At 55.5% G+C, this 461,373-nt stretch carries 428 protein-coding genes, 2 tRNA genes, 1 other RNA gene, 6 pseudogenes, 1 riboswitch and 1 other annotated feature (1 of these 439 only partly in view); of the genes and pseudogenes, 225 read left to right on the top strand and 212 right to left on the bottom strand.

Going from position 1 to position 461,373, the window contains the following annotated elements:
• From rpmF to ptsG, 13 genes are all read left to right on the top strand, one after another.
• On the top strand, positions 1 to 3 hold the 3' end of the coding sequence (rpmF, locus tag VF709_RS07420; protein WP_003857964.1) for a 50S ribosomal protein L32. The gene continues 171 nt to the left of window position 1, outside the view; the window shows 3 of its 174 coding nt (coding positions 172-174); its start codon lies beyond the left edge, outside the window; it ends in the stop codon at positions 1 to 3.
• Positions 4 to 83: 80 nt separating this feature from the next.
• Positions 84 to 1,118, top strand: coding sequence for a phosphate acyltransferase PlsX (gene plsX / locus VF709_RS07415; RefSeq protein ID WP_072007019.1), 1,035 nt, complete (start codon positions 84 to 86; stop codon positions 1,116 to 1,118).
• Between the two features lie 6 nt (positions 1,119 to 1,124).
• Positions 1,125 to 2,078 (top strand): beta-ketoacyl-ACP synthase III, encoded by a 954-nt coding sequence (locus tag VF709_RS07410; protein WP_013097122.1) that lies wholly within the window; start codon positions 1,125 to 1,127, stop codon positions 2,076 to 2,078.
• 15 nt (positions 2,079 to 2,093) lie between these two features.
• Positions 2,094 to 3,023 (top strand): ACP S-malonyltransferase, encoded by a 930-nt coding sequence (gene fabD / locus VF709_RS07405; protein WP_014831447.1) that lies wholly within the window; start codon positions 2,094 to 2,096, stop codon positions 3,021 to 3,023.
• A gap of 12 nt (positions 3,024 to 3,035) precedes the next feature.
• The gene (gene fabG / locus VF709_RS07400) at positions 3,036 to 3,770 is read left to right on the top strand and encodes a 3-oxoacyl-ACP reductase FabG (RefSeq protein ID WP_013097120.1); all 735 of its coding nucleotides are present in this window, start codon (positions 3,036 to 3,038) and stop codon (positions 3,768 to 3,770) included.
• A 154-nt stretch (positions 3,771 to 3,924) separates the two neighbouring features.
• Positions 3,925 to 4,161, top strand: a complete 237-nt coding sequence (acpP, locus tag VF709_RS07395; RefSeq protein ID WP_003857954.1) for an acyl carrier protein — start codon at positions 3,925 to 3,927, stop codon at positions 4,159 to 4,161.
• 91 nt (positions 4,162 to 4,252) lie between these two features.
• Positions 4,253 to 5,494: a beta-ketoacyl-ACP synthase II gene (gene fabF / locus VF709_RS07390; RefSeq protein ID WP_028028098.1), complete on the top strand. Its 1,242-nt coding sequence runs from the start codon at positions 4,253 to 4,255 to the stop codon at positions 5,492 to 5,494.
• Between the two features lie 121 nt (positions 5,495 to 5,615).
• The gene (gene pabC / locus VF709_RS07385) at positions 5,616 to 6,425 is read left to right on the top strand and encodes an aminodeoxychorismate lyase (protein WP_149896483.1); all 810 of its coding nucleotides are present in this window, start codon (positions 5,616 to 5,618) and stop codon (positions 6,423 to 6,425) included.
• Between the two features lie 2 nt (positions 6,426 to 6,427).
• Positions 6,428 to 7,450 carry a cell division protein YceG gene (gene yceG, locus VF709_RS07380; RefSeq protein WP_023621898.1) on the top strand — a complete coding sequence of 341 codons (1,023 nt, stop codon included), beginning with the start codon at positions 6,428 to 6,430 and terminating at the stop codon, positions 7,448 to 7,450.
• Entirely contained in the window at positions 7,440 to 8,081 is a 642-nt protein-coding gene (tmk, locus tag VF709_RS07375) for a dTMP kinase (protein ID WP_013097116.1), read from the top strand. Before yceG ends, tmk begins: the two co-directional genes overlap by 11 nt.
• On the top strand, positions 8,078 to 9,082 hold the full coding sequence (holB, locus tag VF709_RS07370) for a DNA polymerase III subunit delta' (protein ID WP_023621897.1): 1,005 nt from the start codon (positions 8,078 to 8,080) through the stop codon (positions 9,080 to 9,082). The genes tmk and holB overlap by 4 nt, the downstream gene beginning before the upstream one ends.
• A gap of 10 nt (positions 9,083 to 9,092) precedes the next feature.
• On the top strand, positions 9,093 to 9,887 hold the full coding sequence (locus VF709_RS07365) for a metal-dependent hydrolase (RefSeq protein ID WP_020689599.1): 795 nt from the start codon (positions 9,093 to 9,095) through the stop codon (positions 9,885 to 9,887).
• A 297-nt stretch (positions 9,888 to 10,184) separates the two neighbouring features.
• On the top strand, positions 10,185 to 11,618 hold the full coding sequence (gene ptsG, locus VF709_RS07360; RefSeq protein WP_013097113.1) for a PTS glucose transporter subunit IIBC: 1,434 nt from the start codon (positions 10,185 to 10,187) through the stop codon (positions 11,616 to 11,618).
• An 84-nt stretch (positions 11,619 to 11,702) separates the two neighbouring features.
• Here the strand turns inward: ptsG and fhuE are convergent, their stop codons facing one another.
• Positions 11,703 to 13,892: a ferric-rhodotorulic acid/ferric-coprogen receptor FhuE gene (gene fhuE, locus VF709_RS07355; protein WP_038419110.1), complete on the bottom strand. Its 2,190-nt coding sequence runs from the start codon at positions 13,890 to 13,892 to the stop codon at positions 11,703 to 11,705.
• Positions 13,893 to 14,243: 351 nt separating this feature from the next.
• Between fhuE and hinT the strand changes: the two genes are divergently transcribed.
• The 8 genes from hinT (at position 14,244) to VF709_RS07315 (ending at position 20,332) form a co-directional block, all read left to right on the top strand.
• Positions 14,244 to 14,603 carry a purine nucleoside phosphoramidase gene (gene hinT / locus VF709_RS07350; RefSeq protein ID WP_013097111.1) on the top strand — a complete coding sequence of 120 codons (360 nt, stop codon included), beginning with the start codon at positions 14,244 to 14,246 and terminating at the stop codon, positions 14,601 to 14,603.
• 1 nt (position 14,604) lies between these two features.
• Entirely contained in the window at positions 14,605 to 14,979 is a 375-nt protein-coding gene (locus VF709_RS07345) for a YcfL family protein (protein ID WP_023621894.1), read from the top strand.
• A gap of 13 nt (positions 14,980 to 14,992) precedes the next feature.
• Positions 14,993 to 15,637 (top strand): penicillin-binding protein activator LpoB, encoded by a 645-nt coding sequence (gene lpoB / locus VF709_RS07340; protein ID WP_104668931.1) that lies wholly within the window; start codon positions 14,993 to 14,995, stop codon positions 15,635 to 15,637.
• A complete protein-coding gene (thiK, locus tag VF709_RS07335) occupies positions 15,618 to 16,442 on the top strand; it encodes a thiamine kinase (RefSeq protein WP_023621893.1) in 825 nt (274 codons plus the stop codon). Before lpoB ends, thiK begins: the two co-directional genes overlap by 20 nt.
• 11 nt (positions 16,443 to 16,453) lie before the next feature.
• Positions 16,454 to 17,479: a beta-N-acetylhexosaminidase gene (gene nagZ, locus VF709_RS07330; RefSeq protein WP_129327753.1), complete on the top strand. Its 1,026-nt coding sequence runs from the start codon at positions 16,454 to 16,456 to the stop codon at positions 17,477 to 17,479.
• 34 nt (positions 17,480 to 17,513) lie between these two features.
• Positions 17,514 to 18,056, top strand: coding sequence for an alpha/beta hydrolase YcfP (gene ycfP / locus VF709_RS07325; RefSeq protein WP_020689592.1), 543 nt, complete (start codon positions 17,514 to 17,516; stop codon positions 18,054 to 18,056).
• A gap of 238 nt (positions 18,057 to 18,294) precedes the next feature.
• Entirely contained in the window at positions 18,295 to 19,599 is a 1,305-nt protein-coding gene (locus tag VF709_RS07320) for an NAD(P)/FAD-dependent oxidoreductase (RefSeq protein WP_038419114.1), read from the top strand.
• A 193-nt stretch (positions 19,600 to 19,792) separates the two neighbouring features.
• Positions 19,793 to 20,332 carry a glycine zipper 2TM domain-containing protein gene (locus VF709_RS07315; protein ID WP_013097104.1) on the top strand — a complete coding sequence of 180 codons (540 nt, stop codon included), beginning with the start codon at positions 19,793 to 19,795 and terminating at the stop codon, positions 20,330 to 20,332.
• Between the two features lie 54 nt (positions 20,333 to 20,386).
• Here the strand turns inward: VF709_RS07315 and VF709_RS07310 are convergent, their stop codons facing one another.
• Positions 20,387 to 21,028 carry a TetR/AcrR family transcriptional regulator gene (locus VF709_RS07310; RefSeq protein ID WP_013097103.1) on the bottom strand — a complete coding sequence of 214 codons (642 nt, stop codon included), beginning with the start codon at positions 21,026 to 21,028 and terminating at the stop codon, positions 20,387 to 20,389.
• A 244-nt stretch (positions 21,029 to 21,272) separates the two neighbouring features.
• On the opposite strand from VF709_RS07310, the gene bhsA reads away from it, so the two are divergent.
• Entirely contained in the window at positions 21,273 to 21,530 is a 258-nt protein-coding gene (bhsA, locus tag VF709_RS07305; protein WP_013097102.1) for a multiple stress resistance protein BhsA, read from the top strand.
• A 73-nt stretch (positions 21,531 to 21,603) separates the two neighbouring features.
• On the opposite strand, the gene ldtC is transcribed toward bhsA, so the two are convergent.
• The 3 genes from ldtC to VF709_RS07290 all read right to left on the bottom strand — a co-directional run bounded on the left by ldtC (position 21,604) and on the right by VF709_RS07290 (position 27,388).
• Positions 21,604 to 22,569: a L,D-transpeptidase LdtC gene (gene ldtC, locus VF709_RS07300; protein WP_038419115.1), complete on the bottom strand. Its 966-nt coding sequence runs from the start codon at positions 22,567 to 22,569 to the stop codon at positions 21,604 to 21,606.
• Positions 22,570 to 22,718: 149 nt separating this feature from the next.
• Positions 22,719 to 26,165, bottom strand: coding sequence for a transcription-repair coupling factor (gene mfd, locus VF709_RS07295; protein WP_020689586.1), 3,447 nt, complete (start codon positions 26,163 to 26,165; stop codon positions 22,719 to 22,721).
• 149 nt (positions 26,166 to 26,314) lie between these two features.
• Entirely contained in the window at positions 26,315 to 27,388 is a 1,074-nt protein-coding gene (locus VF709_RS07290) for an acyltransferase family protein (RefSeq protein WP_013097099.1), read from the bottom strand.
• A 256-nt stretch (positions 27,389 to 27,644) separates the two neighbouring features.
• Here VF709_RS07290 and lolC point away from each other — a divergent pair, with 256 nt between their 5' ends.
• The 6 genes from lolC (at position 27,645) to VF709_RS07260 (ending at position 34,039) form a co-directional block, all read left to right on the top strand.
• Complete coding sequence (gene lolC, locus VF709_RS07285) at positions 27,645 to 28,844, top strand: lipoprotein-releasing ABC transporter permease subunit LolC (protein WP_013097098.1); 1,200 nt, start codon at positions 27,645 to 27,647, stop codon at positions 28,842 to 28,844.
• Positions 28,837 to 29,538: a lipoprotein-releasing ABC transporter ATP-binding protein LolD gene (gene lolD / locus VF709_RS07280; protein WP_440231199.1), complete on the top strand. Its 702-nt coding sequence runs from the start codon at positions 28,837 to 28,839 to the stop codon at positions 29,536 to 29,538. The genes lolC and lolD overlap by 8 nt, the downstream gene beginning before the upstream one ends.
• Positions 29,538 to 30,782, top strand: coding sequence for a lipoprotein-releasing ABC transporter permease subunit LolE (gene lolE / locus VF709_RS07275; protein ID WP_013097096.1), 1,245 nt, complete (start codon positions 29,538 to 29,540; stop codon positions 30,780 to 30,782). The genes lolD and lolE overlap by 1 nt, the downstream gene beginning before the upstream one ends.
• Before the next feature lie 53 nt (positions 30,783 to 30,835).
• A complete protein-coding gene (gene nagK / locus VF709_RS07270; RefSeq protein WP_038979828.1) occupies positions 30,836 to 31,747 on the top strand; it encodes an N-acetylglucosamine kinase in 912 nt (303 codons plus the stop codon).
• Between the two features lie 14 nt (positions 31,748 to 31,761).
• Positions 31,762 to 32,583 (top strand): Sir2 family NAD+-dependent deacetylase, encoded by an 822-nt coding sequence (gene cobB / locus VF709_RS07265; RefSeq protein ID WP_029881967.1) that lies wholly within the window; start codon positions 31,762 to 31,764, stop codon positions 32,581 to 32,583.
• 226 nt (positions 32,584 to 32,809) lie between these two features.
• The gene (locus tag VF709_RS07260; RefSeq protein ID WP_149896479.1) at positions 32,810 to 34,039 is read left to right on the top strand and encodes an EAL and HDOD domain-containing protein; all 1,230 of its coding nucleotides are present in this window, start codon (positions 32,810 to 32,812) and stop codon (positions 34,037 to 34,039) included.
• A gap of 43 nt (positions 34,040 to 34,082) precedes the next feature.
• Here VF709_RS07260 and potD read toward each other — a convergent pair whose 3' ends face one another.
• Genes potD through potA form a run of 4 tightly spaced genes read right to left on the bottom strand, consistent with a single transcriptional unit; the run spans position 34,083 to position 37,861 of the window.
• Entirely contained in the window at positions 34,083 to 35,117 is a 1,035-nt protein-coding gene (gene potD, locus VF709_RS07255; protein WP_013097092.1) for a spermidine/putrescine ABC transporter substrate-binding protein PotD, read from the bottom strand.
• Positions 35,114 to 35,905: a spermidine/putrescine ABC transporter permease PotC gene (gene potC / locus VF709_RS07250; protein WP_013097091.1), complete on the bottom strand. Its 792-nt coding sequence runs from the start codon at positions 35,903 to 35,905 to the stop codon at positions 35,114 to 35,116. Before potC ends, potD begins: the two co-directional genes overlap by 4 nt.
• Positions 35,902 to 36,759, bottom strand: coding sequence for a spermidine/putrescine ABC transporter permease PotB (gene potB / locus VF709_RS07245; RefSeq protein ID WP_040019558.1), 858 nt, complete (start codon positions 36,757 to 36,759; stop codon positions 35,902 to 35,904). Before potB ends, potC begins: the two co-directional genes overlap by 4 nt.
• Complete coding sequence (gene potA, locus VF709_RS07240) at positions 36,743 to 37,861, bottom strand: spermidine/putrescine ABC transporter ATP-binding protein PotA (protein ID WP_013097089.1); 1,119 nt, start codon at positions 37,859 to 37,861, stop codon at positions 36,743 to 36,745. The genes potB and potA overlap by 17 nt, the downstream gene beginning before the upstream one ends.
• 266 nt (positions 37,862 to 38,127) lie before the next feature.
• Between potA and pepT the strand changes: the two genes are divergently transcribed.
• Both pepT and VF709_RS07230 read left to right on the top strand, forming a co-directional pair.
• Positions 38,128 to 39,351: a peptidase T gene (gene pepT / locus VF709_RS07235; protein ID WP_013097087.1), complete on the top strand. Its 1,224-nt coding sequence runs from the start codon at positions 38,128 to 38,130 to the stop codon at positions 39,349 to 39,351.
• A gap of 95 nt (positions 39,352 to 39,446) precedes the next feature.
• Positions 39,447 to 39,938, top strand: coding sequence for an REP-associated tyrosine transposase (locus tag VF709_RS07230; protein ID WP_038419118.1), 492 nt, complete (start codon positions 39,447 to 39,449; stop codon positions 39,936 to 39,938).
• 43 nt (positions 39,939 to 39,981) lie between these two features.
• Here the strand turns inward: VF709_RS07230 and VF709_RS07225 are convergent, their stop codons facing one another.
• From VF709_RS07225 to rluE, 8 genes are all read right to left on the bottom strand, one after another.
• Positions 39,982 to 41,103 (bottom strand): ribosomal protein uL16 3-hydroxylase, encoded by a 1,122-nt coding sequence (locus VF709_RS07225; protein ID WP_038419119.1) that lies wholly within the window; start codon positions 41,101 to 41,103, stop codon positions 39,982 to 39,984.
• Positions 41,104 to 41,194: 91 nt separating this feature from the next.
• Entirely contained in the window at positions 41,195 to 42,658 is a 1,464-nt protein-coding gene (gene phoQ, locus VF709_RS07220; RefSeq protein WP_029881973.1) for a two-component system sensor histidine kinase PhoQ, read from the bottom strand.
• Positions 42,659 to 43,330 (bottom strand): two-component system response regulator PhoP, encoded by a 672-nt coding sequence (phoP, locus tag VF709_RS07215; RefSeq protein WP_440231231.1) that lies wholly within the window; start codon positions 43,328 to 43,330, stop codon positions 42,659 to 42,661.
• 123 nt (positions 43,331 to 43,453) lie between these two features.
• Positions 43,454 to 44,824 (bottom strand): adenylosuccinate lyase, encoded by a 1,371-nt coding sequence (purB, locus tag VF709_RS07210; protein ID WP_058684515.1) that lies wholly within the window; start codon positions 44,822 to 44,824, stop codon positions 43,454 to 43,456.
• Between the two features lie 19 nt (positions 44,825 to 44,843).
• Positions 44,844 to 45,473, bottom strand: coding sequence for a high frequency lysogenization protein HflD (gene hflD, locus VF709_RS07205; protein WP_013097081.1), 630 nt, complete (start codon positions 45,471 to 45,473; stop codon positions 44,844 to 44,846).
• 27 nt (positions 45,474 to 45,500) lie between these two features.
• Positions 45,501 to 46,613 carry a tRNA 2-thiouridine(34) synthase MnmA gene (mnmA, locus tag VF709_RS07200; RefSeq protein ID WP_013097080.1) on the bottom strand — a complete coding sequence of 371 codons (1,113 nt, stop codon included), beginning with the start codon at positions 46,611 to 46,613 and terminating at the stop codon, positions 45,501 to 45,503.
• Between the two features lie 40 nt (positions 46,614 to 46,653).
• Positions 46,654 to 47,127 (bottom strand): NUDIX hydrolase, encoded by a 474-nt coding sequence (locus VF709_RS07195; RefSeq protein WP_038419123.1) that lies wholly within the window; start codon positions 47,125 to 47,127, stop codon positions 46,654 to 46,656.
• Between the two features lie 9 nt (positions 47,128 to 47,136).
• On the bottom strand, positions 47,137 to 47,790 hold the full coding sequence (gene rluE, locus VF709_RS07190) for a 23S rRNA pseudouridine(2457) synthase RluE (protein WP_029881977.1): 654 nt from the start codon (positions 47,788 to 47,790) through the stop codon (positions 47,137 to 47,139).
• A gap of 117 nt (positions 47,791 to 47,907) precedes the next feature.
• On the opposite strand from rluE, the gene icd reads away from it, so the two are divergent.
• The 5 genes from icd (at position 47,908) to VF709_RS07165 (ending at position 52,970) form a co-directional block, all read left to right on the top strand.
• The gene (icd, locus tag VF709_RS07185) at positions 47,908 to 49,158 is read left to right on the top strand and encodes an NADP-dependent isocitrate dehydrogenase (RefSeq protein WP_013097077.1); all 1,251 of its coding nucleotides are present in this window, start codon (positions 47,908 to 47,910) and stop codon (positions 49,156 to 49,158) included.
• A 309-nt stretch (positions 49,159 to 49,467) separates the two neighbouring features.
• A complete protein-coding gene (locus VF709_RS07180; RefSeq protein ID WP_013097076.1) occupies positions 49,468 to 50,103 on the top strand; it encodes a response regulator transcription factor in 636 nt (211 codons plus the stop codon).
• A gap of 143 nt (positions 50,104 to 50,246) precedes the next feature.
• Complete coding sequence (locus tag VF709_RS07175; RefSeq protein WP_114518681.1) at positions 50,247 to 52,244, top strand: BCCT family transporter; 1,998 nt, start codon at positions 50,247 to 50,249, stop codon at positions 52,242 to 52,244.
• Positions 52,245 to 52,305: 61 nt separating this feature from the next.
• Positions 52,306 to 52,653 carry a DUF1304 domain-containing protein gene (locus VF709_RS07170; protein WP_029881988.1) on the top strand — a complete coding sequence of 116 codons (348 nt, stop codon included), beginning with the start codon at positions 52,306 to 52,308 and terminating at the stop codon, positions 52,651 to 52,653.
• A gap of 71 nt (positions 52,654 to 52,724) precedes the next feature.
• Complete coding sequence (locus VF709_RS07165; protein WP_013097073.1) at positions 52,725 to 52,970, top strand: YmjA family protein; 246 nt, start codon at positions 52,725 to 52,727, stop codon at positions 52,968 to 52,970.
• Here the strand turns inward: VF709_RS07165 and VF709_RS07160 are convergent.
• Positions 52,948 to 54,474 carry an EAL domain-containing protein gene (locus tag VF709_RS07160; protein ID WP_440231191.1) on the bottom strand — a complete coding sequence of 509 codons (1,527 nt, stop codon included), beginning with the start codon at positions 54,472 to 54,474 and terminating at the stop codon, positions 52,948 to 52,950. The genes VF709_RS07165 and VF709_RS07160 overlap by 23 nt on opposite strands.
• A gap of 248 nt (positions 54,475 to 54,722) precedes the next feature.
• Between VF709_RS07160 and VF709_RS07155 the strand changes: the two genes are divergently transcribed.
• Positions 54,723 to 56,207, top strand: coding sequence for a sensor domain-containing diguanylate cyclase (locus VF709_RS07155; RefSeq protein ID WP_045295800.1), 1,485 nt, complete (start codon positions 54,723 to 54,725; stop codon positions 56,205 to 56,207).
• A gap of 279 nt (positions 56,208 to 56,486) precedes the next feature.
• Positions 56,487 to 56,735 (top strand): GlsB/YeaQ/YmgE family stress response membrane protein, encoded by a 249-nt coding sequence (locus VF709_RS07150; protein WP_008500746.1) that lies wholly within the window; start codon positions 56,487 to 56,489, stop codon positions 56,733 to 56,735.
• A gap of 54 nt (positions 56,736 to 56,789) precedes the next feature.
• Here the strand turns inward: VF709_RS07150 and yoaJ are convergent, their stop codons facing one another.
• Genes yoaJ through VF709_RS07135 form a run of 3 tightly spaced genes read right to left on the bottom strand, consistent with a single transcriptional unit; the run spans position 56,790 to position 58,037 of the window.
• Positions 56,790 to 56,864 carry a protein YoaJ gene (gene yoaJ, locus VF709_RS07145; protein ID WP_071830143.1) on the bottom strand — a complete coding sequence of 25 codons (75 nt, stop codon included), beginning with the start codon at positions 56,862 to 56,864 and terminating at the stop codon, positions 56,790 to 56,792.
• The gene (locus VF709_RS07140; RefSeq protein WP_014883431.1) at positions 56,865 to 56,963 is read right to left on the bottom strand and encodes a YoaK family small membrane protein; all 99 of its coding nucleotides are present in this window, start codon (positions 56,961 to 56,963) and stop codon (positions 56,865 to 56,867) included. It abuts the gene before it with no gap.
• Between the two features lie 45 nt (positions 56,964 to 57,008).
• Entirely contained in the window at positions 57,009 to 58,037 is a 1,029-nt protein-coding gene (locus VF709_RS07135) for a sensor domain-containing diguanylate cyclase (protein ID WP_029881992.1), read from the bottom strand.
• 307 nt (positions 58,038 to 58,344) lie between these two features.
• On the opposite strand from VF709_RS07135, the gene VF709_RS07130 reads away from it, so the two are divergent.
• Positions 58,345 to 58,599: a putative hemolysin gene (locus VF709_RS07130; RefSeq protein ID WP_038979863.1), complete on the top strand. Its 255-nt coding sequence runs from the start codon at positions 58,345 to 58,347 to the stop codon at positions 58,597 to 58,599.
• A gap of 80 nt (positions 58,600 to 58,679) precedes the next feature.
• Positions 58,680 to 58,985: a hypothetical protein gene (locus tag VF709_RS07125; RefSeq protein WP_114518682.1), complete on the top strand. Its 306-nt coding sequence runs from the start codon at positions 58,680 to 58,682 to the stop codon at positions 58,983 to 58,985.
• Here the strand turns inward: VF709_RS07125 and VF709_RS07120 are convergent, their stop codons facing one another.
• Entirely contained in the window at positions 58,986 to 59,330 is a 345-nt protein-coding gene (locus tag VF709_RS07120) for a DUF488 domain-containing protein (RefSeq protein WP_058679138.1), read from the bottom strand.
• Positions 59,331 to 59,431: 101 nt separating this feature from the next.
• Between VF709_RS07120 and VF709_RS07115 the strand changes: the two genes are divergently transcribed.
• A complete protein-coding gene (locus tag VF709_RS07115; RefSeq protein WP_014831497.1) occupies positions 59,432 to 60,139 on the top strand; it encodes a CTP synthase C-terminal region-related (seleno)protein in 708 nt (235 codons plus the stop codon).
• A 33-nt stretch (positions 60,140 to 60,172) separates the two neighbouring features.
• On the opposite strand, the gene VF709_RS07110 is transcribed toward VF709_RS07115, so the two are convergent.
• The gene (locus VF709_RS07110; RefSeq protein WP_114518684.1) at positions 60,173 to 61,348 is read right to left on the bottom strand and encodes a CynX/NimT family MFS transporter; all 1,176 of its coding nucleotides are present in this window, start codon (positions 61,346 to 61,348) and stop codon (positions 60,173 to 60,175) included.
• 99 nt (positions 61,349 to 61,447) lie between these two features.
• Here VF709_RS07110 and VF709_RS07105 point away from each other — a divergent pair, with 99 nt between their 5' ends.
• Positions 61,448 to 62,239, top strand: coding sequence for an AraC family transcriptional regulator (locus tag VF709_RS07105; protein ID WP_149896477.1), 792 nt, complete (start codon positions 61,448 to 61,450; stop codon positions 62,237 to 62,239).
• Here VF709_RS07105 and VF709_RS07100 read toward each other — a convergent pair.
• Positions 62,223 to 62,670, bottom strand: a pseudogene (locus tag VF709_RS07100) (DUF441 domain-containing protein). The gene VF709_RS07105 and the pseudogene VF709_RS07100 sit on opposite strands and share 17 nt — an antisense overlap.
• A 144-nt stretch (positions 62,671 to 62,814) precedes the next feature.
• On the opposite strand from VF709_RS07100, the gene yoaI reads away from it, so the two are divergent.
• Positions 62,815 to 62,919, top strand: coding sequence for a small membrane protein YoaI (gene yoaI, locus VF709_RS07095; protein WP_020690334.1), 105 nt, complete (start codon positions 62,815 to 62,817; stop codon positions 62,917 to 62,919).
• Positions 62,920 to 62,940: 21 nt separating this feature from the next.
• Here yoaI and VF709_RS07090 read toward each other — a convergent pair whose 3' ends face one another.
• The 3 genes from VF709_RS07090 to yeaG form a co-directional block, all read right to left on the bottom strand.
• Positions 62,941 to 63,441, bottom strand: coding sequence for a YbaK/prolyl-tRNA synthetase associated domain-containing protein (locus VF709_RS07090; protein ID WP_013097062.1), 501 nt, complete (start codon positions 63,439 to 63,441; stop codon positions 62,941 to 62,943).
• 114 nt (positions 63,442 to 63,555) lie between these two features.
• Entirely contained in the window at positions 63,556 to 64,839 is a 1,284-nt protein-coding gene (locus tag VF709_RS07085; RefSeq protein ID WP_013097061.1) for a YeaH/YhbH family protein, read from the bottom strand.
• Positions 64,840 to 64,913: 74 nt separating this feature from the next.
• Complete coding sequence (gene yeaG / locus VF709_RS07080; RefSeq protein ID WP_013097060.1) at positions 64,914 to 66,848, bottom strand: protein kinase YeaG; 1,935 nt, start codon at positions 66,846 to 66,848, stop codon at positions 64,914 to 64,916.
• A gap of 431 nt (positions 66,849 to 67,279) precedes the next feature.
• Between yeaG and VF709_RS07075 the strand changes: the two genes are divergently transcribed.
• Positions 67,280 to 68,026 carry a MipA/OmpV family protein gene (locus VF709_RS07075; RefSeq protein ID WP_013097055.1) on the top strand — a complete coding sequence of 249 codons (747 nt, stop codon included), beginning with the start codon at positions 67,280 to 67,282 and terminating at the stop codon, positions 68,024 to 68,026.
• A 91-nt stretch (positions 68,027 to 68,117) separates the two neighbouring features.
• Here the strand turns inward: VF709_RS07075 and VF709_RS07070 are convergent, their stop codons facing one another.
• Positions 68,118 to 69,002, bottom strand: coding sequence for a D-hexose-6-phosphate mutarotase (locus VF709_RS07070; RefSeq protein WP_013097054.1), 885 nt, complete (start codon positions 69,000 to 69,002; stop codon positions 68,118 to 68,120).
• A gap of 72 nt (positions 69,003 to 69,074) precedes the next feature.
• Positions 69,075 to 70,070 (bottom strand): glyceraldehyde-3-phosphate dehydrogenase, encoded by a 996-nt coding sequence (gene gapA, locus VF709_RS07065; protein ID WP_013097053.1) that lies wholly within the window; start codon positions 70,068 to 70,070, stop codon positions 69,075 to 69,077.
• A 341-nt stretch (positions 70,071 to 70,411) separates the two neighbouring features.
• Here gapA and msrB point away from each other — a divergent pair, with 341 nt between their 5' ends.
• Entirely contained in the window at positions 70,412 to 70,825 is a 414-nt protein-coding gene (msrB, locus tag VF709_RS07060) for a peptide-methionine (R)-S-oxide reductase MsrB (protein ID WP_013097052.1), read from the top strand.
• A 41-nt stretch (positions 70,826 to 70,866) separates the two neighbouring features.
• Complete coding sequence (locus VF709_RS07055; RefSeq protein WP_013097051.1) at positions 70,867 to 71,145, top strand: YeaC family protein; 279 nt, start codon at positions 70,867 to 70,869, stop codon at positions 71,143 to 71,145.
• Between the two features lie 60 nt (positions 71,146 to 71,205).
• Here VF709_RS07055 and VF709_RS07050 read toward each other — a convergent pair whose 3' ends face one another.
• The 4 genes from VF709_RS07050 to sppA all read right to left on the bottom strand — a co-directional run bounded on the left by VF709_RS07050 (position 71,206) and on the right by sppA (position 76,222).
• Entirely contained in the window at positions 71,206 to 72,462 is a 1,257-nt protein-coding gene (locus VF709_RS07050) for a glycoside hydrolase family 18 protein (RefSeq protein WP_038419137.1), read from the bottom strand.
• 172 nt (positions 72,463 to 72,634) lie between these two features.
• Complete coding sequence (gene pncA, locus VF709_RS07045) at positions 72,635 to 73,276, bottom strand: bifunctional nicotinamidase/pyrazinamidase (RefSeq protein WP_029881996.1); 642 nt, start codon at positions 73,274 to 73,276, stop codon at positions 72,635 to 72,637.
• Between the two features lie 9 nt (positions 73,277 to 73,285).
• Entirely contained in the window at positions 73,286 to 74,302 is a 1,017-nt protein-coding gene (gene ansA / locus VF709_RS07040; RefSeq protein ID WP_013097048.1) for an asparaginase, read from the bottom strand.
• 63 nt (positions 74,303 to 74,365) lie between these two features.
• Complete coding sequence (sppA, locus tag VF709_RS07035) at positions 74,366 to 76,222, bottom strand: signal peptide peptidase SppA (RefSeq protein ID WP_440231184.1); 1,857 nt, start codon at positions 76,220 to 76,222, stop codon at positions 74,366 to 74,368.
• Between the two features lie 167 nt (positions 76,223 to 76,389).
• On the opposite strand from sppA, the gene VF709_RS07030 reads away from it, so the two are divergent.
• The 3 genes from VF709_RS07030 to VF709_RS07020 all read left to right on the top strand — a co-directional run bounded on the left by VF709_RS07030 (position 76,390) and on the right by VF709_RS07020 (position 80,013).
• Positions 76,390 to 76,941, top strand: coding sequence for an NAD(P)H nitroreductase (locus VF709_RS07030; protein WP_013097046.1), 552 nt, complete (start codon positions 76,390 to 76,392; stop codon positions 76,939 to 76,941).
• Positions 76,942 to 77,057: 116 nt separating this feature from the next.
• Complete coding sequence (gene selD / locus VF709_RS07025) at positions 77,058 to 78,101, top strand: selenide, water dikinase SelD (protein ID WP_014831513.1); 1,044 nt, start codon at positions 77,058 to 77,060, stop codon at positions 78,099 to 78,101.
• Positions 78,102 to 78,105: 4 nt separating this feature from the next.
• A complete protein-coding gene (locus VF709_RS07020; RefSeq protein ID WP_038979877.1) occupies positions 78,106 to 80,013 on the top strand; it encodes a DNA topoisomerase III in 1,908 nt (635 codons plus the stop codon).
• A 57-nt stretch (positions 80,014 to 80,070) separates the two neighbouring features.
• On the opposite strand, the gene gdhA is transcribed toward VF709_RS07020, so the two are convergent.
• Positions 80,071 to 81,414, bottom strand: a complete 1,344-nt coding sequence (gene gdhA / locus VF709_RS07015) for an NADP-specific glutamate dehydrogenase (protein WP_020688396.1) — start codon at positions 81,412 to 81,414, stop codon at positions 80,071 to 80,073.
• A gap of 228 nt (positions 81,415 to 81,642) precedes the next feature.
• Here gdhA and VF709_RS07010 point away from each other — a divergent pair, with 228 nt between their 5' ends.
• On the top strand, positions 81,643 to 81,915 hold the full coding sequence (locus VF709_RS07010; protein WP_013097042.1) for a YnjH family protein: 273 nt from the start codon (positions 81,643 to 81,645) through the stop codon (positions 81,913 to 81,915).
• On the opposite strand, the gene VF709_RS07005 is transcribed toward VF709_RS07010, so the two are convergent.
• Positions 81,875 to 82,291, bottom strand: a complete 417-nt coding sequence (locus VF709_RS07005; RefSeq protein ID WP_045902848.1) for a pyrimidine (deoxy)nucleoside triphosphate diphosphatase — start codon at positions 82,289 to 82,291, stop codon at positions 81,875 to 81,877. The genes VF709_RS07010 and VF709_RS07005 overlap by 41 nt on opposite strands.
• A gap of 75 nt (positions 82,292 to 82,366) precedes the next feature.
• On the opposite strand from VF709_RS07005, the gene VF709_RS07000 reads away from it, so the two are divergent.
• Complete coding sequence (locus tag VF709_RS07000) at positions 82,367 to 82,936, top strand: carboxymuconolactone decarboxylase family protein (protein ID WP_045902849.1); 570 nt, start codon at positions 82,367 to 82,369, stop codon at positions 82,934 to 82,936.
• Positions 82,929 to 83,546 (top strand): CDP-alcohol phosphatidyltransferase family protein, encoded by a 618-nt coding sequence (locus tag VF709_RS06995; RefSeq protein WP_114518687.1) that lies wholly within the window; start codon positions 82,929 to 82,931, stop codon positions 83,544 to 83,546. The genes VF709_RS07000 and VF709_RS06995 overlap by 8 nt, the downstream gene beginning before the upstream one ends.
• On the opposite strand, the gene VF709_RS06990 is transcribed toward VF709_RS06995, so the two are convergent.
• The 6 genes from VF709_RS06990 to xthA all read right to left on the bottom strand — a co-directional run bounded on the left by VF709_RS06990 (position 83,543) and on the right by xthA (position 89,718).
• Entirely contained in the window at positions 83,543 to 84,850 is a 1,308-nt protein-coding gene (locus VF709_RS06990) for a sulfurtransferase (protein WP_058684496.1), read from the bottom strand. The genes VF709_RS06995 and VF709_RS06990 overlap by 4 nt on opposite strands.
• Before the next feature lie 73 nt (positions 84,851 to 84,923).
• Entirely contained in the window at positions 84,924 to 85,544 is a 621-nt protein-coding gene (locus tag VF709_RS06985; RefSeq protein ID WP_149896476.1) for an ATP-binding cassette domain-containing protein, read from the bottom strand.
• A complete protein-coding gene (locus VF709_RS06980) occupies positions 85,544 to 87,073 on the bottom strand; it encodes a thiamine ABC transporter permease (RefSeq protein ID WP_187170921.1) in 1,530 nt (509 codons plus the stop codon). Before VF709_RS06980 ends, VF709_RS06985 begins: the two co-directional genes overlap by 1 nt.
• The gene (locus tag VF709_RS06975; protein WP_404851318.1) at positions 87,046 to 88,206 is read right to left on the bottom strand and encodes an ABC transporter substrate-binding protein; all 1,161 of its coding nucleotides are present in this window, start codon (positions 88,204 to 88,206) and stop codon (positions 87,046 to 87,048) included. The genes VF709_RS06980 and VF709_RS06975 overlap by 28 nt, the downstream gene beginning before the upstream one ends.
• Positions 88,207 to 88,221: 15 nt before the next feature.
• Positions 88,222 to 88,905 (bottom strand): TVP38/TMEM64 family protein, encoded by a 684-nt coding sequence (locus VF709_RS06970; RefSeq protein ID WP_013097034.1) that lies wholly within the window; start codon positions 88,903 to 88,905, stop codon positions 88,222 to 88,224.
• A 6-nt stretch (positions 88,906 to 88,911) separates the two neighbouring features.
• Entirely contained in the window at positions 88,912 to 89,718 is an 807-nt protein-coding gene (xthA, locus tag VF709_RS06965; protein WP_013097033.1) for an exodeoxyribonuclease III, read from the bottom strand.
• Positions 89,719 to 90,151: 433 nt separating this feature from the next.
• On the opposite strand from xthA, the gene astC reads away from it, so the two are divergent.
• From astC to ves, 7 genes are all read left to right on the top strand, one after another.
• Complete coding sequence (gene astC, locus VF709_RS06960) at positions 90,152 to 91,372, top strand: succinylornithine/acetylornithine transaminase (RefSeq protein WP_029882003.1); 1,221 nt, start codon at positions 90,152 to 90,154, stop codon at positions 91,370 to 91,372.
• Positions 91,369 to 92,403 (top strand): arginine N-succinyltransferase, encoded by a 1,035-nt coding sequence (gene astA / locus VF709_RS06955; protein ID WP_014831525.1) that lies wholly within the window; start codon positions 91,369 to 91,371, stop codon positions 92,401 to 92,403. The genes astC and astA overlap by 4 nt, the downstream gene beginning before the upstream one ends.
• Positions 92,400 to 93,887 carry a succinylglutamate-semialdehyde dehydrogenase gene (gene astD / locus VF709_RS06950; RefSeq protein WP_048971543.1) on the top strand — a complete coding sequence of 496 codons (1,488 nt, stop codon included), beginning with the start codon at positions 92,400 to 92,402 and terminating at the stop codon, positions 93,885 to 93,887. Before astA ends, astD begins: the two co-directional genes overlap by 4 nt.
• On the top strand, positions 93,874 to 95,199 hold the full coding sequence (astB, locus tag VF709_RS06945; RefSeq protein WP_095427197.1) for an N-succinylarginine dihydrolase: 1,326 nt from the start codon (positions 93,874 to 93,876) through the stop codon (positions 95,197 to 95,199). Before astD ends, astB begins: the two co-directional genes overlap by 14 nt.
• Positions 95,200 to 95,209: 10 nt before the next feature.
• Positions 95,210 to 96,175 (top strand): succinylglutamate desuccinylase, encoded by a 966-nt coding sequence (astE, locus tag VF709_RS06940; protein WP_048971546.1) that lies wholly within the window; start codon positions 95,210 to 95,212, stop codon positions 96,173 to 96,175.
• Between the two features lie 337 nt (positions 96,176 to 96,512).
• Positions 96,513 to 97,004 (top strand): ATP-independent periplasmic protein-refolding chaperone Spy, encoded by a 492-nt coding sequence (gene spy / locus VF709_RS06935; RefSeq protein WP_014831529.1) that lies wholly within the window; start codon positions 96,513 to 96,515, stop codon positions 97,002 to 97,004.
• A gap of 288 nt (positions 97,005 to 97,292) precedes the next feature.
• Positions 97,293 to 97,850, top strand: a complete 558-nt coding sequence (gene ves / locus VF709_RS06930; RefSeq protein WP_013097026.1) for an environmental stress-induced protein Ves — start codon at positions 97,293 to 97,295, stop codon at positions 97,848 to 97,850.
• Here the strand turns inward: ves and cho are convergent.
• A complete protein-coding gene (gene cho / locus VF709_RS06925; protein WP_020688382.1) occupies positions 97,828 to 98,718 on the bottom strand; it encodes an excinuclease Cho in 891 nt (296 codons plus the stop codon). The two genes, ves and cho, sit on opposite strands and share 23 nt — an antisense overlap.
• Before the next feature lie 137 nt (positions 98,719 to 98,855).
• Positions 98,856 to 99,683 (bottom strand): ammonia-dependent NAD(+) synthetase, encoded by an 828-nt coding sequence (gene nadE, locus VF709_RS06920; protein ID WP_013097024.1) that lies wholly within the window; start codon positions 99,681 to 99,683, stop codon positions 98,856 to 98,858.
• A 232-nt stretch (positions 99,684 to 99,915) separates the two neighbouring features.
• On the opposite strand from nadE, the gene osmE reads away from it, so the two are divergent.
• From osmE to chbG, 7 genes are all read left to right on the top strand, one after another.
• Positions 99,916 to 100,260 (top strand): osmotically-inducible lipoprotein OsmE, encoded by a 345-nt coding sequence (gene osmE, locus VF709_RS06915; RefSeq protein WP_003857836.1) that lies wholly within the window; start codon positions 99,916 to 99,918, stop codon positions 100,258 to 100,260.
• Positions 100,261 to 100,541: 281 nt separating this feature from the next.
• Positions 100,542 to 100,859 (top strand): PTS N,N'-diacetylchitobiose transporter subunit IIB, encoded by a 318-nt coding sequence (gene chbB / locus VF709_RS06910; RefSeq protein ID WP_013097023.1) that lies wholly within the window; start codon positions 100,542 to 100,544, stop codon positions 100,857 to 100,859.
• 79 nt (positions 100,860 to 100,938) lie between these two features.
• Positions 100,939 to 102,297 (top strand): PTS N,N'-diacetylchitobiose transporter subunit IIC, encoded by a 1,359-nt coding sequence (gene chbC / locus VF709_RS06905; RefSeq protein ID WP_013097022.1) that lies wholly within the window; start codon positions 100,939 to 100,941, stop codon positions 102,295 to 102,297.
• 48 nt (positions 102,298 to 102,345) lie between these two features.
• The gene (gene chbA, locus VF709_RS06900) at positions 102,346 to 102,693 is read left to right on the top strand and encodes a PTS N,N'-diacetylchitobiose transporter subunit IIA (RefSeq protein WP_013097021.1); all 348 of its coding nucleotides are present in this window, start codon (positions 102,346 to 102,348) and stop codon (positions 102,691 to 102,693) included.
• Between the two features lie 29 nt (positions 102,694 to 102,722).
• Entirely contained in the window at positions 102,723 to 103,541 is an 819-nt protein-coding gene (chbR, locus tag VF709_RS06895; RefSeq protein ID WP_013097020.1) for a transcriptional regulator ChbR, read from the top strand.
• Positions 103,542 to 103,651: 110 nt separating this feature from the next.
• Positions 103,652 to 105,007: a 6-phospho-beta-glucosidase gene (locus VF709_RS06890; RefSeq protein WP_038979911.1), complete on the top strand. Its 1,356-nt coding sequence runs from the start codon at positions 103,652 to 103,654 to the stop codon at positions 105,005 to 105,007.
• 11 nt (positions 105,008 to 105,018) lie between these two features.
• On the top strand, positions 105,019 to 105,768 hold the full coding sequence (gene chbG, locus VF709_RS06885) for a chitin disaccharide deacetylase (RefSeq protein WP_038419156.1): 750 nt from the start codon (positions 105,019 to 105,021) through the stop codon (positions 105,766 to 105,768).
• An 89-nt stretch (positions 105,769 to 105,857) separates the two neighbouring features.
• Here the strand turns inward: chbG and katE are convergent, their stop codons facing one another.
• Entirely contained in the window at positions 105,858 to 108,107 is a 2,250-nt protein-coding gene (gene katE / locus VF709_RS06880; RefSeq protein ID WP_058651488.1) for a catalase HPII, read from the bottom strand.
• 188 nt (positions 108,108 to 108,295) lie between these two features.
• On the opposite strand from katE, the gene cedA reads away from it, so the two are divergent.
• Together cedA and VF709_RS06870 are read left to right on the top strand one after the other, a co-directional pair.
• A complete protein-coding gene (cedA, locus tag VF709_RS06875) occupies positions 108,296 to 108,550 on the top strand; it encodes a cell division activator CedA (protein WP_072203699.1) in 255 nt (84 codons plus the stop codon).
• A gap of 446 nt (positions 108,551 to 108,996) precedes the next feature.
• A complete protein-coding gene (locus VF709_RS06870) occupies positions 108,997 to 118,830 on the top strand; it encodes an autotransporter outer membrane beta-barrel domain-containing protein (protein ID WP_038419158.1) in 9,834 nt (3,277 codons plus the stop codon).
• A 66-nt stretch (positions 118,831 to 118,896) separates the two neighbouring features.
• On the opposite strand, the gene tcyP is transcribed toward VF709_RS06870, so the two are convergent.
• The 4 genes from tcyP to hxpB form a co-directional block, all read right to left on the bottom strand.
• Positions 118,897 to 120,288 carry a cystine/sulfocysteine:cation symporter gene (tcyP, locus tag VF709_RS06865; protein ID WP_038419159.1) on the bottom strand — a complete coding sequence of 464 codons (1,392 nt, stop codon included), beginning with the start codon at positions 120,286 to 120,288 and terminating at the stop codon, positions 118,897 to 118,899.
• Between the two features lie 127 nt (positions 120,289 to 120,415).
• Positions 120,416 to 121,006 carry a metal-dependent hydrolase gene (locus tag VF709_RS06860; RefSeq protein ID WP_013097014.1) on the bottom strand — a complete coding sequence of 197 codons (591 nt, stop codon included), beginning with the start codon at positions 121,004 to 121,006 and terminating at the stop codon, positions 120,416 to 120,418.
• 93 nt (positions 121,007 to 121,099) lie between these two features.
• Positions 121,100 to 121,861 (bottom strand): 2-dehydro-3-deoxy-D-gluconate 5-dehydrogenase KduD, encoded by a 762-nt coding sequence (kduD, locus tag VF709_RS06855; protein WP_038979918.1) that lies wholly within the window; start codon positions 121,859 to 121,861, stop codon positions 121,100 to 121,102.
• Between the two features lie 129 nt (positions 121,862 to 121,990).
• On the bottom strand, positions 121,991 to 122,662 hold the full coding sequence (gene hxpB / locus VF709_RS06850) for a hexitol phosphatase HxpB (RefSeq protein WP_149896471.1): 672 nt from the start codon (positions 122,660 to 122,662) through the stop codon (positions 121,991 to 121,993).
• Positions 122,663 to 122,809: 147 nt separating this feature from the next.
• On the opposite strand from hxpB, the gene VF709_RS06845 reads away from it, so the two are divergent.
• Positions 122,810 to 123,346 carry a YniB family protein gene (locus VF709_RS06845; RefSeq protein WP_013097011.1) on the top strand — a complete coding sequence of 179 codons (537 nt, stop codon included), beginning with the start codon at positions 122,810 to 122,812 and terminating at the stop codon, positions 123,344 to 123,346.
• A gap of 33 nt (positions 123,347 to 123,379) precedes the next feature.
• On the opposite strand, the gene VF709_RS06840 is transcribed toward VF709_RS06845, so the two are convergent.
• The 3 genes from VF709_RS06840 to pfkB form a co-directional block, all read right to left on the bottom strand.
• Entirely contained in the window at positions 123,380 to 124,240 is an 861-nt protein-coding gene (locus tag VF709_RS06840; protein WP_013097010.1) for a fructosamine kinase family protein, read from the bottom strand.
• A gap of 105 nt (positions 124,241 to 124,345) precedes the next feature.
• The gene (ghoS, locus tag VF709_RS06835; RefSeq protein WP_013097009.1) at positions 124,346 to 124,636 is read right to left on the bottom strand and encodes a type V toxin-antitoxin system endoribonuclease antitoxin GhoS; all 291 of its coding nucleotides are present in this window, start codon (positions 124,634 to 124,636) and stop codon (positions 124,346 to 124,348) included.
• A gap of 103 nt (positions 124,637 to 124,739) precedes the next feature.
• The gene (gene pfkB, locus VF709_RS06830; RefSeq protein ID WP_020688369.1) at positions 124,740 to 125,672 is read right to left on the bottom strand and encodes a 6-phosphofructokinase II; all 933 of its coding nucleotides are present in this window, start codon (positions 125,670 to 125,672) and stop codon (positions 124,740 to 124,742) included.
• A gap of 295 nt (positions 125,673 to 125,967) precedes the next feature.
• On the opposite strand from pfkB, the gene VF709_RS06825 reads away from it, so the two are divergent.
• Entirely contained in the window at positions 125,968 to 126,726 is a 759-nt protein-coding gene (locus VF709_RS06825) for a DUF481 domain-containing protein (RefSeq protein ID WP_013097007.1), read from the top strand.
• Between the two features lie 262 nt (positions 126,727 to 126,988).
• A complete protein-coding gene (locus VF709_RS06820; RefSeq protein WP_023620708.1) occupies positions 126,989 to 127,198 on the top strand; it encodes a hypothetical protein in 210 nt (69 codons plus the stop codon).
• A 107-nt stretch (positions 127,199 to 127,305) separates the two neighbouring features.
• Here VF709_RS06820 and yniD read toward each other — a convergent pair whose 3' ends face one another.
• Both yniD and yncL read right to left on the bottom strand, forming a co-directional pair.
• Entirely contained in the window at positions 127,306 to 127,413 is a 108-nt protein-coding gene (gene yniD / locus VF709_RS06815; protein ID WP_008500658.1) for a small membrane protein YniD, read from the bottom strand.
• Between the two features lie 85 nt (positions 127,414 to 127,498).
• Positions 127,499 to 127,591, bottom strand: coding sequence for a stress response membrane protein YncL (gene yncL, locus VF709_RS06810; protein ID WP_023620707.1), 93 nt, complete (start codon positions 127,589 to 127,591; stop codon positions 127,499 to 127,501).
• Between the two features lie 306 nt (positions 127,592 to 127,897).
• On the opposite strand from yncL, the gene thrS reads away from it, so the two are divergent.
• The 14 genes from thrS (at position 127,898) to selO (ending at position 140,593) form a co-directional block, all read left to right on the top strand.
• The gene (gene thrS / locus VF709_RS06805; RefSeq protein ID WP_013097005.1) at positions 127,898 to 129,826 is read left to right on the top strand and encodes a threonine--tRNA ligase; all 1,929 of its coding nucleotides are present in this window, start codon (positions 127,898 to 127,900) and stop codon (positions 129,824 to 129,826) included.
• A gap of 3 nt (positions 129,827 to 129,829) precedes the next feature.
• A complete protein-coding gene (infC, locus tag VF709_RS06800) occupies positions 129,830 to 130,372 on the top strand; it encodes a translation initiation factor IF-3 (protein ID WP_023616141.1) in 543 nt (180 codons plus the stop codon).
• 97 nt (positions 130,373 to 130,469) lie between these two features.
• Positions 130,470 to 130,667, top strand: coding sequence for a 50S ribosomal protein L35 (gene rpmI / locus VF709_RS06795; RefSeq protein WP_001124225.1), 198 nt, complete (start codon positions 130,470 to 130,472; stop codon positions 130,665 to 130,667).
• A 50-nt stretch (positions 130,668 to 130,717) separates the two neighbouring features.
• Positions 130,718 to 131,074, top strand: coding sequence for a 50S ribosomal protein L20 (gene rplT, locus VF709_RS06790; RefSeq protein WP_000124850.1), 357 nt, complete (start codon positions 130,718 to 130,720; stop codon positions 131,072 to 131,074).
• A 178-nt stretch (positions 131,075 to 131,252) separates the two neighbouring features.
• Positions 131,253 to 131,377, top strand: a sequence feature (Phe leader region).
• Positions 131,258 to 131,302: a pheST operon leader peptide PheM gene (gene pheM / locus VF709_RS06785; RefSeq protein WP_001386830.1), complete on the top strand. Its 45-nt coding sequence runs from the start codon at positions 131,258 to 131,260 to the stop codon at positions 131,300 to 131,302. (Overlaps the previous feature by 45 nt.)
• Positions 131,378 to 131,439: 62 nt before the next feature.
• On the top strand, positions 131,440 to 132,423 hold the full coding sequence (gene pheS / locus VF709_RS06780) for a phenylalanine--tRNA ligase subunit alpha (RefSeq protein WP_013097003.1): 984 nt from the start codon (positions 131,440 to 131,442) through the stop codon (positions 132,421 to 132,423).
• Between the two features lie 15 nt (positions 132,424 to 132,438).
• Positions 132,439 to 134,826: a phenylalanine--tRNA ligase subunit beta gene (pheT, locus tag VF709_RS06775; RefSeq protein ID WP_149896470.1), complete on the top strand. Its 2,388-nt coding sequence runs from the start codon at positions 132,439 to 132,441 to the stop codon at positions 134,824 to 134,826.
• A 4-nt stretch (positions 134,827 to 134,830) separates the two neighbouring features.
• Positions 134,831 to 135,130, top strand: coding sequence for an integration host factor subunit alpha (gene ihfA / locus VF709_RS06770; protein WP_013097001.1), 300 nt, complete (start codon positions 134,831 to 134,833; stop codon positions 135,128 to 135,130).
• Between the two features lie 103 nt (positions 135,131 to 135,233).
• Positions 135,234 to 136,214 carry a vitamin B12 ABC transporter permease BtuC gene (btuC, locus tag VF709_RS06765; protein WP_038419164.1) on the top strand — a complete coding sequence of 327 codons (981 nt, stop codon included), beginning with the start codon at positions 135,234 to 135,236 and terminating at the stop codon, positions 136,212 to 136,214.
• Between the two features lie 22 nt (positions 136,215 to 136,236).
• Positions 136,237 to 136,788: a glutathione peroxidase gene (locus VF709_RS06760; RefSeq protein WP_020688363.1), complete on the top strand. Its 552-nt coding sequence runs from the start codon at positions 136,237 to 136,239 to the stop codon at positions 136,786 to 136,788.
• Positions 136,788 to 137,543 (top strand): vitamin B12 ABC transporter ATP-binding protein BtuD, encoded by a 756-nt coding sequence (btuD, locus tag VF709_RS06755; protein ID WP_013096997.1) that lies wholly within the window; start codon positions 136,788 to 136,790, stop codon positions 137,541 to 137,543. The genes VF709_RS06760 and btuD overlap by 1 nt, the downstream gene beginning before the upstream one ends.
• A 74-nt stretch (positions 137,544 to 137,617) precedes the next feature.
• The gene (locus VF709_RS06750) at positions 137,618 to 138,082 is read left to right on the top strand and encodes an NlpC/P60 family protein (protein WP_440231171.1); all 465 of its coding nucleotides are present in this window, start codon (positions 137,618 to 137,620) and stop codon (positions 138,080 to 138,082) included.
• A gap of 293 nt (positions 138,083 to 138,375) precedes the next feature.
• The gene (locus VF709_RS06745; protein ID WP_149896469.1) at positions 138,376 to 139,086 is read left to right on the top strand and encodes an EAL domain-containing protein; all 711 of its coding nucleotides are present in this window, start codon (positions 138,376 to 138,378) and stop codon (positions 139,084 to 139,086) included.
• Positions 139,087 to 139,150: 64 nt separating this feature from the next.
• Positions 139,151 to 140,593 carry a protein adenylyltransferase SelO gene (gene selO, locus VF709_RS06740; RefSeq protein WP_149896468.1) on the top strand — a complete coding sequence of 481 codons (1,443 nt, stop codon included), beginning with the start codon at positions 139,151 to 139,153 and terminating at the stop codon, positions 140,591 to 140,593.
• Between the two features lie 39 nt (positions 140,594 to 140,632).
• Here the strand turns inward: selO and VF709_RS06735 are convergent, their stop codons facing one another.
• From VF709_RS06735 to VF709_RS06715, 5 genes are read right to left on the bottom strand one after another with little or no spacing between them, the layout of a single operon-like run.
• Positions 140,633 to 141,403 carry a 3-hydroxybutyrate dehydrogenase gene (locus tag VF709_RS06735; protein WP_040019690.1) on the bottom strand — a complete coding sequence of 257 codons (771 nt, stop codon included), beginning with the start codon at positions 141,401 to 141,403 and terminating at the stop codon, positions 140,633 to 140,635.
• Between the two features lie 10 nt (positions 141,404 to 141,413).
• Entirely contained in the window at positions 141,414 to 142,805 is a 1,392-nt protein-coding gene (locus VF709_RS06730; RefSeq protein ID WP_013096992.1) for a GntP family permease, read from the bottom strand.
• A gap of 43 nt (positions 142,806 to 142,848) precedes the next feature.
• Positions 142,849 to 144,030, bottom strand: coding sequence for an acetyl-CoA C-acetyltransferase (locus VF709_RS06725; RefSeq protein WP_023620699.1), 1,182 nt, complete (start codon positions 144,028 to 144,030; stop codon positions 142,849 to 142,851).
• Positions 144,031 to 144,039: 9 nt separating this feature from the next.
• A complete protein-coding gene (locus VF709_RS06720) occupies positions 144,040 to 144,696 on the bottom strand; it encodes a 3-oxoacid CoA-transferase subunit B (RefSeq protein ID WP_440231169.1) in 657 nt (218 codons plus the stop codon).
• A gap of 2 nt (positions 144,697 to 144,698) precedes the next feature.
• Positions 144,699 to 145,406 (bottom strand): CoA transferase subunit A, encoded by a 708-nt coding sequence (locus VF709_RS06715; RefSeq protein ID WP_013096989.1) that lies wholly within the window; start codon positions 145,404 to 145,406, stop codon positions 144,699 to 144,701.
• Between the two features lie 140 nt (positions 145,407 to 145,546).
• Between VF709_RS06715 and VF709_RS06710 the strand changes: the two genes are divergently transcribed.
• Positions 145,547 to 146,458, top strand: a complete 912-nt coding sequence (locus VF709_RS06710) for a LysR family transcriptional regulator (RefSeq protein WP_013096988.1) — start codon at positions 145,547 to 145,549, stop codon at positions 146,456 to 146,458.
• Here the strand turns inward: VF709_RS06710 and VF709_RS06705 are convergent.
• The 8 genes from VF709_RS06705 to ppsR form a co-directional block, all read right to left on the bottom strand.
• Positions 146,437 to 147,216, bottom strand: coding sequence for a heme ABC transporter ATP-binding protein (locus tag VF709_RS06705; RefSeq protein WP_058651493.1), 780 nt, complete (start codon positions 147,214 to 147,216; stop codon positions 146,437 to 146,439). The genes VF709_RS06710 and VF709_RS06705 overlap by 22 nt on opposite strands.
• A complete protein-coding gene (locus VF709_RS06700) occupies positions 147,209 to 148,201 on the bottom strand; it encodes a FecCD family ABC transporter permease (RefSeq protein WP_023620696.1) in 993 nt (330 codons plus the stop codon). Before VF709_RS06700 ends, VF709_RS06705 begins: the two co-directional genes overlap by 8 nt.
• Positions 148,201 to 149,022, bottom strand: a complete 822-nt coding sequence (locus tag VF709_RS06695; RefSeq protein ID WP_058661021.1) for a heme/hemin ABC transporter substrate-binding protein — start codon at positions 149,020 to 149,022, stop codon at positions 148,201 to 148,203. The genes VF709_RS06700 and VF709_RS06695 overlap by 1 nt, the downstream gene beginning before the upstream one ends.
• A complete protein-coding gene (gene chuS / locus VF709_RS06690; RefSeq protein WP_149896465.1) occupies positions 149,019 to 150,047 on the bottom strand; it encodes a hematinate-forming heme oxygenase ChuS in 1,029 nt (342 codons plus the stop codon). Before chuS ends, VF709_RS06695 begins: the two co-directional genes overlap by 4 nt.
• A 45-nt stretch (positions 150,048 to 150,092) precedes the next feature.
• Positions 150,093 to 152,078 carry a TonB-dependent hemoglobin/transferrin/lactoferrin family receptor gene (locus VF709_RS06685; protein WP_149896464.1) on the bottom strand — a complete coding sequence of 662 codons (1,986 nt, stop codon included), beginning with the start codon at positions 152,076 to 152,078 and terminating at the stop codon, positions 150,093 to 150,095.
• 76 nt (positions 152,079 to 152,154) lie between these two features.
• Positions 152,155 to 152,337, bottom strand: coding sequence for a hemin uptake protein HemP (gene hemP, locus VF709_RS06680; protein WP_020688348.1), 183 nt, complete (start codon positions 152,335 to 152,337; stop codon positions 152,155 to 152,157).
• A gap of 211 nt (positions 152,338 to 152,548) precedes the next feature.
• Positions 152,549 to 153,595 carry a 3-deoxy-7-phosphoheptulonate synthase AroH gene (aroH, locus tag VF709_RS06675; RefSeq protein WP_149896463.1) on the bottom strand — a complete coding sequence of 349 codons (1,047 nt, stop codon included), beginning with the start codon at positions 153,593 to 153,595 and terminating at the stop codon, positions 152,549 to 152,551.
• A gap of 152 nt (positions 153,596 to 153,747) precedes the next feature.
• Positions 153,748 to 154,581, bottom strand: a complete 834-nt coding sequence (gene ppsR, locus VF709_RS06670) for a posphoenolpyruvate synthetase regulatory kinase/phosphorylase PpsR (protein WP_440231168.1) — start codon at positions 154,579 to 154,581, stop codon at positions 153,748 to 153,750.
• 335 nt (positions 154,582 to 154,916) lie between these two features.
• On the opposite strand from ppsR, the gene ppsA reads away from it, so the two are divergent.
• The 3 genes from ppsA to VF709_RS06655 all read left to right on the top strand — a co-directional run bounded on the left by ppsA (position 154,917) and on the right by VF709_RS06655 (position 161,308).
• Complete coding sequence (gene ppsA / locus VF709_RS06665) at positions 154,917 to 157,295, top strand: phosphoenolpyruvate synthase (RefSeq protein ID WP_013096979.1); 2,379 nt, start codon at positions 154,917 to 154,919, stop codon at positions 157,293 to 157,295.
• Between the two features lie 233 nt (positions 157,296 to 157,528).
• Positions 157,529 to 158,929 carry an MFS transporter gene (locus VF709_RS06660; protein WP_013096978.1) on the top strand — a complete coding sequence of 467 codons (1,401 nt, stop codon included), beginning with the start codon at positions 157,529 to 157,531 and terminating at the stop codon, positions 158,927 to 158,929.
• Between the two features lie 3 nt (positions 158,930 to 158,932).
• Positions 158,933 to 161,308, top strand: coding sequence for a glycoside hydrolase family 3 N-terminal domain-containing protein (locus VF709_RS06655; protein ID WP_095454819.1), 2,376 nt, complete (start codon positions 158,933 to 158,935; stop codon positions 161,306 to 161,308).
• Between the two features lie 5 nt (positions 161,309 to 161,313).
• Here the strand turns inward: VF709_RS06655 and rprA are convergent.
• Positions 161,314 to 161,421: antisense sRNA RprA (rprA, locus tag VF709_RS06650), an RNA gene on the bottom strand.
• Between the two features lie 209 nt (positions 161,422 to 161,630).
• Positions 161,631 to 162,746 (bottom strand): AI-2E family transporter YdiK, encoded by a 1,116-nt coding sequence (gene ydiK, locus VF709_RS06645; protein WP_013096976.1) that lies wholly within the window; start codon positions 162,744 to 162,746, stop codon positions 161,631 to 161,633.
• 199 nt (positions 162,747 to 162,945) lie between these two features.
• On the opposite strand from ydiK, the gene ydiJ reads away from it, so the two are divergent.
• The 3 genes from ydiJ to VF709_RS06630 all read left to right on the top strand — a co-directional run bounded on the left by ydiJ (position 162,946) and on the right by VF709_RS06630 (position 166,689).
• Entirely contained in the window at positions 162,946 to 166,002 is a 3,057-nt protein-coding gene (gene ydiJ, locus VF709_RS06640) for a D-2-hydroxyglutarate dehydrogenase YdiJ (protein ID WP_020688342.1), read from the top strand.
• Positions 165,999 to 166,409, top strand: coding sequence for a 1,4-dihydroxy-2-naphthoyl-CoA hydrolase (gene menI / locus VF709_RS06635; protein WP_023620692.1), 411 nt, complete (start codon positions 165,999 to 166,001; stop codon positions 166,407 to 166,409). The genes ydiJ and menI overlap by 4 nt, the downstream gene beginning before the upstream one ends.
• An 85-nt stretch (positions 166,410 to 166,494) precedes the next feature.
• Positions 166,495 to 166,689: a YdiH family protein gene (locus VF709_RS06630; protein WP_013096972.1), complete on the top strand. Its 195-nt coding sequence runs from the start codon at positions 166,495 to 166,497 to the stop codon at positions 166,687 to 166,689.
• Positions 166,690 to 166,733: 44 nt separating this feature from the next.
• Here VF709_RS06630 and VF709_RS06625 read toward each other — a convergent pair whose 3' ends face one another.
• Positions 166,734 to 167,363 carry a helix-turn-helix domain-containing protein gene (locus VF709_RS06625; RefSeq protein ID WP_013096971.1) on the bottom strand — a complete coding sequence of 210 codons (630 nt, stop codon included), beginning with the start codon at positions 167,361 to 167,363 and terminating at the stop codon, positions 166,734 to 166,736.
• Between the two features lie 66 nt (positions 167,364 to 167,429).
• The gene (locus VF709_RS06620) at positions 167,430 to 168,089 is read right to left on the bottom strand and encodes a helix-turn-helix domain-containing protein (protein WP_129251585.1); all 660 of its coding nucleotides are present in this window, start codon (positions 168,087 to 168,089) and stop codon (positions 167,430 to 167,432) included.
• Positions 168,090 to 168,445: 356 nt separating this feature from the next.
• Here VF709_RS06620 and VF709_RS06615 point away from each other — a divergent pair, with 356 nt between their 5' ends.
• The 7 genes from VF709_RS06615 to fliB all read left to right on the top strand — a co-directional run bounded on the left by VF709_RS06615 (position 168,446) and on the right by fliB (position 175,768).
• Entirely contained in the window at positions 168,446 to 168,976 is a 531-nt protein-coding gene (locus tag VF709_RS06615; protein WP_029882031.1) for a fimbrial protein, read from the top strand.
• 57 nt (positions 168,977 to 169,033) lie between these two features.
• Positions 169,034 to 169,711 (top strand): fimbrial biogenesis chaperone, encoded by a 678-nt coding sequence (locus tag VF709_RS06610; protein WP_038419183.1) that lies wholly within the window; start codon positions 169,034 to 169,036, stop codon positions 169,709 to 169,711.
• A 44-nt stretch (positions 169,712 to 169,755) separates the two neighbouring features.
• On the top strand, positions 169,756 to 172,293 hold the full coding sequence (locus VF709_RS06605) for a fimbria/pilus outer membrane usher protein (protein ID WP_149896461.1): 2,538 nt from the start codon (positions 169,756 to 169,758) through the stop codon (positions 172,291 to 172,293).
• Between the two features lies 1 nt (position 172,294).
• The gene (locus VF709_RS06600; RefSeq protein WP_440231167.1) at positions 172,295 to 173,242 is read left to right on the top strand and encodes a fimbrial protein; all 948 of its coding nucleotides are present in this window, start codon (positions 172,295 to 172,297) and stop codon (positions 173,240 to 173,242) included.
• A 35-nt stretch (positions 173,243 to 173,277) separates the two neighbouring features.
• Complete coding sequence (locus VF709_RS06595) at positions 173,278 to 173,766, top strand: fimbrial protein (RefSeq protein WP_440231166.1); 489 nt, start codon at positions 173,278 to 173,280, stop codon at positions 173,764 to 173,766.
• A 51-nt stretch (positions 173,767 to 173,817) separates the two neighbouring features.
• Positions 173,818 to 174,462 (top strand): helix-turn-helix transcriptional regulator, encoded by a 645-nt coding sequence (locus tag VF709_RS06590; protein WP_013096964.1) that lies wholly within the window; start codon positions 173,818 to 173,820, stop codon positions 174,460 to 174,462.
• 88 nt (positions 174,463 to 174,550) lie between these two features.
• Positions 174,551 to 175,768, top strand: a complete 1,218-nt coding sequence (gene fliB, locus VF709_RS06585) for a flagellin lysine-N-methylase (protein ID WP_149896459.1) — start codon at positions 174,551 to 174,553, stop codon at positions 175,766 to 175,768.
• Between the two features lie 47 nt (positions 175,769 to 175,815).
• On the opposite strand, the gene fdhF is transcribed toward fliB, so the two are convergent.
• The 4 genes from fdhF to ycgZ all read right to left on the bottom strand — a co-directional run bounded on the left by fdhF (position 175,816) and on the right by ycgZ (position 179,014).
• Complete coding sequence (gene fdhF / locus VF709_RS06580) at positions 175,816 to 177,966, bottom strand: formate dehydrogenase subunit alpha (RefSeq protein WP_149896458.1); 2,151 nt, start codon at positions 177,964 to 177,966, stop codon at positions 175,816 to 175,818.
• Between the two features lie 175 nt (positions 177,967 to 178,141).
• Positions 178,142 to 178,420 (bottom strand): biofilm development regulator YmgB/AriR family protein, encoded by a 279-nt coding sequence (locus tag VF709_RS06575; protein WP_013096961.1) that lies wholly within the window; start codon positions 178,418 to 178,420, stop codon positions 178,142 to 178,144.
• Between the two features lie 29 nt (positions 178,421 to 178,449).
• The gene (locus tag VF709_RS06570; RefSeq protein ID WP_149896457.1) at positions 178,450 to 178,770 is read right to left on the bottom strand and encodes a hypothetical protein; all 321 of its coding nucleotides are present in this window, start codon (positions 178,768 to 178,770) and stop codon (positions 178,450 to 178,452) included.
• Positions 178,771 to 178,774: 4 nt separating this feature from the next.
• Positions 178,775 to 179,014, bottom strand: a complete 240-nt coding sequence (gene ycgZ / locus VF709_RS06565; protein WP_013096960.1) for a regulatory protein YcgZ — start codon at positions 179,012 to 179,014, stop codon at positions 178,775 to 178,777.
• A gap of 341 nt (positions 179,015 to 179,355) precedes the next feature.
• On the opposite strand from ycgZ, the gene VF709_RS06560 reads away from it, so the two are divergent.
• From VF709_RS06560 to ldtE, 9 genes are all read left to right on the top strand, one after another.
• A complete protein-coding gene (locus VF709_RS06560; RefSeq protein WP_058679106.1) occupies positions 179,356 to 180,576 on the top strand; it encodes a diguanylate phosphodiesterase in 1,221 nt (406 codons plus the stop codon).
• A 190-nt stretch (positions 180,577 to 180,766) separates the two neighbouring features.
• Positions 180,767 to 181,495, top strand: coding sequence for a MerR family transcriptional regulator (locus VF709_RS06555; protein WP_013096958.1), 729 nt, complete (start codon positions 180,767 to 180,769; stop codon positions 181,493 to 181,495).
• Positions 181,496 to 181,808: 313 nt separating this feature from the next.
• On the top strand, positions 181,809 to 182,177 hold the full coding sequence (gene sufA / locus VF709_RS06550) for a Fe-S cluster assembly scaffold SufA (protein WP_008500631.1): 369 nt from the start codon (positions 181,809 to 181,811) through the stop codon (positions 182,175 to 182,177).
• 8 nt (positions 182,178 to 182,185) lie between these two features.
• Entirely contained in the window at positions 182,186 to 183,676 is a 1,491-nt protein-coding gene (gene sufB, locus VF709_RS06545) for a Fe-S cluster assembly protein SufB (RefSeq protein ID WP_440231165.1), read from the top strand.
• Positions 183,677 to 183,685: 9 nt separating this feature from the next.
• Positions 183,686 to 184,432: a Fe-S cluster assembly ATPase SufC gene (gene sufC / locus VF709_RS06540; protein WP_013096955.1), complete on the top strand. Its 747-nt coding sequence runs from the start codon at positions 183,686 to 183,688 to the stop codon at positions 184,430 to 184,432.
• A complete protein-coding gene (sufD, locus tag VF709_RS06535) occupies positions 184,407 to 185,678 on the top strand; it encodes a Fe-S cluster assembly protein SufD (protein WP_020688327.1) in 1,272 nt (423 codons plus the stop codon). The genes sufC and sufD overlap by 26 nt, the downstream gene beginning before the upstream one ends.
• Positions 185,675 to 186,895 (top strand): cysteine desulfurase SufS, encoded by a 1,221-nt coding sequence (sufS, locus tag VF709_RS06530; protein ID WP_149896456.1) that lies wholly within the window; start codon positions 185,675 to 185,677, stop codon positions 186,893 to 186,895. Before sufD ends, sufS begins: the two co-directional genes overlap by 4 nt.
• Positions 186,896 to 186,909: 14 nt before the next feature.
• On the top strand, positions 186,910 to 187,326 hold the full coding sequence (gene sufE, locus VF709_RS06525) for a cysteine desulfuration protein SufE (RefSeq protein ID WP_440231164.1): 417 nt from the start codon (positions 186,910 to 186,912) through the stop codon (positions 187,324 to 187,326).
• Positions 187,327 to 187,423: 97 nt separating this feature from the next.
• Positions 187,424 to 188,437, top strand: a complete 1,014-nt coding sequence (ldtE, locus tag VF709_RS06520; protein WP_149896455.1) for a L,D-transpeptidase LdtE — start codon at positions 187,424 to 187,426, stop codon at positions 188,435 to 188,437.
• 61 nt (positions 188,438 to 188,498) lie between these two features.
• Here ldtE and lpp read toward each other — a convergent pair whose 3' ends face one another.
• The 5 genes from lpp to VF709_RS06495 all read right to left on the bottom strand — a co-directional run bounded on the left by lpp (position 188,499) and on the right by VF709_RS06495 (position 193,363).
• Positions 188,499 to 188,735, bottom strand: coding sequence for a murein lipoprotein Lpp (gene lpp, locus VF709_RS06515; RefSeq protein ID WP_001082307.1), 237 nt, complete (start codon positions 188,733 to 188,735; stop codon positions 188,499 to 188,501).
• Between the two features lie 311 nt (positions 188,736 to 189,046).
• Positions 189,047 to 190,459, bottom strand: a complete 1,413-nt coding sequence (gene pykF / locus VF709_RS06510) for a pyruvate kinase PykF (protein WP_013096950.1) — start codon at positions 190,457 to 190,459, stop codon at positions 189,047 to 189,049.
• 7 nt (positions 190,460 to 190,466) lie between these two features.
• Entirely contained in the window at positions 190,467 to 190,763 is a 297-nt protein-coding gene (gene ynhH, locus VF709_RS06505; RefSeq protein WP_418250441.1) for a protein YnhH, read from the bottom strand.
• Positions 190,764 to 190,836: 73 nt separating this feature from the next.
• Positions 190,837 to 191,982, bottom strand: coding sequence for a trans-sulfuration enzyme family protein (locus VF709_RS06500; RefSeq protein ID WP_029883873.1), 1,146 nt, complete (start codon positions 191,980 to 191,982; stop codon positions 190,837 to 190,839).
• 10 nt (positions 191,983 to 191,992) lie between these two features.
• Entirely contained in the window at positions 191,993 to 193,363 is a 1,371-nt protein-coding gene (locus tag VF709_RS06495; RefSeq protein ID WP_058679099.1) for a pyridoxal-phosphate dependent enzyme, read from the bottom strand.
• A gap of 398 nt (positions 193,364 to 193,761) precedes the next feature.
• Between VF709_RS06495 and VF709_RS06490 the strand changes: the two genes are divergently transcribed.
• The 9 genes from VF709_RS06490 to VF709_RS06450 all read left to right on the top strand — a co-directional run bounded on the left by VF709_RS06490 (position 193,762) and on the right by VF709_RS06450 (position 201,009).
• Positions 193,762 to 194,784 carry a methionine ABC transporter ATP-binding protein gene (locus tag VF709_RS06490; RefSeq protein ID WP_020688322.1) on the top strand — a complete coding sequence of 341 codons (1,023 nt, stop codon included), beginning with the start codon at positions 193,762 to 193,764 and terminating at the stop codon, positions 194,782 to 194,784.
• Positions 194,777 to 195,445: a methionine ABC transporter permease gene (locus VF709_RS06485; RefSeq protein WP_013096946.1), complete on the top strand. Its 669-nt coding sequence runs from the start codon at positions 194,777 to 194,779 to the stop codon at positions 195,443 to 195,445. Before VF709_RS06490 ends, VF709_RS06485 begins: the two co-directional genes overlap by 8 nt.
• 24 nt (positions 195,446 to 195,469) lie before the next feature.
• Complete coding sequence (locus tag VF709_RS06480; RefSeq protein WP_149896454.1) at positions 195,470 to 196,282, top strand: MetQ/NlpA family ABC transporter substrate-binding protein; 813 nt, start codon at positions 195,470 to 195,472, stop codon at positions 196,280 to 196,282.
• Between the two features lie 105 nt (positions 196,283 to 196,387).
• On the top strand, positions 196,388 to 196,597 hold the full coding sequence (gene fumD / locus VF709_RS06475) for a fumarate hydratase FumD (RefSeq protein ID WP_013096944.1): 210 nt from the start codon (positions 196,388 to 196,390) through the stop codon (positions 196,595 to 196,597).
• A gap of 118 nt (positions 196,598 to 196,715) precedes the next feature.
• A complete protein-coding gene (locus VF709_RS06470) occupies positions 196,716 to 196,883 on the top strand; it encodes a hypothetical protein (RefSeq protein ID WP_013096943.1) in 168 nt (55 codons plus the stop codon).
• Positions 196,884 to 197,027: 144 nt separating this feature from the next.
• Entirely contained in the window at positions 197,028 to 198,434 is a 1,407-nt protein-coding gene (locus VF709_RS06465; RefSeq protein WP_149896453.1) for a DUF1996 domain-containing protein, read from the top strand.
• 72 nt (positions 198,435 to 198,506) lie between these two features.
• Complete coding sequence (locus tag VF709_RS06460) at positions 198,507 to 199,835, top strand: sensor histidine kinase (RefSeq protein ID WP_149896452.1); 1,329 nt, start codon at positions 198,507 to 198,509, stop codon at positions 199,833 to 199,835.
• Positions 199,828 to 200,439 (top strand): response regulator transcription factor, encoded by a 612-nt coding sequence (locus VF709_RS06455; RefSeq protein ID WP_149896451.1) that lies wholly within the window; start codon positions 199,828 to 199,830, stop codon positions 200,437 to 200,439. Before VF709_RS06460 ends, VF709_RS06455 begins: the two co-directional genes overlap by 8 nt.
• Positions 200,440 to 200,529: 90 nt before the next feature.
• On the top strand, positions 200,530 to 201,009 hold the full coding sequence (locus VF709_RS06450; RefSeq protein WP_038419202.1) for a GlcG/HbpS family heme-binding protein: 480 nt from the start codon (positions 200,530 to 200,532) through the stop codon (positions 201,007 to 201,009).
• Between the two features lie 37 nt (positions 201,010 to 201,046).
• Here VF709_RS06450 and VF709_RS06445 read toward each other — a convergent pair whose 3' ends face one another.
• On the bottom strand, positions 201,047 to 201,187 hold the full coding sequence (locus tag VF709_RS06445; protein WP_013096938.1) for a hypothetical protein: 141 nt from the start codon (positions 201,185 to 201,187) through the stop codon (positions 201,047 to 201,049).
• Between the two features lie 125 nt (positions 201,188 to 201,312).
• Here VF709_RS06445 and VF709_RS06440 point away from each other — a divergent pair, with 125 nt between their 5' ends.
• Together VF709_RS06440 and VF709_RS06435 are read left to right on the top strand one after the other, a co-directional pair.
• A complete protein-coding gene (locus tag VF709_RS06440; RefSeq protein WP_149896450.1) occupies positions 201,313 to 202,095 on the top strand; it encodes an MBL fold metallo-hydrolase in 783 nt (260 codons plus the stop codon).
• 72 nt (positions 202,096 to 202,167) lie between these two features.
• Positions 202,168 to 202,803, top strand: coding sequence for a carbonic anhydrase (locus VF709_RS06435; RefSeq protein ID WP_013096936.1), 636 nt, complete (start codon positions 202,168 to 202,170; stop codon positions 202,801 to 202,803).
• 25 nt (positions 202,804 to 202,828) lie between these two features.
• On the opposite strand, the gene VF709_RS06430 is transcribed toward VF709_RS06435, so the two are convergent.
• The 4 genes from VF709_RS06430 to mdtK all read right to left on the bottom strand — a co-directional run bounded on the left by VF709_RS06430 (position 202,829) and on the right by mdtK (position 206,229).
• Complete coding sequence (locus tag VF709_RS06430; RefSeq protein WP_149896449.1) at positions 202,829 to 204,424, bottom strand: FAD-NAD(P)-binding protein; 1,596 nt, start codon at positions 204,422 to 204,424, stop codon at positions 202,829 to 202,831.
• A 120-nt stretch (positions 204,425 to 204,544) separates the two neighbouring features.
• Positions 204,545 to 204,621 (bottom strand) — tRNA-Val (locus VF709_RS06425).
• A 4-nt stretch (positions 204,622 to 204,625) separates the two neighbouring features.
• Positions 204,626 to 204,702 (bottom strand) — tRNA-Val (locus VF709_RS06420).
• 153 nt (positions 204,703 to 204,855) lie between these two features.
• A complete protein-coding gene (mdtK, locus tag VF709_RS06415) occupies positions 204,856 to 206,229 on the bottom strand; it encodes an MdtK family multidrug efflux MATE transporter (protein WP_013096934.1) in 1,374 nt (457 codons plus the stop codon).
• Between the two features lie 226 nt (positions 206,230 to 206,455).
• Here mdtK and VF709_RS06410 point away from each other — a divergent pair, with 226 nt between their 5' ends.
• Entirely contained in the window at positions 206,456 to 207,097 is a 642-nt protein-coding gene (locus VF709_RS06410) for a riboflavin synthase (protein WP_013096933.1), read from the top strand.
• Between the two features lie 31 nt (positions 207,098 to 207,128).
• Here the strand turns inward: VF709_RS06410 and cfa are convergent, their stop codons facing one another.
• The gene (gene cfa / locus VF709_RS06405) at positions 207,129 to 208,277 is read right to left on the bottom strand and encodes a cyclopropane fatty acyl phospholipid synthase (protein ID WP_013096932.1); all 1,149 of its coding nucleotides are present in this window, start codon (positions 208,275 to 208,277) and stop codon (positions 207,129 to 207,131) included.
• Positions 208,278 to 208,575: 298 nt separating this feature from the next.
• Positions 208,576 to 209,775, bottom strand: a complete 1,200-nt coding sequence (gene punC / locus VF709_RS06400) for a purine nucleoside transporter PunC (protein ID WP_045902886.1) — start codon at positions 209,773 to 209,775, stop codon at positions 208,576 to 208,578.
• 115 nt (positions 209,776 to 209,890) lie between these two features.
• Between punC and punR the strand changes: the two genes are divergently transcribed.
• Positions 209,891 to 210,802, top strand: a complete 912-nt coding sequence (gene punR / locus VF709_RS06395; protein ID WP_013096930.1) for a DNA-binding transcriptional activator PunR — start codon at positions 209,891 to 209,893, stop codon at positions 210,800 to 210,802.
• A 16-nt stretch (positions 210,803 to 210,818) separates the two neighbouring features.
• Here punR and purR read toward each other — a convergent pair whose 3' ends face one another.
• Positions 210,819 to 211,844 carry an HTH-type transcriptional repressor PurR gene (gene purR, locus VF709_RS06390; protein WP_013096929.1) on the bottom strand — a complete coding sequence of 342 codons (1,026 nt, stop codon included), beginning with the start codon at positions 211,842 to 211,844 and terminating at the stop codon, positions 210,819 to 210,821.
• Positions 211,845 to 212,141: 297 nt separating this feature from the next.
• Here purR and cydH point away from each other — a divergent pair, with 297 nt between their 5' ends.
• Complete coding sequence (gene cydH / locus VF709_RS06385; RefSeq protein ID WP_020688313.1) at positions 212,142 to 212,231, top strand: cytochrome bd-I oxidase subunit CydH; 90 nt, start codon at positions 212,142 to 212,144, stop codon at positions 212,229 to 212,231.
• Positions 212,232 to 212,394: 163 nt separating this feature from the next.
• Complete coding sequence (locus VF709_RS06380; RefSeq protein ID WP_038419208.1) at positions 212,395 to 213,561, top strand: MFS transporter; 1,167 nt, start codon at positions 212,395 to 212,397, stop codon at positions 213,559 to 213,561.
• Between the two features lie 35 nt (positions 213,562 to 213,596).
• On the opposite strand, the gene sodB is transcribed toward VF709_RS06380, so the two are convergent.
• Together sodB and VF709_RS06370 are read right to left on the bottom strand one after the other, a co-directional pair.
• Positions 213,597 to 214,178, bottom strand: coding sequence for a superoxide dismutase [Fe] (gene sodB / locus VF709_RS06375; RefSeq protein ID WP_013096926.1), 582 nt, complete (start codon positions 214,176 to 214,178; stop codon positions 213,597 to 213,599).
• A gap of 122 nt (positions 214,179 to 214,300) precedes the next feature.
• On the bottom strand, positions 214,301 to 215,074 hold the full coding sequence (locus VF709_RS06370) for a C40 family peptidase (protein ID WP_187170937.1): 774 nt from the start codon (positions 215,072 to 215,074) through the stop codon (positions 214,301 to 214,303).
• A gap of 338 nt (positions 215,075 to 215,412) precedes the next feature.
• Between VF709_RS06370 and grxD the strand changes: the two genes are divergently transcribed.
• A complete protein-coding gene (grxD, locus tag VF709_RS06365; protein WP_003832760.1) occupies positions 215,413 to 215,760 on the top strand; it encodes a monothiol glutaredoxin 4 in 348 nt (115 codons plus the stop codon).
• 44 nt (positions 215,761 to 215,804) lie between these two features.
• Here the strand turns inward: grxD and rnt are convergent, their stop codons facing one another.
• The 5 genes from rnt to eptA all read right to left on the bottom strand — a co-directional run bounded on the left by rnt (position 215,805) and on the right by eptA (position 220,477).
• A complete protein-coding gene (gene rnt / locus VF709_RS06360; RefSeq protein WP_013096924.1) occupies positions 215,805 to 216,455 on the bottom strand; it encodes a ribonuclease T in 651 nt (216 codons plus the stop codon).
• 96 nt (positions 216,456 to 216,551) lie between these two features.
• Positions 216,552 to 216,959 carry a lactoylglutathione lyase gene (gene gloA / locus VF709_RS06355; RefSeq protein WP_013096923.1) on the bottom strand — a complete coding sequence of 136 codons (408 nt, stop codon included), beginning with the start codon at positions 216,957 to 216,959 and terminating at the stop codon, positions 216,552 to 216,554.
• A gap of 100 nt (positions 216,960 to 217,059) precedes the next feature.
• Positions 217,060 to 218,157, bottom strand: a complete 1,098-nt coding sequence (locus VF709_RS06350) for an alkene reductase (RefSeq protein ID WP_440231105.1) — start codon at positions 218,155 to 218,157, stop codon at positions 217,060 to 217,062.
• A 53-nt stretch (positions 218,158 to 218,210) separates the two neighbouring features.
• Positions 218,211 to 218,810, bottom strand: a complete 600-nt coding sequence (locus VF709_RS06345) for a TetR/AcrR family transcriptional regulator (RefSeq protein WP_028028082.1) — start codon at positions 218,808 to 218,810, stop codon at positions 218,211 to 218,213.
• A gap of 41 nt (positions 218,811 to 218,851) precedes the next feature.
• On the bottom strand, positions 218,852 to 220,477 hold the full coding sequence (gene eptA, locus VF709_RS06340; RefSeq protein WP_130626027.1) for a phosphoethanolamine transferase EptA: 1,626 nt from the start codon (positions 220,475 to 220,477) through the stop codon (positions 218,852 to 218,854).
• Between the two features lie 148 nt (positions 220,478 to 220,625).
• Between eptA and VF709_RS06335 the strand changes: the two genes are divergently transcribed.
• The 3 genes from VF709_RS06335 to sodC all read left to right on the top strand — a co-directional run bounded on the left by VF709_RS06335 (position 220,626) and on the right by sodC (position 222,410).
• On the top strand, positions 220,626 to 220,865 hold the full coding sequence (locus tag VF709_RS06335) for a DUF1289 domain-containing protein (RefSeq protein WP_013096919.1): 240 nt from the start codon (positions 220,626 to 220,628) through the stop codon (positions 220,863 to 220,865).
• Between the two features lie 48 nt (positions 220,866 to 220,913).
• Entirely contained in the window at positions 220,914 to 221,810 is an 897-nt protein-coding gene (locus VF709_RS06330; protein WP_020688306.1) for an aldo/keto reductase, read from the top strand.
• An 81-nt stretch (positions 221,811 to 221,891) separates the two neighbouring features.
• Positions 221,892 to 222,410 (top strand): superoxide dismutase [Cu-Zn] SodC, encoded by a 519-nt coding sequence (gene sodC / locus VF709_RS06325; protein ID WP_013096917.1) that lies wholly within the window; start codon positions 221,892 to 221,894, stop codon positions 222,408 to 222,410.
• Here sodC and VF709_RS06320 read toward each other — a convergent pair.
• The 3 genes from VF709_RS06320 to VF709_RS06310 are packed head-to-tail and all read right to left on the bottom strand — an operon-like array spanning position 222,389 to position 225,515.
• Positions 222,389 to 224,416: an FUSC family protein gene (locus tag VF709_RS06320; RefSeq protein ID WP_094084180.1), complete on the bottom strand. Its 2,028-nt coding sequence runs from the start codon at positions 224,414 to 224,416 to the stop codon at positions 222,389 to 222,391. The genes sodC and VF709_RS06320 overlap by 22 nt on opposite strands.
• Positions 224,416 to 225,276, bottom strand: coding sequence for an efflux RND transporter periplasmic adaptor subunit (locus tag VF709_RS06315; RefSeq protein ID WP_013096915.1), 861 nt, complete (start codon positions 225,274 to 225,276; stop codon positions 224,416 to 224,418). The genes VF709_RS06320 and VF709_RS06315 overlap by 1 nt, the downstream gene beginning before the upstream one ends.
• A gap of 2 nt (positions 225,277 to 225,278) precedes the next feature.
• Complete coding sequence (locus tag VF709_RS06310; RefSeq protein ID WP_013096914.1) at positions 225,279 to 225,515, bottom strand: DUF1656 domain-containing protein; 237 nt, start codon at positions 225,513 to 225,515, stop codon at positions 225,279 to 225,281.
• A 186-nt stretch (positions 225,516 to 225,701) separates the two neighbouring features.
• Between VF709_RS06310 and slyA the strand changes: the two genes are divergently transcribed.
• A complete protein-coding gene (gene slyA, locus VF709_RS06305; protein ID WP_020688303.1) occupies positions 225,702 to 226,145 on the top strand; it encodes a transcriptional regulator SlyA in 444 nt (147 codons plus the stop codon).
• A 33-nt stretch (positions 226,146 to 226,178) separates the two neighbouring features.
• Here the strand turns inward: slyA and VF709_RS06300 are convergent, their stop codons facing one another.
• Both VF709_RS06300 and slyB read right to left on the bottom strand, forming a co-directional pair.
• A complete protein-coding gene (locus tag VF709_RS06300) occupies positions 226,179 to 227,540 on the bottom strand; it encodes a sensor domain-containing diguanylate cyclase (RefSeq protein ID WP_095907737.1) in 1,362 nt (453 codons plus the stop codon).
• Between the two features lie 197 nt (positions 227,541 to 227,737).
• Positions 227,738 to 228,205 (bottom strand): outer membrane lipoprotein SlyB, encoded by a 468-nt coding sequence (gene slyB, locus VF709_RS06295; RefSeq protein ID WP_013096912.1) that lies wholly within the window; start codon positions 228,203 to 228,205, stop codon positions 227,738 to 227,740.
• A gap of 254 nt (positions 228,206 to 228,459) precedes the next feature.
• Between slyB and anmK the strand changes: the two genes are divergently transcribed.
• The 5 genes from anmK to pdxY all read left to right on the top strand — a co-directional run bounded on the left by anmK (position 228,460) and on the right by pdxY (position 233,042).
• Entirely contained in the window at positions 228,460 to 229,584 is a 1,125-nt protein-coding gene (anmK, locus tag VF709_RS06290) for an anhydro-N-acetylmuramic acid kinase (protein WP_045902891.1), read from the top strand.
• 93 nt (positions 229,585 to 229,677) lie between these two features.
• Positions 229,678 to 230,001: a C-type lysozyme inhibitor gene (gene mliC / locus VF709_RS06285; RefSeq protein ID WP_013096910.1), complete on the top strand. Its 324-nt coding sequence runs from the start codon at positions 229,678 to 229,680 to the stop codon at positions 229,999 to 230,001.
• Positions 230,002 to 230,058: 57 nt separating this feature from the next.
• Complete coding sequence (pdxH, locus tag VF709_RS06280) at positions 230,059 to 230,715, top strand: pyridoxamine 5'-phosphate oxidase (RefSeq protein ID WP_013096909.1); 657 nt, start codon at positions 230,059 to 230,061, stop codon at positions 230,713 to 230,715.
• A gap of 125 nt (positions 230,716 to 230,840) precedes the next feature.
• Positions 230,841 to 232,115 carry a tyrosine--tRNA ligase gene (gene tyrS, locus VF709_RS06275; RefSeq protein ID WP_014831636.1) on the top strand — a complete coding sequence of 425 codons (1,275 nt, stop codon included), beginning with the start codon at positions 230,841 to 230,843 and terminating at the stop codon, positions 232,113 to 232,115.
• Positions 232,116 to 232,181: 66 nt separating this feature from the next.
• Positions 232,182 to 233,042, top strand: coding sequence for a pyridoxal kinase PdxY (pdxY, locus tag VF709_RS06270; protein ID WP_013096907.1), 861 nt, complete (start codon positions 232,182 to 232,184; stop codon positions 233,040 to 233,042).
• An 86-nt stretch (positions 233,043 to 233,128) separates the two neighbouring features.
• Here pdxY and gstA read toward each other — a convergent pair whose 3' ends face one another.
• From gstA to blr, 12 genes are all read right to left on the bottom strand, one after another.
• The gene (gene gstA, locus VF709_RS06265; RefSeq protein WP_440231098.1) at positions 233,129 to 233,734 is read right to left on the bottom strand and encodes a glutathione transferase GstA; all 606 of its coding nucleotides are present in this window, start codon (positions 233,732 to 233,734) and stop codon (positions 233,129 to 233,131) included.
• 98 nt (positions 233,735 to 233,832) lie between these two features.
• Positions 233,833 to 235,341 (bottom strand): dipeptide/tripeptide permease DtpA, encoded by a 1,509-nt coding sequence (gene dtpA, locus VF709_RS06260; RefSeq protein WP_013096905.1) that lies wholly within the window; start codon positions 235,339 to 235,341, stop codon positions 233,833 to 233,835.
• Positions 235,342 to 235,956: 615 nt separating this feature from the next.
• Entirely contained in the window at positions 235,957 to 236,592 is a 636-nt protein-coding gene (gene nth, locus VF709_RS06255; RefSeq protein ID WP_020688297.1) for an endonuclease III, read from the bottom strand.
• A complete protein-coding gene (locus VF709_RS06250) occupies positions 236,589 to 237,275 on the bottom strand; it encodes an electron transport complex subunit E (protein ID WP_023622212.1) in 687 nt (228 codons plus the stop codon). The genes nth and VF709_RS06250 overlap by 4 nt, the downstream gene beginning before the upstream one ends.
• A gap of 2 nt (positions 237,276 to 237,277) precedes the next feature.
• Entirely contained in the window at positions 237,278 to 237,898 is a 621-nt protein-coding gene (gene rsxG / locus VF709_RS06245; protein ID WP_440231095.1) for an electron transport complex subunit RsxG, read from the bottom strand.
• A 10-nt stretch (positions 237,899 to 237,908) separates the two neighbouring features.
• The gene (gene rsxD / locus VF709_RS06240) at positions 237,909 to 238,961 is read right to left on the bottom strand and encodes an electron transport complex subunit RsxD (protein WP_058660865.1); all 1,053 of its coding nucleotides are present in this window, start codon (positions 238,959 to 238,961) and stop codon (positions 237,909 to 237,911) included.
• Entirely contained in the window at positions 238,962 to 241,082 is a 2,121-nt protein-coding gene (gene rsxC / locus VF709_RS06235) for an electron transport complex subunit RsxC (RefSeq protein WP_095427164.1), read from the bottom strand.
• A complete protein-coding gene (gene rsxB, locus VF709_RS06230; protein WP_013096899.1) occupies positions 241,075 to 241,653 on the bottom strand; it encodes an electron transport complex subunit RsxB in 579 nt (192 codons plus the stop codon). The genes rsxC and rsxB overlap by 8 nt, the downstream gene beginning before the upstream one ends.
• Complete coding sequence (rsxA, locus tag VF709_RS06225) at positions 241,653 to 242,234, bottom strand: electron transport complex subunit RsxA (protein ID WP_013096898.1); 582 nt, start codon at positions 242,232 to 242,234, stop codon at positions 241,653 to 241,655. Before rsxA ends, rsxB begins: the two co-directional genes overlap by 1 nt.
• 76 nt (positions 242,235 to 242,310) lie before the next feature.
• Positions 242,311 to 242,751 (bottom strand): DUF2569 domain-containing protein, encoded by a 441-nt coding sequence (locus VF709_RS06220; protein WP_013096897.1) that lies wholly within the window; start codon positions 242,749 to 242,751, stop codon positions 242,311 to 242,313.
• Positions 242,752 to 242,838: 87 nt separating this feature from the next.
• Positions 242,839 to 243,054, bottom strand: a complete 216-nt coding sequence (gene ydgT / locus VF709_RS06215; protein WP_013096896.1) for a transcription modulator YdgT — start codon at positions 243,052 to 243,054, stop codon at positions 242,839 to 242,841.
• 232 nt (positions 243,055 to 243,286) lie between these two features.
• On the bottom strand, positions 243,287 to 243,412 hold the full coding sequence (blr, locus tag VF709_RS06210; protein WP_168112406.1) for a division septum protein Blr: 126 nt from the start codon (positions 243,410 to 243,412) through the stop codon (positions 243,287 to 243,289).
• Between the two features lie 243 nt (positions 243,413 to 243,655).
• On the opposite strand from blr, the gene VF709_RS06205 reads away from it, so the two are divergent.
• The gene (locus VF709_RS06205) at positions 243,656 to 244,696 is read left to right on the top strand and encodes an oxidoreductase (protein ID WP_029882780.1); all 1,041 of its coding nucleotides are present in this window, start codon (positions 243,656 to 243,658) and stop codon (positions 244,694 to 244,696) included.
• Between the two features lie 44 nt (positions 244,697 to 244,740).
• On the opposite strand, the gene add is transcribed toward VF709_RS06205, so the two are convergent.
• From add to malX, 3 genes are all read right to left on the bottom strand, one after another.
• A complete protein-coding gene (add, locus tag VF709_RS06200) occupies positions 244,741 to 245,742 on the bottom strand; it encodes an adenosine deaminase (protein ID WP_440231092.1) in 1,002 nt (333 codons plus the stop codon).
• Between the two features lie 96 nt (positions 245,743 to 245,838).
• Positions 245,839 to 247,011 (bottom strand): MalY/PatB family protein, encoded by a 1,173-nt coding sequence (locus tag VF709_RS06195; protein WP_149896442.1) that lies wholly within the window; start codon positions 247,009 to 247,011, stop codon positions 245,839 to 245,841.
• A gap of 48 nt (positions 247,012 to 247,059) precedes the next feature.
• Positions 247,060 to 248,652 carry a maltose/glucose-specific PTS transporter subunit IIBC gene (gene malX / locus VF709_RS06190; protein WP_149896441.1) on the bottom strand — a complete coding sequence of 531 codons (1,593 nt, stop codon included), beginning with the start codon at positions 248,650 to 248,652 and terminating at the stop codon, positions 247,060 to 247,062.
• A gap of 178 nt (positions 248,653 to 248,830) precedes the next feature.
• On the opposite strand from malX, the gene VF709_RS06185 reads away from it, so the two are divergent.
• The gene (locus VF709_RS06185) at positions 248,831 to 249,859 is read left to right on the top strand and encodes a Mal regulon transcriptional regulator MalI (RefSeq protein WP_029882782.1); all 1,029 of its coding nucleotides are present in this window, start codon (positions 248,831 to 248,833) and stop codon (positions 249,857 to 249,859) included.
• 86 nt (positions 249,860 to 249,945) lie between these two features.
• On the opposite strand, the gene VF709_RS06180 is transcribed toward VF709_RS06185, so the two are convergent.
• Together VF709_RS06180 and manA are read right to left on the bottom strand one after the other, a co-directional pair.
• Complete coding sequence (locus VF709_RS06180; protein WP_014831653.1) at positions 249,946 to 251,478, bottom strand: YdgA family protein; 1,533 nt, start codon at positions 251,476 to 251,478, stop codon at positions 249,946 to 249,948.
• 98 nt (positions 251,479 to 251,576) lie between these two features.
• Positions 251,577 to 252,752: a mannose-6-phosphate isomerase gene (gene manA / locus VF709_RS06175; protein WP_038419228.1), complete on the bottom strand. Its 1,176-nt coding sequence runs from the start codon at positions 252,750 to 252,752 to the stop codon at positions 251,577 to 251,579.
• 199 nt (positions 252,753 to 252,951) lie between these two features.
• Between manA and fumA the strand changes: the two genes are divergently transcribed.
• Together fumA and fumC are read left to right on the top strand one after the other, a co-directional pair.
• Entirely contained in the window at positions 252,952 to 254,598 is a 1,647-nt protein-coding gene (fumA, locus tag VF709_RS06170) for a class I fumarate hydratase FumA (RefSeq protein WP_013096879.1), read from the top strand.
• A gap of 137 nt (positions 254,599 to 254,735) precedes the next feature.
• Positions 254,736 to 256,130 carry a class II fumarate hydratase gene (gene fumC / locus VF709_RS06165; protein ID WP_020688279.1) on the top strand — a complete coding sequence of 465 codons (1,395 nt, stop codon included), beginning with the start codon at positions 254,736 to 254,738 and terminating at the stop codon, positions 256,128 to 256,130.
• Here the strand turns inward: fumC and tus are convergent, their stop codons facing one another.
• The 4 genes from tus to rstA all read right to left on the bottom strand — a co-directional run bounded on the left by tus (position 256,131) and on the right by rstA (position 259,766).
• A complete protein-coding gene (tus, locus tag VF709_RS06160; RefSeq protein ID WP_149896440.1) occupies positions 256,131 to 257,060 on the bottom strand; it encodes a DNA replication terminus site-binding protein in 930 nt (309 codons plus the stop codon).
• A 73-nt stretch (positions 257,061 to 257,133) separates the two neighbouring features.
• Complete coding sequence (gene rstB / locus VF709_RS06155) at positions 257,134 to 258,432, bottom strand: two-component system sensor histidine kinase RstB (protein WP_149896439.1); 1,299 nt, start codon at positions 258,430 to 258,432, stop codon at positions 257,134 to 257,136.
• A gap of 109 nt (positions 258,433 to 258,541) precedes the next feature.
• The gene (locus tag VF709_RS06150) at positions 258,542 to 258,802 is read right to left on the bottom strand and encodes a hypothetical protein (protein ID WP_038980410.1); all 261 of its coding nucleotides are present in this window, start codon (positions 258,800 to 258,802) and stop codon (positions 258,542 to 258,544) included.
• Between the two features lie 247 nt (positions 258,803 to 259,049).
• On the bottom strand, positions 259,050 to 259,766 hold the full coding sequence (gene rstA / locus VF709_RS06145; protein ID WP_013096874.1) for a two-component system response regulator RstA: 717 nt from the start codon (positions 259,764 to 259,766) through the stop codon (positions 259,050 to 259,052).
• A 128-nt stretch (positions 259,767 to 259,894) separates the two neighbouring features.
• Between rstA and VF709_RS06140 the strand changes: the two genes are divergently transcribed.
• Complete coding sequence (locus VF709_RS06140) at positions 259,895 to 260,230, top strand: GlpM family protein (protein WP_013096873.1); 336 nt, start codon at positions 259,895 to 259,897, stop codon at positions 260,228 to 260,230.
• Here VF709_RS06140 and folM read toward each other — a convergent pair.
• The 3 genes from folM to ydgH form a co-directional block, all read right to left on the bottom strand.
• Positions 260,227 to 260,949 (bottom strand): dihydromonapterin reductase, encoded by a 723-nt coding sequence (folM, locus tag VF709_RS06135; protein ID WP_149896438.1) that lies wholly within the window; start codon positions 260,947 to 260,949, stop codon positions 260,227 to 260,229. The two genes, VF709_RS06140 and folM, sit on opposite strands and share 4 nt — an antisense overlap.
• Before the next feature lie 39 nt (positions 260,950 to 260,988).
• Positions 260,989 to 262,371 carry an amino acid permease gene (locus VF709_RS06130; RefSeq protein ID WP_013096871.1) on the bottom strand — a complete coding sequence of 461 codons (1,383 nt, stop codon included), beginning with the start codon at positions 262,369 to 262,371 and terminating at the stop codon, positions 260,989 to 260,991.
• Between the two features lie 185 nt (positions 262,372 to 262,556).
• Positions 262,557 to 263,501, bottom strand: a complete 945-nt coding sequence (gene ydgH, locus VF709_RS06125; RefSeq protein ID WP_149896437.1) for a DUF1471 family protein YdgH — start codon at positions 263,499 to 263,501, stop codon at positions 262,557 to 262,559.
• 534 nt (positions 263,502 to 264,035) lie between these two features.
• On the opposite strand from ydgH, the gene pntA reads away from it, so the two are divergent.
• From pntA to VF709_RS06110, 3 genes are all read left to right on the top strand, one after another.
• Positions 264,036 to 265,565: a Re/Si-specific NAD(P)(+) transhydrogenase subunit alpha gene (gene pntA / locus VF709_RS06120; protein ID WP_020688274.1), complete on the top strand. Its 1,530-nt coding sequence runs from the start codon at positions 264,036 to 264,038 to the stop codon at positions 265,563 to 265,565.
• Between the two features lie 10 nt (positions 265,566 to 265,575).
• Positions 265,576 to 266,964: a Re/Si-specific NAD(P)(+) transhydrogenase subunit beta gene (gene pntB, locus VF709_RS06115; protein ID WP_013096868.1), complete on the top strand. Its 1,389-nt coding sequence runs from the start codon at positions 265,576 to 265,578 to the stop codon at positions 266,962 to 266,964.
• A 106-nt stretch (positions 266,965 to 267,070) separates the two neighbouring features.
• Complete coding sequence (locus VF709_RS06110) at positions 267,071 to 268,180, top strand: mechanosensitive ion channel family protein (protein ID WP_020688272.1); 1,110 nt, start codon at positions 267,071 to 267,073, stop codon at positions 268,178 to 268,180.
• 40 nt (positions 268,181 to 268,220) lie between these two features.
• Here the strand turns inward: VF709_RS06110 and uspE are convergent, their stop codons facing one another.
• The 7 genes from uspE to VF709_RS06075 form a co-directional block, all read right to left on the bottom strand.
• Positions 268,221 to 269,171, bottom strand: coding sequence for a universal stress protein UspE (gene uspE / locus VF709_RS06105; protein ID WP_013096866.1), 951 nt, complete (start codon positions 269,169 to 269,171; stop codon positions 268,221 to 268,223).
• Positions 269,172 to 269,280: 109 nt separating this feature from the next.
• Complete coding sequence (locus tag VF709_RS06100) at positions 269,281 to 269,433, bottom strand: hypothetical protein (RefSeq protein ID WP_023620353.1); 153 nt, start codon at positions 269,431 to 269,433, stop codon at positions 269,281 to 269,283.
• Positions 269,434 to 269,601: 168 nt separating this feature from the next.
• Complete coding sequence (gene fnr, locus VF709_RS06095; RefSeq protein WP_006174991.1) at positions 269,602 to 270,354, bottom strand: fumarate/nitrate reduction transcriptional regulator Fnr; 753 nt, start codon at positions 270,352 to 270,354, stop codon at positions 269,602 to 269,604.
• Between the two features lie 183 nt (positions 270,355 to 270,537).
• Positions 270,538 to 271,053 (bottom strand): methylated-DNA--[protein]-cysteine S-methyltransferase, encoded by a 516-nt coding sequence (gene ogt / locus VF709_RS06090; protein WP_013096864.1) that lies wholly within the window; start codon positions 271,051 to 271,053, stop codon positions 270,538 to 270,540.
• A gap of 10 nt (positions 271,054 to 271,063) precedes the next feature.
• Positions 271,064 to 272,590, bottom strand: a complete 1,527-nt coding sequence (abgT, locus tag VF709_RS06085) for a p-aminobenzoyl-glutamate transporter (RefSeq protein WP_020688271.1) — start codon at positions 272,588 to 272,590, stop codon at positions 271,064 to 271,066.
• A 38-nt stretch (positions 272,591 to 272,628) separates the two neighbouring features.
• Positions 272,629 to 274,074, bottom strand: a complete 1,446-nt coding sequence (locus VF709_RS06080; RefSeq protein ID WP_149896435.1) for a M20 family metallopeptidase — start codon at positions 274,072 to 274,074, stop codon at positions 272,629 to 272,631.
• A complete protein-coding gene (locus tag VF709_RS06075; protein WP_013096861.1) occupies positions 274,074 to 275,384 on the bottom strand; it encodes a M20 family metallo-hydrolase in 1,311 nt (436 codons plus the stop codon). Before VF709_RS06075 ends, VF709_RS06080 begins: the two co-directional genes overlap by 1 nt.
• A gap of 175 nt (positions 275,385 to 275,559) precedes the next feature.
• Between VF709_RS06075 and VF709_RS06070 the strand changes: the two genes are divergently transcribed.
• A complete protein-coding gene (locus tag VF709_RS06070) occupies positions 275,560 to 276,471 on the top strand; it encodes a LysR family transcriptional regulator (RefSeq protein WP_149896434.1) in 912 nt (303 codons plus the stop codon).
• A 353-nt stretch (positions 276,472 to 276,824) separates the two neighbouring features.
• Complete coding sequence (smrA, locus tag VF709_RS06065; RefSeq protein ID WP_013096859.1) at positions 276,825 to 277,388, top strand: DNA endonuclease SmrA; 564 nt, start codon at positions 276,825 to 276,827, stop codon at positions 277,386 to 277,388.
• 38 nt (positions 277,389 to 277,426) lie between these two features.
• Here smrA and tcp read toward each other — a convergent pair whose 3' ends face one another.
• A complete protein-coding gene (gene tcp / locus VF709_RS06060) occupies positions 277,427 to 279,088 on the bottom strand; it encodes a methyl-accepting chemotaxis citrate transducer (RefSeq protein ID WP_440231086.1) in 1,662 nt (553 codons plus the stop codon).
• Between the two features lie 142 nt (positions 279,089 to 279,230).
• Here tcp and VF709_RS06055 point away from each other — a divergent pair, with 142 nt between their 5' ends.
• Positions 279,231 to 280,094, top strand: a complete 864-nt coding sequence (locus tag VF709_RS06055; protein ID WP_095907749.1) for an aldo/keto reductase family oxidoreductase — start codon at positions 279,231 to 279,233, stop codon at positions 280,092 to 280,094.
• A gap of 37 nt (positions 280,095 to 280,131) precedes the next feature.
• On the opposite strand, the gene umuC is transcribed toward VF709_RS06055, so the two are convergent.
• The 3 genes from umuC to VF709_RS06040 form a co-directional block, all read right to left on the bottom strand.
• The gene (gene umuC, locus VF709_RS06050; RefSeq protein ID WP_023620348.1) at positions 280,132 to 281,394 is read right to left on the bottom strand and encodes a translesion error-prone DNA polymerase V subunit UmuC; all 1,263 of its coding nucleotides are present in this window, start codon (positions 281,392 to 281,394) and stop codon (positions 280,132 to 280,134) included.
• Entirely contained in the window at positions 281,378 to 281,812 is a 435-nt protein-coding gene (gene umuD / locus VF709_RS06045; RefSeq protein WP_029882790.1) for a translesion error-prone DNA polymerase V autoproteolytic subunit, read from the bottom strand. Before umuD ends, umuC begins: the two co-directional genes overlap by 17 nt.
• A 149-nt stretch (positions 281,813 to 281,961) precedes the next feature.
• The gene (locus tag VF709_RS06040; protein ID WP_149896433.1) at positions 281,962 to 282,849 is read right to left on the bottom strand and encodes a LysR family transcriptional regulator; all 888 of its coding nucleotides are present in this window, start codon (positions 282,847 to 282,849) and stop codon (positions 281,962 to 281,964) included.
• Positions 282,850 to 282,946: 97 nt separating this feature from the next.
• Here VF709_RS06040 and VF709_RS06035 point away from each other — a divergent pair, with 97 nt between their 5' ends.
• Entirely contained in the window at positions 282,947 to 284,005 is a 1,059-nt protein-coding gene (locus tag VF709_RS06035; RefSeq protein ID WP_149896432.1) for an SDR family oxidoreductase, read from the top strand.
• Positions 284,006 to 284,077: 72 nt separating this feature from the next.
• A complete protein-coding gene (locus VF709_RS06030) occupies positions 284,078 to 284,524 on the top strand; it encodes a hypothetical protein (RefSeq protein WP_045295893.1) in 447 nt (148 codons plus the stop codon).
• Positions 284,525 to 284,841: 317 nt separating this feature from the next.
• Here VF709_RS06030 and VF709_RS06025 read toward each other — a convergent pair whose 3' ends face one another.
• The 4 genes from VF709_RS06025 to VF709_RS06010 form a co-directional block, all read right to left on the bottom strand.
• A complete protein-coding gene (locus VF709_RS06025; protein ID WP_440231084.1) occupies positions 284,842 to 287,916 on the bottom strand; it encodes an efflux RND transporter permease subunit in 3,075 nt (1,024 codons plus the stop codon).
• On the bottom strand, positions 287,913 to 289,061 hold the full coding sequence (locus VF709_RS06020; RefSeq protein WP_149896430.1) for an efflux RND transporter periplasmic adaptor subunit: 1,149 nt from the start codon (positions 289,059 to 289,061) through the stop codon (positions 287,913 to 287,915). Before VF709_RS06020 ends, VF709_RS06025 begins: the two co-directional genes overlap by 4 nt.
• Before the next feature lie 78 nt (positions 289,062 to 289,139).
• Positions 289,140 to 290,336, bottom strand: coding sequence for a sensor histidine kinase (locus tag VF709_RS06015; protein WP_038980429.1), 1,197 nt, complete (start codon positions 290,334 to 290,336; stop codon positions 289,140 to 289,142).
• Positions 290,333 to 291,028, bottom strand: coding sequence for a response regulator (locus VF709_RS06010; RefSeq protein ID WP_038419267.1), 696 nt, complete (start codon positions 291,026 to 291,028; stop codon positions 290,333 to 290,335). The genes VF709_RS06015 and VF709_RS06010 overlap by 4 nt, the downstream gene beginning before the upstream one ends.
• 90 nt (positions 291,029 to 291,118) lie before the next feature.
• On the opposite strand from VF709_RS06010, the gene VF709_RS06005 reads away from it, so the two are divergent.
• On the top strand, positions 291,119 to 291,907 hold the full coding sequence (locus VF709_RS06005; protein ID WP_038419268.1) for a MipA/OmpV family protein: 789 nt from the start codon (positions 291,119 to 291,121) through the stop codon (positions 291,905 to 291,907).
• 129 nt (positions 291,908 to 292,036) lie between these two features.
• On the opposite strand, the gene yajD is transcribed toward VF709_RS06005, so the two are convergent.
• Positions 292,037 to 292,384 (bottom strand): HNH nuclease YajD, encoded by a 348-nt coding sequence (gene yajD, locus VF709_RS06000; protein ID WP_006808895.1) that lies wholly within the window; start codon positions 292,382 to 292,384, stop codon positions 292,037 to 292,039.
• Positions 292,385 to 292,562: 178 nt separating this feature from the next.
• On the opposite strand from yajD, the gene VF709_RS05995 reads away from it, so the two are divergent.
• A complete protein-coding gene (locus VF709_RS05995; RefSeq protein ID WP_038419270.1) occupies positions 292,563 to 293,588 on the top strand; it encodes an LLM class flavin-dependent oxidoreductase in 1,026 nt (341 codons plus the stop codon).
• Between the two features lie 17 nt (positions 293,589 to 293,605).
• Here VF709_RS05995 and VF709_RS05990 read toward each other — a convergent pair whose 3' ends face one another.
• Complete coding sequence (locus VF709_RS05990; RefSeq protein WP_020688252.1) at positions 293,606 to 294,643, bottom strand: AI-2E family transporter; 1,038 nt, start codon at positions 294,641 to 294,643, stop codon at positions 293,606 to 293,608.
• 131 nt (positions 294,644 to 294,774) lie between these two features.
• Between VF709_RS05990 and VF709_RS05985 the strand changes: the two are divergent.
• The 4 genes and pseudogenes from VF709_RS05985 to VF709_RS05970 all read left to right on the top strand — a co-directional run bounded on the left by VF709_RS05985 (position 294,775) and on the right by VF709_RS05970 (position 297,985).
• Positions 294,775 to 294,945, top strand: a pseudogene (locus VF709_RS05985) (protein YdgV).
• Between the two features lie 116 nt (positions 294,946 to 295,061).
• Entirely contained in the window at positions 295,062 to 295,424 is a 363-nt protein-coding gene (mdtJ, locus tag VF709_RS05980; RefSeq protein ID WP_029882799.1) for a multidrug/spermidine efflux SMR transporter subunit MdtJ, read from the top strand.
• Positions 295,411 to 295,740, top strand: coding sequence for a multidrug/spermidine efflux SMR transporter subunit MdtI (mdtI, locus tag VF709_RS05975; RefSeq protein WP_013096842.1), 330 nt, complete (start codon positions 295,411 to 295,413; stop codon positions 295,738 to 295,740). Before mdtJ ends, mdtI begins: the two co-directional genes overlap by 14 nt.
• 82 nt (positions 295,741 to 295,822) lie before the next feature.
• A complete protein-coding gene (locus VF709_RS05970) occupies positions 295,823 to 297,985 on the top strand; it encodes a bifunctional diguanylate cyclase/phosphodiesterase (protein ID WP_048971274.1) in 2,163 nt (720 codons plus the stop codon).
• 1 nt (position 297,986) lies between these two features.
• Here the strand turns inward: VF709_RS05970 and VF709_RS05965 are convergent, their stop codons facing one another.
• From VF709_RS05965 to puuD, 8 genes are all read right to left on the bottom strand, one after another.
• Positions 297,987 to 298,808, bottom strand: a complete 822-nt coding sequence (locus VF709_RS05965; RefSeq protein ID WP_114518725.1) for a trypsin-like serine peptidase — start codon at positions 298,806 to 298,808, stop codon at positions 297,987 to 297,989.
• Between the two features lie 276 nt (positions 298,809 to 299,084).
• Positions 299,085 to 299,474, bottom strand: a complete 390-nt coding sequence (gene asr, locus VF709_RS05960; RefSeq protein ID WP_013096840.1) for an acid resistance repetitive basic protein Asr — start codon at positions 299,472 to 299,474, stop codon at positions 299,085 to 299,087.
• 149 nt (positions 299,475 to 299,623) lie between these two features.
• Positions 299,624 to 301,111, bottom strand: a complete 1,488-nt coding sequence (locus VF709_RS05955; RefSeq protein WP_440231079.1) for a carboxypeptidase M32 — start codon at positions 301,109 to 301,111, stop codon at positions 299,624 to 299,626.
• A gap of 150 nt (positions 301,112 to 301,261) precedes the next feature.
• Positions 301,262 to 302,533, bottom strand: coding sequence for a 4-aminobutyrate transaminase (gene puuE, locus VF709_RS05950; protein ID WP_114518727.1), 1,272 nt, complete (start codon positions 302,531 to 302,533; stop codon positions 301,262 to 301,264).
• 25 nt (positions 302,534 to 302,558) lie between these two features.
• Positions 302,559 to 303,839: an NAD(P)/FAD-dependent oxidoreductase gene (locus VF709_RS05945; protein WP_114518728.1), complete on the bottom strand. Its 1,281-nt coding sequence runs from the start codon at positions 303,837 to 303,839 to the stop codon at positions 302,559 to 302,561.
• The gene (puuC, locus tag VF709_RS05940; protein ID WP_114518729.1) at positions 303,836 to 305,329 is read right to left on the bottom strand and encodes an aldehyde dehydrogenase PuuC; all 1,494 of its coding nucleotides are present in this window, start codon (positions 305,327 to 305,329) and stop codon (positions 303,836 to 303,838) included. Before puuC ends, VF709_RS05945 begins: the two co-directional genes overlap by 4 nt.
• 157 nt (positions 305,330 to 305,486) lie before the next feature.
• Complete coding sequence (puuR, locus tag VF709_RS05935) at positions 305,487 to 306,044, bottom strand: HTH-type transcriptional regulator PuuR (protein ID WP_013096835.1); 558 nt, start codon at positions 306,042 to 306,044, stop codon at positions 305,487 to 305,489.
• A 25-nt stretch (positions 306,045 to 306,069) separates the two neighbouring features.
• Entirely contained in the window at positions 306,070 to 306,834 is a 765-nt protein-coding gene (puuD, locus tag VF709_RS05930) for a gamma-glutamyl-gamma-aminobutyrate hydrolase (protein ID WP_149896429.1), read from the bottom strand.
• A gap of 214 nt (positions 306,835 to 307,048) precedes the next feature.
• Here puuD and VF709_RS05925 point away from each other — a divergent pair, with 214 nt between their 5' ends.
• The 3 genes from VF709_RS05925 to VF709_RS05915 all read left to right on the top strand — a co-directional run bounded on the left by VF709_RS05925 (position 307,049) and on the right by VF709_RS05915 (position 310,215).
• A complete protein-coding gene (locus VF709_RS05925; RefSeq protein WP_058684436.1) occupies positions 307,049 to 308,467 on the top strand; it encodes a glutamine synthetase family protein in 1,419 nt (472 codons plus the stop codon).
• Between the two features lie 172 nt (positions 308,468 to 308,639).
• Complete coding sequence (locus VF709_RS05920) at positions 308,640 to 308,834, top strand: YmjE family protein (RefSeq protein ID WP_032618525.1); 195 nt, start codon at positions 308,640 to 308,642, stop codon at positions 308,832 to 308,834.
• On the top strand, positions 308,824 to 310,215 hold the full coding sequence (locus VF709_RS05915; protein WP_013096830.1) for an APC family permease: 1,392 nt from the start codon (positions 308,824 to 308,826) through the stop codon (positions 310,213 to 310,215). The genes VF709_RS05920 and VF709_RS05915 overlap by 11 nt, the downstream gene beginning before the upstream one ends.
• 76 nt (positions 310,216 to 310,291) lie before the next feature.
• Here the strand turns inward: VF709_RS05915 and VF709_RS05910 are convergent, their stop codons facing one another.
• Positions 310,292 to 311,545 (bottom strand): MFS transporter, encoded by a 1,254-nt coding sequence (locus tag VF709_RS05910; protein WP_440231077.1) that lies wholly within the window; start codon positions 311,543 to 311,545, stop codon positions 310,292 to 310,294.
• A 121-nt stretch (positions 311,546 to 311,666) separates the two neighbouring features.
• Between VF709_RS05910 and VF709_RS05905 the strand changes: the two genes are divergently transcribed.
• From VF709_RS05905 to bioD, 3 genes are all read left to right on the top strand, one after another.
• Positions 311,667 to 312,572: a LysR family transcriptional regulator gene (locus VF709_RS05905; protein WP_149896428.1), complete on the top strand. Its 906-nt coding sequence runs from the start codon at positions 311,667 to 311,669 to the stop codon at positions 312,570 to 312,572.
• Positions 312,573 to 312,693: 121 nt separating this feature from the next.
• Positions 312,694 to 313,914: a sugar metabolism global transcriptional regulator Mlc gene (gene mlc / locus VF709_RS05900; protein WP_013096827.1), complete on the top strand. Its 1,221-nt coding sequence runs from the start codon at positions 312,694 to 312,696 to the stop codon at positions 313,912 to 313,914.
• 130 nt (positions 313,915 to 314,044) lie between these two features.
• Positions 314,045 to 314,740: a dethiobiotin synthase gene (bioD, locus tag VF709_RS05895; protein ID WP_013096826.1), complete on the top strand. Its 696-nt coding sequence runs from the start codon at positions 314,045 to 314,047 to the stop codon at positions 314,738 to 314,740.
• On the opposite strand, the gene clcB is transcribed toward bioD, so the two are convergent.
• The 7 genes from clcB to VF709_RS05860 all read right to left on the bottom strand — a co-directional run bounded on the left by clcB (position 314,675) and on the right by VF709_RS05860 (position 321,313).
• A complete protein-coding gene (gene clcB / locus VF709_RS05890) occupies positions 314,675 to 315,985 on the bottom strand; it encodes a voltage-gated ClC-type chloride channel ClcB (RefSeq protein WP_058661270.1) in 1,311 nt (436 codons plus the stop codon). The two genes, bioD and clcB, sit on opposite strands and share 66 nt — an antisense overlap.
• 103 nt (positions 315,986 to 316,088) lie before the next feature.
• Entirely contained in the window at positions 316,089 to 317,237 is a 1,149-nt protein-coding gene (osmV, locus tag VF709_RS05885) for an osmoprotectant ABC transporter ATP-binding protein OsmV (protein ID WP_440231074.1), read from the bottom strand.
• Positions 317,237 to 317,884 carry an osmoprotectant ABC transporter permease OsmW gene (gene osmW, locus VF709_RS05880; RefSeq protein WP_006808875.1) on the bottom strand — a complete coding sequence of 216 codons (648 nt, stop codon included), beginning with the start codon at positions 317,882 to 317,884 and terminating at the stop codon, positions 317,237 to 317,239. Before osmW ends, osmV begins: the two co-directional genes overlap by 1 nt.
• Before the next feature lie 8 nt (positions 317,885 to 317,892).
• Positions 317,893 to 318,792, bottom strand: coding sequence for an osmoprotectant ABC transporter substrate-binding protein OsmX (gene osmX, locus VF709_RS05875; protein ID WP_149896426.1), 900 nt, complete (start codon positions 318,790 to 318,792; stop codon positions 317,893 to 317,895).
• Positions 318,793 to 318,810: 18 nt separating this feature from the next.
• A complete protein-coding gene (osmY, locus tag VF709_RS05870) occupies positions 318,811 to 319,521 on the bottom strand; it encodes an osmoprotectant ABC transporter permease OsmY (RefSeq protein WP_040023134.1) in 711 nt (236 codons plus the stop codon).
• Between the two features lie 269 nt (positions 319,522 to 319,790).
• Entirely contained in the window at positions 319,791 to 320,534 is a 744-nt protein-coding gene (locus VF709_RS05865) for a YoaK family protein (RefSeq protein ID WP_014831711.1), read from the bottom strand.
• 155 nt (positions 320,535 to 320,689) lie between these two features.
• Positions 320,690 to 321,313 (bottom strand): glutathione S-transferase family protein, encoded by a 624-nt coding sequence (locus VF709_RS05860; RefSeq protein WP_129327792.1) that lies wholly within the window; start codon positions 321,311 to 321,313, stop codon positions 320,690 to 320,692.
• 431 nt (positions 321,314 to 321,744) lie between these two features.
• Between VF709_RS05860 and VF709_RS05855 the strand changes: the two genes are divergently transcribed.
• The 3 genes and pseudogenes from VF709_RS05855 to VF709_RS05845 all read left to right on the top strand — a co-directional run.
• On the top strand, positions 321,745 to 322,200 hold the full coding sequence (locus VF709_RS05855) for a hypothetical protein (RefSeq protein ID WP_057072719.1): 456 nt from the start codon (positions 321,745 to 321,747) through the stop codon (positions 322,198 to 322,200).
• Positions 322,201 to 322,457: 257 nt separating this feature from the next.
• Positions 322,458 to 323,285 carry a hypothetical protein gene (locus tag VF709_RS05850; protein WP_130626045.1) on the top strand — a complete coding sequence of 276 codons (828 nt, stop codon included), beginning with the start codon at positions 322,458 to 322,460 and terminating at the stop codon, positions 323,283 to 323,285.
• A 333-nt stretch (positions 323,286 to 323,618) separates the two neighbouring features.
• Positions 323,619 to 323,792: pseudogene (locus tag VF709_RS05845) on the top strand (DUF4225 domain-containing protein); the annotation flags it as partial.
• Positions 323,793 to 323,829: 37 nt separating this feature from the next.
• On the opposite strand, the gene VF709_RS05840 reads toward VF709_RS05845, so the two are convergent.
• The 3 genes from VF709_RS05840 to VF709_RS05830 all read right to left on the bottom strand — a co-directional run bounded on the left by VF709_RS05840 (position 323,830) and on the right by VF709_RS05830 (position 327,371).
• Positions 323,830 to 324,144 (bottom strand): hypothetical protein, encoded by a 315-nt coding sequence (locus VF709_RS05840; protein ID WP_071843266.1) that lies wholly within the window; start codon positions 324,142 to 324,144, stop codon positions 323,830 to 323,832.
• A gap of 271 nt (positions 324,145 to 324,415) precedes the next feature.
• The gene (locus VF709_RS05835) at positions 324,416 to 325,882 is read right to left on the bottom strand and encodes a DUF1254 domain-containing protein (RefSeq protein WP_149896425.1); all 1,467 of its coding nucleotides are present in this window, start codon (positions 325,880 to 325,882) and stop codon (positions 324,416 to 324,418) included.
• 10 nt (positions 325,883 to 325,892) lie between these two features.
• Positions 325,893 to 327,371 carry a DUF1254 domain-containing protein gene (locus VF709_RS05830; protein WP_149896424.1) on the bottom strand — a complete coding sequence of 493 codons (1,479 nt, stop codon included), beginning with the start codon at positions 327,369 to 327,371 and terminating at the stop codon, positions 325,893 to 325,895.
• 403 nt (positions 327,372 to 327,774) lie between these two features.
• Between VF709_RS05830 and VF709_RS05825 the strand changes: the two genes are divergently transcribed.
• Positions 327,775 to 328,962: an OmpP1/FadL family transporter gene (locus VF709_RS05825; protein ID WP_149896423.1), complete on the top strand. Its 1,188-nt coding sequence runs from the start codon at positions 327,775 to 327,777 to the stop codon at positions 328,960 to 328,962.
• 83 nt (positions 328,963 to 329,045) lie between these two features.
• Here VF709_RS05825 and VF709_RS05820 read toward each other — a convergent pair whose 3' ends face one another.
• Positions 329,046 to 331,004, bottom strand: coding sequence for an SIR2 family protein (locus VF709_RS05820; protein WP_440231065.1), 1,959 nt, complete (start codon positions 331,002 to 331,004; stop codon positions 329,046 to 329,048).
• A gap of 226 nt (positions 331,005 to 331,230) precedes the next feature.
• Positions 331,231 to 331,329: riboswitch (guanidine-I (ykkC/yxkD leader) on the top strand.
• A 57-nt stretch (positions 331,330 to 331,386) separates the two neighbouring features.
• On the opposite strand from VF709_RS05820, the gene VF709_RS05815 reads away from it, so the two are divergent.
• The 7 genes from VF709_RS05815 (at position 331,387) to atzF (ending at position 340,963) form a co-directional block, all read left to right on the top strand.
• Positions 331,387 to 332,445: a putative urea ABC transporter substrate-binding protein gene (locus VF709_RS05815; RefSeq protein ID WP_095453058.1), complete on the top strand. Its 1,059-nt coding sequence runs from the start codon at positions 331,387 to 331,389 to the stop codon at positions 332,443 to 332,445.
• A 17-nt stretch (positions 332,446 to 332,462) separates the two neighbouring features.
• The gene (locus VF709_RS05810) at positions 332,463 to 333,278 is read left to right on the top strand and encodes an ABC transporter permease (RefSeq protein ID WP_013096806.1); all 816 of its coding nucleotides are present in this window, start codon (positions 332,463 to 332,465) and stop codon (positions 333,276 to 333,278) included.
• On the top strand, positions 333,275 to 334,051 hold the full coding sequence (locus VF709_RS05805) for an ABC transporter ATP-binding protein (RefSeq protein ID WP_013096805.1): 777 nt from the start codon (positions 333,275 to 333,277) through the stop codon (positions 334,049 to 334,051). The genes VF709_RS05810 and VF709_RS05805 overlap by 4 nt, the downstream gene beginning before the upstream one ends.
• Before the next feature lie 11 nt (positions 334,052 to 334,062).
• On the top strand, positions 334,063 to 334,770 hold the full coding sequence (locus VF709_RS05800; RefSeq protein ID WP_038420904.1) for an urea amidolyase associated protein UAAP1: 708 nt from the start codon (positions 334,063 to 334,065) through the stop codon (positions 334,768 to 334,770).
• A gap of 10 nt (positions 334,771 to 334,780) precedes the next feature.
• Entirely contained in the window at positions 334,781 to 335,413 is a 633-nt protein-coding gene (locus VF709_RS05795; RefSeq protein ID WP_013096803.1) for an urea amidolyase associated protein UAAP2, read from the top strand.
• 151 nt (positions 335,414 to 335,564) lie between these two features.
• The gene (gene uca, locus VF709_RS05790) at positions 335,565 to 339,167 is read left to right on the top strand and encodes an urea carboxylase (RefSeq protein WP_440231062.1); all 3,603 of its coding nucleotides are present in this window, start codon (positions 335,565 to 335,567) and stop codon (positions 339,165 to 339,167) included.
• Positions 339,164 to 340,963: an allophanate hydrolase gene (atzF, locus tag VF709_RS05785; protein ID WP_440231061.1), complete on the top strand. Its 1,800-nt coding sequence runs from the start codon at positions 339,164 to 339,166 to the stop codon at positions 340,961 to 340,963. The genes uca and atzF overlap by 4 nt, the downstream gene beginning before the upstream one ends.
• A 14-nt stretch (positions 340,964 to 340,977) precedes the next feature.
• Here the strand turns inward: atzF and dmsD are convergent, their stop codons facing one another.
• The 5 genes from dmsD to VF709_RS05760 form a co-directional block, all read right to left on the bottom strand.
• Entirely contained in the window at positions 340,978 to 341,592 is a 615-nt protein-coding gene (gene dmsD / locus VF709_RS05780; RefSeq protein WP_020688218.1) for a Tat proofreading chaperone DmsD, read from the bottom strand.
• Between the two features lie 42 nt (positions 341,593 to 341,634).
• Positions 341,635 to 342,489 (bottom strand): dimethyl sulfoxide reductase anchor subunit family protein, encoded by an 855-nt coding sequence (locus VF709_RS05775; RefSeq protein ID WP_114518737.1) that lies wholly within the window; start codon positions 342,487 to 342,489, stop codon positions 341,635 to 341,637.
• 1 nt (position 342,490) lies between these two features.
• Complete coding sequence (gene dmsB, locus VF709_RS05770; protein ID WP_114519104.1) at positions 342,491 to 343,108, bottom strand: dimethylsulfoxide reductase iron-sulfur subunit DmsB; 618 nt, start codon at positions 343,106 to 343,108, stop codon at positions 342,491 to 342,493.
• Between the two features lie 10 nt (positions 343,109 to 343,118).
• On the bottom strand, positions 343,119 to 345,557 hold the full coding sequence (gene ynfE / locus VF709_RS05765; protein ID WP_193144393.1) for a selenate/tellurate reductase subunit YnfE: 2,439 nt from the start codon (positions 345,555 to 345,557) through the stop codon (positions 343,119 to 343,121).
• Positions 345,558 to 345,703: 146 nt separating this feature from the next.
• Entirely contained in the window at positions 345,704 to 345,997 is a 294-nt protein-coding gene (locus tag VF709_RS05760) for a DUF1161 domain-containing protein (protein ID WP_102752581.1), read from the bottom strand.
• Between the two features lie 105 nt (positions 345,998 to 346,102).
• Between VF709_RS05760 and VF709_RS05755 the strand changes: the two genes are divergently transcribed.
• Positions 346,103 to 346,813, top strand: coding sequence for a YnfC family lipoprotein (locus VF709_RS05755; RefSeq protein WP_014831730.1), 711 nt, complete (start codon positions 346,103 to 346,105; stop codon positions 346,811 to 346,813).
• 17 nt (positions 346,814 to 346,830) lie between these two features.
• Here the strand turns inward: VF709_RS05755 and speG are convergent, their stop codons facing one another.
• A complete protein-coding gene (gene speG, locus VF709_RS05750) occupies positions 346,831 to 347,388 on the bottom strand; it encodes a spermidine N1-acetyltransferase (RefSeq protein WP_013096794.1) in 558 nt (185 codons plus the stop codon).
• Positions 347,388 to 347,726, bottom strand: coding sequence for a DUF1283 family protein (locus VF709_RS05745; protein ID WP_013096793.1), 339 nt, complete (start codon positions 347,724 to 347,726; stop codon positions 347,388 to 347,390). The genes speG and VF709_RS05745 overlap by 1 nt, the downstream gene beginning before the upstream one ends.
• Positions 347,727 to 347,879: 153 nt before the next feature.
• Between VF709_RS05745 and VF709_RS05740 the strand changes: the two genes are divergently transcribed.
• The 7 genes from VF709_RS05740 to VF709_RS05710 all read left to right on the top strand — a co-directional run bounded on the left by VF709_RS05740 (position 347,880) and on the right by VF709_RS05710 (position 356,682).
• Entirely contained in the window at positions 347,880 to 348,206 is a 327-nt protein-coding gene (locus tag VF709_RS05740) for a YnfA family protein (RefSeq protein ID WP_029882821.1), read from the top strand.
• A 111-nt stretch (positions 348,207 to 348,317) separates the two neighbouring features.
• Positions 348,318 to 349,532: a starvation-sensing protein RspA gene (gene rspA / locus VF709_RS05735; protein ID WP_013096791.1), complete on the top strand. Its 1,215-nt coding sequence runs from the start codon at positions 348,318 to 348,320 to the stop codon at positions 349,530 to 349,532.
• Positions 349,533 to 349,546: 14 nt separating this feature from the next.
• Positions 349,547 to 350,566 carry a Zn-dependent oxidoreductase gene (locus VF709_RS05730; protein WP_149896420.1) on the top strand — a complete coding sequence of 340 codons (1,020 nt, stop codon included), beginning with the start codon at positions 349,547 to 349,549 and terminating at the stop codon, positions 350,564 to 350,566.
• A 73-nt stretch (positions 350,567 to 350,639) separates the two neighbouring features.
• Positions 350,640 to 352,025 (top strand): MFS transporter, encoded by a 1,386-nt coding sequence (locus VF709_RS05725; RefSeq protein WP_038980483.1) that lies wholly within the window; start codon positions 350,640 to 350,642, stop codon positions 352,023 to 352,025.
• Positions 352,022 to 353,428, top strand: coding sequence for a glucuronate isomerase (gene uxaC, locus VF709_RS05720; protein WP_149896419.1), 1,407 nt, complete (start codon positions 352,022 to 352,024; stop codon positions 353,426 to 353,428). The genes VF709_RS05725 and uxaC overlap by 4 nt, the downstream gene beginning before the upstream one ends.
• 27 nt (positions 353,429 to 353,455) lie before the next feature.
• Positions 353,456 to 354,994, top strand: a complete 1,539-nt coding sequence (locus VF709_RS05715; protein ID WP_038419307.1) for an MFS transporter — start codon at positions 353,456 to 353,458, stop codon at positions 354,992 to 354,994.
• 224 nt (positions 354,995 to 355,218) lie between these two features.
• On the top strand, positions 355,219 to 356,682 hold the full coding sequence (locus VF709_RS05710; RefSeq protein ID WP_038419308.1) for a mannitol dehydrogenase family protein: 1,464 nt from the start codon (positions 355,219 to 355,221) through the stop codon (positions 356,680 to 356,682).
• Between the two features lie 42 nt (positions 356,683 to 356,724).
• Here VF709_RS05710 and ydfZ read toward each other — a convergent pair whose 3' ends face one another.
• Positions 356,725 to 356,928, bottom strand: a complete 204-nt coding sequence (gene ydfZ / locus VF709_RS05705; protein ID WP_014831738.1) for a putative selenium delivery protein YdfZ — start codon at positions 356,926 to 356,928, stop codon at positions 356,725 to 356,727.
• Between the two features lie 289 nt (positions 356,929 to 357,217).
• On the opposite strand from ydfZ, the gene VF709_RS05700 reads away from it, so the two are divergent.
• Positions 357,218 to 357,649 (top strand): universal stress protein, encoded by a 432-nt coding sequence (locus VF709_RS05700; protein ID WP_038419309.1) that lies wholly within the window; start codon positions 357,218 to 357,220, stop codon positions 357,647 to 357,649.
• 32 nt (positions 357,650 to 357,681) lie between these two features.
• Here VF709_RS05700 and VF709_RS05695 read toward each other — a convergent pair whose 3' ends face one another.
• Together VF709_RS05695 and ydfG are read right to left on the bottom strand one after the other, a co-directional pair.
• Positions 357,682 to 358,368, bottom strand: coding sequence for a GntR family transcriptional regulator (locus tag VF709_RS05695; RefSeq protein WP_013096780.1), 687 nt, complete (start codon positions 358,366 to 358,368; stop codon positions 357,682 to 357,684).
• 91 nt (positions 358,369 to 358,459) lie between these two features.
• Positions 358,460 to 359,206: a bifunctional NADP-dependent 3-hydroxy acid dehydrogenase/3-hydroxypropionate dehydrogenase YdfG gene (gene ydfG, locus VF709_RS05690; RefSeq protein WP_020688209.1), complete on the bottom strand. Its 747-nt coding sequence runs from the start codon at positions 359,204 to 359,206 to the stop codon at positions 358,460 to 358,462.
• Positions 359,207 to 359,349: 143 nt separating this feature from the next.
• Between ydfG and dcp the strand changes: the two genes are divergently transcribed.
• The 5 genes from dcp to VF709_RS05665 all read left to right on the top strand — a co-directional run bounded on the left by dcp (position 359,350) and on the right by VF709_RS05665 (position 368,058).
• On the top strand, positions 359,350 to 361,383 hold the full coding sequence (gene dcp / locus VF709_RS05685) for a peptidyl-dipeptidase Dcp (RefSeq protein ID WP_038419310.1): 2,034 nt from the start codon (positions 359,350 to 359,352) through the stop codon (positions 361,381 to 361,383).
• A gap of 221 nt (positions 361,384 to 361,604) precedes the next feature.
• The gene (locus tag VF709_RS05680; protein ID WP_440231057.1) at positions 361,605 to 362,294 is read left to right on the top strand and encodes a DUF6694 family lipoprotein; all 690 of its coding nucleotides are present in this window, start codon (positions 361,605 to 361,607) and stop codon (positions 362,292 to 362,294) included.
• Between the two features lie 443 nt (positions 362,295 to 362,737).
• Entirely contained in the window at positions 362,738 to 363,856 is a 1,119-nt protein-coding gene (gene asd / locus VF709_RS05675) for an aspartate-semialdehyde dehydrogenase (RefSeq protein ID WP_057072826.1), read from the top strand.
• A gap of 210 nt (positions 363,857 to 364,066) precedes the next feature.
• Positions 364,067 to 366,649, top strand: a complete 2,583-nt coding sequence (locus VF709_RS05670) for a bifunctional diguanylate cyclase/phosphodiesterase (RefSeq protein WP_149896417.1) — start codon at positions 364,067 to 364,069, stop codon at positions 366,647 to 366,649.
• 200 nt (positions 366,650 to 366,849) lie between these two features.
• Positions 366,850 to 368,058 (top strand): MFS transporter, encoded by a 1,209-nt coding sequence (locus VF709_RS05665; RefSeq protein ID WP_095454757.1) that lies wholly within the window; start codon positions 366,850 to 366,852, stop codon positions 368,056 to 368,058.
• 39 nt (positions 368,059 to 368,097) lie between these two features.
• Here VF709_RS05665 and VF709_RS05660 read toward each other — a convergent pair whose 3' ends face one another.
• Positions 368,098 to 369,087 (bottom strand): 2-hydroxyacid dehydrogenase, encoded by a 990-nt coding sequence (locus VF709_RS05660; RefSeq protein ID WP_057072730.1) that lies wholly within the window; start codon positions 369,085 to 369,087, stop codon positions 368,098 to 368,100.
• 210 nt (positions 369,088 to 369,297) lie between these two features.
• On the opposite strand from VF709_RS05660, the gene VF709_RS05655 reads away from it, so the two are divergent.
• Genes VF709_RS05655 through VF709_RS05645 form a run of 3 tightly spaced genes read left to right on the top strand, consistent with a single transcriptional unit; the run spans position 369,298 to position 372,450 of the window.
• Positions 369,298 to 371,937, top strand: coding sequence for a YdbH family protein (locus VF709_RS05655; protein WP_440231054.1), 2,640 nt, complete (start codon positions 369,298 to 369,300; stop codon positions 371,935 to 371,937).
• Complete coding sequence (locus VF709_RS05650) at positions 371,934 to 372,125, top strand: YnbE family lipoprotein (protein WP_020688201.1); 192 nt, start codon at positions 371,934 to 371,936, stop codon at positions 372,123 to 372,125. Before VF709_RS05655 ends, VF709_RS05650 begins: the two co-directional genes overlap by 4 nt.
• A gap of 7 nt (positions 372,126 to 372,132) precedes the next feature.
• On the top strand, positions 372,133 to 372,450 hold the full coding sequence (locus tag VF709_RS05645) for a YdbL family protein (RefSeq protein WP_028028066.1): 318 nt from the start codon (positions 372,133 to 372,135) through the stop codon (positions 372,448 to 372,450).
• On the opposite strand, the gene feaR is transcribed toward VF709_RS05645, so the two are convergent.
• Complete coding sequence (feaR, locus tag VF709_RS05640) at positions 372,451 to 373,359, bottom strand: transcriptional regulator FeaR (protein WP_029882835.1); 909 nt, start codon at positions 373,357 to 373,359, stop codon at positions 372,451 to 372,453.
• A 241-nt stretch (positions 373,360 to 373,600) separates the two neighbouring features.
• Between feaR and VF709_RS05635 the strand changes: the two genes are divergently transcribed.
• Positions 373,601 to 375,100: an aldehyde dehydrogenase family protein gene (locus VF709_RS05635; RefSeq protein WP_029882836.1), complete on the top strand. Its 1,500-nt coding sequence runs from the start codon at positions 373,601 to 373,603 to the stop codon at positions 375,098 to 375,100.
• 99 nt (positions 375,101 to 375,199) lie between these two features.
• Here the strand turns inward: VF709_RS05635 and VF709_RS05630 are convergent, their stop codons facing one another.
• The 7 genes and pseudogenes from VF709_RS05630 to paaZ all read right to left on the bottom strand — a co-directional run bounded on the left by VF709_RS05630 (position 375,200) and on the right by paaZ (position 384,323).
• Positions 375,200 to 376,306, bottom strand: a complete 1,107-nt coding sequence (locus VF709_RS05630) for a GGDEF domain-containing protein (protein ID WP_045295928.1) — start codon at positions 376,304 to 376,306, stop codon at positions 375,200 to 375,202.
• Between the two features lie 73 nt (positions 376,307 to 376,379).
• Positions 376,380 to 378,353 (bottom strand): annotated as a pseudogene (locus VF709_RS05625) (alkyl/aryl-sulfatase).
• 166 nt (positions 378,354 to 378,519) lie between these two features.
• A complete protein-coding gene (tynA, locus tag VF709_RS05620; RefSeq protein WP_187170945.1) occupies positions 378,520 to 380,796 on the bottom strand; it encodes a primary-amine oxidase in 2,277 nt (758 codons plus the stop codon).
• A 159-nt stretch (positions 380,797 to 380,955) separates the two neighbouring features.
• The gene (locus tag VF709_RS05615) at positions 380,956 to 381,348 is read right to left on the bottom strand and encodes a hypothetical protein (protein WP_058680412.1); all 393 of its coding nucleotides are present in this window, start codon (positions 381,346 to 381,348) and stop codon (positions 380,956 to 380,958) included.
• Positions 381,326 to 381,730 (bottom strand): polymorphic toxin type 44 domain-containing protein, encoded by a 405-nt coding sequence (locus tag VF709_RS05610; RefSeq protein ID WP_223232807.1) that lies wholly within the window; start codon positions 381,728 to 381,730, stop codon positions 381,326 to 381,328. Before VF709_RS05610 ends, VF709_RS05615 begins: the two co-directional genes overlap by 23 nt.
• A gap of 2 nt (positions 381,731 to 381,732) precedes the next feature.
• Positions 381,733 to 382,072 (bottom strand): annotated as a pseudogene (tssD, locus tag VF709_RS05605) (type VI secretion system tube protein TssD).
• 211 nt (positions 382,073 to 382,283) lie between these two features.
• Positions 382,284 to 384,323 (bottom strand): phenylacetic acid degradation bifunctional protein PaaZ, encoded by a 2,040-nt coding sequence (gene paaZ / locus VF709_RS05600; RefSeq protein WP_048972403.1) that lies wholly within the window; start codon positions 384,321 to 384,323, stop codon positions 382,284 to 382,286.
• A gap of 284 nt (positions 384,324 to 384,607) precedes the next feature.
• Here paaZ and paaA point away from each other — a divergent pair, with 284 nt between their 5' ends.
• From paaA to VF709_RS05525, 15 genes are all read left to right on the top strand, one after another.
• The gene (gene paaA / locus VF709_RS05595; protein ID WP_242465768.1) at positions 384,608 to 385,537 is read left to right on the top strand and encodes a 1,2-phenylacetyl-CoA epoxidase subunit PaaA; all 930 of its coding nucleotides are present in this window, start codon (positions 384,608 to 384,610) and stop codon (positions 385,535 to 385,537) included.
• A 12-nt stretch (positions 385,538 to 385,549) separates the two neighbouring features.
• A complete protein-coding gene (paaB, locus tag VF709_RS05590) occupies positions 385,550 to 385,837 on the top strand; it encodes a 1,2-phenylacetyl-CoA epoxidase subunit PaaB (protein WP_003857353.1) in 288 nt (95 codons plus the stop codon).
• Between the two features lie 8 nt (positions 385,838 to 385,845).
• Positions 385,846 to 386,592, top strand: a complete 747-nt coding sequence (gene paaC / locus VF709_RS05585; protein ID WP_149896412.1) for a 1,2-phenylacetyl-CoA epoxidase subunit PaaC — start codon at positions 385,846 to 385,848, stop codon at positions 386,590 to 386,592.
• 11 nt (positions 386,593 to 386,603) lie between these two features.
• Positions 386,604 to 387,101: a 1,2-phenylacetyl-CoA epoxidase subunit PaaD gene (paaD, locus tag VF709_RS05580; protein WP_013096759.1), complete on the top strand. Its 498-nt coding sequence runs from the start codon at positions 386,604 to 386,606 to the stop codon at positions 387,099 to 387,101.
• A gap of 7 nt (positions 387,102 to 387,108) precedes the next feature.
• Positions 387,109 to 388,179, top strand: a complete 1,071-nt coding sequence (gene paaE, locus VF709_RS05575) for a 1,2-phenylacetyl-CoA epoxidase subunit PaaE (RefSeq protein ID WP_040023184.1) — start codon at positions 387,109 to 387,111, stop codon at positions 388,177 to 388,179.
• On the top strand, positions 388,176 to 388,943 hold the full coding sequence (gene paaF, locus VF709_RS05570; protein WP_440231042.1) for a 2,3-dehydroadipyl-CoA hydratase PaaF: 768 nt from the start codon (positions 388,176 to 388,178) through the stop codon (positions 388,941 to 388,943). Before paaE ends, paaF begins: the two co-directional genes overlap by 4 nt.
• Complete coding sequence (gene paaG, locus VF709_RS05565) at positions 388,943 to 389,731, top strand: 2-(1,2-epoxy-1,2-dihydrophenyl)acetyl-CoA isomerase PaaG (protein WP_086528139.1); 789 nt, start codon at positions 388,943 to 388,945, stop codon at positions 389,729 to 389,731. Before paaF ends, paaG begins: the two co-directional genes overlap by 1 nt.
• A gap of 1 nt (position 389,732) precedes the next feature.
• Positions 389,733 to 391,157 (top strand): 3-hydroxyacyl-CoA dehydrogenase PaaH, encoded by a 1,425-nt coding sequence (paaH, locus tag VF709_RS05560; RefSeq protein ID WP_149896410.1) that lies wholly within the window; start codon positions 389,733 to 389,735, stop codon positions 391,155 to 391,157.
• The gene (gene paaI / locus VF709_RS05555) at positions 391,147 to 391,569 is read left to right on the top strand and encodes a hydroxyphenylacetyl-CoA thioesterase PaaI (RefSeq protein ID WP_047352526.1); all 423 of its coding nucleotides are present in this window, start codon (positions 391,147 to 391,149) and stop codon (positions 391,567 to 391,569) included. Before paaH ends, paaI begins: the two co-directional genes overlap by 11 nt.
• Complete coding sequence (pcaF, locus tag VF709_RS05550) at positions 391,569 to 392,774, top strand: 3-oxoadipyl-CoA thiolase (protein WP_047352525.1); 1,206 nt, start codon at positions 391,569 to 391,571, stop codon at positions 392,772 to 392,774. Before paaI ends, pcaF begins: the two co-directional genes overlap by 1 nt.
• 26 nt (positions 392,775 to 392,800) lie before the next feature.
• On the top strand, positions 392,801 to 394,117 hold the full coding sequence (gene paaK / locus VF709_RS05545) for a phenylacetate--CoA ligase PaaK (RefSeq protein ID WP_023621640.1): 1,317 nt from the start codon (positions 392,801 to 392,803) through the stop codon (positions 394,115 to 394,117).
• Between the two features lie 136 nt (positions 394,118 to 394,253).
• Positions 394,254 to 395,186: a phenylacetic acid degradation operon negative regulatory protein PaaX gene (gene paaX / locus VF709_RS05540; protein ID WP_029883661.1), complete on the top strand. Its 933-nt coding sequence runs from the start codon at positions 394,254 to 394,256 to the stop codon at positions 395,184 to 395,186.
• A gap of 9 nt (positions 395,187 to 395,195) precedes the next feature.
• Positions 395,196 to 395,792, top strand: a complete 597-nt coding sequence (paaY, locus tag VF709_RS05535) for a phenylacetic acid degradation protein PaaY (RefSeq protein ID WP_048972411.1) — start codon at positions 395,196 to 395,198, stop codon at positions 395,790 to 395,792.
• Between the two features lie 38 nt (positions 395,793 to 395,830).
• The gene (locus tag VF709_RS05530) at positions 395,831 to 396,343 is read left to right on the top strand and encodes a GNAT family N-acetyltransferase (protein ID WP_048972412.1); all 513 of its coding nucleotides are present in this window, start codon (positions 395,831 to 395,833) and stop codon (positions 396,341 to 396,343) included.
• 82 nt (positions 396,344 to 396,425) lie between these two features.
• Positions 396,426 to 396,908: a hypothetical protein gene (locus tag VF709_RS05525; RefSeq protein ID WP_149896409.1), complete on the top strand. Its 483-nt coding sequence runs from the start codon at positions 396,426 to 396,428 to the stop codon at positions 396,906 to 396,908.
• Positions 396,909 to 396,978: 70 nt separating this feature from the next.
• Here the strand turns inward: VF709_RS05525 and VF709_RS05520 are convergent, their stop codons facing one another.
• The 3 genes from VF709_RS05520 to VF709_RS05510 all read right to left on the bottom strand — a co-directional run bounded on the left by VF709_RS05520 (position 396,979) and on the right by VF709_RS05510 (position 399,623).
• Positions 396,979 to 397,674: an alpha/beta fold hydrolase gene (locus tag VF709_RS05520; protein ID WP_095454747.1), complete on the bottom strand. Its 696-nt coding sequence runs from the start codon at positions 397,672 to 397,674 to the stop codon at positions 396,979 to 396,981.
• A gap of 128 nt (positions 397,675 to 397,802) precedes the next feature.
• Positions 397,803 to 398,519 carry an SDR family oxidoreductase gene (locus tag VF709_RS05515; RefSeq protein WP_047351742.1) on the bottom strand — a complete coding sequence of 239 codons (717 nt, stop codon included), beginning with the start codon at positions 398,517 to 398,519 and terminating at the stop codon, positions 397,803 to 397,805.
• A 270-nt stretch (positions 398,520 to 398,789) separates the two neighbouring features.
• The gene (locus VF709_RS05510; RefSeq protein ID WP_440231036.1) at positions 398,790 to 399,623 is read right to left on the bottom strand and encodes a MipA/OmpV family protein; all 834 of its coding nucleotides are present in this window, start codon (positions 399,621 to 399,623) and stop codon (positions 398,790 to 398,792) included.
• Between the two features lie 205 nt (positions 399,624 to 399,828).
• Here VF709_RS05510 and VF709_RS05505 point away from each other — a divergent pair, with 205 nt between their 5' ends.
• The 3 genes and pseudogenes from VF709_RS05505 to VF709_RS05495 all read left to right on the top strand — a co-directional run bounded on the left by VF709_RS05505 (position 399,829) and on the right by VF709_RS05495 (position 402,541).
• Positions 399,829 to 400,506, top strand: coding sequence for a response regulator (locus tag VF709_RS05505; protein WP_020688169.1), 678 nt, complete (start codon positions 399,829 to 399,831; stop codon positions 400,504 to 400,506).
• Positions 400,506 to 401,890, top strand: a pseudogene (locus tag VF709_RS05500) (sensor histidine kinase). The gene VF709_RS05505 and the pseudogene VF709_RS05500 overlap by 1 nt, the downstream one beginning before the upstream one ends.
• A 171-nt stretch (positions 401,891 to 402,061) precedes the next feature.
• Positions 402,062 to 402,541, top strand: coding sequence for an RrF2 family transcriptional regulator (locus VF709_RS05495; protein ID WP_013096741.1), 480 nt, complete (start codon positions 402,062 to 402,064; stop codon positions 402,539 to 402,541).
• Between the two features lie 58 nt (positions 402,542 to 402,599).
• On the opposite strand, the gene oqxB is transcribed toward VF709_RS05495, so the two are convergent.
• Positions 402,600 to 405,752, bottom strand: a complete 3,153-nt coding sequence (gene oqxB, locus VF709_RS05490; protein WP_047362023.1) for a multidrug efflux RND transporter permease subunit OqxB — start codon at positions 405,750 to 405,752, stop codon at positions 402,600 to 402,602.
• Positions 405,753 to 405,775: 23 nt separating this feature from the next.
• Positions 405,776 to 406,951, bottom strand: a complete 1,176-nt coding sequence (locus VF709_RS05485) for an efflux RND transporter periplasmic adaptor subunit (RefSeq protein WP_045295243.1) — start codon at positions 406,949 to 406,951, stop codon at positions 405,776 to 405,778.
• Positions 406,952 to 407,285: 334 nt separating this feature from the next.
• Here VF709_RS05485 and VF709_RS05480 point away from each other — a divergent pair, with 334 nt between their 5' ends.
• On the top strand, positions 407,286 to 407,648 hold the full coding sequence (locus tag VF709_RS05480) for a helix-turn-helix domain-containing protein (protein WP_023620848.1): 363 nt from the start codon (positions 407,286 to 407,288) through the stop codon (positions 407,646 to 407,648).
• 48 nt (positions 407,649 to 407,696) lie between these two features.
• Here VF709_RS05480 and VF709_RS05475 read toward each other — a convergent pair whose 3' ends face one another.
• Positions 407,697 to 408,527, bottom strand: coding sequence for an alpha/beta fold hydrolase (locus VF709_RS05475; protein ID WP_020688164.1), 831 nt, complete (start codon positions 408,525 to 408,527; stop codon positions 407,697 to 407,699).
• A 238-nt stretch (positions 408,528 to 408,765) separates the two neighbouring features.
• Between VF709_RS05475 and VF709_RS05470 the strand changes: the two genes are divergently transcribed.
• The gene (locus tag VF709_RS05470; RefSeq protein WP_038419338.1) at positions 408,766 to 409,077 is read left to right on the top strand and encodes a YebG family protein; all 312 of its coding nucleotides are present in this window, start codon (positions 408,766 to 408,768) and stop codon (positions 409,075 to 409,077) included.
• A gap of 122 nt (positions 409,078 to 409,199) precedes the next feature.
• On the opposite strand, the gene VF709_RS05465 is transcribed toward VF709_RS05470, so the two are convergent.
• A complete protein-coding gene (locus VF709_RS05465; protein WP_187170947.1) occupies positions 409,200 to 409,610 on the bottom strand; it encodes an ASCH domain-containing protein in 411 nt (136 codons plus the stop codon).
• Positions 409,611 to 409,883: 273 nt separating this feature from the next.
• Between VF709_RS05465 and VF709_RS05460 the strand changes: the two genes are divergently transcribed.
• Positions 409,884 to 410,393 carry a DUF1963 domain-containing protein gene (locus VF709_RS05460; protein WP_242465769.1) on the top strand — a complete coding sequence of 170 codons (510 nt, stop codon included), beginning with the start codon at positions 409,884 to 409,886 and terminating at the stop codon, positions 410,391 to 410,393.
• A gap of 52 nt (positions 410,394 to 410,445) precedes the next feature.
• Here VF709_RS05460 and VF709_RS05455 read toward each other — a convergent pair whose 3' ends face one another.
• Positions 410,446 to 410,763 (bottom strand): hypothetical protein, encoded by a 318-nt coding sequence (locus VF709_RS05455; RefSeq protein ID WP_058680391.1) that lies wholly within the window; start codon positions 410,761 to 410,763, stop codon positions 410,446 to 410,448.
• Positions 410,764 to 410,956: 193 nt separating this feature from the next.
• On the opposite strand from VF709_RS05455, the gene VF709_RS05450 reads away from it, so the two are divergent.
• Both VF709_RS05450 and VF709_RS05445 read left to right on the top strand, forming a co-directional pair.
• Positions 410,957 to 411,457 (top strand): DUF523 domain-containing protein, encoded by a 501-nt coding sequence (locus VF709_RS05450; RefSeq protein WP_149896405.1) that lies wholly within the window; start codon positions 410,957 to 410,959, stop codon positions 411,455 to 411,457.
• A gap of 70 nt (positions 411,458 to 411,527) precedes the next feature.
• Positions 411,528 to 412,451, top strand: a complete 924-nt coding sequence (locus VF709_RS05445) for a LysR substrate-binding domain-containing protein (protein WP_038419341.1) — start codon at positions 411,528 to 411,530, stop codon at positions 412,449 to 412,451.
• 46 nt (positions 412,452 to 412,497) lie between these two features.
• Here VF709_RS05445 and VF709_RS05440 read toward each other — a convergent pair whose 3' ends face one another.
• The 6 genes from VF709_RS05440 to VF709_RS05415 all read right to left on the bottom strand — a co-directional run bounded on the left by VF709_RS05440 (position 412,498) and on the right by VF709_RS05415 (position 419,784).
• Positions 412,498 to 412,968 (bottom strand): hypothetical protein, encoded by a 471-nt coding sequence (locus VF709_RS05440; RefSeq protein ID WP_149896404.1) that lies wholly within the window; start codon positions 412,966 to 412,968, stop codon positions 412,498 to 412,500.
• A gap of 151 nt (positions 412,969 to 413,119) precedes the next feature.
• Positions 413,120 to 414,058: an omptin family outer membrane protease gene (locus tag VF709_RS05435; protein ID WP_038419343.1), complete on the bottom strand. Its 939-nt coding sequence runs from the start codon at positions 414,056 to 414,058 to the stop codon at positions 413,120 to 413,122.
• A gap of 243 nt (positions 414,059 to 414,301) precedes the next feature.
• Complete coding sequence (locus tag VF709_RS05430) at positions 414,302 to 417,373, bottom strand: efflux RND transporter permease subunit (protein WP_149896403.1); 3,072 nt, start codon at positions 417,371 to 417,373, stop codon at positions 414,302 to 414,304.
• Complete coding sequence (locus VF709_RS05425) at positions 417,370 to 418,476, bottom strand: efflux RND transporter periplasmic adaptor subunit (RefSeq protein WP_440231032.1); 1,107 nt, start codon at positions 418,474 to 418,476, stop codon at positions 417,370 to 417,372. The genes VF709_RS05430 and VF709_RS05425 overlap by 4 nt, the downstream gene beginning before the upstream one ends.
• Positions 418,477 to 418,550: 74 nt before the next feature.
• Positions 418,551 to 419,165: a TetR/AcrR family transcriptional regulator gene (locus tag VF709_RS05420; protein WP_014831802.1), complete on the bottom strand. Its 615-nt coding sequence runs from the start codon at positions 419,163 to 419,165 to the stop codon at positions 418,551 to 418,553.
• A 151-nt stretch (positions 419,166 to 419,316) separates the two neighbouring features.
• Positions 419,317 to 419,784, bottom strand: a complete 468-nt coding sequence (locus VF709_RS05415; RefSeq protein ID WP_013096727.1) for a nuclear transport factor 2 family protein — start codon at positions 419,782 to 419,784, stop codon at positions 419,317 to 419,319.
• 103 nt (positions 419,785 to 419,887) lie between these two features.
• On the opposite strand from VF709_RS05415, the gene VF709_RS05410 reads away from it, so the two are divergent.
• Positions 419,888 to 420,466, top strand: a complete 579-nt coding sequence (locus tag VF709_RS05410; protein ID WP_149896401.1) for a TetR/AcrR family transcriptional regulator — start codon at positions 419,888 to 419,890, stop codon at positions 420,464 to 420,466.
• Positions 420,467 to 420,517: 51 nt separating this feature from the next.
• Here the strand turns inward: VF709_RS05410 and VF709_RS05405 are convergent, their stop codons facing one another.
• From VF709_RS05405 to VF709_RS05390, 4 genes are all read right to left on the bottom strand, one after another.
• Positions 420,518 to 421,114: an NAD(P)H-dependent oxidoreductase gene (locus tag VF709_RS05405; protein ID WP_058682573.1), complete on the bottom strand. Its 597-nt coding sequence runs from the start codon at positions 421,112 to 421,114 to the stop codon at positions 420,518 to 420,520.
• 74 nt (positions 421,115 to 421,188) lie between these two features.
• Entirely contained in the window at positions 421,189 to 421,782 is a 594-nt protein-coding gene (locus VF709_RS05400; protein WP_038980560.1) for a TetR/AcrR family transcriptional regulator, read from the bottom strand.
• Between the two features lie 63 nt (positions 421,783 to 421,845).
• Complete coding sequence (locus tag VF709_RS05395) at positions 421,846 to 422,616, bottom strand: hypothetical protein (protein WP_038980562.1); 771 nt, start codon at positions 422,614 to 422,616, stop codon at positions 421,846 to 421,848.
• Position 422,617: 1 nt separating this feature from the next.
• Positions 422,618 to 422,815, bottom strand: a complete 198-nt coding sequence (locus VF709_RS05390) for a hypothetical protein (RefSeq protein ID WP_013096722.1) — start codon at positions 422,813 to 422,815, stop codon at positions 422,618 to 422,620.
• Positions 422,816 to 423,073: 258 nt separating this feature from the next.
• Here VF709_RS05390 and VF709_RS05385 point away from each other — a divergent pair, with 258 nt between their 5' ends.
• Genes VF709_RS05385 through VF709_RS05350 form a run of 8 tightly spaced genes read left to right on the top strand, consistent with a single transcriptional unit; the run spans position 423,074 to position 428,946 of the window.
• Positions 423,074 to 423,508, top strand: a complete 435-nt coding sequence (locus VF709_RS05385) for a nuclear transport factor 2 family protein (RefSeq protein WP_440231031.1) — start codon at positions 423,074 to 423,076, stop codon at positions 423,506 to 423,508.
• Positions 423,505 to 424,224: an SDR family NAD(P)-dependent oxidoreductase gene (locus VF709_RS05380; RefSeq protein WP_020688135.1), complete on the top strand. Its 720-nt coding sequence runs from the start codon at positions 423,505 to 423,507 to the stop codon at positions 424,222 to 424,224. Before VF709_RS05385 ends, VF709_RS05380 begins: the two co-directional genes overlap by 4 nt.
• The gene (locus VF709_RS05375; RefSeq protein ID WP_149896399.1) at positions 424,221 to 425,483 is read left to right on the top strand and encodes an NAD(P)/FAD-dependent oxidoreductase; all 1,263 of its coding nucleotides are present in this window, start codon (positions 424,221 to 424,223) and stop codon (positions 425,481 to 425,483) included. Before VF709_RS05380 ends, VF709_RS05375 begins: the two co-directional genes overlap by 4 nt.
• Complete coding sequence (locus tag VF709_RS05370; protein WP_038419351.1) at positions 425,480 to 426,202, top strand: DUF1365 domain-containing protein; 723 nt, start codon at positions 425,480 to 425,482, stop codon at positions 426,200 to 426,202. The genes VF709_RS05375 and VF709_RS05370 overlap by 4 nt, the downstream gene beginning before the upstream one ends.
• Positions 426,199 to 427,419: an SAM-dependent methyltransferase gene (locus tag VF709_RS05365; RefSeq protein WP_038419352.1), complete on the top strand. Its 1,221-nt coding sequence runs from the start codon at positions 426,199 to 426,201 to the stop codon at positions 427,417 to 427,419. The genes VF709_RS05370 and VF709_RS05365 overlap by 4 nt, the downstream gene beginning before the upstream one ends.
• The gene (locus VF709_RS05360; RefSeq protein ID WP_440231028.1) at positions 427,416 to 427,901 is read left to right on the top strand and encodes a DUF2878 domain-containing protein; all 486 of its coding nucleotides are present in this window, start codon (positions 427,416 to 427,418) and stop codon (positions 427,899 to 427,901) included. Before VF709_RS05365 ends, VF709_RS05360 begins: the two co-directional genes overlap by 4 nt.
• Complete coding sequence (locus VF709_RS05355) at positions 427,898 to 428,422, top strand: hypothetical protein (RefSeq protein ID WP_038419354.1); 525 nt, start codon at positions 427,898 to 427,900, stop codon at positions 428,420 to 428,422. The genes VF709_RS05360 and VF709_RS05355 overlap by 4 nt, the downstream gene beginning before the upstream one ends.
• Complete coding sequence (locus VF709_RS05350; RefSeq protein ID WP_040023249.1) at positions 428,419 to 428,946, top strand: DUF3833 domain-containing protein; 528 nt, start codon at positions 428,419 to 428,421, stop codon at positions 428,944 to 428,946. The genes VF709_RS05355 and VF709_RS05350 overlap by 4 nt, the downstream gene beginning before the upstream one ends.
• A 2-nt stretch (positions 428,947 to 428,948) precedes the next feature.
• Here the strand turns inward: VF709_RS05350 and VF709_RS05345 are convergent, their stop codons facing one another.
• Both VF709_RS05345 and VF709_RS05340 read right to left on the bottom strand, forming a co-directional pair.
• A complete protein-coding gene (locus VF709_RS05345) occupies positions 428,949 to 429,407 on the bottom strand; it encodes a DMT family transporter (protein WP_440231027.1) in 459 nt (152 codons plus the stop codon).
• A 4-nt stretch (positions 429,408 to 429,411) separates the two neighbouring features.
• Entirely contained in the window at positions 429,412 to 429,846 is a 435-nt protein-coding gene (locus VF709_RS05340; protein WP_013096712.1) for a DMT family transporter, read from the bottom strand.
• A gap of 96 nt (positions 429,847 to 429,942) precedes the next feature.
• Here VF709_RS05340 and VF709_RS05335 point away from each other — a divergent pair, with 96 nt between their 5' ends.
• Entirely contained in the window at positions 429,943 to 430,884 is a 942-nt protein-coding gene (locus VF709_RS05335; protein ID WP_038419357.1) for a LysR family transcriptional regulator, read from the top strand.
• On the opposite strand, the gene VF709_RS05330 is transcribed toward VF709_RS05335, so the two are convergent.
• Both VF709_RS05330 and VF709_RS05325 read right to left on the bottom strand, forming a co-directional pair.
• The gene (locus VF709_RS05330) at positions 430,885 to 431,913 is read right to left on the bottom strand and encodes a methionine synthase (RefSeq protein ID WP_013096710.1); all 1,029 of its coding nucleotides are present in this window, start codon (positions 431,911 to 431,913) and stop codon (positions 430,885 to 430,887) included.
• A 27-nt stretch (positions 431,914 to 431,940) separates the two neighbouring features.
• Complete coding sequence (locus tag VF709_RS05325; protein WP_013096709.1) at positions 431,941 to 432,915, bottom strand: DUF1852 domain-containing protein; 975 nt, start codon at positions 432,913 to 432,915, stop codon at positions 431,941 to 431,943.
• Between the two features lie 171 nt (positions 432,916 to 433,086).
• Here VF709_RS05325 and VF709_RS05320 point away from each other — a divergent pair, with 171 nt between their 5' ends.
• Positions 433,087 to 433,626 carry a DUF2058 domain-containing protein gene (locus VF709_RS05320; RefSeq protein ID WP_149896398.1) on the top strand — a complete coding sequence of 180 codons (540 nt, stop codon included), beginning with the start codon at positions 433,087 to 433,089 and terminating at the stop codon, positions 433,624 to 433,626.
• A gap of 6 nt (positions 433,627 to 433,632) precedes the next feature.
• Here the strand turns inward: VF709_RS05320 and VF709_RS05315 are convergent, their stop codons facing one another.
• Both VF709_RS05315 and azoR read right to left on the bottom strand, forming a co-directional pair.
• Positions 433,633 to 434,319, bottom strand: coding sequence for an RluA family pseudouridine synthase (locus tag VF709_RS05315; protein ID WP_038419359.1), 687 nt, complete (start codon positions 434,317 to 434,319; stop codon positions 433,633 to 433,635).
• A 90-nt stretch (positions 434,320 to 434,409) separates the two neighbouring features.
• Complete coding sequence (azoR, locus tag VF709_RS05310) at positions 434,410 to 435,015, bottom strand: FMN-dependent NADH-azoreductase (RefSeq protein ID WP_013096706.1); 606 nt, start codon at positions 435,013 to 435,015, stop codon at positions 434,410 to 434,412.
• Between the two features lie 204 nt (positions 435,016 to 435,219).
• On the opposite strand from azoR, the gene hrpA reads away from it, so the two are divergent.
• Positions 435,220 to 439,122, top strand: a complete 3,903-nt coding sequence (gene hrpA / locus VF709_RS05305) for an ATP-dependent RNA helicase HrpA (protein WP_149896397.1) — start codon at positions 435,220 to 435,222, stop codon at positions 439,120 to 439,122.
• A 64-nt stretch (positions 439,123 to 439,186) separates the two neighbouring features.
• On the opposite strand, the gene VF709_RS05300 is transcribed toward hrpA, so the two are convergent.
• From VF709_RS05300 to VF709_RS05285, 4 genes are all read right to left on the bottom strand, one after another.
• Positions 439,187 to 439,846, bottom strand: coding sequence for an O-methyltransferase (locus tag VF709_RS05300; protein ID WP_013096704.1), 660 nt, complete (start codon positions 439,844 to 439,846; stop codon positions 439,187 to 439,189).
• A gap of 84 nt (positions 439,847 to 439,930) precedes the next feature.
• The gene (locus tag VF709_RS05295) at positions 439,931 to 441,310 is read right to left on the bottom strand and encodes an efflux transporter outer membrane subunit (RefSeq protein WP_149896396.1); all 1,380 of its coding nucleotides are present in this window, start codon (positions 441,308 to 441,310) and stop codon (positions 439,931 to 439,933) included.
• Complete coding sequence (locus tag VF709_RS05290; RefSeq protein WP_149896395.1) at positions 441,307 to 442,389, bottom strand: HlyD family secretion protein; 1,083 nt, start codon at positions 442,387 to 442,389, stop codon at positions 441,307 to 441,309. Before VF709_RS05290 ends, VF709_RS05295 begins: the two co-directional genes overlap by 4 nt.
• A 22-nt stretch (positions 442,390 to 442,411) precedes the next feature.
• Entirely contained in the window at positions 442,412 to 444,064 is a 1,653-nt protein-coding gene (locus VF709_RS05285; protein WP_038980581.1) for an MFS transporter, read from the bottom strand.
• A 221-nt stretch (positions 444,065 to 444,285) separates the two neighbouring features.
• On the opposite strand from VF709_RS05285, the gene VF709_RS05280 reads away from it, so the two are divergent.
• Positions 444,286 to 445,080 (top strand): YdcF family protein, encoded by a 795-nt coding sequence (locus tag VF709_RS05280; RefSeq protein WP_058660718.1) that lies wholly within the window; start codon positions 444,286 to 444,288, stop codon positions 445,078 to 445,080.
• Between the two features lie 67 nt (positions 445,081 to 445,147).
• Here the strand turns inward: VF709_RS05280 and VF709_RS05275 are convergent, their stop codons facing one another.
• From VF709_RS05275 to gap, 3 genes are all read right to left on the bottom strand, one after another.
• Positions 445,148 to 445,810: a DUF1120 domain-containing protein gene (locus VF709_RS05275; protein WP_013096699.1), complete on the bottom strand. Its 663-nt coding sequence runs from the start codon at positions 445,808 to 445,810 to the stop codon at positions 445,148 to 445,150.
• A gap of 259 nt (positions 445,811 to 446,069) precedes the next feature.
• A complete protein-coding gene (locus tag VF709_RS05270) occupies positions 446,070 to 446,732 on the bottom strand; it encodes a DUF1120 domain-containing protein (RefSeq protein WP_440231025.1) in 663 nt (220 codons plus the stop codon).
• Between the two features lie 250 nt (positions 446,733 to 446,982).
• Complete coding sequence (gene gap / locus VF709_RS05265) at positions 446,983 to 447,984, bottom strand: type I glyceraldehyde-3-phosphate dehydrogenase (RefSeq protein ID WP_013096696.1); 1,002 nt, start codon at positions 447,982 to 447,984, stop codon at positions 446,983 to 446,985.
• A gap of 189 nt (positions 447,985 to 448,173) precedes the next feature.
• Here gap and cybB point away from each other — a divergent pair, with 189 nt between their 5' ends.
• Positions 448,174 to 448,704: a cytochrome b561 gene (gene cybB / locus VF709_RS05260; protein WP_013096695.1), complete on the top strand. Its 531-nt coding sequence runs from the start codon at positions 448,174 to 448,176 to the stop codon at positions 448,702 to 448,704.
• Positions 448,705 to 448,773: 69 nt separating this feature from the next.
• On the opposite strand, the gene VF709_RS05255 is transcribed toward cybB, so the two are convergent.
• Positions 448,774 to 449,841: an oxidoreductase gene (locus VF709_RS05255; RefSeq protein ID WP_149896394.1), complete on the bottom strand. Its 1,068-nt coding sequence runs from the start codon at positions 449,839 to 449,841 to the stop codon at positions 448,774 to 448,776.
• 13 nt (positions 449,842 to 449,854) lie between these two features.
• Complete coding sequence (locus VF709_RS05250; RefSeq protein ID WP_095455173.1) at positions 449,855 to 450,598, bottom strand: DeoR/GlpR family DNA-binding transcription regulator; 744 nt, start codon at positions 450,596 to 450,598, stop codon at positions 449,855 to 449,857.
• Positions 450,599 to 451,314: 716 nt separating this feature from the next.
• On the opposite strand from VF709_RS05250, the gene VF709_RS05245 reads away from it, so the two are divergent.
• Positions 451,315 to 452,652, top strand: a complete 1,338-nt coding sequence (locus VF709_RS05245) for a TolC family outer membrane protein (RefSeq protein ID WP_013096692.1) — start codon at positions 451,315 to 451,317, stop codon at positions 452,650 to 452,652.
• 121 nt (positions 452,653 to 452,773) lie between these two features.
• Positions 452,774 to 461,373 (top strand): Ig-like domain-containing protein (locus tag VF709_RS05240; RefSeq protein WP_440231024.1); only part of this gene is annotated, 8,600 nt, incomplete at its 3' end.

The raw sequence follows: 461,373 nt of genomic DNA, 5'->3' as shown, positions 1-461,373 counted from the left end.
TAATCACGCGTTTGCGTGATTAGGCTTAGTGAGGAACTCCCCGTGCAAACGGGGAATTTACCGAACCAGGCTGCGACGATACCTTGACACGTCTAACCCTGGCGTTAGATGTCATGGGAGGAGATTTTGGGCCTTCCGTGACAGTGCCTGCAGCATTGCAGGCACTGAATTCTAATTCGCAACTCACACTTCTTTTAGTCGGCAATCCCGACACAATCACGCCATTACTTGCAAAAGCTGACTTCGAACAACGTTCACGTCTGCAGATTATTCCTGCGCAGTCAGTTATTGCCAGTGATGCCCGGCCATCGCAGGCGATTCGCAATAGCCGTGGCAGCTCTATGCGAATGGCGCTGGAGCTGGTAAAAGAAGGACGTGCGCAGGCCTGCGTCAGCGCGGGGAATACCGGCGCGCTGATGGGGCTGTCGAAATTACTGCTCAAGCCTATTGAGGGCATTGAGCGTCCGGCGCTGGTGACGGTACTCCCGCATCAGCAAAAGGGCAAAACGGTGGTGCTCGATCTGGGCGCTAACGTCGATTGTGATAGTACAATGCTGGCTCAGTTTGCCGTGATGGGGTCGGTGCTGGCAGAAGAAGTGGTCGGGATCACCAATCCCCGTGTTGCGTTACTGAACATAGGTGAAGAAGAGACCAAAGGCCTGGACAGCATTCGTGAGGCTGCCGAATTGCTTAAACAGGTTCCCTCCATCAACTATATTGGTTATCTCGAAGCCAATGAGTTGCTGACGGGGAAAACGGATGTTCTGGTGTGTGATGGGTTCACTGGAAACGTGACGTTGAAGACCATGGAAGGGGTTGTGCGAATGTTCCTTTCTCTCCTCAAATCGCAGGGAGAAAGTAAAAAAAGCGCCTGGTGGCTGATTTTATTAAAGCGTTGGTTACAAAAAAGCCTGACGCGGCGATTCAGTCACCTCAACCCCGACCAGTATAATGGCGCCTGTCTGTTAGGATTGCGCGGCATTGTGATCAAGAGTCACGGTGCCGCCAATCAGCGAGCATTTACTGTCGCCATTGAACAGGCAGTGCAGGCGGTGCAGCGACAAGTCCCTCAGCGGATTGCCGCTCGCCTGGAATCTGTATTAGCTAAAAGTGACTGAGCGTACATGTATACGAAGATTATTGGTACCGGCAGCTATCTGCCAACACAAGTGCGAACCAACGCCGATCTGGAAAAAATGGTAGATACGTCTGACGAGTGGATTGTCACGCGCACAGGTATCCGTGAACGTCGTATCGCCGCGCCAGACGAAACCGTGTCCACCATGGGTTACGAAGCTGCACAGCGTGCTATCGAGATGGCGGGCATCGATAAAGATCAGATTGGTTTGATCGTGGTTGCCACAACATCGGCCACGCATGCTTTCCCAAGCGCAGCGTGCCAGGTGCAGAATATGCTCGGTATTAAAGGCTGCCCGGCGTTTGACGTTGCCGCAGCGTGCGCGGGTTTCACCTACGCATTGAGCGTTGCCGATCAGTATGTAAAATCCGGCGCGGTGAAGTATGCGCTGGTGATCGGTGCTGACGTGCTGGCGCGTACCTGCGATCCAACCGATCGCGGAACGATCATTATTTTTGGTGATGGTGCGGGTGCCGTGCTGCTGGGTCAGTCTGAAGAGCCGGGCATCATCTCCACGCATCTGCATGCTGACGGTAGCTATGGCGAACTGTTAACGCTGCCTAATGCCGACCGTGTGAATCCGGATAGCTCTATCTATCTGACCATGGCAGGTAACGAAGTGTTTAAGGTCGCGGTGACGGAACTGGCCCACATTGTTGATGAAACGCTGGAGGCGAATGGCCTTGAGCGCACCGCACTCGACTGGCTGGTGCCGCATCAGGCGAACCTGCGTATTATCAGTGCAACCGCGAAAAAGCTGGGCATGTCGATGGATAACGTTGTGGTGACGCTCGATCGCCACGGCAATACCTCTGCGGCGTCAGTACCGTGCGCCTTTGATGAAGCGGTACGTGACGGACGAATCAAACGGGGCCAGTTGGTCTTGCTTGAAGCCTTCGGTGGCGGGTTCACCTGGGGTTCCGCGCTGGTTCGTTTCTAGGATAAGGATTAAAAGATGACGCAATTTGCTTTTGTGTTTCCGGGTCAGGGCTCTCAAACCGTTGGGATGTTGTCTGAAATGGCAGCAAACTATCCGGTAATCGAAGAGACTTTCCGTGAAGCTTCCGATGCGCTGGGTTATGATTTATGGGCGCTGACCCAACAAGGTCCGGCCGAAGAGCTGAACAAAACCTGGCAGACTCAGCCAGCACTGCTGACCGCTTCCGTTGCGCTGTGGCGCGTCTGGCAGCAGAAGGGCGGTAAAGCGCCAGCCCTGCTCGCGGGCCATAGCCTGGGTGAATACTCTGCACTGGTCTGTGCCGGTGTGATCGCCTTTGCTGACGCGGTACGCCTGGTAGAACTGCGTGGTAAATTCATGCAGGAAGCTGTGCCAGAAGGCACGGGCGGCATGTCTGCGATCATCGGTCTCGACGATGCTTCCATCGCAAAAGCGTGTGAAGAATCAGCAGAAGGTCAGGTGGTTTCACCGGTTAACTTCAACTCGCCAGGCCAGGTGGTTATAGCCGGTCATAAAGAAGCGGTTGAACGTGCAGGTGCAGCCTGTAAAGCCGCGGGGGCGAAACGTGCGCTGCCGCTGCCAGTGAGTGTTCCGTCCCACTGTGCGCTGATGAAACCTGCTGCTGACAAGCTGGCGGTTGAACTGGAAAAAATTACCTTTAACGCACCGACGATTTCCGTTGTGAACAACGTCGATGTGAAATGTGAAACCACGCCGGAGGCTATCCGTGATGCGCTGGTTCGCCAGCTTTATAGCCCGGTACAGTGGACCAAAACCGTTGAGTTTATGGCCTCTCAGGGCGTTGAGCACCTGTACGAAGTCGGCCCAGGGAAAGTCCTGACTGGTTTGACAAAACGTATTGTTGACACCCTGACTGCCTCGGCGATTAACGAGCCGGAAGCCATTGAAGCGGCACTCTCGCAATAAAAGAGGAATACCATGAGTTTTGAAGGAAAAATTGCCCTGGTCACTGGCGCAAGCCGCGGTATCGGGCGTGCAATTGCTGAAACACTGGCCGCGCGCGGCGCGAAAGTGATTGGTACAGCAACCAGCGAGAATGGCGCGAAGGCCATCAGCGACTATCTGGGTGCGAACGGTAAAGGTCTGGTACTGAATGTGACCGAACCTGCATCTATCGAATCTGTTCTGGAAAATATTCGCGCAGAGTTTGGCGAAGTGGATATTCTGGTCAATAATGCCGGGATCACTCGCGATAACCTGTTGATGCGAATGAAAGACGACGAGTGGAACGATATTATCGAAACCAACCTGTCATCTGTATTCCGTCTGTCAAAAGCGGTAATGCGCGCTATGATGAAAAAGCGTCATGGTCGTATTATCACTGTCGGTTCTGTGGTTGGTACCATGGGAAATGCTGGTCAGGCTAACTACGCTGCGGCGAAAGCAGGTCTGATTGGTTTCAGTAAGTCGCTGGCGCGTGAAGTCGCGTCCCGCGGGATTACTGTAAACGTTGTTGCTCCGGGCTTTATTGAAACGGACATGACGCGTGCGCTGACTGATGAGCAGCGTGCGGGTACGCTGGCAGCTGTTCCTGCGGGCCGCTTAGGCGACCCTAAAGAAATTGCCAGCGCGGTTGCATTTTTAGCCTCTGACGAAGCGGGTTACATCACTGGTGAAACCCTCCACGTCAACGGCGGGATGTATATGGTTTAATCACGATCGAAAATATTTGCGTTATTGGGGGGATTGGCCTCAAAATAACGTAAAATCGTGGTAAGACCTGCCGGGATTTAGTTGCAAATTTTTCAACATTTTATACACTACGAAAACCATCGCGAAAGCGAGTTTTGATAGGAAATTTAAGAGTATGAGCACTATCGAAGAACGCGTTAAGAAAATTATCGGCGAACAGCTGGGCGTTAAGCAGGAAGAAGTTGTGAACTCCGCTTCCTTCGTTGAAGACCTGGGCGCAGATTCTCTTGACACCGTTGAGCTGGTAATGGCTCTGGAAGAAGAGTTTGATACTGAGATTCCGGACGAAGAAGCTGAGAAGATCACCACCGTTCAGGCTGCCATTGATTACATCAACGGCCACCAGGCGTAAGTGAACATCTCCAGGCGGTCATTCGACCGCCTGAGTTTTATCTTTTTTAGTCCCACGAATCTCTTTTTTTATCCCTCCCTGGAGGACAAACGTGTCTAAGCGTCGTGTAGTTGTGACCGGACTTGGCATGTTGTCTCCTGTCGGCAATACCGTAGAGTCCACCTGGAAAGCTCTCCTTGCCGGTCAGAGCGGCATCAGCCTAATCGACCATTTCGATACTAGCGCCTATGCAACGAAATTTGCTGGCTTAGTAAAGGATTTTAACTGTGAAGAGATCATCTCGCGCAAAGAACAGCGCAAGATGGATGCCTTCATTCAATATGGAATTGTCGCTGGCGTTCAGGCCATGCAGGATTCTGGCCTTGAAATTACGGAAGAGAACGCAACCCGTATCGGTGCTGCTATTGGCTCCGGGATTGGCGGTCTTGGTCTGATCGAGGAAAACCATTCATCTCTCATGAATGGCGGACCGCGTAAAATCAGCCCGTTCTTCGTTCCGTCCACGATTGTTAATATGGTGGCGGGTCACCTGACCATCATGTTCGGTCTGCGTGGGCCAAGCATTTCTATCGCGACCGCATGTACCTCTGGCGTGCATAACATCGGCCAGGCCGCGCGTATGATTGCGTACGGCGATGCAGATGCTATGGTGGCGGGCGGTGCTGAAAAAGCCAGTACCCCGCTTGGCGTGGGTGGCTTTGGTGCTGCGCGCGCGCTGTCTACCCGCAACGATAATCCTCAGGCGGCAAGCCGTCCTTGGGACAAAGACCGTGACGGTTTCGTGCTGGGCGATGGTGCAGGTATGCTCGTTCTGGAAGAGTACGAACATGCGAAAAAACGTGGCGCGAAAATTTATGCTGAAGTCGTTGGCTTTGGTATGAGCAGCGATGCCTATCACATGACGTCACCGCCAGAAAATGGTGCGGGCGCCGCGCTGGCCATGGAAAACGCGATTCGCGATGCGGGTATTACCCCAGCGCAAATCGGCTACGTTAACGCACACGGTACCTCTACCCCTGCGGGCGATAAAGCAGAAGCTCAGGCTGTTAAGTCTATCTTCGGTGAATCTGCCAGCCGCGTACTGGTCAGTTCCACAAAATCCATGACCGGTCACCTGTTGGGTGCGGCGGGGGCAGTAGAGTCTATTTACTCTATTCTTGCGCTGCGCGACCAGGCTGTTCCGCCAACCATCAACCTGGATAACCCGGATGAAGGTTGCGATCTGGACTTCGTTCCTCACGAAGCGCGCCAGGTGAGTGGAATGGAGTACACCCTGTGTAACTCCTTCGGCTTTGGCGGTACTAACGGTTCTCTGATCTTCAAAAAGATCTGAGTCTGCGTACCCTATGGCTGTGAAAAAAGGTCCGCTTGTCGGGCCTTTTTTATTCAGGCTAATCTTCTTGTCGGCTGCACGACATCCTGCCAGACTAAACGCCCACGCATAAGGAGCCACCATGTTTTTAATCAATGGCCTTGAGCAAGAATCTCTGCCTGCAAGCGACAGGGCGACTCAGTTTGGTGATGGCTGCTTTACCACGGCGCGCATTGCGGATGGCGACGTGTGTCTGCTGGAGGCGCATATACGTCGTCTGCAAACGGCCTGCAAAACGTTACTGATCCCCTTTACGCAATGGGACACGTTGCGCCAGGAAATGCGCCAGCTTGCGTCCGGAAAGCCCTGTGGGGTACTCAAGGTCATTATCAGCCGCGGCAGCGGTGGACGGGGCTATAGCGGTGTCAGTTGCCAACATCCCACCCGGATGCTGTCGGTTTCTGCGTATCCTGCCCAGTATCCGCGCTGGCGTGAAGAGGGCGTTACCCTGACCCTCAGCCCGGTACGTCTGGGAAGAAACCCCATGCTTGCCGGGATAAAACATCTCAATCGTCTTGAGCAGGTGCTAATCCGTACTCATCTTGAGCAGACGGCAGCCGATGAAGCGCTGGTTCTTGACAGCGAAGGGTTCATTACGGAATGCTGTGCGGCTAATTTATTCTGGCGGCAGGGCAACATTGTTTTCACGCCTTCGCTGGAACAGGCGGGAGTCAACGGTATTATGCGTCAGTTTTGTTTGCAGCAACTGGCACGCTCTGACTTTCACGTTGTCGAAGTTAACGCACGCGAAGAGGCGTTGCAGGCAGCAGATGAAATCGTTATTTGCAACGCGCTGATGCCGGTTATACCTGTCCGCGCTTATGGTCAAATTTGCTTGCCATCGCGCGAGCTGTTCTCTTTTTTAGCCCCGATATGTGAGCAAATCAGATAGTCATGAAGAAAATGTTGCGCTTTGTCCTCCTTCTAATCGTTGCGCTGGGTATCGCTGGCGGCGCGGGAATGTGGAAAGTTCGCCAGCTGGCGGACAGTAAGATCCTGATTAAGGACGAAACGATCTTTACCCTGAAAGCGGGAACCGGGCGATTGGCGCTCGGTGAACAGCTTTATGGCGATAAAATCATTAATCGTCCACGCGTGTTCCAGTGGTTATTGCGTGTGGAACCTGAGCTGTCTCATTTTAAAGCTGGCACCTATCGTTTCACGCCCGGGATGACCGTCAGAGAGATGCTGCAGTTGCTGGAAAGCGGCAAAGAAGCGCAGTTCCCGCTGCGGTTTGTTGAAGGGATGCGCCTTAGCGATTACCTCAAACAGCTGCGTGATGCGCCGTATATTAAACACACGCTGAAAGATGATAGTTATCAGACGGTTGCCGCGGTACTTGAATTTGAACATCCCGAGTGGGTTGAAGGCTGGTTCTGGCCGGACACCTGGATGTATACAGCCGGAACAACCGATGTGGCGATCCTGAAGCGTGCGCACAAAAAAATGGTCGCGGCGGTGGAGTCTGCGTGGGAAGGGCGCGCCGATGGCCTGCCGTATAAAGATCAAAACCAGTTTGTCACCATGGCCTCAATTATTGAGAAAGAGACCGCGGTGGCTTCAGAGCGCGACCAGGTGGCGTCGGTCTTTATCAACCGACTGCGCATTGGCATGCGTCTGCAAACTGACCCTACCGTGATTTACGGAATGGGTGAGAGCTACAGCGGCAAGATTTCACGAAAAGATCTGGAGACGCCGACGGCGTATAATACCTACGTTATTAGCGGCCTGCCGCCAGGCCCGATTGCCACGCCGAGCGAAGCCTCGCTTAAGGCGGCCGCGCATCCGGCAAAAACACCGTATCTCTACTTTGTGGCTGATGGAAAAGGGGGGCATACCTTTAACACCAACCTTGCCAGCCATAATCGCTCCGTTCAGGATTATCTGAAGGCACTTAAGGAAAAAAATGCGCAGTAAATACATTGTCATTGAGGGACTCGAAGGAGCCGGTAAAACCACAGCCCGCAACGTGGTAATCGAAACGCTGAAAACGCTCGGCGTTGCGGACATGGTGTTTACCCGTGAACCCGGCGGTACGCAGCTGGCTGAAAAGCTGCGCAGCCTGGTGCTGGATATCAAATCCGTGGGCGATGAAGTTATCACTGACAAAGCCGAAGTGCTGATGTTCTATGCCGCTCGCGTGCAGCTGGTAGAGACGGTCATCAAACCGGCTCTGGCCGCTGGCAAGTGGGTCATTGGCGACCGTCACGATCTGTCGACTCAGGCGTATCAGGGCGGGGGACGCGGAATTGACCAGACAATGCTGGCAACGTTGCGTGATGCAGTATTAGGGGATTTCCGCCCCGATCTGACGCTGTATCTGGATGTAACGCCGGAAGTGGGCCTGAAGCGCGCGCGCGCGCGCGGCGAGCTGGATCGCATTGAGCAAGAGTCGCTCGACTTCTTTAATCGCACCCGCGCGCGTTATCTTGAACTCGCCAGTCAGGACAGTTCCATTCGCACCATTGATGCGACGCAGTCCCTGGAAGAGGTGACCCGTTCCATTGAGGAAACTGTCAAACACTGGCTACAGGAGCAACAGGCATGAAATGGTACCCATGGTTGCGCCCGCACTTTGAACAGCTGATCGCCAGCTATCAGGCCGGACGGGGGCATCATGCGTTACTGATTCAGGCATTGCCGGGCATGGGTGAAGATGCATTGATCTACGCCATCACCCGTTTTCTGATGTGCCAGCAGCCAGAAGGTCACAAAAGCTGCGGTAAATGCCGCGGCTGCCAGCTGATGCAGGCGGGCACGCATCCTGACTATTACACGCTGGAGCCTGAGAAGGGCAAAAGTGCGCTCGGTATCGATGCCGTGCGTGAAGTCAGTGAAAAATTATACGAGCACGCACGACTGGGTGGCGCAAAAGTCGTCTGGCTGAAAGACGCGGCGTTGCTTACCGAGGCGGCGGCAAACGCGCTGCTTAAGACGCTGGAGGAGCCACCGGAAAAAACGTGGTTCTTCCTGTCATGCCGCGATCCGGGTCGATTACTGGCGACGTTACGCAGTCGGTGTCGGCTTCATCACCTTGCGACTCCCCAGGAATCGTGGGCGCTGAGCTGGCTGGAGCGTGAGGTGACAACGTCACAGGATAGCGCGTTGTCCGCATTGCGCCTCAGCAGCGGCGCACCTGCCGCGGCGCTGGCTCTGCTGCAGGCGGACGTCTGGTCGCAACGAGAAGCGCTTTGCCGCGCCGTTGCCTCTGCGCTGGAGAGCGGTGACTGGTTGAGCGTACTGCCTGCACTTAACAGCGATCAGGCTGCCGAGCGTCTGCACTGGCTGGCTGCCTTACTTCTGGATGCCCTCAAGATCCAGCAGGGGGCCACGCTGCTGACCAATCCCGATGTCTGGCCACTGGTAAACACGCTGGCGAATCGTCTGCCAGGCGCCACGTTGCGTGCGATCCTGCACGATACTTGCCAGAGCCGCGAACAACTTTTAACGGTAACCGGTCTTAATCGCGAGCTTGTACTGACCGACCAGTTATTGCGTATCGAACATTACCTGCAACCAGGCGTCACTCCGCCTGTTTCCCATCTCTGAGAGAGACATTATGTTTTTAGTCGACTCACACTGCCATCTCGATGGCCTGGATTATCAATCCCTGCATAAAGACGTGGACGACGTGCTGGCAAAAGCCGCCGCCCGCGATGTGAAATTTTGCCTTGCGGTGGCTACCACGCTGCCGGGCTATCGCACCATGCGTGAGCTGGTGGGCGTTCGCCCTAATGTGGTCTTTTCCTGTGGCGTGCATCCGCTCAATCAGGATGAAGCATACGACGTCGAGGAGTTACGTCGTCTGGCGGCCGAAGAGGGCGTGGTCGCGATGGGGGAAACCGGGCTGGATTATTACTACACGCCGGAGACCATGGCGCGTCAGCAGGAGTCCTTCCGCCATCACATTCGCATTGGCCGTGAGCTTAACAAACCGGTTATCGTTCATACCCGCGATGCCCGCGCCGATACCCTGGCGATCCTCAGAGAAGAAAACGTGACGGATTGCGGTGGCGTACTACACTGTTTCACAGAAGACAGAGAAACGGCGGGAAAACTGCTTGATTTAGGGTTTTATATCTCGTTTTCCGGGATCGTGACGTTCCGTAACGCTGAGCAGCTTCGCGATGCTGCGCGTTATGTTCCGCTCGATCGTATTCTGGTGGAAACAGACTCTCCTTATCTGGCTCCGGTACCGCATCGCGGTAAAGAAAACCAGCCAGCAATGACGAGAGACGTGGCTGAATACATGGCCGTTCTGAAGGGCGTCAGTATCGAAGAGCTGGCCCGCGTCACGACGGAAAACTTCTCTACACTGTTCCATATTGACCCCGCCCGCCTGCAATCTGTTTGATACACCTGTTTTTTTTAGGCTCGTAATTAATAGTTAAAACGAGTAAAGTTCACCGCCTCATTTGGGGCGGTGATGGTGTTTTTAGACACATCCAGAAATGCTTTTTGTAAATAACTGAAAGTTTTTCGACCGTCTTAAGCTGAAACGTGATAGCCGTCAAACAAACTCAGAGGGAATTATTTTACTCTGTGTAATAAATAAAGGGCGCTTAGATGTCCTGTCCACGGCACGGTACTCCCCCCGGGCCAATGCGTGAAAGCGTAAAAAAAGCACAAATACTCAGGAGCACTCTCAATTATGTTTAAGAATGCATTTGCTAACCTGCAAAAGGTCGGTAAATCGCTGATGCTGCCAGTATCCGTACTGCCTATCGCAGGTATCCTGCTGGGTGTCGGTTCTGCAAACTTCAGCTGGCTGCCAGCCGTAGTGTCCCACGTAATGGCCGAAGCAGGCGGTTCTGTCTTTGCTAACATGCCACTGATCTTCGCTATCGGTGTTGCTCTGGGCTTCACCAATAACGACGGCGTTTCTGCGCTGGCTTCTGTGGTTGCCTACGGCATCATGGTGAAAACCATGGCTGTGGTTGCACCGCTGGTTCTGCATTTACCTGCTGAAGAGATCGCAGCGAAACACCTGGCGGATACCGGTGTTCTGGGCGGTATCATCTCCGGTGCGATTGCAGCGTATATGTTTAACCGCTTCTATCGCATCAAGCTGCCTGAGTATCTGGGCTTCTTCGCGGGCAAGCGTTTCGTTCCGATCATCTCTGGTCTGGCAGCGATTTTCACGGGTGTGATCCTGTCCTTCATCTGGCCACCAATCGGTACGGCAATCCAGACCTTCTCTCAGTGGGCTGCTTATCAGAACCCGGTTGTGGCGTTTGGTATCTACGGCTTCATCGAGCGTTGCCTGGTGCCATTTGGTCTGCACCACATCTGGAACGTTCCATTCCAGATGCAGATTGGTGAATTCACCAACGCAGCAGGTCAGGTGTTCCACGGTGATATCCCACGTTATATGGCGGGTGACCCAACTGCAGGTAAACTGTCTGGTGGCTTCCTGTTCAAAATGTATGGTCTGCCAGCCGCGGCAATTGCAATCTGGCACTCTGCTAAACCAGAGAACCGTGCAAAAGTGGGCGGTATCATGATCTCCGCAGCGCTGACCTCGTTCCTGACCGGTATCACCGAGCCGATCGAGTTCTCCTTCATGTTCGTTGCGCCGATCCTGTACGTTATCCACGCGATTCTGGCGGGTCTGGCGTTCCCAATCTGTATCCTGCTGGGTATGCGTGACGGTACGTCCTTCTCACACGGCCTGATCGACTTCATCGTTCTGTCCGGTAACAGCAGCAAACTGTGGCTGTTCCCAATCGTGGGTGCGTGCTACGCCGTTGTTTACTACACCATCTTCCGCGTGCTGATCAAAGCACTGGACCTGAAAACGCCAGGTCGTGAAGATGCAACAGAAGACAGCAAAGCAGGCGCGACCAGCGAAATGGCTCCGGCACTGGTTGCAGCATTCGGCGGTAAAGAGAACATCACTAACCTGGACGCGTGTATCACTCGTCTGCGTGTGAGCGTTGCCGATGTTGCGAAAGTAGACCAGCCGGGTCTGAAAAAACTGGGCGCAGCGGGTGTGGTTGTTGCAGGTTCTGGTGTTCAGGCAATCTTCGGTACCAAATCCGATAACCTGAAAACCGAAATGGATGAATACATCCGCAACAGCTAAGCTGTGACCTGGGGAGACTAAGGCAGCCGAATGGCTGCCTTTTTTATGCCTGCAGTTTTGTTATGCCGGGTAGCGGCTGAACATTCAGAAGTCGTAGCTCGCGCTTACAGAGACGTTCAGCGGCGCGCCATATACCACATAAGAGCCGACGTAGTCGTAATACTCTTTGTCGAACAGGTTGTTGATGTTAGCCTGGACAGCAAAATCTTTAGTCACCTGATACCGGCTGAACAGGTTAACCAGCGCGTAGCTGCCTTGTTCTGCACGTGATCGACCTGCCGGGCCGCCATCTACATCGTTCCAGACTTTATTCTGCCAGTTCACCCCCCCGCCCACTGCCAGTGCAGGTAGCATGGGCAGTTGATAACGGGTAAAGAGTTTCATTGTGGTACGAGGCTGATCGGAACTTACCGCGTTGCCGCGCTTGTCTTCAGCAATGTAGCGGGTTGCGCCGAAGGTCAGCTGCCAGTTATCGGTCAGGGCGCCGTTTAGCTCGAACTCGATCCCTTTACTGACGACCCCATCCAGAGATTCATAAATTGACTCGCCGCTGGGCATGTAGGTGTAGGTATTATTCGCCACATTATCCTGCTCAATGCGGAAGAGGGCGAGCGAGGTGGTCAGGCGCGTACTAAACCAGTCTGCTTTCACCCCGGCTTCATAGCTTTTCCCCGTTGTCGGGTCCAGGTAGCGGCCGCTGGCGTCACGTTTGTCCTGAGGCTGGAAGATGGAGGTATAACTGACGTAGGTTGACCAGTCTTCATTGATATCATAAACAAGGCCCGCATATGGCGTTACATCATCCTTACTGCTTTCCAGGCGGGTGTCCGGGGAGCCCGCCGGGTTATAGCGAATGTTGTAATGGGTATAACGCGCACCGAGGATCAGAGATAGCGGATCGGCAAGCGAGAAGCGGGCTGAGGTATAGGCCGAAGACTGGCGGATATCATCCTGACTGTAAAGCTTCCAGGGGGTCCACTGCGGATCGGCGATATTCCCGTTCCAGTTTTTGAAGTTACCCACGTCAACCATGCCGTACAGCGCGTCCGGCATGGTGTTGTCATAGTGGTTACGCTGGCGGCTGAAGCTACCGCCAAACATCATCTCATGCTGGCGACCGAAAAGATCGAAACCGCCGCGCAGGAAGGCATCCACCGCATCCTGCTTACGTTCACCGCGGTTCCAGCCGCCATATCCGACCATACCCGCACCGGTCTCTTTATCCGGGTAGCCGGACATATACATCAGTTTGCTGTCGAAGTTGGTGTCGGCATGCATGCCGTTGATGTGGGCTTCCCAGCCGTTGTCGAAGCGTTGGGTGAAGTTGGCGAAAATACGGGTGTTGTCTTTATCTGAATAAGCCCAGTCTGGTGCAACGGTCTGGCTGCGGTTGTAATGGGTTTTGCTGCCATCGCTGTACCAGGTTGGCAGGCCGCCCCAGGTTGGGTTATCGGTATCGCTTTCCTGATATTCATAGCCCACAGACAGGGTGGTGCTGTCAGTCACGTCCGCATCGACCACGCCATAGAGGAACTTTTTGCGGTAGTGGTAGTTATCAACAAAACTGTCGTTGTCCTGATAACCCGTAATAAGACGACCGCGCACGTTACCCGACTCTACCAGCGGAGCCTGCAGATCCAGCACGTAGCGTTGTTTGTCCCAGCTACCGTAACTGGCGGAGACATTGCCTTTAAATTCATTGCTGTCTGCATGCTTACGTACCATGTTGACGTAGGCGGCGGGATTTCCCGTGCCGGACATCAGGCCGGTTGCGCCGCGTACCACTTCAATACGATCGTAAATGGCGGTATCGGCGGCGGTGTCGCCAAAGTTCCATACTTCGCTGATGGAGGTTGGCAGATCATCATACGCATAGTTACTGACAAAGAAGCCGCGCGAGTAAAATACCGTCCGGTCGCTGTCCTGTACCTGCGCGGTGACGCCGGTGGTGTTAGTTAACACCTGGCCGAGGGATTGCAGATTCTGATCTGCCATACGCTGCTGGCTAATGACGCTGACGGACTGCGGAATATCGCGGGGAACCAGTAACAGTTTCGTCCCCGTGGTGGTGGTCTTAACGCTGTAGTCCGTATCCTGACTGCTGGACGGGTCCTGTGCGTTATCAAAACCGCCCTCGACAACCACGGTATCTTCGGTTGCAGAGGCGGCGAAACTGACGGCTGGCATCAATGCCATAGCAATACAGGCAGCCAGCAACGAAGGCGTGGCGGCTGGCTGCGGTTGCCCATCCCTGGTGTGATAAATGAAAGACATCATCAAACCCTTACTGAATGGTGAAAGGTGAGTGCGACAGTCCCGTGAGAACGGGCTGACGTCGTTTTCTATGTTAAAAATGCGCATGAAAATGCAAATGCGAAATATACGCATTGTGATTAGCACTGTAAACAGATGTGTCAAAAGGAAATGAAATTATGTTTCAGGTGGTGAAGCGTCGGGAGCGGTTACTCTTCAGTCAGCTGAAACGCTTTCAGGAAAGAAATCCGGGGAGAAGGTTGAAAGGACAGGAGAAAGTCGCTCATACTCTTCCATTGTGCCACACACTCATGCAGAGATTGTGTTAATAGCGGACGCACCACGCCAGATTAAACTACAAAGGAACAGGTCATGGCTGAAGAAACCATTTTCAGTAAAATTATCCGCCGCGAAATCCCTTCGGATATCGTTTATCAGGATGAGCTGGTGACGGCTTTCAGAGATATTTCTCCTCAGGCTCCGACTCATATCCTTATCATTCCAAATATTCTGATTCCCACCGTCAATGACGTAAAAGCCGAGCATGAAGTGGCGTTAGGCCGTATGCTGACGGTAGCCGCGAAAATCGCCGAGCAGGAGGGGATTGCTGAAGACGGTTACCGTTTGATCATGAACTGTAATCGCCATGGTGGTCAGGAAGTTTATCATATTCATATGCATCTTCTGGGTGGGCGTCCTCTGGGACCGATGCTGTCACATAAAGGTCTTTGACATGTTAAAAGGGCGTATTGCAGCGCTGGCAATGACATTGGTAATGGTGGGATGCAGCACGCGCCCGGCCATTCCTGTCAGTGATGAACAGACGCTGGTGATGGAGTCCTCGGTACTTGCCGCGGGCATCACCGCAGAACAACCTACGTTGACCATCAGTGAAATTAAATCTTCTGCGTCCTCTACGCTCTTTAACGAAAGACACGAACCGGTGACGGTGCACTACCGTTTCTTCTGGTATGACGTACGGGGTCTTGAAATGCACCCGCTGGAAGCGCCGCGCAGCGTGACCATTCCGGCAGGATCGTCGGTAACGCTCTATGGTAGCGCCAACTATCTGGGTGCGCATAAGGTGAGACTTTATCTTTATCTGTAAGAGGTGAACCTTGATTAAAAATATGAGCCGTTATGCGCTCGTGACAGCTTTTGCACTGTTCCTTGCAGGATGTGTGACGCGAACCGAACAGCCTGCGCCGGTGGACGAGGCAAAACCGGGTACGGAGCAGCCGACACAGCCAACGCAACCGCAGCCAACCGTGCCGTCTGTACCGACGATCCCGTCGCAGCCTGGCCCGATTGAACATCCGGACCAGACTTCCCAGCCAACGCCGCGCGTGCGTCATTATGACTGGAACGGTGCGATGCAGCCGATGGTGGGCAAAATGCTGCAGGCGCAGGGCGTAACGGCAGGCAGCGTACTGCTGGTGGATAGCGTAAATAACCGGACTAACGGTTCACTCAATGCCGGGGAAGCGACAGAAACCCTGCGCAATGCACTGGCCAATAACGGCAAGTTTACGCTGGTTTCCGCACAGCAGCTGGCAGTAGCCAAACAGCAGCTTGGTCTGTCGCCACAGGACAGCCTCGGTACGCGCAGTAAGGCGATGGGGATTGCCCGTAACGTTGGTGCGCAGTATGTGCTGTACTCTAATGCCACCGGTAACGTGAATACGCCAGCCCTGCAGATGCAGCTGATGCTGGTTCAGACAGGCGAGATTATCTGGTCAGGTAAAGGTGCGGTTACGCAACTCTGACTGCACGCGTGAAGCGATCCTCACGCGTTATTTTCCGCAGTATCGTCTTATCGCGCCGCAGGCCCACTCCGGGCTTGGCGGCGCGAGTTGCATTCTGGAACAGGGCGAGCAGCGTCTGGTGTTGCGTCATCACCACGATCCCTTAGCCCCCGCTTCCCATTTTCGCCGTCAGTTTCGTGCCCTGAAGCGTCTACCGGCGGATCTCGTGCCAGCCCCGCGCTTTTTCAGACAGGGCTGGATGGCGGTAGAGTATCTGGCAGGGGAGATCCGGCATACGCTGCCCGACAGCGCAACGCTTGCGACGACGCTCTGTCAGTTGCACCATCAGCCGTGTCTGGGGTGGCGAGTCACGCTGCTCCCTTTGCTGGAACAATATTGGCAGCGAGCCTCACCGGACAGACGTACCCCATGGTGGCTTGCGCAGCTTAAACGGTTACACACTGCGGGAGAGCCTCAGCCGCTTCGGCTGTCGCCATTACACATGGATGTTCATGCCGGAAATATTGTGCATACGTCCACCGGCATCAGGCTTATCGACTGGGAGTATGCCGGCGATGGGGATGTGGCACTGGAGCTGGCGGCTGTCTGGGTGGAAGATGATACAGCGCGCCAAAGACTGATCGGCGATTACGCCCGCATTGCGCATCTGGACGCGGGACAGCTGGCGCGTCAGGTCAGACGCTGGCGACCCTGGGTCGTCATGCTGATGGCGGGCTGGTTTGAAATGCGTTTTCAGCAGTCCGGCGAGAAACAATTTATTGCGCTGGCAGATGATGCCTGGCGCCAGTTACACATTAAAGGATAAGAGAGGTTGCTGTGGGTCCAGTCATGTTGGATGTAGAAGGGTTTGAACTGGATGCGGAGGAGCGTGAAATTCTGGCGCACCCGCTGGTGGGGGGGCTCATCCTGTTTACCCGCAACTATCACGATCCGGCGCAGTTGCGTGAGCTGGTTCGCCAGATCCGCGCGGCGTCGCGTAATCATCTGGTCGTGGCCGTCGATCAGGAAGGCGGGCGCGTGCAGCGTTTCCGTGAGGGCTTCACCCGTCTGCCCGCGGCCCAGTCTTTCGCGGCGCTGCTCGGCACCGAAGAGGGCGGAAATCTGGCCCAGGAGGCCGGCTGGCTGATGGCCAGCGAGATGATTGCCATGGATATCGACATCAGTTTTGCCCCGGTGCTGGACGTAGGGCATATCAGTGCGGCAATTGGCGAGCGCTCTTACCATAGCGATCCCCGTATTGCGCTGGAGATGGCCACCCGCTTTATCGACGGCATGCACGATGCAGGAATGAAAACCACCGGTAAACACTTCCCGGGGCACGGCGCCGTGACGGCGGATTCGCATAAAGAGACTCCGCGTGATCCGCGCCCGGAGGCGGAAATTCGTGCCAAAGATATGTCTGTGTTCCGCTCGCTGATTAGCGATAACAAGCTGGATGCCATTATGCCTGCGCATGTGATTTACAGTGACGTCGACCTACGCCCGGCGAGCGGTTCTCCGCACTGGTTAAAAACCGTGCTGCGTCAGGAACTCGGTTTCAACGGCGTGATCTTCTCCGACGATTTGTCGATGGAAGGGGCGGCGATCATGGGCAGCTACGCGGAGCGTGGGCAGGCGTCGCTCGACGCAGGTTGCGATATGATCCTCGTCTGCAATAATCGTAAAGGCGCAGTCAGCGTGCTGGATAACCTGTCGCCGATCAATGCAGAGCGTGTTACACATTTGTATCATAAAGGTTCATTTAGCCGTCAGGAGCTGATGGATTCGGCACGCTGGAAAGCGGTTAACGCCCGGCTTGAAGCACTGAATGAGCGCTGGCAGGCACATAAAGCCAGCCTGTAAATCCTCCCGGAAGGCGTAGCGTGGTGAGAAGACGATGATCATCTATTTACACGGTTTTGACTCAAACAGTCCTGGTAATCATGAGAAGGTACTGCAACTGCAGTTTATCGATCCGGATGTACGGCTGATCAGCTACAGCACGCGCCATCCGAAACATGACATGCAGCATCTGCTCAAAGAAGTGGACAAGATGCTGCAGCTCAACATCGACGATCGCCCGCTGATTTGCGGCGTGGGGCTGGGTGGCTACTGGGCGGAGCGGATTGGATTCCTGTGCGATATTCGCCAGGTGGTATTCAATCCTAACCTGTTCCCGAACGAGAACATGGAAGGCAAGATTGACCGCCCAGAAGAGTATGTCGATATTGCCACCAAGTGCGTCAGCAATTTCCGTGAAAAGAACCGCGACCGCTGTCTGGTGATCCTTTCGCGTAATGATGAGGCGCTCAACAGCCACCGTGCGGCTGAGCTGTTGCATCACTTCTATGAAATTGTCTGGGACGAAGAACAGACCCACAAGTTCAAGAACATCTCCCCGCATCTGCAGCGCATCAAAGCCTTCAAAACACTGGGCTAAGATACTGCATAAGATCTCCCGGGCCCGGCCGCGAAAGCGTGCCGGGCTTTCTTTTTCTGCAGAATTGTCTACTTTTAAGCCACCAAAACTTGATGCACATCAATTTTGGTATGACCAATGCGCCTGACGTGGTATTCTCAATGCACCTGAATGGTTTCAGTGCTGTAACCTGTTGTTAATTAAGGGTTATTTTTATAACTTTTAATTAACAATTGGTTAATAATTTGAGGGGGTCACGTTGACTACGCCATTGAAAAAGATAGTGATTGTAGGCGGTGGTGCTGGCGGGCTGGAGCTGGCGACACAGTTGGGTAAGAAGCTGGGTCGCGGCAAAAAAGCCAAAATCACGCTGGTGGATCGTAACCACAGCCACCTGTGGAAACCGTTGCTGCACGAAGTGGCGACCGGTTCACTGGATGAGGGCGTGGACGCGCTGAGCTATCTGGCGCACGCACGTAACCACCATTTCCAGTTCCAGCTGGGTTCCGTGGTGGATATCAACCGTGAGAACAAAACCATTACCCTGGCCGAGCTGCGTGACGAAAAAGGGGAGTTGCTGGTCCCGGAGCGCAAGCTTGCCTATGACACACTGGTGATGGCGCTGGGCAGTACCTCCAACGATTTCAACACCCCGGGTGTGAAAGAGCACTGCATTTTCCTGGATAACCCGCACCAGGCGCGTCGTTTCCACCAGGAAATGCTGAACCTGTTCCTGAAGTACACCAATAACATGGGTGCGAATGGCAAGGTGAATATCGCCATTGTAGGCGGTGGCGCAACGGGCGTTGAGCTCTCCGCTGAGCTGCACAATGCGGTAAAACAGCTGCACAGCTACGGGTATAAAGGGTTAACCAATGAAGCGCTGAACGTAACGCTGGTTGAGGCAGGTGAGCGTATTCTGCCTGCGCTGCCTCCACGTATTTCTGGCGCGGCGCATAACGAACTGACCAAACTGGGCGTACGTGTTCTCACCCAGACGATGGTGACCAGCGCAGACGAAGGTGGCCTGCACACCAAAGATGGCGAGTACATCAAAGCGGATCTGATGGTCTGGGCGGCGGGTATCAAAGCACCTGATTTCATGAAAGACATTGGCGGGCTGGAAACCAACCGTATTAATCAGCTGGTGACCGAGCCGACGCTGCAAACCACGCGCGATCCAGAGATTTTCGCGATTGGTGACTGTGCGTCATGCGCGCGTCCTGAAGGCGGTTTCGTGCCTCCTCGCGCCCAGGCAGCGCATCAGATGGCAAGCCTGGTGCTGCACAATATTCTGGCACAGCGCAAAGGCAAGCCAATGAAGGCCTACGTCTACAAAGACCACGGCTCTCTGGTTTCGCTGTCGAACTTCTCTACCGTAGGCAGCCTGATGGGGAACCTGATGCGCGGCTCGATGATGGTAGAAGGGCGCATCGCACGCTTTGTCTATATATCCCTGTACCGTATGCACCAGATTGCGCTGCACGGCTACTTCAAAACCGGGTTGATGATGCTGGTAGGACGAATCAACCGCGTAATCCGTCCACGTCTGAAGCTGCACTAATTTTTCTCTCCCTCCGGGCCCTCCGGAGGGATTTTTTAGCATATCATGCTGCTCATCACAGATTGAGTGCTTAAGAGTTCTCCTAAACGCCCTGTCACTCTCCTGAAAGCTATTTTTTTGAGCCTTTGTCTTATTGGCGAAGCGTAGCCTGCATTGCAAAATTGTTACCAATAGCAACAAAGGAGGAAGTCCCGTGAATAAATCAATGTTGGCGGGTATAGGGATTGGCGTCGCTGCTGCGTTAGGTGTGGCTGCCGTTGCCAGTCTCAACGTACTGAATCGCGGCCCACAGTATGCGCAGGTGGTTTCTGCAACCCCCATTAAAGAAACAGTTAAAACGCCTCGTCAGGAGTGCCGTAACGTCTCTGTCACCCATCGTCGTCCGGTTCAGGATGAAAACCGTATTGCCGGCTCTGTGCTGGGCGCGGTAGCTGGCGGGGTTATTGGTCACCAGTTTGGTGGCGGCCGTGGTAAAGATGTGGCGACCGTGGTCGGTGCGCTGGGTGGCGGCTATGCCGGTAACCAGGTGCAGGGCGCAATGCAGGATAATGATACGTACACCACGACACAGCAGCGCTGCAAAACCGTCTATGACAAGTCGGAAAAAATGCTGGGTTATGACGTGACGTACAAAATTGGTGACCAGCAGGGCAAAATCCGTATGGACAGAGACCCTGGCACACAAATTCCGCTGGATGGAAATGGCCAGCTGGTACTGAATAACAAAGCGTAAAAAAGATGTTCTCTGAACTTAGCTCCTCAAGCGCTCAGGCTGAGGAGCTTTTTTTTAGCCCTGTATTTTAAGCAGTTCGGGCCACAGTCGCAGGGTGGTCTCGGTGATATGCTGCAGTTTTTCCAGCGTCGCCCCTTCTCGGGCGCTAATCGACATCCCCTGTAAAATACAGCTCAGGTATTGTGCTAATTCCTGAGGGCGGCAATGCGCCGGAATTTCACCACGCTGCTGGCGCTGGGCCAGGAAGGTGCTGAGCGTCTCCTCCTGCATGGCATGACGCGATTTCACCGTGTTGGCGATCTCTTTTGAGGAGGCCGCAAGCGTCGCGGAGGTGTTAATCATAAAACAGCCCGCGGGCGTCTCTTTGCTGGTGAAGCAGGTGGCGATGGCGGTGAAATAGTCATGCAGTGCCTGCTCAACCGTTTTCTCTTCACAAAATAGCTGTGCTTCGTATCGCGATGCGAAGCGAGAGATGTATCGGTCCAGTACCGCCCTGAACAACCCCTCTTTATTCGTGAATTCCGCATACAGCGTCGGCGCTTTGGCTCCGGTGGCTTCTACCAGATCGGAAAGCGAAGTCGCTTCATACCCATGTTGCCAGAAGAGAGTCATGGCCTTATCAAGCGCTGCATCCCTGTCGAACACTTTTGGTCGGCCACGGCTTTTCTTCGCACAACTCGTGACATCGGTTGTCATTTGCCGTTGGTCCTCTGTTGGTTTGTTGAATAACCATTATAAAAATAAACGCATTTCACCACCAGTGCTGTTTTCTGAAAAATAAATTAATCATATGGGTATGAAAAACAACGGAATTAAAATTAATTTAATGGTCGTTATAAAAATATGTTGACGTGTGAGCTGGATCACATCTATCATTTACCTATCGATCGTTAACTAAATGGCTAACGACCTCAAAATTCATCTGCCAAAGGTAAAAATCATGAAAAACGTAAAAACCCTCATCGCCGCTGCTGTTCTTAGCTCACTCTCTTTCGCAAGCTTTGCTGCTGTGGAAGTCCAGTCAACGCCTGCTGACCAGCATAAAGTAGGGACCATCTCTGCCAGCGCCGGGACTAACCTGGGTTCACTGGAAGACCAGCTGGCGCAAAAAGCGGATGAGATGGGTGCGAAATCGTTCCGCATTACCTCTGTAACCGGTCCTAACACCCTGCACGGTACCGCTGTTATTTACAAATAAGCCTGGCTAAACCCTCATTTATGCCACTGCTAAAAAAACGCCCTGCATGTGCAGGGCGTTTTTGCGTTTGGGTTTACATCGACTGCTGGGCGACACCATGATGTCGTGTGACGTCAGTCGGCATGCCCGAACGTGCTTCCATTGCCCGCTCCATCACAATGCCATCCGTCCTTGCATCGGTTTTAAAACTCACCATCGCCGCATTCAGGTTGATTGGCAGCGTCTGCGGATCGTCATCAATGTTTTTCGATAAAGGCTGGTGAATTTCAACCAGTCGCACGCCGCCTGGCTCCTCAGAGACCTTGATCGGGGTATTAATGATGTTCACTTTGGTGCCCGGTGTGACCAGGTTGAAGAGCGTTTTGATATCGTCATCGCGCAGACGAATACAGCCGGAGCTGACGCGCATGCCAATACCAAAGTCCGCGTTCGTTCCATGTAACAGGTACACGCCGCCATAGGCCGCGAGGCGGATGGCATGGTGGCCCATTGGGTTATCCGGGCCGGCCGGTACAACGGCGGGCAGATCGATCCCCTGCGCTTTATAGCGGGCACGAATATTGGCCGTTGGCGTCCAGGTTGGGTTTGCACGCTTGTCTGATACGGTGGTGACCATCGTCGGGGTCAGCGTGTCACCGCCCAACTGGCCAATACCAATAGGGTATACGGTCACCTCATTTTTACCGGGCGGGTAATAGTAAAGACGCAGTTCGGCAAGGTTTATCACGATCCCCTCACGCGGCGCATCCGGCAAAATCGTCTGCAGCGGGATGGTTAACACACTGCCAGCGCGCGGGACATAAGGGTCAACGCCGGGGTTGGCCTGCAGTAAGGCCAGAAAGCCGACGTTATATTTTTTGGCAATCGCCTCAAGCGATCCACCATTGTTTTCAACCACATGAAAACGGTTTTCCCCAACCACCTTACTGCCTGCAGGCGGGAGTGGCCAGGTGTTTGCGCGAGCGGGAAATGCAACCGCGACCGTTGCGGCCAGCGCTAACACGGTTATCCAGCGAGTGAAACGCGAAGAGGTCATCATCACTATAATCCATATAAATGACAGGGTGATTGTTTTATAACGGTTAGTGATAATTATGGCGAAGGGGTCTGTCGGGAAGATCGGGTGAAGTGAAAAGAGTTTGTAAATTGTTACCCCCGGTAGCATGGCGCAACCGGGGGCAGAGCAGATTATGCGATCGCGTTCTCTTCCAGCTGGCGCATAAAGTTGCGTACCCAGTCCATACGGGTTTTACGCTCCGTCAGCTCCTGCGTAAATTTCAGACGCGTTGGCCCATCCAGGCGGAAATGCTGCGGCTGCTTTTGCAGTAAACCGATGAGCCACGTAGGGTTAACGTGGTTTTTCTCGGCAAACTCAATCACGCCGCCTTTCTCATTGCCCTCAAGCTTACGAATGCCCAGCTTCTGCGCCTGCTGACGCAGCCGCGCGATATCCAGCAAGTTGCGTGCGGCATCCGGGAGCAGGCCAAAGCGGTCAATAAGCTCGACTTTGATCTCTTCCAGCTCGTTCTCATTTTTCGCACTGGCGATACGTTTGTAGAACGACAGGCGGGTGTTCACATCCGGAATGAAATCGTCCGGTAGCAGAGATGGCATGCGTAACTCAACTTCGGTTTGCTGGCTGGTGAGATCTTCCAGCGACGGTTCGCGTCCGGCCTTGAGAGCATCGACCGCGTTTTCCAGCAACTCCATGTAGAGCGAGAAACCGATGGTTTCCATCGAGCCACTTTGATCTTCACCCAACAGCTCACCCGCACCGCGGATCTCCAGGTCGTGCGTCGCCAGTGCAAAGCCAGCGCCCAGATCTTCCAGCGAGGCGATCGCTTCCAGACGTTTTTGCGCATCGGTGGTCATCGCTTTTGGATGCGGCGTCAGCAGCCATGCATAGGCCTGATGGTGCGAACGCCCGACGCGGCCACGCAGCTGATGAAGCTGCGCCAGACCGAAATGATCCGCGCGTTCAATAATGATGGTGTTGGCCGTCGGGATATCGATCCCGGTCTCAATGATGGTCGTACACACCAGCACGTTAAAGCGCTGGTGGTGGAAGTCGTTCATCACCCGTTCCAGCTCGCGTTCGCGCATTTGCCCGTGACCGATGGCAATACGCGCTTCCGGCACCAGCTCTGCCAGGCGGTCTGCCGCTTTCTGGATATTTTCCACGTCGTTGTAGAGGTAATAGACCTGACCGCCGCGCAGCACCTCACGCAGAATGGCCTCACGCACCACCAGATTGTCGTATTCGCGCACAAAGGTTTTCACGGCCAGACGACGCGCCGGCGGCGTGGCGATAATTGACAGATCGCGCATGCCGCTCATCGCCATGTTCAGGGTTCGCGGGATCGGCGTCGCGGTCAGGGTCAGGATATCGACGTCGGCACGCATCGCTTTAATACGCTCTTTATGGCGTACCCCGAAACGGTGCTCTTCATCAACAATCAGCAGCCCCAGATCTTTCCACTTCACATCGCTCTGCAGCAGTTTGTGGGTGCCGATCAGAATATCGATCTTACCCTCGCTGGCCTGCTCCAGGATTTGCGTTTGCTCTTTGGTACTGCGAAAACGTGACAGCATCTCGATGCGTACCGGCCAGTTGGCAAAGCGGTCGCGGAAGTTATCGAAGTGCTGCTGAGCGAGCAGGGTGGTGGGCACCAGTACCGCCACCTGCTTGTTATTCTCGACGGCGAGGAACGCCGCGCGCATGGCTACTTCGGTTTTCCCGAAGCCGACATCGCCACAGACCAGCCTGTCCATTGCCAGCGGCTGACACATGTCGCTTAACACGGCATTGATGGCCTGAGCCTGGTCCGGCGTGGTTTCAAACGGGAAGCTGTCGCAGAACAGCTGGTACTGCTCTTTATCATGCTTAAAGGCAAAGCCCTCTTTGGCCGCACGCTGGGCATAGATATCCAGCAGCTCGGCCGCCACATCACGCACTTTTTCCGCCGCTTTCTGCCGGGCGCGTGCCCAGGCGTCACCGCCCAGTTTATGCAATGGTGCATTCTCTTCTGCACCCCCGGCGTAGCGGCTGATCAGATGCAGGGATGAGACCGGCACGTAGAGTTTGGCGTCGTTGGCGTAGGTCAGCATCAGGTATTCGCCTTTGATGCCACCGGCTTCCAGCGTCGTCATCCCCTGATAACGACCCACGCCATGTTCAAGGTGCACAATCGGCTGGCCCGGATGGAGTTCCGCCAGGTTGCGGATCAGCGTATCCGGGTTAATGGTGCGACGGCTGTCCTGACGGCGACGCGCAACACGTTCACCCAGCAGGTCGCTTTCACAGATTAATGCCACGTTGTTGAGGGTATCGATAAACCCGTGCTCGGCGGCACCGATCATCAGATAACGCCCCGTCCCCGTGGCTTCGCTCAGGCGCAAAATGCGTTTCGGAGCAACTTTAATCCGCCCCAGCAGTTCGCCCAGCGCTTCACGGCGGCCTTCACTCTCAACGGAGAAGACAACCGGGCCGGTAAAGGCATCGAGGAACTTGCGCAGACTCTCCAGCGGGGATTTCTGCTGTGCCTGAACGGCTAAATCTGGCAGCTTCTGGAATGCAAGATTGGTGTTGGCAGCTTTATCGGCAAGCGTATCGGTTTTCAGCTGTACGCGCGGCCAGCGCTTGAGTTCGGCGTTGAGCTCGTCGGTGCGCAGCCACAGCGCTTCAGGTGGCAGCAGCGGACGCATCGGGTCTACGCCCCGGTTTTCAAAGCGCGCGCGGGTTTCGCTCTCAAAGCGGCTGGCGCTGGCGTCGATATCACCGGTGTTGACAATCAACGTGTTCGCCGGGAAGTAGCTGAACAGAGCGGGCAATGGCTCGTTAAAGAACAGCGGCTGCCAGTATTCGATCCCGGCAGGAAGCGTACCTTTGCTGACCTGCTGATAGATATGCTCAGCGTCGCGCTTAACGTCGAACTTGTCGCGCCACTGGCTGCGGAACAGCTCGATAGCGGTTTTGTCCGTCGGGAATTCATGGGCGGGTAATAAATTGATGGCTTCCACTTCTTCCAGCGTGCGCTGCGTGTCGGCGTCGAATACGCGCAGGCTGTCGATCTCATCGTCGAAGAAGTCCAGTCGATACGGCTGGTCGCTGCCCATCGGGTACAGGTCGAGCAACGCACCGCGCGTGGCGTATTCCCCGTGCTCCATAACCTGATCGACATGACGGTATCCGGCGCTGTCCAGTTGCGCGCGCAGATCGTCCCGGGACAGGCGCTGACCTTTTTTCATCACCAGCGCATGGCCGTGCAAATAGCTGTGAGGACAGACGCGCTGCATCAGGGTGTTGACCGGAACGATCAGCACGCCGCGCTGCATGGTCGGTAACTGATAGAGGGTCGACAGGCGCGAGGAGATGATCTCCTGATGCGGGGAGAAGCTGTCATACGGCAGCGTTTCCCAGTCGGCCAGACTGAAGACCAGGTTATCGGTGAACTGGCGAATTTCATCATGCAGTCGCAGCGCATTTTGCATATCCGGGGCGACCAGCACCACCGGACCAGGATGTCGCTCAGCGATTTCTGCCACCAGCGTGGCGCACGCAGCGCCAGTGAGTTCGCCCAGCTGGCGCTGGTCGCCCGCTTTAACAGGCAGGGAATAACGATAGTGTTCAGGCATGGCTATGTCAGAGTCTCTTGGGGATATACCAACAGTATTGGGGCATATCACTGATACGCAATGTCTTTATTATCCTCGATCGTTTTGCATAAGCAAATCTGAACTGCAACGCGGGAAGATTCGCCCCCGGACGGGGGGCGAGGGCGGTATTATCGGGTTGCCGGAGACAGTGCGCTCGCGGAAGGGGGAGAGAAGAACAGATCGCCAAACAGTGCCGTCGATATTTTGCGTACGCCAAGTCCGGCGAGGGTGCAGATCAACAGGCTGGCAAATGGGTAGACCAGGATCAAGGCAAGCTCGGCCCAGACCGGCCAGTAGGCAGCATTCATCTCACCGATCAGGAACAGGCTGAAGGCCTCTATCAGGATGCGGTGCGTGGTGTAGATAGCGATGGTGTTTGAGCCGATAACGTTAAGCAGGTTGCTGGGATGAACGGCATAACGCTGCTCGAGGCTATAGAAAAGCTTCATGATCAGCACGATCGACAGCAGGGAAAGCAGCAGCGGAACGTTAGCAAACCACAGTACCACGGAGACCGCAGCAAAAGCGGCCAGCGCCAGCCAGGTACGACGCAGGTTCAGCCCCTTCATCCAGGCCATCAGCTCTGCGCCATACCACGCGCCAAGGCTGTAGTAGATCATATTGCGTACCACGCTGTTCATTCCCCACCACGGCAGCGGCAGGAAATTGATCGTGATGCTGGCCAGTGCCAGCAGCCCCAGTACGGGCAGCTTCCAGCGGCTAAGCAGTTTACATAGCGTGAAATAGACCACCAGGGCGTACAGATACCACAGGCTGGTGCTGGCAGTGAGCATCCCCCACGCAAACCCGGAAAGTGAATCGGCATACGCGGCGTTCGAGGAGGTGGCCAGCTCACGTTCAGGTGCCAACCAGGCATTGAGGTGGCTCAGCGCCTGCCATTGCAATACGCCCCACAGCGCAAGGACCCAGACAATGCTCCAGATCCGTTTGTCAAAACTGGTGCGCCAGTTCACCTCGTCAATATAACGACGGATCAGATAACCGGATATGAAGAAAAATACCGGCATACGGAAGGGCGCGAGATAAAGGTTAAAATAGACCCAGCATTTGGCGAGAAGACCGGACAACGGATGTTGTAGCCCCGTCAGATGGGGATAAAATGTGATAACCGAATGATAGATTACCACCAGGCAGATACACAGCCCCTTTATCTGGTTAATCCATAATGCTTTTTGCTTCATTGTTCGCAACTACCTTATTGCCATAAACGAACGAACAATTGTTGGTAAACGCAGCCGGGATGTAACGGGAAACAGTCTGTATCAGGAAGTTTTTCGGAAAAGGTGGAGGGTGTGGCGCGATAATTCGAAGAGTAGCGTTCTGATTTATCTGAATTTTTCAGAAAAATGATTACCAAAGCTTACGGTTTCAGTCATTTACGCTTAACGGATTCGCTTATATACTCGTGGGTCTGCTATCAGCAAACAGACGGACTTCATGTATCAACCTGTCGCACTCTTCATAGGCTTACGCTACATGCGTGGGCGCGCCGCGGACCGTTTCGGTCGCTTTGTCTCCTGGCTTTCGACTATTGGCATTACGCTTGGCGTGATGGCACTGGTGACGGTGCTTTCCGTCATGAACGGCTTTGAGCGCGAGCTGCAAAACAACATCCTGGGGCTGATGCCGCAGGCCATTCTCTCTTCAACCAACGGTTCCGTTAACCCGCAACAACTGCCGGAAAGTGCGGCGAAGTTACAGGGTGTCACGCGCGTTGCGCCCGTGACAACGGGTGATGTCGTCCTGCAAAGCGCCCGCAGCGTGGCGGTGGGCGTCATGCTGGGGATTGACCCGGCGCAAAAAGATCCGCTCACGCCGTATCTGGTCAACGTGAAGCAAAGCGATCTGGAAGCGGGCAAATACAACGTCATCCTCGGCGAACAGCTTGCCGGGCAGCTTGGCGTGAACCGTGGCGACCAGCTGCGCGTGATGGTGCCGTCTGCCAGCCAGTTTACGCCGATGGGACGTTTGCCCAGCCAGCGTCTGTTCACGGTTATTGGCACGTTTGCCGCCAACAGCGAAGTTGACGGCTACCAGATGCTCATGAATATCCAGGATGCTTCGCGTCTGATGCGTTATCCGGTGGGCAACATTACCGGCTGGCGTCTGTGGCTCGACGCACCGCTGAAGGTCGATACCCTCAGCCAGCAAACCTTGCCGGAAGGCACAAAATGGCAGGACTGGCGCGAGCGTAAAGGCGAACTGTTCCAGGCCGTGCGTATGGAAAAAAATATGATGGGCCTGCTGCTGAGCCTGATCGTCGCGGTCGCGGCGTTTAACATCATCACCTCGCTTGGCTTGATGGTAATGGAAAAGCAGGGCGAAGTTGCCATCCTGCAAACCCAGGGGCTGACGCCGCGCCAGATTATGGCCGTCTTTATGGTGCAGGGGGCCAGCGCCGGGATCATTGGCGCGTTACTCGGGGCCGTTCTCGGGGCGCTGCTGGCCAGTCAGTTGAATAACTTAATGCCGATCATCGGCGCGCTGCTTGATGGCGCGGCGCTGCCGGTTGCTATCGAGCCGCTGCAGGTGGTCGGTATTGCGCTGGCCGCGATGGCCATTGCGCTGCTTTCTACGCTCTATCCTTCCTGGCGCGCTGCCGCCACTCAACCCGCTGAGGCTTTACGTTATGAATAAGATCCTGTTGCAATGCGACAACCTGTCCAAACGCTATCAGGAAGGCTCTGTACAGACTGATGTGCTGCACAATGTGAGCTTCAGCGTGGGCGAAGGCGAGATGATGGCAATTGTCGGCAGCTCCGGTTCCGGCAAAAGTACCTTATTACACCTGCTGGGCGGGCTGGATACGCCGACCAGTGGCGACGTAATTTTCTCAGGCCAGCCGATGAGCAAAATGTCTTCTGCGGCAAAAGCGGAGCTGCGTAACCGTGAGCTGGGCTTTATCTACCAGTTCCACCATCTGCTGCCAGATTTCACGGCGCTGGAAAACGTGGCGATGCCTTTGCTGATTGGTAAAAAGAAACCGGCAGAAATTAATTCCCGTGCCAGCGACATGCTGAAAGCTGTAGGCCTGGGGCATCGCGGTGACCACCGCCCGTCTGAGCTGTCCGGTGGCGAGCGTCAGCGTGTGGCTATTGCCCGTGCGCTGGTGAACAACCCGCGTCTGGTGCTGGCGGATGAACCAACCGGCAACCTGGATGCGCGCAATGCTGACAGTATTTTCCAGCTTCTGGGTGAGCTGAATGCCTCACAGGGGACGGCGTTTCTGGTGGTGACCCACGATTTACAGCTGGCAAAACGGATGGGGCGCCAGCTTGAGATGCGTGATGGTCATCTGAACGCTGAACTGACTCTGATGGGAGCGGAGTAATGGCCTCACCGTTATCGTTACTCATCGGGCTACGCTTCAGTCGCGGCCGTCGTCGCGGCGGGATGGTCTCTCTTATCTCGGTGATCTCCACAATCGGTATTGCGCTCGGCGTGGCGGTATTGATTGTGGGATTAAGCGCCATGAACGGTTTTGAGCGTGAGCTGAATAACCGTATTCTGGCCGTTGTGCCGCACGGCGAAATTGAACCGGTTAATCAGCCGTGGAACAACTGGCGTGACGCCCTCAGCAAAGTGGAAAACGTGCCGGGCATTGCCGCCGCTGCACCTTACATCAACTTTACAGGGCTGGTGGAAAGCGGTGTTAACCTGCGCGCCATCCAGGTGAAAGGGGTGAACCCGGCGCAGGAGGCGCGTCTGAGCGCGCTGCCGAAGTATGTGCAGAACGGCGCGTGGGCAAACTTTAAGGCCGGTGAGCAACAGATCATCATGGGCAAAGGTGTGGCCGACGCGCTGAAAGTGAAGCAGGGCGACTGGGTGTCGATCATGATCCCAAACGCCAGCGCTGACCATAAATTGCAGCAGCCTAAGCGCGTGCGTCTGCACGTCACCGGGATCCTGCAACTGAGCGGTCAACTCGATCACAGCTTTGCAATGGTACCGCTGGAAGACGCACGTCAGTATCTGGACATGGGCGACAGCGTGACGGGCATCGCCATTAAGGTTAACGACGTCTTCAATGCCAATAAACTGGTGCGTGATGCGGGCAGCGTGACCAATAACTATGTCTACATCAAAAGCTGGATCGGCACTTACGGGTATATGTATCGTGATATCCAGATGATCCGCGCCATCATGTATCTGGCGATGGTGCTGGTGATTGGTGTAGCGTGCTTTAATATCGTCTCGACGCTGGTTATGGCGGTCAAAGACAAGAGTGGCGACATCGCGGTTCTGCGTACCCTTGGGGCAAAGGACGGTCTTATTCGCGCCATCTTTGTCTGGTATGGTCTGCTGGCGGGGCTGTTCGGCAGCCTGTGCGGGGTGGTGATTGGCGTCGTGGTGTCGTTACAGCTCACGCCAATCATCAACGGAATTGAGAAGCTGATCGGCCACCAGTTCCTGTCGGGTGATATCTATTTTATTGACTTCCTGCCGTCTGAATTGCACTGGCTGGACGTTATTTATGTGCTGGTTACAGCACTTTTACTGAGTCTGCTGGCAAGCTGGTATCCGGCGCGTCGCGCAAGCCGAATTGATCCGGCGAGGGTATTAAGTGGCCAGTAATTACGTCATGATCTAGCGGCTTACGGGCCGCCAGGTTAAAAGAGGAATGCGTTATGTATTACGGATTTGATATTGGCGGCACCAAAATTGCGCTCGGCGCGTTTGATAACGATCTCAAACTGCAGTGGGAAACCCGCGTTCCCACGCCGCGCGAAAGCTACGATGAATTTTTAACCGCCATTGCCGCGCTGGTGGCGCAAGCGGATGAACGCTTTGGCGTGAAAGGCAGCGTCGGCATCGGTATTCCAGGCATGCCTGAAACCGACGACGGCACGCTGTATGCCGCCAACGTACCTGCTGCCAGCGGCAAACCGCTGCGCGCCGATCTCTCTGCTCTCCTTGAACGCGACGTGCGTTTAGATAACGATGCCAACTGCTTTGCGCTCTCTGAAGCCTGGGATGATGAATTCCGTCACTATCCGCTGGTGATGGGGTTGATCCTTGGCACCGGCGTTGGCGGGGGAATTGTGATTAATGGCAAACCGATCACCGGGCGCAGCTATATCACGGGAGAGTTTGGTCATATCCGTTTACCGGTAGATGCGCTTGAGGTCGTGGGACGCGATTTCCCGCTTACCCGCTGCGGCTGTGGTCAGCATGGCTGTATTGAGAACTACCTGTCAGGTCGTGGGTTTGCATGGCTTTACGAACACTTCTATCATCAGAAACTCGAAGCCCCTCAAATCATTACCCTGTGGGAGCAGGGCGATGCGCAGGCGCGAGAGCACGTTGAACGTTATCTCGATCTGCTGGCGGTGTGTCTGGGAAATATCCTCACCATCGTCGATCCGGATCTGCTGGTGATTGGGGGCGGGTTATCAAACTTTACCGCGATAACGGAACACCTGTCCGGGCGTCTGCCCCGACATTTATTGCCAGTCGCCCGCGTGCCGCGTATTGAACGTGCGCGACACGGGGACGCAGGAGGCATGCGCGGAGCCGCATTCCTTCATCTCACCGACTAGTTTACGAGGTTACTATGCTGTCGCGTCGCCAGGGTCGACTCAGCCGTTTTCGCAAAAATAAACGCCGCTTACGTGAGCGCTTGCGCCAGCGGATCTTTTTCAGAGACAGAATGATGCCAGAAGCGATGGATAAACCCAGAGTGGTGGTGCTGACCGGGGCGGGGATCTCTGCCGAGTCCGGTATTCGAACCTTCCGTGCTGCGGACGGGTTGTGGGAAGAGCACCGTGTGGAGGATGTGGCGACACCAGAAGGCTTCGCCCGTGACCCGGATCTTGTGCAGGCATTTTACAATGCCCGCCGTCGTCAGCTTCAGCAGCCAGAAATAGCGCCTAATCCGGCGCACCTGGCGCTGGCGAAGCTGGAGGAGGCGCTGGGTGACCGTTTTCTGCTGGTTACGCAGAACATTGATAACCTGCACGAGCGAGCCGGCAACAAAAACATCATCCACATGCACGGCGAGCTACTGAAGGTGCGCTGTGCCTGGAGCGGCCAGGTGCTGGACTGGAAAGAGGACGTGCTGCCTGAGGATAAATGTCACTGCTGCCAGTTCCCTTCGCGTCTGCGTCCGCATGTGGTCTGGTTTGGTGAAATGCCGCTGGGGATGGATGAGATTTACAGCGCGCTGGCCATGGCGGATGTGTTTATCGCCATCGGTACCTCTGGGCATGTCTATCCGGCGGCGGGGTTTGTTCACGAAGCGCGTCTGCACGGTGCGCATACCGTAGAGCTGAACCTCGAACCCAGCCAGGTGGGAAGCGAGTTTGAAGAGAAGCACTATGGGCTGGCAAGCGAGGTCGTACCCGAGTTCGTCGACAAGCTGCTCAAAGGTCTGTAATAGCGACAGTATGAAAAGGCACCCGTTAAGCGGGTGCTTTTTTGTTTATAAACTCGTCCGCTGAAATTACCATTAATGATGTTTACTAAACCACAATATAAGCCCTGTTAATTAGTGTGGATGCTATTATTTTGTGCATTCACTCAAAATAGTGCTTAATAATGCTCGTTATCGTGGTGTAGAAAGAGGATGCTAATAAATATAACGTCGATAAGGAGGATGGGATATGTACGGATTTATTGCGAGACAACCCATTTTTAACCCGGATATGAATACGGTAGCTTATGAACTGCTTTTCAGGGATGGGATGGCAAACCGTTTTCCGGATGTATCGGCAGAATATGCAACATCCAGAATGATATCCGACCATTTTTTATCTATACCGTCTCAGCGTATCGCCGGGACACAGACCTTGTTTATCAACTTTCCATCCAGAATGGTCATCGACCGCAGCGGTGAGGCGCTGGACAAGGAGAGCGTGGTCATTGAGATCCTTGAAGATGCGGTTCCCGGCGAGGCGTTATTGCAGGCCGTGAAAGAGATGAATGCGCACGGATATCGCTTTGCGCTTGATGATTTTACCCTCGCGCCGGAATGGGATCGCTTTTTACCCTATATTTCTGTACTTAAATTTGATGTCAGAAATTATACCTTAGCGCAAATTCAGGATTACCTGCGTACACGTAAAAGCCTGACTCACCATATAAAGTATCTCGCTGAAAAAGTTGAGACTAAAGAGGAATTCAAACGCTATCGTGATGCCGGTTTTTCGCTTTTTCAGGGTTACTTTTTCTGTCGCCCTGAAGTGATTAAATATAAACGCTTATCACAAAATCAACTGGCGATTTTCCGCCTGCAGATGGAAGTGGGGCGGAATAAACCTGATTTTCGGATCATCGAGTCGTTAATAAAAACCGATCTCACCTTGTCCTATAAAATCATGCGTTATATGAAACACACGGCGTTTAAACACGTCGGTGCCTGCAATTTTAGCAAGTTAACGCTCAGCGAAGTCCTCAGGTATCTGGGGGAAAATCAGCTGCGACGCTTTGTTGCGGTGGTGGTGCTGGCCAGTGCCGGCAACGACACCGTCGACGAGCTGTATCCTCTGAGCATGATGCGGGGCAAATTCTGTGAGCTGATTGCAGAGAAGATGCCTGCGCCGGGGCTGGCGGAAAACGCGTTTATGTGTGGCCTGTTCTCTCTGCTCGATACCTTGCTTGAATTGCCAATGGCGGAGTTGATGAAGCAAATAGCGGTGCCGCAGGCTGTCAGCCAGGCCCTGTGTCATCAGGAAGGCGTGTTAGCCGATATGGTGGCGCTGTGCCGCCACTATGAACAGCAGGAGTGGGAGGAGGCGGCCAGGATAGCGAACGGTCTTGGGCTGTCGGATGACGACGTTGTCGATGCCATGAGAATGGCGACGATCTGGGCAGGGGAAAATGCGGCGGGTTAAGGCCCCTCACGGCGTGGCGACGTGAGGAGCCAGACTGCGGCCCTTATCGGCCGGCTTTTAATTTCTGATAATACTCTTCATACAGACGGCTCGCATCGCCGACATCGTTTTGCCATTCACCTTTGCTGATGGTGTCGGCATCCGGGTAGAGGGATTTATCATTCGCCACTTCAGGCTTCAGCAGCTTGCGGGCGGCCAGGTTTGGCGTCGGGTAGCCAATGGTCTCGGCAACCTGCTTCGCCACGTCCGGGCGCAGCAGGAAGTTAATGAGCTTCAGGGCACCGTCAACGTTTTTCGCATTCGCAGGAATAGCCAGGCTGTCCATCCAGAAGATACCGCCTTCTTTCGGCCAGACGACCTCCAGCGGCGTACCGGCCTGACGCGCAACCCATGCAGAGCCGTTCCACACCATGCCGAGATTTACTTCCCCTTCCATATACGGATTCGCCGGGTTATCGGAGTTGAACGCCGCCACGTTAGGCATCAGTTTTTTCAGCTCGTTATAGGCCGCTTCAATCTCTTTCGGGTCCGTTGTGTTGCCCGAGTAACCCAGCTTGCGCAGCGCCACCTGGAACACTTCACGGGCATCGTCGGTTAAGAGCAGGCTGCCTTTGTATTCAGGCTTCCACAGATCGGCCCACTGGGTCACGGTTTTAGGATCGATTGCTTCGCTGTTAACGCCGATGGCGGTCGCACCCCAGATGTACGGAATGGAGTAGTCGTTGTTCGGATCGAACGGTTTGTTGAGCATCTGCGGATCGAGGTTGTTGAAGTTGGTCAGCTTCGACTTGTCAATCTTCTGGATCATGCCTTCTTTGCGCATCTTGTCGACGAAGTAGGTCGATGGCACCACCAGATCGTACGCGCCGTCCTTGTACGTTTTAAGCTTGGCGTACATGGTTTCATTGGACTCGTAGGTAGAGTAGATGACCTTAATGCCCGTCTCTTTGGTGAACTGCTCCAGCAGACCCGGCGGCACATACTCAGTCCAGTTATAGAAGTAGAGCGTTTTGCTGTCATCAGCGTGCGCGACGCCCATTCCGAGCACCAGTGCCGCAGCGGCAAGCATTTTTTTCATTTCATTGTCCCCTGAGATTTTGTTTTATCACGAGCAATAATCTGGCTGGCAATCACCAGTACCAGAGAGAACACTAACAGTATGGTCGCCAGCGCGTTCACCTCAGGCGAGACGCCGACTTTCACCATCGAATAGATTTTCAACGGCAGAATTTCATAGCTCGGCCCGGTCACAAAAGAGGAGACCACAACGTCATCCATCGACAGGGTGAAGCTGAGCAGCCACCCGGCCGCGACGGCGGGCATCGCCAGCGGCAGGATAATTTTGCGCAAAATGGTCATCTCGCTGGCGCCGAGATCTTTCGCGGCCTCCAGCATACGCACATCAAAGCCTTTCAGGCGTGCATAGACCGTCACCACCACAAATGGCAGGCAGAAGGTGATGTGGGAAAACAGCAGCGACCAGAAGCCGAGCTGGACACCCAGCAGCATAAACAGTACCAGCAGAGAAATCGCCATGACGATATCCGGTGACATCATCACCACAAACAGCATGCCGCTGACGAACGGTTTACCGCGAAAGCGGTAGCGATACAGTGCCACGGCGGTGAGTGAACCAATCAGCGTGGCGAACGTTGCTGAAAAAATCGCCATGGTTAATGAGTGCTGCGCGGCCTGGAGCAGGCTGTCGTTGTTCATCAGCAGGCTGTACCAGTTAGTGGTAAAGCCCTGCCAGTTGATCCCGAAGCGTGAACTGTTAAACGAGTTCACGATCAAAATGATAATCGGAATATACAGGTAAGCGTAAATGGCGGTCATAAAACCGCCGCGAAGCAGTCGACCGATCATTCGAGTTCCACCTTCTTATTCAGCAGCCGTGAAGCGCGCCAGTAAACCAGCAGCATCAGACCCATCACCACCGTCAGCGTAATGCTGGTGGCGGAGCCGAACGGCCAGTCGCGAATGTTAAGGAACTGGCTCTTAATCACGTTTCCGATCAGCAGGTTTTTCGCACCGCCCATCAGGTCAGAGACGTAGAACAAGCCCATCGCCGGAAGCATCACCAGCAGACAGCCCGCGATAATGCCGGGCATCGTCAGCGGAATGATAATGCGGAAAAAGGTCTGCAGCTTATTCGCCCCCAGATCTTTGGCCGCTTCCAGCAGCGGTTTATCCAGCTTCTCAATGCTGGAGTAGAGCGGCATCACCATAAACGGCAGCAGGATATAGACCAGACCAATAATCACCGCACCCGGGGTAAACATAATGCGGATTGGCGTATCAATCACCCCCAGCCACAGCAGAAACTCGTTCAGATAGCCTTTGGTGCTGAGGAAAATTTTCAGCCCGTAGATGCGAATTAAGGAGTTGGTCCAGAAAGGCACAATCAGTAAAAAGAGCAGCAGCGGGCGGATTTTTTGCGGCAGACGCGCCAGGAACCACGCGAAGGGATACCCCAGCACCAGGCAGGCAACGGTGGCGATCAGCGCCATATTCAATGAGTGCAGCAGCACATCAAAGTAGAGCGGATCGAGCAAACGTGAGTAGTTATCCAGCGTAAAGACCAGCGCCACAAAGTGGGCATCATCGCGGGTCAAAAAGCTGGTGGCGATGATCATCAGGTTGGGTAAAAAGACAAACAACACAAGCCAACCGACGATCGTGGCAATCACCACATTCTGGAATTTACTTGTGTTCTTCATCAGCCAGCACAACCTCCCAGCTTTCTACCCAGTTAATCACCATTTTTTGATCGAGCGAATGATCAAAGTCCGGGTCGTCCTCGTTAAAGAACTCGCTGACCATCACCATCTTACCGTTTTCCAGTTCGACAACGGATTCCAGCGTCATCCCCTTGTAATTACGCTCGCGGATATAGCCGATCAATCCTTCGGCTTGCGCATTGCCGTGGATCTCCTCGACGCGCAGATCTTCCGGGCGTAACAGCACGTTGAGCTTTTGTCCCTTCTCAACGGCAAAGTTAACGGTGATATTGCACTCGCGGCCTTCGACATTCGCCCGAACGCGCTGCTCATCCAGACGCTCGATAACCGTGGCGTTGAAGATATTGATCTCGCCAATGAAGCTGGCCACAAACAGGTTTTTCGGCTCTTCGTAAATTTCACGCGGCGTGCCGTCCTGCTCGATTTTACCATCACGCATCACCACGATACGGTCGGACATGGTGAGCGCTTCTTCCTGGTCATGCGTCACAAAGACGAAGGTGATGCCGAGCTTACGCTGCAGGGCCTTAAGCTCGTTCTGCATCTGCTTGCGCAGTTTGTAGTCCAGCGCGGAGAGGGACTCATCCAGCAGAAGCAGACGCGGTTTGTTGACCACCGCACGGGCGATGGCCACACGTTGCTGTTGACCACCAGACAGCTGATGCGGTTTGCGTTGAGCAAACTCCTCCAGCTGTACCATCCGTAGCGCCTCGGTCACGCGCGGCGGGATCTCGCTGGCCGGTGTTTTTTGCATCCGCAGACCAAACGCAACGTTTTCAAACACGGTCATGTGCGGGAACAAAGCATAGCTTTGAAAGACGGTGTTAACGTGACGATCTTCAGCGGGGACCTGGGTAATGTCCTGCTTTTCAAGGTGGATATGGCCGCTATCGACGCTTTCCAGCCCGGCGATAAGGCGCAGTACGGTTGTCTTGCCGCAGCCAGAAGGGCCAAGCAGCGTGAGGAATTCACCATCATTGATGGTCAGATTGAGGTCGGAAATGACATCTTTACCATCAAAACTTTTACGAATTCGTTCCAGTTGCACCAGCGGTGAACGTGAACGGGATTGAGTATTCAATTTTTGCGCTGTCCCATATAGACGCTCCGGGCAGCAGACCGAAGCGGGGTTTGTGTGTAACCACCTTGGTGACTCGTAATGAGGGCGGACATTCTACGGCAAACCACTGTAATCGCCAATCCTTGTCACTGATTCATAAGCTACATTTACTGACGTACACGATATAAACGGAAAATATTCTCGTTTGCGGGATAAAAGTGACCTGACGCAATATTTGCGTTTTGATGCTTATTGATAATGTTGTCACAAAAAGTGAGGGTGACTGCATGGATAAATTACTTGAGCGTTTTTTACAGTACGTTTCGCTGGATACCCAATCTAAACCGGGTGTCCGCCAGGTGCCAAGCACCGAAGGCCAGTGGAAGTTATTAAACCTGCTCAAAGAGCAGCTTGAGGCCATGGGGCTGGTCAATGTCACCCTGAGCGAAAAAGGCACTGTGATGGGAACGCTGCCTGCCAATGTCCCCGGCGATATTCCGGCGATTGGCTTTATCTCCCATGTCGACACCTCTCCGGATTTTAGCGGTAAACATGTTAATCCGCAGATTGTGGAAAACTACCGTGGCGGTGACATTGCGCTGGGAATAGGTGACGAAGTGCTTTCGCCGGTGATGTTCCCGGTGCTGCACCAGCTGCTTGGGCAGACGCTGATCACCACGGATGGCAAAACGCTGCTGGGGGCGGATGACAAAGCGGGTATCGCGGAGATCATGACGGCACTGGCGGTGCTGAAAGGAAAAAATATTCCGCACGGTGATATCCGTGTGGCCTTTACGCCGGACGAAGAGGTGGGCAAGGGGGCGAAACATTTTGATGTCGAGGCATTTAACGCGCAGTGGGCCTATACCGTGGACGGCGGTGGCGTGGGCGAACTGGAATTTGAAAACTTCAATGCCGCGTCCGTGACCATCAAAATTGTGGGTAATAATGTGCATCCCGGCTCCGCCAAAGGCGTGATGGTGAATGCGCTGTCGCTGGCGTCCCGTATTCATGCGGAAGTCCCGGCGAATGAGAGCCCTGAGCAGACTGAAGGTTATGAAGGTTTTTATCACCTGACCAGCATCAAAGGCACGGTGGACAGCGCGCAGATGCACTACATCGTGCGTGACTTTGACCGTAAAGCGTTCGAAGCACGCAAGCGTAAGATGATGGAAATCGCGAAGAAGGTGGGTAAGGGGCTACACCCGGACTGCTATATTGAGCTGATTATTGAAGACAGCTACTACAATATGCGCGAGAAGGTCATGGAGCATCCGCATATCCTGGATATCGCCCAGCAGGCCATGCGCGACTGCGATATTGAGCCGGTGCTGAAGCCGATTCGCGGCGGCACCGACGGTTCGCAACTGTCCTTTATGGGATTGCCGTGCCCGAATCTCTTTACCGGGGGATACAACTACCACGGTAAGCATGAGTTTGTGACGCTGGAAGGGATGGAAAAAGCGGTGAAGGTGATTGTGCGGATTGCGGAGTTAACCGCGAAGCGCTAAGACATCGCCCGGTGGCGCTGCGCTTACCGGGCCTACAGGAACAGGTAGGCCGGGTAAGGCGTAGCCGCCACCCGGCATCTGGAAAAGGAGTGCCCATGTCAAACTACCGTCGCCATTACGTCCCCGGCGGCACCTGGTTTTTTACCGTTAACCTGCAAAACCGACAGAGCGATTTACTTACCCGCCATATTGATAGCCTCCGCCAGGCCACCTCCTCGGTGAAACGATCAAAGCCCTTTACGATTAATGGCTGGGTGATCCTTCCTGAACATATGCACTGTATCTGGACCTTGCCGGAAGGTGACAGCGATTTTTCCGGGCGCTGGCGTGAGATCAAAAAAACGTTCTCACGAAATATTGAAATGCGCCATATCTGGCAGGCGCGTTTCTGGGAACATACCATCCGCAACGACAATGATTACCGCCGACATATGGATTACATCTACCTCAACCCGGTGAAACATGGGTACGTTGGTAAGGTTGTCGACTGGCCGTTTTCAACGTTTCATCGGGATGTACGGGAAGGGTTGTATCCGGCGGATTGGGCCGCGGAGATTGTGGATTTTGCGGCGGGGGAGTGGAAGTAAAAACGCCGGGTAAGCGCAGCGCCACCCGGCAATACATTACAACTCAGTCCTCAAAGAACCAATACCCGCTGTTGACCAGCGCGGCAAGCATGGCGAGGAAAGAGGGATCTTCCAGGGCGTCGCCAAAGGTATCGGCAGTCAATACCAGATGGCTGGCGATGGCTTCCAGCGCCGGGCGATGCGGAGAATCCAGCTTCTCGCCGTTGACGAAGACATCTTCACCGATGCGCAGCACGCGTAACCCACCCAGGCGAACCAGCTTGTCACCCTGCTGCAGCGCATCATAAATCTCGTCGGCCTGATACGGCGGCTCCGGAGGTGCCACATCCAGCTCGTGACGTGACTGGCTGATAAACTCACCAAACCACTGTCTGAAATGTTCCGGCTCGTTGATCAGATCCAGCATCATGCCGCGCAGCTTATCCAGTTCTGCTGGCAGAATGTCTGCCGGATGCTCGCGGGAAGGCACATCCGGATCGCTGTAGCGATGGCTGCCCAGCTCGCGTTGCAGTACGTAATCGGCAAAACCACTGATCATCTCACGACCGCTTGGCGCGCGGAACCCGACAGAGTAGTTGAGGGAGTTTTCCAGCGAGTAGCCTTCATGCGGGAATCCCGGCGGAATATAAAGAATATCTCCCGGCTCCAGCTCTTCGTCGATGATCCCGTCAAACGGATCCACCTGAAGCAGGTCAGGATGCGGGCAGTGCTGTTTCATCGGCACTTTTTCACCCACGCGCCAGCGACGGCGGCCGGTCCCCTGAATGATAAACACATCGTACTGATCCAGATGTGGGCCAACGCCGCCCCCAGGCACGGAGAAGGAGATCATCAGATCGTCCATTCGCCAGTCGGGCAGGGCGCGGAACGGGCGCATTAAGGCTGCCGTCGGCTCGTGCCAGTGGTTGACCGCCTGCACCAGTAATGACCAGTTATTTTCACCGAGGTGATCGTAGCTTTCGAAAGGACCATGGTTGACCTGCCATTTTCCATCCTGGTGGCTCACCAGGCGGCTGTCGACTTCGTTTTCCATGGCCAGGCCAGCCAGTTCGTCAGGCGAGATAGGGTCGACAAAATTGCTGAACCCGCGCTTAAGAACTACCGGGCGTTTCTGCCAGTAGCGTTCAATAAACTCGGGCCAGTTCAGTGCTAAGTGATAATCCATATTTTTTTATTCCGCAGGCTCTTACTGAGTCGGATTATAACGGAAGCGCAGAAGCCTGGGTGCGAGATCCGCGCATTTTTCACATAACGGGCTAACTATCGTTCGATGTGGGCTGCTGACGGCCAAAAATCACTTCCATTCTGGCACCGCCAAGTAAACTTTCACCGGTTTCGATTTTGCCATCGTACTGGTCGACAATCTCGCGTGCGACGGACAACCCCACCCCCTGGCCGGGACGCAATGTATCCGCACGCTGACCGCGATCAAATACCACGTCACGTTTGTTGCGCGGGATCCCCGGGCCATCGTCCTCAACAATGATGTGCAGCTCGTTGTCCGTCTGACGGGCGGAAACCTCCACGAACTCCAGACAATATTTACAGGCGTTATCGAGCAGGTTACCCATCACCTCCATGAAATCATTTTTTTCGCCGACGAAACTGATTTCAGGAGAGATATCGAGACTGATGTTCACCCCTTTACGCTGATACACCTTATTCAGCGCAGAGGTCAGGTTATCCAGCAGAGGTGCCACGGGGTGCAGCTCCCGGCTCAGCAGGGCGCTGCCGGAACGCATGCTGGCGCGATGAAGATAGTAGCCAATTTGCTGCGAAATACGGCTGATCTGCTCCAGCATCACCGGCTCGGCATCATCGACGCTCATTCTGGAGCTGCGCATGGATCGCAGGGTGCTTTGCATGACGGCCAGCGGGGTCTTCAGGCTGTGAGTGAGGTCAGTCAACGTGGTGCGGTATTTATCGTAGCGCTCGCGTTCACTTTTCAGCAGGCGGTTAAGGTTACGCACCAGACTTGTTAGCTCACGCGTTGTCTCAGGATTAAGCTTCTCGCGATGATGCTCCTCCAGCTCGCGAACCTCTTTCGCCAGCGATTCAATCGGGCGCAAACTCCACCAGGCAGCAATCCACAGCAGCGGTATGACCAGCAGCAGATTGGCAGCCAGCACGTAGACGAACCAGCCCCAGACCCGATAAGAGCGTTTAAGCTCGACGGGGATGGTATCCACCACCACGATGGTCAGCTGCGGCATGTCAGGCGTGGCGGGATAGAGGTTGATGGCGACGGAGTGGGTCATTTCTGTTTCGGCGTCATCGGCGCGGATCTCATTCAGCTTTTTTTGCAGAGAGCGATCTTCGCGCAGCAGGCTGCTGGTGGTATTCAGATCGGCTTCAATTTCATGAAATCCGTTGGTTTTCAGCCATTCCGGGCGGATGCTTTTCACCAGCCAGGGAACATCACGCTGTGCCCACAGCAGTTTCCCTTTTTCATTGTAAATCAGCGCCAGCGTGGGACTCTGCTGGTTAAGATTCTCCGGCATCTCGACGCTGATCTGGTTGTTTTCCCACTTTGCGAGGGTATAAAACAGGTTGCTCTCACCGCGCAGCAGACGAAAGGTCGTTTTATCAAAACTGACGCTGTAACCAACCAGCGCCACCATGCCGTAAGAAAGCGACAGCACCAGCACAACGGCGGCTGTGGCCAGCAAAAAGCGAACCCGCAGTGAAAGGGGCATAATGTGCCGCATTAGTCGTTTCATTTAGCGTAATTCGAACAGGTAGCCCTGACCGCGCACGGTTGTGATCACATCATGCGGATACTGCGCCTGAATCTTCTTACGCAAACGGCCCATCAGCACATCAATGGTGTGACTCTCACGCAGTTCGGCATCCGGATAAAGCTGGAGCATTAAGGAGTCTTTGCTCACCACTTTACCGTTGTTACGGATCAGCGTTTCCATGATGGTGTATTCGAAGGCTGTCAGTTTGATGACTTCATTGTTGATTGAGAATTCCCGACGGGAGAGATCCACCTGGAAAGGTGGAAGGGAAATCACCTGGGAGGCGAGCCCGCTGTTGCGGCGTAACAGTGCCTGCATGCGTGCCGCCACTTCTTCAATATGAAACGGTTTGGTGACGTAATCATCGGCACCGGCACTGAGCGCTTCCACTTTGTCCTGCCAGCCTTCACGTGCGGTCAGCACCAGGACAGGAAGGGAGACATCGTGGCTGCGCCAGCGGCGAATCAATGACAGTCCGTCTTCGTCAGGTAACCCGAGATCAACGATGGCGATATCCGGCAGGTGTTCATTGAGATAATAATCGGCTTCTTTTGCATCTTCCGCATCATCCACCTGATGTCCCATCTCCTGAAGCTGAACCTTCAGGTGATGACGTAGCAATGCGTTATCCTCAACAACCAGTACGCGCATCATCTTTCTCCCAGAATTAATAGTATGAATAGTTTAACGCTGATTATGTTGTTGTGGGGATAAACATTGAGTAAACCGGGGAAAAAGCAGCCCCCTTTTCGGGCGAAAAGGGGGCGGGGGGGATTACTTCAGCTCGTCGACCATGGTGATGGCGCGGCCAATGTAATTCGCTGGTGTCATCTCTTTCAGGCGGGTTTTTTCCGCTTCCGGCAATTCGAGGCTATCGATAAACTGTTTCATACCTTCCGCATCGACACGTTTACCGCGGGTCAGCTCTTTCAGTTTTTCATACGGTTTTTCGATCCCGTAACGACGCATCACGGTCTGGATCGGCTCGGCCAGCACTTCCCAGTTGTGGTCCAGCTCATCCAGCAGACGATCGCGGTTCACTTCCAGCTTGCTCACCCCTTTCAGGGTGGACTGATAGGCGATCAGCGCATAGCCAATCCCCACGCCCAGGTTACGCAGCACGGTGGAGTCGGTCAGGTCGCGCTGCCAGCGGGAAACCGGCAGTTTGCTCGCCATATGCTGCAACACGGCGTTGGCCAGACCCAGGTTGCCTTCGGAGTTTTCGAAGTCAATCGGGTTCACTTTGTGCGGCATGGTTGAAGAGCCGATTTCACCGGCGATGGTCTTCTGCTTGAAGTGGTTCAGCGCGATATAACCCCACACGTCGCGGTCGAAGTCGATCAGAATGGTGTTGAAGCGGGCGATACAGTCGAACAGCTCGGCGATATAGTCGTGCGGCTCAATCTGAGTGGTGTACGGGTTCCACTGAATTCCCAAGGAGGTCACGAACTCTTCACTGAACTGATGCCAGTCCACTTCCGGGTAAGCGGCGATATGGGCGTTGTAGTTACCTACCGCACCATTGATTTTACCGAGGATCTCAATCTGTTCCAGTTGACGATACTGACGCTCCATACGGTATGCCACGTTAGCCATCTCTTTACCCATCGTCGATGGCGTAGCGGGCTGACCATGGGTACGGGAGAGCAGGGGAATGTCGCGGTATTCCACAGACAACGCTTTCACCGCGTCAATGATTTTACGCCAGTAAGGCAGAACCACCTCTTTGCGCGCGGTAGAGAGCATCAATGCGTGAGACAGGTTATTGATGTCTTCAGAAGTACAGGCGAAGTGAATGAATTCAGACACCGCGTGCAGCGCCGGAACGCTTGCCACTTTCTCTTTCAGGAAGTATTCAACCGCTTTTACGTCGTGGTTGGTGGTACGTTCAATGGTCTTGATGCGAGCAGCATCTTCTTCATTGAAGTCAGCAACGATTTTATCAAGGTAATCGTTTGCCTGGGCGTCAAAAGCAGGAACTTCCTTGATTGCTGCCTGGGCGGCCAGCTTTTGCAGCCAGCGTACTTCAACCTGAACACGGAACTTCAGCAGGCCATATTCGCTGAAGATCCCGCGCAGCGCGCTGACTTTATCGCCGTAGCGTCCATCGACAGGGGATACGGCGGTCAGTGAGGATAATTCCATAATTCGCAACTCCGGGAGGTTAACAATGAGCAAGAATTTGTTTTGCCTGAGTCGTCAGGCGATTACGAGAAAACATTAACTGCAGGCGGCCACCGCCAACCTGATGCCACAGCACGGCGGCACGGATACCGGCCAGCAGCGAGGCGCGTACTTTTGCCTGAACCTGCGGGCTTTGCAGTACGGCAGGTGAACCGGTGACCTGGATACGCGGGCCCAGCGGACTGATGACATCAACATAAATACCGGCCATGGCGCTCAACAGCGTTTCAGACTGCAGATCAAAATGGTCGAGCTGACGCTGCAATCCGGCAATGCGGTCACCCAGCGTATTCAGCGCGCCTTTCGCTGCGCTGAGTTTACGTTCCAGCACCATCAGGCTTAATGTATAACGGGTAAGCTCTGCGTTTAATCCCTGACGGCTGCTTGCATTAAGCACGCCAAGCAAGGTTTCAAGACCGAGACGAAGATTGGTTTCGCTGCCACCGAAGACACCCAGGGTTGAACCGGGGTTGAGATCGATAACGCTGTTGAGCGAAACGTGCAGCGCGTCAGCGTCACAATGACCCTGATGAGCCAGCTGTTGCACCAGACGGGCTGACTGGCAAATTCCCGCCAGTGCCAGGGTGATGTCATAATAGTTCTTCGCCACACGTTCTCCTTTATGTGTGCAATCGGGTTAAACGGCCGGCAGCGGCAGGCGCTGTTCTATGATCCCACCACCCAGGCAGATATCACCGCTGTAGAAGACGGCGGACTGGCCCGGCGTGACGGCTGCAACTGGCTCGTCAAAACGCACGTCAATGCGATCGTCATCCAGCGCGGTAATGGTGCAGGGGATATCCGTCTGACGGTAGCGTGTTTTTACCGTGCAGCGCAGGGTACCTTTGAGCGGTTCACGGTCGACCCAGTGCAACTGTTGCGCGATCAGGCCAACGGACATCAGACGCGGATGGTCGTGCCCCTGAGCGACGATCAGAATATTGTTTTCGACATCTTTGTCGACCACGTACCACGGATCTTCGCTACCGTCTTTGGTACCGCCGATACCCAGGCCTTTACGCTGGCCGAGGGTGTGGTACATCAGCCCCTGATGCTGGCCAATTTCGTCGCCATCGACGGTGACAATTTTGCCCGGCTGTGCAGGCAGGTAGCGACCAAGGAAATCGCGGAATTTGCGCTCGCCAATAAAGCAGATACCGGTGGAGTCTTTTTTCTTCGCGGTGATCAGATCCAGCTCTTCAGCGATTTTACGGACTTCTGGCTTTTCCAGCTCGCCAACCGGGAACAGGCTTTGTGCAATCTGTTCATGGCTTAGCGTATAAAGGAAATAGCTCTGATCTTTATTACCGTCCAGACCGCGCAGCAGCTGGCTTTTGCCGTTCACATCGGCGCGGCGCACGTAGTGACCGGTCGCAATATAGTCTGCGCCCAGATCTTCCGCCGCGAATTCGAGGAAGGCTTTAAATTTGATCTCTTTGTTGCACAGAATATCCGGGTTTGGGGTACGGCCCGCTTTGTACTCTTCCAGGAAAAGCTCAAACACGTTATCCCAGTATTCTGCGGCAAAGTTAACGGTGTGCAGTTCTATGCCGAGCTTGTCGCACACGGCCTGCGCATCGGCGAGATCCGCAGCGGCAGTGCAATATTCCTCGCCATCATCTTCCTCCCAGTTCTTCATGAACAGGCCCTCCACCTTATAGCCCTGTTGTTGCAACAGGTAGGCGGAAACGGAGGAATCGACACCGCCGGACATGCCGACGATCACTTTTTTCTGGCTGTTATCTGACATGGAATACTCACGACATTGAACTTCAAGGCGGCGTATTCTATCACGCCCCCCCACCATTGACACCCTCTGTAAACGGCCAGTTAAATTCTGCGATGACCTCCAGCGGCAAGCGTGCGCCTGACTGCCAGCAGCGAATGCTTTCGGCAACCAGCGGCGAGCGCAGGTTTGGCGCGTTCAGGATCTCGTCGGCGGTGACCCACAGGCAGCGATCGATATCGTCGTCGTGCGGCTCAGTGGCGCACGTTTCGCTAAGCTCGACGGCAAATAAAAAACGCAGGAAGGGCGTTTTATCAGGCGCAATCCACTGATGCATACGAATGAAGTGCTGAGGATCCGCGTGGATGCCCGTCTCTTCCCAGAGTTCACGTTTTGCGGCCTGTAATAAGGTTTCATTGGCTTCCAGATGCCCGGCTGGCTGATTCCACAGCGCTTTGCCGTTAATACTCTCTTCTACAACCAGGAATTTCCCCTGCGCGTGAACCACACAGGCGACCGTGACATGAGGTTTAAACATATTGACTCCTTAAGGGGCAACGTCCCGCCATTCACCGTTAGCCAGGGAATCCAGCGTGTAACTGCCCATGGCATAGCGAATCAGGCGCAGGGTAGGGAAGCCCACGTGGGCGGTCATGCGCCGAACCTGACGGTTGCGGCCTTCATAAAGGGTGATTTTGAGCCAGCTGGTGGGAATAGATTTGCGCTCGCGAATGGGCGGGTTGCGCGGCCACAGCCACTCCGGTTCATTCACACGTTCAATACCTGCGGGCAGGGTGGGGCCATCGTTTAACGTCACGCCATTGCGGAGTGCGGCGAGCGCCTCTTCATCCGGCTCACCTTCCACCTGCACAAAGTAAATTTTTCCGGTGCGTTTTCCGGGCTGCGTGAGTTTTGCCTGTAGGGCTCCGTCGTTGGTTAAGACCAGCAGACCTTCGCTATCGCGGTCCAGACGACCCGCGGCATAAACGCCCTGAACAGGAATGTAATCCTTTAACGTGCTGCGCCCGGCTTCGTCGGTAAACTGCGGCAACACATCGTAGGGTTTATTGAACAAAATAACCCGCTTTGGCTGGCTTTCTTGCGGTCTTCTGGCGGCTTGTCGTGAGCTGAATCGCTCAACCCGGTGTTTTGTAAAAGAAGTTTTCTTCATGGTATTTTCAGGCGTTATCAATTGCCGCATTATAGCCTAATAACGAAGACCTTTCATGGCGCAGGACAATCAGGTACTATCGAAGGGCTCATTACAATTTATTAACATAAGATCAGTAACAACCAGAAGCGCTCGAAGGAGAGGTTAATGGAAAGCAAAGTAGTTGTTCCGGCGGAAGGTAAAAAGATCACCCTGCAAAACGGCAAGATTAACGTTCCTCACAATCCGATCATTCCATTCATCGAAGGTGATGGTATCGGTGTAGACGTTACCCCGGCAATGCTGAAAGTGGTTGATGCCGCTGTTGAGAAAGCCTACAAAGGCGAGCGTAAAATTTCCTGGATGGAAATTTACACCGGTGAAAAATCTACTCAAGTTTATGGCCAGGACGTTTGGCTGCCAGCAGAAACGCTGGACCTGATCCGCGACTACCGCGTTGCTATCAAAGGCCCACTGACGACGCCAGTTGGCGGCGGTATCCGTTCCCTGAACGTGGCACTGCGTCAGGAGCTGGACCTGTACGTGTGTCTGCGTCCGGTTCGTTACTATCAGGGCACCCCAAGCCCGGTTAAGCACCCTGAGCTGACCGATATGGTTATCTTCCGCGAAAACTCAGAAGACATCTACGCGGGTATCGAATGGAAAGCTGACTCTGCTGACGCAGAAAAAGTGATTAAATTCCTGCGCGAAGAGATGGGCGTGAAGAAAATTCGCTTCCCTGAGCATTGCGGTATCGGCATCAAGCCGTGCTCCGAAGAAGGGACCAAACGTCTGGTGCGCGCAGCAATTGAATACGCGATCACCAACGACCGTGACTCTGTGACCCTGGTTCACAAAGGCAACATCATGAAGTTCACCGAAGGCGCGTTCAAAGACTGGGGTTACCAGTTGGCGCAAGAAGAGTTCGGCGGTGAGCTGATCGACGGCGGCCCATGGCAGAAGATCAAGAACCCGAACACCGGGAAAGAGATCATCATTAAAGATGTTATCGCCGATGCGTTCCTGCAGCAGATCCTGCTGCGTCCAGCGGAATACGACGTGATCGCCTGTATGAACCTGAACGGTGACTACATCTCCGATGCCCTGGCTGCACAGGTTGGCGGTATCGGTATCGCCCCAGGCGCGAACATCGGTGACGAATGCGCCCTGTTCGAAGCAACCCACGGTACTGCACCAAAATACGCAGGCCAGGACAAAGTGAACCCAGGCTCTATCATCCTGTCCGCAGAGATGATGCTGCGTCATATGGAATGGTTCGAAGCCGCAGACCTGATCGTCAAAGGTATGGAAGGCGCGATTAACGCGAAAACCGTAACCTATGACTTCGAACGTCTGATGGAAGGCGCTAAGCTGCTGAAATGTTCAGAGTTTGGTGACGCGATTATCGCGAATATGTAATCCAGATTCTGGGTTAAACAAGAACGGGAGCTTGATGGCTCCCGTTTTTATTTTGTGTGAAACCGGTATCACGACTACCACGGAAATTTCATAAAAAAATTCATACTCAGAACATTCCCGGGAAATAAGCGAAAGCGAGACTATAGCTTCTGACAGAAATGGCTATGTGAGCGCATCAACGTTATTCGCTCTCGAAAGCGAACGGTGTGGAAATGTTATCCGGCATGACGTTAGCAGTCATAAATACTTTGGGAATGGACGCAACTGTTCGTATTATGTCCCTGAAAGATTTAATCAGGAGAAATTGATATGGAAGAGGTTATTTATGTTATCGATGATGATGATGCATATCGGTCGTTTGTTGTTCAGTTCTTAACAGCCGCGGGCTATCAGACGTTTGACTTCAGTAATGCCGAAGAATTTTTATCCTCTCCCATCGTTGATCATCCTTCATGCTTAATACTTGAATTAAACCTTCCGCGTATGAATGGCTTTGACGTGATGGATGCACTCAAAGCGCGTGGATGCGCTATACCGGTACTCATTCTGACGAAGAGCGGCTCCATCCCTGCCTGCGTTCGGGCAATGAAAGCAGGCGCCCGGGATTTTTTGACCAAACCGGTCGAACCTGAACAACTTTTGCGCGTGGTGAATGAGGTATTGATCGACGCGACAAACCATTTTCTGGAACAGCAACGGTTATTTGAACTGTGCAAAAATTACCAGGCGTTGACGCGACGTGAGAAACAGATTTTTGAGCTGGCAATTAATGGCTTGCAAAATAAACAAATCGCATCGGAACTGGGCATAACAGAAATTACGGTGAAGGTACATCGACGCAGGGTGATGGATAAAATGCAGGTTCGTACGTTAGCGGATCTGGTACATGCTGCCGGCACGTTGCAAATCGGTAAATCCCGCTGTCCACCCCGCAGGCTTTATTGATAACGCGGCGATCGTCACCGGACAGTTTATATTACTCTGACATTCATTCAGATTATTGTCCCCCTGGGGTGTTGAATTTTGCTACTCTATGAGAGGTAACGCCTCTCAACCGGGGCGGTCTACGATAATGGAATGAATTGATTATGAGTGAAAATGATACTATCCCACAGAAGTCTACAAGCCAGATTAACAAAGCGGTATTCTTCACATCTGCTTTGTTAATTTTCCTTCTTGTCGCCTTTGCCGCAGTATTCCCGGATCTGGCCGACAAAAAATTCAAACTCCTGCAGCAACAGATATTCACCAATGCCAGCTGGTTCTACATTCTTGCTGTCGCCCTGATTTTACTGAGCGTTACTTTCCTCGGTCTTTCGCGTTACGGTGATATCAAACTGGGGCCGGATCATGCCCAGCCTGATTTCAGCTACCATTCCTGGTTTGCGATGCTGTTTTCGGCAGGGATGGGGATCGGCCTGATGTTCTTTGGCGTTGCCGAACCGGTAATGCATTACCTTTCGCCACCCGTCGGCACCCCTGAAACCGTAGCTGCAGCGAAAGAAGCCATGCGCCTGACGTTCTTCCACTGGGGACTGCATGCATGGGCCATCTATGCCATTGTGGCGCTGATTCTGGCATTCTTCAGCTACCGTCACGGTTTGCCATTAACGCTGCGTTCCGCACTCTATCCCATCATCGGCGATCGCATCTATGGTCCTGTCGGCCATGCAGTCGATATTTTTGCGGTGATAGGGACGGTCTTTGGCGTTGCCACATCGCTGGGTTACGGTGTTTTGCAGGTTAATGCCGGTCTGAACCATCTTTTTGGGGTGCCCATCAATGAAACGGTGCAGGTCATTCTGATTGTGGTCATCACGGGGTTAGCGACGATTTCAGTGGTGTCCGGTCTGGACAAGGGAATACGTATCCTCTCTGAACTCAATCTGGGTCTGGCTGTTTTACTTCTGGCGCTTGTGCTGTGTCTTGGACCAACCGTACTTTTACTGAAATCTTTTGTCGAAAATACCGGCGGTTATCTTTCGGAATTAGTGAGTAAAACCTTTAACCTTTACGCCTACGAACCGAAATCAAGCAACTGGCTTGGTGGCTGGACGCTGTTGTACTGGGGATGGTGGCTTTCCTGGTCGCCGTTTGTCGGTATGTTCATCGCGCGCGTATCCCGTGGCAGGACAATTCGTGAGTTTGTTACGGGCGTGCTGTTTGTTCCCGCAGGTTTTACCCTCATGTGGATGACGGTGTTTGGTAACAGCGCCATTTATCTCATCATGAATCAGGGAGCAACAGACCTGGCAAATACCGTCCAGCAGGATGTCGCGCTGGCCCTGTTTAATTTCCTTGAACATTTCCCGTTTTCCTCAGTGTTGTCATTTATTGCAATGGCGATGGTCATTGTCTTCTTTGTCACCTCGGCTGACTCCGGGGCGATGGTTGTTGATACGCTGGCATCGGGTGGCGTCGCTAATACGCCAGTATGGCAACGAATTTTCTGGGCCTCGCTTATGGGAATTGTGGCCATTGCACTGCTGATTGCGGGTGGGCTGAGCGCGCTGCAAACCGTGACAATAGCGAGCGCATTACCATTCTCCGTGATCTTATTGATCTCAATATACGGACTGTTAAAAGCCCTGCGTCGGGATTTGACCAAACGTGAAAGCCTGAGCATGGCGACGATTGCGCCGACTGCCGCACGTAACCCTATTCCGTGGCAGAGAAGGTTGCGCAATATTGCCTATCTGCCGAAACGTTCTCTGGTGAAACGGTTTATGGACGACGTTATCCAGCCTGCCATGACGTTGGTTCAGGAAGAACTGAACAAGCAGGGGACGTTGAGTCATATCAATGATGCGGCTGACGATCGTCTCCGGCTTGAAGTTGATTTAGGCAATGAGCTGAACTTTATTTATGAAGTGAGGCTACGTGGCTATAATTCGCCAACTTTTGCTCTTGCCGCTATGGATAATGACGAGCAACAGGCAGAGCAACACCGCTATTATCGCGCTGAAGTGTATCTGAAAGAGGGCGGTCAGAACTATGATGTGATGGGCTGGAATCAGGAACAGCTTATCAATGACATACTGGACCAGTACGAAAAACATCTGCACTTCCTGCATCTGGTTCGTTAATACCAAAATGCCGTCCGATGGGACGGCATTTATTTTGCCACTGACTGTGTGAGACAGCCTTATGTTAGCCACTGTACTTATCGTTATTGTTGCGTTAATCCATCTCTATATTCTGGTGCTGGAGATGTTCCTGTGGAACACCAAAACCGGGCACAAGGCTTTCAATCTCACGCCCGATTTTGCGCGTGAAACCCGCGTACTGGCTGCGAATCAGGGGCTGTATAACGGTTTTCTGGCGGCGGGTCTGCTCTGGGGACTCTGGCTCGGAGAGCGCGGTGTCCCTGTGACCGTCTTTTTCCTGAGCTGCGTGCTACTTGCCGGAATTTTTGGCGCAGCGACTGCCAGTCGAAAAATCCTCTATGTTCAGGCTATGCCGGCTCTCGCTGCCTTACTTGCGCTGCTTATCTAATACTTTGGTCAACGTAATGCGTCCGCTATACTCGGTGCATCACCCGCTAAATGACAGACGAGAGACTGTTTATGAACAACGATATTCCGCTTAAATATTATGACATCGTCGATGAGTATTCGACGGAAACCGCTGAGCCAGTCAGTGAGTCAGAGCATGACGCGCTAGCGTACTATTTCCAGCTGCTGCTGACGCGGTTAACGAACAACGAGGAAATCAGCGAGGAAGCCCAGCAGGAAATGGCCAGTGAGGCGGGGATCCGCACGGTACGCATCGATGATATTGCGAATTTCCTTAATCAGTGGGGGAACGAGTAGCCCGCAAGGGCATTCTCATCGTAAGTTTCTTCGCCAGTTCACTGCGTGTCAGTGATTTTGAGAAGTACCACCCCTGGATCAGAGCGTCAGGATACCTGTCCGCAATAAAATGATACTGGGTTTCACTTTCCACCCCTTCGAAAACGAGCGTTTTGTTGAGCCTGGCAAGCGCATCGCAAAAAATAGCAAAAATATTCTGCTTATAATGTTCATTGATACCGTCCACCAGCGACTTATCGATTTTGATTTCGTCATATTCCAGCAGAGAGAGTCGGTCCAGGTTTGAGTTTTTCACGCCGAAATCGTCTATCGATATGCTCACCCCAAGTTTTTTCAGCTCCAGACAAAATCCTTCCAGAATATCCGCACTGGATACCGCTTTTTCTGAAAGTTCCACTTTTATCAAAGACAGGGGGATGTGATTAAATGCACATTCACGACGTAACGTCTGGATAAACTGTCCATCTTCAATCTCTGTTCGCCCAACGTTCAGCGAAATCATCAGCTGATGTTTAATGGCAAGCGGTGCGATCTCAGACAGCGATTTTTCAATAATATTAATATAATACTGTCGGTACAGCCCAATTTTCTTAATTAAAGGAATAAGCAGTTCCGGAGAAACATCGGTGCGATGATAATCGCGCCATCTCGACAGCACTTCTACCCCGACAATGCTTTTATCCTGGATACGTATAATCGGCTGGTAGTTAACGCTGATAGAATTGTTTTTTACCGCCTTAACCAGCGTTCGCTCCAGTGAGAAGCGATCTTCGTAAATGCGCATGAAAAACAAAGAGATTGCGGTCCAGATAAAACACAAAATAGTCGTCAGAAGAATAAACACCACAACGGGGAGCGAAGCCAGGCCCGCGTCGTAATGCTTCACCGTAACACATATGTCCCATCGCGTGCTGCACTGCGTCAGGGTCAGGGTAAAAAGCGCTGAATCTGGCCAGTGGTGTTTTATGACATCTGGCTTAACCGAGAAAAAAGTTCGGTCGAAATCTTTCGTCGTGGTACTCAGCGCATAGTTTGCCGTAACCGGCGTGAATTTATCGTAGGCATAACGCGAGGTGAAAATAATTACATTATTATAGATTGCCGCGTTGCCAGTGAAAAAATCTTTTCTCGAAAACTGCGCTAACAGAAAGCCTCTTGGTGTTTTATGGAGTTCTGTCGGTAGAGGGACTGGAGTGGCGAGCTTACCCCAAAAGGCAGTACAGACGACTTGCCCATTTTCAACAAAACCGATATCGGAAAAAAAGGGGCTGTCGAGTTTTAGCTTTCTGTAGCGATCAAGGCTGGTTTGATCGCAGCCTCGGGTTGTTACCTCTTTAAGGGCCAGCGCGATGCTTTCGGATAATCCTTCGGAATAGTGCAAAAGCGTCTGGGCGATCTCACGCTGTTTATCCTTCTGCTGGCTGATGATAACCGCATTCACCGCATACAGAGACAGAATGACCAGAATCGTTGATACGATAGCAACGGCAATGATTTTTTTCATTTTCCGGTTATCCTGTCAGCTCCCTGATGGGGTGAATCTTAACACAGCCGGGGCAGGGTACAAGCATGGTCCTCACGGGAGAGAGCGGCAGGCGCCAGGGGATCTCCGTAATAACCCTGACGCAAATTTTAGTGAAGCAAAATAATAACCGCTTCTTATTGTGCGCTTAAGTGCAATTTATTTTCCTCTTATCCTGACCTTTGTTACAGTGACACGAGTTGTCAGCCAGGGATGTCAGGCGTGATAAGGTGGAAAAGCTCGTGCATGTGAAAAATACTTTTTACACAACAACCATTACTGTCATCATTGTCTCGTTGATCATCTCGTTGTCGCTTGCGGTCCAAATTACCACGTCCAGACAGCAGTCAATTCAGCAAATTAATACCGGCGTTGCTAACCTGAGCCATACCCTGGATGTTTATACTGAGGGGATCATGCGTCAAAGCGAAATGCTGATCACCACCATTTCAGACATGATCGACATTTATGGTATGACCCCGGAACAGGCGACCAATATTCAGCGGATAATAGAAAACCAGGATAATCTTCTTAGCCAGATTAATAATGTGGTTATTTACGATGTCAATGGTGACATCTTTACGGCATTGTACGGACGTTTTTCCGGGCCGCGAAAAGGGGCTGACAGATCGTTTTTTATCTATCACAAGGAAAATAAAAGTCAGCAGATTTTTATTGGCCAGCCGGTCGTGAGCAGAACGAACGGGAAATGGGTGATTACGATCAGTCGACGGCTTGAAACGCAGACCGGAGACTTTAACGGCGTTGTCGTGGTGACGCTTGGAATCGAAAATTTTCTGGCACTGTACGGGCAGATTAATATTGGCCATGCTGGTGTCATTGGCCTCACGACACAATCCGGCGTGTTGCTGGTTCGCTATCCGTTTAAAAATAACTACATTGGCGCGATTGTTTCAGACTCACCCCTGTTCAGAGAATACCTGAAGGTACAAAATTCCGGGATTGCCAGCTCGGTTTCGCGGTTTGATAAAGTCGAACGCATCTTCGCTTTTGAGAAAAACAAACGTTACGGATTGGTTACCACCGTTGCAGTGAGTAAAGAAGAAGCACTTGCAGCCTGGCGTAAGCAGGCCATTCAGCTCGCCGTACTCATTCTTATTTTTACCGTGGCGCTTATCGTCGCGTCTTATTTTCTCTATTCGGATCTGTCCAGAAAAACCAGAGATAACAAAGAGCTCAAGATAATAGCCTCTGAAGATGCGCTGACGGGGCTTTTCAACCGCCGCACGTTTGATGAAAAAATTCTGTCTGAAATTGCCACATGTGCGGATAACGACACGCCTATTTCTATTCTCATTGTCGATGTCGATTATTTCAAAAAATACAATGATAACTACGGTCACCCAGAAGGGGACCGCTGCCTTACCCTGCTGGGGAATAGCCTCAGAGAGAGCCTCACCCGCAACAACCAGCTTGTGGCGCGATATGGCGGCGAAGAGTTTGCGCTGATCCTGCCAGACGCCGATATTCAGGAAGCCATCCGCCTGGCCCAGACGATCATTCGCAATGTATTTTCACTGCATATTGAGCATGCCTTTAGCCCCTTTGGACGGGTAACGGTCAGCGTCGGGGTGTCAACCGCACGTGCCGTTGACATTGCAGGCAGCCAGCAGAACATTATTATTGCGGCTGACCAGGCGCTCTATCAGGCAAAACGCGCAGGACGCAACCGCTATGCCTTTATCGCCGTGTAAGCGGGCAAAAAAATGCCCACTAAAGCGTGGGCAAAAATACTGGAAGCAATGTGAGCAATGTCGTACTGAATACCTGAGTGTCTAACTCAACTATTCAGTGTTGAGAAAGATAATCTTTCTCATCTTAAGTTGCAACCCCACATTTCGTGTGGTGCGGTTTTGGATACTAAATGCGCACTCTCTCGCTGTGATACTAATCACAAATTTCCTTTCCCGGATCCTGTGCTATCCTTTTTGTGTCGTTGATTTAATGACAAAAACCATACAGAGAGGAAAGTTATGGGAATTTTATCCTGGATTATCTTTGGGCTTATTGCGGGTATTCTGGCGAAGTGGATCATGCCGGGCAAAGATGGCGGTGGTTTTATCGTTACCGTGATACTGGGTATTGTCGGCGCGGTCGTCGGCGGCTGGATCAGTACGCTGTTCGGGTTTGGCAAAGTTGACGGTTTCAACTTCGGCAGTTTTGCTGTCGCCGTGATCGGCGCGCTGGTTGTTCTGTTTATCTACAGAAAAATCAAAAGCTAAGTTTGATAAGCGTTAAAAAAGGCTGCCAGATGGCGGCCTTTTTACGTTGCGGTGTTACCACCAGCCAAATTGCGTGCCAGCAACGGCGACGATGGCGACGAGCAGCATAATGAGGGTGGTTTTTCTCATTTATGCTCCCGGAGCCGCGTAACCACCGACAAAAAACCATGCTAAAAAAACCACCGCCGTTATAAAAATAACGACCGGGAAGAGGATCCCTATTCTCATGCCATCACCTGTTTTGGTTTTCAGAATGCCGTAGAGTGTACGGGGTTAATCCAAAACGTGAAAGCGTGTTTTGCCTTTACCCTTTTTATCCTGATACATCGCAACATCCGCGACGCGTAATGCGCTGTCCGGATCCATCCCGGCAGGATCAACTTCGACAACTCCCAGGCTTGCACCCGGGTAAACAATACTCACACTGCCCAACCCGTATTGGCCGGCAATCCGGTCGCGAAGCCGCGCCCTGAGCAGGTTAATCTGGCCCTCATCAGCCTGATTTTCCGCTTTACTCAGGCAGGCTACCAGGAACTCATCGCCCCCCAGGCGGCCGATAATCTCGTCTTCGGTCTTTTCATCTGACAGACGTTTGCCGACTTCAATGAGGAATTGATCGCCTGCTTCATGCCCGTACTGGTCGTTAATCCGTTTAAAATCATCCAGATCGATAAAAGCGATAATCACGTTGCGTTTAAGGTGGCGGCCTAAAGAAAACAGGGTATTGAGATCTTCAAAGATGGCGCGGCGGTTGGGTAAACCGGTGAGAACGTCGGTAAAGGAGTAGGCGATGAGCGCTGCATTCGCTTCTCGAAGTTGAGAAAGCAACGACTCTTTCTGAATATACTGGGCAATCAGCCCGGCAAAGAGTTTTAGCACGTGTTCGCCGCGTTCACTGAGCAGCTTCTTTTCCGTGCTGGTCGCACAGAGCGTGCCGTACAGGGAACCATCCGCCAGGTGAACCGGCACGCTCATGTACGTGGTAATACCGAGCGCTTTTGCGGCATCGCAATCCGCCCAGCGTTCAGGAACCTCGTTACTGAAAATGGTGTCACTGTCCAGAGCGCGTTTGCACAATGTATCGCCCCAGGGCACGCTTAGTCCCTCCGGGATCTGCATCTGCTTACTGTTTCGGGCATACAAAATATGCTGAAGACGGGCATTGATATCGACCTTCGTCAGGTAGGTCGACTCCATTTCGGTCACAAGTTCCAGCATCTCCAGCAACTGGCGAACGAGACTTTCAAGGGATTGTTCCGTGGTGAGCGTTTCTGACACTCGGGCCAGGATGATATCTGACATGACGTAGGTTGACTCCCATGCACAAGACGTCTGCATCTGCATGTTATGCTGAAAATTTCGACTTCAGCCATAGTAAAACATGAATGGTGAGAATTTTATATATCCACCAGAAGCAGGCAGGGGAGAAAAAGGCCCCGTTGTTGAGACCGGGGCAAAGACATCTTGATTACGGAATGATGTTCTCTGGTCATAAGGAGAACACGCCTCACTATAGTGTTGAAAAGTGCAGTTAAAATGGAGAAATGATGGAGAAAGCGACGGCGACCCGTTACCCTTATCTTCTGATGATGTAAAAAGGATCAACACGATGAGATTTCTGCTTTTGGCTCTCGCGCTACCCCTGGCGGCCTGTACCACAAAAACGTCTCCACCTGTTGCCCCACCGCCGCCGCATAGGGTGGGGATGGCTAACCCTGCCTCTGTCTATTGTCTGGAAAAAGGGGGAGAGCAGATCCCAATCCAGAGCCCGCAGGGCGTGCGTACGGAGTGTAAATTGCCCGGTGGCGAAGTGATCGACGAATGGGAGCTCTACCGCCGCGATCATCCGCAACCCGCCAGGTGACAGCAGGACAAAGATTGCGATACACTTCTCTTTAGGATTATTCTTAGCCAGTTTCTGGCCACCGTTATCGTGAGAGAAGTATGTTTCAGCTTAAACCGGGCAGCATGGCGTTGATCATTGGTGCCCGCACGGCCTCAGGCCGTCGCAATGTGGGTAAATCCGTTGAGTTGTTTAGCCTTTGCCAGCCCGGCCAGCGCTTTGTTAACCCGGTCAATGGCGTGATGACGCAGCTGCCTGCGACAGCGGATCGCGCGCTCTGGCTGGTGACGGGCGATGTCTACGCCTTTGATAATCAGCACGGTTTTGCGTTTGTGCGCGCCGAACATCTGCTGCCGCTCACGCCGGATGAGGCACCGCAAACCTTCGATGCGCTGACGGCCAGCTAATCACAAATGGCGCAGCCAGTCGGCTAAGACCATTGCGTGATTCTGTTCGGTATTTTTCGCGGCGTAGAGAAGGGTTAAGGTTTGCTGTCTGGCGAGGGTTGCAAGACGCAATCCTTCGTCTTTATGCTGCGCCAGCTCTTCCCGATACGCCTGGCTGAAGGCAGCGAAATCAATGGTTTCACTGTGAAAGGCCTTACGTAACCCGTCAGAAGGCGTAAGCGCTTTGCACCATTCATCATGCACAAGGTCTGCTTTTTTCACCCCTCGCGGCCACAGTCTGTCCACCAGCACCCGATAACCATCCTCCGGGGCTGCCTGTTCATAGACGCGCTTGCACTGAATCATCATTTCCCCCTCCCAATTTAAGGTATTGTGATTATTGCAGAAGATCGGTAGTCTGAGGTTCCTTATGTTATCTGATAATACTCTGGCATAAGGAACCTTTCATGGAACACCTCCCGGTTAAAACGACGCTGCGCATTGCGCTGGTTGGCGATTACAATCCCGATGTGATTGCGCACCAGGCGATCCCGCTGGCCATAGATGATGCTGCTGCAGTACTGGATCTCACCGCTGATTACGACTGGCTTGCGACGACGGAGCTGACCAGCCCTGAAGATCTGGTGGGTTACGATGCCATCTGGCTGGTTCCTGCAAGCCCCTACAAAAATACCGAAGCCGCCTTTATCGCTGCACGTTACGCGCGCGAAAACAGCATTCCATTTCTCGGCACCTGCGGCGGTTTTCAGCATGCATTGATTGAGTATGCGCGTAATGTGCTCGGCTGGAGCGATGCGGCGCACGCCGAAACGGACACCGAAGGCTCAATGGTGATTGCGCCGCTGACCTGCTCGCTGGTGGAAAAAACCGATGCGATTGAACTGCGTAACAACACGCTTATTGCGAAAGCCTACGGCAAGCCGGAAATTGAAGAGGGATATCACTGCAACTACGGCGTATCGCCGGAATTTGCGCAGGAGCTGGAGAGCGGTGATATGCGCGTGACGGGCTGGGACGAGCAGGGGGAAATCCGTGCCGCAGAGCTGGTTACCCATCCGTTCTTCGTGATTACCTTATTCCAGCACGAGCGTGCTGCGCTGGCGGGGCGTCCGGTGGTGTTAGTACAGGCGATGCTGCGTGCGGCACGGGGATAAATAACAGGCAGACCGTCAGGTCTGCCACTGTTTTTAGCGGGGCGTGATCTCCCGGTCGCGCCCGGCAAGCATGCCGCAGATGGCCATCACCACCGAGGCCAGCGCGCAGGCCAGAAGGGGGATCTGCCAGTCACCGGCGGTATCGTGAATTTTCCCCATCAGCGGAGGCCCGCAGGCGGCCAGCAGATAACCAATCGACTGCGCCATACCGGACAGTGCCGCCGCCTGATGGGCAGAGCTGGCGCGCAGGCCGATGAACGTCAGACCGAGGATCATCGTTGCTCCGGTGCCAAAGCCAAACACCAGCGTCCACACGACTGCCAAATCCGGTGCAAACCAGAAACCGGCCGCACTCACTGCGCACATCAGGGCTACGGCGCCGGCGATCCCGCGCTGATCGTTCAGGCGATGCAGGATCAGCGGTACGGCAAGGCCCGGAATGGCTGTGGCCAGCTGTAAGAGTCCGTGCATGGAGCCTGCCTGCGCTTCGCTGTAGCCGTGGCTGAGTAATATCGCGGGTAACCAGCCGATGATGACGTAGTAAATTAGCGAGTTAATGCCGAGAAAGAGCGTCACCTGCCAGGCGAGGGCAGAACGCCATATGGCGCGGTTGTGCAGCGCCCCTGCACCGGTCACCGTAGCGACCTGCTTCTGGCGCCACTGCGGCAGCCAGAGCAATAACGCCAGCAGGGGAAAGATCATCAGCATCAGCAGCGCGCCATGCCAGCCTGCGGCTCCCTGGGCGAGAGGAACAATCAGCGCCGAACCGAGCGCCGCCGAAACGCCCATCGTCAGGGAATAGGCCCCGGTAAGGCGGGCAACCTGGCCGGGAAAGTCGCGTTTGATTAAGCCCGGTAACAGCACATTCCCGAGCGCGATCCCGCAACCGATCACCGCCGTGCCGGTAAACAGCAGGGCCGCGGAGGGCAGAGAGCGCACGGCAATCCCGGCGCAGATCAGCAGCAGGGCGAGGAACAGGCTGCGCTCCATGCCGATACGCCGTGCTACGCCCGCGGCAAGCGGCGAGACAAGGGCAAACGCTAATAGTGGCAGGGTGGTTAGCAGGCCGGTTTGCGCGGTGGTTAATCCATATTCAAGGCGAATGGTATCGAGCAGCGGCGCTGCTCCGGTAAAGTTGACGCGAAGCGTCGTGGCAATCATCAGAATGCCGGCGATCAGCAGCGCGCCTTTGCGAGTAGCAGTAGTCATTGTTTTCTCATACGTTCAGGCGAGCGCACACAATACCGATTTTCGCCGTGGTTGAAATCAGGCTAAAATGACAGTTTATCGCTAATATCGGACAACCTGATGAACGGTCTGGGACTCGACGGCTACGATCCTGATAGCCAATTCGATGCCGCGGTCGCGTTTCGCATCCGCGTGGTAGCGCAGGAGCAATATATTCCGCTCCATCAGCACCGCAAAGGGCAGCTGATTCTGGCGCTGGGTGGTGCAATCACCTGTGAGGTAGAAAATGCCATGCTGATGGTTCCGCCCCAGTATGCCGTGTGGATCCCCGGGCAGATGCCCCACAGCAACAGGGCCACGCCAGGCGCGCAGCTCTGCTTTTTGTTTATTGAACCGGGTGCCGTCAGTCTGCCGGACCGGTGCTGTACCCTGAAAATATCGCCGCTGGTGCGGGAGCTGATTCTGTCGCTGGCGGGAAAAACGCGTGAGCAACTGCCGCTTGCCACCACCTCGCGTCTGGTGGATGTGCTGTTTGATGAACTGCCGCTCCAGCGACAGGAGCATTTACAGCTGCCTGTTTCCCCTCATCCTAAAATTCGGTTGATGAGCGAAAAGATGGCGGAAGAGCCCGCCGCGTGGCAGACGCTGGCGCAATGGGCGAACCACTTTGCCATGAGTGAGCGCAACCTGGCGCGGCTGGTGGTCAAAGAGACGGGCTTAAGCTTTCGCCGCTGGCGCCATCAGCTGCAGTTGATTGTGGCGTTACAGCTGCTGATTGGCGGGAAGTCAGTTCAGCAGGTGGGGCAGTCACTTGGTTATGACTCCACCACCGCCTTTATTACGATGTTTAAAAAGGGGCTGGGGCAAACGCCCGCGCGCTATATTGCCAGCCTGACTACGACTTCCCAATAAACAGCGAAACCAGCCCGGCGGCAATGAGCGGGCCCACCGGAACGCCGCGAAAGAGCGCCACGCCAAGCACCGTTCCCACCAGCAGGCCAGCCACCAGCGAGGGCTGGCTGCTCATCAACGTGACGCCGCGACCACCCAGCCATGACACGAAAATCCCCACCGCGATAGCCACCAGTGATTTCCAGTTAACAAACGAGTGCAGCAGCGTTGTGGCCGGAAGCGTGCCGCTGGCAATGGGGGGCCATCACCCCAATGGTCAAAATGATTATCCCGATCGTCAGGCCTTGTTTTTCTATCCACGGGAAAAAAGTGTTTAACGGGGTGACGCGCACAATGATCAACACCAGGATCGAGATGGCGACGGTGGTGTTATGGCTGATAAAGCCGAGTGCAGCGAGTGCCAGTAGAATAAGCAGAGTAGGGTCAAACATGAGGAGTCCTTGCCAGAATAGTAAGCCTGCTTACTTTACGCGGAAAAACGGCTGACGACAGTGTTTTAAAAAAATAGGAGATTGTCATATCCGTGTCATTTGCAGGGGATAAAACGGCATCAGGCATCGCAAAGGGTCGCTAAGATGAACGATCACATGTTTGTTGAAACGCTGATTATCTCCTCATCGTTTTTCGCTATTGCGGTGATTTTGATCGCATCAGTTCTGTTTCTGGAAAAGAGAGGCTGACAGAGGCGTCAGCCAACACGGTCACGCTTTACGAAACGTCACCAGTTCAGGGCGGGCAATGCGCAGATAATCCTGGGTATCCATAATCACGGATTTTTCCAGCAGACCGGCATTGAACGCGATTTCGTCAAAACGCTCGAACAGGAGCGGGTCGGCGACCAGCGTCAGATCCGGATGGAAGCTAAACGGTGGGATAGCGCCAAACACGCAGGCGGTCAGATGATCGACTTCGGCCGGGCTTGCGAGAGAGGCTTTTAAGCCGCCGAAATGGCTGGCAAGCTGGCTCAGGTCGGCCTGCTGGTCAGCGGCCAGGATCGCCAGAACGTGTTTTTTTACGCCGTTTCCCTTCACTTTGCAGACCAGCGCTTTTGCGCCTTGCCCCAGATCGGTTCCGCGGATTTCGCTTACCGCTTCGCATTTTCCTACGGCCTCGTGCTCCATCACGCGAAAGCGCGCACCTTGCTGCGTTAACAGCGAAATGAGTTGCTGGTGGGTAGCCGTACCCTTAACCTCATCAGACATAGTCAGTTTACCTGTTATCTGCCAATACGCAGTTTCCAACAGTAACACAGATCTTTTTGCGAAGGGGATGGACGAAGGGGAAAGAAAACAGCCAGCGTGTCGCTGGCTGTGGGGTCAGGCATTGCTGGTGGCCGATTGCTTGTGGAACAGCTCCCTGAACACCGGATAGATATCATCCTGGTCACGGATGTGTTGCATGGCGAAATTTTCGAACATCGATTGCAGATGTTCATATTCACGCCACAGCGTCTGGTGAGCACGACGCGTGATTTCGATATAGCTGTAGTAACGCACCACCGGCAAAATTTTCTTCGCCAGAATGTCGTGACACAGCGGCGAATCATCCGCCCAGTTGTCGCCATCCGACGCCTGCGCAGCATAGATGTTCCACTGAGCCGGATCGTAACGCTCTTTCACCACCTCATCCATCAGCTTTAGGGCGCTCGATACGATGGTGCCGCCGGTCTCCTGCGAGTAGAAGAACTCGTGTTCATCCACCTCTTTGGCCTGGGTGTGGTGGCGGATATAAACCACTTCCACGTTCTTATAGGTTCTGCTCAGGAACAGATAGAGCAGAATGTAAAAACGCTTCGCCATATCCTTGGTGGCCTGGTCCATTGAACCGGAGACGTCCATCAGACAGAACATGACAGCCTGGCTCGAAGGCTCCGGCCGTTTTTCGTAGTTTTTATAGCGCAGGTCAAAGGTATCAATAAACGGTACCCGCTCAATCTTCGCCCTCAGCTCGGCAATCTCTTTACGCAGGCGCTCTTCTTCCAGCAGTTGCGCCGGTTCTGTGTTTTCTACCACCTTCAGGCTGCTTTCCAGTTCGCGCAGCTCCCGCCGTTTACCGGCCGTCATGGCCGTGCGCCGCGCCAGCGAGTTCTGCAGCGAACGAACGACGCTGATATTGGCCGGTACGCCGTTCGCGGTATAACCCGCGCGATGGGTTTTGTATTCGTTAAGCTGACGGTGCTGGTTCTTTTTCAGATTAGGCAGCGCCAGATCCTCAAAGAGCAGGTCGAGATACTCATCTTTTGAGATCTGAAAGACGAATTCATCCTGACCTTCACCATCCTGGCTGGCCTGTCCTTGACCGCTTCCAGAACCGCCGCCGCCTCCTTGTGGGCGCTCGATTCTGTCGTTCTGAACGAAGTGGTCATTACCTGGGTGTACGCGATGGCGCAGGCCGCCACGCCCCTGATGAAACATCGGTTCGCTGATGTCATCGGTGGGGATGGAGACAGACTCGCCGCTGTCGACGTCGGTTACCGAGCGTTTGTTGATGGCCTCGGAGATCGACTGTTTAATTTGCGCTTTGTAACGGCGCAAGAAGCGCTGGCGATTCACCATGCTCTTGTTTTTGCCGTTCAGACGCCGGTCAATAAACCAGGTCATATACCCCCCGTACTGCATTTGCCAACTTGCATTTTGTCGGCCCGGTGAGCGTTAAACGCTACCGGGCACTTGTTTTAAGACGATTTCCGTACGCGCAGATACCATTCGCACAGCAAACGAACCTGTTTGCGGGTGTAGCCTTTTTCCATCATACGGTCGACAAAATCGTCGTGTTTTTTCTGCTCGTCAGTTGAGGTTTTGGTGTTAAACGAAATGACGGGTAACAGCTCCTCGGTATTAGAGAACATTTTCTTCTCGATGACCGTGCGCAGTTTCTCGTAGCTGGTCCAGTTCGGATTACGACCGTTGTTATGCGCTCTGGCACGCAGTACGAAGTTCACAATCTCGTTACGGAAGTCTTTCGGGTTGCTGATCCCGGCAGGCTTCTCAATTTTTTCCAGCTCCGCGTTCAGGGATTCACGGTCAAACAGCTGTCCGGTATCCGGGTCGCGGTACTCCTGATCCTGGATCCAGAAGTCAGCATAGGTGACGTAACGGTCAAAGATGTTCTGCCCGTATTCTGAATAGGATTCCAGGTAGGCCGTCTGGATCTCTTTGCCAATGAACTCGGCATATTTCGGGATCAGATAACCTTTCAGGAACTCAAGGTAACGTTCCGCCTGCTCCTGTGGGAACTGCTCGCGTTCAATCTGCTGCTCCAGCACATAGAACAGGTGGACCGGGTTGGCCGCCACTTCCGCATGGTCGAAGTTAAACACGCGGGAGAGGATCTTAAACGCGAAACGCGTGGACAGACCGTTCATGCCCTCGTCGACACCCGCGTAATCGCGGTACTCCTGATACGACTTCGCTTTCGGGTCGGTATCTTTCAGGCTTTCCCCGTCATACACGCGCATTTTGGAGTAGATGCTGGAGTTTTCCGGCTCTTTCAGACGCGACAGGATGGAGAAGCGCGACAGCGTTTCCAGCGTGCCCGGTGCGCATGGCGCATGCATCAGCTCACTGTGGTTAAGCAGTTTTTCGTAAATTTTGATCTCTTCGGAGATCCGCAGGCAATAAGGCACTTTGACGATGTACACACGGTCAAGGAACGCCTCATTGTTTTTGTTATTACGGAAGGAGACCCACTCTGATTCGTTCGAGTGCGCCAGGATGATGCCGTTGAACGGCAGGGCAGAGATACCTTCCGTCCCGTTGTAGTTCCCCTCCTGGGTGGCCGTCAGCAGCGGATGCAGCACTTTTATGGGTGCTTTAAACATCTCGACGAATTCCATAATGCCCTGGTTTGCCCGGCACAGTGCGCCAGAGTAGCCGTAGGCATCCGGGTCATTCTGGGCGTAGTTTTCCAGCTTACGGATATCGACTTTCCCGACCAGCGCCGAGATGTCCTGGTTGTTCTCATCACCCGGTTCCGTTTTGGCGATGGCGATCTGCTCCAGAATGGATGGCCACACTTTCACGACGCGGAATTTGGTGATATCGCCACCAAACTCATGCAGGCGTTTCGCCGCCCACGGCGACATGATGGTGCCGAGATAACGACGCGGAATGCCGTACTCTTTATCCAGAATTTGCGCATCTTCCTGCGGGTTAAACAGGCACAGCGGATGGTCGTTCACCGGGCTGCGTTCACCGTTGGCGCTCAGCACATAGATAGGCACGCGCTGCATCAGCGATTTCAGCCGTTCAGCCAGCGACGATTTACCGCCACCCACCGGGCCGAGTAAATAGAGGATCTGTTTCTTCTCTTCCAGACCCTGAGCAGCATGCTTCAGGTAGGAGACGATTTGCTCGATGGCATCTTCCATGCCATAGAACTCTTCAAACGCCGGGTATCGGGCGACCACCCGATTCGAAAAGAGACGGGAAAGCCGTGGTTCCTGGGCAGTATCAACCATGTTTGGCTCACCAATAGCCATCAATAGCCGTTCTGCCGCGTTGGCATAGGCACTGCGATCTTGCCGACAGATGGTAAGAAACTCCTGCAGTGTGAACTCTTCGTCCTTGGCAGCTTCATAGCGCTGGCGATAGTGATCGAATATATTCATGGCATGCCGTCCTTTCGTTTTTTAGCACAGGATAAGAGCCGTTCGTATGAGTAGTGGAGGCTCCCGGAAGAGAATCTCTCGCACCTCACTGCCAGAGCAGCAACCTGTGTGCCAGGTCAGACGCTAAGAACCGCGGGGCGTGCAGGAAAACTCTTCTTAAATTAAAGCGTAGATGGCATTTGCAAAACTTGCATGCTGATAAAATCTAATTTCAATGACATATCAATAACTCATCCAAAAATATCCATTGCCGTTATATGTCATACGGGCATTTTTCACCCTGCGGTCACAGAAGTGAAAACGGCCTGTCATCTGAAAAATGAAAAATAACGGGTTAATCAAACTGATTAGCAGGCAAAAAATTTGGGGAAGTACGGGTCTGGCGGTTACACTTCTCCCGCTGATTATTTGACTACAGGAAAGAATGGATTGTGACCAAACTCAAACTTCTGGCATTGGGCGTACTCGCCGCGACCGCAGTTAGCACCGCACAGGCGGAAAGCCAGTGGACGGTAGGTGCGGGCGTTGGCGTCATTAACAGCCCGTATAAACAGTATGATCGTGATGTTTATCCCGTTCCGGTTGTCACCTATGAAGGCGATAACTTCTGGTTCCGTGGACTGGGCGGCGGCTACTATCTGTGGAACGATACGGCCGATAAGCTCTCCATTATGGCCTACTACGATCCGACGCACTTCAAACCGGGTGACAGCGACAGCCACGCCCTGCGTCGACTCGACAAGCGTAAGAGCACCATGATGGCGGGTCTCTCTTATGTGCATAACACCGAGTATGGCTTCCTGCGTACCGCGCTGGCGGGAGACACGCTGGATAACAGCAACGGCTTTATCTGGGATCTGGCCTGGCTCTATCGCTACACGAACGGTGCGTTAACGCTGACGCCAGGTATTGGTGTGCAGTACAACAGTGAGAACTACAACGACTACTACTATGGCGTCTCTAAGAATGAGTCCCGTCGTAGCGGTCTGAAGAGTTACAGCGCAGATGATGGCTGGGATCCGTACCTGGAGCTGACCGCGAGCTACAACTTCCTGGGTGACTGGAACGTATACGGTACTGGCCGTTACGAGCGTCTGAGCGACGAAGTGAAAGACAGCCCAATGGTCGACAAGTCCTGGGCGGGTATTTTCTCTGTCGGTGTGACCTACAAGTTCTGATTGTGCATTAAAACAGTGCATGCTTTGCATTATAATGGGGCGCTTGCGCCCCGTTTGCATTGTGCTGGTGCGGTCAAAATAATACCGCGTCTTAGCGCTTCACAATGCGAATAGTCTGCCCTAAGCGAGACGGTTTTTCTTCGCTGGCTTTTTGCGCCGTAGTGACGCAGGCCGTTTCGACGCAGACAAACGTTTTGTAACCGTCATCGGGCACGTCGGCCATGCTCACTGAGAGCGCCGGACCTGGGTTCCAGCCCACCACGTTGCTGTGATGATGGTGAATCACTTCGATGCCACGGTTGAGGGCGCTGTCGTGGATCACGTTGCACGCTTCCGGATGCAGGTAAACGCGGTCGGTACGGTCAGGGAAGGTCTGCACGCCGTCGCTGAGTTTCCCTTCTTTTGCATTGTCCACTTTGTCGATATAGGTATCGCCAAGGCCGCTCACTTTTACCGCGCTGATATCACCCACGTTGAAGTAGGTGTGCAAGGCAGAGGTCGTTTCAAACTCGCCGTGCGCTTCCAGCTCAATCTCGCAGGTTTTACCCAGCTTGAAGCGGGCGTACAGGGTAAACTCGTGCGGCCACAGCGCACGGGTCTCGTCATTGGCCTGAAGCTCAAAGGTCAGCACGGCACCGTTATCATCTTCGTTATGCGCTTTCAGGGTCCACTGCTGGTTGCGGGCAAAACCATGAGAAGGCAGTCCCTGCTGCGCTGACGGGCCAAACCATGGCCAGCAGACAGGCACGCCGCCGCGGATCGCCGCCCCTTTTTTGAAAGAGGTCGCATCGCTCAGCCACAGCACTTCCGTTTCACCTTCTGGTTTCCAGGAGAGCAGGTGGGCGCCGTTCAGCGCAACGGAGGCTTTCACACGCGGGTGGTCAACGACGATAACATCAGCGCCATCAATCTGGCGACGGGAGAGCACAGGGGTAAGTTGTTCGACTACCGGAAGTGCAAAAATTTTATTAATCATTAAGCAATCCTCTGTCTTATAAATAAAAAAGGCGACCGAAGTCGCCTTTTTGGATCAAGCACTCATTCCAGTTTATTTGGAGATGTGAGCGATCAGGTCCAGTACTTTGTTAGAGTAGCCGGTTTCGTTGTCGTACCAGGATACCAGTTTAACGAAGTTGTCGTTCAGTGCGATACCTGCTTTAGCATCGAACACGGAAGTGCATACTTCGCCGTTGAAATCGGTAGATACAACGTCGTCTTCGGTGTAACCCAGAACGCCTTTCATTGGGCCTTCGGAAGCAGCTTTGATTGCTTTCTTAATGTCTTCGTAAGAAGCAGCTTTTTCCAGACGAACGGTCAGGTCAACAACGGATACGTTAGGAGTTGGAACGCGGAACGCCATACCAGTCAGTTTGCCATTCAGTTCTGGCAGTACTTTACCTACCGCTTTAGCAGCACCGGTAGAGGATGGGATGATGTTCTGAGCCGCGCCACGGCCGCCACGCCAGTCTTTGTGAGACGGGCCGTCAACGGTTTTCTGAGTAGCGGTGGTCGCGTGAACGGTAGTCATCAGACCTTCGATGATGCCGAAGTTGTCGTTGATAACTTTTGCCAGCGGTGCCAGGCAGTTGGTGGTGCAGGATGCGTTAGAAACGATATCCTGGCCAGCGTAAGTTTCGAAGTTAGCACCACGAACGAACATTGGGGTGTTGTCTTTGGAAGGACCAGTCAGAACAACTTTTTTTGCACCCGCGGTGATGTGTTTACGCGCAGTTTCGTCGGTCAGGAAGATACCGGTTGCTTCAGCAACAACGTCAACACCGATTTCGTTCCATTTCAGGTTAGCTGGGTCTTTCTCAGCAGTAACGCGGATGGTTTTGCCATTAACAACCAGGTGGCCGTCTTTCACTTCAACGGTGCCGTCGAAACGACCGTGAGTTGAGTCGTACTTCAGCATGTACGCCATGTATTCAGCGTCCAGGAGATCGTTGATACCAACGATTTCGATGTCAGAACGTTTCTGAGCAGCACGGAAAACAATACGGCCGATACGGCCAAAACCGTTGATACCTACTTTGATAGTCATATATTCCACCAGCTATTTGTTAGTGAATAAAAGGTTGCCTGTAAAATTACAAAAACCTTACGCAGCGTCAAGCGGAATCGTGTCAATCATTGCGACAAATCAATCCTGTGACTAACGTTTGTGCGACTGACTCGCCTCACTTTCCCTTTGAGCTAGCAACCACATGGGGGCTGCGCCCGGAATTTTAAAGGCCTCGCAGGATAAATATGTGAGCATGATCACAATTGCCTGACCGCCTTTTCGCGACACATAAGTTTAGATCAAAAGTGCACGCAAGGGTGTTAATGTTTTGTTAGAATCCGGGTTAAAAGGTGTCTGTTTCTACAGCGAGATGTAAGCATATGTCGAACCAACGTAACCCTGACGATTTGAAAAAAAACCTCACAGAAATGCAGTTTTACGTGACGCAGAATCACGGCACGGAGCCGCCATTTACCGGGCGTTTACTGCATAACAAACGCGATGGCGTATACCATTGCCTGGTCTGTGACGCCCCCCTGTTCAATTCACAAACGAAATACGATTCTGGCTGCGGCTGGCCGAGCTTTTACGAGCCGGTGAGCGATGACGCGATCCGCTACTTAACTGACTCGTCGCACGGTATGGTGCGTACCGAAATTCGCTGCGGCAACTGCGATGCGCACCTGGGGCATGTCTTCCCGGATGGCCCTCAGCCAACGGGCGAGCGTTTCTGCGTTAACTCAGCTTCTCTGAGCTTTAGCGACGATGAAAACGGCGACCAGATTAAAGGTTGAAAAAACGATTCAGCAAATTATTCCTTTGAAAGGGAGAGATCGTGAATATTGATGACATGATTAACGGTATGACGCCGGAGGTTTATCAGCGTCTGGTCACCGCCGTTGAGCTGGGGAAATGGCCTGATGGCGTTGCCTTAACCCCGGAGCAAAAAGAGAACAGCCTGCAGCTGGTCATGCTGTGGCAGGCGCGCAACAACACCGATGCGCAGCACATGACAATCGATACCAACGGCCAGATGGTGATGAAGAGCAAGCGTGAACTGAAGGAAGAGTTTGGTATCACGCCAAAGCCGATTGCGACGATGAAAATACAATAACGGTGTGGGTTGATGCCCTCACTCAACCCTCTCCTTGTGGGAGAGGGTTTGATTGCCTCACTACTTGTGCGAGATCCCGAGCGACTCTGCCAGCTGCTTCGCTAACTGATTATTATCATCCGCCCCATACTCCCAGAACATTGCGCCTGCCAGACCTTTCTCTTTGATATAGTCCGCTTTGATAGCGACGGAACGTGGATTCTCATACGAGAGGGCAAACAGATCCTTCCCGTCGGCGCCCTTCACGGAAAGCCACGGCACTTTCGCCTGGTCGTCCCAGTGTTCGGTAAAGCGCTTTTGCGGGTCGTTTAGCAGTTTCTTCACGATATCGTTGTACTTCACGTAGGTATCTTTGGTCAGGTCATAACCAAGTGATCTGAACAACCCGATCTCCTGTGGGCCGAAGTAAGGCTGTGTCACCGGATTGTTTTGCGCATCGGGCTTACTCCAGTCAATGCCCGGTTCCACAGCGCGTTTTGGCACGCGCCCATAGAAACCAATCCCAAGGTTCATCTGCTCTGGCTTCAGCCCCGCGGCCAGATAATTGTTCACCACAAAATCAACGCTGTATTTATCTGCTGCCGCCACGGTCGGCCAGGCGCTGGAGTCATACAGGTTCGCGTTAAAATACTGAGTGCCGTACGCCATGTCGTAGGTCATCAGGTTGATATAGTCGAGAAGGGGAGCAATGGCTTTCACATCGACCCAGCTTTTCGGACTTTCCGCATTGGCCCCAACCGCAATCGTGACCAGTTTTTTCTGCCCGAAGGCGGCACGCAGCTCTTTCAGCAGGAAGGTGAAGTTATCCCGGTCTGCAGGCGTGCTTGCGACCAGCCCCCATGCGCCGTTTACCGGGTACTCCCAGTCAAGGTCGATCCCGTCCAGACCGTATTTCTCAACAATCTCCTGCGCCGAGCGGATAAACACCGCTCGGCTCTCTTTGGTGGCTGCTGCGCCCGAGAAACCGCGGGCACCCCAGCCACCGACGGAAAGCAGAACGTTTAAATTCGGGTTTTGTTTACGAAGCTGTGGGATAAGCGCCAGATCGGACGCCACTTTCGGAGATAACCAGATCTGATGCAGCTTCGCCGGATCTTTCAATGCGGCGTTGGTTTCGTCTTTTTCGTTATTGTAGATAAGGCCAAACGAATAGTTCAGGTGGGTGATCTGGCGGACATCAAGCGTATTTATATCGCCGCCGGGTCCGGCAGTGACATCACCACCGCCGTTGAAGTAGCCCACGGACATCAGGGGAGCGGCGTAAGCAACTGACGCGCAAAGCAAGGGTAAAGCTGCCAGCAATGGCAAACGTTTCATAGGTGTTCCTCTTTGACATAATAAAAATAACCACGCCACAGAAAAAGCGTGGCGAAAAAACAGCCTGAAAAGCATAGCATTGCCGCTTCGCTGGTGATGCGAGGGAGTTCACTTTATGGGGATCGGAGTGGAAATACCGGGAAAGGCGAAGCCGCCCCCCCGGCATAAAAGATTACGCCTGCGTCTCCAGCCAGTCTGCCAGCGTATACAGCGTCGCGCCTTCAGCGGCCATATCCATAAACGCCTGCGCGCTGTCCTGTGGTTGAATGTTCACCCCGCGACAGCCGTCGGTGATGACGCTGACCGTATAACCCAACTGGAGCGCGTCCAGCACGGTAAACTTCACGCAGTAATCGGTTGCCAGACCCAGCACAATCAGCTCGGTGATCTCGTGGTGACGTAACCACGCGTCCAGCGCCGTTTTCTGACGATGTCCGTTATCGAAAAAGGCGCTGTAGCTGTCAATAGCCGGGTTTTCGCCTTTATGAAACACCGCGTCGATGGCTTTCTGATTCAGCAGCGGATGTAGCGCGGCGCCCTCCGTTTGCTGCACGCAGTGATCGGGCCAGAAGGTTTGCGCCAGACCGTCGAGCTCACCCTGGCTGAAGGGTTCAACGCCGTGCTGGCTGGCAAAACTGCCATGGTTGGCCGGATGCCAGTCCTGGCTTGCGACAACGGCTTCACCGCGCAATTTACACCAGTCAATCAGGGTATTGGCCACGTCGACCGTGCTGTCACCTTCTGCGACGGCCAGTGCGCCGCCCGCGCAGAAATCATTTTGCAAATCGACCAGTAACAGGGCGCGTTGTTTCATGAGGCCTCCTTATTCGTCCGGGGTCAGTTCGCCGCGCAGGTTTTGCATCATGGCGCTGCGAATGGACTGGATGTCCAGATCCTGACTCAGTAAATAATGAAGTTTAGTCAGTGTGGCCTCGACGGTCATATCGAATCCGCTGATCACCCCCGCATGCGCCAGAGCGTTACCGGTGGCATAGCCGCCCATATTGACCTTGCCGGACATACATTGCGTCAGGTTAACCACCACAATCCCGCGCTCGCTCGCTTCCTGCAGCTCTTTCAGGAATTCACTGTTCTGCGGCGCGTTACCCACACCGTAGGAGCGCAAAATCAGCGCTTTTACCGGCTGGCGCAGGAAGTTACGCACCACATCAGCAGAGATGCCCGGATAAATGGTTACCACACCGATCGGCTGCGGAGTGATCGGGTGAACGATCAGCTCGCCTGAGGTGGTCGGCGCAGGCGGCGTGCCCAGACGACGAATATGAATACCCGCTTCCAGCAGCGGTTGCAGGTTTGGAGAGGCGAAGGCGTCAAACCCATCGGCGTGCGCTTTGGTGGTACGGTTGCCACGATACAGACGGTTGTTGAAGAACAGCGAGACCTCGTTAATCGGGTAGTTCGCCGCCACATAGAGAGAGTTAAGCAGGTTAATCTGTCCATCCGAGCGCAGTTCCGCCAGCGGAATTTGCGAGCCGGTGACAATCACCGGCTTGCTCAGGTTTTCCAGCATGAAGGAGAGCGCCGAGGCGGTAAAGGCCATGGTGTCGGTACCATGCAGGATCACAAAGCCGTCGTACTGGTCGTAATGGGCTTTGATGTCATCCGCGATATGCTGCCAGTCTTCCGGCGTCATGTCGGAGGAGTCCATCAGCGGCTCGTATTCGTGGATGGTAAAGTCAGGCATTTCCGGGCGGTGGAATTCCGGCATCAGGGCAAGCTGACGTTGAAGATGACCGGACACAGGAATATAGCCGTTTTCAGAGCGCTGCATCCCGATGGTACCGCCAGTGTAGGCTACATAAATCGATTTCTTCTGCATGGTAGTGATTTCTTGTTCTTCAAAAGAAAAAAATCCCCTCTTCACCGGAAGAGGGGACGGGGTTTAACGTACGTTTGCGCAGGTCAGGCAAAACGCGTAACGACTTTGTGGATCATTAAACGCCGCGAGCTTATCGCTTTCCGCTTTCATCGCTTTAGCGGCCGTGGCGACAGGCGCTGGCAGATAAGCCTGCAGCGCTTCCGGCAACATGGCGCGCACGGAGACGGACATGCTGTCCATCACCATATCGAAGAACGACGGCTCATACTGATAGTATTCAACATGCCACTGTTTGAGCTTCGCCAGTTCGGCGGCTTTCTTCACCGCGTCATCAAAGTCACCCAGGCTGTCGACCAGGCCGTTGCTCTTCGCATCCTGTCCTGTCCAGACGTGGCCCTGAGCAATTTCGTCGATCTGCTGCGGCGTCTTTTTACGCGAGTCAGCGACCAGCGTGATAAAGCGCTTGTAGCCATTCTCAATGCTGAGCTGCATCATTTCGGACACTTCAGGTGGCAGGGATTTGGTTACCGACACATCCGCCAGCGGTGAAGTGGCCACACCATCCGTATGCACACCCAGGTAATCCAGGCTGTTCTCTACCGTGTTGATCACCCCGAAGATGCCAATTGATCCGGTCAGGGTGCTTGGGTTAGCGACGATGTAGTTAGCCGGGGTTGAGATCCAGTAACCGCCGGAAGCCGCCATGCCGCCCATGGAAACCACCACCGGTTTACCTGCTGCACGCGCAGCGGCCAGCTCGGCGCGGATCACTTCAGAGGCGCTGACGCTGCCCCCCGGGCTGTTCACACGCAGCACAATCGCTTTCACTTTCGGGTCAAGACGCGCGTCACGGATCTGCGACGCGGTGGTATCACCCCCGACGTTCCCCGGAGTCTCCTGACCGTCCATGATTGCGCCATTGGCGAAGACAACTGCAACGCTGTCACCGCTCTCATCCGGCTTTTTCGCCGCGTAATCGTACATGCTGATCGCGCTGTAATTTTTATCCTCTTTGCTCCAGCCGAACTGTTTGCTCAGGGACTTTTCGATCTCCGCGCCGGTTCCCAGGGCATCGACCAGCTTGTTATCAAGCGCATATTTCGCGGTATCGCCGTCAACCTTGCGCAAGCCGTCCAGCACGCCCTGAGCACCAGGGAAGACCTGTGCAGGGCTAATCTGGCGGTTACTGGCAACTGTGGTCAGGTAGTTCTGCCACAGCTCACCAATCCAGCGGCTGTCCGCTTCACGGGCGGCAGGGGACATGTCATCACGGATGAATGGCTCAACGGCAGATTTATACGTACCGACGCGGAACACATGGGTGGTGACCTTCAGCTTGTCGAGCAGAGATTTGTAGTAAAGCCCGTTCGTGGCAAAGCCGTGCAGGTCGACCGTACCCTGAGGTGAAAGCCAGATTTTATTGGCAAAGCTCGCCAGATAATATTGCCCCTGGCTGTAGCTGTCGCCTATTGCGATCACCGGTTTACCGCTGTCACGGAATTCACGCAGGGCTTTGCCGATGTACTGCATGGAAGGCTGGTCGGCCCCGGCAAAATCTTTCAGATCCAGCACGATACCCGTAATGTTGCGATCATCTTTTGCCTGACGAATGGTATCGACAATATCGAACAGGGAGTTTTCCTGCAGGCGGTCCGAGGTAGCGCCGAATAGCTGACGACCAATCACTCCCAGACGATTGCTGGTGGAAGGCTTATCGACAATCACGCCGGTGATGTCGAGCAGCAGCGCGCCGCGCGTCGAATGCTGTGACTGGTTTGCGTTACTGATGTGCATCCAGATGCCCGCGCAAACCAGCACCAGGAGGATGAAAACGAGGTTCATCACCAGGTTGCGGACGAAATTGAGCAGTCGCCACGTCCATTTAAAGAAACCGGCAAAGATTCGCCAAAGGGTTCGCATGTATTCTCCCTAACCAGAAAATGACTGTTTCCGTCGCCACTGGACGGTAATGTTGGGTTATCGTAATGACCCAACCGCCACTTGTCAGCAGGAATCGCCTGCCAGGCTGTAACAAAATCTGCCGTCGTGTTAATTTTGTGAGTAAATTTCAAGAAAGGAGTTAACCAATGGACGCACTTGAACTGCTTGTTAACCGCCGTAGCGCGTCACGTCTGGCGGAACCTGCGCCAGCGGGTGAGCAGCTGGAGAACATTCTGCGTGCCGGTATGCGTGCGCCGGATCACGGCACACTTCAGCCGTGGCACTTCTTTATTATTGAAGGTGAAGGCCGCGAGCGCTTCAGCCAGCTGCTGGAGCAGGGGGCGGTTGCCGCCGGTCAGGATGAGAAAGGGATCGATAAAGCCCGTAACGCGCCGTTCCGTGCACCGATGATTATCGCCGTCGTGGCGAAATGTCAGGCGGAGCATAAAGTGCCGGTCTGGGAGCAGGAGATGTCGGCGGGATGCGCGGTGATGGCGATGCAGATGGCCGCTGTTGCACAAGGCTTCAACGGTATCTGGCGTACCGGGCCACTGACTGAAAGCCCGGCGGTGCGCGACGGACTCAACTGCGGCGAGCATGACAAAATCGTCGGTTTCCTCTATCTCGGCACCCCTCAGCTTAAAGCCTCCAGCACCATTAGCGTGCCGGACACTACGCCTTTCGTCAGCCGTTTCTGATAACGCGCGCTAAACTGTCTGGATTCTGAGCATCTGCCGCAGAATTCAGACAGTCATACTTACCTCTTTAAGGAATGAGCGCTACCATAGCGCGATTGCATTGACAGGAGATGTCCATGAGCGAGCAAACCATTCGTTTAACGCAATACAGCCACGGAGCCGGTTGCGGTTGTAAAATTTCCCCCAAAGTGCTGGAAACCATCCTGCACAGCGAACAGGCGAAGTTTGTCGACCCGAACCTGCTTGTTGGCAACGAAACGCGTGACGATGCAGCGGTTTATGACTTGGGTAACGGCACCAGCATTATCAGTACCACTGACTTCTTTATGCCGATTGTCGATAACCCGTTCGATTTTGGGCGCATCGCGGCGACCAACGCCATCAGCGATATCTTCGCGATGGGCGGTAAACCGATTATGGCGATTGCGATTCTGGGCTGGCCGATCAACACCCTGGCGCCAGAAATAGCCCGCCAGGTGATTGAGGGCGGACGCTTTGCCTGCCAGCAGGCGGGGATTGCCCTGGCCGGTGGTCACTCTATTGATGCGCCGGAGCCGATCTTCGGTCTGGCGGTCACGGGCGTGGTGCCTACCGAGCGCGTCAAACGCAACAGCACCGCGCAGGCGGGTTGCAAGCTGTTCCTCACCAAGCCGCTGGGCATTGGCGTACTGACCACTGCCGAGAAAAAATCCCTGCTGAAACCGGAACACAAAGGTCTGGCAACGGAAGTGATGTGCCAGATGAACCTGGCCGGTGCCGCTTTCGCCAATATCGACGGCGTGAAGGCGATGACCGACGTCACCGGTTTTGGCCTGTTGGGGCATCTCTCTGAAGTGTGTCAGGGCGCGGGTGTGCAGGCGCAGGTCTGGTATCAGGACGTGCCGAAGCTGCCAGGCGTGGAAGCGTACATTGCCCAGGGCGCCGTGCCGGGCGGTACTCAGCGTAACTTTGCCAGCTATGGTCATCTGATGGGCGAAATGCCTGAAGAGTGGCGTAACCTGCTGTGCGATCCGCAAACCTCGGGTGGTCTGCTGCTGGCAGTCACGCCGGAGTCAGAAGCCGAGGTGCAGGCAACGGCCGCCGAGTTTGGTATTACCCTGACGGCGATCGGCGAACTGGTGACCGCGCGCGGTGGCCGACCGATGATTGAGATCCGTTAATTCGATGCGGTTGTTTATTGCCGAAAAGCCGAGTCTGGCTCGTGCCATCGCCGATGTGCTGCCTAAGCCGCATCGCAAAGGCGACGGCTTTATTGAATGCGGTAACGGGCAGGTGGTCACCTGGTGCATTGGTCACCTGCTTGAGCAGGCACAGCCAGACGTCTACGACAGCCGCTATGCCCGCTGGAACCTCAACGATCTGCCTATCGTGCCGGAAAAATGGCGCCTGCAACCGCGCCCCTCCGTCACCAAACAGCTCAACGTCATTAAGCGCTTTCTGCATGAAGCGTCTGAAGTTGTCCACGCCGGTGACCCGGACAGGGAAGGACAACTGCTGGTGGATGAAGTGCTGGACTATCTGGAGTTGGCGCCGGAAAAACGCCAGCAGGTGCAGCGCTGCCTGATTAACGACCTCAACCCGCAGGCGGTGGAGCGGGCGATTTCACGTCTGCGCGCCAACAGCGAGTTTATCCCGCTGTGCGTGTCCGCGCTGGCCCGTGCGCGCGCAGACTGGCTGTACGGGATCAACATGACCCGCGCCTACACGATCCTTGGGCGGAATGCCGGCTATCAGGGGGTACTCTCCGTTGGCCGCGTGCAAACGCCGGTGCTGGGGCTGGTGGTGCGCCGTGATGAAGAAATTGAAAACTTCGTTGCCAAAGATTTTTTCGAAGTGAAAGCGCACATCGTCACCCCGAAAGAGGAGCGTTTTACCGCCGTCTGGCAGCCGAGCGATGCCTGCGAATCGTATCAGGATGAAGAAGGCCGTCTGCTGCACCGTCCGCTGGCGGAGCACGTGGTCAACCGGATCACCGGTCAACCTGCCATCGTCACCAGCTATAACGATAAACGGGAATCCGAACCCGCACCGCTGCCGTTTTCACTTTCTGCCCTGCAGATTGAGGCCGCGAAGCGCTTTGGCCTGAGCGCGCAGAACGTGCTGGATATCTGCCAGAAGCTCTACGAAACCCACAAGCTCATCACCTATCCGCGTTCAGACAGCCGCTACCTGCCTGAAGAACACTTTGCCGGACGCCACGCGGTGATGAACGCCATCGGCGTGCATGCGCCGGATCTGCTGCCGCAGCCGGTCGTCAACCCGGATACCCATAACCGCTGCTGGGACGATAAAAAAGTCGATGCACACCATGCGATCATCCCGACGGCGCGGGCCAGCAACGTCAACCTGACGGAGAACGAAGCGAAGGTCTATAACCTGATCGCGCGTCAGTATCTGATGCAGTTCTGCCCGGACGCGGTGTTCCGCAAGTGCGTCATTGAGCTGGAGATCGCCAAAGGCAAATTTATTGCCAAAGCGCGTTTTCTGGCGGAAGCGGGCTGGCGTACGCTGCTTGGCAACAAAGAGCGTGACGAAGAGAACGACGGTACTCCGCTGCCGGTGGTGGCTAAAGACGACGAGCTGCTGTGTGAGAAAGGGGAAGTGGTAGAGCGCCAGACGCAGCCACCACGCCATTTCACCGATGCGACGCTACTCTCCGCCATGACCGGGATTGCCCGTTTTGTGCAGGACAAAGAGCTGAAAAAGATCCTGCGCGCCACTGACGGGCTGGGAACCGAAGCGACCCGCGCGGGGATCATCGAACTGCTGTTCAAGCGCGGCTTCCTGGAGAAAAAAGGGCGCTATATTCACTCCACCGAGCCGGGCAGGGCATTAATCCACTCCCTGCCGGAGCTGGCCGCCAGGCCGGATATGACGGCGCACTGGGAATCGGTGCTGACGCAAATCAGCGAGAAACAGTGCCGTTATCAGGACTTTATGCAGCCGCTGGTGGGGACGCTGTACCAGCTGATCGATCAGGCGCGCAGCACGCCGGTGAAGCGGTTCAGAGGAATGGTGGCACCGGGTGGTGGTGCGAAGAAACCGTTTAAAAAGAAAAAGAGCGCGGCCTGATACCCTCGTTTTTTTCCCTCTCCCTGTGGGAGAGGGCACCCGGCCGCACGATAAACTTTAAATCACACCCTGCCCAATCATCGCGTCCGCCACCTTCACGAACCCGGCGATATTCGCACCACGCACGTAGTTGGTTTGCGAGGCCTCACCGCCGTACTCTACGCAGGCGTGGTGAATATCCAGCATGATGTGGTGCAGACGGGCATCCACTTTCTCCGCTTTCCAGCCCAGACGCGCGGCGTTTTGCGCCATCTCCAGACCGGACGTTGCCACGCCGCCGGCGTTGGCGGCTTTGCCCGGTGCAAACAGTACGCCTGCTTCCAGGAACAGATCGGTCGCCTCGATGGTGGTTGGCATATTCGCCCCTTCGGCTACCGCTTTTACGCCATTGCTGATTAAGGTGCGGGCGGCTTCAACGTCCAGTTCGTTCTGGGTTGCACACGGCAGGGCGATATCCACCGGCACGCCCCACGGTTGTTTACCCTCAAGATAGGTCAGACCAAACTCGCGGGCATAATCGGCCACGCGGCCATCGCGGCTGGCTTTAATTTCACACAGACGCGCCAGTTTCTCAGCCGTGAAGCCGGCTTCATCCACGACGGTACCGCTGGAATCAGACGCGGTGACTACGCGGGCACCAAACTGCATTGCTTTTTCGATGGCATATTGCGCCACGTTGCCGGAGCCGGAGACCGCCACGCGCATGCCTTCGAAGCCTAAGCCGTGGCGTTTCAGCATCGCTTCGGTGAAATAGACCAGACCGTAGCCGGTCGCTTCCGGGCGGATCAGGCTGCCGCCGAAGGAGAGTCCTTTGCCGGTAAAGACGCAGGCGCTGTTGTTTGAGAGCTTTTTCATCATTCCGGCCATAAAGCCCACTTCACGCCCGCCCACGCCGATATCACCGGCAGGGACGTCGGTATCCGGGCCAAGGTGGCGATAAAGCTCGGTGATCAGCGCCTGGCAGAAACGCATCACTTCGCCTTCGCTTTTGCCTTTCGGGTCAAAATCGCTGCCGCCTTTACCGCCGCCCATCGGCAGGGTAGTGAGCGCGTTTTTAAAGGTCTGCTCAAAACCAAGGAATTTCAAAATCGACAGGTTCACTGAAGGGTGGAAGCGCATCCCGCCCTTAAACGGCCCGATAGCCGAGTTAAACTGCACGCGCCACGCGCGGTTGACCTGCACCTGATTGCGGTCGTCCACCCACGCCACGCGGAACTGGATCACGCGCTCAGGCTCGACGAGGCGCTCAAGCAAAGACATCTGACGATAACGTGGGTTTTGTTCCAGGAAGGGCCACAGGGTGGTCATTACTTCACGTACGGCCTGCGCAAACTCGCTCTGATGCGGGTCGCGCTGCTGAACATGGGTGAGAAAACTTTCCAGAGTGCGTGTCTGATCCATAGATATAAGAACCTCTTATGATAATTTCCGTATGTGTCTTATACGATTTGTGTTGTTTTTTTGACTATACCACCCGTACCGCTTTGCGAAGCAAGCAGAAATTTATGTCGAAAGGGAAATTAATGACCTGTGCGGCGTCATAACCAAAAGCGATGACGAGATAAATTAAAGGTTCCGCGATGATTAACCGTTATAGTCATTATCAGGACACAACAGGAAGAGAAGTCTATGAACCGTTACGTGATGACCGCGTTATGTTTGATGCTGAGCGCTGGCGCGCAGGCTGACCGCATTCGCCCGGATGTGGAAGTGAACGTACCGCCGGAGGTCTTTAGCTCCAGCGGCCAGAGAGCGCAGCCCTGTAACCAGTGCTGCATCTATCAGGATCAGAACTACTCAGAAGGGGCGGTGGTGAAAGCGGACGGCATCCTGCTGCAGTGCCAGCGCGATGAACGCACCATCAGTACGAACCCACTGGTCTGGCGTCGCGTAAAAGAATAAAGGCTTCCAGCAGCGGAATATCCGCCGGGGCTAAGGGGTAGTCAAACGCCTCTTCAGGCGTACACCACACCAGGGCGCTGTGGTAGTGCGCCGTTAGTTCACCGCTGAAGTGGGGCACGTGCCAGGCGTGTAAATGGATTATCCGCTGTGACACCTCCCGCTGGTGGCTTGCCACGTAGTACGACGGTTGCGCGTGGATCCCCAACTCCTCCTGCAGCTCGCGGATCAGCGCTTCGGGCTGCGTTTCTCCGGCTTCCACCTTTCCACCGGCAAACTCCCACAGGCCCGGCTGATCGGCATGCATGGGGCGCTGCGCCAGTAAAATTTTATTGTCTTTTTCGATGATTGCCGCAACGACATCGAGTGTTTTCAGCATGGTCGTCAATACTTGATAGCGAAAAGCACCATATTATCGTGCCCTTTCCAGGAGTCCAGTCATCAGGAGAATCACGTGAAAGAGACATCCACCTGGGTTGCCCCGGTTGAATCCCTTCCCGCCAGCCTCAAACCCATTGCCGCCCTGCAGAAAAAACACTTTGGCGCAGTGCTTAACCCCACGCGCTGGTGGGGACGTATGCCGCGCCTGTTCTGGCTGGTGGCGCTGTTTGTCGGGTTTCTGGAGCGACGCAACGCTCGTCTGACGCCGGTGCTGCGCTCGCTGCTGATGACGCGGGTATCCCAGCTCTGTCACTGTGCATTTTGTATTGATGCCAATAGCCTGCGTCTTGCCGAACGCGCGGGCGCGCTGGATAAAGTGCAGGCCGTGAGTCAGTGGCGTGACGCCGCGCTTTTCAATGAGCAGGAGCGCGCGGCGCTGGCCTACGCGGAGGCCGTGACCGCCACGCCGCCGCAGGTGGATGAGGCGCTCAAACGCGAGCTCAAACGCCTTTTTACCGATGAGACGATTAGCGAAATGACGGCGCTGATTGCGTTTCAAAACCTTTCGGCCCGCTTTAATGCCGCCCTTGATATCCCGGCGCAGGGATTGTGCGACACGTTTAAAGGAAAGCCGCATGCTTGATCGACATTTTCACCCCCGGGTAAAGCCCGCCCTTAACCGGCTGGCCTCCTGGCTGGATAAACCCGGCATCACGCCCGATGGCTTAACGTTGACCGGATTTGCCGCAGGCGTGCTGACGCTACCGTTTCTGGCGCTTGGCTGGTATCCGGCGGCCCTGGTCGCCATTGTGGCTAATCGCCTGCTGGATGGCCTGGACGGCGCACTGGCACGCCGCAGAGGGCTGACGGATGCGGGCGGGTTTCTGGATATCGCGCTCGATTTTCTGTTCTACGCGCTGGTGCCGTTTGGTTTTGCCCTCGCGGCTCCCGCTAAGAATGCGCTGGCCGCGGCCTGGCTACTGTTCGCCTTTATCGGAACCGGCAGCAGTTTTCTGGCCTTTGCCGCTCTGGCGGCGAAACACAATATCGATAACCCCGGCTATGCGCACAAGTCGTTTTACTATATCGGCGGATTAACGGAAGGGACGGAAACCATCGTGCTGTTTGTGTTGTGCTGCCTGTTTCCGGCGCACTTCACGCTTCTCGCGTGGGTATTTGGCGCGTTGTGCTGGCTGACCACCACAACGCGCATCTGGAGCGGGTATCTGACGCTGCGTTCACTCACGCCCTAGCGCGAACTGTCGGGTCCGCGTTCGCCAGACGACACCGGGTTTTGCGGGTGGCTGCTCCATTCGTACCAGCCACCGTCATAGACGGAGATGTTTTTCCAGCCCATCGCCCGGGCATACATAAAGCCCTCAGAGGCTCGCCAGCCGGTACCGCAATAAAAGGCCACGTGCTGTTCCGGCAGGATGTTCCAGCTTTTCCACATGGCGGCGATGTCATCGGCGCTGCGCATGGTGCCGTCCGGGTTATGGAAATCTTCCATATGGGTGGCATCGCTTCCGGCATGACCCCAGCGGGCACCGGCAATTTCACCTTTGGGTTTGATGTAGCTGTAGCCGCTGGTTTCGCCAGTAAACTCCGGCCACGAGCGAATGCTGACCAGCGAGGCATCCTGGCGATGCAGCATCCCGCGCGCCTGCGCCATATCAATCATCAGCTGTGGCTGACCGGGGATCGGCGCGCCGAAATCGGGAGCGGGTTTGACATCAGCAGGCATCCCTCTTTCCACCGGCAGGTTGGCCTCTGACCACGCTTTCCAGCCACCATCAAGAATACGCACGTCCTTCACGCCCGCGTAGAGCATAATTTGTGCCACGCGGGCGGCGGCATAGACATCGCGACCATACAGAATGACGGTGGTATCGTGACGGATCCCGTGTTTTGCCAGCATCGCTTTCAGTTTGTCGTCAGAAACCTTATTCCACAGCGGCTCGCTTTCCACTTCGTTGGTATCAATATAATCCGCGCCGGGAATGTGGTTCAGCAGATAGAACTTCGGCGCACCCCAGGCGGCTTCAATCACTTTCCAGTCACCGGCCGGGGCGGCTGCCACCGGTTTGCCCTGAGAAAGCTGATAAATCCACTGCGGGTAAACGAGCTGTTCAAAGTGCGGCAGGCGCTGCAGACGCTCAGGGGACTGCAGGGCATCGCTGAGAACGGAAACCCGGGGATAACCGGCTTTCTTCAGGCGGGCGCTCACCGCCTGGTTGTCAGCGTCACTGCCGTAGAGGGCGATAGTCGTTGTGGGGGTAAGCTGATGCTGTTTTGCCCAGCGGCCAATCTGGTCGTCGCTCATCGCGCTCAGCCAGGTGGCAGAGAGATTAAGCGCAGCGGGCTCGTGCCCGGAGGGGGCGCTCAGCGTTTGCGGCCAGCCGTTATAAAACGCACTGGCACGGGTATCGATCGCCGCGCCGTGCTGTTCCTGAAGCTGAGCCAGTGTGAGCGAATGGGGCATATCAGCGGCCATGCAAGAGAGTGAGGCGAGGCCGCAAAGCAGGGCCAGCGCGGTCAGTTGAGAAACACGTTTCATCGAATAACCTGACGTCAGTAAAAGAGGGGGGCATTGTCGTCTCTCCTGAAAGGTAAAACATTGCGTTAGCACATTATTGCCAGCGAGAAATCTCAATCACCTCGCCACCCGGCGGAATATCTTCATCGTCATGCGTGACCAGCACCACCGGGATATTGCGTGCGCGCAGGGCATCAAACACCCATGTCCGAAAGGACGACCGCAGTGATTTATCAAGGCGGCTAAACGGTTCGTCCAGCAACAACGCCTGCGGCTCGGCAAGCAGAGCCCGCAGCAGGCTCACCCTGGCACGCTCCCCGCCGGATAGCGTGGCCGGATCGCTGGCATAGTGGCGATTTAGCCCGGCTGAATCCAGAGCCCGTTGCACCTTTTCCCGGCGTGCGCGTCCGGTTATTCGCGCCGGTAACGCCAGCAGCAGATTTTGCCCGACGCTGTACTGGTCAAACAGCAGTGCGTCCTGAAAGAGAATCCCGATCCCGCGTTGCTCGACAGGCAGCCCGTCACAGCGGCGATCGTCAAGCCACAGCTCGCCCTGCGCCTGAAAGTCGTCAGACAGTGCCCCAACCATCCATGAGAACAGGGTCGATTTCCCGCTGCCGGACGGCCCCATCAGGGTGACAATTTCACCGCGAGGGACATAAAAGTTAACTTCACGGAACAGCGGCGCAATGGTGAGATTGTTGACCTTCAGCATTAACGTAATCCTCGTCGATAATGGCCTGCGAGCCGGGATAACAGTGCGGCAACGCCGAAGACGGCCCCTGTCACCAACAGAAGCCACAGCGCCCGGTTAGCCAGAATCGGGATGCTGCCGCCGCTGCTGAGCGCCACGGTTTCGGTGGTAAGGGTGCTGAAACGCCCCGCGCCGAGCCAGAGTGTTGGCATGTATTGCGCCATGCTGACCGAAAATCCGGTTGCAAACGCCAGCAGCGCGGGGCGCAACAGCAGGGGACATTTGATCAGGCAGAAGACTTTTGTCCGCCGCCAGCCAAGCGTTCTGGCCGTGAGGAGAAGCCGCGGATCGATGCGCCGCCAGGCGGGTTGCAGTATCAGCAGCATCCACGGCAACACCCACAGCAGATGACTCCAGAGCACGGCGGCGTACTGCCCGTCGATACCCAGCCATAACGCCACCCTGTATTGCCCAGAAACCAACGGCAGCGCAGGAAGGGCGAGAGGGAGCCAGACCCACAGCGCACCACGCCGCGGCCTCCATTCCAGCCAGAGCAGTATCATGATCAGGCCTATCAGGCTGGCAAGCAGGCCGAACGATAAACTGGCACGCACGGCGCTAACATCATCCCACTGGGCCAGCATCAGCAGCACTCCGGCGCAAAGCATGCCGCATGCGGGGAGGATTCCGCTGAGCATACGGGCGGGCGGCGCGAGGGGGAACGTGCGTCGCACCCCTGTCAGCGCAGGCAACGTGCGACGCCACGCCTTCCAGATACCGAACCCCAGCGCCGAAAGCACGGCCAGCAGCGCGAGCATCAGCAGGCAGAGCAGCATTCCTTTCGTTTGCTGCTGCACGTCGCCCTGGGTCAGCCACTGCCAGGCCAGTACCGTCAGGGTAGGCGGATTCCCCGGCCCCAGGATGATGGCGACATCCACAACAGAGAGGGACCAGGCGAGCACCGCCAGCATTGTGGCACCCAGCGCCGGCGCGATCTCCGGGATCACCAGCCAGCACAGTCGCTGTATTCGCCCGTATCCCAGGGTTTGCAACACGACATTCTGTCGACCCAGCCGGGTTTCAGGTAACACCGCGTATATCGCCCACAGCACGAAGGCACTCTCCTTGACGGCGAGAGTCAGCCCCAGCCCAATCCCGTAGCGATCCAACATCGGGGAGCAGCGTGTACAGAGCTGATAAAACAGACCGCCTTCGGCAAAAGTCAGCAACACGCTGGTGGCGAAGGCAACGTGGGGAACGGCCAGCAGCCACGGCAAACGGGTACACAGACGACGCCAGCGCTCACCGGGCCAGAGCGTGGTGACGAAAATCAGGGCGTTAAACAGGGCGCCGAGAGTGGCAATCAGCGTGGATACCAGGGTGGCAGCGAGCGCCTGCGGGATCTGCGGGTCGTCAAACAGGCGTTGCCAGTTTCCTGCCGACAGCGCCGGAGTCAACAGCATGGCGGCGGCGGGAACAAGCGGCAGATACACTGCCGCCATCGCCAGCCAGATGAGTGCGCTCAGCGGGTGCCGTAACGACGCAGCCATTCCTGCTCCAGCGCGTTAACCCAGGCTGCGTGTGGCTCCGCAAGCATCCGCGGAAGCCCTTGTGGCGTGTGGGCCTGAAACTGTTTTGCTTCATCTGCGGGCAGCGTGTTCGCCTGCAGTACGCTCGGATCGCCCCAGATAGCCGGGTCGGCTTTGCGGATCTGCGCCTGAGGTGAAAGCAGGAAATTGGCAACCACCTTCGCCCCCGCACTGGCGCTGGCGTTCGCCGGGATGGCAACAAAATGAACGTTACCGATCATCCCGTTGTGAAAACCAAAGCTGTAGCTGTCGGCAGGCAGTTCACCGCTGGCCACTTTTTGCAGCGCATGTGCTGGGTTAAAGGTCAGCGACAGGCTCAGACTGCCGCGGGCGAGCAGGGTATCCATCCGCGCAGGTGAAGGCGGGAAATCTTTTCCTTCTCGCCACAGCAGCGGGTGGAGTTTGTCGAGGTAGTCCCAGAGCGGCGTGGTAACCTGTGCAAAGGTGTCATCGGGCGCGCGTTTCAGCGCATCGGGCCGGGAGGTGAGCGTGAGAAGCAACTGTTCCAGAAACGCGGTGCCGGTAAAATCAGGCGGACGAGGATAGCTGATTTTACCCGGATGCTGCTGCGCCCAGGCCAGTAATGCCTGCGGGTCTGATGGCGGAGTGGGCATGCTCGCTTTGCGGGCGATAAAGGTAAGCTGCGCGCCACCCCACGGAGATTCTGCGCCCTCGGTTGGCAGGGCGAAATCTTCCGTGACCGGTTTGCCCGTGTCGACATAACGCCAGTTAGGCAGCGTCTGTGCCCATCCGGTTTGCAGCAGGTTAGCCTCTTTCAGCGTGCGGAAATTCTCACCGTTAACCCACAAAAGATCCACCGAGCCATGGGTCTTACGCCCGGCGGCAGCTTCTGTCTGGATCCGTTTTACCGCATCCGCGGCATCGGCCAGGTGGACAATGTTGAGGTTGATCGCGTAGTGCGTTTTCATCTCACCGCTGACCCAGTCGAGGTAGCGGTTAACCGCCTGATCGCCTCCCCAGGCGTTAAACCAGACGGTCTGGCCTTTGGCTTGTTCTTGGATAATGTGCCAGCTGTCGGCGGCACACAGAGGAGTGGTCAGCAGCAGACCGGTCAGAAACGCGCAAAAACGCACACGGCGCATAATGCCTCACTTTTTAAACGAAGAGGGGAGTCGGGAAAACAGCCATCGGCTCATCAGCGGTAATAACCCCAGTAGTGTAAAGGCTAACAGCATGCCCGGCGACAGAATATCGCGCAGCGAAGTGATTTTTCCCAGCTCGCGGCCGGCGTTGAGGAAGATAACCGTTGCGGGCAGCATGGCGAGCTGGCTGACCCACCAGTACCGACGCACCCCAATGCGGGTCAGCCCCATCAGCAGATTGACCAGAAAAAACGGGAACAACGGCATCATCCGCAGGGCGAATAGATACCCTGCGCCGTCACGCGCCATCCCGGCGTTCACCGTTTTCATCTGTTGGGCAAACCGTCGCTGAACCCAGTCGCGCAGCAGATAACGGCTGGCGAGCATCGCGAGCGTGGCGCCGAGCGTGGAGGCAAACGACACCAGCAGCGTCCCCTTCCACAGCGTAAACAGCGCGCCGCCCAGCAGAGTCAGTATCGCGGCACCGGGGATAGAGAGGGCGGAAACGACCACATAGAGCGCAAAAAAGATCAGCGCACTTTGCTGCGGGGCGTGTTCGACGCAGGCGAGCAAGGTCTGCTGATGCGTTTTGACGGTTTCAAGAGAGAGCGTGCCCGGAGGAAGAGTGAGCCACGTCAGCATAAAGGCGCCCAGCAGGGCGCACAGTACGACAATTTTTCGAATGTTCACACGGGGTTACAGTTTGAATTTCGCCCACACCGGCGCGTGGTCCGACGGTTTTTCCATGCTGCGGATATCGTAGTCGATCCCGGTTTCAATGCAGCGTTCCGCCAGCGGGGAGCTTGCCAGCAGCAGGTCTATGCGCAGCCCGCGGTTGTCATCAAAGCCTTTTGAGCGGTAATCGAACCATGAGAAGCGATCCTGGGTGTCCGGGTTAGCCGTGCGGAAGGTATCCACCAGACCCCAGCTCAGCAGGCGATCCATCCACTCGCGCTCTTCCGGCAGGAATGAACATTTGCCGGTGCGCAACCAGCGTTTGCGGTTCTCTTCACCAATGCCGATATCCAGATCGGTCGGGCTAATATTCATGTCGCCCATGATCAGCACCGGATTCTCTTTTTTCAGTTCGGTGGTCAGGTAATCCTGCAGATCCTGATAAAACTTCGCTTTCGCCGGGAATTTGGTCTCATGGTCACGGCTCTCCCCCTGCGGGAAATAGCCGTTGATCACGGTGATATTGCCGAGCGCTGAAGGAATTTCCGCCATGATGATACGGCGCTGCGCTTCTTCGCCATCACCCGGGAAGCCGCGGCGGACGGAAACCGGCGTCTCTTTGGTCAGCAGGGCAACGCCGTAATGCCCTTTCTGTCCGTGATAAAAGACGTTGTAACCCAGTTTCACCACCTCTTCGAGGGGAAACATATCGTCGTGAACTTTTGTCTCCTGCAGGCCGATCACATCAGGCTGATGTTGTTCAACAATCGCTTCAAGCTGGTGAGGGCGGGCACGCAGGCCGTTGATATTAAAAGAGACAAATTTCATAGTCGCTGCCAGTGCAAGGTGAATAGTGCATGGATGGTAGCAGAATTTGCGTCGTCTGTTACGGGGATTGACCAATAACTGCGACAGATAATGCCAACGGTGCAATATTTGCACCATTCTGACGCGCTTCGCCCTTAAAAGGGGCGTAAATGGCCGATAAATTTCGCGAGCGATCACAATTCCAGAATTATATTTGGCCTCTGCATACTCTTTCTGATTTTCATGCGGCAAAGCGCCGCTTGTCGTAAAAATATTCACTTTTTATGCACTAACAGTGAATAACTCCATATTGTAACTTATTGATATTCTGTTACCCCCACCCGTTTATGCATTTTTATCGCTGGCTGGCACGAAGGCTGCAATCTACATTCACAGTGCAAACACTCAATTATTTAACATTCAAATAACCTTTTATTTACCGGATGAGGTCGCTATGTCTCTGTCAATTACGCGTGAAAATTTCGATGAATGGATGATGCCGGTTTACGCTCCGGCGGCTTTTATTCCGGTTCGTGGGGAAGGCTCGCGCCTGTGGGATCAGCAGGGTAAAGAGTATATCGACTTTGCGGGCGGGATTGCGGTTAACGCGCTGGGCCATGCACACCCGGCGCTGCGCCAGGCGTTAAACGACCAGGCGGCGAAGTTCTGGCACACCGGGAACGGCTATACCAACGAACCGGCGCTGCGTCTGGCGAAAAAACTGATCGACGCGACGTTTGCGGAGAAAGTCTTTTTCTGCAACTCGGGCGCGGAGGCGAACGAAGCGGCGCTGAAGCTGGCACGCAAATATGCGCACGATAAATTCGGTGTGCACAAGAGCGGGATTGTGGCCTTTAAGAACGCGTTCCATGGCCGCACGCTCTTTACCGTCAGCGCAGGGGGGCAGCCGTCCTACTCGCAGGACTTTGCGCCGCTGCCGCCGGATATCCGCCACGGGGTGTATAACGATCTGCAGTCAGCCCGCGAGCTGATCGACGACACCACCTGCGCGGTGATCGTCGAGCCAATGCAGGGAGAAGGCGGTGTGCTGCCCGCACAGAAAGCGTTCCTTCAGGGGCTGCGCGAACTGTGCGATCGTCATAACGCGGTACTGATTTTCGATGAAGTGCAGACCGGCGTTGGCCGTACCGGTGAGCTGTATGCGTATATGCACTACGGCGTAACGCCGGACGTTCTCTCAACGGCGAAAGCGCTGGGCGGCGGCTTCCCGATTGGCGCGATGCTGACCACCGATAAATTCGCCAGCGTAATGGTCGTGGGCACGCATGGCACCACTTATGGCGGTAACCCGCTGGCAACGGCCGTGGCCGGACAGGTTCTGGATATCATCAATACCCCGGAAGTGTTGAAGGGGGTTAAACAGCGTCACGACTGGTTTGTGGAGCGTCTGAACGCCATTAACAGCAAGACCGGTCTGTTTAAAGAGATTCGCGGCCTGGGGCTGTTAATTGGCTGCGAACTGACGCCGGAGTTTGCCGGAAAAGCTAAACTTATTTCACAGGAAGCGGCGAAACAGGGGGTGATGGTGCTGATTGCCGGTGCCAACGTGGTGCGTTTTGCCCCTGCGCTGATTGTCAGCGAGGAAGAGGTGAGCACCGGTTTAGACCGTTTTGCGCTGGCCTGTGAACGTGTGAAATCCGGGGTGTCATCATGATGGTCATCCGTCCCGTTGAGCGCGGCGATCTCGCCGGGCTCATGCAGCTTGCCGGTAAGACGGGGGGCGGGCTGACCTCGCTTCCTGCCGATGAAAAAACGCTGTCGGCGCGCATTGAGCGCGCCCTGCAAACCTGGCAGGGGACGTTGCCAAAAAGCGAACAGGGCTATGTGTTCGTGCTGGAAGATACCGACACGGGGACCGTAGCCGGGATCTGCGCCATCGAAGTGGCCGTTGGTCTTAATGACCCGTGGTACAACTACCGCGTGGGCACCATGGTTCATGCCTCAAAAGAGCTGAACGTCTATAACGCGCTGCCGACGCTGTTTCTCTGTAATGACCACACCGGTGCCAGCGAGCTTTGCACGCTGTTCCTTGATCCGGCGTGGCGTAAAGAGGGCAACGGGTATCTGCTCTCCAAATCGCGCTTTATGTTTATGGCCGCTTTCCGCGATCGTTTTAACGAAAAGGTGGTGGCCGAAATGCGCGGTGTGATCGACGATAAAGGCTATTCGCCGTTCTGGGAGAGCCTGGGCGAGCGTTTCTTCTCGATGGAGTTCAGCCGGGCAGACTATCTGTGCGGCACCGGGCAGAAAGCGTTTATCGCTGAGCTGATGCCGAAACACCCTATCTATACACATTTCTTAACCCCGGAAGCGCAGGCGGTGATTGGCGAAGTCCATCCGCAAACGGCGCCTGCCCGCGCGGTGCTGGAAAAAGAAGGCTTCCGCTACCGTAACTATGTCGACATCTTTGACGGTGGGCCGACGCTGGAGTGCGACATCGACCGCGTGCGCGCGATCCGTAAAAGCCGACTGGTTGACGTCTCTGAAGGTCAGCCCGCGCCGGGTGACTGGCCGGCGTGCCTGGTGGCGAACGAAAATTACACCAACTTCCGCGCCATGCTGGTGCGTACCAACCCGAAATGTGAACGTCTGGTGCTGACGGCTGCAGAACTGGATGCCCTGAAATGTAATGCCGGCGATACGGTTCGCCTGGTGCGACTCTGCCCTGAGGAGAAAACAGCATGACTTTATGGATCAACGGAGACTGGGTAACGGGCGAAGGCGAACAGCGAGTGAAGACCAATCCGGTCGGCAACGAGGTGCTCTGGAAAGGTAATGATGCCAGCGCCGGGCAGGTTGAACAGGCCTGCCACGCCGCGCGCCGCGCGTTTCCGGCGTGGGCGAAACAGCCGTTCACTGTGCGCCAGGGGATTGTCGAAAAGTTTGCCTCTCTGCTGGAAGCGAATAAAACCGAGCTGACCCGCACGATCGCCCTGGAGACCAGCAAGCCACGCTGGGAAGCGGCGACTGAAGTGACGGCGATGATCAACAAAATCGCCATCTCGGTAAAGGCGTACCATACCCGCACCGGCGAGCAGCATACCGAAATGGCTGACGGCGCGGCCACGCTGCGCCATCGCCCCCACGGCGTACTGGCGGTGTTTGGCCCCTACAACTTCCCGGGGCATCTGCCAAACGGGCATATTGTGCCCGCACTGCTGGCGGGAAATAGCGTCATTTTCAAACCGAGTGAATTAACGCCGCTGACCGGTGAGGTGGCGGTGAAGCTCTGGGAGCAGGCGGGTTTGCCGCCGGGCGTGCTGAACCTGGTGCAGGGCGGGCGTGAAACCGGCCAGGCGCTGAGCGCGTTAAGTGATATTGATGGCCTGCTGTTTACCGGCAGCGCCGGGACGGGCTATCAGCTGCATCGCCAGCTGGCCGGGCAGCCGGAAAAAATTCTGGCGCTGGAGATGGGGGGGAACAACCCGCTCATTGTGGAAGATCCTGATGATATGGACGCGGCAGTCCACCTGACCATCCAGTCGGCCTTTATTACTGCCGGCCAGCGCTGCACCTGTGCGCGTCGTCTGCTGGTGAAGCGCGGGGCGCAGGGCGATGCGTTCCTCAGGCGTCTGGTTGAGGTGAGCGCGCGTCTGGTGCCTGCGACGTGGGATGCCGACCCGCAGCCGTTTATCGGCGGGCTCATCTCCGAACAGGCGGCGCTGAACGTTCTGAAAGCCTGGCAGGACCATGTCTCACGCGGCGCGAAAACCTTGCTGGAGCCGAAGCAGGTTCAGCCGGGCACGTCGCTGCTGACGCCAGGCATTGTTGAGATGAGCGGCGCGAGCAACGTGCCGGATGAAGAGGTCTTTGGACCGCTGCTGTGCGTCTGGCGCTATGACGATTTTGACAGTGCCATTGCGATGGCCAACAACACCCGCTACGGCCTGTCGAGCGGTCTGATTTCACCGCAGCGCGAGAAGTTTGATCAGCTGCTGCTCGAAGCGCGCGCCGGGATTGTTAACTGGAACAAACCGCTGACCGGTGCCGCGAGTACCGCCCCGTTTGGCGGCGTAGGAGCTTCCGGGAACCATCGCGCCAGCGCGTGGTATGCCGCAGATTACTGCGCGTGGCCGATGGCGAGCCTGGAAACACCTGCGCTGACGCTGCCGGAAACGCTGAGTCCGGGTCTGGATTTTAGTCAGGGAGATCGCCATGAAAGCGCGTGAAGTCAATTTTGACGGCCTGGTGGGACTGACGCACCACTATGCCGGGCTCTCCTTTGGTAATGAAGCCTCGACGAAACACCGTTTTCAGGTCTCCAACCCGAAACTGGCGGCAAAGCAGGGGCTGCTGAAAATGAAGGCGCTATCGGACGCGGGTTTTCCGCAGGCGGTGATCCCGCCGCAGGAGCGTCCAAACGTGGCGGTGTTACGTCAGCTTGGTTTTAGCGGCACTGATGAACAGGTGGTGGAGAAAGCGGGAACGCAGACGCCACACCTGCTCTCGGCGGCGAGTTCTGCCTCCTCAATGTGGGTGGCCAATGCGGCGACCGTCGCACCCTCTGCCGATACGCTGGATGGCAAGGTCCATTTGACGGTGGCGAACCTGAACAACAAATTCCACCGCGCCACCGAAGCGGAGACCACGGAGCGCGTGCTGCGCGCCATTTTCCATAATGACGCCCATTTTGCTGTCCATCCGGCTCTGCCGCAGGTGGCGATGTTTGGTGATGAAGGTGCTGCCAACCATAACCGTCTGGGCGGCGATTACGGCGAACCGGGGTTACAGCTGTTTATTTACGGGCGGGAAGAGGGCGGCCATTCAGCGCCAACCCGCTACCCGGCCCGCCAGACGCTGGCGGCAAGCCAGGCCGTGGCGCGTCTGAATCAGGTCAATCCGTCGCAGGTGATTTTTGCCCAGCAGAACCCGCATGTGATCGACCAGGGCGTGTTCCATAACGACGTGATTGCCGTCTCTAACCGCCAGGTTCTGTTCTGCCACGAGCAGGCGTTCGCCCATCAGGAGAAACTCCTCGCCACGCTGCATGAACGCGTGCCCGGGTTTACGCCGATTCAGGTGCCGACGCAGGCGGTGAGCGTGCAGGATGCGGTTGAGACCTACCTCTTTAACAGCCAGCTGTTGAGCCGGGACGATGGCAGCATGATGCTGGTGCTGCCGCAGGAGTCCAGCGATCACCCGGGCGTGTGGCGTTATCTGACTGAACTGGTGAAAGCCGATAACCCGATTGCGGAACTGCGCGTCTTTGATCTGCGCGAGAGCATGGCAAACGGGGGCGGTCCGGCCTGTTTACGCCTGCGCGTGGTGCTGACGCCTGACGAAATGCAGGCCGTTAACCCGGCAGTGATGATGAATGAGACGCTGTTTAATACCCTGAACGACTGGGTGGATCGCTACTATCGCGACCGGTTAACGCAGGCCGATCTGGTTGACCCGCAGCTGCTGCGCGAAGGCCGCGAGGCGCTCGACGCGTTAACCTCAATCCTGCAACTGGGTTCGGTTTACCCGTTCCAGCGCTAAAGGAGGCGCTATGGAAAATTTACTGGCGCTGACGCTGGCCGACGAAACGCCCTCACAACGTGAGGGGGAGGGCCCCTCATTCCACTGGCGGTGGCTGGGGCGCGGCGTGCTTGAACTGACACCGACCGCCAGGAGTGAACTGTCGCTTCTGCTCTCAACCGGCATTCACGGCAATGAAACGGCGCCCGTCGAGATTGTCGACCTGCTGCTGCGCGCGTTGTATAGCGGGGAGATCGCGCTGCACTGCCGTCTGCTGGTGGTTCTGGGAAACCCGCCTGCGCTGGCGCAAAACAAACGCTATCTGGTGAGCGACATCAACCGCATGTTCGGTGGCCGCTGGTCGCAATTCCCACAAAGTGATGAAACGGCACGGGCGCAGTGGCTGGAGCAGATTGTCACCTCCTTTTTCACCGACGCGGGGCCATCGCGCTGGCATCTCGATCTGCATACGGCGATCCGCGCCTCGTATCACGTGCGTTTTGGCGTACTGCCGCAGCGTAATCAGCCCTGGGAGGAAGATTTTCTGCGCTGGCTGGGGGATGCGGGGCTGGAAGCGCTGGTCTTCCATCAGTCGCCGGGGGGGACCTTCACGCACTTTACCTGCGAATGTTTCGGCGCGCTGGCCTGCACGCTGGAGCTGGGAAAAGCGCTGCCGTTTGGGCAAAACGATCTTACGCGCTTTGCCCCGACGCATCTTGCGCTGCATGCGCTGCTGGGGGGGACGGTGCCGGAGCACACCAGCCAGCCCGTCGAGCGTTATCGGGTTGTGCAGCAGATCACCCGCCGTAGCGAGGCTTTCCAGCTACACATGGCGGCCCACACGCTCAATTTTACGCCGTTTCGCAAGGGGGCATTACTGGCGGAGGACGGCGACGAGCGCTATGAGGTGCAGAAAACAACCGAATATGTGCTGTTCCCCAACCCGTCGGTAGCCTTTGGTCTGCGGGCCGGGCTGATGCTGGAAAAAGTGTCCTGATCGTGTCCCCTCCTGTCTGCGGGAGGGGAATATTAAAACTATATTCTTAACGATTAAGGCGATCGTATTTTCTTTGCAGAATATTCCTGGATAATTGCTTTATTATTAAACGGCAGTTGGTTATACTTCTGCACAATCTCTTAATAATCAGCTTATTGCATATTTTTGTTGCAACTCTCCACGCTTTATCCTTATTTCCTCCATATTTGGCGAAAATTTGTTTTTTACACTTTCATTGTTTTACCGTTGCTCTGACTAATTGACAATAAACCCCGTAAAGTTAATCTCGTCAACACGGCATAGCGCCGAAGAATAACTGAAAGTAAGGAAATAAATTATGCGTAAGTTTACTGCACTGTTTGTTGCTTCTACCCTGGCTCTGGGCGCTACCAGCATGGCGTTCGCCGCAGATACCGCAACCACCACTGCCGCGCCTGCTGAAGGCAAAATGATGATGCATCACAAAGGCAAGCCGGGTATGCACGAGATGATGATGTTCAAAGATCTGAACCTGACGGATGCGCAGAAACAGCAGATCCGCGACATCATGAAAAGCCAGCGTGACCAGATGAAACGTCCTCCGCTGGAAGAGCGCCGCGCGATGCATGACATTATCGCCAGCGACAGCTTCGATAAGGCAAAAGCCGAAGCGCAGATCGACAAAATGGCTGAGCAGCATAAAGCCCGCATGCTGGCTCATATGGAAACCCAGAACAAGATCTACAACATTCTGACGCCGGAACAGAAAAAACAATTTAATGCCAATTTTGAGAAGCGTCTGACAGAACGTCCGGCAATGGAAGGTAAAATGCCAGCACCAACCGAATAATCGGTTCACTCTCTTAAGACCGCCGGGATCCTGTCTACAAAAGCGCAAATGCTGTGGACAGGACCGGCGGTTTTTTCTTTCTTACCCTCTTGTCTGCCGCAACAGGCGCGGTATTCTCCTGTCATCGCTTCAGAGAATTCATGACGTTAGATTTTTTATCAGCGTCCCGCTAAGGCTTGCCCGCTCTGCTGCCGATACTACGTCTGTAACTATTCAATCATAACAAACAAGACAGCAACGATAGCGATATCCTTGCCCTGGCGCTCGTTGCGCCATTCAGGAGTGGTGATGGAGTTCTTTGATATCCGTAAAATGCCGGTCAGTCTCTGGCGCAATGGTGCTGGTGAGACGCGCGAAATTTGTTGTTTTCCTCCCGCGACGCGCGATTTTTTCTGGCGTGCCAGCATTGCGACCATCGCCAGCAATGGCGAATTCTCCTCCTTTCCCGGTGTTGACCGGGTTATCACCCTGCTGGAAGGGGGGGAAGTGACGCTGGATGCCGGTCAGGCGTTTTGCCATACCCTGAAGCACCATCAGCCCTTTTGTTTTTCCGGCGACCAGCCGGTAAAAGCGCTGTTAAGCGACGGGCAGATGTCGATGGACTTCAACATCATGACCCGGCGGGATTGCTGCCAGGCGAAAGTGCGGGTGGCAGACCGCACCTTCACTACCTTTGGCTCACGCGGGGGTGTAGTCTTCGTCTTAAGCGGTGCGTGGCAGTTGGGGGATAAATTGCTGACAGCCGATCAGGGCGCGAGCTGGGAGGAGGGAACCCACACCCTGCGTTTGCTGGAATCGCACGGCAGGTTATTATTCAGCGAAATCAACTGGCTGCCTGGTCATTAAGCACAATAACGTCAAACTCGCCGGTCAGCACGGGCTTACAGAGAATTTTGTAGCCATCATGGTCGAAGCCGGCGGGTGTGCGTAACAGGGTGGCGGCCTCCTGCAGATTATCGACCGCCCCCAGCCAGAACCAGTTATGAACGATGTGGTACTGCGTCATCGTCTCTCCCACCTCTTTTAGCGCAACGGCCCCTTCCCACGGCCAGCACTTCACGCTGATGGCCGCCAGCCCGCCAAGAAGCCGGGCGTGATGATCCTCGACGCTCTCTTTGCCGCAGCAGGCACCCGCACAGCGTTTGAGCGCAGAGCGGAAACAGGCGCGTCCACGGGTGGTGGCCTCCAGCCCCAGCAGGCTATAGCAAAGCTGCTGCTCGTCCGCCAGCGTTTGCAGCGCCTGTAGCGCCGCACGTTTGTTGGCGAACAGGCCGTACAGATTCGGTGCGTGCGAAAAATCGACGTCGCGCGCATAGACAACCTGCGGTTTGCCCGCGGTTATCTGCAGCGAGCAGAGCTGACGATTGCGGCGCAGACGCTTATTAAACAACGGCTGTTGCTCTTTGATCAGCCGGGCTTCCAGTAAGAGCGCTCCCATTTCCCCTGCCGTCGGATACCAGCTGATGCGTCGCGACTGGCGGAGCATGGCGGCTTCGTCCGGCGTGCGCAGATGGGACAGCACCCGGCTGCGAATATTCACGCTTTTGCCGATATAGAGCGGCAGGGTGTCGCTTTCGCCATGAAAGATGTACACGCCCGGCTGTTTAGGTAATTCCTCAAGCCAGGGGCGGAGATGTTCGGGATATTCATAGATAGCCGCCGCTTCAAACTCCAGACGCGGGGCTGATTGACGCCTGCTCACATACGACTCCATATACTGTTCAGGTATACAGTGTAGCAGGTGTAGGGTGGTTAAAAAAGAGCCGGGTCGCCTGATGCTCTCACCCCAACCCTCTCCCTCGGGAGAGGGCGCAAACACTAAAAACGGTAACCTGGGTTACCGTTTTGCTTTTATTTCTTCCAGAAATCGTCAAACACGGTAATGGGTGGGCGGCGTTTGTGCTCGGTTTTCAGATACCAGCCTTCGATAATCTTCGCGATACTCTCGTCCAGTTTCTTGCCTTCCAGATAATCATCGATGTTGTCATAGGTCACACCGAGCGCCGCTTCATCCGGCAGGGAAGGGCGATCGTCTTCCAGATCCGCCGTTGGCGCTTTCTTGTATAAATGCTCCGGGCAGCCCAGCGCAGCCAGCAGTTGTTTACCCTGACGCTTGTTCAAACGGAAGATAGGGTTAATGTCGGTGCCCCCGTCGCCATATTTGGTGAAGAAACCGGTGATGGCTTCTGCCGCGTGATCGGTCCCGACAACCACGCCTTTGGTCATGCCTGCAATGCTGTACTGCGCTTTCATACGTTCGCGCGCTTTTTCATTGCCGCGCACAAAATCGCTCAGCTCAATGCCCGCTTCACGCAGCGCCTGTTCACTCGCCAGCACCGATCCTTTGATATTGACCGTCAGTACGCGGTCTGGCTGGATAAAGGCGATGGCATCCTGACAATCCTGTTCGTCTGCCTGCACGCCATACGGAAGACGCACGGCGATAAACTGCAGCGCTTCATCTCCCGTCTCTTCGCGCAGCTCTGAAATTGCCATCTGGCAAAGTTTGCCGGTCAGCGTCGAGTCCTGCCCGCCGCTGATGCCCAGTACCAGCGTTTTCAGAAACGAGTTCGTTTTTAAATAGGATTTTAAAAAATCAACGCTTCGGCGGATCTCTTCATTTGCATCTACCGCAGGCTTCGCGCCCAGCGCCTGAATAATCTCGTGTTGCAGAGCCATCACGCCCTCCATATGCAGACCATAAACAGAATGTGTTAACTGTTAAAACTAACCCTTCAGGCGTAAAACGACAAGGATCACAGTTTCGAGTGCGCTATTTTGCGGCGTTTTAGCAGCTTATCGTTGTTTTATTAGAATTTTCCGAAATTCGTCTGGCGTAACTCGCAAAGTTGAACAATAGTACTTTTTATCCCATGCTTAGATAACACGCTGATAAACAAGAGGACGGAATATGAACAAGAACGTAGCAGGAATTCTTAGCGCAGCGGCGGTACTGACTATGCTGGCAGGGTGTACGGCTTACGATCGCACCAAAGATCAGTTTACACAGCCGGTAGTGAAAGATGTCAAAAAAGGCATGACCCGTTCGCAGGTGGCTGCGATTGCCGGTAAGCCTTCGTCAGAAGTGACCATGATCCACGCGCGTGGTACCTGCCAGACCTATATCCTGGGTCAACGTGATGGTAAGGCAGAAACCTACTTTGTTGCTCTGGATGACACCGGTCACGTCATCAATTCCGGTTACCAGACCTGTGCAGAATACGATACCGATCCGCAGGCACCTAAGGCGCAGTAACCCTGCTTGCCTGAGGATGTTAACAAGCCGGCCTTTGGGCCGGTTTTTTTATGCATACGTAAATCTTATTTCTTTGCGCGAATTATTTGCCTGAAATGTGAAGGTAGTCAACAAGCCAGGTCAATGAGAGACAATTTAGGCCTGTGCAGAATTATCCCCCCTCTGTACCATTACGTATACTCACTCCAACGATAAACAACAGTCAGCACATTACCTGTCAGCCAGGAGAGCGAGTCGAGTGATAGCGAGACGGCAGGTAGTCATAAAAGAGGGAAATCATGATGGAAAAGAAACATATCTACCTGTTCTGCTCTGCGGGCATGTCAACGTCACTGCTGGTGTCGAAGATGCGTGCACAGGCCGAAAAGTATGAAGTGCCGGTGGTGATCGAAGCGTTCCCGGAAACGCTGGCGGGTGAAAAAGGCCAGACCGCAGATGTTATTTTACTGGGGCCGCAGATCGCTTACATGTTGCCAGAAATTCAACGTCTGTTACCGAATAAACCGGTCGAGGTAATCGATTCAGGGCTGTACGGTAAGATTGATGGTTTAGGTGTACTGAAAGCTGCTGTGGCAGCAATTAAAAAAGCTGCTAATTAATTTTTATTTTTCCCGTCAAAGAGTTATTTCACACACAATACGCCGCGACATACGTTGCGGCATTTAAGGGTATTTTCCTATGAGTAAAGTCATCGCTTCACTTGAAAAGGTACTCCTTCCTTTTGCTGTTAAAATAGGAAAGCAGCCTCACGTTAACGCCATCAAAAACGGCTTTATTAAATTAATGCCGTTGACGCTGGCCGGGGCAATGTTCGTTTTAATTAACAACGTTTTTCTGAGCTTTGGTGAAGGTTCCTTTTTTTATTCATTAGGAATTCGGTTAGACGCTTCAACCATTGAAACCCTTAACGGTTTTAAAGCCATCGGCGGCAACGTATATAACGGTACGTTGGGTATTATGTCGCTGATGGCGCCTTTCTTTATTGGGATGGCATTAGCCGAAGAACGTAAGGTGGATCCACTGGCCGCGGGGTTATTGTCCGTTGCCGCCTTTATGACCGTCACCCCATACAGCGTGGGTGAAGCTTATGCTGTGGGTGCCAACTGGCTGGGTGGGGCAAACATTATTTCCGGTATCGTTATCGGTCTGGTGGTTGCCGAGATGTTCACCTTTATTATCCGTCGCAACTGGGTAATTCGCCTGCCAGATAGCGTACCGGGCTCCGTTTCCCGTTCATTTTCCGCGTTGATTCCAGGCTTCATTATTCTCTCCATCATGGGGATTATTGCCTGGGCGCTCTCTCACTGGGGCACAAACTTCCACCAGATCATCATGGACTCTATCTCTACGCCGCTGGCGTCGATGGGTGGCGTGGTCGGTTGGGCGTACGTGATTTTCACCTCCCTGCTGTGGTTCTTCGGCGTACATGGTTCACTGGCACTGGCCGCGCTGGACAGCGGTATCATGACCCCATGGGCACTGGAAAACGTTGCACTTTATCAGCAGTACGGCTCCGTTGATGCGGCGCTGGCAGCCGGTAAAACCTTCCATGTGTGGGCGAAGCCGATGCTGGACTCTTATATCTTCCTGGGGGGTACCGGGGCGACGCTGGGTCTGATCATCGCGGTCTTTATTGTCTCTCGTCGCGCTGACCATCGTCAGGTTGCGAAGCTGGCGCTGCCGTCAGGCATCTTCCAGATTAACGAGCCGATTCTGTTTGGTCTGCCTATCATCATGAACCCGGTGATGTTCATTCCATTCGTCCTGATTCAGCCGCTGCTGGCGGGGATCACTCTGACGGCCTATTACCTGGGCATTATCCCGCCTGTTACCAACATTGCGCCGTGGACCATGCCGGCGGGGCTGGGGGCGTTCTTCAACACCAACGGTAGCGTCGCGGCCTTCCTGCTGGCGATATTCAACCTCGGGATTGCAACACTGCTCTACATGCCATTCGTGGCGATAGCCAACAAAGCCGCGACCGTGATTGATGAAGAAGAGAGCGAAGAGGATATCGCCCTCGCACTGAAATTCTAAATATTGCCCGGCGCGGGGTAACCCGCGCCAGCGAAAAGGAGCTTAAAGATGTTAGATTTGGATAGTATCGTAGCCGAAGACGCCGTAGAGAACGATCTGGAAGAAGTGGTGATGGGGCTTATCATCAACTCCGGGCAAGCACGTAGCCTGGCGTATGCCGCCCTGAAGCAGGCCAAGCAGGGCGATTTTGCCGCCGCTAAGACCATGATGGATCAATCCCGTATCGCGCTGAATGAAGCGCACCTGGTGCAGACTAAGCTTATCGAAGGCGACCAGGGGGAAGGGAAGATGAAAGTCAGCCTGGTGCTGGTGCATGCACAGGATCACCTGATGACCTCGATGCTGGCACGCGAGCTGGTGGCAGAGTTAATTGAGCTTCACGAGAAGCTGCAGTAAGTCAGACTGAGTAGCAGGAGGTCAGCACGATGGAAATTAAAACCGCACTTGAACAGCAGCTGTTTAATGGCAAGAATTTTCACGTGGTTATTTACAACAAGACGGAGAGCGCCAGTGGTCTGCACCAGCATGACTACTACGAGTTCACGATTGTTCTGACCGGCCGCTACTATCAGGAGATTAACGGCAAGCGTGTCCTGCTGGAGCGCGGTGACTTTGTTTTCCTGCCGATGGGATCTTATCACCAGAGCTTTTACGAATTTGGTGCCACCCGTATTCTGAATGTTGGCGTCAGCAGACGTTTCTTTGAGAAACACTATCTGCCGCTGGTGCCGTTCTGCTTTGTGGCGTCACAGGTCTATCGCGTGAAAAACGAATTTATGACCTGGATCGAAACGGTGATCGCCTCGCTCAACTTCCGCGACAATGAGTTCGATGAATTTATTGAAACCGTGACGTTCTATGTGATGAACCGCCTTCGCCACCACCGTGAAGAGCAGCAGGTGAGCGACGACATTCCGCAATGGCTGCGCAGTACCGTCGAGTTGATGCACGACAAAGGGCAGTTCAGCGAGAATGCTCTGGAAAATATGGTGTCACTGTCCGGAAAATCCCAGGAATACCTGACCCGGGCGACACAGCGTTATTATCGTAAAACGCCCGTGCAAATTATTAATGAAATCCGCATTAATTTTGCCAAAAAACAGCTGGAAATTACCAACTACTCTGTCACCGATATTGCTTATGAGTCCGGTTACAGTAGCCCCAGCCTGTTTATTAAAACCTTTAAGAAATTTACCTCATTCACACCAAACAGTTACCGGAAGAATTTGACGGTAATTAATTAGTGCCTGGCGAGTTTATTCGCCACGAATATTGACTTGATTGCTTGCCCAAATAGCGGGAAGAGTCCGCTATACCTTGCAGGCGATTAACCTGATACGCTAAGGGAGATGTTATGCAAAAGAAATTAAAAGTCGTGACCATTGGCGGCGGCAGCAGCTATACCCCGGAATTACTGGAAGGTTTCCTGAAACGTTATCATGAATTACCGGTCAGTGAATTATGGCTGGTGGATGTTGAAGAAGGGCAGGAAAAGCTGAATATTATTTTTGACCTGTGCCAGCGGATGGTAGAAAAAGCCGGTGTGCCCTTAACCGTGCATAAAACCCTCGATCGTCGCCTGGCGTTGCAGGACGCTGACTTCGTTACCACACAGCTGCGCGTGGGCCAGCTCAAAGCGCGTGAACTGGACGAACGCATTCCGCTGAGCCACGGCTATCTGGGACAGGAAACCAACGGCGCGGGCGGCCTGTTTAAAGGTTTGCGCACCATCCCGGTCATTTTCGACATCATCAAAGATGTGCAGGAGATCTGCCCGAACGCATGGGTGATTAACTTTACCAACCCGGCCGGGATGGTCACCGAGGCGGTCTATCGCCATACCAACTTCAAGCGTTTTATCGGCGTCTGCAATATTCCGATTGGCATGAAGATGTTCATCCGCGACGTGCTGGAGCTGACCGACAACGACGATCTCTCTATCGATCTGTTTGGCCTTAACCACATGGTGTTCATCAGAGATGTGATAGTAAACGGCCAGTCTCGCTTTGCTGAACTGCTGGACGGCGTGGCTTCCGGCCGCCTGACCGCAGCATCCGTAAAAAATATCTTCGACCTGCCGTTCAGCGAAGGGCTCATCCGTTCCTTGAATCTGCTGCCATGCTCGTATCTGCTTTACTACTTCAAGCAGAAAGAGATGCTGGCCATCGAAATGGGCGAGTACTATAAAGGCGGTGCCCGCGCTCAGGTTGTGCAGAAAGTTGAAAAGCAGCTGTTTGATTTGTATAAAGATCCGAACCTGAACGTGAAGCCGAAAGAGCTTGAACAGCGCGGTGGAGCGTACTATTCCGACGCGGCGTGCGAAGTGATTAACGCCATTTACAATGACAAGCAGGCTGAGCACTACGTCAATGTGCCGCACCACGGCCATATCGACAATATCCCGACCGACTGGGCCGTAGAGATGACCTGTATCCTGGGCCGTGAGGGGGCAAAACCGCATCCGCGTATTACCCACTTTGATGACAAAGTGATGGGGCTCATCCATACCATCAAAGGGTTTGAAGTGGCGGCCAGCAACGCTGCGCTGAGCGGTGAGTTGAATGACGTGCTGCTGGCGTTGAACCTCAGCCCGCTGGTGCATTCCGACCGCGATGCGGAAGGGCTGGCCAGCGAGATGATACTGGCGCATGAAAAATGGCTGCCAAACTTTGCCGCCACGGTTGAGAAGCTCAAGCACCAACACCGTTAAGAGGACGTGCGATGGAAAACCTGCTGATCGTCAATGCTGATGATTTTGGCCTGTCTAAGGGGCAAAACTACGGCATTGTTGAAGCCTGCCGACGGGGTGTGGTGACCTCGACCACCGCGCTGGTGAATGGAGAGGCGATAGAGCACGCGGCGCAGTTGAGCCGTGAAGCGCCTGAGCTGGGCGTGGGCATGCACTTTGTGTTGACGCTGGGGAGGCCGCTTTCAGCGATGCCGGGCCTGACGCGTGACGGGCAACTCGGGAAATGGATTTGGGAACTGGCGGAGCAGGACGCGCTGCCGCTCGAAGAGATTGCCCGCGAGCTGGACTGTCAGTACAACCGTTTTGTTGACCTCTTTGGTCGCGAACCAACCCATATCGACAGCCATCATCATGTGCATATGATCCCGGCGATTTTTCCGCTCGTTGCGGATTTTGCTCAGCGTAAAGGCGTGGCGATGCGTGTGGATCGTGACGTGCGCGGGTTGCCGGACTTTGCCGTAACCACATCGGAGGGGTTCAGCAGCGCATTTTACGGTGAGGATATCGACGAAGCGCTGTTCCTGAAGGTGCTGGATGATTCCGCAGCCCGGGGGGAACGGTCGCTGGAGGTGATGGCGCATCCTGCGTTTGTCGATAACACCGTCCGTAAGAGCGCCTACTGCTGGCCGCGCCTGGCGGAGCTGGAGGTGCTGACGTCGCCGTCGCTGAAATACGCGATTGCCGAGCGCGGGTATCGGTTGGGGACTTTCGGGGATCTTTAAGACAAAGCCCAGTGGCGGCTTCGCCTTACCGGGCCTACAAAACCAGTCGAAATGTAGGCCGGGTAAGCGCAAGCGCCACCCGGCTTTTTTTACGCCGGTATCTGGTCAATCTTGCTGCTGCGCGACCAGACGCGGTGCGCGGCTAGCAGATCAAACAGCTTCGTCATAAACGCGTCGTCGACGTTATCGCCTTCCACAATCCCGTCTTCACCCTGATCGGCCACGTTCAGGCGTGCTTTAAACTGTCGCGCATCACCGGAAAGGGCGATCGGTTTCAGATGCTTATAGGCTTCAAGCAGATAATAGACCGCGTCACCGTTGCTCAGCAGGCTGGCAATATCGCCGCACGGCACAATCACCGCGTCCACTGTCAGGGATGGCGCACCGGCAAAGGTGGCGGCAACCGGCAGCACTGACCCGTCATCGGCAGTCACTTCACCCATTCGGGAGTAGAGCAATTTGGCGTGTACGCCTTTGGTTTTCAGCGCCTGCATGATCCCCAGCACGTCGCTGGCGCGAGTTTTGTCGTTAAGCAGGATCGCCACCACCCGGCCTTTAATCGAGCCTCCCGGCACCGCGTACAGGCTGAGCGCCGGATCTTTTTTCACCCCGTTGACCTCTTTTGGCGGGGCAAGATTGCGTTGCTCATCCGTCAGCGTAATGCCGAGGTTATCGGCCACGCTCTGGGCGAGTTGAATATCAATGTGTGCCAGCTGATCGACCACGCGCTCGCGGATGTAGGTCCGCACAACCTTGCTCAGTTCGAAGCTGAAGCCGCCGATAATATGCTGCTGCTCAATCGGTGTCTGGCTGTTCCAGAACAGGCGAGGGTGGGCGTAATACTCTCCAAATGACGGGCTGCGCTCGCGGATTTTGTTGCCGTCCACACGTTCCTGATACGACTCAAATCCACCCCGTTTCGGGCCAGGAGGCGTTTCGCGCGGCCAGTTATCGTTGATGGAGTTCGGCTCATAGTTGGCCGGGTTGGTATCAATATCCTGACGATGCATCCCGTCGCGCTGGAAATTGTGGTACGGACAGGTGGGGCGGTTAATCGGAATTTCATGGAAGTTCGGCCCGCCGAGTCGGCTGATCTGCGTATCGGTGTAGGAGAACAGTCGCCCCTGCAGCAGCGGATCGTTGGTGAAATCCAGGCCGGGGACGATATGACCGGGGTGGAAGGCCGCCTGTTCGTTCTCGGCAAAGAAGTTATCCGGGTTGCGGTTAAGCACCATTTTGCCCACCAGCTGAACCGGTACCAGCTCCTCGGGGATCAGTTTGGTCGGATCCAGCAGGTCAAAATCGAATTTGAATTCGTCCTCTTCCGGGATCAGCTGTAACCCCAGCTCATATTCCGGGAAGTCGCCCGCTTCAATGGATTCCCACAGCTCGCGGCGATGGAAGTCCGGATCGCGCCCGGTCAGCTTCTGGGCTTCATCCCACACCAGCGAGGCTTTCCCGGCGACCGGTTTCCAGTGGAAACGGACAAACGTCGCTTTGCCCTCGGCGTTGATCATCCGGAAAGTATGAATGCCAAACCCTTCCATGGTGCGATAGCTGCGCGGGATCCCGCGGTCAGACATCGCCCACATCACGTTGTGTAACGTCTCGGGTTGCAGGGAGACATAGTCCCAGAAGGTGTCATGCGCACTTTGTCCCTGCGGTATCGCCCAGTGGGGCTCCGGTTTTACCGCATGGACAAAGTCAGGAAATTTATGCGCATCCTGAATGAAAAAGACCGGGGTGTTATTGCCGACCAGGTCGAAGATACCCTCTTCGGTATAAAACTTGGTGGCAAAGCCGCGAATATCTCGCACGGTATCAGCCGAACCTGCGCCACCCTGCACGGTGGAAAAGCGCACAAATACGGGTGTGATCTTATCCGGGTCTGAAAGGAAGTCAGCTTTGGTGATTTCCTTCAGGCTCTTGTAAGGCTGGAAATAGCCGTGAGCGGCGGAACCGCGCGCGTGCACGATACGCTCCGGGATACGCTCATGGTCAAAGTGGGTAATTTTTTCCCGCAGGATGAAGTCTTCCAGCAGGGTCGGTCCGCGGGATCCCGCGCGCAGGGAATTCTGATCGTCAGCGATGCGCACCCCCTGATTGGTGGTCAACGCATAGCCTTCTCCGCCTTTGCGGTGTGGCTCGAGTGATTTTAGCTTCTCATTGCCGGTGTCCGGCGATTTCATGCTACCGGGCGCGGTCGGCTGCTCGCCAGGGGCTGAGGGGCCCGGTGAAGGGCGATGAGAGCCATCTTCAGGTGCAAGGGAGTCCATACCCGGCTGTGATTCTTCAGTGCCATGAATGGGTGATTGATGTGTGTTATCTTTGTTCGACATTGCACGCTTCTCCTTTATTCATTCCTAAAAAACCCTGTTAACTATAGAACAATGTACGGAAAGGGCAGGCGAACTCAGCTTTTTCAGACACCGCCTTAGTAAAAGAGGCGGTCCACCACACGCAAGGCACGACGCGTGGGGGCAGGATCGGCTATCATAGAAATTTCCTGCTTTCAGAATGTGCTTTAATGAACCAGTCGCTTATGAAACCTCTTCGTCAACAAAATCGCCAGGTTATTAGCTACGTGCCCCGTGTCGAACCCGCTCCCCCTGAACATGCGCTGAAGGTGGATGGCTATCGCGATGTCTGGCAGTTACGTGGCAAATATGTGGCCTTTGTGCTGATTGGCGAGCATTTCCGTCGTTCTCCGGTGTTTACCGTGCCGGAAGCGGCCCAGCGGTGGGCCATGCAGGTCCGTCAGGATGAAGAAATTCAGGAATAGTTTTTTATACAGAACATCCCGTTAGTAAAACGGGATGTATTGTTCCGATGAATATATGGCTATTATTCATCGGAAAATAAATGTGCATTCCTGTCTGGAATGTATATTTGAAAAAAATAACACTTCAGGGTTATCTTTTTTATATGATCCTGGTCACTAATTTTTTTGACACCTCCTAATGCTATGATTTAATGCTGAAAAAATAATGTAATATTTTAATTCATTAATTCTATCCTTTAAGTGTTGCGTCTGTTAAACACCTATGGGTCAGAAAAATGAATAAATCCTGTGCGTTGCAAAACGATGGTTTTCACTTTTCTCGTCTGGCTATCGCCATTCGAAATGCAATCCCTGTTTTAGTGCTGGCTTCAATGCCTGTTTATGCCGATACCGTTATTGATAGTCAAACCTCGTCCTATATATTGTCTGGCCCAGGTCCGTTTATAATGCCTGCACCTAACGATATTACTGTTAGCTCGGGTAGCGCAATCAGCGGCGATAATTCACAAAACTGGCTGGTAACCATTGATGATGGGGCGACGGTCAACGGTGGCTCATATGGCCTGAATCTGGGGTCCGCATCGCAAGGTACGGTGCTGAATCTCAGTGGTGATGTCACCACAACCGGCGGTGGTTCCGGCGGGAATGCCGCCGGGGTTAAGTTGAATAATGGCGGTACGCTGAATATTTTGTCTACCGGTTCTATCGACAGCAACAGCGACGGGATATTTTTGACATCGGGCGGTACGGTTAATAACAGTGGTGTAGTGAGCGGTGCCGATGGCGGAACGTCAGTCTATTTCAGTAATGGTACTGGTAGCTATGTGGGGGACAGTACTTCATCCATTGGCGGCGGGTACGGTATTATTGTCGACTCGGGCACCTCAACAATTAGCAACGCCGGTAAAATTGACTTACTGCATAATGGCGTTTGGTTCCGGGGTAGTTCCTCTGGCTCTGTCGATAACCAGGCGGGTGGCATAATTAATTCAACCAGCACCAGTAATTATGGGATTGATATAAGCGCATCAGGAACGGTGACTATTTCCAACGAAGGTTCTATTACTGGTAATACCGGGATCCTGTTAGGGACCAGCGGGCATACTCTGACAAACAGTGGCATTATTATCGGTTCCGGGGGAACCGCTATTTCGCTGACGGGGAATAATAACGCCGTCACCCTCGACACAGGGAGTAACATCACCGGCAATATCACGGCAACCGGAACCGGTAATACCCTGACGTTGAACGGGCAGGGAACGCTTAGCAGTAACGTCACGGGTGTACAAAGCATTACTGTCGCGGCAGATGTCGGCCAAAGCTGGATCCTTAGCGGCTCCTCGACTACGACGGGAATCACGAACCAGGCGCTGTATGTGCAAAGCGGCACTCTGATCCTTAATGGCGCACTGGACAACGGTGGTACCGGCGGGGGAACCACCATCAACGGCGATGCGGTCCTCCAGCTTGGTAATAATTCCGCCAGCGGCAGCGTAACGGGGAATATTGTTGATAACGGCACGCTACGCTTCTCCCGCAGCGATGACATTAGCTTTGCCAATTTCATCAGCGGCAGCGGGCGCGTCAACCAGGCCGGAAGCGGCCAGACCACGCTGACCAGCGCCAATACCTACACCGGCGGCACCGTTGTGGATGCGGGAACCCTGAACGCGTCTGATGTCGACGCTCTCGGAACCGGAAATGTCACCATCAATAATGCAGGGACGCTGGACCTCTCTTTCACCGGTGATGTTTTCACCAACACCATCACCAATAACGGTGTGCTGGATGTGATTGCCGCGGATAACTCACTCGACGGAAACATCTCCGGGACGGGGGAGAACCGCGTCAGCGCACTCAATACGACCTTCAATGGCGATAACAGCGGCTTTTCCGGTCTCTGGAATATCCTCAGCAGTGGCTCGATGTTTGCCAAAACGACGCAAAATCTGGGTGAGGGTGCGGTTCAACTGGCCGGGATATTGAACGTGGTCCCGGTGACAGGCGGTTTTCTTTTTAGCAATGCCCTCACCGGAGCCGGGATACTCAAAGTCGAATTGACGAGCGGCAACGCCTTTAATTTTGCCAGCAGCGTGGGAAACCTTTTTACAGGCACGCTGGAAATGGGCTCCGGCACCTTCAGCCTTGATGGTGATAACACCCTGGCGCTAACCAACGCCACGCTGCAGCTGGATTTGGGCGGGACCACCACCGTGGGGGCAGCCCAGCAAAATGTAGGTAACCTGACGCTAAACGGCGGCATTTTACGCTTCCCGGACCTGCCTGCGGGCACAATCAATACCGGACAGCTGAACATGCTTTCCGGCACCATCCGGGTTGATCCTGACGCCATTGTCGATACCAGTAATTTGTTGAAGGCAGACGATGGCGCGGGCGTGCAGCTGGTGACATCAACCAGCAACACCGGTGCGGCGTCAGCGCTGTCGCTTCAGGATTTAACCGGAAATACCTTAACCACCTCTGAGGCGAACGTCACGCAGGGGGGCAATACCGTGGCGGTGGCGACCTACGGTGATTTCGGCCTGACCGAGAGCGGTGGGCTGGCCGTCGGGTACACCTTAAGCCAGCTGGATATCCAGGCAGGGCAAACCTTAATCCTCTCTGGCGACGCGTCCACCCCTTCCGGCGCGGCAGATATGAAAGCGTTGCTGAGCGGCAGCGGTAATCTGGCGGTCAATGCGACCGACGCCATTACCCTGACAAACGCGGGCAATACCTATACCGGCACCACGACCGTGACCGGTGGCACCCTGCGCGCGGGTGCGTTAAACGTGATTGACGACAGCAGCCAGGTCACCTTAAACAGCGGAACTACGTTCGATCTGAACGGTTTCGATCAGAGCGTTAATAACCTCAGCGGTGCCGGAAACGTGACCCTGGGGGCAAATACCCTGACGGAGAATACCGCAGGCACCGTGACCTATGGCGGCGTAATCAGCGGCACCGGGGCAGTGACGGCCGCCGGAACAGGAACCTGGATCCTGACGGGGGATAATAACTGGACCGGTGGCACAACCATTGATTCTGGCGTATTACAGCTGGGGAGCGGCGGTACCACGGGGGGGATCACCGGCGATATCACCAACAACGGATCGCTGGTGGTCAACCGTTCCAGTGCCCTGACGCTGGGCGGAGCCATTGACGGGACGGGGACGCTAACCCAAAGCGGAACGGGAGAGACCACGCTGAGCGGGGCAAACAGCTACAGCGGCGGGACAACCGTCAGCGCCGGCACCCTGAATGCCGCCAGTGCGACGGCGCTGGGCACAGGCGACGCGACGGTCGGCAGCGGTGCGACGCTGGATCTCTCCTTCACCGGTGGAACCCTGACGAACAACATCGCCAACGCAGGTCTGCTGGCGGTCACCGGCGCGAATGCGACGCTTAGCGGCAGCATCACCGGGGCGGGCGAGAACCGCATCAGCGCCCTGAACACCACGCTGAGTGGCGATAACACCCTCTTTACCGGCAACTGGAATATCACTAACGGCGCTTCGGCGAACGTGACCGGCGGGCAAAACCTGGGGGATGCCGCCGTTAATCTGGACGGCACGCTGAATATTGCTCCGGCCAGTGGGGGATATACCTTTACCAACGCCCTGACCGGCGGGGGCCTGATGACCGCCACCGTGACAGGCGGCAACGCCTTTGCCTTTGATGGCACCGTCGGCAGCGCCTTTACCGGTACGCTGCAGCTCGGGCAAGGCACGTTTGCTCTCTCGGGCGTTAACACCACCACTCTGACCAACGCCACCCTACAGCTTGATGGCGGCAACACCACAACGGTGGGGAGCGGCACGCAAACACCCGGCAACCTGACGCTGAACGGCGGAACCCTGCGCTTTGCGAATCTCGCCTCCGGGGTGATCGCTACTGGCCAGCTGGGGTTGACGTCCGGGACAGTGCAAATCGATCCCACTCAGGTCGCCAGCAGCGGGGGCTCGCTGTTAACCGAGGATGATGGTTCAGGGCTGCAGTTGATTACCGCCACCAGCACCAGCGGTGCCGCATCGAACCTGACCCTGACAGATCTCTCCGGGGGCGCGCTGAGCAGTTCGCTGGTTAATATTGACCAGAACGGCGCGACGGTCGCCATCGGCACCTACGGCTACAGCCTGAACAATACCAATGGGCTGGGCGTCGGTTACACCCTTAACCAGCTCGATCTGCAGTCCGGCCAGACGCTTACGCTTTCTGGTGACACCGCCACCCCGGCCGGCGCGTCGGACATGAAGGCGTTAATCAGCGGCAGTGGCAATCTGGCGATCGACGCGACCAACGCGCTCACCCTCACCAATGCCGGTAACACCTATACCGGTACCACCACGGTAACGGGCGGTACGCTGCGCGCAGGCGCGCTTAATGTGATTGATGACAGCAGTCAGGTCACGCTGAACAACGGCACCACTTTCGATCTGAACGGCTTCAATCAGAGCGTGAATAATTTGACCGGCACGGGTAACGTCACGCTGGGTGCCAGCACCCTGACGGAGAACACCACCGGCAGCGTCACCTACGGGGGCGCGATCGGCGGCACCGGCTCGGTCACCACCGCAGGCACCGGGACGTGGATCCTCACCGGGAATAACGCCTGGACCGGCGGTACGACGCTGGGCGGTGGGGTATTACAGCTGGGCGCGGGCGGCACCAGCGGGTCGATTGTCGGCAATGTGGTGAACAATGCTGGACTGGTTATTAACCGTTCAGATGATGTCACCCTGGCGGGGGCAATAAGCGGTTCAGGGACACTGACCCAGAACAGCACTGCGACCGGGACGACGACGTTAACCGGAACGAATAGCTACACCGGGGCGACCACCGTGCAGCAGGGCACCCTGCAGTTGGGCAACGGCGGGACCACCGGCTCGCTTGCCGGCACCAGCGCGATTACGCTCGACAGCGGGGCGGCGCTGGCCTTTAACCGCAGCAACGCCATGACGGTCGCCAACGCGATTACCGGCGATGGTCGGGTCACGCAGGTCGGCAGCGGAACGACCGTGATGAGCGGCACCAGTGCCTATACCGGCGGGACCACGGTGGCGGCAGGAACGTTAAACGCCGCGAACAGCAGCGCTCTGGGTAGCGGGGTGGCAACCGTTGACAGCGGTGCCAGCCTGCTGCTCTCGTTCAGTAACGGTACGTTTGCCAATGCTGTTGCCAATGGCGGATTACTGAACGTTACAGGCGCGGGGAATGCGCTCAACAGCACCCTCACCGGGGCGGGCGAGAACCGCATCAGTGCGCTCAATACTACGCTTGGCGGGGATAACACCCTCTTTACCGGCAACTGGAACATTATCAGCGGCGGTGAGGCGAACGTGGCGGGCGGAGAAAACCTCGGGAACGCCGCCGTTAATCTGGACGGTACCCTGAACATTGCCCCGGCCAGCGGGAATTATACCTTCACCAATACCCTGACCGGCTCAGGGCTGATGACCGCCGCGCTTGCCAGCGGCAGTAGCTTTGCCTTTGATAATACCGTCGGCATCGCCTATACCGGCACGCTCCGCCTGGGGCAGAGCCTTTTCAACCTGGCGGGTGACAATACCGCAGCGCTGACTAACGCGACCTTGCAGCTGGATAACAACAGCGAAACCACGGTGGGCGCGGGAACGCAAACCATCGGCAACCTGACGATAAACGGCGGGGCACTGGTCTTTAACGGCGAGGTTCCGCCCGGACAGCCGGATGGCGCGGTGGCGGTGGGCGACCTGACGCTAAACAGCGGTGAAATTCGCACCGAAGCGCCGACCGCCGGTATTCCTAACCCGGCGCCAACGGGGCAGAACCTGATGGAAGAGGACGATCGGGCGATCCTGTCCCGGCTGGTCTCCGCTTCCGGCACGGTGACCGGTACCGCGAATAACCTGACCCTGACTGACCATGATGGCAACGTCATCAGCGATCCGCAGCAGTTTGCGATAACGGAAGGGGGGACGGCGGTGGCCAATGCCACCTACAACTATGCCCTCAGTACCGGCACCAGTAACGACGGCCTGTATATCCAGTACGGTTTAACCACGCTCGATCTGCTGAGTGCGCAGACGTTACACCTGACGTCGGATGCCGGAGCAACTGGGGCCGCGGCAACGCTGTCGGCGCAGGTGACCGGCGTCGGTAATCTTGACGTTGATGCCAGTGCGGCTGGCGGCCAGACCGTTACCCTCAATAACAACAGCAACAACTACACCGGGACCACCAGCGTATCCGGCGGAACGTTGCGTCTGGGCAGCAATCAGGCGCTCGGTAACACCAGCCTGCTTACCATCAACACCGGCGCAAACGCCAATATTAACGGCATGACCCAGACCATTGGCGCGCTGGCGGGCGATGGCGGTCTGGCGATTAACGGCGGTAACCTGACCATCAGCAACGGAGGAACGTTTGGCGGGGTGACCAGCGGCGCGCTCGGTAATCTGACGCTTACCGGCGGCACGCTGACCCTGACGGGGGCAAATACCTTTACCGGCCTCACCACGATTAACAGCGGCGCGGTCATGCAGGTTGGCGCGGGCGGGACAACCGGAAGCGTTGCCGGGCCGATCGCGGATAATGGCACCCTGAGCTTTAATCGCAGTGATAACGTGGCCCTGACGGGGGCGGTGTCCGGTAGCGGTGAACTGCACCAGGACGGTGCCGGTACGCTGTTTATCAACAGCAGCGTCGGAGTGACCGGGCCGGTGGTCATCAATAGCGGAACCGTGAGCATCGGCGATGGCACCACGGACGGCAGCGTGGCCGGAAATATCGTCAACAACAGCGCCCTGCAGTTCAACCGCAGCGACTGGCGCTACGGCGGCGTGATTAGCGGGGCGGGGACGGTGGAACAGGTCAGCGGCAGTCAGACGACACTGACCGCAGCCAACACCTACAGCGGCGCCACTACCGTCAGCGCAGGAACGTTAAACGCGGCGAACGTTGCCGCCCTGGGAACCAGCGCCGCGACGGTTAACAGCGGCGCAACGCTGGCGCTCTCGTTCGCGAACGGCACCTTTGGCAACGCGGTGGACAATAACGGTGTGCTGAACATCAGCGGTGCCGGAAACACCCTCACCACCGACATCACCGGTACGGGAACCAACCGCATCAGCGCCCTGCAAACCACAATAGCAGGGGATAACAGCGGCTTTAACGGCAGCTGGGATATTACCGGCAGCGGTGGGGTGACCGTAACCGCTCAGGAAAACCTCGGCGGCTCACCGGTGCAGTTGAACGGCATTCTCAACGTCAGCCCGGCCAGCGGCGGCTTTACGTTTATCAACGCGCTGACCGGCAACGGCCTGCTGGCCGCGACATTGGGGAGTATCAGCGATGCCTTTAACTTTGCGGCCACGGCGGGGAACGCGTTTAACGGCATTGTGGCGCTGCGTCGCGGCACGATGGCGCTGGAAGGTGATAACACCAGCGCGTTAGCCAACGCCACGCTGTCGCTGGGGATCGGGGCAATCGCCACGCTCAACAGCGACCAGACTATCGGAAACCTGACGTTCAACGGCGGGCTGCTGGACGTGGCGATGAGCACGCCTTCCTCGGCAAATATCCTGACGGTGAATAACCTGAACGTCGATTCTGCCGTTACGCCGCCAGACGTGGGCGTCGTTAATCTGCAGACTACCTCCCTGCCACCGGGGACTAAACCAGACGGCAACTTCCTCGATCAGGATAACGAGGTGGATAACGGTATTCAGTTGGTGAAAGCGACAACCGTCAGTTCGGAAGGGACGCATCTGACCCTGCTGCTGGATGGCGCAGCCCCGGCTGACGAGACGGATCAGGTCTCTGACGGCTTTGGTCATGACGACGTGCTGGCCACCTACGGCTATACCGCCGTCATGACCGCGGGTGCGAATGCCCCTGGCGGTCCGGGGTTGTACGCGGGGTATATGCTTAAGGTGCTGAACAGCCAGTCAACGGCGGTGATCGATACCACCGGAGCCACCGACAGTACGCTGGGTGCACAGCTGACCGGCGTTGGGGATTTCGAATTCCGCGCCAACGACGGCACCCTCACGCTGGCGAATACCGCGAATGATTATCAGGGGAATACGCAGGTAACCAGCGGCACCTTGCTGCTCGGTGGGAATAACACCCTCGGCCAGACCCGCGCCCTGAACATAGCTGACGGTGCGACGACCAACCTCAACGGATTCAGCCAGAGTATTGGCGCGCTCAACGGCGCGGCGGGGAGTACGCTCGCGCTGAACGGCGGCGTGCTGACCGTAACCAATGGCGGGCAGAGCGACGGGGCATTAACCGGGGGCGGTAACCTCAACCTGACCGGCGGCGAGTTGATCGTTACAAACGCTAACGATGCGCTGACCGCGACCGTGGATATCGACAGCGGGGCAACGGCGCGCCTCAAAAACGCGGCCGGGCTGGGCAGCGGCGCGGTCACGCTGGACGGCACTCTGGTGCTGGATACCGTAAAAGGATCCCTGGCTAATGCCGTCCAGGGGGCAGGGGCCATGAACCTGGTCAACAGCAGCGACGTGATCCTCACCGGCAATAACGCGGACTTTAGCGGCGACATCAACATTGGTACTGCGAATCGCCTGACGGCGCAGCAGCCTGCCAGCCTCGGTACGTCTACCCTCATCAATAACGGCGAACTGGTGCTGAACGCCAGCGACAACTGGGCGTTTGCCAACACGATGGGCGGCAGCGGCCTGTTGACCAAAGCGGGCGCCGGGAGGGTTACGCTCGCCAGTGACTATGCCCATACGGGGGGCACGCACGTTGAATCAGGTACGCTGGCGCTGGATAACCGCGCGGCGGCTCTCTCCGGCGGTGGGGCCGTCACGGTGGATGAGGGGGCCACGCTCGGCGGCTACGGTAAGATCGTCGGGAATGTCACCAGCAGAGGGACGGTTTCCGCCGGTGATGCCATTACCTCGCTGACCGGTGGTGCAGGGAATCTGACCATCCAGGGGGATCTCGATAACTTCAATACCGTTAACCTGGCGGGGAATAGCGTGGGCAACACGCTCACCGTCACCGGGAACTATACCGCCCACAGTACGCTGGTGCTCAATACGGTGCTGGGCGGGGATAATTCGAAAACCGATAAGCTGGTGGTACAAGGCGATACCAGCGGTCATACCGACGTTTATGTCAATAACAAAGGCGGAAGCGGCGCGCAGACCGTCAATGGTATTCGCGTCATTGAGGTGGATGGGGCGTCAAACGGGGACTTTACCCTTGCGAACCGCGTGGTCGCCGGTGCTTATGATTATCAGCTGTTAAAAGGCACGCCAACCAGCAATGACGGCGACTGGTATCTGCGGGTTCCCGTTGAGCAACCGGTCGTGCCGATTCGCCCGGAAGCGGGGGCCTATCTGGGTAACCAGAGCGCGGCGATGGACATGTTCACCCATAGCCTGCACGACCGTCTGGGGGAAAGCCTGTTTGTCACCGGCAACGGTCAGCAGCTGAACGCGCCGTCTGCCTGGATCCGCACCTTCGGCAGCCGTACCGACAGCCGAAGCGCGGGACAGATTGGGCAGGATACCTGGAGTAACGGCCTGCAGCTTGGTTTCGATCTTGCCAGTAACCTGCAGGTCCAGAACCGCTGGCAGGTGGGTGTCATGGCGGGCTACGGCTCCGCGCGGACCCGTAACCAGAGCGACGGCCAGAGCACCGTCGCCCGCAGCAAAGTGGATGGCTACAGCGTCGGTCTGTATGGGACCTGGTTTGCGGATGGACGCCCGGAAGGGACGGGACCGTACATTGATACCTGGACGCAGTATGGCTGGTACAACAACAAGGTGAACGGGGACGATCTGCCGGAACAGAAATACGACAGCACGACCCAGGCCGTTTCGGTGGAGGGGGGCTGGGCCTTCAACGTCTATAACACCTCGCTAATGAGCTTCTTTGTGCAGCCTCAGGAGCAGGTTATTTACACGCATTACGATGCGGACGATGTGAAAGAGGACAACGGTACTAAAGTGAAGATGAACGACGGTGGTTTCAGCAACCGTCTGGGCGTAAGGGTCTACGGCTATTCTGCAGACAAGAAGGGACGTCAGTGGCAGCCGTTTATCGAGGCGAACTGGCTCTATAACGGCTATACCGACGCCGTGAAAATGGACAGCACGCGTCTGGAATCCGATACGCCGAAGCATCGCTATGAGGTAAAAGCTGGGGTAGAAGCGAAACTGAGTAATCAGTGGAGCCTGTGGGGCAACATCGGTACCCAGCAGGGCGCCAGCGAGTACCGTAACGTGGAGGGCGGTCTCGGGGTGAAATACACCTGGTAAAAATAGCGGACATAAAAAAGCCCATCACGTCGCGGATGGGCTTTTTTTATTCTCACAGGAACGTGATTAACGGTGCGCCAGCTCGGCGTCGTCTTCACTATCCAGGATGGCTTTGTCGGTCTGCTTCAGCCACTGGCTGGTCAGCGTACCGGCCGTCATTGAGCCGCTCACGTTCAGGGCGGTACGCCCCATGTCGATCAGCGGTTCAACGGAGATCAGCAGGGCCACCAGCGTTACCGGCAGGCCCAGCGCAGGCAGAACAATCAGCGCGGCGAAGGTAGCACCGCCGCCCACGCCCGCAACGCCTGCGGAGCTAATGGTGACGATACCGACCAGCGTAGCAATCCAGACCGGATCCAGCGGATTGATCCCAACCGTTGGCGCAACCATCACGGCCAGCATCGCCGGGTAGAGACCCGCACACCCGTTCTGACCAATCGTGGCACCAAAGGAGGCCGAGAAGCTGGCGATAGACTCAGGTACACCCAGGCGACGAGTCTGCGCTTCGACGTTCAGCGGAATAGATGCGGCGCTGGAACGGCTGGTGAAGGCAAAGGTCAGTACCGGCCAGACTTTACGGAAGTATTTCAGCGGGCTTACGCCGTTCACACCCAGCAGGATGCCGTGTACGACAAACATAATGCCCAGACCCAGATAAGAGGCGACAACGAAGCTGCCAAGCTTAATGATGTCCTGCAGGTTAGAGCCAGCAACCACTTTGGTCATCAGTGCCAGAACACCGTAAGGGGTCAGCTGCATCACCAGACGAACCAGCTTCATCACCCAGCTTTGCAGGGTATCGATAGCGGTCAGCACGCGCTCGCCTTTCGGCGCATCGTCTTTCAGCAGTTTCAGTGCCGCCACGCCCAGGAAGGCAGCGAAAATCACCACGCTGATGATGGAAGTTGGGCTGGCGCCTGTCAGGTCAGCAAACGGGTTCTTCGGAATGAAGGAGAGCACCATCTGCGGCACCGTCAGGTCAGCGACTTTACCCACGTAGTTGGTCTGAATTGCGGTCAGGCGCGCGGTTTCAGCGGTACCCTGAACCAGACCCTCGGCGGTCAGACCGAACAGGTTGGTCACCAGCACCCCCACCAGCGCAGCAATCAGCGTGGTAAACAGCAGCGTACCGATGGTCAGGAAACTGATTTTACCCAACTGCGTAGCGTTATGCAGACGAGCAACAGCGCTCAGAATAGAGGCAAATACCAGCGGCATGACGATCATCTGCAGCAACTGGACATAGCCGTTACCGACAATATTGAACCACTGAATGGAGTCTTTCAGTATCGGGCTATCGGAGCCGTAGACGGCATGTAAGGCCAGGCCAAACACGACACCCATGACCAGACCCACCAGCACTTTCTTCGCCAGGCTCCACTGTTTGTGGCGCGCCTGGGCGAGAAGCAATAGCAATATAACGAACACGACAATGTTCGCGATGAGTGGAAAATTCATCCCCGTTCTCCTGATTTATTATGTGGCCGGTTTTTACCGGTCCTGTTGGCGCAAGGTTAGCAGAAGTGTGATGTCGCGCTTATATCCAAATGGAATGGGTTATGACAAATGCGATAATTTTGCTGGTTTACTGTTCAATCTGGTGATGAATAAAGCGATTGAACTGAAATTGCAGCGAATTGATCATCTGAGATGACCAGCGCACTGCACTGTTTTCGGGCAATGTCTGCGGCATCCAGACGGCATAGGCGAACAGAGCCATGCACAACACGCGCTCAAGCTGATTCCCTTTCTGGGGAACGAGAACAGGCAGGCGGAAACGCCAGCGGCAGGGCCACAGCAGCGGCACGCCAGCAGGCGTCAGCATATCGGCGAGAATATGACTCAAATAGCCCAGCACCATGCCCTGAATGGCATCGGCGGGCACTATCCAGCTTTCAGGTACTTTTAAATAGAACAGCGTCAGCAGGGCAAACACGGCCAGCAGGCTGTGCGTAAACCCGCGATGGCCAAACGCACGGGCGATAGGTTTTGAGATCCACTTCAGGCGTTGCCCAAGAAAAGATTTAGGATGGTCGATGTCGGGCAACAGGCAGGTCAGCACGGCAGAAGGAACAATATGCCACCAGTCCCCCTGTGCAAGCACGGGGGTAAGCTCAGCGTTTTTGGCAAATACTGCGCACGCAATGGAAAAAAGCAGGTGGCCTTCCGCCGTCATGATAAAACCCAGGAAACTGTCAATTCATACAGTATAGGGTTTTTATACAGTAGGCGAAAGAGGTGACGGTGTAACTCTTTGTCACAAAGCGGGTCAACGCGCCAGCCAGCCCCCGTCGACGGCCAGGGTATGGCCGTTCACGTAGTCTGAGGCGGCGGAGGCCAAAAACACCACCGGGCCCTGCAGATCTTCCGGTACGCCCCAACGCCCGGCAGGAATGCGGTCAAGGATTTCCTGGCTACGCTGCTCGTCATCACGCAGCTGCTGCGTATTATTGGTCGCCATGTAACCCGGTGCGATAGCGTTGACGTTAATGCCATGCGCCGCCCACTCGTTCGCCAGCAGACGGGTGATCCCCAGCACGCCACTTTTTGAGGCGGTATAAGAGGGCACGCGGATGCCGCCCTGGAAGGAGAGCATTGAGGCGATGTTGATGATTTTCCCACCCTGACCCTGGGCGATAAACTGCTTTGCCACGGCCTGTGAGAGGAAGAAGACGGATTTCAGATTGAGGTCGATCACCTCATCCCAGTCCTTTTCCGTGAACGCCAGCGCATCTTCCCGGCGAATCGTCCCGGCGTTATTCACCAGAATATCGACGCGCCCCATCTCAGCGACGGCACGCTCCACAACGCCCTGAAGACTCGCCTGCTGGCCGAGGTCGGCCCGAATGGCCGTAAACCGTCTGCCGAGCCCCGTCACGCTGGCCGCTGTTTGCTCAGGCGCTTTACGGTTGACGCCCACGATATCGCAGCCCGCCTGTGCCAGCGCGATGGCCATGCCTTGCCCCAGGCCGGTATCGCATCCGGTGACGATGGCCACTTTTCCTGAAAGAGTAAAGGTATCCAGTATCATTCGCGCCTCAGAAGCAGGTGATTGTCGTTCTGAAACTTAGAATAGGAGTCGGGCATGAGAAATGCAACCGAAATGGAACGGTGTTTTATTTTATTTTCAGGCAGCACGAGGCTGCCTGAAACAGAGCGTTTATTCGCCTCGCAGGTGTTGCACCGTCAGGTCAGCCAGGGAGTTTAGCTTCACGTCGGCAAGCGCAAAACGGGGATCGTGTCGGCCCTCTTCAGCAGGAACGACAATGGAACGCATCCGCGCAGCTTTAGAGGCCACCATGCCGTTAACGGAATCTTCCAGCGCCACGCAAGTTAGTGGATCAAGACCGAGCTTAGCGGCACAGTCCATATACACCTGGGGATGGGGCTTACTGTAGGGGAGCTTTTCCGCAGAGGCCAGCGCATCGAAACTGTCACGCAGCTCGAACATGGTGAGCACTTTTTCCAGCATGTGCAGCGGGGAGGCGGAGGCCAGTCCCACCTTCAGCCCCTGCGCCTTGCACAGGGCGACAGCTTCACGGACGCCCGGCAGCAGCGGCCTGGACTCTTCCACCAGCGCAATGGCGCGGCTGAAAATGCGGGCGGTGACCTCATCGCGATCCGGGCCCACCCATGGCTGATGGGCATACCACAGGTCAACCACCATATCGATACGCAAGCCCAGCGTATCCGGAAGTTCATGGCGGCGGCTGATATCGACGCCGAGGCTGGCCATGACGTCCAGTTCAGCACGATCCCAGAGCGGTTCGGAATCGATCAGTAATCCATCCATGTCAAAAATAGCGGCAAGAATTTGGCGCGGTGTCGACATCACAACGTCTCCTTATTAAGGGTGTACGACAGACGATACGTGCTAAGTACAATCTGCAATTTAGCATATTGCCTTTAAAGATCGGGCGAAAATGCGGTCAGGAGGTAGACTTAGCCACAAATAACGCGTCTTTATGAAGAGGAACTGATGACGTATCAACAAGCTGGACGCATTGCTGTCTTAAAACGGGTTGCTGGCTGGGTGATTTTTATTCCTGCCGTTATTTCTACGCTGATTTCTGTGCTCAAGTTTATGTACGATCACAGCGAAAAACAGCCGGGTATCAATGCGGTCATGCTTGATTTTGCGCATGTCATGATTGAGATGATGCGTTTTAACACGCCATTTTTGAATATCTTCTGGTTCAACTCGCCCACGCCGGACTTTCACCAGCAGCTGAATATCGGGTTTTGGGTGATTTATGCGCTGATCTTTATCGCCATGGCGTTACAGGCGTCAGGGGCACGCATGAGCCGTCAGACCCGTTTTTTACGTGAAGGGGTGGAAGACCAGATGATTCTGGAACAGGCCAAAGGCCCGGAAGGGATGACGCGTGAACAGATCGAGTCCCGCATCGTGGTGCCGCGTCACTCTATCTTCCTGCAAATCTTTCCGCTCTATGTCCTGCCGGTGATCATTATTGTGGCGGGATACTTCTTTTTCTCACTGCTCGGCTTTTTATAATCACAGGGTGGCCTGAGGCCACCCGTCCTGCCTTCACGCGGCCAGTACGCGCTCAAGCGCCCGCTGTGCGTTCACCAGATGCTCACCCCCAAACAGGATTGCGCGGTTCATCAGGGTATAAAGCTGATACACCGGCTGACGGTCGAGGAAGCCCTGCGGTAAGGGGGAGATTGACTGATAGCCGTCATAAATTTGTGGCGGCTGCTCGGGGTGCAGGGGCAGCATGGCGAGATCGCACTCTCTGTCGCCCCAGTAGCAGGCCGGATCGTATATATACGGCCCATTGGGGCCCAGCGCGCAGTTATCGGACCACAAATCGCCGTGCAGCAAAGAAGGCTGAGGCTGATGAGAGGCCAGGCGCTGCTGTATATGCTCGACGATAGCATCAATGTTGCCAAATTCGAGGCCTTTCTCGGCGGCGAGCTCAAGCTGCCAGCCGATACGCTGCTCGGCAAAAAAGGTCGACCAGCGGCGTTGCCAGGCATTCGGTTGTGGTGTGGTGGAGAGATCGTTATCAAAGTCGAGACCAAACTGCGGCTGGTCGCTCCATTGATGCAGGCGCGCTATCTGCTGTCCCAGAATAAACGCATTGTGGGCATCCAGCGGACGGGCAGGGAGGTATTCCATCACCAGAAAGCTGTAGTCGCGGTCGCTGCCCACGGCCAGCACCTCCGGGACGGTGACCGTTTTGCTGCGCGACAACAGTTCCAGCTGATCGGCTTCGGCGGTGAAAATCGGGAGCAACTCTCGCTCGTCGCATTTTACGAAGAGATCGCGCCCTGAGTAGCGTATATGCCATGCGGCGTGGATCTCTCCGCCTGGCAGTTCGTTACGCAGTTCAATTTCACCTTCGCCCAGTTGTTCACGTAAAAGATGACTGATAGCCTGCCACATGATCTCTCTCCCATGTTGTCTGCCAGATCATAAAGTTAGCGCATAACTGCGGTAAAAAAATACGAACTAACGCACACCTGAGCGGTTTACCTTCATGCAGGGCACTTATTGTTCTTTTTTCTGCCAGGTTTCCCAGGTATCCACATCAATTTCGGCAGGTTTATCTGTCACGCTCTCAGCCAGGCTTTCAGCCAGCGCGCGAACCTCCTCTTCGCTGAGGGCGCTTATCAGGCCGAATGCCAGCGTGCCTAAATCATGAATATTGCCTTCTTCATCCGTCAGCGTGAGCAGGAAATTGGCCCGGGTAAAGGCGTTGTTAAGCTCATTCAGCTCGGTCAGCGACGCTTCATGAATGTTGACGGTAACGACGTAGCGGGTGATGTCACCACTGCTCATAATTCACCTCATTGTTATCATGAAAGTTTTCTTAGCATAGTCGATAGTGTGTGTTTGGCGACTTTGCACTGCATTTCCCCTTCAGGGCGAAGGGGAAAGCGGGTTAATTTCGGGACAGGTAATCGACAATTTTTTGCGTATCGGCCAGCGAACACAGCCGCGTTCCCTGGTTGATGGTTGCCGCGCTACCTGCCGCCACGCCGTAGCGTGTCATCTCCAGCAGCGTCGCGCCCTGCGCCAGTTTTAGCGTCATTGCCCCAACCATGCTGTCGCCTGCGCCTACGGTACTCTGGCTTTTCATCGGCGGCGGGACAACCTGCACTGACCCCGTTTCATCCACGGCCAGCGCCCCCTGCGGGCCAAGAGAGACCACTACGCGCCGCGCTTTACCCGTGCGCACCAGCTCCTGGGCCGCGCTGCGCACATCATCCGGCTGAGTAAGTTCGCGGTTAACCAGCGCGCTCAGCTCTTTCTGGTTTGGTTTGACCAGCTCAAGATTGCCCGGCTCTAACGCTGCCTGCAACGCCTCGCCGCTGCTGTCTACAATACAGCGGATGCCGCGCTGCTGTGCGGCCCGAATGAGCGCCGTCAGCTTTTCCGTACTGACACCGGGTGGCAGACTGCCGCTGATGACCAGCAGTGAACCGCTTTCAATCGTCAGCACTTTCTCTTCAAGCTGACGGAACTCGTCGTCGCTCAGTCTGGCGCCTGGCATCACAAAGCGATATTGCTCTCCGCTGGACTCCACGTGCACGTGCAGATTTTGACGTGTCCAGTCTTTGGCCTCGACCGTCTCCACGGCGACCTGTTCATCTGCCAGCAGAGAGACAAGATGTTCGCCGGTGGCTCCGCCTGCGGGGAATATCGCCGTGGCTTTCCCACCGAGATGGGTGATGGCGCGTGCCACGTTGATCCCTCCGCCGCCGGGCTCAAACACCGGGGCACTGCAGCGGAGTTTACCTTCCGGGTAAATCTGCGGCGTGAGGGTGGCGGAATCGAGGGAAGGGGAGAGCGTCAGAGTGTAGATAGAAACCATCATTACCTCCTTTTAGCGTGGGTTCCTTTTAGTCTGGCACCATTTGGCAGGAAGGCAATGTAAATAACAGTATGATTTTCAATATGAATAATGACTAAGCGAAGGCTAAGCGATATATAAAATAAAACGCATTTTGGGATCGTTCTTATTCAAAAAATGAAATAAGAAAACATTGCTATGTTATTTGCGGCTTTTTATAATTTGTTACCTTTCTCTGGACGCCTTGTCATTGATCCTCAAGAAAGTTTCCGGGACCGTGTGGTCTCTTTTTTTGTTGTACGGACTCCTTAATAAAATGAAGCTTTTGAAGACAGTGCCCGCTGCACTGATGCTGGCGGGTGGCGTGTTTGCGGCTATGAGCGCAACCGCTGATGATTCCGTTTTTACTGTCATGGACGATCCCACCGCGGCGAAAAAACCTTTTGAAGGTAATTTGAACGCCGGGTACCTGGCGCAATCCGGTAACACGAAAAGCTCCTCTCTGACGGCGGATAGCACGTTGACCTGGTACGGTAACACCACCGCCTGGTCTCTGTGGGGAAACGCCAGCAACACCTCCGCTAACGATGAACGCTCCTCCGAGAAATACGCGGTAGGTGGACGTAGTCGTTACAACATGACTGACTATGACTACCTGTTTGGCCAGGCAAGCTGGCTGACTGACCGCTACAACGGCTATCGTCAACGCGATGTCTTCACCGCAGGTTATGGTCGCCAGTTCCTGAATGGTCCGGTTCATAGCTTCCGTTTCGAATTCGGTCCGGGTGTCCGTTATGACGAGTTCACCGACGGCGATACCAAAACGCAACCGCTCGGCTATGCGTCTGGCACCTACGCCTGGCAGATGACCGACAACACGAAGTTCACCCAGGGTGTGTCTGTGTTTGGCGCCGAGGACACAACGCTGAACTCTGAGACAGCGCTGAATGTGGACATCAACGAACACTTTGGCCTGAAAGTGGCCTATAACGTGACCTGGAACTCTTCGCCTCCAGAGACTGCGCCGGATCATACCGACCGCAGAACCACCGTTTCACTGGGCTATAAGATGTAATGCAGACGGGCCGATTATTTCGGCCCGTTTTTTTATTTTCAGAAACTGTGCTGTTTTATATTAAACGCCGTTTTAAAATAATTGGTCCTCAAAAATCTTCTTAATTTCTTCATAATTCATCCTGGCCAGACCGCATTCTGTTTATTTGACACAAATTGATAATAACCAGGCGAGGCAAAAGGATGAACCAGCGTTATACTCAATACACAGGCATTTATTTGCCTTGAGAAGTATTGCATGTCTTCAGAAAGAGAATAATAGTATGAAAAAAATCAAAAATACTGCTGCAGCCATGGTGCTTTCTGCACTTTCGTTTGGTGTATTCGCTGCAGATGATGCCAGTCAGGTTGGAATGACTCACGCTTCTGACGTTGAAGCCGGGTCAAACATCGCGCCGGGCGCGCCGTCTACCGGTCAATCAATGAATGACGCGTTTGATGTACATAAACTGGTAGCAGGTGAATGGTCCTGACAGGTAATTGTGTACGACATTATTCCACCTGTATTTCGCCTTGACGAAAAACAGGTGGAATATCGATAACGTGTTTTATTCTGTACGCCGTTGCGTCAAATTCCCGCTTAGCCCCAAATCATCGCCGCCCAACGCAATAGCAGCATTGCACCGCAGATGGCAATTAAGACCAGCACCATTTTCCAGTGTTTGACGGCAAATCGTTTTGTTGGCATAACCTAATCCTTGTCTGTTGATGCCTTCAGTCTATCAAAATACGCGCTGTCGGGGACAGAAGGTTATGCCACATCATCGGTTGGGCTAGAACCAATGAAATCTCTCGGCAAGGATCAACGCTAAACCGGCAGCAGAAAGTATATTCAATATCACTACGGTTCTACTGGATACATTCATGTGATGCCTCATGGCTGTGTCAGGACCTGTTCAAGAATAGCTCAACAATCGGGTATTGCGAGCTCTGGCAGGCGATCATGCCCTCATACGTTCAAACTGGTCGCAGAGGGTGCATACGCCCTGTCATTAGTGTTACCATTAGAAAGCCTGCCGTAAACCGGCATTATTCTGATTTTGGCAGGTGCAGGATGACGAGCCAATTTGACGATTGTTGGTCAGATGGTGTCGTAATCTCTTGTTAAACTATGATTATTTTCTTTGTATATGCTCTTATGTGTGGGGCATCACTGCAAATAAGGATATAAAATGCCTGTAATTACTCTTCCTGATGGCAGCCAACGCCATTTCGACCACGCCGTTAGCCCAATGGATGTTGCCCTGGACATCGGTCCTGGACTCGCGAAAGCGACCATCGCGGGCCGTGTGAACGGTGAGCTGGTTGATGCATCCGATCTGATCGAAAACGACGCGCAACTCTCTATCATCACCGCAAAAGATGAAGAAGGTCTGGAGATCATTCGTCACTCCTGTGCGCACCTGTTAGGTCATGCCATCAAACAGCTGTGGCCAAACACCAAAATGGCGATCGGCCCGGTTATCGACAACGGCTTCTACTACGACGTTGACCTTGACCACACCCTGACCCAGGAAGATATCGACGCGCTCGAGAAACGTATGCACGAGCTCGCCGAAACCAACTATGACGTCATTAAGAAAAAAGTCAGCTGGCACGAAGCGCGTGAAACCTTCGTGAAGCGTGGCGAGAGCTATAAAGTCTCTATTCTTGATGAGAACATTGCTCATGATGACAAGCCTGGCTTGTATCATCACCAGGAATACATCGACATGTGCCGCGGGCCGCACGTGCCGAACATGCGCTTCTGCCATCACTTCAAACTGATGAAAATTGCTGGCGCCTACTGGCGTGGCGATAGCAACAACAAGATGTTGCAGCGTATTTATGGTACCGCGTGGGCAGATAAAAAAGCCCTGAACGCCTACCTGCAGCGCCTGGAAGAGGCGGCGAAGCGTGACCACCGTAAAATCGGTAAACAGCTTGACCTGTACCATATGCAGGAAGAAGCACCGGGTATGGTCTTCTGGCATAACGACGGCTGGACTATTTTCCGTGAACTGGAAACCTTCGTGCGTTCCAAGCTGAAAGAGTACCAGTATCAGGAAGTGAAAGGTCCGTTCATGATGGACCGTGTGCTGTGGGAAAAAACCGGCCACTGGGACAACTACAAAGATGCGATGTTCACCACCTCTTCTGAGAACCGTGAATACTGCATCAAGCCAATGAACTGCCCGGGCCACGTTCAGATCTTTAACCAGGGTCTGAAATCTTACCGCGATCTGCCGCTGCGTATGGCAGAGTTCGGTAGCTGCCACCGTAACGAGCCATCAGGTGCGCTGCACGGTCTGATGCGTGTTCGTGGCTTTACGCAGGATGATGCGCATATCTTCTGTACTGAAGATCAGGTACGTGATGAAGTTAACGCCTGTATTCGTATGGTCTACGATATGTACAGTACCTTTGGCTTCGAGAAGATCGTGGTCAAACTCTCAACGCGTCCGGAAAAACGTATCGGTAGCGATGAGACCTGGGATCGTGCAGAAGCGGATCTCGCCGTGGCGCTGGAAGAGAACGGAATTCCGTTTGAATACCAGCTGGGTGAGGGCGCCTTCTACGGTCCGAAAATTGAATTTACCCTGTATGACTGTCTCGACAGAGCTTGGCAGTGCGGCACAGTACAGCTGGACTTCTCCCTGCCTCAGCGTTTAAGCGCCTCTTATGTTGGCGAAGACAACGAGCGTCAGGTCCCTGTAATGATTCACCGTGCTATTCTCGGTTCTCTGGAGCGCTTCATTGGCATCCTGACCGAAGAGTTCGCGGGCTTCTTCCCAACCTGGCTTGCGCCGGTGCAGGTAGTGGTCATGAACATTACCGATTCTCAGGCGGATTACGTTAAAGAATTGACGCAGAAACTACAAAATGCGGGCATTCGCGTAAAAGCAGACTTGAGAAATGAGAAGATTGGCTTTAAAATCCGCGAGCACACTTTACGTCGTGTCCCGTATATGTTGGTCTGTGGTGATAAAGAGGTGGAAGCAGGCAAAGTTGCCGTTCGCACCCGCCGTGGTAAAGACTTGGGCAGCCTGGACGTAAGTGAAGTGATTGAGAAGCTGCAACAAGAGATTCGCAGCCGCAGTCTTCAACAACTGGAGGAATAAGGTATTAAAGGCGGAAAACGAGTTCAAACGGCACGTCCGAATCGTATCAATGGCGAGATTCGCGCCCAGGAAGTTCGCTTAACAGGTCTGGAAGGCGAGCAGCTGGGGATTGTGAGTCTGAGAGAAGCAATCGAAAAAGCTGAAGAAGCTGGAGTAGATTTAGTTGAAATCAGCCCTAACGCCGAACCGCCAGTTTGTCGTATCATGGACTACGGCAAGTTCCTTTATGAAAAAAGTAAGTCTTCTAAGGAACAGAAGAAGAAGCAAAAAGTTATCCAGGTTAAGGAAATTAAATTCCGTCCTGGTACCGACGATGGCGATTATCAGGTAAAACTCCGCAGCCTGATTCGCTTTCTGGAAGATGGCGATAAGGCCAAGATCACACTGCGTTTCCGCGGTCGTGAAATGGCCCACCAACAGATTGGTATGGAAGTGCTTAACCGCGTCCGTGACGATCTGAGTGAACTGGCAGTAGTCGAATCCTTCCCTACGAAGATCGAAGGCCGCCAGATGATCATGGTGCTCGCTCCTAAGAAGAAACAGTAAGGCCTTCAAGCAGCAAAATCTGTGGAGCCTTCGGGCCTCATAGGTTTTGCTCGCCTATGTTTCGTTTATTTAACAATGCGAAGTGGAAGTTATTAAAATGCCAAAAATTAAGACCGTACGCGGTGCTGCTAAGCGCTTCAAAAAAACCGGTAAAGGTGGTTTTAAGCACAAGCACGCTAACCTGCGTCACATTCTGACTAAGAAAGCTACCAAGCGTAAACGTCACCTGCGTCCAAAAGCCATGGTTTCTAAAGGCGATCTGGGCCTGGTTATCGCGTGCCTGCCGTACGCATAAGTCGTTAACGTTTAACTTTTTTAACTTAGAATAGATACAGGAGAGCACACATGGCTCGCGTAAAACGTGGTGTAATTGCACGTGCACGTCACAAGAAAATTTTGAAACAAGCTAAAGGCTACTACGGTGCGCGTTCACGCGTATACCGCGTTGCCTTCCAGGCTGTTATCAAAGCAGGTCAGTACGCTTACCGTGACCGTCGTCAGCGTAAGCGTCAGTTCCGTCAACTGTGGATTGCGCGTATCAACGCAGCAGCACGTCAGAACGGTATTTCTTACAGCAAATTCATCAACGGCCTGAAAAAAGCCTCTGTTGAAATCGACCGTAAGATCCTGGCTGACATCGCAGTATTCGACAAAGTCGCGTTCACCGCGCTGGTCGAAAAAGCGAAAGCAGCACTGGCATAAGCCAGTTGAGAGAGGGGGCCTGGCTCCCTCTTTTCATATACCCGTCATACTTCAAGCTGTACCTGCGTTGGCTGCGTTCGTTCCGAATTATTTAGGGTATAACCTTATCAGAAGATTGACTTTTATCCGTGCAGGCTTTTCAATAAGGTCTTAACGGTTTTTACCACACAAGGTAACGCAAGCATGAATGCTGCTATTTTCCGCTTCTTCTTTTACTTTAGCACCTGACTTCAGGAGGCTAGCGCGTGAAAGATGAAACGAAAAACAGCGCCAGATAAGCCTCCCGATGGAGGCTTTTTTTGTGCCTGAATTTGAGAGAATACGTCCACCAAATCGGTGTCTGTACCGACATAATGAGGAAAATCATGTCACATCTCGCAGAGCTGGTTGCCAGTGCAACAGCCGCCATTAATCAGGCCTCAGATGTTGCCGCGTTAGACAATGTCCGCGTCGAATATTTGGGTAAGAAAGGGCATCTGACCCTTCAAATGACTACCCTGCGTGAGTTGCCGCCGGAAGAGCGCCCGGCAGCCGGTGCGGTGATAAACGAAGCCAAAGAGCAGGTTCAACAGGCTCTGAACGCGCGTAAAGCGGCGCTGGAAAGTGCCGTGCTGAATGCGCGTCTGGCGGCAGAGACGATCGATGTTTCTCTGCCTGGGCGCCGTATCGAAAACGGTGGCCTGCATCCGGTGACCCGCACCATCGATCGTATTGAAAGTTTCTTCGGTGAGCTCGGCTTTACCGTGGCGACTGGCCCGGAAATCGAAGATGATTACCATAACTTCGACGCTCTGAACATTCCAGGCCATCATCCGGCACGTGCTGACCACGACACTTTCTGGTTCGACGCCACCCGTCTGCTGCGTACTCAGACCTCCGGCGTACAGATCCGTACCATGAAGGAGCAGGAACCCCCGATCCGTATCATTGCACCGGGCCGCGTCTACCGTAACGATTACGATCAGACCCACACCCCAATGTTCCACCAGATGGAAGGGCTGATCGTTGATAAAAACATCAGCTTCACCAACCTGAAAGGCACGCTGCACGACTTCCTGAACAACTTCTTTGAGGAAGATCTGCAGGTTCGTTTCCGTCCGTCCTATTTCCCGTTCACCGAACCGTCTGCGGAAGTGGACGTGATGGGCAAAAACGGCAAATGGCTGGAAGTGCTGGGCTGCGGCATGGTGCATCCGAACGTACTGCGCAACGTGGGTATTGACCCGGAAGTTTACTCCGGCTTTGCGTTTGGGATGGGCATGGAGCGTCTGACCATGCTGCGTTATGGCGTGACCGATTTGCGTGCATTCTTCGAAAACGATCTGCGTTTCCTCAAACAGTTTAAATAAGGGCAGGACAGAACAATGAAATTCAGTGAACTGTGGTTACGCGAATGGGTAAACACCACGCTGGACAGCGAAGCGCTTTCCAACCAGATCACCATGGCGGGTCTGGAAGTTGACGGTGTAGAGCCGGTTTCTGGCGCCTTCACCGGCGTGGTTGTGGGCGAAGTGGTTGAATGTGGTCAGCATCCTAACGCTGACAAATTGCGCGTCACCAAAGTTAATGTGGGTGGCGATCGTCTGCTGGATATCGTCTGCGGCGCGCCAAACTGCCGTCAGGGCCTGAAAGTGGCCGTGGCGACTGTCGGCGCTGTGCTGCCGGGCGATTTCAAAATTAAAGCGGCCAAACTGCGCGGCGAGCCGTCTGAAGGCATGCTGTGCTCGTTCTCCGAGCTGGGTATTTCCGACGATCACAACGGCATTATTGAACTGCCGCTGGATGCGCCAATCGGCACCGATATCCGCGAATACCTGAAGCTCGATGACAACACCATCGAAATCAGCGTGACGCCAAACCGTGCGGACTGCTTAGGGATTATCGGCGTGGCTCGCGATGTTGCGGTGCTGAACCAGACCGAACTGAACGCGCCGGAGATCGTCCCGGTTGCTGCTACCATTAGCGACGTCCTGCCTATTCAGGTAGACGCGCCTGAGGCCTGCCCACGCTACCTCGGTCGTGTGGTGAAAGGTATCAACGTCAAAGCGCCAACCCCGCTGTGGATGAAAGAAAAACTGCGTCGCTGCGGTATCCGTTCTATTGATGCGGTTGTTGACGTGACCAACTATGTTCTGCTGGAACTGGGCCAGCCAATGCACGCGTTCGATAAAGATCGTATCGACGGTGGGATTATCGTGCGTATGGCAAAAGAGGGTGAAACCCTGGTTCTGCTGGACGGCAGCGAAGCAAAACTGAATGCCGACACGCTGGTGATTGCCGATCACGGTAAGGCGCTGGCGATGGGCGGGATCTTCGGTGGCGAACACTCTGGCGTGAACGATGAAACGCAAAACGTTCTGCTGGAATGTGCCTTCTTCAGCCCGCTCTCTATTACCGGTCGCGCACGTCGTCATGGTCTGCACACCGATGCCTCTCACCGCTACGAGCGCGGCGTTGACCCGGCGCTGCAGTACAAAGCGATGGAACGTGCGACCCGTCTGCTGATCGACATCTGCGGCGGCGAAGCGGGCCCGGTTATTGATGTAACCAACGAAGACACCCTGCCGAAGCGCGCGACCATTACCCTGCGTCGCAGCAAGCTGGATCGCCTGATTGGCCACCACGTTGCCGATGCACAGGTCACCGATATTCTGAAGCGTCTGGGTTGCGACGTGACGGAAGGGCAGGACGAGTGGAAAGCCGTTGCGCCGTCATGGCGTTTCGACATGGAGATTGAAGAAGATCTGGTGGAAGAAGTGGCCCGCGTCTACGGCTACAACAACATCCCTGACGAGCCGGTACAGGCCGGTCTGGTGATGGGCTCCCACCGTGAAGCCGATCTCTCCCTGAAGCGTGTGAAAACCATGCTGAACGACAAAGGTTATCAGGAAGTGATCACCTACAGCTTTGTCGATCCTAAGCTGCAGCAGCTGATCCATCCAGGCCAGGAAGCGCTGATCCTGCCAAGCCCGATCTCCAGCGAGATGTCGGCAATGCGCCTGTCTCTGTGGACCGGCCTGCTGGGCACGATTGTCTATAACCAGAATCGTCAGCAAAACCGTGTGCGAATTTTCGAAAGCGGTTTGCGCTTTGTGCCGGATAATCAGGCAAATTTAGGCATCCGTCAGGATCTCATGCTGGCTGGCGCCATCAGCGGTAATCGCTACGAAGAGCACTGGGACCTGGCAAAAGGCACGGTTGATTTCTACGATATGAAGGGCGATCTGGAAGCGATTCTCGATCTGACCGGTAAATTATCTGAAATTGAATTCCGTGCAGAAGCCATTCCGGCACTCCATCCGGGTCAAAGTGCGGCTATCTATTTAGCGGGCAAACGCATTGGTTTTATTGGCGTTGTTCATCCTGAGCTGGAACGTAAACTGGACCTGAACGGCCGTACCATCGTGTTTGAGCTGGAATGGAGTCCGGTTGCAGACCGCGTGATCCCACAGGCGCAGGCCGTCTCTCGCTTCCCGGCAAACCGCCGTGATATCGCGGTTGTGGTCGCTGAAAACGTGCCTGCAGCAGATATTTTGGCCGAGTGTAAGAAAGTTGGCGTAAATCAGGTAGTTGGCGTAAACTTATTTGACGTGTACCGCGGCAAGGGCGTAGCAGAAGGTTTCAAGAGCCTCGCTATCAGCCTTATCCTTCAGGATACCAGCCGTACACTCGAAGAAGAGGAGATTGCCGCTACCGTCGCCAAATGTGTAGAGGCATTAAAAGAGCGATTCCAGGCATCATTGAGGGATTGAACCTATGGCGCTTACAAAAGCTGAAATGTCAGAATATCTGTTTGATAAGCTTGGGCTTAGCAAACGGGATGCCAAAGAGCTGGTAGAGCTGTTTTTCGAAGAGATCCGTCGTGCTCTGGAAAATGGTGAGCAGGTAAAACTCTCCGGCTTTGGCAATTTTGATTTGCGAGACAAAAACCAACGTCCGGGCCGTAACCCGAAGACGGGGGAAGATATTCCCATTACAGCCCGCCGCGTGGTGACCTTCAGACCCGGACAGAAGTTAAAAAGCCGTGTCGAAAACGCAACGCCCAAAACAGAGTAATATGAACTAACTAAAAAGGCCGCTTTCGCGGCCTTTTTTCTTTGCTCTCGCTGGCAAACCCGCCGTAAAATCAATTACATCTCACGCTAATAAAACCGTACACATGCTTGATTTTGCCCATCGCCAACAGCGTTCCGATCGACGCCGCCTGCTTTTGCTGGTGCTGCTGCTTTTTGTTGCCGCCGGTTTCAGCCTGTGTGCCGGCGACCAGTGGCTAAGCCCGGCACGCTGGTTTGGTCCTGAAGGGCAGCTTTTCGTCTGGCAAATTCGTCTGCCGCGCACGCTGGCGGTGATCCTGGTCGGTGCCGCGCTGGCGCTCTCAGGCACCATTATGCAGGCGCTGTTTGAAAACCCTCTGGCAGAGCCGGGGCTGCTCGGTGTCTCAAATGGCGCCGGTGTAGGGCTGATTGCCGCGGTGATGCTCGGCGGTGGGGCGCTTTCCCCCTGGGGCGTTAGCCTCAGCGCCATTCTCGGGGCATTGCTGATCACCCTTATTCTCCTGCGCTTCGCACGACGCCATTTATCAACCAGTCGGCTGCTGCTTGCCGGGGTTGCGTTGGGGATCATCTGCAGCGCGTTGATGACCTGGGCGGTCTACTTCTCCACCTCGTTCGATCTGCGTCAGCTGATGTACTGGATGATGGGCGGGTTTGGCGGCGTAGACTGGCGGCAGGGCTGGCTGATGGTGCTGCTGGTCCCGGTCATACTGTGGGCGGGCGTGCAGTCGCAGCCGCTGAATATTCTCGCTCTTGGTGAAACCTCAGCCCGCCAGCTCGGGATGCCGATTGGCGTCTGGCGCAATGCGCTGGTGATTGCAATCGGCTGGCTGGTGGGAGTGAGCGTGGCGCTGGCGGGGGCGATTGGCTTTATCGGGCTGGTTATCCCGCACATGCTGCGTCTGTGTGGCATCACCGACCATCGAATCTTACTTCCCGCCTCGGCAGTGGCCGGTGCGGCAACGCTGCTGGTGGCGGATATCATCGCCAGGCTCGCCCTGAACGCCGCTGAGTTGCCCATCGGTGTGGTCACCGCCACGCTGGGCGCGCCGGTGTTTATCTGGCTACTATTAAAAGCTGGACGTTAAATCGATAACCTGAGGAAATGCTATGCAGTCTGATATTCTGAATACCGAAGTGACCACCATCGACGGGGACAAAACCACCCTGGAACGCTACAAAGGCAACGTGTTGCTCATTGTGAACGTAGCCTCCAAATGTGGTCTGACGCCGCAGTATGAGCAGCTGGAGAACATTCAGAAAGCCTGGGAGAAAGACGGCTTTACCGTACTGGGCTTCCCGTGCAATCAGTTCCTGGGTCAGGAGCCGGGCAGCGAAGAGGAGATCAAAACGTTTTGCAGCACCACCTATGGCGTGACGTTCCCGATGTTCAGCAAAATTGATGTGAATGGCGAAAATCGTCACCCGCTGTATGCCAAACTGGTGGCCGCCGCGCCGACCGCCGTGGCACCGGAAGGCAGTGGCTTTTACGAGCGTATGGCCAGCAAAGGGCGAGCACCGCTCTATCCGGACGACATCCTGTGGAATTTCGAAAAATTCCTGATTGGTCGTGACGGCCAGGTCGTTCAGCGTTTTTCTCCGGATATGACGCCTGAAGATCCTATCGTCATGGAGTCAATCAAGCTGGCGCTGGCGAAATAATGACGCAGCTGATGCAGCTCACGGACGTTGCCGAGACGGGGCGTCTGGAGCCGGTGACGGCGGCCATCCGTGCAGGTGAAATCCTGCATCTGGTGGGGCCGAACGGGGCAGGGAAGAGTACTCTGCTGGCGCGCATGGCGGGGCTGACCGTCGGGCCAGGCTCGATCACCTTGCTCGATAGCCCCCTGAGTGACTGGTCGGCGGTCGCGCTGGCGCACCGGAGGAGCTACCTTGTTCAGCAGCAGGTCCCGCCGTTTGCGATGCCGGTCTGGCACTATCTGATGCTGCATCTGCACGATAAACAGCAGACCGCGCTGCTCACCGAAGTGGCGGCAGCGTTGGGGTTAGAGGACAAACTTTCCCGGCATGCCAGCCAGCTTTCCGGTGGCGAGTGGCAGCGCGTCCGTCTGGCGGCGGTGATCCTTCAGATCCATCCGGCGGGCAACCCTCACGGGCGACTGTTGTTGCTGGACGAGCCGATGAGCGGTCTGGACGTGGCGCAACAGGCGGCGCTGGACACGCTCCTCAGCGCACTGTGTCGACAAGGCATTGCCGTGGTGATGAGCAGCCATGACCTTAACCATACGCTGCGCCATGCGCACAGCGTCTGGCTTCTGGCGCGCGGGAAGATGATTGCCAGCGGCACGCGCGATAGCGTCCTTACGCCGCCAAATCTCGCTCGTGCTTACCATATGCCGTTCCGCAGGCTGGATATCGAAGGGCATAAGATGCTGATTTCTACCGCACACGAGTAACCGTTTCTTGCCTGTTAGCGCCATTGCACGCTAAATTACGAAAAGAATAAAAAAAGCAGAGGATTCGTCTGGACATGCGATTCTGGTTTCTCATGGTGGCAGCGTTATTTCTTGCGGGATGCAGTAGCCATCGCGCACCGCCGCCTAACCCACGACTTTCAGATTCAATCACCGTGATTGCCAGCCTGAACGATCAGCTGAGCAACTGGCGCGGCACACCGTATCGCTACGGTGGCATGGGTCGCGGTGGGGTGGATTGCTCCGGCTTCGTGCTGATGACGTTCCGGGATAAGTTTGATTTGCAGCTTCCACGCGAAACGCGCAAACAGGCTGAAATCGGTACCGAAATTGATAAAGATGAGTTGTTACCCGGCGACCTGGTTTTTTTCAAAACCGGCTCGGGTGAAAGTGGTCTGCATGTTGGCATTTATGATACGGATAACCAGTTTATTCATGCCTCGACCAGTCGTGGGGTGATGCGTTCTTCGCTCGATAATGTTTACTGGCGTAAAAATTTCTGGCAGGCACGACGTATTTAGTCCGCCACCGACCACGCATTTCTGACGGTATGGCACAATTAAACCATGCCGTTTTTTTGCAAATAAGATGATTAAAGTTAAATTTACAACAAATTACTTATGTCCTTATGTGTCTGTTTTATCTAAAACTGGCTATTACGCAGCAACCAGGATAAGATTATTTTAGATTCAGGGATAAATCTGAAAATTAATACGGATCTAATGAAATTAAACTTATTAAAATCAAGACAGTGGAATTGTGTCAGCAATTGCTCCAGGATGTCCTCTCTCATCTTTAATGCGGGGCGAGTGCAATGATTATTACGTTAGATAATGCCTACCAGTCTGAGCTGTTGCTCCAGCCTGCCCGCAATAATGCCGGTGAGCTTAAAGGATTAGAGGTGACGGTTAACTTTACTGGCGTCGGCAGCGATGTACGGATCCCCACTGAACTCGTTATCCCGCGTTTGACACCGGCAGAAGAGTTAGCGCTGTTTCAAGAAAAACTGCAATTGCTTGATACCTGCAAACTGTTTTTTATTCAGCATCAGTTAATTGCATGGATCAATATTACACCTGTAATAGTTGAGTTTTTATTAAGTAATGGGAACGCTGTTTCAATACTTGAGCGTTATCCGTTTCTTGAGTTTACTGTTAATGAGAATTATCCAGGTTTAAATAACGGAAAAGACGATCCTGAACTGGCGAGAATGGCGATTCATTTTCCGCTGGTACTGGCAAACTTTGGTGCCGGTGAAGCCTCGCTTAAAGCCGTTTATGATGGTTTGTTTAAACGTGTCATTCTGGACAAAGGGTTTATCCAGCAGCACGCGGCAGCGCTTTCTTTTGAGCCCTTTATGCGCGCTATTCTGTGGCAAATAACGTCACATTGTCAGTCTGTGCTCGTCGCCGGTGTTGACGATCATGCCCTGTTGCAGCGCGTTTTATCCTTCAACTTTGGTGCCATGCAGGGGGCGCTGTGGCCTGCCGTAACTGCAGAGCGCGTCACCACGCTGGTTCAGTGATAACCCTTTCTTTCGCCCGTGTTTAAGTCCGGGTAAACCCTCTACACTAAAAGCAGGAGGACTTATGACCCTGTCTTTTACTGCGCACTGGCATGACGAGTTGCCGGGTTTTTATACCGCACTCAAACCAACACCATTACATCATTCCCGTCTTGTCTGGCATAACGATTCGCTGGCGAACGACCTGGCTATCCCACCGGAAATGTTCCAGCCTTCAGACGGCGCGGGCGTCTGGGGAGGGGAAACGCTGCTCGATGGCATGCAGCCCCTCGCTCAGGTCTATAGCGGACACCAGTTTGGCGTCTGGGCGGGACAGCTGGGGGACGGCCGTGGGATCCTGCTCGGCGAACAACAGCTCCCCGGCGGAGAGACGGTCGACTGGCACCTGAAAGGGGCGGGTCTCACACCCTATTCACGCATGGGCGACGGGCGCGCGGTACTGCGCTCAACCATCCGTGAAAGTCTGGCGTCGGAAGCGATGCATGCGCTGGGTATTCCCACCACGCGCGCGCTGACGATAGTGACCAGTGACACCCCGGTGGTCCGCGAAACGGTAGAAAAAGGCGCGATGCTGATGCGCATTGCGCAAAGCCATCTGCGTTTCGGCCATTTTGAACACTTTTATTATCGCCGCGAGCCGGAAAAAGTACGCCAGCTTGCCGATTACGCCATCCGACGGCACTGGCCGCAGTTACAGGACGAGGCCGACAAATACCACCTCTGGTTCCAGGATGTGGTTGCCCGCACGGCAATCATGATTGCCCGCTGGCAGTCCGTAGGCTTTGTTCATGGCGTGATGAATACCGACAACATGTCAATTCTGGGGCTGACCTTTGATTACGGTCCGTTTGGTTTTCTCGATGACTACCAGCCGGGGTATATCTGCAACCACTCGGACTATCAGGGGCGCTACAGCTTTGACAATCAGCCGGCGGTGGGGCTGTGGAATCTACAGCGTCTGGCGCAATCCCTGTCGCCGTTTATCGACGTTGATGCCCTGAATGATGCGCTCGACGGCTATCAGGAGACATTGCTGCGCGAATACGGCACGCTGATGCGCAACAAGCTGGGGCTGATGACGCAGGAGAAGGGCGATAACACTATTCTGAATGGCTTGTTTGCGCTCATGGCGCGTGAGGGCAGCGACTATACCCGTACCTTCCGTATGCTCGGCCAGACAGAGCAGCATAGCGCTGCCTCACCGCTGCGCGATGAGTTTATCGACCGACAGGCGTTTGACGACTGGTTTGCCACTTACCGCGCGCGCCAGCAACAAGAGCAGGTGGATGACGCGACCCGGCAGGCGCAGATGAACGCAGCGAACCCGGCGATGGTCTTGCGCAACTGGCTGGCGCAGCGGGCGATTGAGCAGGCGGAGCAAGGTGAGTATGCAGAATTACACCGGCTGCACATAGCGTTGCGCACGCCGTTTGCCGACCGGGACGACGATTATGTCAGCCGCCCGCCTGACTGGGGCAAGCGGCTGGAGGTCAGCTGCTCAAGCTAATGTTTTGGCCGGGAAGCACAGGCTTGCCCGGCCGATACGTCACTGGGCGACCCACCCGCCGTCCATATTCCACGCCGCGCCCCGCACGTGCACGGCGCTGTCGCTACATAAAAACAGCGACAGTTCGCCCAGCTGTTCTGGCGTAACAAACTCTCCTGATGGCTGTTTCTCCGCAAGCAACTGCTCGCGCGCCCGATCCGCAGGCACACCTTCTGCGATACGTTTGTCGATCTGCTGCTGAACCAGCGGCGTAAGCACCCATCCCGGGCAGATGGCGTTAGCAGTAATACCGGTGCGGGCCGTCTCCAGCGCCAGGGATTTTGTAAAACCGACCACCCCGTGCTTGGCGGCGACATAGGCTGATTTCTCTTTTGACGCCACCAGCCCATGCACGGAGGCGATATTAATGATGCGTCCCCAGTTTTTCTCGCGCATTGCAGGCAGCGCCAGTCGGCTGGTGTGAAACACCGACGACAGGTTAATGGCAATAATGTCGTTCCATTTCTCCACCGGGAACGTCTCAACCGGGGCGACATGCTGTATCCCGGCATTATTGATAAGAATATCCACTCCGCCGAACTGCGTGTCGGCGTAGCGCATCATTGCGTCGATTTGCAGGGTGTCACGCAGATCTGCATCGTGATAGCCCGGTTTTTTCCCCAGCCGGGCGATCTCTTCTCTTGCTGCGTCACTGTCGCCAAAACCGTTGAGGATCAGCTGCGCTCCGGCCTTTGCCAGTACGCGGGCGATGCCCAGACCAATCCCGCTGGTCGAGCCGGTCACCAGCGCCGTTTTACCGTTCAGATTCATTTTATTCTCCTTACACAATGCCGGTGAGATAGAACACGGCAATGACAAAAAGCACCGCCAGACTTTTGATGATCGTGATGGCGAAAATACCGCCATAGGCCTGACGATGGCTAAGACCGGTGATGGCCAGCAGCGTAATCACCGCGCCGTTATGGGGGAGTGTATCCATGCCACCGCTGGCCATAGAAGCCACCCGGTGCAGGACCTCCAGCGGAATATTCGCGGCATGGGCGGCGGCGACAAAGCTGTCTGCCATGGCCGCCAGCGCAATGCTCATCCCACCTGAAGCCGAACCGGTGATCCCGGCGAGAACGGTCACGCTGATCGCTTCATTCAGTAACGGGTTCGGAATAGCCGCCAGCGCGTGGGATAAGACCAGAAAGCCGGGCAGGGCGGCGATAACTGCACCGAAACCATATTCCGAGGCGGTATTCATCGCCGCCAGGATCGCGCCGCTCACTGCCGTCCGGCTGCCTTCCGCGAGACGTCCCCGGATGTTGCGAAAGCCAAAGATCAGTACCAGCACGATACCGGAAATCAGCGCAGCTTCCACGGCCCAGATGGCGGTGATCTTGCTGACCTCGGTCACAATCGGCTTTGCCAGTCCGGGCAGGGTCAGCTCGTGGCTGGTGCCATACCAGCCGGGGATCCAGCGGGTAAACAGCAGGTTGAGGATCCCCACCACCAGCAGGGGGGAAATCGCAATCAGCGGATGGGGAAGGTTAATGTTGTCCGGCGTTTCCGGTTCGTTTTTCAGATCCGTGCCGTAACCTTCATTGTTATTGAGCGCTTTCCGCCGCTGGCGCTCCAGCCAGAGCAGGCCAAAGCAGATAATAAACAGCGAGCCAATCAGCCCCAGCCAGGGGGCAGCCCAGGCATTAGTGCCGAAGAAGCTGGTGGGGATAATATTCTGGATCTGCGGCGTGCCGGGCAGGGCGTCCATGGTGAACGAGAACGCCCCCAGCGCCACGGTCGCCGGGATCAGCCGTTTGGGGATCCCGCTCTGGCGAAACAGTTCGGCGGCGAAAGGATAAACGGCAAACGCCACCACAAAGAGCGACACGCCGCCGTAGGTTAACAGCGCGCAGACCAGCACAATCACCGGAATGGCGTGGCGGCGGCCAAGGATTTGAATCGCTGCGGCAACAATGGAGCGTGAGAAGCCGGAGAGTTCAATCAGCTTGCCAAACACGGCGCCCAGCAGGAACACCGGGAAGTAGAGCTTGACGAAGCCCACCATCTTTTCCATAAACAGGCCGGTAAACGTCGGGCCGACAGCGCCCGGGTCGGTTAACAGCACGGCACCCAGCGCCGCAATGGGCGCAAAAAGAATAACGCTATATCCGCGATAGGCCGCCAGCATCAGCAGCGCCAGCGCCGCCAGGGCAATTAACACACTCATTGCGACTCCTTACTGTTGTTATATTCGGGTACTCACGAGAGGTTTAACGCTCGACGGTCAGCGCAATGCCTTGCCCGCCGCCTATGCACAGAGTGACCAGCCCTTTTTTGGCGTCACGGCGCTGCATTTCATGCAGCAGCGTCACAAGGATCCGACAGCCGGATGCACCAATCGGATGGCCCAGCGCGATAGCGCCACCGTTAACATTCACCTTGCGCGCATCCCAGCCAAGCAGGTTACCAACCGCCAGCGCCTGCGCGGCAAAAGCTTCGTTGGCTTCGATGAGATCCACCTCATCCAGCGTCCAGCCTGCCCGCGCCAGCGCGGTCTGGCAGGCGCTGACGGGGCCGATGCCCATTACGGACGGGTCGACCCCGGTAACGGCGTAGCTCACGATCCTGCCCAGCACCGGTAGTCCGCTCGCCCGCGCTTTTTCTTCGCTCATCAGCAACACCGCGGCGGCGCCATCGTTCAGGGTGGAGGCATTCCCCGCCGTGACCGTGCCGTCCTCCTGGCGAAACGCGGGGCGCAGTTGCGCAAGCTGCTCTGCGGTGGTTCCTGGCCGGGGTTGTTCGTCATGACGAATCACCAATGGCGGCTTCTTGCCCTGTTTCACCGTTACCGGGGTAATCTCGGCCTCAAAGCGAGCAGATTCGATGGCAGACGCCGCCTTTTGTTGTGACCCGGCGGCGAAGGCATCCTGCTGCTCGCGTGAAATGCCGTGCTGCCGGGCGACGTTTTCCGCAGTGATCCCCATGTGGTAATCGTTAAACGCATCCCACAGGCCGTCGACGATCATGCTGTCCTGCAGGCCCGTGTGGCCAAAACGCAGCCCGGAACGGGCGCCATCCAGCAGGTAAGGGGCATTGCTCATGCTCTCCTGACCGCCCGCGATCACCACCTCTGCGTCTCCACAGCGGATAGCCTGTGCCGCAAGCTGTACCGCCTTCAGCCCCGCGCCGCAGACCAGATTGACCGTGGTGGCAGGGGTACTGACGGGCAGCCCGGCGGCGATAGCCGTCTGACGAGCCGGGTTTTGTCCGCAGCCTGCCGTCAGCACCTGCCCAAAAATCAGTTCGTCTGTGTCACCTGCCGAAAGCGAGCTCTCCTCAAGCAGGCGGCGCACCGCGACAGCACCAAGTTCAACGGCGGAAAGGGGAGAGAGCGAACCGCGAAAACTGCCAATTGGCGTTCGCGTTGCCCCGACTATCATGACGTTTTTCATGTTGAGTCCTCAGCTAAAGCGCATTTCGCGAACGTCGTCCGCCACGATGATTTTTCCGGCAGTTTTGCTGACGATCTCGTCAATGCCGACGCCGGGGGCGTATTCACGCAGAATGAACGCACCGTCTTTAATTTCCAGCAGGGCCAGGTCGGTTAACACCCGGCGGATGCAGCCCACGCCGGTGAGCGGTAGCGTGCAGCGCGACAGCAGTTTGGACTCACCGCTCTTCGACGCGTGGGTCATCACGACAATGATGTTCTGCGCCCCGGCGACAAGATCCATGGCGCCGCCCATGCCTTTCACCATCTTTCCGGGGATCATCCACGAGGTGATGTTGCCTTCCACGTCCACCTCAAACGCCCCGAGCACCGTGAGGTCGACGTGACCCCCCCGGATCATGGCGAAGGACTGGGCCGAGTCGAAAATGGCGGCACCGGTTCGTGCGGTAACGGTCTGCTTACCAGCGTTAATCATGTCGGCATCAAGGCTCTGCGCATCGGGAAATTCCCCCATCCCCAGCAGTCCGTTTTCTGACTGGAGCATCACGTCCATGCCGGCCGGGATGTAGTTCGCCACCAGCGTCGGGATACCGATCCCCAGGTTGACGTAGTAACCGTCGCGCAGCTCGCGGGCGACGCGCATGGCCATCTGTTCGCGGGTTAACATGGTCAGACTCCCTCTGCGCGCAGCGTGCGCTGTTCAATGCGTTTCTCAAACTGGCCGACAATCAGCCTGTCGACGTAAATTCCCGGGGTGTGAATGGCGGACGGCGGCAGCTCACCCGGCGGGACAATCTCTTCCACCTCCACCACGGTTATCCGTCCTGCGGTGGCCATTAGCGGGTTGAAATTTTGCGCGGTGTGGCGGTAGATGACGTTGCCGTACCAGTCCGCTTTCCAGCCTTTGATCAGCGCAAAATCGCCTGTAATGGCCTCTTCAAGGATGTAGTGCTTACCGGCAAACTGACGTACCTCTTTCCCGGCGGCCACGGGCGTGCCATAGCCGGTGGCCGTGTAAAATGCCGGAATACCGGCCCCGCCCGCGCGCACCTTTTCGGCCAGCGTGCCCTGGGGCGTCAGCTCAACCTCCAGCTCGCCGCTCAGCACCTGCTGTTCGAACAGCGCGTTCTCGCCGACGTAAGACGCCACCACCTTCCGCACCTGGCGCGTCTCCAGCAGCAGCCCGAGCCCGAAACCATCCACGCCGCAGTTGTTCGATACCACCGTCAGGCCCTGCACCTGACGGCGTTTGACTTCCGCAATCAGATTTTCAGGAATACCGCACAGGCCAAAGCCGCCCGCCAGCAATGTCATCCCGTCCGCCAGCCCCTCCAGCGCCTGCGCATAGCTGCCGACGCGTTTATCCAGTCCTGCCATAGCCATCCCTCCTGTTGTCCGTGGCGGTATCATTGGGGGCGACGACTCTTTTGTTAATTTTGAATTTGTGACTCACTCATTTGGTTTTTTTATTAATTTCCTGTTAACTAAATTTTTTCAATTAGTTAACAGGATGAAAAATGAGAATGAGTGTCAAACAGTTACGCGCGTTTTTAGCGGTAGCTCACACTCTCAATTTTGCGCACGCCAGCGAACGGTTAAATCTTTCTCAGCCTGCCCTCAGCCTGACGATTAAAGGGCTGGAGGATGCGCTGGGGGGCCCGCTGCTGCAGCGAAGCACGCGTAAGGTCACCCTGACGCAGGAGGGCGAAACCTTTTTACCGATGGCGCGGCAGCTGCTGGCTGACTGGGATAACGTGGAAGAGGCAATGCACCAGTGCTTTACGTTGCAGCGCGGCAAAATCTCGGTCGCGGCCATGCCGTCGTTTGCGGCTAACGTCCTGCCGGAGGTGCTGAAAGCGTTTCGCGATCGCCATGCCGGGATCAACGTCACCGTGCATGATGTCATCAACGAACAGGTGATTGAGATGGTGCGGGAAGGGCGGGTCGAGATGGGGATCGCCTTTGAACCAGCGCCGACGCATAACCTGCTGTTTACGCCGCTGGGCCTCGACCGGTTTGTCGCCATTGTGCCGAAAGCGTCCCCCCTTGCGGTGAAAAAACGCCTTTCCTGGAATGAACTGCTGACGCTGGATTTCATTACCCTGCAGCGCCCCTCGGCGGTGCGCCTGATGATGGAAGAGGAGCTGGCCCGTAGCGGCCGCAAGCTGGAGGTGGCGCTGGAGAGCCATCAGCTTGTGACGGTAGGAAGGATGGTCGCCAGCGGGCTGGGCGGCAGTGCCGTACCGGCGCTGTGCGAGGCGCAGATGACATCGCTGGGTGCGGTCTGCATTCCGCTGGACAGCCCGCCGATAGAAAAATGTATCGGGGTGATCCATCCAGGGCACACGCAGCTCTCAAAAGCGGCGCATGCCCTGCTGGAAACCCTGAAAGATTTTTATCAGCCCGATCAGGGGGCGAGAAATACCTGAGGTGCAGCATGAGCCGGGTGTCGGCCAACCTGCACCTGCGCGCCGTACCAGCGCGTCAGCGTATCGGCCTGCAGAACCGCCTCCGGGGCCCCCTGAGCGACCATTTTGCCGTTATGTAACAGCAGGATCCGATCCGCCCACAGCGCCGCCAGATTGAGATCGTGCAGCACCACACAGACATGCAAATGCCCCCGACGGGTCAGGGAAGAGAGCAGGCGCAGCAGATGCTGCTGGTGGTAAAGATCCAGCGCGGACGTGGGTTCATCCAGAAACAGCCAGCCGCGCGGCGCACCGTCGCACCAGAGCTGTGCCAGCACGCGGGCGAGTTGGACGCGTTGCTGCTCCCCGCCGGAGAGCGCCGCAAACTGCCTGCCCGCCAGCGGTAAACAGCCGGAGATAGCCATCACCTCCTCAATCACCGACGCCTCAGGGCGTCGCGTCCACGGCGCTCGCCCCATCCCGATCACCGCTTCTACCGGCCAGTCGAATCCGAGCTGGGTATTCTGGCGCATGACCGCCCGGTAGCGGGAGAGTCTGTCCGGCGGCCAGGCCGTAAGCGGCGTTCCCGCCAGACTGCACCGTCCGCTCGCGGGTTTGAGATAGCCGGTAAGCAGGCGTAACAAGGTCGATTTCCCGGCACCGTTGGGGCCAATCAACGCCACCAGTTCGCCCTGAGAGAGGGTCAGCGACACGTCGTCGATCAGCGTCCGTTGCCCGGCGTGAAAGACAATATTTTCCGCACAGTAGCGTTCAGCCATGCGCACCTCCGCGACGAAAGATAAGCCACAGGAACCACGGCGCACCGAGAAGACTGGTCAATAAACCGACCGGCATTTCCGCCGGGGCGACCAGGGTACGTGCCAGCGTATCGGCAGCCAGCAACAGTAACGCACCGGCCAGTACTGAGCCGGGGATCACCGCCCGGTGGTCGGCCCCCAGCCACATGCGCACCAGGTGTGGCACCACAAGGCCAACAAAGCCGATGACACCGCTGACGGCCACCGCGGCGGCCACCAGCAGGGCGCTGCACAGCAGCAGGAGCCGCTGTACAACGGCCACCTCCACCCCAAGGTAGTGCGCCTCTTCCTCGCCAAGCTGCAGCAAATTAAGTGCGCCAGCCAGGCGCCAGATAACCAGCACGGTGGGAACCATCAACGAACAGACGGCCAGCAGCGTTGACCACTGGGCCTGGCCGAGGCTGCCCATGCCCCAGAGTGAGAGCTGGCGAAGCTGGGCATCATTACTGAGCCATGACAGCACGCCGACGGCCGCCCCGCACAGGGCATTGATGGCAATCCCCACCAGCAGCAGTCGCGACAGGGAACTGTCACGCTGCCGGCTGAGCAGGAAAATGACGAATGTCGCGGCCAGCGCGCCGAGAAACGCCGCCATCATCGGGGCGTACAGCATCACCAGCGCGGGCAGCGAGAGCGGAAGAACCACCCACAGCGCGACGGCGAGTGCTGCGCCGCTGCTGATCCCCAGCAGGCCCGGGTCGGCCAGCGGGTTACGAAACAGTCCCTGCATCACGCAGCCCGCCAGCGCCAGCGAACCGCCGATCGCCAGCGCCAGCAGCACGCGGGGCAGGCGGATTGTCAGCCAGATCTGACGCAGCGCGTCGTCGCTGCCGCTCCACAGCAGGCTGACCGGCAGGCGCAACGCGCCCACACCGCTGGCCGCCAGCGTCATGACGGCCAGCAGCGCGGCCAGCAACCACAATGCCAGTACGGCGCGTCGGGACATCAGGGCAGTTGCTCCGCTTTACGGCGTAACTGCTGGATGGCCTGTGGCGTTCGCACGCTAAAGCCCAGCAGCGCCATATCGTCGATGGCCAGCATCTGCCGGTGACGTCCCGCTGGAGTTTGCGCCAGACCGGGCAGTTGCCACACCGCATCCGCCCCACCCAGAGCGTTCACGCCATCCTGCGAGATCACCACCAGGTCGGGCTGACTGGCGATAACGCCTTCCTGAGACAGCGGCTGATAGCGAGTGAAGCCCTGCATCGCGTTCTGCAGCCCTGCCGCACGAATGGCAGCATCCGCCGCGGTCTGTTGCCCGGCGGCCATCGCGGTCATCCCGCCGTGGTTGAGAATAAACAGCACCCGTTTATTGAGCGGTGACACGGGAAGCGCCGCCAGCGCCTGACGCAGCGAGTTGCGCAGGGTTTTCCCTTCTGCCTCGCGGTGCGTCGCCTCAGCGATAACCCGAACCTTTTCATCGATAACGTTGAGGTCATTGCCTGCCGGAACGGTGATCACCCTGACGTGACTCTGCTCTACCTGTTTTAACGCCAGAGACGGCTGTGCCTGTGCACTGGCCAGCACCAGCGTGGGGCGCATGGACAAAATGCCTTCGGCATTTAGCTGGCGCAGATAGCCCACGTCCGGCAGCGTGTTCGCCGCCTGTGGCCACTGGCTGGTGCTGTCGCGTGCCACCAGCGAAGACGCAGCGCCGAGCGCATAGACAATCTCGGTAACGTCGCCGCCGAGCGCGACGATTTTCTCCTGCGGCGCAGCAAATGCCAGCAGCGGCAGGGCGCTGATCAGGGCAAGCCATTTTTTCATGCGGCCAGCCCTTTTGCCGTTAAGGCGTCGATCTGGCTGCGCCACTGACTCTGCTCGGGTTCGCCTTCGCTCCGCTGGCCGTACAGCTGGGCAATCTGCGTGCCGTCGGCGGCAAACAGCTCCAGGCTGGTGACATGTCCGTCAGCCGTCGGTTTGCGCGTGACCCAGGATTCGGCGATGGCGCCTTCCAGCAGATGCAGGGTAAAAGCCGGGTTGAAGATGTTCAGCCAGCCCTTCATCGGCATCAGTTTTTCCACCACGCCGGTGAAGATCTGCACGCAGCCGCGGTTGCCGACGAAAATCATGATTTCGTTCCCGTCCTGGCGCGCCGTTTCCAGCAGCTGGGCCAGCGCGGTGTTGTCGACCCTGCAGGCCAGATCGTCGCCCACCAGGCGAAACGCCTGTTGACGGCTGAGGTTGTGGCGCTTGAGCAGGCTGAAGAACTGATGCACGTCGGTCATGGCACGCCACTCTGTGTCCACGAGCGAGGCGTCCGGGTTTTCAGCGTGAGCCGGGACATCGGCCGTTTTCAACGCCAGCGGCGGATTCCCGGCAAAGATAAAGCGGGTGAGCAGATCGCCCCAGGCGGTGAGGTCGGTGTTATCCGTGGCGTAAACCTTCAGCAGGGCGTCGCCCTGGTGGTTGAAGAACTGAATGCTCTGCCGCTCACCGCGGGCGGTGGCCTCGCTGATGTGAAATACGCTCGCCCACTGGTTAAGGAACAGGCGCAGATCCAGCGCGCGCGGGTTGAGGATCAGCCCGGCGTGGCCGCTCAGGTGTTGATGGGTAAAGGCGCCGACCTGCTCGTGAACGGCGTAGTCGTTGCGGCAGATGCATTTGGTTTCGCCCACCGCTTCCAGCGCGGCCAGGATCTCGCGGGCATCACCGCGCAGGCGCCAGGCGTCATGGCCCACACGGGCGAAGGTCAGCTCGGCTTCGCTGATGTTCATTAAACCTGCAATGTCGCGCGCATACTTACCCGGATTTTCTTCTTTTAGCTCAAGCCAGCGTGTGTAGTGATTCATTGTCTTTTCCTCTCAAAGCATTGCCCCGGCCAGCCGGGGCGGGGATTACCATTGATAACTGACGAAAATCTTCCCGTTTCGGCCATCCTGCGGAATGCCCTGTGGCGACCAGTATTGTTTGTCGAAGGCGTTGCCCAGCACCAGCGTCGTGGTGACGCCTTTAAGCTGCGCCTGGCCGGTGTAGCTCACGTAGAAATCGTTAACTGCGTAGCCGGGTTGCTCGCTGTAGCTGCTGCTGATGTGCGTTGAGCGATCGACAAAGGTGCCGATCCAGCCGACGGAGAAGCCGCTTTGTGCCAGCGGAATATCCAGCTTGCTGGTGACGGTATCCGGGTTGATGCTGGAAATATACTCGCCCGTGTCGGTATCTTTTCCGCGCGTGCGGTTATAGGCGAGGTCGAGGTTGAACAGGTCGGCGGAGTATTTCGCCATCACGTCCCAGCCCCAGATTTTGGCGTTCGGGACGTTATATGACATGGTGGTCGCCGCCGCAAAATTGACGGTGGTGGAGATGTAGTCTTTGGCGTTGGTATCGAAATAGCTGGCTTTAAACTCCAGCGCATCGTTGGTCAGCATCAGATCATCAAAGCGCAGACCAAAACCATACTCCTGCGTTTCGTTGGTTTCCGGGCGCAGATTGGGGTTGGGCACCCAGTAGTTGGTATAGAAGCGGCCAATGGAGAAGTGTTTGGCGTCGTTATACATTTCGCCCATGGTTGGCGCGCGGAACGCCTGCGCGTAAGAGCCGAACAGCATCAGCCAGTCTGTCGGGCTGAGGGTTAACCCGGCGCGGGAGGACCACTTATCGGCATCCACATCCTTGTAGCCGTCGCTGCTGCCGCGGTAGTTGTCGTAGCGCGTGCCGCCAAGAAGGGTCACGGGGAGGTCGCGCAGGGTGATTTCATCCTGCAGCCAGCCGGAGCTGAAATCGATTTGTGCCTGCGGAAAGCCCGTTGTTGCCCCGCCCGGGCGTTGCTCCTGACGATAATACTCACCGCCGTAGGTCAGCAGGTGCGACGCAAAGGAATCGCTGAACAGACGGGTGCGGTTCTCCACTTTGCCGCCTTTGGTGGTCTGTTTGCGAAACTCACCGCTGCCGTCGATGTTCTGGGCGTTGATACGTGCTTCGGACCAGTAAATTTTCGCGTCGGCGTTCAGCCAGTCGTTACCCTGTGGGGCAAGGTGATAGCCGAGCTGTGCGTCACGCTGGATGGTGGAGCGGTCGGTCAGCGGGTTACTGCTGCTGTCTGCTGCACTGGTTTGCGGGTTTTTCGGCTCCTGTGCGGCGTTATTGTAATAGCGCAGGGAGCCGCTCAGGCTCTGGGCCGCGTCGATTTTCCAGCTGCCCTTCGCCAGCATGTTCTGAATGGATTCGTCGTTCGGGGCGGTGGTGCCGTCACTCTGGCGCAGATCGCCACGATCCCGGCTAGACCAGGAGAGCAGCCCGTCCAGAGTATCGGTGCGGCCATAGGCGCTGGCCCCCATGCCGATGCTGTGATCGCCCGTCGCACCGGTAGCGAACACCCGATAGCCGCTGTTTTTACCCGGCTCCAGCAGATCTTTGGCATCGACGGTGTCATAGGCAATCACACCGCCCAGCGCGCCACTGCCGTATAGCAGGGCCGACGGACCGCGCACCACTTCGATACGTTTAATCAGCGCCGGATCGAGGAACGTGCTGTTCAGGTGGCCGGTGTCGGTTCCCTGGCGCACGCCGTCAACCAGTACCAACACGCCGCGACGGTCATAACCGCGCAGGTTAACGTCCTGGCCGTTGGTGCGTCCGGTGCCATCGAGCGTCAGGCCGGGGACGTTACGCAGCAGGTCGGCTGCCGAGCTGGCAGTTTGTTTATCCGGTGTGCTGGCGTCAATCACGCTCACCATCATGGGGGCTTCGAAGGCGCTACGGGCGTTACCCGTTGCGGTCACGGTCATTTCATCTGTGGTAGCAAACGCGACGCCCGGCAGGGTGCTGACAATCGCCAGCGCCAGAAGTGACGGACGTAAAGGCGCGGAAGGCAGGTGTGGCATAGCAACTCTCCATTAAGAATTGAAAGCGCTGGCTGCCTGGGGTTCACCTGGGTGGCTGGCGGAGTTTTTGTGTTGTTTATTTTGTGAGGATCAATTTTCCGGCATGGGTCTGGCGCAGCAGGTAGCGTTGACCGTCATGCTCGATAATGACCCGTCCCTCATCGCCCAGCAGGGTTTTGCTGTCAATGCGACGCTCGGCGGGGGCAGATGCTGTGTCTGTTTTTGGCGGCGTTGCCGCAGTGTTATCCGTACGTGACATAATGTTTATAAATAACAATCAATGTAACAATGATAATCATTATCAATAAACTGCAAATTTGCGGCAAGCGTTTTTGTGAAAAAAGGGTGAGAGGATCAAATTTGGGGGGGGAAGTGCGGTTTGATGCCCTCACCCCGGCCCTCTCCCACAGGGAGAGGGAGAAGGGCACGTATCGTAGGTCGGGTAAGCGCAGCGCCACCCGACAATAACATCAGAAGCGCGAATCTACCGCAGACGCCAGCTTCTCCAGCAGCAGTTCGCTGTCTTCCCAGCTCAGGCATGGGTCGGTGATCGACTGGCCGTAAACCAGCGGCAGACCCGACACGATTTTCTGCGTGCCTTCGCGGATAAAGCTTTCGGCCATAATGCCCGCAATGGCGCTTGAACCGCTGCGGATCTGCTGGCAGATCTCATCGCAGACATCCAGCTGGCGACGGTGCTGTTTCTGACAGTTACCGTGGCTGAAGTCCACCACCAGATGTTCCGGCAGATCGAACTCGGCCAGCGTTTCACAGGCCGCGGCAATATCCCCGGCGTGATAGTTCGGTTTCTTGCCGCCGCGCATAATGATATGCCCGTACGGGTTACCGCTGGTCTGGTAGATGGTCATCTGGCCGCTCTTATCCGGCGAGAGGAACATGTGGCTGGCACGCGCAGCGCGGATCGCATCGACCGCAATCCGGGTGTTGCCATCGGTTCCGTTTTTAAACCCGACCGGGCAGGAGAGGGCAGAGGCCATTTCACGGTGGATCTGGCTCTCGGTGGTCCGCGCGCCAATCGCGCCCCAGCTGATCAGATCGGCGATAAACTGGCCGGTCACCATATCGAGAAACTCGGTGGCCGTGGGAACGCCCAGCTCGTTCACCTGCAAAAGCAGCTTACGTGCCAGCTCAATCCCATGGTTAACGCGATAGCTGCCGTTGAGATCGGGGTCTGAAATTAATCCTTTCCAGCCCACCACGGTACGGGGTTTTTCAAAGTAGGTCCGCATCACGATCTCAAGGCGATGCTGGTGTTGTTCCCGCAGCCCCTGTAGCCGTTTTGCATAATCCATCGCCGCGTCCAGGTCATGGATCGAGCAGGGGCCAATTACCACCAGAAGACGTTTGTCTTCACCATTAAGAATTTTTTCAATGCGTCGGCGCGAGGCCGTAACATGCTCCGCAACGCCTGCGGAAAGTGGATGCCGCTGTGCCAGTTCAGCCGGTGTAACCAGGCTGTCAATGCGCGCTGTGCGGAGTTCGTCGGTTTTATTCATGGAATGTCTCAGAAATTTTTTGCTTCATCGGCAGACTACCGGGAAGTGATGGGCATCACCTTAAACCAATCCCTGCTGATTTCAAGTTCGGGGCGGCTCCGCCCCGAGGATGTGGTGGATGATACCTGAATCTGAGCTAATGTACTAGCATATTAGTACATGCGACGATTAAGACCCATGATGTCGAGAATTTTGGTGGCGATCTCTTCGACCGAATAGTTGGTGCTGTTCAGCCACGGGATCTGGTTTTTGCGGTACAGCGCTTCCACTTCGGAGACCTCCATTCGGCACTGGCGTATGGAGGCGTAGCGGCTGTTCTCGCGGCGCTCTTCGCGGATGGCGGCAAGGCGCTCCGGGTTAATGGTCAGCCCGAACAGCTTGTGCTGCAGCGGCTTCAGGGCGGCAGGCAGCACCAGATTGTCCATATCATCGGCAATGAACGGGTAGTTGGCGGCACGAATACCAAACTGCATCGCCAGGTAGAGGCTGGTAGGGGTTTTGCCGCAGCGCGAGACGCCCAGCAAAATGACCTGCGCCTGGTCGAGGTTTCGCAGCGAGATGCCGTCGTCATGCGCCAGGGTGTAGTCAATGGCGGCGATACGCGCATCGTATTTGGTCAGGTTGCCAGGGTTCAGCCCGTGGGTTCGGTGGGCGATGGGGGTCGGGTCGAGCTTCAGCTCGCTCTGCAGCGGAGCCACCAGCGCCTGCACGATATCCTGACAAAAGCCTTCGCTTTGCAGAATGATGTTGCGAATTTCCGGGATCACGATGGAGTAGAACACCAGCGGCCGTACGCCCGTCTGCTGGTAAATAGCATCAATCTGATCCTTGACCGCCCGCGCGCGGCTCTCATTTTCCACAAACGGCAGCGTGATGCTGTTAATCGAAACGGGGAACTGTGACATCACCGCATGCCCCAGCACCTCGGCGGTAATCGCCGTACCATCAGAAATATAAAAAACGTGGCGATCGACAGCATTATCCATTTTATCCACCCTGAATATCGGACCTAATTGTCTGAAAGCATAAATTAAAAAAGTTAATTGCACAGCAAAGAAGTTATCTGAATTTAAAATGAAATGGTGTTTTTGATTTTCCTGAAAAGTGGATTTCATTTTTCAAATAGCGACGTCATTTTTGTGGTTTTTGGCTGAATATATAGGAATCATCGGCTTATCCGGTGGAGGGAAAGTATCCGAAAAGTTGAAAATTTAAATTGCTTACACGATTCACCGTTTTTTTAGCGTAAATAAATATGCCAGTATAAATACGTAGTCAGGTGTTTCTTACTCCGATCAAATATCACAAAAGGATTGTTTCGATGTCCAACAATGGCTCGTCACCGCTGGTGCTTTGGTATAACCAACTCGGCATGAATGATGTAGACAGAGTTGGGGGCAAAAATGCCTCCCTGGGTGAAATGATTACAAATCTGTCCGGTATGGGTGTCTCCGTACCAAACGGGTTTGCCACGACCGCCGATGCGTTTAACCTGTTTTTAGACCAGAGCGGTGTAAACCAGCGCATTTACGACCTGCTGGATAAAACGGATATTGATGACGTTACCGAGCTTGCTAAAGCCGGGGCGCAGATCCGCCAGTGGATTATCGACACACCTTTCCAGCCGGAACTGGAAAAAGCCATTCACGATGCGTACAACCAGCTCTCCGCTGATGATGCGCAGGCCTCTTTCGCCGTGCGCTCCTCTGCAACCGCAGAAGACATGCCGGATGCCTCGTTCGCCGGACAACAGGAAACCTTCCTGAACGTTCAGGGGTATGACGCGGTACTGGTGGCGGTGAAACACGTGTTCGCCTCCTTGTTTAACGATCGCGCTATCTCCTATCGCGTGCATCAGGGCTATGACCATCGCGGCGTCGCGCTCTCTGCGGGCGTACAGCGTATGGTGCGTTCCGACGTGGGCTCTTCCGGTGTGATGTTCTCCATTGATACCGAGTCCGGCTTCGACCAGGTGGTATTCATCACCTCCGCGTGGGGCCTGGGTGAGATGGTGGTGCAGGGGGCCGTGAACCCTGACGAATTCTACGTCCACAAACCGACGCTTGCCGCCAACCGTCCGGCGGTGGTTCGCCGCACCATGGGCTCGAAAAAAATCCGCATGATCTATGCCCCGACCCAGGAGCATGGCAAGCAGGTGAAGATTGAAGATGTACCGCAGGAGCTGCGCGACCGCTTCTCCCTGACCGACGCCGAAGTGCAGGAGCTGGCGAAGCAGGCGGTGCAGATTGAAAAACACTACGGCCGTCCGATGGACATCGAATGGGCCAAAGACGGTCACACCGGCAAGCTGTTCATCGTCCAGGCGCGCCCGGAAACGGTTCGCTCCCGCGGTCAGGTGATGGAGCGTTATACCCTCCACGCGCAGGGCAAAATCGTGGCGGAAGGCCGCGCGATTGGTCACCGCATTGGTGCCGGTCCGGTGAAAGTGATCCACGATATCAGCGAGATGAACCGCATTGAACCGGGCGACGTGCTGGTAACCGACATGACCGACCCGGACTGGGAACCGATCATGAAGAAAGCCGCGGCTATCGTCACCAACCGCGGTGGCCGTACCTGTCACGCGGCGATCATCGCCCGCGAGCTGGGGATCCCGGCGGTTGTCGGCTGCGGTGACGCAACCGAACGCATGAAGGACGGACAGAACGTGACCGTCTCCTGTGCCGAAGGGGATACCGGCTACGTGTATGCTGACATCCTTGACTTCAGCGTGAAAAGCTCCAGCGTCGATACCATGCCGGACCTGCCGCTGAAGATCATGATGAACGTCGGTAACCCGGACCGCGCGTTTGACTTCGCCTGCCTGCCGAACGAAGGCGTGGGCCTGGCGCGTCTGGAATTTATCATCAACCGTATGATTGGCGTTCACCCGCGCGCGCTGCTGGAGTTTGACGACCAGGACGCAAAGCTGCAGAACGAAATCCGCGAGATGATGAAAGGCTACGACTCGCCGAAAGAGTTTTATGTTGGCCGTCTGACCGAAGGGATCGCGACGCTCGGTGCGGCGTTTTATCCGAAGCGCGTGATCGTGCGTCTGTCGGACTTTAAGTCTAACGAATACGCCAACCTGGTGGGCGGCGAGCGTTACGAGCCGGAAGAAGAGAACCCGATGCTGGGCTTCCGTGGGGCCGGACGTTATGTCTCCGACAGCTTCCGCGACTGCTTCGCGCTGGAGTGTGAAGCGGTAAAACGCGTGCGCAACGACATGGGGCTGACTAACGTTGAGATCATGATCCCGTTCGTACGTACCGTGGACCAGGCGAAAGCGGTGGTGGACGAGCTGGCGCGTCAGGGGCTGAAGCGCGGCGAAAATGGGCTGAAGATCATCATGATGTGTGAGATCCCGTCCAACGCCCTGCTGGCAGAGCAGTTCCTGGAGCACTTCGACGGCTTCTCTATCGGTTCGAACGACATGACGCAGCTGACGCTGGGTCTGGACCGTGACTCCGGCGTGGTCTCTGAGCTGTTCGACGAACGCAACGAGGCGGTGAAAGCCCTGCTGTCGATGTCCATCCGTGCGGCGAAGAAACAGGGTAAATACGTCGGGATTTGTGGCCAGGGCCCTTCTGACCATGAAGACTTCGCGGCCTGGCTGATGGAAGAGGGGATCGACAGTCTTTCCCTCAACCCGGACACCGTGGTGCAAACCTGGCTGAGCCTGGCTGAACTGAACAAGTAACGTCTTCCGTATCTGAAAAGGCGAGGAAAATAATCCTCGCCTTTTTTATTTCCGCTTATATTTGCTCCCCATCACAAATAAAGTAAAAAACCAAATATCATAATTTGTCTGTTAATTTAGACAATTGTTAGCACACAAAGGGTTGCTAATACTTGAGCCTTACCGCGCAAATCAACAGGATTTTGCGCAACTGGTTGAAATACGTTTTAACCTGATAAAAAGGCAAATAACAAATGACAATCTCCTCTGTACTGCGTACCAAAGATAAAATAGGTTATGGCTTAGGTGATATGGCCAGTGCGCTGGTCTGGCAAACAGCGACGTTATTTCTTGCTTATTTCTATACAGACGTTTTCGGTTTACCCGCGGCCATTATGGGCACCATGTTTTTAGTGGTACGCGTGGTCGATGCCTTTATTGATCCCTGTATCGGCGCGCTGGTGGATCGCACCCAAACGCGTCACGGTCGTTTCCGTCCATGGCTGCTGTGGTTTGCCATTCCGTTTGGCGTAAGCTGCCTCATTACGTTCTACGTTCCCGACGTCGGGCCCACGGCGAAAATCGTCTATGCCTGTGTGACCTACGGGATTTTAAGCCTCATCTATTCCGCCATTAACGTCCCTTACTGCGCCATGCCGGGCGCGCTGACGCTGGATCCGCGCGAGCGCCATTCGCTGCAGTCGTGGCGCTTTGGCCTGTCGTTTATCGGCGGGTTGATTGTGACGGTTATCGCTTTGCCGTTGGTTTCGCATCTTGGACAGGGCAACGTACAGAAAGGCTATTTCTATGCCATGAGCCTGATGGGATTACTGGGGATTATTTTATTCTTCTGCTGCTTCCTGATGACCCGCGAGCGCTATTCTCCGCGGAATGATACTTCTGGCTCCATGCTCACCGATTTAAAACTGCTGGCCGGGAACAGCCAGTGGCGAATTGTGTTCCTGTTTAATATTTTGCTGTTAACGGCGGTCGTGACGCGCGGCTCTGCCACGATGTATTACGTGAATTATGTGCTGTTGCGTCCGGAACTGGTGTTTGCCTTTATCGTCTCCGGGATGGTGGCCTCCTTAAGTGGCGCATTATTATCCGAACGGCTGCTGGGGAAATTTGACCGCGTACGTGCCTATCAGTGGACCATTATTTCCTTCGTGATTTTTGGGGCGCTGATCTTCTTCCTGCCGCCTTCACAGGTCTGGCTGATTTTCGGCCTCAATATTGTCTTTAGCTTCATCCAGAACCTGACCACGCCGCTGCAGTGGACCATGTTCTCCGATGTGGTCGACTATGAAGAGCACCGCAGCGGTCGCCGGCTCGATGGTCTGGTCTTCTCCACCGCGCTGTTCGCCATCAAATTTGGTCTGGCGTTGGGTGGGGCAGTGGTGGGTTGGGTGCTCGGGATGGTGGATTACGCGCCAGGCCAGGCAACCCAGACGCCGCACGTACTCACGACCATTAACGCACTGTTTACCCTCATTCCGTGCGTGCTGTTCCTCTGCATGGTCGCGCTGCTTGCCATCTACAAACTCAACAGTCGGCTGGTGGATTCCATCGCCCGCGAACTGGCCAGCAAGCGCGACGTGCGGCCAGAAGCAGGGCAACTCAGCCCGGCTGCCCCTTCCGCCCTACAGGAGTAAAACATGACTGCAATCTATAAGGACGCGGGACGTCCCGTGCACGAGCGCGTCGCCGACTTGCTGGCACGCATGACCCCGGAAGAGAAGTTCGCCCAGATGCACGCGTACTGGTTGATCCTCGATGAAAACGGCAACCACCGTGAACGCAGCGACTTGAGTGACGAATTCGCGGGGGTGAGTGAACAGGCCTCGCTCAGCGAACGGCTTAAGCTTGGCGTCGGGCAGATTACCCGTCCGCTGGGTACCCATATCGTTGATGCGCAAACCGGCGTGCGCGCCGCCAACCGTCTGCAGCGCATGATGATGGAAGAGACGCGGCTCGGCATTCCGGCGCTGTTCCATGAGGAGTGTCTGGTGGGGTTGTTGTGCAAAGCGGCCACGCTGTTCCCGTCATCGCTCAACTACGGTTCAACCTGGGATCCGGCGCTGGTGCAGCGGGCAGCCGAGCAGATAGGCAAAGAGGCGCGGTCCGTGGGCTGCCAGCAGGGGCTGGCCCCGGTGCTGGATGTCTCCCGCGATGTGCGCTGGGGGCGCACGGAAGAGACCTTTGGCGAAGATCCCTGGCTGGTGGGTGTGATGGCCACGGCCTACGTTAAAGGGCTGCAGGGCGATAAACGCGATCTGCTGGCCACGCTTAAGCACTATGTGGGCCACTCGTTCAGCGAGGGAGCGCGCAACCATGCCCCGGTTCATCTGGGCTTTAGCGAACTGAATGATACCTTCCTGCTGCCGTTTGAAATGGCGGTGAAGCTGGCCAATGCCGGGTCGGTGATGCCTGCCTACCACGATATCGACAATCAGCCGGGGCACAGTGACCACTTCCTGCTGACCACCGTCCTGCGCGAACAGTGGGGCTTTGACGGGATCGTTGTGGCGGACTATGGCGGCGTCAGCCTGCTACATCAGCATCACGGGGTCTCGCATGATGCGACCGAATCCGCCGCGCTGGCCTTTAATGCCGGGCTTGATGTTGAGCTGCCGAAAGATGACTGCGCCCGCCATCTGGCCGAGGCCGTCGAGCGTGGTCTGATCTCCATGGCGAAAGTGGACGAGATTGTAGGACGCGTGCTGACCGAAAAATTCCGTCTCGGCCTGTTTGAAAACCCGTATGCCGATGAAAGCGGCATTGATTTGCAAAATGAGACTACCCGGCAGGTTGCACGTGAGGTGGCGACCCGTTCGCTGACGCTGCTGGAGAATAACGGCATTTTGCCTCTCGGCGGCAAACCCCGCGTGGCGGTGGTGGGCCCCACGGCGGACGATCCGCTGGCGTTGCTCAGCGGCTACAGCTTCCCGGTGCATTTGATTATCAGCGATATGGTTGACGAAACGTCACAGGTGACGACTCCGCGCGCGGCGCTGGAGCACTATCTGGGCGCGTCGAACGTGCGTTATGCCAAAGGGTGTCACATCATCGAAAAACGAATGGCGGGCGCGCCGGTCTTCCCGGGTGACAGCGGGGGCAAACCGATGCAGCAGTCGCCGGTGTCGCAAAGTACCGCGCTGATCCCCGAAGCCGTGAACGCCGCGCAGGAGAGCGACGTGGTGGTGGCCTGCGTCGGCGACCTCGCCGGTTTGTTCCAGAGCGGCACGGTAGGGGAAGGATCCGATACCGATTCCCTGAACCTGCCTGGCGTTCAGCAACAACTGCTGGAAGCCCTGGTCGCCACGGGCAAACCGGTGATTGTCGTGATGACCGGTGGGCGGCCGTACAATCTTCAGGGGCTGGAAGATAAGGTCGCGGCGCTGATGATGGCCTGGGCGCCTGGGCAGGAAGGGGGCTGGGCAATTGCCGATGTGTTAACCGGGCGCGCGGAGCCGCAGGGACGTCTGGTGGTGAGCGTGCCGAAAAGTGCGGGCGCCATGCCGTACTACTACAACCACAAGCTGAAAAGCGGCGGCACGCCATTCGCGTTCCACTTTGGCTCCCGCTATCCCTTTGGTTTCGGCCTTGGCTGGACGCAATTTAACTGGGGCGCAGCACGCCTCGCGCAAAACAGCGTACCGGTGGACGGCGAAGTTGTGTTGAGTATTGACGTCACCAACCGCGGTGAACGCAGCGGCAGCGAGGTGGTGCAGGTGTACGTCCGGGATAAGGTTGCCACGCAGGTGCGGCCGCTTCAGGAGCTGAAAGCGTTCCAGCGCGTGGCGCTCGCGCCGGGCGAAACGGCCACGCTCACCTTTACGCTGCCTGTGGAGATGTTCAACTTTACCCGTCGGGACGGCAAACGCATTGTCGAGCCGGGCGAGTTTGAGCTGCAGGTGGGGGCATCGTCGGCGGATATTCGCGACGTGGTGACGGTCAATGTGACGGGAGAGACGCGGGTGCTGCCTGCTGAATGGCGCATGCTAAGCACCTGTCAGGTTCAACACGCGTAGCCAGGATAAAAAAAAGCCCATCGTGGGAGATGGGCAAAGACTACACACAGCAATTCGTTGTTTCACTCAGGGGATTTCCATGCTTATAAATCAAGGTGTTGATTTATAACCGTGAGCTAATAGTAGGCATGCCAATCTTGAGCGTCGATCAGATTCGTCTCAATAGTTAAAGAGAAGTAAAGATTTCTTGAGGTGAATAGCGGACTTAGAGCAAAAAAGGCGGGTCGGACCAGTGCGCAACGAATAAATAGTTTAGCAACATTTAAGTATTGCCGGGGAGAATGTAGGCCGGGTAAGCGTCAACGCCACCCGGCAATCCCTTTTACTGCGTATTCTTCTCTTCCAGCTCTTCGAGTTCGCTCAAAATCACATCCGGGTCGGTACCCGGCGGCGGCACTTCGTGTACCCAGGCGGAGAAGAGACGCCAGGTGACGGCAAGCAGCACCGGTCCAATAAACAGACCGATCATCCCAAAGGCGATTAACCCGCCAATGACGCCGGAGAGAATCAGGATCAGCGGCAGGTCCGCGCCCATGCGGATGAGGATGGGACGAATCACGTTATCCATGGTGCCAACCACGCAGCTCCAGACCAGCAGAACGGTTCCCCACGTGGTATCCCCGGTCCAGTAAAGCCAGATGATGCTTGGGACCAGCACCAGCAACGGCCCCAGCTGCGCAAGACAGGTCATCAGCATCACCACCGTAAAGACGGTAGCGTACGGCACGCCAGAAATGGCCAGGCCAATACCGCCCAGCACCGCCTGCACCAGCGCCGTGACGACCACCCCAAGCGCAACCGCCCGCACGGCCTGCGCCGCCAGCAGAACTGCGGCATCGCCGCGTTTACCGGCCAGTCGGGTAGCGAAATGGCGTACGCCCAACGCTACCTGTTCACCGCGCCAGTAGAGCAGGGCGCTGAAGACCAGCATCAGCGCACAGTGCATCATAAAGCGACCAATATGTGCCGCCTGACCCACAAACCAGGTGGTGGTGGTGCCAATATACGGACGCACTTTCGCCATCAACGCGCTGCCGCCCATCTCCAGCAGGCTATGCCAGCCGCTGTAAAGTTTGGCGCCTACCACCGGAATGCTGTTCAGCCAGGCGAGATCCGGCAGCGTTAAATCACCGCTGGTGACGGCGCGAATAACCGGGCCACTGGAATCGACAAGGCTGTTCACCAGCAGCGCAATCGGAATAATAAACAGCAGGAACAGCAGCAGCGTCATGACCAGTACCGCCAGACCGCGGCGGCCAAACAGCAGTTTCTGCAAACGTAACAGCACCGGCCAGGTCGCCACGACCACCGTTGCGGCCCAGGCGAAGCCAAGTATGAAAGGTTGAACAATCCACAGACACGCAATAATCATGAGGGCCAGAAACAGCACCGACAGCAAAATTTGCGCAACATCCCTGGGCTGGCGAAGATTGACCATAAATGAAACTTTCCTTAATAAACACCAGCGAGGCTGGCGGGAACGGATAACCGCGTCACTCTAATCATTAATGATATCAGCGATTTTTGACAGGCGGATTTTGCCCGTAATTCAGCGAAGCACATAAGAAAAAAATGTGATAAAACTTTCCAGACACAACGCAAACGATTTCACACTACTCTAATTAGGGTCGACAGTCATGATCCCACAGATTTCTCAAGCACCTGGCGTCGTTCAGCTGGTGCTTAATTTTTTGCAGGCACTGGAGCAACAGGGTTTTACAGGTGATACCGCCACGAACTATGCCGACAGGCTGACGATGGCGACCGATAACAGTATTTACCAGCTTCTTCCCGATGCAGTCGTCTTTCCACGTTCAACGGCCGATGTGGCGCTGATTGCCCGGCTGGCGACGCAAGAGCGTTTTAGCGCTCTGGTGTTCACCCCGCGCGGCGGCGGCACCGGAACAAATGGCCAGGCCCTGAACCAGGGCATCATCATTGATATGTCGCGCTATATGAACCGCATCATCGAGATCAATCCTGAAGAGGGATGGGTACGCGTTGAAGCGGGGGTGATTAAGGATCAGCTCAACCAGTATCTGAAGCCCTACGGCTACTTTTTTGCGCCGGAGCTTTCTACCAGCAACCGGGCAACCATCGGCGGTATGATCAACACCGATGCCTCCGGGCAGGGTTCGCTGGTCTACGGAAAAACCTCCGATCACGTTCTGGGCGTACGGGCGGTGCTGCTGGGCGGCGATATCCTGGATACCCAGCCTGTGCCGGTCGAGCTGGCGGAAACGCTGGGTAAAGAGAACACCGCAAGCGGGCGCATCTATCGCACCGTGCTGGAACGCTGTCGCGATAACCGCCAGCTGATCCTCGACAAATTCCCCAAACTGAACCGCTTCCTGACCGGTTACGACCTGCGTCATGTCTTTAACGACGAACTGACCCAGTTTGATTTGACCCGTGTGCTGACTGGCTCCGAAGGAACGCTGGCGTTTATTACCGAGGCGCGGCTGGATATCACCCGGCTGCCCAAAGTGCGCCGCCTGGTGAACGTCAAATATGACTCCTTTGATTCCGCGCTGCGTAATGCCCCGTTTATGGTGGAGGCGCAGGCGCTGTCGGTGGAAACCGTTGACTCGAAGGTGCTTAATCTGGCGCGGGAAGATATCGTCTGGCACTCGGTGCGGGAGCTGATTACCGATGTGCCGGACAAAGAAATGCTCGGGCTTAACATCGTTGAATTTGCCGGAGACGATGCAGAACTTATCGATAGCCAGGTGACCACGCTCTGTCAGCGGCTTGATGAACTGATCGCCCACGGCGAAGGTGGGGTCATTGGCTGGCAGCTCTGTAACGACCTGGCCGGCATTGAGCGTATCTACGCGATGCGTAAAAAAGCGGTGGGGCTGCTCGGCAATGCCAAAGGCGCCGCGAAGCCGATTCCGTTTGCCGAAGATACCTGCGTCCCTCCTGAGCATCTGGCGGATTATATCGTTGAATTCCGTGCGCTGCTGGACAGCCACGGCCTGAGCTATGGCATGTTCGGCCACGTTGATGCCGGGGTGCTGCATGTGCGTCCGGCCCTGGACATGTGCGATCCGCAGCAGGAGATCCTGATGAAACAGATCTCCGATGAGGTGGTGGCCTTAACCGCGAAATATGGCGGCCTGCTGTGGGGGGAACACGGAAAAGGGTTCCGCGCCGAGTACAGCCCGGCGTTCTTCGGTGAACAGCTCTTCGGCGAGCTGCGCAAGGTCAAAGCGGCGTTCGATCCCAATAACCGTCTCAATCCGGGGAAAATTTGTCCGCCGGAGGGGGTGGACGCGCCCATGCTGCAGGTGGATGCCGTCAAGCGCGGCACGTACGACAGACAAATCCCGATTGCCGTGCGCGCGTCCTGGCGTGGGGCGCTGGAGTGTAACGGCAACGGCCTGTGCTTTAACTTCGACGTGAAAAGCCCGATGTGCCCGTCGATGAAAATCACCAGCAACCGCATTCATTCGCCAAAAGGGCGGGCGACGCTGGTACGCGAATGGCTGCGTTTGCTGGCCGATCGCGGTATCGACCCGCTCAAGCTGGAGCAGGAGTTGCCGGAAAAACGGGCCAGCCTGCGTTCCCTGATAGAGCGCACCCGCAACAGCTGGCATGCGAATAAGGGCGAGTATGATTTCTCCCATGAGGTGAAAGAGGCCATGTCCGGCTGCCTGGCCTGTAAAGCCTGTTCGACCCAGTGCCCGATTAAGATAGACGTACCGGAGTTCCGCTCGCGCTTCCTGCAGCTCTACCACACGCGCTATCTGCGCCCGATGCGCGACCATCTGGTGGCAACGGTGGAGAGCTATGCCCCGCTGATGGCCCGGGCGCCAAAAACGTTCAACTTCTTTATCAATCAGCCGCTGGTGCGCAAGCTTTCCGAAAAACATATCGGGATGGTGGATCTGCCGTTGCTCTCGGTGCCGTCGCTGCAGCGTCAGCTGGTGGGGCACCGCTCGGCAAACATGACCCTGGAGCAGCTTGAGGCGTTAAGTCCTGAGCAAAAAGCGAAGGTGGTGCTGGTGGTGCAGGATCCGTTTACCAGCTATTACGACGCGCAGGTGGTGGCCGATTTTGTCCGTCTGGCGGAAAAACTGGGGTATCAGCCGGTGGTTCTGCCGTTCTCACCCAACGGTAAGGCGCAACACATTAAAGGCTTCCTCAACCGCTTCGCGAAAACGGCGCAAAAAACGTCTGATTTCCTTAACCGGGTCGCCGGGCTGGGCATGCCGATGGTGGGTGTCGATCCGGCGCTGGTGCTCTGCTATCGCGATGAATATAAGCAGACGCTGGGCGATAAACGCGGGGCGTTCCACGTTATGCTGGTGCACGAGTGGCTGCCGGCGGCTCTCGAGCAGACCAGCGCCATGGAGGTCAGCGGTGAGCCGTGGTACCTGTTTGGCCACTGTACCGAAGTCACCGCGCTGCCGGGCGCACCTGCGCAATGGGCCTCTATTTTTGCCCGCTTTGGCGCGAAGCTTGAGAGCGTCAGCGTCGGTTGCTGCGGCATGGCAGGCACTTACGGGCATGAAGTGAAGAATCACGCCAACTCGCTCGGTATCTACGAGCTGTCATGGCATCAGGCGATGCAGCGCTTGCCGCGAAACCGCTGCCTGGCAACGGGCTACTCCTGTCGTAGCCAGGTGAAACGTGTTGAAGGTAACGGGGTACGCCATCCGTTACAGGCTTTACTGGAGATTATCGGATGATCTGGAAACGTGCCGTCACGCTACAGGCATTAAACGCCATGGGCGAGGGGAATATGGTCGGGTTGCTGGATATCCAGTTTATCCGCATCGGCGAAGACGATCTGGAGGCCACCATGCCTGTCGATCATCGTACGCACCAGCCGTTTGGTTTACTGCACGGCGGTGCGTCCGTGGTGCTGGCCGAAACCCTGGGCTCGGTGGCGGGGTATCTCTGCACCGAAGGGGAGCAGAAGGTCGTCGGGCTTGAGGTGAACGCCAACCATATTCGCTCGGTGCGCAGCGGGCGCGTGCGCGGTATTTGCCGCGCGCTGCACGCCGGTAGCCGTCATCAGGTGTGGCAGATTGATATTCTCGATGAGCAGGATCGGCTGTGCTGCTCATCCAGGCTGACGACGGCGGTGGTATAAATTTCCTGATGTTTTTGCATTTGGTCAAAATCTCGCCAGGGTGTTGTGATATACTGGTCAGGATTTGTACACAAGTGAGGACATCATGGATACTGAAATAACCCCAACGCAACTGGCAATTGAATATTTACGTCGCGATAACAGCAACCTGTCTCCGGCGCAGTACCTGAAAAAGCTGAAACAGCTTGAACTGGAGTTTACAGATTTGCTGGCGCTCTCTTCGAATGAACTGAAAGAAGAGATCTATTTTGCCTGGCGCTTGGGCGTTCACGTCCATTGAGAGAGTGAAAAGGCCGCGAGTGCGGCCTTTTTTGTGTCTGCAATTCAGTACCGGGCGGGAAGTTTATTGATTTTAATCAGCCTGCCATCTTCCATTTCAATAAAGCCCCCTGTTTTGAGATCGGCCAGGATACGCATCACGCCGCTGCGGGAAAGCTGGGTTTTATCGCGAATGTAGCGTTCTGCGGTTATCTCCCGGCGATAAGATTCATCTTCATTCATTAATAACATCAGCTGCTGGCGGATCATCTCATAGGCCGTCGGGGCACCCTTTGGCATGACGGTGTTATAGAGCCGGTTGTACATAAACATCAGGTGGTTTGATATCAACCCCCATAGCGCCTTCTCCTGAATAATGACGTGGAGTTGCTCTGCGGTCAGCGTTCCAATCTTGCAGGGGGTCACCGTTTTCAGGTAGTCGTCAAAAAAGATGTCATTAATATTAGCCACTCCAAATAACGCCGGGCTTTTCGCGGTCGACAGCATCAGATTGTCGCTGCGTCGGTAAATGGCAACGGTCCCTTCCAGAATCAAATAACTCATTCCCCGGCCATCAACCACCAGATCCAGCTGCTCCCCGCGATCGAGATGACGGACAGTAGAATAAGGTTGTAAGTGCGTAATCAGCGCTTGCGCATAGGGAGAACCACGATGGGGTTTTTCTGTGGAGGACATAACCTGAACCTGAAAGAATCATCTTTCTGATTATAGCGTTACTCCTTATTACCGACATCACCTGAATCAGTATTTCCGCGGCAGATGGTGGACATCAAGCAGCACGCCGCGCTCCATCGTAATGTACTTCCCGGTGCGCAGTTCGGCCAGGATCCGCATTATCCCGCTACGCGAAAGCCAGGTGCGACTTTGTATATAGGCGGCCGCCGTGGTGTTCAGCCGTATTGCTTCGGGCTCCTGCATCAATTCAACCAGCTGAAAACGGATGATGTCATAGGCCGACATCTGCGAGATCCGCGAGCAGTGCTCATAGACCCGGGAGGCGGTATAGATCAGCAGATGCGAAAACGGCTCCCATAAATTGTGTTGCGCAATCACGCCGTTAAAACGCTCCAGCGAAACCCCGGCGAGTTCGGAGGTCTCCAGCGCCCTGACATACAGGTGCTCTGAGGAGAACTGGCTACTCACGCCAAGAATAAACGGCGCGGATTCAGAATTTAAGACGATGCCATCTCCCCGACGGTGCAACGCCACGCTGCCCTGGAGCAATAAAAAACACTGACGCACGTCGTTTGCATAATAGTGGAGCACTTCCCCCCGGGACAGTATGCGCCTCTCTGCCAACGGAAAAAGATGATCAATTAATTTCTCGATGTGCTTATAGGGTTTAGCCGTAAGCACGGTGGCTTTTTCATTATCGAGACTGGGAGCCATTCGGGTGTTCATCAGATACCTCACTCACGGACGCGATCATTATTTGATCGATATAGAGAATTATCTTAAAAAACAGCGAGTCGTGGAATATTTAAGACGGGTCCAAAAATAGACCGCAGTAAATGACGAGCCTAATTATATGAATTTTAAGGACGTAAATTAGGGGTCTAAAAGTAGACTCGAAATAGAAAGGCTTAAGAAATTTCAAAACTGAAATGTATTTATTTTGTTAAAGAGAAGTCTACAGCTAGACCTCAAAATAGATTGTGTACCGAAAAAGAGTTGTATAAATTTCGGTCATCGGCTGATGAAGCCCGAATTATATAATCTGGATTTCAGTAATAAATAAAGTGATACAGGATTTGATGATGAAAAATAAAATGATGATAACCCTGCTGGCAGTGGGTTCCGCCCTGACAGCAACCCACGCTTTCGCCGCAGCAGGTACCGTTAATTTTAACGGAAATATTCTGGATTCCGCCTGTGACGTTGATGTGGCTTCGCAGAACCAGGTGGTGGTATTAGGTGATTATTATAAGACCGAGTTTCCAACCACCGGGGCCAGAACCGCAGCCACGCAATTTAATATCGTGTTGAAAAATTGCCCGGTGACGGTGACCAACGCGAAGGTTCGCTTTGATGGTACGCCAGATGCCACCAATTCCAGCCTGCTGGCGATTGATTCGTCTGCGGCGGGAGCGGCGACCGGAGTGGCAATCAACCTGATGAGTGCGGATAAGGCGGATCTGCCGCTTCACGGCAGCAACAGCTATAGCTATGTGCTGAGCAGCACCGCGGATAATACCCTGAGTTTCTACGCTCAGTATATTTCCACCGCAGCGACTGTCACCGCCGGTCCGGCGAATTCTGTCGCTAACTTCTCCGTGGTTTACAACTAATCGTTTGCAGCAATGTGCAGGGGGCCAGCCCGGCCCCTTTGTGGTATGAGGTTTACAATGCGTTTTATCAACACAACCGGACTGGCCGTAGCGCTGTCAGCACTGACGCTGAGCACAGCGCAGGCCGGAGTGATTATTGGCGGCACCCGTATCATTTTCGATGGGACAAAAAAAGAGGCGTCAATAAGCATTAATAATCCTGACGCGACGCCTTATTTAATTCAGTCATGGATAGATACGCCGGAAGGTAATTCAGGTAAAGCGCCTTTTATTATTACACCACCGTTATACCGACTGGATGGCGGGCAAAAAAACGTCGAGCGAATTGTGATGGCGGGCGCACTGCCTCAGCAGCAGGAAAGTTTATTTTGGCTGAATATTAAAGCGATCCCTTCGGCATCAAAACAGACGAACGCCCTGCAAATAGCAGTGAAAACGCGCATCAAACTGATCTACCGGCCAGAAAGTTTGCGGGCGTCTACGCCAGAAGAACAGGCTAATAAATTAACCTGGCAACGCGCCGGGAATGAAATTCAGGTCAACAACCCCACGCAATATGTCGTCAATTTTAATGAAATTACGCTGGGGGGGAAAAAGCTGGACGATGTGACCTACGTGTTACCCGGCGCCTCAGCCCGGTTTGTATTACCCAATGAGGCAAGGGGAGATTCACTCACGTTTAAAATTATCAACGACTATGGCAGTCCCGGCGTATTACATAAAGCCAGTTTGTGATCCTTTCACAAACGGCAACGCCTGCATTAACCCGGTAATTCGCAATGACGGTAAATAACACAATGAAACCCGCACGCCTGGCGATGTTTATCGCCTTAGCGTTTGGCGGATCCTCAACCTCGCTCTACGCCAGTGTTGCCTTTAACTCCGAATTAATTGAGCTGGATAATCCAGGCATGGATAAAGCCGATTTGTCGGCCTTTGAATCAGGTTCGCAGGCAGCGGGGATCTACCATGTCGATATTATTGTCGACGACGCGTTTCTCGAGACGGGGGATATTCAGTTTACCGCGAGCAAAGCCGACAACGGCGATGCGTCATTGCAGCCTTGTCTGAGTCTTGCGCAATTAAAACGCTGGGGGGTGAAAACGGCATTATTTCCTGCGCTCAGTGCAGGACACGGTGAATGCGTCAATCTTCAGGCGATTCCCCAAGCCAGTGCCGATTTCCAGTTTGGTGCCCAGCGTCTGGTGTTGAGTATTCCGCAGGCCGCCATCGATCTGCCGGCAAGAGGCTATGTGCCGCCGGAGATGTGGGATGAGGGGATAACGGCAGCCATGCTCAATTACAGCCTCAGCGGCGCGAACAGCCGGGCGAAAGCGGGTGAGGGGGCCAGCAGCAACAGCCAGTATGCGAACCTGCGTCCGGGGATAAATATTGGCCCGTGGCGTCTACGCAACTACACCACCTGGTCACGGGATGGCGCGGGGAAAGATCGATGGGACACGGTCTACAGCTATCTGCAACGTGCCGTTATTCCCCTGAAAGCGCAGCTTACCCTTGGGGACAGTTCCTCCCCGGCGGATGTCTTTGACAGCGTGCCTTTTCGCGGGGTTCAGCTGGCATCGGATGATGACATGTTACCGGACTCCCTGAAAGGCTATGCCCCAGTGGTCCGCGGGATCGCGCGCACCAATGCTCAGGTGGTGATTCGCCAGAATGGCTATCAGATCTACCAAAGCTACGTGGCGCCGGGCGCGTTTGAAATTACCGATATGTATCCCACCGGCGGCGCGGGCGATTTAGACGTGACCATCAAAGAGGCCGATGGCAGCGAGCAGCATTTCACGCTGCCGTATGCCTCGGTACCGATATTGCAGCGCGAAGGGCGACTGAAATATGCCCTCACCGGTGGACAGTATCGCGCCTACAACAGCAGCGTGGAGAAAACCCCGTTCGGGCAGATCGCCGCGATTTATGGGCTTCAGAAGGGCATCACGATCTATGGCGGGGTGCAGGGTGCCAGCAAATATCAGTCGCTTGCGGTCGGCGCCGGTAAAAACATGGGGGATTTCGGCGCGCTTTCCGTCGATGTCACCCAGGCCTGGTCAACGCCGGCCAATACTGCAAAAACGCAGGGGCAGTCCTGGCGAGCGCGTTACAGCAAGAACGTCATTAATACCGGCACCAACTTTTCGATTGCGGGGTACCGTTATTCAACGCGCGGCTATTACGGACTCCAGGACGTGCTGGACTCCTGGGGGAACAACGGCGCACTTCAGGACAGACGGCGTAACCGCCTGGAGCTCACCATGAGCCAGACGCTGGGCGGTGACCGGGGGGCGCTGACGCTCAGCGCCGCGCGGGAAGATTACTGGAACGCTGACAGACCCATGGCGTCGTGGAGTGTCGGCTACAACAATGACTGGCACAACATCAGCTATGGCGTGAGCTGGACATACAGCAAAAATGGCAGCCCGTCGTCTGGCAGTGGAAGTACAAAGACCTACGCTAACGACCAGCTTCTGGCGCTGACCGTTAGCGTACCGCTGGATAAATTTCTGCCGCAGACGTGGGCTAACTATGGCCTGAACGCCAGCAAGAACAGTGGCACGACGCACAGTATCGGCATGAACGGGGTGGCCCTCGACAATAGCGCCCTGAGCTGGAATATCCAGCAGGGTTACGGTACGGATGGCGTGGGCTATACCGGTACGCTCAACGGCGACTATAAAGGCACGTACGGGGAAGTTACGGCGGGCTATGGGTACGACAAACATAGCGAGCGCCTTAGCTATGGTTTGCAGGGAGGGATCCTCGCGCATGCTGATGGCGTGACGCTGTCTCAGCCGCTGGGGGAAACCAACGCGTTAATCAAAGCCCCGGGCGCGCACGGCGTGAATATTCGTAATCAGTCCGGCGTGCGAACGGATTTCCGGGGCTATACGGTGGTGAATAACCTCTCCGTATACCGCAAAAACGATCTCACTCTCGATCCGGAAAATATGCCTGACGATGTGGAGCTGGAGATCAACACCCGCACGGTCACGCCTACGCGCGGCGCGGTGGTAAAAGCCGATTATTTGTCCAAAGTCGGACGTCGGGTGCTGATGACGTTGACGACGCCTGAGCAGTTCGTGCCGTTTGGCGCGGTTGTTACCCTGGCGGATGATGACAAGAGCAGCTTTATCGTGGGCGATCGCGGCCAGGTCTATTTAACCGGCCTGCGCGACCAGGGCACGGTCCTGGCAACATGGGGACATCAACCTCACCAGCAGTGTCGGGCAGATTTTAGCCTGCCGAATGGAGCGCAATACGGCGGCATCACGGACATCAGCGTCTCGTGTCGCCGGGAGCATTAAGATGAAACGGATCAACATGTTATTACTGCTGTGCTGTCTTTGCGCATGGCATATCGCCCGGGCCGGGACCTGCACCACCATTACGCCTCAACTTTCTACGCTGTCGGTGGGCACAATCAATGTTCAGCGCGATGCGCCTGTCGGCACGGTGATTTTTTCCGGCGCGGCGAGTAATACCGGCACCTACCTTAGCGGGTGTACCAATCCACTTATGTTGGGTTTTAGCATGCGATACAACAATGCCGCGCTGAGCAGCTACGGCAATCATGTTTACAACACCAACGTTAGCGGGATTGGCATTCGGCTTTCATCAAATGCCTATTTTGAGAACCCGAGCAATACGTTCTCGTATAGTGCGCAGACCTCGTATGTGGTCTGGTACGGGGGCTGGGTCGAGTTGGTGGTGACTGGCCCGGTATCGTCCGGCGCCTTAACGCCAGGCCCCATAGGGGCGGTGACGCTGCAGGGCAGCGACGGTATTTACCGTGACGGGTTAACCGTGCAGCTGACCGGCGGCACAATCAACGCGCTGGCCTGCACCATCACCACGCCGCAGCTGACGTTCCCGATTGGTGATATTTCGGCCGCAGCATTTGGCTCAGTGGTGGGGACCACGCCAGCAGTTGCGCAGAATACGCAAAACCTCGGGTTGAACTGCAGCGTTGGCACCAATATTTCGGTTTCCCTGAGCGGAATACAGAACCCGGACAGTGCGAATACCAGCGTAATGGCATTAACAGGGCAGGGAAACAGCGGCACCGCAAAAGGCGTTGGCGTACAGCTTCTCTATAGTGGCTCGCCGCTGACGTTAAACAGCCGTCTTTTATTAAAACAGTCAGCAGGCGGGCAGGAGACGCTCCCGTTAACGGCACGCTATTACCAGACATTAACATCCGTTGAGTCCGGCTCGGCAAATGCCTCCGCCACCCTTAATTTGACCTACCAGTAACAGGTGAAATGATGAAATTACCCTTCAGGAGAGGGATGTTCCTCCTTGCATTCAGCTGGAACGTCGTTGCGGCTGATAGCGTTAATCTGGGCGTGACGGGAAATATCATCGCCTCGCCCTGTGTATTTAATGGCGGGAGCGCAAACCTGGATATTAATCTTGGAAATATACAGGCGACTAATATGGCGACGCCGGGATCGACATCAGATCCGGTGCCGTTTAATTTGCAATTTACCCAGTGCCCGGCGGGGACCCGCAGCGTCACGGTCTCGTTCACCGGCACCCCCGATCCGGCGGCCGGTGCGGACTACTACATGAACAGCGGCTCGGCGACAAACGTGGCGATAGCCATGCGTGAGGCCGCAACGGGAACGTTGAAGGGGACCGGGTCCAGCATAACGCAAAATATTGCGCCGGACAGAACGGCGAGCATGGCCATGCAGGCTTCGGTAAAATCTGTTACCGGTGGCGCGACGCCGGGCAGCGTCAGCGCAGTTGTTGTGATGACCATGCAATACAATTAACAATCCCGCGCGTTAATAACGCTTATTGACTGACCCACATCGGTATTTGCTATGTTGAATATTCTGATTCAAGAGACAGACCAATTTTTTCACCATGGGCTGCAGTGTTTCTTTGTGGAATTCTTTTTGCGTAATTTTAAGCAGCAGATTCATTTCGAGGCGGAGCTTAGCCGTGATAACGTCAGTGCCGCCGATATTATCGTTCTCTCGTTTTGTATGGGGGAGGCGCTGGTCTGTTTTCCCGAATTACAGGCGCGCCAGAAAGGGATTGTGATCGGATTGGTAGAAGATGAATATCATTTTTCTGCCTTACCCTCCTGCTTTAACGATATTATTTTTATTTCACGTCGTGCTTCTCTTGATCGGATAAGCCAGGTGCTGTTCATTGCCTGGTACCGCGCAGAGCTGGCGGGGAACAGCTGGAAGCAAAAAAGCTGCGCAGAGTGTCAGCATAAAATATTATCACCCCAGCAAAAACGCATTATGGCCAATTTTTACCGGGGATTATCGGTAGTGCAGATCGCGCATGCGCTGAAGATCAGCGATAAAACCGTTTTTACGCAAAAGTATGTAATGATGCAAAAGTTTAATCTGCGAACCGATTTTGAACTGATTGCCCTTATTCGCCGAATGGTGCAAAGGAACAGTTACCCAAACCGGCTCGGTGACTATCTCGCATTCTCTTTGATACTGTAAATTACCTGAATTTGTGCGCCGTTATGCGCCTTTAGCATAGCGCGCGCGTCATGGTACTTTTTATGCTTTATATAATGACGCCTTCGCTATGCAAATTCACAAAACCATCAAGCCGATTTTTGTCTGTAAATTTAAGTGTGTTGGGCCAGAATGCTTAATGTCATGTTGTCGTGGCTGGACAATCGCTATCGACAAGAAAACTCATCAGAAATACGTTCTCTCCTCGCACACAGAGATTGCCGCCATTGCCAAAAAGAACCTTATCCTGCAGAGAAAGGGTAAGAATAGCTACTCCAGAGTGAAGTTAAACGAAAAAGGGGACTGTCCTTTTATCGATGAAAACAAGCTCTGCATGGTCCACCGCGATCTGGGGGAAGAGGCGCTCTCGCATACCTGCAGCACTTACCCCCGGAGTTCAACTCGCTACCAGGATGAGACACGGCACACGATGACGCTCTCCTGCCCGGAAGTGGTGCGGCGGGTGCTGTTTGACCCGGATGCGATGCTGCTTCAGGAGCAGGATGAGCTCGTGGCGGGCTATAAAACCAATTTGATTGGGCAGCGCCAGTCTGTCTCGAAGACTCAACAGGTGATCCATCTTTTCGCCTGGAATTTAATCCAGTCGCCATCCCGTAATATAGAAGAAAATTTGATGGCGCTGGCGCAGTTTATTCTTTGTCTCCAGCACGTTAACTTTGATCTGCATAATAAATTTGCTGAAGTGGAAAATTTCTACGAAGCGCTTCTCAATGAGTTGCAAAGCGAAAAATCGCTGATGGATTCCGGTCATCTGGCGAAGTCAAACGCAATGAAATATCTGGCGTTGTCCGTCATGGGAACGCATGTTGCAAAAGATTCAGCCCGGGACGGTTTTATTCTTGAAGGGCATCAGCAAATTGCCGCATACCTGGATGTTGCCGGTATTAGCGACGCGGCGGAACTGGAGACGAAATTCGACGCGATTAATCAGCAGTGGCACAAATTATGTGAGGATTCCTGTTTGTCAGAACCTTACGTGTTACGCAATTACCTGCTGTACAAACTCTACAGCAGCTATTTCCCCGGCAAAAACATGGCGACGATGATGCGTCAGTTTTATCGTATCGTGCTGGACTTTTTCTATATCAAATTCATCCTCAGCGTGAGATCGATGCAGGGCGAAATCGACCAACAGGTGGTAATGAAAACCATCGCCAGCCTCTCCGAAAAGACCATGCACAATAACACCATTGATGCCCGCATGGACGCTGCGATTGATAAAATCAATGGCGGCGATGATTTATCCTGCCTGCTGTTGATTGAATAAACGCCCGTAACGTAGGCCGGGTAAGCGCAGCGCCACCCGGCATTTTCTCAGGCATTCACCGCACTGATCAGCCGAGACTTCATGGACTGGTACGCCGATGCCGCAAAGTCCTCAGCCCAGCGTTGATCCTCAATGGCGTCCATCTGAACAGCACAATACTTCGTTTCCGGCGTTTTGGAGATCGGATCAAGATTATCCTGCGTCAGTTCGTTGCAGGCACCAATCCACCACTGATAGGTCATATATACAGCCCCGGCGTTGATGCGTTCGCTGAGGCTGGCGCGGGTAATCACTTTACCGCGGCGCGAACGCACCCAGACCAGTTGCCCGTCAGTGATACCGCGTTGTTCCGCATCCGCCGGGTTCAATTGCACCCGACCCGGTTCGTCGGCCAGGCTTTGCAGCGCAGCGCAGTTTCCGGTCATGGAACGACAGGAGTAATGTCCCACTTCGCGCACCGTGCAGAGCACCAGAGGATAGTCTTCGTCTGGTGTTTCAGCGGGCGCTCGCCAGGGCGCGGCAAACAGTTGCCCTTTGCCGGTTGGCGTGTCGAAGTGATTATCTTTGTACAGATACGGTGTGCCGGGGTGATCGAGCGTTGGGCATGGCCACTGGACATGGCCCATTTCGCCCATTTTTTCGTATGTTACGCCGTAGAACAGCGGACACAGCGCGCGCATCTCATCCCAGATCTGCTGGTTTGAGGTGTAGTGCATCGGATAGCCCATTTCTGTCGCCAGCAGGCTGATGATCTCCCAGTCGCGTTTTACGTTGCCGCTGGCCTCGACGGCCTTGCCGAAACGCTGGAAGCCGCGATCGGCACAGGTAAAGACGCCCCCGTGTTCGCCCCAGGAGGTGGCGGGTAACAGAACATCCGCCACTTCCGCCGTTTTGGTCATGAAGATGTCCTGAACCACCACAAAGTCGAGCGCCTCAAAGCCGCTGCGCACCAGGCCCAGGTCGGCCTCGGTCTGCAGCGGGTCTTCCCCCATGATGTAATAGGCTTTGACTTTACCTTCCAGGGCGAGATGCGGCACCTCGGTAATACGCGTGCCGACGCGATCGTCCATTACCGTAACGTCAATTCCCCAGGCATCGGCGAACTTCTGCCTGACAGCCGGGTCCGTCACGTCCTGATAGCCGGGGAACATATTGGGCAATACGCCCATGTCACACGCTCCCTGCACGTTATTTTGTCCGCGAACGGGACCGACGCCGACGGCAGGGCGACCAAGATTACCGGTTAACAGCGCCAGACTCGAAAGGCCTTTTACCACATCTACGGCCTGACCAAACTGTGTGACGCCCATTCCCCACATCACGGTCGCGGAAGGGGCCGCTGCGAAAGTGCGCATCGCCTGGCGGACATCGTGGGCGGGTATGCCGGTCAGATGTTCGACCTTCTCTGGCGCGTACTCTTTCACCGTCTGCCGGTAGGCCTCAAGCCCCTCCGTGAAGCGTGCGACGTAGTTTTTGTCGTACAACTCCTCTTCCAGCAGCACATAGCCAAAGGCGTTAACCAGTGCCATATTGCTGCCGTTTTTCAGTGGCAGATGTTGGTCGGCAATGCGGGCTGTTTCAATCCGACGCGGATCGCAGACGATAATTTTCGCACCGTTCTCACGGGCTTTCAGCACGCGGCGGGCGACAATAGGATGGGAATCGGCGCAGTTGTATCCGAAAACCAGCAGGCATTTTGAGTGTTCAATGTCGTTAATGGAATTACTCATCGCGCCGTTGCCCAGCGTTTTCTGCAAACCCGCCACGGAAGGCCCGTGGCAGACGCGTGCGCAGCAGTCCACGTTGTTGGTATGGAGTACCGCACGGGCGAATTTCTGCATCACATAGTTGGTTTCATTGCCCGTCCCCCGGGAAGAGCCGGTGGTCATGATGGACCGCGGGCCGAACTGCGCTTTAATGTTTTTAAGCTTGTTGGCGGTATAACGAATGGCCTCGTCCCAGGTGACCGGGGTAAAGGGTTCGCCTTTGTGGTAGCGGATCATCGGTTGCGTCAGGCGAGGGGTGAGCAAGCGGGTATCGTTAAGGAAGTCCCAGCCGTAAAAGCCTTTCAGGCACAAGGTGCCCTGATTGGTTACGCCGTCTGCGGCTTCGGCACGGATAATACGGTTATTTTCAACAACGAGGTTTAATTTACAGCCTGCACCACAGTAAGGGCAGACGCTGGCGATTTTTTTCATCAATAACAGACCTGTTAAGAAATGAAGCAAGATGACCGGAGAGCCCGATCCCGTAAAGAGGAGTAAGCAGGAAGTGTGCCATCTTTACGATGCGTGTTTCACAGGGTGTTATGAGGGGGGAGGGGTGTCATCGTCAGGCTGGTCGACAGTTATGACGATGACACGTTAGCTAATTTTAAAGGTCGTCCATTGTGTAACCCACAACAATTTCCAGCGTTTTACGAATGACGTCGGCCTGAACCACGTCATCCGTCGCTTCCAGCGTCTGGATCAGCCAGAGAATGATCGCTTTGTTGGTAAGGTGACCTTCCGTGGCCAGGACACAACGTACTGCAGTAGAAAAAATCGCGGATTCTTCAGCAAAACGATCGCCAGCGTGGCGGAAATACTCCGACAAAGCGCTGTCCAGAAAAGCCGAATGGTATTCGGGTTGTGGCTGAATATTCTGTCTCATTTGTTCTCACCGTAGCTGTTAAATTGCAGTCAATGTATTTTCCTGGGATTGGACGGTTTTCCATCACCAAATAACGGCACTACATTGTCTCTGTTATCCTTGAGAGATCCCTCTCTGATTGATCGTCCTTGCGCGGTTCTGCGACGTATAAAGGCGCTGTTTTTTGAGCCGATGTCGGCTATCACCCTCGCCAGTGTCTCCCGCCGCCGGGGATCCTTTTCATGTATTTGCATTTTACGCAGACGCTGTACCAGAGAATCGGTCGTCAGTGGCCCCCGTTCTTTCAGGAGGGAAAGCACGGCTTCACCGATAAGCTGGTCTGTGAGTCTTTCAGCGTCACTGCGATTCATAACGTTACCGTTCGAAGAGCAAACCAAGCAGCATGTGGTAATGCTGTTCCTCTTCCGGCCCTTCGGCCTTTTCGAGGCGACTTAAGAGTTTGGTGCAGAGTGACTTGCGGTTGAGGTTTCGCCCGTCGCTAAGAATTTCAACCACAACTTCACCCAGCGTTTCCTGTTGCGTTGGAAGCGCGGCTTTTTCGAAGTACTGCGCAATAGCGGCGGCAGAATCTGCGACGTAACCGTTCTGTTGCATGTTTCGCTCCTGTAAAATTTAGTAATCACTAACGTTACATTTAAGGTATACACAAATCACAAATCTGTACATTAAAAATGTACAGATTTTTAAATATTTTATGATATATTTTATAAACTTTTTACATTTCAGAGGGTTATTGATGGAGTCTGTAACGGTATCGTAACAGAATATATTGTACAACTTGAAGCGTCGTGGTTAAGTTGTACAACATCGAAAACTCGGGTCATAAACGTCCTAAATCATTGAGACGTAAATTATTTGCCTGACAATTAATATGCTATAACAGAACTCTATCCACGCGTTTTCGTGGCCAAACCCCTAACCCCTCCAGGAAAAGCATGCTGACAACCATCATATACCGCAGCCATATCTGCGATGACGTTCCGGTGAAAGCGCTGGAAACCATGGTCGCTGCTGCAGATAGTAAAAACCGACAATCCGACGTCACGGGGATCCTGTTGTTTAACGGCACGCACTTTTTTCAGTTGCTCGAAGGGCCAGTCGAAAACGTGACCGCCATTTATGAGCAGATCTGCCGCGATCCGCGTCACCACAATGTGGTGGAACTGATGCGCGATCACGGACCTTCCCGGCGTTTTGGCAATGTTGGGATGGAGCTCTTTGATTTGCGTCACTTCGACCGGGAAGATGTTCTTCAGCAGGTGCTTAATAAGGGCACGACCCGCTATCAGCTGACCTATAACGATCGTCCGCTGCAGTTCTTCCGCACGTTCGTTGAGGCAACCGAGAAGGCCAACTATTTTGAATTGCCGCCCGCCGATACCTGGGATTTTATCCCCGAGGAGACGCCGTTATCCGCGCAACCGCCGGTGGTAGCAAAAGGGGCGGACTGCAGCTTTGCGTTTCAGCCGATTGTGGATCCCTTTATGCAGGAGGTGGTCTCCTGGGAGGCCCTGCTGCGCACGCCATCCGGCGACTCGCCACGGGCCTATTTTGCGGCGCTTCCGCGCGAAGAGGTCTACGCAGCAGATTTGCACAGCAAACAGGTTGCGCTCTCCATGGCCAGTGCGCTGGGGCTACAGAATCAGACGCTGTCGATTAACCTGTTGCCCATGACGCTGGTCAATGTCCCGCATGCCGTCGATTTCCTGCTCACCGCTATCGACGCGAACGGCTTTGTGCCGGAGCAAATTGTGGTGGAATTCACCGAAAGTGAAGCCATCTCGCGCTTCGATGAGTTTACCCATTCGGTCCGGCAGTTAAAAAGTGCCGGTATCAGCGTGACGATCGATCACTTCGGGGCCGGTTTTGCCGGGCTGCAGTTGCTGGCCCAGTTCCAGCCGGACAGAATTAAGATTAATCGCGATCTAGTGCTGGATGTGCATAAAAGCGGTCCGCGTCAGGCCATCATTCAGGCGATTATCAAGTGCTGTTCCTCGCTGGAAATTCAGTTCTGCGCCGTCGGCGTGGAGAAGGCTGAGGAGTGGATGTGGCTGGAATCTGCGGGAATTTCCCAGTTCCAGGGGCATCTGTTTGCCAGCCCCCGACATGGCGGCATTCCGGCAATTTCGTGGCCCGAGAAAAAGTCTGGATTGTGATAAAGCTGTACAACCTTTGGCAGAGTTAACTGTACGTAAGGTGGAATTTAGACAACAATAGAGTTAACGGCGTGGATGGTGTCCTCACCATTCACCTGTTTCAAACTGAGGTCTTAGTTATACAAATAGCTTGTACAATCTGATAAGGTTGCTGTGGTTGGGTATGGAAGTATTGAGCGTGAGGGAGTTAATGGCCTATTACAGTATCGGCGAAGTCGCCGAACGATGCGGTATCAACCCCGTTACGCTGCGTGCCTGGCAGCGCCGTTATGGTTTGTTGAAGCCGCAGCGCAGTGAAGGGGGTCATCGTCAGTTCGACGACGAGGATATCCTGCGTATTGAAGAGATCAAACGTCTGATGAAATCAGGCGTTTCGGTGGGGAAAGTAAAAGCCTTGCTGGAGAACAAGGAAGTGATGACCCAGGGTAACTGGGCCGCTTTCCAGGAAGAGATGATGACCGTTTTGCGCTATGCCAGCCCGGCAAAACTGCGCGCAAAAATTGGCGAGTTTCGCCGCGATCACGCCATGGATGCGTTGATCGACAACATTATTACCCCCGTAAGGCAGCGCATGAATCAGGATCAAAATACGGTGCGCCACATGGCGAGCCTGTTTGATGGTGTGCTGATCGAATTCGCCGTGGCAAGCCTGGCAGAATCGCGTAAAAAAGCTGGTAAAGATGCGTTGCTCATCGGTTGGGAGTGCGACGACCGCACTCATCTGTGGCTTGAAGCCGCGCGCTTAGCCAATAAGGGCTGGCATATCGACGTGCTGGCAGAGCCGATTGATTCACCGCGTCCCGAACTCTTCCCCGGGCAGAAACTCTTTGTCTGGACGGGAAAATCGCCCACGCCCCGTCAGCAGGAACAGCTCGATCACTGGCGTGAACAAGGTTTTTCCGTCGCCTTTCATCATTAATCATCAGAGGCCTTGAGGGCCTTTTTTTCTTTCTGTCCTGTCCTGCGCAAAAGCTATCTCAAAAATAGGCATTTCCGATGCATATTTTGCTTTTCCTTTTAATCAGACGAACGACGCAGCGAAATGCATTATTAATCAATGCATTGAACAATTAAATCCATCCCGCCAGCATCCTCTCACAGGGTCTATGCTTAATAAAACCAGGCAAAAAGGGCGATTAAGCCTAATGCCCCTGCTGTCAGAGGGTTGAAGTGATAATCGTTATCACTAACATGGTGTTATGCCCTGATGGCTTATCAGATGAGGTGGACCTATGGAACTGCATTCAGAAACCTTTAACCCTGCCGATTTCGCCTGGCGCGGTTTAACGCTCACGCCAGCGGCGGCGGCACATATTCATGAGCTGGTGGCGAAAAAGCCAGAGATCCTCGGCGTGCGTTTAGGGGTCAAGCAGACCGGCTGCGCGGGGTTTGGTTATGTGCTCGACACCGTCACCGAACCCGAAAAAGATGATCTGGTGTTTGAAACGGATGGCGCAAAACTGTATGTCGCGCTTCAGGCGATGCCGTTTATCGACGGCACCGAAGTGGACTACGTGCGTGAAGGTTTAAACCAGTTATTCAAATTTCATAACCCGAAAGCCCAGAACGAATGTGGCTGCGGCGAAAGCTTTGGGGTATAGGCGGTACTATGTCTCGTAATACTGAAGCAACGAGTGAAGTAAATACCTGGAGCGGCGGACACCTCAACTATAAAGAGGGGTTCTTCACCCAGCTGCAAACTGATGAACTGGCGAAGGGCATCAACGAAGATGTCGTGCGCGCAATTTCAGCCAAACGTAACGAGCCGGAATGGATGCTCGAATTCCGCCTGAGCGCTTACCGGGCCTGGCTGGAGATGGAAGAGCCGCACTGGCTGAAAGCCCACTACGATAAGCTGAATTATCAGGATTACAGCTACTACTCTGCACCTTCCTGCGGCAGCTGTGACGACACCTGCGCCTCGCAGCCCGGCGCGGTACAGCAAACTGGCGCGGATAATAGCTTCCTGAGTAAAGAGGTGGAAGAGGCGTTTAACCAGCTTGGCGTACCGGTTCGCGAGGGGAAAGAGGTGGCGGTGGACGCCATTTTTGACTCTGTCTCGGTGGCAACCACCTACCGTGAGAAGCTGGCAGAACAGGGGATCATTTTCTGCTCTTTCGGCGAAGCGATCCACGATCACCCGGAACTGGTGAAAAAGTACATTGGCACCGTGGTGCCGTCTAACGACAACTTCTTCGCGGCGCTTAACGCAGCGGTCGCCTCAGACGGCACCTTCATCTACGTGCCGAAAGGGGTACGTTGTCCAATGGAGCTGTCGACCTATTTCCGCATCAACGCGGAAAAGACCGGCCAGTTCGAGCGTACCATTCTGGTGGCTGACGAAGGCAGCTACGTCAGCTACATCGAAGGATGTTCCGCGTCGGTGCGCGACAGCTACCAGCTCCACGCCGCAGTGGTTGAAGTCATCATCCATAAAGACGCCGAAGTGAAATACTCCACGGTGCAGAACTGGTTCCCGGGCGACGGTAATACCGGCGGTATCCTCAACTTCGTCACCAAGCGTGCGCTGTGTGAAGGCGAAAACAGCAAGATGTCCTGGACCCAGTCTGAAACCGGCTCGGCCATTACCTGGAAGTATCCGAGCTGTATTTTGCGCGGGGATAACTCCATCGGCGAGTTTTATTCCGTTGCGCTGACCAGCGGCCATCAGCAGGCGGATACCGGCACCAAGATGATCCACATTGGTAAAAACACCAAATCGACCATCATCTCAAAAGGTATTTCCGCCGGACACAGCCAGAACAGCTATCGCGGGCTGGTGAAAATCATGCCTACGGCCACCAACGCGCGAAACTTTACCCAGTGTGACTCCATGCTGATTGGCGCAGACTGCGGCGCGCATACCTTCCCGTACGTGGAGTGTCGCAACAATAGCGCCCAGCTTGAGCATGAGGCGACAACGTCGCGTATCGGGGAAGATCAGCTTTTCTACTGCCTGCAGCGCGGGATCAGTGAAGAAGATGCCATCTCGATGATTGTCAACGGCTTCTGTAAGGACGTGTTCTCTGAACTGCCGCTGGAATTTGCCGTTGAAGCCCAGAAACTCCTCGCCATTAGTCTTGAACACAGCGTCGGTTAAGGAAAGCACATGTTAAGTATTAAAGATTTACAGGTTAGCGTGGAAGACAAAGCCATCCTGCGTGGCCTCAATTTTGACGTCAAGCCGGGTGAAGTCCACGCCATTATGGGGCCGAATGGCTCCGGGAAAAGTACGCTTTCAGCGACGCTGGCGGGACGCGAAGATTACGAAGTGACCAACGGCTCGGTGGAGTTTAACGGCAAAGATTTGCTGGAGATGTCGCCGGAAGAGCGCGCGGGGGAGGGCATCTTTATGGCTTTCCAGTATCCGGTCGAAATTCCGGGCGTCAGTAATCAGTTCTTCCTGCAAACGGCGCTCAACGCGGTACGCAAATACCGTGGCCTGGAGGCGCTGGATCGTTTTGATTTTCAGGACCTGATGGAAGAGAAGATCAAGCTGCTGAAAATGCCGGAAGATCTGCTGACCCGCTCGGTAAACGTCGGCTTCTCCGGCGGCGAGAAGAAGCGCAACGACATTCTGCAGATGGCGGTGCTTGAACCTGAACTGTGCATTCTGGATGAGACCGATTCCGGTCTGGATATCGATGCCCTCAAGATTGTCGCCGACGGGGTGAATTCTCTGCGCGACGGCAAACGGTCATTCATTATCGTTACCCACTATCAGCGTATTCTTGACTACATCAAACCGGATTACGTCCACGTGCTTTACCAGGGGCGCATTGTGAAATCCGGTGATTTCACGCTGGTCAAACAACTGGAGGAGCAGGGTTATGGCTGGCTTACCGAACAGCAGTAATGCGCTCCAGCAGTGGCACCGCCTGTTTGAAGCGCAGGGCGGAAGGCGTTCTGAGCAGGCACAACAGCACCTGCAACAGATGCTGCGCCTCGGTTTACCCACGCGTAAACATGAGAACTGGAAGTACACGCCGCTTGAGGGCCTGCTGAACGCTGAATTTGTCTCGCAACGGGCGGATATCACACCGACGCAGCGCGATGCACTGGCGCTGAATGTGGATGCCCTGCGCCTGGTGTTTGTCGACGGCCAGTTCCGTCCTGATCTGAGCGACAGCACCGATGAGAGCGGTTATACGATCGCCATTAATGATGAGCGCCAGAGCCTGACGGCACCCGTGCAGCCGGAGGTCTTTTTGCACCTTACCGAGAGCCTGGCGCAGAGTGTGACGCAGATTCACGTGAAGCGAAACCAGCGCCCGGCGAAACCGCTGCTGCTGATGCACATCACCCAGGGCCTGGACGGCGATGAAATCAATACTGCGCACTATCGCCACCATCTGGAGCTGGCGGAGGGGGCGGAAGCCACGATCATTGAACATTACGTCAGCCTCAACGATACCCGCCACTTTACCGGGGCGCGCCTGACGATGAATGTCGCCGCCAACGCTCAGCTGCACCATATCAAGCTGGCATTCGAGAACCCGCAGAGTCACCACTTTGCGCATAACGATATCCTGCTTGGACAAGATGCAGCGGCATACAGCCACAGCTTCCTGCTGGGGGGGGCGGTACTGCGTCACAATACCAGTACGCAGCTTAACGGCGAGAACACCACCCTGCGCATCAACAGCCTGGCGATGCCGGTCAAATCGGAAGTGTGTGATACGCGGACCTGGCTTGAGCACAACAAAGGCTACTGCAACAGCCGCCAACTGCACAAAACCATTGTCAGCGACAAAGGCCGCGCGGTGTTTAACGGTCTGATCAATGTGGCGCAACACGCCATTAAGACCGACGGGCAGATGACCAACAACAACCTGCTGCTGGGGCGCCTGGCAGAAGTGGACACCAAGCCGCAGCTGGAGATCTATGCCGACGACGTCAAATGCAGCCACGGCGCCACGGTCGGGCGCATTGACGATGAACAGATGTTCTATTTGCGTTCGCGCGGTATTGACCAGCAGGCGGCGCAGAAAATGATTATCTACGCCTTTGCCGCAGAGCTGACGGAGGCGCTGGACGATGGCCTGTTAAAACAGCAGGTGCTGGCCCGTATTGGTCAGCGTCTGCCTGGAGGCGAAGCATGAGTTTTCCCGTAGAGAAAGTACGGGCCGATTTCCCGGTTCTGACCCGTGAAGTGAATGGACTGCCGCTGGCCTATCTCGACAGTGCTGCCAGCGCGCAAAAACCGAATCAGGTGGTGGATGCAGAAGCCGAATTCTACCGACACGGTTACGCCGCCGTGCATCGCGGTATTCATACCCTGAGCGCAGAGGCGACCCAGCGTATGGAGAACGTCCGCACCCAGGTGGCCGCTTTTCTGAATGCGCGCTCGCCGGAAGAACTGGTGTTTGTGCGCGGCACGACGGAAGGGATCAACCTTGTCGCCAACAGCTGGGGCAGTGCGCAGGTCCACGCGGGCGATAACATCATCATCACCGAGATGGAACACCACGCCAATATCGTGCCGTGGCAGATGCTCTGTGAGCGTGTGGGTGCTGCGCTACGGGTCATCCCGTTGCATCAGGACGGCACGCTTCAGCTTGAGCACCTTGATGCCCTGCTGGACGACCGCACGCGGCTGGTGGCGATAACCCAGGTCTCTAACGTGCTGGGCACCGAAAACCCGGTAGCAGAGATCGTCGAAAAAGCCCACCGGGCGGGCGCGAAGGTCCTGATTGACGGCGCTCAGGCGGTGATGCACCACGCGGTGGATGTTCAGGCGCTGGACTGCGATTTTTACGTCTTCTCCGGGCATAAGCTTTATGGCCCAACCGGGATCGGCGTGTTGTATGTGAAAGACGATATTTTGCAGGCCATGCCGCCGTGGGAAGGGGGCGGCTCGATGATCGCCACCGTCAGCCTGTCGGAAGGGACCACCTACGCGCGCGCGCCGTGGCGTTTTGAGGCTGGTACGCCCAATACCGGCGGGATTATCGGGCTTGGGGCTGCTCTCTCTTATGTCTCCTCCATTGGCCTTGAGGCCATCCAGGAGTATGAGCAGATGCTGATGCACTACGCGCTGCAGGAGCTTGCCAGTGTGCCCGAGTTGACCCTGTATGGCCCGGCCAACCGGCAGGGCGTGATTGCGTTCAATCTGGGAAAACACCATGCCTATGATGTGGGCAGTTTCCTCGATAACTATGGCGTGGCCGTGCGTACGGGGCACCACTGTGCCATGCCGCTGATGGCATTTTATCAGGTCCCGGCAATGTGCCGCGCGTCGCTGGTGATGTACAACACAACGGAAGAGGTCGACAGGCTGGTGGCGGGGCTAAAACGCATTCACCAGTTGCTGGGCTAACGGAGAAGCGAACAATGGCAGAGTTGCCGGACAAATATAAATTACTGCGTAACTTCGGACGTTGCGCAAACTGGGAAGAAAAGTATCTCTATATTATTGAGCTGGGGCAGCGTTTGCCGCCGCTCAGTGAAGAGGCGCATAACCCGGATAATATTATTCAGGGCTGCCAGAGCCAGGTGTGGATTGTGATGGAGCAAAAGGGCGACGGTACGATTGAATTGCACGGCGACAGCGATGCCGCGATTGTGAAAGGGCTTATCGCCGTGGTCTTTATTCTCTACCACCAGATGTCCGCGCAGGATATTGTCGCCTTTGATGTGCGCCCGTGGTTTGAAAAAATGGCCCTGACCCAACACCTCACCCCGTCCCGCTCCCAGGGGCTGGAAGCGATGATTCGCGCCATCCGCGCCAAAGCTGCAATCATTAGCTAGAATTACAGGACAGCATTCATTCTGTTTCGCGAGGTGGTTCCCGCCTCGCTGGTTTTTCAGCTTTCTGGCGTTCTGTCAGTGAATAAGGAATCTCAGCATGAAGCGCGCGTCTCTAATAACACTCTTACTCCTTGGTTCGCTCGGCGCTCTTAATTCGGCCAGTGCGATGGATTATCCGTTACCGCCCGCAGGCAGCCGTCTGATTGGGCAAAATCAAACCTACACAATACAGGAAGGGGATACCAAACTTCAGACCATCGCACGTCGGTTTAATACTGCGGCACAGCTCATCCTTGAAACCAATAATACCATTGCGCCGGTAAACCCTGCGCCGGGAACGGTGATTACCATTCCATCCCAGATGCTGCTTCCGGACACGCCACGCGAAGGTATTGTGGTGAACCTGGCCGAGTTACGGCTTTACTACTATCCGCCGGGGGGAAATATTGTTCAGGTCTTCCCGCTGGGGATTGGACAGGTGGGACTTGAGACGCCGGTCACGACGACCCGCGTGAGTCAGAAGATCCCTAATCCAACCTGGACCCCGACGCCGGGCATCAGAGCGCGCTCTCTGGAGCAGGGCATTAAATTGCCGCCGGTCGTACCCGCCGGGCCAAATAACCCGCTGGGGCGCTTTGCACTGCGTTTAGGCGTGGGCAATGGGGAATATCTCATCCACGGTACCAGTGCGCCGGACAGCGTTGGGCTGCGGGTGAGTTCAGGTTGTATGCGCATGAATGCCCCGGACATTAAAGCCCTGTTCGAACAGGTGCGGGTCGGCACACGGGTGCAGATTATTAATGAGCCGGTGAAGTTCTCCGTCGAGCCGGATGGCAAACGCTATATTGAAGTGCATCGTCCGCTGGCGCAGGTGGAGGGAGAAAACCCGCAGATTACACCTATTACCCATTCCGCTGACTTTGCCTCGTTTGTTTCTCAGGCAGGAAGTGACAAAGCGCTTATTGATAAAGCCTTGTCGCGCCGGGCGGGGATCCCGGTCGCCGTATCGGCGGCTAACGGCCCGTCGGCCAGCAACAACGTGCAGTCCGTGCAGAACAGCCGTGTCTCTGCTGCGGTAACGGAAGAGGATGGCGAGAAGGTGACGCAGTAGGGGGTTTGACGCAGGCAAAAAAAATGGCGCACAATGTGCGCCATTTTATTAACAGGTACTATTACTTACGGTATTTAGTAGCCTGGTTGTCCAGACGCTGGTTAGCGCGAGCTGCGTCGTCTTTAGCAGCCTGAACGTCGGAACGCATTGCGTTCACGTCGTTGCTCAGCTGGTCAACTTTAGCGTTCAGAGTCTGAACGTCAGAAGACAGCTGATCGATTTTAGCGTTGCTGGAGCAACCTGCCAGCAGAGTAGAACCCAGGATTACCGCGCCCAGTACCAGTTTAGTACGATTCATTATTAATACCCTCTAGATTGAGTTAATCTCCATGTAGCGTTACAAGTATTACACAAACTTTTTTGGGTTGAGAATATTTTTTTGATGGGAATACGCCTATTTTTGATCGTTCGCTCAAAGAAGCAACGAATTCGGCATTTTTGTCGAAAAAGCTATGTTAAAAAAGGCATTTTTCATCGGATTCGTCTTACATAAATCGCGATTAAATAGAAAAACCCGATTTGCTTTTTGAATAGAGTTGGCTAATACCACGAATAAAAAAAGCGCCCCGAAGGACGCTTTTTATCAAAAACTAATTCGTTTGAACATTATTACAGCACGTGAACAGATGCGGTATTGGTTGTACCACTCGGTACCAGTGCACCCGATACCATTACCACCACGTCGCCTTTCTGTGCCAGGCCGCTTTCCAGCGCCAGTTCTTTACCCTGAATATAGAAATCGTCAGTAGAGGCGATCTCTTTCACCAGGTGCGCAACAACACCTTTGCTCAGCACCAGCTGACGCGCAGTGGTTTCATTGGTGGTCAGCGCCAGGATGGTAGCATCCGGGAAGTATTTACGTACGGCACGCGCAGATTTACCGCCCTGCGTTGCAACCACGATCAGTGGCGCTTCCAGCTTCTCAGCCGTTTCTACTGCACCGCGGCAGACCGCTTCAGTGATGCGCAGTTTGCGGCTGTCGTTGTTGAAGTCCAGACGGCTGGTCATCACGCGGTCAGTACGTTCGCAGATGGTGGCCATGATGGACACCGCTTCCAGCGGATATTTACCTTTCGCAGATTCGCCAGACAGCATGACGGCATCAGTACCGTCGAGGATGGCGTTCGCCACGTCGCCTGCTTCTGCGCGGGTTGGACGTGGGTTTTTGATCATGGAGTCCAGCATCTGGGTAGCAGTGATAACCACTTTACGTGCGCGGACACATTTCTCGATCATCATTTTCTGCGCGAAGATCACCTCTTCAACCGGGATTTCAACACCCAGGTCGCCACGCGCAACCATGATACCGTCAGACGCTTCGAGGATTTCGTCGAAGTTGTTCAGGCCTTCCTGGTTTTCGATTTTGGAGATGATCTGGATCTTCTCGCCGCCGTGCGCTTTCAGGTGCTCACGGATTTCAACCACGTCGGAACGTTTACGGATGAAGGAGGCAGCAACGAAATCAACGCCTTGCTCGCAGCCGAAGATCAGGTCTTGCTTGTCTTTTTCAGCCAGTGCTGGCAGCGCGATGGAAACGCCTGGCAGGTTAACGCCTTTGTTTTCGCCCAGGTCGCCGTTGTTCAGCACTTTACAGATGACTTTGTTGCCTTCGATGGCGGTGACTTCCATTCCGATCAGACCATCGTCTACCAGCACGGTGTTACCCACAGACAGATCGCTGGTGAAGCCTTCATAGGTTACCGCAACGATTTCGCTGTTACCGACCACAGACTTGTCAGTGGTGAAGGTAAAGGTCTGGCCCGCTTTCAGGGAGACGTCGTTACCGCCTTCCAGTTTGATGGTGCGGATTTCAGGACCTTTGGTATCCAGCAGGATGGCGGCTTTTTTACCGGTCTTGCTCATGACGTTGCGCAAGTTCTGGATACGCTGACCATGTTCAGCGTAGTCACCGTGAGAGAAGTTCAGACGCATAACGTTCATGCCGGCGTCCAGCATTTTGGTCAGCATCTCTTCAGATTCGGTTTTCGGGCCGATGGTACAAACAATTTTCGTCTTTTTCATGACAGTCTTAGTCTTTAAGTTGGGAAGGATATGGAAATCTCGCTCCGGGGGCGCACCGCCGCGGAGTCAAACCTGTGTTGCAAAAGAGTATATGACACGCACTAAGGATAGGAGACATCAAATGAGCGTGCAGAAGAAAGTGTGCCTGAGTGACAGCCCAACGAAGGAGAGGAGAAGTTGTACGTTGTTTTTTGTATTCCAAGCGCTGAAACCATTCACCAGGGATTTGGCGCGCATTATACGCTGATTTTAAGATAAAAGGAAAATGGAAACGGTGTTTCAGAAATAATCTGTGCAGTTTCACATAATATTGTTATCAATGCGTTAAGGCATAATGACATCTTATGGCGGCAGGCGAGGGGCCTGCCGCCTTTTGCTTATTTTTCCAGCGCCTGACTCAGATCGGCAATCAGATCGTCTGCCTCTTCGATCCCCACGGACAGGCGGATCAGCTGCGGCACAATGCCGTTAGCCAGACGCTGCTCGCGCGGAATTGAGGCGTGGGTCATGCTGTAGGGCTGACTCACCAGGCTTTCCACACCGCCGAGACTTTCTGCGAGGGTGAACAGCTTCAGCTTGCGGATCACCTCCGTCGCACGTTGCGCATCGCCTTTCACCACGACGGAAATCATCCCGCCCGGCAGCGCCATTTGCCTGCGGGCGAGCTGATAGTGCGGGTGCGAATCCAGCCCCGGATAGAACACCTTTTCGACCTGCGGCTGCTGCGCAAGCCATTGCGCAATCGCCAGCGCGTTGCTGCTGTGCTTTTCCATCCGCAGAGCCAGGGTACGCATTCCGCGCAGCGTCAGAAAACTGCTGAAGGGATCGAGCACGCCGCCGATGGCGTTTTGCAGATAACCCAACCGTTCCGCCAGCGCCGGGTTATCGCCCACCACCGCCAGCCCGGCTACTACGTCGGAATGGCCGTTCAGGTATTTGGTGGCGGAGTGCACCACGATATCAAAACCCAGCTCCAGCGGACGGTGAATGACCGGGGAGGCGAAGGTGTTATCCGCCACGCTTATCACGTTATGGCGGCGGGCAATGGCCCCGATGGCTGCCAGGTCGGCCAGTTTCAGCAGCGGGTTAGTCGGCGTCTCCACCCAGATCATGCGCGTTTGGGGACCAATGGCGGCTTCCAGCGCGGCCAGATCGTCGGGCTTTACCCAACTGACCCGCAGCCCGGTGCTGCGCTTACGCACGTTTTCAATCAGACGGTAGGTGCCGCCATACACGTCATCAATGGCGACGATATGGCTGTCTTTATCCAGCAGCTCCAGTACGGTGGAAATGGCGGCCAGACCGGAGGCAAAAGCATAGCCGCGCGTGCCGCCTTCCAGTTCGGCGATGGCGGTTTCCAGCGCATGGCGGGTAGGATTGCCGCTACGGGAATATTCGTAGCCGGTATGCTCCCCCGGCGACGGTTGCGCAAACGTCGAGGTGGCGTAAATGGGCGGCATGACCGCGCCGTGTTGATCGTTAACCTGGCCGCTGTGTACGCTGAGCGTGGCGAGATTTTTCATTCTTGTTTCCTTATTGCTGTAGACGGTTGCGCCAGGCGGTGAGGAGGTCGCTGCGGGTGATCAGACCCAGAAAACGGTCATTGTCATTAATCACCGCCACCAGACCGCGGTCAAAGATGGCGTGCAGGGCGCTTTCCGGCGCGTGCTTATCAAGAATCTCCACCTGTTGCGTCATGGCCGCCGTGACGGGGAGGGCAAAGCGAGCCCCGTCGCCGCCAATGTGGCGCAGCAGATCCCACTCATCAATAATGCCTACCACCTTGCCGTTCTCCAGCACCGGCAGCTGCGAGATGTCATACAGGCGCATGCGTGCCAGTACGGTGGAAAGCGTGTCGTCCGGGGCGGCGGTGACGGTGGCGCCCTCGTCGTGGCGCAGCGCAATGTAGTCGGAGAGATCGCCTGCCTGCGGGCGGGACATCAGCCCCTGCTGGCGCATCCAGTCATCGTTGAACATCTTTGAGAGGTATTTGTTGCCGCTGTCGCAGGCGAAGGTCACCACGCGTTTCGGCGTGGTCTGTGCCTGGCAATACTTCAGCGCGGCTGCCAGCAGGGTTCCGCTGGAGGAGCCAGCCAGAATGCCTTCCGTTTTCAGCAGCTCGCGCGCGGTGGCGAACGCGTCGCGGTCGGTGATGCGCCAGGCGCGATTCACCCCGTCAATGTGGGCCAGTGGGGGAATAAAGTCTTCGCCAATTCCCTCAACCAGCCAGGAGCCCGCGTCGCGGTAGCGTCCGGTTTCCACCTGGTCGGCCAGAACCGATCCTGCCGGGTCTGCGAGGACAAACTCCGTGTGCGGCGAGTGTTCGGCGAACCACGCCTGCAGGCCACCCAGCGTGCCGCCTGACCCCACGCCCACCACGATGGCGTCGATCCTGCCGTTAAGCTGTTCAAACAGCTCCGGCGCGGTGGTGGTACGGTGCGCCAGCGGATTGGCTTCGTTGTTGAACTGATCGATGAAAAACGCGCCGGGCAGTTCACTCGCCAGACGCCGGGCGTAATCCTGGTAATAGGCGGGATGGCCTTTATTGACGTCCGAACGCGTCAGTAACACCTGGGCACCCAGCGCGCGAAGGTGGAAGATTTTCTCGCGGCTCATTTTGTCCGGTACCACCAGGATCAGCGAATAGCCTTTCTGGGCGGCGATCAGGGCCAGACCCAGGCCGGTATTCCCCGCCGTGGCCTCAATAATCGTGCCGCCCGGCTGCAGCTGGCCGGTGCGCTCCGCTTCATTGATCATCGACAGCGCCACGCGGTCCTTTATAGAGCCACCCGGGTTCTGGTTCTCCAGTTTCAGAAACAGCGAACAGAGGCCGGTGTCCAGTTTATGCAGCTGGATAACCGGTGTTTGGCCAATCAGTTCAGTGACGGAGTGGTAAATCGTCATGGTTTTTTCCTTTCAGGAGGTCATGACGGGATGATAGGGCGGTGAAAATTTCGCAAGAAAGAACGAATCTCTGCTTTTTAGAACAGAAAAGAATATAAATGGTGTTTTTGGATGTCAGGATAGCAAGACGTAAAGTGCTCCGGATGTGAGGATGGCTATATCAACAGAATATGTTGAAAAAATGCGCGTTTTTGGCGTGGGTCGCCCCTGACATATGCATCGTGCAGATAAACATTGCTGAAATTGGTCTAAACGGGTCTCGCCCGCGACAGGCAGTGTTTATTCCCTCTGGTTATAACACATGCTTTTTTGTTCATTTAAAAGCAAGTAACGGCTGATTACTATCGTTTGGACATCCATACTTCTAAACCGCCAGGGCGGACGGATAACGAATAAGAATGATTGTTCTCAGCAATATTTCGAAGGTCTTTGACAACGGCAAGGTGGCGCTCACGGCCGTTGATAACGTCAATCTGACGATTGAGCAGGGACAGATATACGGCATTATTGGCTACAGCGGCGCGGGGAAAAGTACGCTTATCCGCCTGTTAAATGGCCTGGAAAAACCGAGCAGCGGCAGCGTGACCATTAACGGTCAGGACATTTCTGCCGCAAAGGGGGAAGCGCTGCGACAGGCGCGTCTGAAGATCAGCATGGTGTTCCAGCACTTCAACCTGCTGTGGTCGCGAACGGTAGCGGAAAACATTGCCTTTTCGATGCAGATCGCCGGGGTGCCAAAGGCCAGGATTCAGGCCCGCGTGGCCGAGCTGGTGGAACTGGTCGGGCTGAAAGGCCGCGAAAATGCGTATCCGTCGCAGCTGAGCGGCGGGCAAAAGCAGCGCGTGGGCATTGCGCGTGCGCTGGCGAACAACCCGGACGTGCTGCTCTGTGACGAAGCCACCTCTGCGCTCGACCCACAGACCACCGATCAGATCCTCGATCTGCTGCTGGACATAAACCGTCGTTTCAGGCTGACCATCGTCCTCATCACCCACGAGATGCACGTGGTGCGCAAAATCTGTGACCGGGTGGCGGTGATGGAGAACGGTAAAGTGGTGGAAGAGGGCGACGTGCTGAGCGTTTTTACCCATCCGCAGCAGCCGATTACGCAGCAGTTTGTCCGCCAGGTGAGCCAGTACGCCGAGGAAGAGACCTTTAATACCGAGCTGGCAAACGATCTGGAAGGGACGGTCATCCGTCTGACCTTCACCGGGCACAGCACACATAAACCGATTGTGGGTGAATTGACGCTGCGCTACGGCCTGCCGTTTAACATTCTGCACGGAAAAATGACCCAGACGGCGCACGGCGTGTTTGGCCAGCTGTGGGTACACGTGGTGGCATCCGATGAACAACTGAACAATATCCTCGCCGACCTGAAGCACAGCGATATTGAAGGCGAGGTGATTAAACATGGCTGAGAATCTCTTTCCGCATCTGAAGTGGGATCAGCTCTGGGCGGCAACGCTTGAGACGCTGTACATGACCGCGCTCTCCGGTGTGGCGACCTTTGTGCTGGGGATCGTGCTGGGTCTGGCGCTGTTTTTAACCGCCCGCGGCGGATTGTTCCACAACCGCACGGTCTATAGCGTCATTTCAATTGTGGTGAACGTGTTCCGCTCTATCCCGTTCATCATTCTGATTGTTTTGCTGATCCCGTTCACCAAGACCGTTGTTGGCACCATCCTGGGAGCTAACGCGGCACTGCCTGCCCTGATTGTGGGCGCCGCACCGTTCTACGCCCGTCTGGTGGAGATCGCCCTGCGTGAAGTGGACAAAGGGGTCATAGAAGCAACGCGCTCAATGGGGGCACGACTGAGCACCTTAGTGTTTCGGGTTTTACTGCCGGAATCATCACCCGCACTGGTTTCAGGTATTACGGTGACGCTGATTGCGCTGGTGAGCTACAGCGCAATGGCCGGGGTGATTGGCGCCGGTGGGTTGGGAAATCTGGCTTATCTGGAAGGATTCCAGCGCAACCATGGTGACGTCACGCTGGTGGCAACGGTGACCATTTTGATCATCGTTTTTGTTATCCAGTTCTGCGGCGACATCATTACCTCACTGTTAGATAAACGCTAATAAATACACACAGGAACCATCATCATGAAAAAGACACTGACACTGATCGCCGCAGCAACCCTAAGCGCCCTGAGCTTTGCCTCCTGGGCTGACACCCTCACCGTGGGCGCGTCCAATACGCCACATGCTGAAATTCTTGAACAGGCGAAGCCGATTCTGGCGAAGCAGGGTATCGACCTGGAGATCAAACCGTTCCAGGACTACATTCTGCCCAACACTGCCCTGGCGGGTCATGACATTGACGCGAACTACTTCCAGCACATCCCTTATCTGAACAGCGTGCTGAAAGATCACGAAGGCGATAAGGACTATGATTTTGTCAACGCAGGCGCGATCCACATCGAGCCCATCGGCATCTACTCCAAAAAATACAAGTCGCTGAAAGACCTGCCGGAAGGCGGCAAAATCATCATGCGTGATGCCGTTTCTGAAGAGGGGCGTATTCTCTCTATCTTCGAAAAAGAAGGGGTGATCAAGCTGAAGCCTGGCATCGACAAAGTGACCGCGCGCATCAGCGACATCGTGGAGAACCCGAAAAAGCTACAGTTCACTCCTAACGTGGAAGCGTCTCTGCTGCCGCAGATGTATAACAACGATGAAGGCGCGGCGGTCGTGATCAACGCCAACTACGCGATTGACGCCGGTCTGGATCCGGTTCACGACCCGATTGCGGTTGAAAGCGGTGAAAACAACCCGTATGCCAATATCATTACCGTGCATCGCGGTGACGAGAAGAAGAAAGATATCGTTGCGCTGGTGAACGTGCTGCACTCCAAAGAGATTCAGGACTGGATCCGCACCAAGTACAAAGGCGCGGTGATCCCGGTAAATAATTAATTGATTTAGCTTAGGAAGCCCGGTGAGTTTCTCGTCGGGCTTCTTTTTTGTATCCGGGCGAGGGATCATTTAAGCTGACGGTTTAGGGCAACGGAGTGGATCGCCATGGGCAATGTGACCAAAGACGAAGAGTTGTACCAGGAGATGTGTCGGGTGGTAGGGAAGGTCGTTCTGGAGATGCGTGACTTAGGGCAGGAGCCCAAGCATATCGTGATTGCCGGGGTACTGCGTACGGCGCTGGCGAACCAGCGCGTAAAACGGAGCGAGTTAACTACCCAGGCGATGGAGACAGTGGTGAAGGCGCTGGCCGGGTAAGGCACCAGCGTTTCGCGAGTTACTCAAATCCTGCATATCAACTGTCGTTATTGTTATTTCCCCTTCCTGATGGAGGCGTGTTTTACTGAAGTCAGGTAAAGCGAGAGGGGTACAGACGATGAAAAAGTGGATAAGCACGTTACGGCGGTTTTTTGCGACCCGTCCCGCGAATGCGGAGAACAGCGCGCAACGTGTTCTTGAGTCGATACTGCCTGTCGCCAGTCTGTATGGCGTGGACGTGGCCAACATTGACCCGGAGTGGTTCCATGATAAAACGTCACGCTGAACTGCGCCGCACGCGCGAAATGTACTGGAATGAGCTGTGCATCGACGCTGTAAAGCGTGGATGAGCGGAAAAATACGCTGGGAAATCCTCGGTTAACGCAGGCCGTTTTGTTACCAATATCTCCTTTCACAGATGGAGATGAAGATGAAACGGACTGTATTCACGCCCGCCCTTTTAGCCACCGCGTTACTGATTGCCATGCAGGCGGCCCATGCCGGGCCACAGGCGCATGTGGTCTGCAGTTACTCCCACACCCTCGGCGATGACGCCATCATGATGTTTGGTATGCCCAACCAGGCCATGTGGCACGATTTCTTTGGCAATACCCATACCGATGCCTTTTCAACCCGGGAAACCTTGCGCCAGCACGAAGAGACGACCTGTGATAACAAGGCCGACGGCTCTGCCTACTGGGCGCCTTCTCTGAGATTACCCGACGGAACGGTGGTCAAACCGGCCTATCAAAAAACCTATTATCAGGCCTCGAAGGTTGATGCCTATCCCTTGCACCCGTTCCCGGCCGGGCTGTCGCTGCTCGCCGGGGATCATCACGGCAGCACGCCCAACCCCCATATCAGCTTTTTATGCGCGAACGGGAATGGCTATAGCAGCAAAATCGGGGAGGTGTGCGGGCTACGTAAAGCTAACGATGCCGTCCAGTTTAATATTGGCATTCAATTTCCGAACTGCTGGGACGGTGTGAATCTGAAGCCCGACCACGGTCTGGCCAATGCGGCGTATGACGTTAACGGCCAGTGCCCGAGCGCGTTCCCGGTAAAAATTCCAACGGTTAATATGAATGTGGCTTACGTGCTGCATGGTATTACCCGCCTGGACACCCGTCAGGCGCAACTGTCACTCGATCCGGTGATGCAGGGGGCTGAACGTGAAGAACGCTGGGGTAGCCTCTATACGGCGCATGCCGATTTCATGAACGGCTGGACGGACGATGCTGCCCGCTTTATGATCGAACGCTGCATGAACCGCGGTATGGATTGTGGTTCAACCGTGCCCTATGGTTATTCTATGGCGAAGGCCAATGTCTGGCTCAGCAGTCTTGAACCGAACATCACTCAACCTTCACCGCAGGTGTTACTGGTAGAAGATAACTGGCAGAACGGTGGACGCACAAAAAACAGCGAGACGCTGAGCCTGGTAAAATTCCATATCCCACCGCTGCCCGCCGGGCAGGATCCGTCCTTGTTTAAATACCGCATCCGTATTTTCGGTGGGAAGGTAGAAAACAATGGGGCCGATCAGATTTTCTTTTATCCGGCCAGTAATGACTGGGATCCTGCGACCGTGAAGTGGTCGTCGCGTCCGGCCTGTAATTACCGTTCCGATGCCGTGCTTTATCTGAACCATGTTCGTGAATACCGGATGGTCGACGTGGATAAAGCCGTGCGTAAGGCGCTGGCGGAAGGGAAAACCGAGATCTCGTGGTATATCGGTGGCGATCGCCAGGGGAATCATTATCAGTTTGAACCAGCCTCATCACCAGACGGGTTAATGCTCATGCTGACTGGCTTTAAACATACGCCGGAGGTGTGACCCCACGTTTTTTTGTTCTTAACAGGGTTAGCTGGTAAGGTCTCGGCATTCGCCACTGCCCCTGTTAACGCAATGTCCACCAACAGCATGATGAAACGCGCTATCGTTCTTTGGGCGATAGCGTGCACACTCAGCGGCGTACTGCTCTACGCCGAACAAATTCGCCGTCAGTTCTGGGAACGAGACCGTGAGTTCTCGGCGTTATTTTCCGAATTAAGCGCGGTCCTGACGCAAAATGAATCGGTCTTACCGCTTCTGAATGGCGATGAAGACATTGCCGCCTTGCGCAAAAAATTCCCCCATCTGCTCGCCCTGGAAAAAACGACGGGACGCCCACTGGATGCGGCGCGGGTGGAGCCTGCCCACGAGATGCAGTACTGGCTTTATAACCCCTGGCGTCAGATCCGCGTGCGGGTGGATCTCGGCCCGATTCTGAATGCGCATCATCCGTTTACCCATCTGGGGATCCGCTTCATACCGACCGGAGAAGAACGGCCCTCTGACGCATTCTGGCACTGGCAACGCACCTTCCCGCAACATACGCAACCTTTTACGCTTGAAGCGGATTCCCGGCCGGACTGGTTTGGCGTCTCCTGGTCTGTTTACCCCTTACTGTTTATCGGCTGGGGGATAGTGATTGCGCTGGCAAGCGTGGTGCTCTGGCAGCGTAAAGCGCGTAAAGACGCCGAGCAAAGGGCGCGCTATTACCAGCACGCCAGGCTCAATACCCTGGGGGAGATCACCGCCGGTATTGTGCATGAGATAAACCAGCCGCTGACCGCCGTCCAGACGTGGATCCAGGGCGCGCAGCGTCAGTTACAGCAGGAAAACGGCCAGGCCGTGTCGCAGGCGCTGTCGGCTGCTCTGACGCAAACGCAGCGTATTAGCGCATTATTAACCCGTTTTCGCGAGCACGTTGTGAAGGAGAAAGTCACCCTGCGGGAAACCGATCTGGCAGCATGCTGGCTACAGGTGGTGAACTTACTTGAGCATGAGCGCAGAGCTGAACATATCTCGGTTAGCCATGCGTTTGCCCTCGGGGCCACCACCGTGCTGGCCGACCCGCTCTGGCTGGAGCAGGTGCTGCATAATCTGCTCAGCAATGCGATTCAGGCCCAACAGGCGAGTCCTGCTGGCTGGGTAAAGATTGAAAGCCACAAAACCGAGAGCGGCATTCAGATTACCGTGACGGACGGCGGGCCTGGCTTCAGCCCGGAGGCATTACAGAATGCCTTTATGCCGTTTTACAGCGGCCGGGAAGAGGGCATTGGACTGGGAATGACCTTAACGGAATCATTAATGACGCGTATGAATGGATCGATTACGCTGGGCAATGCACCGCAGGGCGGGGCAGAGATCCGGCTACAACTGGCAAACGGAAAGGAGGCTACGGTTGGATAACACAATCTGGCTGATTGATGATGATGAATCCATCAGAGAGTCGATGGCGTTTTTGCTTTCGGGCATGGGGTGGCCGGTCAGGACGTTTGAAAGCGTTGATGCCTTTACCGCAGCCCATGCACGGGACACAGAGCTGGTAGGCTGCATGCTGCTGGATATGCGGATACCGGGCAAAGGCGGACTCACCTGGCTTGAGGAGGGGAAATGGCCCTGGCCCCTGCTGCCGGTGATCATCATGACCGGGCACGGGACCGTAGATGCCTGTCGTCGGGCATTTCGTAACGGCGTGTTTGAATTTTTCACCAAGCCGCTGGATGCCGATAAGCTTATCGAAACGGTAGGGTTAGCCTTTGAGGAGAGTCAGCGCCGGTTTGCCGGCTGGCAGGAAACCTCCCGGGTGAAAGCGCGCTTCGCACAATTAACCGCGCGGGAGCATGAGGTGCTGGGGGAGTTGATGAAAGGGCTCAGCAACAAAGAGGTGGCCGCCCGGCTGAATCTCTCGCCACGGACGGTGGAAGCGCACCGCGCGGCGGCGTTTACCAAGCTTGGCGTCGGCAGTCTGGTTCAGGCAATACGCGAATACGATAAATTGCAATCCGTATAACTACCAGGTTGAGTGCGTATTCAACCGAATTATGTTTCATCGCCCGGCAGGGTACGCTCTGCCACGTATCCCAACACGCGAGGAAGTGCGATGAAAAAATTATTGATGGTTGCGGCACTGGCCGCAGGTAGCGTAAGTCTGACGGCACAAGCCGATACGTTAAACCAAAAGAGTCTCTCGCTGGCGCAGGCGAATGCGCTGGCCACGTCCGCCATTCAGGCGTGTACGGCAAAGAATTATCAGGTGACGGTCACCGTGGTTGACCGTGCGGGCGTGGTGAAAGCCGTGCAGCGTACGGACAATGCCGGTCCTCATACGGTTAAAGCCAGCGAAATGAAAGCCTGGACGGCGCTCAGCGCAAAGAATGCCTCAGGCAAAGTGATGGAAGCGGCGCAGAGCAACGCTGGCGCGCAAAACATGCGTGATATTCCGGGCTTCCTGCTGCTGGCGGGCGGCCTGCCGGTGAAAGAGGGCGATGAGGTGATCGGGGCGATTGGCATCGGCGGTGCGCCGGGCGGTCATCTTGATGAAGCCTGCGCGCAGGCGGCCATTGACGGGCTGAAAAAGTAACATAAAAAAAAGCACCGGGTTAACCGGTGCTTTTTCATCAGATCTTGCAGGCATCGCCGCAGTCGTCATCCGCAACAATCGCCTGGGCTTTTTTATCTGCGTCGTCCAGACGTTCCGCATTACGCTCTTCTGCTTCATCCAGTCCGTTAAAGACCAGGTTTTCGAGATCAATTTCCATGTGGCACCTGCTTTATTCAGTTTTTGATACTGACACAGTATAGGGCAAAAAAGGCCAGCAATGTACCTCGCAGCACATATGGATAATCCCTGCCATACTCTCTGCTTTATGGCTGAGGAATGCATATGATGACACTCTGCAAAACCTGTGGTACTGCGTATGACGCCACGCCGGAAACATGCCCGATTTGCGAGGATGAACGCCAGTATGTTCCGCACAGCGGCCAGGCGTGGATTGACTTTGCTACCGTGACTTCCACCCACAGCAACAAATGGCAGCAGCTGGAGCCACAGCTGTTCAGTATCAAAACGGTGCCTGCCTTTGCGATTAACCAGCGCGCGCTGCTTTTACGTACCCCACACGGCAATATTCTCTGGGACTGTATTGCCAACCTCGACCCGGCAACCAAAACGCTCATTACCGCGCTCGGCGGCATCAGCGCGATTGCGATCTCGCACCCACACTATTACACCACCATGCAGACCTGGGCTGCGGTATTTAATGCACCGGTGTACCTGCACGCCAGCGACAGAGAGTGGGTCATGCGCGGCAGTCCCGCCATTCAGTTCTGGGAAGGGGATGCGCTGGAACTTGTTCCGTCGGTCACCTTGTTGCGTCTGGGGGGACATTTTGCAGGCGGCACGGTGCTGCACTGGCAGGAGGGCGAAGGCGTATTGCTGGCGGGGGATATTCTTCAGGTCACGCCCGGAAAAGACGCCGTTTCGTTTATGTGGAGCTACCCGAATATGCTGCCGCTGCCTGCCCGCACCGTTGAGCGGATTACCGGACTTCTGGAAGGCAAAAAATTTGCCCGTCTGTACGGTGCCTTTGAGGGACAAAACATCCCGGCAAACGCGGACGAGATTGTGCAGCGGTCGGGCCAGAAATATATTGCTTGTCTCAGGTAAAGCACGATGGGTAAACTTCACGAGTGTGATCCCGATCATACCTAAACTACAACAGATAAAAGAGAAATTGCTATGCAACATATCATTGAAGGTTTCCTCAACTTTCAAAAAGAGATTTTCCCGCAACGTAAAGAGCTCTTCCGCAGTTTAGCGTCCAGCCAGAATCCCAAAGCGCTGTTCATCTCATGCTCCGACAGCCGTCTGGTACCAGAACTGGTCACTCAGCAAGAGCCAGGACAGCTCTTTGTCATTCGAAATGCTGGCAACATTGTGCCGCCGTTCGGGCCAGAGCCGGGCGGTGTCTCCGCAACCATCGAATACGCCGTTGTGGCGCTGGGCGTGACGGATATTGTGATTTGCGGTCACTCCAACTGCGGGGCGATGAAGGCGATTGCGGATAACGCGAACCTCGAACCGATGCCTGCCGTCTCCCACTGGCTGCGTTATTCTGATGCCGCTAAAGCGGTGGTGGAGAAGAAAAGCTGGGATCAGCCGATCGACAAAGTGAATGCGATGGTGCAGGAGAACGTCTTTGCGCAGCTGAGCAACATCAAGACCCATCCATCCGTTGCTGTGGGTCTGCGCAATAACGCCCTTCGCCTGCACGGCTGGGTGTATGACATTGAGAGCGGTGAAATTCGTGCGCTGGATAAAGCGACGAAAACCTTCGTTTCTCTGTCAGAGAACCCGGAAGTGTTCTTCGAATAATGACGATCAGGGCATGGAAGCCCTGTCAGCTATCGAAATACGGCAATCTCCTGCGTAACCCTGAAGCGGGTTTTTCTGCCGCTTTCGCCATCGACCCGGCAATCTCCGCACACTCGGCCAGTCCCTGAACGAAGGGATGATCGTGCATCAGCCAAGGTATCGCGCCAAACGCGATTCTCCCGCGCACCGTTTCTGGTGCTTTAAGCGTGTAATCCTCGCCAATATCAGGGATCTCGTCGCCTGTCGCCTGCAGCTGTTTGCGCAGTGTCGGGAAAGGCAGATCCTCTGTTTTCAGCGGTTTTTGCCCGCGGGCATCAATAAACACGTCAAAGAGACAGGCGTTGTCTTCAGTCGCGATCGCCGTCTGGGCGCGACCGACATCCAGCGTGTAATCATCACCTAATGCGACAACGCTGATGATCCCGGCCTCGCGCAGCGCAAGCAGCCGACGGATAGACTGCGGTGGAATGGCGGCGTAGTTGTCGATAAACACCCGCGCAAGTCCCTGTTTGAAACGTTCCCGGTCCGGCTCATTAAGATGCGGCACGATCTCCTGAACCACCTCGTGCAACCGAAGCACGGTGTAGCGCCAGGGCACCGTTCGCCGCTCACGTTTGTTGCGTTCGACCTCATTAAGATTGGCTTCTGCCCAGCTAAACGGACCGTGCTGTTTGCGGTCCTCAAACCAGGCATCGCGAAGGGTGTCCGCATCCAGGGCGCGCAGCCCGATTTTCTCACACCATGCCGGGTCGGCGAGTTCCAGCTCTTTCACCATCAGGGCAAAAATACGATCCAGCAGGCCGTCAGATCCTTTGGCGATTTCATTCTCAACGACAAATTCAGTTAATACCGACAGCGGCTCGTAAGGAATAGGGCAGTAAAAATCGGCCTCAGGCAGAATGCCTGTCCGGGACATGAGGACTATTTTTAACGCCTCGCTGCCTTTATCCAGAACGAATTTGTCATCAACAAAGGCGCCATGCTGCATAACAACCGCCATGGCGGCGTCCAGTCCGCTTAATGAGGTCCCCATAATCCCCACCCGACAGGCTGGGATATCGGCGTCCATCAACCCGGACCAGGGGCTTGGGAAGAAGGTGCGCGTGGCCTCATCCTCATCAGGCCAGACGTGGCCGGTGGCGATGACGGCAAGATTGAAGCGTTCAGGTAAGCGGCTGTTATTTACCGAAAGCGTAACGCCGTCTTTGTCGGTGGCGATATCCGTCACCTCGGCGGATTCATGGATATCGACATGAAATCCCAGCCTGCGGGCCTCTTTGACCACCCTCAGAAAACTGTCACGAAAATATTCCCCCAGCAGGATCCGGGGCAGAAACTGCCGATCATGCAGGGAAGCTTTATCGACGTGATAGCGGGCGAGATGGGCTGCACTCTGCTCTTTTAACCAGTCGAGGTAGGTCATAAAAACGGGCGGGATTTCAATGCTGGCAATATTCGCCAGCATCAGACGCGAGTTTTCATCAATTCGATAGGGCATGCCCACGCCCGCTTCCTCGGCTTTTTCGAAAATGGAAACGGCCAGTGGCGTTTTATGCTTCAGGAGCGCGTAAAAGGTGTAAATCCCTGTGGGGCCGGAGCCGATAATGGCGATTTTTTTCATCGACACTGTTCCTGCTTTTTTTTGTCATATGAAAAGCGTAGCAGGAGAAAGCGTAAAAAATCAGGCGATTGGGATTATTCAGACTACAAGAAGAGGATTTGCACCATTTCAGGACTGAAATGGTGCGTCCGAGTGGACTCGAACCACCGACCCCCACCATGTCAAGGTGGTGCTCTAACCAACTGAGCTACGGACGCAGAATGGTGCGTTCAATTGGACTCGAACCAACGACCCCCACCATGTCAAGGTGGTGCTCTAACCAACTGAGCTATGAACGCAACGTGTTGTCGGTGACAACGGGGACGAATATTAGCGGCACAGCACCGCAGTGGCAAGAGGCAAAATGCATTTTTCTCTCTGATTTCACGCGATTGCTTCATTACCGCGCAAAGTGAAGAGAAAGTAGCCGCCAGCAGGCGGCTACTGTGTATTTAACGTGCGGCGCGTTGCAAAATTACCGTGGATGGCTGACGTTGCAGGAAGCGCATACGCAGCATCATCATGATAGCCGCAGAGGTCAGACCGATAATAAAGCCGATCCAGAACCCTGCGGGCCCCATACGATCCACCACCAGATCGGTGAGCGCGAGAATGTAACCGCTCGGCAGACCCAACACCCAGTAGGCGATGAAGGTAATAAAGAATATGGAGCGGGTATCTTTATAACCACGCAGTACGCCGCTGCCGATCACCTGGATGGAGTCAGAGATCTGGTATACCGCTGCCAGCAGCATCAGATGAGATGCCAGCATCACCACTTCCGGGTTGTCATTATAGAGCAGGGCAATTTGCTCCCGCAGTGCGACGGTGAAAAGCGCGGTGCAGACCGCCATACAGACACCCACGCCCAGCCCGGTGCGCGCAGCCGTTTGTGCATCAAGAGTTGAACCTTGCCCCAGACGGAAGCCGACGCGGATGGTGACCGCGGCCGCCAGCGACATCGGCAGGACGAACATCAGCGAGCTGAAGTTCAGCGCAATCTGGTGTCCGGCCACGTTCACAATGCCCAACGGCGAGACCAGCAGGGCGACCACGGCAAACAGAGTCACTTCAAAGAACAGTGCCAGCGCAATGGGCAGCCCCAGCTGTACCAGACGCATCATAATGTGCCAGTCCGGCGTGCTGAATGAACGCTCATTACGGATATCACGCAGGGAGCGGGCGTGTTTAACAAAGGTAAGTATGCTAAAGAACATCACCCAGTACACCGCCGCTGTTGCCACGCCACAGCCTACGCCGCCAAGCTCCGGCATACCAAAATGGCCGTAAATAAAGATATAGTTCACCGGAATGTTGACCAGTAAACCGATAAAGCCCATGACCATCCCCGGCTTGGTTTTTGCCAGGCCTTCGCACTGGTTACGCGCCACCTGGAAGAAGAGATAACCCGGTACACCCCAGAGCAGGGCGCGCAGATACCCCACGGCCTTGTCTGCCAGAGCCGGGTCGATATTATGCATGGCGCGAATGATATGCCCGGCGTTCCAGAGCACAATCATAATCAGTACGGAGACAAATCCAGCCAGCCAAAAGCCCTGGCGCACCTGATGGGCGATACGTTCACGTCGGCCGGAACCATTCAGCTGGGCGATAACCGGCGTGAGTGCCAGCAGCAGGCCGTGACCGAAGAGAATGGCCGGAAGCCAGATAGAGGTTCCGATTGCCACGGCGGCCATATCGGTGGCGCTGTAGCCACCGGCCATCACCGTATCCACAAATCCCATTGCGGTCTGGGCCACCTGCGCGATGATCACCGGGATAGCCAGTGCCAATAACTGCCGCGCTTCATTCATGTACTTCTGCACGTGAACACCTTTATTTTGTAGTTATATGAGAGACTAAAAAAGCCGCCGTAACTGGCAGCAAGAAGAAAAAGCAGAGGGGGTGCCAGCTATTGTAGCGGGCTTTAGCTATTAATCTAGTGAAAAAATCGCCAGAAAATGCGCTGCTCTGGCAACCTGTATTTCCAACTGTTATTGTGGTGGGATTAAACGGTGTCACCACCGTCCGGAAAATACAGGAGTTGTAAGCATGTTTACTGGTATTGTGCAGGGCACCGCTAAAGTGGTGTCCATTGATGAAAAACCTAATTTCCGTACCCACGTCGTTGAGCTGCCAGAATATATGCTGGATGGCATCGAAACCGGTGCCTCGGTTGCGCATAACGGCTGCTGCCTGACGGTGACCGAAATTAACGGCAACCAGATTAGCTTTGATTTAATGAAAGAAACGCTGCGTATCACCAACCTGGGCGAACTGGTGGTGGGCGATACCGTAAACGTAGAGCGTGCGGCGAAGTTCAGTGATGAAATTGGCGGCCACCTGATGTCGGGCCATATCATGACCACCGCCGAAGTGGCGAAAATTGTCACCTCTGAAAATAACCGTCAAATCTGGTTTAAAGTGCAGGATCCGTCATTAATGAAATACATCCTGTATAAAGGATTTATTGGTATTGATGGGATTAGCCTGACGGTCGGAGAAGTGACGCCGACGCGTTTTTGCGTGCATTTAATTCCGGAAACGCTACAGCGTACGACGCTGGGGGCGAAAAAACTGGGGCAGCGTGTGAATATCGAAATCGATCCGCAAACCCAGGCGGTCGTAGATACCGTCGAGCGTGTGCTGGCGGCGAAAGAGGCGGCCATAATAAAGGCCACCGAAGAAGAATAAAAAAATAACCCCGGATACCCGGGGTTATTTTTTAGCGCGGCACACGTAAGCCGTGTTCAATCCCGCGACTAAAGACCACCTGCCAGAGCTGAATATCACGCGCGCGGAACGCACCTGCGCAGGCATTCAGATAATAGCTGAACATCCGTTTAAATCGTTCAGAATAGTTGTCTGCAATCTCAGGCCACGCTTGCTGGAAACGTTCATGCCACGCCATAAGCGTGGTGTCGTAATCCGCGCCAAAGTTATGCCAGTCTTCCATGATGAAGTGGCTTTCGCTGGCGTTGGCAATCTGGCGAACGGAAGGCAAACAGCCATTCGGAAAGATGTATTTATTGATCCACGGGTCAACGTTATTGTCCGTGCGCTTAGAGCCTATGGTGTGCAGCAGGAAGATGCCGTCGGGTTTTAAATTACGATCCACCACCTCAAAATAGGTGTCGTAATTTTTCGGCCCCACGTGCTCAAACATGCCCACGGAAACAATGCGATCAAACTGCTCGTTGAGGTCGCGGTAATCCTGCAGACGGATATCAACGTCGAGACCCTGGCAGCGCTCCCGGGCCATTTTTTGCTGTTCGGCTGAAATGGTTACGCCGACCACGCTGACGCCGTAGTGCTTCGCCATAAAATACGCCAGACCGCCCCAGCCACAGCCGATATCCAGCACACGCATGCCGGGCTGCAGCTGCAGTTTCTCGCTAATCAGACGCAGTTTATCCTGCTGGGCTTCTTCGAGGGTTGTCGCCTTTTTCCAGTAGGCGCAGGAGTATTGCATGAAGGGATCCAGCATGCGGCTGAACAAATCGTTACCGAGGTCGTAGTGCTCTTTGCCCACGATCCACGCCCGCTTTTTGCTTTGCAGATTGAACAAACGGGCGGAGGCGACGCGCAACGTATCTTTTATATTGCGGGGGAGCTGGTTCTCCAGACCGGCGCGCAACACGCTGGCAAAGAAAATATCCAGCCGCTCGCAATCCCACCAGCCATCCATATAGCTTTCGCCCAGCCCTAACGATCCCTCGCGAAGTACGCGTTTAAAAAAATCGGGATGTTTGACCTGCGGATCGGAGGGTGAAGATCCGTTGATAGTGATGCCTGCACGACCTAACAGTTCACTGACGATCCGGGACCAGTTATCGTCCGGAACGCTGACTTCTTCTATACACGATGAACTCATAGCTTCTCCATCACCTTACTGTGATCAGAACCTTCAAACAGCGTAGACGCTTTTTATGGTTTGTGAGAAATCTCACGGTAAATACCGCGAGGCTAGTATCCGACGTAGAACAGAGGAAGGGAGATAACCCTTGCCGAAATGCCTTCCATGGTAAAACGGGAGCACTCCGGCTCCCGTTAACACTTAATATTTATCGTATTTAATCGAACCAAATTTAGTATAGGCCTCAAAATTTGGTGATTCAATAGAAAATTCTTAGCAACCTAATCACTGAAATGTTACATATTTTCCCCAGTGATTACGCGTGCGACGTCTCCGCCTGAGCATGGTTCTCAAGCTCGCGCTGTGCGGCGGATTGCATGCGATAACCCATTACTGCCAGCGCAACGGTGACCAGCATCACGCTGGTGGTAGTTAACAGCGGGGTGGCAATCAGCGCTGACACCACCAGGCTTGCCAGGAAGCACAGGCCGAGCTGCAGGGTATTTTGCAGCGCCGCGGCGCGTCCTGTCGCCTGCGGGAAAGGACGTAACGCCTGTGCGACCACGATAGGATAAATGGCACCGTTAGCCACCGCCATCACGCAGAACGGAATCAAAATCTCCGCCAGACCGACGCCTGGAATAAACCCAACGGCCCAGGTCGCGCCCACGCTCAAGGCAAACATCACCAGCAGCCAGGGCAGCATCTGCTGGCCTTCCCATTTCTGCAGCGCCGCACGGCAGCCGTATCCGCCCAGCAGGAAGGCGATGGTCTGCGGGACATAGCTCAGGCCAATGGCGGCCGGGCTGTACCCCATATCGTGCAGAATAAACGGCGAGCCGGTGAGCCAGGCGAAGAAGCTCGCCGAGCAGGCGGCATAGACCAGGACGTTACCACGATACGCTTTGGCGCTCAGCAGGGAGAGGAACGTGATCGGTTTAGCGTCAGCATGCGCCTCTTTTTTATGCGCGGGCTTGAGGGCAAACGCTGGCAGCATCAGTACCAGGGTGATGGCAAACAGCGTGGCAAAAATGGCCTGCCAGTCAAAGTGCGCGAGGATCCAGCTGCCCAGCAGGGGAGCGAGGGCGGGTGACAGGCCAACCAGCGGCATAATGGTGGCGAAAATTCGGTTGGTACGGTTGGCCGGGTAGTAGTCGGTCACGAGAGCCTGCCAGGTTACCGCCGCGGCACAGACGCCGACGGCCTGCACAAAGCGCAGCACCAGCAGCCAGGTCGCATCGCGTACCCACAACATTCCCAGACAGCCTGCGGCAAAAATGGCCAGGCCCAGCAACAACACCGGTTTACGCCCGAAGCGATCGGAGAGCGGGCCCCAGAGCAGCTGTGCGATGGCAAATCCGGCGAGGAACAAACTCAGGCTGGCGCTGATGGCCGCGGCTGGCGTTTGCAGATCTTCCTGCATCGCCGCAAACGCGGGCAGGTACATATCGGTGGCCAAAAAGCCCAGCACGCTCAAACCGCCGAGCCAGACTAAAAATCCATTCCTGGGTTGCATTGTTTTATTCTCCTTGAGGAGGCAGGTAGACACTGGCGCAGAGTGTAGGGAGTGCAAAGCGGGTTGTGAAACGCTAATATTTGGCGGTTGCATTCAAATTTTTTGCAGGCAGAAAATGTGGTCAGATTATTCTCTTGAAGTGGTGGATGCTGTCGCGCGTAACGGCAGCTTTAGCGGTGCGGCACAGGAGTTGCACCGCGTCCCTTCGGCTATCAGCTACACGGTGCGGCAGCTTGAAGAGTGGCTGGCGGTTCCGCTGTTCGAACGGCGGCATCGCGATGTGGAATTAACGCCTGCTGGCGCGTGGTTTTTGAAAGAAGGGCGTTCTGTTATCAAAAAAATGCAGATCACCCGCGAACAGTGCCAGCAGATCGCCAACGGCTGGCGCGGACATCTTTCCATCGCCGTGGACAATATCGTTAAGCCGGAGCGTACCCGGCAGATGATCGTGGATTTCTATCGCCATTTTTCAGACGTTGAACTTCGTGTCTCGCAGGAGGTATTCAACGGGGTCTGGGACGCGCTGGCGGACGGCAGGGCAGAGATGGCGATTGGCGCAACCCAGGCGATCCCCGTCGGGGGGCGCTATGCGTTTCGCGATATGGGCATGTTGAGCTGGAAATGCGTCGTGGCACACGATCATCCGCTGGCTGCCCTGGAGGGACCGCTGAGTGACGACACGCTGCGCAACTGGCCGTCGCTGGTGCTGGAGGATACCTCGCGCTCGTTGCCAAAACGTATTACCTGGCTTCTTGATAACCAGCGGCGGGTGGTAGCGCCGGACTGGGAATCCTCCGCGACCTGCCTCAGCGCCGGGCTGTGCGTCGCGATGGTTCCCGTCCATTTCGCTAAGCCGAGAATCGATACCGGTGAATGGGTCGAGCTGACGCTGGAGAATCCGTTCCCGGATGCGGCCTGCTGCCTGACGTGGCAACAAAATGATGTGTCGCCCGCCATGGCATGGCTACTGGATTATCTGGGAGACAGCGAAACGCTTAACCGGGAATGGCTACGGGAGCCAGCTTAGCTGGCTCCACACGAGATTAACGACGGTAGTCGCGGAATGGACCATCCGCAACGGAACGGCGCTCGATAAGGCGCGGGTGAACTTCAATGGACTGCGACTCTTCACGTTTGTTGACGATCCTGTCCATCAGCATATTGAAGGCCGTTTCACCGAGGGAGTCCTTAGGCTGGTGGATGGTGGTCAGCGCAGGCGTGAAGAAGCGCGCGTTGCGCACGTTGTCATAGCCGATCACGGAAATATCCTGCGGCACGCGCAGGCCCAGCTCATCGGCTGCACACAGAGCCCCCATCGCCATGATGTCCCCGCCGCAGAACACCGCCGTTGGACGATGCGGCTGAGAAACGATCTGCTGCATGGCGCGGTAGCCAGACTCCGGCTCAAAGTCGCCCTGCACGATCCAGTTTTCCGGCACGGTGATCAGCGCTTCTTCCATCGCCTTCATAAACCCGGCCAGACGGCCAGCACCGGTGTTGCGCTCGAGCGGCCCCGGGATCACGCCAATTTCACGGTGACCGCGTTCAATCAGATAGCGGCCCGCCATATAACCGCCTTCGAAGGCGTTATCGATGACGGAGTCGGTAAAGTCGGCGCGCGCTTCGCCCCAGTCCATCACCACCATTGGGATATGACGATACTCTTCCAGCATGGAAAGGACAGATTCCGGGTATTCGGAACACATCACCAGAAGGCCATCCACGCGTTTTTGCGCCATCATCGACAGATAGGCGCGCTGTTTTTCAATATTGTTCCACGCGTTGCCGAGGATAAGGGTATAGCCTTTCTGGAAGCAGTTTTTCTCAACCGCTTCGATGATTTCGGCAAAATAGGCCGCTTCACTGCTGGTCGCCAGCAAACCAATGGATTTGGTGTGATTAACTTTAAGGCTACGCGCAACGGCACTCGGCGAGTAGTGCAGCTCTTTGATTGCCGCCCAGACGGCGTTACGCGTCTCTTCCGCTACGAAGCGGGTTTTGTTAATTACATGTGATACGGTTGTAGTGGAAACGTTTGCGCGTTTTGCTACGTCTTTAATTGTTGCCATTAAATGTCACTCCAGACCATATCCTAAACTCCTGAAAACCTTGAAGGTAAACGTTTGCCTTCTCTCACCCTTATCACGCAATCTTGAATTGCGGCACGCCAGGAAAACGACACGGGACGTCAGGAGGGGGTCAATGGCCGGTACGCTAATAAATTTAGCGTGGAATTTTGTCCTATCTTGATGAAAAGGGGAAGAGCTAAAGTGGTTATCCGTTTAAATCCTGGAAGATTTTTGACGTAAATTGTGTAAAAATGAGCAAGCTCACTTTTCGTGGGGGGATTAAAAGGAGAAAAATTGATGAGTTCCGATCTGAAGTTTTCACTGTTCACCACCGTTATTGTGCTGGCGCTGATTGTTGCTGCAGGTCTGACGGCTGCACTGCACTGATTTACGCGGAGGGGGCGTTCGCTCTCTCCCGCTTGCCCTGATTGTTACATCTCCGGCAAAAATCTTTTGCCAATTTGTTAACTTCTCATTTTTTGTGATTGATGTCATGCTTTCGGCTTCTTTGTTCTGTGTCACCACATGACACGGCATCCGGAGTTGACGCATGAAAATCAATTTTCCCCTGCTGGCCCTGGCGATTGGCGCTTTTGGGATTGGCACCACTGAATTTTCCCCTATGGGACTCTTACCGGTTATCGCCCGCGGTGTGGACGTCTCTATCCCTGCAGCCGGGATGTTAATCAGCGCCTATGCCATTGGTGTGATGGTAGGGGCACCGCTGATGACGCTGTTGCTTTCCCACCGAGCGCGCCGCAATGCGCTGATTTTCCTGATGGCTATCTTTACCCTTGGCAACGTGCTCTCCGCCATTTCGCCTGATTACACCACGCTGATGCTGTCACGTATCCTGACAAGCCTTAACCACGGCGCTTTCTTTGGGTTGGGGTCGGTGGTGGCGGCAAGCGTGGTGCCCAAACACAAGCAGGCGAGTGCCGTGGCAACCATGTTTATGGGCCTGACCATCGCCAACATTGGCGGCGTTCCTGCGGCCACCTGGCTGGGTGAGGTCATTGGCTGGCGTATGTCGTTCCTCGCAACCGCCGTACTGGGTGTTGTCGCGATGGTGGCGTTGTTCTTCTCTCTGCCGAAAGGCAGCGCTGGTGAGCGTCCTGAAGTTCGTAAAGAGCTGTCGGTACTGATGCGCCCGCAGGTGCTCTCGGCGCTGCTCACCACCGTGCTGGGTGCCGGGGCGATGTTTACCCTTTACACCTATATTTCGCCGGTGCTGCATGACATCACTCACGCGACGCCGATCTTTATCACCGCGATGCTGGTGCTGATTGGCGTGGGCTTCTCGATTGGTAACTATCTGGGTGGGAAATTTGCTGACCGCTCCGTAAGCGGAACGCTGAAGGGTTTTCTGACCCTGCTGATTGTCATCATGATTGCCATTCCCTGGCTGGCGCGTAATGAGTATGGCGCGGCCATTGCGATGGTCGTCTGGGGTGCGGCCACCTTTGCCGTGGTTCCGCCGCTGCAGATGCGCGTAATGCGCGTCGCGCATGAGGCGCCGGGTCTTTCATCGTCGGTGAATATTGGCGCGTTCAATCTGGGCAATGCGCTCGGTGCCGCAGCGGGCGGTGCTGTGATTTCGGGTGGTCTGGGATACAGCTTTGTGCCGGTGATGGGGGCCATTATTGCCGCGCTTGGCCTGCTGTTAGTGATGATGTCGGGTCGTAAACAGCCTGAAGCGGCCTGTGCTGCCGAATAAAAAAACGCAGAAGGGGAAACCCTTCTGCGTCTCTCTTACGCGGCGAAGTTCTTCGCCACAAAGTCCCAGTTAACCAGTGCCCAGAAATGCTCCAGGTAGTTAGGACGCGCGTTACGGTAATCAATGTAGTACGCGTGTTCCCAGACATCCACGGTCATCAGCGGAGTCGCGCTGGTGGTCAGTGGTGTACCCGCGTTAGACGTGGAGACGATAGCCAGTTTGCCATCGGCCTCTTTTACCAGCCATGTCCAGCCAGAACCGAAGTTTTTGATTGCGGCATCGGTAAATTTCGCTTTGAACTCCGCAAAGCTGCCAAAGGCGGCGTTAATCGCAGTAGCCAGTTCGCCGGTCGGCTCGCCGCCAGCATTTGGTGCCAGGCAGTGCCAGTAGAAGGTGTGGTTCCACACCTGAGCAGCGTTGTTGAATACGCCACCGTCTGAACTGCGGACGATCTCTTCCAGCGTTTTGCCTTCAAAATCGGTGCCCTTGATCAGGTTGTTCAGGTTGGTGACATAGGTCTGGTGATGTTTGCCGTAATGATATTCCAGGGTTTCCGCAGAAATGTGCGGTGCCAGGGCGTCTTTTGCATACGGTAGTGCAGGTAATTCGAACGACATTGCTTCTCTCCTTATTGTATTTTGCGTTGCCAATAACCACACAGACAACAAGGACAGGATAGCAAATTGAAAGGGTATGCAAAAGAGGAACTTACCCTGCCGTGGTGACGGCAGGGCAGGGTTTAGCGGATGGTTTTCGGCGTCATGACGCGGCGTGCGCCGACGTAGTGACGCACCCAGTAGTCTTCGCTAAGCGAGGTGATCTGAATGTCCTGACCGCTTCGTGGGGACTGAATAAACTTCCCGTTACCCACATACACGCCGACGTGATCAGCCGTACCGCGACCCTGGGTGCGGAAGAAGACCAGATCGCCATTTTGCAGCTCGCCACGGTTAACAGGGGCTGCGTCGCGCAGGTGGTACATTTCATTGGCGGTGCGCGGAATGCGGAATTTCACCAGATCTTTATAGGCGTAATACACCAGCCCGCTGCAGTCAAAACCGGTGCGGGGAGAGGTGCCACCCCAACGATACGGTTTGCCAATTTGCCCCATCAGCTTATTCATCGCCGTTTTTTGCGCTTTCTGTACCCGAACCTTATGCGCGTCGGCAATTTTTGTCACTTTCGTGCATTTGGCTTTATGCCCTTTGCGCGTGGTGCATTTTTCCGTTACGAGGTTGGCAGCAGTTTTTGAGGCTTTACGTTTCGATGCGAGGGCAGTGCGGGAAAATGTTGATTTCGATTTGCTGGAGGCGGTCTTTTTCGTTTGAGCGGTTGTTTTTTTCTTTTCGTTCTTACTGGTAGTCTTTTTTTTACGTTCTGTGGTTTTTGCCAGATGCGTTTTTTGCACAGCAGAGTGCCGCGCCTGTTGAGAGGCGTTTGCCGCTGGCGTGAAAGAGAGTGATGTAAACAGTAAAGCACAGAGCGTGATCGAGATTTTATTTATCCGCGCCACTGGGCAGTCCCCTGATAAATGCAGGTCATCAATAATACCCGCGTGTGATTTACAAAGCCCGTCGATTCTAATCCATAAAAACCCGAGAAGTTAATAGCATTTTTCAATCTAAAAACCTGTTTCGTTAGCAAGTGCAAAAAAATTCATCGATTTGTCGCACAATTGTTCACGCCCTAAGCAAAACCCTGCCTGCCGCAGGGTTAAGCACCATTTACAATGCAACTTTTCGCCACTCGCGATAAAATAGCTATACGTGACAAAAATGTTATTTTCCGATGCCAGTCTGAACCGCTACAATGTCAGACTAATGCCGTAACAGAAGTTAAAGGAAGCAAGACATGAGCACCACTATTGAAAAAATCCAGCGCCAGATCGCTGAAAACCCAATTCTGCTGTATATGAAAGGTTCTCCGAAGCTGCCAAGCTGTGGCTTCTCCGCGCAAGCGGTTCAGGCGCTGTCTGCCTGTGGTGAACGTTTTGCTTACGTTGATATCCTGCAAAACCCGGACATCCGCGCTGAGCTGCCAAAATACGCGAACTGGCCGACGTTCCCGCAGCTGTGGGTCGACGGTGAACTGGTTGGCGGTTGCGATATCCTGATTGAAATGTATCAGCGCGGCGAACTGCAGCAGCTGATCAAAGAGACGGCGGCGAAGTACAAAACCGAAGAGCCGGACGCAGAGTAATTTTCTGCGCAAATAAAAAAGCGACCTTAAGAGGTCGCTTTTTTTTATTCTTCGCTGTCGCCCATCGCCAACGGCCAGCCGCCCAGACGCTTCCAGCGGTTGACTATTTCACAGAACAGCTCTGCGGTGCGCTCCGTATCATACAGCGCGGAGTGCGCCTGCGTGCCGTCAAACTCAATCCCGGCCGTAATACAGGCTTTTGACAAGACCGTTTGTCCCAGTGCCAGGCCACTCAGTGCGGCGGTGTCAAAGGTCACAAACGGGTGGAAGGGGTTACGCTTAAGAGAGGCTCGCTCGGCGGCGGCCATCGTAAAGCTGTGATCGAACGTGGCGTTATGCGCCACCATAATGGCGCGGCTGCAGTTGCTCTCTTTCATGCCTTTACGCACCATTTTGAAAATGGCGTGCAGCGCGTCATATTCGCTCACCGCGCCGCGCAGCGGGTTATGCGGATCGATGCCATTAAACGCCAGCGCCTCTGGCTGCAGGTTTGCGCCTTCAAAGGGCTCAACGTGGAAATGCAGCGTGGTGTCCGGTGTAAGCCAGCCCTCTTCATCCATCTTCAGCGTGATGGCGGCAATTTCAAGCAGCGCATCGGTTTTAGCGTTAAATCCGGCTGTTTCGACATCAATGACAACAGGATAAAAACCACGAAAACGGTCGCACAGACCGGTAAGTTGAGCGTTATCGGACATCAGGGTCTCTTACAAGGGGAAAAAAGCAGAGCGCATTATGGCAAATTTTGGCGTGGGATGCAGTAAAACAACGGGCGCATAGTGCGCCCTGAGGGATCAGTTGCCCAGACCGCGACCGGCGTCTTTGGCTTCAATCAGCTCGATTTTATAACCGTCTGGATCTTCAACAAACGCAATCACGGTGGTGCCGCCTTTTACCGGGCCCGCTTCACGCGTGACGTTGCCACCGTTGCTGCGAATGCGTTCACAGGCTTCTGCCGCGTTGTCCACTTCCAGCGCGATGTGGCCATAGGCCGTGCCCAGCTCATAGCTGTCGACGCCCCAGTTATAGGTCAGCTCGATAACCGCTTCATCCGTTTCCGGGCCGTAACCCACGAATGCCAGCGAGTATTTGTATTCCGGGTTTTCGCTGGTGCGCAGCAGCTTCATACCCAGTACGTTAGTGTAGAAATCGATGGAACGTTGCAGATCGCCAACGCGCAGCATGGTGTGAAGTAGGCGCATAATTTCCTCATTAACCAATGGAGTAGAGTATCTTTTTGAACAGAAACGATGTTTTAGTATAGCGGCGAAAGGCCGCCGCTATCAATGCACAACGGAGAGATTACAGTGTAGGGTAGTCGGTATAGCCTTCCGCGCCGCCGCCGTAGAAGCTTTCCGGGCGCTGTGGATTCAGCGCTGCTTTCTGCTGCAGACGGGCAACCAGGTCCGGGTTGGCAATGTAATCACGACCAAAGGCCACGGCGTCGATCAACCCTTTATTAATCAGATCTTCGGCTTTCTCAGGCGTATAGGCCCCCGCACCGATGATCACCCCGTGGAAACGCTCGCGCACTTTCTGGCGGAAAGCCTCAGAGTAAGGCTGACCACCGGCCCAGTCCGGCTCGGACATGTGCAGATACGCGATACCGCGTTTCGCCAGTTCTTCAATCAGATACAGCGCGTCCGCTTCTTCGTTCGGACCGTTGTCGACGTTCTGGAACGTACCGATTGGGGAGACGCGAATACCAATACGGTCCGGGCTCCACTCCTGACAAACGGCATCAACCACTTCCAGCACCAGACGGGCGCGGTTTTCGACGTTACCGCCGTACTGGTCGGTGCGGTGGTTGGACGACGGTGAAAGGAACTGGTGCAGGAGGTATCCGTGCGCGGAGTGCAGTTCAACCAGATCAAAACCGGCTTCGCGGGCGTTAGCCACCGCCTGACGGAAATCGTTCACGATACCCGAGATCTCATCCAGCTCAAGGGCGCGTGGCGTTGAGGTATCGACGCGGATCGCGTTACCGTTTTCATCGCGCAGGGAAGTGCGGGTATTCGCATTCAGGGCCGACGCGGAAACCGGTGCCTGTCCGCCAGGCTGAATGCTGCTGTGAGATATACGACCGGTGTGCCACAGCTGAACCGCAATGCGACCCTCTTCGGCGTGAACGCCAGCGGTGATTTTCTTCCAGGCGGCAATCTGCTCCGGGCTGTGCAGGCCTGGTGCGCCGGCATATCCCTTCGCCTGTGCGGAAATCTGCGTGGCTTCAGTGATGATGAGGCCAGAGCTGGCGCGCTGACGATAGTATTCACCCATCAGTGGGGTTGGGATATCACCCGGCTCAATGCTGCGCAGACGGGTGAGTGGGGCCATAAACACGCGGTTTGGTGCGGTGACGGCGCCCACTTTCAGTGGGGTGAAAAGTTTTTCAGCTGACATAACGACTCCTGAGTAGACCAGTCGACTAGTAATTAAGTAAATAAAAACGCCTGCTACACGCCAGGCGCAGTAATGCTGCTATTAACATGTGCCAGTGCGCTTTCCAGCGGCACGGCACTGCGGGAAATTTTGGCCTGCAGGTTCGCCCCTAACCAGAGGGAATATAAAACCTGCGCCTGCGTTAACGCCTCACCGGCGAAGGCCAGCGTTTTTTCACGGCGGCCATTCTCAAGCGCCTGCGCCAGCAGGGCGATCACGCCGCTGGCACCTTTATCCATTGCCGCACGCATATCTTCGGAGAGATCGCACACTTCTGCAGAGAGTTTTACCGTCAGGCAACCGCTGATAATGCCCTGCTGACAGAACTGGTTCAGCGTTTCCTGATAGTAGTTGAGAACACGATCCCGATAGTTTCCTTCACCACTGGCGAAATGGGTGGCCAGGCGTTGATGGTAGCTGGCATAGTGCCTCTCCAGCATCGCCACGCCAAACGCCTCTTTGGATCGGAAGTAGTGATAAAACGACCCCTTTGGCACTTCAGCGGTTTTAAGTAACTCGCTTAACCCCATACCGGTAAACCCGCGATGCATGCAAAGCCGCTCGCCGGTCGCCAGTAAATGTTCGCGTGTATCGTGTTCAGTATTTCTGCTCATGGCCAAACTCTAATAGACCGTTCGGTCTATTGCAAGGGCGTTTACTGACGACATGCGTTCAGAATATCCAGTTGCTGCTGATAAACCGTTGATTTCACATCCATCATACCCAGTACGGTAGAGAACAGATTATCCTGCGAAACCGCATTTTTTGCTGCATAGTCGCGCAGGCACTGCGTGTTGATACCAAAGTTTTTCGCGTAGTCCGGTGATAACCAGAACATAAACGGAATGTGCGTTTGTTGCTCTGGCGCCAGCATGTACGGCGTGCCGTGCAGATAAATTCCGCTTTCGCCCAGCGATTCGCCGTGGTCGGAAAGGTAAATCAGCGCGGTGTTCATATTCGCCTGACGTGCCTTCAGCGCATCGATAGTTTTGCTAACCACGCTGTCGGTATACAGAATGGTGTTGTCATAGGTATTCATCAGCGCCTGGTGATCGCAATCCTGAATTTCATTGGTGTCGCAGGTTGGGGTGAATTTGCGGAAATTGTCCGGGTAACGGTGATAGTAAGCCGGGCCGTGGCTGCCCATCAGGTGGATAACCAGTACGGTGTCCTGTTTCAGGCCGTCCAGCACGTTGTCGAGACGGTAGAAGTTCACATCATCAATACAGGACTTGTCTTTGCAGAACTGATCCAGGTTCCACTGGGTCATATCGGTATGGGGTACGCGGTCGCAGGCACCTTTACAGCCGCCGTCATTGTCGCGCCACAGCAGGTTGATTCCCGCGTGTTTGAGCACATCGAGCAACCCTTCCTGGTGATGCGCCAGGTCGGCATCGTATTTGCTGCGCGTCATCCCGGAGAACATGCAGGGAACGGAAACGGCCGTTTCGGTACCGCATGACGTGGCCTGCGGGAAGTTGATGACATCCTGTTTTTTCAGTTCCGGGTTCGTTTCACGGCCGTAACCATTCAGCGAGTAGTTCGCGGCACGTGAGGCCTCACCGACAACCAGCACCAGAACTGTTTTCTTGTTCTGTCCTGCAATCAGCGGGCCTTTATGCGCATCTTCACCTATACGCACCAGCGTTTGGTCACCTTCGAACCAGCGCATTTTGCTGTATTTCATCATGGCGCTGATGTAGTTAGCTGGGGTGACCATCTTAACGATGCTCTTATTGTTGCGAAACAGCGACGCATAATCTTTATAAAACACGGCGGCAACGAGGATGATCACCAGCAGGGCGCCAAGCATGGCGGCAACGCGCATCAGCAGCGCATACCACCATTTTCCGGTCTGAATACGCGTCATCGCCAACACCACGGAAGGAACCAGTCCTGCTATGACAATCCACAGAATCATCTGCGGCGTGACCAGCGCTGTGGCTTCCTGGGAGTTGGTTTCGAACACGTTAACAATCATGTTCTGATCGATAACCGCGCCATAGGTATACATAAAGTACGTTGCCGCGGCACAGCCGACGGTTAAGACGATCAGCAGCGGCTTACGGATAAAGGGGATATTGAGCAGGCTGAAGACAATCACCCAGCCGCAGAACAGCACCAGCGGCACGGACGCGGCAAAAAGGATATCGTGAAGCCTTGCCGGGGCAATAATGGCCCAGCTACGTTGAATAAACAGTGCGTTTATCAGCGTAAAGAAAAGCGCACAACCCAGAGTGAATTTTATATCGTTACACTGTAACTTCTTCGTTAACCACATCGAAAAGAAACCTGTCATCATATTGATGAGGCGAGTATAGAGAGGGAAGATTAGTGAAACCTTAATGCCACAAAACTGTGGTAAAGCCCTTGCACGTGGGGCGTTTAACGTCTTCACTGTAGGTGAGTGTCGGTATTCGGAGGTGAACGTGGCAGAGCAGCTGGAGTTTTTCCCCATCCAGAGCCCGTGCCGGGGGATTTGTCAGGTGGATGAACGCGGTTATTGCCGTGGGTGTATGCGTACCCGCGACGAGCGGTTTAACTGGCAAAATTTCAGCGACACGCAAAAGCAGGAGGTGCTTCGCCTCTGCCGCCAGCGGTTTCTGCGCAAAATACGTGCAAACAAGCCGGGTGAAACCGAAGAACCCCAGCAACCTTCACTGTTTTAACACGCTTATTGCGTATACTCATGACATCACTTCCTTGAGGAAAATGTTATGGTTCAGCGTATTACCCTTGCCCCCCAGGGGCCAGAATTCTCCCGCTTTGTGATGGGTTACTGGCGCCTGATGGACTGGAATATGTCCCCCCTGCAACTGGCGAGCTTCATTGAGGAGCACCTCGATTTAGGGATCACCACCGTCGATCATGCTGACATTTATGGCGGCTATGCGTGTGAAGCGGCGTTCGGAGAAGCCCTCAAGCTGGTTCCGGCGCTGCGTGAGCGGATGGAAATTGTCACCAAATGCGGTATTGCCACGACGGCAAAACCTGAACATACCCTTGGTCATTACATTACCGACAGCGCACACATCATCAAAAGCGCCGAGCAGTCGCTGGTGAACCTGGCGACGGATCATATCGACCTGCTGCTGATCCACCGTCCCGACCCGTTAATGGATGCCGATGAGGTCGCTGAAGCCTTCCTGACGCTGCATCAAAGCGGCAAAGTGCGTCATTTTGGCGTCTCAAACTTTACCCCGGCGCAGTTTGCGCTGCTGCAGTCTCGTCTGCCCTTTACCCTGGCCACCAACCAGGTGGAAATCTCCCCGGTGCATCAGCCATTGTTGCTGGATGGTACGCTCGATCAGCTGCAACAGCTGCGCATCCGTCCTATGGCGTGGTCTTGCCTTGGTGGCGGTCGTCTGTTCAATGACGATGAATTCCAGCCGCTGCGCAATGAGCTGGAAACCATTGCCCGTGAACTGAACGCTGAGAACATCGAACAGGTGGTTTACGCGTGGATCCTGCGTCTGCCGTCGAAACCGCTACCGATTATTGGTTCCGGTAAAATTGAACGCGTGCGTTCTGCCCTGGCGGCTGAAGAGCTGCAGATGAGCCGTCAGCAGTGGTTCCGCATCCGCAAAGCTGCGCTCGGTTACGACGTACCGTAAACCGGTAAAAATGTGACTTTCCGGTGAAATCTTTGCCTCTGGTATACACTTAAGAGGCAAAAAATAACCAGCGGAGGTCATATGAAGCGTTTTGCTCTGGCACTGGTCACGCTGGTTGTTTGCGCAGGGGCGCAGGCAGCCAGCGATGAAGTAGAAATGAATCTCGTCACCTCGCAGGGCGTAGGTCAGTCCATCGGCACAGTGAAAATCACTGAAACCGACAAAGGACTGGAATTTGCGCCCGATCTCAAGGCCCTGCCTCCCGGCGAACATGGTTTTCATGTTCATGCTAAGGGGAGTTGTCAGCCCGCGTTAAAAGAGGGTAAACCCTCGGCAGCAGAGGCGGCAGGCGGCCACCTTGACCCACAACATTCCGGTAAGCATGAGGGCCCGAACGGAATGGGCCATCTGGGCGATCTGCCCGTGCTGGTGGTAAATAATGACGGCAAAGCCACGGATCCGGTTGTTGCGCCACGCCTCAAAAAGCTGGATGAGGTGAAAGGCAAGGCGCTAATGATCCACGTCGGCGGCGACAATATGTCCGATCAGCCGAAACCGCTTGGCGGTGGCGGGGCACGCTATGCCTGCGGGGTGATCTGATCCCCAATCGTCCCCGGCGGTGGCGCTTGTTCCAGCTGCGAGAGGGAACAGTGCAGCCGCCAGATTATCGACGCTAAATCACGCGCGGCGGGCTGATGGTGGTGAGCAAGACTGTCGCAGATCCGCTGCAGTTCAGTCAGCGTCGCTTCCAGCGGGCGTTGCTGAACGCCGCGTTCACTCATCACATCGCGTAGCAGAGAGATGCACACGTCGCGCACCTGCGACAGCGGATCGGAGCGTGTCTCCCATGCGCGAAGTTGCCAGACCACGTGGGAACAGTTCAGCAGGACCACTCCCCAGCGCAGCAGCCAGCGGCGGGAAAGCGAGTCCTGGCTATTATTGAGCTGGCTGACATGGTGGTACACCAGCGATTCATACTCACTTTCACGCAGATGCGGTTTACGGCTGAGCTGATCGACAAACCCCCGACGAAGCTCGCGGATATGGCGTCGGCTTTTACGCGCGTCTGAGCCGGGGCGTAATACGGCAAAAGCCAGCCACGCCAGACCCACGCCCAGGATTTTTGCCAGATTATCATTGAGAAAATCGGCGTAATCATAAACCGGCGGGTTTGTGACTGAGATAAACGAGCCCATAAAGACAATCAACTGACCCCAGAGCCCCGCCAGTTTGGGCATTTGCAGCTTCAGAAGCTGCATCGTGGTTAATAGCGGAAACAGAAACAGCAGGAACTGCCACAGGTCGCTTATCTGCACCATCAGGCCGAACTTGACCACAAAGCTGAACAGCGATAACAACACCAGCGTGCGCAGCAGCAGCGTAAGCGAGTTGAACGGCGAGGCGGCGACGGAGTAGAGCACGCAACTGATGGCGGCCAGCGTGAGCGCGGCGGAGCCAGATTCCCACTGCGTGGTGATACTCCATGCCCCCACCAGCGTCAGGGCGCAAAAGGTTCGAAAACCGCTCCACAGCGCTTCCAGATAGTCAGTGTGTCGCGCCAGCGCCGGGCTACTGGGAACGGCGAATTCCGTTATCGGCGTGGCATTTTCAACGGCCTTGATCCAGCGACTGCTGCGCAGATACAGGCGGCAAAAGTAGTTCAGACGCTGCCAGAAGGCGCGGTGGCGATAATCGTACTCATCTTTCGGTGCAAGCGGGGCGATAATGCGGGCCACCGTGTAGATGTCGGCATCCGGGCGGGCAAGGGCTGCGAGCAACGTTTCAATGATGGCGCGGGTGTTTTCCGGTGGCGTTGACCAGTTGAGTAACATCCGGCGCAGGCTGGAGATCGCACTGGTCATCCGTAGCTGCTGGTGAAGCAGGTAGTTCAGCAGGGTATTCTGGCGGCGAAAACGATAGTGGCTCCAGAAGGCCTGAATGCGTAACAGATTCATGGTCAGGATCTGACCAATCACCTTTTCATGCGCCAGGCGAATCTCATCGTTTGTATCCGGCTGCCAGAGCAGGCTCGCATGTTCCAGCAAGCGGGTATGCATGGTCTTCAGCGCCGTGATAAGCGCGGTGCCGTCGGAGGTGCTGGGCATGATCATCATCATAAACCCGCCGCTCAGAATACCGACAATAACTTCACAGACGCGCGCCTGGGCGATATCCCATAACTCGGTGGTATCGAGAACGTTAACTACCGGAAAGGCAATAATTGCCGCGGTGTAGCCCGCCAGCTGGAAGGCGTAGGCGACGTTGTTGGTAAAGTGGGCGCAGGCCCAGGTGCAGCATCCGAGCCATGCCGCCATGCTCAGTAAAAAAAGCCACGGATCGTTCAGGGTATGGCCTGCAATGATCAGCGCCGCAGTGGCACCGAGCAGGCTGCCCGCGATGCGCCCAAGGCTTTTACTGATCACTCCGCCAACGGTCGGGAAGCTCACGACCGCCGCGGAGGTCATGGCCCAGTAAGGCTCGTCAAGGTTCAGATAGTAGGCGACGGTCAGCGCAAGGCACATGGCAATGCCATTGCGCAGGGCGTAGCGCCACTGAGGGCGCGTTGCTTTCATCCACGGCAGATTTCGCCAGGATAAGGCATTCATCAGGGTGTTCCGATCGAGACAGTACAGGTTGTGCCGGAGACCAGCGTTAACCCCTGCGGTAAGCGGTCAAATTCAACCCGAACCGGCACGCGCTGGGCCAGGCGCACCCAGGGGACATTAGGTTTGATGTCGGGAACCAGGCCAGAATCGGTTTCAACGCTCTGATCGTAAATGGCACGGCCAATGCTGGAAACGTGACCCTGTAACCTTTGCGAGCCGCTATAAAGCGTTATCGTGGCAGGGGCACCTTCCCGAATGTGGCGAAGTTTGGTCTCTTCAAAATAGCCCACGACGTAAAACGAGTGGCTGTCGACCAGCGCGAAAATCGGTTGGCCGGTGGTGGCATAATTACCCACGCGGGCAGAGAGGTTCGTCACCCAGCCATCGACAGGGGCCTGTACCACGGTTTGTGTCAGTTCCCATTGCGCCTGTTTGAGCGTTGCCTCTGCCACATTGACGTTGGCCTGCATCGCCTTGACGTTGATGTTGGCGGTATCCAGGTCTTCGGCAGAGATATAGTTTTGTGATAAATGCCGACGACGCGTGGCTTCGTTGTTCGCTTTCGCCAGTTCAGTCTGGGCCTTAGCCAGCTGCGCCTGGGCGTTTAGGATCGCGATATGGTAAGGGGTGTCGTCAATGCGGAATAAAACATCTCCCTTTTTAACAAACTGGTTATCCTTAACCAGAAGCGCCGTGATACTGCCAGATACCTGCGGGGTGATACTCACCTGTTCAGCGCGAATTTTACCGTCGCGTGTCCAGGGTGACTGCATATAAAAATTCCACAGCCACCAGCCGGCAACCAGGGCCAGAGCCAGGACAAAGAGGGTGGAAAAGTACTTCAGCGTTTTCAGGGGCATAATCACCACACAATCAGCACAGCAAGGCCAAGAGACACGGAGAGGGCGAACAGGGAGAGATCCATCAGCATGGGGTGCCAGATCTCGCCAGAATACATCCAGTCGCGGAGCAGACGATGTGCGACAAGCCAGATCACAAAGCCCACCAGAACGGCTTTAAACAGGGGAGGAAAGTAGACTGATGCACCGAAGATCAGGTCCTGAAGGGGCAGCCCCTCTGAGCGATGAAAAAACGTCACGAGCAGAGATCCTTTGCAGTGAACAGAATGCCGGGATGGCTTGTCTTAATGAGATGGAACATCACTTTTCAGTGTAAGTCATACTTTTAAATTTGATGAATGTCGTAATGCATTTGTTTTGGCAATACAAATGCTGCACACTATTCTAAAATCAGTATAATAACTTAGCAAGCTAATTATAAGGAGATGAAATTGGAATCGCCATTAGGTTCTGATCTGGCAAGGTTGGTACGCGTCTGGCGTGCTCTGATTGACCATCGCCTGAAACCTCTGGAATTGACACAGACGCATTGGGTCACGCTGCACAACATTCATCAGCTGCCGCCCGACCAGTCACAAATTCAACTGGCAAAGGCGATTGGTATTGAGCAGCCGTCGCTGGTGCGTACGCTTGACCAACTGGAAGAGAAGGGGCTGATCTCCCGACAAACCTGTGCCAGCGACCGTCGCGCCAAGCGAATTAAACTCACTGAGAAAGCGGCTCCCATTATCACTGAAATGGAAGCAGTGATTACCAAAACGCGCGGTGAGATCCTGTCCGGGGTTTCCCCTGCGGAGCTTGAAATGCTCATCAGTCTGATTGGACGCCTTGAGCAGAACATTCACGACCTGCAGGCACGCGACGCCTGACCTTATCAGGCCTTGCATTCGCAAGGCCTTTTATCATCTGGAGACGATCACCCGGTTGCGACCCGTCTCTTTCGCCTCATACATCGCTTTATCAGCCTTTTCCACACACTCTTCAGCCGTCGTCTCCACGGACGTTGCCGTAAAGACGCCCATGCTGATGGTAATGGGCTCCGGAAGCTGTCCCCCGCTGCTGGTCTTATCAAAGCTGCTCAGCTTCAGGCGGATGCGTTCCGCCACCTGGTACGCGGCTGCTGAAGGGGTGTTGGTTAACATCAACACAAATTCCTCACCGCCAATACGTGCGGCAATATCCTGAGGCCGTACGGAATCCATCAGCAGATGCGCCACAAACTGCAACACTTTGTCGCCCTGCAGATGGCCGTAGCAGTCGTTGATGCGCTTGAAGCGGTCGAGATCGCTGACAATAACCGAAACCGGACGGCTGGCTTTACATGCACCGAGTGCCTGGTTTAGCGAGTCGTAAAAATAGCTGCGATTGTAGAGGCGGGTCAGAGGATCGCGAATCGAGTTTTGATACGACTGTTGATATTTCAAATGCGAGTCGCGATAGAGTCTAAAGACATCATAAAGCAGAACAAAAATAATCAATAACGTCGCAACAGTTTCAAATAAGCGCGCTCGATACCAGGAAATATCCTCCGCGTGTCCGCCTGCTAATAGCATCGCGAGCGTCACGATATAACAGACACATAAAAAATTACCGCCCACCCAAAAAATATTGCGTACGCGGGTAATAACCATTAGCGTTGCTAATGTCACCACCCAAAGAATAATCAAGACGATATTTATTGCATGGCTCCAGAGAACCATAAATTGATGGGTTTCATTATCCACCAGGTCTAACGACATTAATGATGAGTGGCTGGAGCTAAGCCAGGCCAACAGCACCATGCCCACCATAAACAGAAATGTACCGGCAACAATGGCGATATGCGCCGCACGTGAAAGCGGATTATCCCTGACGATATACAGCAGGGCCGACGCAATCATCAGCACCGCCATTAACAGATGGCGGTACATAAAGAAGATCATCGTATCGTTATAGTCCACGACGTTGAGCTGGTAGAGATCAAGCCAGGCCGGGAAACTGGTAAGCGTACCCACCATCAGTATGGCCGAACCGGCAAAGGCAAAAGCGATAGCAATCAGGTACAACCGTCTTCTGTCACACCAGTATTTCATGGCCATAAAGCAGGCAATAAACAGATGGAATACCAGTAAAAAAATGGTGAGTGTAGGGAATAAAAGCGGTGAGAAAGAGGGAACCCATTCGACCAGTTTTAAAAATAAAATTTGTAATATTCCAATGACGACAATGCACCCTAAACAGAATGGAATATAGGGTTTTTTCACGTACCGGGAGATCGCAAGCATAAGTATGTTTCAACGAAAATAATAAATAAAAAGTTAATTGAGATTAGCGTAATGCAAAAGAGAGGAGAATACTTTGCGCAGGAACAAGATACGGCGTGGTTAATTATTCATTGCCTGAATAAATTTTGTAAAACTATTTATTATAATGATGCTATTTGTAAAAGGATGCGGCCTGGCAGCCACATCCTTTTTATGAATTAACGCGGAGAAACGGTAACCTGGCTACCGTTGCTTGCCAGCACGACGCGCTGACCGGCAGAGAAGCGGGTGCTGCCCTGTTTCTGCACAACCATAATGGTGCTGCCGTCGTCTTTACGGATTTCCAGCTCTACGCCCTGGGTTTTATTCATCGCACCCTGAACGCCCTGGCCTGCTACGCCACCCGCAACGGCACCTGCCGCAGTCGCCAGAGAACGGCCTGTACCACCGCCTACGGTGTTACCCAGGAAGCCACCCAGAACCGCACCGCCGATGGCACCCATGACGTTGTTCTCGTCACCACCCTGAATTTGAACAGGACGTGCGTTAACAATCGTACCGTAAGTCACGTTCTGAACCTGTTTCGCTTCAGAAGCGCTATAAACGTCGCCAGAAAGTGAACTGTCATTCACACAGCCAGCCAGAGTTAAACCAATCAGCGAAACGCCCAGTACACGTAAAATCATTTGAATCTCCTGTTCACCAAAAACGCCCAATCCGGGCATCCGTTATGGCTAAATTATATGGCATAAAGGGCCATCGTTCATATCTTTGCACTAACAATCGGAAAATTGTACTTGAATTTGACTTAACGAGAGATAAACAAAATTTCGACGCGTTACCTCACTGAGAGTGTTAAAAAATATTATCGCCTGATGGCAAAGCGGGGCTGTTTATGGTTGAGTGGTTATCCTTAGCCCACGCAACGTAAGGAAAGCGCATGAAATCGGGTCGCTATATTGGTGTGATGTCTGGCACCAGTCTGGATGGGGTAGATGTCGTTCTGGCCGCCATAGACGAAAACATGGTGGCACAACAGGCAAGTCTGACCTGGCCTATCCCTGTTTCGCTGAAAGAGGAGATCCTGAGCATCTGCCAGGGGCAACAGCTGACGCTTTCGCAGCTTGGACAGCTTGATGTCAGGCTGGGGGCGCTGTTTGCCGATGCGGTGCTGGCGCTGATGCATAAAGAGAATCTCCGGCCGCAGGATGTGGTCGCGATTGGCTGTCACGGGCAGACCGTCTGGCACGAACCCACTGGCGATGCGCCGCATACCATGCAAATTGGCGATAATAATCAGATTGTGGCAAAAACGGGCGTCACGGTCGTGGGTGATTTCCGGCGTCGCGACATCGCGCTGGGCGGGCAGGGTGCGCCGCTGGTGCCGGCCTTCCACCAGGCGTTGCTGGGGCACCCGTCAGAGCGCCGTATGGTGCTTAACATTGGCGGTATTGCCAACCTGTCGATGCTGATCCCGGGCCAGCCGGTACGGGGATATGATACTGGCCCGGGTAACATGCTGATGGATGCCTGGATCTGGCGTCAGTGCGGTAAACCGTATGATAAAGACGCGGAGTGGGCGAGCGAAGGCAAAGTCATTATCCCGCTGCTGCAGTCCATGCTTAGCGATCCCTGGTTTGCCCTGCCGGCACCAAAAAGCACGGGGCGCGAGTACTTTAACTATGGCTGGCTTGAACGTCAGCTGGCTCAGTTCCCGGCGCTGGCACCGCAGGATGTTCAGGCGACGCTGGCCGAGCTCACGGCGGTCTCCATATCAGAACAGGTACTTTTGAGCGGTGGCTGCGAACGTCTGCTGGTCTGCGGGGGCGGAAGCCGCAACCCGCTGGTGATGGCGCGCCTTGCCGGGTTGTTGCCGGGCACCGAAGTGACAACCACCGATGAAGCAGGCATCAGCGGAGACGACATGGAAGCGCTGGCCTTCGCCTGGCTTGCCTGGCGTACCGTTGCCGGGCTACCGGGGAATTTGCCCTCAGTCACCGGCGCACGCGAAGCCAGCGTTCTCGGTGCCATTTTCCCGGCCAATCCCCGCCATAATCAGAGTTAACTGAAATTCAGCGCAGCGCGTCGCCGGTAAAATAAAAGGGAACAGGAGGGCCCGTTAGCCCTCCAGGACCAGGATAGTCTTCGGAATACGCTCATGAAAAAACTTCTTCTTATTGCTGTACCTGTCTTGCTGTCAGGCTGCAGCGTCTATAACCAGCTCGTTGAGCGCATGCAGACCGACACGCTGGAATATCGCTGTGATGAAAAGCCGCTGACCGTCAAGCTTAATAACCCACGCCAGGAAGCCAGCTTTGTCTATGACAATAAATTGCTGACGCTCAAGCAGGGGATCTCCGCCTCCGGCGCGCGCTACAGCGACGGTATTTACGTCTTCTGGTCGAAAGGTGACAGCGCCACCGTCTACAAACGAGACCGCATCGTGCTGAACAATTGCCAGCTCGAAAATCCGAAGCGTTGAGATTTTCACAGGGGCGGCGCACAATAGCGCCACCCAATCTCAACGTCACCTAATGCCATGTCTGATAACGACGAACTGCAGCAAATAGCGCATCTGCGCCGTGAATACACCAAAGGCGGCCTGCGTCGCCAGGATCTTCCCGCTGAACCTCTGGTGCTTTTTGAACGCTGGCTGAAACAGGCCTGTGAAGCAAAACTGGCCGACCCAACGGCCATGGTGGTTGCCACGGTGGACGAAAATGGTCAACCGTATCAACGTATCGTGCTGCTTAAGCATTATGACGAGAAAGGGCTGGTGTTTTACACCAACCTGGGCAGCCGCAAAGCACACCATTTAGAGAACAATCCCCGAATCAGTCTCCTGTTCCCCTGGCATATGCTGGAACGCCAGGTCATGGTCACAGGCAAAGCGGAGCGCCTTTCCACACTGGAAGTGGTGAAGTACTTCCACAGCCGCCCGCGTGACAGCCAGATTGGCGCCTGGGTCTCAAAACAGTCCAGCCGAATTTCTGCCCGCGGCGTGCTGGAAAGCAAATTCCTTGAACTCAAGCAGAAATTCCAGCAGGGCGAAATTCCACTGCCCAGCTTCTGGGGCGGTTTCCGCATCCCGATCGAGCAGATTGAGTTCTGGCAGGGGGGCGAACATCGCCTGCACGACCGCTTTTTATACCAGCGCGACAACGGCGGCTGGAAAATCGACAGGCTGGCACCGTAATCCCCGAAATTTGTTGATTTAAGCGCTAGCGCACGCCGCGCTTGCGCTTTATTCTATGGTCCTTTCGCATCAGGCGAAAAGTCGTGTACCGGCAAAGGTGCAGTCGTTTATACATGGAGAATTTGATGGCAAGCAGTAACTTGATTAAACAATTGCAAGAGCGGGGCCTTGTGGCCCAGGTGACGGACGAGGAAGCGTTAGCAGAGCGACTGGCGCAAGGCCCGATCGCGCTCTATTGCGGCTTTGATCCCACCGCTGACAGCTTGCATTTGGGGCATCTTGTTCCATTGTTATGCCTGAAACGCTTCCAGATGGCAGGCCATAAGCCTGTGGCCCTGGTGGGCGGCGCGACCGGTCTGATCGGCGACCCAAGCTTTAAAGCTGCTGAGCGTAAACTGAACACCGAAGACACCGTGCAGGAGTGGGTGGATAAGATCCGCAAACAGGTTGCACCGTTCCTCGACTTCAACTGTGGTGATAACGCCGCGATTGCCGCCAATAACTACGACTGGTTTGGCAGCATGAACGTGCTGACCTTCCTGCGTGACATCGGCAAGCACTTCTCTGTTAACCAGATGATTAACAAAGAAGCGGTGAAACAGCGCCTGAACCGTGACGATCAGGGTATCTCCTTTACTGAATTCTCTTATAACCTGCTACAGGGCTACGACTTCGCCTGTCTGAACAAACTGCACGGCGTCTGCCTGCAGATTGGCGGTTCTGACCAGTGGGGTAACATTACTTCCGGTATCGATCTGACCCGTCGCCTGCATCAAAACCAGGTATTTGGTCTGACCGTTCCGCTGATCACCAAAGCCGACGGGACTAAATTCGGTAAAACCGAAGGCGGTGCGGTATGGCTCGATCCGAAGAAAACCAGCCCGTACAAATTCTATCAATTCTGGATCAACACCGCGGATGCCGATGTTTACCGCTTCCTGAAGTTCTTCACCTTCATGGACATTGAAACCATCAACGCCCTGGAAGAAGAAGATAAAAACAGCGGTAAAGCACCACGCGCGCAGTATGTGCTGGCGGATGAAGTGACCAAACTGGTTCACGGTGAAGAAGGTCTGGCTGCGGCGAAACGCATTACCGCAAGCCTGTTCAACGGTACGCTGAGCGATTTGAGCGAAGCTGACTTCGAGCAGCTGGCGCAGGATGGCGTACCGATGGTTGAGATGGAGAAAGGGGCTGACCTGATGCAGGCGCTGGTGGACTCAGAGCTGCAGCCGTCTCGCGGGCAGGCGCGTAAAACCATTGCGTCTAACGCCATCACCATCAACGGTGAAAAACAGGCTGACCCGGAATACACCTTCGCCGATAGCGATCGCCTGTATGGCCGCTACACGCTGCTGCGTCGCGGCAAGAAAAATTACTGTCTGGTCTGCTGGAAATAAATAAAAGTCTCCAGGGGCGTGGGAAACCACGCCCTTTTTGTTTTTTCAGGGTTTGGTAAGCATAAAATGAAGAACATCCTCGCCATTCAGTCCCACGTTGTTTTTGGACATGCTGGCAATAGCGCGGCGGAATTCCCGATGCGCCGCCTCGGGGCTAACGTCTGGCCCCTCAATACCGTACAGTTCTCAAACCATACACAATACGGCAAATGGACCGGCTGCGTGATGCCGCCTTCGCATCTCACGGAGATCGTGCAGGGCATTGCCGATATCGACCAGCTCAAACGCTGTGACGCGGTTCTGAGTGGTTACCTGGGCTCCGCAGAGCAGGGGGAGCATATCCTCGGCATCGTTCGCCAGGTGAAAGCAGCCAATCCCGCAGCAAAATACTTCTGCGATCCGGTGATGGGTCATCCGGAAAAAGGCTGCATTGTGGCGCCTGGCGTGGCTGAATTCCATGTTCGCCATGCGTTACCTGCCAGCGATATCATCGCGCCCAACCTGATTGAGCTGGAGATCCTTTGCGAGCATCCGGTTAACAGCGTCGCAGAGGCGGTAAGCGCGTCTCGTGAACTGATAGCCCAGGGGCCTGAGATTGTGCTGGTGAAACATCTCGCCCGTGCAGGGCTGAGCAGAGACCGCTTTGAGATGCTGCTGGTGACCAAAGACGAAGCCTGGCACATCAGCCGTCCGCTGGTAGATTTTGGCCTGCGTCAGCCAGTGGGCGTGGGAGATGTGACCAGCGGATTGTTGCTGGTGAAACTGCTACAGGGTGCGACGCTGCGCGAAGCGCTTGAGCATGTGACTGCAGCGGTGTACGAAATTATGATTGCGACGAAAGAGATGCAGGAATATGAACTGCAGGTGGTCGCGGCACAGGATCGTATTGCGCAGCCGGAGCACTATTTCAGCGCAACACAGCTCTAAACTATGCCGGGTGGCGCTGCGCTTACCCGGCCTACAAATCCCGTAGGCCCGTGCAAGCGAAGCGCCGCCGGGCAATAACGACCCGGTTAATTCAATCCTTCCGCTTTCAGCGCCGCGGCCACCGCAGGGCGCTCCGCCATACGCGTCATATATGCTGCGATATGGTCTAACCCGTCCAGATTCAGCTTAACCGCACGCGCCCAGCGCAGCACGGTAAAGAGATACGCATCGGCAATGGTGAAGCGTGCCCCGCAGATGTACTGATCGTCCTTCAATGACTCATTGACGTACTGCAGCTTTTTCTCCAGCAGGGCGCGAACGGTCGGTTTGTACTCTTCCGGCGTGTCCGGGCGGAACAGTGGCGTAAATCCTTTATGCAGTTCGGTTGCAATGTAGTTCAGCCACTCGAGCGTTTTATAACGTGAAACCGTACTTACCGGAGCCAGCAGCTGGCGATCGGGCACGCTGTCTGCCAGGTACTGCATAATGGCGACGCCTTCTGTCAGCAGGGTACCGTCATCCAGAAGCAGGGTCGGAACTTGTCCCTTCGGGTTAATCGCAAAAAAATCGTCGCCGTTTTCCAGACGCTTTTTCATCAGGTCAACGCCGTCCAGCGTGAAATCTTTGCCGCTCTCGCGCAGGGTAATATGGGAAGCAAGAGAGCACGCGCCCGGTTTGTAGAACAGTTTCATCGGTAACTCCTTTTTGCTGAGGTTTCAGCTATGTTAGTGCGCAAGCAAACAAAAAAAAAGCCGCTAATAAATTAGCGGCTCATCGTTTCTCAATAACGTTACGCGGTAGCGGTTTCGGTCGCTTTCGTCGCTTTGTCGTCGTCCTGAGTCATACGGTTCAGCTTCGGTGCCGTCAGCAGCATCAGAGCCGCGATAACCGCCGTTGCGATACCAATCTGCAGGAAGACGGTGCCGTACACATTCAGTGAAACCAGCGGGTCAGTCACGTTCTCAGGCACCGCCATCAGGTTTGCGATTTTACCTGCGATGATGGCTGCACCGGCAGTGGTCAGGAACCAGCTACCCATGATGAAGCCCATCAGACGCTGTGGCACCAGCTGTGCAACCATCGCCAGACCCAGACCGGAGATCATCAGTTCACCGATAGACTGCAGGGCATAGCTCAGGATCAGCCAGTTAACGGAGACGATACCGGCGTCAGTCGCAAATTTGGTACCCAGTGGCAGCACCAGGAACGCACCAGAGCACAGCACCATACCGATGGCGAACTTGTGCGGCATGGGCAGACGGTCACCCATCTTGTTATAGATAGCCGCCAGAATTGGGCTACCAATCATGATCCAGAACGGGTTCAGCGCCTGATACTGCTCCGGCTCGAACGCGATACCCAGGATGGAGTGCTCAACGTTGCGAATAGCGAAGAAGTTCAGCGAGGTTGGCATCTGGCTGTAGAGCACGAAGAAGATAATCGCTTCCAGCATCAGAATGAAAGCCACAATCATCTTGCGACGGGCCGCACCCTGCATCGCGAAGGCTTCTTTCGCGAAGATGATGACGATACCCAGTGCCACCACGCCCAGAACGGCACGTGCAACACCCTGGTTATGCAGCAACCAGGTGGCGATGGCCGCGAGGATAACAACGCCCACGATGGTGGCCAGCAGTTTGCCCATGTGCACCGGTTCGAAATCAGGTTTTGAACCGTAGTCCTTAACCCAGCTACGGCAGAACAGGAAGTTCACAACGGTAATCAGCATACCGACAAAGCTCAGCGCAAACGCCACGCTCCAGCCGAATTTTGCGGCGAGCCATGGGGTTGCCAGCATGGAGAAGAATGAACCAATGTTGATGGACATGTAGTACATGGTGAATGCACCGTCCAGACGTGGGTCATCTTTGCTGTAGCAGGTAGAGAGCAGGGATGACGGGTTCGCTTTGAACAATCCGTTACCAACGGCGATGGTTGCCATACCCATATAGACTACGGCTGCGTCATGACCAGACCAGGCAACCAGACCATAGCCGATTGCCAGAACAATGGCGCCCAGCATAATGACACGCTTCGTACCCAGAACTTTATCACCAAGCCAGCCGCCAATCGCGACCAGACCGTAAACGAGGGCACTGAATGAAGAGAACAGCGTGATGGAATCGGCTTCGGACATACCCAGCTGTTTTACCAGGTAAACCGCCATGATCCCTTGCAAGCCGTAATAACCAAAACGCTCCCATAACTCGATAGAGAAGATGAGATAGAACGCTTTTGGCTGTTTAAAAGCGTTCAAACTCACGCTTTCATCTGTTGGTTTATTGTTTGCAGTTGACACATATACCTCTTTTTTTACATCCCATATTAACGGGGGTGTTCATAGCGTGATGGTCGGAGTCCATCCGCTTTATAGTTATATTGGGAGGAGAAACGGCGGGTAATGTTCACTATCCTGACCCGTCTGGCAATACGTTTGTAATAATCTGTTACATATAACTGAGCCGCTATAATCCTCGGTTTCTGCAAATGTTATTCAGCGTTAAATTTCACACAATGGGTTTTGTTGGTTTTTTTGACTGCGAAAAACCGGCGGAGAGGGTTGTGTGGCGATATGTTCTGCTATTTACCGTTAAATGCAGTCATATAGCCCATATTCTGAAAAATGAGTGGTCTTATCTGCGGCCATTGAAGGATTACATCTTGTCTGGCAAAGGGTTTAGGTGGGGTCTGACAACAAAAAATCAACATGAAGTTATCAGAGTGATCTCGATCACAAATGTATAGAAATTTTCGGTAGTGAAAAAACTATTAACCTGTTTGAGCGTTAAATGACCGAACAATTGACAGGGCGTAAGAGAACATAAGCGGACAACTTGCGGCCTAAAGGAAGGTTTTTAGTTAAGCCTTCCTTTAGTAAGGTCTTGATGATGCGAAAGTAAATAAATAGCGCCGTTCAGGGATACACTTTTTCTTTATATTCGCAGAGATCTTCAATGATACATGAGCCGCAGCGAGGCTTTCTGGCAATACAGGTATAACGGCCATGCAGGATAAGCCAGTGATGACAGTCGACTTTGAATTCAGCGGGAACCACTTTTAACAGCTTCTCCTCCACCTGTTCGACATTTTTACCCGGAGCGAAGTTGGTTCGGTTAGCGACACGGAAAATATGGGTATCAACCGCGATGGTCGGCCAGCCAAACGCGGTGTTAAGTACCACATTCGCCGTTTTACGTCCCACACCCGGCAACGCTTCCAGCGCCTCGCGATCTTCCGGCACTTCACCACCGTGACGCTCCAGCAAAATGCGGCAGGTCTTAATGACGTTCTCCGCTTTGCTGTTAAACAGCCCGATGGTTTTGATATAAGACTTCACCCCTTCCACGCCCAGCTCCAGCATGGCTTTCGGGGTATTGGCCACCGGATAGAGCAGGGCGGTGGCCTTATTCACGCTCACGTCAGTGGCCTGAGCCGAAAGCAGCACTGCGATCAGCAGCTCAAACGGCGAAGTGAAATTCAGCTCAGTCGTCGGGTGCGGGTTTGCGTCCCGAAGACGGGTGAGGATCGCAATGCGCTTTTCTTTGTTCATGAGGCTTTCCCGGGTATCCCTTCCTGCACGCTGCGCTCAGCCGCGCGGCGCTTACGTTTTTCATCAATCAGGTATTTTATCGCCAGCATCATGCCAAGGCCAATAAACGCACCCGGTGGCAGCATAGCCAGCAGGAACGGCGTATCCGTATGAAACACCTCGATGCGTAAAACTTTAGCCCAGCTTCCCAGCAGCGCGTCTGCGCCGTCGAAGAGGGTACCGTTGCCAAGAATTTCACGCAGTGAGCCCAGAACGAACATCGCGCAGGTGGCTCCCATTCCGATGGAGAAACCATCCAGGGCCGACATCGCCGGGGTGTTCTTCACGGCAAAGGCTTCTGCACGCCCCACCACGATACAGTTGGTAACGATCAGCGGAATAAAAATCCCCAGGGACTGATACAGACCGAACGCGTAGGCGTTAATCAGCATCTGAACGACGCTCACCACTGACGCGATGATCATGACGTAAATCGGAATACGGATTTCCGACGGCGTCCAGCGGCGCAGGGTGGAAATGGAGAGGTTGGTCAGGGTCAGCACCAGCGTGGTGGCAAGCCCCAGCCCCAATGCGTTGGTAGCGGTGGATGTCACCGCCAGCAGCGGGCACAATCCCAGCAGCTGTACCAGTGCGGAGTTGTTCTTCCACAACCCCTGGACAATGACCTCTTTAACCTGGCTCATGCTCACTCCTCACAGACCGGAAGATTGTTAATCTGCGCAGGCAGCGTTTCTGCATACAACCCGGCACGTTTTACGGCATTCACGACGGCACGCGGCGTAATAGTGGCCCCGGTGAACTGGTCAAACTCGCCGCCATCTTTCTTGACGGCAAATGCCGTGTCCGCTTCGCCGTGGATAACCTTACCGGCAAAATGCAAAATCCAGTCGCTCAGGCGTGTCTCAATTTTATCCCCAAGGCCCGGCGTTTCGTGGTGTTGAGTCACGCGGGTACCCAACACGGTACCGGAAAAATCGGTACCCACAAGTAGCTGAATGGCACCGGAATACCCGTCTGGTGCCGTGGCCTCCATCACCACGCCCACCGCGTTATCGCCTTTACGGGCGATATAGAGACGATGCGGGCCTTTACCTAACTGCGGCGCCTGTACCACGTAACAGCTTTTCTGCAGGTCATTATCGTAGAAATCAGACGGCATCACCTGATCGAACAGCGCGCGTTGCTGCTTCGCGGCCTGTTCATCAATGGTCGTTTTGGTCAGTTCGTTCACCAGTGCCGTCATCCCGGTGAGGACAGCAGCGAAAATGGCCAGCGTGACGCCATGTTTTTGCATTGTTTTCAGCATCGCGAAACCCTTACCGATGGCCGTACACGCGCGGGCGCGTGTAGTAGTCAATGAGCGGAACGGTGATGTTGGCAAGCAGGACGGCGAACGCTACGCCATCCGGGTATCCGCCGAAACTGCGGATCAGCCACACCAGCAGACCGGCCAGCGCACCGAAGATCAGACGACCGCGATTGGTGGTCGAGGCGGTCACCGGATCGGTCAGAATAAAGAACGCGCCCAGCATGGTGGCACCAGAGAGCAGATGCATCTGCGGGCTCGCCAGGGATTCAGGGGAGAAGAGCCAGCCCAGCGTGGAGCAGACCGCGAGCGTGATCAGGAAGCTCACCGGAATATGCCAGCGGATCGCTTTCTGCTGCAGCAGGAACAGGCCGCCCAACAGATATGCCAGGTTAACCCACTGCCAGCCTGCACCGGCCAGCACGCCGCTGTAGATGGCTGATTGCATGATCTGCTCAACGCTGTGCCCGGCACGCAGGGACGTTTTAAACGTATCGAGCGGTGTGGCCTGGCTGACACCATCCACGCCCATACGCAACGCATTCATATCGGCCCCGGACGCTGTATGGCCGGTAAAGATCACCTGAAGGGCATCCGTAAAACCCGGCACCGTGGCGGCGATATCGTGCGGCGGCAGCCAACTGGTCATTTGTACCGGGAAGGAGATAAGCAGTACCACGTAGCCGACCATCGCCGGGTTAAAGGGGTTGTGGCCCAGCCCACCGTACAGTTGTTTGGCAATAATCACCGCAAACACCGTACCGAGCACGATCATCCACCACGGCGCAAACGGCGGAATACTGATGGCCAAAAGCAGGCCCGTCAGCAGAGCGGAGTTATCGCTGAGAATACGGGAGATGTTCATCTTACGCAGCTTCAGCACCAGCGCTTCGGCCGCTACGGCGCTGGCACAGCCCAGTGCTAACTGGAACAGGGTTCCCCAGCCGAAAAACCAGAACTGAACGGCAATACCCGGCAGTGCAGCCAGGCAGACCAGCATCATAATGCGCGACGTCTGGCGCTGGTTATGGGTGTAAGGGGAACTTGCGATTCTGAAAACCATTTAATCCTCGTTAACTGCTTGCTGTGCGGCTTTCTTCGCCTGAACGCGTGCAATCGCGGCGGCGACGGCGGCTTTGCGTGGATCGTCGTTCGCGGCAGGCTGTTGTACTTCCTGCTGAGCCGCTTTCCGTGCTTTGGCGCGGGCGATGGCCGCTTCGACAGCGGCTTTGCGCGGGTCGACTGGCGCCTCTTCTGCAGCTGGTTGTTGTTGCTGCGCTGCTTTCCGCGCTTTGGCGCGGGCGATGGCCGCTTCGACAGCCGCTTTACGCGGATCGACCGGCGCCTCTTCTGTGGCCGGTTGCGGTTGCTGCGCCGCTTTACGCGCTTTAGCGCGGGCTATCGCGGCTTCAACGGCGGCTTTGCGCGGGTCTGTGGCCTCTTGCTCAACGACTACCTGCTGCTCTCCCGCTTTCCGTGCTTTGGCGCGGGCGATGGCCGCTTCAACGGCCGCTTTACGCGGATCGACACGGGTTTCTTCCGGTTGCCCAGTTTGCGCTTTTTCCGCCTGACGCGCGCGCGCCGCGGCCTTACGCGCTTCACGTGCGGCAATGGCTTCGCTGTTATCTGGCTTCTCACCGGCGGAGATCACCACAGGTTGCGCTGCGGTCGCTTTTTTCTCGCGCACGCGAGCCAGCGCCGCGTTAATGGCATCCTGATCTTTCTCGCCTGGCTGAACGGCAGCCTGCTTATGACGCTCCTGACGGGCCAGTTTTTCACGCTCCAGACGAGCCTGGCGGGCTTCAAAGCGGGCTTTCGCTTCGGCAGCGCGTTTTTCTTCCATCGAGATGGCATAAATCTCGGCCTTCTCCTGACGGAAGTACTGCACCAGCGGAATGTTGCTAGGGCAGACCCAGGCGCACGCGCCGCATTCGATGCAGTCAGCCAGATTATGCGCTTGCGCTTTATCGTGCAGCTGACCTTTGCTGTACCAGTACAACTGCTGTGGAAGCAGATCGGCCGGGCAGGCATCGGCGCAGGCGCTGCAGCGGATACAGCCTTTCTCTTCCTGCTCTTCACCCATTTCGGTGGGGGAGGGGGCGAGCAGGCAGTTAGTGATTTTTACGACCGGAACGTCCAGCCACGGCAGGGTAAAGCCCATCAATGGACCGCCCATGATCACCATCTGATCGCTGCCGGGACAGAATCCGGCCTGCTCCAGAAGATGACGAACCGGCGTGCCCAGACGCGCCCAGACGTTCCCCGGACGAGACACTGACTCGCCCGTCAGCGTCACCACGCGTTCGGTCAGGGGTTCACCGTCAATCACCGCGCGTTTCACGGCGTAGGCGGTACCCACGTTTTGCATCAGCACGCCAATATCCGACGAGCGGCCGCCGTGGGGAACCTGTTTTCCGGTGAGTATTTGCGTCAGTTGTTTTGCCCCGCCCGACGGGTACTTGGTCGGAATGACGCGCAGGCTGATATCGTGGCTACCGGCGAGCACCGCGCGCAGCATGGAAATGGCCTGCGGTTTGTTATCCTCAATGCCAATCAGCACTTCACGAGGCTGCAGCACATGGGCGAGGATACGGATCCCCTCCACGACCTGCGCGGCGCAGTCCTGCATCAGGCGGTCATCGGCGGTGATATAGGGTTCGCATTCGGCGGCGTTGATAATCAGGGTCTGAATTTTATCGCCGCCACCGCGCAGTTTGACGCCGGTCGGGAACCCTGCGCCACCCAGCCCGGCAACGCCGAACTGATGAATACGGTCGATAAGCGCTTCCCGGCTGCGGGCGCGGTAGTCGCTCCAGCCATCACGCTCGATCCAGCGGTCTTCGCCGTCGGCTTCAATAATGACGCTCAGTTCGGAGAGGGCTGACGGATGTGCAACGGTGTGAGGGGTAATCGCCACCACTTTACCGGATGTCGGGGCGTGGATCGGCAGCATACGCCCACGACCAAAGGTCAATGGCTGGCCGCGAAGGACGGTATCGCCTTCTTTAACGCACAACTCACCCTCAGCGCCAATGTGCTGCTTCAGCGGCATGACGAAACGGGTCGCCAGCGGAATTTGACGCAGCGGCGTGCCGCTGGACTGGGTTTTCATCTCTGGCGGATGGATCCCGCCGTCAAAGTCCCAAATCTTCTCTTTTCTGAAAGCAGAAAATAACTTAAGCATGTTGTTCCACAGGAATATTGCGAACCGGAATGGTTTGAAGATCCCACTTCCAGCTTTCGGTAGTCGTTTCAACCGGGCGCAACTCAATACATTGCGTCGGGCAGGGGGCCACGCAGAGGTTACAGCCGGTGCACAGATCCGCCACAACGGTGTGCATGGCGCGGGTGGCGCCAACAATGGCGTCGACAGGGCATGCCTGAATACACTTGGTGCAGCCAATGCAGTTCGCTTCGTCAATCACCGCGAGGGCACGCACGGGCTCCTGCACCTGCGCATCGCCATCAATGGGCTGTGGGTCGACGTTTAGCAGCGCTGCAATTTTCAGCATTACCGCTTCGCCACCTGGCGCACAGCGGTTGATTTTCTCACCCTGAATACCCACGGCTTCTGCATAGGGACGACAGCCAGGATAGCCGCACTGCCCACACTGGCTTTGCGGTAAAAGCTCATCGATTTTTTCAACAACAGGATCGTCCTCTACCGCGAATCGGCGGGAGGCGTAACCCAGAATCAGGCCAAACACCAACCCCAGCACGCTGATGGAGGCGATGGCAATCCAGATGGTATTCATTACAACTTCACCAGACCACTAAAGCCCATAAAGGCCAGAGACATTAAACCTGCGGTCACCAGCGCAATCGCGTTTCCGCGAAAGGGCGCAGGGATATCCGCTGCGGCGAGGCGCTCACGAATAGAGGCAAACAGCACCATCACCAGCGAGAAACCGACGGCGGCAGAAAAACCGTACAGCGCCGACTGCATGAAATTATGCCCGAGATTAATGTTCAACAGCGCTACGCCAAGAACGGCACAGTTGGTGGTGATCAACGGCAGAAAGATACCCAGCAGGCGATAGAGCGCCGGGCTGGTTTTACGCACCACCATTTCGGTAAATTGCACCACTACGGCAATGACCAGAATAAAGGCCAGCGTACGGAGATAGACTAAACCCAGCGGGATGAGGATCCAGGTATCAATCAACCAGGCGCAGATGGACGCCATCGTCATCACGAAGGTGGTTGCCAGCCCCATGCCCATTGCCGTTTCCAGCTTTTTGGACACGCCCATAAACGGACACAGGCCAAGGAACTTCACCAGAACGAAGTTGTTAACCAGCACTGTGCCGACAAAGAGCAGTAAGTAATCGGTCATTATTCAGCCTGAAATAAAAAAGCCGCCTATTATCGGATAAACCACAACAGGCGACAACAGGTTATCTGTAAGGTTATTACGGATTCACGAAGGTGTTCTTCACCCGCGTCGAACGCTTGAAATAGGGCACCAGAAGCGCCGCCGCCAGTAACGGGAAAAGCAGCTGACGAACGGCCAGCGCGTCCGAAACCGGTGAAAAAGCAAAGGCTTTCACCGCCAGCAGTACGGAAACGAGCAGCCAGATGATGTAGTGCTTAGGCACATTTTTGCGGCGTTTAAAGAACGCAATGGTTAGCCACAGCGTGTAGTACCACATGCCTATGGCGAAGACGAACGACACGAACCACAGCGTAATATTCAGCACACTTTGCGACATCAGGGTCTGGATTGCATGAGGGGTAACCAGCGCGGTGGTATAAAGCAGCAGCGCAAGTGATGCGCTTAATAAGGCAACCAGCAGCCATGCCAGTGGGGCGATTAACCAGCCTCCAATTCTTTCTCCAGGCGTTGCGGTCATGAACTCTCCCATAAATCTGCGCGAAATGTTGTACAGCCAGTTTGCAGGGCGGAGAGTATATAACATTTCGCGCGGATGGCTACTTTCTTATAAAACGTAACGCCATACGGACTTAGGCACTTCGCCGACGTTAAACAAACGGCCACCGGAGACCAGTTCCGCACGGCGATGATCCGCTGCACGATACATATTGATGATGTCCTGATTATCCGACAGCGTGTAGTTCAGGTGGTCAAACAGTTTTTCCAGGCTCTCAAGGGAATTGATCTTGCGAAATTTTAATAAATAGTCCTGAACTGTCATATTAATAAGTTTCCATATAAAAGTGAGTCATACCCGTTAAGGTAATTCGTTTGAATAATAAACGGATTAATAAAGACGTAAACTGCCCACTCAGGTAACGCGACTAAATTAGGAGTTTTCTTTGCGAAAGATTCAGGCATCTGATGATGCCTGGAAGAGAAGGTTAACCGTGTTCACCAGGAGTGGCAATAAGTAACTGACATATTATGTCACTCTTTATTACCGTAACCGGTTACTTAGGTTGGGCGACAGTGACAGGCTCCGGCGGTTGGTAGTTATCGATGTGGCTGGCAACGCCAAGCAAAATGACCGATACCCCAAGAACAATCCATCCCGCTAATTCAATGATTCGATTAATAATTGACGTCATAATTCGTGTTTGTAATTTATCCATAAATACCGGTTGCAAATGTTACAGCGCCAGGGGGGAGACAGCAAGTGCTTTGGGAACGGTTCCCTTAAGCACAATCAGCGGGTTAACCCCATATAACAAAAACAAGCGGAGCAGGATGCTATTTTAAGTCATATGGCACATGCTTAATCTGTCATGAGGCCAGGTTAGCCAGTGTGAAATAAGAACATCACAGGAGAGGGCAACACTATGAGTGATAGCATCCGTGTCGGGCTTATTGGTTACGGGTATGCGAGCAAAACATTCCATGCGCCGTTAATTGCCGGTACGCCGGGAATGGCGCTGGCGGCGATGTCGAGCAGCGATGCCACCAAGGTGCATGCCGACTGGCCCACCGTTCCGGTTGTCTCTGAGCCTAAGCACCTTTTCAATGATCCGAATATCGATTTAATTGTGATCCCCACGCCGAATGATACCCATTTCCCGCTGGCGAAAGCGGCGCTGGAAGCCGGTAAGCATGTCGTCGTCGATAAACCCTTTACCGTGACGTTGTCTCAGGCACGCGAGCTGGACGCGCTGGCGAAAAGCCTTGGCAGACTGCTGTCGGTGTTTCATAACCGCCGCTGGGACAGCGATTTTCTCACGGTAAAAGCGCTGCTCAGCGAGGGAACGCTCGGGGAGATAACCTTCTTTGAATCGCACTTTGACCGCTTTCGGCCGCAGGTGCGAAACCGCTGGCGTGAGCAAGCCGGGCCAGGCAGCGGCATCTGGTACGATTTAGCCCCACACCTGCTCGACCAGGCCGTGAATCTGTTTGGCCTGCCGGTGAGTATGACGGTCGATCTGGCCCAGCTCAGACCCGGCGCGCAAACGACCGATTATTTTCATGCCATCCTGAGCTACCCGCAACGGCGGATAGTGCTGCACGGAACGATGGTTGCGGCTGCGGAATCCGCGCGTTATATCATTCACGGCACGCGGGGGAGCTATGTGAAGTTTGGTCTGGATCCGCAGGAAGACCGGCTGAAAAACGGCGAGCGTTTGCCTCAGGAAGACTGGGGATATGATATGCGAGACGGGGTGGTGACCAAAGTGGAGGGGGAGACGCTGGTGGAAGAAACCTTGCTGACGAGCCCGGGGAACTACCCGGCATATTATGCGGCCGTGCGTGATGCGCTGAACGGCACGGGGGAAAACCCGGTACCAGCCAGCCAGGCGATTCAGATCATGGAGTTGATCGAGCTGGGCATTGAATCTGCCAAACATCGCGCCACGCTCTGTCTGGCATAAGTGTTGTTGGCCGGGTAGGGCGTAGCCGCCACCCGGCAAAGGGGTTACGCGTTTGTCACCTTATCCCGAAGCGCCTGCTTCTCTTCCGGCGTGAGGAAGGCCATCTCCAGCCCATTAATCTGCGCCTGGCGGATCTGTTCGCGGCTCAGGCCCGCCTGCGGTGCGGCGACAGTATACTCGTGGATAATGTCTACGCCCTGTACCGCCGGGTCATCGGTATTCAGCGAGGCCAGCACGCCGTGCTCAAGGAAGGTTTTCAGCGGGTGCTTATCCAGCGCGGGCACGGTGCTGGTCTGAATATTGGAGGTCAGGCAGGATTCAATCCCGATACGTTGCTCGGCCAGGAAGTCCATCAGGACGCGATCTTCCACCGCTTTTACACCGTGACCGATACGCTCGGCACCCAGTTCACGGATGGCCTGCCAGATGCTCTCCGGCCCCGCCGCTTCACCGGCGTGTACGGTAACATGCCAGCCGGCATCACGTGCGCGGTTGAAATGTGACAGGAACAGGCTGCCCGGGAAGCCCAGTTCATCCCCGGCCAGGTCGATGGCGGTGATCGCGTCACGATGCGCCAGCAGCGCTTCCAGTTCCTGCAGACAGGCCGCTTCGCCGAAGGTACGGCTCATGATGCCAATCAAACGGGCCTGCACATCGAAGGTTTTGCACCCTTCACGGACACCTTCAATAACGGCTTCAACCACGCCTGCAACGGGCAGGCTGTGGGTCATCGCCATATAGCCTGGCGAAAAGCGCAGTTCGACATAATGCAGGCCGTTACGGGCGGCATCTTCGATGTTCTCAAAAGCGACACGGCGACAGGCATCCAGTGAGGCCAGCATCTTTACGCCCCAGTCGAGTTTGCTCAAAAAACTGACCAGATCCGGTTCATTAGAGGTGACCTGAACGTGCGGGATCAGGGTTTCAAGCGATTGAGCAGGGAGCGTTAAATTGTACTGGCGGCCAAGATCGAGGATGGTTTGGGCACGAATGTTACCGTCAAGGTGACGATGAATATCTGTTAAAGGCAGGCGTGTATCAATCATGGTCGCACTCTTTTCTGGTTAAAGTGCGCCACATTATAAAAACAAAACGACGTAAAAAGCTATTTGCGCAAGGGAATATTCCGTTGCGCAAACAAACTACAGGAGCGTGTTGATACCCGCAATCAGCCGCTGCACCCCTTGTTCCAGCTTGCTGCGCGGGCAGCCGGCATTCAGGCGGATAAAACCGATGCCTTCGTTTCCGTAGGTATATCCCGGCATGATGGCGACTTTTTGCTGCTTAATCAGTACGTTTTGCAGGGCGCGATCGTCAATATTTAACGGGCGCAGGTCAATCCAGGCGAGATAGGTCGCCTCGGGTGGCGTCCAGTTTAGTACCGGAAAAGCGCTGTTCATTTCACGTGCGATAAATTTCAGGTTCTCTTCCAGATAGTTGCGCAGCGCGGCAAGCCACGGCTCACCCTGCTGATAGGCGGCAATATGCGCCGTCAGTGCCAGCACGGAGGGAGAGGAGAGGCCGTCACGACCTTTTAGCGCGCTCAGATACGCATTACGGCTCTCCTCATCGCCTATTAACCCATATGCGCCGGTCAGTGCCGGGATATTAAAGCTTTTGGAGCCTGAGGTCAGTAGTGCCCATTTACCGCGCGCGACCTTGTTCCATGGCGTGTGGCGATGTTCTCCCCATACCATGTCCATATGAATTTCATCGCTTATCACCGCCACGTCATAGCGTGCGCACAGTTCAGCCATCTGCGCCAGCTCCTCCTGCGTCCAGACCTTGCCGGTCGGGTTTTGCGGGCTGCACAGCAGCAATATTTTGTTTTCCGGTTTCGCCAGGGCGGCCTCAAGCGCGGCCATATTTCCCTGCCAGCCCGTCGCCTGTTTCTCCATCGTCACTGGCACTACGTGGCGCGCATTGCCTTCAATGGCTTTATAAAACGCGTCATAAGCCGGGGTATGCACCACCACACCATCTCCCGGCATCGACCACAGGCGAATCAGCTCAGAGACCATATAGATCACGGAAGGGCCATAAACAACGGTTTCAGTATCAATCCGGCTGTTAAAACGTTGCTGGAACCAGTGCGCCACCGCGGCCAGGAATTCTTCGTTTTTCCAGCGGCTGTAGCCAAACACGCGGTGATCAATACGTTGATGTAGCGCATCGATAATGCAGGGGGCGGTGGCGAAATCCATATCAGAGATCGTAAAGGGCAGCAGGTCGGCGGCACCAAAACGGTCGGCAACATAATCCCACTGTGTACACCAGGTGCCGTGGCGATCGACAACGGTCGAAAAATCAAACATGACGTATGTCCTTAAAGTAAAACCCCCTCAGCGTGAGGGGGTGAGGCATCAGGCTTCGACTGTGCGCATCAGGGTGGCCAGCTCATCTTTGACCGACTGCACCTGCGGGCCGATAACCACCTGCAAATTGTGCTGATTCAACTGTACCACGCCGATTGCCCGGTTGGCTTTCAGGGCATTGGTATCCACCTTCGACATATCCGCCACCGACAGACGCAGACGGGTAATGCAGTTATCCAGAGAGGTAATGTTATCCGCACCGCCCAGCGCCGCCAGAATTGCCGGCGTGTTATAACCCGATTTACCCACCGTACCGGCAACGGCCTGTTCCACGCTGGTGGCGGTTTCGGCATCGCGGCCTGGCGTTTTCAGGTTAAAGCGGGTGATGGCGAAGCGGAAGATACCGTAGTACACCACGAACCAGATCGCCGCCACGACCGGCACCAGATACCACTTGGTGGACAAACCATGCAGGATGCCGAACACCACGAAATCAATTACGTTGCCGTCGGTGTTACCGATGGTGACGCCCAACACCGCCATCACGGTAAAGCCCAGACCGGTCAGCACCGCGTGGATGAGATACAGCACCGGCGCGACAAACAGGAACAGGAATTCGATAGGCTCAGTCGTACCGCCTACAACGCAGGCGATTACCCCGGAAATCAACAGCCCTTTAATTTTGTGACGATTTTCCGGTCGGGCGCAGTGGTACATCGCCAGCGCCGCGCCTGGCAGACCGCCGAGGAAGGCCGGCATTTTACCCTGTGACAGGAAGCGGGTCGCACTCTCAGAGAAGCCATGAGTGGTTGGGCAGCTCAGCTGCGCCTGGAAGATGGTCAGCGCACCGCTTACATCATGACCGCACACTTCCATGGTGCCGCCTGCTTCGGTGAAGCGAATCAGCGCCACCAGAATATGTTGCAGGCCAAACGGCAGCAGCAGACGTTCGCCGGTACCGAAGATCATCGGGCCGAAATCGCCCGCGCCGTTAATGATACGGCCAATACCGTTGATACCGAGCGCAAAGACCGGCCAGATCAGCGGGATGACCAGACCAAACAGCCCCATGACCACGAGAGTAATAATTGGCACGAAGCGGGTGCCGCCGAAGAAAGCCAGGGCATCGGGGAGGCGGATATTGTGGAAGCGCTCATGCAGCATCCAGATAATGACCCCCGCGATCACCGCGCCGAGGATCCCGGTGTCGATGGACTGAATACCAATCACGCTCTGAATGTTGTTGGCTTTCAGCACCGCAGCATCGGTAGTGGGCAGGATGCCTTTGGCGGTCAGCCAGAAGTTCACCGCAAGGTTCATCACCGCGTAGCCCACAAAACCGGCGAACGCCGCCACGCCTTTATTCTCACGCGCCAGGCCCAGCGGAATGGCGATACAGAACATCACGGGCAGGAAACTGAAGGCAAAGGAGCCGACCTTACTCATCCAGATAAAGATCGCCTGCAGCACAGGGGTACTGAGGAACGGGATCAGCGTAATGACGTCCTTACTGCTGAGCGAGCTGCCGATCCCGAGCATGATCCCGCAGAACGAGAGAAGCGCCACGGGCAGCATAAAGGTTTTACCCAGTTGCTGGAAAAATTCCCACAGCGATATTTTTTGTGCTGTTTTCGCCGTCATAAAACGACTCCTTTATTGTTAAAATCAGTTTGTCTGCTTCAATGCTGCGAGAAGATAAAACGTTTTATCAAAGTTTAGTGCGCTCTGAATCACATTCTCAGCCTTTCACTGGTAGTATAAAGATAACGTATTGATAAAACGTTTTACCGATCTCATTATCAGGGAGTCACGCCAACACATGGCTGTAGCGAAAAAGATCACCATCAACGATGTCGCGCTGGCGGCGGGGGTTTCCGTCAGCACCGTTTCACTGGTCCTGAGTGGAAAAGGGCGTATCTCTCCCGCGACCGGTCAGCGGGTTAACGACGCCGTTGAACAACTGGGTTTTGTGCGTAACCGTCAGGCGTCGGCCCTGCGCGGGGGACAAAGCGGCGTGATTGGCCTGATCGTGCGTGACCTGACTTCACCCTTTTACGCCGAACTGACCGCCGGGTTAACCGAAGCGCTGGAGGCGCAGGGACGGATGGTGTTTCTGCTCCACGGCGGGCGCGAGCCGGACCAGCTTCTTTCCCGGCTCGACATGCTGCTCACCCAGGGCGTTGACGGTGTGATTGTTGCCGGAGCGTCGGGCGTGAGCAGTGAATTATGCGAGCGCGCGGCCGCAAAAGGGGTGCCGCTGGTCTTTGCGTCGCGCGCCAGTTATCTGGATGAAGCCGATACCCTGCGGCCAGACAACATGCAGGCGGCCCAAATGTTGACCGAGCATCTTATTCGTCGCGGACATCAGCGGATTGCCTGGCTCGGCGGAAAAAGCTCGTCGCTGACCCGCGCCGAACGGGTGGGCGGTTATTGCGCGACGCTGATTAAATACGGTTTACCGTTCCACAGCGAGTGGGTGGTAGAGTGTGAATCCAGTCAGAAAAAAGCCGCAGAAGCGATCGGTGCGCTGTTAAGCAGCAGTCCGACGATAAGCGCCGTGATTTGCTACAACGATGTGATTGCGATGGGGGCCTGGTTTGGTCTGATCCGCGCCGGGCGTCAGAGCGGTGAGGGGGGCGTTGAAACCTTCTTCGGCCATCAGGTGGCGTTAGGGGCATTTGCCGACGTTGGCGAAAATGCGCTGGACGATCTGCCCATCGTCTGGGCCACCACGCCCGCACGGGAGATGGGTTACACGCTGGCGGACAGGATCATGCAGCGCATCGAAAAAACAGACGTGCAGGCCGGGCACCAGATTGTGGCGGCGCGTTTGGTAACGGTGAAATAATCCAGAGCACGTTGCGGATCGTAGGCTGGGTAAGGCATCGCCGCCCCCCGGCAATAAAAAACCCCTCATGCGAGGGGTTTTGTCGTTTACTGCTGTGGCGCCGCAGGTTCGGCTGGCGCTGCTGGTTCAGCCGGTTCCGGCATGCCCAGGGCAGGCATACCAAACATGCCGACAAAGTCCTCCAGCGGCATTTTGTCACCGTTGAGCGTCACCTGGCCGTTGGCATATTGCAGGCTGGTGGAAATCGTGTTGTCGTCCACCTTGGTGATACGGAACATCTGGCCCATCGCCGCCAGGCCTTTCACCTGCTGGTTTGCCAGCTTGCCGGCATCGTCATCGCCGTACCCTTCAAGCTTCGCAATCTGAGTCATAAACTCGGTTGCCATATCCATTGGGATCGTCAGCTTACTGTCCAGAGACTTCACGCTGCGATCCACTTCCTGCGCCAGCGTTTGCGGTTCGCCCGTTGCGGTTGCCGGATCTTTCAGGAACAGAGACAGGTTAAAGCTGGTTTCGCCTTTGCTGTTTTTCCAGCTCAGCGGAGCGACGGTGATCACCGGTTCACCTTTGAGCAGGATAGGCAGGTTGTTGAACAGCACGGCCATCGCCTGCTGCTGATACACTTCCGGGTTCTGCTGCAGCGCGGCATCGGTCAGCAGCGCCTGGCTCTCTTTGCTGTATTTCTGGCTGAATTCATGCCACGCCTGACCGTCAATATTGCCGATCTTCAGCGAAAGCTTGCCGGTACCCAGATCCTGATTCTGCACTTTCAGGCTCTTCAGGGTGTAATCCAGCTGAGTATTGATGCTTTTACCGTCTTTGGAGACATCCGATTTACCATCAACGTCCATTCCTTCCAGCACGGCCATCTCTTTACCTTCAATCGCAATGGCAATCTTATCAATCGAGAGTTTCTGATCGCCGATACGCTCTTTGAAGTCGGTCATGCGGCTGTTGCCGTCTGCTTTCAAATTGTTGAAGGTAATCTGTACCTTCTGATCGTATTCGTTAACGGCGTTGACCAGACCGCTTTGCGCTTCCCCTGTGAGGGAGAGCACGTTCCCTTCGCGGTCAGCATCTACGGTGAAGTTGCCACCGCTGAAGGTAACTTTCTCGTTCTCTTTCTCGTAGTTCAGCGCCTTCAGCGCGATATTCGAGCGGGTGTCACCGGCATAGCTGATGCGGGTATCAACCGCGAAAGGTGATTCATTTTTTGCCAGTTCGAACAGCGGCTTAGTTAAGTCGTTATTCACCAGCACGGTGTGAACGGACGCCATTGATGGGATCAGGTTAAAGGACTTCAGCTGCGCCAGCGGGAACGGACCGTGACTTACCACCTCATCCAGCACCACCGTCTGGCCCGGCTTCAGCCAGCCATTTTCATTTCCGGCAACGGGCTTCACCACAAGCTGCATATGGCTGGTGAATACCCCGCGCTCATAATTCTGATAGCTCAGCTCTACACCCGCTTCCGGTGCGCCACGCTTAATTTGGCTGTTAGCCTGTGCCACCATCTCAGCCAGACGGCTCTCCAGCTGCTTCCCGGTAAACCAGGATGCTCCCGTCCAGACTACGCCTAACGCTACAATCACGCCTACCGCTACGACCGATTTTTTCATTGCGACTATCCCTAAAATGAAACCAGGCGGTAGAAACCGCCCGGAGATATAAAGCCTGCCACTAGCTTAGCAAGAGTTGTTAAAAAATTCAGTATTGTCTAAAGCTTATTAAATACGCGCGCCAGGCGACCGGTACCGCTCACGCTGACCGGGGACTCATTAGCAGCAACGAATGCTGACTCACCCGGCTTAAGCACCAGACGCTGTTCGCCTTTATGCAGTGTCGCTTCACCCTCAACGCAGAACAGGATCGCCGCGCTCTCCTGCGCGATGGTCGTTTCGGTCTGGCTGAGGTCGTGCAGGGAGAAAGCAAAATCGTCAACCGGAATAGGGAAGTCCAGCTCTGCGCCATTTTTGACGGGCTGAGTAAGCAGCTCGGCAGCAGGTTTTGCCACAAACTTCACGTTAGCCACCAGTTCAGGGATGTCGATATATTTCGGCGTCAGACCCGCGCGCAGCACGTTATCGGAGTTGGCCATTACCTCCAGCGCCACACCCTGCAGATAGGCATGCGGCGTTTCCGCGAACAGGAACATGGCTTCGCCCGGGTTTAGCTTCACCACGTTCAGCAGCAGCGGGGAGAACAGGCCGCTGTCGTCCGGGTAAAACGCAGAAATCAGACGGATGGTGTCCCATGGTTCGCCCTGCTGGCCGTCCAGCGCCGCTTTCAGCACCGCCAGGGCGTGGGATTTCTCGTCGCCCTGCATGTTGAGCAGGCTGGCGAACAGCTGGCTCAGGCTTTCCGCGTTCGGATTTGCCAGGAAATGTGCGATAGCGTTATGCGCTCCTGCGACCGGCTGCAGCAGAGAGATGATCTCGGAGAACTCGCGAAACGCGTTCATCGCCAGGAAAGGGGTCAGCGCAAAGACCAGCTCCGGCTTGTGGTTCGGATCTTTATAGTTACGCTCGGCGGCATCTAACGGGATACCGGCCGCATTCTCTTTTGCAAAGCCAATTTCAGAGGCTTTCTTGTTCGGGTGAACCTGGATGGAGAGAGGTTGATCGGCACACAGCACCTTAAACAGGAACGGCAGCTCGCCAAAACGACTGGCCACGCTGTTGCCCAGCAGCGTGGCTTTATCGGCGTCAATTACGTCGCGCAGCGCGCGCACCTGGCCGCTGGCATCTTCAACTTTTGAGCTGCTCTTCGGGTGGGCGCCCATCCACAGTTCTGCCATCGGCAGGTTGTCCGGGTTCGCGATACCGTAGAGTTCCGTTAACGCAGTTTTACTTCCCCAGGCGTAGTTTTGCACTGAGTTGATGAGTTTTTGCATTATCAAGCCCTGATTCAAATGTGGAATAAACTCCGGGTATTAAAGCAATAAACCACCTGGAAGTAACCTGCGGATGTAAAAAGTCGTACTAGTCTCAGTTTTTGTTAAAAATTTGTGTAGGATAAGCTGACTCGCTTTTAAGCCGGGCAGCGGAACATCTGCCCTGAATAATCAGACCGACGCAGTAAGTGAGAGAACAATGTCGAACAAACCCTTTCATTACCAGGATCCTTTCCCGCTCGGTAAGGATCAGACCGAATATTACCTGTTAACCCGCGATCACGTCTCTGTCTCTGAGTTTGAAGGGCAGGAGATCCTCAAAGTCGATCCGCAGGCGCTGACCTTACTGGCGCAGCACGCCTTCCACGACGCCTCGTTTATGCTCCGTCCTGCGCATCAGCAGCAGGTGGCTGATATTCTCAGCGACCCGGAGGCCAGCGAAAACGATAAGTATGTCGCGCTGCAGTTCCTGCGTAACTCCGATATCGCGGCAAAAGGCATTCTGCCGACCTGCCAGGACACCGGTACGGCCATCATCGTGGGTAAAAAAGGCCAGCGTGTCTGGACCGGAGGCGGCGATGAAGCCGCGCTGGCGCACGGTGTCTACAACACTTACACCGAAGACAACCTGCGCTACTCGCAAAACGCGGCGCTGGATATGTATAAAGAGGTCAACACCGGCACCAACCTGCCTGCGCAAATTGACCTCTATAGCGTGGACGGCGATGAGTACAAATTCCTTTGCATCGCGAAAGGCGGCGGTTCAGCCAACAAAACCTACCTCTACCAGGAAACGAAAGCGCTGCTCACACCGGGCAAGCTGAAGAACTACCTGGTGGAAAAAATGCGTACCCTGGGGACTGCAGCCTGCCCGCCATACCATATCGCCTTTGTCATTGGCGGCACGTCGGCGGAAGCGACGCTGAAAACCGTGAAGCTGGCATCGACTAAATACTACGACGGCCTGCCAACCGAAGGGAACGAACACGGCCAGGCGTTCCGCGATGTTCAGCTTGAGCAGGAGCTGCTGGAAGAAGCGCGTAATCTGGGGCTCGGCGCACAGTTCGGCGGTAAATACTTTGCTCACGACGTGCGTGTGATCCGTCTGCCGCGTCACGGCGCATCCTGCCCGGTAGGTATGGGCGTCTCATGCTCGGCGGATCGTAATATCAAAGCGAAGATCAACCGTGAAGGCGTGTGGATCGAAAAACTGGAGAACAACCCGGGTAAATACATTCCGGAAGCGCTGCGTAAAGCCGGTGAAGGTGAAGCGGTTCGCGTTGATCTGAACCGTCCGATGAAAGAGATTCTGGCGCAGCTGTCTCAGTACCCGGTCTCGACGCGTCTCTCCCTGAACGGCACGATCATCGTCGGCCGCGACATCGCCCATGCGAAGCTGAAAGAGCGCCTGGACAACGGCGAAGGGTTGCCGCAGTACATCAAAGATCATCCGATCTACTACGCGGGCCCGGCGAAAACGCCAGAGGGTTATGCCTCCGGCTCATTAGGCCCAACCACCGCAGGCCGCATGGACTCCTATGTTGACCAGCTCCAGGCCAACGGCGGCAGCATGATCATGCTGGCGAAAGGCAACCGCAGCCAGCAGGTGACGGACGCGTGCCACAAGCACGGTGGGTTCTACCTGGGCAGTATCGGTGGTCCGGCGGCCGTACTGGCGCAGGGCAGCATCAAGAGCCTGGAGTGCGTGGAATACCCGGAACTGGGTATGGAAGCGATCTGGAAAATTGAAGTGGAAGATTTCCCGGCGTTTATCCTGGTGGATGACAAAGGCAATGACTTCTTCAAGCAGATCCAGTCCTCTCAGTGTTCGGCATGTGTGAAGTAAGCTAAAAAGCCGGGTGGCGGCTACGCCACCCGACACCAAAAAGAGCGCACAAAGCGCCATAACGTTTCTCAGAAGTCATCAATACTTATCTCTTAAGCATGTGAGCAATCCCATCTTTAATTATCAAGGAGAAAGTAATGACAACGCATCGCCGTGAGAAAGATTCGATGGGCGCGATCGACGTTCCGGCCGACAAACTCTGGGGGGCGCAAACCCAGCGCTCGCTGGAACATTTCCGTATTTCGACAGAGAAAATGCCCGTTTCGCTGATTCAGGCGCTGGCGCTGACCAAACGTGCCGCCGCCAAAGTGAATCTGGATCTGGGCCTGCTGGCGGCTGACAAAGCCAACGCCATCATCAGTGCCGCCGACGAAGTGCTGGCGGGCAAGCATCCCGACGAATTCCCCCTGGCCATCTGGCAGACCGGCTCTGGCACGCAGAGCAACATGAACATGAATGAAGTGCTGGCCAACCGGGCAAGCGAGTTGCTGGGCGGCGTGCGCGGTATGGAGCGTAAGGTTCACCCGAACGATGACGTTAACAAGAGCCAGAGCTCCAACGATGTCTTCCCGACGGCAATGCACGTGGCGGCGGTGATTGCCATCCGTGAACAGCTGATCCCGCAGCTAAATGTGCTTAAAAGCACCCTTAACGAGAAAGCCCAGGCCTTCAGTGATATCGTCAAAATCGGGCGTACCCACCTGCAGGATGCCACGCCGCTGACCCTTGGACAGGAGATATCCGGCTGGGTGGCGATGCTGGAACACAATCTCAAACACATTGAGCACAGCCTGCCGCATCTCTCTGAGCTAGCGCTGGGCGGCACGGCGGTGGGGACGGGGTTAAATACCCATCCGGAGTACGCGGTGCGCGTGGCGGAAGAGCTGGCCGCGATTACCGGGCAACCGTTTGTTACCGCGCCCAATAAGTTTGAGGCGCTGGCAACCTGCGACGCGCTGGTTCACACGCATGGTGCGCTGAAAGGGCTGGCGGCATCACTGATGAAAATCGCCAACGACGTGCGCTGGCTGGCCTCTGGCCCGCGCTGCGGCATTGGTGAAATCAGCATCCCGGAAAATGAACCGGGTAGCTCCATTATGCCGGGCAAAGTGAACCCGACGCAGTGTGAAGCCATGACTATGCTCTGCTGTCAGGTGCTGGGAAATGACGTGGCCGTCAACATGGGCGGTGCGTCAGGCAATTTCGAGCTGAACGTCTATCGTCCGATGGTTATCCACAATGTGCTTCAGTCTGTACGGCTGCTGGCGGACGGCATGGAGAGTTTCAACGCGCATTGCGCCTCCGGCATCGAGCCGAACCGCGAGCGAATCAGCCAGTTGCTCAATGAGTCGCTGATGCTGGTGACCGCCCTCAATACCCATATCGGCTACGACAAAGCCGCTGAGATCGCCAAAAAGGCGCATAAAGAGGGGCTGACGCTGAAAGCCTCTGCGCTGGCGCTCGGCTATCTCACGGAAGCCGAGTTTGATGCCTGGGTTCGCCCTGAAGCGATGGTCGGCAGCCTGAAATAGTCACGTCGCCACATACAGGTGCAGCCGGGGAATAATCAGCTGCAGCGGCTGCGCCTGAGGCTTATAGCGATGCTGAACGTTTTCCGCATCGTAATTCAGCAGTTCGCCAATGTCCGGTACCACGGCGCCCTGATCGGCATCATAGAGCGCAATCAGCGGTGTTGGGCAGGCGTACTGGATCTGCTTTTGCTGGCCTGAATACCAGACGCGGGCGATAGGCTGCACCTTCACCGGGCGTTTAATCTTAAGGCGCGTTTCAGCGGGCAATGACGCGATGCTGTGATACTCCTGCTCCAGGCGCTCAATCCACTGCTCGCGCGACCACGGAGCCACGGTGCGCGGCGCTTTCAGGCTCTTTTCCAGCTGGGCCAGGATCTCATCCCGGGTAAAGTTTTTGATAATGTGCTTGTTGGCCCAGCCGAAGCGCAGCGTGGCGGGCTGACGCAGTACCGTCAACGTACGGTAGGCATTCAGGGTGATTAAACCCGGAAGCTGGCGGTGCACCCACTCAAAGCGGGCGGCTGGTGCCAGGCCTGACTCTTCGGTAATGATTTTTTCAAATGCCGCTTTCAGGGTATTGATGTGCGTAATCTGGGTTTCCAGCGCCTCACGGGTTTCGGCGTCCGTTTGCAGACAGATCACCCCCGGCAGGCGAACGGCCGCCTTGCTGCTGCGGTTTTCTGACTGCTGCTGAATAAACAGGCGACGATAGTGCTGTAGCGCCAGATCCCGCGCGGATTGGCCGATATGCTGTTTGACGTCGATGGTTTGCAGCGGATCGTGCTCTGCGCCTTTTGCCACCTCCGGCAGGGTAAAGACCCGCGCAGCCAACAGGCGGCAGGCCTGCAGGCGCCCGGTCAGCGTTAACAGCTCATGCTCCATCTCCCGAAAGGTGCTGTTCAGCCTTTCGATAAGATCGTATGTCGCCATGTGAATCCCCATTAGTTACAACATACTCATGGTATAGCACAGCACGCCGGGTCAGGCCAGCGTGCGGTTAAGGTCAGGCAGGAACGGGAAGGGCGATGTTATGGTACACCGGCCAGCTAAAGCAGAAGCATGCGCCGCCGAGTTCACTCTCCCCGCACTGCACCGTGCCGCCCATCGCCTGCGCGATAGAGTGGACAATCGCCAGCCCCAGACCACACCCTCCCGTCGCACGGTCGCGGCTCGGGTCGAGACGCACAAACGGCTCGAACACGGTTTCACGCGCATCCGGGGCGATGCCGGGGCCATCGTCTTCCACCGTCAGACGGGCCTGATTGTCCTGCAAGTCCAGGCCAATCCGCAGCGTGCTCTCGCTGTAGCGCATGGCGTTGTTCATCAGATTATCCAGCACGCGTTCCATCAGGCGCATGTCCAGCGCGCCGTAATCTCCCTGCGTGACGCGCGTTAACAGGGTGCGTTGCGGATTGACGCTCTGGACGTCATCAATATGGGTTTGGATCCACGTCGGCAGATCCGGGGTACTGAGGTGCAGTTCATTTTGTGGACGGTCAAGACGAGCATAGGTGAGCAGCTCCTCAATGAGCGCTTCAAGCTGGCCGATGTCGCGGTTTAACGCCTGAGACTCTGCCGCCGTAAGGTTTTCGCTCATCTCCAGCCGATAGCGCAGACGCACCAGCGGCGTGCGCAGTTCATGAGCAATCCCGTCGATCAGCTGTTTTTTGCTGGCAATCAGGGCGTTGATGTTATCGGCCATCTGGTTAAATGCCACCCCCAGACGTTCAAAGCTGGACCCGCTGTCAAAGTGAATACGCTCGGTAAGATGCCCCTCGCCAAAGCGCTGTGCGGCGGATTCCAGTTTGAGCATGTCCTGCCAGTGTGGGCGCATCCAGATAAAGACCGGGAAGGCGAGTGAAATGGCGATAAAGGCCATCAGGGCCATATCCAGCAGGCGCATCTGGTGCAGATAATAGAGATAAGGCACCGGCCCTACAGCCAGCACATAATGACTGCGCGGAATGCGCTGGATAAAGGTGTATTTCTCATCCAGTGCCACGATATCCCCGTCACGCAGGCGCTGCATGGCAGGCGGATCTAAAACGAAATCCTTCAGCGGTTCAATGCGCAGATCGAACGACAGGTTCAAATCCAGCTCTTTTAAGGTTCTCGCCCAGTCATGTGGCGGAATTTCACGCAGTTCGCTGCGCATCAGATAAAGAGAGCTTTTCATCAGATCGTCCAGCGACTGCCTGCCCGCTCGTTCGGCAGTGAACTTATAGACCAGCCCGACCAGCATGGTCATCACCAGGAAGCAGACAAACAGCAAAAGATAAAACTGCACAAAAAGCTTTTTCATTAAATCTCACCGAAAAAACGATACATGCAGAATATACATGAAAAACCTTCCGGTGTTTTCACCACCATCATGCACGACAAACGTATTATCTGAGCCGTGCCGAGGTTTGTTACATGGCGTGAGTACTTCTTTTGATTTTGGCGATGAGTTTTTCTGTCACGCTCAGGCCTTCCGCGATCTCCGCATCAATCACGGCGCTTCCGAATTCGTTAATTAAATCCAACAATATTTCGTAAGACTGAATCAGTTCCAGAAGATCAAAGAGGGCTTTTTGGTCGGCACGCGTGGGGGAGGCTTGGTTAAGCGTTGCCTGATTAACAATCCATTCAAGATTGGTTTTGATGGCTTCTACGTCATGGTAACTATACATATGTCATAGGCTTAAATCCTCATTTCAAGATTTTATGGGAGAGAGGTAGCGAAAGCGTCGCGATAAAAACGTTTATGTGGCGGGCCCGGTGCGAGCTCAAGAAGGAATGCAGGAAAAGTAATTATGGATTAGTTCGCTGGCTTAGCAAGTTAATTGTTGCGCCAACGGGCAAATTAACGCGCGAAAGAAAGGGCATTGTCATGTAATGCCTTCATTTCGCGCAGGCTATGCTATTTTGCTAACGCGATCAGGTTTCCCAGGCGTGCGGGGCGAACAGATAACCCTTGTTACGCACGGTTTTGATGCGGTACGGCTCGGTGGCGTTGTCCTGCAGTTTCTTACGCAGTCGCGAAATAGCCACGTCAACACTGCGATCCATTCCATCGTAACTTACGCCGCGCAGGTTTTTCAGCAACGCGTCACGGTCCATAATTTGCCCCGCATGGGTGGCCAGCTCCCAGAGCAGGTCAAAATCGGCGGTAGAGAGCGCGATAAGCTCACCGGAGAGCAGGACCTGGCGGTTAACCGGATCGATGGATAACGTGCCAAACCGCATCGCTTTATGCGGCATCAGGGACTGCGCCGGCACCTCGCGTTCACTGCTGGCATGCTGGCGCAAGTGCAGGCGCAGACGGGCGAGCAGAACGGCAGGCGGCGTGGTTTTAAGAATGTAGTCATTGGCCCCCATCTCCAGCGACAGAATATGGTTCATGTCGCTGTCCAGTGAGGTCAGCAGCACGATAGGGCCATCCCACTGAGCCCGCAGGTCGCGGCACAGCGTCATCCCGTCTTTGCCGGGCAACATGATATCCAGCAGCACCAGATCCGGGTTTTCACGCACCACGACCTCTTCGGCGCGATCGCCACGTGGCTCAACAATAACGTCCATATCATGTTTACCCAGATAAGCGGCGATCAATTGCCCCACTTCGGGCTCATCTTCTACATAAACAATCTTATTCATACAACGTCTGTTATCGCGAAAAATGCCAACATACACCGCGTAACCTTAACCTTCCATTAATCTTTCAAAATTAACGTCAGTTCCGTTATTCTGACTCATATTGTTACTTGATTGTTATAGGAAAAAGCATGGGGCTGGCGATAAAAGCCGCGCTGGGCGCGCTGGTGGTGTTATTGATTGGCGTACTGGCAAAAACCAAAAATTACTACATTGCCGGGCTGATTCCGCTCTTCCCGACGTTTGCGCTCATTGCACACTACATTGTCGCCTCGGAACGCGGCACTGAGGCGCTGCGCACCACCATTGTGTTTGGCATGTGGTCAATCATCCCTTACTTTCTCTACCTGTTGTCCTTGTGGTATTTCACGGGCTTTCTGCGGCTTCCCCTGGCGCTGGGCGGGGCGGTGGTCTGCTGGGGGCTCAGCGCCTGGGTGCTGATTTTCTTCTGGAGCCGCTATCACTAGCGCAGCGGTCGCCCGCCGTCCACGGCAAAGGTTCTGCCGGTGACGTAACAGCTGGTGAGCAGATAATCGATAAGATCGATGACCTCTTTCTCGCCAGGGGCGATTTTCATCAGGGATTTATTCAGCGCCTGCTGACGATACTCGGCATCATCGCCCTCGTTGAATAAAATCATCGCCGGGGCGATGGCGTTCACCTTGACCTCTGGTGCCAGCTTGCGGGCAAATGAACGCGTCATGTTATCCAGTGCGGCTTTACTCGCCGCATAAGCGATGTGTTTGTCGCTCCCGCGCTCCACCACATAATCGGTGAAATGAATAATGTCACCCGCGGCATGGCCGTGGCCGCGCAGCAGATCCTGTAGGGCATGGTTAAGCAAATAGGGGGCATTGACGTGGATCTGCAGCATACAGGCGAGCGTTTCGCGGAGCGACGTACCGGGTTTTTCTGCAAGCCATGCGCTGGCGTTATGGATAATCGCCCGCAGACCGTGGGTCGTTGATTTGACCTTATCCGCAAAGGCAAGAATGCCGTCGTCGGTGGAGAAATCAGCCTGAATACAGGTTGCACCTGCTTTTCGTAGCCCGTCTATCGAGGGGTATTCCGTGCGGTAACTGACAATGACCGGGTGGCGAAGGTTGAGAAAGTGATGGGCGAGGGCGAGGCCGATACGACGGCCTCCACCGGTGATCAGTATTGGGCGATGCTGCGCAGTTCCCATCGTATTCTCCTTTTCAGTTCAACAATGGGAAACGCAGGGTTATCCCATTAACATCCAGGTTGCCGGTACGGCAGCAACCAGTAACAGCCCGATGAGGGCCATTTCACGGCGTTTAAGCGCGTTCTCCAGCTGATGAGTACGGCGGGCATAGATAAACACCAGCAGGCCCGGCGCATACAACACCACCGACAGCAGCAGGTGCATAGGCCCGGAAGCATACAACAACCACAAACCGTAAATACAGGCGCCGATCCCTACCGCATAATGCGCCGGGCGAGTGGCGATTTTTAACAGATACGCACCCACTAAGAAATAGGGTACCAGAATCATCTCCGAGGCGATGGTCAGCAGGGTGTTATAGTCCGAACCTGTGAGCCAGATCAGCACCAGGCAGACCTGAACGCTGATATTCGTCAGCCAGAGCGACGCTGACGGCGCACTGTTTTTATTCTGACGGGCAAACAGACGCGGAAACGCTTTGTGCGTGGCAGCCAGGAAAGGCACTTCCGCCGCCATGATGGTCCAGCTCAGGTAAGCCCCGCAGACGGAGATAATCAGCCCCGCGGCAATGACCACATCGCCCCAGCTACCGAGCATTTTCACCATCAGACCGGCCATGGATGGGTTACGCATTTCGGCCAGTTCAGGACGAGCCACCACACCCAGCGACAGCAGCGTCACCAGCAGATAGACACCGAGGGCCGCCAGCACCGCCAGCAGCGTGGCGCGTCCGACGTCGCGCTTGTTGCGCGCGCGGGCAGAGACCACCACCGCACCTTCAACACCAATGAAAACCCACAGGGTGATCAGCATGGTGTTTTTCACCTGCTCCCAGACGGGGACGCCCAGCGCAAGGCCAGTGAAATCGAGTTTAAATACATCCAGACGGAATGCCATAAACGCCAGCACAATAAACAGCCCGAGCGGAACCAGTTTGGCCAGCGTCGCCACCAGGTTAATGCTTGCCGCTGTCTGGACGCCGCGCAAAATGAGCCAGTGTACGACCCACAGCAGCACCGACGCCCCGACAATCGACTGCCAGGTGTTGCCGTCACCAAAGAGACGCAGCTCGGGCGTATCGGTAAAGAAACTGAGCGCCGAGAAGACAATAACCAGATAGGAGACGTTAGCGATCACCGCACACAGCCAGTAACCCCACGCGGAACAGAAGCCAATCAGCTCCCCAAAACCGGCCCGCGCGTAGGTGAAAATACCGCCATCGAGATCGGGACGAATACGGGTCAGCAGCAGCATGGCGAAGGCCAGCAGCAAAATGCCAACGCCGGTAATCCCCCAGCCAATCAGCAGTGCGGCAGGGCTTGCGACGGCCGCCATATTCTGCGGTAAACTGAATACCCCCGCACCCAGCATTGAGCTTAAAACGAGTGCAGTTAAAGCACTCAGGCCAAGTTTCTTTTCCATTGGCTTCCTGTTATGAAAGGTCCAAATCCAGAATAATTATTTCGCACAGGCGCATAAAAATGGTGGATCACACTAAGGCGCGGGATTTTACGGAGTGTCACGAACGCATGCAATGATGTGTAGCAGAAATTCAAAAAAAGTAACAAAAAAAGGCGGCATTACGCCGCCTTTAATGAAGCGTTTTGTTACTTGTACAGATCGGCGCTGATGGTCATGTTGTTACCACGTTCCTGCCACTGGCGGGTGATGTGGTAGTACTTCGCCCCTTTCTTCGCCGCGCGCTTCGCGACCTGATAAGAGACTTCCGTACCGTTGCCATAGTTGCCGGTAAACTTGATGCTGTCGAACGGCACCATCTGCGCAGCCGTGGCGTTGTTCAGCTCTTCAACTTTGGTGCCGTCTGGCAGGGTAACGGAGTAACGGCCACCTTTCGTGGATTGCGTCTCAAAGAAACGGCCCACTTCAGCGCTTGGCGCTGCGGAGGTTGCTACGCCTGGAATTTCGACTTTCTTCGCTTCTTCGCCGCCTTTCGCTAACGCCGCGCGACCGGCTTCTGAATCAGCAGGGATGGCATCCGGGCTTTGCAGAACGCGTTTTTTCGCATCTGCTTTATAGATGAACGCGGTAATACGCTGGTTGCCACCCTGGTTAGCATCTACCTGACGCACGATGTAGAACGAGTAAGCCCCTTTCTGTTTCGCGGCTTTGGTGATGGCATCGTTCACTTCTGGCTGGCTGCGGTAGAAGCCCTGAACGGTAACGGTGTCATACGGTTCCAGCTCAATCGCCTGATCTTTAGGCAGTTCAACGACGCCGTTGATCACGCGGTTTTTCGGCGCGTCAGCTTTTGGCGCATTCTCTTTGTACAGCGCAATGGTCACGCGCTGGTTGCCGCTATTGCCTTGATCGGACTGGTCAAGCACGTAAAACGACGCTGCGCCGTTTTTATCAGCGGCTTTTGATGCGGCGGTAACGGCATCGCCAATAGAGTTGTAACGACCCACAATGACCGTATGGTCAAAAGGTTTTAACGCTGCCGCTTGCTCCGGCGTTAACTCTGTCGCGGCATTCGCAGACAGGGCGGTCGCGGAAAGAAGTGCGGACGCCAGGAGTGTGTTCTTAAGCTTCATAAAAATAATCCTTCGCCTTGCGCAAACCATGTACTGGTATTGTTGTTAATTTGAGACGGTCCCGATTATGGCATTTAAAACCTGTTGCTGTCTGCGCCATTTTTCACAGCCTGTGCTCACCGAAGGATCTGATTCGATAACATTTAGTGATATGTTGAAAAAACAGGCGTTTGACAAGCAAAAGTGATAAAGCATATGACTTTTACAAGTTAATTTAATGTTAATAAGTTGATCTCATATGGCGCTATATCATGTTTTTACCGCTTCGCTTGCGCGATTTATCGGTTCTGAGGATGAATTTAAGGTAAATATCTCTGTCAGCGAGGCCGTTCGCTTATTTTTCACAGATAATGTAAGAAATAGTGTTTTCAGGCGGTAGATCGCAGGCGCTATTTTCAGTAGGTTATAGAAAGTTTGTTACTGTTTTATTTTCCGGGGTTACTCATTTGCCGCCGCTCTAAGGATGGCGAAATTTGATGCAACTGCGGGCATTTATCGATAAACCATCATCAAAAACCGATGGAAGGGAAAACTATGCGTATTGGGGTACCAAAAGAACGGTTTGCCAATGAAACCCGCGTAGCGGCGACACCAAAAACGGTGGAGCAACTGCTTAAACTGGGTTTTACCGTCGCCATTGAAAGCGGCGCGGGCAAACTGGCGAGTTTCGATGACGAGGCCTTTATTCAGGCTGGTGCGGACGTGGTGGACGGTGCTGAAGTCTGGCAATCACCCGTTATTCTGAAGGTGAATGCGCCGCAAGAGAGCGAGATTGAGCTGCTGAACCCGGGCACCACGCTGGTGAGCTTTATCTGGCCTGCCCAAAACCCAGAGCTGATGGAGAAGCTGGCGGCACGTGGCGTGACGGTAATGGCGATGGACTCCGTGCCGCGTATTTCGCGCGCGCAGTCTCTGGATGCCCTGAGTTCAATGGCGAACATCGCCGGTTACCGTGCAATCGTCGAAGCCGCCCATGAATTCGGCCGTTTCTTTACCGGTCAGATCACGGCGGCAGGCAAAGTGCCGCCGGCAAAAGTGATGGTGATTGGTGCCGGTGTGGCAGGCCTGGCGGCTATCGGTGCGGCAAACAGCCTGGGCGCTATCGTCCGCGCGTTTGACACCCGCCCGGAAGTGAAGGAGCAGGTGCAGAGTATGGGCGCCGAGTTCCTTGAGCTGGACTTCAAGGAAGAAGCGGGCAGCGGTGATGGTTATGCGAAGGTGATGTCCGAAGCTTTTATCAAAGCGGAAATGGAACTCTTTGCCGCGCAGGCAAAAGAGGTGGACATTATTGTCACCACCGCGCTGATCCCGGGTAAACCGGCACCGAAGCTGATCACCCGTGAGATGGTGGACACCATGAAGCCGGGCAGCGTGATTGTCGACCTGGCCGCGCAAAACGGCGGCAACTGTGAATATACCGTGCCGAACCAGGTATCCACGACCGCCAACGGCGTGAAGGTGATTGGTTATACGGATCTGCCTGGCCGTCTGCCCACGCAGTCGTCCCAGCTGTACGGTACTAACCTCGTTAACCTGCTGAAACTGCTCTGCAAAGAGAAAGATGGCAACATCACCGTTGATTTTGACGATGTGGTTGTACGCGGCGTGACCGTGGTGCGTGAAGGCGAAATCACCTGGCCTGCGCCACCGATTCAGGTTTCCGCCCAGCCTCAGGCAGCACCGAAAGCGGCGCCAGAACCCACAGAGCCTGCTAAACCGGCTTCTCCGTGGCGTAAATACGCGCTCATGGCGCTGGCGATTATTCTGTTTGGCTGGCTGGCCGATGTCGCGCCAAAAGAGTTCCTCGGCCACTTTACCGTCTTCGCGCTCTCCTGCGTGGTGGGTTACTACGTGGTCTGGAATGTCTCCCATGCACTACACACGCCATTGATGTCGGTCACTAACGCCATCTCCGGGATCATCGTGGTCGGGGCGTTACTGCAGATTGGTCACGGCGGCTGGATTAGCTTCCTGAGCTTTATCGCGGTGCTGATCGCCAGTATCAATATTTTCGGTGGTTTCACCGTGACTCAGCGCATGCTGAAAATGTTTCGTAAAGGCTAAGGGGTAGCATATGTCTGGAGGATTAGTGACAGCCGCATACATTGTTGCTGCAATCCTGTTTATTTTCAGTCTGGCGGGACTTTCCAAGCACGAAACGTCTCAGCAGGGTAATAACTTTGGTATCGCCGGGATGGCGATTGCGCTGATTGCCACTATTTTCGGACCCGATACCGGCAACGTTGCCTGGATCCTGGTGGCGATGATCATCGGCGGGGCGATCGGTATTCGTCTGGCAAAACGCGTTGAAATGACCGAAATGCCGGAGCTGGTGGCGATCCTGCACAGCTTCGTGGGTCTGGCGGCGGTGCTGGTGGGCTTCAACAGCTATCTGTACCACGAACCGGGCATGGAGCCGATTCTGGTCAACATTCATCTGACCGAAGTGTTCCTCGGCATCTTCATCGGTGCAGTGACCTTCACCGGCTCGATTGTGGCGTTCGGTAAGCTGCGCGGTAAGATCTCCTCCAAACCGCTGATGCTGCCAAATCGTCATAAGCTGAATCTGGCGGCGCTGGTGGTCTCCTTTGTGCTGCTGGTGGTCTTTGTGCGTACCGAAAGCGTAGGTCTGCAGGTGCTGGCGTTACTGGTGATGACCATCATTGCGCTGGCGTTCGGTTGGCACCTGGTGGCCTCCATCGGTGGGGCTGATATGCCGGTTGTGGTGTCGATGCTGAACTCCTACTCCGGTTGGGCGGCGGCAGCGGCTGGCTTTATGCTGAGCAACGACCTGTTGATTGTCACCGGTGCGCTGGTGGGCTCTTCCGGTGCGATTCTGTCTTACATCATGTGTAAGGCGATGAACCGCTCATTCATCAGCGTTATCGCCGGTGGTTTTGGCTCTGACGGCTCCTCGACCGGTTCTGACGAAGAAGTGGGCGAGCACCGTGAGATCAGCGCGGAAGATACGGCAGAGATGCTGAAAAACTCGCACTCGGTCATCATCACCCCAGGCTATGGCATGGCGGTGGCGCAGGCGCAGTATCCGGTCGCTGAAATCACCGAGAAGCTGCGCGCGCGCGGCATTAAGGTGCGCTTTGGCATCCACCCGGTAGCGGGGCGTCTGCCAGGCCACATGAACGTGCTGCTGGCAGAAGCGAAAGTGCCTTACGACATCGTGCTGGAGATGGACGAGATCAACGATGATTTCGCCGACACCGACACCGTGCTGGTCATTGGCGCCAACGACACCGTTAACCCGGCGGCGCAGGACGATCCACGCAGCCCAATCGCCGGGATGCCGGTTCTGGAAGTGTGGAAGGCGCAGAACGTGATTGTCTTCAAACGTTCCATGAACACCGGCTACGCTGGCGTTCAGAACCCGCTGTTCTTCAAAGAGAACACCCACATGCTGTTTGGCGATGCCAAAGCCAGCGTGGATGCGATCCTGAAAGCACTGTAATTCGCGTTCTCCTCCAAAACCGCTCTTCGGGGCGGTTTTCTTATTTCTGCGGTCAGCGTTTCTCCTCTGTCTATACTTTATCCTTTGTGTACTACGAGGAGGTGAAATGCAATTTTTGTCCCGCTTCGACATCCTGGAGCTGATGATGACGCCGACATTCTGGGTAAACGTCGCCACGGTTATCGTTGTGACGCTGCTGGTCTACTGGCTTCTGACGCGCCTGATCGCATTCGTTAAGAGAGGGATCACAACCTGGGGAGATAAGCACCCAACCACAAACAGGATGCGTTTTATCCTGACCGATATGCTTAACCGCACCAGTCGCTTCCTGCTTTTTGTCGTGGCGCTGCTCATCAGCTTGCGTTTTGTTGATTTACCCGACCGGCTCTTTAGCACCGTAAGCCACGCCTGGTTCCTTGTCTTCGCGATACAGGTGGCGCTCTGGCTGGATCAGGGCGTGGTGTCGTGGCTGCGACACGTTATGCTGGCCCCCGGCAGTCATAAAAATCCGGTTACCCTGGTGATCACCGGTCTTATCCTTCGCGCTATCGTCTGGTCTGTGATGCTGCTGTCGATTCTCGCTAACGCGGGCGTCAACATCACCGCGCTGGTGGCAAGCCTGGGGGTAGGGGGTATTGCTATCGCCCTCGCCGTACAAACCATTCTGAGCGACGTCTTCGCTTCGCTTTCTATCGGCTTTGATAAACCGTTTGAAATTGGTGACTTCGTGGTGTTCAACGACGTGGCGGGAACGGTGGAACACATAGGCTTAAAAACGACCCGTATTCGTAGCCTGAGTGGGGAGCAGATCGTTTGCGGTAACGCCATTTTGCTTCAGCAGACGCTCCACAACTATAAACGTATGCAGACCCGTCGCATCGTCTTCACGTTTGGCGTCGCCAGCGACACGCCGCCTGAAAAGCTGCGCTATGTGGGGGATATGGTCAGGCAGATCATCACCGATGTGGGTGAGACAAAGTTCGATCGCGCCCATTTCCTCGGGTTTGACCGTGACCGCCTGACGTTTGAAGTGGTTCATATTGTCAATACGGCGGATTACAACAAATACATGGATATCCAGCAGGAGATCAATATCCGTATTCTCGAAGGGCTGAACGCCCAGGAGATTAAGCTGGCGCTGCCCAGCATGGTGTTACACGCACCGTGGATGCAGGATCGATCAACTGAAGAGACACAGACAGCGATCGAGAGCTGATAAGAAAAGCCCGCCGGGGAGGCGGGCGAGTAGACTGACGTTAATCGTCTTCCGGGTCATCCAGCTCAACCGGTGTCTGGTACTCATCCGGCTTAATGACCAGCAGGTCGCAGCGCAGATGGTCAATCACCTGTTCTGCGGTATTGCCCAGGAACGCGGCAGAAATACCGGTCCGTCCAATGGTGCCCAGCACCACAATCCCTGCCTGCAGATGTTCGGCTAAATCCGGGATCACCTCTTCAGGCAATCCTTTCTCGACATGCGTCATGTTCTCATCAATGCTGAACTTCTGGCGCAATGCTTTCATGGCCAGCAGGTGCTGTCCGCGGATCGCGTCGTTATATACGCTCGGGTCAAATTCAGGCAGTTCGATGGCAATATTGATAGGGGTAACCGGATAAGCGCCGACCAGATGCACTTCGGTGTGGTTAACCTGCTCGGCAAGCAGCAGCGTCTCTTTGACCAGCTTTTCATTCAGCGAATTGTGATAATCCTCTTCGCTTGCCAGGTTTACTGCCACGACGGCTTTGCCGCCTTCAGGCCACGGCTGATCTTTCACCATCCAGACCGGGCACGGGCATTTACGCAGTAAGTGCCAGTCTGTCGGCGTGAAGATCACGGATTCCAGCTTGTCGTGCTGGTGCGCCATTTTCAGCAGCAGATCGTGCCCACCGGCGACCACCTCCTGGATAATCGCTTCAAAGGGGCGGTTATGCCAGACCACTTTAATATCGATAGGCACACCCGCTTCCAGGTAGTACTTCGCCTGTTCGCGGATCCACGCGGTACGTTGGCTGATCACTCCCTGACGCATAGCGGTACGCTCGTCAGGCGACAGAAGGGTGGTCATCTCATACGAGAAGTCATAGATCGGCAAAAACGCTTTGATTTTGCCACCAATCCGTTGATGTAAATACACAGCACGTCGTAATGCCGGCTGATCGTCCTGATTAGGATCGATAGCTACCAGCATGTTTTGATACTTTGCCATACAGGTCTCCTTACTACTGTCACCACAGTCTGTAATTAAAAGAGTAACCTATATATCCTGAATGAAACAGAGGTAAGGTTTTGCCAGATCAATAATTCATGAAAATATCTCAGAAGAATAGCACCGTCGTTGTCACCGCGATAAACGCAATCAACAACAGCACCATCACCACGATGGCAAACGTGGTGGAGTCCTGAACGTAGGTTTTTTCCTCTCCCTTCATTGGGCCGACAAGCATGATCCAGATGAAGAGGAAGGTCACGGAGGCAATAACAACTGAAACGAAAAATAAACTTTCTCTCAATTTAACCTCAACGAGAACCTTTCAGGAGCGGGGGATGTCTGTCGCAGGGGCGGGAAGTGGTGTGCTTACCTGCCAGACCAATAAATCATAAAAATTTATCGGCCTGGCATCAATCATTCGTGGGGTTTATGCCACGTTGCGGGCGTGGCCGGCAAGAACAGCCAGCGCTTCACCATTTTCGATGGTGATATATTTACCTTTAACGGCCAGCATGCCGCTTTTCTGGAAACGGCCCAGCAGACGGCTGATGGTTTCCACGGTCAGGCCCAGGTAGTTACCAATATCGCCACGGGTCATGGTGAGACGGAACTCACGTGGAGAGAAACCACGTTCGGCGAAACGGCGGGAGAGGTTATAGATAAATGCAGCCAGGCGCTCTTCCGCATTCTTTTTGGACAGTAGCAGGATCATGTCCTGATCGCCTTTGATCTCACCGCTCATCAGACGCATCATCTGCTGACGCAGGTTTGGCATTTTGCCTGACAGATCGTCCAGCGTTTCAAACGGGATTTCGCAGACCATTGAGGTTTCCAGCGCCTGCGCAAAGCTCGGGTGATGGCCAGTACCGATGGCGTCAAAGCCGACCAGATCGCCTGCCAGATGGAAGCCGGTGATCTGCTCATCACCCTGTTCGGTGATGGTATAGCTTTTGATGGTGCCAGAACGGATAGCATAGAGCGATTTCAGTTCGTCTCCCGCTTTAAACAGCGTCTGCCCTTTCTGAATAGGCTTTTTGCGCTCGATGATGTTATCAAGCTGGTCAAGCTCATGCTCATTCAGGGTAAACGGGATACAGAGCTGGCTGATGCTGCAATCCTGGCAATGGATAGCACAACCGCCAGACTGAATGCGTCGTATAATTCGCTTTTCTGGGATCATAGGTTTGCTCAAGCCTTAATTGATATTGGTCAATTTTAACATCTTTTTGGTAAGTACGTAAGCCTGGCAAACCATCAATAAGGACAAGAGACGGCAACGTGTTGCCATCTTCTTGAAATTCCACAGCTTGATTATGGATTTTTAGCCTAACCGGTAGAAAATTAAGCACAAAAAGCCTGGAAACTACAGCAAAAGATACCCTTCGTGACGCAGTAACCACTCCTTGCGCTGCACACCGCCGGCATAGCCGGTCATGGTGCCGTTGCGGCCGATCACACGATGGCAGGGCACCACGATACTGACGGGGTTAGAACCGTTCGCGGCACCCACCGCCCGCGCCGCGCCCGCGCGGCCTAACTGTTCTGCGAGCTGTCCGTAGTGCATAACCTGACCACACGGAATATCGCGTAGCGCCTGCCAGACTTCACGCTGGAATGGCGTACCGGCCGTGGCGGTTGGCAGGTCATTGATGATGCTGAGATCGCCCTCGAAGTACGCCGCCAGCTTGTCGCTCAGCCCACCTGGATTGGTGGCACTGATACGCTCAAAACCCTGGGCGCGGTAATGGATGTTGAGCAGCTCTTCCATGCGATCGCTGTGCTCTTCCCATTCCACGGCACGCAGATGGAACTGCTCGTCGGCGATAACCCACAGCGGCCCAAGCGGCGTTGCAATTTTATCTTCGAGTAATCTCAGCATCCTCTTTCCTTTAATTCAGCCTCGGGTAGATACCCGGTCCTATCGGCAGGCCGACAAGATACCATGCCACCAGCATCACCAGCCATACCCCTAAAAAGATAAGCGGATAGGGTAAAACCAGCGAATAGTAGGTACCCAGCTTCGCCTCCGGTTTATAGCGCTGCAGGAAGCCCAAAAACAGCGGTACGAATGGCGAAACCGGCGCCAGCGGGATCACCGAGGAGTCGGCGATACGGAACAGGATCTGCGCAAAGGCCGGATGGAAGCCCAGCATCATAAACATCGGCACGAAAATGGGGGCCAGAATCGACCAGATGGCGGATCCGCTGGCGATAAACATGCACAGCAGTGACGACAGCAGCGCCAGACCCACAAACGCCGGGACGCCGCTTAACCCGGCGGCTTCCAGCGCATCGGTCAGGCCAACGGCCATAAATTTGCCCATGTTGCTCCAGTTAAACATGGCGACAAACTGGGCCAGCGGGAAGACCATCACGATAAAGCCCGCCATCTCCTTCATCGGCTCAATCATCAGCTGCGGCAGATCGGCCTGGCGGCGGATTTTGCCGGTGGCGATGCCATACGCGAGCGACACGACAAAGAAAAACAGAATGATCAGCGGCACAATGCCCTGTATAAACGGCGAGGGCAGGACGGTATGTTTCACCGGGTCGCGCAGAATACCGTTCTCCGGCACTACCATCAGCGCCACCATCGCGATAAATACCAGCGAGACTATCCCGGCGACACGCAGGCCAAAGCGTTGCTCTTTGCTCAGCGTTTCCAGCTTTTCGTCACTACGGCCTTCCCATTTCCCTAACCGCGGCTCGATGATCTTATCGGTAATCAGCCCGCCAACAAGCGTCAGGACGATGACCGAACTGGCCATAAAGTACCAGTTGTCGATCACGCTGACGTGCATGGCCGCATCGATTGTTTTCGCCGCCTCGGTGCTAATCCCCGAAAGCAGGACATCGGTGGTGACGATCAGCAGATTGGCAGTGAAACCGCATCCCACACCGGCAATTGCCGACAACAGACCCGCCACGGGGTGACGCCCGACGGCAAGGAAGATCAGCGCCCCCATCGGCGGCATGATCACCAGCGCGGCATCAGAAGAGATGTGGCTGAAAAACGCGATAAACAGCACCATATAGCTGGCGTAGCGTGCGCTGACGTGAGAAGCCATTTTCACCATTAGCGCGGGGAGCAGGCCAACGCGCTCAGCCAGACCGGCCCCCAGCACCAGCGCCAGAATGGCGCCCAGCGGCGCAAAACCGCTGAAGTTTTTAATCACATTCGGTAAAAACCAGTGCAACCCTTCAATGCTCAGCAGGTTCTTTACGCTTACCATGCTGCCATCGGCCGGGCTGCGCACGCTCACCCCTAAGGCGGACAGCACGGCTGTCGCCACCATCAAAACCACGATTAACCAGATAAAAAGCAGGAAAGGGTGTGGCACTTTATTGCCGATCCTTTCAACCCAGCCATAGAGCTTACCGGATGGGGAATGCGAAGGTATGGATGACATACTCATGGGCGTTCCTCGGGACTGTTGTGTTGTGTTGTGTTTTTTTATTTTAAAGGTGACGGTGTCACGCCCGCAGGGATCGGACACACGTACGGTTTTTCTTGTGTTTGTTGTTCGAACTCTTCACGACATTTTTTCAGCAGGTCTGCGTCCTGCAGCAGATGTAGCGCGGTGGCACCCATCACTTTCCCGGCCAGCAGCATGCCTTTATGGGCAATGGACGTTCGCCCCTGAGCCACCAGTTGCCAGGTGTGCAGCGGCGTGCCGACGGTAAAGCAGGGGCTGAAACACTGGGCGACGGGCATTTTCCAGCTAACGTCACCCACGTCCGTGGAGCCTGCCAGCACGTTATCGGTGATGGCGTAAGGCGCGACCTCGTCCACCAGCAGGGTCTCCTGGTGGCGGCGGGCAAAGGCTTTACCTTCGTTCCCCCCGGTTGCAGCAATGTTTCTGAGGCTGTTTTGCAGATCGTTTGCCGTCAGGGTGGCGCGGATCTCCCGGGCAAAAGCGCGTTCTTCCTCCGTCCAGGCTGGCGTGCCGTAATGTTGCAGGGCGCGATACATCGCCGCTTCGAGCGTGCGGTTTGGCAGGTAGCTGGAGCAGGCTTTATCAAAGCGACACTCGACGGTGGTTTCGGTCATCAACGCCGCACCCTGCGCGATCTTCTCAATGCGCGCGTAGATTTGCTGCGCGTCGGCCATCTCCGGGGCGCGGATCAGGTACAGCACTTCGGCCTGCGCCTGCACCACGTTGGGGGAGATGCCGCCGGTATCGGTTATGGCGTAATGGACGCGTGCTTTCTCGATGATATGTTCGTTGAGGAAGTTGGTGCCGGTGGTCATCAGCGTCACCGCATCCAGCGCGCTGCGCCCCAGATGCGGCGAGTTTGCCGCATGCGCCGCCACGCCCTTAAAGCGCCAGGCGGCCTGGATATTGGCCAGCGTACTGACGTTAAACATGCCGGCAAACGCTTCCGGATGCCAGGTGACCGCGGCGTCAACGTCGTCAAACAAGCCCTCACGGACCATAAACGTTTTACCGGAACCGCCTTCTTCGCCGGGACAACCGTAAAAACGCACGGTTCCACTCCCGCCGTGCTGCTCCAGCCAGCTTTTCACCGCAACGGCACCCGCAAACGCCGCGGTGCCGAGCAGGTTATGCCCGCAGCCGTGGCCGTTAGCACCGGGCGTGGTGGCGTGTGCCGTCGCGCAGTGTGCCTGCTGGCTTAATCCGGCCAGCGCGTCATATTCGCCGAGCAGGGAAATCACCGGTTTACCGCTACCGAAGCTGGCGATAAAGGCATTCGGAATGCCGCCAGCCTCACGGATCAGGGTGAAGCCTTCCGCTTCCAGCGCGCTGGCCAGCCGCTCTGCGGACCAGAACTCTTCAAAGCGGGTTTCCGGGTGATCCCAGATTTCGTCGGCAATGTCGGTGAACGTCTGACATCGCGTGTCGATTGCATCGGCAATAAAAGCGTAGTTCTCCTGCATTACACACCTCGCGTCCAGGGGAAATTCAGCGCAGTGCGCGCCAGCGTTTCGATAGCGACGGTCATGACGCGCTCATCAAAGTCGAATTTTTCATTGTGATGTCCGGCGCTCAAATCGGTGCCAAACACCATGTAGGAGGCCATGCCGCCGTTTTCTTGCACCCGGGCCATCATCAGCGTGGCGTCTTCGGAACCGGCCGGGGCTTTAACCTTATCAATGGCCTGTTCCACACCGGGCACCTGGCTTGCCTGCTGGCGCAGATAATCCACCCAGGCAGGTGTCGGAGCGCTGGCGGTGGCAGCCCCCATCAGGCGCATCTCAGCCGTCACGCCGTACAGCGCGGCGGCACCGGTAATGACGGATTGCGCGCGTTCGAACACATACTGATTGATCGCCTCGCTCTCGCCGCGGGTTTCGACCTTAAGCAGGGCATGGGCGGGTACCACGTTGCGTCCGCTGCCGGCCTGCATCACTCCCACATTCACCCGGGAAGCCCCTTCGCTGTGTGGCGCAATGCTGTGCAGCGCGAGCGCGGCCTGGGCGGCGGCGAGCAGGGCGTTACGGCCTTCTTCCGGTTTACCGCCTGCGTGTGCGGCAACGCCGGTAAACGTCGCGTCAAACTTGGTTGTCGCCATAAAGTTATCGCTGCCGCAGATCACCGTCCCGGCAGGCACCCCGGTACCAATGTGAATGGCGGTGAAATAGTCCACCCCGTCCAGTGCCCCGGCGGCCACCATGGCGCGTGCGCCGCGAGTGCCTTCTTCGGCAGGCTGGAAGATCAGCCTGATGGTGCCGTTCAGCTGCGCTTTGTTGTGCATGAGCACGTGCGCCAGCCCAAGGCCAATCGTGGTGTGGCCGTCGTGCGCGCAGGCGTGCATCATGCCCGGATTGCAGGAGGCAAAGCCGTCGCGGAACGGGCGGTGGCTGTCGTCGAGCGCTTCGCTCAGGTCGAGAGCGTCCATGTCCACGCGAAACGCCAGCGTCGGGCCGGGACGGCCGGTGTTAAGCGTGGCAACCAGGCCGGTGAAGCCGCCTTCAAACGGCGCGAGCCATTTTTCGGGCGCGCCCTGCGCACGGGCGCGGGCAAATTCTCGCGTCAGGGTGGCGTTATCCGGCAACCCCATACGGCTTTCGGCATCCACCACGTCGCGGCCCATCGCCAGGTCATAACCCAGGCTATCCAGGATCTCCGCGACCTTCGCGGCAGTCCGAAATTCCACCCAGCCGGATTCGGCAAAATGGTGAAAATCGCGACGCCATGCGCTCAGTTGCGGGGCTAAGGTTTGGATGTACTGTGCCAGTGAGTCCATATCTGTTCCTGTCATCATTAAAATATGTGAACTGCTTCACGCTGTGATAGTTTTTACTTATCACTAACCGATTTTTCACAGTTTTAACCGTTCAGGAATTACCCTCGCACATCCCTTTCCATTAAAGTAGATGACAGTTTCTTTACTCTGATAAACAACGGTTATCGGTCGGGCTATGTCATTTCAGATTAAATTTCATCAAATTCGGGCGTTCGTTGAAGTGGCGCGTCAGGGCAGCATTCGCGGCGCCAGCAGGACGCTGAATCTTTCGCAACCGGCGTTGACCAAATCGATCAAAGAGCTGGAAGAGGGCATGGCGGCGCAGCTCTTTGTGCGCCGAAGCAAAGGCGTGGCGTTAACCGAGTGTGGTGAGGGCTTCTATCAGCGCGCCAGGCTGATTCTGGAAGAGCTGCGCGCGGCGCAGGATGACATTCGCCAGCGGCAGGGCGAGCTGGCCGGGCAGATCAATATCGGGATGGGGGCGAGTATTTCGCGAAGCCTTATGCCTGCGGTTATCACCCGCTTTCATGTGCAGCATCCGCAGGTTAAGGTGCGAATTATGGAAGGGCAGCTGGTATCGATGATCAATGAATTACGCCAGGGCGAACTGGACTTCACCATCAATACCTATTATCAGGGTCCTTACGATCATGAATTTACGTTTGAAAAGCTATTAGAAAAACCGTTTGCCGTATTTTGCCGGGAGGGGCATCCGGCGACGGGAGCAACCTCCATTAACGATCTGCTGCATTATAACTGGACCATGCCAACGCCCCGGGGAAGTTATTATAAGCAGTTAGAGGATGTATTTAGCCATCGCTCGCAAATACCCCGCATTGGCGTGGTCTGCGAAACATTTTCGTCGTGTATCAGCCTTGTCGCACAAAGCGACTTTTTAAGCATATTGCCGCAGGAGCTGGGTTGTGACCCCCTGTTGGCAGGGCGTCTGGTTATGCTGCCGGTTGTCGAATCACTTCCAAAAGCGACGTATTATTTAATTCAGCGTCGGGATTCACGCCAGACCCCGCTTACGGAGTCGTTAATTACGCAGTTCAGACGCGAGGCGCGGGCAATCGTCTCTGCGTGAAACATCATCCATAAAAAACAGGGCCTGTCCGACATCAGACAGACCCTTCAGTACACACAGCAGTGCATCCCTTCGCATATCCTGGATGTTATATCCATGAGGCAGGTTAATTAAGTTATAACAGCTTTCTCTCAAAATGAAAGGCGGTTGAGTGTTTGATTTTATGGATGTTTAAGCCAAATTGCGTGTTTTATTTACGCTGAAGTTTGAGTTAAGTGATGTTTAATTTTTCCCCGGCTGTCGATTGATATTCATCAGCTTGCTTTCAGCGCCACCCTACCCGGGGGAACGGCTGTTGAGGCACACCCCCCGCGAAGGTATAGTACAGGCTCAGATGTAGCCGGAGGATTTCCATGAACCCTGACGACAAATCACTGTTTCTTGACGCCATGGAGGATGTCCAGCCCCTGAAGCGCTGCGCAGATATTCACTGGCAGCCGAGCCGCAACACGCGGGCGCGCCAGGAGATTGATACCGAGCAACTGGATAACTTCCTCACCCTGGGCTTTCTGGAACTTCTGCCCCTGGATGAGCCGCTGGCATTTCAGCGTGAAGGGATACAACAGGGCGTAATGGATAAGCTGCGCTCGGGGAAATACTCCCGCGAGGCCAGCCTGAACCTGTTACGTCAGCCCGCCGAGCGTTGCCGCCAGATGCTGTACGCCTTTATTCGCCAGGCCGGACGCGACGGATTACGCAATCTGATTATCATTCATGGAAAAGGGCGTGAACAGAATGCTCATCCTAACGTGATACGTAGCTATCTGGCGCGCTGGTTAACAGAGTTTGAGGAAGTGCAGGCCTTCTGCGTGGCGCTGCCGCATCACGGCGGCAGCGGGGCCTGTTATGTTTCACTGCGAAAATCCAACGACGCGAAACAGGAGAACTGGGAACGGCACGCCAAGCGCAGCCGTTAACGGGATTAGCGCGGGCGAGGTGCTCGCCCGCGCTGAACTCAGAAGGTTTCCCAGTTGCTGTCGGTGGCGGTGCCTGCCGTGGCCGGGCGCAACAGCTTTGGTGTTTTCACATGCGTTGTACGGGGCGCGGTGGCCTGTTGTTTACCGTTCAGACGAAATGCCGCTACCGCCTGGCGCAGCTGTTCGGACTGATCTTCCAGCGCCGCTGCCGCCGTGGCGGACTGCTGCACCAGCGCGGCGTTTTGCTGGGTGACGCTGTCCATCTGCGAAACGGCCAGGCTCACCTGTTCAATACCGCGACTCTGCTCATCGGACGCAGATGAAATCTCGCCCATGATATCGGTCACGCGGGTGACCGCCGCCACAATTTCCTTCATCGTTGCACCGGCTTCGCTGACCTGTTCAGAGCCGGTATTCACGCGGCTGACAGAGTTCTCGATAAGGCCCTTGATCTCTTTTGCCGCCTGCGCGCTGCGGCTCGCCAGGGTACGTACTTCCCCGGCGACCACCGCAAAGCCACGGCCCTGTTCCCCGGCGCGTGCGGCTTCTACCGCGGCATTCAGTGCCAGAATGTTGGTCTGGAAGGCAATGCTGTCAATCACGCCGGTGATGTGGGCAATTTGCTGCGAACTGTCGGCAATTTCCGTCATCGTGCGGACAACGTTATCCACCACATGACCGCCGCGCGCCGCTGTTTCAGACGCGTTCTTCGCCAGCAGGGTCGCCTGACGGGCGTTGTCGGAGTTCTGTTTCACCGTGGCGGTCAGCTCTTCCATGCTGGCCGCGGTCTCTTCCAGCGAGGCGGCCTGTTCTTCCGTACGGGCGGAAAGATCGTTGCTCCCGGCGGCAATTTCGCCTGCGCCGGTGTAGATGGAGTCGGTGCTGCCGCGTACGGCGCTGACCGTGGTGACCAGAGATTGCTGCATCTCATGCAGACCGGCCGCCAGCTGGCCCATCTCATTGCGGCCAGAGAGGGTAATATCCTGCGTCAGGTCGCCCGCCGCAATGGTGCGAATATGGTTCATAATGGTTTGCAGCGGTTTTAACAGCAGGTGCTGTAACCCCTGCCAGATCACCACCAGCACGGCGATAACGGCCAGGAATATAGCCGCCAGCGTCCATTGCATCTGGGTAAAGCTGCTCTGGTTCTCTTCGGCCGCTGCTTTCAGCAGCGTGTTGTTTTCGGCGCGCCAGCGGTTATAGACCGCTTCCATATCGTCCTGTGCCTGCTGCGCATCCAGATCGCCATAGGCCTGATAGTTGTCGGCACGCAGATACTCAATCGACAGACGCATCACTTCGTGCATCTGGTTCCAGGATTTCAGCATCTCGTCGGTTAGCGCCGCACTCTGGCCGTTAACCTGCGGCAGGGCCTGCCACTGTTTGTTATAGGCTTCTGCTTTAGCCAGAGAGTTACCCGCGGTGCCAAGCAGTTTGTTGATCGCCTCAAGGGACGCCGGATCGCGCTGATTTTTCAGATAGCGGATGGCCACGCGCGTCACGGTAACGCGCGTTTTGATGAGGGTGTTAACGCTGTCACTCAGGCTCTCCTGTTGGGCATTAAGCACCCCGGAGTTCTGGAAGTTATGGCGATCGTTGCTGACGGCAGAGTAGAACAACCCTCCCGTGACAACTTGTAGCAGGCAGAATATGGTGAGAGCAAAGATAATACCGGTAATCACGTGCAGATTTTTCAGCATAGCGGTCGTCCGTAAGAAAGTGCAGGGGTACACAAATACTATCGTCGTCTAAAATTTAAACTTTAATTTAACTCGCGCTTAACTATGGGTTCTGGTCGGGAACCTGTTGTAAATCCGGATCTTTTTTATGAGGAAGGTGAACATGAGCAGCATCGATAAAAGCGGGACATACGCGCTGGGCACACGCACGGTTAAACGGCTGGGTTACGGCGCAATGCAGCTGGCCGGGCCGGGCGTTTTTGGGCCACCGAAGGACAAAAATGCCGCGCTGGAGGTGCTCCGGGAAGCCGTGGCGGCGGGCGTGAATCATATCGATACCAGCGATTTTTATGGTCCGCATGTGACTAACCAGCTGATCCGCGAGGCGCTGCATCCGTACCGGGACGATCTTACCCTCGTCACCAAAATCGGTGCGCGACGCGATGATAAAGGCGCCTGGCTGCCGGCCTTTTCCGCCCAGGAGCTGACCCAGGCGGTACACGACAACCTGCGCAATCTGCAGCTGGATGTGCTGGACGTGGTGAACCTGCGGATTATGTTTAGCGCACACGGACCGGCGGAAGGCTCGATCGCTGAACCGCTGTCCACCCTGGCAGAGCTACAGCAGCAAGGGCTGGTGCGACATATTGGTCTGAGCAATGTCACCGCCATGCAGGTTGCCGAGGCGCAGAAGATGGTGCCCGTGGTGTGTGTGCAAAACATGTACAACATCGTGAACCGTAGTGACGATGCGCTGGTGGATTCGCTTGCGCAGCAGGGGATTGCTTATGTGCCGTTCTTCCCGCTGGGCGGTTTTACGCCGCTGCAATCTTCCGGGCTGCAGGCGGTGGCGGACGACCTGGGGGCGACACCGATGCAGGTTGCGCTGGCCTGGCTGCTGCAGCGTTCTCCGAACATTCTGCTGATCCCGGGAACCTCTTCCGTGGCGCATCTGCGGCAAAACCTCGCGGCAGGGGAGCTGGTGTTACCGCCTGACGCGCTGGCTACGCTGAATGCGCTGGTGTAATCACGTATAAACAGAGCCCGGAGGGATCCGGGCTTTGTTATTTAACGATCGGCAAATCGGAATAGCGCGTGGTGTAGCAGGGCGACAGCATATCCCGCTTCATCGCCCAGGATTTCACCGCCCCCTGGCCCGCAAACCACACAGACCCCCGGCCTGAACGGTTAAGGCGGTCGATAACCTGCATCAGGGCTGTACTGTCTGGCCGCGGTGGGTGTTCATCGAACAGGCTAAGCTGCGCCACGCCCTGACTGAAAAAGTCACTGAGCATGACGCCCGCTTTCATATAGCGATGTCCCTCTTTCCAGATTCGGTTTAATGACTCGATAGCTACCCTGATAATATCCCGCGTATCGTTGGTGGGGATCGTCAGCTTGCCGGAGGCCTGGTTACCATAAAAAACCTCGTCCTCTGCATGCGGGCTGGTGCGAATAAAGACGCTGATATAGCAGCAAAACTGTTTCTCTTCGCGCAGCTTCTCGGCGGCGCGTTCGGCATAGGCGCAGATCGCCTGGTGCATATCGTCATACCGGGTGATACGGCTGCCGAAGGAGCGGCTGCAGATGATTTGTTGCTTTGTTGGCGAAAACTCTTCCAGCGCCAGACACGGTTCACCGCGTAACTCGCGGGCGGTTCTTTCCAGCACGACATTAAAGTGTTTACGGATCACCCAGCTTGAACATTCCGCCAGATGCAGGGCAGTCTCAATCCCCATCAGATTCAGTTTTTTGCTGATCCTGCGCCCGACGCCCCACACTTCGCTGACCGGTACCAGTGACAGCAGTTTACGCTGACGATCGATATTCGATAAATCCACCACACCGTTGGTTTTCTTCCAGGTTTTGGCGGCATGGTTAGCCAGCTTGGCTAAGGTTTTGGTGGGCGCGATACCGACCCCGACCAGCAGGCCGGTCTCTTTGTACAGGCGCTGGCGGATAGCCTGACCGAACGCCTCCAGAGACATACACTGGCTGACGCCCGTCAGATCCAGAAAGGCTTCATCAATCGAGTAGATCTCCACTCTCGGGGCCATCTCTTCGAGAATGGTCATCACCCGGCGGCTCATATCCGCATACAGCGCATAATTGGAGCTAAAGACGTGTACCTTCTGGCGTCTCAGCTCATCCTTCAGCTTGAAGTAGGGACCGGCCATGCCGATCCCCAATGCTTTTGCTTCTGCTGAACGTGAAATGATACAGCCGTCGTTGTTTGAAACGACCACCACGGGTTTCCCCTTAAGGTCGGGCCGAAACGCCGTCTCGCAGGAGGTGTAAAAACTGTTTACGTCAACGAGCGCGAACATGGCGGTTAGCTTTCAGGGTAAACGTCACAACGCCGAAGATCTCCAGCTCGTCTTCTGCGGCAAAAACGACCGGTGCGTAGTCAGGATTATGGGGGATGAGCTGAAGACGCGGATGCGTTTGCAGCTCCTTCACGGTAAATTCGCCCGCGACCGCCGCAATCACAATATCGCCATGAACGGCGTTTAACGAACGGTCAACCACCAGCAGGTCACCATGGCTGATGCCTGCGCCGATCATCGAATCACCGCTCACCCTGACAAAATAGGTCGCGCTGGGGTGTTTGATCACCAGCTTGTTCAGATCAAGGCTATCCTCGACATAATCCTGAGCAGGGCTGGGGAAGCCACAGGGCACCCGCTCCATAAACAACGGAAGCAATAACGTGGCATCAGGCCCCAAAGGAGAGATCAACTGCATAATGGTTAACTCATATTACTGTGTTTATATACAGTATTCATGATTAACCAGAACGATCAAGAGACGGGAGGGGAATTTTCCGGAACTCGTTGAAAGTCGAAAATTTTTAGTTCAACAAGGCGCGCTGGCGAGTATGCATTCTGGAATGTTTAATTTTTCTTAATTATTTCAGGCAGTAGCTGTTCTATAACCCCCACAACGCTTCTGACCCTGTGTGGAATAAAGCGAGCGTCCGGATAAACCGCATAGAGAAAGCGGTCGGGTAACCGCCACGCGGGGAGTACCTGCACCAGCGTGCCGGTTTGCAACGCCCGTGCCGCGAGCGGTAGTTGCATACCGCCAATACCCATGCCTGCCTCCAGCGCCTGTAACAGGGCGTCGCTGGTATTGGCTCGGAAAACGGTATTCACTGCAATATCAATCGTTTCGTCATCAGAAACCAGACGCAAAGGGGCGTCCGGCGGGATGCCGCTGAATCGCACGTGGGGAAGCGCCGCCAGCGCGTACACGGACTCGACCGGCGGGTATGACGGGGCGGCAAAGAGCGGCGTTTCAATGCGTGCCAGTACGCGTGCGGCATGGGTTTGCGGAGGCTCCGCGCTCAGCCGAAGCGCCACATCCACCCCTTCGGTGACCAGATCGGCGATGCGGTCATCAAGCGAAACCTGCAGATGTAATTCAGGATTCATGCGCTGTAGCGTCAGCAGGCGCGGCAACACGATCTGGCCCAGGCCGCTCGGCAACTGCACATGTACGGCCCCCTGATATTGATGCTCAACCGGGTTCAGGCGTCGCTCTGCTTCCTGCATGGCCTCCAGCACAAGCTGCATATCCCGCCGGTAACACTCACCCTGCGCGGTGAGCTTCATCCTGCGCGTTGTACGATGCAGCAATACCACACCGAGCTCTTCCTCAAGGGCGGCGATCTGCTGGCTGACGGCGGACTGCTTGATCCCGGCCAGGCGAGCGGCAGCGGAAAAGGAGCCCGCTTCGGCGACGCGCAGAAAGGTGGAAATGGCGTTGAGCTTATTATTCATTTCGTGATTCTGCTTATAAATGCCATCGGATTTGGGGGATATATCAGGAAAAAATAATAGATCACACTGTGTCTGTCACCCCTTTCGGAGAAACACCATGAATACGACGCAGCAACACAGGGTCGCGCTGGTCGCTGGCGCCAGCGGGATTGTTGGCAACCAGCTGGTCAAAACGCTTTTGCGCCATCAGTGGGAGGTCATTGGCCTGAGCCGCCAGGCGGTATCTCACCCTGAAGGCATTGCGATGGTTAATGTTGATTTACTGGATGCGCAGGACAGCGCGCGGGCACTGTCATCGCTCAGCGGGATCACTCATGTGTTTTACAGCGCCTGGGTCAATGCCGCGAACTGGACAGAGATGGTTGAACCGAACGTCACCATGCTGCGCCATCTGGTCAGTAACCTCGAAAACACGGCGCCCCTTGAGACGGTCAGCCTGATGCAGGGCTACAAAGTCTACGGCGCGCATCTTGGCCCGTTCAAAACCCCGGCACGTGAAAGCGATCCCGGCGTACCGGGCGCGGAGTTTAACGCGGCCCAGCTCAGGTGGCTTAGCGATTTTCAGCGGGGAAAAGCGTGGCACTGGAGCGCCATCCGGCCGGGCGTGGTGGGCAGCACGGTGCCGGGTAACGCCATGAATCTTGCCCTGAGCATCGCGCTGTACGCATCGCTGTGTAAGGCGCTGAATTTACCGCTGCGTTTTCCCGGCGCCGAACAGACCTGGCACAGCATTGTTGATCATACAGACGGTGAATTGCTGGCAGAGGCGACCGTGTGGGCCGCCACGTCGCCGGTAGCAGAGAACCAGGCATTCAATGTGAATAACGGTGACATCTGGCGCTGGAGCGAGCTGTGGCCACGCATTGCACACTGGTTTGAACTGGAGTCTGCCCCCCCGGTCCGGCTCTCATTTCAGCAGCTGTTTACGGACTACCGCGCGGTATGGCGCGAACTCGCCGCAGCTCGCGGGCTGGTGGAAAGCGATATTTTGCAGCTGAATGACGGACAGTTTGCCGACTTCGTGTTTGGCTGGGATTACGATATGTTTGGCGATGGCAGCAAGCTGCGTCGGGCCGGATTCACCGCCATGCGGGCCACCGACGAGATGTTTTTCAGCCTGTTCGCACAGCTCAGGGCGGCACGCATTATTCCCTGACAGGGGGGATGTTGTTCTCAGGAACGAACCCGTTATACTCGCTCATGACTGTGATCAACGGGATTGGTGAATATGCGGGAAGCAATCAGCGTTTTATTAATGGCTCTGCCGGTTATTGGGTTATATCTGGTGATAAGGAATGGAGTGAGGTCATTTCGCCAGCCGAAACGCATCGTTTCAGATGCCCAGGGCAAGAAGAAAATATCCACTAACCCGTGGTTTTTTGATTGTTTTTCCCGCAAGGTTTATTTTTATGATGAGCGATATTTTTATGAAATTCAGAAGGATAGAACCACTCAGGTTGAACTGGCCAGGATAGTAAACATTAAGCCGGGATCGACGATGGTCAATAATCGTCGGATCTGGTCAGTAAGCTATGTTGAAAACGGAAGGGAAAAACAGGTGCAGTTTTACCCGAACGTAACGATGTTTAATCATAATTTCTCTGCTTTTTTGATAGCGGTAAAAAACGCCAATCCACACGCCGATATTAAAGATCTTTCCGTTTTCAATTTCTGAATGCCACCATGCGGCATTCAGAGACGATCCAGCCAGTCACTAACCATTAACGCATCGACGCTCTGAACGCGGTACCCGCCAGCCCGTCACAAATCGCGACGATGCACCTCCAGCGCATTGATCAGACCTTCGGCCTCCTGGCAACGAAGGAGGACGCCAGATCCTGCTGGGCAATATGCTGAAGACCATCACCGCAAATGGCACAAAGACACAGCAACTGGCGGAAGAGGATATTGCTGAGGTCCTGAGAACCCGTTTTGCGCTGACGGCCGCGTAACGGATCGGGGGACAATTTCGCTTTCAGCACAGACCGGGTTTTATACGCTGTGCCGGTTGCGTAAACCGTCCCCCCACTGTAATAACAGACTGAACGACGCGGGCAGTACCGTGAGTGTGACCAGCGTCGCGACCAGCAACCCCCCGATAATGGCATACGCCATAGGTCCCCAGAATACCTGGTGCGAGATGGGGATCATGCCCAGAATGGCGGCACAGGCGGTCAGACAGATAGGTCTGGCCCGGTGCTCTGCGGCTGCGATAATGGCGGCATCGTTCGTCATCCCCTGAGCCAGATTGCTGTCAGCTTCGCCGAGCAGGATCACCGCGTTACGAATGATCATGCCCGCCAGCGCGATCACGCCCAGCAGGGCGACGAACCCCATCGGTGTTCCACCCGGCAGCATCGCCAGAACGATGCCCGGTAAGCCAAACGGGGCCATGAACAGGGCCAGAAACATCCGGGAATAGCGTCGTAGCTGAAGCATCAGCAATAACAACATAATGACCAGCGTCACCGGAAGAACGGTAAAGACAGAGCGGTTTCCTTTATCAGACTCCGCAACCGCGCCGCCTTCCTCAATACTGTAGCCCGCAGGCAAACGGGCACGCAGTTTATCCACTGCCGGGCGCAGCGCGGCGGAGACGACCTCGGCTCTGAGTCCCGGCGCAAGGTCAGTTTGCACGGTGATAAACAGCAGGCGCTGACGACGCCAGACAACCGGATCGTCCACACCCCAGACCGGCGTTGCGACAGCACTGAGCGGAATTTTTTTGCCATCGTTCCCCTCAACGGTCAGTGACGACAGTGTGGCCAGATTAAGACGTTCACTGTCTCTGGCGCGGAGCACCACATCCACCAGCCGGTCATTATCCCGTATTGAGGTCACGACGCTGCCGGACCAGACCGTATTCAGCGTCCGGGCCAGACTTTCTGACGACACGCCCGCAGCCCGGGCCGCTGTCTGATTCACCTCAAGAGTAATCACTCTCTCCGGTTCACCAGCGGTCTGGTTGACTTCACGTGAGAGCGGTGATCGGCCAATCACCTCCGTCAGGTGATTCGCCAGCGCCCGAACCTTCACATAGTCCGGCCCGCTAACCCGGTATTTGATTGGCCAGCCGACCGGGGGGCCGAGCTCCAGGGGCGATACGCGTGTGATGATGTCGCTAAATTGCGTCGCCAGTATCTTGTTCAGCTGTGCGTGCAGACGGTCGCGGGCGGCGAGGTTTTTCGCGACCACCACCAACTGGGCACTGTTTTCATTCTCCAGCAGCACATCCATTGGCAGATAAAAACGGATAGCGCCCGATCCTACGTATGTTGAGTAATGATCGGTATTGCTATTGCCTGCCAGCGCCTTCTCCAGCTTTTCAGCCTCTCTTTGCGTTTCCGGCTGTGAGGCGTTGGCCGGAAGCGTCAGGCTCACCAGCAGCTCTGGTCTGTCGGAAGCGGGAAAAAACTCACCCTGCATAAATGTCGTCCCGAATATGGACAAAACCAGTGCGGCAAGGGCGCAAAGCACGGTGGTGAGTCGGTGGCGCAATACCTTACGCAGCAGCCAGTGATACCCGCGAGCAAGCCGCCCCGGGCCGGAGGCATGATGCCTGACGTTCTTCGGCAGCAGCCATGTTCCGGTCAGCGGTGAAAACAGGATCGCGACCACCCATGAACACAGCAGGGCAATCAGCACGACCGCAAACAGAGAAAAGCAGTATTCACCCGCGCTGGATGCCGCAAAGCCGACCGGAATAAATCCGGCGATCATCACCAGTGTGCCGGTGAGCATCGGGAATGCCGTCGTTGTGAACGCCCGGGTTGCCGCTTGCCGACGGGAATCGCCAGCCTCCAGACGAGAAACCATGGTTTCCACGGTGATCATGGCGTCATCCACCAGCAGACCCAGCGCAATAATCAGTGCCCCGAGCGAGATGCGCTGCAGGCCAATCCCGGCCAGCATCATTCCGGCGAAGGTCATGGCCAGAACCAGCGGGATTGCCGCAGCCACAACCAGCCCCGCCCGTAGCCCCAGAGAGACAAATGAAACGGCCAGGACGATAACCACCGCTTCAATAAGAACCCTGATAAAACCACTCACCGCGTCACTGACTACCGCGGATTGATCGGCGACCTTCACCATCTCGATACCGTGCGGCAGCCCGGCGCTGAGGGCGGCCACTCTTTGATTCAACGCGGCGCCAAAGCGCAGCATATTGCCTGTCGGCGCCATTGAAATCGCCAGCCCGATAGCCGGTTTTCCGTTGACCCGGAACGCCGGTGAGGGCGGCTCGGCGCTTTTCCGGGTGAGGGTGGCAATGTCAGTCAGGGGGATATAACGATTGTTAATATGCAGCGTGACCGCGCGTAAACTCTCCTCTGAGGTGAGCGCACCGCTGACGTGGAGTGCGATGTTCTCCTGCCCCGTGCGTATGATGCCCGCCGGGACGACTGCATTCTGCGCCCTGAGCGCCTCCGCCACCTGCTGAATATCCAGACCCATCCCCGCCAGACGGGCCGGGGAAAAGGCCAGAACCATCTGTTCCTGCTGTTCACCCAGCAGGGTGGTTTTGCCGATATCCGGCAGGGACATCAGTTCCCGACGCAGTGTCTCCACCCGATCCCGAACCTCCCGCAGGGTATAGCCTTCGGGGATGAAGCCATAAATTGTGCCGAACGTGTCGTCAAATTCGTCGTTGACATCAGGGCCCTGAACGCCTTCTGGCAGGGACGGGGCGATATCCTGCATTTTCTTCCGCACCTGGTACCAGATATCCGGCACCGTTTGCGGCGGCGTATCATCGCGCAGGTTGACATGAATAACGGTGCGTCCTGCCCGGGTTTCGCTTTCGATATAATCAAGCCAGGGGATCTCCTGTAACTTTTTCTCAAGCGTATCCGTCAGTAGGCGAGTCGTGTCCGCTACCGATGCCCCCGGCCATTGCGCGGAGACCACGGCCGTTTTGATGGTAAACGCCGGATCTTCGTTGCGCGGCAGGCGCTCGTAACAGAACACGCCCATCGCCATCACTAGCAGCATAAAGAAACTGACCATCTGCTGATTTTTAAGCGCCCAGGCGGAGAGGTTAAATGTCTCTTTTGTGCTTCTCATGTTCATGGCTGCTCCTCCCCGGCAATCACCTGTTCTCCTGAGCGTAATTTGCTCACGCCAGCCGTAATCACCCTGTCACCGGGCGCAAGACCGGAGGCGATGATGACGGAGGAGGCCGTGTAACGTGCAGGCACAACCACGCGCAGTTGCGCCTGAGATTGCCGGTTGATTACAAACACAGCGGGCTTGTCTACGTAACGACTCAGTGCCGACGCAGGAAGGACGTAACCGCACGCGGCACTGGAGGGCAGGGTTACGGTGACGCTGGCACCCAGTGCCATGGCGGCGGGCGAGTTGTTCAGGGTGGCTCTGACCCGCCAGGTACGGGTCAGGGGATCGGCCTGAGGCGTGATATCGCGTAACACCGCTGAAGCATTGACCGTCGGGTCGCTGAGCAAGGCGACGCGGAAATCAGCCTTATCTGGTGAGGGGATCTCATCAGGCGCGGCAACATCAAACACCACATCGCGGGCTTCACCGGTCGCCAGCGTCAGCACCGACTGGCCTGCGCTGACAATCTGGCCCGCAGAGGCGCTAACCGCGGTAATGATGCCTTCCTTCGGCGAGAGAAGGCGGGTCCAGCCCAGACTTTCCCGGGCGTTGCGCAGTGCCGCCTCGCTACTTTTCAGACGCGCGCTGGCGACAAGCCAGTCTGCACGGGCTGTGTCGAGTTGTGTGCGGGCTATAGCGCCGGTGGGCATCAGCGTTTGCATTCTGTTGACGTTGAGCGCGGCAATCTGCGCTGAGGCTTTGGCACCCTCATAGTCAGCGGTGGCCGCGTCGAGCTGATTTTGTCCGGTGGTATTGTCGAGGGTCGCCAGCAGTTGCCCGGCGGTAACCCGATCGCCAATATCGACGACGCGCGTGAGGATCCTGCCCCCGGTACGGAAACTCAGCGTCGTCTCATCATGGGCATGGATCTCACCGGTTCTTTCCAGTGCTGGCAGCGTTTTCGCTGAACCCACCACACTGTAGCGTACCGCCCGCACGGGGGGCGGCGTGTTTTCGTGTTTATCGCCGCAACCGGTTAGCGGGAAGATAGCCAGGGCAAGTATCACCAGGGGAATAAAGTGTAGCCAGGAAAGGGTGCGCGCCACGCTGTATACATGATGCAGGCTGTGGCGGAGGGAGAGAATGAATTCGTCTGACATAACGCCGCTCCAGAAAAGGGATGGCGTTATTTAATCGGCTGTTCATCGAGAAAGATTCGATGTTGTGTCAAGGGTTTATCAAGAGCGGGAATTTTCCTCGTCACAAGCGCGCCAGGGCAGTTGGATGCGCACCAGAAGCCCTCCGGTTTCTGGTAATGACGCGCTAATACTTCCCCCATGCGCCTGACAAATCGCCTGCGCAATTGATAAACCGAGGCCGCTGCCACCGGAGTGCCGGGCGCGTGATTGTTCCTCGCGGCTAAATCGCTTAAACATGTCCGGTAAAAAGTGCTTTGATACACCCGGACCGTCATCGGCGAATTCGAGGGTGTACTGCCCCTGGGCATAATGCAGGGCCACCTCCAGATGGCCTCCCTCGCGTCCGTAGCGGAGTGAATTCTCCATGAGGATCGTAAATACCTGTCCCATACGGAACGCATCGCCTCTGAAGGGGCATGCGCGCGGGTTACGCAACGTTATCGTAAAATTATGCGCATCGGCCTGCGGGGTTATCCAGTCTGCCCGCTCCTGAATCAGCTCATCCAGACGGAATGGCCTGTCTTCAAGCACAAGATTTCCCGCATCAGCCAAAGAGAGAAGGTGCAATTCATCGGTCAGCCGGTTGAGGTGCTGGAGCTGTTTCATCACCATCCCCAACTGCTCCGGGGTGGCGTCAAACACGCCGTCCATCATACCCTGCAGACGTCCAATGGCTGCCGTCAGGGGAGAGCGCAGCTCATGTGCCATGGCAACGTGCGAGGCGCGAAGCTCCTTTTCATAGCGAGCCAGTTGTCCGGTCATGGTATTAAAGTCAGCCGCAAAGCTGATCATTTCTGCGGGCGCTTCTTTCACCAGCTCTGCCTGTCGGCCAAACTGCCCATCGGCCACATCTTTGGCCGCATCACGAAGACAGCTGAACTGCAGCGCCAGAGGACGCGCGTGCTTAAGTCCCATCACCACAATGAAGGGGATCATCACCAGCACCAGCAGAGCCACGGTGACCCAGTCAGCCGAGGCGATAGATGGGGTGGAGTAACTGAGCCCCCACCAGCTGTCTACAATATCGTGAAAGCGGGCCGGGTTTGACTGCGGATTCTGGCTGAGCGTGAGAAACTCCTGCCGGACCGCTGCGGGCATTTTGCCCATTATCCAGTAGTTCTGCACGGCGTAACGCAGCCACATACAGGCAGCTATAACGATCACGCTGCCAATCGCCAGCGCCAGGATACGCGCGCAAATCCAGCGCCAGAGGGAGGAATGACGGGTCTTTATCATGGCTGTCTGAACCTGTAACCCACGCCGCGAACGTTAACCAGCACGCCGGAAAGACCCGCGGCTTCGAGTTTTTTACGCAGGTTATAAATATGGGTATCCACCACCCGCTCCAGGGCCTCGCTTTCCGGCAAACAGTGCTCCAGTAAATATTGACGGGAAAAAGGACGCGAAGGTGAACGCATCAGCGTGGTCAGTAGCGAAAATTCCGTTGGGGTCAGATCCAGAACCCGCGGCGTATTGTCATCATTGATGATGCTCGCCACAATGGCCGTGACATCCACCTCCAGCGTCTGCCAGCGAAGGATCTCTTCTTCGCGCGTGTTTTTATTGCTCCGGCGCAGCACCGCCTGCACCCGTGCCACGACTTCACCCGGATGATAGGGTTTAACGACATAGTCATCAGCCCCGTATCTCAACGCGCCGATGCGATCGGGCGTATCGCCCATAGCCGTCACCATGATAACGGGCACATCGCTTTTGCGACGCAGGCTGGCCAGCACCTCAGTTCCGTTGAGTCCGGGAAGCATGACATCCAGCAAGACAAGATCGGGTTTCCAGCGTTGCGCCATCTCCAGCCCGGCCAGCCCGTCCCCCGTGACGGTCACATCGTAATTTTCACGGCGTAAATAAGCTTCAAGTACGCCAGCCGCATCGGCATCATCTTCAATAATCAGCACTCTTCTGGACAACATCTGTTCACCTTGACCGTTTCTTAACACTATCCCGACTATTCATTGATTTAGCCAAATCATACTGCGCACAACGTAGAAGTGGAGACCAGTATGATAGCGAGAAAAAAAGCCCTGTATATGACCGTTCCGTTTCTGATGACGGCAGCATCCGGCGTACACGCCGATGAGGCACAAACGTCTTCCGACTATTTGACGATTGGGGCAGGAGGACGCTATGCGCCTCGTTATTCAGGCTCTGACAAGCAGGTATGGCAAGGGGTTCCTGTTTTACAGGGGCGCAAAGGTGCATTCTTTATTGATGCGCAGAAAGGCATTGGATATGACCTGCAAAATGACAGCGGCGTGTACCTTGAACATACGCTGGGTTACGACCTGGGGAGGGCGGACGAAAACGCCAGCTGGCGCGAGGGGGCAAATAATCTGAAAGGGATGGGAGAGATCGATACCAGCCTGAATACCGGGCTGGCGGTCGGCTGGCAAATCACTTCCTGGCTGAGTGTGGAAGGCAAAGCGACCCTGCCTGTAACGGACAGTCAGGGGGTAAACTACCAGGCCTCTGTTACGCTGCTTCCTCTACAAACCAGTCAGGACACGATTGCTTTTCAGTCTGCATCCCTGTTTGGCGACAGCCGTTACCTCAATACCTGGTATGGCGTCAGTCAGCAGCAGAGTCAGCGCTCCGGTTATAGCCGTTATTCAGCGCCCGGTGGATTCTACGGTATAGACAGCAGCCTGACATGGAGTCATCAGTTCGATACCCATTGGGGCACGGTACTGAGTGCCGACTACACCTGGCTTGGGGAGCATGCAAATAACAGCCCGATCGTATCGCGACGTAACGAAGGCGCTGTCACCGCCGCCATCACCTGGACATTCTAGTGTGGAGGTGAGAGATGCGATCTTCCTCGGCGTAGCCGGGGTAATCATTACGGCCATCTATGTCATTACCTGGTACGTCTATGTATACGGGTGAACAGAGCTGGCCGGAGCGAGAAAATTCCTGGAAGATTATTTCTTCTTGTTCATCATCGCTTTCAAATCAGCAAACGGATTAAAAGTGGCCACACCCACATCTTTTTGCGCGTCTTCTCCCGCGACAACGGTGGTGCCGTACTGATCCGCTTCGGTGTACTTCGAGTGTTCATGATCGTGGCAAAACAGGCACAACAGCTCCCAGTTACTGCCATCTTCCGGGTTATTGGTATGGTCGTGATCGATATGGTGAACCGTCAGTTCCCGAAGGTTGGAATAGACAAATTCCCGTGAGCAGCGCCCACAGACCCATGGATAAATTTTTAATGCTTTTTCACGGTAGCCGCTTTCCAGCCGCGCGTAGTTTTTAGGGATCAGAGCCATTGCCGGTTTTACCTGCCAGGAAAAGAGTGAGCGAAATTATATCCCATTATGGAACGCAATAGCGATCTGCTCAGGTCAGTCAATTTATTTGACGCTTTCCGTTAAATAAACGGCATTTATTGTTGCCGGGTAATGCGTAGAGTAGAAGAAACGCAACACATTCTTAGGATTACCCCTTATGAAAAAGATCGGATTTTTATCATTTGGTCACTGGACGCCGTCGCCACAGTCCGGTACCCGAACCGCAGCGGACACGCTGCTCCAGTCCATCGACCTGGCCGTGGCCGCTGAAGAGCTGGGTGCCGATGGCGCTTATTTCCGAGTGCACCACTTTGCCCGGCAGCTCAGCTCGCCGTTCCCCTTGCTGGCGGCGATAGGCGCAAAAACCAAAACCATCGAAATCGGTACCGGCGTGATCGACATGCGGTATGAAAACCCAATGTACATGGCGGAGGATGCCGGGGCGGCGGATCTGATCTCTGGCGGGCGTTTGCAGCTGGGAATTAGCCGCGGCTCGCCGGAGCAGGTGATTGATGGCTGGCGTCACTTTGGCTATGTCCCGCAGGAAGGGGAAAACGAATCGGATATGGCGCGTCGTCATACCGAGGTGCTGCTTGAGGTGCTGCGCGGAGAAGGGTTTGCGAAACCAAACCCGCAACCGATGTTCCCGAACCCGCCGGGCCTGCTGCGCCTGGAGCCTCATTCCGAAGGTTTACGCGACCGCATCTGGTGGGGTGCCGGTTCAAATGCAACGGCGGTCTGGGCCGCAAAACTGGGCATGAACCTGCAAAGCTCAACGCTGAAAGACGATGAAACCGGCGAGCCGTTCCATATTCAGCAGGCAAAACAGATCCGCGCGTATCGTCAGGCCTGGGCTGAGGCGGGCCATACCCGTCAGCCGCGCGTGTCGGTGAGCCGCAGTATCTTTGCCCTGATGGACGACCGTGACCGGATGTATTTCGGGGCCAGCCGCAACGACAGCGATAGCGTGGGCTATCTGGATGAAAAAACGCGGGCGATTTTCGGGCGCAGCTATGCGGCAGAGCCCGACAAGCTGGTTGAACAATTGAAGCAGGACGACGCGATAGCCGAAGCGGATACCCTGTTACTGACCGTACCGAATCAGCTTGGCGTGGACTACAACGCGCATGTGATTGAGTCGATCCTCAAACATGTGGCGCCAGCAATGGGCTGGCGCGAGTAGGTAAACTGACGGGGTGCTCAGCCTCTGTGGCTCATATCGCTCAGCAGTACGGCGATACTTTGCCCGCCCGCCGTCTGCTCAAGCGCAATCTTGACGATGATGGTCAGCGGAACGGAGAGCAGCATGCCAACGGGGCCGAGCAGCCAACCCCAGAATATCAGGGACAAAAACACCACCAGGGTCGAAAGCCCGAGCCCGCGTCCCATCATGCGCGGTTCAAGAATGTTTCCGAAGACCAGGTTAATTACCAGATAACCGGCCAGCAGAATCAGGGCATCATACAAACCACTGAAAACCAGCACCTGCAGAATAGGCGGGATGGCCGCCAGCACGGAACCGATGTTGGGAATATAGTTAAGCGCAAAGGCGAGCAGTCCCCAGACGAACGCAAACCGCACATCCAGCGCAACCAGCATGCCCCAGACAACACACCCGGTGACGAGACTGATCGCCGTTTTCAGCACCAGATAGCGGGAAACACTGTCCAGTGCACGCTGAATCGCGCCCATGCCTTCCACCGGCCGAACCATTATATGCTGTAGTTTGGCAGGCAGTTGCGGCACCTCCAGCAGCATAAATACCACGGTTAAAAACAGCAGGAAAATAGAGGTCATGGCGTTGGAGAGCTGCGCCAGCAGGCTGGTGACGAGGGTCATGGCTGCGTTGGGGTCGATATACTTCAGCAGTTCCTCAACGGAGACCTCAATGCCCGCGCGCTGCAGCCAGGGTTCAATCTGCAACAGCGGTATCACCAGCGACGAGCGGTATTTCGGCAGCGTGCGCGCCAGTTCATTCAGGGATGTGCCCAGATAAGCGACCAGCAGCACCATCGCGATAATAATGATGCTGATGAGCAGGGTGATCGCCAGCACGCGCGGTATGCGTATCCGCACCATGCGCTGAACCAGCGGGTTAAGGATCACTGCAATAAACAGCGCCAGAATAAAAGGCACGATAATATCGGCGGCAAAACGAACGCCCGTCAGGATGATCACCAGCATACCGAGCATGATGACAATCTTGAGGCCGTTCAGGGTAATGATGGGTTTAGCCATGGCAATTCCTGCGTATTTTTTTATTTATAATAAAGGCGAAAGGCGTTTAATAAACTAACCAAAATCAAACGGCCTCGGTAAAGAATTGAAAAGACTTTGAGTAAAATCCTGGCTTATGGTACAAATTTAGCGTGTTTAACTACCGAGGACAATTTTGATCCGCAAAGACGAGAAGCAACACCGCGGATAATTGTAATTTTATGGACAATTTGTTCAGGACGTATTCTTCAAACCATACTGCTGTATTCTCCACCTCTTTCTTCTTTCTGTCCGGTGAGCAACACTGGCGCAACGCGCTATAGTCACTTCTTCTGCCTGAGCTGGCGCCATGCGCTTAGCTATCTGATTTAATTTCCTTTTTTGGGTTTGCTGTTCGCAGCGAGCCGCGATGGATTATATTCTCAAGCAGGAGAAAAACATGTTTTACTGGATTTTATTAGCCCTGGCTATTCTCGCTGAAATTACCGGCACGCTGTCTATGAAATGGGCAAGCGTCAGCGATGGCAACACCGGTTTTATTTTAATGCTGGTGATGATTTCGCTTTCCTATATTTTCCTCTCGTTTGCGGTGAAGAAAATCGCGCTGGGGGTGGCTTATGCCCTCTGGGAAGGTATCGGTATTTTGTTGATTACGCTGTTCAGCGTTTTGTTATTTGACGAAACCTTATCAACAATGAAGATCGCCGGATTGACGACGCTGGTAGTCGGGATTGTGCTGATTAAATCGGGTACACGTAAACCGACAAAACCGCAGAAGGAGCAGACCCATGCAGCAGTTTGAATGGATCCACGCGGCCTGGCTGGGGTTCGCCATTGTTCTGGAAATTCTGGCGAACGTGTTTCTGAAATTCTCTGATGGTTTTCGCCGTAAAGTTTACGGTCTGATGTCGATTGCCGCTGTGCTGGGGGCGTTTAGCGCCCTGTCTCAGGCGGTCAAAGGTATCGATCTGTCAGTAGCCTATGCCCTGTGGGGCGGGTTTGGTATTGCCGCGACCCTGGCAGCAGGATGGGTGCTCTTCGGCCAACGGTTAAATAATAAAGGCTGGATCGGCCTGGTATTGCTGCTGGCCGGTATGATTATGATAAAACTCGCCTGATAAAAGACAGCCATCATCTACAGGCGGCGAAATTCGCCGCCTGTATTACGCTTAGAAAAGCAAAACATGATGAGGATGGCTGATGTATCGCACATTAAGCTGGCGCAATATTCCCACCGCGAGAACGTTGTTTGCCATGATCTTCATGGCGGGGATCGGCTTAATCATCTCCATCGTCGCGCTGCTTTACCTCTCCCTGCATCTTATCAGCACCAAAACCAACGAGATTGATGAACACCGCTCGGCGCTATCCGTAAAAGGGGCGATTCAGACCTCGGTTAACCGGATCTCTTCTCTGGTCATAGATAACGCAGTCTGGGACGACGCGGTTCGCGAGACCTACAGCCCAAAGCTCGATACCCAATGGCTGTATAACACCTGGGGTGCCGGCTTTAAGATCGATAACCTCTATGATGGCACTTTCGTGCTGGATGAACACTTCAACGTTATCTGGGGCTCGTTTCAGAGTCAGCCCTTCACCGAGACGACGCTCGACTTTTTTGGCAATGGTCTGAAAGCGCTGATTGACCAACACCGGCGTGCATTATCCCGCGATAAAAATATCTATGCGGGGATCACCCGCACGCGCAACGGTGTGGCGTTTATCGGGATTGGCCTGATTCGCCCGATGGTCGGACGATTACAGGTTAACGACGGCACGCGCCGCTATCTGGTCATTACCCGCCACCTTAACGGCAAAATATTATCCGATCTGGGAACGACATTTCAGATTGATAACCTCAACTATAGCCCTGACAAAATAAGCGATCTGAGCTTGCCGCTGCGCAGTTCGGCAGGAGAGCTGCTGGGGTATATCAACTGGCAGGCACGCCTTCCTGGCGCTGAGGCCGCCCGCGCGGCCTCATCCGATATCACGCAGATTGTGGTGCTGGCATCGGCACTGATCCTGCTGTTTATTCTGGTGAGCAGTGTGGGTCTTTACAAACTGGCCCGGGGTGAGAGCCAGGCGCGGCTGGTGGCGAGAACGGACTGGTTAAGCCATTTGCCGAACCGACGCGCGTTAATCGAGGCGCTGGAACAGGTAAGTTTACGCGGTGATATTGATGTAAAAAGCGTGGTGTTTATCGATCTTGATGGCTTTAAGGATGTGAACGATATTTACGGTCATAGCGTGGGGGACGATTTGATCGTGGCGATAGCGAAGGCGTTGCGTGAGCGTGTTCCACCGGGGGGAATGCTGGCGCGCCTGGGCGGCGATGAATTTGCTATGACCGTCGGTGGCGACCATGCGCAAACGCTCGCCACCGCGTTTGCCAACGCTGTGCTGGACTTCCTTAGCACCCCCATACGGCTGGGCGGTCGCACCATTCATATTGGCGCGAGTATTGGTATTGCCAGCGGCACCCTGATTGAGTGCAGCAGTTCCGAACTGTTTCGCCGTGCCGATATTGCCATGTATCACGCCAAAATCACTGGCAAAGGGCGGATCACTCACTACGACGCGGAGCTGAACAGCGCCCGTGAACGCCAGCTGGCGATTGAGAATCAGATCCGTAACGGGCTGGAGCGGGAGGAATTTGAGGTCTGGTACCAGCCAATCATCGACGCACGGAGTCAGAAAATGAGCGGCGTTGAAGCGCTGGTGCGCTGGCCGCGCCGTCCGGGCGGCGAGATTGGCCCGGACACCTTTATTACCATTGCCGAGACCAGCGGCCTGATTTACAAACTGGGCCAGTTTGTACTGCAACGAGCGTGCCGGGACATGGTACCGTTCAGCGAGCTAAAACTCTCCGTTAACATCTCGCCCGCACAGTTTCGCGATCCTGAATTCGAAAACAAAGTCGCCCAGGTGCTTGATACCACTTCATTCCCGGCCAACCGGCTGCAGCTGGAGGTCACGGAAACCTATGTACTGGAAAACCCGGAGCGCGCCCGTATGGCCATTGCTAACCTTAAAGCACTGGGCACTGCGGTAGCGCTGGATGACTTTGGCACGGGTTATTCGAGCATTGGCTATCTGCGGCGCTTTAATTTCGACACCATTAAGATCGATAAATCTCTCGCCGGGCTGGTAGATAACGACGAACAGGCTGCCGCGCTGGTGAGTGGAACGGTGCGTATCGCCAATGCTCTGGGCATGGCGGTGGTCGCGGAAGGGGTGGAAAACGAAAAACAGATGAAACTGCTGCGGCTGGCTGGCTGCGATCAACTGCAGGGTTTCTGGTTCAGCCAGCCAATGCCGATTGAGTCAATCGTGGCGCTACGTCAGGTCAAACAGTGCTGATTTACTGTTGTGCCAGCGCTTCCAGCTTGTCGCGAAAACCGGTCACCGAGAGAGCACGGTTATCCGCGCGCCATCGGTCTTTGGCCGCCGGGGCTGAACTCTGCACACCAATCAACTGCCAGCCGTTATCCGTTTTCAGCATCAGCGGTGAGCCACTGTCGCCCGGTAACGTATCGCACTGGTGAGAGAGTACGCTGTTTTGCGCCCAGCCGGTCACAATGCAGTCGGTGTGGGTGTACAGCGTATCCAGATGATCGACCGGATAACCGGATTGTGTCACCTTGCGATCGACGGCTTTCAGCGCGGCGGTCAGCGCGGCTTTATCGCCATCAAACAGGGGCAGAGGAGTGATACCAGAAGGCGGGTAGCGCAAAATGATGAGACCGAAATCCCAGGAGGCCGCAGCGGGCGGGACTATCCAGCCGTCGCCGTCCGGTTTCAGGCGCTTACCCAGCGAAGGGTCAACCCGGCCTTCAATCCCGTGAATTTCATAGCGCCACATCCCTTTCTGAGACACAAATCGCAGTACCACGGCTTTGTCGGGTTTGCCGTCCGGCGGTGTCAACAGGCAATGGCCTGCGGTCAGGGCAAGCTGAGGGGTAATCAACGTGGCGGTGCATAAGTTACCGCTGGCGGTTTCCAGTTGCCCGATGGCATCCCACGGGGCCTGGGTAGGATCGGCGACACGCGTACGATCATCATGACCGAAAAACAGCGTTTTAAGCTCTTTCGCGCTAATGGTGTCATCATCGCCATCATCCGCATGCGCGAATCCAGAAAAAAGAGCAAACGTTCCCAGTAATAACACAACAGATTTACGCATATCACACTCTGGTGGGGGTAATTATGATTATTAAAAGTGAACCCTATGAAAATACTATAGACGGGACAGCGCTAAAGTGGGAGTAAAATCAGCGTGCTACGATCAGGAAAGATAAAACTGGCTTGCGATGAGCGCGCATAAAATAAGCAGGATAAGGATCAACTCAAACCGATAGCGTCGCAGCATACGCCCTCCGGATAAAAAAACGGCGCTGTATTGAAAGGTTCAGCGCCGGTTTACCAACGTGCCCCGAAGGGCACGGTTTAGCTTGTACTCTTACGCAGCTGGCTGAGCAGCTGGTTTAGCAGCTTCGTGTTTTACTGCTTTTTTGTGATGCTTTTTAGCGGCCTGAGCTTTCTGCTCTACAGCGGGTTTAGTCGCTTTTTTGTGGTGCTTTTTGGCGGCCTGTGCTTTCTGCTCAACAGCAGGTTTAGCGGCGTCTTGTTTTACGGCTTTTTTGTGGTGCTTTTTAGCCGCCTGCGCTTTTTGCTCAGCAGCAGGTTTAGCGGCTTTGTGATGTTTCTTGTGGTGTACCGTTTTTGCCGGTGCAGCGGTGGTTGCAGCAGGTGCAGCGGCAGCTGGAGCAGTTGCAGTAGTCTCAGCAGCGAACGCAGCAGAAGACAGACCCATAGCAGCGGCAACAACCAGAGCTAATACTTTATTCATGTTCATACCCTCGAATTTGGTTTTTCATTTAACCCCACTGCGGGGCCGTTGAAATAACTATATCCCTGTAAATTCGGGGTTTCCGTGAGTGATTGGTATCGGCGTGTAACCGTTTGTACAACGCCGGGGGCTTTCCCCGGCGTGGGTCATTACAGGTAACGCGAGGTCAGGTGTTCACGGAAGTAGCGGATATTCAGATCTTCTCCCGTCGCCTGGGTGATCAGCTGTGATGTGGTAAACCGGCTGCCGTGTTGCCAGACGTTCTGGCGCAGCCAGTCAAACAGGGCCGACAGATCCCCGTCAGCGATAGAGGCCTGCAGACCTGGCAGCGCCGTTTTCGCGGCATGGAACAGCTGCGCGGCGTACATCGCCCCCAGCGTATAAGACGGGAAGTAACCGAATCCGCCGTCGGTCCAGTGGATATCCTGCATACAGCCGTTGCGGTAGTTGTCTTTGGTGGATAACCCGAGCCACGCCTGCATTTTCTCATCCCACAGGGCCGGGATGTCCTCCACCTCGATATCGCCATTGATCAGCGCCCGCTCAATCTCATAGCGCAGCACCACGTGTGCCGGGTAGCTCACTTCGTCGGCATCGACGCGGATATAGCCCGGCTTCACGCGCTGGTTCCAGGCGAGAAAGTTCTCTTCGCTAAACGCCGCCTGGCTGCCAAAACGGGCATGAACGGCAGGGAGGAGATGTTTCAGGAACGCCTCGCTGCGGCCAAGCTGCATCTCAAAGAACAGACTCTGGGATTCGTGGATTGCCGTTGAACGCGCCAGGGCAACGGGCTGACCGGCCCACGCGCGCGGCAGGTTCTGTTCGTAGCGCGCGTGTCCGGTTTCGTGGATCACGCCAAACAGGGCGCTGAGGAGTTCATCTTCGTCATACCGCGTGGTAATGCGCACATCTTCCGGCACGCCGCCGCAGAACGGGTGCGCGCTCACGTCCAGACGACCGCCGTTGAAATCGAAGCCGAGCATCTTCATGGCTTCCAGCCCCAGCTCACGCTGCGTTGCCGTCGGGAAGGGGCCCTGAGGCGGAACGAAGGTCTGCCTGGCCTGCTTGTCGACCACGTTTGCCAGCAGATCCGGCAGCCACGACTTCATGTCGGCAAAGAGCACGTCCAGACGGGCGCTGGTCATGTCTGGCTCAAAAATATCCAGCAGCGCATCGTAAGGTGAGCAACCTTTTGCCTCCGCGCGCAGACGCGCCTCTTCACGGCTGAGTTTTACCACCTCTTTCAGATTGGCGGAAAAGCCTTGCCAGTCATTGGCCGGACGCTGGGTACGCCAGGCGTGCTCACATTTGCTGCCCGCCAGCGATTTGGCTTCCACCAGCGATTCCGGCAGCAGCGAGGCCTGCTGATATTGACGCGTCATTTCACGCAGGTTGGCCTGTTCGACGTCATTCAAATCTTCACCTGCCGCTGCAGCCAGCCATTCACCCACTTTTTTGTCGGTCAGGATCTGATGTTGCAGGACGCTCATCTCCGCCAGCGCTTCACCGCGCGCGGCGCTGCCGCCGGGCGGCATCATGGTGAACATGTCCCAGCTGGCGATGGAGGAGAGGTGCGAGAAGCGGGAGAGACGCTGGAAGGTTTTCACAAGTGTCTGATAGGCGGATGTTTTTTGCAATTCTTATTTCCTCTTGCCAGGGATGTGTTTCAGGGAGCATACAATGAAACAGACCAAATTCCCCAGCATTTCCCACACGGAGGAAATCTAAGCCGATCTCCTCCGTTGAAACCGTCTCCGGAATGCCGGGAGACGGTTTTCGGTAGGTAATTAGGCCTTATCACGCATAACCTGTTGCAAGATCGCCAGCGCCTGGGTGAACTGGGCATCCGGAATGGTCAGCGGATAAAGGAAGCGGATCACGTTGCCGTACTGGCCGCAGATCAATAACAGCAGGCCCTGGGCGAGTGCTTTTTGCTGGATCGCCTGTGCGATGGCGGCCGAAGGTGCACGGCTCTCGGGATCAAAAAACTCCGCCGCAATCATCGATCCTCTTCCCCTTATCGCCACGAGCGCAGGGAAGGTGCCCTGAATCTCTTCCAGGGTGGCTTTCAGTCGATCGCCCAGATGTCGGGCGCGGGCGCACAGTGACTCGTTGTCGATAATATTCAGCACCGCGTGCGCGGCGGCCACCGCCAGCGGGTTGCCTGCATAGGTCCCCCCCAGACCGCCAGGCGCCGGCGCGTCCATGATTTCGGCGCGGCCCACCACGCCGGACAGCGGCATTCCGCCTGCCAGGCTTTTCGCCATCGTCATCAGGTCGGGCTTGTCGGCGTAGTGTTCCATGGCAAACAGTTTCCCCGTACGGGCGAAACCGCTCTGTACTTCGTCGGCAATCATCACGATCCCGTGTTCATCACAGATACGGCGGATGGCGGCCACCAGCTCTGGCGGGGCGACGTTGAAGCCGCCTTCACCCTGAATGGGTTCAAAAATAATCGCTGCTACCTGTTTCGCCTCAATGTCTGCTTTGAACAGACGTTCTATCGCCGTGATGGCATCCTGCGTCGTGATGCCGTGCAGCTCCGAGGGATAGGGCACGTGATAAACCGACCCCGGGAAGGGGCCAAATCCCAGCTTATAAGGCGCGACCTTGCCGGTTAATGCCATGGTCATATAGGTTCGACCGTGAAAGCCTCCTCCGAAGGCAATCACGCCCGGTCTGCCGGTGTGGGCCCGGGCGATTTTAATGGCATTTTCCACCGCTTCTGCGCCCGTTGTGAAGAATGCCGTTTTGGCCGGGCTCTGCACCGGAGCCAGCTCGTTAAGTTTTTCGGCTAATGAAACGTAGCTTTCATACGGCACAATCTGGTAGGCCGTGTGGGTGAACTGGTGAAGCTGTTTTTCCACTGCGGCCACCAGTTCAGGATGACGATGGCCGGTATTCAGTACCGCGATCCCGGCGGCGAAATCAATATAGTCGTTGCCTTCCACGTCGGTAAGCGTGGCATTCTCCGCCGTGCGGGCAAAGAAATCACACATTACGCCTACGCCGCGCGGGGTGGCAGAAAGTCTACGCTGATGAAATTCCTGGTTACTCATGTCAGATACCCTTTTGTCGAAACGCTCATACGCCAAGACGATCGCGCAGGCTGTAATACGCCGCGCCCATCGCCGTGAATGGAATCCGCAGGCTGCGACCGCCCGGGAAGGGGTAGTGCGGAAGGTTGGCAAACGCATCAAAGCGCTCAGCGTCACCGCGCAACAGTTCCGAGATCAGCCGTCCGGCCAGGTGGGTGCAGGTGACGCCGTGGCCGCTGTAGCCCTGCATGTAATAGATGTTTTTATCCAGACGACCAAACTGCGGCATGCGCGACAGGGTCAGCAGGAAGTTGCCCGTCCAGCGGTAGTCGATTTTGACACCGGCCAGCTGTGGGAAGGTTTTCAGTAGCTTTGGCATCACCAGGCGCTCGACATCGTCCGGATCGCGCGCGCCATAGACGACGCCACCGCCGTACAGCAGGCGGTTGTCGGCGGTAAGACGGTAGTAATCCAGCAGGTAGTTACAATCTTCCACGCAGTAGTTATTGGGGATCAGCGTGCGGACGACCGCTTCCGGCAGCGGGGCGGTGGTCACAACCTGAGTGCCGCAGGGCATGCTGCGTTTTGCCAGTTCCGGTTCTATCTTGTCGCCCAGGTAGGCATTCCCGGCGACGATCACGTAGCGGGCCGTCACCTGGCCATGCTGTGTGCTTACCACAGCCGGGCTGGTGTGCTGAATGGCGGTCACCGGGGACTGTTCATACACCCGCCCGCCGTTCAGGCGAATCGCGTCCGCTTCGCCGATCGCCAGGTTCAGTGGGTGAATATGCCCCCCGCTGCGGTCCAGCAGCGCGCCGGTATAGCGTTCGCTGTCGACTTCCCGGCGGATGGCACTGGCGTCCAGCAACTTCAGCTGCGTATTGCCGTAGCGTTCCCAGTTGGCTTTTTGCTCCTCCAGCGTCTCGAGCTGCTTATGGTTTAGCGCCACAAACAGCCCGCCCGGACGATAGTCGCACTGGATCTGATAGCGCTGGATACGCTCCCGGATGATCTCCCCGCCTTCAAACATCATGCTCCCAAGGACTCTGGCGGCATCGGGTCCATAGTTTTTCTCAATCACGTCGATATCGCGGCTGTAAGAGTTAACCAGCTGGCCGCCGTTGCGTCCGCTGGCGCCAAAGCCGATGCGCGCCCCTTCAAGGAGCACCACGTCGTAGCCCATTTCGGCGAGATGCAGCGCGGAGGAGAGGCCGGTATAGCCGCCGCCCACCACGCACACGTCACAGCTGATCGACTCGTTAAGCGTCGGGAAAGGTTCGTAAGCGTTCGCGCTGGCCGCGTAGTAGCTGGTGGTATGTTCGGTCATGATTGAGACTCCAGGGCAATCCAGATGGTTTTCAGTTCGGTAAATTTTTCCAGCGCGTGCAGGGACTTATCGCGACCGTTGCCGCTCTGCTTATAGCCGCCAAAGGGTACGGTCATATCGCCGTCGTTATAGTTATTGACGAAGACCGAGCCTGCTTTCAGACGGCGGCTCATGCGGTGCGCGCGGGAAAGATCGCGGGTCCATACCGCCGCGCCAAGCCCATATTCACTGTCGTTGGCCAGCGTTAAGGCTTCCTCTTCGGTTTTAAAACGGGTGACGACCAGCACCGGCCCGAAAATCTCTTCCCGACACAGCGGGGAGGCAGGGTCGATGTCGACAAAAATGGTGGGACCGACTGCACAAGGCCATGCTTGTACCCGCCCGTCCAGCAGCAGCGTACCTTTTCGGGTTCCCTCGCGAATAAACGTGTGGACGGTATCGGCATGTGCAGCGTCGATGAGCATGCCCATCGTGCTGTCAGGGTTGAGCGGATCGCCCGGCTGCCAGTGACGGGCCTGCGCTTTTAGCTTTGCCAGAAAGTCGTCGGCGATGCTGTCTTCGAGCAGCAGGCGGGTACCGGCGATACAGACTTGCCCCTGGTTATAAAAAATCCCGGCGGCGGTCGCGCTCACGGCTTTGTCGAGGTCCGGACAGTCGGCAAAGATAATGTTGGCGCTCTTGCCGCCCGCCTCCAGCCAGACGCGCTTCATGTTGCTTTCTCCCGCGTCCTTCAACAACTGCTTGCCGGTACGGGTAGAGCCGGTAAAGGTCAGCACCTCGACTTCTGGATGCAGTGCCAGCGCCTGGCCCGCTTCGTGGCCGTAACCGCTTATCACATTCAGCACGCCGTCCGGCAGGCCCGCCTCTTTCGCCAGCCCGGCCAGCCGCAGGGCGGTGAGTGGCGATTTCTCCGACGGTTTCAATACCACGCTATTGCCCGCAATCAGTGCCGGACCCAGCTTCCAGCAGGCCAGCAGCAGCGGGAAGTTCCAGGGAACGATGGCCGCAACCACCCCGATCGGCTCGCGCACGATCATCGCCAGTTCGCCCGGCCCCGTAGGCGCCACTTCGCCGTAGACTTTATCCGCCGCTTCGGCGTACCAGCGAATGGCACGAGCCGCGCCGGGAATATCGTCGCGCAGGCTGTGGCGGATGGGTTTACCGGTGTCCAGTGTTTCCAGTAAGGCCAGCTCTTCGCCGTGGCGTTCCATTAAATCGGCGAGCTTATTGAGCACGGTCTTGCGCTGCGCCGGAGACGCCTGCGACCAGTCACCGCGCTCAAATACCTCACGCGCCGCCTGAACTGCACGGTCCACGTCCGCCTGCTTGCCCCGGGCCACGTTCGCCAGCGTCTGTTGGGTAGCGGGATTGACGGTTTCAAACGTGGCATTATCGGCGGCGTCACAATAGGCACCGTTAATAAATAACCGGGTCTCAATGGCGCTGTTTTTTGCTTTATCCTGCCAGTAAGTCAGGTGCTGAAAATGCATATTCACTCCTTTCTTTCGCAATCAGATAAATAAGGTCATGGCCGTTTCAGGCAATACAAAGCCGTGGGGCATCCCGGGAATTAACCCGTTGAATGCCGACATTGATCGTTTTTATTTGTCCCGGCGTAAGCGCACTTACGTCGGGACTGAGTGGTAATTAGAACGTGGTGGGGGTGTGGGCACTGATAATGCGGCAGATGCCTGCCGAGGTGTTGCTGAAGCTGTGCGGTATGCCGGTATTAATGGCATAGCTTTGCCCCGCAACCAGGTGATAAGGCTGGCCATTAATGGTCAGCACTATTTCACCTTCCAGTATCGTACCGATCTCCTCACCCTGGTGTTTGATCCTCTCTCCGGTCGTGGTTCCTGGCTGGTAAGTTTCAAAAATCATCGCCAGCGTACGGTTCGGATTTCCGTTATGAACCAGCTTCATCGAAACCCCCTGACTGCCTATTTCGATAAGGTCTTCCTGATTAATAACCACCTGCGGTTCATCAGGTTTTTCCGGTTCCGAAAAGAATTCCGAGAGCGACAGCCCATAAACTTTCAGCAGCTTTTGCAGCGTACTGATGGCAGGACTGACTTTGTCCTGCTCAATGGTGCTGATGGCACTGTGTGTTAACCCAGACAGTTCGGCGGCACGCCGCTGCGAGAGACCCAATTGCTGGCGGATCTCAGACAGACGTTTCCCTGGCGCCAGTCCGTCATCGCTCATAGTTGCATTTCCTTTACGGTAGTGGTCAAAGCCGTTGCTTCTCGGCAATGTGGCTTTGACAGGCAGTGATAAAACCTTCAAACAACATGCGTGACAGGGCGTACTCGCTGCTGTTCCATTCGGGGTGCCATTGCACGCCGAGGGCAAAAGGGTGGTCATGAACGCTGACCGCTTCAACGAGCCCGTCCGTCGAGCGGGCCTCCACGCGAAGCCGTGGTCCTAACGTCCGTGCACCTTGCCCGTGTAACGAGTTTACCCAAAATGTGTTACAGCCTGGTATTAATTGAGACAGCAGTCCTCCCTCCTGGACCTGAACTTCATGAGAAGGGGCGTATTGTAGCTCAACCGGCAGTTCAGGATCTTCCCGGTGCTCAAGCAGGTCGTTCTGCTCGAACAGGCGGCGATACAGCGTCCCTCCCGTGGCAACAACCATTTCCTGCAGCCCCCGGCAGATGGCGAAAATGGGGATGCGCCTTTCGAGCGCGGCAGCAATCAGCGCCATACTCAGAAGATCTCGCCCGGGATCGGCGTCAGGCTCATCGCCGTTTTCACCATAAAGGTGCGGCTGCACGTTACTTGGGCTGCCCGGCAGGTAAATTCCGTCCAGGGTTGGCAGCAGAGCGGTAATATGCTCTGGCTCTGCCAGCGCATGCGGTAAGGCAACAGGTAAGCCCCCCGCGTTAATAATGGCATTCAGGTACTTTTCTTGCAGGGTCTGGGTCTCGTGACCCTTAAGCCTGTTTCTGCACATCACCACGCCAATAACTGGCTTGTTCATTATATTTTCCATGATCGCCCTCACAAAGTGGACTAAATTTAGGCCATTCTCGCCTGTGAAACGGCCTTTTCGTTCAATATTTTCTCAATCTAGCAACGGGATCTGCCTTTTGCAAACTTAATTTAACATTTGACAAACAATTTGTTTGCATACAGATTCGATAGTGTGGACATTATATTTGACAGTCCAGAGCAGCGAACGCAAATCCCAAAAACGGTGGTAAATCATGGAAACCAATATCGTAGAAGTTGAGAACTTTGTGCAGCACACGGATGAGAGGCGGGGCAGCGCCTTTACGCAGGAAGTGAAGCTCTATTTAGAAAAGTATCCTGACACCCAGTTTATTGATGTCCTCCTGACCGACCTGAACGGCTGTTTTCGCGGCAAACGCATCCCGGTTGCCGGACTGAGCAAACTTGAAAAAGGCTGCTATTTCCCGGCATCGGTTTTCGCCATGGACATTCTGGGTAACGTTGTGGAAGAGGCTGGGCTGGGGCAGGAGCTGGGCGAGCCGGACTGTATCTGTGTGCCGGTGCCGGGCACCCTGACACCCTCCGCCGCCGACCCGGAGTACATTGGTCAGGTGCAGCTCACCATGGTCGATGAAGATGGCGCTCCCTTTGACGTTGAGCCGCGGAACGTACTCAACCGACTCTGGCAGCAGCTGCGCCAGCGCGGTCTGTTCCCCGTGGTAGCGGTAGAGCTGGAGTTCTATTTACTTGACCGTAAACGCGATGCCGACGGCTATCTGCAGCCACCCTGCGCGCCGGGCACCGACGTGCGTAACACGCAGAGTCAGGTCTACTCGGTTGATAATCTCAACCACTTTGCTGACGTGCTGAATGACATTGACGAACTGGCGCAGCTGCAGTTGATCCCCGCCGACGGGGCAGTGGCTGAAGCCTCCCCGGGACAGTTTGAGATTAACCTGCACCATACGGAAAACGTGCTGGATGCCTGCGATGATGCGCTGGCGCTAAAACGTCTCGTCAGGCAGATGGCGGAAAAACACAAGATGCACGCCACGTTTATGGCAAAGCCGTATGAAGAACATGCGGGCAGCGGGATGCATATCCACATCAGCATGCAAAACAACAGAGGCGAAAACGTGTTCGCAGACGCCAGCGGTGAGGATTCCGCGCTGCTGAAACGCGCGCTGGCCGGGATGATCGATCTGATGCCAGCGTCCATGGCGCTGCTGGCGCCGAACGTCAACTCCTACCGCCGTTTCCAGCCGGGAATGTACGTGCCGACGCAGGCGTCATGGGGACACAATAATCGCACGGTTGCCCTGCGTATCCCCTGCGGCGATCGCCATAACCATCGGGTCGAATACCGGGTGGCGGGAGCAGACGCGAATCCGTATCTGGTGATGGCGGCGATTTTTGCCGGCATTTTACACGGGCTGGATAACGATTTACCCCTGCAGGAAGAAGTTGAAGGCAATGGTCTGGAGCAGGACGGATTGCCGTTCCCGATTCGTCAGAGCGATGCGCTGTGGGAATTTATGCAAAACGATCACCTTCGCGAGCGGCTGGGCGAACGTTTCTGCCACGTCTATCACGCCTGCAAAAATGATGAATTACTGCAGTTCGAACGCCTGATTACCGAAACTGAAATCGAGTGGATGCTGAAAAACGCCTGATGACGTGCCCCGGTCAGGGGCCGCTTTGTTTCATTGCATACGTATCACCAAACGGCCTGCGCGGAGCCTGGCCGAACTGTTCGCTGGCACGCCAGCTATCTCCCGGGAGTCGCGTTATGGAGCGCAGGCGGCACAGGGACTTTCTTAACGACACTGTGTGACGAGGTAGGAAATGATGCAGATGTTCAACTATCCGCAGGGCGAAGGGGGCCAGTCAGGCGCCTGCTGTGAGTGCGAGCGAGAGACGCTGCGCTGGTACGATCGCGTATGTTCTTTACAACTTCCCCCTTTGCTAAGCAGGTTTGCGTTAAGGTCAACGCGATTGCAAACCACGGTAAGCATGGGGGGGATGGTCTATGGCGACTAACACATCTCTTGATTCGCCGGGCATGGCCGGAAGAACCCGGCTGCGCAGTTCCCTCAAGCTCTGGCAGGTGGTGATGATGGGGCTGGCTTACCTCACCCCCATGACCGTGTTTGATACCTTCGGCATTGTGTCCGGTATCAGCAATGGCCACGTGCCCGCCTCGTATCTCCTGGCGCTGGCGGGCGTCATGTTTACCGCCATCAGCTACGGCAAACTGGTACGACAGTTCCCGGAAGCGGGCTCTGCGTACACCTACACGCAGAAATCGATCGGACCCCATCTGGGGTTTATGGTCGGCTGGTCCTCGCTGCTGGACTATCTCTTCCTGCCGATGATCAACGTGCTGCTGGCGAAGATCTACCTTTCCGCATTGTTCCCGGAAGTCCCGCCGTGGGTGTGGGTGGTGGGGTTTGTGACGATCCTGACGCTGGCGAACCTGAAGAGTGTTAATTTGGTCGCCAACTTTAACACCCTGTTTGTGCTGGTGCAGATCGCCATCATGGTGGTGTTTGTCATACTCGTGGTGCATGGCCTGCACAAGGGGGAGGGCGTTGGCACCGTCTGGTCGCTGCAGCCGTTTATCAGCGAGAACGCACATCTGATCCCGATTATTACCGGCGCGACTATCGTCTGCTTCTCTTTCCTCGGGTTTGACGCGGTCACCACGCTGTCGGAAGAGACGCCAAACGCGGCGCGGGTTATTCCCAAAGCCATTTTCCTGACCGCACTGTATGGCGGGCTGATATTCATTGTTGCCTCGTTTTTCATGCAACTCTTCTTCCCGACGATTGCGCGCTTCAAGAACCCGGACGCCGCGCTGCCGGAAATTGCGCTGTACGTGGGCGGCAAGCTCTTCCAGTCGGTGTTTCTGTGTACCACGTTTGTGAATACGCTCGCTTCAGGCCTGGCCTCACACGCCAGCGTCTCACGCTTATTGTATGTGATGGGGCGTGACAACGTCTTTCCGGAGCGGGTGTTTGGCTACGTGCATCCGAAATGGCGTACTCCGGCCCTGAACGTCATTATGGTAGGGATAGTGGCGCTGTCGGCCCTGTACTTTGACCTCGTGACCGCGACGGCGCTGATCAACTTTGGCGCGCTGGTGGCGTTTACGTTTGTTAATCTCTCGGTGTACAACCATTTCTGGCGGCGTAAGGGGCTGAACAAAACGTGGAAAGATCGGTTCCACTATCTCCTGCTGCCACTCATTGGTGCCGTAACGGTCGGCGTGCTGTGGATAAACCTCGAAGCGACGTCCCTGACGCTTGGCCTCATCTGGGCGGCACTGGGGGTCCTTTATCTGACATGGCTGACGCGCCGTTTCCGAAAACCGCCTCCGCAGTTTGAAGCCGCTAAGATAGAGCAGGCCTGGGATTCCTGAATGTAAAAACGGCACCAGTACGCTGGTGCCGTTTATCTGGATCGCTCGTCTTACCAGACATCAGCCCGCAGGCGGATTATCTCAGACGTTTATGAAGACTGGCGCCTACCAGCAGTGCCCCGCAGAGCATCAGCGCGATAAACCCGCCCACGCCGTTCCAGCCGTAGTTGTGCCAGAACACACCGCCCAGCGTCCCGGCGAAGCTGGAGCCAAGATAATAGCTAAACAGATACAAAGAGGATGCCTGGCCTTTGGCACGACGGGCGCGCGGGCCAATCCAGCTGCTGGCAACGGAATGCGCGGCGAAGAAACCGGCAGAGAAGAGCAGCATTCCGGTGAAAATCAGCCACAGGGACGAGAAGAGCGTCAGCAACAGGCCCAGCAACATCACGGCGGTTGAGACCAGCATCACCGGCCCACGGCCATAGCGGGCGGTCATCGCTCCGGCTTTTGGCGAGCTCCAGGTCCCGGTCAGATACGCCACGGAGAGCAGGCCGACTACCGCCTGGCTCAGATGCCACGGCGAAAGCATCAGACGATAGCCAATATAGTTAAACAGCGTGACGAACGATCCCATCAGCAGGAAGCCGGTCAGGAACAGCCGCGGCAGCCCTTTATCCCGCCAGTGCAGGCGGAAGTTGATAAACAGCGTTTTCGGACGCAGGGAGGTGGGGCGGAAGTGGCGTGATTCCGGCAGAATTTTCCAGAACATCAGCGCAGAGGCCAGTGCAAAGCAGCCAATCACCGCCAGCGCAATGCGCCAGTTAAAGAAGTCTGTAAACACGCCGCTCAGCAGGCGTCCGCTCATACCGCCAATGGAGTTCCCGCTGATGTACAGCCCCATGGAGAACGCGACAAAGCTCGGGTGGATCTCTTCACTGAGATAAGTCATCCCGACCGCTGCCACGCCGCTCAGGGATAACCCGATGAGCGAGCGCATCATCAGGATCCCGTGCCAGCTGGTCATCATGGTGGAGAGCAACGTACAAACCGACGCCAGCATCAGCGCGGTCACCATCACCTGTTTACGCCCAATGGCATCAGAGAGAGGGCCGGTAAAAAGCAGGCCGACAGCCAGCATCCCGGTTGAAATAGAGAGAGAAATACTGCTGCTGGCCGGTGAGACGCCAAACTCATGTGACAGCACGGGAAGGATAGGCTGAACGCAGTAGAGCAGGGCAAAGGTTGCCAGACCGGCTGAGAACAGCGCCAGCGTGACGCGCATAAATTGGGAGGTACCACGTTTAATAAACTGCGCCGGCTGAGAAGCTGCGGGTAAATCATCGATATCGCGTGCCGGTTCGATATCAACGGTAGATGTACGACTCACACATGTTCCTTGCTTAAACATCCCCGTGGTTTCTGGTGACGGGTATGACCACCCCTTCAGGGTAGGAAAATGTAAATATTCTGTCTAATATATTAATAATCTCAAATGATACTTATAAAATATGAATATCGAACTGCGTCATTTACGCTACTTTGTCGCGGTGGCAGAAGAACTCCATTTTGGCCGCGCCGCCGCGCGCCTGAACATTTCGCAGCCGCCGCTCAGCCAGCAAATTCAGATCCTGGAGCAGCAGATTGGCGCCCGTCTTCTCGCCCGCACCAACCGTAGCGTGAGCCTGACGGCGGCAGGCAGGCAATTTCTGGCCGACAGCCGACAAATTCTGAGCATGGTTGACGACGCCGCCGCCCGCGCAGAGCGGCTCTACCTGGGGGAAGCCGGTGAATTGCGCATCGGGTTTACCTCGTCAGCCCCGTTTATCAGCGCCGTCTCGCAAACCCTGTCGTCGTTTCGCCGTGACTTCCCGGACGTGCATATTCAGACGCGCGAAATTAATACCCGGGAACAAATACCTCCGCTGAATGAAGGGGCGCTGGATTTAGGGCTGATGCGCAACACTCAACTGCCGGACTCGCTGGCGTGGCAGGTGATCCTGCGCGAGCCTCTGATGGCGATGATCCCGCGCGATCACCCCCTGGCGTCGAAACCTGCCGTCACGCTGGCGGAGCTGGCGAAAGAGCCGTTTGTCTTTTTCGACCCGCAGGTGGGAACCGGTCTGTATGACGATATTCTGGGCCTGATGCGCCGCTACGATCTCGCCCCGGTCATTACCCAGGAGGTAGGAGAGGCGATGACAATAATAGGCCTGGTCGCCGCCGGGCTGGGGGTTTCTATTCTCCCGGCCTCCTTTAAACGGGTACAATTGCGTGAAATGTGCTGGGTCCCGCTTGCCGAAGACGATGCGGTATCGGAGATGTGGCTGGTGTGGTCCAGACATCATGAACAGAGCAATGCGGCACAGCGTTTTAAAAAGCAGCTTATCACCGCCTCTGCCGGGCGATATTTATAGGGAAAAATGGGCAAAAATGTGCAGTAAATCACATGGCTAAGTAAATATTTGACGACGGCCATGCAAGTGCTTCACCATAGCCCAAAGTTTATTTCGAAGCTCGAAAATAAGGGAGTACGAGGTGGTTGCTGATAGTCAGCCAGGGCATATTGATCAGATTAAGCAGACCAACGCTGGCGCGGTATATCGCCTGATTGATCAGCTTGGTCCGGTTTCGCGTATCGATTTGTCGCGCCTGGCCCAACTGGCTCCCGCCAGTATTACCAAGATTGTTCGCGAAATGCTGGAAGCCCACCTGGTTCAGGAGACGGAGATTCAGGAGCCGGGGAGCCGGGGTCGTCCGGCGGTCGGGCTGGTGGTGGAGACGGAAGCGTGGCATTACCTGTCGCTGCGCATCAGCCGGGGCGAGATCTTTCTTGCGCTGCGCGATCTCAGCAGCAAGCTGGTGGTGGAAGACCGGCTGGAGCTGCCGCTTAACGCTGATCAACCGCTTCTTGAGGCGATTGTCACGCATATCGATCATTTCTTTATTCGTCACCAGCAGAAGCTTGAACGCTTAACGGCGATTGCCATCACCATGCCGGGCATTATTGATACCGAGAACGGCATTGTGCACCGCATGCCGTTTTATGAAGACGTTAAAGAGATGCCGCTGGGTGAGGTCCTGAAAAACCATACCGGCGTACCGGTCTACATTCAGCATGACATCAGCGCCTGGACTATGGCGGAGGCGCTGTTTGGCGCGTCACGCGGGGCGCGGGATGTCATTCAGGTGGTGATCGACCATAACGTCGGGGCGGGCGTCATCACCGACGGACGCCTGTTGCATGCGGGCAGCAGTAGCCTGGTGGAGATCGGCCACACGCAGGTCGATCCCTACGGGAAACGCTGCTACTGCGGCAACCACGGCTGCCTGGAGACCATTGCCAGCGTGGAAAGCGTGCTTGAACTGGCGCAGGTGAGGCTCAGCCAGTCCATGAGCTCCTCGTTGCACGGGCAACCCCTGACGGTAGATTCCTTGTGCACAGCGGCGCGGCAGGGCGATCTGCTGGCTAAGGACATCATTACTGGCGTAGGGAATAACGTCGGGCGCATTCTCGCCATTATGGTGAATCTGTTTAACCCGCAAAAAATCCTGATCGGCTCCCCGCTCAGCCAGGCGGCGGATATCCTCTTCCCGGCGATCTCGGCCTGCATTAATCAGCAGGCGCTGCCCGCCTACAGCAAAAACATTGTGGTCGAAAGCACGCAGTTTTCGAACCAGGGCACCATGGCCGGTGCTGCGCTGGTGAAAGATGCAATGTATAACGGCTCCTTACTGATCCGCCTGCTGCAGGGCTAACTCTTTTCCACAGACTTACTAAAAATTGCGCTATCTCAAGCCGGATAGCGCACGCTTCCCGTAGACTTCCCCCACTGAATTATTTACCTGGTTTATATTTTCGAAGCATACCCAAGAGGTGGAATGAGTCATGCTTAAGCGTTTCTTTGTTACTGGTACAGATACCTCTGTCGGCAAGACTGTTGTATCGCGCGCGTTGCTACAGGCGCTGGCAGCAAGCGGTAAACGTGTTGCAGGGTACAAACCGGTCGCAAAAGGCAGTAAAGAGACGCCAGAGGGGCTGCGCAATAAAGATGCCCTGGTTTTACAAAGCGTCTCATCCCTGGAGCTGCCTTATGACGCGGTCAATCCTATAGCCCTGAGCGAAGAGGAGAGCAGCGTGGCGCACAGCGGGCTGATCAATTACACCCTGCTGTCGGATGGGCTGGCGAACCTGAGCGAGAAGGTTGATCACGTTGTGGTTGAAGGCACGGGCGGCTGGCGCAGCCTGATGAACGATTTGCGTCCACTTTCCGAGTGGGTGGTGCAGGAGCAACTGCCGGTGGTGATGGTAGTGGGCATCCAGGAAGGGTGTATCAACCATGCGCTGCTCACGGCGCAGGCGATCGCCAATGATGGCCTGCCGTTAGTGGGCTGGGTGGCAAACCGTATCAACCCGGGCCTTGCGCACTATGCAGAAATCATCGACGTGCTGAGCAAAAAACTGCCCGGCCCTCTGGTGGGTGAACTGCCTTATTTGCCGCGCGCCGAGCAGCGCGAACTAGCGCAGTACATCGATCTCTCTGCTCTCGGCAGTGTGCTGGCCGTAGATCGAGTCGTGGCGTAACGTTCGCGAGAGCACGGACGCAACAACGCAGGCAATCAGCAGGCCGGGTAGCAGAAAATACTGCCCGGTCATTTCACACACCATCAGCGCCGACATAATAGGCGCATGCGTCGTGGCAGCGAGCAACGTCGCCATCCCCGCTAGTCCCAGCAAAATCGCCGTTTCAGAACCCGGTAGCCACAGCGCAAAAAGCTGCGCAAACAGCATTCCTGTCGCCAGCCCGACAAACAGCGTCGGCGTGAAGACCCCGCCCGGCGCGCCCGAACCGCTGCTTGCCAGGACCGCCAGCAGCTTACAGATAAACACGCCCGCAATAACGGACAGCAGCGGCGGTGAGAGCAGAAAGGCCTGCACCACGCTATAGCCGTTGCCCCACACTTTGGGCGTGAGAAGCGACAACAGCCCGACGATCAGCCCCCCGAGCGCCAGCTGCCAGGGTGGTGAGAGTTTGAGACGCAGAAACAGGGCGTGGCTAACCGTCATCAGCCACATCAGCAGCGGGCCGCAGACGCCCGCCAGCAGACCGATGATAACGATCAATCCGTAATCGCCCGCAGTGAGCGTTTCGCTGAGATGCACCTCATACAGCGTGGTGGCGCCGGGGCTTAACAGACGCGTCGTCAGCAGCGCTACGACGGCCGCAATGACTACCGGGCCGAGCGAGGCGAGCATCAGCGTGCCGAACAGGATTTCCGCAATAAACAGGCTTCCGGCTAGCGGCGCGTGGTAGGCGCTGGCCATTCCCGCCGCCGCCCCGCAGGCGATCCATAATTTCCATTCGGACTTCGGCGTAAAGCGCTGCGCAAACAAGGAGGCGGCGAGGGCGGCGAGCAGGATCATCGCCCCTTCACGCCCGATGGCGCTTCCGCTGGAAACCACCAGCAGTGACGCCAGGGATTTGACCAGGCTGGCACCGTAATCGAACTGCCCGTCACCCGTTTCCAGCGCTTCCATATAATCCGTAGGCGCATGCGGGCGTTGCGCCGTCAGCCGCTGCCATCCCCACAGCAACAATCCGGCTGCCAGGCCGCCAAGAGCAGGCGTGAGCATGCGACGCCAGGGGGACAACGCCGCCGCGGCGTTCACCAGGCTACCGCTGTCGTTACTGAGAAACAGCCACTCCAGCAGATACATGCTGTGGCGAAACACGGCAACGGCCAGCGCGGCCAGTACGCCCGTGACGGTGGCAATCAGAAGGCGGCGAAACATCGCGCGGATATCGGGGTAAGTATGAAGACGTTGCATGGGTCGCGAGTAAACGGGGTCGATGCAATATTGTGGCGGGAAATGACGGGGTTAGCAAAAGGTCTGCGTGCGAAAAAAAGCCGGGCAAGCCCGGCCGGAAGAATTAACTTTCACTGTGAATATTCAGCGCCCGGCGCGTACGCCCTGAGCTGAGGTACTCCGCGATATAGTCCTGCGAAATCTCGCCGTTATAGCGACCCTCTTCATCCACAATCGGCATCCAGCTGGTGTTGCTTTCATACAGGCGGGAGAGCACCACGCGCAGGTTATCTTCCGCTTTGCCGGTCATACGGAATGGATGCAGGATATCGGCACAGGTGCCGCTGGCGTTGCGCGCTTCCCGGCGTTTCACAAACCCCAGCGGTTTACCGTGTTCGTCCACTACGGTGATGGCGCGGATATCGTTATAATCCATGGTGGCAAAGGCCTCTGGAAGCGGGGTAGAGCCGCGTACCGTGATAGTAGGCTGCTGGTCGGTGACGTCGCCTGCCGACACCAGCAGCAGGCGCTTCAGAGTGCGGTCCTGACCCACAAACGAGCCGACAAACTCGTTCGCCGGCTTCGCCAGCAGCTCGTCCGGGCTGGCGCACTGGACAATCTTCCCCTGACGGAAAACGGCGATACGATCGCCCAGCTTCAGGGCTTCATCGATATCGTGGCTGACCAGCATCACGGTTTTCTTCAGCTTGCGCTGCATCTCCAGAAACTGGTTCTGGATCACTTCACGGTTGATGGGGTCCACCGCGCCGAAGGGCTCATCCATCAGCAGTACCGGCGGATCTGCCGCCAGCGCGCGGATCACGCCGATACGTTGCTGCTGGCCGCCGGACATCTCGCGCGGATAGCGGTGAAGAAACTTACGCGGATCCAGCGCCACCATATCCATCAGCTCTTCGGCACGGGTTTTACACCGGGCTTTATCCCAGCCCAGCATGCGCGGCACCACGGTAATGTTCTCTTCGATGGTCATGTTCGGGAACAGGCCAATTTGCTGAATCACGTAGCCGATGTTGCGGCGCAGCGTCACCGTATCCATCCCGCTGGTGTCTTCACCGTTAATCAGGATCGTGCCGCTGCTCGGCGTAATCAGGCGGTTGATCATCTTCAGGGTGGTGGTTTTCCCGCAGCCGGACGGGCCGAGCAGGACGCACATTTCCCCTTCGGGCACGTTCAGGTTGACGTTGTCCACGGCCTTAAAGGTCTGGCCATGCTTCTGTGAAAAATGTTTGGTGAGGTTTTCCAGTTTTATCATTATCGAATCCCCTTCGGAGTCAGTACCACCTGCAGACGGTGCAGCAGCCAGTCGAGCACAATCGCTAAAAGACAAATCATCAGCGCCCCTGCAATCAACATGCGGATATCGCTCCCGCCGATGCCGTTAAGCAGCAGCAGGCCCAGGCCGCCCGCGCCAATCACGGCGGCAATCGCCATTACGCCGATGTTCATCACCACGGCGGTGCGGATGCCGCCGAAAATCACCGGTAGCGCCATGGGAATTTCAACCCAGCGCAGCCGCTGCCAGAAGGTCATGCCGATGCCGCGTCCGGCCTCACGCAGACCCGGCGGCAGGCTGTCCAGCGCGGTATGGGTGTTGCGTACAATCGGCAGCAGCGAGTAGAGAAACACCGCGGTAATGGCGGGCAGGGCGCCAATGCCCTGACCGATCAGCGAAAACAGCGGGATCATCAGGCCAAACAGGGCGATGGACGGAATGGTCAGCACGATGGTCGCGATGCCCAGCACCGGTGTCGCCAGCCATTTGTGACGGACAATTAGAATGCCGAGCGGAACGCCGATAATAATGGCCAGGCCAACCGCCAGCGCCACCAGCCACAGATGCTGCAGCGTCAGGGTTAACAGGTAATCCCAGTTATCCAGAATGTAGTGAATCGTCTCCATAGCGCCTCCTACAACAGCTTTTTGCTACGCAGGAAATCACGGGCGACCTGCTGCGGTGACTGATGATCGATATCCACCTTCTTGTTCAGCTCGGTGATAACGTCGTTGTTGAGCTGGGCGGAGAGGGTGTTAAGCGCCTCTTCCAGCCCCGGGTTCGCCTCCAGCGTGTCTTTACGCACCACCGGGGTGACGGCATAGCTCGGGAAGAAGCCTTCATCATCTTCCAGTACTTTGAGGTCGAAACCTTTCACGCGGCCGTCGGTGGTGTAGATCAGCCCGGCATCAACAAAACCGTCGCGCACCGCGTTATACACCAGGCCGGGATCCATCTGGCGGATCTGCGGACGGTCCAGCTCCATGTTGTAGGCCTTCTGCAGCGGCTTCATCCCATCGCTGCGCCCGGCAAACTCAAGATCCAGTCCCAGCAGCCAGTTTTTGTCCGGGTTGGTTTTACGGACCTGCTCAATCTTCGCCACCATCTCAGACATGGTGTTGATATGTTCCGCTTCGGCGCGTTTACGCTGCATGGCGAAGGCATAGGTGTTGTTCATATCGGCGGGTTTGAGCCAGACCAGACCGTGCTTCGCGTCCAGACGCTTAACCGTCTCGTAAGACTCCTGCGGCGACATGCGTTTGTTGATGTGGTTAAAGATGATCAACGACGTACCGGTGTACTCCCAGGTCATATCAATCTGTTTGTTGATCATCGCGTTTCGGGAGATAACGGTCGCAATATTGGTTTGCGGCTGCACCTGGAACCCTTTCTTTTGCAGGTACTGCACGGTCATGGCCGAGAGAATATGCTGCTCGGTAAAGCTCTTGGTCGCCAGAATCAGCGGGGCGGCTATTGCCTGGCTGGTGAAGAGCGCCGCGGCACACAGCGCCGTCAGGCTGGATATTAGTCTCATGAAAGCTCCTTATTATTGTTATCGAGCGAGATGGGGACTCATCACGCGACCCAGCGCAGCCAGCAGGGTATCCAGGATCAGGGCAAACAGCGCGGTGGCCGCCGCGCCCAGGATCAGCGTCGGGAAGTCGTTCAGGTAGATGCCGGGGAAAATCAGCTCGCCGTAGCTGCTGGCGCCAATCAGGAAGGCCAGCGGAGCTGTACCCACATTAATGGCGGTGGCGATGCGGATGCCCGAGAGCATCACCGGCCAGGCGTTAGGTAACTCCACCTGGCGCAGACGCTGCCATTTGGTCATCCCAATCCCGTTGGCCGCTTCCAGTAACGACGACGGCACCGAGCACAGCCCGGCGTAGGTATTGCGCACAATCGGCAGCAGCGAGGCAAGAAACAGGGCGATGATGGCTGGCGTATCGCCAATGCCAATCACCACCATCGCCAGTGCCAGAACGGCCAGCGGCGGCAGGGTGTTGCCGACGTTGAAGATTTGCATCACGTATTCGGCTACCCCACGCGCCGCCGGGCGGCTGAGCAGGATACCCGCCGGAATGCCAACCAGCAGTGCGAAGAACATCGAGGAAAATACGAGGATTAAATGCTGTTGCCCGAGGTAGATCAGGTCAACCTGACGCGCCTTGATCGTCTCCAGCCCAATGCCCCAGGTGAGGAGGGCCAGAACCAAGATAATGGCGCCGACAAACAGCAGCGAGCGTTTGAGTAATGGATGCATTGCGGTGTGTCTCCCTGTGCGCATGCGTTATCGCAACCAGAGGTTGCCTGTTGTTATGCCATGTTTCGGCAGGGGTAGTTGACCTATAGCAAGCGTTTGGGAAGGGTTCCAGCGAAGGGGAAAAATCAGTAACCCTATGAAACTAGTGACAACCTTGATTAAGCCTTATGAGGTAAGGGCTGGCTGAGTGAGGGCAGAATAGTCCTAAAGCGACTTCATGAAAGTGACGGTGTCACAACTGTCGCGACATTCTGCCCTCTGCGTTTTGACTATCGGCCGAGGGCTGCGCGAACTTTGCGCACGCGCACCGCGATGGTAATCATGGAACAAACGGATACCAGCGCCAGTATGACACCCAGCGCCAGCATCGCATTAAAGCCAATCCACCGGAACAGGAGTAACCCTGCGATACCGCCCGTAATAAACGAGAACAGGGTGGTTAAGTGGGTTTTAAGCTGGCTTTTCTGCGCCGCCGTGTCTTTGGAGTAGTCCCGGCGTAGCATCGCCACGACTACCGAGGCCAGCGATATTCCCGCGTCCGTCAGCGTGCCGGTGATGTGCGTTGATCTCACCCGGCCGCTGGAGAGCTGGGTGGAGGTGGAATTGTGGATCCCCATCAGACCACAGAGAAAGATAATAATTGTGCGGTTGCTGGTGAGGGCATGGAAATACATCTCGTAAACCGAAATACCGGTCAGTAATAACCCTTCGACAAAAAGGATCTGGCAAAAAACCAGGCGGATATTATGGATAATGCCCCAGATAACAATAATGCGCGCAAGAATGGCACCCGTGACAAACGCCAGAATAATGGAGCCAAAGAAAATAATATCGTTCAGATCGGTGGAAGAGACTTCGCTGGATAATTGTGAGGTATTGCCGGTCATGTGAGAGGGGAAAAAGCCAAATGCCCCAAGGGCGATGGCGTTGAGCAAGCCGGCGGATGTCGCCAGCCAGAGGGCTAACCGGCGATCCTCCTGATGCGTTCGTTCTTTTTTGAGTTTAATCAGCAAGAATACCTCCGGGGTGAGCTTTGCCTGAAACGTCAGGCTAGCAAAGCGATACAACGGACAGTCCAGGATATGGCTTAATTATTATTCCCTCTGATGACATGCAGGGTTTTGTAATTAAATAAAATATCCTTGCTGAATATAGGGCCGTGGGGAATTCAGACCATGCCGTTATTTCCGTGTCGCAAAAATGCCGGACGCTGATTAAGACGTTCAAACCAGGCATCAATGGCAGGCACCGCGGGTTTGTCAAAAGGCGTCATCTTCCAGCGGTTCACCGACAGCCCCAGCACCACATCTGCAAGCGTAAACGTTTCGCCCCCAGTAAAGGCGCCAGTGCGCTGCAACTGCTGCTCCAGAATGCCGATGCAGTGGTTCCACTCTTTTATCCCGGCGGCAATCCGCACGGGATCGTTATAGTCCGGGTTTTTGCGCCCCAGCGCCGGGAATACATAGCGCCAGGCGTTGTTGAATTCGGTTGCCTGCCAGTCCATCCAGCGCTCGACGTTAGCGCAGGCCTGCGGGTGAGACGGCAGCAGGTCATTGCGATCGGCTTTGCGCACCAGGTAGCGGCAGATTGAATTCGATTCCCACAGCACAAAATCGCTGTCGATCAGCACCGGCACCATGGCGTTGGGGTTCAGGGCGCGGAAGGCGTCCGTTTCCGTCGAGGCAAATCCGCTGCCGTAATCTTCCTGCTGGTACGCAATTCCAGCTTCTTCGCAGGTCCAGAGGACTTTACGCACGTTGATGGAGGTGGTTTTGCCAAGGATGGTGATCATGGGTCAGGTGTCCTGCACTGGAATGAATGGTTTAAAAACAATACATCAGTTTTGTGAAAGAGGTCGGGGCAAAATTAGGTGGTGAGTGCGCTGGATTGGGGGAGCGATACCGTCTTTCTGGAAGGAGCCTCGCAAACCTAAAAGTAACCCGGTGAAAATGAGGGTTAATGCTTTTATTCCGGTTACCTGGGCCGTAAAGTGACGGCGTTGCGGCACATCCGCAATCGGGTGTAGGAACCCGGATCTCACAGTGCGACTTTATTTTGTCGCAACAGTGCATATGCCGTTAAAATCACGGTGGCGCTGGCGGAGCAGTCGTCAAGACTGGCCGTTTTCTCTGTGGGCGGTATTCCTACCTCCGTCAGCGCTGCCCCCTCGAGCGTAGGAACTCATCGGGTGGTTAATTCAATTTCATACACTGAGGATGCCTTATGGCTACTATCCCAACCCTGTCTTACCTGCAATCTGACGAAAACATTATTCAGCAACTTATTACCCGACCCCTTCCGGTTGACGCCGACCTCTTTGACGTTGCGGACAACTGCGCCGCGCTGGTGACCGTGCTGGTCGAAAGCGATGATAGCGTCATTAGCTCTGCACTCTGCGAGCGCCTGCTGCAAGCGCTTCATCGACTGCGCGAACTCTGCGATGCCGATCTCCCGCCGAACCTTATTGAACAATTGATTATGGGAGAGAAAATGACCTCCTGCGTCCCAGACTGCTGGCACGACACCGCTACCCAGATAGACTATGCGCTGGCACTTACCCAAGCCGTTAAAGGGGGGACATTGCCCGCGAACGTTGCGAAAGAGCTTACGGGGCTGCTGCACGATATGATTTGGCTTCTGGCGGAGTTTGTGAAGGAGCCGCGAATTGTGTCGCACTGAGTGCGGGCAGGCTTTGTTAGCTGCTTAGAGGGTGGTGAGGGAAAGGGGCTATGATGAGCCCCTTTGAGGTTTTTGAGGGTTATGTTGTTATTGCTTTCGCGATTGGGGCTGGGAAATGGCTGCTATGAGCGAGGAGCGGACATCAAAAAAATAGATCTTGAAATAATAAACTATAGGAAAAAGATATTTACAAGGTGTATTATAACTTAATTCTGTAAATAAGTTTATCAAACAACTTGAAAGTATAGGAATAGAGTATGAGTGACTCCCCGTCAGTTATCTTTACAGCATATGCAACGGGAATATTAGCACTAATTGGATTGTGCCAAATTTTTATCCTAATAAGTCAACGAACTCAGCTCAGGCTTGATTGGGCAGAAACTTATAGAAAGCGATGGGGGGAAATAAGAATTGATTGGAGTAAAGTTATTTATTTCGGCCATTCTTCTGGTGACTATTATCAGATTGCCACAGCAGAGGTTATTTCTGAAATAGATAGGATGAAAACCGAGAGAAAAAACACAACCCGAGAAATTTGGGCTTTAGAACCGACGATACGTGTTTTTACTGAATTAAATGATATTTGTTTACGAATTATGCAAGGGCATCTTCGAATTGGTGATACTTATCCGATCCTAGGCACTGAATTTCTTAGACAAAGTGCTGCGATGAGAAATTTACTAGATTATGAATATTCATCACGTCAAGGCAATTGGGGTGATAAAGAACATGTGGATGTGCAACGTTCTATTCGCACTTGGCTTGTTTGCCATGATGGAATTAGACGAAGATGTCTGATATTAATTGATATGTTATGGGCTGAGGCAGTAAGACTCGAAGATCTCCCGCCTGACGATATTAGAAGTGCAGCGAATGCTAAAATACATACAGGAAAAGAGAGAAAAAAAAGGCTCAAGGAAGAAGTGATTCGATTGAATGGATATTTTTCCATAATCAGAGCATTGTCATTATCTTATTTCTTGCAACATTCTGAGTATAAGGTTAATAAGTATTCAAGAGGTATTGATGCCGTCCGACTTAAAGAACTAGAAGACAAGTGGGTCAAACGTTACTTAGAAGAATAATATCATTAACAGGCGGAAAACTACCAATAAGAAATGTATCTAATGCGTTTCTTATTGGCTACTTGCACTATCATATTTTATAAAAAATCCATTCAAAAATTATCTTAGTAACGTATGTTTTTGGCACAAAGCGGACAAGTTCCTCGTCGAGGTATAGACCGTCCTCCGTTCGGAGATCTACCATCAAGCATGATAAAATCGACATTGAGTGCATGCGACTTCACCCTCTAACCAGATTCACTCGGGTAAAATCAGATTCTGACAAGGCTTTTACTATTGCCCCTGATCATCCTGCACGTAAAATAATCAGACACTTATGGAAAGAGATGCATTATGGATATTGCTCTGCTTAACAGGGGCTGTAACAGAAAATGGTCAGATACGATGGTGAATCTGGAAGCCCGAAAACTGTTCGAAACAGCAAATCGGTTGTCAGCATTTTATTTGCATGATGCCCTGACGCGTATCGAATTTGTCGAGGAGATAAAACAGGTCGTAGAAAAGGAGCAAGATGGATACGATGGGTCGTCCAGGACGCAGAGTGTTAAACTTTATGTTTTCTCCAGAAATGCCAGGATTTGTAAGACAGGACTGGCGGCTGAATAAATACAACGATGATGATAGCGATGAGTATTGATATTCCACCACCCACAACGGTTTCTTTCGCAGCAAACAACATAAGTAGGATAAAAACCATCAGGCAAGATGATGTTATCCATAAAACAACCCTGAATCGATTAGCCAGATCCTGAATTGCTTCCCCCAATGTTCCACCATAGCTTTCAACGTTGTTCTTAATCTTCTGCAAGTCAGATCGCGTAAAGCCAGAACTCAACAAAGCCTCTTCAGTAACATCCATATTGTCCTCTCAGCAAATCTTAACTGGCGATGCTGCCCGCAATCATACTGATCAACATTCACGCATTCCAGCCGAAACGGTTTCTGTCTATCTGAAACGAACCACCGTTATCCGGAATCTTTGCCATTAAACTCAGCTAAGCCACAAACAACCACAATTCTCCGCTGCGCAGCCTGAAGATGCCAGCTCGTTGTGTACAGCAAAAGGTCATTAGCCGCTTAAAGAAAGGATAAAGGGGCTCCGATGAGCCCCTTTGTAGATGTCATTGCGATCAATTCGTGGTTTCTATTTTAGGCGGTTGCCAGGTGCCATCCAGAATGGCTTGTTCGCCCCAGTACGCTCGAATGTACAGGGAGAATGTACCGTCTGGTGCAGGTAACCAGTTATTGAGTTTATCCTCTGAAGGCCGGGTTTTGCTCACATACAGCGTCAGGGAGCCGTCATCGTTAAATTTCAGATTTTTATTTTTTGTCCCCAGCGAGTAGCGATTCAGTTCGTTAGGGCTGAAAAGGTGTTTACTGTTATAGAGGGTTAAAGACCAGAAGCCTTTCACCGGCGGGAGCTGACCTTTCGGGAAGGTGACGGTGTAGTTATGTGCACCAGAGAGCTGGGCACCGGCAGCGTCATTATCCGTGTAGAAATATTGCGTTTCGTCCGGTTTGTTATCGAACATATTCGATTTTGAAGTGCCGGTCCGGTTGTAATAATCGACCCCAAATTCAGCGTTATTTTTTGAGCGGTTCCAGCCATTACCCGCTGGTACACCGTTATGTTTCCATTTGAAAAACTCGGCGATAACCGTTTTATCCGTCTCGACTGCTGTTTCATCCATCCATTTGCGGATTTCAGGGTTTTTCTTACCCATTTCGACAAGGTGACGGTATTGGGCATACATGGCTTCTTCACCCGGTAACGGTGGCACTTTATTCAACACATTATCAAGCTGATCGAAGAACTTTTCGGGTATAACCCACTTCGTTTCACCTGCGCTGGGATCGGCTTTTTCACCGATAGACGGTAATTTCGAATAGTCGTAGGTTTTCATTTTGCCGTCAAACTGGCTTAACGGATAGCTCATGACCTCTTTGATCGGTGCCTGAATCGCCGCTCTGTCTTCGGCCGTGTCATCCATCTGGATACGCGGTATCACGTTTGCCATTTCCGTTGAAGAGCGAATGATGCCGTTAATGCCTTTCGGCGTTTCGCCTTTCCAGTCAGGTCCGACTAACAAATAAAAGCCAGGTTTAGTGCCATAGGGCTTACCGACGTTACCAATTTGATCGGTTCGTGCATCATAAATGGCGTAAACCCAGAAGCGGTCGCCAAAGTCTGGCACCTGTAGCACAACCGGTTCTTTATCCAACTCAAAGAAGCCCAGACCGTAAGCCACGTCCTGATTCGGACAGGTTACGAAGGTTTCTTCAGGCTTGATGTAGTCCGTCAGCATACTGAGCTGCCCCATTGGTGCAACCGGCACCATACCGCCATTCAGTGCGGGCTCGGGCGCCTTCGTAATTGTCGCGCGTCGGTTGAACTGATTGACCATTGGCCAGCCCCAGATATAAGCCTGCTGCGCTATTGCCTTCACGTAGGCTTCTGGCATCTGCACGTCTAAAGAGGGTTGATTAAGCTGATCGAAACGCGTGGGATGCTGGATAGTGAGTGGTGCGCTCTCAGCAAAAACGTTGGCACTCAGGGCCAGAGCAGTAAAAAGTGCCAGTGTTTTTAATTTACTCATCGTAAGGTCCTTATTTGTTTGTCTGAACCAGATCGTCTGGTACCCAGGTTTGATCGTAAAAACCGTCTTCTGTGCCGTAGAGACGCAACGCCACAAGGAAATTACGATTAGGCACGGTTTTGATAAAAGCGGCATCGTCTACGCCATCCGGCTTGTTCGGGCCGAACCAGAGATCAATGGAACCGTCGCTGTTTTTCGGGATGTTGTAGTAGCCGTTTGTAGAAGGTAATAACTGGTCCGTTTCAGGCATCGTACCGTCGGTAATATTGTAGGCGGTGACCGCCCAGAACAGTGCTGCCGGTGGATTCGGTGGTAAATGCAACTTGTAGGTGTTGCTTCCATCCAGGAACTTGCCGGTATTATCTTTTACCGCATAGGGATATTTTGAGCCGGCACCGGTTGTATGCATGACCATAGCTGCGGCGCTGGAATAGGCGATCTGGAAGAAAGCCGCACGTTGGTTGGCATCCAGCGTTCCGTACTGCATCCACTCTGCGGATGCCCCGGCCCAGGAGTTCTCCCACTGGCGGTCTTTGTAGTAGAGCTGACGCTGATCGTCACGCCCCACCTGTCGGCGAGCCAGTATCATTCGCGGCGCAGTCGTAACCGCTTTGTTGAGCATTTCCTGCTGCTTCGCCGTTGGGGCGAATGGCTTTCCTTTAACAATCCCGATGCTTAACAACGCGCTACGCGTTTCCTCTGGAATCGCTGTTAACGGCTCATAATCCACGAAGGCTTTCAGCTTTTGCCAATAACTAGCATCGGTTGGATACATCATATTGACGCGTTTACCACTGGCATCCGGGAACTGCATCGGCTTCACGTCTTTCTCAACATCCCAGAGGGGATAAATGCGCGTCGTTTCGGCATTTTTAACCGCCGGGATGGGGTCAGGTTTACCGTCGCCTTTGCCCATAATGGTTCGGAAGAAGAGAAACACATTGTAAGTCGATGATTTAAAGGCGTAATAGCCCTGCGGCACAGGGCCCTCATAATCAGGGGGTAATAACAGATACAGCCCACCGCGAGCCCGATCCGGACCGATGGCACCCACATCGGTAATGGTTTTCTGGAAGAAATCGGTAAACATACCGATGACGTTCGCCGGGGCTTTAATCACCAATGGGCCCGTTTCTTTCAGATCAAGGTAACTCATCGAATAGATGACATCCCCGTTTGGCGTCGGCACCACCGCCCGGCTATCCATGCGCTCTTTCCAGATAGGGAGAACGTTATAGCCTTTACCAAACGCCGCTTCAGAACCGTCGCGTAGCCCAATGGTGTTCAGAAGGGGCAGGGTTTGAATGTAGGCCTGGATAGCGTCCTGATAATACAGTTCATCGCTGAGCGATTGTGCCTCGTCCTGAGCCAGCCAGTTGCCGTTATTCAGTTGTTTCATCAATGGAGAGAGCGGGGCATCGGCAGCGACAGCGTAGTGGGAAAAAGTCAATGCCAGCAAAACTGCAGAGGCTATCACATGAACCTTCATAAGCGTTTCCTGATTGAGTGAGCAGAAGAAACCAGCGGCATATGCCTTTGAAACGCTTAAGCACATCCTCGTCTGGCACTGATACATGTCAAATGCCATTTAAGAATAGTTAACTTTTCAAAAATGTAACCTTAAGAGTTGTTTAATAATAAATTTACGCAACGATCGGGTTTTCTTTTTTTCTCCAGACAGGGTAACGTTATGCGACATTGCGGAACGGGAAGGCTGGTCTATGCTCAACAGGATTGCGTCTGCCTGAAAAATAATGAGAGTGCGGAACGTTGCTGTGTATTTAATGTATATACCACGTCGTTAAAAAGGGTAATACAGCCTGACGGTAGCTGGGTGATGGCAAAAAAGAACGCGGAAGTAAAATTATCATTCGATAACAGGAAAATAGCATATGAGAAAAACGGCGTTGTTTTATCTGATAACGTTTCTTTCACCCGCAACGCAGGCCAGCGCACTCTATTTCTATGAGATTGGAACCGAAGATGCCGCGCTTGCCGGTGCGGGCCAGGCTGCACGTGCTCAGGACGCGTCCACAATCGTGACCAACCCGGCGGGCATGACGCGGCTTCCCGATCATATGTTTACAGGGGGTTTACAGGCCATGGATGGTGATATTTCCTATGACCTGGATAATGCGTCTGGTCGCAAAAGTCCCGGTAATGTGATGAATTTATTCCCCAATGCAAGCGCCTTTTATTCGCAAAAAGTCAATGACAGACTATATGCCGGTGTAGGTTTATATGGCAATTATGGTCTGGGAATTGATTTTGGTAACTGGGCCGGCGATCGCCTTATTAAAAAAAGTACAATGGTTGCAATGACATTAAGTCCGTCCCTGGCTTATAAGCTCAGCGACCGTGTTTCTGTGGGGGGATCCGTTAACGTAAATTATGGATTCCTTTCGCTAACGCGTAATGTCGACGATACCGACGTAAAAGAGAAAGATCATGACTGGGTAATGAGCTACCGTCTGGGGTTATTAATGGCGCTTACCGATCAAACGCGTGCGGGTATCACCTGGAACAGTAAAGCGGACTATGATTTTAATATTGATGCGAAAGCCCGTTTCCCGAATTTACCCAACGTGGAATATGAACTCCCGATTTCTGCGCAGGTCAGGGCGCCTCAACAAATCATGTTTAGCCTGGTGCATGATATATCCCAAACGTGGTCAATAATGGGTGACCTTGGATGGCAGGACTGGAGTCAGTTTGGGAGTCCACAGATTACGGTTGCCGGACAGCAAACCGCTCATAAAAATCGCCTCAAAGACTCCTGGCATGCCGCGCTTGGGTTGCAATATCGTCCGACAGAACAGTGGCGAATCAATGCCGGGGTGGCGTTCGACAGTACGGTCTATGAGTCACAAAATGATGTTGCGCTTTCATTACCTACCGGCGATGAGTGGCGTTTTGCGACCGGTGCGCAGTATCAAATAACACCGCAAAGCAATATTGGGTTCGCCTTATCGTACTTACACATGCAGTCTTCCCGCGTCCAGTCGCCAGAATACCTAAAAGGAAGCTATGACGATCCGCACCTGTGGTTTGCGAGTGTCAATTACAGCTATCAATTTTAACGTTGCAACATCCTTGAGTGATGGGGGGCTGGGAACCCTCTGTCCGCTTTGCAGCAAAAGAGGTCAGGTGTAATACCGCCTCTTTATGTCGTTAGCGAACGCGGACTGCCGAGATAAAGCCGCTGCTGTTTCCAGTATTCGATACCGCCTAAAATACTGTCCGCCCTGATCCAGGCTCTGGCAATCAGGATGTGTAAATGCGGTGCATTCAAAGCACTAACCATCTGTGAGCTGTCGTTTAACAGTTGCACGATATACGTCACCGCATAGTCTCGTGAATCAACATATCCATCTCTTCGCTGTCTTTCCTTAAATACACTTTCGCTACCCTTAGGCCAGCGACGCCGCAGAGCGGAAAGGAGGGTATTGACGTAATTAATATTTGCCAGCACCAGGTCGGCAATGCGGTCTTCTTCACGCGCAGTGCTGCGTTCAATCAGATAGAAACCTGGGATTGCAGGGCCGTACGGGGTAAAAAAACTCGGCGGACTATTCTCGCGGTAGAGTAAATTCCAGACATCGCCAAAGGAAAACGCCTCTTCATCGTAAAACAGCGTGCCCAGGCGAATGGACTGCATTTGCATCCTTCCATGCAGATACAGCGGCAATTTATTGTTCTCAAGCTTCATGAAATACCGCCGGAATACGCTACATCCCTTTTCGCCCAGACGTCGAAACGGTTTACTTTGCCAGAGTCGCCATTGTTGCCTCCGCTCGTGGATATCAAGCAGACAGGCAAACGCGTCTATTTGCTCATCAAGTGAGAGTCTGCGTGAGCGTTTTAACCACCGCACAAAATAAAACAGAAGCGCTTTTACAGGTTTTCCTTCAGCTCGGATCAGGGCGGTGCTGTTCACTTTTCTGTTTTTTTCGTGCGATGATTTTAGATAGTTTTGTAACCATAACGCCCCGGCAATAAACCCACGGGAGTAGTAAATCTCTGCTTCGAAAGGCACCAACATATCGTCGTCTTCCAGTTGGCGTTTCAAATAACGGAGCTGTTCCTCGGCTAGTTGGCCAAGACCGATAGAGCTGGCCAGACGAGTGCCGGTAAGGTACTTTTCTTTCTTGGTAGGGGAGTAATAATCTGCCAGGGCCGTACGCCACCAGTCGCCATTCTCTTCGGTATCTTTAACCGTTTTACGAGGGGTCCCCAGCAGGGATGACAGTAATGCTAACGTGGGTCCGTGCTGAATCTTCATACCGCCGAAAGCGTATTGCCAGTAGACTCTCGGCTCGCGATTTTCATGTTCTTTGAGTCGCCAGAACTCTTCTTCAACGCTGGGGCGGTGGTCAATCCAGACTAATCGCGTCGAGCGCTTCCCATTCCAGCGATCGCGGATCCAGTGATTAATGTCGAAATGGTCGGTACCACTGTAGCCTGCGACAACCATTAAATCGGCCTGATTTGTTACCTGTTCGAGGCGTATTTTGAAGGCTTCGGGTAGCCCGTGCTCCAGGTCGGCAAGTGTTGCGCCAAGTCCTGTACAGCCGTGTTCAATTGTGCCGTGCACTTTGATGATACCCCAGTCTTCACCGTATTCCCGGTGCAGGATGTCCAGGGTTTTGGTCGCGGGGTCAATCACATGCACAGGGATCTGATGACAACCAGCCTGCTCGATACAGTCATCAAAATTAGTGGTGATACACCAGCCACGGTGCTTAATAAGGTAATCGGCAATCAGATGATGATTCGCATTTGGGGGACGTTGGGAAAAGATACGCAGCAGTTCCCGGGCGGCACCGCTACGCTCGACGCCTTCAATGGTTGAAGGTTCAAACGCTTTATCAAGAACATGCTCCAGACGTGGCAGGCTTCGCCCCATCCACTGCTCACATTGACCAAATACCGTTTTAATTTCGTCAGCCGCGTTGCTGTCAAGCAAGTGGTCAAGCAGGGCTTCCGTGAGTTCGTATCCTCCTGGGAGCCGTGAAGGGGAATCAATGGAGATCCCCGCGCCAACCATCAACACAACTTTGCCAGGACAGGGGCGTTCGGGAGTGAAACCCTTCCAGCCAAACCACCAGTCGTCCATCTCCATCGTTTTTCCTTCGTCACCGCAGAAATATTATTAATGCATTAATTTATCCGGCAATTCAAATCGCCGCCCCAAAACGCCCCACCGCAGTGCACACCCCCCAAACCCGCTCCCCAAAACAGTGAAACCCAACCCGCAGTAATCCACAACCTACTAAAAAACAAAGCAAAACCATCCTGGCACACCCCTTGCTTAATCAACCGTGAAAGGGCAGCACACCACAATTTGAACAATAGCTGGCTAGGGTTCCGGTTCACCACGGTGAATGGCTGGTCCAAGAGCTGGCGACCTCTGAGAGGTTACACGGCGGGACAAAAGCCCGGGAGACAGCAGCACCAGACGGTGTCGCGCTGCCCCCTAATTTTGTGCCACTCAGAGGTCAAGCATGAAAAAAACGCCATTACTCCGCTCTCTTGTACTGTCGCTGGCAATGCTGGTTAGTCTCCCCACGTTCGCCGCTGTGAAAAAAGAGTTCAACGTCTGCTGGACCATCTACGCCGGGTGGATGCCCTGGGGCACCATCAGCAGTAGCAAAATCATCGATAAATGGGCCAGCAAATACGGCATCAAAATCAACGTTGTGCAGCTCAACGACTATATCGAATCCATCAACCAGTACACCGCAGGGCAGTTTGACGGCTGCACCATGACCAATATGGATGCGCTGACCATACCGGCCGCAGGCGGGGTAGACACCACGGCGCTGATCCTCGGTAGCTACTCGGAAGGCAACGACGGAGTAGTGATGAAAGGTAAGGGCAAAACCCTGAAAGATCTGAAAGGGATGAAGGTCTACCTGCCTGAGCTCTCCGTGTCCCACTATCTGCTGGTGCGCGGTCTGGAAAAAGCCGGGCTCGCAGAGAAAGACGTCACCGTGGTGAATACCTCGGACGCAGATATCGTCTCTGCGTTCGGGACCGCCAGTGTGCAGGCTGCGGTGGCGTGGAACCCGCAGCTTTCCGTCATCAAAGGCACGCCAAACACCACCGAAGTGTTCAGCTCCTCGCAGGTACCGGGTGAGCTTATCGACATGATGGTGGTCAACACCGAGACCCTGAAAGACAACCCGGCGTTGGGCAAAGCGCTCACTGGCGCCTGGTACGAGATGATGGGGCTGATGAAAGCGCAGGATGCCGGCGCGCTGAATGCGATGGCCGCCGCCTCCGGGACCGATCTCGCCGGGTATCAGGCGCAGCTCAAAACCACCCATCTGTTCTATACCCCGCAAGACAACATGGCGTTTGTCACGTCGCCGGATCTGGCGAAAACCATGCAGCGCGTGGCGTCGTTCTCCTTCGACAAAGGGCTGCTGGGCGAGGGCGCGCAGAGCGCCGATTTTATCGGTATGCGCTTCCCGGGCAATGTCACGGTGGGCGATGCCAGCAACGTGAAACTGCGCTTTGACGACAGCTTCGTGAAAATGGCCGCTGCCGGCACGCTGTGATAACGGACGGAGTCTCCATGCGACAAATTAATCGCCATCCCACACCCGGCATGCGGCTGATGCTCGTGATGCTGCCTTTTGTCCTGCTGCTGGCTGCCTACTTTTTTGGCTCGGCGGTCAGGCTGGAGGCCAACCCGCAGGACAAGCTGCTGCCCGGCCTGCAGCAAATGCTGGACGCGCTATCCCGGATGGCGTTGACCCCGGATAAACGCAGCGGTGAATACCTGTTCTGGGTCGATACCCTGGTGAGCCTCGCGCGTCTGCTGGCGGGGCTGGCGATCGCCTCACTGATCGGCCTGTGCATTGGCGTTACCTCGGGCGTGTTTCCGCTGTGGCGTGCATCGCTCTCGCCGCTGATGACGGTGCTGTCGATGATCCCGCCGCTGGCAATACTCCCGGTGCTGTTTATCGTTTTCGGGCTGGATGAGCTGTCGAAGGTGATGCTAATTGTCATCGGCATCACCCCGATGCTGGCGCGCGATCTGGAGCACCGCGCCTGTGAAATCCCACCGGAGATCCTCATCAAAGCCCAGACGCTGGGGGCCAGTAGCTGGACGCTGGTGCTGCGCGTGGTGCTTCCGCAGCTGCTCTCCAGGCTGCTGACCTCGCTGCGCCTGCTGCTCGGGTCGGCATGGCTGTTTCTTATCTCGGCGGAGGCTATCTCCTCTACCGCCGGGCTGGGATACCGCATTTTCCTCGTACGGCGCTACATGGCGATGGATGTGATTATCCCGTACGTCCTGTGGATCACCCTGCTGGCGTGGCTGATGGATCTCGCCCTGCGGCAGCTGCATAAAACCTGTTTTCCCTGGGCGGAAGGAGGGAAGGCATGAGCTTTATCACCATCAACAATATCTGGCAGGAGTACGGCGACCATGTGGTGCTGGAACGCCTGAACCTGCAGGTGAAAGAGGGCGAGTTCTGCTCAATGGTGGGGGCGTCCGGCTGCGGAAAATCCACCTTCCTGCGTCTGCTGCTTGGTCAGGAAGCGCCCAGCCGGGGAGTGATCACCCTCGATGGCAAACCGCTGCGCGCCGAGCCGGACAGCAGCCGCGGCGTGGTGTTTCAGCGCTACTCCGTTTTCCCGCACCTCAGCGTGCTGGATAACGTTGCCATCGGTCTTGAACTGCCGCAATCGCCGCTGTTCGGGCGGCTGTTTGGGGGCAAAAAGCGCGCCGTGCGTGAACGGTCGGCGGAGATGCTGGAAAAAGTCGGCCTCGGGCATGCGCTGGATAAATATCCCGCCCAGCTCTCCGGCGGCATGCAGCAGCGCCTGGCCATTGCTCAGGCATTCATCATGCAGCCGCGCGTGCTGCTGCTCGATGAGCCGTTTGGCGCGCTGGATCCGGGGATTAGAAAAGACATGCACGCCCTGTTGCTGCAGCTGTGGGGCGAAACCCGCATGACCGTCTTTATGGTCACCCACGATCTGTCTGAAGGCTTCAACCTCGGCACCCGGCTACTGGTGTTCGACAAAGTGCGCCTCGACCCGCAGGCACCGAATGCCTACGGCGCGCGCATTACCTACGACATTCCGCTCAACGAGACGCGGCTCTCCGCCCTGAGCGGAACCACGCCCGACAACGTTTATGCCTTAAGGGGGTAACAGTGAATACCATGACGATTTTACGTGAAGAGACCCTTCCCGGCGGGGGACACCTCTCGTTTGTCCTAAAGCGCGGGCAGATCCTGCGCATGACAGATACGCAAGGCGGTGCCAACGTCAGCCTGCTGATGCTCAACCCGCACGAGAAAAGCGAGCGGCTGAACCTGCCCGACACGCTGAAAGGCCAGCACACCGCGCGCCTCACCGCCGGACACTGCTTTTACTCCGACATGGGCCGTGTACTGGCGGGCATTACCGCCGACACCTGCGGCTGGCACGACCCGTTTGGCGGCGTGCTGAATGCTGCCGAAGTGGCGGAAAAATACGGTCAGGGGCGTTATCAGGAGCTGCGCAACGGTTTCTACCGTAACGGTACGGACAACCTGCTGGTGGAGATGGGCAAGTGGGATCTCAACCTGGAAGATCTGCTGATGGTGGTTAATTTCTTCAGCAAGGTCACCGTGGAGGACAACGGCCAGTTCCGCTTCCACAGCGGACATTCGCAGCCGGGCAGCTACGTTGAGCTGTTCGCGCCGATGGACACGCTGATTGTCATGACCGCGCTACCGCACCCGATGGATCCCTCCCGGGAGTACGCCCCGCGCCCGGTACAGCTGAGCTGGCGGCAGGCGGAGGATGAAGAGGGGGCGATTAACGCCCTCCTGACGCGCCCGGAAAACGAACGCGCCATCACTAACACTCAACGTTTCGCCCTGTAAGGAGCCGTGTATGACCGTTGCCAGCGAAAAACATCCCCAGCATGCCAGCTTCCGCCACGTTATTCCGGCGGGGGAACCGTATCTGTTTGAAGTGAAGAAAGGCCAGACGCTACGCCTGCTCGACCTGGAGGGCAACCAGGCGGTGGACACCCTGTTTTACAATGCGGACAACCCGCGTGAGCGCTACGACGCACAGCGCACGCTGCGCCGCCAGAACAACGCTTATCTCACCCACGGCAGCGTGCTGTACTCCAACCTCGGTAACCCGCTGCTGACCATCGTGGCAGATACCTGCGGGCGTCACGATACCCTCGGCGGCGCCTGCGCGCAGGAGAGCAACACCGTGCGCTATGCTCTCGACAAACGCCATATGCACAGCTGCCGGGATAACTTTCTCTGCGCCTGCCTGCACGATGGCCGCCTGCAAAAGCGCGATATTGCCGCCAATATTAACTTCTTCATGAACGTGCCGGTGACTCCGCAGGGCGGGCTGACCTTTGAGGACGGTATCTCCGCGCCGGGGAAATATGTCGAGCTGCGCGCCGAGTGCAACGTCATCGTGCTGATCTCCAACTGTCCGCAGCTTAACAACCCGTGCAACGGCTGGAATCCAACGCCAGCAGAGGTGCTGGTATGGAACTGACACCCACCCGCTGGCAGCGCCTGCGCCAGGCCATTTATCGCCTGTTTGCAGTCCGCGCCGGACGCATTCTGCCGTAACCGCTTTTTCCCCATGGACGACCATGGGTGAGCCGATTTTCGGCGGGACGACCCGCCACGATTGAGTCTGACCTATGTTGACGACACTCCTGATTGCAAACCGCGGGGCGATTGCCTGCCGCATTCTGCGCACCCTGCGCGCCATGAACATCCGCGGCGTGGCGGTCTACTCCGAAGCCGATCTCAGCAGCCTGCATATCCGGGAAGCGGATGAGGCGCTGAGCCTGGGCGAGGGCCCGGCGGCGAACACCTATCTGGTGAGCGAAAAGATCATCGCGGCCGCCAGAGCCAGCGGTGCGCAGGCCATTCATCCGGGCTACGGTTTTCTGTCGGAAAACGCCGCATTTGCCGAAGCCTGCGAAGCCGCAGGCATTGCGTTTGTCGGCCCCACGCCGGAACAATTGCGCCTGTTTGGCCTGAAACATACTGCCCGTGCGCTGGCGAAAGCGCACGGCGTGCCGATGCTCGAAGGCACCGGGCTGCTGGCTAACGTCGATGAGGCCGTTCACGCTGTGGCGGTAGTGGGCTACCCGGTAATACTGAAAAGCACCGCGGGCGGCGGCGGGATCGGCATGCGCGTCTGTTACCACGCGGAAGAGCTGCGCGACGCCTTCGATGCCGTGGTGCGCCTGGGCAAGAATAACTTTAGCGACGCGGGCGTGTTTATCGAAAAATACATTGAGCGGGCGCGTCACCTGGAAGTCCAGCTGTTTGGTGACGGCAAAGGCGAGGTGATTGCCCTCGGCGTGCGCGACTGCTCGGTACAGCGGCGTAACCAGAAGGTGCTGGAAGAGACGCCCGCGCCTAACTTGCCGGACGGCATGGAGACCGCGCTGTGCGAGGCGGCGATAAAACTCGGCCAGGCGGTCAACTACCGCAGCGCGGGTACCGTGGAGTTTGTCTACGACAGCGACACGGCCCGCTTTTACTTCCTTGAAGTGAACACCCGTCTGCAGGTAGAGCACGGCGTCACCGAGCAGGTGTGGGGTGTTGACCTGGTTCGCTGGATGATTGACCTGGCGGCCGGAACGCTGCCGCCGCTGGCGGAGCTGCGCGCCAGCCTGCAACCACAAGGACACGCCATTCAGGCGCGGGTCTACGCCGAAGATCCGGGCCGTCAGTTCCAGCCGTCGCCAGGGCTACTCACCGAAGTGGTGTTCCCGGAAAACGACCGTCGCACATTGCGCATCGACAGCTGGATGGAGTCCGGCTGCGACGTACCGCCGTTTTTTGACCCGATGCTGGCCAAAATCATCGCCTGGCAGCCCACGCGCGAGGCGGCGATCCGCGTCCTGCACACCGCGCTGGGAGAGACGCGTCTCTACGGCGTGGAAACCAACCGCAGCTATTTGCAGCAGATTTTAACCTTCCCGCCGTTCGCCCGTGGCGAGCCGTGGACCCGCTGTTTAGAGACGCTGGACTATCAGGCCTTCACGCTGGAGGTGCTCAGCGCCGGGACGCAAACCACGGTGCAGGATTATCCGGGGCGCACGGGCTACTGGGCCGTCGGGGTGCCGCCCTCCGGGCCGATGGACAGCCTGGCGCTGCGTCTCGGCAACCGTCTGCTGGGCAATGAGGAGGGGGCCGCCGCGCTGGAGATCACCCTCAGCGGCCCGACGCTGAAATTCTACTGCGACGCGCAGCTGGCGGTGACCGGCGCAGCCATTGCGCTGACGCTGGACGGCGTGCCGCTGGCAAACAACCGCGTTTTCCGCGTCCGGGCGGGAAGCACGCTGCGTATGGGCGATATTCAGGGTGACGGCGTGCGCAGCTATCTCTGCCTGCGCGGCGGGTTTGAGGTGCCGGATTATCTGGGCAGCAAAAGCACCTTTACCCTCGGGCAGTTTGGCGGTCACGCCGGACGAGCACTGCGCACAGGTGACGTGCTGCATCTGTCCCCATTGACCGAACCTGTCGCGGACGGGGAGCTGCCGCAGGCCCTGCGCACCAGCCTGGATGGGGTGCGTGAGCTGCGGGTGATTTACGGTCCGCATGGTGCGCCGGAGTATTTTACGCCGGGCTATATGGCGGCCTTTTTTGCTACCGAGTGGGAGGTACATTTTAACTCCAGCCGGACGGGCGTGCGTCTGATCGGCCCGAAACCGGAATGGGTACGCGACAGCGGCGGCGAAGCGGGGCTGCACCCGTCGAACATCCACGACAACCCGTACGCCATTGGCGCGGTGGATTTCACCGGCGATATGCCGGTGATCCTCGGCCCCGACGGCCCAAGTCTGGGGGGATTTGTCTGCCCGGTCACCGTCATCGAGGCGGATCTACACGCGGTTGGCCAGCTGAAAGCGGGCGATAAAGTGCGCTTTATGCCGGTGGACGTTTCCACCGCCCGACGGCTGGCGCAGGGGCAGGCAGCGCAAATCGCCAGCCTGACGCCGCAGGTCATGCCGTGGCAACCTGTCGGGCTGAGCTCGCCGGTGGTGCTGGAGGTGGGGGAGGACGATAAACGGCTGGTGGCGAGGTTATCCGGCGATACCCATCTGCTGCTGGAGATAGGCGAGCCCGAACTGGATCTGGTGTTGCGTTTTCGTGCCCACGCTCTGATGCAGGCGCTGGAAACGCGCGCGCTGACGGGGATTATCGACCTCACGCCGGGGATCCGCTCCCTGCAGATTCACTATCAGCCGGAAACGCTGAGTCTGGAAGCGCTGCTGGAGACGGTGGCCGGGCTGTGGCAGGACGTATGCGGGCAGGCGTCGCTGGACGTGCCGTCGCGCGTGGTCTGGCTGCCGCTCTCCTGGGACGATCCCGCGTGCCAGAAGGCTATCGATAAATACATGACCACCGTGCGCCGGGATGCGCCATGGTGTCCGAGCAACCTGGAGTTTATCCGTCGTATCAACGATCTGGCGAATATCGATGAGGTCTATAAAACGGTGTTCGACGCCCGCTATCTGGTGATGGGGCTGGGAGATGTCTACCTGGGCGCGCCGGTCGCGACACCGCTCGATCCGCGTCATCGTCTGGTGACCACCAAATACAACCCGGCACGCACCTGGACGGCGGAAAACTCGGTGGGTATTGGCGGGGCCTACCTTTGCGTCTATGGCATGGAGGGGCCGGGCGGGTATCAGTTTGTCGGACGCACGCTGCAGATGTGGAATCGCTATCACGCCGTGGAGGATTTTGGCGGCAAGCCCTGGCTACTGCGCTTCTTCGACCAGATCCGCTTTTATCCGGTCTCAGCCGAAGAGTTGCTCACCATCCGCCGGGATTTCCCGCTGGGGCGTTATCCGCTGCGCATCGAACACACCACGCTGAAGCTGGCGGAGTATCAGCAATTCCTGGCCTACGAGGCGCCGGAGATTGAGGCGTTCCGCGCGCATCAGCAGGCCGCGTTTGACGCCGAGCGTGAGCGTTGGGCCGCCAACGGTCAGGCCCATTTTGACAGCAGCGAGGTGCTGGTAACAGACGCCGAAGACGCGCCGCTGGCACCCGGACAGGCCGGGATTGACAGCCCGGTATCGGGCAACCTGTGGCAGGTAAACGTTGAAGTCGGTAACACCGTGCGCGAAGGCGATGTGCTGGTGGTACTGGAGTCCATGAAGATGGAGATCCCGCTGGTCGCAACCCAGGACGGGGTGGTCAGCCAGGTGCGCGTGCAGCCGGGTTCATCGGTGCGCGCGGGTCAGTGTGTGGTGGTCCTGGAGAAAACAGCATGAAGCACCTTTTTGATTTACGCCTTGATGTTCTGGCGCAGGCATACCGTTCCGGTCAGCTCCGTCCTCGCGCGGTTATCCTTGCCCTGCGCGAGCGCGCGCTGGCGCTGAACCCGGAATTTAACGCCTTTATTTATCTTCTCATGCCCGACGAGCTGGAGCCGTATCTGGCCGCGCTGGACGGCGTGGATCCGGCATCGTTGCCGCTCTATGGCGTGCCGTTTGCCATTAAAGACAATATCGATCTGGCGGGTATTGAGACCACCGCCGCCTGTCCGGCCTTTGCGTACCGGGCAGAGCAGGATGCGACGATAGTGTCGCAGTTGATCGCGCTGGGGGCGGTCCCGCTGGGGAAAACCAATCTCGACCAGTTCGCGACCGGCTTAAACGGCACGCGCTCACCATTTGGTGCGTGTCGCAACAGTGTGCATCCGGAGTATCCGTCCGGTGGCTCAAGCGCGGGCTCGTCGCTGGCTGTGGCGCTGGGGCTGGCGAGCTTTGCCCTGGGCACCGATACCGCCGGGAGCGGGCGCGTTCCGGCCTCTCTCAATAATCTGGTCGGGCTGAAGGCGACCAAAGGGCTGATCTCGACAGCGGGTGTGGTGCCCGCCTGCCGCACGCTGGACTGCGTAACGTTCTTCACCAGAACGGCAGCGGAGGCCAGCCAACTGCTGGCGCTGACGGCGACGAAAGACGCGCGTGATGACTACAGCCGTGCTAACCCGTCCTGGAACGGAGCGCAGGCATTTGGCGTACCGGCAGCCGGTTTTCGCTTTGGCGTGCCGGACACGCTGGAGTTTCTCGGCTGCGCAGAGAGCGAGGCGCTGTATCACACCGCAAAGGAGAGGCTGATCGCCCTTGGCGGCGTGCCGGTGACCATCGACTTTTCGCCGTTCCTGGCGGCAGCAAAACTGCTCTATGACGGCCCGTGGGTGGCCGAGCGCTACCACGTGGCGGGCGCGTTGATTGAGCAACAGCCGGACGCGGTGCTGCCGGTGATCCGCAATGTACTGCAAAAAGCGCCTGCCATGAGTGCGGTAGCGGCGTTTGAAGCGCAGTACCAGCTTCAGGCCTATAAAAGCGAGTGCGATGCCATACTGGCGGGGCTTGAGTGCGTGTTAACTCCCACTTATCCGCGCCCGGTGAGTCTGGCCGAGCTGGCGGAGGAACCGGTCAAACGCAACTCTGAGCTTGGGCTTTACACCAACTTTATGAACCTGCTTGATTACGCTGCCGTGGCGGTCCCGGCAGGGTTTATGGCCAACGGCTTGCCTTCCGGCATAACGCTGTTTGGCCGCGCGTTTACCGACCAGTATCTGCTCAGCCTGGCCGATGCGTTACAACGTCACCAAATGTTAACCCTGCCCGGCGGGCGCGAGATGCAAGGGGATGCACCTGTTTCGACCGCCACCGATGACCGGATGTATCTGGTGGTGTGCGGCGCGCACCTGGACGGGCTGGCGCTGAATCATCAACTGCGCCAGCGCGGGGCGACGTATGTAGAAGCCACCACCAGCGCCCCGCATTATCGGCTCTTTGCCCTGGCAGACGGCAAACGGCCAGGCATGGTGCGGGCAACAGAACAGGGTTCCGCAATAGCCGTAGAGGTGTGGGCGCTACCGCACAGCGAAGTGGGATCGTTTCTGGCCGGGATCCCCGCACCGCTGGGGCTGGGAAAAGTCGAACTTCAGGACGGGCGCTGGCTGACCGGGTTTATCTGCGAGGAGGCAGGATTAGAGGGAGCACAGGAGATTACGCGATTCGGTGGCTGGCGAGCCTGGCTTGCTCATCATGCGTGAGCAAGCCAGCGCGGTTAACGGTAGAGCGGTTTTTCTGCGACCGGGATCAGTAAGGTAGATTGCCAGTCCGCAAGCGTCAGCTGCGCGAGTTTTCCCAGTGCGGTATAGAACGGGTGCCCGGCGTTTTCAACAAACACGGAGAGAAAACGGGTGCTCCACGGCAGCAGGTGCCACGCCAGAAGCTGGTCGCGTTCCGTCTCGCGTCCGTTCTCAGTGAGCCACGCGGCCAGCAGCAGCAACGTACCAAAATGATCTTCCGGTTCGTTCTGCTGCATCTCAAAGGCAATCTGGTTTTCCCGCATCCACTGACGCAGGGCGAGGGTTGAATCCCCAAACAGCACGGATTCACGATCCAGCCATACGGAACCCCACGGCGGTGCGGGCAGCGCATAGGGGCCAATAAACAGCCGTTGCCAGGCGTCAGTGACGGGCTCATCGGCAGATACCGTAAAGGTGTCGGCGATGGGCTGCAGCGCCGCCTGCGGCAGCGGCCAGTCCGTAACCCAGTCGCCAGCGGTCAGGGCGTTGACCAGCGGCGCAACGTGCTCGCTGTCGGGTGAATAGTAAAACAATGCGCCCAGTACCCGGGCGCTGAACGCGAACGCTTCACGCTGTGAGACATCTATCATTACAACCTTCCTTGCTCGCGCGGGCGAACCCGCGCGCCTGTGTTAACCGGCAATCGCCATACCTACCGTCATGTGCAGACCATAGAACAGACCGCGGCCGATCAGTTCACCCACGACAACTAGCGCCAGGCCTGCAAAGAGCGCAAGGGTTTTCGGCCCCTGGCGCCGGATGAGCGGGCACAGCCAGCAGCCTAATCCGGCGGCGACCAGTATGATACGGCCAACTTGCCATGCGCCATAGTCCGGCAGCAGGGCGCTGGCCTGTTGTACGGAGCTGTGTAGCGTCGCCAGTTCGTTACTCTGCAGCACAATCACCGCCACGCTCAGCAGCAGCGCCAGTACGCTCACCGATGCGGCACACGTGCCTCTGAAGGCGGTGCCAGCAGCGCGAAGCAGCAGGGCGGCAAACAGCGGGCCGCCCAGCGCCATCGTCAGGAAAAAGGCCAGCGTGGTGTAGCCGGTGTACCAGGTCGGAACCGTATCGATCTGATACACGCGGGTCATGGCCCAGACAAACACAATCCCCAGGATCTGGCTCACCACCATCCATACTTTACCCAATGCGGGCGGCATTTTACCGATAACCGACACCAGCCACCAGAAGCCACCGACGGCAAAGAAGACCGAGCCTGCCGCGATCTCGTTGCTGAGCGCCGACGCGCCAACACGGTTCAGGGAGTTAAACGCCCTGAGCGGGGAGCCCAGGTGCATCACCGATGCGATAAAGCCAACGCCCATGACCAGCCATAAAAAGAACATGCTGCGCACGATGCGGGTTCGGACCGCCTCGTCACTCTCCCTCATCCATGCCAGACCGCTGACGAGCAACGCCCCGGCCACGCACTGCCCAAAAACGGTGAAGATCACCAGCGGCCATTCATGCCATCCACTTCCCATCTCACACCTCCTTCGGGTTTGCCAGATAGCCGGAGGTATCTCCCGTCGGGCGGCTGTTGGCGTTAGGTTTAATCACAATGCTTGGCTTGGTGAAGTGCGCGGACGGCAGCGGCGCGACGGCCGCAAGCTGGCCGTGTTTTTTACGCAGCTCGTCAATCGGGCCGAAGTCCAGCGCGCGCAGCGGACAGGACTCCACGCAAATCGGCTTTTTGCCCTCTGCGACGCGGTCGTGGCAGCCGTCGCACTTGGTCATGTGGCCTTTGGCAGCGTTGTACTGCGGCGCACCGTACGGACAAGCCATATGGCAGTAGCGGCAGCCGATGCAGACATCCTCATCCACCACCACAAACCCGTCGTCACGCTTGTGCATTGCCCCGCTCGGGCACACTTTGGTGCAGGCCGGGTCTTCACAATGGTTACAGGCAATCGACAGGTAATAGGCAAAGACGTTCTGATGCCAGACGCCGTTATCCTCCTGCCAGTCGCCGCCCGCGTATTCGTAGATCCGGCGGAAGCTGACGTCCGGGGTCAGGTCTTTGTAATCCTTGCAGGCCAGCTCGCAGGTTTTGCACCCGGTGCAACGGCTGGAGTCAATAAAAAATCCATACTGGGTTGTCATCGGTTACTCCTTACGCCTTCTCGATCTGCACCAGATTGGTGTGCTGCGGGTTGCCTTTCGCCAGCGGTGACGGGCGATGGGTGGTCAACGTGTTGATGCATGAGCCGTGGTCGATCCGATCGCCGTTCATGTTGGCGTCGTGCCAGGCCCCCTGGCCCATCGCGCTGACGCCGGGCATGATGCGCGGGGTGACTTTCGCGGCAATGCGCACTTCGCCGCGGTCGTTAAACACACGTACCATATCGCCGTTTTGAATACCGCGTTGTGCCGCATCAACCGGATTGAGCCATACCTCCTGACGACAGGCGGCTTTAAGCACATCCACGTTGCCGTAGCTGGAGTGGGTGCGCGCCTTGAAGTGGAAGCCAAACAGCTGCAGCGGGTATGTTTTACGTTCCGGGGCATCCCAGCCGTCAAACGTTGAGGCGTACACCGGCAGTGGGCTGATGGTTTCATCTTTTTCCAGCTCCCAGGTGGCGGCAATCTCTGCCAGCTTGCTGGAGTAAATTTCAATCTTGCCTGACGGGGTTTTGAGCGGATGGGCATCCGGATCATCGCGGAATTTTTTATACGCCACGAAGTGTCCGTTGGGATCTTTGCGCTTATAAATGCCCATTTTTTTCAGTTCGTCATAGGACGGAAGCTGCGGATCTTTCGCCAGCATTTTGGCGTACAGATACTGCAGCCACTGCGACTGTGTCCGGCCTTCGGTGAATTTCTGATGGATGTCCGGCCCGAGGCGTTTCGCCACTTCGCTCATGATCCAGTAGATGGGCTTACGCTCAAACTTCGGCGCGGTAACGGGCTGCAGGAAAATCAGATAGCCCATATTGCCCGCATAATCGTTCGGGATGATGTCTTCCTGCTCGACGGTCATGAGGTCCGGCAGCAGGATGTCGGCGTATTTCGCCGAAGAAGTCATAAAGTTGTCGATCACCACGATGGTTTCGCACTTGCTTTCGTCCTGCAGAATATCGTGGGTTTTGTTGATGTCGGAGTGCTGGTTGATGATGGTATTACCGGCATAGTTCCAGATGAACTTGATCGGCACATCCAGCTTATCCTTGCCGCGCACGCCGTCGCGCAGGGCGGTCATTTCCGGGCCGCGGGCGATAGCATCCGTCCAGCTAAAGCAGGAGATCTGCGTTTTTACCGGGTTTTCCGGCAGCGGCATCCGTTCGATGGTGATGGTATAGGTCGATTCGCGCGCGCCGCTGTTACCGCCGTTGATACCCACGTTGCCGGTTAAGATCGGCAGCATGGCGATGGCGCGCGACGTCAGTTCACCGTTGGCCTGGCGCTGCGGTCCCCAGCCCTGGCAGATATAGGCGGGTTTTGCCGAGCCAATCTCGCGCGCCAGCTTGACGATGCGATCCGCAGGAATACCGGTGATGCGTGAGGCCCACTCCGGGGTTTTTGGCGTATTATCGTCGCCCTGGCCGAGGATATACGCTTTGTAGTGTCCGTTAGCAGGCGCACCTTCCGGCAGCGTTTTTTCGTCATAGCCAACGCAGTATTTATCGAGGAACGGCTGGTCAACCAGATTTTCGTTGATTAATACCCATGCAAGTCCGGCTACCAGCGCGGCATCGGTACCCGGGCGAATCGGGATCCATTCATCTTCACGTCCGGCAGCGGTGTCGGTATAACGCGGGTCGATGACGATCATCCGCGCATTTGAGCGTTCACGCGCCTGATCGAGGTAGTAGGTGATCCCGCCGCCGCTCATACGCGTTTCCGCCGGATTATTGCCGAACATCACCACCAGTTTAGTGTTTTCAATGTCGGAGGTGCTGTTGCCATCATTGCTGCCGTAGGTGTACGGCATCGCGCAGGAAATTTGCGCAGTACTGTAGGTGCCATAGTGGCTCAGGAAGCCGCCGTAACAGTTCATCAGGCGCGCCACCAGCGAGGCGTAAGGGGAAGAGCGGGTGATATTGCCGCCGACAATGCCGGAGGAGTAGTTAATGTACACCGCTTCGTTGCCGTATTTTTCCACTACATTTTTCAGGCTGCGGGTCAGGGTATCCAGCGCTTCATCCCAGGAGATGCGCTCAAATTTACCTTCACCGCGTTTGCCCACGCGCTTCATCGGGTAGTTAAGGCGGTCAGGGTGATTAATGCGACGGCGGATGGAGCGTCCGCGAAGACAGGCGCGCACCTGATGATTGCCGTAGATATCCTCCCCGGTATTATCCGTTTCCACCCAGTAAACTTCGTCGTCACGGACATGCAGGCGCAGCGCGCAGCGGCTGCCGCAGTTCACCGAGCAGGCTCCCCAGACCACTTTATCTTCAGCAGGCTGTACGGTGTTTTGCACTGCAGCAGCGGCGCTTTTCAATCCAAACGGCAACGAGATACCACCGGCGGCAAGCGCCAGAGAACCTATCGCGGTGGACTTAACGAGTGTTCGGCGGCTAATTCCACCGTGATGTTCGACATCGGACATGACTCACCCCATCATTTTAATTGACTATTATTTTCGCCCGTGATTACAACCGGGCTAATGATGGGGTGAGTGTTACTTATTTGGAGGTATTAAATATTAATCCTCATCAATTCAAGGGGGATTGATGCAAGGAAAGTGGTTAAAAATCACTGCGGTTCGCCTTGCGGATTCTCCTGCGCGCCAGCAGCAGCCCCGCTGCCTGTGCGAGTGTACAAAATTTTGAAGGTATCATTGGCACAATGCCCAACAACCTGCGCATCCGGACGATCGGCCTGATCGTTGGGTACGATGTTCAGCGTAAAGCCAGATTCCGGCACGCCGTTGTTGATGATTTTCTGCTGAATGTCGCTTTTTACACGTTCGCAGGAATCCGGTGCCGCCAGCGCGGCGGTAGAGGCACTCATTAACAGCAGGGCGGTAATCCAGGGTAACCGTTTCATCTGTAGCTCCTTTTCTCTGTGTGTAGATTAATTTTAGCAGGGTTCGTGTAAACAACTGTATTTGCTAATATGATTGGGAATAATCTCCCTGAATCGGTAAATGATGTGAAGAAATACGCAGCGATAACGCTACTGGCCGCGACACTGGTGGGGTGCGACAACAATTCCGCGCCGCTGTCGTTCACGCCTGAGATGGCGAGTTTTTCGAATGAGTTTGATTTTGACCCGCTGCGCGGCCCGGTCAAAGACTTTACCCAGACGCTGTTTAACGACAAGGGCGAGGTCTCCAAACGGGTGACCGGGACGATGTCGACAGAAGGGTGCTTTGATACGCTTGAGCTGCACGATCTTGAAGCGAATACCGGCGTTGCGCTGGTGCTGGATGCCAACTACTACATCGATGCAGAAACCCAGCAGCGAAAAGTGAAACTGCAGGGCAAATGCCAGCTGGCCGAGCTGCCGTCTGCCGGTGTAACGTGGGATACCGATGACAACGGATTTGTGGTCGCGGCGCACGGTAAAGAGATGGAAGTGAAATATCGCTATGACGCGGACGGCTACCCGCTCGGTAAAACCACCGTTTCCGGGGATCAGCACTTATCCGTACAGTCGACACCCTCGAAGGATCTGCGCAAAAGAATGGATTACTCGGCCGTGAGTTTACTGAATGACAAACCGCTGGGGAATGTGAAGCAGAGCTGCGATTACGACCGGCACAATAACCCGGTGAGCTGCGACCTGACCATCACCGACGACAGCGTTAAACCCGCGGTTGAGCGCAAGTACAGCATAAAAAACACCATTGAATACTACTGAGAGTAAAGCCGCGCAGGTTACTGCGCGGTAGGTTTCAGCAGGCTGGCACCAGACGGTTTGTGTCCGGCCAGATGCTGGTGCTGGAAAATGCACATGCGAATGGTGTTGCGGTATTCCCCGTTGATAAAGAACTCGTGGATTAGCTCGCCTTCCACCATAAAGCCCAGCTTACGGTAGATATGGATCGCTTTTTCGTTCTCTTTATCGACGATGAGATAGAGCTTATACAGATTCAGAACGTTGAAACCGTAGTCCATCGCCAGCTTCGCCGCCCGCGAGGCCAGGCCTTTACCCTGATGCTCCGGGGAGATAATGATCTGGAATTCCGCCCGGCGATGCACGTGGTTGATCTCCACCAGCTCAACCAGCCCGGCTTTTTCGCCTTCACACTCCACCACAAAGCGGCGTTCGCTTTGATCGTGAATGTGTTTATCGTACAGATCGGACAGCTCGACAAACGCCTCGTACGGCTCTTCAAACCAGTAGCGCATCACGCTGGCGTTGTTGTCGAGCTGGTGGACGAAGCGCAAATCTTCACGCTCCAGCGGACGCAGTTTAACCTCAAGACCCGGCATTACGGTGCTACCGTACGACCCGTACGACGATCCAGGCAGCGCAGGGTGTTTGGCTCCCAGTAGGCATTAACGTTCGCGCTTTGCTGACACTTATCACGTGCGTCAAAGGCGACATCTTCTTTGTCCCACTCTTTCTCAGCACGCTTGTTCACCTTCTGACGAAGGCTGCGGGTGTCATTCCATTGTTCTTTGTCCATTGCGGCATTCTGGCGGCTCTGCGCGCTATCGCCAGACTCAATAATGAGTTTGCTGGTTTCGGCGGTAGCCGTTGCAGCGAAGGCGAGCGTTGACAGCGCCAGTGCGGCGGTCAGACAAAGGCGTTTGCTTAATGTACTCATAGCGTTTCCTTTTTGAATCGGTGCAGATAATCACGTTACCCTGTTCAGATTCTACACCAAACAGAAATGACGGCATACCCGCGGCGCGGGTATGGAAAAGTAAACCGTATCATCAGGTATGATGGTTAAATAAATCCTCACCTGAAATGAAATATGATCAAAACAACGCTGTTATTTTTTGCCACCGCGCTCTGTGAAATTATCGGCTGCTTCCTTCCCTGGCTCTGGCTGAAGAAAGGGGCAACCGTGTTACTGCTGATCCCGGCGGGCATCGCGCTGGCGCTGTTTGTCTGGCTGTTAACGCTCCATCCGGCGGCCAGTGGTCGCGTCTATGCCGCCTACGGCGGGGTTTATGTCTGCACCGCGCTGCTATGGTTACGCGTGGTCGATGGGGTAAAACTCAGCGCCTACGACTGGGCCGGGGCTCTGATTGCCCTGTGCGGCATGCTGATCATCGTGGCGGGCTGGGGGCGCGCCTGAGCGCCCTGATTTTGTGATCGCTCGCGGATATTTTGATCATTATACTTGTATGGTAGTAGCTCAGTTGCGTAAATTTCCTGCATCACAACATGCGATGTAAGGAAAGGAATTATGAAGATTGTCGGGGCTGAAGTATTTGTCACCTGCCCGGGGCGTAACTTTGTCACCCTTAAAATTACGACCGATGAAGGCATCGTCGGTCTTGGCGATGCCACACTAAACGGACGCGAACTCTCCGTCGCCTCTTACCTGAAAGACCACCTCTGCCCGCAACTGATTGGCCGCGATGCGCACCGCATCGAAGATATCTGGCAGTTTTTCTATAAAGGCGCGTACTGGCGTCGCGGCCCGGTCACCATGTCGGCAATCTCTGCCGTGGATATGGCGCTGTGGGATATCAAAGCCAAAGCCGCCAATATGCCGCTTTACCAGCTACTGGGTGGCGCTTCCCGTGAAGGGGTAATGGTCTACTGCCACACCACCGGGCATACCATTGACGACGTGCTGGAAGATTACGCCCGTCACAAAGAGATGGGCTTTAAGGCGATCCGCGTCCAGTGCGGCGTGCCGGGAATGAAAACCACCTACGGCATGTCCAAGGGGAAAGGGCTGGCGTATGAGCCTGCCACCAAAGGGGACTGGCCGGAAGAGCAGCTGTGGTCCACCGAGAAATACCTCGACTTCACGCCGAAGCTGTTCGACGCGGTGCGCAGTAAATTTGGCTTCAACGAACATCTGCTGCATGACATGCACCACCGCCTGACGCCAATTGAAGCGGCGCGTTTCGGTAAGAGCATCGAAGAATTCCGCATGTTCTGGATGGAAGATCCTACGCCTGCTGAAAACCAGGCGTGCTTCCGCCTGATCCGCCAGCACACCGTCACGCCGATTGCCGTGGGTGAAGTCTTTAACAGCATCTGGGATTGCAAACAGCTGATTGAAGAGCAGCTTATCGACTACATTCGCGCCACCATTACCCATGCTGGCGGGATCACCGGCATGCGTCGTATTGCAGACTTTGCCTCGCTCTACCAGGTGCGGACCGGGTCACACGGCCCGTCCGATCTGTCGCCGATTTGCCATGCTGCCGCGCTGCACTTCGACCTGTGGGTGCCGAACTTCGGCGTGCAGGAATATATGGGCTATTCCGAACAGATGCTTGAAGTCTTCCCGCACAACTGGCGCTTCGACAACGGCTATATGCACCCGGGCGACAAGCCGGGTCTGGGTATTGAGTTCGACGAAAAGCTGGCCGCGAAATACCCGTACGATCCGGCCTACCTGCCTGTGGCTCGTCTGGAAGACGGCACGCTGTGGAACTGGTAAACGAGGAGCGAACGATGAAAAGCGTAGTGATCCAACAGCCCAACCAGCTGGTGATTGAAGAGCGTCCACTCCCGCAACCGGGGGCAGGGGAAGTGCGCGTCAGCATTAAACTTGCCGGGATCTGCGGCTCCGACAGCCATATCTACCGCGGACATAACCCCTTCGCGAAATATCCGCGCGTTATCGGTCACGAATTTTTTGGTGTGATTGACGCCACGGGCGAGGGCGTTGACCCCGGACGCCTGGGGCAGCGGGTTTCCGTCGATCCGGTGATCAGCTGCGGGCACTGCTATCCGTGCTCGGTGGGTAAACCGAACGTGTGTACCTCCCTGGTCGTGCTCGGCGTGCATCGCGACGGCGGTTTTGCGGAATACGCCGTGGTACCGGCGAAAAATACGTGGCCCATCCCGGACGCCATTCCCGATAAACACGCCGTGATGGTCGAGCCCTTTACCATTGCCGCCAACGTCACCGGGCAGGCAAAACCCACGGAACAGGATATCGCCCTGGTGTATGGCGCGGGCCCGATGGGGCTGGTTACCGTGCAGGCGCTGAAAGGTGTCTACAACGTCAGGCAGGTGATTGTCGTCGACCGCATTGATGAACGGCTGGCGATGGCGCAACGCAGCGGCGCGGACTGGGTCCTGAACAACGGTAATCTTGATTTGCATAAGGCGCTGGAAGAAAAAGGCATCAAACCGACGTTAATTATTGATGCCGCCTGTCATCCGTCGATTCTGCAGGAAGCGATAACCCTGGCTTCCCCGGCGGCACGTATCGTGCTGATGGGCTTTTCCAGCGATCCGAGCCAGATTGTTCAGCAGGGGATCACCGGCAAAGAGCTGTCGATATTCTCCTCGCGCCTGAATGCCAACAAATTCCCGGTCGTGATCGACTGGCTGGAAAAGGGGCTGATCGATCCTGAAAAACTGATTACCCACACCTTTGACTACCACCACGTGACAGACGCCATCGAACTGTTTGAGAAAGACCAGCGGCAGTGCTGCAAAGTCTTGCTCACCTTCGACCAATAATAATTTACGCGGTTAAGAGCCTGCGCAGACAGGCTCTGAGTGGTACGCATCTTACCTTGCAGAGATAGCCATTATGACTCAAGCACAACCTCAAAGAACGACTTCAGATCTGGTGAAAGCTGCCGTATCCGGCTGGCTGGGTACCGCGCTGGAGTTTATGGATTTTCAGCTCTACTCGCTGGGGGCCGCGCTGGTCTTCCATGAGATCTTTTTCCCGGAACAGTCCGCGGCCATGGCGCTGATCCTGGCGATGGGGACCTACGGCGCAGGCTATATTGCGCGCATTGTCGGCGCCTTTATCTTCGGCAGAATGGGCGACCGGATCGGTCGTAAAAAGGTGCTGTTTATTACCATCACCATGATGGGGATCTGTACCACCCTGATTGGCGTGTTGCCGACCTACGGCCAGATTGGCATTTTTGCGCCGGTCCTGCTGGTGACGCTGCGCATTATTCAGGGGCTGGGTGCCGGGGCAGAAATCTCCGGTGCGGGAACCATGCTGGCCGAGTATGCGCCAAAGGGCAAACGCGGGATCATCTCCTCGCTGGTGGCGATGGGGACCAACTGCGGAACCCTGAGTGCCACGGCGATCTGGGCGGTGATGTTCTTTGCTCTCGATCGTGAAGAACTGGTGGCATGGGGCTGGCGCGTGCCGTTCCTGGCCAGCGTCGTCGTGATGATCTTTGCCATCTGGCTGCGTATGAACCTGAAAGAGAGCCCGGTCTTCGAAAAAGTGAACGACGCTGAAGCTGCCGTACCGGTGGCGAAGCCGGATACCTCCCTTGGGGCGATGGTGAAAAGCAAATCCTTCTGGCTGGCCACCGGGCTGCGTTTTGGTCAGGCGGGTAACTCCGGTCTGATCCAGACGTTCCTTGCCGGGTATCTGGTACAGACGCTGCTGTTTGATAAAGCGATCCCCACCGACGCGCTGATGATAAGTTCAATCCTCGGGTTTATCTCTATCCCGCTGCTGGGCTGGCTGTCGGACAAAGTCGGTCGCCGTCTGCCGTATATCCTCCTCAACGTTTCCGCCATCATTCTGGCGTACCCGATGCTGTCGATTATCGTCGATAAAAGCTATGCGCCGGGCGTCATTATGCTCTCGATTATTGTCATTCATAACTTCGCTGTGCTGGGGTTGTTCGCGCTGGAAAACATCACCATGGCGGAGATGTTTGGCTCGCGTAATCGCTTTACCCGCATGGCTATCTCCAAAGAGGCGGGCGGTCTGGTGGCGGTGGGCTTTGGTCCGGTGCTGGCGGGGATCTTCTGCAACATGACCGGCTCCTGGTGGCCGATTGTCGCGATGCTGATTGCCTATTCCGTAATTGGTCTGGTTTCAGCCATTTTCATGCCGGAAGTGCGCGACCGTGATTTGAGCGCGGCACAAGACGCGGCTGAACCACAGGCGCTGAACGATAAGGCTGGTGAGTCACGCAAATATGGAGCGCTGCTATGAGTTTCATTAATGATAACTTTATGATTAGCAACGCCAGGGGCGTTGCGTTATATCGCGACGTCGCGAAAGAATTGCCGATAATTGACTATCACTGTCATCTGGTTGCGAAAGATATTTTCGAAAATAAACCGCTGGAGAACATTACCGAGCTTTGGCTTGCAGGCGATCACTACAAATGGCGCGCTATGCGCGCCAACGGTATAGATGAAAAATACATTACGGGCAGCGCCACCGCGGAAGAAAAATTTGCGGCGTGGGCTGAAACGGTCGACGCCAGTTATGGCAATCCGCTCTATCACTGGACGCATTTAGAACTGCATCACTATTTTTCCTGTGATGAACCGCTGGGCAGCCATAACTGGCGTGAAATAATGGAGCGCTGTAATCGTTTATTACAACAGCCTGATTTTACGCCCCGCGAACTGATTAAACGCTCAAAGGTGGAGGTCATTTGTACCACAGATGCCCCGCTGGATGACCTGCGTTACCATCAGTTATTGCGCGATGACGCAACATTCAACGTCAAGGTATTACCGACATTCCGCCCGGATGACGTTTTTACGCCGGATGCGCATCAGTTCGCCGACTTTACCGATCGATTAGCGGAGCTGACGGGGCGGTCCATTCACGCCTTTAGCGATTTCGCTGCTGCGCTCGGTGAGCGTATTGCCTGGTTCCACAACATGGGGTGCCGTATTTCGGATCATGGCCCTGTGGAGATCCATTATCAGGCTGCGGATGACAGTATCGTGGAATCGATATTTGTCCGTAAACGGCAGGGTGAACATCTCAACGCGCGAGATAGCGCGATTCTTGACAGTGCTATTTTTATCATGCTGGCGCGTTATTACCGACAGCATGACTGGGCCATGCAGATACACTTCGGTGCGATACGCAATAATAATACCCGCATGTACCGTGCCCTGGGCATAAATATCGGGTTTGATTCACTGACGGATCAGGTCAATCTTGCTGCGAATATTAATCAGCTGCTGGATGCCATGGCCCTTGCAGACGCGCTGCCGAAAACCATTCTGTATAACCTCAACCCCAGCTACAACGATATTGTCGCGACGACGATCGCCAATTTTCAGAGTGCAGAACTGGGAGTGAAATCACCGATGCAATTCGGCTCCGGCTGGTGGTTTAACGACACCCGTCGCGGGATGGAAAACCAGCTCAACAGCCTGGCAGATCAGGGGCTGTTAATGAATTTTGTCGGCATGCTGACCGACTCGCGTAGCCTGGTCTCCTATACCCGTCACGATTATTTTCGCCGCATTCTATGCAATATGATCGGCGGTTGGGTGGAGCGGGGAGAAGTCCCTGATAATAACGATATTCTCACGCGGATGATTAAAAATATTTGCCACGACAACGCTAAGAATTATTTCAAATTTTAAATTCACTTCATCAAGTGGGGATGAAATATGTCTCGTGCGGCTAAAAAAATTACCATTCCGGTTAGTATCGGCTACGGACTAACGGATATTATGGGTGGCGGTGCATTTACCGTGATCGGCGCCTGGCTGTTATTTTTCTATACGACATTCGTTGGGCTATCGCCGGTTGAGGCAGCCTCCATTGTCGCCATCGCGCGTATTGTTGATGCCATTGTCAGTCTGTTTATGGGAAGTTTCACCGATCATTTTTACAAAAACTATTTTGGTAAAAAATTTGGTCGTCGACGCTTCTTTTTGCTGATCGGCGCGCCGTTAATGCTGGTCTATGCGTTACTGTGGCTTGATGGCATGACCTACGGTTTTTATCTCGCGGTCTATCTGGCGTTTGAAATTATCGCCGCGATGGTATTGATCCCCTGGGAAACGCTGCCATCGGAAATGACAAAAGACTTTAACCAGCGCACCAAACTTTCTACCTGTCGCATGTTCCTTTCTGCGTCCGGTACCTTCCTTGCGACGTTCATTCCGGGGCTGCTGATTGGCTATTTTGGGGAAAACAGCGCCCATGCTTATCTGATTAACGGCGTTATTTTTGCCGTCCTGTTTATGGTTTGCGTCTTTATCTCGTGGAAGGTGACCTGGGAACGCGAGTTAACCCCGGAAATGCTGGCCGAGCTTGAAACAAGCACGGCGCCCCGAACGCTGACGCAAAAGCTGGCTGCCTTTGGTCGTCTCTTTAAAGAGTATGGTTCAACGCTGAAAATCCGGGCCTTCAGAAAACACCTTGCCATCTACCTGCTGTCGTTTACCGGGAAAGATGTCTACAACACCGTATTTGTCTTCTTCTGTGTTTACTGCCTGAATGTCTCTTCGTCGCTTGCCGGCACACTGCTGTCGATGAGTATCGTCGGCCTGCCTGTCACGCTGATTGCGGGAGTGGGGATCATTAAATTCGGGCCGTCGAAGCTGTATGTGTTTGCCTACTCGCTGATGATGCTCTGCCTGGGCGGCTTTTTCGCTGTGTATCAAATTCCGGCACTTAATACCGTCGCGACGCTGGTTGTTCTGGCCGGGTTATATCAGGTCGGTCGCTGTGTGCTGGAGTTTACGCCATGGAACGTCTTCCCGTTCATCCCCGATATTGACGAGATGGTTAGCCGCCAGCGTCGCGAGGGGTTGTTCGCGGCGGTGATGACCTTCTCCCGCAAAACGACCGTGGCTATCGCCACCTTTATTGTGGGGCTGCTGTTACAGAATGGCGGCTTTGTGAAGGGCAGCCAGACACAGCCGGAGGAGGCCATTCATACCATCGCAATGCTGATGTTCATCGGGACTGCGGGCTTACTCATCCTGGCGTTGTGGCAGGCATTAACGTTCCATCTGAACAAGCGTACGCACAAGATCTTCGTGGATGAACTGGACCGCCTGAAAGCAAACGGTTCTCCCCAGCTGGTGTCCGCCGAAGCACGCCGTGTGGTGGAAGATTTGACGGGGTATTCCTACGACAGGCTGTGCCGTGAGCCCGCTGGCCGTTCAGGCGCAGAACCGGCGCGTAATCTTGTGTGACCTTGGTATATATCTTTTTGAAAGATGTCACACAACTTAATTTTGATATCACACCAGTTGGCGCAAAGTTAATGTAAATCAATGTTCCGCTGAACATAACCCGTATGGTGGTGGGCAAGGCACCAGGGGGTTACTGCCATTCTGGCTGGTGTAGTCAGCATGCGCGGCCGCGCGCCAACGTGCGGTCGCAGAACTCAGCTTCCTTAATTAAACGAGTCTCAACCATGGAAAACCGATTATTACAGGCGAAAGCGACGCTGCCTCAGTACGATCGCGGCAGCCTCCAGGCACGCATTGTTCATTTAGGGTTTGGCGCGTTCCACCGTGCACACCAGGCGGTGTACGCCGATATTCTGGCCGCTGAACACGGCAGCGACTGGGGTTACACAGAAGTGAACCTGATTGGTGGCGAACAGCAGATTGCCGATCTGAACGCGCAGGATAACCTCTATACCGTGGCCGAAATGTCGGCGGACGCGTGGACATCACGGGTCGTCGGTGTGGTCAAAAATGCGCTGCACGCGCAGGTTGACGGGCTGGAGGCCGTACTGGCGGCGATGTGTGAGCCGCAGGTGGCGATTGTGTCGCTCACCATCACCGAAAAAGGCTACTACCACTCACCGGCCACGGGCAAACTGATGCTCGATCACTCATTGATTGCGGCCGACCTGCAAAACCCGCATCAGCCTAAATCTGCGCCGGGTGTGGTGGTTGAAGCGCTGGCGCGACGCAAAGCGGCGGGGCTGCCTGCCTTTAGCGTTATGTCCTGTGATAACATGCCGGAGAACGGCCACGTTATGCGCAATGTCACCTGCGCCTATGCCCGCGCGGTCGACGCGGAGCTGGCCGCGTGGATTGAGGCCAACGTCACCTTCCCGTCAACCATGGTGGATCGTATTGTGCCTGCGGTGACGCCGGAAACGCTGGATAAAATCGAGCAGCTGACCGGCGTACGCGATCCGGCGGGCGTGGCCTGCGAGCCGTTCCGTCAGTGGGTGATTGAAGATAACTTTGTCGCCGGACGTCCGCAGTGGGAAAAGGCGGGGGCGGAGCTGGTGGCCGACGTTATTCCGTTTGAAGAGATGAAGCTGCGGATGCTCAACGGCAGCCATTCTTTCCTGGCCTACCTTGGCTATCTGGCGGGTTATCAGCACATTAACGACTGTATGGAAGATGAACACTACCGTCGTGCCGCCCACGCGCTGATGCTGAAAGAGCAGGCGCCGACGCTGAAAGTAAAAGGGGCTGATTTAGGCCACTATGCCGATCTGCTGATAGCGCGCTACAGCAACCCGGCCCTGCGCCACCGGACCTGGCAAATCGCGATGGACGGCAGCCAGAAACTTCCGCAGCGTATGCTCGACTCCGTGCGCTGGCATCTGGTGCATCAGAAACCTTTCCCACTGCTGGCGCTGGGTGTGGCGGGCTGGATGCGCTATGTCGGCGGGGTGGATGAACAGGGGAACGCCATCGACGTGAGCGATCCTCAGCTGGCGGTGATTCAGGCCGCGGTCAACGGGAGCGCGGAAGGGGAAAGTCGGGTGAAAGCCCTGCTGGGCATTGAAGCCATCTTCGGTAAGGAACTGCCGCACGACACGTGCTTTGTGGAGGCGGTCATGACGGCGTATCAGACCCTTCTGCAAAAGGGCGCGAAAGCCACGGTTGCGCAGTACGCGGCACTGCTGTAATGCAGTCATGCCGCCGTTCGCGGCGGCATGATGTCGCACCGGTTAGTGCATACCCAGGCGAATCAGTTCAATCGGTTCGAACTTACCTTCGCATCCTTCCACTTCCACCGTTTTGCTGCGACGTACCTGCGCGGCATCCAGTCCGTCGCTGTGGATCGCTTTAATTACCCCGGTATGCCCGGTGCCGTTAATCATTACGCGGCTGCCGGTGGTAATTGCATTACGGTTACGGTCGTAAGTCATCATGGTATTTTCTCCTCGCTAACACATCCGTTACGGCGCTATTTCAGGTTGTGCCGTCCACGGGGCACTATAAATACGCCTCTCTGGACATCATTTTTTTGTTTTTGATCAAACTCACACTTTTTTCTTCATTTCGGCAGGGCGATGACGGTTCACGACGGTAATTTACAAAGCGGACAGTTATTTTCTTTAATTGATAATTTCAACCAGTGAGCGTTTAAGTCTGGTTTATATTCCTGATGGCACTCTGGATGCAGTAAATAACGTTTCCTGGAAATAAGGAGTCAGGCTTATGTATAAGAAAATCTTGATGCCTGTTGATGTGTTTGAAATGAATTTAAGCGATAAAGCGGTGCGGCACGCGGCTAACCTGGCGAAGGCTGAAGGTGCATCGATAACCCTGGTCAACATTCTGCCCAACAGCAGCCGCTCGTTACTGCGCGGATTCAATGCAGATATCAGGAAGTTTGAAGAGTATATGACCGCGGAATCCAGCAAAAAGATGAAGGAGTTAACGCGTCTCTTCGATCTCTCCCCGGAGGACATTCATTGTGAGGTGCGTTTCGGCAACGTGCGCGATGAAATTATCAGGATGAGCAAAGAAGGGGAATATGACGTGATTGTTATCGGTTCAAAAAACCCGACTATCACCACGCATCTGCTGGGTTCAAATGCGGAATCTATCCTGCGCTACGCCACTATTCCGGTCCTGGTTGTACGCTAATCTCTCCGCCGCGCCGAAAGGGGGCGGCGAATTTAATCTTCGCTAAACCACTCGCTGTTTTCCTGCCGAATAAGCTGCACGGATTCGCTGATCTCCTGCAGATGGACGGTCATCGCTTTTTCCACACCGTCAGGGTCGCGTTTTTCCAGCGCGCTGAAAATATCATAATGCTGTCGAAGCAACATTTCCGGTGGCGAGACGTGGTCAAGACTCATATAACGCACACGGTCGATCGTGGCTTTAATGTTTTCAATGGTATCCCAGGCCAGCTGACAATCGGCAATTTGCGCCAGCTTCTGGTGAAACTCATCATCGAGCTGAAAGAAGTCGTTAAGCTGTTTGCGGTCGATGGCAATACGCTGCTGATGCAGGTTTTGCTCAAGCCAGTAACACTGGTTGTCATTCATCAGCGTGGCCGCACGCCGGGCCACCGCGCACTCAATGGCCTGACGGACAAAACAGCCGTTACGGACCTGAGAAAGCGATATTTTATTCACATAGCTGCCGCGCTGCGGGCGGATCTGAATCAGGCCGTTTTCAGCAAGCTTGATAAACGCCTCACGTACGGGCTGACGGGAAACGTCAAAACGCACGGATACCTCTTTTTCTGAAAGCGGGGTACCAGGCGGGATCAGGCAATGCACAATATCACGTCGTAATATGCGATAGATTTGCTGGTTAACGGGCTGGGTGGGATTGAGTTGCGATTCAGCGGCCATGAGTTGTCATTTCTCAGAGAGTTAGCCTGAACATACTACCATTCTTTTATACCCTGATACAGACCCGGCCCGCAGGCCGGGAAGGGCAGAGTTAGCCTCGATGGACGTTAAGTCCGGCAAAGCTCTGGCTGACAGGCATCATCTCTACGGTGTTGATATTGACGTGGTTTGGCAACGTCGCGACCCACCAGACTGCTTCGGTGACATCTTCCGGCGTCAGCGCGTTGGCATTTTCGTAGGTTTTATCTGCTTTCGCGTCATCGCCTTTGAAACGCACGTTGGAGAACTCGGTACCGCCCACCAGGCCCGGCTCGATATCCGTGACGCGAATGGCGGTGCCGTGCAGATCGGTACGCAGGTTCAGGCTGAACTGACGCACGAACGCTTTTGTCGCACCATAGACGTTGCCGCCCGCATACGGCCAGCTTCCGGCGGTCGAGCCGATATTGATAATGTGGCCGCGATTGCGCTCCACCATGCCTGGCAGCACGGCGCGGGTCATATACACCAGCCCTTTGTTGTTGGTGTCGATCATGTTTTCCCAGTCTTCCACGCTGGCTTTGTGCGCGGGCTCCATACCCAGCGCCAGACCGGCGTTGTTGACCAGCACGTCAATGGCACGCCACTGCGCGGGGAGGTTGGCAATCATCTCTTCAATGGCGGCGCGGTTGCGCACATCAAGCTGCGCGGTCAGGATATTGTCACCCAACTCTTCTTTCAGCTCCTGCAGACGCTCCTGACGGCGGCCGGTGGCAATCACCTTATGGCCGTTGGCGACGAAGCGACGCGTGATGCATTCACCAAAACCTGCCGTTGCCCCGGTAACTAAAATAATCATCTCACTGTTCCTCAACGCTTTTTGTGTTGTACTAACATAGCACGCCCTGAGAGGGTGCGTTAAGGCATCATTTGTATGACCGCATTGCGGTCAATGGCGGCCTGGCCTACTCTGGGAAAGTTAACCGTTATCAGGAGTAAAAGATGTCAACCCGTAACCCTTTTTTTGACATTAGCCTGCTGCCTTATCAGGCCCCGCGTTTTGATGAAATCAACGACAGCCACTATCGCCCGGCATTTGATGAGGCCATACGCCAGAAGCGGGCAGATATTGACGCCATCGTCGCGCAAACGGCAGCACCCGATTTCGATAATACGGTACTGGCGCTGGAGAAAAGCGGTGCCATGCTCGCGCGCGTCAGCAGTATTTTCTTTGCCATGACGTCGGCGCACACCAATGCCCGCTTACAGGAGCTGGAAGAACAGCTCTCAACCGAGCTGGCCGCGCTGGCCAATGATATCTGGCTCAACGACACGTTATTCTCCCGCGTGGAGAGCGTCTGGCAGGATCGTGAGGCGCTGGATGCTGAGTCCCGCCGACTGGTCGAGGTGACGCACCAGCGCTTCGTACTGGCCGGGGCGCGACTGAACGACGCTGAAAAAGCTGAACTGAAAGACCTGAACACGCAAGTCGCGTCATTGATCAGCCAGTTCAACCAGCGACTGCTGGCCGCAGATAAGGCGGGCGGGCTGGTGGTGGATTATGTTCACCAGCTTGAGGGGTTAAGCGCAGAGGAGATCGCCACGGCTGCTCAGGCCGCCGCCGATAAAGGGCTGAAGGATCGCTGGCTAATCCCCCTCCTGAACACCACCCAACAACCTGCGCTTTCACTGCTTCGCAATCGACAGACCCGTGAAAACCTGTTCAACGCAGGCTGGCTGCGTACGCAGAAAGGCGATGAAAATGATACCCGCGAGTTGATCCTTCGTCTCACGGCATTGCGTGCGCGCCAGGCGCAGCTTTTGGGCTTTGACGACTTTGCGAGCTGGAGCATCGCCGACCAGATGGCAAACACGCCGGAGGCCGCACTGACCTTTATGCGTGGAATTGTCCCTGCGGCGCGCACCCGTGCGGTGCAGGAACAGGCCGATATCCAGAAAGTCATTGATGATGAGCAGGGCGGCTTCACCGTGCAGGCCTGGGACTGGGCCTTTTATGCCGAGCGTGTGCGTCAGGCGAAATATGCCCTGGATGAGTCGCAAATTAAGCCGTATTTTGCGCTCAATAACGTGCTGCATGATGGCGTATTCTGGACGGCCAGCCAGCTGTTTGGCATCCGCTTCGTCGAGCGCTTCGATATTCCGGTGTATCACCCGGACGTCCGCGTGTGGGAAATTTTCGACCACACCGGAGAAGGCATGGCGCTATTCTACGGCGATTTCTTCGCCCGCGATTCCAAACAGGGCGGAGCGTGGATGGGGAATTTCGTCGAGCAATCTTATGAATTTGCCTCCCGTCCAGTTATCTACAACGTGTGTAACTATCAAAAACCCAGCCACGGAGGCGCCGCGCTGCTCTCGTGGGATGATGTAATAACCCTGTTCCACGAATTTGGTCATACGCTGCACGGCCTGTTTGCCAGTCAGCGCTACGCCACGCTGTCCGGGACCAATACCCCGCGTGATTTTGTTGAGTTCCCGTCGCAAATCAATGAGCACTGGGCCAGCCACCCGCAGGTATTTACCCACTATGCCCGCCATTACGAGACCGGCGAACCGATGCCGGACGCGCTGCGCGAAAGCATGCTCAACGCAACGCATTTCAATAAAGGCTATGACATGACGGAAACGCTCAGCGCCGCGCTGCTGGACATGAACTGGCACGGCATTCGTGAGGCCGTTTCGAGCGTAGAGGAATTTGAAAAAGCAGTGTTGGAAAAAGAGGGGCTGGATCTGCCCGCCGTACCGCCACGTTATCGCAGCAGCTACTTCGCGCATATCTTCGGCGGCGGCTATGCGGCAGGTTATTACGCCTACCTGTGGACGCAGATGCTGGCGGATGATGGCTATCAGTGGTTTGTCGAGCAGGGCGGTTTAACCCGCGAGAATGGGCAAAAATTCCGTGAGGCGATTCTGTCGCGCGGGAACAGCACGGATTTAGCTGAACTGTACCGAATCTGGCGCGGGCACGATCCGAAGATTGAGCCGATGCTGGAGAATCGCGGGCTGAGCGAGTAGCGTCATTTTTGGCTTAAACAGGACCGGGCGGAAGCCCGGTTTTTTTGTCCAGTTTCTCTTCTCGAAAACGCCTCTAATTTTGCTCCGCACTGGCGAAGAAGTTAAAGCTAAGGGTTTCGTCTGGTATGCAACAAATTTCCAATAACATGCACAAGTAGATTTTGTCGTATGGTCAAACTCTGGTAGGATTAATCTTAATTTTTTACTGATGGAACAGGAACATGAAGAAAATTGTTGGTGTGTTATTACTTTCTTGCTTACTCGTCGGGTGCGATAAACCCAAAATTGATTCTTCAACTGATGCTGCAATGAAATCCTCGATAGCTAAAGTCAGAGATTCACTTCCGGAAAATAAACGGGAGGAATTCGATAACGCCTTAAAGGTTGTGGCATTCAGTAACATCAATATGGCTGACCTGATGCGTTCCACTACAAATAATGATAACGAAGAGATAAGCAAAAAGATGCGCGAAAGCCTGTCTGGTAAGACGGGTGAAGAAATAATCTCTTACGCACAGCAAGTCACTGCTGAGAGAGAGATGAAGTTAAAAGAAAAGATGACTCAGGAAATCAAAGCGCTGGAACAGAAAAAAGCTGACGCCGACGTGGCTAAAAAAGAGTTGATGAAAATCCAGGTTTTATCATCCAGATTTACCATGGAGCCTGAGCAAGACGGTAAGCCACAACCCGTAATTAGACTGGTTGTTAAAAATAATACTGATACCGTTATATCCAGAGCGTACCTGCACGGAGTGATGGCAAGCGAGGGATACTCAGTACCATGGCTGGTAAGTAATTTTTTCTATGATATTCCTGAGGGGCTTAAGCCAAATGAAGAAGCCACATGGGCTATTGCCCCCCTAAGAATTCTGAATGGGGTGTACTTTATGCCCCAAAAGACGCTGTTTTGACTGTGACACTCGTAAGAGTGGACGGTACTGATAATCAGATGTTGTATGATGCAACAATTTTCACTGAGGAAGATAACAGCAGGCTTGAAGAGTTGAAGAAAAAAATCTCTGATCTTTAAAGACTAACCGACCCGCCAACCGGCGGGTTTTTTATGCGTTGAGGAAAGGTGGCGTTGCAAACGGCGCATCGGTGTGGGCATCGGCTTCGCTGATAACTATGACTTTATGTTTCCGAGGGGCATAAAATCGTTTTAAACAGCCTAATGAAAGATACCTATTTTTTTTGACTTGAACACAAACACAATATTCATCAGTTTCGCTAACCCCTTATTAAACATTCTTATTATTGCAAAAACGAGTAAAATAAAGAATGACGCGCGGGATTTAACGGGTTATAAACTTTACCTCTCTTAACACTTTTGTAACGTCATTGAGGTAAACCCGTGAAGCAGGTTGGCATTGTTGGTTGGCGCGGTATGGTTGGGTCAGTATTGCTGCAACGCATGCTCGAAGAAAATGATTTTAATGATATTGCAGCCAGTTTTTTTAGTACGTCTTCTGTTGGGGCACCTGGGCCTGTCATTAATGGTGTCCGTTCGGTTCTTAAAGATGCGTATTCCCTGGATGCGCTGGCGGAAATGGATATCATCATTACCTGCCAGGGCGGTGAATATACAAAATCGATGTATCAATCATTAATTGATCATGGTTGGGAAGGTTACTGGATCGATGCCGCATCAGCGCTGCGAATGGACGAAAGAGCCTGCATCATCCTGGATCCTGTGAACCGTGAAAATATCGATGATTCCATCAAAAAGGGCGGTAAACTTTTTGTAGGCGGAAACTGTTCAATCACCTTAAGCCTGATGGGGCTCGCCGGTTTGATCAAGGCCGATCTCATTGAATGGATGAGCGTGATGACCTATCAGTCAGCTTCGGGGGCGGGTGCAAAGCATGTCCGCGAGTTGATCGCCCAAAGTGCATTTGTCACCCGAAATTTAACCCCCGATGAGCTGGAAAACGCAGGCTCGGTGCTTCCTCTGGTCAATAAAGTCAGCGAACTGATTAACAGCAGTGACTTGCCTGTTGAGAATTTTGGCGCGCCGCTGATGGGGAGCATCATTCCCTGGATTGATAGCGACCTGGGGGATGGCAATAGCCGCGAAGAGTGGAAGGGTGAAGCAGAAACAAATAAAATCCTTGGCCTGAAAAAAGGCACCATCCCGGTTAATGGTCTGTGCATTCGTGTTGGTGTAATCAGGTGCCATAGTGCGGCCATTACAATGAAACTCAAACGCGAAGTGGATGAAGCTGAATTTGCTAAAATGGTAAGCGACGCTCACCCTTGGGTAAAATACGTCCCTAATAATAAAGAGGCCAGCGTCAGCCAGCTTACTCCCGCACATATTAGCGGCACGCTTAAGGTTGGCGTAGGGCGTTATAAAAAAATGGCGCTAAATAATGAACCTGTTTATTCGGTATTGACCGTTGGGGATCAACTATTATGGGGGGCAGCGGAACCATTACGCCGCATGCTTAATATTTTGCTTAACAGAATATAATGGGTTTAGACCTGTTATTCATTATTAGCTGAAAACAGAACCGGGCGGACAGCCCGGTTTTTTATGCGCGTTAATGCGGAATAATTTGATCTTGGTTAAAAAAATAAACAATGTTTTGCTTAAGGAGGCTTCGCTATAAAAATTTGTGTTTTTTTGCCGATAACTGTGGATAGCACAAAAATGACGTAATAGCAGTTAAGAAGGCGAAGAATGACCATACCTCAGAAGACCCCTGGCTTTACGGATAGCGAGCATTCTAAGGGACTGATAAATAAAACGTTTACCTATATTGTTACCTTGTTGATAGGTATTTTTATCGCAGCGATAGTGTCATTGCTGATCATTAAAAACAATGTTAATAAAATCAGCGATAAACATGACGAGTTTTTGTTAAGGCAAGCATTAGACGCCCGCCAGGAAAACATGCGCAGCCATTTGAAAGATAATGCTGAGTGGGGAGATGCTTACAAACATCTTCATCAAAAAACTGACCTGAACTGGGCATGGGATAAGCAGAATCTGGGCAAGTCTCTGTATGATAACTTTGGCTACGAAGGCGTGTTTGTGCTGTCCCCGGAGGGAACCACCCGTTACAGCGTGCTTGACGGGAAACTGAAGCACGAAGAGCTGGAACGCTGGTTAGATCAATCCACCATAGACCATTTACTCAGTGAGACGGGCAGTAAAAATGGACTGCCGGTCTCCATGCTCACGCTTATCCATTCCGTCCCCGCCATAGTTTCTGCGGCATGGATAACGACGGGAGATGATACCAGCGTGCAGCCGTTGCCCGGTAAGCCATCAACCATGTTGTTTATCGACACCTTAACGGCTAAGAAACTGCTTGCGATTGGGCACGATGCAGGGATCGAAAACGTCCGCGCGGTCTCTTCTGACGCCCTTGCTGAGACAGACAGTCTGACAGCATTAACGTTACGTACCCAGAATGGCCCAGTCCACATTATCTGGGACACAGAAAATCCTGGCCAGGCATTGATCATTTATTTTTTACCCTTGCTCATTCTGTCTGTCCTTCTGACCCTCGCGCTGACGGCGATCCTGATGCGTCATATTTTGTATAAGGCAAAAATTCATGACGAAAATATCTTTCTCCTTGAGCAGGCTCGGTTAAATCTGATTACCAGTGAAAAACGCTTCAGGGATGTCAGTGAAACCACCAGTGACTGGTTCTGGGAAACGGATTTATCGTTAACGATCACCTGGCTATCAGGGCGTTTTACGACTGTCACGGGCTATGACGAGAGTCAGTGGCTGGGACGCAAGCTGGATGCGCTTTTTCCTTCGACAAACGGTTTATTAAATACGTGCGTCAGGCGGCGTGAGTTATCGGAGCGCTTTGAATTTAAGAACTGCCCGTACACTAACGCTCAACGGTCGACTTCGTACTGCACACTTCTGGCAAAATTCTCTGCTCAGCCTAATGGCACGGTGGTTTTACGGGGGGCGGCATCGGATGTTTCTCTGGAAGTGGAAGCCACCAAACGTGTTGAATTCCTGTCACGCCATGACGAATTAACGGGCCTTCCCAACCGGTATCATATTAAGGAGTTCCTCACAGGACAGTTGGCTAAAGAGGATATCCGCAATTCTCCCTTTGCCATGATTTGCCTTGATTTGGACAAGTTTAAACCCGTGAATGATATTTTCGGCCACTCAACGGGCGATGCCCTGCTTGGCGAGGTTGCCTTACGGCTTAAACAATGTGTTCGTCGCGGTGATTTTGTCGCACGACAGGGCGGGGACGAATTTATGCTGCTTCTCGACAACACCCGGCACCTGGACCACATAGAAGAGGTGTGTTATCGCATCGTGCAAGAGCTTAACCGCCCGTTCACCATTGATGGCAATGATGTGACCATCGGCGTAAGCATGGGCATTGCTCTGGCTCCCCAGGACAGTACCAGTGCAAACGACCTTTTACGCTATGCTGATATTGCGCTTTATCAGGCTAAACAATCCGGTCGAAACCGATGGGTCTATTATCGTCAGGATATGTCGGAAAAGCTGACCGAGCGCAGAAAGCTGGAATTAGCGCTAAAGACCGCAATTCGGGAAGACCAGCTCTATCTGGTTTATCAGCCGCGTTATAACCTCAGACATTCACGCATCGACGCCGTAGAAGCCCTGGTTCGCTGGCAGCATCCTGAACGCGGAAACATGATGCCCGATCAGTTTATTCCACTCGCTGAAGAAACGGGGCTCATCATCAACCTCAGCAACTGGGTCATTCGTAAGGCCTGTACAGAGACGCATGAAAAACTGCCAGGGCTTTCGGTTTCAGTCAATATTTCAGCCATTGAATTCCAGGCAAGCGATCTCGCCGAAAGAATAAAAGCTATTCTTGATGAAACCGGGCTTGAGCCTACCCGGCTGGAAATAGAGGTGACTGAAAATGTCACGCTCTCTAATCCAGAGAAAACGTTGCAGACCATGATGGCCCTGAAAAAAATGGGGGTGCGTATTCTGATTGATGATTTCGGTACCGGCTATGCCTCTCTGAGCTATCTGCGGAAGTTCCAGTTTGATGGCTTAAAGCTCGATAAAAGCTTTATTTTTTCTTTAGGGGATTCGACACAGAACCAGTCGGTGGTCGAGAAGATCATTGATCTGGGTAAAGCCTATTCCATGGAGGTCACCGCAGAAGGTGTCGAAACCGTAGAACAATTGTCGTTCCTGAAGAAAAATAAGTGTGACGAAGTCCAGGGATATTTACTCGGCAAACCGGCGGCGATTGCAGATTTAAATCTAAAAACCAACCACGTAATTTATTAAGGGTACATGCTGCTTGCCTGGGCCTGCTGATCCGGTAGGACGGGTAAGCGCAGCGTTACCCGGCGTGCCTATAATCAAATCGCGTAGTTTTCGCTCTGACGTCTGGCTGATAAACTCGGCTCAACGTTTTGATTTCCGGGCGAACTTGAGATTCAGGCCGCCGCTAACCGAGCCAGCCATCCCGACAAAAGGCAGGAAGTATGTCTCTTCGTTCACTGCGGGCGTTGTGCCTGACGAGTTTTTTTATCGCTGACGTCCGTGACGGTCTCGGTCCTTTTCTCGGTATCTTCCTGACGCAGCGGCACTGGACGCCGGATGACATCGGCTTGCTGATGACCGCCGGAGGTCTGGCAGGACTTCTGGCCACGCTGCCGGCGGGGTTCATCACCGACACCACCAAAAACAAACGTTCCGTTCTGGCGCTGCTCTGTTTACTGATCACCCTGAGTACGCTGCTGCTCTGGTTTAGCCAGCAGAGTGGCGTTGTCGCGCTCTCGCAAATTGTCACCGGGATCTGCGCGGCGTTCGTGGGGCCGCTTATCACCGGGATCACTCTGGGGCTGACGGGGCAGAGCGGGTTTAGCGCGCAGATGGGCAAAAATGAGGCGTTCAATCACGGTGGAAATTTCCTCACGGCACTGATCGCCGGGTGCATTGCGTGGTACTGGGGCATTGGGGGCATCTTCCTGCTGATGACCTGTACAACGCTGTTAACGCTCTGTTCGCTGCTGGCGATACGCAACAAGGATATCGACAACGAGGCGGCGCGTGGCCTGAACGCGTCAGAACATCAGCCGGTGCCGGGTTTTGCGGTACTGATGAAAAACAGAGCCCTGTTCGTGACCGGGCTGACGCTGCTGCTGTTCCATCTGGCGAATGCGGCCCTGTTGCCGATGCTCAGCATGCGGGTCGCTGCCGCACCGGCCAGCGTTAATCCCGGCGTGTTTGCTGCGGCGACGGTGATTATTTCGCAGGCGGTGATGATCCCGGTGGCTATCCTGGCCTCCAGGCGAATCGAACGCTATGGTTACTGGCGTTTAATCATGCTGGCGCTGTTAATCATGCCGGTACGCGCGGCGCTGGCTGCGTCTACCGATGCACCGTTTATGATGATCCCGGTACAAATTCTTGATGGTCTTGCCGCCGGGATCCTGGGCGTGGTGGTGCCGTCATTTATCGTGGTGCTTTTGCGTGGGAGCGGGCACGTTAATGCCGGGCAGAGCGTGGTCATGCTGATGCAGGGGGTTGGCGCATCGATGAGCCCTGCCTTAACCGGGACGATCGCCGGACACTACTCTTTTGCGACGGCCTTCAGTGTGCTGAGCGCCATTGCCCTGGCGGCGGTCCTGCTCTGGTGGCGTTTCCCGAACCGAACCTGGCAGACCGATAACGCCCCGGACGGGGCGTAGCGTATGTGCCGGGCGCAACCGCCACCCAGCATGTCAGGCTTAGACTATCTCGTTAGGACACGCTTCGCCGTTTTCCAGCTGCTGTAAATTCCTCAGCGTGGTTTCGGAAATGCTGATCAGCGCCTCAGCGGTCAGGAACGCCTGGTGTCCGGTAAACAGTACGTTATGGCAGGCTGACAGGCGACGGAACACGTCGTCCTGAATGACGTCGTTAGACTTGTCTTCAAAGAACAGATCGCGTTCGTTCTCATACACGTCCATCCCCAGCGCGCCAATTTTCTGGGTTTTCAGTGCTTCAATTGCCGCCTGAGAGTCAATTAACCCGCCGCGGCTGGTGTTGATGATCATCACGCCGTCTTTCATCTGCTCAAACGCGGTCTGATTCAACAGGTGGTAGTTTTCCGGTGTGAGCGGGCAGTGCAGGGAGATCACATCCGACTGGGAAAACAGGGTCGGGAGATCGACATATTCCACGCCCAGCTCCAGCGCGGCGGCGCTTGGGTACGGGTCAAACGCCAGCAGGCGCATACCAAAGCCTTTCAGAATACGCAGGGCGGCCACGCCGATTTTACCGGTACCGATCACGCCTGCGGTTTTACCGTACATGGTAAAGCCGGTCAGTCCTTCCAGAGAGAAGTTCGCATCTCGGGTACGCTGATAAGCGCGGTGAATACGACGGTTCAGGGACATCATCATACCCACAGCATGTTCCGCGACCGCTTCCGGGGAGTAGGCCGGAACGCGAACCACCTTCAGCCCCAGCTCTTTCGCCGCATCAAGATCGACGTTATTGAAGCCCGCGCAGCGCAGGGCGATATACTTTACGCCGTGCTTTTTCAGCTCTTCCAGTACCGGACGACTACCGTCATCGTTCACGAAGATGCAGACGCCTTCACAGCCGTGTGCCGTTTTAGCGGTTTTTTCGGTCAGCAGAAAGTCGAAAAATTCAAGATCGAACCCGTAAGCCTCGTTAACATGTTGCAGATACTTTTTGTCGTACTGCTTTGTGCTATATACCGCGAGTTTCATAAGACTTTCTCCAATGATTTTACATCCACGTTAGCATGATTAAAATAATCTTACAATTTCTAAAATATTATTTAAATCAATAAGTTCTATCAATTATTTTAGAGCATCTATTCTTAAAACTGGCATTTACTTCAACTGATTGACTAAACATGCGACAATGATCGGCACTGTCGGCTTAATTCTCTCGCTAAATCAGGATATTAACTGCCCATGAAGGGTAAATACAAAGCCGCGATTGCGCTCTTATTGCTGTTGATTTTATTGCCGCTGACGCTGCTGATGACGCTCGCCCAGTGGGTACCGACCCTCGCCGGTATCTGGTTGCCTGTCGGTACACGTATCGCCTTTGAGGAAAGCCCCAAACTGACCCGTCACGCGCTGGTGATCCCCAATCTGCGCTATCTGGTTGAGGATTGCGAGATTGCCAGGGTTGAAAACGCCACGCTGTCGCACCCCAGCCGCTGGAATCTGGATATTGGTGCGCTTGAACTTAACACGGTGTGCCTCAGTAAAATTCCCCAGTCTGCCCCCTCAACCGTTGCGCCAAAAACCCTGGCACAATGGCAGTCGGTGCTGCCTAATACCTGGCTCACTATCCGCCGTCTTACCCTGTCTCCCTGGCAACAGTGGGAAGGGGAACTGCATGCCTCACTGACGCCTGCGGTACAGGCGGTGACCTACAACGGTGAGCAGGTCAGTTTCAAAGGGCAGTTACGCGGCCAGACTCTCTCGGTTAGTCAGCTTGATGTACAACTCCCCGGCCAGGTGCCGCCCGTAAAGCTGGTGGGTGAGTTTACCCTGCCGCTGGTGCCGGATGGCGTGCCGGTGAAAGGCCATGCGGTCGCGACTTTTAACGTGCCACAGCTCACCTCGCTGGTCGATGCCGATCTGGACTGGGAGGAGAATCAGGGGCAACTGCTGGTGATGGTGCGGGACAACCCCGATCCGCTGCTCGATTTACCGTGGCAGATCACGGCACAACAGCTGAATATCAGCGACGGGCGCTGGAACTGGAACCTGTCCGGCATGCCGATGAGCGGCCGCGTGGGTCTCCGGGTGGATAACTGGCAGCAGGGGCTGGAAAAAGCCACCTTTACCGGACGCCTCAATGTTCTGACTCAGGGCGATGCCGGGAAGGGTAACGCCGTGCTGAATCTCGGGCCGGGCAGGCTCAGCCTGGAAAACAGCGACATGCCGCTTCACCTGAGCGGCGAGGCCAAACAGGACGATCTGGTGCTTTACGCCAGACTCCCGGCCAGACTGACCGGCAGCCTGAACGATCCGCAGCTTGCCTTTGAGCCGGGAGCGCTGCTGCGTTCGCGCGGGCGCATTATTGATTCACTGGATATCGACGAAATTCGCTGGCCGCTGGCGGGCGTGAAGCTCACGCAAAAGGGCGTGGATGGTCGTCTGCAGGCGATTCTGCGCGCCCATGAGAACGAGATGGGGGATTTTGAACTCCACCTGGACGGCCAGGCCAACGACTTTTTACCCGATAACGGCCTCTGGCAGTGGCGTTACTGGGGCAAAGGTGGCTTTACGCCAATGAACGCGCGCTGGGATGTGGCCGGAAAAGGCGAATGGCGCGACAAACTCATCGAGCTGACCGCGCTCTCAACCGGCTTTGACAAGCTGCAGTACGGCACCATGGAAGTCAGTAAACCGCGTCTGGTGCTGGATAAACCGGTACGCTGGGTTCGTGACCCTGTCACGCCGACATTTAGCGGTGCGCTGTCGCTCAATGCCGGAGAGACCCGTTTTGCGGGCGGCAGCGTGTTGCCCCCGTCGGTGCTGACCTTCAGCGTTGACGGAACAGACCCGACGATATTCCAGTTCAAAGGCGATCTGCATGCCGAGGCCATCGGCCCGGTGCAGGTCAACGGTCGCTGGGACGGGGAACGCCTTCGCGGTCAGGCCTGGTGGCCAAAACAATCCCTTACCGTGTTCCAGCCACTGATCCCGCCAGACTGGAAAATGACGCTGCGCGACGGTGAGCTTTATGCGCAGGTGGCCTTCTCTGCCGCTGCCGATCAGGGCTTTGAAGCTGGCGGCCACGGTGTACTGAAATCCGGTAGCGCCTGGATGCCAGACAACCAGATCAACGATGTGGATTTTGTGCTGCCGTTCCGTTTTAGCGAGGGCACCTGGTCGCTGGGTACGCGCGGCCCCGTTACGCTGCGTATTGGCGAAGTGGAAAACCTGGTGACCGCGCGCAACATTACCGCAGACCTGCAGGGTGACTATCCGTGGAGCGAGGAAAACCCGCTGCTGCTGACCAACGTCAAGGTGGAGACCCTCGGCGGGAAAATCACCATGCAGCAGCTCAGAATGCCGCAGCATGACCCGGCGCTGCTGCGCGTGGACAACATCTCCTCCAGCGAGCTGATCAGCGCCATTAATCCGAAGCAGTTTGCCCTGTCTGGCCCGGTAAGCGGGGCGCTACCGTTCTGGCTGGACAATGAAAAATGGATCATTAAAGATGGCTGGCTAACCAATCCGGGGCCGATGACGCTGCGTATTGATAAAGACACCGCTGATGCCATCGTCAACGATAATATGGTTGCAGGAGCAGCGATTAACTGGCTCCGCTATATGGAAATTTCACAGTCGTGGACAAGACTCAATTTAGATAATCTGGGTGAATTAACCATGCAGGCGACCCTCAAAGGCACCAGTCGGGTTGATGGCAAAAGCAGCTCCGTGAATCTTAACTACACCCATGACGAGAACGTCTTTACTCTCTGGCGTAGCCTGCGCTTTGGAGACAATCTACAAACCTGGTTTGAGCAACACGCGGCGCTACCTGGTATCCGCAGTTCGACTGGCAAGGAAAGTGAGGAACAACAATGAAAATGAGGGCTGGTGTACTCACCGTCGCCGTTGCCGCGCTCTTGACCGGCTGTACGCCGCGCATTGAAGTCGCTGCGCCGAAGGAGCCGATTACCATCAATATGAACGTCAAAATCGAACATGAGATCCACATTAAAGTCGATAAAGACGTTGAAACCCTGCTGAAATCGCGCAGCGATCTGTTCTGAGGACGCCATGAAACGATTAGCTCTGATGTTACTGGCGCTGGGCATGAACGTGCAGGCGGCAACCCTGACCTTAAACGAGGCCCGGGCGCAGGGGCGGGTCGGGGAAACCCTGAGTGGGTATCTTGCCCCGGTGAAACAAGACCCCGAAACGCTGGCGCTGGTGAGCCGCATCAACGCGGCGCGTACGGAAAGCTACCAGAAGCTGGCGGACAGCAATAACCTGCCGGTTGATGAAGTGGCGAAGATGGCCGGGCAAAAGCTGGTGGCCCGCGCGCAGCCGGGAGAATACGTGAAGGGCATTAACGGAAAATGGCTGAAGAAGTAATCAGCGAAAGCGCTTGCGGTACTCGCCCGGTGAGACGCCAAAACGCTGCTTAAACGCCGTTGAAAAATGGCTATGGTCGGCAAACCCCCAGCTATAGCCAATTCCCGCCAGCTTTTCCTCGTCGCTGGCGGAGCGCAACACCTGCGCACACAGATCCAGCCGACGATTTTTGATGTACTGCGCTACCACCAGCCCCTTATCGGCAAACATGCGGTACAGGCTGCGCACCGACATGCCGCTCTCTGCGGCAATCCATTCCGGACGCAGGGATTCCGACTGAATGTGGTCATCAATCAGCGACAGAACGTTCCTGAACTGGCGCTCCTTACGCGGCTGCACCGCATCGCGCTGCTGAAACGCCGGGCGGAGCAGGCAGATCATCGCTTCCAGCGCGGCTTCGCTCTCCCGGTCACTCAGGTTGGCATTTCCCATACTCTCCAGCAGCAGGCGATGGCTTAGCTGTACGGTTGGCAACGAGCGGGAGAGCGCGAGGGCGCAGCTTACCTCCTGAAAACGACACTGTTGCTCAATAATCTGACGGGGAACCAGCAGGGAAATCTGACGGGATTTTTGCTGCCAGTTGATGGAGCAGGGACGAGCGGCATCAAGAAGCGTAATGTCGCCGGCGTTCAGCACCGCGCGGCGATCGTCCTGCTCAATCTGCGCGCTGCCTTCAAGCTGGAACACGGTATAAAACCAGGCATCATTGCTCTGAGCGATCTCCTGACGGGAGCGGAACAGGTTAACCCCGCCTGCGGTGACGGTGCTTAACTTCAGGCTTCGGGCGTAGCTGGTTTCCAGCTCGCCGAAGAATTCCCCCTCTAAAGGACGCGCGTTAAAGCGCCCGCAGACATGGTTAATTTGCGCCAGCCACTGCTGATACCGTTCCTGTTCGCTTACACATGCCATCGTTTATCTCGCTGCGCCATCAATGTTTTCGCATTGTTGCATTTGTGTTGCGTTTTGTCAGAGCCATGAGGCTGACTATAGGAAAGAACACTCACCGGTAACAGCGTTATAAGGCGGAATTATCACGAATTGCGGCACCTGTCACAGGTGGCAAAGCGAATGTCACACAGACAAAAGCGGGAATGCGAAAGGCCTCTTAGACTGCAGTAACACCCTGCGAATAATAACGAAGGAGTACCCTATGTCTGAATCACAGGTCGCCATCCAGCCAGGCGTACAGCAGTTTCTGGACCGACATCACGGGCTGTGGATTGAGGGGCGGCAGGCCGCGTCGGAGAGTGAAAAACGGTTGAATATTTATAACCCGGCCACCGGGGAGGTTATCGCCTCTACGGCAGATGCCAGCGTCGATGATGTCGACCGCGCGGTGATGTCCGGCTGGCGAGCCTTTGTCGCCCGTACCTGGGCCGGGAAATTACCGGCAGAGCGCGAGCGCATCCTGCTGCGCTTTGCCGACCTGGTGGAGCAACACAGCGAGGAGCTGGCCCAGCTTGAAACGCTGGAGCAGGGCAAATCCATCAATATTTCCCGTCTCTTTGAAGTGGGTTGCACCCTGAACTGGATGCGCTATACCGCCGGGCTGACCACCAAAATAACCGGCAAAACGCTCGATCTCTCCATTCCCTTGCCGCAAGGTGCACGCTATCAGGCGTGGACGCGTAAAGAGCCGGTGGGCGTGGTGGCCGGGATTGTGCCGTGGAACTTCCCGCTGATGATCGGCATGTGGAAGGTAATGCCTGCGCTGGCAGCGGGTTGCTCTATCGTCATTAAGCCATCAGAAACCACGCCGCTGACCATGCTGCGGGTGGCGGAACTGGCGAGCGAAGCCGGTATCCCTGACGGTGTGTTTAACGTGGTGACCGGAAGCGGCGCGGTGTGCGGTGCCGCGCTGACCTCGCATCCGCATATTGCCAAAGTGAGCTTCACCGGCTCCACGGCGACGGGGAAACAGATTGCCCGCGCGGCGGCGGAGACGCTGACCGGCGTGACGCTGGAGCTGGGCGGCAAAAACCCGGCCATCGTGCTGAAAGACGCCGATCCGGCGTGGGTAATTGAGGGGTTGATGACCGGCAGCTTCCTTAATCAGGGCCAGGTCTGCGCCGCGAGCTCGCGTATCTATATAGAAGCGCCGCTTTTTGACACGTTGGTCAGCGGGTTTGAGCAGGCGGTGAAATCCCTGAGCGTGGGGCCGGGCATGTCGCCGGAGGCGTTTATCAACCCGCTGGTGTCCCGCGCTCACTGCGACAAGGTGCAGACCTTCCTGGATGAAGCAAAATCGCGCAATGCAGAGCTGATCACCGGTAACCGTGGCCCGGACGGAAAAGGGTATTACATCTCGCCGACGCTGGTGGTCAACCCGGATCCGGGACTCCGGCTGACCCGCGAAGAGGTATTCGGCCCGGTGGTCAACCTGGTACGCGTAGCCGATGGCGAAGAGGCGCTAACCCTTGCCAACGATACCGAATATGGCCTGACCGCCAGCGTCTGGACGCAGAATATCAGTAAGGCGCTGGAGTATACCGACAGATTGCAGGCGGGCACCGTCTGGGTGAACAGCCATACGCTGATTGACGCCAACCTGCCGTTCGGCGGCATGAAGCAATCCGGCACCGGACGCGACTTCGGCCCGGACTGGCTGGACGGCTGGTGTGAAACCAAATCGGTGTGCGTGCGCTATTAATAAAAGCAAAAGGCAACCGGGAGGTTGCCTTTTTAGTGTTTGTTCCCTCTCCCGTGGGAGAGGGTCAGGGTGAGGGCATCAGGCCCTGGCGGGCTAGTTTTACAGCGACCACCGATCCCGCCCGGCCTCTTTCGCGCGGTACAGCGCCGCATCGGCGCGGGCGATCAGTTCCGGGCCCGCCAGGCCCGGCGCAATTCCTGCAATCCCCATGCTGACGGTCACATACTCACTGACTTTGGACGCACCGTGCGGTATCGCCGCCGCGCGCAGGCCGTCCTGAATGCGGCGGGCAACCTGCTGTGCAACGTTCTCCGGGCAATTAAACAGGATCACCACAAATTCTTCTCCGCCGTAGCGTGACACCACATCGTCCGGGGTGCGCACGGCCTGCTTCAGCACCTGCGCCACGCGTGTCAGACAGTCGTCACCGGCCTGATGTCCGTAGGTATCGTTGTAGAGCTTGAAATAATCGATATCCAGCATGATCAGCGAGAAGGCTTTATTCTGCTCAACGGCATTCTCCAGCACCACTTCCATCATCCGGCGATTGGCGGTTTTGGTGAGCGGATCCTGGTGCGCCAGCGCATCGAGCCTGGAGATTAACAGCTGGTTTTGCTGATTCCGCCGCCAGGCCTCGTCAAACCAGCTTAACAGGATAAACCGCCCGCAAAGCATAATCAGCGTGAATACGCTCCAGATGGTGACAAAGCGAAGATTAAGGCCATCATTCAGCACCCAGCTGGCGACCGGCAAGGTGAGCCAGAGCGGGAGCACAAACGAGAGTAATCCCTCCGGGTAAAAATAGAGTGCCGTCAAACCGGAGAGCAATAAAATCACGCAAAGCGGCCAGACGTGGGGAAGGTGCAGGGCGGTAATGAACCAGTAACTGCACATCGACCAGAAGGCACTGCAGACAAACAGCACTACGCTTATCCCGGCGATACGGCGCCAGGCCATCAGAATTAATGCAGCGGACAGTATAATAATGCCCAGCATTGAGGCATCGACAATCCGGGTCAGGTGTTGTGAACCGGGGTACAGCACCGCGCTGTTTTCCAGCAGGATGTGGCGCAGCAGGATCATCAGGGCAAAGCTGACGTTTACAAAGGCCAGCCAGGGCAGGTTCATCGCCAGCCCGTGATGCACCATGGCCTGACGTGTAGGCCAGGTGGCTCGTTCGGGGGGGAGGTTTTTTCTTTTTTCCATTGATGATGTTTACCCCGTCCAGGGAGAAAGAGAAATAAAAGCGGGCGGGTAAACCGCCCGTAAATCCGTGATGTTACGGCGTCACAATATTAAACCAGAAATCAAACTTATCCATGTAGCCAAGCATGGCATCAAGTTTGGCACTGTCGCCGCTGATTTTGACATCGCCACTGTCCTGCGCCTGTTTCAGCGTGATTTCCTTGAGGATGATCTTGTTAAGCGTGTCTCTGTTCAGCGTGAGCGTCGCATCGGCGTCTTTCGCTTCGGCATTGGCCGTGTGATTCAACACGCCGTTTTCCAGCTCAAGCTTATATTTACCTCCATCGCTGCCCAGATCGATATTAAATACCGATTTTGCGTCCCCGGCTTTTTGACCATTAATATGCACAGCCAGATAGTCGAAGAACATTTCCGGCGTCATCGCCCGAACGGTATCAGGGCTTGCCGTGTTTGGCGTTGGGCCTTTCACGACGCCGTTACGCAGCTCCTGTGCACCGGTGAGGTAGAAGTTACGCCACGGCCCGGATTCAGCCTGATAGCCGAGCTGCTCCAGCGCATCCGCTTCCAGGTTACGCGCGGCCTGGTTGTTCGGATCGGCAAAGACCACTTTACTGACCACCTGTGCCACCCAGCGGTAGTTGCCCTGGTCGTAGTCGGTTTTAGCTTTGCTCAGAATGGCGTCAGCGCCCCCCATGTACTCCACGAATTTCTTCGCGGCATCAACAGGAGGAAGCTCATCAAGCGTTGCCGGGTTGCCGTCAAACCAGCCCAGATAAAGGACATAGGTGGCTTTTACGTCGTGACTGACTGAACCATAGTAGCCCCGGTTAGCCCAGGTATGGGCCAGCGAGTCAGGAAGGGTGAAATTCGCGGCGATTTCATCGCGCGTCAGACCTTCGTTCGCCATGCGCAGCGTCTGATCGTTGATGTAACGGTAAAGATCGCGCTGGCTCTTCAGCAGCTTGACCACATTATCGTTGCCCCAGGTTGGCCAGTGGTGCTGTGCCATGATGATCTCTGCTTTGTCACCCTAGCGGACAATTGCCTGGTTGATATACTTCGACCAGGGCAGCGGCTCACGGATTTTTGCGCCGCGCAGCGAATAGGTATTATGCAGCGTGTGAGTGACATCCTCGGCAGATTCAATGACCTTTTTCTCTTCGATATACCAGAGCATCTCTGAAGGCGCTTCTGAGCCCGGTGCCAGCATAAAATCATAGGTCAGCCCGTCGATAACCTCTTTCTGGCCATCTTTCTCAATGATGTTGGTCGGTGCGATCAGGGTAACGGTACCGGCAGAGGTCGTGGTACCCAGCCCCGCACCCACCTGTCCTTTGGCATCGGGTTTCAGCAGGTTGCCATACATGTAACTGGCGCGACGGCTCATGACATTGCCCGCCATGATATTTTCAGCCACCGCGGCTTCCATAAACCCGGACGGGGCATAGACTTTCACTTTCCCGGATTTCACGTCAGTTTCATCCACCACGCCGCGAACGCCGCCGTAATGATCCACATGGCTGTGGGTATAAATGATGGCGACCACCGGCTTTTTACCCCGGTTTTTGTAATACAGATCCATGCCGACTTTTGCGGTTTCTGCTGATACCAGCGGATCGACCACGGTAATTCCTTCTTTACCTTCGATAATCGTCATATTCGACAGATCGAGGTTGCGGATCTGATATACCCCGTCGGTCACTTCGAACAGACCACTGATATTAATCAGCTGAGATTGACGCCATAAACTGGGATTAACGGAATCCGGTGCTTTATCACCCTCTTTAATAAAGGCGTACTGTTGCGGATCCCAGATAACATTCCCTTGCTCCCCTTTGATAATCTCCTGCGGCAGTGGGGCAATAAACCCTTTATGTGCATTGGTGAAGTCGGTGTTATCGGAGAAAGGGAGTTGGTTGAAAAGGGCATTATTCGCCTGTTGCGTCGCCGCGGTCGCGTCCTTTGGGGCTTCGGCGGAATAAGAGGGACTGACGGAAACGAGAAGCCCAGCCAGAGCAAGACTTCTGACAATCAAATTCAATTTCATCTAAAACCTCTCAGAGAAAGTACTACGTTATGGTGATTAAACGTCGTGTCCTGGCTGAAAATGTTTGAAAAGATGTCATTAGAATGAGTGGTTAAATAACTATAATCAGGCTGAGAGATTCGGCAAATAAATGAATAAAAAACCGGGCATTACGCCCGGTCGGTGATTATTTCTGTTCGTCTTTTTTTCTGCCAAGCGTTGGCGTTTCGTCAAAGAAGTTCCACGGCTTAAGCAACGTATGCACCCATTCCGTTGGCATGATGGGCCACTCTTCCGCGCGGGCAACATGCGTGGTTCCGGTGGTCATCCAGACCACATCGTCCTGATTAGTGAGTGACTCATTGTCTTTGCTGTACTGACCCAGCCCCGTATCGTGCGTGGAGCGGTTCGGGAATTTCCCTTCCGGGTACATTTCGTCAGGATGGTAACGCGTCACCCATAGCTGTTTATCCATAAAGCTCAGGCGATGGTAGATCCACTCGTCCGGTGCAAACTTCGCGCCCGTGGCTACCGGGTGCGTGCCGCCCGCGTATGGGATGATCTGGTACGAGACCGGGTTCCCCATACGGTTCTCTTTGCGGGTGTTGCTCAGCAGGCGAATGGTACCCGGATCGAATTTCTGCGCCGCCTGCTGTTCGCTATCGATATCGTACTGATTGACCTGCATGGTACTGGTACGCGGGCCGCCGGCCGTGTTCGGTTTCACCTGCGGATCCATCGCCACCAGTTTATTGTCGATGCCATCCACATCCATATCGAGACGGAAGTTATAGATGTGCTGGTGGGTGGTACCGACGATGTTGTGATCGATTAAGGTGCCGTATCGGGTGTCGTCTTTGGCGCTGGCGTCATGCATCGTTTTGGCCTGCACGCCTTTCACGGCTTCAATCCCGGTGGCTCCGGCATCAATGCCGATGGTGCCGTTTTCGTGGAATACCCAGTCGAAGATGTAATCGTAGTTGCCAACGGTGCTTACCCAGCGCACCACCAGCTCACGGCGTTCGGTGCTGACGTTTGGCTTGCCCATCTCCTGATGCTTATATTCAGGCCCGGCGTAGCGCTCGAAAATGGCGATGGCACGTGGGATCTCCATCGGCGTACCGGTGTAATCCGGGATGGTTTCATTGAGCATCACGGCGTTGGACGGCACATCTTTGCCGCGCACCAGCGGGGAGGTCAGGGTGCCCATGCCATAGTCGCCCGAATCGAGATAGGCTTTAAAGTACCAGCCCACATCCGGATCGCCGTAAGGGACGATCATCCCGCCCAGGGAGCCCTGATACATGACCTGGCGTTTCTTACCGTTGTCGTTGTACGTGACGGTCGAGATCATCGGCCCCACGCGGGAGTCCAGACTAAGGTGGAAATCCCAGTTCTGCCAGTGCACCATGTCGCCGGTAATGGTGTAGTTCTTGCCTTCCGGTTCGATGATCTCAAGCGGTTTTTTCGGGGTTTCGATGCGGTCACGGCCATCATACGGACGCGGAGTCATGGGCACCGGAACAACCGCGCCTTCTTCAATTTTCTGGATCTTCTTCTGTTCGAGATCAACCACCGCCACCAGATTCTCAATCGGGTGTGCCCAATAGTTACCGTCGCCCACATCCAGATAGCTCACCACCTTCAGCAGACGGTCTTCCTGCTTCAGGCCGTCTTTGCCGTCAAAATAGCCGACGGTGAGCGGGGTCGTGATCACGTTCTTCGTATCGCTGATGCCGCGTTTTTTCAGCACCTCAGCAAATCCCGGGCTCTCGTTGATGATTTGCTGCACGGTGGCGAAATCATCCAGTAGCACCATGCCGTGCGCATCCTTTACGGCCTCCCAGCGCAGGATTTTCTTATCCTTCAGGTCTACACGACTTTCGATGACGTGTTTGCCGTCCAGCATGGTGATATTCGCCTGACGCGGGGCATCCACCGCTGTGCCGTTCAGCACAAAGTCCCACACTTTGGCTTTCTCGGGCTCGGCCAGGGCAATCTGGGTGAAGCGGGTGTTCGGTTTAAACTCCTTTGAGACTTTGACGATGGCCACGGCTTGCTTAATCTCATCCGCCGTTAATGCATTAAGCGGATGGGGGCGTTTCTCAACCTGGAACGTCTGGTCGAGGCCGGACTGGAAGACGTCGTTGATAAAGGTGTCCGAGATAAAGGCTTTGTTGTCTTTCATCACCACCGGTACCGACAGCGCAAGGGGTTTGCCGTTAACGATGGCGGTGTTAGCGCCTGGCTTAACCTTTACGAACGCACCGTCTTTCGCAATGGTGAACATCTGTGCGTAATCATCCCATTGTACCTCTGCGCCAAAATCTGCCAGCGTTTTGTCCATTGGGACCATATGCGCTTCACTGCCGTGAGCGAAAACGGGAGATTGCCAGGCACAGCAGAGCGCAACGGCCAGAGCCAGTGCCGTTCTACGGGCAGAAAATGAAGAATTGCTTCTCATCGTAGACCTCATCTTGTTGTGTTTATTGTGTTGTGAGTCTTATCCTGACAGGCGCGTGAAAAAAGCGTTTGCCTGCATCTGCCAGGTTATTTGTCAGTCTTGCCAGGTTAGAAAAGTGCGGGGATAAATCACATCCCCGGTAAATAGCGTTGATGATCACTAAGGTGATCTATCGAGATGTATATGTACGTCGTACCCAACCGTGTTGAACGAGTAAACATTGCCACGAACGTGGAGATAAATTTCACCGTCTTTTACGGTCGCGGTGGCTTTATCATCATTGGTGACCATAACAGGCTTAATGTCCTTAATATGAGACATAAACGCTTCGGGGCTTTTTCTCGCATCATAGAGATAAAAGTGAAACGTATCTTTGGATAATGAACTTGCCTCTACCCGCGTGATATACAAATTTAATTGCTCATTAACCCTCATTTTTCCCTGCAGGTTTTCATACACGGTGAAAAGATCGCGAAAAGGGTACAAGATGAAGCCCAGGAGAATGACAACCATCACCCCGACTCGCCAGTTAAAAACCCGACCGTCGCGCATAATCTACTCCTGCTCTTATCCATAATTGGTCAACCGGGTCATCACCATATGCAAAGGCATCCTGGTATTTGGCAAATTCTACCGGATCGCTTGTTCCAGCAAGGATCTGCGCAGCACCTGCACCCCGAAGTAACACACCATCAGGGATGCCCGCTGCCGCGCCCACGGCACCGAAATGGAAATTTCCAAAGTTGGCATACTGGGCACGGCCTTGCTTAAAATCCCATGGACCATGGTTTCTCACCATTTGATAAAACCATACGTAAGTCATCAATGAGGCACCGCCATGAAATCGGGCTATTACCATATGGCTTACAACATCAACCCCTGGTGGTGAAAAAGAAGAGATATCGTACGGCGTGGAATATAAAGGAGTACGCATAATTAACGCTCTGCCCAGCTATCTGCGAAACGCAAATTACCGTCGCAATACGTCCAGGTAATCTTGTCGTAGCGCAGCTCCACAACTTCAAGATGATTGTGTTTTTCTTTCGTTTGATCCTTCGTGTCATGCATTAAGGGCGTAACGGAAACGACGCGAATATTATCGAGATGCATATTGTAATATTCCACTTCCTGTCCGGCATCGTTTATGCGATACCATTAGGAGGTCATGCGTAAAGCCAGTAACTTCTATGCTCCCTTCACGATCATAAACATCTACCGAGCCGGTGATTTTTGCACCGCCGTCGTCAGTTAAGAAAAGATATACAGGAATTGCCATAGTCTACTCATCATCCATGTAATTTAGTTGGGGGAAAATTCCCGCAAGGGATAATAACCATGCTAAGTATGTGGTCAATTTTCTTAATGTTTCTGGATGTAAATTAGCCAGGCTATGCGGACTGGATGATGTGTTACCCAAAGCCATCCAGTCCGTGTTTTCCCCTCTTTTTTAGTGTGATTAACTGATTAAACCCGCACGGGTAACAGCCTTAAAAATCACCCTGCTGGCGAGCCACCAGCGTCAGAATGGAGTAGAGCGCCACCGCCTGCTGGTGCTGATTGAAAATCTCAACCGCCCATTCGACCACGCCGGTGGGTTTTTCATCCGCCGTACGCTGTTTCTTCAGGGTTTTACGTTTGCAGGTCAGGCGCACCTGAATGGTATCGCCCGGTTTCACCGGCTCGATAAAGCGCAGGTTTTCCATGCCGTAGTTGGCGATCACCGGCCCCACACCTGCATCAACAAACAGCCCGGCGGCAGCGGAAATCAGGAAGTAACCGTGTACCACCCGCTCGCCAAAGATCGACTCCGCTGCGCCAATTTTGTCCATGTGAGCATAGAAATGATCCCCGCTCAGGCAGGCAAAGTTAACGATATCGGCTTCCGTCAGGGTTCGGCGCGGCGTCAGCAGGCTGTCGCCCGGCTGCAATTCCTCGAAGTATTTGCGGAACGGATGAACGCGATCTTCATGCACCGTCGCGCCGCGTACCCACTGTTTGCCGATGGCGGCCAGCATGGTCGGGCTGCCCTGAATGGCGGTGCGCTGCATATAGTGATTGACCGCACGCAGGCCACCCAGCTCCTCGCCGCCGCCTGCACGTCCGGGACCGCCGTGCACGAGCTGCGGAAGCGGAGAACCGTGGCCGGTAGACTCTTTTGCTGACTCTTCATTGAGGATCTGAATGCGACCGTGTGCCCGCGCTGCACCAGAAATAAACTGGCGGGCGAGCGCGGGATCCGCCGTGACCAGCGTCCCGGCCAGGCTACCGCCGCCCGCGCGGGCAAGCTGCATCGCATGGTCTGCGTGGCGATATGGCATAAGAGTCGCCACCGGGCCGAACGCTTCGGTGGCGTGCACCGCCGGGGTCTCATCCGGCTGCGGGCAAAAGAGCAGAGTTGGCGGGTAAAACGCCCCGGCGGCCTGCAGATCGGCTTTTCCGCCCAGGCGAACCTGGCAGCCTGCGGCCACAAGCTGATCCACCTTCTCCTGCACGTCCGCACGCTGTTCGCTATTGACCAGGGAACCCATTTTCACGCCTTCCTGCGCCGGGTCGCCCACCACCACCTTTTCCAGCCGGGCGATCAGCGCCTGACTTACCGCGTCAATCTGGTGTTGCGGCACGATAATGCGGCGGATGGCGGTACATTTCTGTCCGGCCTTGGCGGTCATCTCACGTACAACCTCGCGAATGAACAGGGCGAACTCGGGCTGTTCCGGCGTCACGTCTTCTCCCAGCACGCAGCAGTTCAGGGAGTCGGCTTCCATGGTGAACGGGATCGCGTTTGCCACAATATTCGGGTGAACACGCAGGGTCTGGCCGGTGCTGGCGGAGCCGGTAAACGTCACCACATCCTGGCTGTCGAGATGGTCCAGCAGATCGCCCGCGCCGCCGCAGATCAGGCTGATGGCGCCGTCCGGCACCAGACCGCTCTCCACGATCGCTTTCACCATCGCCTGCGTCACCTGCGCGGTGGCGGTAGCGGGTTTGATGATCGCCGGCATCCCGGCAAGCCACGTGGGGGCGAGTTTTTCCAGCATTCCCCAGCAGGGGAAGTTGAAGGCGTTAATATGCACCGCCACGCCCGATTTTGACGTCAGCACATGGCGCGCCGCAAAGCCGCCTTCTTTCGACAGCGGGATCAGTTCGTCCTCGGGCCACAGCGTGTCGTCCGGTAATTCACGGCTCCCCAGACTGGCATAGGTGAACAGCGTGCCAATCCCACCTTCAATATCTACCCAGCTGTCGCCCTTTGTCGCGCCGGTCTGGGCTGAGAGAGCATAAAATGTCTCTTTCAGGCTGAGCAGGTGCTTCGCCACCGCTTTCAGCATCGCCGCGCGTTCGATAAAGGTCATGGCGTGGAGCGCTTCACCGCCATGCGTAATGGCATAGCGACGTGCCGCCGCCATGTCCAGCCCTTCGCTGGTCACGCTCCAGAGCGCTTCACCGCTGATGGCGTGATGAATAGTACGTTCGCGGCCCCGGCCAGACTGCCAGACACCGGACAAGAAACTGGCTAACTGCTGCATCTCTTATCTCCACATGTTTCGTTATTTCACTATCAATAGTTTGATCATGAATCATAAAAATCAAGCTGAGTTTTAATGAATTGTTAACAATGTGATCTCAAGGGAAGGTGTGCGGCGATTGCAGCCCTTATCTGGCGGCCTTTGCGCAAAAGCCCTGCGAGCGACATCACAAAATCAGGAAACATTTCTTGGGGGTATATTTAACCTTTGTGTAACTTTTAAAAAACAAAGTGATTCACAATTACGCTTTAAGTTGCAAACTAACGAATCATAAAGGTGATGACGTGACGCAAGAACAACGCTTTGAGCAGCGCATAGCGCAGGAGACGGCGATTGAGCCTCAGGACTGGATGCCGGAAGCCTATCGCAAGACGTTGATCCGCCAGATTGGTCAGCACGCCCACTCTGAAATTGTCGGCATGCTGCCGGAAGGGAACTGGATCACCCGCGCCCCGACGCTACGCCGCAAAGCGATCCTGCTGGCGAAAGTGCAGGACGAAGCCGGGCACGGGCTCTATCTCTACAGCGCGGCTGAAACGCTGGGCTGCGCGCGGGAAGACATCTACCAGAAAATGCTCGACGGCAAGATGAAATACTCCTCCATCTTTAACTATCCGACGCTGAGCTGGGCCGATATCGGCGTAATCGGCTGGCTGGTGGACGGTGCCGCCATCGTCAATCAGGTGGCGCTGTGCCGGACCTCTTACGGGCCGTACGCCCGCGCGATGGTGAAAATCTGTAAAGAAGAGAGCTTCCACCAGCGTCAGGGGTTTGAAGCCTGCATGGCGCTGGCGCAGGGAAGCGTCGCCCAGCGGCAGATGCTGCAGGATGCCATCAACCGTTTCTGGTGGCCCGCCCTGATGATGTTCGGACCAAACGACGATAACTCGCCGAACAGCGCCCGCAGTCTCGCCTGGAAAATTAAACGCTTTGGCAATGACGAACTGCGTCAGCGCTTCGTCGACAACACCATCCCGCAGGTGGAGATGCTGGGGATGACGGTACCCGATCCCGACCTGCGCTTTGACGAGGAAACCGGCCACTACCGCTTCGGTGAGATTGACTGGCAGGAGTTTGACGAGGTGATCAACGGACGCGGGATCTGCAACCACGAACGCCTGGCCGCCAAGCGCAAAGCCTGGGAAGAGGGGGCGTGGGTGCGTGAAGCCGCACTGGCGCATGCAGAAAAACAACGCGCCCGTCAGGCCGCATAAGAGGAAATCACGATGAGCAATGTCTACTGGCCGCTGTACGAAGTTTTCGTACGCAGCAAACAAGGGTTATCCCACCGCCATGTTGGCAGTCTGCATGCCGCTGACGATCGCATGGCGCTGGAAAACGCGCGGGACGCCTATACCCGCCGCAGCGAAGGTTGCTCGATCTGGGTGGTGAAGGCGAGCGAGATCGTTGCCTCTCAGCCGGAAGAGAGCGGCGAGTTCTTCGACCCGGCGGAAAGCAAGGTCTATCGCCACCCGACGTTTTACACCATCCCTGATGGCATCGAGCATATGTGAGGTCAGGGATGAAAACAGTATTTGCATACGCCCTGCGTCTGGGCGACAACGGTCTGGTGCTCTCGCAGCGCCTGGGAGCCTGGTGCGGGCACGCGCCGGAGCTGGAAATCGACCTTGCGCTTGCCAACATCGGTCTCGATCTGCTGGGGCAGGCGCGCAACTTCCTCGCCTGCGCGGCAGAGCGGGAAGGTCAGGGCGATGAAGACACCCTGGCCTTCGGCCGCGATGAGCGTCAGTTTCACAATTTACTGTTGGCAGAACAGCCGAACGGCAACTTCGCCGACACGATCGCCCGCCAGTATCTGATGGACGCGTGGAATGTTGCCCTCTACGAGCGGTTGATCCACAGCAGCGACAGTCAGCTTTCCGCTATAGCCGCCAAGGCGATTAAAGAGGCGCGTTATCACCTGCGCTTTAGCCGCGGCTGGCTGGTGCGCCTGGGAGACGGCACCGAAATCTCGTCGCAAAAAATGCAGCAGGCCATCGACAACCTGTGGCGCTTTACGGCCGAGTTGTTCGAGGCGGATGACGTTGAGCTTGAGCTTATTGAGTCCGGCGTTGCGGTTGATCCGCGCACCCTACGCCAGCCGTGGGAACACGAAGTGTTTGCCGGACTGCGGGAAGCCACCCTGCGCGTGCCCTATGAGACGGCCTATCGTACCGGCGGAAAACGCGGGCTGCATACCGAGCATCTGGGCCCGATGCTGGCAGAGATGCAGTATCTCCAGCGCGCGTATCCCGGTCAGCAGTGGTAAAGGAGAACGCCATGCAACGTCTTGTCGACATCGCCCCCCCACAGGTTCCGCACATCTGGTCCCTGTTAAGCCAGATCCCGGACCCGGAAGTGCCGGTGCTCACCATCACCGATTTAGGCATGGTGCGCAGCGTCACCGCGCAGGGCGAAGGCTGGGTGATTGGCTTTACGCCAACCTATTCAGGCTGCCCGGCGACGGAACACCTGCTTGGCGCCATCCGCGACACCCTGACGGCGCACGGTTATACGCCGGTGCACATTGTGCTGCAGCTGGAACCCGCCTGGACGACCGACTGGATGACCGCCGATGCGCGTGAACGTCTGCGCGCGTATGGCATCAGCCCACCCGTGGGGCACAGCTGTCATGCCCACGTTCCCGCTGAGGTGAGTTGCCCGCGCTGCGCCAGCACCGACACCTCGCTTATCAGTGAGTTTGGTTCTACGGCCTGTAAGGCGCTGTATCGCTGTAATACCTGCCGCGAACCCTTCGACTATTTCAAATGTATTTGAGGTTGCCATGACAACGTTTCATTCATTAACAGTGGCAAAAGTAGAACCCGAAACCCGCGATGCGGTGACCATCACCTTCGCGGTTCCGCAGGCGTTGCAGGAGGCTTACCGCTTTCGTCCCGGCCAACACCTGACCCTGAAAACCAGACTGGGTGCAGACGAATTGCGCCGCTGTTACTCCATCTGCCGGAGTAGCGCGCCGGGGGAGATCAGCGTCGCGGTTAAAGCCATTGAAGGTGGACGTTTCTCTCGTTACGCCCGGGATGAGATCAAACCGGGCATGACGCTGGAGGTGATGGTTCCCCAGGGGCATTTTGGCTATCAGCCACAGCCTGAACGGGAAGGTCACTATCTGGCGATTGCCGCTGGCTCCGGCATCACCCCGATGCTGGCGATTTTATCCGCCACGCTGGCCGCCGAACCGAACAGCCACTTCACCCTGATCTACGGCAACCGCAGCAGCCAGAGCATGATGTTCCGTCAGGCGCTGGCAGACCTGAAGGATAAATACCCGCAGCGGTTGCAGCTGGTTGCCATCTTCAGCCAGGAGCGGCTGGACAGCGACCTGCTTTACGGCCGTATCGACGGTGAAAAGCTGCAGGCGCTGGCAAAAACGCTGATCAACTTCCGCCAGTACGACGAGGCCTTTATCTGCGGCCCGGCCGCGATGATGGACGAGGCTGAAGCGACCTTAAAAGCGCTGGGAATGGCGGAAAAATCCATTCACCTAGAGCGGTTCAATACGCCGGGCACAGCCGTTAAGCGCGCGGTGAGCGTGCAGGCGGAAGGCCAGAAGGTGATCGTGCGCCAGGACGGGCGTGACCGCGAGATTGTTCTCACGGCGGACGACGAGAGCATTCTTGATGCCGCCCTGCGCCAGGGGGCGGATCTGCCGTATGCCTGCAAGGGAGGCGTCTGCGCCACCTGCAAATGCAAAGTGCTGCGCGGCAAGGTGGACATGGCGACCAACTACAGCCTGGAGCCGGACGAACTGGCCGCCGGGTATGTGCTGAGCTGTCAGGCGCTGCCGCTAACCGCCGACGTGGTCGTCGACTTTGACGCTAAGGGGATGGCATGAGCGAACTTCTGGTCACCCGTTATGACCGCGTGCTGCAACTCACGCTCAACCGGCCGGCGGCACGCAACGCCCTTAACAATGCGCTGCTGACACAGCTTGCAGAACAGCTGGAGGCGGCGGCAAGCGATAACACCCTCTCTGCCTGTGTGATTTACGGCAGCGAGCGCTGCTTTGCGGCCGGAGCGGATCTCAACGAAATGGCAGAAAAAGATCTGCCTGCCACCCTGAACGATAGTCGTCCTCAGCTGTGGAAGCGGATTGACGCCTTCAATAAGCCGCTGATTGCCGCCGTGAACGGTTTTGCACTCGGGGCTGGCTGCGAGCTGGCCCTGCTGTGCGACGTAGTGATTGCCGGTGACAACGCCCGCTTCGGTCTGCCGGAAATTACGCTTGGGATCATGCCTGGTGCGGGCGGTACGCAGCGCCTGATCCGCTGCGTGGGTAAATCGCTCGCCAGCAAAATGGTACTGACCGGGGAAATCATTACGGCGCAGCAGGCCCAGCGTGCCGGTCTGGTCAGCGACGTTTTCCCGGCCTCGCTGACGCTGGAATACGCCCTGAAACAGGCAGCGCTGATGGTGCGCCACTCGCCGCTGGCGCTACAGGCGGCTAAACAGGCGCTGCGCCAGTCACAGGAAGTGCCGCTGCAGGCGGGTCTGGCCCAGGAGCGTCAACTGTTCACGCTGCTCTCGGCCACGGAAGACAGGCGAGAAGGCATCGACGCCTTCTTACAGAAACGTACTCCCGACTTTAAAGGACGCTAATTGTGGAATTTATTCTCAGTCATGTAGAGCAAGGCGTAATGACCCTGACGCTGAACCGTCCGGAGCGTCTGAACAGCTTTAACGATGTGATGCACCAGCAGCTTGCAGAATGCCTGAAGCAGGCCGAGCGCGATGAGACTATCCGCTGTCTGCTGATCACCGGCGCAGGGCGCGGCTTCTGTGCCGGGCAGGATCTGAACGACCGTAACGTCGACCCGAACGGTCCGGCGCCGGATCTGGGGATGTCCGTCGAGACCTTTTATAACCCGCTGGTGCGTCGTCTGGCTGCGCTGCCAAAACCGGTGATTTGCGCGGTCAACGGCGTGGCGGCAGGAGCAGGGGCCACGCTGGCGCTGGGGTGCGACATGGTGATTGCCGCGCGCTCCGCCACCTTTGTAATGGCCTTCAGCAAGCTGGGGTTAGTCCCGGACTGCGGCGGAACCTGGTTCCTGCCGCGCGTGGCCGGACGTGCCCGCGCCATGGGGCTGGCGCTGCTTGGCGACAAACTGAGCGCCGAACAGGCGCACGCCTGGGGAATGATCTGGCAGGTGGTGGATGACGACCAGCTCTCCAGCACGGCGCAGCAGCTGGCGCTGCATTTTGCCTCGCAGCCCACCTTTGGGCTGGGGCTGATCAAACAGGCGATCAATGCCGCGGAAACCAACACCCTGGACGCACAGCTTGACCTGGAGCGCGATTATCAACGGCTGGCCGGACGCAGCGACGATTACCGCGAAGGCGTGAGCGCCTTTCTGGCGAAGCGCGCACCGAATTTTACGGGGAAGTAAGATGCTGAACATTCGTACTGTCGCCGTCATTGGAAGCGGCACGATGGGCGCCGGAATAGCCGAAGTCGCGGCAAGCCATGGGCATCAGGTGATGATGTACGACATTGCCTCAGACGCCATTTCCCGCGCCATTGACGGCATTCGCCAGCGCCTGGCCTCCCGGGTGACGCGGGGCAAACTCACTGAGGAGGCGTGTGGGCAGATCCTCGCCCGGCTGACCCCGGTCACGGATATCAGTGCGCTAACCACGGCGGACCTGGTGATAGAAGCCGCCTCCGAGCGCCTTGAGGTGAAAAAAGCGCTGTTTGCCGAACTGGCGGAGATCTGCCCGCCGCAGACCCTGCTTACCAGCAACACATCTTCTATCTCGATCACGGCGATTGCGGCGGATATCCGTCATCCAGAGCGAGTGGCAGGCCTGCATTTCTTTAACCCGGCACCGGTGATGAAGCTGGTGGAGGTGGTTAGCGGGCTGGCGACCTCGCCGGAAGTGGCCGACGCGCTGTGCGAGCTGGCGCTGAACTGGGGGAAACAGCCGGTGCGCTGCCAGTCGACGCCGGGCTTCATCGTAAATCGCGTGGCGCGGCCCTTCTATTCCGAAGCCTGGCGCGCGCTGGAGGAACAGGTTGCAGCTCCTGAAGTCATTGATGCTGCCCTGCGCGAAGGCGGCGGTTTCCCGATGGGGCCGCTGGAACTGACCGATCTGATTGGGCAGGACGTTAACTTCGCCGTGACCTGTTCGGTGTTTAACGCATTCTGGCAGGAGCGGCGTTTTCTCCCTTCACTGGTGCAGCAGGAGCTGGTGCTGGCGGGGCGACTGGGCAAAAAAAGCGGGAAGGGCGTTTACGACTGGCGCGGCGAATCGCCACAGGTGCCATGGCTCGACGCGGTCAACGACAGCTTTAGCCCAATGCGGGTTGAACGAAAACGTGACGGTGTCACGGAAATCGATGATGTGTTGCTGATTGAAACGCAGGGCGAAACCGCTCAGGCGCTGGCGCTGCGCCTCAACTGCCCGGTGGTGGTGGTTGATCGCATTGAGCGCGACGTGGCGGTGATTGCGTCGGCGGCCAGCAACCCGCATACCGCGACGCAAAAAGTCATCCGCTACCTGCAACAGCAGGGAAAGCGGGTGGTGCAGATTGCCGATTACCCTGGCCTGCTGGTCTGGCGCACGGTGGCGATGATTGCCAACGAAGCGCTGGATGCGCTGCAAAAAGGGGTCGCCAGCGAAAAAGATATCGATACCGCCATGCGTCTGGGCGTGAACTACCCGTCCGGGCCGATTGCCTGGGGCGCGCGGCTGGGCTGGCAACGTCTGTTAACGCTGCTGGAAAACCTGCAGCGTCATTACGGCGAAGAACGTTATCGCCCCTGTTCACTGCTGCGCCAGCGTGCGCTTCTGGAGAGTAGCTATGAGTCATAACGCCTGGCATAACGCCCGCACCATGTACGAACAGGATGCCTGCGCGCAGGCAATGGGGATGGACATTATCGACATGGACGAAGGTTACGCAGTGGTGACCATGACCATCACCCCGCAGATGCTTAACGGCCATAAAACCTGCCACGGCGGACAGCTCTTCTCGCTGGCCGACACCGCGTTTGCCTACGCCTGCAACAGCCAGGGGCTGGCGGCGGTGGCCTCTGGCTGCACAATCGATTTCCTTCGACCGGGCTTTGTCGGAGACAAGCTGACCGCCACCGCGCGGGTTAAGCATCAGGGCAAACTGACCGGCGTATATGACATCGAAATTCAGAACCAACAACAGAAAACCGTCGCTCTCTTTCGCGGAAAATCCCACCGCATCGGCGGCAATGTGACAGGAGAACCCTGATGCGTGACGCATTTATTTGTGATGGGGTGCGAACCCCGGTGGGGCGGTACGGCGGGGCGTTATCCGCCGTACGCGCGGACGATCTGGGCGCCATACCGCTGCGTGCCTTGCTGGAGCGCTATCCGCAGCTCGACCCGGAGCGGATTGATGATGTGATCTTCGGCTGCGCCAACCAGGCGGGGGAAGACAACCGCAACGTGGCGCGTATGGCGTCGCTGCTGGCCGGGCTGCCGCAGAGCGTCTCCGGCACGACGATCAACCGCCTGTGCGGCTCGGGGCTGGATGCGGTTGGCTTTGCTGCACGCGCCATAAAATCCGGTGATGGCGATCTGCTGATTGCCGGTGGCGTGGAGTCGATGTCCCGCGCGCCGTTTGTGATGGCGAAAGCCACCGCGGCGTTTCAGCGCCAGGCGGAGATCTTCGATACCACCCTTGGCTGGCGATTTGTGAATCCGCTCATGCATCAGACGTTCGGAACTGACAGCATGCCGGAAACGGCAGAGAATGTAGCTGAATTGTTAAATATCAGCCGTGCCGATCAGGATGCGTTCGCGCTGCGCAGCCAGCAGCGTACCGCCCGGGCGCAGCAAAACGGCATTCTGGCGCAGGAGATCGTGCCGGTGCTGGTGCCGGGGAAAAAAGGGACCGTCACGGAGGTCTCTGTTGATGAGCACCCGCGCGCCGACACCACGCTGGCGCAACTTGCCGCCCTGAAAGCGCCGTTTCGCAAAAATGGCGTCGTTACCGCAGGTAACGCCTCTGGGGTGAACGATGGCGCCGCTGCACTGATTATCGCCAGCGAGCAGATGGCGCTCGGACAGGGGCTTGAGCCGCGCACGCGGATTGTGGCCATGGCCACCGCAGGCGTGGAGCCACGTCTGATGGGGCTAGGGCCGGTGCCCGCCACCCGTAAAGTGCTGGAGCGAGCGGGGCTCAGTATTAACGAGATGGATGTGATTGAGCTGAACGAAGCCTTCGCCTCCCAGGCGCTGGGCGTGCTGCGTCAGCTGGGTTTGCCGGACGATGCCGCACACGTCAATCCGAACGGAGGGGCCATTGCGTTAGGCCATCCGCTGGGAATGAGCGGTGCCAGGCTGGTGCTGGCCGCGAGCAATGAATTGCATCGACGCCACGGGCGCTACGCGCTGTGTACGATGTGCATCGGTGTGGGTCAGGGCATTGCCATGATCCTTGAGCGTGTTTGAGCGAACAATAATGTGAGTACCCTGCGATGATAAATACAACAAAGCTTGATCCGATCGAAACCGCGTCCATTGACGAATTACAGGCGTTGCAGACCCAACGTCTGAAATGGACGCTGAACCACGCCTATAACAACGTGCCGATGTACAAACGTAAGTTTGATGCCGCGGGCGTTCACCCTGACGATTTCCGCGAACTGGCCGATATTCGCAAGTTCCCGTGTACCACCAAGCAGGATCTGCGCGATAACTATCCGTTCGATACCTTCGCCGTACCGATGGAGCAGGTGGTGCGTATTCACGCCTCCTCCGGCACAACCGGGAAACCGACCGTCGTGGGCTATACCCAGGGCGACATTGACAACTGGGCCAATCTGGTGGCCCGCTCCCTGCGTGCCGCCGGGGGCAGCGCGAAGGACAAAATCCATGTGGCCTATGGTTATGGTCTGTTTACCGGCGGGCTGGGCGCTCACTACGGTGCCGAGCGTTTAGGGGCCACGGTGATCCCGATGTCCGGCGGCCAGACCGAGAAGCAGGCGCAGCTGATCCGCGATTTTAAGCCGGATATGATCATGGTGACGCCTTCCTACTGCCTCAACCTGATTGAAGAGCTGGAGCGCCAGATGGGCGGCGATGCCAGCGCCTGCTCCCTGCGCGTGGGCGTGTTCGGTGCCGAGCCGTGGACACAGGCGATGCGTCATGAGATCGAAAAACGGTTAGGCATTACGGCGCTGGATATCTACGGCCTTTCGGAAGTGATGGGGCCGGGCGTGGCGATGGAGTGTCTCGAAACCGCCGACGGCCCGACCATCTGGGAAGATCACTTCTACCCGGAGATCGTCAACCCGAACGACGGCACCCCGCTTAATGACGGCGAGCAGGGCGAACTGCTGTTCACCACGCTGACCAAAGAGGCGCTGCCGGTGATCCGCTATCGCACCCGCGACCTGACCCGTCTGCTGCCGGGTACCGCCCGCACCATGCGCCGCATGGACAGGATCAGCGGTCGCAGTGATGACATGCTCATTATCCGCGGTGTAAATGTCTTCCCGTCGCAGCTGGAAGAGGAGATTGTGAAATTTGAGCATCTCTCTCCGCATTACCAGCTGGAGGTGAACCGTCGGGGGCATCTTGATTCACTTTCTGTAAAAGTGGAGCTGAAAGAGAGCAGTCTTTCGCTGACCCACGAACAGCGCTGCCAGGTCTGCCATCAGCTGCGTCATCGCATTAAATCGATGGTCGGGATTTCCACGGACGTCATGATCGTTAACTGCGGCAGCATCCCGCGCTCGGAGGGGAAAGCCTGCCGGGTGTTTGACCTGCGTAAAGTGGCGGCCAACGGTTGAATTATCCTCATTCTACGTTCCCTCTCCCACAGGGAGAGGGTGTATTGAGTTCCCTCTCCCTGTGGGAGAGGGTTAGGGTGAGGGTCTATCCAGGATTCGTATGCTATGATTCATCCAGGACAAAAACACCAACAGAATGAATCACATGAAACTCGACGCCTTTATTCAGCATGCGGTCAGTTCGGTTCCCATCAGCGGGACGTCGCTAATCTCCTCGTTATACGGTGACGCGCTTTCCCATCGCGGCGGCGAGATTTGGCTTGGCAGCCTGGCCGCGTTGCTCGAAGGGATGGGCTTTGGCGAGCGCTTCGTGCGAACCGCGCTGTTTCGGCTCAATAAAGAGGGCTGGCTGGATGTCTCCCGCATCGGGCGTCGCAGCTATTACCGCCTGAGCGACAAAGGGCTGCGTTTAACCCGCCGGGCGGAGAATAAGATCTACCGCGCGGAGCTGCCCGCCTGGGATGGTAAATGGCTGCTGCTGCTCTCCGAAGGTCTCGATAAAACCACGCTTGCCGATGTGAAAAAACAGCTTATCTGGCAAGGATTTGGCACGCTGGCGCCCAGCCTGATGGCTTCGCCCTCGCAGCATCTGGCGGATGTGCAGTCGCTGCTTCATGACGCGGGCGTGGCGGAAAATGTTATCTTCTTCGAAGCCCATTCACCGCTGGCACTTTCCCGCGCGGCGCTGCGTTCCCGCGTTGAGGAGTGCTGGCAGCTGACCGAACAGAACGCGATGTACGAGACGTTTATTCAGTCGTTCCGTCCGCTGCTGCCGCTGCTGAAAGAGGCTACGCCGGAAGAGCTTACGCCAGAGCGTTGCTTCCACATCCAGCTGTTACTGATCCACTTTTATCGTCGTGTGGTGCTGAAAGACCCGCTGCTACCAGAGGAGCTACTGCCTGCGCACTGGGCGGGTCAAAGCGCACGACAGCTTTGCATCAACATCTATCAGCGTGTGGCACCGGGAGCGCTGGCGTTTGTCAGCGAGAAAGGCGAAACCTCGGTGGGTGAACTGCCCGTGCCCGGCACGCTTTATTATCAACGCTTTGGTGGTCTTGCGACCGCATAAGGAGTGAGGATGCCTGTTTATCAAATTGACGGTCTGACGCCGGTGGTGCCAGACGAGAGCTATGTCCACCCGACAGCGGTGCTCATTGGCGATGTGATCCTGGGGAAAGGTGTGTATGTCGGCCCCAATGCCAGCCTGCGCGGCGACTTTGGCCGTATTGTGGTGAAAGATGGCGCGAACATTCAGGATAACTGCGTGATGCACGGCTTCCCGGAGCAGGATACGGTGGTGGAAGAGGACGGCCATATCGGCCACAGCGCCATTCTGCACGGCTGTATTATCCGCCGCAACGCCCTGGTAGGGATGAACGCGGTGGTGATGGATGGCGCGATTATCGGTGAGAACAGCATCGTCGGCGCGGCGGCGTTTGTGAAGGCGAAAGCCGAGATGCCCGCTAACCATTTGATTATCGGCAGTCCGGCGAAAGCGATTCGTGAGCTGAGTGAACAGGAACTGGCCTGGAAGCAGCAGGGCACGCGCGAGTATCAGGTGCTGGTGGAGCGCTGTAAGCTGACGATGCATCAGGTGGAGCCGCTGCGCGAAGAAGAGCCGGGACGCAAACGACTGACGTTTGATGAGAATTTACGGCCGAAATCGGCGGTGTGAGCGGGGGGAATGTATATTACCGGGCAAGGGAGCATCCTGTGACATTACTCATACGACAAGCAACATCAGCAGATTCAGTATTACTCAGTGAACTGGGCTATCGCATCTATCCCGCGCACTTTAAGCATCTGTGGAAGTCGGAATCAGAGCTAAACGATTTTCTGAAGTCCGAATATTCTGTTGCGGCGATAGAACATAGTCTGAGAGACAGCGGCACAAGCTGGTATGTGGCGGACCTTGATCAACCGATTGGTTTTATGAAACTGACATGGGAAGCCACAATCCCTGATACCGACATCAGCGGTGTTCTTCTTAATAAACTCTATCTTGATCCGACTAAGACGAGTAATCACTACGGTCAGAGCATGTTTAGCAGCGTCATCGAACTTACCCGAAGTCATGGCAAAAAATTTCTGTGGCTCGAAGTACTTGAACAGAATGAACGTGCCCGGCGATTTTATGAAAAGCAGGGGATGCGGTTTATCAAGGATACGGTTTTCGAAACAGCGTCGCAGCAAAGTGTATTGAAGATCATGGGGATGGGGTTATAGCTTTCCTTTGCTTATAGGGGGCTTTTCGTCTTCGTCAGACAGGGATTATAGGCTTAGAAAGAGGGATGAGGGAGTTCTGGCTATGCGGGCTCATCAACAGCACAAGTCACGTAAATTGTATCGTAGCGTCAACACGACGACACGACACTATTCTAACAACCCTGGCGCTGAGTATCGCTGGGAACGTAATCGTAAAAAATCCGGGGATGAGTTGCTGGTAACACGTGAAACCATGCACAGTGGACAAAAGCGAGGACGTGACTACACGCCATTGTTTTACTTTTTGCTCAAACAGATTGGCAAACCGTGGGATGACGTTTTCAGCGAAGTTTGTGGACGTCTTGATACTACCGAGCCTGTGTTCTGGTTAGTCGCGATGCATGAGCATCAGCAAAGGGATTTAGTCTGTATTGGCGATAGCAGCTTTTATCCGGGCCTGTTTGTTGATGAGAATGGCGTTTTACAACAGGTTAACCCATCGATTAGTGCCAGGGACGTAAAAGTGACTTGCCGCTGCTGTACGCACACCTTTATTGGTGAGCCTGTGCCCTGGAGGGAGGAGTGAAATATGGGCTGTTGCGCTACATACCCTGATGAAGTAAGTCAGGATATTTGCCGGATAAACCCCCAATAATTTACGTAGCCGGGATCCATTCAACAATAGTTCTTGCCAACTCCCTGGGCTGTTCGAGCGGAATCATATGGCCGCAATCCAGAATGATTCTTAACGACGCATAAGGTATGGCTTCGACCAATTCTTCTGCCTCCTTCATCGAACGGATGGCATCATCTTCACTGGCGATAACCAGTGTTGGACAACGTATCGTTGCAGAAGGTATACCTTGCCTGGACAAGGATGATTGCGTGATGAAGGCTTCAAATCCCAGAGAGCATCCCATTTTCTGGATAGCTGAAATCATATCCTGATTTGATGTGTTTAGAGGGTGGAGTGACCGGGCAATAGCATGTCTGCTCAGTCCCTTAAACGTTGTGGGGGACAATGACTGCACGCTTTTCCGCTTTGCTTCAGCCTCTAACGGCGTATCTTCCCGTAAGGAACTGGCAATAAGCACTAAGGACTCTACACGTTCAGGGAATTCTGCTGCCAGTTGCCGGGCAATATACCCTCCCATCGAAAAACCTATCAAAGAAAACTTCTCAGGCAGAAGAGTAATCAAATGCTGCACTACATCATGAATGGTTCGTCCTTCAGTTACAGCTGCATGATGAACAATACAGTTTGACGGGAGGTATGTTTCAAATTCATGCCAAAGCATTTCATTCAGCATAAACCCTGGAATTAAAACGATTTTACGCAGCTTTAAACTCATAGATCTCGCTTCAATGCATCAGTGTATTTATTGGATTAGACCGGTTAAAAATATCTTACTAACTGCGACAATATCAAATTTCTGCCCTGGATAGGCGTTATCTATTTCCACAGAGTTTCTGAACGTTTCTAACGTCCTCCCAGGCTTCCTCCACCATCAACAGGCAGCACTACGCCAGTAATAAAACTCGCTTCTGGTGATAAAAGAAAGGCTATTGCTGAAGCCACTTCAGCAGGAGAACCCAGTCTGCCCATTGGGATTGTCGATAAAATACGTTGTTCTGCTTCACTTCCAACAGGTCGTGTTTTATGAAAAAGCTCTGTCTCTATTGGCCCAGGAGCAATCGCATTCGAGGTGATCCCGAATTGAGCAAGCTCTAATGCCCAGGTCCGTGTACAACCTACCAGAGCACTTTTTGCTGCTGAGTAAGCTGTTCGGTCAATCGCACCGTAGATGGCACGGCTACATACATTAACTATTCTTCCCCAGCCTCTGCTCTTCATGTTGCCGATGAGTGCTTGTGTTATTTGAACTGCCACCCGTACGTTTATATCCATGACCTTCAGGAACGTTTGAATATCAATGCCTCCAAGTTGTTGAGGTAAGGCTACACCCACATTATTTACAATGCCGTGAATTTCGTGATTTTCGACTATTTTCAATAAAATTAAGTTAGTCTCATCAGCGCTACTCAGGTCAGCCGTATATAAAACCCCCGGAAAGCTGGCATCAACATTACGGGCAATACCCACAACCTGGTGACCCTGTTCTGATAATTTGTCACTGAGTGCTCTTCCTATCCCTTTTGTTGCACCAGTGATTAGATAAGTGCGATAAGGCCCCATATTAAAATCCTCAGTTTCGTTTGGAAGAATGAGAATCCAATGCTTACTGAAATCCCATTTTTTACTAACCCTCTATTAGGCTAGCAGAATAATTGCCAACGTTTGCTCCTCGCTCAAAACCGACGCTAACGCAGGAACAGAATGGCGTATTGGTACACATGCCAGCCTGCAATCATGACCTGTCAACCTGACGCGATACGTTCCTTATCCCTATCAAGTGCCGCCCCGTCATCTAACACGGGGCGGGAATTGGCGTTCCATCCAAACAAATCAGAAACTATACGTAACCTTCAAACTTCCCGTCGGCGAGGTTTTTCGCTGAACAATCGGGCTGTCGGCTGCATCCCCCATCAGTTGCGTAACGCCTGCGCCAGCAACCACGCTCCAGCGTTGGCTGAGCTTGTGCGTCCAGTCGAGATTCGTTGACCAGGCATAAATTCCGGCTCCAGCGTCATATCGGGCAAATCCGGATGCGGCGGACTGGGATGCATTCACCCCGTAGTAAGTCTGCATGTACTTGCTGCTGCCCCAGCTACCGGTCAGCGACAGCGTCACCGCGTTGTTCGGTGAGGTAAAGAGCGGGCTGGAAATGCCGAAATGCAGCGCTTCGCCGTTGTCTCGCTCCGAAACCGGCACCTCTGCCTGTAATTGCAGATTCAGCCAGTCGGTGACTTTGTACCCCAGCCCTGGCACCACCAGAGCCGAACCTTTGATGTCGCCCATACCGCGCAAATAATCGCTGCCGCCGCTGATCGAATCGCTGTCCACGTCCCGATCCTTACGGCCCGCGCGATAGCTCAGCGCCGCGCTGTAATCCAGGTTGCCGATGTTGTTGCCGTAACCGATCCCTCGCGTGGTGCTGATGAAGAATCCGTTATACATGGCGTAATCCAGCACCACCGCCGTGGTGGCGCGGTTTTTATCCGAACCCGAATAGCGGGGCGCAACATCCACGCCTCCGCCTAAGGTCAACACGTTACCCTGTTGTTCTGCGGCCAGTACCGGGGTGGCCAGTAATGCCAGCAGCACGCCTGGCACGATGTTCTTCAGACTGAGCCCCGGGAGCGAAAGGGGGAACGAGTGACGCAGTTCGATATGTCTCATTAAAGAAGTCCTTTTGGATTCAAATGATTACGTTACAAGCGGTGTTAATCGCCAGAGCGCCCAGTTTGAATGTCCACCCTAAGGTTCTTATGAGCTCAAAATGAAGAAAGACTGAAGCAGATGCCGATGATGCAAAACTGTTAAATTACCTGTTACCGTCTCTTTCTTAAGACGTTCTTCATTCACGGTTGATAAAGTTGCCCTTGTGAAAATATTACTTATTGAAGACGACCTTGATCTCGGCAATGGCGTGCGTATTGCCCTTGCAGATCAAGGATTAGATGTCATATGGGTCCGCCGCAAAGAGGATGCGCTGCATCAACTTGCTGTCTGCGCACCTGAACTTATTCTGCTCGACCTAGGGCTGCCGGATGGCGATGGTATGAGCCTGATGGCGTACGTACGTCAGCAGCTAAAAGGCATCCCCGTTATTATCCTGACGGCGCGAGGAACGCTGCAGGATCGCCTGAGCGGGCTGGATGCCGGTGCCGATGACTATCTGGTTAAACCGTTTGTGCTCGCCGAGCTGCTGGCGCGGGTGAGGGCGCTTGCGCGGCGCAGTTATGGCTATCAAAACGAGGCGGTAGAAATCAGAGGATTATCCCTGCATGTGCCGACGCGTCGCGTCGCGGTGAGTTCCCGCCATATTGAGCTGACGGCCAGCGAATACGCGCTTCTTGAAACCCTGATGTTGCGTGCTGACCGCGTGCTTACGCGCCGTTTTCTGGAAGAAAGGATCTTTGGTGCGAAAGAAAACATGAGTAATGCGCTTGATGTGCATATGGGGAACTTGCGTCGAAAAATTGGCGACGGCTATGTACGAACGGTGCGGGGCGTCGGGTATGTCATTGACACCGTTGCGATTCAGAAGGAAGCAAATTGATGCGAAACCTGTGGCGTTTCCTGCGGGTGCCCACGCTGGTGCGACGAATCATGGTCGCTCAGATGCTTCTGCTGACACTGCTGTGGTGTCTTTTTTTAACCTGGATGCTGTGGGATGACTTGCGTAGCCCCCCGATCCTGACCGGCAATAAGACATATAAAACCATATTTACCCTTGTTGAACGCATGGAAGGACGTACGCAGGAACGAAGCGAGGTGCTGGAGCAGTTCAGCCAGGCGTTGCGGGAAGATTACGGTGGAGGGGACGATGCGGGACTCTCCATCACCATGATTATTCGCAAACATAACGCAATACTGTATGCCTCTGCTGGCGCACCGATAGGCGTGAAAAATACCCGGTTGGGCAAGATAGAGCGAATTCACAGCGACGGACGTAGCTGGACCAGCCGCACGCTAAAATCCGCGAATTCCGACGTGGAGGTGACGCTGGTGACGCCTGCTGCGGGGTGGAATTTCTTTATCTACCTCAACTCGCGTGGCTACTACATCATGCCGCTGCTGGTGTGTATTCCTTTTCTGCTGTTTCCCGCATGGCTGTCCATCCGCATCGCTATGCGCCCGTGGAACAACGTCGTGAATGAAATTGCCTCGCGCGCGCCAGAAGATCTCTCTCCGTTAAAGGCGGTTCCAACGCACCGGGAGCTTAGCCAGATGGTGAATGCGATTAATCAGTTCCTTGCCAGGGTGCGAGAAAGCACGGAAAGGGAGCGGGTATTTATTGCCGATGCCGCTCACGAACTGCGCACGCCGCTGGCTGCGATGCGAATCAATGTGGAGGCGTTGCAGGCCTACGTCAGCAGTGATAATCAACAGGCGCTACTTGCAGGGATTATTCGCAGCAATAGCCGGGCGGCACGTCTGGTTAATCAGCTTTTGCTGATGATGCACAGCGAAGCAAGCGTGGATACGGCGATGGAGCCGGTGCCGCTTACGACGCTCATCCAGGAGCGCATGGCGGTGCTGGCACCGCTCGCCGCGGAACGCAATATTGAGCTTGAATTCTACGCTCAGGAAGAAAGCTGGGTGAGCGGTGTCAGAGAACGTCTGATGTCGCTTATCGATAATGTGATTGAAAATGCCATTAAATACAGCCCGCAAGGCGGGCGGGTGGCGGTCGATCTCTTTTCGGCGGAGACGTCCACTCAATTCAGCGTCTCCGATGCCGGGCCGGGTATTCCGGTTGCGTTGAGGGAACGGGTGTTTGACCGGTTTTTCCGCGATCCGAATCAGGTGCAGGGAGCGGGCTGGGTCTGGCCATCGTTAAAGCGGTGGCGCAGCAGCACAACAGCAGCGTGAGCCTGAGTACCTCTGCTGACGGTGGGCTCAGGGTGACGGTGGATTTTCCCAACCCGGCGTTTGCCTGAAGAAAACGGGAGGGTGATCCCATTTCGTGCGCGATGGAAACTCTTTTTTACGGGGCGGGTCAAAGTAGATAGCTTCAAAATAATTACGGTATTTGTTATATTGTTGCTTATTGATTATTCACCTCTGCGGTGCCAAAAAGAATAAGATTCACCGCAACCCAGGATACGTAAATGTTAGATTACCGCTTCCCGACAGCTTTGCAGATGGTTCTCAGCGTAGCGATGGCGGAGCAATTGGGTGAACGTTCGACGAGTGCGATTCTGGCCTACGGCCTGGAAGCGAATCCGAGCTTCATCCGCAAACTGATGGTTCCCCTCACGCGTGACGGTATTATCGTCTCCACGCTTGGTCGCAACGGCTCAATTCATCTTGGCCGCCCGCCGGAACAGATCACCCTGCGTGATATCTACCTTTCTGTTATAGAAGACAAAAAGCTGTGGGCGTCGCGCCCCGACGTACCGGCGCGCTGCGTGGTGAGCGCGAATACGTGCTGGTACTTTAAATCCATCGCTGAAGAGGCCGAGCAGGCGTCACTCGCGGTCTTAGCCGGTCATACCGTGGCAAGCGCGCTGGAAGAGCTCAAGAAAGCGGATACCAGCGGGTGCGATCCGGTGCCCGAACTGATTGCCCAGTACAAGAAAGCGCATTAATGGCTGCATAAAAAAACCGCCTTCATCGTGAAGGCGGTTTTTTGTTATCTGCAGCGTATTACGCGGGCAAGACCTCTCTTTCCACTTTGCCGCGTGTGACAAATTTACGCAGCGTCACGTAAAACACCGGCGTCAGGAACAGGCCAAACAGCGTTACGCCCAGCATACCGGAGAATACCGTGATCCCGGTGACGCCTCGCACTTCTGCACCCGCTCCGTGGCCGAGGATGAGCGGGATGGTCCCGGCGATAAAGGCGATGGAGGTCATCACAATCGGGCGTAAACGCAGGCGGCACGCTTCAAGCGCCGCTTCCATTATACCTTTGCCCTGGATTTCCAGCTCGCGGGCAAACTCCACGATAAGAATCGCGTTTTTACACGCCAGCCCCATCAATACCACCAGACCCACCTGCACGAACACGTTGTTATCACCGCCGGTCAGCCAGACGCCAAACAGGGCAGAGAGCATCGTCATCGGCACGATAAGGATCACCGCCAGCGGCAGCGTCCAGCTTTCGTACAGTGCCGCCAGGACCAGGAACGCCAGCAGAACCGCGACCGGGAAGACGATTAACGCCGTGTTCCCCTGAGTGGCCTGCTGGAAGCTCAGATCCGTCCACTCGATATTCATCCCGTTCGGCAGAATCTGCTTAGACATCCCCTCCAGTTGCGTCATCGCCTGGGTAGAGGAGAGGACGCGCGGGTCGGCATCGCCAATAAGGTCCGCCGCCGGATAGCCGTTGTAGCGGATCACCGGATCGGGCCCGTAAGTGGTACTGATATTGACCATACTGCCAATCGGCACCATCTCGCCCTGGTTATTACGGGTGCGCAGATTCGCAATATCTTCTACGCTGTCGCGGTACGGCCCGTCGGCCTGCGCCATGACGCGCCAGGTGCGGCCGAACTGGTTAAAGTCATTCACATAGGACGATCCCAGATAGGTTTGCAGCGTCCCGAACAGATCGGTCAGCGACACGCCCTGGGCTTTGGCCTTATCCCTGTCGACCTGCACATCCAGCTGCGGAACGTTCGCCTGGTAGGTGGAAATAGGGAAGTGCATTCCCGGCGTCTGCATAATTGCGCCCGACATGGTGTTCACCGCGTTTTGCAGCGCACCGTAGCCCAGACCGGCCCGATCCTGGATGTACAGCGAGTAACCCGACCCCTGACCCAGCCCCAGAATAGGCGGCGGCAGAATGGAGAAGCCAAAGCCCTGCTGGATTTGCGCGATTTTGGCGTTGATCTCGGCGTTAATTTCAGCCGCCGTGTGTTTACGCTGGTCAAATGGTTTCAGGCCAAAGAAGACCGTCCCGGTATTCGGCGTATTAGTGAACTGCAGCGCATTCAGCCCCGGGAAGGCGACCGCATAATCCACGCCCTCGGTGTTCATACCGATTTCGCTCATTTTGCGGATCACCGCATCGGTGCGTGCCAGCGATGAGCCTTCCGGCATTTTCACGCCGCCAATCAGGTACAGCTTATCCTGAGTGGGAATAAACCCGCCGGGTACGGCTTTAAACATCACGCCTGCGGCACAGAGCAGCAGAACATAGACCACAAACACCGCACCGCGTCGTCCGAGTGTTTTGCCCACCAGCCCCTGATAACCGTTCGAGCTACGGTGGAAGAAGCGGTTGAACGGACGGAAAATCCAGCCGAACAGGCGATCAATAAGCCGGGTAGGGAGGTCTTTCGGCGCGCCGTGCGGCTTCAGGAGCAGGGCGGCCAGCGCAGGCGAAAGCGTCAGCGAGTTAATGGCGGAGATCACCGTTGATATCGCAATCGTCACCGCAAACTGCTTGTAGAACTGACCCGTAACCCCCGAAAGAAACGCCATCGGCACGAACACCGCGCACAGCACCAGCGCAATCGCGATAATCGGCCCGGAGACTTCACGCATCGCCTGATGCGCTGCCGCCAGCGGCGCAAGCCCCTCTTCGATGTTTCGCTCGACGTTTTCCACCACCACAATGGCATCGTCCACGACGATACCGATCGCCAGCACCAGCCCGAACAAACTCAGGGTGTTAAGCGAAAAGCCCAGCAGGTAAAGAATGCTGAACGTGCCCACCACCGAGACCGGCACCGCGATCAGCGGAATGATCGACGCACGCCAGGTTTGTAGGAACAGAATGACCACCAGTACAACCAGCACCACCGCTTCCAGCAGCGTCTGCACGACCGCGCGAATGGAGTCACGCACGAATACCGTCGGATCGTACGGTGCCGCCCATTTCATGTCTTCCGGGAAACGGGTAGACAGTTCTGCCATTTTAGCGCGCACCGCGTTAGACAGATCGATGGCGTTCGCCCCCGGCGACTGGAAGATACCAATCCCGACCGCGTCCTTATTGTTGAGCTGGGAGCGCAGCGCATAGCTGCCGGAGCCCATTTCAATGCGCGCCACATCGCGCAGGCGCACCAGCGAGCCGTCCTGCGCGGTTTTCAGGATAATATTGCCAAACTCTTCTTCAGTATGCAGACGACCCTGCGCGTTAATGGAGATCAGGAAATCGCTCTCTTTCGGCAGCGGCTCGGCGCCCAACTGTCCGGCGGACACCTGCACGTTTTGCTCCTGCATTGCCGTCACCACGTCCGAGGCGGTCAGGCCGCGTGCCGCCACCTTATTTGGATCCAGCCAGACGCGCATCGCGTATTCGCCCGAGCCAAAAATCTGGATTTGGCCGACGCCGGGCAGACGAGCCAGTTCATCCTTCACTTTCAGCGTGGCGTAGTTACGCATATAGAGTGAATCGTACTTACCGCCGGGCGAAAACAGATGCACCACCAGCGTCAGCGTCGGCGACTGCTTCTGGGTGGTGATACCCAGACGGCGCACGTCTTCCGGCAGGCGCGCTTCGGCCTGTGACACGCGGTTTTGTACCTGAACCTGGGCCTGATCCGGGTCGGTTCCTGGACGGAACGTGACGGTGGTCACCAGTACGCCGTCGGAGCCGGCGACAGACTTCATGTACATCATGTTTTCAACGCCGTTGATCGCTTCTTCCAGCGGCGTCGCCACGGTCTCTGCAATCACCTTCGGGTTGGCGCCGGGATACTCCGCGCGCACCTGCACGCTTGGTGGCACAACGTCAGGGTATTCGCTCACCGGCAACAGCGGGATGGCGATTAATCCTGTGATAAAAATCAGTATCGACAGCACCGCGGCGAAGATTGGCCTGTCGATAAAAAAGCGGGAAAAGTCCATGGGTCGGATTCTCAGATAAGGGATCAGTTAAGGGCGGCGCGGGTGGTCATGGCAACGGTTTTCGCGTTTACCGGCATGCCCGGCATAAACACTTTTTGTAAACCGTCGACGATGACTTTATCGCCAGGCTTCAGCCCCTGCTGGACGATACGTAAACCGTCGGCCAGACGCCCTGGCGTAATATCACGTCGCTGCGCTTTACTCTCTTTATCAACGACATAGACATACTTACGATCCTGATCGGTCAGCACTGCTTTGTCGTCAATTAGCGTGGCCTGGAACTCCGCGCTGCCCGGCAGGCGGACGCGGGCAAACAGTCCCGGCGTGAACTGACGCTGTGTGTTATCCAGCAGCGCGCGCATGCGGATGGTGCCGGTACTGGGCGTTAACTGATTATCAAGAAAATCGACTTTGCCCTGATGGGGATAGCCGTCCTCGCCCACCAGCCCAATCTCAACCGGTAGCGCCTGGTGATTGCTGGCGGCACCTTGCCCGCTGAGGGCGAGTTTTTGATAGTGAAGGTAGGTTGACTCATCCACGTCAAAGTAGACGTAAACCGTCTTCTGCGAGACCAGCGTGGTGAGCACGCTGGCGCTGTCACCGGCGGTAACGAGGTTCCCGCTGGTGATCAACGCGCGGCTGGCGCGCCCGTCGATAGGGGCGGTGACTTTAGTGAAATCCAGGTTCAGCTGCGCGGCATCCACCGCCGCCTGTGCGGCGCGAATGTCGGCCTGGGCCTGGACGGCAGCAGCGCGGCGCTGCTCCCACTCTTCACGAGAGACCAGATGGGTATTGACCAGTTTATCGGTACGGTTTGCCTCGCTTTGCGCCAGGCTGGCCTGTGTTTTGGCTCTTGCCAGCGCTGCCTGCGCCTGTTCCAGCGTGGCGCGATAGGTTCTGTCATCGATCGTGAACAATACCTGGCCTTTTTTGACCTCCTGACCGTCGGTGTAATTCACTTTATCAATGTAGCCGGAGACGCGAGGGCGGAGCTGTACGCTTTCCACCGCTTCGATCCGACCATTAAAGCTATCCCACTGGCTAATGGATTTGACGACCACGTCAGCGGCGCTGACGGTGGGCGCTTGTGGCGCGGCATTTTGCGCGACACCCTCGTCACACCCGACGAGCAGGGCGGAGAGTAACACCGCGCCCAACACGTTCAGATGAAAATTACCCCAGGTTTTTTGCAGGCTCATTATTTTTATTCCGGTAGTTGTAGCCGCCGGGCAAGACGCAACGGGGGACGCCGCGCCACTTCCTTTGTCCGGGCTGGCTTAAGGCCATTTGTGTCGTTCATCGCCACAAAACTGTAACAATTGTGAATACACTATCGCGGCGATTGTAGGTAGGCGCTAAATTTAGTGCAAGAATAATTGTTGCACTTTATGTGCTATTTGAGGCCGGGGAAAAAGGCGCGTTTTCGGCAGGGATTTAAATGCAACAATAAAACTTGCATTTAACATCAAAACGGGCCATCTTTAAATGCAACAAACAAAGGTGCTTTTTACTACGTGGCGTGTGGGGGAGAAGATGGACACTGGCGCATTTATTCACGATCTGCTCGACTGGATCGATAACAACCTGGATAGTCGTCTGGACATTGAGACCGTATCAAAGCGTGCAGGCTATTCAAAATGGCATCTTCAGCGGATCTTCAAAGAACACACGGGTTACCCTATTGCCGAGTATATCCGTGCGCAGAAACTTCAAAAATCGATGGAGCGGTTAACCCATAGCGATGAGCCGATCCTGAACGTGGCGATCGCATTGGGCTTTGACTCCCAGCAGTCTTTCAACCGCAGCTTTAAGCGTCAGTATGGTCAGGCGCCGGGGGCATGGCGTCGCAGCATTGTCAGCCCGAAAACGCAGCATCTATGCCGAACATCCCCCTAGCCTGGGCGGGAACCGTTTTGCTCCCGCCTGAGGGGGTAATGTGCGGGGTTAACTGTTTATAAAGGCGAGAAGATCGGCATTGACCTGATCGGCATGTGTCGTTGGGATACCGTGAGGCGCGCCTTTATAGGTATGCAGGGTTCCGTTTTGGACCAGCTTGACTGACATCGCGCCGGAATCTGCATACGGCACCACCTGATCGTCATCCCCATGGATGACCAGAACAGGGATGGATATCCCTTTGAGGTCTTCCGTGAAATCAGTCTGCGAGAAGGCCACAATCCCATCGTAATGCGCCTTGGCGCTTCCCATCATCCCCTGACGGTACCAGTTATAGATGACCGCTTCGGAAGGCTTCGCCCCCGGGCGATTAAATCCATAGAAGGGGCCCGCGGGCACGTCATAATAAAACTGAGGACGATTCGCCGCCAGCTGGGCCTGAAAATCATCAAACACTGACTTTGGCGTACCCTGAGGATTACTCTCCGTCTTCACCATCAGGGGCGGTACAGCACTGATCAATACGGCTTTGGAAACTTTGTCTTCACCGTGCCGGGCGATATAACGCACCACCTCACCGCCGCCGGTTGAATGCCCGACATGCATCGCACCCTGTACGCCAAGATGTTCTACAACGGCGGCCACATCGTCAGCGTAGTGATCCATATCATGGCCGTCCCACACCTGATCTGAACGACCATGACCGCGACGGTCATGGGCCACAACGCGAAATCCTTTATTGACGAAGAACAGCATCTGGGCGTCCCAGTCATCACTGCTTAGCGGCCAGCCGTGATGGAAAAAGATCACTTTCCCGTCTTTTGGACCCCAGTCCTTGTAGTAGATATTGACGCCATCGCGAGTTGTTACATAACCCATGATTATTCTCCACTCAGATAGACAGATTGCATGAAAGGCAGAAATGAAATGCGGTATACGGCCCGACTCCGCCGCGAATTAAGAAGTGTAGTTCATACGCTGGCCGTCCGGGTTAAGGCTCACCCACAGGCGGGCAGAGTGGGGCAGCGGTAAGGGGGACGGACAGAAAATAAATTTTAGCTGCAAGCTACACCGTGAAGGGTTATACTGTATATAAATACAGTGAAAGGGGCGCATCATGGCGGTTGAAACAAAATATGTTGTTGTAAGAAAAGGTGAAGAGAAAATGACATTTGCCAGTAAGAAAGAGGCTGACGCGCACGACAAACTGCTCGACATGGCAGACGCGTTCACCGACTGGCTGCTGCAAAGCGGACTGCAGATGGACGAAACGCAGGCTGAAGATCTGGGGCTGTATCTCGCCGAGCAGAAAGAGGCCGTGCAGCATATTCTGCGTACCAGCAAACTGCCCGATCTCAACGCTGTAACCGACAAAACAGAATCTGATGAGGCTGGCAGTAAAAAAATCCGAGCCGTGAAAGCTGCCTGACAGGGACATTTACGGTGGAAAAACAGTCGAGGTACTGCAATACGTCTTACACCAGGGCGCCGGTGGCGCCTTTCACCCCCTCACTGCTACGTCGTGGCCCGGGCGATTAATTTTCTCTCCTTTCACAGCACCTCAACCACTTCAAATTCTTCTGCAATCAACTCCATATCTTCAGAAAAATGACCTTCTCGGGTGAAAAATCGCTGATGCTCTTTCTTCCAGTATTCAAGGCTTAAATCGCCTTCACCTTCTTTACGGGCAAACGCCTCGGTCACATCACAAAAAAGCACCAGTCGCATTGAAACCAGCCGGGTTACACAGACCGGAACATTCTGGCCATCAAGAATAATGTTATAGCTCCCGATCCGCGGGGCAGACTCCTCCTGCTGATAAGAGGCAAAAGATCCGCAGGAAGCGGTTTTGATCCCTTTTTTAATCAGGTCTGCAAGCTCGCTGGCCAGTTCCGGGCTGTCGCCCATTTGCCAGGCACCGGCGCCTGGGTACTTCACTTTTAATTTCTCAACCACAAACATGACAAGCCCTTTTTATATGCAGGTCTGATGAATAATGATTACGATATAATAAAAACGTCTTTATTTCAGACTGTATAGAGCATCTTCATACGTAAGGCGACAAATATGAAATCCAGGAGTGCGTTAGTTTTAGACGAGCTCAGATCCAAATTACGTCCTGCATCGGTGGCACAAGTGGGCGGTTTTCGTCCCCCGGCAGACCCCCTTACATCCTGGTTTTCAAACGGTGTCGCTCTTCCCGGTGAAGGATTACCACTCTGGAAGGGGCAGCCGATGTTTCCGCTTCTTCAGATTCGTATAGATGAGCTTCCCGTTATCCCTGAGCAACTGAAGGACGTGGCACTCCTGGTGCTCTTTCACAATATTGAAAGCCATCCATTTGATAAACCTCATGGTGAAGGTTGGCTCATACGAGAATATGCCACCCTTGAAGGGCTTGAGTTATTGCCTGCGACAGACACGCCTTATCGCGCATTTCCGGTTCGATGGATAGGCGTTAATGATGATGCGCCGGGATGGGAAGATGCCTGGGATATTATCGACCTTTCTGACGTAAACGATGATCAGGAGGCAAGTGACCGCTTCCATGATGATTTTAAACGCTACAGGGGAACCAAGGTCGGAGGATACCCGATGGAGATACAACATGGCGTGGGGATAGAAGACTTTGTCTTTCAGGTGGGATCAGAGGAAAAGGTCAACTGGATGTGGGCGGATAATGGTATCGGCTATTTTCACAAATCACCGGAGGGACTCTGGACGTTTTCGTGTCAGTTTTACTGAGCATACGTCATCACAATGCTATGAATGACCCATGCCCGGCCATTTCTGCGACTCAATCTCTCGACTTATCCGCCTCAACATTTACGCTGATGTTCAGCCTCTTAGCTTCCATAATCAGCATCTTTTGGGCTAGCGCCATATCGCCACCGTGCACTTTATCTATCAGATGTTGTATAAGCGACATCATAAGGAAATGCTTATTAGCGGGATAAAAATCTGTCATGTCGATGCCGTTATCCTTCAACTGATGGTGTGCCGTAGATTCTGTATCTTCAATGATTTGAGCAATTTTCTCATTCATTACGTTGATTTGCGCAAAAACAACACGGTTTATCATTTCAATTTGTTCAGGTGTGAAATTCTTTTCCATCCTAATCCCTCATCAACGTATCGAATTCAGACAATTTACGATGCTGAATGATAATACTGAACAGCCAGACGATTAAACAGGTGCTTATTTTCCTCAACTATATTTCTCACACACAGCCAACCCTCACCATCCACGCCAGTACCCGCAGCGTGTTACACTTCCTCACTTTCATCATCTACACGACAGGGAAGCGATGATAAATAAAATTCTGGTCAGTGCGTGCCTGATGGGGTTCAGAGTGCGTTACAACGGCAGCGAAAAAGCGAAGGCGATGGCGCAACTCTCCCGCTGGCAAGCGGAGCAGCGGTTAGTGATCCACTGCCCTGAACTGGCTGCCGGGTTGCCGGTGCCCCGACCACCAGCAGAGATTTTGTCGGCCGACGGTCGGGATGTCATGCGCGGGCAGGCCAGAATCATTGAGAATACGGGCCAGGATGTCACCGAGCACTATCAGCTTGCCGCCTGGCTGGCGCTACGTACCGCACAGGAGCATGGTTGTCGCGCGGCGCTGCTCACGGATGGCAGCCCAACCTGCGGGAGCCAGCATATCTACGATGGTTCTTTTACCGGCGTGCGCAACACGGGGATGGGTGTCGCGGCAGCATTACTCGCTGAACATGGGCTCGCGGTATTCTCAGAAACGCAGCTTCCGGCGCTGATACGCTGGATAGAAGAAAGTGAAAGGGTCAATTAACCGACCCGATCGTCATTTAACGTAAGCCCGGTGTATTACGGGTTTAACCGCCGCCTTGTTAAGGGAAACGATGTCCTTACCACCACTCTATGCCCTGCGCGCCTTTGAAGTCGCTGCGCGAGTAAACTCCTTCAGTAAAGCCGCTGAAGTGCTCAATATTACGCCGGGCGCGGTCAGCAGACATGTCCGCACCCTGGAAATGTGGTTCGACTGTGAGCTGTTCAAACGGCAGGGGCCGAGAGTGGAAATCAGTGAGGCGGGGCGTGTTCTGGCCGGGCAGCTTCACGAAGGGTTCAGGAGTATCGAGTGGGCCTGTCGGGCTTTCAGAAGTGAAAACCACCTGTTGCGGCTGAAGGCACCGAGTACGCTCACCATGAGATGGTTGCTTAACGTCCTGCGATCGTTTCGTGAACATCATGAAAAACCCAACGTTGAAATAGCCAGCGTCTGGATGGACATCGATACCGTTGATTTCACGCGAGAGCCCTATGATTGCGCGATCCTGCTGGGCAACGGCCATTTTGGCGAGTCAACGGAGAGCCGATTGCTTTTCAGTGAATGGCTTATTCCGGTCTGTACCCCCGCTTTACTGGAATCTGCCCGAGAGCAACTTTCGCAGTGCGATCTGATCCATCCTTCCCCGGACAGACGCGACTGGCGGCGGTGGCTGAGAAGGACGGGGTTATTCCCCGGGCTTGATATGAGTCGCGGAGCGGTTTTCGACACCCTTGAACAGGGGAGTAGTGCCGCCATGAACGGCCATGGCGTCGCGATTGCCGACCTGCTGCTTTCGCTTGACGCGCTGAATAGCGGACTGCTTGCGCTGCCTTTCAAAGAAGCCATCGCCACCGGAGACGGTTATTACATTGTCTGGCCGAAAAATTCACTCAGGAAAAAGAGTATTGAATGTCTGCTGGACTGGCTTGACCTGCATGCACCGGTCATTCCTTCTCTTGATATCATCTGTCTGGAATACGACGAGCATCGGCTGTAGTTATCAAAAGCAGGATATGCCGCGGGCGTATCCTGCTCTATAGACTTCAGGCGTAAGGAATATTTGCCATTTTTTTATACCTTTCCGGCAATGCACCGTTCAGGTTGAGAAGTTTATCGAGAATAGCGATCGCAGGCGCATTGTTTGCGCGCTCTGAATCTACTATCGCTGCACGCAATATAGTGGCAGCCGACGTGACGTTCTGAAAGTATGCCTCGGACTCGGGCGTTTGTAATTCACCTGAAAGGGCGTAACGCACCAGCGGCCATCCTGAAAAATCCAGTACGGGAAGGGGCTCACCTTCTTTTGGCAGATTAGCGGCGAGCAACGCCTCAGCTTGCATGGGGTCGTTGTGAGCGGCACACAGAATGTGAAGGCGATGCACAAAGGCCGCAAGGGCGACATCGTTCTCTTTTTCTGCTGACAGCGATTCCAGCAGTGCCGATAAATTGGCGCCGGATGAATATTCATCTAGTGAGACCAGCTTCATTAAATGAAATATAACGTCAAGCGTCATGTTTGCTCCCTGAACATTTATCAATTTTGAAGGATGATATTTCAGGGACGTCGCGTTTGAAAAACGACAAATAGTCAGAATCAATGTGAGTTTAACTCAACATCACAAAAAGGCCCCGTCAGGGGCCCGATCTTGATTAACCACAACGGGATCAGAAGCGGTATTGCAGACCCGCGGTAATGGTATAGTTGCGGTTTGAAATACCGGCAGCATCTCCGCCAATAGAGCCCGATTCGCCAGTATTGGTATCAATAATCTGCGTACCGCCTTTACCTTCTTCGTAACTGCTATAGGTAAATTCTGCGAACACTTTGGCGTTCGGCGTGACGTAATAACCTGCGTCAACCGACGCACCGTAATAGCGGGAATCAGAGGTCTTCTCACGGAAGGTCAGATCGCGCATATAGTGCTCGTCGTTGTCATGCGCGCGTACCCAGTCACTGAATTTAAACAGGGCATTGAATTCAAAATCATTGAAACGGTACTGACCCGCCAGACCAATATACGGCATGGAGAAGCGCTGGCTATAGCCAATACCGCGTTCACCTGCCGGGAAGTTGCCCGTATTGGTGCCGTTATCATAATTATAAGAGCCACCGGTCGCCGTCCAGCTGAAGCGCGTTTCCTGATAACCTGCGGTTACGCCAGCTTTATAGTTATCGCCCTGGAAGATCCAGCCTTTAACGTTGAGATCGTATTCATTGGCGTAATTGACGTTGGTCGCAGGATGGGATGAATGGTCTGTCCAGGAGGATTGTTTTGCATTCATCCAGTCGTAGTCATCCATATGACCCGAGCCTGATGCCAGAGACGTCCAGCCGCGGGCGTTCAGTGTCAAAAATGAATAAGCATCCCAGGAAATATCGCCTTTCAGAATGGCGACATTTTTGATTTTCCAGTCGAGCTGGCTGATTTTTCTTCCTGTGACTTCGTCGTACACCATTTCATGGGATTTTCCGCTCAGCATCCCGGCAGAGGCTGAAACCGATAAACTTTCCGGTGAAAAATCCGGTATGGCTTGTGCGGATCCTGCATATACTGCCCCTGAAAACGCGGCCATCATCATTCCGGCAATAATGTTTTTTGTCATTTTAATTTCCCTAAATCAAATTTAATCAATGCCTTGCAGACAAATCTTAAAAGTCATACAAATAAGAATCAACTGCCAGTTTTGGTATTTTTTTATTATTTGACCCAGGGAGCGATATTTAACTTTGGGCCGCCTCAGTGAGGCGGCGAAAGGTGGGATGAATAAACATTGAGTCGGTGCAAAATAGCTGTCGGTAATTAAAAATGCACTCCCGGATGTAATAAACTTAACGCATTCTCCCCGTTAATTTGAAACGCTACTCGCAGGACGGATCCTGAACCAGATCGCATACATCGCCGGCAGGAAGACCAGGGTGATGATCGTTCCGCCCAGCGTCCCGCCAATCAGCGTATAGGCCAGCGTCCCCCAGAATACGGAATGTGTCAGCGGTATGAATGCCAGCACGGCGGCCAGGGCTGTCAGTAACACCGGCCGTGCCCGCTGGACGGTTGCTTCGACCACCGCATCGAACGGGGCGAGACCTTCCTTCTGGTTATGCGTAATCTGCCCGATAAGAATCAACGTATTTCGCATAAGAATGCCCGAAAGCGCAATCAAGCCGACAAGTGCATTGATCCCAAAAGGTTGATTGAACAGCAGCAGCGTGGGAACCACGCCGACAAGGCCCAGCGGGGCAGTCAGAAAGACCATCACCATCGCCGAGAGAGATCGCACCTGCACAATGATGATCAGTAACGTCAGGGCTATCATTATCGGGAACAACGGCACCATGGCCTGTGTGGCTTTACCTGATTCCTCAATTGAGCCTGCCATCTCAATGCGGTATCCGGGCGGGAGCGTATCAATAATCGGTTTTAGCTGTTTCATGATCGCCACCGACACATCCGGTGGCTGAAGATTGTCGGCGATATCTCCGCGCACGGTAATGGTGGGCGTGCGGTCGCGACGACGCAGGAGCGGATCTTCCATTTTGACCTCAATCTGACCGATTTGCGACAGCGGCACCCGCTGTCCCGCACTGCCAACCAGGGTAAACCCGTCGATCTTCGCCGGATCAAGACGAATATCGCCCGCAGCGCGTCCAGTAACCTGTACAGCGCGAATATCTTCACGCACGGCAGTAATTGGTACACCCGATAACAGGAACTGGAGCTGCTGAGCCACGCTATTTGAGGTCAAGCCGGTAGCCTGCAGACGGTTCTGATCGAGGGTGAAATGGAGTGTGGGCACCCGTGAACCCCAGTCGGTGTTGACGGTTCTCATCATCGGGCTGGCCTGCAGAACGCCTTTAACCTTATCGGCGATGTCGCGAAGCGTATCGACATCGGGCCCCATCACACGCCAGGCAACCGGGAAGGGGGAGTAGGGGCCAAACACCAGTTGTGTGACACGCACGCGCGCTTCCGGCGCAAGCCCACCGGCGACCGCTTCCCGGAGCCGGAACTTGAGCGCCTCGCGTGACGTCTGGCTGTCCGTCATCACCACGATTTTCGCAAAAGAGGGATCGGGTAATTCAGGTGCCATGGCCAGGTAAAAACGTGGTGAACCCTGCCCGACGTAGGCGGTCACGATGCTGGCTTCCGGCTGCTGTTTTAACCACGCTTCGATTTTCGCCGTTGCGGCGCTGGTCTGCTCAATTGAGGTGCCATAAGGCATCTGCACTTCCACCAGCACTTCAGGGCGGTCGGACGTTGGGAAAAACTGTTTTTTTACCAGTCCCATACCCACTACGGCCAGGGTAAAAATGAAGACCACGGAACCGGCCACGATCCACTTTCTGGCAATCACCCGGGCCAGCAGCTGGCGAAAGCGGTTATAGCGCGGGGTGTTATAGATGGCGGCATGGCCCCCTTCGACTTTGGCGATATCTGGCAGGATCTTAACGCCAAGATAGGGCGTGAACACCACCGCAACCAGCCAGGAGGCAATCAGGGCGATACCGACAATCCAGAACATATTGCTGGTGTATTCCCCGGCGGTCGACTGGGCGAACCCGTTTGGCATAAAGCCAATCGCCGTCACGAGGGTACCGGCCAGCATGGGGGCGGCGGTATGGCTCCAGGCGTAAGCGGAGGCTTTGATTCGGTCGTAGCCTTCCTCCATTTTCACCACCATCATCTCAATGGCGATAATGGCATCATCAACCAGTAAACCCAGAGCAAGGATCAGCGAGCCCAGCGTTACGCGGTCAAAGTTTATCCCCGCCGCCTCCATCACCACGAAGACGACTGCCAGCGTCAGGGGAACCGCCGCCGCGACGACCACGCCCACGCGCCAGCCCATGCTGACAAAGCACACCACCATCACCACAAGCAGGGCGACGAAGAATTTGATCATAAATTCATCCACCGACGAGCGGATATTCACGGACTGATCGGTGACTTTGGTCAGGGTCATTCCCAGCGGCAGGTTCTCGTTGATCTTAGCCGTTTCGGCATCCAGCGCTTTCCCCAGCGCCAGACCGTTCCAGCCCTCCCGCATCACAATACCTAACAGCAGCGCCGGTTCACGCTGGTTACGGATCAGCAGCGTGGGAGGATCTTCATAACCGCGTTCAACCGTTGCCACATCAGACAGCCTGAGCGTTTTACCCTGAGCGACCAGCGGCGTATCGCGGATCTTCTGCAACGTATCAAAAGCACCATCAAGGCGAATAAAGATCTGTGCACCCTGTGTTTCTATGGAGCCTGCTGGCGTGAGAACGTTCTGACTGTTCAGCGCGTTGAAAATATCCTGCGGCGCCAGCCCCATCGTTGCCAGACGGTCATGAGAGAGGGCGATATAAATCCGCTCGGCCTGTTCGCCGATGATGTTCACTTTTTTGACGCCAGGCACGTGCAGGAGCTGCTGGCGCAGGCTTTCAGCATCACGCACCAGCAGACGCTGCGGTTCACCCTTTGCCTTCAACGCAAAGAGGGCAAAGGTGACATCCGCAAACTCGTCATTGATCATCGGGCCCATCACACCTGCCGGGAGATTTTTGCTCTCATCGCCAAGCTTTTTGCGCGCCTGATAGAACTCTTCCTGCACCTCGGAGGGGGGCGTCATGTCCTGTAAGGAGAGGGTGATAAACGCCATGCCCGGGCGGGTATAGGTTTCGGTGCGGTCATACCACCTGAGTTCCTGCAGCCGTTTTTCCAGCGGTTCAGCAACCTGATCCTGCATTTCCTGCGCGGTTGCGCCGGGCCAGACGGTAATCACCGTCATTTGCTTTACCGTGAAGGGCGGATCTTCAGCCCGTCCCAGTCCAAAGAAGGCGTAAATACCGGCAAGCGTCACCAGAATAATCAGAAACAGCGTGATTGCACGCTCGCGCACGGCAAGCGCTGAGAGGTTGAAGCGTCCGTCGCTCATGGCTGACTCCCCGCCTGAGCCGTACCGCGTTGTTCAGCCAGACGGACAGCTTCACCGTCATGCAGAAGATGGGCGCCCAACGCCACAATTTTCTCGCCCGGCTTGACGCCGCCCGTCACCTGCGCGGCATCGTCGCTCACGCTCAGCACGTTGACGGGCTGCCACATCACTTTTGCGGGCTGCGCGGAGATCCGCCACACGCCGGGCCCTTTGCCTGCATCGTACAGAGACGCCAGCGGAATCTGCATTACCTGACGTTCAGCATTTTGTTCGATATACAGGGTGACGGTCGCACCCAGCGGCGCGTTAGCCAGCGAGCCTTCCAGCACATAGCGTGCTTCATAAGTGCGGGTGATGGTATCGGCTGCATCAGAGAGCAGGCGCAGTGTCGCGGTAACAGGCTGTGCCTCGCTGCCATAACGCGTTGCCAGCGCTTCACTACCGACGGCAGGGCGCAATGTCTCTGGCAACTGAACGAGCGCCTCGCGTTGCCCTGAGCGGGCCAGTCTGATCACCGCCTGACCCGCACTGACCACCTGCCCGGGTTCAGCAAGCGTCTCCATGACCACGCCGTCGGAATCGGCCAGCAGCACGGCATAGCCGGTCGCATTTTGCGCGACGGTGGCCTGAGCGCGTGCGGCACTGAGTTCAGCTCTGGCGGCATCCGCCGCGGCTTTTATCTGGTCATACTCCGAGGCAGAGACAGCACCTGTTGCCACCAGGCCGCGATAGCGCGCCTCATCACTGGTGGCTTTTCTCGCCCTGGCCTGGGCGGCATCCACCGCCTGCTGCTGTGCTTGTGCCTGTAACTTCAGGTCAACCGGATCCAGACGCATTAACGGCTGGCCCTGCTTAACGGTCTGTCCCGTATCAACAAGGCGTTCAAGGATTTTGCCCTGAACCCGGAAACCGAGATCGCTTTGCGTTCTGGCAACGACCACACCCGTAAACGCGCGGGACGCATCGTTCGCCGGTTCAACGGAGGCGGATCTGACAAGCGGTGGCTGGGTGCGCGGATCGTCGGTGGCGGGGTTATCACCGCATGCCACCAGGGCGAAAGGGAGGAGACAAACGGCAAAACGGGCGGAATGAAGCCTGAGCATGGGGAAACCTTAATGTATCAAAGGACGGTTTCCGCATTCTCAGACTAGTGACCAATAAAGTCAATGGTCACTGTTCAGGGGGCCAGGCTTCGTAAAATCAGGGAAGGGAGGAGGAGTGCTGCGGTCGGGGCGGTTTCGAGGTTATATTGCAACTGCACGGGGTTGATGAAAGGGCACATCACCATGTATATGGCGTAGGTCACCTCATCCAGGGGCGTTTTTCTTTCGAACTCCCCGCTTTGTCGGCCTTCAACAATGATGCTCTCAATCAGCTTCATCAGGCTCTCGGTATACCGCTCGGTAGACGGCCACTTATCCCGCGCGGCAACGGCGGCGATATCATAAAGTTTACGATCGTGGAAAAAGAGTTCGCTGCCAGCCTCGGTTAACGCCCGGAAAAGGCGGCGCATTTTTTCACTGGCCGACGGCGCGTCGGCGATGGCTGTTTCCACTGCCGTCATGATCAGCGCCAGGCGGTTAGCGCAGATAACCTCGCCAATTGCCTGTTTGGAATCGAAAAATTTATAGATATAGGCTTTTGAAAAACCGATGGATTTAGCCAGTTCTGCCACGGTGGTTTTTTCATAGCCATAATGGCCGAAGTGCTCAAAAGCCGCTTCGACGATTTGCTCGCGGACAGAGTGGTCAAGGGGACCACGCGTGGATGGAGTGTTCATATTTTTCGTCATTATTTCAGCTTAGCGCGACGGGCATCAGTTGACAACGAGTGACCATCATGTGATTTGGTCACTCTTTTAATCATGTATTTTCAGTGCTGTGAGCCAGAGTGTATCACTCTTTGCCCGGAGTTATTGCACAAGCCCGGAGAGATGAAAAATCCTATAACCCCAGATCGCTCAGGGACGGGTGATCGTCCGGGCGTCTGCCCAGCGGCCAGTGAAACAACCGTTCAGATTCCTTGATGGGCATATCGTTGATACAGGCAAAACGCCGCTTCATGAGGCCGTCCGGCTCGAACTCCCAGTTTTCATTGCCGTAAGAGCGGAACCAGTTGCCTGAATCATCATGCCATTCATAGGCATAGCGCACGGCGATGCGGTTGTCGGTAAATGCCCAAAGCTCTTTTATCAGGCGATAATCCAGCTCTTTCTTCCATTTCCGCTCAAGGAACGCCTGCGCCTCCGCGCGGTTCGTGGCGAACTCCGCACGGTTACGCCACTGCGTGTCCAGCGAATAGGCCAGTGCGATTTTTGCCGGGTCGCGGCTGTTCCAGCCATCTTCTGCCAGCCTGACTTTTTCAATGGCGCTTTCACGGGTAAACGGCGGTAAAGGGGGGCGTGTGTTCATCTCGGCTACCTCGGGTTGATAGTATGTAGACAGGTCTGTCTACTTGCGTTAATCTATGCCTGTAAATACCGTCTGTCAACACACTGTTTGAGGCCAGATAAGCGTGAATACTCTCACTACGAATAACGATCAAAAAGTCAGCGTCAGAGATAAAATATTACTCACCGCGCACGAACTCTTTTATTCCACCGGGTTCAGAGCAACGGGCGTTGATACGCTTATCAAACAGGCGAAAGTGACTAAAGTAACGTTTTATCGCCATTTCCCGAGTAAGAGTTTGCTTATTCTTGCCTATCTGCAATATCGGCACGAGCTGTGGATTACCTGGTTTGAAACCACGCTTCGACACTATCTCGAAGAGGGGCGGGCTGCATCGGATGCATTAGCTGCAACGCTTAACGGGTGGTTTATTTCCCCGTTGTTTCATGGCTGTGCGTTTATTAATGCCAGCGCAGAAGCAAAATCAGAAGACAATGAAAGTGAAATAAAAGCCATTTGCCGCAACCATAAATCTGAAACCCGGGAAAAAATTGCCTCCCTCACCGGTATTGCCGATGAGGCTATTAACACGCAGATTTTAATGCTGATAGACGGTGCCATCATACATGCGCAAATGGGTATGGATACCAAAGAGGTGGTCAGCCAGTTGCGAAGGGGACTTGAAGCGCTGATACCGCGCTAATTACGGCTTTGCGTGCGCAGCCAAACCTCGGGAATGGCTGCGCCGTACGATTCAGATCTTAGTGAGGCTTTGCAGGAAATCGTCCACCTGCTGAGGAGTGGCTGAATCGGCCTGATAGAGGATATCGAGCGTCACGTTTTTAAGGCCACAGAAGCCAAACACCCCTTCAACAATCTGGGTCTGAATAGCTCCGGAATAACCGTGCTTATCGAACCCGGCCAGATCGCTGCCCGCCGTTGCGACCAGGCGCACGGGCACATCACGTAAATTACCCACGATGCGACCATCTTCAGCCACTTTATAGGCCCAGTTCACGGTCAGCACCCGATCAAACCAGCCTTTCAGAAGGGCGGGAACGGACCACCAGTAAATCGGGAAGACAAATACCAGCATATCCGCGCGCTCGACACGCTGCTGCTCGCGCAGCACCTCGTCCGGCAGCGCACTGACATCGCCGTGGTAGAGGTCAAGGTCGGGTCGAATCATGGTCGGGGAAAAACCTTCGGCATGCAGATCGGCTATTTCAACCTGCGTACCCTGTTCCTGTAACTTCCCGGCAATTCGCTGCGCGAGGGATTGGGATAACGAATTTTCGACCGGGTGAGCCGTCACGATCAGGGCAGTATTGATGACGTTTGATGCAGACATAGAGACCTCAACAGGGTGAGTGAAGATGCCTCTATGTTACTATTGGTAACTTAACTGTCAATCTGGCAGGGCACTCATTTTGTGCTTTCCAGATAGGTATTGAGGACGCCGGTCATCGCACCGCTGAGCATCTCTTCGGCAACGTTACGCGCGAGGATCCCATTTCCGGCAGCCGTACTGAGCGCATCCGCGGCCCCAATAATGGCCGTCAGGGCCGCTTCACCTGTTACCCCTTGCAGCACAATAAAAGGGGAAAGCGCCATCCGCAGGCAGTCTGCGCAGTCGGCCACGCAGGCCTCGCGGAAAATCTGCAGCGCCCGCGAGCCGGACAGAGCCGCCGCTATGGGGCCCGTTTCGGGGCCCGCAGAAATCGCGCAGTCGATATACGCGGCGCTGAAAAAACGGATCGTCTGTGCCAGCGTTTTATTGTCTCTGTTCAACGTCTCGCGAAATTTCTTGAGCTGCCTGTCGCTGAAGTCCTGGTAGAGTGCCATCAGCAGCCCTTCACGATCGCCAAAATGATCGTAAGGAATGGGTTTGGTGACGTTGGCGCGCTCGGCCAGGAAACCCAGCGTAAGGGCCTCAGTGCCTTGCTGGCGCACAATTCCGCGCGCGACTTCCAGCAGCTGTGCGCGGCGTTCTTCTTTTCTTAAGCGCTTAACAACCATCTTTTCCTCAAATCAGTTAACTACTAAAGGTAGTTTACAAGCCTTACTGAACGGATGAGAAGCTCATTGTGCGGCTTTTTCCCGCTGAGCCATGTCGAGCACGCTGGCGCTTGCCGGGTCGAACAGCGCAAGGCTCTCAATCTGGTTGAGCATAATCACCTTTCTGAAATCCATCGCACTTCTGGGCTCAGAGTCGAGGGTGATGTCATGCCCGTCATACCATTTGCTGTAGTTATTTTCGATGCGAAAATTCATCGTCTGGCGATCGCGATAGCCACTCAGCATGGGAATAAGCACGATATTGGCCGTTTTCTCATATTCCAGCGTCGCCGTATGGATCATGCCGACATAGATACGCCCCGACCGTAGCGTCACCTGCGCCAGCTCGCCTTGCTCCATGCACTGATAAAGCAGTTGTTCAATCCCGCTCGCCTGCGCCAGGCGCTTATAGAGCTTTTTCCTGCCTTCACCGTCCAGTCGGGCGCTGCCCGCCCAGTTTGAGCGGTAAAGACAAAACAGGATGGCGAAGGCCAGCATCACCACTACGGGCGCCTGGATGCCCAGGAAACTCCAGTTCATAAAGTCCATCTGCCAGTCGGCATAACGCTCTGACGTAAAGTGGAAGGTGTTGTCAGCCGCGGAGAGGGCGAGCAGCAGCAGCCAGAGCAGCCCGGTGGCGATCACGCCTTGCAGAACGAAGATCGAGCCGTAAAGGGCAACCAGAAAATAGACATCCCAGCCGAAGGAGCGCTTGATTTTGAAGCGGGTAGAGAGGTCGCGGCTGGTGTACCAGTACCCGCAGACCATCAGCACCATAAATATCGCCGTTCCCATATTACGCCCTCTTTAACGCATTGACGTGGCGCAGAAAATCCTGGCGTACCTCGTTGCTTTTATAGTTCACCGAGGCATTACCATCCTGGTCGATGATAATCCGGTCGCCATCCTCAACGGCTTCAATGATTTCCTGCTGACTCATCACCTGAAGTAACGATTCCGGGCTGGAGAAAAGGGAGAGAAAGAAACGTCTCATGGCATGTCATCCTTATGAATAAAAAGAATAAGCCTGGAAGAGAACGGGGGAATTTACCTTAGGGTTAACCTGAAAAAGTAGCCCGATGACGGTCAGACCTTATTGCGCCTCAACTACTGGCACGAAAGTAACTTACCCAACCAACTGATAATTAAAATAATAAAAATATATTTCTGCACAAACTTGGACAAATAACTCGAATTGTGTAAGTTTTAATTATGCGCTTACGCTACGTTGTTTACCGCCAGGATGTGACCCATGAACCTTTTGCCTGAAGTCATCAGTCGGTTTGTTGATTACTACACCGCGCTGGATTCCCAGCCGCCCTCGGCGCTGGCGGGGCTTTACCATCCCGATGCCACGCTTACCGATCCGTTTGGTGAACATAACGGCCTGTTCGCCCTGCAGCGCTATTTCACCCATCTGCTGGCGAATGTCGAACACTGTCGTTTCACGCTTGATTCCCCTTTGATCGGCGAGCATCGCTTTGTTGTCACCTGGGTCATGCACTGGTCGCACCCGCGCATTGCCGGTGGCGAGCCTCTGGAACTGCCTGGCTGCTCCGTGGTGGACGTGGAAAAGGATCGGATTATTCGCCAGCGGGACTACTACGATGCCGGAGAGATGATCTACGAACATCTGCCTTTGCTTGGCTGGGCGGTTCGCGGCGTGAAGCGGAGGGTAAAATCATGATGACGGTCCTGATCACCGGCGCCAGTTCAGGCATTGGGGCGGGGCTGGCGCAATCTTTTGCCCGTGACGGTCACCATGTCATCGCCTGCGGGCGGGATCCGGCGCGTCTGGAAGCCCTGCATCAGCACAGTTCAAACATTACGGTACGCCTGTTCGATATGACAGACAGGGACGCCTGTCGCCAGGCGCTGACGGGCTGCGCGGCCGACCTGACGATCCTCTGTGCCGGAACCTGCGAATATCTGGAACATGGCGTGGTGGACGCCGCGCTGGTAGAGCGGGTGATGACCACTAACTTTCAGGGGCCTGTCAATTGCCTCGCCGCGCTGCAGCCGCAGCTTGTGGCCGGTAACCGTGTGGTGCTGGTGAGCTCTATGGCTCACTGGCTGACGTTTCCACGCGCTGAAGCGTACGGCGCATCCAAAGCCGCGCTCACCTGGTTTGCGCAGAGCCTGCGTCTCGACTGGGAGCCAAAAGGGATTGCAGTCACCGTGGTATCGCCCGGTTTTGTCGACACCCCGCTGACCCGCAAAAATGATTTCGCCATGCCGGGCAGGGTGAGCGTTGAAGAGGCGGTAAAAGCCATTCGCCGTGGCCTGGAAAAAGGGAAAAACCACATCGCGTTTCCAGCGGGATTTGGTCTGACGCTGCGGCTGCTTTCCGGGCTGCCAGCGTTCTTACAGCGTGCACTGCTGCGCAGGATGGTGCGCTCATGAAGATCGCCATTATCGGCAGCGGCATCGCCGGGCTGACCTGCGCCTGGCGCCTTGCCGGCCATCATGAGGTCACCCTGTTTGAAGCCGGTGCCACCCCCGGCGGCCATACCGCCACGGTTGACGTGCCGACGCCACAGGGTACCTACGCCATCGACACCGGTTTTATCGTCTACAACGACCGCACCTATCCGCGCTTTATGGGGCTGCTTAGCGAGCTGGGCATCAGCGGGCAAAAAACGCAGATGAGCTTCTCGGTACACAATCCGCAAAGTGGGCTGGAGTACAACGGCCACACCCTGACGACGCTCTTTGCACAACGTCGTAACCTGGTGAACCCGGCGTTCTGGCGTTTGCTTGGGGAGATTGTCCGTTTTAATCGCCTGGCGAAACAGGCTCTGAAAGAGGACGTGGAGCCCGGCGCGACGCTGCAAACGTTCCTGGAACAGCATCGCTTTACGCCGTTCTTTGCGCGTCATTATATTCTCCCGATGGGGGCGGCCATCTGGTCGTCGTCGCTACAGGAGATGAAACGTTTTCCGCTGCCGCTCTTTTTACGCTTCTTTGAGAATCATGGTCTGCTGGATATCACTCAGCGCCCGCAATGGTACGTGGTGCCCGGCGGCTCGCGGGAGTATATCCGCGCTATTCTGGCACAGCTGGGTGACCGGCTCACGCTGCACCTCAACGCGCCGGTGCAGCGGGTAAGCCGTGATGCACAGGGGGTCACCCTCCATCTTGAAGAATCGAGCCACCGTTTTGATCAGGTGATTTTTGCCTGTCACTCCGCCCAGGCGCTGACCATCCTCGACGCACCTTCCGCCGCTGAGCAGGAGGTGCTGGGCGATATTGGCTGGCAACGTAACGAGGTGGTGCTGCACAGCGATCCGCGCTGGCTGCCGGTGCGTCAGCGCGCCTGGGCCAGCTGGAACTACCGCCTGAGCGAACAGGATCAGGCCAGCGCCTGCGTAACGTACAACATGAATATCTTGCAGGGGCTGCCCGCCGGTAGCCCGCTGTTCTGCGTCACCTTAAACCCGGAAACGCCAGTGGACGAACGCTTCGTGCTGCGGCGCTTCGTGTATGAACATCCACTGTTTAACCCGCAAAGCTGGCGGGCACAGGCGCGCCGCAGCGAAATCAACGGTCACCAGCGGAGCTGGTTCTGCGGCGCGTACTGGTACAACGGCTTTCATGAAGATGGCGTGCGCAGCGCGCTGGACATCGTTAATGCGATAACAGCCGGGGAGGGAAACCGATGAACAGTTGCCTCTATCACGGCGTATTACGCCACCGCCGTCTCCAGCCGAAAACGCATGAGTTCAGCTACGGCGTCTTTATGGCCTGGCTCGATCTCGACGAGCTGGATAAGTTGCCCACCGTTGGCGTGCGGCGCAACCGGTTTGCCGCCGCATCGTTCCATGATGCGGATTATCCGCTGGGTTCGCCGCTTAAAGAGAACGTGCTGAATCGGCTGGAAAGCCTGACCGGCGAACGTCCTGAGGGGCGGGTGATGCTCCTGACGCAGCTGCGCTACTTCGGCTTTCATTTTAATCCCGTCAATTTTTACTACTGCTATGACCCGGCAGAGACGCTGCGCTGGGTGCTGGCCGAAGTGCGCAATACGCCCTGGAACGAACGACATTATTACGCCGTCAATGGTCAGCACGCCCAGCCCACGGAGAAAGCCTTTCACGTTTCTCCGTTTAACCCCATGGACATGATTTACCACTGGCGCTTCAACAACCCGGATAACACGCTGCATATGCACATTGAAAATCATCAGGCGTCAAAGGTATTTGATGCCACGCTGGCGCTTCGCCGCGCGCCGCTGACCCGCCCGGCACTGCGTGGACTGCTGCTGCGTATTCCGCTGATGACGCTCAAAACCGTTTTCGCGATTTACTGGCAGGCGCTGCGGCTGTGGCTTAAGCGCGTGCCTCTGTATAACCATCCTGTCAGCAGGAGTGAACGCTCATGACCGATCCTGTCTTTGCGCTTGAACCCGATATCCCGCGCAACGTTCGCGTCGCGCGCTGGCTGCTCTTTCGCGTGCTGAGCGGCCTTCGTGGCGGCTCGCTCACGCTGCGTGAAGGGGCGCAGACCTTTCATTTCGGTGAGCTGTCTGCCGCGCTGCATGCCGACGTTGAGATCCTCAGCCCGGGCGTCTACTGGCGCGTCCTGACCGGGGGCAGTCTGGCCGCGGCGGAAGCCTGGATGGACGGCGAATGGGAAACCACGCAGCTCACGCCGCTTCTGCAACTGCTTGCGCTAAACAGCCAGGTACTGGGGCGGCTCGAAAACGGGTTCCGCCTGCTTGGCAGACCGCTGGAGCGGCTTCGCCACTGGACGCGGCGCAACTCCCGGGCGCAGGCGCGGGAAAACATTGCGGCGCATTACGATCTGGGTAACGCGTTTTATGCCCATTTTCTGGACAAGGAGTTGCTCTATTCCAGCGCGCTGTTTAGCGGGGAGGAGCAAGATCTTGGCGACGCGCAGCGGGCGAAAATGGCGCGTCTGTGCGAACAGCTGGCGCTGAACCCAAGCGATCATCTGCTGGAGATTGGCACCGGCTGGGGGGCGATGGCGGAATACGCGGCCCGTCACTACGGCTGCCGGGTGACCACCACCACGCTGTCGCAGGAGCAGTATCGCTGGGCGACAGAGCGGATCGCCCGGGCCGGTCTGCAGGACCGCGTTGAGGTGTTGCTCTGCGACTATCGCGATTTAACCGGCGAGTACGACAAGCTGGTGTCGATTGAGATGATTGAAGCTGTCGGGCAACGCTATCTGCCAACGTTCTTCCGCACATGTCAGGCGCGTCTGCGTCCGGGTGGGCGCATGGCGATCCAGGCCATCACCATTCAGGATCAGCGGTATCGCGACTACAGCAAAAGCGTGGATTTTATACAGCGGTATATCTTCCCCGGCGGCTTTTTGCCGAGCATAACGGCGATGAATGCGCTGATGACGCGCCATACCGATTTTGTGGTGCGCAACCTGTTTGATATGGGGCCGGACTACGCGCGCACGCTGGCGCACTGGCGTCAGCGCTTTCTCCATGCCTGGCAGGAGATTGAAAAACTGGGATTTGATGAGCGGTTTCGTCGGATGTGGCTCTATTACTTTGGCTACTGCGAAGCCGGGTTTAACGCCCGCACCATCAGCGTGGTGCAACTGACCGCCGAGCGCGTATGAAACGTTACGTGCAGGTTTTCGCCCTGGCTATCGCGTTCGATCTCTACTGGACGCTGGTGGTGCTGTTTCGCGAGCGTGGCCTGATTATCTGGTGCGTGCTGGCGATCTTCGCCTGCCTGATGTTGCCGCCTGCACACCGCGTTTATGCCATTCTGCTGGCACTCGCGGGCACTCTGCTGGATGCACTCTGGGCGCTGACGGGGCTGATCGCCTTCACCGGTGAATCGCTGATGCCCGTGTGGATGGTGGCGCTGTGGCTGATGTTTGCCACCGTCTGGACGCAGCTCACCCGCACCACAACGTTACCCGGCTGGATGCTGATGCTGCTGGCTTCCGTGGGCGGTCCGGTGGCGTATCTTATCGGTGAGCGGCTCGGTGCCATCGCCTTTCTGGAGCCAATCTTTATCGTCGTCAGCTGGATGGTGTCGGGCTGGCTGGTGCTGATGCTGTTTTACCACCTGCTGACAGGGAGGCAACAATGAGAGCCGCACTCCTGTTCCTCTGGCTCATCACCCTGACGCCTTTCGCCCAGGCCGCCGACTGGCTTGGCTGGCGTAAGGTGGGGGATGCCACGCTGACCTGGGGGCCTTTCACCGTTTATACCTCCCAGTTGCGCACCCCTGAAGGGCGCTACACCGGCAAGATGAAGGATCAGGCGCTCATTATCACCTACGCGCGTGACATCGACAGTGAAGACCTGGTCGAGGCAACCCGCGACCAGTGGCGAGCACAGGGGGTTTTGCAGCAGGAACCGCAGAGCGAAGCCTGGCTGCAAATGCTTGCCTCGCTGTGGCCGGATGTCGGGCCGGGGGCGCAGCTGGCGTTCGTGCTTAACGATAAGCAAGGACAGTTTTGGTACCGCGCGCCTGCCGCATCGGGCACTTTCAGACCCCTGGGGCCGCCTCAGTCGCAAGCGTTCAGCACCCGTTTTCTGGGGATCTGGCTTGATCCCCGCACGCAATACCCTGAGCTGCGTCAGCAGTTAATCGGAGGACAACAATGAAACGTTTTTTGATCATGGCGCTGGGTGCGACGATGTTGCTGGCAGGCTGCAGCACGGACGTGACGGAGTACCGCCAGCAGCAGCCGCGGCTTGATATATTCCACTATTTTCAGGGCAAAACGGAAGCGTGGGGGATGGTGCAGGATCGCAGCGGGAAGCAGCTCCGCCGCTTCCACGTGGAGATTGCCGGGGACGTGATTGGCGACACGCTGACGCTGAATGAACATTTTGTCTACGACGATGGTGAAAAACAGCAGCGGGTATGGCATATCCGCCGCGTGGCGACCGATCGTTATGAGGGCACGGCGGGCGATATTGACGGCGTGGCGACGGGGCAGGCGGCGGGCAATGCCTTCAACTGGCGGTACAGCATGAACGTGAAGGCCAACGGCAGCACCTGGCTGCTGCACTTCGACGACTGGATGTACCTGCAGGATGGTACACACCTGTTTAATAAAACCGAGATGAAGAAATTTGGCGTCACCGTCGCCACGGTGACGCTGTTCTTTACTCGCAAGGCGTAACGTTACTCGTGGGGAGGGGCGTTTTTACTGCCTGAGTAAATGAAAAACAGCGCAATACCCAGGCAGAGGACAGCGGCCAGTCGGCTCATCGAAAACGGAATGGCCGCATTGCCCAGCCAGCCAAAGTTATCAATCAGCATACTCATGGTGAGCTGACCAAAAATCACCGCGACCGTGGCGACGGCGGTGCCGATGCGCTGCACCGCCACGACCATGATCACAATGTACGGCACGCCAAACATCGCCCCGAGAAGCTGCCATTTCGGCACGTCCAGCAGGGTGACTGTCTGTTTTGGTTCAAAGAAAAAAATCAGCAAGGCGGTGACCAGCGCGCCAACGGAGAACGTCAGGAACGCGCTTTTGAATACGCCCACGCGGCTGCCGAATTGCCCGTTGATCGCCGCCTGAATGCTCAGCGTCGCGCCGCCGCACACGGCCAGAATAATCATCATCAGTGTCATCGTGTTACCCCTGTGCGACCAGAATCAGTGCCGCAATAATAAAACCCAGCGCGACGATCCGTTTCGCGTTGATCTTCCTGTGCGGTGTGCCCAGCAGACCGTAATGGTCGATCAGCAGGCTTTTAAAAACCTGCCCCGCCAGAATGCCAATCATCGTCAGGGCGATGCCGATGGCCGGGGTGGCGAGGGTCAGGATCACCACGTACACCGGGCCAAGTACCCCGCCGAGCAACTGCCAGCCGGGCTGGGCAAAAAACGACGGGCTGTTGCGCGGGCTGAAGAACAGCATCAGCAGAAACGTCAGCGCGGCCCCGACGCCAAAAATGCTGAACGTGGCCCATAAATCACCGACTTTTCCACCCAGCGGCCCCAGCAGGCCAGCCTCTACGGAAAGCCCCATCCCCCCGGCAATTACCAGTAAAATCAAAACAAGCTGCATTGTTATTCCTCCGTTTTGCAGGCGGAGAAGATTACGTCGGTCTGGTCATGAGAAAAATGCCATAATGCAGGAAACACCTTTGCAGGATATGCACGAATGTACGACGCCGGGAGCATGAACCTCCGTTCGCTGAAGATTTTTATCGCGGTTTTTGAAGCCGAAAACTTTTCCGTGGTCGCGCGCCGCGAGGGCCTTTCCGCCTCGCAGGTTTCGCGCATTATCCACCAGCTTGAGGACGCACTCGGCCAGCAGCTTTTTTACCGCAATACCCGGGCGGTGATCCCCACAGAAAGTGGTCATCTGTTTATCCGCTATGCCAGGGAGATGATGACGAGTTTTGAGGAGGCTCGTCGGGAGCTGGATGCACGTTCAACGGAGCCTTCCGGCACGATCCGCATTAATGCACCGGTCTTTTTCGGCCAGCGGCACATTGCGCCAGGGCTGCCTGGTCTGACGGCGCGCTATCCGCGGCTGAATATCGAGCTGACGCTGACCGATGATTTTATCGACCCGCACAAGAATGCCGCCGACGTGATCTTTCGCATCGGCGTGCTGACGGACTCCACCTTTCACGCGCGCATTTTTGGTCAGCAGCGCTACCATCTGGCCGCCTCGCCGGACTATCTGCGACAGCACGGCGCGCCGCAAGGGCCGGACGATCTGGCGCATCATAAATGCCTGGTCTACCGTGGTTCGTCGGGGCCTAACCGCTGGCTGTTGCGCGGTGCGGGGGAGGAGTGGGTGCACTACCCGGTGATGCCATTAATGACGTCAAATAATGCGGAATCGCTGCTTGCTGCCGCGCTGGGCGGGATGGGAATTGTGCTGTTTCCGGACTGGCTGATTGGCGACCGCGTGCAGCAGGGCGAACTGGTCGCACTCCTGCCAGGGCTGGAGTGCGCCATTCATACGGAGCCCCTGAATATTGCGGCGATCTACCCAAACGCGCGGCATCCGCCCCTTAACGTCAGGGCGGTGATTGATCATTACGTCGGGTGTTTCGGTACGCCGCTCTACTGGCAAACGCAGGGCAGGTGATTACGCGCCAAGCTCGTTGCGGATAATCGCGGCTCCGGCGCTCAGCGCCTTCAGCTTACCGTTGGCAACCTGACGGGAAAGCGGCGCCATACCGCAGTTGGTTGACGGGTAAAGCTTGTCGGCATCGACAAACTGCAGCGCTTTACGCAGGGTGTCAGCCACTTCTTCCGCGGTTTCAATGGTGTTGGTTGCCACGTCGATGGCGCCTACCATCACTTTTTTGCCGCGGATCAGCTCCAGCAGATCCATCGGCACGCGGGAGTTGTGACACTCCAGCGAGATGATGTCGATATTCGATGTCTGAAGCTTAGGAAACGCCTCTTCATACTGACGCCATTCTGAGCCAAGGGTCTTTTTCCAGTCGGTATTGGCCTTGATGCCGTATCCGTAGCAGATGTGTACCGCTGTTTCGCATTTCAGCCCTTCAATGGCACGTTCCAGCGCCGCAATCCCCCAGTCGTTGACCTCATCAAAAAAGACATTAAATGCCGGCTCATCAAACTGAATGATATCGACACCTGCGGCCTCTAACTCTCTTGCCTCCTGATTGAGGATTTTAGCGAACTCCCAGGCCAGCTTTTCGCGGCTTTTATAGTGCGCGTCGTAAAGGGTGTCGATCATGGTCATTGGCCCCGGCAGGGCCCACTTGATTGGCTTATCCGTGAGCTGGCGTAAGTATTTTGCGTCGTCCACGAACACCGGTTTTTGACGCGCCACGGCGCTGACCACCGTCGGCACGCTCGCATCGTAGCGGTTACGAATGCGCACGGTCTGACGGTTTTCAAAATCCACGCCGCTGAGGTGTTCAATAAAGGTGGTCACAAAGTGCTGGCGCGTCTGTTCGCCATCGCTGACGATATCAATCCCCGCGCGGATCTGCTCATCAAGCGATAAACGCAGTGCATCCTGCTTACCGGCCAGTAACTCCTGATCCTCTAATTTCCACGGTGACCACAGCGTTTCAGGTTGTGCAAGCCAGGTGGGCTTAGGCAGGCTGCCAGCGGTTGACGTCGGGAGCAATGTTTTCATATGTATAACCCTTTTAAATTCGATTAATTAACGCGCGTAGTTATCAGACCACTGCTCGAGTACGTGTTTGTAAGGCTTAATAAATTGTTCTTCCGTGAATTTACCCTGCTCAATGGCCAGCTGGCTGCGTTCGACACGGTCATAAACAATTTTGGTTAATGAGTGATCCTGCTGATTCAGGTCGGGGCGATAGCAGTGTCCTGCTGCCGAGTTAGCGTTATAAATTTCCGGGCGATAGATCTTCTGGAACGTCTCCATCGTGCTGATGGTGGCGATCAGTTCAAGATTGGTGTAATCACTGAGCAAATCGCCGGTGAAGAAGAAGGCAAACGGCGCCACGCTGTTTTCAGGCATGAAATAGCGTACCTTCAGGCCCATTTTCGCGAAGTACTGCTCCGTCAATGACTCGCCATCCGGCGTGTACTCAATGCCCAGCACCGGGTGCTGGTTACCCGTGCGACGATAAGTGTCTTTGCTGGACACGCTCAGGCAAATCACCGGTGCTTTTTTGAAATTCTCCCGGTATTCCGGTGAATTAACAAAATGGCGGAAGATATTGCCGTGCAAGACACCAAACTTCTCCGGAATGGTGAAATGGGGCTGGTTTTTATTATGCTCCAGCAGCAGGACGCTGAAATCGTAATCGCGCACGTAAGAGGAGAAGTTATTGCCGACAATACCGTCGATGCGTTCGTTGGTTTTTTTATCGACGATTGTGGTTTGCAATATTTCAATGGCCGGGAAGGTTTTCTCCGCACCAATATTCAGATCCACAGAGACGATCTCAAGCTCGACCGCGTAACGATCGGCATTGGGGTTATCCCAGCGCGCCAGGGCGTTAAAGCGGTTATTGATCATCACCAGAGTATTACGCAGGTTCTCCTGACGCTTTTCCCCGCGGGCGAGGTTGGCAAAGTTGGTGGTCGTACGCGTATTCTCTGACGGGTTATAATTTTCATCGAAGCAACTGCGCTTAAGGGTAAATGTAAAAGCTTTACTCATCTTGGTTATGCATCCTAAGTTCATGTTGCCAGGAAGTTATCAATGCATAATTTATGCCTGACGCGGTGGCGCAGGGGAAGTGACTTAATTTCACAGCAACATGAGCGAACTTCATGAACTGCTCAGTTCCAGTTATACTGCCCAAAATTTCCAACCGGTTTAAACACACTCATGACAAAACTCACCTTACAAGAGCAGATGCTGAAAGCGGGCTTAGTCTCCAGCAAGAAAATGGCCAAAGTTCAGCGCACGGCCAAGAAATCCCGCGTGCAGGCGCGTGAGGCCAGAGAGGCGGTAGAAGAGAACAAAAAAGCGCAGCTTGAGCGTGACAAACAGTTGAGCGAGCAGCAAAAACAGGCCGTGCTCGCCAAAGAGTTTAAGGCGCAGGTGAAGCAGTTGATTGAGATGAACCGCATCACGGTGGCAAAAGGCAACATCACCTTTAACTTCACCGACGGCAATCTGATCAAAAAAATCGAGGTGGATAAGGCAACCCAGACCCAGTTGATTAACGGTCGTCTGGCCATCGCGCGTCTGGTGATTAACGCTAATGGCGACTACGAATACGCCATTATCCCGGCGGTGGTGGCGGATAAAATTGCCCAGCGCGATGCCGACAGTATTGTGCTAAACAGCGCCCTGAGTCAGGAAGAGCAGGATGAAGACGATCCGTATGCCGATTTCAAAATCCCTGACGATTTGATGTGGTAAGACGGCTCAGAACGGTGCGGCGTGACGGGCGTTAACCGGCTCGCCGCTCACCGGATGAATAAAATTCAACTGACTGGCATGCAGCATCAGCCTCGGCGTTGTTCCGCTGCCAGGCCACGCCCGTCCCCCATATAAATCGCAGCCTAAAATCGGGTGGCCCAGCAGCTGACAGTGAATGCGCAACTGGTGGGTTCGCCCGGTTTCAGGCGTCAGTTCTACCCGCGTGAGCGGCATCGCCGCGTTTTGATGCAGGCGTTCCACCACCCGATAGCGGGAACGGGCGGGTTTGCCGTTAACGGCACAGATCGACATCAGCGGAAACAGCGCCGGATCTTTGGCAATCGGCGCATCAATCACCCCTTCATCGTTTTCCAGGTGGCCGCAAAGCAGGGCACTGTAGACTTTTTCCACGCTGCGCTGGCTGAACTGCTGGCACAATGCGGCGTTGATCGCCTTATTACGTGCAATCACCATCAGGCCGGACGTGCCAAAATCCAGGCGATGCACCAGCGTGCAGCCAGGGAAGTTTTGAACCAGACGATAGTGCACCGAATCGAGATTTTGCGGATTTTTACCCGAGAGGCTAAGCAGACCGGAAGGTTTATTGATCAGCAGCAGATGTTCATCCTGCCAGAGGATCTCAATGTCGTCATGACACGGTGGGGCAATAAAAGAATCAATAATCGCAGACATCAGGCCGCCCGGCTGGAGAGTGGGAGCGGATGATAACGAAATGCGGGAGAAAAGAAAAACCCTCTCACCGGGCGGTGAGAGGGGGAAATCTTAGGCTGCCACCAGGCTGTCGATCGCGGCTTTCGCGTCGGTCTGTGCTTTGGTCGCCACTTCAGGACCGTAAGCGATACCTTCTGCAAACACGAAGTTCACGTCGGTGATCCCGATGAAGCCCAGGAACAGGCTCATGTACGGCGCAACCAGGTCGGTTGGGGTATCTTTATGAATACCGCCACGGCTGGTCAGCACGATGGCACGCTTGCCTTTCACCAGACCTTCCGGGCCATTTTCGGTGTAACGGAAGGTAACACCAGCGCGAGCCACCAGGTCGAAGTAGTTCTTCAGCTGGGTTGGGATGTTGAAGTTGTACATTGGGGCGTTGATCACGATAACGTCGTGCGCCTGCAGTTCAGCAATCAGCTCATCAGAGAGCGCCAGGGCTTCCTGCTGGCGTGGGCTCAGCGGTGCATCGCTTGGACGCAGCGCGCCAACCAGCTCGCCATCCAGCACAGGAATTGGGTTTGCAGCCAGGTCACGCACGGTGATTTGGTCTGCGGAATGGTGTTCACGCCACTGTTCAACGAAGTAATCAGACAGCTGACCAGACTGAGAGTACCCTGCCAGAATACTGGATTTCAAAACTAATACTTTGCTCATGGGTGATTCCTGTTTTGCATTTGATTGAAGGGGGTTGCCCCGTTGCTTGTTGACACTTTATTCACAATCCTGCCACAGAGATAGCGCAATATATCGAAGCCTATGTTCGAATTTTTTGAATAAGGCGTGGAAAGCGCTGATGTGGTACTCTATAGCAATCATTACAAAGAGATTTTATCCGGCAGTGCACTGCCCGTTAATGCTATGACAGAACAACAAAAATTGACCTTCCCGATGCTCCTGCAACAGCTTGATTCACTGATGCTGCGCGATAAACAGCGCTTTGCTCGCCGCTTGCACGGGGTGAAGAAGGTTAAAAATCCTGATGCACAACAGGCCATTTTCCAGGAGATGGCGAAAGCGATTGAACAGGCGGCAGGGAAAGTTGTGCTGCGCGAAGCGGCTCGTCCGGCAATCACCTATCCGGAAAACCTGCCCGTCAGTCAGAAGAAGCAGGAGATCCTCAACGCCGTGCGCGACCACCAGGTGGTGATCGTGGCGGGGGAGACCGGCTCGGGTAAAACCACACAGCTGCCAAAAATCTGTATGGAGCTCGGCCGCGGAGTGAAGGGCCTGATTGGTCATACCCAGCCGCGTCGTCTGGCGGCGCGTACCGTGGCGAACCGTATTGCCGAGGAGCTGCAAACGGAGCCGGGCGGCTGCATCGGTTATAAGGTGCGTTTCAGCGACCATGTGAGCGATAACACCATGGTCAAGCTGATGACCGACGGTATCCTGCTGGCGGAAATTCAGCAGGATCGTCTGCTGATGCAGTACGACACCATCATTATTGATGAGGCGCACGAGCGCAGTCTGAACATCGACTTCCTGCTCGGCTACCTGAAAGAGCTACTGCCGCGTCGCCCGGATCTGAAAATTATCATCACCTCCGCGACCATCGACCCGGAGCGTTTCTCAAAACATTTCAATAACGCACCGATTATTGAAGTCTCCGGTCGTACCTATCCGGTAGAAGTGCGCTATCGCCCGATCGTGGAGGAGGCGGAGGATACCGAGCGCGACCAGTTGCAGGCAATTTTCGACGCCGTTGACGAACTGGGCAATGAGAGCGCGGGCGACATTCTGATCTTTATGAGCGGCGAGCGTGAGATCCGCGATACCGCCGACGCGCTCAGCAAGCGCGATCTGCGCCACACGGAAATTTTGCCGCTTTACGCACGTCTCTCCAACAGTGAACAGAACCGCGTGTTCCAGCCACACAGCGGGCGCCGCATCGTGCTGGCAACCAACGTGGCGGAAACCTCGCTGACCGTGCCGGGCATCAAGTATGTGATAGATCCGGGTACGGCGCGTATCAGCCGCTACAGCTACCGCACCAAGGTACAGCGTCTGCCGATTGAGCCGGTTTCACAGGCGTCGGCCAACCAGCGTAAAGGGCGCTGTGGACGTGTGTCGGAGGGGATCTGTATTCGTCTCTATTCAGAAGACGATTTCCTCTCCCGCCCGGAGTTTACCGACCCGGAGATCCTGCGCACCAACCTCGCTTCCGTCATCCTGCAGATGACCGCGCTGGGGCTGGGCGATATCGCCGCTTTCCCGTTTGTCGAAGCGCCGGACAAACGCAATATTCAGGACGGCGTACGCCTGCTGGAAGAGCTGGGGGCGATCACCACTGACGAGCAGGCCACCGCGTATAAACTGACGCCGCTGGGACGGCAGCTCAGCCAGTTGCCGGTGGACCCGCGTCTGGCGCGCATGGTGCTGGAAGCGCAAAAACACGGCTGTGTGCGCGAGGCGATGATCATCACCTCGGCGCTCTCCATTCAGGATCCGCGTGAACGGCCAATGGACAAACAGCAGGCGTCGGATGAAAAACACCGTCGCTTCCACGACAAAGAGTCGGATTTCCTTGCCTTCGTGAACCTGTGGAACTACCTCGGCGAGCAGCAGAAAGCGCTGTCATCTAACCAGTTCCGCCGTCAGTGCCGCGTGGATTTCCTCAACTACCTGCGCGTGCGCGAGTGGCAGGATATTTACACCCAACTGCGCCAGGTGGTGAAAGAGCTGGGTATTCCGGTGAACAGTGAACCGGCGGAGTACCGAGAGATTCACATCGCATTGCTGACCGGACTGCTGTCCCATATCGGCATGAAGGACGCCGAAAAGCAGGAGTATACCGGCGCGCGCAACGCCCGTTTCTCCATCTTCCCCGGCTCCGGGTTGTTCAAGAAACCACCCAAGTGGACCATGGTTGCTGAACTGGTGGAAACCAGCCGTCTGTGGGGGCGTATTGCCGCGCGTATCGATCCGGAATGGGTGGAGCCGGTGGCGCAACACCTGCTGAAACGCTCATACAGTGAACCGCACTGGGAGCGCGCGCAGGGGGCGGTGATTGCAACCGAAAAAGTGACCGTCTACGGCCTGCCGGTGGTGGCCGCGCGTAAGGTCAACTACAGCCAGATTGACCCGGCGCTGTGCCGCGAGCTGTTTATCCGCCACGCGCTGGTGGAGGGCGACTGGCAGACGCGTCACGCCTTCTTCCGTGAAAACCTCAAGCTGCGTGCCGAAGTGGAAGAGCTGGAGCACAAATCCCGCCGTCGCGACATTCTGGTGGATGACGAGACGCTGTTCGAATTTTACGACCAGCGCATCAGCCACGATGTCATTTCCGCCCGCCACTTTGACAGCTGGTGGAAGAAGGCCAGCAAAGAGACGCCGGACCTGCTCAACTTTGAAAAGAGCATGCTGATTAAAGAAGGGGCGGAGTCGGTCAGTAAGCTCGACTACCCGAACTTCTGGCATCAGGGCAACCTTAAGCTGCGGCTGACCTATCAGTTTGAGCCGGGAACGGACGCGGATGGAGTCACCGTTCATATCCCGCTGCCACTGCTAAACCAGGTGGATGAGAGTGGATTTGAGTGGCAAATTCCCGGCCTGCGCCGCGAACTGGTGATTGCGCTGATCAAATCGCTGCCGAAACCGGTGCGGCGTAACTTTGTTCCGGCCCCTAACTACGCCGAAGCGTTTTTAGGCCGCGTCACGCCGCTGGAACTGCCGCTGCTGGATGCGCTGGAGCGTGAGTTCCGCCGCATGACCGGTACCACCATTGACCGCGAAGACTGGAACTGGGAACAGGTGCCCGATCACCTGAAAATCACCTTCCGCGTGGTGGACGATAAAAACAAGAAGCTGCAGGAAGGCCGTTCGCTCACCGCGCTGAAAGAGGCGCTGAAAGGCAAAGTGCAGGAGACCTTGTCCGCGGTGGCGGATGATGGGATTGAGCAGAGCGGGCTGCACATCTGGAGCTTTGGTCAGCTCCCCGAAAGCTACGAGCAAAAACGCGGCAACTACAAAGTGAAGGCCTGGCCTGCGCTGGTGGATGAGCGCGACAGCGTGGCGATCAAGCTGTTTGATAACCCGCAGGAACAGCAGCAGATGATGTGGCGCGGGCTGCGCCGCCTGCTGCTGCTCAACATCCCGTCGCCGATCAAGTATCTGCACGAGAAGCTGCCGAACAAAGCCAAGCTGGGGCTGTACTTTAACCCGTACGGCAAAGTGCTGGATCTGATCGACGACTGCATCTCCTGCGGCGTGGACAAGCTGATCCACGAGGCGGGCGGTCCGGTCTGGTCAGAAGAGTGCTTTGCTCAGCTTCATGAAAAGGTACGCGCGGAGCTGAACGACACCGTGGTGGATATTGCCAAACAGGTCGAGCAGATCCTCACCACCGTGTTCAATATCAACAAACGCCTGAAAGGGCGCGTGGATATGACCATGGCGCTGGGGCTTTCGGATGTCAAAGCGCAGATGGCGGGCCTGGTGTACCGGGGCTTTGTCACCGGCAATGGCTTCAACCGTCTCGGCGACACGCTGCGTTACCTGCAGGCGATTGAAAAACGGCTGGAGAAAATGGCCATCGATCCGCATCGTGACCGTGCCCAGATGCTGAAAGTTGAAAACGTGCAGCAGGCGTGGCAGCAGTGGTTAAACAAACTGCCACCGGCACGTCGTGACGATGAAGACGTTCAGGCGATCCGCTGGATGATCGAAGAGTTACGCGTCAGCTTCTTTGCCCAGCAGCTCGGTACGCCGTATCCGATTTCGGATAAACGTATTTTGCAGGCGATGGAGCAGATTTCAGCTTAACATCCTGTTTTCTCCCTCTCCCGGTGGGAGAGGGCCGGGGTGAGGGCGTCAGGCTGCACAATTTTCACCCGTTCACAATAGCCAGCGTAAACCCATCCCACCCCTTAACCCCGACCGTTTGCAGCGCGGTGGTGGTTAAGCGCGGATTGTCCCCCATCATCTCGATAAACCGGCGAACACCCTGCACGCGCGCGTCGTCGCTTTGGCCGTTAATCACTTCGCCATCGCGCACCACGTTATCGCCGATAATCACCGTGCCGGGGCGGGAGTAGTGCAGCGCCCATTCGAGGTAGCCAGGATTGTTTGGCTTATCAGCATCAATAAAGATCAGGTCGAACGGCGGAACGTCGCCGAAATTTTCCAGAGAAGTCAGCGCCGGGCCTTCGATGAGTTCAATGCGTTGGTTGAGACCGGCAAGCTGAATATTCTGCCGCGCCACGCGGGCATGCGTGGAATCGGCCTCAAGCGTAATCAGCTTTCCGTCCGGCGGCAGGGCGCGCGCCATCCAGATTGAACTGTAAGCACCCAGCGTTCCGATCTCCAGAACGCGCCGCGCCTGCGTCATGCGCACGAACAGTGCCAGCAGTTGCCCCTGATTGGCCGCAACATCGTGTTCGGGGAGTCCGGCGCGCTGGTTGTTTTCCAGTACCTTGCTCAGTACCTCATCTTCAGGAATAAGCGACGAAATCATGAAATTATCAACTGCAGACCACTGTTGTTGCATAAATTGTCTCCTGAGGGGGAATCGCCGGGTGGCGGCTGCGCCTTACCCGGCCTGTGTGACGAAATCCAGGCCCGTTAAGCGCCTTCAGACATTGACCCAACCGCCGCCCAGCGCTTTATACAAATCAATCTGCGCCAGCAGCAGGTTATTTTTCACCTGCACCACGTTGGTTTGCACCGAGTAAAGTGTACGCTGTGCGTCGAGCACATCCAGATAAGATGAATAGCCGTTGCGATAGCGGTTCTGCGCAATGCGCAGCGTCTCCTGGGCCACCTCCTGCTGGGCCAGCAGTTCGCTAAGTTGTTCCTGATAACGCGTAATGGCGTCAAGGCTGTTGTTCACTTCGGCAAACGCATTTCGCACGGTTTTCTCATAGGCGTACAGCGCCTGATTACGCTGCGACTGGGAGATATCCACCTGCGCATTCAGCGCCTGGCGGTTCAGCAGCGGGGCGAGAATACTGCCGCCTGCGCTCCAGAGCTGTAACGGGTTGTCCAGCAGGCCGGAAAGGGTGCGATCCTGAATCGATCCGGTCGCCGTCAGGTTGATCGACGGCAACAGGCTGGCGCGCGAGGCGGCAAGGCTGGCATCGGCCGCAATAAGCTGACGCTCCGCCTGAACGATGTCAGGTCGTCGGTTAAGCAACGATGACGGCAACTGTGAAGGCAGCCTGAGCGGGGTAAGCGTGCTGAAGCTTTCACTGCGCGCCACCTCGCCCGGGTTACTGCCCAGCAGCAGACTCAGGGCATTCTCTTGCTGCGCGATCTGATGCTGCAGCAGTGGCACCTGCGCCCGGGTGGCCCGCAGCTCAGAGTCAGACTGCATCAGCTCCAGGCGCGAACTGTAGCCCGTTTCAAACTGCCGTTTAGCAAGATTAAATGCCTCTTCGCGTGATTTCAGCGTGGACTCGGTGACGCGAAGCTGTTCGTCAAGCGAGAGCAGGGTGACATACCCGGAGGCCACCGACGAGGTGACAGTTAAATCTGCGGCAGCGGCGGCGGCTTTTTGCGCCTCCAGCGAGGCCTGCGCGGCATTGGCCGTGCTGCGGTTGACGCCCCAGATATCCACATCATAGCTGGCGGTGAGGCTGCCTTTGTACAGCGTACTGTATACCGGTAACCCCGTGGCGGCCGATTGCGTCCGGGCGCGGGTGCCGGTTACGCCCGCATCCAGCGACGGAAACAGGCTGCCGTCAGCGGCATAGACTCTTGCCTGATACTCATTGATCCGTTCACGGGCGATCAGCACGTCGCTGTTATTTTTCAGCGCCTGATCCACGTAGCGGTTGAGATTGTTGTCGTGAAAATTTCGCCACCAGAGGTGTTCTGGCGCGCTGGCAGGGCCGGATGCCGCCCGCCACTGGGCAGGAATATGCAGTGACGGTTGGGCAGGTTTTACATCCACCGACTGGCATCCGGCAAGCAGAACGGCAACCAGCAGGCTGGCTAGCGGGCGAAGGGTCATTGCTTCGCCTCCCGCGTATCAATGGTCACCTGTACCGACATGCCAGGACGTAGCAGTGCTGACTCTTCAGGTTTACCCAGCACTTCGATACGCACCGGAATACGCTGGGCGATTTTGACAAAGTTCCCGGTGGCGTTATCCGGCGTGATGGCACTGAATTCGACGCCGGTCGCCGGGGAGATGCTCTCCACGCGGCCCTGATAGGCTTTGTTATTGAGCGCATCGACGGTAAATTTCACCGGCTGGCCCACGCGCAGCTCCGCGAGCTGGGTCTCTTTAATGTTGGCGATCACCCATTGCTGCGGCGGTACCAGGGTGGTGAGATGGGTTCCGGCCGTCACGTACGCGCCAAGACGCACCGCGATCTGCCCCAGCTGGCCGTCACGCGGCGCCACAATGCGGGTATTTTGCAGGTCGATTTGTGCCAGCTCCAGCGCCGCTTTGGCGTTTTCCACATCCGCCTCCAGCGCACCGCGATTCACAATTACCGTCTGCAGATCCTGGCGCGACATTTCAAGCGTCGCTTTGGCCTGCTCAATATCAGCGCTGCCCTGGGCCGCGCTGGCCAGCGCCGCGTCGCGTTCGCGGATGGAGAGCGAGCCGTCAGCCGTCAGATCTTTCACCCGCTTTAAATCCGCCTGAGTTTTCAGACTCTGGGCGCGGGCATTTTTCAGCGCAGCGTCATTTTTTGCGATGACGGCTTCAGCGCTTTTACGCTGCTGGAGATTGTTATTCAGGGCGGCAATTTTCATCGCCAGCTGCGCCTCGGCCTGATGTACCCGCTGGCGATAGATACGGTCATCGATCTGCAGCAGCAGCTCGCCTTTTTTAACCTGCGCGAAATCCTGTACCTTCACTTCGGTGATATAGCCATTCACCTGCGGGCTGATAAACGTGGTCTGGCCGCGCACGTAAGCGTTATCGGTAAACTGCGCGTGGCGGGTGAACGGCGGGAGCTGCCACGCGTAAAGGATCACCAGCACGCCGACAATACCGATGGCAGCGGCGGTGAAAACGGAAACAATGCGCACATTTTTGCGGGTGTTGGCCTGCTCTTTGGCGGCATCCTGCTGACTCATAAACTCTCCAGAAATATTTCAATTATTTGTTGCCGGTGGCGTTCTTAAGCGCCATACGGGCAGTGATGCGCAGGCGCAGCAAGCGCCATAAAATCCAGACCAGCGTGGCCGCGGCAATACTCGCGGTCAGTAAATAGGTGTCGTTGTAAGCCAGAATGTTTGCCTCAAGGGCGGTCACCGTCTGCAACTGGGTGATCGCCTGTGTGCCCAGCAGGGCGCTGTCGCCAATCAGGCTTTTGTACATCTGGGTATAAAGCTGAATCCGCTCGTTGACCAGCGGATTGAGCGTGGTGAGCTGGTCCGCCAGCAGGCTGGAGTGATACTTTTCGCGCCAGGTCTGGAAGGTACCGAGAATAGCCGAGCCCAGCAGGCCGCCGAGGTTCTGGCTCATGCCGAACATTACCGAGAAGCTCACCAGATTACGCGGGTCGGCGATGACGCCGCCAATGGCGGCCAGCATCGCGGGGGCGAGGAAGAAGGCACTGCCAAAGCCCAGCAGGAACTGGCTGAGCATCAACTGATCCGGGCGGGTCAGGTTGTTGGACTGGCTGTCCAGCAGCGAGGCGACAATCATCAGCACCAGGGAGGTGATAATCGGCCACGCCAGTTTGGTCGGTTTAATGGTCAGACAGCTGGTGACGATCCCGCAGACGATCCCGGCAAATATGGACCACGCCAGGTGCGTCATCTGCTCGTTCTGTAACCCCACGTACTGCAGCCAGCCGATGACGCCGGTGTTTTGCTCGGCCAGCACGATGCGGATCAGCAGCATAATCAACCCAAGGCGCACAATACTGCCGCTCGACAGCCAGCGGGTGTTCAGTAGCGGGTTACTGCGGTTATGTTCAAACACGATGGCGGAAACAATCAGCACCAGCGAGAGCGCCAGCGACCAGCCGATCCACGGCGCTTCAAACCACCAGTCCAGACGGCCCAGCGACAGCACCGCGCACAGCAGCGCCATCCCCGGTGCCAGTAAAAAGAAGGTGATAAAGTCTTTTTTCTCAAAGACCTTACGCCGATCGCCCGGCGGCAGTTTCAGCGCAATCACGCACGCCAGCGAGATGAGAGCCAGCCCCAGCTCGAAGAAATAGAGCCCGCGCCACTCATCAAGCTGCAACAGCTCGGTTGAAAAGAGTCGCGCCAGCGGAATGGCCAGTGACGAGCCGGTGATGCCAATGGTCAACGCCTTCAGGCGGTGTTTCGCCGGCCAGGCCTGGATCTGGTAATAAATCCCCAGCGAGCTGAGCGCGGCGGCCACCATCCCATGCGCGGCGCGCACCATCAGCGCCGAGCTAAGATCGTTGACAAACAGGTGGAAAAAAGTGACCAGCACATACAGCACCAGAAAACCTTCGGTGAAGGCGCGCAGACCGTACTGCTGGCGGAATTTCACCAGCAGCAGGTTAATGGAGATATTAGTCATTACATAGACCGCCGGTAGCCAGGCGATCTCGGTTGACCAGGCGCCAAAGGTGCCTTGCAAATTTTGCAGGTTGGCGGTGACTACCGCATTCCCCAGGGCGCCCGTCAGGCAAACCAGCAGACCGACAACGCCATAGGCAATCCGCTTTGGCGTACTGTGCTCCGGCGTGGAGGGTGAACCCAGCAGGGCGGGTTTCTCGTGTGGCTGCCACTCGCGAGGAGCATAAGGGTCGCGTTCGGGCAGGCGCATAACGTCGTTTACCTTTGATAAAATGGGAGAATTAACAGGCTGGCGATTCTACGTCTGCCGTAAAACATAATACAAGTGAATATGATTTACGCATGTTAATCAAATGTTGAACTGAAGGTTTTAGGAAAAAGAGCGGCCTTATCTCTGGCACTTTAGGAATCAACGCCTGTTTTGACGCGACAAGTGCGGTACGCTAATCCAAATGCTGTAAGGAGGTTACGATGATACCGACAATTTTTCCCTGTTTGCCCGGCAGCACGCTCAGTGCCGTAAACACGGTTGGGCAGTGGCTGGCGCAGGATGACCTGCAACCGGGTCAGTCCGTGGATATGGTGATTCTGGCGGGGAATGCCGTCATTCCAACCATCGAAGCTGCCTGCCGTCTGGCGGCGGAGCAGGGGGTGCCCATGATCATTAGCGGAGGCATCGGACACTCCACCACTTTTCTCTATGCCGCGATTGCGAAACATCCGCGCTATCACACCATTCCCACCACGGGCCGGGCAGAGGCGGCCATCCTGGCGGATATCGCCCGTGAATTCTGGCAGATCCCGGCAGACCGGGTGTGGGTGGAAGATCAGTCAACGAACTGCGGGGAGAACGCCCGCTTTAGCCGCGAGTTAATGAAGCACCATCAATTTGCCCCTGAAAGGGTGCTGGTGGTGCAGGATCCAACCATGCAGCGCCGCACCATGGCAACATTCGCCCGTGTATGTCGGGACGAACCCGTATCGCCGGAATGGGTAAGCCACGCGGGCTTTACGCCCGTCCTGCAAAACGGCGACGATGGACTGGTGTTCAGCGATTCCGGTGAAGGGCTCTGGCCGGTGGAACGCTATTTGTCGCTGGTGCTGGGGGAACTGCCGCGCCTGCGTGACGATGTTAACGGTTACGGTCCGGCAGGACGTGATTTTATTGCCCATGTGGAGATACCTGATGAGATCGAGGCGGCGTGGAATATCTTACGCAACGATGTCATTTTGACCGATGCGTTGGTAAGCCGATCCCTGTTGTGAATGTGGACGCAAAAAAATACCGGGCCAGCGTTAGCCGCTGACCCGGTATTGAATAAAGCGCGAAAAATTACAGATAAACCAGCGTCATGGTGTTCTGGCCGTCCAGTGGGGTATCGTCGGTAATGGCCAGGGTGGAGGTATCCCAGATCACCAGGTTGGTCACGAAGTTAAAGTTAGCCGTGGTGATAGCCAATGGGGTGGTGGTGCCGGTTTCAGCAAAGGCGATGGTCTGGAAAGTATCGCTGCGTGGAATACCGGAATATTTCCAGCTTGTTGCGGACCAGTCGTGGTTATGTCCAATAGGGTCTACAGTTTTACCGTCTGCGGTGGTACCGGTCATCCACATGCCGTAGTTACCGATCTTTTTCCCGTCGTTCGTGAAACCAACGCCATAAGTATAATATTTATTTGTAATATTCTTATTCTTCCCAATATCAACAGGAAGTTGTGCGTTGCTGTCGCTGCGATTATCGGTTATAGTGAAACCTATTTTGGTTGGCGCAGAGCAATTTATGGTCACAGGTATCTGTTTCTGACCAAGTTGATTATGTGAGTTTTCGGATAACTCACCGAGACGAATAAAGCCGTAATCGATAACACCGCCGTTACCCAGCTCAGCAGTACATGCTGCGTTGGTTAATGTACCTTTAACCTTAATAACAGCAGTTCCGGCTGCAAAAGCTGATGTGGTGCTCAACGCGATGGCTGTAGCCAGAATGATTTTTTTCATCCTTGATTTTTCCTTTTCATGAATATAAGACATGCGGGAATGATAAGTGAACGCAGCGATGGCGTTCCCATTCACCTGGCGGAAATAATATTGAGTATTGAGTTTTTGGTATATTTATTAAAGTTGAATTTATTTTGTAGAAAAACTAAAGATATGCGAAAGCGACAAATAAAAGAAGGCTTTTTATTTGTTGTGTGAATATAACGGGGAAAATTACCGGTTCAGGGTTACGCTGAACCGGTATAAGCAAATTATATGATTAGAGATATACCAGGGTCATCGTCGCCTGACCGTCGAGAGGAGTATCGTCGGTAATCGCCAGCGCAGTAGTGTCACGAATCGTCAGATTAGTAACAAAGTTAAAGTTAGCTGTGGTGATAGCCAACGGTGCGGTGGTCCCTGTATCAGCAAAGGCGACGGTCTGGAACGCATCACTACGCGGAATACCGCTTTTTTTCCAGATATCAGGATTCCAGTCGTGGTTGTTGACAATCGGGTCTACGACTTTGCCATCTGCCGTGACATCCGTCATCCACATGCCGTAGTCACCAATATTTACGCCTTCGGACGTGGTACCCACGCCGTAAGTATAATATTTCACCGACTGGTTTAAGTTTTTACCGATATCAACCGGCAGCCGCGCGTTGCTGTCGCTACGGTTATCAAGAATGGTAAAGCCCACTTTGGTTGGCGAAGAACAGGTAATGGTGACAGGCACCTGTTTTTGTCCCAAATTATTATTTTCCAGTGCAGAAAGTTCTCCGAGGCGAATATAGCCGTAATCAATGACCCCGCCGTTGCCGATAGAAGGCGCACACGCCGCATTGGTCAACGTTCCGTGTACTTTTAATACAGCGGTAGGTTCTGCGAAAGCTGATGCGCTGGCCAGTGCAATTAATGAAGCCAAAATAACTTTTTTCATTGTTGTTCCTTAACAATTTCATAGGGGGTATTTGTTTTGACAGACCGCTTGCCTGTCTTGTGATTTATATTATTGGGAGTGTTTATGAAATTAAAGCAAGCATATTTAAAACTTCATTTTAGAAGTTCTAATGATAATTAACGTACGATTCAAAAATTTCGTGAATAATTTTATTCTGGAAAACAGATGATGAAGAGTAAGCCATGCGGTAAGGGAGAGCGACGGATGGTATGACCACCCGTCAGCGTTATTAAAGTGCGGCGTATTTATCAAGCGTGCGCACCAGCTGCGTCACAAAGCCATACTCATTGTCATACCAGGCGACGGCTTTCACCAGTTGCAGTTCGCCCGCCTCGGTCACTTCGGTTTGCGTGGCGTCAAACACCGAGCCAAAGTGCGAGCCAATGACATCTGACGACACAATCTCTTCATCGGTATAGCCAAAGGATTTATTCCCCTGTGTCGCTTTTTTCAGTGCGGCATTCACCTCTTCAACGGTGACCTTTTTGCCCAGAATGGCGACCAGTTCCGTTACCGAGCCGGTTTTCACCGGTACGCGCTGGGCATGACCTTTCAGTTTGCCGCTGAGTGCCGGGATCACCAGGCCAATCGCTTTGGCAGCACCCGTGGTGTGGGGAATGATGTTCTCCGCCGCCGCGCGTGAGGCGCGCAGATCTTTCCCGCGCGGACCATCCACCAGCGCCTGGGTACCGGTGTAGGCGTGAATGGTGGTCATGGTGCCCACTTTAATCTCAAAAGCATCGTGCAGGGCTTTTGCCAGCGGGGCGAGGCAGTTGGTGGTGCAGGAGGCGACAGAGATAATGGTATCACTGGCGTCAATGGTGTCGTCGTTAACGTTAAACACAATGGTTTTCATCTCACCTGCCGGCGCGGAGATCAGGACTTTTTTGGCGCCAGCATCCAGATGCGCTCTGGATTTTTCTTCCGACGTATAAAAACCGGTGCATTCCACGACGATATCCACCCCAGCGGCTTTCCACGGGATATGTCTGGCCTCTTTCTCGGCGTACACCGCGATGGTTTTACCGTCCACAATCAGCGCGTCTTCGGTGAAATCCACGCTCCACGGGAAGCCGCCGTAGTTAGAATCATGCCGGAGCAGATAGGCCAGTACTTTGGGAGAGGTGAGGTCGTTGATGGCGACGACGGTGTTGCTGTCCTGGGTTTCAAGAAGGCGACGAAGTACCAGGCGTCCAATGCGTCCAAATCCGTTAATGCCAATTTTACTCATGGTTTTCTCCTGTAAACGTGTCGATGCGACAGTTTGAACTTATCCAGGCTTAGACCATGAGGGGCGGGGCAGCAATTGAAGATGCTTCATGCCCCGGGAAGTATTTGAAAATCCATACAGAAAAGTTAATGAATTTTTAAGGAAAGGTCGTTATGTTGGCGCGGTAACTGTTTTTTATCGGAAAATCACATGCGCACTAAATATACAGGCCTGCAAATCGGCATTCACTGGCTGGTGTTTCTGTTAGTTATCGTCGCCTACTGCGCCATGGAGTTCAGAGGCTTCTTTCCGCGTACCGACCGACCGCTGATCAATATGATCCACGTCTCATGCGGGATCGCTATCCTGGTATTGATGGTAACACGTCTGCTGGTGCGCCTGAAGTTCCGCGCGCCGCCGATTGAGCCGAAACCGAAAGCGATGATCACAGGCCTTTCGCATCTGGGGCATCTGGTGATTTATCTGCTGTTTATTGCTTTGCCGCTGATTGGCCTGGTGATGATGTATAACCGTGGAAACGACTGGTTTGCCTTTGGCATCGCCATGCCGCACGCGGCGGAATCCAACTTTGACCTGGCTGATGGGCTAAAAGAGTGGCACGAGACGCTGGCGAACCTCGGCTATTTTGTCATTGGCCTGCACGCAGCGGCGGCGCTGATGCATCACTATTTCTGGAAAGATAATACGCTGCTGCGCATGATGCCGAAAAAGCGGCAATAGCCCTCAACACTTTTGCCGCCTTTCTCGCCGGGTGGCGCTGCGCTTACCCGGCCTACAAAACCCGTTTTTTTATTGCAGCAGAGCACGCTCTTCAGCTGTTAATGCCAGTCCCTGCGTTGACCCGGTCTCTGACGATTTCACCGCCGCTTCCAGTACCGCCATCACCGCTAATGCCTCGACAGGATGAACCGGATTGGCAATCTTCCCGAGCAGAGCATCGCGCACATTCATGTAATACTGGCGCTGATCGCCTTTCGGCGTGGTAATGGTCTGCGGCGCGCCGTCAGCCCCAAAGAAGACCATACTGTCGCTGTCCTCACCCCAGGTTTCACTTCCCGGAACGATGCCGGTCAGCAACTGGGCTTCCTGCTGATCGATACGGGCCTTCACTACGCTGCCCTTATCCCCATGGACGGTAAAGCGCGCGGTACCCCCGGCGACCAGCATGCTGGCGTGCAAAATAACCTTATGATCAGGGTAGTTTAAGACCACATGCGCCCAGTCGTTCACTTCTGCGCCGTCGCGCAGCGTCGCGATATTCCCCTGCACCGAGTCAGGCAGACCAAAGAGCTGTAGCGTCTGGTCGATCAGGTGCGGCCCCAGGTCAAACCACAGCCCGCTTCCCGGTACGTTTTGTTCTCTCCAGCGCACGCGCACTTCCGGGCGGAAGCGGTCAATGTGCGACTCAAACAGTTTCACCTTCCCGAGGGTGCCCTGTGTGATAACGTCCTTAATGCCCAGGAAATCACTGTCCCAGCGGCGGTTGTGGAACACGGAGAGCAGAAGCTGCTTTTCCTCCGCCAGGGCAATAAGATCGCGCGCTTCCTGCATATCGAGCGTGAAGGGTTTATCCACCACCACGTGTTTTCCGGCGTTCAGGGCCAGCGTGGCCAGCGGAGCATGGGTAGCGTTAGGGGAGGCGATCACCACCAGGTCAATATCCGGGTGCGTAATGGCCTCTTCCGGGGTAGCAACCACCTGCACGTCCGGCAGATCGCGCTTAACTTTCTCCTCATCACGGGAGGAAACCAGCGCCAGCGTAAGCCCGTCCACAGACTGGATGAGCGGGGCATGGAAGGTTTTACCGACAAAACCATACCCGATCAGCGCAATGTTGATTGTCTTCATTTTACTCATGACCTTCTCCACGTTAATGAGCGCAAACCGTGACGGGCACGGTGCTCTGGTCCCCAAGCTCAGGCCAGGGACGATCTAAATACAGTTGATGAATTTCGTCTAACCCGCACACCAGGTACGGCTCACAGCGGTTGACTTTCAGATGGTCTGCGACGATCCAGTGCGTCTGGCTGGCAGCAAGCATCGCCCGTTTGACTTCTGCATCGGCTTCCGTCCCGGCACTCAGACCGAGTGATGAATGAAGGGCGCAGGCGCCAAGGATGGCGATATCCGCCCGATACCGTGAAAGCAGGGAGAGGGTGGCACCGCCAGCAAACAGGCGTTGCTTCTGATCCCATTTCCCGCCGAGCAGGATCAGTTCGATATCCTCCCGGTCGCTAAAAGCGTGGGCGATATCCAGCGAGGTGGTGATCAACGTCAGCGGCCCCTGAAGAAAAGAGGCCACCGCCATGACCGTACTGCCCGCATCCAGAAACAGCGTAGAGCCCGGCGGAATCTGCTGTGCTACCTGTTTTCCCAGCCGCTGCTTGGTCGCCGGCAGGAGCGTATTTCTGCCCTGGCGATTCATGGCCGAAAGATTGAGCGCGATAGCGCCTCCGTGGTTCTTCTGCGCCAGCCCTTGTTTTTCGAGGTCCGTTAGATCGCGGCGAATGGTATCCGCAGAGACCTGCAGCTTTTCTGCCAGCTCAGTGATGCTGGCCTGTCCCTGCTCGCTGATGATGTCGAGCACATATTTTTGACGCGCGGTTTTGTGCATGGCAGCAATCCTGCAAAATGTCGCAATAGTTCGCATAATACAGCATTTTGTCGCAGAGAAAAGGGCAACCGCACATTAGTTCATTTGCGTGATAATTGAGCTGTTATTGATTAAATATAAGTGAACGGTTTCTAAGGGTAATCAATATGTTATAACGATGTTTTATCTGGCCGTTTGGATTTTGTAACCAGTTAGCTTCGCTTTACTGGTTTGTTGGTCTATTAAAAAACTATTTAAACCAACAAAATTCCACAAAAGTGAATTTTAACGGCTTTTTATGCCAATAAATAGGGCGGCGCTACTTAAGTTGACATTTCTTTGAAAATCTTTGTGTCTGACGCGCGTGGAAATTAACGCAAAAATGTACATCCGGGTATTTTTAAATTTCACTTAAATAACAATGACTTTATTAGTTTCATTTGAAAGGTCATTTTTAAGAGTTTGTCCAGAAACCCCATGATTTTTCTTAATTGTAACACCACATTAACATTGTGGGTGTAGTTGCCTATACCACATTTTGTTATGCTGCGAATCAGTTAAGAAGTAAGCAAATTCTTAATTCATATTAGGCTAAGGTCGGCTCTCATCTCCAATGGAAATGGGTATGGGGAGCTATTACCCGAAATTCAGTACGGGGGATTAATAATATTTTTCTGATTATCTATACCTCTTTTTGGGTAAAGGGTTAAACCATTCGCAGACTCAGGGAGATATAAATGATGAGAGAGCGAAATTATAAGTGGGTCCGATTATCCGCAGTGCTGGTGTTAATTTCGGCATGCATTAATACGACCTATGCCAATAGCGGCGCGTTGGGTTTTGCCACGGTGCCGACGACAACATTAAAAGAAAGTATTCTTTTTGCCATCGATCGCGATCCGTCGGTCAGCCAGCAGGCGGCACAATTGGGGATTGGTCAGGCGCAAATAGATGAAGCACGTAGCGGATGGATGCCGCAAATATCGCTGAACGGCAGTACGGGCCATAGCCAAACCACCGATTCCAGCGGTTCACTGAGAAATTCAGCGGCATGGGGATTAAGCCTTACGCAGCTCATTTATGACTTTGGCAAGACGAATAACAGCATCAGCCAGTCTTCAGCGCGACGCGATAGCTATCGTTATCAGCTGATGGAGACGCTCACCGCCGTGGCGGAAAAAACCGCGCTGAGCTACGTGGAGGTCAGACGTTATAGCGATCTGTTGCAGGCGGCTAAAGAGAATGTGCAGGCCCTCAAAAACGTGGAGCAGCTGGCGAAACTGCGCGCGGATGCAGGCGTAAGCTCAACCTCCGATGAGCTGCAGACCCGCACGCGGATCGCCGGTATGCAGGCGACGGTGGAGCAGTACAACGCCGCGCTCAACAGCGCCCGCGCAAGGCTCGCGGTGTTGACGGGCATGCAGGCTGAAGCCTATTCACCGGTCCCTGAGAAGCTTGCCGTAGAGCAGAATGCCGTCAACCAGATCGATTACTCGCTGATACCGGCGGTAATGGCCGCGCAGAATATGGAGCGTTCAGCCCAGTATGGGGTGGAAACCGCAAAATCTCAGCACTGGCCAACGTTAAGCCTGAAAGGAGGCCGCACGCGCTATGAGTCGGATAACCGCGCTTACTGGGATGACCAGATCCAGCTCAATATCGATGCACCGCTGTATCAGGGCGGCGCCGTTTCGGCACGCGTTCGTCAGGCTGAAGGCACCAGGGCGATGGCCTCCTCTCAGGTCGATCAGGCGCGGTTTGATGTGCTGCAAAAAGCCTCCGTCGCGCAGGCAGACTGGACCGGCGCGCGTGGAAGAATGGCCGCCGGAAGCTTACAGCTTGAAAACGCGTTACGTGCCCGCGCGGTCTACAAAAACGAATACACCCTGAGCAAGCGGAGCATTAATGATTTGCTCAGCGTAGAACAGGATGTCTGGCAGGCCACGTCTGCCAAAATAATGGCTGAATATGATGGCTGGAGCGCGGCAATTAATTACGCCTCTGCTGTTGATAATCTCATGACGCTTATTGGAGTAGAAAAAAACGCTGCCGCAAAATTACCCGATTTGAGTTGAAAAAAGCCGCGCCTTTCTGCGCGAAATAAATCTGAAAATAATGGGTGAAATTTCCCAGGGATAGCTACATCCATCTGGTGGACATATCCACAGGAATCCGAGCACCTGCAAGGAGAGAAATATGAGTAACGTAAAAGTTGTAGATGTCATCATTCGCAAGACAGCGGAGAAAACGAAATTAACCGGCGAAGGAAATCTGTCGGTCTCCATTTCCTCTCCGAGCGTGATTGAAATCCAGGGTTCTGCACAGGACGTGGTGCGTTACGTCCGCCAGGGGAAAGACCTTCTCATTTATATGAAAGATGGCAGTGTTATTCGCTGCAATAACTATTTCGTTGAAGATCCTGAAACCCATAACCAGTCTGAACTGGTATTTAACGATAATCAGGAATTAACACATATCTCTTTTGCCGATGCCGGGGAAGCGTCAGGCGCAGCCGTTACTGAATTAACCGCGCAAGCCACACCTATTAGCAGCATTGAACCTTTCCTGACCCAGGAGAGCATATTGAGCGATGCGCCATGGGGCTGGATTGCGGGGGCGGCGTTAGGCGGCGGTGCTATTGGGGCACTGCTGGCTCACGGTGGTGATGGCGAAACAAAAACAAAAGTTATTGATAATACGAAAGAAGTTGAGAGCGCAACGCCAACCTTCATGCTCACCGATCTTGCGGGCGACAAGCAGGGCGTGCTGAGTGCAAATGCGATCACCGACGATAACACGCCAACCTTTAGCGGTACCGGGCAACCGGGCGCGACCATTCAGATCAAAGACAGCAGCGGCAATACGCTTGCCAGCGCGATGGTCAGTAAAGACGGCACCTGGACGGTAAAACTGCCGACCCAGACAGACGGGGAACATACCTGGTCAGTCGTGCAGATCGACGGCAGTAAAACGACCTCCGCAGGCAGCATCACCGTGACCGTTGATACTGCCGTGGCGAGCGTGACGCTGGCAACCACGGCGGGAGATAACGTCATCAACGCCAGCGAGCAGTCCGCAGGCTTTACGCTTTCTGGTGCCAGCAAGAACCTGGCGCAGGGAACAGAGCTGACCGTTACGCTGAACGGCAAATCCTATACGGCTGAGGTGGGTGCAAACGGCGCATGGAGCGTGAAGGTGCCTGCGGCGGATGCGCAGGCGCTGGGCGACGGCACCTGGACGGTGAACGTCAGCGGCAAGGACGCGGCGGGCAATACCGTGAACGGCAGTCAGACGATTGGCGTGGATACTGCGGCACCGACCATCGCGGTCGATACTGTCGCGCAGGACAATATTATCAATGCCGCTGAACACCATCAGCCGCTGACGCTGAGCGGGAAAACCACGGCGGAAGCCGGTCAGATTGTCACGGTGACAGTGAACGGTAAAAACCATACCGCCACGGTGGGCAGCGACGGTACCTGGTCCGTCACGCTGCCAGCCAGCGAGGTGCAGTCGCTGGCGAATGGTGAACACACCCTGACGGTGAACGTCAGCGATAAAGCCGGGAACGGGTCATCCACCCAGGCGCATTTCACCGTGGATACTGTCGCCCCGGTCGTGACCATCAATACCGTCGCGGGCGACGATATTCTCAACACCAGTGAGCAGGGCCAGGCGCAGATTATTTCCGGCCAGGCGACCGGAGCCGCAGCAGGCGATGTGGTCACCGTGACCGTTGGCGGCCAGAGCTTTACCGGCGTGGTGCAGGCGAACGGCAGCTGGAGCGTAGGCGTACCGGCGTCAGTCATTGGCGCGCTGGGGGAAGGTAACCACAGCATTGCGGTTTCGGTGACCGATGCGGCGGGCAATACCGGTAACGCCACCCACGGCATTACCCTGAGCGGTAACCCACCGGAATTCACCTTGAATGCCATCAGCCAGGATAACGTGCTGAACGCGCAGGAGGCGATGCAGCCGCTGAGCCTGAGCGGCACCAGCAACCTGCCAGACGGCAGCGTGGTAAACGTCACGCTGAATAACGTGAGCTATCAGGCCACCGTTAATAACGGCATCTGGTCAGTTCAGGTGCCGGTGTCTGACGTTCTGAACCTGGCAAACACCCTGTACACCGTCAGCGTGAGCGGCACCGATGCCGCCGGTAACAGCGGCTCCGCCGAAGCGACGCTGCTGGTGGATACCGTACTGCCGCAGGTGATTATCAATACCTTCGCCGGTGACAACCTGGTCAACAACGCTGAAGTGGCGGTGGATCAAACCCTGAGCGGGCGCGTCACCGGTGCGGCAGCGGGCGACACGGTCTCTGTTTCAGTGGGCGGCAAGAGCTACACCGCTACGGTAGGCAGCGATCTGACCTGGAGCGTGACCATTTCGTCAGCCGATCTGAAGGCCTTTGGCGACGGGGCGTTAACCTTTACCGCTTCTGTCACCAACGCCCACGGCAACACCGGCAGCGGCGAGCGTGATATTAACATCAACGCCGAGCTCCCTGGCCTGCGGGTAAATACCATTTCTGGCGATGATGTGATCAACGCCATCGAGCAGCAGCAGGATCTGACCGTGACCGGCTCCAGTACCCACCTGGCAGCGGGCACGCACGTCACCGTCACCATCAACGGCGTCGAGTATGCCGCCGTGGTCAACGCCAACGGCAGCTGGCAAATCGGCGTCCCGGCGTCCGATCTGCAGGGCTGGACGGCAGGGGATATCACTGTTCACGTCAGCGCGACAGATGCCTGGGGAAATACCGTTTCAGCTGAGCACCCCATCGAGCTGGATCTGAACGCCGTGGCGGTGACCATCGATACCGTCAGCAGCGATGACATGCTGAATGCGGCTGAAAAAGGTGCCGATCTTGTGCTGTCGGGCCAGACGCAGGGCGTAGAGGCCGGGCAGACCGTGGTGGTGAAATTCGCCGACCAGACCTTTACCGCGCAGGTGCAGCAGGATGGCTCCTGGAGCCTGACCGTGCCGGCCAGCGCCATGGAGACGCTGATTGACGGACGCGCGCAGGTCAGCGTCAGCGTGACGAACGTCAGCGGCAACAGCGCCGACGCGTCGCGCGTGGTGACCGTGGATACCTTACCGCCGTCCATTACGATCGATAACCTGACCGACGACAACATCATTAATGCGGCCGAAGCGCAGCAGGATCTGATCTTAAGCGGCGGCAGCAATGCTGAGGCGGGACAGACGGTTACCGTTACGCTGAACGGCAAGCACTATCAGACCACGGTCCAGAGTGACGGGACCTGGACGGTGAACGTACCGGCTGCGGATCTCGGCGCTCTGACCGACGGCACCGTCACGGTAACGGCAACCGTGAGTGACGTGGCAGGCAACAGCAGCAGCGCAGACCGCGTTGGGCTGGTGGATGCGACCGTCCCGCAGGTAACCATTAACGATTTTGTCACCGACACCAATACCGTTAACCAGCACGCGCATTCACAGGCGCAGATCCTGAGCGGGTCGGTCACCGGTGCGGCAGCGGGTGACCTGGTGACCATCACCCTGAATAACGTGGAGTACACCACCGTGGTGGATGCGGCGGGGAACTGGAGCCTCGGCCTGCCAGCCTCCGTTGTACAGGGTCTGACAGACGGGACCTGGACCGTTAACGTCTCGGTGACCGATCGCTCCGGTAATACCGGCAGTAGCGCAGTGGACGTAGTGGTCAACACCGTGACGCCGGAAATCGCTATCAATACCCTGGCGGCGGACGATGTGATCAATGCGACTGAGAAAGGCGAGGATCTGCTGCTTTCCGGAACCAGCAACCAGCCGGAAGGAACGACGATTGCCGTTAGCCTTAACGGCATCACCTACACCGCGACCACCGACGCCAGCGGCAGCTGGAGCGTCACCGTACCTGCCTCTGCGGTCAGCGCGCTGGGCGAGGCACATTACACCGTGACTGCCAGCGTCACCGACAGCGTGGGCAACAGCGCCTCAACCACACACGATGTGCTGGTGGACAGCTCGCTGCCGGTTGTGACCATCAACGCGCTGGCGGGCGATAACATCGTTAACGCGGCGGAAGTGGCCGCGGGGCAGACCTTGACCGGTAAGGTTACGAATGCTGCTTCAGGTGACACTGTCACCATTATGCTCGGCGGCCAGACATACACCACCACGGTTCAGGACGATCTCACATGGAGCCTGCCATTAACCCAGAGCCAGTTAACCGCGCTCGGCAACGGCGAACTGACCGTATCGGCCAGCGTCACCAACGTGCACGGCAATACTGGCTCTTCCTCGCTGGACTTCACCATCGACGCCCAGCTGCCGGGCCTGCGTATTGATACGGTCGCAGGCGATGACGTCATCAATATCATCGAGCACGGTCATAACCTGATTGTGTCAGGCACCAGCACCGATCTGGCGGCAGGCAGCACCGTTACCGTCACCATTAACGGCAAGGATTATTCCGCCTCGGTACTGGCGGACGGCACCTGGCAGGCGGCCGTGCCTGCGGCGGACGCCTCCCAATGGGCTGACGGTTCACTGACCATCAGCGCCAGCGCGCAGGACACCTCCGGCAACCCGGTCACGATTGGCACCGTCGTTGATGTGGATCTCAGCCCGGTCGCCATTAGCATTAACAGCGTGACCGCTGACAACGTGCTGAACGCGGCGGAAAAAGGCGAAGACCTGGTGCTCAGCGGCACCTCGGCCAACGTTGAGGCGGGACAGACCGTGACCGTTACCCTGGGCGGGAAAACGTATACGGCGACGGTAGACGCCAACGGCGACTGGACCACCACCGTTCCGGCAGCGGATCTGAGCAGCCTGAAGGACGGCGATGCCAGCGTGCAGGTGAGCGTGACCAACGTTAATGGCAACAGCGCATCGGCGGGGCGCGAGTACAGCGTGGATACCACCGCGCCGACGGTCACCCTCAATACCATCAGCGGTGACAATATCCTGAATGCGGCAGAGACGGCGCAGGACCTGACCCTCAGCGGTACCTCCACCGCCGAAGCGGGCCAGACGGTGACCGTGGCCTTCAATGGCAACACCTATACCGCGCAGGTGCAGGCAGACGGCAGCTGGACGCTCGACGTCCCGGCGGCCGATCTGGCGGGCATCGCCGACGGTAATGCCTCGGTCACGGCATCCGTTTCTGATAAAGCCGGGAACCCGGCGAGCACCGATGCGGCCGTGCTGGTGGATACCACCGTGCCGCAGATCGTGTTTGACGTTGTGGCGGGTGATGACATCCTGAATATCGCCGAACACGGCCAGGCGCTGATCGTCTCAGGTAAGGTCACGGGTGCCCAGGCGGGAGACGTGATTACCGTCACCCTCAACGGCAAAGACTACACCGCCATGCTGGACGCCTCCGGGAACTGGAGCACCGGCATTCCGGCCACGGACGTCGGCGCGCTGGTAAGCGGCGATCAGACCCTCTCGGCAACCCTCACCGATAAAGCGGGCAACAGCACCACCGCCACGCATGATGTTACGGTCTCCCTGACCGCGCCGGTTATCGCCATCAACACCCTTGCGGGCGATGACGTGATTAACGCGATCGAAAAGGGCGACGATCTGCTGCTCTTCGGCACCAGCAATCAGCCGGACGGCACCACCATCACCGTAACCCTGAACGGTATCAGTTATACCGCCACCACCGACGCCAGCGGCAACTGGAGCGTGACCGTTCCGGCAGCCAACGTCTCGGCGCTGGGTGAAGCCAGCTACACCGTGACGGCGAGCGTGACCGATACGGCAGGCAACAGCGCGAGCGCAAGCCATAACGTGCTGGTGGACAGCGCGCTGCCAGTTGTCACCATTAATGCGGTTGCCACCGACGACGTCATCAACGCCGCGGAAGTGGCGTCTGGCCAGACGCTGAGCGGGAAAGTGAGCGGTGCCGCGAGCGGTGACACTGTCACGCTTTCCATTGGCGGCAACAACTATACGACAACCGTTCAGGACGATTTAAGCTGGTCGGTGAATGTGCCGTCTGACGTGTTAACCGCCATCGGCAACGGGGATCTGACCGTGACGGCCAGCGTCACCAACGGCCACGGTAACACCGGTTATGGCGAGCGTGACATCACCATTGATGCCAACCTGCCGGGCCTGCGTGTGGACACCGTGGCGGGCGACGATGTGATTAACAGCATCGAGCACGGGCAGAACCTGATTATCACCGGTACCAGCGAGGGGCTGAGCGCTGGCTCGGCGTTGACGGTCACCGTCAACGGTAAAACCTACGCGGCCACGGTGCTGGCAGACGGCACCTGGACGGCAGCGATCCCTGCCGCAGATGTCAGCGCGCTGAATACGGGCACGGTCACCGTGACCGTTGACGGCCAGAGCAGCGCCGGTAACCCGGTGACTATCAGCCATGACGTGACCGTGGATCTGGCGACCGTGGCTATCAGCATTGACGCCATTGCCACCGATGACGTGATCAATGCGGCAGAAAAAGGGGCGGATCTGGTGCTGTCCGGCTCCACCACTAACGTGGAGGAAAACCAGACGGTTTACATCACCTTCGGCGGTAAGTCTTACACCGCCACCGTAGATGCCAGCGGCAACTGGACGGCCACCGTGCCATCGGCTGATTTGGGTAGCCTGAAAGATGGCGACGCCAGCGTGCAGGTGAGCGTCACCAACGTCAATGGCAACAGCGCGTCGGCAGGCCGCGAATACAGCGTGGATGCCACCGCGCCAACGGTTTCTATTGAGATTGTCAGCGATAACAACATCATCAACGCGCTTGAAGCGCAGCAGGATCTGGACATCAACGGTGTGACCAACGCCGAAGCGGGCCAGACCGTTACCGTGACCCTGAACGGCGTGGATTACACCACCACCGTACAGGCCAACGGCAGCTGGAGCGTCACCGTGCCGTCTGCGGACCTGGGCAGCATGGTGGACGGCAACTACACCATCAGTGCCGCCGTCTCCGATAAAGCGGGCAACCCGGCCTCTGCGGATCGCGACGTGCTGGTGGATATCACGGTTCCGCAGTTGACCATTAACACCGTGTCCGACGACGACGTGATCAACAGCGCCGAGCATGCGCAGGCCCTGATGGTGACCGGTTCCGTGACCGGCGCCGAAGCGGGCGATGTGGTTACCGTCACCATTAACAACAAATCGTATACCGCCACCGTGGATGCCTCAGGCAACTGGAGCGTGGGGGTACCTGCGGCGGACGTCAGTGCGCTGACCGCGGGCGATTACACCATCACCGCCGCGTTGACTGATAAAGCCGGTAACAGCAATAGCGCGACCCATAACGTGGAGGTGAACCTCACCGCCCCGGTGCTGACCATCGATACCGTGTCCGGTGATGATGTGATCAACAGCACCGAGAAAACGCAGGATCTGACCATTACCGGTACGGCCACCGGCCTGACGGCAGGTGCGGTTGTTACCGTGATGCTCAACGGCAAAGCGTATAGCGCGACGGTGGATGATAACGGTCTCTGGAGCACCACCGTTCCGGCGAGCGAGGTGGGGCAACTGGGTGAAGCGCTTTACAGCGTCACCGCGTCAGCCACGGACAGCGTTGGCAACAGTGCCAGTACCTCGCACACTGTGAACGTGGAATCCGTTCTGCCGGGGGTGATCATCAATACCGTCGCGGGTGACGACGTCATTAACGCGGCAGAGCTGGCAACCGGGCAGACCATCAGCGGTACCGTGGTGAATGCCGAAGCGGGCAATACCGTGACCGTGACGTTGGGAGGCAACACTTACACGGCCACGGTGCAGAGCGATCTCACCTGGTCTGTCAACGTGCCGGAATCGGATCTGACGGCGCTGGGCAACGGCGAACTGACGGTGAGCGCCAGCGTAACCAACAATGTGGGCAACAGCGGCTCCGCTGAGCGCGATATTGCTATCGACGCCAATCTGCCGGGCCTGCGTGTGGACACCGTGGCGGGCGATGACGTGATCAACACCATCGAGCACGGACAGAACCTGATTATCACCGGCTCCAGCGACGGTCTGACGCCGGGTACGGGATTAACCGTCACCGTGAACGGCAAAACCTACCCGGCGACGGTGCTGGCCGACGGCTCCTGGAGCGCAGCGGTTCCGGCCGCGGACGTCGGGGCGCTGGCTGCAGGCACGGTCACCGTGACCGTTGAAGGTCAGAGCAGCGCGGGTAACCCGGTCTCCATCAGCCACGATGTCACGGTGGATCTGGCAAGCGTCGCCATCAGCATTGACGCCATTGCCACCGACGACGTGATTAATGCGGCCGAGAAGGGCGCGGATCTGGTGCTCTCCGGCAGCACCTCGAACGTGGAAGCGAACCAGACCGTCACGATTACCTTCGGCGGCAAGAGCTACACTGCCACCGTGGGGACAGACGGTAAATGGACCGCCACCGTGCCAGCGGCGGATCTTGCCGGTCTGAAAGACGGCGACGCCAGCGTGCAGGTGAGCGTCACCAACGTCAACGGCAACAGCGCGTCCGCAGGCCGCGAGTACAGCGTGGACGCCACCGCGCCGTCCGTGACCATCAACACCCTGGCGACGGACGACATTCTTAATGCCGCAGAAGCACAGTCTGACCTGATCGTCTCCGGTACCAGTACCGCGGAAGCGGGCCAGACGGTGACCGTGAGCCTGAACGGCAAGGACTACACCGCAACGGTCGGTTCAGACGGTAACTGGACGCTGAACGTCCCGGCGGCGGATTTGGCAGGTTTAGCTGACGGCAGCGTGACCGTTACCGCATCGGTCAGCGACAAGGCGGGTAACCCGGCGTCGGTTGATCATAATCTGACGGTGGACGTGACAGTTCCGAC

The organism is Enterobacter sp. Lyrl_3, from assembly GCF_051948675.1.
Classification (GTDB): domain Bacteria; phylum Pseudomonadota; class Gammaproteobacteria; order Enterobacterales; family Enterobacteriaceae; genus Enterobacter; species Enterobacter cloacae.
The sequence above is the reverse complement of the archived record's forward strand: the minus strand, read 5'-3'. Positions and strand labels throughout refer to the sequence as shown.

Bases quoted from the DNA above. Each gene is read 5' to 3' on its own strand.
- paaH (WP_149896410.1), top strand. From the start codon at position 389,733: ATGCTGAACATTCGTACTGTCGCCGTCATTGGAAGCGGCACGATGGGC.
- umuD (WP_029882790.1), bottom strand. From the start codon at position 281,812: ATGCAGTTGATCTCTCCTTTGGGGCCTGATGCCACGTTATTGCTTCCG.
- rspA (WP_013096791.1), top strand. From the start codon at position 348,318: ATGAAGATTGTCGGGGCTGAAGTATTTGTCACCTGCCCGGGGCGTAAC.
- VF709_RS07010 (WP_013097042.1), top strand. From the start codon at position 81,643: ATGAACCGTTACGTGATGACCGCGTTATGTTTGATGCTGAGCGCTGGC.
- VF709_RS05630 (WP_045295928.1), bottom strand. From the start codon at position 376,306: ATGGAAAAAAGAAAAAACCTCCCCCCCGAACGAGCCACCTGGCCTACA.
- sufE (WP_440231164.1), top strand. From the start codon at position 186,910: ATGGCAGAGTTGCCGGACAAATATAAATTACTGCGTAACTTCGGACGT.
- fdhF (WP_149896458.1), bottom strand. From the start codon at position 177,966: ATGAAAAAAATCGCCAGCGTCTGCCCTTACTGTGGTGCAGGCTGTAAA.
- VF709_RS06570 (WP_149896457.1), bottom strand. From the start codon at position 178,770: ATGAATCGCAGTGACGCTGAAAGACTCACAGACCAGCTTATCGGTGAA.
- VF709_RS05810 (WP_013096806.1), top strand. From the start codon at position 332,463: ATGCGACAAATTAATCGCCATCCCACACCCGGCATGCGGCTGATGCTC.
- VF709_RS07290 (WP_013097099.1), bottom strand. From the start codon at position 27,388: ATGAAGCAAAAAGCATTATGGATTAACCAGATAAAGGGGCTGTGTATC.
- VF709_RS05340 (WP_013096712.1), bottom strand. From the start codon at position 429,846: ATGCAGCTTGTTTTGATTTTACTGGTAATTGCCGGGGGGATGGGGCTT.
- VF709_RS06205 (WP_029882780.1), top strand. From the start codon at position 243,656: ATGAGTGATAGCATCCGTGTCGGGCTTATTGGTTACGGGTATGCGAGC.
- sppA (WP_440231184.1), bottom strand. From the start codon at position 76,222: ATGCGAACCCTTTGGCGAATCTTTGCCGGTTTCTTTAAATGGACGTGG.
- hemP (WP_020688348.1), bottom strand. From the start codon at position 152,337: ATGTCACGTACGGATAACACTGCGGCAACGCCGCCAAAAACAGACACA.
- paaI (WP_047352526.1), top strand. From the start codon at position 391,147: ATGAGTCATAACGCCTGGCATAACGCCCGCACCATGTACGAACAGGAT.
- VF709_RS05820 (WP_440231065.1), bottom strand. From the start codon at position 331,004: ATGGAGATGGACGACTGGTGGTTTGGCTGGAAGGGTTTCACTCCCGAA.
- mnmA (WP_013097080.1), bottom strand. From the start codon at position 46,613: ATGTCAGATAACAGCCAGAAAAAAGTGATCGTCGGCATGTCCGGCGGT.
- lpp (WP_001082307.1), bottom strand. From the start codon at position 188,735: ATGAATCGTACTAAACTGGTACTGGGCGCGGTAATCCTGGGTTCTACT.
- VF709_RS05665 (WP_095454757.1), top strand. From the start codon at position 366,850: ATGTCTCTTCGTTCACTGCGGGCGTTGTGCCTGACGAGTTTTTTTATC.
- VF709_RS05915 (WP_013096830.1), top strand. From the start codon at position 308,824: ATGGCGACTAACACATCTCTTGATTCGCCGGGCATGGCCGGAAGAACC.
- btuC (WP_038419164.1), top strand. From the start codon at position 135,234: ATGCTTGATTTTGCCCATCGCCAACAGCGTTCCGATCGACGCCGCCTG.
- hrpA (WP_149896397.1), top strand. From the start codon at position 435,220: ATGACAGAACAACAAAAATTGACCTTCCCGATGCTCCTGCAACAGCTT.
- VF709_RS05430 (WP_149896403.1), bottom strand. From the start codon at position 417,373: ATGAGCGACGGACGCTTCAACCTCTCAGCGCTTGCCGTGCGCGAGCGT.
- spy (WP_014831529.1), top strand. From the start codon at position 96,513: ATGCGTAAGTTTACTGCACTGTTTGTTGCTTCTACCCTGGCTCTGGGC.
- VF709_RS05515 (WP_047351742.1), bottom strand. From the start codon at position 398,519: ATGGGGCCTTATCGCACTTATCTAATCACTGGTGCAACAAAAGGGATA.
- sufC (WP_013096955.1), top strand. From the start codon at position 183,686: ATGTTAAGTATTAAAGATTTACAGGTTAGCGTGGAAGACAAAGCCATC.
- VF709_RS05400 (WP_038980560.1), bottom strand. From the start codon at position 421,782: ATGGTTGTTAAGCGCTTAAGAAAAGAAGAACGCCGCGCACAGCTGCTG.
- thrS (WP_013097005.1), top strand. From the start codon at position 127,898: ATGCCTGTAATTACTCTTCCTGATGGCAGCCAACGCCATTTCGACCAC.
- kduD (WP_038979918.1), bottom strand. From the start codon at position 121,861: ATGATACTGGATACCTTTACTCTTTCAGGAAAAGTGGCCATCGTCACC.
- VF709_RS06320 (WP_094084180.1), bottom strand. From the start codon at position 224,416: ATGAATGCCTTATCCTGGCGAAATCTGCCGTGGATGAAAGCAACGCGC.
- katE (WP_058651488.1), bottom strand. From the start codon at position 108,107: ATGTCGAACAAAGATAACACACATCAATCACCCATTCATGGCACTGAA.
- fumC (WP_020688279.1), top strand. From the start codon at position 254,736: ATGACAACGCATCGCCGTGAGAAAGATTCGATGGGCGCGATCGACGTT.
- purB (WP_058684515.1), bottom strand. From the start codon at position 44,824: ATGGAATTATCCTCACTGACCGCCGTATCCCCTGTCGATGGACGCTAC.
- VF709_RS06495 (WP_058679099.1), bottom strand. From the start codon at position 193,363: ATGACGATTTACCACTCCGTCACTGAACTGATTGGCCAAACACCGGTT.
- VF709_RS05295 (WP_149896396.1), bottom strand. From the start codon at position 441,310: ATGACCCTTCGCCCGCTAGCCAGCCTGCTGGTTGCCGTTCTGCTTGCC.
- potC (WP_013097091.1), bottom strand. From the start codon at position 35,905: ATGATCGGTCGACTGCTTCGCGGCGGTTTTATGACCGCCATTTACGCT.
- folM (WP_149896438.1), bottom strand. From the start codon at position 260,949: ATGGGAACTGCGCAGCATCGCCCAATACTGATCACCGGTGGAGGCCGT.
- VF709_RS06470 (WP_013096943.1), top strand. From the start codon at position 196,716: ATGAAAAAGTGGATAAGCACGTTACGGCGGTTTTTTGCGACCCGTCCC.
- astD (WP_048971543.1), top strand. From the start codon at position 92,400: ATGACTTTATGGATCAACGGAGACTGGGTAACGGGCGAAGGCGAACAG.
- VF709_RS07110 (WP_114518684.1), bottom strand. From the start codon at position 61,348: ATGACTACTGCTACTCGCAAAGGCGCGCTGCTGATCGCCGGCATTCTG.
- dcp (WP_038419310.1), top strand. From the start codon at position 359,350: ATGTCAACCCGTAACCCTTTTTTTGACATTAGCCTGCTGCCTTATCAG.
- VF709_RS06890 (WP_038979911.1), top strand. From the start codon at position 103,652: ATGCAAAAGAAATTAAAAGTCGTGACCATTGGCGGCGGCAGCAGCTAT.
- add (WP_440231092.1), bottom strand. From the start codon at position 245,742: ATGATTGATACACGCCTGCCTTTAACAGATATTCATCGTCACCTTGAC.
- VF709_RS06840 (WP_013097010.1), bottom strand. From the start codon at position 124,240: ATGTGGCAGGCTATCAGTCATCTTTTACGTGAACAACTGGGCGAAGGT.
- VF709_RS06075 (WP_013096861.1), bottom strand. From the start codon at position 275,384: ATGGACTCACTGGCACAGTACATCCAAACCTTAGCCCCGCAACTGAGC.
- nadE (WP_013097024.1), bottom strand. From the start codon at position 99,683: ATGGCTCTGCAACACGAGATTATTCAGGCGCTGGGCGCGAAGCCTGCG.
- tmk (WP_013097116.1), top strand. From the start codon at position 7,440: ATGCGCAGTAAATACATTGTCATTGAGGGACTCGAAGGAGCCGGTAAA.
- VF709_RS05440 (WP_149896404.1), bottom strand. From the start codon at position 412,968: ATGACGCTTGACGTTATATTTCATTTAATGAAGCTGGTCTCACTAGAT.
- ppsR (WP_440231168.1), bottom strand. From the start codon at position 154,581: ATGGATAATGCTGTCGATCGCCACGTTTTTTATATTTCTGATGGTACG.
- ansA (WP_013097048.1), bottom strand. From the start codon at position 74,302: ATGCAGAAGAAATCGATTTATGTAGCCTACACTGGCGGTACCATCGGG.
- VF709_RS06485 (WP_013096946.1), top strand. From the start codon at position 194,777: ATGGCTGAGAATCTCTTTCCGCATCTGAAGTGGGATCAGCTCTGGGCG.
- yceG (WP_023621898.1), top strand. From the start codon at position 6,428: ATGAAGAAAATGTTGCGCTTTGTCCTCCTTCTAATCGTTGCGCTGGGT.
- fliB (WP_149896459.1), top strand. From the start codon at position 174,551: ATGCAAATTCACAAAACCATCAAGCCGATTTTTGTCTGTAAATTTAAG.
- VF709_RS06220 (WP_013096897.1), bottom strand. From the start codon at position 242,751: ATGACCGCAACGCCTGGAGAAAGAATTGGAGGCTGGTTAATCGCCCCA.
- VF709_RS05395 (WP_038980562.1), bottom strand. From the start codon at position 422,616: ATGGGAACGGCGATATTTATGGTGCTGATGGTCTGCGGGTACTGGTAC.
- pdxY (WP_013096907.1), top strand. From the start codon at position 232,182: ATGAAGAACATCCTCGCCATTCAGTCCCACGTTGTTTTTGGACATGCT.
- VF709_RS05660 (WP_057072730.1), bottom strand. From the start codon at position 369,087: ATGAAACTCGCGGTATATAGCACAAAGCAGTACGACAAAAAGTATCTG.
- VF709_RS05495 (WP_013096741.1), top strand. From the start codon at position 402,062: ATGTTAGATTACCGCTTCCCGACAGCTTTGCAGATGGTTCTCAGCGTA.
- rstA (WP_013096874.1), bottom strand. From the start codon at position 259,766: ATGAATAAGATTGTTTATGTAGAAGATGAGCCCGAAGTGGGGCAATTG.
- ihfA (WP_013097001.1), top strand. From the start codon at position 134,831: ATGGCGCTTACAAAAGCTGAAATGTCAGAATATCTGTTTGATAAGCTT.
- VF709_RS06040 (WP_149896433.1), bottom strand. From the start codon at position 282,849: ATGAATAATAAGCTCAACGCCATTTCCACCTTTCTGCGCGTCGCCGAA.
- rplT (WP_000124850.1), top strand. From the start codon at position 130,718: ATGGCTCGCGTAAAACGTGGTGTAATTGCACGTGCACGTCACAAGAAA.
- VF709_RS05855 (WP_057072719.1), top strand. From the start codon at position 321,745: ATGGCTACTATCCCAACCCTGTCTTACCTGCAATCTGACGAAAACATT.
- fumD (WP_013096944.1), top strand. From the start codon at position 196,388: ATGGGCAATGTGACCAAAGACGAAGAGTTGTACCAGGAGATGTGTCGG.
- VF709_RS06600 (WP_440231167.1), top strand. From the start codon at position 172,295: ATGAAACGGATCAACATGTTATTACTGCTGTGCTGTCTTTGCGCATGG.
- pfkB (WP_020688369.1), bottom strand. From the start codon at position 125,672: ATGGTTTCTATCTACACTCTGACGCTCTCCCCTTCCCTCGATTCCGCC.
- VF709_RS07115 (WP_014831497.1), top strand. From the start codon at position 59,432: ATGGAACACCTCCCGGTTAAAACGACGCTGCGCATTGCGCTGGTTGGC.
- VF709_RS06590 (WP_013096964.1), top strand. From the start codon at position 173,818: ATGTTGAATATTCTGATTCAAGAGACAGACCAATTTTTTCACCATGGG.
- VF709_RS06730 (WP_013096992.1), bottom strand. From the start codon at position 142,805: ATGAGTGTGTTAATTGCCCTGGCGGCGCTGGCGCTGCTGATGCTGGCG.
- VF709_RS07230 (WP_038419118.1), top strand. From the start codon at position 39,447: ATGTCAAACTACCGTCGCCATTACGTCCCCGGCGGCACCTGGTTTTTT.
- VF709_RS05320 (WP_149896398.1), top strand. From the start codon at position 433,087: ATGACAAAACTCACCTTACAAGAGCAGATGCTGAAAGCGGGCTTAGTC.
- xthA (WP_013097033.1), bottom strand. From the start codon at position 89,718: ATGAAATTTGTCTCTTTTAATATCAACGGCCTGCGTGCCCGCCCTCAC.
- VF709_RS05475 (WP_020688164.1), bottom strand. From the start codon at position 408,527: ATGGGTTATGTAACAACTCGCGATGGCGTCAATATCTACTACAAGGAC.
- VF709_RS05925 (WP_058684436.1), top strand. From the start codon at position 307,049: ATGGAAACCAATATCGTAGAAGTTGAGAACTTTGTGCAGCACACGGAT.
- VF709_RS07140 (WP_014883431.1), bottom strand. From the start codon at position 56,963: ATGAGAATAGGGATCCTCTTCCCGGTCGTTATTTTTATAACGGCGGTG.
- VF709_RS06005 (WP_038419268.1), top strand. From the start codon at position 291,119: ATGATAGCGAGAAAAAAAGCCCTGTATATGACCGTTCCGTTTCTGATG.
- ydgT (WP_013096896.1), bottom strand. From the start codon at position 243,054: ATGACAGTTCAGGACTATTTATTAAAATTTCGCAAGATCAATTCCCTT.
- VF709_RS05695 (WP_013096780.1), bottom strand. From the start codon at position 358,368: ATGGCCGCTGAATCGCAACTCAATCCCACCCAGCCCGTTAACCAGCAA.
- pheS (WP_013097003.1), top strand. From the start codon at position 131,440: ATGTCACATCTCGCAGAGCTGGTTGCCAGTGCAACAGCCGCCATTAAT.
- VF709_RS05945 (WP_114518728.1), bottom strand. From the start codon at position 303,839: ATGACCGAACATACCACCAGCTACTACGCGGCCAGCGCGAACGCTTAC.
- tus (WP_149896440.1), bottom strand. From the start codon at position 257,060: ATGGCGACATACGATCTTATCGAAAGGCTGAACAGCACCTTTCGGGAG.
- rsxG (WP_440231095.1), bottom strand. From the start codon at position 237,898: ATGCTGAAAACAATGCAAAAACATGGCGTCACGCTGGCCATTTTCGCT.
- slyB (WP_013096912.1), bottom strand. From the start codon at position 228,205: ATGATTTTACGTGTACTGGGCGTTTCGCTGATTGGTTTAACTCTGGCT.
- puuC (WP_114518729.1), bottom strand. From the start codon at position 305,329: ATGCATTTTCAGCACCTGACTTACTGGCAGGATAAAGCAAAAAACAGC.
- cydH (WP_020688313.1), top strand. From the start codon at position 212,142: ATGAGTTCCGATCTGAAGTTTTCACTGTTCACCACCGTTATTGTGCTG.
- speG (WP_013096794.1), bottom strand. From the start codon at position 347,388: ATGCCGGGTCTTGAGGTTAAACTGCGTCCGCTGGAGCGTGAAGATTTG.
- VF709_RS06605 (WP_149896461.1), top strand. From the start codon at position 169,756: ATGACGGTAAATAACACAATGAAACCCGCACGCCTGGCGATGTTTATC.
- yniD (WP_008500658.1), bottom strand. From the start codon at position 127,413: ATGCCAACAAAACGATTTGCCGTCAAACACTGGAAAATGGTGCTGGTC.
- VF709_RS06620 (WP_129251585.1), bottom strand. From the start codon at position 168,089: ATGAACACCCGAATGGCTCCCAGTCTCGATAATGAAAAAGCCACCGTG.
- tyrS (WP_014831636.1), top strand. From the start codon at position 230,841: ATGGCAAGCAGTAACTTGATTAAACAATTGCAAGAGCGGGGCCTTGTG.
- VF709_RS07165 (WP_013097073.1), top strand. From the start codon at position 52,725: ATGAACAACGATATTCCGCTTAAATATTATGACATCGTCGATGAGTAT.
- puuE (WP_114518727.1), bottom strand. From the start codon at position 302,533: ATGAGTAACCAGGAATTTCATCAGCGTAGACTTTCTGCCACCCCGCGC.
- uca (WP_440231062.1), top strand. From the start codon at position 335,565: ATGTTGACGACACTCCTGATTGCAAACCGCGGGGCGATTGCCTGCCGC.
- VF709_RS06720 (WP_440231169.1), bottom strand. From the start codon at position 144,696: ATGTTAACCCGCGAACAGATGGCCATGCGCGTCGCCCGCGAGCTGCGC.
- VF709_RS06555 (WP_013096958.1), top strand. From the start codon at position 180,767: ATGGCCTATTACAGTATCGGCGAAGTCGCCGAACGATGCGGTATCAAC.
- rnt (WP_013096924.1), bottom strand. From the start codon at position 216,455: ATGTCCGATAACGCTCAACTTACCGGTCTGTGCGACCGTTTTCGTGGT.
- VF709_RS05990 (WP_020688252.1), bottom strand. From the start codon at position 294,643: ATGGCTAAACCCATCATTACCCTGAACGGCCTCAAGATTGTCATCATG.
- VF709_RS06980 (WP_187170921.1), bottom strand. From the start codon at position 87,073: ATGGCTGCGTCGTTACGGCACCCGCTGAGCGCACTCATCTGGCTGGCG.
- VF709_RS06825 (WP_013097007.1), top strand. From the start codon at position 125,968: ATGAAGCTTTTGAAGACAGTGCCCGCTGCACTGATGCTGGCGGGTGGC.
- paaD (WP_013096759.1), top strand. From the start codon at position 386,604: ATGCAACGTCTTGTCGACATCGCCCCCCCACAGGTTCCGCACATCTGG.
- VF709_RS05830 (WP_149896424.1), bottom strand. From the start codon at position 327,371: ATGAAGGTTCATGTGATAGCCTCTGCAGTTTTGCTGGCATTGACTTTT.
- VF709_RS06460 (WP_149896452.1), top strand. From the start codon at position 198,507: ATGTCCACCAACAGCATGATGAAACGCGCTATCGTTCTTTGGGCGATA.
- gap (WP_013096696.1), bottom strand. From the start codon at position 447,984: ATGAGTAAAATTGGCATTAACGGATTTGGACGCATTGGACGCCTGGTA.
- sufD (WP_020688327.1), top strand. From the start codon at position 184,407: ATGGCTGGCTTACCGAACAGCAGTAATGCGCTCCAGCAGTGGCACCGC.
- malX (WP_149896441.1), bottom strand. From the start codon at position 248,652: ATGACGGCGAAAACAGCACAAAAAATATCGCTGTGGGAATTTTTCCAG.
- VF709_RS05470 (WP_038419338.1), top strand. From the start codon at position 408,766: ATGGCGGTTGAAACAAAATATGTTGTTGTAAGAAAAGGTGAAGAGAAA.
- ldtC (WP_038419115.1), bottom strand. From the start codon at position 22,569: ATGATGACCTCTTCGCGTTTCACTCGCTGGATAACCGTGTTAGCGCTG.
- VF709_RS05655 (WP_440231054.1), top strand. From the start codon at position 369,298: ATGAAGGGTAAATACAAAGCCGCGATTGCGCTCTTATTGCTGTTGATT.
- ogt (WP_013096864.1), bottom strand. From the start codon at position 271,053: ATGCTGAGATTACTCGAAGATAAAATTGCAACGCCGCTTGGGCCGCTG.
- fabG (WP_013097120.1), top strand. From the start codon at position 3,036: ATGAGTTTTGAAGGAAAAATTGCCCTGGTCACTGGCGCAAGCCGCGGT.
- ptsG (WP_013097113.1), top strand. From the start codon at position 10,185: ATGTTTAAGAATGCATTTGCTAACCTGCAAAAGGTCGGTAAATCGCTG.
- VF709_RS06435 (WP_013096936.1), top strand. From the start codon at position 202,168: ATGCAACATATCATTGAAGGTTTCCTCAACTTTCAAAAAGAGATTTTC.
- VF709_RS05710 (WP_038419308.1), top strand. From the start codon at position 355,219: ATGGAAAACCGATTATTACAGGCGAAAGCGACGCTGCCTCAGTACGAT.
- VF709_RS06595 (WP_440231166.1), top strand. From the start codon at position 173,278: ATGTTCCTCCTTGCATTCAGCTGGAACGTCGTTGCGGCTGATAGCGTT.
- yajD (WP_006808895.1), bottom strand. From the start codon at position 292,384: ATGGCTCTGATCCCTAAAAACTACGCGCGGCTGGAAAGCGGCTACCGT.
- VF709_RS06250 (WP_023622212.1), bottom strand. From the start codon at position 237,275: ATGAGCCAGGTTAAAGAGGTCATTGTCCAGGGGTTGTGGAAGAACAAC.
- clcB (WP_058661270.1), bottom strand. From the start codon at position 315,985: ATGCAACGTCTTCATACTTACCCCGATATCCGCGCGATGTTTCGCCGC.
- tcp (WP_440231086.1), bottom strand. From the start codon at position 279,088: ATGCTGAAAAATCTGCACGTGATTACCGGTATTATCTTTGCTCTCACC.
- VF709_RS06500 (WP_029883873.1), bottom strand. From the start codon at position 191,982: ATGAAAAATCTCGCCACGCTCAGCGTACACAGCGGCCAGGTTAACGAT.
- nth (WP_020688297.1), bottom strand. From the start codon at position 236,592: ATGAACAAAGAAAAGCGCATTGCGATCCTCACCCGTCTTCGGGACGCA.
- rsxB (WP_013096899.1), bottom strand. From the start codon at position 241,653: ATGAATACCATCTGGATTGCCATCGCCTCCATCAGCGTGCTGGGGTTG.
- selD (WP_014831513.1), top strand. From the start codon at position 77,058: ATGAGCGAGCAAACCATTCGTTTAACGCAATACAGCCACGGAGCCGGT.
- VF709_RS05270 (WP_440231025.1), bottom strand. From the start codon at position 446,732: ATGAAAAAAGTTATTTTGGCTTCATTAATTGCACTGGCCAGCGCATCA.
- pntB (WP_013096868.1), top strand. From the start codon at position 265,576: ATGTCTGGAGGATTAGTGACAGCCGCATACATTGTTGCTGCAATCCTG.
- VF709_RS06025 (WP_440231084.1), bottom strand. From the start codon at position 287,916: ATGAACATGAGAAGCACAAAAGAGACATTTAACCTCTCCGCCTGGGCG.
- VF709_RS06345 (WP_028028082.1), bottom strand. From the start codon at position 218,810: ATGAGCAGAAATACTGAACACGATACACGCGAACATTTACTGGCGACC.
- abgT (WP_020688271.1), bottom strand. From the start codon at position 272,590: ATGAGTATGTCATCCATACCTTCGCATTCCCCATCCGGTAAGCTCTAT.
- VF709_RS05835 (WP_149896425.1), bottom strand. From the start codon at position 325,882: ATGAGTAAATTAAAAACACTGGCACTTTTTACTGCTCTGGCCCTGAGT.
- VF709_RS06185 (WP_029882782.1), top strand. From the start codon at position 248,831: ATGGCTGTAGCGAAAAAGATCACCATCAACGATGTCGCGCTGGCGGCG.
- VF709_RS06020 (WP_149896430.1), bottom strand. From the start codon at position 289,061: ATGTCAGACGAATTCATTCTCTCCCTCCGCCACAGCCTGCATCATGTA.
- VF709_RS06705 (WP_058651493.1), bottom strand. From the start codon at position 147,216: ATGGCTGAACGCTACTGTGCGGAAAATATTGTCTTTCACGCCGGGCAA.
- rsxA (WP_013096898.1), bottom strand. From the start codon at position 242,234: ATGACCGATTACTTACTGCTCTTTGTCGGCACAGTGCTGGTTAACAAC.
- fnr (WP_006174991.1), bottom strand. From the start codon at position 270,354: ATGATCCCAGAAAAGCGAATTATACGACGCATTCAGTCTGGCGGTTGT.
- osmY (WP_040023134.1), bottom strand. From the start codon at position 319,521: ATGCATCCATTACTCAAACGCTCGCTGCTGTTTGTCGGCGCCATTATC.
- VF709_RS06180 (WP_014831653.1), bottom strand. From the start codon at position 251,478: ATGAAAAAATCGGTCGTAGCGGTAGGCGTGATTGTAGCGTTAGGCGTA.
- feaR (WP_029882835.1), bottom strand. From the start codon at position 373,359: ATGGCATGTGTAAGCGAACAGGAACGGTATCAGCAGTGGCTGGCGCAA.
- VF709_RS06150 (WP_038980410.1), bottom strand. From the start codon at position 258,802: ATGTATAGTTACCATGACGTAGAAGCCATCAAAACCAATCTTGAATGG.
- fumA (WP_013096879.1), top strand. From the start codon at position 252,952: ATGTCGAACAAACCCTTTCATTACCAGGATCCTTTCCCGCTCGGTAAG.
- VF709_RS06715 (WP_013096989.1), bottom strand. From the start codon at position 145,406: ATGGCAGGACTGGATAAACGCGTCGGCAGCTATGCGCAGGCGCTGGAG.
- ydfZ (WP_014831738.1), bottom strand. From the start codon at position 356,928: ATGATGACTTACGACCGTAACCGTAATGCAATTACCACCGGCAGCCGC.
- astE (WP_048971546.1), top strand. From the start codon at position 95,210: ATGGAAAATTTACTGGCGCTGACGCTGGCCGACGAAACGCCCTCACAA.
- astC (WP_029882003.1), top strand. From the start codon at position 90,152: ATGTCTCTGTCAATTACGCGTGAAAATTTCGATGAATGGATGATGCCG.
- astA (WP_014831525.1), top strand. From the start codon at position 91,369: ATGATGGTCATCCGTCCCGTTGAGCGCGGCGATCTCGCCGGGCTCATG.
- VF709_RS05335 (WP_038419357.1), top strand. From the start codon at position 429,943: ATGTACGACGCCGGGAGCATGAACCTCCGTTCGCTGAAGATTTTTATC.
- VF709_RS05850 (WP_130626045.1), top strand. From the start codon at position 322,458: ATGAGTGACTCCCCGTCAGTTATCTTTACAGCATATGCAACGGGAATA.
- chbB (WP_013097023.1), top strand. From the start codon at position 100,542: ATGGAAAAGAAACATATCTACCTGTTCTGCTCTGCGGGCATGTCAACG.
- VF709_RS05465 (WP_187170947.1), bottom strand. From the start codon at position 409,610: ATGTTTGTGGTTGAGAAATTAAAAGTGAAGTACCCAGGCGCCGGTGCC.
- paaY (WP_048972411.1), top strand. From the start codon at position 395,196: ATGCCTGTTTATCAAATTGACGGTCTGACGCCGGTGGTGCCAGACGAG.
- VF709_RS05680 (WP_440231057.1), top strand. From the start codon at position 361,605: ATGAAGAAAATTGTTGGTGTGTTATTACTTTCTTGCTTACTCGTCGGG.
- VF709_RS06990 (WP_058684496.1), bottom strand. From the start codon at position 84,850: ATGAAACGTGTTTCTCAACTGACCGCGCTGGCCCTGCTTTGCGGCCTC.
- VF709_RS05740 (WP_029882821.1), top strand. From the start codon at position 347,880: ATGATCAAAACAACGCTGTTATTTTTTGCCACCGCGCTCTGTGAAATT.
- VF709_RS05275 (WP_013096699.1), bottom strand. From the start codon at position 445,810: ATGAAAAAAATCATTCTGGCTACAGCCATCGCGTTGAGCACCACATCA.
- VF709_RS06035 (WP_149896432.1), top strand. From the start codon at position 282,947: ATGAATACGACGCAGCAACACAGGGTCGCGCTGGTCGCTGGCGCCAGC.
- osmE (WP_003857836.1), top strand. From the start codon at position 99,916: ATGAACAAGAACGTAGCAGGAATTCTTAGCGCAGCGGCGGTACTGACT.
- VF709_RS05795 (WP_013096803.1), top strand. From the start codon at position 334,781: ATGACCGTTGCCAGCGAAAAACATCCCCAGCATGCCAGCTTCCGCCAC.
- VF709_RS05425 (WP_440231032.1), bottom strand. From the start codon at position 418,476: ATGCTCAGGCTTCATTCCGCCCGTTTTGCCGTTTGTCTCCTCCCTTTC.
- VF709_RS05775 (WP_114518737.1), bottom strand. From the start codon at position 342,489: ATGGGAAGTGGATGGCATGAATGGCCGCTGGTGATCTTCACCGTTTTT.
- VF709_RS05330 (WP_013096710.1), bottom strand. From the start codon at position 431,913: ATGAAAACATTGCTCCCGACGTCAACCGCTGGCAGCCTGCCTAAGCCC.
- VF709_RS05245 (WP_013096692.1), top strand. From the start codon at position 451,315: ATGATGAGAGAGCGAAATTATAAGTGGGTCCGATTATCCGCAGTGCTG.
- rpmI (WP_001124225.1), top strand. From the start codon at position 130,470: ATGCCAAAAATTAAGACCGTACGCGGTGCTGCTAAGCGCTTCAAAAAA.
- VF709_RS05650 (WP_020688201.1), top strand. From the start codon at position 371,934: ATGAAAATGAGGGCTGGTGTACTCACCGTCGCCGTTGCCGCGCTCTTG.
- VF709_RS05840 (WP_071843266.1), bottom strand. From the start codon at position 324,144: ATGGATGTTACTGAAGAGGCTTTGTTGAGTTCTGGCTTTACGCGATCT.
- VF709_RS07310 (WP_013097103.1), bottom strand. From the start codon at position 21,028: ATGACAACCGATGTCACGAGTTGTGCGAAGAAAAGCCGTGGCCGACCA.
- VF709_RS05860 (WP_129327792.1), bottom strand. From the start codon at position 321,313: ATGATCACCATCCTTGGCAAAACCACCTCCATCAACGTGCGTAAAGTC.
- ydgH (WP_149896437.1), bottom strand. From the start codon at position 263,501: ATGAAGCTTAAGAACACACTCCTGGCGTCCGCACTTCTTTCCGCGACC.
- VF709_RS07030 (WP_013097046.1), top strand. From the start codon at position 76,390: ATGGACGCACTTGAACTGCTTGTTAACCGCCGTAGCGCGTCACGTCTG.
- sodB (WP_013096926.1), bottom strand. From the start codon at position 214,178: ATGTCGTTCGAATTACCTGCACTACCGTATGCAAAAGACGCCCTGGCA.
- VF709_RS05405 (WP_058682573.1), bottom strand. From the start codon at position 421,114: ATGTCTGCATCAAACGTCATCAATACTGCCCTGATCGTGACGGCTCAC.
- VF709_RS05355 (WP_038419354.1), top strand. From the start codon at position 427,898: ATGAGAGCCGCACTCCTGTTCCTCTGGCTCATCACCCTGACGCCTTTC.
- VF709_RS06430 (WP_149896449.1), bottom strand. From the start codon at position 204,424: ATGAAAAAAATCGCCATTATCGGCTCCGGCCCCACAGGGATTTACACC.
- VF709_RS05280 (WP_058660718.1), top strand. From the start codon at position 444,286: ATGATACCGACAATTTTTCCCTGTTTGCCCGGCAGCACGCTCAGTGCC.
- paaZ (WP_048972403.1), bottom strand. From the start codon at position 384,323: ATGCAGCAGTTAGCCAGTTTCTTGTCCGGTGTCTGGCAGTCTGGCCGG.
- VF709_RS06350 (WP_440231105.1), bottom strand. From the start codon at position 218,157: ATGTCAGCTGAAAAACTTTTCACCCCACTGAAAGTGGGCGCCGTCACC.
- ydiJ (WP_020688342.1), top strand. From the start codon at position 162,946: ATGATCCCACAGATTTCTCAAGCACCTGGCGTCGTTCAGCTGGTGCTT.
- fhuE (WP_038419110.1), bottom strand. From the start codon at position 13,892: ATGTCTTTCATTTATCACACCAGGGATGGGCAACCGCAGCCAGCCGCC.
- VF709_RS06130 (WP_013096871.1), bottom strand. From the start codon at position 262,371: ATGGAAAAGAAACTTGGCCTGAGTGCTTTAACTGCACTCGTTTTAAGC.
- VF709_RS05250 (WP_095455173.1), bottom strand. From the start codon at position 450,598: ATGCACAAAACCGCGCGTCAAAAATATGTGCTCGACATCATCAGCGAG.
- VF709_RS05645 (WP_028028066.1), top strand. From the start codon at position 372,133: ATGAAACGATTAGCTCTGATGTTACTGGCGCTGGGCATGAACGTGCAG.
- punR (WP_013096930.1), top strand. From the start codon at position 209,891: ATGTGGTCAGATTATTCTCTTGAAGTGGTGGATGCTGTCGCGCGTAAC.
- phoP (WP_440231231.1), bottom strand. From the start codon at position 43,330: ATGCGCGTACTGGTTGTTGAGGATAACGCATTGCTACGTCATCACCTG.
- VF709_RS05255 (WP_149896394.1), bottom strand. From the start codon at position 449,841: ATGAGTAAAATGAAGACAATCAACATTGCGCTGATCGGGTATGGTTTT.
- dmsD (WP_020688218.1), bottom strand. From the start codon at position 341,592: ATGATAGATGTCTCACAGCGTGAAGCGTTCGCGTTCAGCGCCCGGGTA.
- slyA (WP_020688303.1), top strand. From the start codon at position 225,702: ATGAAATTGGAATCGCCATTAGGTTCTGATCTGGCAAGGTTGGTACGC.
- sufA (WP_008500631.1), top strand. From the start codon at position 181,809: ATGGAACTGCATTCAGAAACCTTTAACCCTGCCGATTTCGCCTGGCGC.
- VF709_RS07120 (WP_058679138.1), bottom strand. From the start codon at position 59,330: ATGATTCAGTGCAAGCGCGTCTATGAACAGGCAGCCCCGGAGGATGGT.
- VF709_RS06745 (WP_149896469.1), top strand. From the start codon at position 138,376: ATGATTATTACGTTAGATAATGCCTACCAGTCTGAGCTGTTGCTCCAG.
- atzF (WP_440231061.1), top strand. From the start codon at position 339,164: ATGAAGCACCTTTTTGATTTACGCCTTGATGTTCTGGCGCAGGCATAC.
- paaC (WP_149896412.1), top strand. From the start codon at position 385,846: ATGAAAACAGTATTTGCATACGCCCTGCGTCTGGGCGACAACGGTCTG.
- VF709_RS06440 (WP_149896450.1), top strand. From the start codon at position 201,313: ATGATGACACTCTGCAAAACCTGTGGTACTGCGTATGACGCCACGCCG.
- VF709_RS05315 (WP_038419359.1), bottom strand. From the start codon at position 434,319: ATGTCTGCGATTATTGATTCTTTTATTGCCCCACCGTGTCATGACGAC.
- VF709_RS07160 (WP_440231191.1), bottom strand. From the start codon at position 54,474: ATGAAAAAAATCATTGCCGTTGCTATCGTATCAACGATTCTGGTCATT.
- VF709_RS05390 (WP_013096722.1), bottom strand. From the start codon at position 422,815: ATGAGACGTTTCTTTCTCTCCCTTTTCTCCAGCCCGGAATCGTTACTT.
- VF709_RS05370 (WP_038419351.1), top strand. From the start codon at position 425,480: ATGAACAGTTGCCTCTATCACGGCGTATTACGCCACCGCCGTCTCCAG.
- paaK (WP_023621640.1), top strand. From the start codon at position 392,801: ATGATAAATACAACAAAGCTTGATCCGATCGAAACCGCGTCCATTGAC.
- ves (WP_013097026.1), top strand. From the start codon at position 97,293: ATGGAGTTCTTTGATATCCGTAAAATGCCGGTCAGTCTCTGGCGCAAT.
- menI (WP_023620692.1), top strand. From the start codon at position 165,999: ATGATCTGGAAACGTGCCGTCACGCTACAGGCATTAAACGCCATGGGC.
- ldtE (WP_149896455.1), top strand. From the start codon at position 187,424: ATGAAGCGCGCGTCTCTAATAACACTCTTACTCCTTGGTTCGCTCGGC.
- paaE (WP_040023184.1), top strand. From the start codon at position 387,109: ATGACAACGTTTCATTCATTAACAGTGGCAAAAGTAGAACCCGAAACC.
- ycfP (WP_020689592.1), top strand. From the start codon at position 17,514: ATGATCATCTATTTACACGGTTTTGACTCAAACAGTCCTGGTAATCAT.
- paaB (WP_003857353.1), top strand. From the start codon at position 385,550: ATGAGCAATGTCTACTGGCCGCTGTACGAAGTTTTCGTACGCAGCAAA.
- uxaC (WP_149896419.1), top strand. From the start codon at position 352,022: ATGAGTTTCATTAATGATAACTTTATGATTAGCAACGCCAGGGGCGTT.
- gdhA (WP_020688396.1), bottom strand. From the start codon at position 81,414: ATGGATCAGACACGCACTCTGGAAAGTTTTCTCACCCATGTTCAGCAG.
- VF709_RS05970 (WP_048971274.1), top strand. From the start codon at position 295,823: ATGTATCGCACATTAAGCTGGCGCAATATTCCCACCGCGAGAACGTTG.
- pcaF (WP_047352525.1), top strand. From the start codon at position 391,569: ATGCGTGACGCATTTATTTGTGATGGGGTGCGAACCCCGGTGGGGCGG.
- chbC (WP_013097022.1), top strand. From the start codon at position 100,939: ATGAGTAAAGTCATCGCTTCACTTGAAAAGGTACTCCTTCCTTTTGCT.
- puuR (WP_013096835.1), bottom strand. From the start codon at position 306,044: ATGAGCGATGACGGACTGGCGCCAGGGAAACGTCTGTCTGAGATCCGC.
- VF709_RS05460 (WP_242465769.1), top strand. From the start codon at position 409,884: ATGTTTCCGCTTCTTCAGATTCGTATAGATGAGCTTCCCGTTATCCCT.
- VF709_RS05815 (WP_095453058.1), top strand. From the start codon at position 331,387: ATGAAAAAAACGCCATTACTCCGCTCTCTTGTACTGTCGCTGGCAATG.
- VF709_RS05445 (WP_038419341.1), top strand. From the start codon at position 411,528: ATGTCCTTACCACCACTCTATGCCCTGCGCGCCTTTGAAGTCGCTGCG.
- VF709_RS05285 (WP_038980581.1), bottom strand. From the start codon at position 444,064: ATGCGCCTGCCCGAACGCGACCCTTATGCTCCTCGCGAGTGGCAGCCA.
- VF709_RS06630 (WP_013096972.1), top strand. From the start codon at position 166,495: ATGGATACTGAAATAACCCCAACGCAACTGGCAATTGAATATTTACGT.
- btuD (WP_013096997.1), top strand. From the start codon at position 136,788: ATGACGCAGCTGATGCAGCTCACGGACGTTGCCGAGACGGGGCGTCTG.
- fabD (WP_014831447.1), top strand. From the start codon at position 2,094: ATGACGCAATTTGCTTTTGTGTTTCCGGGTCAGGGCTCTCAAACCGTT.
- VF709_RS06750 (WP_440231171.1), top strand. From the start codon at position 137,618: ATGCGATTCTGGTTTCTCATGGTGGCAGCGTTATTTCTTGCGGGATGC.
- sufS (WP_149896456.1), top strand. From the start codon at position 185,675: ATGAGTTTTCCCGTAGAGAAAGTACGGGCCGATTTCCCGGTTCTGACC.
- mfd (WP_020689586.1), bottom strand. From the start codon at position 26,165: ATGCCTGAACACTATCGTTATTCCCTGCCTGTTAAAGCGGGCGACCAG.
- lolD (WP_440231199.1), top strand. From the start codon at position 28,837: ATGAATAAGATCCTGTTGCAATGCGACAACCTGTCCAAACGCTATCAG.
- VF709_RS05365 (WP_038419352.1), top strand. From the start codon at position 426,199: ATGACCGATCCTGTCTTTGCGCTTGAACCCGATATCCCGCGCAACGTT.
- cybB (WP_013096695.1), top strand. From the start codon at position 448,174: ATGCGCACTAAATATACAGGCCTGCAAATCGGCATTCACTGGCTGGTG.
- VF709_RS05375 (WP_149896399.1), top strand. From the start codon at position 424,221: ATGAAGATCGCCATTATCGGCAGCGGCATCGCCGGGCTGACCTGCGCC.
- VF709_RS06625 (WP_013096971.1), bottom strand. From the start codon at position 167,363: ATGTCCTCCACAGAAAAACCCCATCGTGGTTCTCCCTATGCGCAAGCG.
- oqxB (WP_047362023.1), bottom strand. From the start codon at position 405,752: ATGGACTTTTCCCGCTTTTTTATCGACAGGCCAATCTTCGCCGCGGTG.
- paaF (WP_440231042.1), top strand. From the start codon at position 388,176: ATGAGCGAACTTCTGGTCACCCGTTATGACCGCGTGCTGCAACTCACG.
- VF709_RS05290 (WP_149896395.1), bottom strand. From the start codon at position 442,389: ATGAGTCAGCAGGATGCCGCCAAAGAGCAGGCCAACACCCGCAAAAAT.
- VF709_RS05415 (WP_013096727.1), bottom strand. From the start codon at position 419,784: ATGAACACACGCCCCCCTTTACCGCCGTTTACCCGTGAAAGCGCCATT.
- pepT (WP_013097087.1), top strand. From the start codon at position 38,128: ATGGATAAATTACTTGAGCGTTTTTTACAGTACGTTTCGCTGGATACC.
- VF709_RS05725 (WP_038980483.1), top strand. From the start codon at position 350,640: ATGACTCAAGCACAACCTCAAAGAACGACTTCAGATCTGGTGAAAGCT.
- gstA (WP_440231098.1), bottom strand. From the start codon at position 233,734: ATGAAACTGTTCTACAAACCGGGCGCGTGCTCTCTTGCTTCCCATATT.
- VF709_RS07170 (WP_029881988.1), top strand. From the start codon at position 52,306: ATGTTAGCCACTGTACTTATCGTTATTGTTGCGTTAATCCATCTCTAT.
- VF709_RS05350 (WP_040023249.1), top strand. From the start codon at position 428,419: ATGAAACGTTTTTTGATCATGGCGCTGGGTGCGACGATGTTGCTGGCA.
- VF709_RS05715 (WP_038419307.1), top strand. From the start codon at position 353,456: ATGTCTCGTGCGGCTAAAAAAATTACCATTCCGGTTAGTATCGGCTAC.
- VF709_RS05360 (WP_440231028.1), top strand. From the start codon at position 427,416: ATGAAACGTTACGTGCAGGTTTTCGCCCTGGCTATCGCGTTCGATCTC.
- nagK (WP_038979828.1), top strand. From the start codon at position 30,836: ATGTATTACGGATTTGATATTGGCGGCACCAAAATTGCGCTCGGCGCG.
- VF709_RS07150 (WP_008500746.1), top strand. From the start codon at position 56,487: ATGGGAATTTTATCCTGGATTATCTTTGGGCTTATTGCGGGTATTCTG.
- VF709_RS06070 (WP_149896434.1), top strand. From the start codon at position 275,560: ATGTCATTTCAGATTAAATTTCATCAAATTCGGGCGTTCGTTGAAGTG.
- acpP (WP_003857954.1), top strand. From the start codon at position 3,925: ATGAGCACTATCGAAGAACGCGTTAAGAAAATTATCGGCGAACAGCTG.
- VF709_RS06860 (WP_013097014.1), bottom strand. From the start codon at position 121,006: ATGACGGCGGAAGGCCACCTGCTTTTTTCCATTGCGTGCGCAGTATTT.
- VF709_RS06450 (WP_038419202.1), top strand. From the start codon at position 200,530: ATGAAAAAATTATTGATGGTTGCGGCACTGGCCGCAGGTAGCGTAAGT.
- VF709_RS05615 (WP_058680412.1), bottom strand. From the start codon at position 381,348: ATGCGCGACGGTCGGGTTTTTAACTGGCGAGTCGGGGTGATGGTTGTC.
- VF709_RS05510 (WP_440231036.1), bottom strand. From the start codon at position 399,623: ATGAGACATATCGAACTGCGTCACTCGTTCCCCCTTTCGCTCCCGGGG.
- yncL (WP_023620707.1), bottom strand. From the start codon at position 127,591: ATGAATGTATCCAGTAGAACCGTAGTGATATTGAATATACTTTCTGCT.
- VF709_RS06700 (WP_023620696.1), bottom strand. From the start codon at position 148,201: ATGTCCCGACGCGCCGTACTGGCATTGTGGTTGCTGGCCGCGCTGCTG.
- VF709_RS05420 (WP_014831802.1), bottom strand. From the start codon at position 419,165: ATGACGAAAAATATGAACACTCCATCCACGCGTGGTCCCCTTGACCAC.
- VF709_RS06300 (WP_095907737.1), bottom strand. From the start codon at position 227,540: ATGCTTGCGATCTCCCGGTACGTGAAAAAACCCTATATTCCATTCTGT.
- grxD (WP_003832760.1), top strand. From the start codon at position 215,413: ATGAGCACCACTATTGAAAAAATCCAGCGCCAGATCGCTGAAAACCCA.
- sufB (WP_440231165.1), top strand. From the start codon at position 182,186: ATGTCTCGTAATACTGAAGCAACGAGTGAAGTAAATACCTGGAGCGGC.
- mdtI (WP_013096842.1), top strand. From the start codon at position 295,411: ATGCAGCAGTTTGAATGGATCCACGCGGCCTGGCTGGGGTTCGCCATT.
- cfa (WP_013096932.1), bottom strand. From the start codon at position 208,277: ATGAGTTCATCGTGTATAGAAGAAGTCAGCGTTCCGGACGATAACTGG.
- VF709_RS07135 (WP_029881992.1), bottom strand. From the start codon at position 58,037: ATGTCAGATATCATCCTGGCCCGAGTGTCAGAAACGCTCACCACGGAA.
- aroH (WP_149896463.1), bottom strand. From the start codon at position 153,595: ATGAATAAAACCGACGAACTCCGCACAGCGCGCATTGACAGCCTGGTT.
- VF709_RS06195 (WP_149896442.1), bottom strand. From the start codon at position 247,011: ATGTTTGATTTTTCGACCGTTGTCGATCGCCACGGCACCTGGTGTACA.
- VF709_RS05435 (WP_038419343.1), bottom strand. From the start codon at position 414,058: ATGACAAAAAACATTATTGCCGGAATGATGATGGCCGCGTTTTCAGGG.
- chbR (WP_013097020.1), top strand. From the start codon at position 102,723: ATGGAAATTAAAACCGCACTTGAACAGCAGCTGTTTAATGGCAAGAAT.
- VF709_RS05700 (WP_038419309.1), top strand. From the start codon at position 357,218: ATGTATAAGAAAATCTTGATGCCTGTTGATGTGTTTGAAATGAATTTA.
- VF709_RS07180 (WP_013097076.1), top strand. From the start codon at position 49,468: ATGGAAGAGGTTATTTATGTTATCGATGATGATGATGCATATCGGTCG.
- osmW (WP_006808875.1), bottom strand. From the start codon at position 317,884: ATGGAGACGATTCACTACATTCTGGATAACTGGGATTACCTGTTAACC.
- VF709_RS05920 (WP_032618525.1), top strand. From the start codon at position 308,640: ATGATGCAGATGTTCAACTATCCGCAGGGCGAAGGGGGCCAGTCAGGC.
- cedA (WP_072203699.1), top strand. From the start codon at position 108,296: ATGAACCAGTCGCTTATGAAACCTCTTCGTCAACAAAATCGCCAGGTT.
- VF709_RS05450 (WP_149896405.1), top strand. From the start codon at position 410,957: ATGATAAATAAAATTCTGGTCAGTGCGTGCCTGATGGGGTTCAGAGTG.
- VF709_RS05345 (WP_440231027.1), bottom strand. From the start codon at position 429,407: ATGACACTGATGATGATTATTCTGGCCGTGTGCGGCGGCGCGACGCTG.
- msrB (WP_013097052.1), top strand. From the start codon at position 70,412: ATGTCGAACCAACGTAACCCTGACGATTTGAAAAAAAACCTCACAGAA.
- yeaG (WP_013097060.1), bottom strand. From the start codon at position 66,848: ATGAATATATTCGATCACTATCGCCAGCGCTATGAAGCTGCCAAGGAC.
- VF709_RS07260 (WP_149896479.1), top strand. From the start codon at position 32,810: ATGTACGGATTTATTGCGAGACAACCCATTTTTAACCCGGATATGAAT.
- VF709_RS06870 (WP_038419158.1), top strand. From the start codon at position 108,997: ATGCCTGCACCTAACGATATTACTGTTAGCTCGGGTAGCGCAATCAGC.
- VF709_RS06710 (WP_013096988.1), top strand. From the start codon at position 145,547: ATGAGAATGAGTGTCAAACAGTTACGCGCGTTTTTAGCGGTAGCTCAC.
- pheT (WP_149896470.1), top strand. From the start codon at position 132,439: ATGAAATTCAGTGAACTGTGGTTACGCGAATGGGTAAACACCACGCTG.
- bhsA (WP_013097102.1), top strand. From the start codon at position 21,273: ATGAAAAACGTAAAAACCCTCATCGCCGCTGCTGTTCTTAGCTCACTC.
- chuS (WP_149896465.1), bottom strand. From the start codon at position 150,047: ATGAATCACTACACACGCTGGCTTGAGCTAAAAGAAGAAAATCCGGGT.
- hxpB (WP_149896471.1), bottom strand. From the start codon at position 122,662: ATGTCGACACCGCGCCAAATTCTTGCCGCTATTTTTGACATGGATGGA.
- VF709_RS07020 (WP_038979877.1), top strand. From the start codon at position 78,106: ATGCGGTTGTTTATTGCCGAAAAGCCGAGTCTGGCTCGTGCCATCGCC.
- icd (WP_013097077.1), top strand. From the start codon at position 47,908: ATGGAAAGCAAAGTAGTTGTTCCGGCGGAAGGTAAAAAGATCACCCTG.
- VF709_RS05965 (WP_114518725.1), bottom strand. From the start codon at position 298,808: ATGCGTAAATCTGTTGTGTTATTACTGGGAACGTTTGCTCTTTTTTCT.
- gapA (WP_013097053.1), bottom strand. From the start codon at position 70,070: ATGACTATCAAAGTAGGTATCAACGGTTTTGGCCGTATCGGCCGTATT.
- lolE (WP_013097096.1), top strand. From the start codon at position 29,538: ATGGCCTCACCGTTATCGTTACTCATCGGGCTACGCTTCAGTCGCGGC.
- VF709_RS06760 (WP_020688363.1), top strand. From the start codon at position 136,237: ATGCAGTCTGATATTCTGAATACCGAAGTGACCACCATCGACGGGGAC.
- bioD (WP_013096826.1), top strand. From the start codon at position 314,045: ATGCTTAAGCGTTTCTTTGTTACTGGTACAGATACCTCTGTCGGCAAG.
- sodC (WP_013096917.1), top strand. From the start codon at position 221,892: ATGAAGCGTTTTGCTCTGGCACTGGTCACGCTGGTTGTTTGCGCAGGG.
- VF709_RS07125 (WP_114518682.1), top strand. From the start codon at position 58,680: ATGTTTCAGCTTAAACCGGGCAGCATGGCGTTGATCATTGGTGCCCGC.
- VF709_RS06110 (WP_020688272.1), top strand. From the start codon at position 267,071: ATGCAATTTTTGTCCCGCTTCGACATCCTGGAGCTGATGATGACGCCG.
- VF709_RS06575 (WP_013096961.1), bottom strand. From the start codon at position 178,420: ATGAGACAGAATATTCAGCCACAACCCGAATACCATTCGGCTTTTCTG.
- pntA (WP_020688274.1), top strand. From the start codon at position 264,036: ATGCGTATTGGGGTACCAAAAGAACGGTTTGCCAATGAAACCCGCGTA.
- azoR (WP_013096706.1), bottom strand. From the start codon at position 435,015: ATGAGCAAAGTATTAGTTTTGAAATCCAGTATTCTGGCAGGGTACTCT.
- VF709_RS06995 (WP_114518687.1), top strand. From the start codon at position 82,929: ATGCTTGATCGACATTTTCACCCCCGGGTAAAGCCCGCCCTTAACCGG.
- pdxH (WP_013096909.1), top strand. From the start codon at position 230,059: ATGTCTGATAACGACGAACTGCAGCAAATAGCGCATCTGCGCCGTGAA.
- uspE (WP_013096866.1), bottom strand. From the start codon at position 269,171: ATGGCAAAGTATCAAAACATGCTGGTAGCTATCGATCCTAATCAGGAC.
- VF709_RS06490 (WP_020688322.1), top strand. From the start codon at position 193,762: ATGATTGTTCTCAGCAATATTTCGAAGGTCTTTGACAACGGCAAGGTG.
- VF709_RS06080 (WP_149896435.1), bottom strand. From the start codon at position 274,074: ATGCAGGAGAACTACGCTTTTATTGCCGATGCAATCGACACGCGATGT.
- ydfG (WP_020688209.1), bottom strand. From the start codon at position 359,206: ATGATTATTTTAGTTACCGGGGCAACGGCAGGTTTTGGTGAATGCATC.
- VF709_RS06315 (WP_013096915.1), bottom strand. From the start codon at position 225,276: ATGCCCCTGAAAACGCTGAAGTACTTTTCCACCCTCTTTGTCCTGGCT.
- potB (WP_040019558.1), bottom strand. From the start codon at position 36,759: ATGAAGAACACAAGTAAATTCCAGAATGTGGTGATTGCCACGATCGTC.
- phoQ (WP_029881973.1), bottom strand. From the start codon at position 42,658: ATGAAACGACTAATGCGGCACATTATGCCCCTTTCACTGCGGGTTCGC.
- VF709_RS05380 (WP_020688135.1), top strand. From the start codon at position 423,505: ATGATGACGGTCCTGATCACCGGCGCCAGTTCAGGCATTGGGGCGGGG.
- VF709_RS07105 (WP_149896477.1), top strand. From the start codon at position 61,448: ATGAACGGTCTGGGACTCGACGGCTACGATCCTGATAGCCAATTCGAT.
- VF709_RS07050 (WP_038419137.1), bottom strand. From the start codon at position 72,462: ATGAAACGTTTGCCATTGCTGGCAGCTTTACCCTTGCTTTGCGCGTCA.
- VF709_RS05905 (WP_149896428.1), top strand. From the start codon at position 311,667: ATGAATATCGAACTGCGTCATTTACGCTACTTTGTCGCGGTGGCAGAA.
- VF709_RS05325 (WP_013096709.1), bottom strand. From the start codon at position 432,915: ATGAGTAAAGCTTTTACATTTACCCTTAAGCGCAGTTGCTTCGATGAA.
- VF709_RS07130 (WP_038979863.1), top strand. From the start codon at position 58,345: ATGAGATTTCTGCTTTTGGCTCTCGCGCTACCCCTGGCGGCCTGTACC.
- chbG (WP_038419156.1), top strand. From the start codon at position 105,019: ATGGAAAACCTGCTGATCGTCAATGCTGATGATTTTGGCCTGTCTAAG.
- VF709_RS05760 (WP_102752581.1), bottom strand. From the start codon at position 345,997: ATGAAACGGTTACCCTGGATTACCGCCCTGCTGTTAATGAGTGCCTCT.
- VF709_RS05745 (WP_013096793.1), bottom strand. From the start codon at position 347,726: ATGAGTACATTAAGCAAACGCCTTTGTCTGACCGCCGCACTGGCGCTG.
- VF709_RS07225 (WP_038419119.1), bottom strand. From the start codon at position 41,103: ATGGATTATCACTTAGCACTGAACTGGCCCGAGTTTATTGAACGCTAC.
- ynfE (WP_193144393.1), bottom strand. From the start codon at position 345,557: ATGTCCGATGTCGAACATCACGGTGGAATTAGCCGCCGAACACTCGTT.
- VF709_RS05825 (WP_149896423.1), top strand. From the start codon at position 327,775: ATGAGAAAAACGGCGTTGTTTTATCTGATAACGTTTCTTTCACCCGCA.
- VF709_RS05730 (WP_149896420.1), top strand. From the start codon at position 349,547: ATGAAAAGCGTAGTGATCCAACAGCCCAACCAGCTGGTGATTGAAGAG.
- VF709_RS06380 (WP_038419208.1), top strand. From the start codon at position 212,395: ATGAAAATCAATTTTCCCCTGCTGGCCCTGGCGATTGGCGCTTTTGGG.
- mliC (WP_013096910.1), top strand. From the start codon at position 229,678: ATGAAAAAACTTCTTCTTATTGCTGTACCTGTCTTGCTGTCAGGCTGC.
- mdtJ (WP_029882799.1), top strand. From the start codon at position 295,062: ATGTTTTACTGGATTTTATTAGCCCTGGCTATTCTCGCTGAAATTACC.
- VF709_RS05525 (WP_149896409.1), top strand. From the start codon at position 396,426: ATGCGGGCTCATCAACAGCACAAGTCACGTAAATTGTATCGTAGCGTC.
- VF709_RS06695 (WP_058661021.1), bottom strand. From the start codon at position 149,022: ATGAAAAAATGGCTTGCCCTGATCAGCGCCCTGCCGCTGCTGGCATTT.
- VF709_RS05300 (WP_013096704.1), bottom strand. From the start codon at position 439,846: ATGCAACAACAGTGGTCTGCAGTTGATAATTTCATGATTTCGTCGCTT.
- pncA (WP_029881996.1), bottom strand. From the start codon at position 73,276: ATGAAACAACGCGCCCTGTTACTGGTCGATTTGCAAAATGATTTCTGC.
- VF709_RS07005 (WP_045902848.1), bottom strand. From the start codon at position 82,291: ATGCTGAAAACACTCGATGTCGTTGCGGCAATCATCGAAAAAGACAAT.
- osmV (WP_440231074.1), bottom strand. From the start codon at position 317,237: ATGATAAAACTGGAAAACCTCACCAAACATTTTTCACAGAAGCATGGC.
- VF709_RS06445 (WP_013096938.1), bottom strand. From the start codon at position 201,187: ATGGAAATTGATCTCGAAAACCTGGTCTTTAACGGACTGGATGAAGCA.
- smrA (WP_013096859.1), top strand. From the start codon at position 276,825: ATGAACCCTGACGACAAATCACTGTTTCTTGACGCCATGGAGGATGTC.
- anmK (WP_045902891.1), top strand. From the start codon at position 228,460: ATGAAATCGGGTCGCTATATTGGTGTGATGTCTGGCACCAGTCTGGAT.
- punC (WP_045902886.1), bottom strand. From the start codon at position 209,775: ATGCAACCCAGGAATGGATTTTTAGTCTGGCTCGGCGGTTTGAGCGTG.
- rsxC (WP_095427164.1), bottom strand. From the start codon at position 241,082: ATGCTTAAGTTATTTTCTGCTTTCAGAAAAGAGAAGATTTGGGACTTT.
- hinT (WP_013097111.1), top strand. From the start codon at position 14,244: ATGGCTGAAGAAACCATTTTCAGTAAAATTATCCGCCGCGAAATCCCT.
- VF709_RS05520 (WP_095454747.1), bottom strand. From the start codon at position 397,674: ATGAGTTTAAAGCTGCGTAAAATCGTTTTAATTCCAGGGTTTATGCTG.
- purR (WP_013096929.1), bottom strand. From the start codon at position 211,844: ATGGCAACAATTAAAGACGTAGCAAAACGCGCAAACGTTTCCACTACA.
- VF709_RS06660 (WP_013096978.1), top strand. From the start codon at position 157,529: ATGACAATCTCCTCTGTACTGCGTACCAAAGATAAAATAGGTTATGGC.
- gloA (WP_013096923.1), bottom strand. From the start codon at position 216,959: ATGCGCCTACTTCACACCATGCTGCGCGTTGGCGATCTGCAACGTTCC.
- tcyP (WP_038419159.1), bottom strand. From the start codon at position 120,288: ATGAATTTTCCACTCATCGCGAACATTGTCGTGTTCGTTATATTGCTA.
- manA (WP_038419228.1), bottom strand. From the start codon at position 252,752: ATGCAAAAACTCATCAACTCAGTGCAAAACTACGCCTGGGGAAGTAAA.
- VF709_RS06615 (WP_029882031.1), top strand. From the start codon at position 168,446: ATGAAAAATAAAATGATGATAACCCTGCTGGCAGTGGGTTCCGCCCTG.
- osmX (WP_149896426.1), bottom strand. From the start codon at position 318,792: ATGAGACTAATATCCAGCCTGACGGCGCTGTGTGCCGCGGCGCTCTTC.
- dmsB (WP_114519104.1), bottom strand. From the start codon at position 343,108: ATGACAACCCAGTATGGATTTTTTATTGACTCCAGCCGTTGCACCGGG.
- VF709_RS07410 (WP_013097122.1), top strand. From the start codon at position 1,125: ATGTATACGAAGATTATTGGTACCGGCAGCTATCTGCCAACACAAGTG.
- VF709_RS05385 (WP_440231031.1), top strand. From the start codon at position 423,074: ATGAACCTTTTGCCTGAAGTCATCAGTCGGTTTGTTGATTACTACACC.
- umuC (WP_023620348.1), bottom strand. From the start codon at position 281,394: ATGTTCGCGCTCGTTGACGTAAACAGTTTTTACACCTCCTGCGAGACG.
- pabC (WP_149896483.1), top strand. From the start codon at position 5,616: ATGTTTTTAATCAATGGCCTTGAGCAAGAATCTCTGCCTGCAAGCGAC.
- pykF (WP_013096950.1), bottom strand. From the start codon at position 190,459: ATGAAAAAGACGAAAATTGTTTGTACCATCGGCCCGAAAACCGAATCT.
- tynA (WP_187170945.1), bottom strand. From the start codon at position 380,796: ATGAGAAGCAATTCTTCATTTTCTGCCCGTAGAACGGCACTGGCTCTG.
- VF709_RS06410 (WP_013096933.1), top strand. From the start codon at position 206,456: ATGTTTACTGGTATTGTGCAGGGCACCGCTAAAGTGGTGTCCATTGAT.
- VF709_RS05635 (WP_029882836.1), top strand. From the start codon at position 373,601: ATGTCTGAATCACAGGTCGCCATCCAGCCAGGCGTACAGCAGTTTCTG.
- astB (WP_095427197.1), top strand. From the start codon at position 93,874: ATGAAAGCGCGTGAAGTCAATTTTGACGGCCTGGTGGGACTGACGCAC.
- cobB (WP_029881967.1), top strand. From the start codon at position 31,762: ATGCTGTCGCGTCGCCAGGGTCGACTCAGCCGTTTTCGCAAAAATAAA.
- VF709_RS06330 (WP_020688306.1), top strand. From the start codon at position 220,914: ATGGTTCAGCGTATTACCCTTGCCCCCCAGGGGCCAGAATTCTCCCGC.
- VF709_RS05670 (WP_149896417.1), top strand. From the start codon at position 364,067: ATGACCATACCTCAGAAGACCCCTGGCTTTACGGATAGCGAGCATTCT.
- asr (WP_013096840.1), bottom strand. From the start codon at position 299,474: ATGAATAAAGTATTAGCTCTGGTTGTTGCCGCTGCTATGGGTCTGTCT.
- ghoS (WP_013097009.1), bottom strand. From the start codon at position 124,636: ATGAGCAGTGGTGACATCACCCGCTACGTCGTTACCGTCAACATTCAT.
- VF709_RS07195 (WP_038419123.1), bottom strand. From the start codon at position 47,127: ATGTTTAAACCTCATGTCACGGTCGCCTGTGTGGTTCACGCGCAGGGG.
- VF709_RS05485 (WP_045295243.1), bottom strand. From the start codon at position 406,951: ATGAGCCTGCAAAAAACCTGGGGTAATTTTCATCTGAACGTGTTGGGC.
- ycgZ (WP_013096960.1), bottom strand. From the start codon at position 179,014: ATGCAACAGAACGGTTACGTCGCAGATTCTGCCGCCGCTATTGCGCAG.
- VF709_RS06560 (WP_058679106.1), top strand. From the start codon at position 179,356: ATGCTGACAACCATCATATACCGCAGCCATATCTGCGATGACGTTCCG.
- VF709_RS06055 (WP_095907749.1), top strand. From the start codon at position 279,231: ATGAGCAGCATCGATAAAAGCGGGACATACGCGCTGGGCACACGCACG.
- VF709_RS06685 (WP_149896464.1), bottom strand. From the start codon at position 152,078: ATGCCACACCTGCCTTCCGCGCCTTTACGTCCGTCACTTCTGGCGCTG.
- VF709_RS06845 (WP_013097011.1), top strand. From the start codon at position 122,810: ATGACGTATCAACAAGCTGGACGCATTGCTGTCTTAAAACGGGTTGCT.
- VF709_RS06465 (WP_149896453.1), top strand. From the start codon at position 197,028: ATGAAACGGACTGTATTCACGCCCGCCCTTTTAGCCACCGCGTTACTG.
- rluE (WP_029881977.1), bottom strand. From the start codon at position 47,790: ATGCGGCAATTGATAACGCCTGAAAATACCATGAAGAAAACTTCTTTT.
- VF709_RS05805 (WP_013096805.1), top strand. From the start codon at position 333,275: ATGAGCTTTATCACCATCAACAATATCTGGCAGGAGTACGGCGACCAT.
- VF709_RS06820 (WP_023620708.1), top strand. From the start codon at position 126,989: ATGAAAAAAATCAAAAATACTGCTGCAGCCATGGTGCTTTCTGCACTT.
- puuD (WP_149896429.1), bottom strand. From the start codon at position 306,834: ATGGAAAATATAATGAACAAGCCAGTTATTGGCGTGGTGATGTGCAGA.
- VF709_RS05455 (WP_058680391.1), bottom strand. From the start codon at position 410,763: ATGGAAAAGAATTTCACACCTGAACAAATTGAAATGATAAACCGTGTT.
- eptA (WP_130626027.1), bottom strand. From the start codon at position 220,477: ATGTGGTTAACGAAGAAGTTACAGTGTAACGATATAAAATTCACTCTG.
- VF709_RS05995 (WP_038419270.1), top strand. From the start codon at position 292,563: ATGAAAAAGATCGGATTTTTATCATTTGGTCACTGGACGCCGTCGCCA.
- VF709_RS07345 (WP_023621894.1), top strand. From the start codon at position 14,605: ATGTTAAAAGGGCGTATTGCAGCGCTGGCAATGACATTGGTAATGGTG.
- VF709_RS06985 (WP_149896476.1), bottom strand. From the start codon at position 85,544: ATGCTGAAGGTCAACAATCTCACCATTGCGCCGCTGTTCCGTGAAGTT.
- VF709_RS07070 (WP_013097054.1), bottom strand. From the start codon at position 69,002: ATGATTAATAAAATTTTTGCACTTCCGGTAGTCGAACAACTTACCCCT.
- rstB (WP_149896439.1), bottom strand. From the start codon at position 258,432: ATGAAAAAGCTTTTTGTGCAGTTTTATCTTTTGCTGTTTGTCTGCTTC.
- VF709_RS05480 (WP_023620848.1), top strand. From the start codon at position 407,286: ATGGACACTGGCGCATTTATTCACGATCTGCTCGACTGGATCGATAAC.
- lolC (WP_013097098.1), top strand. From the start codon at position 27,645: ATGTATCAACCTGTCGCACTCTTCATAGGCTTACGCTACATGCGTGGG.
- VF709_RS07085 (WP_013097061.1), bottom strand. From the start codon at position 64,839: ATGACCTGGTTTATTGACCGGCGTCTGAACGGCAAAAACAAGAGCATG.
- potD (WP_013097092.1), bottom strand. From the start codon at position 35,117: ATGAAAAAAATGCTTGCCGCTGCGGCACTGGTGCTCGGAATGGGCGTC.
- paaX (WP_029883661.1), top strand. From the start codon at position 394,254: ATGAATCACATGAAACTCGACGCCTTTATTCAGCATGCGGTCAGTTCG.
- VF709_RS06610 (WP_038419183.1), top strand. From the start codon at position 169,034: ATGCGTTTTATCAACACAACCGGACTGGCCGTAGCGCTGTCAGCACTG.
- yoaI (WP_020690334.1), top strand. From the start codon at position 62,815: ATGAACGATCACATGTTTGTTGAAACGCTGATTATCTCCTCATCGTTT.
- VF709_RS07365 (WP_020689599.1), top strand. From the start codon at position 9,093: ATGTTTTTAGTCGACTCACACTGCCATCTCGATGGCCTGGATTATCAA.
- selO (WP_149896468.1), top strand. From the start codon at position 139,151: ATGACCCTGTCTTTTACTGCGCACTGGCATGACGAGTTGCCGGGTTTT.
- VF709_RS06480 (WP_149896454.1), top strand. From the start codon at position 195,470: ATGAAAAAGACACTGACACTGATCGCCGCAGCAACCCTAAGCGCCCTG.
- VF709_RS06030 (WP_045295893.1), top strand. From the start codon at position 284,078: ATGCGGGAAGCAATCAGCGTTTTATTAATGGCTCTGCCGGTTATTGGG.
- holB (WP_023621897.1), top strand. From the start codon at position 8,078: ATGAAATGGTACCCATGGTTGCGCCCGCACTTTGAACAGCTGATCGCC.
- VF709_RS06655 (WP_095454819.1), top strand. From the start codon at position 158,933: ATGACTGCAATCTATAAGGACGCGGGACGTCCCGTGCACGAGCGCGTC.
- VF709_RS06015 (WP_038980429.1), bottom strand. From the start codon at position 290,336: ATGATAAAGACCCGTCATTCCTCCCTCTGGCGCTGGATTTGCGCGCGT.
- VF709_RS06735 (WP_040019690.1), bottom strand. From the start codon at position 141,403: ATGAATCTGAACGGTAAAACGGCGCTGGTGACCGGCTCGACCAGCGGG.
- VF709_RS07175 (WP_114518681.1), top strand. From the start codon at position 50,247: ATGAGTGAAAATGATACTATCCCACAGAAGTCTACAAGCCAGATTAAC.
- VF709_RS05800 (WP_038420904.1), top strand. From the start codon at position 334,063: ATGACGATTTTACGTGAAGAGACCCTTCCCGGCGGGGGACACCTCTCG.
- ydiK (WP_013096976.1), bottom strand. From the start codon at position 162,746: ATGGTCAATCTTCGCCAGCCCAGGGATGTTGCGCAAATTTTGCTGTCG.
- rsxD (WP_058660865.1), bottom strand. From the start codon at position 238,961: ATGGTTTTCAGAATCGCAAGTTCCCCTTACACCCATAACCAGCGCCAG.
- VF709_RS06725 (WP_023620699.1), bottom strand. From the start codon at position 144,030: ATGAAAAACGTCATGATAGTCGGGGCAACGCGAACGCCAATTGGCAGT.
- ppsA (WP_013096979.1), top strand. From the start codon at position 154,917: ATGTCCAACAATGGCTCGTCACCGCTGGTGCTTTGGTATAACCAACTC.
- VF709_RS07090 (WP_013097062.1), bottom strand. From the start codon at position 63,441: ATGTCTGATGAGGTTAAGGGTACGGCTACCCACCAGCAACTCATTTCG.
- VF709_RS06140 (WP_013096873.1), top strand. From the start codon at position 259,895: ATGGGGCTGGCGATAAAAGCCGCGCTGGGCGCGCTGGTGGTGTTATTG.
- cho (WP_020688382.1), bottom strand. From the start codon at position 98,718: ATGGAGTCGTATGTGAGCAGGCGTCAATCAGCCCCGCGTCTGGAGTTT.
- VF709_RS06010 (WP_038419267.1), bottom strand. From the start codon at position 291,028: ATGTTGTCCAGAAGAGTGCTGATTATTGAAGATGATGCCGATGCGGCT.
- chbA (WP_013097021.1), top strand. From the start codon at position 102,346: ATGTTAGATTTGGATAGTATCGTAGCCGAAGACGCCGTAGAGAACGAT.
- VF709_RS05610 (WP_223232807.1), bottom strand. From the start codon at position 381,730: ATGCGTACTCCTTTATATTCCACGCCGTACGATATCTCTTCTTTTTCA.